We start from the raw sequence: 461,373 nt of genomic DNA, 5'->3' as shown, positions 1-461,373 counted from the left end.
GCCAATACCAGCAGGCTTCCCATTGCAGTAGTCAACAAGGATGAAGGTGGCAGTGCCGATGGGAAAACTATAAATGTAGGAAATCAGATTATAAATGAATTAAGAAAAGACAAAAGTATCAACTGGATTATCATAGATGAATGGCAGGGAAATTATGGACTTAACACTGGAAGGTACTATTCATTGATAGAAATTCCTGAGAATTTTTCAAGTAAGCTTCTGACACTTGTAACTTCGGAGCCTCAAAAGCCTAATATAATATACAAATCCAATGAGAAATTGAACGCAGCGGCTACTGAAATTACAAGCCAGGCAAAAAATGTACTGGCAGACCAGATTAAATCAAATATCGTGAAGATAAGCAGCAGGGAGGCTCTCAAACAGATGAACTCAATGGGTAAAAAATTAATCAATAATAAGCCTGAAATTTTACAAATTAAAGACTCGTTGGAGGATTCTATAAAGGCTGTAGCCGGCACAAGAAAATATCTTTCAGAAGTAAACAAAAACTCAAAGGAGGTACAGGATTATTTAGATAAGCTTAAAAATGACATTCCAGGGCTTTCCAGACAGATGGATAACCTTCAGAATATTGTAAGTCATGGAAAATATCTTGCCCAGTCTACGAAACAGACCATAAGTTCAGCACAGAATAATATGGCAAGTGGGATAAATGAGCTTCAAGTCCTTATATCAAGCCTTGAAAATGTAAACAATGGATTTGCAAATCCTGATATTGCAAACAATGTGATAAAACGGATGAACGACACAAATAATTCAATTATAAAGAAAATCGATGAAAATATCGAGATACTTAATACTATAAGCGAAATAATTCCAAATAATGGTGCAGTAGAACTTATAAATGCACTGGATAGGATGAAGAGTTCCATGAAGACAGAAAAAGGCTATCTTGTGCAATTGGAGCAGCTCATCAATAATAATGGCTCCAAGGAAAGCATAAGTTCCGTTATAGATCGGCTTTCTAAGATAAGAAATGAACTGTCATCAGATTCAGTAAATGTATCCAATGCTTTTTACTCAGGTACCAGTCAGGCGTTGAACAACATGAACTATAATATTGATATGAGTCTGGAAGTTTATGATGATATACTTCAGTCTACAAAATCGATTATTCCACAGCTAAATTTACTGGCAGATACAGGCAGGTCAATTAATGAAATATCAATTTCCCATATAGAACAGATAAACAAAAGGCTTGGAGATATTCAAAACAAATTAAGCCAGTTAAATGATAATATGAATATGATAAATGAAAAAAACCTTGATCACATAATAGACATAATGGAGAAAAATCCTGAAATTTCAAGTCTACTGTCATCTCCAGTAGAGTTGAAAAACGTTCAGTTCTATAATCTTGGATTATTTGGATATGGAGTAACTCCTTTTTATACTACACTGTCAATATGGGTTGGCATACTTCTTCTGTCAACTATACTTACATCGAGATGCAGAGAGTTTGAAGATGGAACAAAAGTCAATATGATTCAGGAATATTGTGGAAAAGTATTTCTTTTTATGGCTCTCTCTTTAATACAGACAGCTATAACTCTTTTGGGGGAATTTTTACTTCTGGGAATAAAACCTATGAAAATATTTGCCATGATAGAAGTCGCATTTTTGGTCACCATAACATTTTCCATAATAATATTTACATGTATATTCATACTGGGAAATGTAGGGAAAGCTTTATGTACGGTTCTCATGATATTCCAGATCTTTGGAACGGGTGGTATATATCCTCTTGAAATTATTTCAACAAGGCTTGCTGCTATGGCACCATTTTTACCATTTACCTACTCTATAAATGGATTCAGGGAGGCAATTGGAGGACCAAATTGGAATCATCTTCTTAAAATATTTGGAATGTTTGGTTGCTTTTCAGGTATGTTTCTTTTAATCGCTCCCCTTAAAAAGGTATTTGAAAAGCAGATACAGCAGATGGAAAATGAATTTGAAAAGTCACAACTGTAATGTGACAGTTATTAATACTTTATAGTGTTCCTAAAAGATATTTCAAATATTTATGGGCCTGAATCTTGGAGCAACCGTTCTTTTTCAAAAAGCTCCATTCTAAAATGAGAAGGATAGTATTGCAGTAGTGTTCTGCTACAATCTCATATGGAATCTTGTAATGGCCATTGCATGGGCACTGACGAAAGATTTCTCGCATTTGGATATTCATATAGATTCGAAAATGACTAAGCAGTAAATTTTCTACGGAGTTAAATTTCAAAATACGTTGAATCATATCTTGACGAGCAGTGATCAAATCATACAATCGATCAAAGAATATATATAAGCTTTCTTCCGAATTCAAATTTTTATATTCTTCAAGATGAATCTGTCTAGCAAGAACATATAGGCAATAATTTAACAAATCATATTTGTCGTCAAAATAGTTATAGAAGGTAGCCCGTGGATAATTACTTTGTTGGCAGAGTTCGTTAACGGTGATTTCTTCAAAAGATTTATTGGAAAGCAGTTCAAGCATAGTATTAAAAAAGGCATCTAAAGTTCGCCTGGCTCCTTTGGTGGCTTTTTTCGTAAGATCATATTTCAAAGATAATTCCTCCTTTTTGCAGATTTAATTTTTTGCCCAGGATTAGACAAAAAGCTTTGTTTGATTGTTGATATGCTTTGCTTTTAAGTTTATCATAGAATTTGTAGATTTGCAAATGTATAAAAATTTGCAAATGAAATAAAGAATTGAAGTGCCTTAATGAAATTGCAAAGCCATTGGTTATGTGGCTGAGCGAGTTGTGAGGAGCTTAAAGCCGGAAAACTTTATAATGTAAATTTAGCAGCACAAATTATAAAAACAGAAAGGAGTCACTAAAGATGTCTATTGCAGTTATAACTGGTTCGTCTTCTGGACTTGGTAGGGAATATGTCGATGTAGTAGTCAACGAATTTCCAGAAGTAAGTGAAATATGGATGGTTGCTCGCAGATTGGAACGTCTTGATAAAATTGCGAAGCAATACCCTCAGAAGAAATTTAAAGTCATTGGACTTGATCTGTCAAAGGATGAGAGTTACAAAACACTCCATAAAATCCTAGAGGAAAACAGACCGTATATCAAACTGCTTATCAGCAATTCCGGTATTGCCGTACGCGGCAATTTCGATAAAGCAGAGCTAAAAAGTCAATTGGATATGTGCGACCTGAATGTTAAAGGTGCTACAGCAGTTACCCGTCTTTGCCTTTCCTACATGAAAAAGGGCAGCATCATTATGGAAACTTGTTCAACTTCAGCTTTTGCACCGAATCCACATTTAAATGTCTATAGTGCAACAAAAGCCTATTTAATGAACTTCTGCACAGGCCTGAGGCAGGAATTGAAGCCGCGTGGTATTAATGTTTGCGCAGTACACCCAGGCTGGATGGACACTGAAATGAATGCTGGAGCAAGAAATACAAATCATACTGGTGTTTCTAACTTTTTACCAAAAGTGAATGTTAGAAAACTTGCATCTAAATCGTTGGCAGCAGCAAGAAAAGGAAAAGCTTCCTATACACAAGGTACTTTTTATAAGTTCTACCACTTATTGGCCAAAGTCTTGCCACATACATTAGTTGTGAAATTTTCATCAATGTAACTTATTATGCTTAAAAAATCTTTAATTATTTCTAGAAATGGTATCCTGCGAATAGCTAATATTCCATAATTACGTTAAATGACTTCGTTATATTTTGATATAGAATGGACTACGGCAAGTTAACCAGAACAATGGGATATGTTTTGTCTGATTGAATAGTTTCATCATTTTAGTTTTATATTAAAAAGATAAGGAGGATGTGAATATGATTTTCTATTTTTCGGCAACAGGAAACAGCAAATATGTCGCTTTGAAAATCGTGACGGAGTCGGAGGAAGAAACCATAGACATTGCAGATTGTGTTAAAAATAGGCAGTTCACATTTACGATAAAAAATAAAGAAAAAATTGGATTTGTTACACCAACCTATTTTTGGGGGATACCTTCCATTGTATGTGAGTTTCTTGAAAAATTGGAACTGCGGATCCCGAATTCATATAAACCCTATATTTATCATGTGGCGACATTTGGAACCACAACTGGTCAGGTCGGATATATGGTCAATGAGTTCCTGAAAAAAAGGGGATTGTCTTTAAACAGCAGGTTTAGTGTGCAGATGCCTGATACATGGACTCCGGTTTTTGATCTTACCGACAAGAAGAAAATAGAGAAAATCAATCACGAGGCCGAGAAACAGATTGAGGAAGTGGTCGAGAAGATCAAGCATGAGATTGCCGGAGATTTCAGCCACCGAAAGATGCCTATGATTGCGGTCAAACTATTTTATCCACAGTATGAAAAACAGCGGCAGACAAAGTATTTTACGGTGGATTATAGCTGTATAAGCTGTGGGATCTGTGCGAAAAAATGCCCGGTTGAAGCTATTGATATACAAAAGGGCCGGCCGGTGTGGACCAAGGAAAAGTGCACACTATGTCTTAGATGCCTGCACCACTGTCCGAAGTTTGCAATCCAGTATGGAAACAGAACTAAAAATCACGGTCAGTATGTCAATCCAAATGTAACAATATAGGAGACTTGAAACATGAAAACAGCAATTGTAACAATGATAAAATCAAATTACATTATATTCCTTCAACAGTTTTTCGATATCGGTGCCATCGAATTTTTTAAATACTGCCTTAAGCACTAATCTTTCAATCAATCGCTGATCCATATCCATAATCTTTTTTCCGTCCCGCAATTGAACAGTGGCTTTCAGCAGATCACGGACATCATAGGCGCTGCCCCAGACCTCAGGCACACCACGGTCGATATTCAGCAACGTATAGACAGCCTCCATCCCGGTGCGGATTGAATATTCGGTCGTAAAAATCGTGTCACGCACTGTCTCTGCGAACTGGCCGAGGAACGCAAAGTTCACGCTATCTTGTGGTACAACAGCGGGACGGTCTCCTGCGCTGCGCGGCATGAAAAAGGCAGTGACGTAAGGCATCATGCAAGGTACTGTATTGGCACTGTGTTCCGCCATATCTTCGATCTTGTTTTCCGGCACCCCCATATGGTATAGCCATTCCATGCAAATTTCTTTGCCAGTGCACTCACGCATGGCTTTTTTTACATAATTTCCGGGTTTGTCGCTGAACAATCCGTAAATCCAGCCCACCAGTTGATCCTTCGGCTGGCTACGAAACTGTGGCTGACGGTTAAATGTCCAGCTAAGCAGCCAATTGGAGTCCTTAACAGTTACAATTCCACCGGTAACCACCTTGCCGTTGAAGGGATCACGTTTGCAGATCTTGCGGATATAAGGTGGAATGCGATCATCCAGCGTTGTTACGGTTGCTGACATCCAGTTACTCTGTTCCGAATCATAACAGAATTTATCCGGATGGCCGAATGATGGGTCTTGCGCCGCGATCTTATGCCACATGTCCCAGCCCCCTCCTTTTTTAATCTCCGCATTAAAAGGAGCATGATGGTTTTGATCGCCTAGTGATGAATTTTCAACACATCCTCCATTAGTGATAAATATCATATCATCTTCGGTAAGGTCAATGTTTTCCTCGTTACCATCCTGGATAATTACAATACTTTTTGCCACTTTTTTGTCTTTCTTAATATCAAACTTCACATTCACAACTTTGATGCCATAATGAAACTGAACATCGTATGATTCCAGATATTTGATCATTGGTAGTATCATAGATTCATACTGATTGTACTTTGTGAAACGAAGAGCTTTGAAATCAGGTAAACCGCCGATATGATGGATGAACCGTTTGATGTAGAGCTTCATTTCCAGCGCACTGTGCCAGTTTTCAAAAGCGAACATGGTGCGCAGTACAGCCAGAAATTTGAATTAAAAACTTCATCGTCAAAAATCTCATTGATTCGCTTATCATACAGATCTTCATCTGGTGTAAAGAAGAGTTTCATGATCTCCATAGCTCCCTTGTCAGAAATATCGAATTTGCCATCGGTATGAGCATCTTCTCCACAATTGACTGTTGCACGCATCAGAGAGTAATTCGGGTCATGTTTATTTAGCCAATAATATTCATCAAGTACACTGACACCCTTAGCTTCTATGGATGGGATGGAACGAAACAGATCCCACATGTACTCAAAGTGGTTATCCATTTCACGACCACCGCGCATTACATACCCGATGTTACTATACTGGTAGCCGTCACAGGTACCGCCAGGAATTGGGTCTTTTTCAAGAATATGAATTCTTTTACCACTCATTTGTCCATCACGAACAAGAAAGCACGCTGCTGCAAGAGCGGCCAGACCAGAACCAATAATATAGGCAGATTTGTGTTCAACCCCTTCGGGCTTTTCAGGGCGTGCAAAAGCTTCATAGTTTCCACTAGAATAATACATAATCATACCTCCATATACGTTATTATTTCAATTTTCTACACTTTTAAGTTTACCCTTTATCAAAAAAATTACTATAATCAATAAAGACTCCATGATAAAACTTTTATCATATTAAGAAGTCTGATGTACTCTATCGATACGGTATTTATTTAGAGCTCTTGTAATATCTCCCTCAATAAGGGTACTAGGCTTTTCGATGATCTGCTGCGGATCTTTTCTCATTCCGTTTTTAATCCAATCCAGCATCAGACCAACAAACGCAAATTTGTAAAAATCAGCAATGAATTCTTTATCCCGTACTTCCATTCCCAGTGCTTTTTCCTCGGCCACCCCAAACAACAACTTGTAAGTAAGCGTATACAAGTAGGTTTCAATCTGTTCCCGACTGACCGATTGATATACATTCTGAATAAAAGGCATATTATCCAAAACCGCTTGAAAAATTTGCAGAAATCCTTACTGCCAAGTATCATATGTTTTTTTGCCATCAAGTTAATTGTTTTTTTATCCCTTTTTCGATCCTTTATTATGAGTGGTAACGACATTGGTGGGGGAGCTGGAATTAGATTTCTGTGAATGGTATGAGAACAATAATTTTACATGTCTTTTTATGAAGTTATTATGAATTATTATATAAATATTACTACAAGTATATGATCTTTTATTTTTCAGCTATATTTCTGAAAATTACCTTACATTATATGTAAGTTCTCTGAAAAAATAGAATTTAAAATTCCAAACTGACACTATATTTATATTTATCATGTAATAATATTCGGGATTGCAGCAGGACAGATTGGATATATGGTTGGTAAGTTTTTAAAAAAGAGGCTGCTATTGAACGGCAGGTTTAGTATACAGATACCAGATATGTGCATTGTGTCCTGGCAACATGGCATCGGAATTTCCGGTTCTGTCAGAAAGAGCGGGAAAGAAATCTATTGTGAATAACCTACCGTATCTTGATATGAAAAAGGTTTATGTATATATAGTTTGTATTATTTTGAATATTGCATGGTTCTAAACAGAAAAGTATAATAGACATATGTATATAAGCAAATAACAGATTTCGGTTTGGTCTGTTATCTAGTAAAAAGATAATATGTCCATAATATTTAACGAAAGACAGGTGATATTTATGAAGATACTATTGGCTTATCCGAAGTCGCCGGAAACATTCTGGAGTTTCAATCATGCACTTAAATTTATCTCCAAAAAAGCAGCGTTTCCCCCCCTGGGACTGATAACTGTTGCCGCAATGCTTCCTGCTGCCTGGGATAAGAAACTGATTGATATGAATGTCAAAACGATCAAGGACGATGATATTAAATGGGCGGATTTTGTTTTTATAAGTGCAATGGTTATACAAAAGGAATCCGCAAGGGATTTAATAAACAGATGCAAAAAGCTCGGAGTTAAAACTGTGGCAGGTGGACCTCTTTTTACTAGCGAGTATCAGGATTTTGATGATGTTGATCATTTAGTATTGGGCGAAGGAGAATTGACTATTCCAGAATTTCTTCGAGATTTGGATAACAATTGCTTGAAGCATATATATACGACTAATGAATGGGCTGATCTGACACAAACTCCAGTTCCGTTATGGAATCTTATTGATATGAGTAATTATTCAACTTTAAATATCCAATACTCACGAGGATGTCCGTTTAATTGTGAATTTTGTGATATTACAACACTTTTCGGACGAATTCCAAGAACTAAACCGGTTAAACATCTTATCAGCGAGCTTGATGCCATATATGAAATGGGATGGAAAGGTTCAATTTTCTTTGTTGATGATAATTTTATAGGTAATCGTAAAAAACTTAAAGAGGAAATTTTACCAGCTCTTATAGAATGGTTGGAGCAAAGGGATTATCCATTCAGTTTTCTTACGGAAGTTTCCATAAATCTGTCTGATGACGATGAACTTATGAACTTGATGGTTAGAGCTGGATTTAAAACAGTTTTCATAGGAATAGAAACAGTCAGTGAAGAAAGTCTGACTGAATGCAACAAGCTTCAGAATAAAAACCGCAATCTGGAGGAATGTGTGAAAAAGATACAGCGTAACGGCCTTCAGGTACAGGGAGGATTTATTATAGGCTTTGACAGCGATAACAAGACTATATTTAAAAAAATGGTTAGGTTTATTCAGGATACAGGTATTGTAACAGCTATGGTCGGTTTATTGAATGCACCTAGAGGAACATTACTTTACAAAAGGCTGAAAAAAGAAGGAAGAATTGAAGAAGGATTTTCTGGCAATAACACAAGCTTATCAATCAATTTTAAGCCCACAATGAATCTTAAAGAATTAATTAGTGGTTATAAGTATGTTGTCAGTACGCTATACTCACCGAAACAGTATTATGAACGGATCACTAATTTCCTTAATGAATTTCGTCCAAGTAACTTTGGCAAGCGGCATATTGGGTTAAGCGAGATAGAGGCATTTCTTAAAGCAAATGTTTACCTTGGCTTATTTGGAAAAGAAAGAAAATATTACTGGAAGCTATTTTTTGGTTGCATATTCAAACGACCCAAGGTATTCGACCTGGCAATTGCATTTGCTATTTGTGGATATCATTTCAGAAAGATATCTGAGAAGTATACATAAAAGATAGTTTGTATAGTTTGTTCAAGGTAATTGTGTTTTTGGCAATGGGGTAAGTGAGGTTTAATCGGTAAAGGCGGCTTTGAACAATCAAAGCCGCTGGTTCCCTTTTTGCAGGGGTTTTGAACAAAGAATACTAGGGATTGTAAAAAACAGCATTAGCCAGGAAAAATATACCGCCCGCTGTTCTGTGTAACATCGCCATATTGAATAGCTTTTACCGGACAGCGGTTGATACATGCACAGCACTGCATACACCTTTTGTGCTGCCAGGCAGGTCTGCCCTTATCCATACGAATATCGGATATGAGACAGACAGCTTCACATTTTCCACAGCCAATACATTTTCCATCAGCATGAAATTTCCTGTAAGACCGGGATAGTGGAAAAATCGGTGCAATTACAAATGATGTGAGCAAAGGCAGCGGCCCCGGAAGTATTCTCTTTTCTTTCTGTCTCCCAAGGATGCTGTCTCCGATTGTTTCCAGTTCTATCTTTGCAGCAGCTATTTTGCGGCGCTGTGAGATTTCATTTTCTATATCGAAGCCTAATAAAACATAATTGTTGGGCATCCTCACAGAATAGCAGCTATCCACGCGAATGTGCCGTTTAAGCCATGTAAAAGCAAAACCGGTTTCGCTCTCACAGGTGGCAACTGCATACACAAATGCCTTTCTGTTAACTTTGATCTGTTTTACAAAGTCCGTTACATACTTCTAACACCTCCGAATTTATTTATAACACCTCACGTGAAAGTTCATATGCCTGATGAACTGCTGTTTTTTCATTTGCTGTCCCCCTAACTCCATCTTTCTATAAATTTAATTTTGAAGGAATCGTTGATATTGAGTGGCATGATTTATTTTTGCTTCATATGCAAGCTTTTATACACTTGTCAATCTACAAGCTCTATGATAAATTTAAATACAAAGTATATTAATAATTAAATAAGGATTTTTGTCTAATTTTGGACAAAAAATTAAATCTGAAAAAGGAGACACCATTTATGAAATATGATCTTACGAAAAAAGCCACCAAAGGAGCCAGGCTAACTTTTAGATGCTTTTTTTAGTAGCATGCTTGAACTGCTTCCCAATAGATCTTTTGAAGAAATCACTGTTAATGAACTCTGCCAACAAAGCAATTATCCACGGGCTATCTTCTATAACTATTTTGACGATAAATATGATTTATTAAATTATTGCCTATATGTTCTTGCTAGACAGATTCATCTTGAAGAATATAAAAACTTGGATTCGGAAGAAAGTTTATATATATTATTTGATCGAACGTATGATTTGATTGCTGTTCGTCAAGACATGATTCAATGTATTTTGAAATTTAGCTCCGGAGAAAATTTACTGCTTAGTAATTTAGAGTCTATATGAATATTCAAATGCGAAAAATTTTCTGCCAGTGTCAATGTAAACACCATTATGAGATTGTAGCAGAACACTACTGCAATACTATCCTTCTCGTTTTAGAATGGAGCTTTTTGAAAAAGAAAAGCCGCTCCAAGATTCAGGCTCATAAATATTTGAAATATCTTTTGAAATCATTATAAAATATTGAGCTTTTTTGTTAGATAATAATTTATTGTATTTATGAAAAATTTAAAATGTGTGTATATAGACTAGGTGAAAAGATGCTTTAAAATTTAGTCAAATTTTTTATTTTTCTGTATGGTTAAACCTATTATACAGATATTAAGAATGTAGTACTAAATCAATACTAATATTATTCAAATAGATAATTTGGCTACTGAGTTACAGTGCAGAATACTATAAAAAGATACAAAATTAGTAAAGCAAGCTTTTGCAGAAGTATTTGAATCCACATTTTGCAGATTAATCTAATTTGTCTAAATATAGACACAATCTTTTATTTGATTCTTGATAAAGTTTATGCTTACTTCTATTATTAATGGGAGTAGGCTATTGTCTATAAATTTGCAAACGCATTAAAAACAATTAATTCCCTATTGATGAAAGAGGGGGATTGGAAATAAAGAATGAGACGTGAGGATATTACAATGACCAATAAGTCACAAGATAATAATATTATGAAGAAAATTTCAACATTTGTTGTGGATAAACGTCAAGGCTTTTTTCTGGTTTTTATTGTTGCCATAATCTATTGTATTATTTCAATTCCAAAAGTTTCGATCAACAATGATATCACCAGCTACCTGCCGGCTGATTCTGAAACACGCCTTGGCCTGAATGTAATGAATAAAGAATTTACTACATTTGGTACAGCCAGTGTAATGGTAGCCAATATCAGTTATGATCAGGCAGAAGAACTTAGTAAAAAAATAGAGGAAACCAAAGGGGTTTCTTCTGTTGATTTCGATAACAGCAGCAAGCATTTCAAATCGGCATCTGCCCTGTTTGACATCACATTCGACGGACAGGAAAAAGATAAAATAAGTATTAATGCCATGTCCGAGATTAGGAAAATGCTTTCAGGATATGATTTTTACGTATCGAGTACTGTAGGGGCGGATAATGCGAAAGAGTTGGCAAAAGAAATGACTTCTGTACTCATAATTACGATTATAATTGTTTTAGGAGTTTTACTGTTTACCTCCAAGACATATATGGAAATTCCTGTTTTACTAATTGTATTTATTGTCGCAGCTGTTCTTAATATGGGTACCAACTATTTGTTAGGCACAATATCTTTTATTACAAATTCCATAGCCATTGTGCTGCAATTAGCCCTTGCCATTGACTATGCCGTTGTTTTATGCCACCGTTATACCGAAGAAAGAGAAACAAGAGAACCGAGGGAGGCCACTATTGCAGCGCTGAGCAAGGGTGCCATAGAAATTGGCTCCAGCAGTCTTACGGCTATCGTAAGTTTAGCCGCTCTCATGTTTATGCGATTTCGACTGGGTTATGATATGGGAATTGTTATGATCAAGGCCATTGTATGCAGCCTTATGAGCGTTCTTCTTTTAATGCCTGGTTTACTCATGCTTTTTCATAAAGGAATTGACAAAACTGGCCACCGGACCTTTGTACCTACAATAGGTTTTATTGGAAAGCTGGCTAACAAGACAAAGTATATCGTGCCTTTGTTATTCATACCTCTTCTGATTGTGACCTTTTATCTAAGCCGTCAAACTGAATTTGCTTTTGGTCAGAAGGACATTCCGACAATTAGACAAAGCGAAACACAGATTGCCGATCAGAAAATAAAAGAAACTTTCGGGCAGCCGAATGTTCTGGCGGTGGTTGTTCCTTCTGGGGATTATGAAAAAGAAGGGGAACTGTTGAATGCTCTGAGTAAAATAAGACACGCCACATCAGTTACAGGCCTTGGAAATATAAAAGTGGGTGATTATGTGTTGACGGATAAGCTGACTCCGAGAATGTTTGCCGAACTTACGAATATGGACATTAATGACACGAGATTGCTTTATGGAGCTTATAGCCTTGAGCATGAAGAATACGGCTATTTGGTAAATGAGTTTAACAATCGAGGTGTAACACTTTATGAAATGTTCATGTATGCATATCAAAAGGTTCAGGAAGGCTATGTAACGCTGCCTTCCGATACAATAGAAAATTTAGATGAAATCCATAAGCAGCTTGTAATGGCAACAAAACAGCTGCAGGGGAAAAATTATTCTCGAATGGTTATTAAACTGGATCTGCCGGAAGACAGTAAGGAAACCTTTAAGTATCTGCCGACCATACGGAAGGTGGTATCGGAATTTTACAAGGAAAATACTTTCCTTGTAGGAGAGTCAATTAATAATCATGATCTAGCGACTTCATTTGAAGTTGACGATATAGTTATATCTGTATTGACTTTACTGTTTGTTGTTTTTGTATTGCTGTTTACATTCAAGTCTGCGGGATTACCAGTACTTTTGGTAACTACAATTCAAGGGAGCATCTGGATTAATTTTGCAATTCAGGCGTTATCACATAACCGTGTTCACTTTATAAGCTACCTGATTGTTTCAGCGATTCAGATGGGGGCGACCATCAACTATGCTATTTTTATAACAAACAGATATCTTGTGGCAAAGAAGAGTATGCCGATTTCAGAAGCAATCGGTGAGGCAGTCAATGGAGCTTTTTCGACGATTATGACGTCTGGCTCCATTCTCTCATCAACTGGAATTCTGATAGGTTTTCTCAGCTCGGATCCTGTCATCTCCGCCATAGGCATCTGCCTCGGGAGAGGAACAATCATCTCAATTTTTCTTGTTTTATTTGTTCTGCCTCAGATACTGCTCCTCGGCGATATCATTATCGAAAAAACAAGATTCACACTACAGGCGGATACTTACCAAAAAGTTCAAAGCGGCAATGTACACATGGACGGACATATTAGAGGCTATGTTTCAGGTATGATAAATGCCGACATCAAGGGAAACTTGAAAGGGAAAATTGATGCGGTGATTGACAGCCAAAATACATCAATAGAGCGTATTGATGAAACCGAAAGCACAGTACATGGGGAGGAAAAGCAGGATGAAACTTAACAAAAGAATCTCAGCTTTACTGATAATTATTGCAATATTTATCAATATTGATAATATTCCTGCAATGGCAGCTCAGAATGGAAAAATCATTTATATAAATTCCGTGCAGGATCTTGTCAAACTCGATAAGTCCTGTTCTTTGGATACCTATTCGCAGGGGAAAATAGTGTATCTGAAGCGTGACCTGGATGTTTCCAATAGTAAATTTGCTGCCATTCCGACATTTGGGGGAATCTTCAATGGTGGCGGGCATACGATCAGCGGATTGAAAATTACAAAGGCAGGCTCTGTACAGGGCATATTCCGATATATACAGAACAACGGCAAAGTTATCAATTTAAATGTATCAGGGACTATCCAGCCATCTGGAAGCAAGCAGGAATTGGGAGGGATTGCCGGAATAAATTATGGAGAAATACTGAATTGTTCTTTTTCAGGATCTATTGTGGGGAGCGAATCTGTTGGAGGCATTGCGGGAGTGAATGAAAGAGCAGGCTCAATCAAAGGCTGCCGCTCCTCTGCCAGCATTACAGCGGATCGTTACACAGGCGGTATTACAGGTAGGAATTTTGGCTCTGTTTTTTATTCCACCAATAAAGGCAAAATCAACGCGGTCTATACGCAAAAGCGTACTCCTAATACGACTGTCGATTCTAAAAACAGCAATTCTGATATTCTTCCAAAGTTGGGTGTAGGAACCGATGCTTCAAAAAATCAGACATCGGAAACCGATACAGGTGATCTGCTTAATGAGCCAGGAAGTTATATGGATGCCGGCGGGATTGCTGGGCATTCCTCCGGAATAATACAGTATTGCAAAAACTCAGGGGAAATAGGCTACCCACATGTAGGCTATAATGTAGGTGGTATTGCTGGCAGGCAAAATGGTTATCTTACAAACAGCAGCAACCAGGGAGAAATTCATGGCCGTAAAAATATAGGAGGTATTGTGGGGCAGATGGAGCCCAACCTTTCCCTTCAATATTCAGAGGATACCTTTCAAAAAATAGGGGGTCATCTGCAGAAAATATCAGGTTTGTTTGACAATCTGCTGGATGATGTGCACGGCAGCTCGAATTCCATATCGAATCAGATTACTGACACCATGGGGGATATTGACAGTGCTCTTGAAACAACGAACACCCTTGCCCATCAGACAACCGACTTGATTTCGGAAGGCAGTGAGTCCATTAATAACTCGAGCGAGAGGATAACAAACTCCCTGGCAAAATCAGAGCAGGTTTTCGAACAGCTTGAAAATGCAGCGGACAACATGTCGGTTGCTGCGAAGAATACTGCTGATGGATTTAAGGGCTTACAGGAAAGCAGCTCCGAAGCGGGAGAAGCAATGTTGGACTTATCGGATGCTTTCGGTAAATTTGAAAATGGTGCCGATAAGCTTCAGGACGCTTTGGATAGAGTCACTGAAGCCCTGGATAAACTGATAGTGGCACCAAATGAGGAGGAAAAAGAGGCCGCCTTAAAGGACCTGCAAAATGTTCTGGCCAGTGCTCGATCTGCTGCTGAAGAAATGAATTCAGCTCTTCAGAACGCGGCAGCTGCTCTGCAAAAAATACGCGAAGAAGATCCTAAAGCTTATGATGAACTCAATGAGGCACTTGCCAATTTGTCTTCCGGTACTACGAAGCTGATTACAGCTTTTTCACAGATTAGTGCCGATTTGTCCGCTGTTATTGGCAATTCATTACCCTCAATCGATCTTGATGGTTTTGCAAGTGGAATGGCTTCTGCTTTGGAATCTTTTAATGAAGCGGTTGATAATGTAACCGAAGGTTTCGAGAAAATTAGTGATGCTTTTAATGAAATGTATAAGGCAAGTAATGATCTTGGTGAAGGTCTTGGCTCTTTTAAAGATGCATCAAACAAACTGTCTTCGGCACTTGCCGATTTAAGTGATGCCTCTGCAAAAATGGAGCAAATTATTTCAGAATTGACAGAAGAGCCGATTATTCAGCTCCCAGTTCTTGACAAATCCTATTCCGATCATCTTGATCAGCTTTTTGATTCTCTTTCTGAAATAACCTCCGGCATTGAAACAATAAACAAACTTGCGGCAGGTGCAGGCAAGGCGGTAACAAATGATCTAAAAGCGATTACTGCAGAAATGAATAATATTGGTGAAGAATTAGCCAGTTCCGGTGAACAAAAAGACGATACAAATCTTTTTGAGGATGTTTCAGATGAAGAACTAGCCAACGCTAAGGAAGGGAAGGTTGCTTTCTCCGAAAACACTGGTGTTGTGAGCGGAGATGTCTCTGCAGGTGGGATAGCGGGTTCCATGTCAATATTTTATGAATTTGACCGGGAGAATGATATCCTCAACCCTCAAACTACTGGAACAAAGTCACTGAATTTCGCATACAAAACAAGAGCTGTCATTTATCAATCGCATAACAGAGGAAATGTTACGACAAAAAAGAACTGTGCCGGTGGAATTGCAGGAGAAGCAGATTTGGGAACTATATATGGCTGCCAAAATTATGGTAATATTAAAAGCACCGATGGCAATTATGCAGGAGGTATTGCTGGCAGTTCATTATCAACAATTCGCCTTAGCTATGCTCTTTCGGATATTTCCGGAAAAAGCTATGTTGGAGGAATTGCAGGCTCGGGAGAAAATATTGAAAACTGCTATGCTTTCGTGCGAATAAATAGTGACGGAGAACATCTGGGATCTATTGCAGGAGCTGGTGACGGGAACATTACTAATAACTATTTTGTTGGAAATCAGTGGAATGGGATTGACGGAATAAGTTATAATGGAAAAGTAGTTCCTCAGGAATATGGTAATTTTATAATGGCAAAAGACATGCCGACTGAATTTAAAAATCTAAAACTCCGCTTTCTGGTGGACGGCAAGGAAATAGCTGTAATTCCATTCCATTATGGGGAAGCCATTTCCACCAAGATGCTGCCTGAGATCAAACCAAAATCCGGGTATTCTGCGAAATGGCCCGATTATGATTACAGCCATTTGACATTTAATGAGACATTCCAGGCAAAGTATGATCCTCTGGTTGCCGCTATTGCCAGTAAGCAGACTCGCGGGAAACCTGCACGCCCCATTCTTCTGGCTGAATCATCTTTTGAGAAGGGAGCAGTCATTAACCTGTCGAAAGTGGAAATGAAAAATAAAATGATTTCGACAAATGACCAGAGTATTCTGGAGTCCTGGAAGGTAGCGGTTAACGGTCTGCATAACGGCAATGCAAAAGAAATCAAATTTCGATACCTTGCACCTGAAACAAGCGGCAGAATTCATATTTGGGTCAAAAAAAATTCTGGCTGGACAGAAGAAGCTTATAAAGTAGATGGCAGCTATCTAGTTTTTATGATGGAGCCACAGAGCGTGTTTGCTGTTACGATGCAGCCTAATATTTTTCTAGAATATCTGGCTGCCTGGATAGTTTTAACAAGCTTGCTCATCTTTATGGCGTCATTGTTCCTGTTGTATCGCAGGGGAAAATTGATTTCGGTGCAGACTTATTTTAAAAAATTATTTGGAAAGATAGGTAAAAGTCCTTGATATCACGAAAGCCCTAGTATTAAATTAGTATTATTCCTAATACCATTGTATGAGGTAGCATTTATTAAGTTAAATTTAGAGATAGACAAGATAACCCACTATAAAGAAGATAGAACTATAACTGTTTATAGTGATGTTAAAAGCGGATATAATTCCGTCAATTCAAATCATTTGTACAACCAGTGTTCTCGGCCCCTGTCCCTTATAGGAGTATCAATAGTGCTTCATGCTTTTGGAATGAATTTGTCGCTTGCAGCTTTTATGGGGATAATAAGCTTAATTGGAGTAATTATAAGAAATGCCATACTTCTCATTGAATATATAAATAATGCCAAAGAAGACGGATTATCAATAGATGATGCTTGTATGTATGCTGTAAGTCAAAGATTTAGGCCTATAATATTGAGTTCTACAGCTACTTTTTTTCACCAGTTAGTCATTACTTACATTATAATAAATATAAATGTAATTGTCTAAACTTGTTTAAGACCTTATGAATACATTATTTAGAAAGACTTTTTTCTAGTAAATCAGATAACAAACAAAAGTCTTCTATCATAGACTTTCTCTGTTGTTTTGAAATATTGCTAAAAGCTTCTATTTCTGCTGATTTAAGTTTCTCAAGTATACAGCTTGCATATTGGCTTCCTTTCTCCGTAAATTTAATAATTTTATTCCTACGGTCTTTAGAATTCAATTCTCGTAGAATATATCCTTTTTTCTCAAATCCAGATAATATCAACGAGACTGTTTGTTTCGGCAAACTCAATTTATCTCGAATTTCATTTTGGGTACAATGAGGAGAAGCTTTATTTATTACATATAAAACGAATAAAGATGTATCTTGAATTTCATGTTTTCTCGCCCACACACGATAAATATCATTAATTTTAAACCAGGATTGATAATAGGCATCTAATAGTTCAGTAAATTCTTTCCTTTCATTCATATTTGTACACGCTTCCTTTGATTATAAGATGATATTACTTTAATTATAAAAGAAGTTAGTGACTAACACCACTAAAATTTAATCCAAAAAAAGTATAGATACTATTTTAAGCAAACTTATACTTTCTTTAAAAATAAGAATTCCTGTTAACGATATAATAGTAATTCCTGCGGCACCCCATATAGCGTATGCTGCACTAATAGGTATTTTTTTTAATGATATTGAAAAAAAGAAGAAGCATATTCCATATGTTAAAAGTGTTCCTAGTGCTGGTAGTGGTTTTGTAAATCCATCAGATATCTTCATACAAGTAGTTCCTAAGGTCTCAAATGTAATAGCAAGAATTAAATAAATCCATTCCATTATAAAGTCTCCTTTAAATAATATTAGTCCAGTATTGGACTAATATTTATTATACTAGAGCATTATTGTTTAATCAATATTTTTTTTGTTAACATCAAGATCAAATAAAACTCTAGGCTAAATTTTGCTTTTGATTCATTATTCTTTAAGTTGACAACTGAAAAATAGAGGTATACAATAAGTTAGTATTCTTAAGATTAGAATTCTAACTATATGAAAGGTGATTTGTATGACATACGAAGAGCTGCAAGAGATACATGAACTGTTGTTTAAAACCATGGGTTTGATCCATGAAAAATTCCTCCGCCAGTTTCCAAAAGAAAGCCGTCAGTACCAAGGAATTAAAAAAAATCACATCATGATCATAGGCTTTCTCTATCAGAATCATGTCCTTACTGCAACTCAAATTGCAAAAATGCTTAACATGGAGAAGGGTAGCTTAACTACTCTGATTGATCAATTGGAAAAGTTCGGTCTGGTTATTCGCTGTGAGGATACTAACGATCGTCGGAAAACCTTGATATCTCTTACAGATGCCGGAAAATCAGAGATAGAAGATATAATTAAAAACTCCATTCAGTGTATAGACAAGATTTTAAGTAATGCAAAGACTGAGGAGCTAATGGAATTTGTTGATAGTCTTAAATATGTTGTCGAGTTTATGGAAAAAATTAAGAAGGTGAATTAAAAATGGATAGTATAACCGAGCTTAGAAATGGAAAAATTAGCAGGCTATTATGGAAATTTTCCTGGCCAGCTGTTATCGCCATGCTGTTAAACTCTGTATATAATATTATTGACCGTATATTTGTAGGCCGTGGGGTAGGTCCGATTGCTATTGCAGCCATAACCGTGGCATTTCCAATTATGCTTATTCTTCTGGCAGTGTCTGTTCTAATTGGTGTTGGAGCTACATCACTTATCTCCATTCGTCTGGGAGAAAAAAAACCGAAAGAAGCTGAAAAAATTGCTGGAAATGCTCTGCTGCTGTTAATATTGTTGCCAATATGTATAAGCATTATTTATTTTCTTTTTACTGATCCTATTCTAGGCTTCTTTGGGGCCAGTGCTAAAATTTTACCTTATGCCAAAGATTTTACCCACATTATAATGCTGGCTTCGGCCTTGAGTTCTATAAGTATGGGAATGGTCAATTTTATCAGAGCTGAAGGTAATCCTAAGATGGCCATGTATACCCAGGTAATCGGAACTGTAATCAATATAGTTTTGAATTATATTTTTGTAATAAAATTAGGCATTGGAATTAAGGGATCTGCATTGGCAACTGTCTGCGGTCAGATATTTTCATCTATCTGGGTTTTAAGTTATTTCCTTTGGGGACCTAGTTTGCTGAAAATACGACTTAAGAATCTCAGATTGGAGAAAAATATAGTCATTGGTATTGTATCCATTGGCTTTGCACCTTTTTCAATGCAATTGGCCAATAGTCTGCAAAATACCATTTTGAATAAAGCACTAATGACCTATGGCGGAGATATGGCATTATCGGCCATGGGTATTGTTGGAAGCATAGCTACTTTGATGTTTATGCCTATTCTTGGTGTCAGTCAAGGTGCCCAACCAATTATCGGTTTTAACTATGGTGCCCAGCAGTTCAATAGAGTAAAAGAAGCTCTGAAAAAGGCGGTAATTGTTGCTACGATCATAGCAGTAGTAAGTACTGTAGTGGTGCATTTATGGCCAATTCAAATTGCCAACATGTTTAACAATAATAATATAGAATTGACCAGACTTACAGCTCATGCAATGTCAACCTTTTTTTTGATGTTTTTTGTAGCCGGTTTTCAAATTGTCTGTTCCCAATACTTTCAGGCGGTCAACAAGCCAATTCAATCCACGATTTTGGGATTATCTAGGCAATTGCTGTTATTAGTTCCTCTATTGTTGATATTGCCGCGATTTTGGGGTATTGAAGGTGTATGGAGAACCCCACCAATAGCTGATATTTTGTCTGCTTTCATAACCGGAGTTTTTATCTCTATGGAAATGAAGCGCATAGACAAAGAAAAGATGAATAAAAATCTTAATCTTGAAAAGGCTTGTCCTTAGAAAACAAGTATTCTTGAATATAACAATTCCCTTATAAAGAAATATAAACGTAAAGCCATATACTGGATATTAGTTTCAGTATATGGCTTTAGCTAATGTCTAACATATTTCACGTTAGTGCAAAACTTCAGAAAATCAACAAAATGAATAAATGATGATATAATAAGTAAAAGGGAAACAGGATCATTTTACAGAAATTGAAGAGAAATAGTAATTTGTCGAGCGATTTTTAACTGCGGATTATTTATATAATCTTACTGACAGATAAATCGAAATATGATGGAAGGAATGGATAACATAAAAAGAACCGAAATAAGTGAGGAATGGGCGCATGCCGGTATTGTGGAGGCGGGAGGTTTCATTTTTATCAGTTATTGCATGAAAAACGAGGGATACTCCATTGAGGACCAGATCAACGGGGCATTTGACGTCCTAGGCGATAGGCTAAACTCGGTTGGGCTCACATTGGAAGCTGTCGTCAAAATGGACTGCCTTTTTAAGGACATCTCAGATTTGTCCTATCTTGCAGATATAATTAAGACTCGATTCCATGGAAATTATCCAGCTCGAAAAGCATATGAAATAACCTTTATTCGTGAAGGAATCTCTTTCCAAATTGATGCAATTGCATTCCGAGGAGATTGTACCAATTAAACAAATTCCAATTTTGAAAAGGAGATTAAAATGGTTTTATTAGTAGTTGATACGCAAAAGTTGATAACAAATGAAAAATTATATGAGTTTAATATGTTTGTATCTAATGTTAAAGAAATAATATGTAGGGCTAGGGCAAATAATATAGAAGTAATATATGTACGTCATGATGATGGAATAGGAAATGAATTGGCAAAAGGAAATGATGGCTTTGAAATATATGAGGAGTTTGAACCGATGAATGATGAAAAAATATTTGATAAGAAGGCTAATAGTGCTTTTAGAGGGACAGGATTATTAGAATATTTAATAGATAGGGGAGAAAAAGATATAATTATTGTAGGGCTTCAAACAGATTATTGTATTGATGCTACTATAAAAAGTGGATTTGAATATGGATTTAATGTTATAGTTCCAGCACATGCAAATACAACTGTTAATAATAAATTTATGTCATCAGAACAAAGCTATCAGTATTACAATGAATTTATGTGGAATGGCAGATATGCAGAATGTATTTCATTGGATGAAATAACTAAAAAAATGGAACAGCTAAATTTTAATTTGTAATTTGAATATAAAAAATGTAAAGTAGTAATTTGACGGAGGCAAATATATGGAATTAGTTGTGAAACGATTTGAAGAATTATCCCTTGAGGAATTATATAAAATATTGCAAATCAGAGTTGCGGTATTTGTTGTGGAACAGAATTGTGCATATCAGGAAATGGATGATAAAGACCGATATTCTTACCATGTGTTTTTAAAAGATAATACAGGTATTAAGGCTTATTTAAGAGTAATTGACAAGGGAGTGTCTTTTGAAGAGGTGTCCATCGGAAGAGTGTTGACAGTAAAAAGAGGATGTGGATTAGGAAATAAAATTCTTTTGGAAGGAATAAAGGTTGCAAAGCAGAGGATGAATGCAGGAAAAATAAAAATAGAGGCTCAATCTTATGCAAAAGGATTTTATGAAAAAACAGGATTTAAGCAAATGTCAGAAGAGTTTTTAGAAGATGGAATTCCACATATCAAGATGGTTTTAGGGTAAATACCTGTAAGATAAATTTCAAATGCATATAATTAGCAGAGGGACAACAGATTACTCTGATATCCTTTTTTTTGCGTCTTTATTCAGAAATTTCATAGCCAGTTCTTCACGTAATCCAGGAACATTGGTTGTCTCATTTTCTTTTGCTATTCTGTAAAACTCACATTTATAATTGATTCGGTCAAGTGAATTTTGTAGGAGAGCAATCTGTTTCTCAGTTTTTTCTTTTTGATGAATGAATAGATCATATCGCTGTTCAATTGTTGAATCTCCTTTTTCACACCATTCAAAGAATTGTTTGATATCCTTAAGTGGCATACCTGTATTTTTTAAACATTCTATCATTTTCAGACATTCAACGTCTGTATCGTCAAATATCCTCATATTTCCAGGAGTTCTATTCACAAGAGGAAGCAGTCCTTCCTTGTCGTAGTAACGCAGAGTTGATATGGATATATTTAGCATTTCTGATATTTCTCCAATGGAATAAGTCATAAAGCACCTCCAAAAAATTTACAACAAAGTATTGACCTAAAGTTAGGTTTAGGTATTAGAATATATTTATCATAGTATATAAAATAAGTTTATGCAAGTCTAAAATGCAAGAGGGACTGTGAGTGGTTTGTTTATGTGTGATCCATGTCCACTGTCACATGAGGCTTGCGTGAAGATATACGACAGAGCATGCAGATAAAAATTAAATATGAGGAGAAAAAATTTATGGATAGAAAAGAACTGGAGAAGGTATCTGATTTTTTGCTCGGTGAAGAAAATACAGCTTATGCACAATACTTTATTGGAAAAAGTTACTTAAGTCTTTTGAATAACAAGGGAGTAACCATTTGCAACGTTACATTTGAACCAGGATGTCGTAATAACTGGCATATTCATCATGGCAGCGGACAGATATTAATCTGTGTAGGTGGTCATGGATGGTATCAGGAGATGGGTAAAAATCCGCAGCTTTTAAAGAATGGAGATGTGGTATATATTGCTCCAGAAATTAAACACTGGCATGGTGCTGTAAAAGACGAGGCTTTTGCACATCTAGCTTTATCTGTTCCAGCGGAAGGTAGTAGTTCCAATGAGTGGTGTGAACCAGTAACGGATGAAGAATATAAAAAATGGAAGGACTAAATATTATGGATAAAAAGTTGATTGTGTATTATTCATATACAAATAATACGAAGAAGGTTGCAGAAAAGATCCAGAAGGCTACTGGTTTAGATATCTGTGAGATTGAAACAGTAAAGCCTTATACAGGGGATTACAATTCAGTAATAGACCGGGGGAAACAGGAAGTAGACAGTGGATATAAACCAGCCATCAAGCCGCTTTCTGCAAATCTGGAAGATTATGATACGATTATCTTGGGTATCCCGGTGTGGTGGTATACATATGCACCGGCAGTTGCAACATTTTTATCCGAATATGATTTGTCGGACAAGACGATAATTCCATTTGTAACCAATGGGGGATGGATTGGACATACAATAAAGGATATCGAAAAGGTTTGTAAGAATACCGTCGTCACAAATGCCATTGATATTAGATTTGATACAGATAAAATGGAAATGCCTGAATCCAATCTTGAGAAATGGATTGCTTGTTTATAAGAGTTTGTTTAAAAGTGAATATAATTATATTATTAGTTGAGCAATTATATTAGAGAATAGGAATGAAAGAGTTTATTTTAAAAGGTTATGAATATGTCTATTATTTTTGGAATATTGCCAATGGAATAAGTCATAAATTACCTCCAATGAATTTTAATTTAGTATTGACCTAAAGTTAGGTCGTTGATGAAGCAATGCTTCCAAAAGCTGATTATGTGGGCTGCGTCAGCGGTAGTAAGACAGACAAATCGGCAGTATTTCCTTACAGTGTTGGAAGTGGGGGAGCACCTTTGATCGATACCGCACCATTGACCATGGAATGACATCTATGAAACAGATGGGTTTGAAAGCTTTATTTTGGAAATTTATGGAATCTATGTGGAAGAAAACCTGCTTGATGAGAATTGAAAGATTGATTATCGTAAGCTGAAACCGGTTCTATTTAAGATGCCTACATATGAATACCTTCGTACAGGAGATGTCATTGGTAAGTGTATGAGTGGAAAGGAGTAGAGTATGGATATGGATACAGTGCGATTAAATAATGGAGTAAATATGCCGCTTCTTGGTTTTGGAGTTTTTCAGATTACAGATGAGGATATATCTGTAAGAAGAGTGTGATGCATGCCTTAAAGACTGGTTATCGTTTGATTGATACTGCTGCCGTTTGCTATGGCAATGAGCGTGCAGTGGGAAAAGCCATAAAGGAAAGCGGGACACCGAGAGAAGATATATTTCTGACATCGAAAGTATGGATTCAGGATGCTGGTTATGAAAAGACAAGGGAATCTTTTGCAAAGACACTTCAAAATCTGCAAACAGAATATCTTGATCTGTATCTTATCCATATTATTATGGTTCATGGAGAGCAATGGAGGAGTTGTATAAGGAAGGAAAAATAAAAGCGATTGGAGTATGTAATTTCTTACAAGATCGGTTGGTGGACTTGATATTGAATAATTCTGTTGTCCCAGTAGTGGACCAGATAGAACTGCATCCGTCCTGCCAGCAGAAGAAGCTTCGTAAGGCCATGGAGAAAATATGATATTAAGGCACAATGGCGTGGGCTCCGTTTGCAGATGGTAATCGAAGAATTTTTCAAAATAAGGAGCTGTCTGAAATAGGAAATATGTATAATAAGACACCGGCATAGGTGATTTTACGCTGGCTCAGACAAAGTAATATCATTGCTATTCCAAAATCTGTTCATGAAGAGAGGATAGAGCAGAATTTTGATATAGATGACTTTAACATTATATCACAAGACATGCAATGGGTGGAAAGCATAGATTTGGAAAAAAGTTTAATACTGGTTATTGTAAGCCTGGAGGAAGTGTATAGGCTTTATAATATCCGTTTTGAACAATAAGAAGGAGGTTTTTATGGAAAAATCAAAGGTTTATTTTACGACAGAGATTGCACCGGAGTCTTTACAGAGGATTTATCATGCAATGGGTGTAAAACTGAAAGGAAAGGTTGCCGTCAAGATATCTAGTGGGGAACCAGGTGGACATAATTTCCTGCAGCCGTCCCTGATTAAGAATCTTGTGCAGGAACTAGAGGGTACAATTGTAGAGTGCAACACAGCCTATGAAGGTAGGCGAAATACTACAGAGGAGCATTGGAAGGCTATCCATGAACATGGATTTCCTGAAATAGCCCCCTGTGATATCATGGATGAGGATGGTGAAATTTCCATTCCTGTCATCAATGGAACTCATCTGAGGGAAAACTTCGTTGGTTCTCATTTACAAAGCTATGATTCCATGTTGATGCTATCTCATTTTAAAGGACATCTTATGGGAGGCTTTGGTGGAGCTCTTAAGAATATGTCCATTGGGGTGGCATCCTCTCATGGAAAGGCAAATATCCATGGTGTTGGTAAGTTGGAGAAAATATGGACAGCTGATCATGATTCCTTTTTAGAGAGTATGGCAGATGCGGATAAGTCAGTAGTTGAATATATGGGCAGTGAGAATATCGTATACATCAATGTAGCCAACAGATTGTCTGTTGACCGTGACTGTGACAGTCATCCACACGAGCCGGAGATGGCGGATATTGGTATCTTTGCATCAACAGACCCGGTAGCCATTGATCAGGCCTGCTACGATGCTATTGTTAATTCACCGGATCCGGGTAAAGCTGCGCTCATTGAACGAATGAATTCCAGAAACGCAATTCATACGGTCGAAACAGCTGCTGCACATGGTATCGGTGTAAGAAAGTATGAGATTATAAATATCTAAATTCATTATAGTACTATTCGAAAAAGTTCTATATTAGCCACAGTATCCAAGTTGCTATGTATAAGTATGGAGCTTTTTCTGTTCTGGGAGATTTGTATAAATCATAATTCATGAAGAAAAATCTTTGAAATTATTGTAGAATATAACGATAGAGAAGAGAAGGTTAAGCGGTATAAAGAATTCTTATAGACATGAACATAACTAAAAAATTAAATACAAGAAAAAGGAAATATTATTGATTGAAGAATAAAAATTACAGCTTTTTATGAAAAATATACTTTACAATTAATTACAATATAAAAATTGGCAGAGTATCCCTAGGGTAAAAGTTGATGCTAAAAAATAATAGGTTTTAAATTAAGCTATTCTTTTTAATCCCGATAGGGATCTGGTTTTATCAGAGTTACCAGATTTTATAGCTGCTATCGCAGTTGTCAGAAGGCATATATGTCCTACAGTATTTAAGTTTGATACAGAATTTATATTTCTGACATAAGCTCTTTCGTTATTAAGCTTTTTCCATCTGGAATTATATCTTTCAGATTCTGTCCTCAGGCTGTAGATGGTTTTAAAAAATTTAGACTCATGATTAATTGAAGCCCTGTAGTCAGTACCTTTGCTGATATAACGGATACATCCTCTGTTTTTCCTGCCATTGAAATATTTTTCATGTTTGCAGGGACACAGTGAATCATCTTTAGATTTTTTAAATGGGCAGCAAAATTTTTGCTTGATGTATGAATCAAAATACTGTCGTCCATCTTTATGCATGGCTAGACCGCCTTGACAAATAATGTTGCCAGTGGAAGTTAATTTAGGATTTTTTTTCCCTCTTTTGTTAATGGCAATAAAGGCAAGACCTTTCAAGTTGTTTTTTATAAAATTATGATTTAACTTTGAATCATAGCCTTTATCTGCGACAACATAACTTCCATTAAGTGAAAACCAGCTATTTGTACCTGAAAGAAATTTAGTCAAGGTAGAAATTTCATTGATATCAGCAGTACTTGTATATTCATCTATAGGGAGTCCGGATATTGCATCACAGATAACGTGGTTTTTATAACCCCAGTAAAATTCATATTTCTTACTTGATTTATTGGAGTTATCATTGATTTTAACGTTCATGGAATTATTTGCAGTATGTACTCCAAGTTTACAATCTTTATCAGACTTTGGATTATTCTTCTTTGAAAATTTGTTTGATGCGAAGCATTTAGGGTTATTAAGTTTAGTGTTTGCTTTAACTGGAGTTGTATCAACAGATATAAAGTTGTTGTCTATAAAGCCAAGTTTCTTGAGAGTATTTACCTGATGTTTCATAATTTCTTTCAAACAAGAGTTTTCGATATTCTTTATGAACCTTTGAAAGGTCCTGTATGAAGGAAGTGGTTTAAGAATGTCAAAGCCACAAAGTTGTGCAATGATTAAATTATTTTCTAAAAAATCTTTAAGATCAGTAATTTGAGCAAACTTCTCACATTTCATGACTATAAAAGCTCTGAAAAGAGCGTGTCTTGAGAAACCGACAGGTCCGTATTTGGAAGGAACCCTATCGGGTAATGAAGATAAATTAATATTTTCAAAAATATCTGTGTAGAAGTTTATTGTGTTTTGTGAAGTGAAAAGCTCAATTATATTAAAGATTTCTTGACGTTGGTACATAGAGATTTCCTCCTTTTAGTGTTTTTATTATGTGATATTTTAAAAATTCGACAAAAGTTGAGGAAATCCTATGATATAAATTTTAGTGATAGAAAAAAATAGCCCTTATCGGGCTAGAGAAATGAGTGCCTTAGAGTTATGCTCAAGGCTAGAATTCTTAAATTCAGGAGGTGGAGTTAAATCTTTATCTGAATTTAAACTGCATAAAAGGAAGTAAAATACAGAGATTGTATAAATTTAGGTAGGTTGATATTTCTCCATATGAGCTCATTTTATAAGAGGAAAATAATTGACAAATTGAAGTTAAAAAATAAAAAGAATTATAGGAGGAAAATTTATGAAAAAGTTAGTAGCATACTTTTCACATTCTGGAAGTACCGCAGTGCTTGCCAATCAAATTCATGAAATTACAGATAGTGATATATTTGAAATTGTACCGGTGAATCCATATCCTAATGACTATAGTGCAGTGGTGAATCGGGCAAGGCAGGAACAAAAAAATAACTACAGGCCACAAGTTGAAACAGAGATCAGGAATATGGATTCCTATGATGCCGTCTTCGTTGGTTACCCCAATTGGTGTGGAACTATACCTATGATAATATTTAGCCTCTTTGAAAAATATAATTTTTCAGGAAAAACTATTATACCGTTTTGTACACATGGTGGTGGTGGTTTAGGCAGTAGTGTTGAGGATATTAAAAGAATTTGCCCTCAATCAATTGTTTTGAATGCTTTGGCAATTTCAAGCAGCAGCGTAAAAAATGCTAAAGAAGATGTTTTAAAATGGCTGGATGAAATTGGATAGGCTTTATCAAATCTATGCGAAATGAGGGTCTTCCCATTGAAGTATTGATTGAATATGTTGATATGTCTCACCAGGATAATGAAACTGAAACTATGGAAACAAGAAAAAACTTTTAATTGAACCGCATGAGCAGCTGGTAATTATAATAGGGGATATGTAGAAAAAGAAAATGCTGCAGTACCCGGATTATAAAATTGCAAGTTATGAACAGAAAGGATGTCAATTATGGCTAAAAAATTAGGTTTTGGATGTATGAGATTGCCAGTTATAAAACAGGATGATCCTACCAGTGTTGATTTATTGCAGTTTTGCAGGATGGTTGATGTTTTTTTGGAAAAAGGATTTACTTATTTTGATACAGCATATATGTACCATAATTATGCAAGTGAGATTATGGTAAAGAGAGCATTGGTAGAGCGCCATCCTCGAGATAGTTATACTATTGCAACAAAGCTGCCTACTATGATGCTAAAAGCAAAAGAGGATATGGAGCGTATTTTTAACGAACAACTAGAGAAATGTGGTGTAGAATATTTTGATTATTATTTACTACATTGTTTGAATACACCAAATTATGCTATTGCGCAGAAGCTAGACAGTTTCACTTTTATTCAAAAGAAAAAGGAAAAAGGCAGAATTCGTAAGATTGGATTTTCGTATCACGATAATGCAGAACTGTTAGATGAAATACTTACTGTTCATCCGGAAGTGGAATTTGTGCAGCTGCAATTGAATTATCTGGATTGGGATAATGCAAACATTCAATCACATATGTGTTATGAGGTTTGTCAAAAGCATGAAAAACCAGTAATTGTTATGGAACCAGTTAAAGGTGGAACACTTGCAAAAGTACCTTTAGAAGCAGAAAAGTTGTTTAAAAACTATGTACCTGAAATGTCCGTAGCTTCTTGGGCAGTTCGTTTTGCTGCAAGTCAGCCCAATGTCATAATGGTGCTTTCAGGCATGTCAAATTATGAACAATTAGTAGACAATATAAGTTATATGCAAAACTTTAAGGATTTGAACAAAGAAGAAATGTCCGTTATAGATAAAGCAGTTGGTATTATTAATTCAAGCATAGCTGTTCCATGTACTGGATGTCAGTATTGTGTTGAAGGCTGCCCTAAAAAAATACCAATTCCGAAGTATTTTGCATTGTATAACTCCTTTGAACAGTTTGGTGCAGCATCTAACTCATTATTTTATTATAAAAATTATGTTGAGAATTACGGCCGTGCATCTGATTGTATCGGTTGTCGCCAATGCGAAAAGCATTGTCCGCAACATTTGTCTATTATAGAAAACTTAAAGGAAGTTGCAGTTAAATTTGACAAATAGAATTTGCTTTTTGCTTTAATTATGATACTTTAATATGATTTTTATATTACTAATTTTATCTTTATACCATCTTTATGAAAAATCAGTTATAATAAAATATGAAGTGAGTAATCCATTTTTTGCCTATTGTCAATTACTATGAAGTTATTAGGGGGATTAATTCATGAAAGTTGTTTCTGAATATACAGATGATAAGGATTTTTGCTACGGTAATAGAATGTTTAAAGGCAAAGAAGAAAAAAATATTATTTTTTTATTAACTGAGAAAGCATCTGTTGCATTTTTGAATAATTGTTGTACTCTGAGGCAGGGACTTGAAAAAATGAAATCTCATGGATATACGGCACTGCCTGTAATTACTGAAGATGGAACTTATATTGGAACGGTCAGTGAAGGAGACTTTTTATGGTATATGATGGATAGCAATATGTATTCCATAAAATCACAGGAGAGTTATTCCATTTCCGATATACTTCGAAAAGGTTGGAATCCTGCAGTAAAAATTGATGCAACCATGGATGAGCTGCTCCTGCGAATTATGGACCAGAATTTTGTCCCGGTGGTTGATGACCGGGGAAAGTTTATAGGGATTATAACACGAAAAGATGTAATAAAGTATTATTGTAATTTATTGGGAACAAATATGAATAAAAATGATCAATAATAAAAAGGATGAATAAAACTTTATGTATCAAAGTTTCATTTGTCCTTTTTTATATTTACAAATTTTTGATGGCAATATATAATTTTAATAAATTGTTTCTTTCAAATATAATATGAATTCAATAATACGGGAAAAGGAGAGATTTAAATGCCAAACATTAAATTTGATATTATTAAGAATATAGGAATTTTGTCTGAAGGATCAAGAGATTGGAAAAAAGAGGTAAATATTATGAGCTGGAATGGTAGAAAGGCTAAGATGGATATTAGAGACTGGGATGGAAAACATGAAAAAATGGGAAAGGGAATAACTTTGGATAAAGAGGAAATATTAAAGTTAAGAGATTTGCTCAATAAGATTGATATTGATGAAATGAATATAGAATGAAATAGATAATTGATATATTTGAAAAGAAGGGATATAGTGGAAATGTAGATGCAACTATAAACTCACTGGACATTAGCCTTTAAAAAGAAATGAAGTTAGTTTTAATAAAATTAACAAAGGACTGAAAATTTTTAAAGAAATCAGAGATCCTTATTATTTATTGGTGAAATGGGAAGTTTATTTAAAAATTTAGTAATATTAAAGAAACAGATAAGTGAGGAAAGTAGAATAAGCAGAAGAGCCAGGTATGAGGAACTTACAAATTTACCTGTATAATTTTTATATTCTATGGTATAATATCAGTAATAAGAAGGGCGGATTATGAATTCAGTCTGCTTGATTTACATGATTGAATAATAGATAGATCTTGTGAGGGCCTATCTATTATTTTTTTTATTACTTATGTTTACTTTGGTATCGGATGATATTTCATCAGATCTCAAAGTTATTTTATTTTCGATTTTAATATCTGACTTTTTATCAGACAATGCCACTATACAAATAGCAGTTATTGAAAATAGACTGAAGAACAATATTGAATATACTTGCATTTAGCACGTGATTATGCCATAAAAGTAGAAAATAGAAAGTATGACCTATAGTGAAAATGACTATCAATTACACAAAAATATGATATTATTACTTATATGAGGAATACTATTTTTGAGGGGAGAATGGGATGTTCAATAAATTATTTCAAAATACATGCAGGCCCAAGGGATTGGGTGGAAAAGTAATTCTAAAGATGATGAATTCAGGTCATGCCAGGCTTTCAGATTGGGGGCTTAAACATCTTCAATTGAAAAATACAGATCATGTGCTTGACATTGGATGTGGTGGAGGGGCCAATATATCCAGATTGTTGGAAAGCTGTCCGGATGGTTTTGTGGCAGGCATAGATTATTCAGAAGAAAGTGTAAAGTGCAGCAGGAAGAAGAATATGGACCATATTGGGAAAAATTGTGAGATAAGAACAGGTAATGTAAGCCATATACCTTATAGAGATGAAAGTTTTGATATTGCTACTGCATTTGAAACCGTATATTTCTGGCCTGATTTGTATGAAAATTTTAAAGAAGTCAGGAGAATATTAAAACCGGAAGGGTATTTTATGATATGCTGTGAAGAAGGAGATCCTGTAAATGATAAATGGTCTGAAAAAATAGAAGGAATGACAGTATACAGTATTATACAGCTGTCAGATATTTTAAAATCAGCAGGGTTTGCCGTGGTTCAGAAAGATGAAAAACAGAATGGGAAATGGATATGCCTTGTTGGAATGAAGAAATAAATCCGCTGAAATTAAGAGAGGGTACTGATCAGGCTTTTTTGTATGAATTATGGAAGGGTTAAAGCTTGATTAGTACTTTATTTATTTTAAAATCAACCTAGTATTAAAGACCAATACATCAAATAGTGCTGCTGAAGAAAAAATAAATTTACCCATAAAAGAAATGGTAGTATAATTTAATGGATAAATTTAGGGGAGTGTGCAGAGAGGTGAAAAGTTTGAAGCAAGTAGAAATAATGATTGTGGAAGACGATAATGATATCAATAAAATACTGGAACTGATTGTAAAGGAGCAGGGATACAAAGCAGCCTGCTGCTTTTCCGGTACCGAAGCCAGATTAAGACTTCATCAGCAGTCTTTTGATCTGATTTTACTGGATATTATGCTGCCAGGACTGACCGGGGAGGAATTGCTGGGGGAAATCAGGAAGCAGTCATCTGTCCCTGTTATTGTTATTTCTGCAAAAAGTATGATTGAAGACAAAGTCAGCCTGCTGAAGTTGGGTGCGGATGATTATATGGTTAAACCTTTTGCCCGTGAAGAGGTTGCCGCGCGGATTGAAGTCCAGCTGCGCAAAAACTATTCACAGCAAACGGGGAAGTGTTTAAGCTGGAAGGAACTGACTCTGGATGAAGGCCGGCATGTGGCAACGGTTGAAAAATCAGAGTTGAATCTCACCAATGTGGAGTTTGATATTTTGAAAATCATGTTGAAGCACCCTAAACAGGTATTCTCCAAAGCTAAGCTGTATGAACTGCTGTGGAATGATGTTTACCGGGGAAATGACAACAGTATCAGTGTCCATGTGTCCAATATTCGTAAAAAAATTGTAGCTGTTACCAACGAAGAATATATTAAAACTATCTGGGGAATCGGTTTTTCGCTGATCTAGCTGTCATCTTTATGATTTCTTTATAATTTGCTTAAGGGTTATTAAAAAATAGCCTGTACACTAAGAAGTGCAAAGGAGGAATTGAGATGAAAATACCAGTTTTGAAAACAACTGATCTGGAGAAAAGGTATAAGCACCGGGCTGCCCTGGAAAGTAATGATTTTGAACTGTATCAGGGGGAAATATGTGCCGTTATAGGGAAAAATGGTGCGGGAAAATCAACCTGGTTCAAACTGATTGCTGAAGAAATATTTCCTACAAAAGGTGAGATTACACTGTTTGGTGAACCCTACGGGAAACATAATGCCCGCAGAAGAATGGGCGTCATGATTGAAACCAATGTATTTTTCGATAACTTTAATGCAGCACAGAATTTAGAGTATTATCGTCTGCAGCGGGGAATTCCTGAAAAAGCTGTAATAGGAAAAGTATTAGATATAGTAGGACTTGCAGAGCATCATGAAAAGAAATTTTCCGAATATTCACTGGGGATGAAGCAGCGCCTATCACTGGCCCTGGCTTTATTATCCTCACCGGATTTTTTGCTTTTAGATGAGCCTGCCAATGGTTTGGATCCGGAAGGAATGGCTGAAATGCGTCAATTTCTTCTCAATTTAAACCAGGAGCATCACATTACAATTTTGATTTCAAGTCATATTTTATCGCAGCTGCAGTCAATTGCCACACGTTTTGTTTTTCTCCATAAAGGTAAAATTATTCAGGATCTATCACGTAAAGAACTATTGGAGATGAGTCAGCAGTTTATATTCCTTCGTGTCAATGATACCAGGAAAGCCTGCTTTATACTGGAAAGTCATTTTCCAGATGTGGACTATAAGGTTTTAGCTGGTCAGCAGCTGGAAATTTACAATCATATTGAAGATCGTCAAAAGATCAATCGGCTTTTAAATGAAAGCAATGTGGACATTTTGGAGATGACGGTTAAAAGCAAGAATCTGGAAGAATATTTCCTGGAGCTGATAGGAGGTAATCATAATGTTGAATCTCATTAGAAGTGAAGTCTACCGATTAATACATTCAAAACTGTACTACGGGCTGATTGCAGTTAGTGTTTTTCTAGTAATGGCTGCAGGAGGGGTACTGCAGTATTTCAGATTTAAGGAATCAACCTTTCCCTACGGAACAAGGATGTTCTATTACAGTAATGTATTTGGTATGACTACTATAATTATTATTTTATGTTTATTAATTGTTTTAATATTGACACGAAAGAGTCAGTCAAAAATCTGTGCAGCGGTTTCTTTCGGATATTCCCGCGGGGCTGTCTTTTGGTCAAAATTGATTGCTTTGTCTCTGGGAGTAGCTGTTATGGCTGCTGTTATTTTGTCGGTCACCATTTTAAGCGGCAATGTTATTTTTGATTTGGTGAATAATTCAACTCTTGGTCAATTTTTAATTGCCTTTAGCAATGTACTGCCCATTGCTGCCTCCGGTTTTGTTCTAGGTTATGTTTTAAGTGTCAATGGTGTTTCAGAAGTTTTGAACCTGCTTATTTTGCTGTTTATTTACAGTATTTTAGGACGTTTAATCGATACTTTAGCCGGCAGAGTAAGTGTTTTGAGAACTATATCTAAATGGACACCTTCTTCACTGCTTAATAATAATTTAGTCCACTATATGTCAGGCAGTGCTTATTTTGATGTGAAGTGCTGGGTGCTGGGACTGATGATTATTTTTGTAAGCCTGATTATGGGGCTGGCAATTTTTACGAAAAAGGATTTATCCTAGAGAAAGGAGGAGAGTTATGATTTATATTAGCTGTATACTGACAGTTGTAACTGTCCTCTGTCTGACAAAGCATTATTTTATCAGAATGAATATTCGCACATTAACTGCGGAGGTTAAAAAATTAACTAAATTGATTTCTCAAACCAATCAGCAGGTTACTGTGGCTGCTCCTGATAAAACCACAGAAAAGCTGGCTGCTGAAATCAATCATTTAGTTGAGCGCTATAAGGAATTGCAATTGCAGAATATTGAGGAGAAGCGTCAGAATAAAGAAGCTCTGGCTAACTTTTCCCATGACTTGCGCACACCGCTGACTTCTGCCATGGGATATATTGATATAGTTTTGAATATGGATCTATCCATCAAAGATAAAGAAAAATATTTAAATATTGTGCAGCATAAGCTGAGGAGTTTAAACAATCTTGTGGATTCACTATATGATTTGTCACTGGTTGATGCCCGGGAGTATCCTGTGCAGCTGAATCCGCACTCCTTATATCAGCTGCTGTGTGACAGTCTGCTGTTGTTTCACCAGGACTTTGAAGATAAAGGTATCTCTCTGCAGCTGGATCTTGATGAAAAAGTTCCATTGGTGCTGCTGGATGAAAAGATTACCAATAGAGTGTTCCTGAATCTATTTCAAAATGTCATACGCTATGCCAGATCATACTGCAGGGTTGAATTGAAAGTGACAGAAGAGCATGTTCATATCAGTATAAGCAATGATTCTGAAGCTTTAAGCGAGGAAACTGTAGTACAGCTTTTTAACCGTACATATAGGGCTGATATTAATCGCTCCGGGCACTCTTCCGGCTTGGGACTGTCCATTGCAAAAGAGCTGATGGAATTGCAATCAGGCAGTATAAGTGCAGTTTACAGGGATAATATGTTAACATTTATGCTGCTTTTTAAACGGTGAAATTGTTTCAGCAGATTTAAAAAAAGGTATATACTGATGCATATAAAGTGATTATAAAATATTATTTTAGGAGAACAAAAAAGGACATATTAAAAATCTATATAGTGATTTTCAGATAGGAGTTGTTTGCAATGACCGATTATAAGGGCCTGAATACTGAATATCTTTTAAAGAAAGTTAAAAAAGACAGGGATGAAAATAACAGGGGAAAATTGAAGATATTTTTTGGTTATGCTGCAGGGGTTGGAAAAACCTATTCAATGTTGAGGGAAGCACGGGAAGCAAAGCAGCTTAAAAAAGATGTGGTAATAGGGTATATAGAACCTTATGAACGGAAAGAAACCATAGAACTGACCAAGGGAATTGAAAGTATACCTCCCAATGTAATACACTACGGAAGTATGACCCTGAATGAACTCGATTTGGATAAAGCAATTTTAAGAAAACCTGATATAATACTTGTGGATGAACTTGCTCATACCAATGCAAGAGGCAAAAGGAACAGAAAAAGGTGGCAGGATGTATATGAGCTCCTGGATGCTGGAATTGATGTATATACTACGCTTAATGTGCAGCATATTGAAAGCCTGAATGATATAGTGGAGAGTATAACACATGTTTCTGTAAGGGAAACTATTCCCGACAAGGTATTTGAAGATGCAGATAAAGTGGAAATAATAGATATAGAGCCGGATGAACTTTTAAAGCGGTTCAGCGATGGAAAAATATACAGCAGGGAACAGGTAAAAAGGGCTTTTAATAATTTCTTCACTAAAAATAATTTGTATGCATTGAGGGAAATTGCCCTGAGAAAAACTGCAGACAGGGTGAATTATGAAGTGGAAGTTGATAGACTTTCAAAGGGACAGATTACAGTAGTGCCCACTTCAGAACAGATAATGGCATGTATAAGTTCTTCACCATCCTCTGCCAGAGTAATACGTACGGCGGCAAGAATGGCTGAGGTATATCACTCAAAGTGGATAGTACTTTATGTAAAAACTACTAAAAATCAGAAAAGGAAAAAAGATGATATAAAAAGACTCAACTCCTATTTCAATTTAACAGAGCAGTTGGGTGGAGAAATAGCTACTATATATGGAGATGACATATCCAATCAGATAATAGAATATGCAAAATTCAGGAACATAACAAAGATAATAATAGGAAAGAACAACAAAAAAACCAGTAGGGTATTTCATTTTTATGCAAAAGATGTGGTTGACAAACTCATGGATTCCAATTCCTATATTGATGTCTATGTCATACCCAATTCATTATATGAAGAGAAGAATAAACGTCTATTTAAAAAGCTGAATTTTGGTTTTAAACTATCCCTAAAAGAAATTCTGGAGACTGCTGGAATTACATTAGTCACTACTTTTCTTGCTCTATTCTGTGAATACATTGGTTTTTCTGAATCCAATGTATTCATGATTTTAATTTTGGGTGTTATAATTGTATACATCAGGACCAAAGGATATTTTATGGGTATAATATCTTCAATAGTGGGAGTAGGTTTGTTTAATTATCTTTTCGTTGAGCCAAAGTATTCATTCCAATTTTATAATAAAAATTATTTGATTACATTTGCTATTATGCTTATTGTGGCATTTATTATTGGAAATCTTACTAACAGAATTCAAAAAAGTGCTTTTGATTCGGATATCAGGGAGAAAAGAACACAAACTCTCTATAGAATCAGCAGTAAGCTGTTAAGCGCAGTTGGGAATTCAGATGTAATATCCATAGGCATAAAATATATTTCTAGACTTATTGGTAGAACTGTTGTATGTTATTTATCAAGTAATGGTAAATTGTCTACTCCTTTTGTGTATAATGCTCACAACGAAAAATCCAAATTTCCTTTTTCAGATAAGAATGAAAATACTGTAGCATATTGGAGTTTTACAAAAGGAAAAGAATCTGGAGCAGGTACAGATACCTTTTATGGAGTAAAAGGATATTACATGCCCATAAAAGTTCAAAAGAGAATATTAGGTGTTATCGGTATTTCTTGTGTTGAAGGATTGCTTGATCTAGAACAAAAATTTATTGTTGAGACTGTTACTAGCCAGATTGCTATTGCGCTTGATAGGGAGATCCTTGTAGATCAGCAGGAGAATTCCAAAGTGGCGATTGAGCAGGAGAGACTTAGAGGAAACCTTTTAAGGTCAATTTCTCATGATTTAAGAAGTCCACTGGCAGGTATAAAAGGATCGGTAAGTACAATTTTAGAGAATGGACAGTTCTTAGACGAGAACACGAAAAGGGATTTATTAAAAGGTGTTTATGATGACACGGAATGGTTGATTAGGTTAGTTGAAAATTTATTAAGTATGACTAAATTTGATGAGGGAAATGTAAAGATAAATAAAAATATGGAACTTGTTGAGGAAGTGGTATCTGAATCGGTTCAGAGAAGTTCTGAATATTTTAAGGATCATAGGATAAAAGTGAATATACCTGAAAAAATCATAATGGTTTACATGGATGGAAATTTAATTGAACAGGTGCTCATAAATTTACTTGATAATGCTGTTAAATTTTCTCCAAAGCATTCGCTTGTGGAAATAAGAGCATATGAGGAAGGTGAGAATGTAATTTTTGAGGTAATTGATAATGGAAGAGGTATACAGAAGGAAATATTGCCCCATATATTTGATAGATTTTTTACAAATGGAAGAAAGGTATCTGATTCAAGGAGGGGAGTAGGTCTTGGACTTGCAATATGCAAGTCTATAGTAGAACTACACGGGGGGAGGATCTCAGCTCATAACAGAAAAGAGGGAGGTACCATTTTAAAATTTAATATTCCAAAAGAGAAGAGGGATGAAATTAATCATGGAAAATAAACCTTATATTCTTATAGTTGAAGACGACAGACCCATAAGAAATTTTATAGCAGCAGCTTTGTCAACACAGGGATATAAATATATAGAGACAGACAAGGGAAGTGAGGCAATTGCGCTTTCAATGTCAAATAATCCTGATCTTATTGTACTGGATTTGGGACTACCCGATATTGATGGAATTGAAGTAATATCAAAAATAAGAAGTTTGTCAAACATTCCGATTATAATTGTTTCTGCAAGGGAAAATGAAAGACAAAAAGTTGAAGCTCTTGACAAAGGTGCAGATGATTATTTAACCAAGCCTTTTGGAATAGGAGAACTTCTTGCCAGGATTCGTGTGGCTCTAAGACATAGTATGTTAAATAAAAATGACAACGAGACTATCCATACTTTTAAAGTTAAACAGCTGTTTATTGATTTCGATAGAAGGCGTGTAACTGTAAATGGAGATGAAATACATCTGACACCTATAGAATATAAGATAATAGGATTGTTGTGTAAATATTCGGGAAAGGTATTGACTCATGATTTTATTACACGTGAAATATGGGGCGCATCTCTTGGAAACGAGACTCAGTCGCTTAGAGTTTTTATGGCAAATTTAAGGAGAAAGATAGAAAAGGATCCATCTCAACCTGAGTACATATATACGGAAGTAGGAGTTGGATACAGACTTATTGACGAATAGCCGAAAAAAGATCTACTTATAATAAATTAAGCGGATCTTTTTTTAAAATAACTTAACATTTATGTAATTAAATTTCTAACAAATTTTAATGGTATTTTAAGGTTTCAATTTTACAATAAATCTACACTAAAAAGGTTAAATTTAATTTTATCAAATTATATATTAAAAGTTGTAGAATACTAAAAGGAGTTGAAACTATGACCAAAAATATCAACAAAGTACAAATTTTCAGGTATATACTACAAGTAGTTCTATTTTTTTCACTGCCAGGTATGTATATACTATCATTCAATGAGTTGAAATCAGTTGTCGAAATGATTTCCAAGGGTAATTTTAATTTTATCCAAGCTTTTCCAGGAATTATGGAATCTACAGTAACAATTATTTTCACAATTCTACTGGGAAGGTTTTTTTGTGGATGGTTTTGTGCTTTTGGAACTTTTAATGACTGGGTTTATACAATATCAAAGAAGTTTTTTAAGATTGACTTTAAAATCAATGAGCGGCTTGATTCAATATTGAAATATGTAAAGTATTTAATTTTATTTTCTATATTGATTTTAACATTCAAAGGTGGAAGAACTCTTTTAAATGCTTGGAGTCCGTGGAATGCTTTTGCACAGATATCCGATTTCTCAACTGTAATATCATCTATGACTATTGGTTTTACATTCCTAGTGGTAATAGTTATAGGAAATATTTTTGTTGAAAGGTTCTTCTGCAGGTATTTATGCCCTTTAGGTGCTTTATTTTCATTAATATCTAAAGCAAGCATACTAAAGGTCGATAAACCAAATAGTAAATGTGGGAAATGCAGGATATGTACAAATAATTGTTCAATGGGTTTGAAGCTTTATAATAAAAATAGTGTCCGTGGAGGTGACTGCATAAACTGTTTAAAATGTATAGAAGTTTGTCCTAGAAAAAATCCACATGTGAATATATTAAATAAATATACTTCTTCAGCGATGGCAAGTTCTTTTGCTATAGTTGTTTTTATCGGTTTATATAGCTTGACTAATTTTGGAAATTCAATTATATCTGGAAATGGATTAGCCTCTACAAAGGGTATTATATCAAATAGTACCAATTCCACTATTTCAGGTTTAAATACTTCACAAAAAACTGAGTATAAGGATGGTACCTACGTAGGAAGCGGGACAGGATTTAATGGAGGTACAACAAAAGTCTCTGTAACTATAAATGGCGGTAAAATTGTTGCTATAAGGACAGTATCAACAGAGGATACTCCAAGATTTTATCAATATGTTGAAAACACTGTACCACCTGAAATAATTTCTGCTCAATCCACTTCAGTTGATACTGTATCTGGAGCTACCTACAGTAGTCGAGGGCTTATTGAAGCAATTCAAAACGCGTTGAATAAGGCTGCTTTGTAAATGGCAGCCTATTCCTGTAGATTATTTGTTAATCTGAATGATTCCATATTCATAAATGCTTCTTCCTAAATTTGGGACTGATTATAAATTGAAAAATATTTTTATACAAGTTTAATATAAATATAAGTGTATTTTAACAATGAAAAATTAAAATATGATTTAGATGATGTAGTAGGGGGAATAGAAATGGATAATAAGTTGGCTATGTGTAAGATAATAACTAATTTTAAAAATTTTAATATGTTGATTAATCAGTTTATTGAGAAAATCCCACCGAGAATTGAAGCTTATAAATACGTTACTATAATAAGCTCCTTTATTATTAATAATACGCTTAGTTTTGACATTAAATATTCTTGTTCAGATCAGGAAATAATAAATATTTTTAGAAATGTATTTAGAAATGTAATAAACGAAATGGCTGAGTATCCTTCTAAATTTGTAATTGAGCTACAGTCTGCTTGTTAAAATATCAGAAGTTTATATAATAGAAATATGCAAATAAGAAATGAAAAAATAAGATTTTCCGGAAAGTATTGATTTTACAGACTTTATAATATATAATAGTACTCGTAAAATTACATATGACAGTTCGAAAACCAATCCTGTCTATAAACAAAACTATGGAATTAACTATGAAAAATAGTTTACTTAAGGCAGAGAATATCTCTGCCTTTTTTTCGTGCCAGGATCGATTTCGAGTTCAGGGAGGAATATGATGATTGAGTTGTCAAAATTAAAAAGATACGGACAAGTTACAAAAAGATTGCCTAGAGAAGTGATCCTGTTGAGAGGAAGCGGATGTTCCTGGGGAAACTGTATATTCTGTGATTATCATATGGATCAGGACTCAAGTGCCCTGAGAAATCATGAATTAAATCATAAAGTACTTGAAAAGGTTACAGGAAAATATGGTGTGCTTCAAGTCATGAATTCAGGAAGTGCCAGTGAGCTGGATGCAGTTACTGTATTTGAACTAATCGAATTGTGCAGGGAAAAGAATATAAGACAGCTTGTTATGGAGAGCCATGTAAAATATGAAGATGATATAAAGTTATTCAGAGAGCAATTTACACCTGTGGAATTGAAATTCATAGTGGGGGCTGAAAGCTTTGACATAGCTTATAGGGAAAATTTTTTGAACAAAGGCATAGGAAATAGAAAGCCATGGGAATTTAAAAATTTTGACTGGGTAAATCTTCTTTTTGGTATGGAAGGTCAGAGCATTGAAAAACTGGAGGAAGATGTGAGATTTGCATTGAAGTATTTTGAAAGGGTTACAATAAATATATTCTGTGAAAATACGACTGGAGTAAAAAGGGACAATGAACTTATAGAGGAATTTTATAATAGTAGATTGTTTAAAATCCTTCAGGTTGCTTATTACAGTCGTGTTGAGGTATTGGACGATATAGATCAAAGATGTAATGCAGATCTTGATGGAGTTGGGGGAAAAATAGATGAGTAGAACAAATAAACTGGTAAAAGTATCTGTGGTTGCTGCAATATACATAGTTTCAACTATTGCACTTGGGCAGCTTTCTTATTGGGGACCCATAGGATTCAGAATAAGTGAAATGCTCAATTTTCTTGCCTTTATAGATCCATTTTACATAATATCGCTGACTATAGGCTGTGCAGTGGCAAATTTTTATAGCTTTAGTATAGTGGACGTATTTGTAGGAAGTTTTGCCACATTTTTAGCTACCTATGCCATGTGGAAAACAAGGAGTATGGCTGTTTCAATTATATGGCCGGTTCTGGGAAGTGCTTTTATAGCGGAAGAGCTTCATGTACTGTATAAAGTTCCTTTCTTCTATACTTTTTTTACCCAGGCTGTGGGCGAATTGATTGTAATGGTCTTAGGATATTTCGTGTTTAAAAATATATTCAAGAATTCTGCTTTTATTAATAAAATAAGAATAAAATCCGATAATGATAAAATTAGGAAAGTTAAATTTTAGTAAACTTATAAATAATTTTTCGAATTGATGTTATACTAATTACCATAATGAATAATTTTTAGGATTGTAGGGAGTTAAAGTCATGATAGGAATATCCAAGTTATTGTGTAAAACTGAGAATTTTGGAGACAAACTAAGGTACATAGAAGGAGCCAGCAAACAAAAAAATGGCGTCAGTACAGGAAGAGGACCTGTAGTTGTCTGGAATTGTACTAGAACCTGTAATCTGAAATGCAGGCATTGTTATGAAAATTCTGATTGCAGAGTGTATAAAAATGAGCTTAATACCTGTGAAGCAAAGAAGTTTATTCTTGATCTTAAAGAATTCAAGGTTCCTGTCCTGATATTTTCAGGAGGTGAACCTCTTTTGCGGGGGGATTTATTTGAGCTGCTTCAATACTCCAGCCGGTGTGGTATTAGAAGTACCATTTCAACTAATGGTACTCTTATTGACAGAGAAACTGCAAATAAGTTTAAACAGTATGGAGTGGGATATGTAGGTATAAGTCTTGATGGAATTGGAAAAAAACATGATGAATTCAGAGGTGTAGAGGGTTCTTTCCATAGGGCGTTAAGTGGAATCAGAAATTGTAGGGAGGCAGGCCAAAAGGTAGGATTGAGATTTACTATAAGCAAAAATAATTACGATCAATTGGAGGATATATTTTATCTTATTGAACATGAGAAAATTGACCGTGTATGTTTTTATCATCTGGTATATTCAGGAAGAGGAAGCTCTATGATTGATGACGATATATCGCATGATCAGGCAAGAGAAGCAATGAAATTAATTATGGATAAGGCCATTGAATTGAAAGATAGTGTGGAAATACTTACCGTAGACAATCATGCGGATTCAGTGTATCTCTATTTAAGAATAAGAGATATGTACCCTGAACTTGCAAATAGTATTCTTCAGATGATAAAATTTAACGGCGGGAATCGTTCAGGAATAGCCATTGCAAATGTAGACTATAGAGGAAATGTTCACCCTGATCAGTTTACACAGCAGTATATCTTCGGAAATGTAAGGAACAGGAAATTTGGAGATATATGGACAGATACTTCAAATCCCATAATGAAAGGATTAAAGGAAAGAAAATCACTGCTCAAGGGAAGATGTGGCAGTTGCAGGTGGATTGATATGTGCAATGGGAATTTCAGGGCAAGGGCAGAGGCTGTAACTGGAGACTTCTGGGAGTCAGATCCAGCATGTTATCTGACTGATGATGAAATAGTTTAGGGAGGATTTTTTATGATTGTATCCTGGAATACTACAAATAAATGTAACATGTATTGTAAACACTGTTATAGAAATTCTGGCGTGGAAGCTCAGAACGAGCTGAATACCAGGGAGGGAAAATCACTTCTTGATGAAATAGTCAAGGCGGGGTTTAAAATGATGATTTTCTCTGGTGGAGAACCCCTTATGCGTCCGGATATCTATGAATTGATAAAATATGCATCAGAAATTGGACTTCGGACGGTTTTGGGAAGCAATGGTACTCTTATAACAGCTGAAACAGCCGTGAAATTAAAGAATGCAGGAGCAATGGGGATAGGAATAAGTCTGGATAGTCTGGATATGAAAAAACATGATACCTTTAGGAATTATAAAAATGGCTGGAATAAAGCAGTTGCTGGAATGAAAGTTTGCAGAAAGGTTGGACTGCCATTTCAAATACATACCACTGTAATGAACTGGAATAAGGATGAGATATCAGATATAACTGATTTTGCAGTCAATATTGGAGCATCCGCCCATCATATATTTTTTTTGGTACCTACAGGAAGGGGAATTAATATAGAAAATGAGATGTTGGGCAGGGAAGAATATGAAAGAACCTTAAAGAATATAATGTTGAGGCAGAAAGAAGTGCCTATAGAATTAAAACCGACCTGCGCCCCCCAGTTCACTAGAATTGCAGTTGAGAATAATGTCAAAACCAGGTTTAGAAAGGGATGTCTCGCTGGAACAAGTTACTGTATTATAAGTCCGCGTGGAGATGTTCAAGCCTGTCCATATATGGATGCTTCCGTAGGCAATATAAGGCAGATTCCATTTAGCAGGATATGGAGTGAAAATTCAGTATTAAAAAAATTGAGAACCTCGAATTATAAAGGAAAATGCGGAAGCTGCAGCTATGGAAAGATATGTGGAGGATGCAGGGCACGGGCGGCTTTTTACAGTAATGGTGACATTATGGCTGAAGATATATGGTGCTCATATTCGAATGTAGAAGAGGAGAAAGTAAACAGTGGACAGTGAAAGTGCTGAAATACTCAACCTGCTGCAGGAGCAATTTCCACTTGATGACAGACCATTTCTAAAAATTGCCCGTAAACTGAATATTACTGAAAAAAAGGTTATTGATACAGTCAACAAATTGAAGGGTGAGGGGTATATAAGAAGAATAGGGGCAATACTGGATTCGAGGAAATTAGGATGTTTCAGCCTTTTATGTGCCATGAAGGTACCGCATGACAGGGTATGTGAAGTAGTAAAGTTTATAAATGGTTATAAGGGTGTTACCCATAATTATGAGAGAGACAATCCATATAATATATGGTTTACAGTTATAGCACCCTCACAAAAGGATATAAGAAGTTTTTTAAAAAGTGTCAAGGAATATACAGGTATTAAAGAAATACTCGAATTACCTGCAGTAGATGTATTCAAAATCAAGGCAAGTTTTGTTGTTAAGGAGTAATCCATATGCTGAGTGCTTTAGATATAAATATCATTAGAAAAATTCAAGGGGAAATTCCCATTGTACCGGAACCGTATAAGCAAATATCCAGGGAGCTGGGAATTTCCCAAAATTTATTATTTAAAAGAATTGAAGAATTATTGAATAGGGGTGTCATCCGAAGATTTGGTGCTGTTTTAAATCATAGGAATGCCGGATTTATGGCAAATGCAATGGTGGTATGGAAGGTTCCAGAGGAGAAAATCAGAGAGGCAGTTGATACCATGACGATATTTACAGAGGTGAGCCACTGTTATAGGAGGTCTGTACCTGAAAATTGGGCATACAATATATTTACCATGATTCATGGGAATACAAAGGGTGACTGTGAAAAGGTAATTGAAGAAATTTCAAAAGAAATTGGTATTTCTGATTATGAAATATTATACAGTACCTGTGAATTTAAGAAAACAAGCATGAAATATTTTGATTAAAATAATAATTGGAGGTAATGAGATGATTGTGACGACAACAAACACTGTGGAAGGCAGGAAAATAGTTGAATACAGAGGTATTATTTTTGGTGAAGTAATTTCTGGTGTAGATATAGTCAAGGATATTGCGGCAGGACTTACCAATTTTTTTGGCGGACGTTCAAAATCCTATGAGGGTGAGCTCATACAGGCCAGGGAAGAGGCTCTTATGGAATTGCAGGAGAGAGCGACTGCTGTGGGAGCCAATGCAGTTATTGGAGTGGATATTGACTATGAAGTACTTGGCCAGGGGGGGAATATGCTTATGGTTACAGCATCAGGAACGGCTGTAGTAGTTGAATAGTATTCATAAGATAAAAATTTAGAGGTTATCACAGCTATACCATATATGATATTGATAATCAATATCATATATGGTATATTATTTTTATCAGCATATTTTATCTGTTCAGTATAAATATGGAGGAGGTGAAATTTTTGAAAAATAGTCGCATTTTGTTTGGAATACTGACCGGTGCATTTTTAGGGAAAAGTATTTGTAAAAATGGAAGGACTGAACCTTGTATTGGAGGAATTAGAGATGTGGTTGAAATAAGACATTTGATTCCTGGAAGGGTTAGATTTTATGTGCCTTCTATAAAAGATAAAGATTCATCAAAAGAAAAGATAGCAGCTATTCTTCAAAATGTAAAATCCATTAAAAGTATTTTTGTAAATATTAAAACATGTTCAATAGTAATAAGTTATGATGTTGACCAGGATATTACACCTGAAATTTTAACAGGAATAATAATAAAGATACTTGATTTGGACAAAATAATAGAAGAACAAAAGGAGCCTTTAATATCAAAAGAAATAGGGCGACTTAAAGAAGCCTTTGATTATTCAGTGTATAAACAGACAAAAGGAGCCTTGAATTTTGCTGCTTTGATCCCATTGTTTCTTACATATTTTTCCTTGAAAAAAATAGTTTTTGAAAAAAGTAACATAAAGCCAAATCCATACAGCATGCTCTATTGGGCTTACAAGTCATTTTTTTAAAAGGATTGGAAATGAGCTTAAGTACAAAGATTTTGATGACATTTTTTAAAGTAAAAATAGTGAGCAGTATCAAGGGGCGTATTAGGGTAAACATACCAAATTCAAGACTTTATCTGAACAAGGCAAATCTTAAAAAAAGTGACATGGAAAGATTGCTGAAGCTGGTGAGAGGAATTAACTCTGTAGAAATAAATCTGTATACGGGAAGTGTTTTGATTCTATATGATCCGTATGTATTGAATGAAAAAAAGATAATGAATATAGTGGATCATGTGGTTAGCAGTGTTGCATCTAATATGGACAAGCTCCAGGACAGTAAAATTAGTATTGAACAGCTGATAAAAGAAAATGTCCAATTTTTAGACAGCAAGTGAGGTGATAATTTTATGAGGAAAGAAAGACCTTTGCTAAAGTGCAGTATAGTACATAGTATCAGGGGAAGGATTAGAATACGATGCAGGGCAGTGAAATATCTTTTGAAATACAGAAAGGATATAGAGAAAAATATTAGAAATGTTTCCTATATAAACAGGGCAAATGTTGAAGTTATAACTTCAGGAGTTCTTGTATACTATGATTTTGAGGTTGTAGATGCAGATGAAGTCAGAGAAATTATTGAATCCATTATCGCAGATTATTCCATACCAGCCTATCAAAAAGAAAAAAAAGAAAGAAGTAAAATGATTGTAGAGGAAAGAAGGCTGGATAATGAAAACAGTGATGAACTGCTAAAGCGACTTGCTGTAACTATAGGTGGACTTGCAACCCACAGGCTTACGGGTGACATTGAACTTATTTCCGGCATAGGATTTTTGTCGCGGTTTACGAATGTATCCTCTATTTTAAGCTTGTTTTTATCAAGACCCATTATAAAAAGTGGTATAAAATCCATAGTTAAAGCAAAAAGGCCGAATGCAGATACTCTTACAGCCACCTCCATAATTGTGGCGTTAATGACGGGAAGAGGGTTTTCCGCACTGACAACCATACTTTTATCTGACATTGCAGAATATATGACAGTTTGTACCATGAATAAAACAAAGAAGGCAGTAAAAGATATGCTGGATACAGGTGAAAAGAACGTATGGAAAAGAGAACCGTCCGGCAATTTTGTAAACATACCTTCTTCGAAGATTGAAATAGGAGATATAATTTTGCATCAGAGCGGTGATAAAGTAAGTATAGATGGTACTATCGTAAAGGGATCTGCCGTGATTGACCAGTCTATGATTACAGGTGAGTTCATGCCGAAGAGTAAAAACATTGGTAATAGTGTATTTGCAGGCACAATAATAAAATCGGGAAGTATACTTGTAAGGGCTGAAAAAATTGGAAGCAATACTACTGTTTCAAAAATTATAAATATGGTAGATGATGCAGCCAATAACAAAGCACAAATTCAAATATATGCAGATAAATTTTCCGCACAGCTTATACCTTTGAATTTCATTTTGGCCGGAATTGTATACATGTCTACAAAGGACATAACGAGGGCACTTAATATGCTTATAATAGATTATTCCTGTGGTGTAAGACTGTCTACAGCAACTGCATTGTCAGCGGTGATACACACCTCGGCAAAAAACGGTGTACTGCTTAAAGGTGGAAATATAGTTGAAACCATGTCTGAGGCTGACACTATAATTCTTGACAAGACAGGTACCATGACCGAGGGAAAACCGAAACTTGTGAGCATAATTGCAAATGGTGATTTGTCCAAGAAGGAGCTTGTTGAATTTGCAGGGGCAGCAGAGGAGACTTCTACACATCCTCTTGCACATCCTATTCTGGAAAAAATCAAGAAATCCGGCTGGACTATTCCAGAGCATACCGAGCCCGTTGTCCATATTTCAAGAGGTATAGAAACGAGGGTAGATAGAAAAGTAATAAGAGTTGGAAATGCAAAATTTATGAATGAAAATAATATTGATTTAGGAAATATTGAAAATGAAGCAAACCGACTTGTGGATAGAGGAGAAAATGTGCTGTTTGTATCAAGAGATGATAATATAATTGGAATACTTGGAGTACACGATACTGTAAGGGGAAATATGAAAAAAGCAATAAACAGGCTTAGATATCTTGGGTTTGATGATGTGAAACTGCTTACAGGAGATCTGAATTATCAGGCTGAAGCCGTTGCAAGTAGAATGGCCATGGATGGTTATGAATCAGAACTTCTTCCAGAGGACAAGGCAAGATATATATTGAACTGCCAGAGTGGTGGTTCTAAAGTGATAATGGTGGGTGATGGAATAAACGATGCACCTGCACTGGCATTTGCAGATATAGGTATGTCCATTGGAAGCACCAAGACAGATATTGCAATGGAGGCTTCAGATGTTACGATAACAAGTGACAACCCGCTTTTGATTCCATCGACTGTAGTTATTTCGAGAAGGGCAATGTCAATAATAAAGCAAAATTTTGCAACTACCATTGGCGTGAATACAGTAGGGCTATTTCTTGGAGCAATAGGCGTACTCCCTGTATTCTGGGGAGCAGTACTGCATAACCTTACAACAATACTTGTGGTTATGAATTCCGGAAGGCTTTTATTCTATGATTTTGAAGGAGGTAGAAGGTAATATGATAAATTGTAGTATAAATCTTGTACATCATCTGCCTGGACGCCTGAGGTTGAAAACTTCCAGACCTCCCATAAAAATAGAAAATATGGTGAAGGAAATTTCAAGCCATTCAGGGGTTGAAAATATAGCATTTAATCCCGTTTCACGATCAATTCTGGTATACTATAATCCATCTGAAATCGATGCTGTTGAAATAATGTTGAGGATAGCGATATATTTTTCTGTGGAGTTTGGAATGATACCCATAAATCTGATTGTTGCTAAAAACAAAACTGTTTTTAGCAGAATAGACAATTATACTCTAATGTCTCTGTTTCTCTCCTGGGTTTCAAGGATGATAGATACAAAACCCGGTATATACAGGATATTGAATTACAATGCAGGTTTGAGTACTTTGCTGTCTGTTGTAAAACATGCTGTAAACGAGACAAGGTCTTCCGGGACACCGCATCCGGAAGCAGTATCCATTATATATCTTCTCGGAGAATTTTCAAAAAATAACATTCTGTTGGCTTCCACTTTAACCTGGATAGCTACTTTTGCAAGACATCTTGTTTCCATTGATTCAGACAATGTAACCATTCAGGCATTCAAAGTTTCAGGCGGCAGGGAAAATGAAAGTTATTATGATGTGGCAGTAAAGGAATTTAATCCGTTGGGTGGAGGTTATACTTCCATTGAATTTTTAGAGGACATAATAAGGCATGTTTTAGGTGTAGTAGGCCACAATAGATCCTCCATGATGAACAGAATAAAAAATATTTCATTAAAACATGGTGATATATTGGAAGGATTGAAATATAAAGAGGAAATGATTTTTTTAAGATTATAGGGAGGAATTTAAAATGATAATTACAAAAGAACATTTGGTTGGATTTGCTGCAGGTGTTGGAGTATCTGCTGCAGCATATTATGTGTATAAGAAAAATCAGGTAAAGGTAGATGATTTTATTGAAAAGCACAAGATAGCAGTGGACAGTCATTCGGACAGGCCCTATGAAGAATTGAGTCTTGAAGAATTGATGTTTGAGAAAGAAAAGATAGAGGATTTAATTGCTGAAAAGGAAATGGTGGTAAAAGAACAGGTTGTCAAGCCAAAGGAAAATGATGAAAAAGTGGATTCACCAGAGAAAACTTCACAGGAAGTTTGATATAAGGGTACAGCAGTCGGTATATAAAACTGACTGCTTACACTATGGACTTGTATAAATAAAAGTCAACAGCTATTAAAACAAATGGCTATGACAATGCAAATAATTAGAACTATATCACTTCAGGTTGAACATCCTCCGAAATTCATTTTTAGCTCTCATAGTATCAAATCTTGTTTATATTAGTTATAGTATCATAGGTTTTGGTTATAAAGTCTAATTTATTCTTATTTGTTGTACATAGTAGGAATATGGTAATATTAAACTATGTATATGCCAATAACTTTTAGAATTATTCAAACAGTCATAGAATGGTAGAACAGAACGATTGAAAAGACTTATTCAGTTGTGTTTTATGCCTGTAAAAAATAAGCTGGAATATTTTTTATGTTATGCTATGATTTAGGTAAAGAATTATGAGAGAAGGGGTTGCATTGTATAAAAAGTTAAAGAATATTTTTATTATTATAGGTATAATGGTTATAAGTTTTAGTGGATATTTATGTAAGATAGATAATGTAGAAGCCGCTAGTGATACTGGTCTACATGATACCAGAATATATGGACAAAATAGATTTGAAACTTCAGCTAAATTATCACAAAATAATTGGAATCAATCTTATTATGCAGTATTAGTAAATGGTTTAAATTATGCTGATGCTATCACTGAAATGATAGTGCAGATTTAAATAATAGAGTTTTAAACCAATATAAAGATAAGTTTAATTTTAATACCGTATATGTTGTTTCAGATAAGAGCTTTGCTGATGGACTAGGGAATACAAGCAGCCCAATATTTATTGTTGGTAACAATAATGTAAATGAAGTTGAAAAATATATTGAAAGTAATATTGATAAGATTCATAATGTAAAAATTATTGGTGGGAAAAGTATAATTCCAGATAGTCTTATGGATGATGTGTATAAAAATACAATAGATAAATTCTAAAGTATGATTTAAATAAAGATATAGTGCAGGTTATAGGGTATCAAAAAGATATGGACAAGTCACGAAAAGACTGGCCAGAGAAGTGGTCCTGTTAAGGGGAAGTGGATGTTCATGGGGAAACTGCATATTCTGTGATTATCATATGGATCAGGATTCAAATACCCTGAGAAATCATGAATTAAATCATAAAGTGCTCGGCAAGGTTACAGGCAAATATGTTGTACTTCTTGAACTGAAATTTATAGATAGAGCATGGCAATTATACTGAGACTGGATAGAGTTATGGCTGATCGCAAAATGAGCTGAGTGAAAAAGTTGGTGTGAGTAATGTGAATCTATCAAAGATAAAGACCGGGAAAATTAATTGGTTTTGTTGCATATTAACCTTCTATCCAGTTATTAATGTGTTTAGCATAATATTGAATATCATTGATTAACTTGCATGTATGATATCCATCTGCGACTGCATGATTTATCAACATTGAAAAGGGTATCATCATTCTTTTATTTTGCTTAAAATATTTGCCAAAGGTGATAACGGGAAACAGCATTTTTGATTCATCTAAGGATATGCTGCTGTATCCGGTAAAGCTAACCCATGGTACTGCTGAAATCGGATAAAAATTTTCAGGCTGATCTGGTTTTGCTTTAATTCCCTTTACATTTTTGTAAGTTTCCATATCCGTTACAGCATTTGTGTAGAATTTAGAGAAGTCATCAGAGAATTCAGTCCATATATCGGAAAATGTTTTGTCATCCTCATGAAATATTGTATAAACTGGATTGAGGTAATCCCAATATCCAAGTTCATCATCACCGTTGTAAGACATACGAAATTCCATGTTCTGGTTTATTGCTTTTGAAACTATATAAATAAAAGTTGGGTAAAATCTCAGATTTCTTTTTCGTATTTCAGACAATAGATCAGTTATTTCTATATTTACATTCATATTGTATTTGCATTTTATATTGTTAATATAGTATTTAAAATGTTCTATTCTAGGCCAGCTGGACATATCTATTTTTTTAAAATGCATATAATTCAAATTCCCCCAAGCATAAATAATATATTACAAATATATTATATCACTCATAATGTTAGTTCATCAATAAACTTTAAGGCTTTGACTTTTTATTAACATGTTACACTGTTTAATGAATTAATATATCCAGTCAATATTTTTTTAAGATCCAGTATATCTTTCATTTCGTAGTATCCTGATTTTTTGTAAATATAATTTATTGCATTAACAGCTCCTGATGCAAAAGCTCTTCTTGAAAATGATTCATGACTTATCTTTATTTGATCGTTTTTACCAGTTATCAGAATTTCATGTTTTCCTACAACACCTCCGGTACGTATGGCATTGACAGGTATTGCCTTGTTAAAAATACCGGATATCTGCAGACCATTTTTTATTTCATTATGGAGTTTGAGTGCAGTTCCCGAGGGGATATCTTTTTTATTTTTGTGGTGCATCTCTAAAATTTGGAAGTCATAATTGTTTAATATGGTTGCTGCAATATTGGCAAGCATCATCATTACATTAACACCTAGAGTAATATTTGGGGCATAAACTATGCCTGTATTGAACTTATAAGCCATATTTTGAAACATCTCAGTATTTTCTTTAGAAAATCCCGTTGTACCTATTACCATATTTATTTTCATATTTGATAAGGTAGAGATGTTTTTTATTGTTGCTGAAGGAGTTGAAAAGTCTACAGCTATGTCGGGCTTGGTTTCAAAAATAATGGATTCAAGCTTATCCGAGGTGGATATCTTTATTTTAGATTTATTGTTTCCAAGTAGATTTCCAAGGCCTATTCCGCTTTTTTTACTTTCAGGACTGCAGATTGCAGATACAATTTCCATATTTTCCTGCTTTAAGATTTCATCGGCTATATATTTTCCCGTTTTTCCAATACCTATTAGTGCCACTTTAATCATTTGTAAATTACCTCCTGCTTCGTATTATAAAATTTATATTAACAACTTAAGTATATCATATAAGTTGTTAATTGTCATTATTAGCATAATTTTAGTTAGAATTTTTTATTTCTGCAGATGAATTAATAAATTATTATTTACATGGTATATAGAATAATCTATACTAGTTATGACTTAAACTAAATTGTTTTTATTATTGAAGGGAGGATTTGCTTTAAAATAGTAAATATTTTAAAGTGATATTTGAAAAATGTCATCACAATATATGATTAAACCTGTATATCAGAAGATTGCAGTTGACATAGCAAATAGAATAGCGGCAGGAGATTTTTCTATAGGAGATAAAATTTACGGAAGGTCATCTCTTGCAAGCCACTATAATGTTTCACCAGAGACAGTCAGAAGGGCTATTATTCTTTTAAATGATATGGATATAGTAGAAGTAGTAAAAGGAAGTGGAATTATTGTTAAATCTGTAGATAATTGTTTGAAGTTTATAGAGAAATTTAAAGAAATTAGATCAATAAATTCCATAAAAAAGGAAATATTAGATATATTTGAACAAAAAAATGTACTTGAAAAGAGGGTTCAAGTAAAAATTAATGAACTTATAGATTATTCAAATAGGTTTGCTAGGACAAATCCTTTTTCACCTTTTGAATTTCAAATATATTCTGGTCTTAGTATTATTGGAAAGACTATATGTGAAATTAAATTCTGGCAAAATACGAATGCTACTATAATAGCTATAAGAAGAAAAGGAAAGTTGATAATTTCTCCGGGACCATATGCTGTGTTTGAAGATAATGATATTTTTGTAGCAGTTGGGGATGAGGAGAGCTACGATAAAATTAAAAAATTTATTTATGGTAATGTCTAACATATATTATTAAAGTCATATTTTTTTAATTAAAAAAATATGACTTTAATAATATAATTACTTTAATGAATTATAATATAATATTGAGCCTTTTTTTATGAAAGTATCCAATTTTAAAGTTTCAATATATACAGCCAAGTTAAATAATCTGCAAAAGGAAAAAGCATTTGTATTTATAATCTGCAGCAGTAAAATATTCAGATAATTTATATAAATGTGGCAAAAGAATTATAATTCTTTTAATTTGTTTATTAATAATTTATTATTAAATAAGCAATAATAATAAAAATACGTCAGTAATAATAAAAATATATTTGAAATATGATTATTACTTGTTTATAATGTTAAATAAAATAATAAAAATGTAATTGTTCTATATGATATTAAGTGACCAAATTATTGCAAAAATATTTATGGATTATATTTAATAGGAGGTTTATTTGAAATGAGTTTTAGAATTGAAAGTGATTCTATAGGTAGTAAAGAAGTTCCAAAGGATGCTTATTATGGGGTCCAATCTTTGAGGGCATATAATAATTTCAATATTACGGGACTAAAAATGAACCCAGAATTTGTAAAAAGTTTAGTTCAGGTTAAAAAAGCTTCTGCAATAACGAATTGTGGAATTGGAATATTGAACGGTAAAATTGGACATGCAATTGTAGAGGCCTGTAATGAGATAATTGAAGGCAAGTTTAGAGAACAATTTATTATAGATCCTGTTCAAGGCGGTGCGGGTACATCCATGAATATGAATGCTAATGAAGTTATAGCCAATGTAGCTATAGAGCTTCTGGGCGGTGAAAGGGGAAATTATAGTATTGTGAGTCCAAATGACCATGTCAATATGGGACAGTCTACAAATGATGTTATACCAACATCAGGTAAAATTACTACCTTGAGGTTGGTATTGAAAGTTATAAGGCAATTAAACGAATTATATAAGGAATTAAAAGAAAAAAGTGAAGAGTTCAAAGATGTTATAAAGATGGGGAGAACCCAATTACAGGATGCTGTTCCAATTACACTCGGTCAAGAATTTAAGGCATATAGTGCCGTAATAAAAAGGGATATCATAAGAATAAAAAAAGCTTCGCAGGATATGAGAGTATTAAATATAGGGGGAACGGCTGTAGGAACTGGAATAAATGCTGACTGTGAATATATAGAGGAAATCGTTCCAAATCTTTCTATAATTGTTGGAATAGAATTCTGCCAGGCAGATGATTTGATAGATTCTACCCAAAATTTGGATGCTTTTTCCAATATATCTTCAGCGATAAGAACATGTGCAGTCAATTTGTCAAAAATGTCTAATGACTTGAGACTGATGTCTTCAGGACCGAGGACTGGAATTGGAGAAATAAACCTTCCGGCTGTACAAAATGGATCTTCCATAATGCCAGGAAAAGTAAATCCTGTTATACCTGAAGTATTAAACCAAATTGCATTTAACATAATTGGAAATGATGTCACAATAGCAATGGCAGTAGAAGCTGGTCAGCTTGAATTGAATGCATTTGAACCAGTTATATTTTACAATTTATTTGAATCTTTGGAGACCTTGTGTAATGGAATAAAGACTTTTAAAGATAATTGCATTAAGGGAATAACTGCAAACAGAGAGAAATGTAGGCAGCTTTTAAATAATAGCATAGGAATGATAACGGCACTGTCCCCTTATATTGGATACAATAAAGCGGCTCAAGCTGCAAAAAAAGCTATTAATACAGGAAGGTCTATAAAAGATATCGTACTTGAAGAAAAGATTTTAAAGGAAGAAGAATTTGAAGATTTTATAAATCCCTATGATATGATAGAACCTAGATATATTAAAAAAACAGTCAAAAACTGACATCCATTTTAGAGATTAAAGTAATTGGGCTCCATGTTGAATTTTTCATGGAGCACTTATAATTTAAAATTTAAGTATCATATCATACCAAGTTGCACCCCCATGTACTGATCTGGATATTCCCTTGTTTATATATCCAAATCCTTCATAATAGTGAATAAGTCTTTCCTTGCAGGTGAGAATTAATCCTTTTCTTCCGGAGAGTCTGGATGCCTCTATCATGTGATTCATCAATTTAGCTGCATTCCCATTGTTTCTATAGTCTGGTAATATATCAAGTCCAAAAATTGTCTGATAATTTCCATTTGGAATATGTAGAGAAGGTTCTTTGTACAGTTCGTCATAGATGGCAGTTTCATTTGTTATGCATCCATTTATAAAGCCAATTATTTTTTTATCCTCTTCTGCTACAAAAAAACTTTCCGAAAATATTTTTATACGCTGCCTCAAGGATTTTCTTGTAGCTGCTTCCGCTTTTGGAAAGCATATTGTTTCAATTTTTGCGACTGCGTCAAGATCTTCATCTTTTACCTGTCTGATTGAAATGTTCATTAGTATCGTCCTTTCATGAAAGTATTATATATAAAATAATATCATAATTTTCAATTAAAATTTATATTTTATAGAAAGTACTTGTAAACCTCAATTGTAAAAGTATAAAATATAAAACAAAATGAAATATATAATTTACATTTATACACATATATATTATAATAAATAGTGTAAGGAGGTTATAGACTTGAAGAACAAACGTATGAAGATTGCAAGAGTAGAATGTGATTTGTCCCAGGAACAGCTTGCGGAAAAAATAGGGGTTACAAGACAGACAATTGGTATGATAGAAGCTGGAAAGTATAATCCATCACTTAGATTATGTATTGCCATATGTAGAACATTAAATAGAACATTAAATGATTTATTTTGGGAGGAATATAAATGATAAATAAAAATTTTAAAGATGAGAGAATTATAGCTGAACAGCATAAGATAGCCAGCGATGCATTTCAGATGGTTTCCGTTTTTTTATTAATTTCTGTATTGTATAAGCAATTTATATTGGATGAACCATTTACTTCCTATATGACGGAATTTATTGCATTTTTTGGTGGATCATTCTACATTCTTATAAGAAATGTCATAAAAGGAAATGGTATATTTGATTCAAAGAAACATGGAAATAGAATATATTTGCTGAATAGCTTGATTTCAAGTTCAGCAGTTACAATAATTGCTAGTGTGTCAAATTACATGAAATATATACAAAATAGACAGAATATCGTAATGTTTTTTATAGAAATAGTTATCATTTTTTTAAGTTCATTCGCTATTACTTTTTTCTGTATGTGGGGAGTAGGATGGATTTCAAAAAAACGTGAAAATAAGATACGTAAAGAATATGAAGATGATATGTAAAGAATAATGAATGGAGGGTATAATATGTACAGCGCATATTGCTATGAATTTAAAATCGGGAAGTTAGTTATTGCCGAAAACAGCGGAAATATCACTCATATATATTTTGGAGAAAATATTCCTGAATATACAATGTGTATTGAGACATACTTAATTAAAAGGGTATATGAGGAACTTGAGGAGTACTTTAGTGGGACAAGGAAAGTTTTCGATATACCGCTGGCACCACAGGGAACTGAATTTCAAGGAAAAGTATGGAGAGCACTTCAGAATATCCCTTATGGGGAAACCTGTAGTTATAAGTATATAGCAGAAAGCATAGGAAATGCTAAAGCATACCGTGCAGTAGGCATGGCAAATAATAAGAATCCTATTGCGATTATCATTCCATGTCATCGTGTTATTGGTTCCAATGGAGATTTGATTGGTTATGCAGGTGGGTTAGGTATAAAGAAAAAGCTTCTAGATATGGAGAAGAAAAATAGTTAAAGATCAAATTACCATTAAACTTATTGACAATAAATTTTTTCTAGTATATTATGAAATAAATTAAATAATTGAATCTTATCAAGAGTGGTGGAGGGACTGGCCCTTTGAAACCCGACAACCAACATTTGTATATCGATGTATGGTGTTAATTCCAGCAGAATATTCTGAGAGATAAGAAAAATATTTTATGAAATTAAAGTTGTTTTTCTTATGAAAGACGGCTTTTTTTAATACAAATATTTATTAAATTTACAAGGAGGAAACATATGACCAAGGAAACTAGTTTTATAACAAAATGTGTACATGTAGGCAATGGTATTGATAAAGAGACAGGCTCTATTAGGCGTCCTATAACTATGGCAAATTGTTACAAACTTCCAGAGGATGCATCATCAATTAATTGGAGTGATCCAAACCAGATGCTTTATACAAGGAATACTTCTGCAAATCAGCTTTACCTTCAGCAAAGACTGGCTGCATTAGAGGGTGGTGAAGATTGTGTAGTACTGGCAAGTGGGGTTGCAGCACTTGCAGGAGTATTTTTTACATTTCTTAGAAGTAAATCTCATGTAATATGTTCGAATGTATCATACATAGCAGTTTACAGACTGCTTAACCAGTATCTTCCAGACAAGTATGGAATAGAAGCTACGCTTGTAGATACATCCAACCTGGAAGAAATAAAAAAAGCAATAAGACCTAATACAAAGCTTATTCATGTTGAGACACCTGGCAATCCAACTACGAAGATAAGCGATATTGCAGAAATAGCTAAAATTGCCAGGTCTATTGGAGCATTGTTTAGTGTGGACAGTACTTTTGCATCTCCATATTTACAGCATCCTCTTGAACTTGGAGCTGACCTGGTAGTTCATAGTTTGACAAAGTATATAAATGGACACGGTGATGCAATGGGTGGAGCGGTAATAGGAAAGAAAGAACTTATAGACAAAATAAAAAGTGAAGCTATGGTTAATCTTGGAGGTACAATAAGTCCGTTCAATGCATGGCTTATAATGAGAGGAGTTGTGACATTACCTCTTCGTATGAAACAGCACAGTGATACTGCACTTAAAGTTTCACAATATCTGGAGTCAAATCCATCCGTGAAATTTGTTGCATATCCTGGACTTGAGAGCCATCCACAACATAAAATTGCAAAAAAGCAGATGAAGATGTATTCTGGAGTCATAGCTTTTGCACTTAAAGCAGATAGCGAAACTCACAATAAATTCATAAATTCTCTTAAACTCGTTATTCCGGCAGTTTCTCTTGGACATGATGAAAGTCTAATTGTCTATACAGGTCCGAATGATGAAAGAATAAATTTTTATCCGGAAAAATTTAGGAATGGATATATAAGATTCAGTATAGGGCTTGAAAGTGCAGAGGATATTATCTATGATTTAAAACAAGCACTCGAAAAGTGTGGATTATAAACTAGAAAAGAGTATTACAGAACTATGTACCTGGTTTTGTAATACTCTTTTCTAGTTTATCTGTTTTTGAGCAATCATTAAAATCTAAAAATTTGTGAATTTAACATACATGAATATCTCTTAAATAAAACTTAACACAAACATGCAGTCAAAAAGCAGCTATAGGAAATATTATTATATTAGGGGAATATGTAAAGAGGTGTCAAGGTAATGATAATAAATACACATATATTATTTTCTAAAATTGTATATAAACATTGCTTAAGAGAATTAAATTTTAAATTAAACAAAATAATTTTTATGTATGGAAATATTAAACCAGATATTTCTCCTAATTCTTGCAGGAATCCCCATACTTTGAAGGATAGCTTGCATATTGTATCTAAATGTTTTAATCAACTTTCTCATGACGAACTGGATATCAATCAATTTTCGATGATTCTTGGGATTATGTGTCATTATATAAGTGATTATTTCTGTCTATATCATACTGAGGAATACAGTAAAAAAAATATTTTTAAGCATATAGCATATGAAATATTGCTTCATTTTAATTTACAAATTCTTCTCATATTTGGCAGACTAAAATTAATTGACAGTAGAAATTTACCGCAAAGGAATGTATTATCAATTGTTTTTGATATGCAGAAAAGATATTTTAAACAAAGGAGGTCATTTCTAAGAGATATAATTTATGCTGTATCAACTATAAATATGACAGTAGAATCAATAGTCTATTTTAACATCAATAATTTAGAAAATTTAGAAAATTATAATCTACCAAAAGGTATAGGAGGGATAATGTGAAAGTAGCTATTTTTACAGATACTTTTTTACCCCAGATAAATGGAGTTACGAATACCCTAAGTAAACTTGCAGAGTATTACGAAGTAAACAATATTGAGTATTTAATATTTGCACCTGGAAATGATATAGAAAAAAATGAAAGTTATAATATTCAAAGATTTTTTAGTATAAAATTTTTTCCCTATCCGGAATGTAGAGTAGCTTTTCCTAACACCTTTAGATTAAATACTTTATTGTCTAATTTTAAACCTGATATAATACAACTTATGACTGAATTCAATATGGGAGTGGCAGGGTTAAAATATGGTAAAAAGCATGGAATACCCACCGTATCTAATTATACAACTAATTTCTGTCAATATTTAAATTCTTATAATTTAAACTTTTTGAATTATTACATGTGGACTTATTTGAGATGGTTTCACAATCAAAATGATTTGACGTTGTGTCCATCAGAGGAAGCAAAATTGTATCTTAAGAGAGAGGGAATATCAAATACAGATATTTTTTCAAGGGGAGTGGATTCTGAAAAATTCAAACCTGAACTAAGAAGTGATGATTTAAGAAAAAAGCTTGGTATTAACGACAAGTTGGTATTTTTGTACGTAGGAAGGGTTTCACCAGAGAAGAATTTAGATATTTTAATTGATGCCTATAAAGAAGTTTATAGTAAATATAAAGATAAAATAGCCCTTGTTATAACAGGAGAGGGCCCGTATATGGATAAATGCAAGAATTGTTTTCCAGAAGATACTATATTTACGGGATTTAAAAAAGGAAGAGAATTAGCACAAATTTATGCATCAAGTGATGTATTTACTTTTCCCTCTTCATCAGAGACTTTTGGGAATGTGGTGCTTGAGGCCATGACTTCTGGCATTCCGGTTATAGGTGCCGATGCAGGAGGAGTCAAAAATATAATTGAGCATGGAATTAACGGACTTAAATTCAGAGCAGGAGATGTCAATGAATTGGTTAATTTAATGATAGAGTTAATTGATAATGAAGATTTGAGAAATGTATTGAGGATAAATGGAAGAAATACTGGACTTAATAGATCCTGGAATAAAGTTTTTAGTGGACTTATGGATATATATAATGATATTTTACTCAATAAAACAAATGTTATAAGTGCTTGAATAGCTTTATAAAATTAATTATTGAAGGGAAAGTAGCGAATGAAAAAGCGAAGTATATTAATCAAAATAAATTTGATAGTTATACCGGTAATATTGGTTGGCATGTTTTCTTTGACTATAATTACTTATTTTAGCACCAGAACAATATTAAATAAACAGATAGCGGAAGAGATGAATACAAGATTATCTAATAACTCAGAAATGATTCAGAAATTACTATTGAATAATGCAAAAGTTGCCCAAACATTGGCAAAGACAGTTGAGGCTTCATATCCAGTACTGGAAAAGGATAATTATGTTTTAATATTAAAAAAATTTCCGGAAACAAACAAGGAGACTTGTGGTAACGGTATATGGTTCGAACCTTATAAGTATAAAAAAGATATCAAATATTTCGGACCATATGCATACAAGGATAATGGGAAGGTCGTCTATACCGATGATTACAGCAAGGCGGAAAATGATTATCACAGTAATGACTGGTATAAGTTGGGGATGGATATAAATAAAGATATAGCCTGGTCCAAACCATACATTGATCCAGTAACAAAAGTTTCCATGATAACGGCAACAGCCAATTTTGTCGATTCAAATAATAAATTATTGGGGGTTACCACGGCGGACATGGATCTAACAACTATTCAAAAAAATATTGAAGGTATAAAAATTGGAGATACAGGAAGAGTATTTTTAATTTCTAATGATGGAACATATATAGCAGTAGATAATAAATCCAAAGTTATGAATAAAAAAATTCAGGAAGAATCGAATACATCTCTTGTGTCCATTGGTAAAAGCATGATTTCAAGAAAATCTGGAGAAGGATTCTATACTGACAATGGAATGTCATACTTGGTGTACTATGCTTCTGTTCCAAATTCAAATATGATTTTAGGAATACGTATTTCTGAAAGTGAACTGGCCGAGCCGATTAATCTACTGATGATAAAAGCCATTATAGCGACATGTGTACTTATATTGCTGGCTGTATTGATTACCGTTCCTTTAATTAAGAAAATAACGAAATCCCTGAACGATGCAGTTGGACATTTAAAGCTGATTTCACAGGGAAGTCTGGAATCTGAAATACCTGAAAAATTTCTTGAAATGAATGATGAAGTAGGAGATGTTTCAAGGGCATTAAGAGAGATGCAGGAATCTTTAAAATCCATGCTGCTTGAGATGAAGGATTCATTTAACAGGATTAAGGATTATGCAGGGGATTTAAGACATATTTCAGGTGAAATGTCGGATAATTCCCATGGAGTTTCTTCTTCTATCCAGGAGATAGCCAAGGGAACCGGGGGACAGTCGCAGAATCTTGTAAACCTGGCAGGCATTGTAAATGAATTTGAAGATGCAATCAGTACAATGGTAGGCGAAATCAAAGAAATAAAGGATTCTTCAAATGGAATTAATGATAGGGCAAATGAAAGTAATACTAAAATGCAACTTGTGATTCAGTCAATAGACAAAGTTAATTCAATAACCGCCGGGTTTAAAAAAAATATAAATGGATTTACCAGCAGTATTGGTGAGATAAATGAAATTACTGGATTGATAAATAATATTGCAGAGCAGACCAATCTGCTTGCTTTGAATGCAGCAATTGAAGCGGCAAGAGCGGGAGAAGCTGGAAAAGGATTTGCAGTGGTCGCAGATGAAATAAGGAAACTTGCTGAACAGAGCAAAAATTCATCAGGTAACATCAAAAATCTGATTGATGATATTTCAAACAGTATGAGTACAATAGTTGACACATCAGAGGATATGAATAAAGAGATCCTAGGACAGGTGGAAATAGTGAATTCGGCAATTGATTCTTACAGGGATATAATTAAAAAAATAAGTATCATGATATCCAGGATTGAATCCATCAATAACTCAGCTGTAAAAATAGATAGCGAAAAAGAAGATATATCCAATAAAGTAGAGTCAGTATCAGCGGTTGCAGAAGAAATATCTGCCTCTTCCCAGGAAATTGCTGCATCATCCGAGGAAATGGATAGGTCTTCTAAAACTGTGGAGGAATCTGCAGAGACGTTGGAAAATATGACAAATGACATGATTACTCACATCGACAAGTTCAAGCTGTAATGCTAGTAAAATGAGTATAGATCAAATAAATTTGATCTATACTCATTTTATAATTTGATTTCTATATAAAAATTAATTTATTGTTGTAAGCAGTTGTTTTTTATTTGCAGTTAATTATACTAAATAGCCCATATTTTAACATGGTAGTAACAAGGATTTAAAAAAAATGTAGTAATATGGAGTAAACTCAGAGAGAGGAGAGGTGGCATGAAGACTAAAGTTAATGATGCTGTTATGCAATTAGACACATTAAAAAATGAAGAGAGAAGAATGAATTTTATTATGTTTTTAGTGAATATCTGTGTACCAGTGGCCGGTACAGAGTATGTCATGTTTTTTTTGGGTGGAACCATCAGGGATTACATATGCTTTATAATGGCGATTTGCAGTATAGTAGTTAAGATACTTGAAAAAGAACTAGGCAAATATGCAAAATATTTATACATATCAATAATTCCAATATGTGGTGCTATAGTTATAGGCTATACTAATGACGGAAGATTTATGGCACTGACTCAAGGATATTTTCTTGTAATTGTACTGGAAATAGCTTATTTCGAAAAGTCAGTAATTATTGTAAATCTTATTGCAACTATAGTGGGAAATCTTATAGCTGGCTTTATTTTCCCAAGTGGCTTTTTAGCATTACTTCCTACAGGTGTATGGTTGTTCATAGGAATGGAATACACAATAGGGGCTGGGCTGGCATTTTACATATCTAATAGAGCATATAAATTATTTGCTGTTGCTGAAAACAAGGAAAAACAAACAGCAAAGATGCTTGACGTTCAAAATGGCATAATGGAAAGTATCAATAATGTATTCAATTCACTCAAGAGCAGTTCTAAAAAAATCTATGAATCCTTGGATATTTTCAATGAAACATCTCATCAGGTTGCAAAGGCTTCTCAGGAAATTGCAGATGATTCGGGAAGACAGGCAAAGGAAGTTGACAGCAATTTTAAAATTTGCAATCAGCTGGCTGAAAAGCTTGAAATTGCAGAGAATAAAATAGGTGGAACTGTCTCCACTATGAATAGTCTAAAAAAGAATAATGATTTAGGAGCAAAAGCCATTGATGAGCTTTCAGATAAATTCAAGGAAAACAGAAAATCTACAGAAGATATGGCACTTCAGATAACAAAACTATCCGAAAAATCAAATTCCATAAGAAAAATAATAGATTCAATCAACAGTATTGCAGAACAGACAAATCTGCTTGCTTTGAATGCGGCCATAGAAGCTGCCAGAGCTGGGAAAGCCGGACGTGGTTTTGCAGTTGTGGCAGATGAAGTGAGAAAGCTTGCAGAGCAGTCTGCAGAATCAACTCATAGTGTGGATTCCATTCTGGTGGAGATAATGGACATAATTGATAAAGCCAGGGGAAATATGGAAAGTAATAAAATGGTTGTAGATGAATCCAATGAAAAGTTAGGTGTTACGGTAAAATCTTTTGACAATATTGTGTTGTCATCAGACAATATAATTGACATGATAAATTTTTTAAAGGAGGAATTAGATAAAATAAAGGATTTGAAGAATACTCTGCTTGAATCAATGAAGGAATTGTCATCAATATCCGAGGCATCTGCTGCATATACGGAAGAGACCGGTGCATCAATGGAAGAACAGGCAGCTTCAGTAGATATTCTTGTTAAATCCATGGATGAAGTTAAAGTTACTATTAATAAGCTTTCTGAAATTCTAAGTGGGAATTTGTAAGAAATGAATATATGGAAGTTACATAATAAGTTTTATCAATTAAATATTGTATAAAGGTGAGTTGTGATATGAGAAGGAATGATTATAGTTATTTGTCCAGGAGAAATCAAATATTTAAAATGGATCGTAGAATCAATGAGAGGTTCGGTTATAGTTCTAAATTTAAAATTGCAAGTGCAAATTCTGAAAAATTGAATGTCGAAGTATTGGGTGTCGATCTTTCAATTTCAGGTATAGGATTTATATCAAGTAAAAAATTTGAAATTGATGACATACTTGAGGTCACCTTCAAACATAACAATATAACCATACCTGCAATTGTCAAGGTAAATCATGTAGATCTGTATGATTATGGTTATTTCATTGGTGGACAGTTTATAGCTATACAAAATATATACAGGGATATGCTAAAACAGGATTTATCATAGTTGTTCAAGATTCATTAATTTGTAAAACTTTACAGGAGATGAATGAAATGAAACAAATTGTACTTAAAGTGATTTTGCTGATTTTATGTGTTTCTATTGTTTTTGTAGGTTGTGCAAACAAGAGTACCCAGAAATATTCTGATTCTCAGGAACAAATTAATTCACTACCTCTTAGTATCGGAATTATAACGGATGTAGGAGGGATTAATGATGGATCTTTCAATCAATCCGCCTGGGAGGGCCTTGAAAAAGCACAGAAGGATCTTGGTATAAAAGCAGACTACCTGGAAACAAAAAATGAAAATGACTATACTAAAAATTTTGAAGCTGCTTTAGATAAAAAAAAGGATCTTATCTGGGGAATTGGATTTATGATGGCAAATTCTATCAAGACTGAAGCTCAGAAACATCCAAAACAGAAATATGCAATAATAGACAATACCTATGGTAATGATACACCATCAAATTTGATAGGAGTGGTATTTAAAGAAAATGAAAGTTCATTTCTTGTAGGTTACATAGCCGGAAAAATGACTAAGACCAATACTGTGGGATTTATTGGCGGAGTTAATAGTACTCTGATACAGAAATTCCAATATGGATATATGGCAGGAGTCAGATATGCAAATCCAAAATGCAAAGTTGTAAGTGAATATGCAGGTTCGTTTTCAGATCCGGCAAAAGGAAAGGAGATTGCCTCTAAAATGTATGATGGTGGAGCGGACATAATATTCCATGCTTCAGGTGCAACGGGAAATGGATTGATACAATGTGCCAAGGAGAAGGGTAAATACTGTATAGGCGTAGATTCTGACCAAAGTGTTCTAGCGCCGAATAATGTTATAACTTCAGCTATGAAAAAAGTGGATGTTGCCGTGTATGATGTTGCAAAAGACCTAAAAGATGGTAGATGGAATGGAGGAGCTACACTACAATATGGTTTGTCTGAAGGGGGAGTCGACATAGCACCAACGACCAATAAACTTGTACCAGAAAATATCTTGAATGAGGTCAATGGTATTAAAGTCAGGGTAACATCTGGGCAACTAAAAATTCCAGAAACAAAGGAAGAATATAACAAATTCCATTAAATACAGGAAGAGGTATGATCATGAAATTTATAAGTAAAGGACAAATTTATGATAATGTACGACAGCTATTAAGTTTCAGCTCGTTGAATGTAAAAAAGGATTTCAAGGCAATGCTGGTTTTCATTCTTGCACTTCTTGTCATTGTGCCACTTGTAGGCAGTGGAGCATATATAAGTATCAATTCTTCGAATTTAATTAAAAAGAATATATATATATCAAATGAACAGTTGATAGGTAGAATAAATGATGATATAAGATTCAATCTAAATAGTATTGAAAATCAAATTCAGTCAATGGCTGATAATCCAAATATTAAGTCAATGAATTATGATGAAATGCAGAGTATTTTAATTCAAGGTGCAAAGTCAAATGAGGCAATTGATGGAATATCAATTGCAGATGCAAAAGGACAGATTATCTATAATACGTCTGGAATTTATAAAAATATTTCCGGGGAAGAGTATTTTAAAAGTGCAATTTCAGGCAAAATACAGTATTCAAATGTAAAAATGTCCGAAATTAACAATAAGCCTTTGGAATTTTATTATAGTGTACCTGTGAAAGTAGGTACAAATGTTGTGGGATGTGTTACTGCAACAGTTGATGTAAATGCCTTAAACAAAATTATCGATGATGTACAGAAGAATAAGGATGATATTACTTTTATAGTAGATAATAATGGAAGGGTAGTTGCCCATAAAAATTGGGCTAATTTCAACAGAGTATCCATGTACAAGAATTTTTCTCCGGTAAAGGATGTTATTGCAGGCAAAAGTGGTCAGGGAACCTATGATTTTAATAATAGTACTTTGCTGGCAATTTATTCACCAATGACAGACCTTAAATGGGGAATATTAACAATAGTTCCTTATGATGTTGCCTTTTCCGATGTAAAGGCTCAGAATAATATTTTCTTAGCAATAGTGGTGTTTATGTTTATTATTAGTATATTAGTTGCTTTGTTGATTTCACAATTTGTTACGAATCCGTTGTGTAATCTCAATACAGCTTTGGATGCTGTTTCTACTGGAAATCTTACTGCCAGGGTTGAAAAGAAATTTCTAAAGCGTCAGGATCAGCTGGGTGAAATAGCAAGAAATTTTAACAATGTAATTGCCAAACAATTTACTCTAATTGGCAAAGTAAAAATAATGATTAAAGATGTGCAGGGCTATAATGAAGATACGAGCAATCAAGTGGACGAGCTTATTTTGGCAAGTAAGAATGTGAGTACAGCTATGGGGGAGATTGCCGATGGTACAGTTGAACAGACCAATTATATGTCAATAATAGTTGATAGATTTTCCACACTCAAGAAGAGTTTGGACAATATTGATACAAGTACGGATAGGATTATTAATTATACTAAGCAGACTAAAGATAAAAATCAGTTGGGAATTGTGTCTGCAAAGGAATTAAAGGAAGAATTTGATAAAAATTATAAATCAATACAAAGTGCCGCAGCGCATGTAAAGAACTTATCGGATAAATCTCAATCCATAGGAGCAATTACGGATTCAATAAAATCTATTGCTGAACAGACTAATTTGTTGGCATTGAATGCAGCTATAGAAGCATCAAGAGCAGGTGAGGCGGGGAAAGGTTTTGCTGTAGTAGCTGATGAAGTAGGGAAGCTTGCAGAACAATCCTCGGATTCTGCTAAAGAAATACACGACATAATAACCGAGATAGGTATTTTTGTAAATAAAATCAGAGAGGAATTTATTAATACGACACAAATAGCAGAGAAATCCAATGATAAGCTGGAAGCTACTATAGAAATATTTGAGTCAATAATAAACAACTCCGATGAGCTGATAAAAGACATTGAATTTCTGAATGAAGAAATGGAAAAGATGAAGAGCAATAAAGATGAGGTTGACCAGTGTGTAGACAATACTTCCAGCATAATCGAAGAAGGATCGGCAACTACTGAAGAAGTAAATGCAACAATGGAAGAGCAGCTGGTGACAATGGAAAGAATATGCAATAAAATTCACAATATCAATAGCATGACAAAGGAGTTGCAGGAATTTATTCAGATTTTCAAAACAGAAAAGTAGTTTAGTCTGGTACTTTAATAAGTATAATGCCACCAATAATAAATAACAAAATGATGCTGAATATACCCTTGCTGGTATTGCCTGTAAACTGGGTTATTATGCCTACGAGAAAAGGTCCTATTATAGTTGAAAATTTGCCGAATATATTGTAGAATCCAAAAAACTCATTGGAACTTTTCTTTGGTACTAGCTTACCGAAGAAGGACCTACTCAGGGCCTGTATCCCTCCCTGGGAGGTTCCAACCAGCATGGCTAATATCCAGAAATCCAAGACACTATTCAAAAAATAAGCATAGATACATATTATAATATAAGTTGTTATTCCTGCATATATCATGGTTTTGCCATGATATTTTTCTGATAATTTCCCATAGATAATGGCAGAAGGGAAAGCTACGAATTGGGTTACAAGTAATATTACAAGCAGATTTGTTGTATTAATGCCAAGATCCGATCCATAAGAAGTTGCCATCTTGATTATGGTGTCTACACCATCTATGTAGAAAAAATAGGCAATCAGAAAGGTAAATAATTTTCTGTGATTTTTAATATTTCTAAAAGTATTTAGCAACCTTTTAAAGCTATTCTTAACTGGAGCAGGTTCTATATCAATTCCATGAGTCTGTTTTACTTTTTTTATCATGGGTAAGGTAAAAATTATCCACCAAACAGCTGTTATAAGAAAAGCTATTTTACATGCGGATGTTATTGATAAAGGTAGTTTGTCAAGTTGGGCAAGAATAATTACTGATATTGAAATGATAAAGGGAATGGTACTGCCTATATATCCTGCGGCAAAACCAAGGGTTGAAATTCTATCCATCCTGTCTTCTGAAGTTATGTCAACAAGAAAAGCGTCATAAAAAATATTACTTCCTGAAAATCCAATGGCAGTTATAACATAGCAAATTAATAGCAGTATCCAGCTTGTATCGGGTACTGCTGCAAGAAGTGCAGTAAATGTAACGCCCAGGAAAAAGAATGTATTGAAGAAGTTCTTTTTATAGCCCTTGTAATCTGCAATAGTTCCTAAAATAGGTGCTATTATGGCGATGATAAGGGTGGCAATTGAATTTGCATATCCCCAATAAGCTGTGGATAGAGAGACGTTTCCTCCCCCATTTTCAAATATGATTTTAAAATACAGAGGAGATATTGTAGATGTAATAGTTATACTGTAGGCTGAATTTGCCCAATCATACATAATCCAGCTTTTTTCCGTTTCTTTGAGTTTCAGCATAAAAATTTTCCTCCTAGCTAATAGTTGCTCTTATTTTACTAGGTGAATATTAAATACATATTAACTATTCTAAAATTTTCTTGCTGATAAAATAACTTATAAAACCCTTAAAATTTTTATTTTTTTCGTATATATTATATATGAGGTGATTTAATGCTTGGTATCAATCACTTGATTCGTGAAAATAGGGATAAATTTATTGATGAAAATAAAAATTTTATATATAAATGTACTTATACCATTTCAAAAAGACATCTCCAATGGGAAAATGATGATGAACTTAGTGTTGCCTTAATTGCGTTTAATAAGGCTTGTGATAATTATACGGAATCTAGAGGAAATTTTTATACATATGCAAAAGTTATAATCAAAAATGCATTGATTGATTATTTTAGAAAAAATAAGAATACACCCTTGCTTACTTTTGATAATGACAATTATGAAATAAAAAAATTGGATAATAACAATGCCATAGCTAGCTTTGAGCTGGAAATGGAAAATAAAAATAGAGCAGATGAGATTATTGAATTGAACAAAGAACTTATGAAATATAGAATTGATTTTAATAGTCTCGTAACTAGTAGTCCAAAACATAAAGATACTAGAAATAATACATTAAAGCTTGTCTTAGAAATATGTAATAATAGTGAAATTAGTAAATTTATATTAAATAATAGAAGATTGCCAATAAAAAAAATATGTATATATACTGGATTTAACAAAAAATTTGTCGACAAGTGGAGAAAATATATAATTGCTTTATTTGTAATATTCAATAGTGAAAGATTTCTTTATATAAAGTCTTATTTAAATATAAAAGTAGGTGAATGTAATGAGTAAAAAAGAAGGTATAGTGATAAGTGTGAATGGAAAGTATGCTAATTTACTTACTTCTTGTGGTGAATTTATAAAAGTAGGTTGCAATGGTAGAAGACCTAATGTTGGTGAAAAATTTGCAGGAAATGAGGTTTCACATGGGATTTTCAATTTTAGTACTAGGAAAGTAGCCATGGCAGCATGTATAATATTTATATTGTCTATAGGTGGAGGAGTTAAAGCTTATTACAGTACGTCATCTACAGTTATGGTAAATATAAATCCACATATTGAATTGGGAGTAAACTTTTTTAACAGGATTATTTTTTCCAAAGCATTAAATAATGATGGAAATAAAATATTGAGTGAGATTAAAATAAATAATGCCAATATAAATGATGGACTGGAAATCATAATTGATCAATCTAAAAAAGACAAGTTTATTGATAAGGATTATGTGAAAACAAAAGCTGTTTCCATTGATATAAATGGTAAAAATATAAATATTTCTAAATTTAAATCAAATGTAGCAGCTTCTGATTTAAGCGTTAAGATTCAATCTAATGGAAATGTAATTTTAAATAAGAATTCAAACAAGAGGTTGAATAAAAGTTCAAATAAAAATTCAAATATGAGTTCAAGTGAAAATTTAAAAACTGTTAATACCAGAAGCAACTATAGGAGTTCGAGTAATACCGATTTTCCTAAAAAGGGTCTTAGTAATTATAACAAGTCTGTCTCAAACAAAAATAACAATAGGTTGAAAGCTAGCTCAAAACAATTGTACCGCCCGGGTAGTAATAGAATTAAAGAAAATCAGAGATCAATTAAAAGTATTTATAATAAAAATAACAGGAATGAATACAATAATAAATTATATAAGGGTAATTCATTCAAAAGAAATTCAAGTCCAAATAGGCATAAATAATTTTAACTTAATTTTAATCTATTTAGTATATAATATAGCTAATTACTATTTAGAGGTGATCCCTTGAAAAATTATAGAATACTTATAATTGAAGATGAGAAGAAGATGTCAATGTTTATTCAAATGGAGCTTAATCATGAAGGATATATTACCGATGTTGAATTCAATGGAAGGGATGGATTGAGAAGAATACAGAATAAAAATTATGATTTAGTGCTTTTGGATATAATGTTGCCCGGTTTGAATGGAATGGAGGTTTGCAGGAGAATAAGACAATTTTCTAAAGTTCCAATTATAATGATAACGGCTAAGGATGATATTACGGATAAAGTAATGGGGTTGGATATTGGGGCGAATGATTACCTTACGAAACCATTTGCTATAGAAGAACTTCTTGCCAGAATACGTGTCATAAAAAGAAATGATAATGATAAATCAAATAATTATGAGTACAAAGTAGATGATTTAATAATGAATATTGAGACACATGAAGTTACAAGAGGTGGAAAAACCATCGAGCTTACAAAAAAAGAATATGATCTTTTAAAAATTCTCCTGGCAAATAAAAATGTGGTTTTGACACGAGACCAGTTAATTGAAAAAGTTTGGGGATATGACTATTTTAACAATACCAATGTTGTAAGTGTGTTTATAAGATATCTTAGAAGTAAAATTGATGATGGGTTTGGAAATAAATTGATCACAACCATAAGAGGGGTTGGATATGTAATAAAAGGGGATAAATGATGAACTTAAGTATTATAAAAAATGCAAAAATATCTGTTAAATTAACTGGTATATTTGCATTTATGTTTTCTGTGATGCTTGCAGTATCAAATGCTTATATATTGCACGGGGTGAGATATTATATGTATACACAGGCAGCCAAACGTATAAAGGATGTGAATACTATAATACTCAATAGGTTGGAATCAAATAGAAAAATATCCAATGATGAGCTTTTTTCAGATATAATGCCAAATGAAAACATATTTATAAAAATAATAGATGAAAATGGAAAGCTGATAAATGAATCTGATAAAGTTGATTATAATTTGAAGATTTCTGCACCTTATGGTGAGACAAAGCATGTGGAAAAACAGGAAAGGCATTTGACATATTTAAATACAAGAATTTCATATAATAATTATGGAAATTTATATATACAGATAATCAAGGATATGGACAATGAGTACGATTTTCTAAAAATACTATTCTTTTTCATGGCTGCTGCAGATTTATTTGGAATAATTTTATCTATTTTACTTGGGTATATTATAAGTAAAAGAATGCTGAATCCGATTGATAATATTACAAAAACTGCAGATGATATAAGTATAAATAATTTGAGGGAGAGAATAGATATAAGGGGACCTAATGATGAACTCAGGAGATTGGCTGCCACATTGAATAGCATGATTGACAGACTACAGACATCTTTTAACAGACAGATACAGTTTGTTTCAGATGCATCCCATGAGCTAAGGACACCAATTGCTATAATCCAGGGATATGCTGGACTTTTGGACAGATGGGGAAAAAATGACAGGGAAGCTCTTGAAAAGTCTATCGATGCCATTAAATCAGAATCACATAATATGGGTGAATTAATAGAAAAATTGCTTTTTCTGGCACGTACAGATAATAACTCTCAGAAGATAGAAAAGAATAAATTTTATCTCAATGAATTAATTGACGAGGTTGTTGATGAAACTAGATTGATAGATGAAAAGCATATGATATCAAATATAAAAAATGAAAATATTGAGGTTGTAGCAGATTATAAGCTCATAAAGCAGTTAATTAGAATAATTGTGGATAATAGCATAAAATTTACAGGAGAACATGGGAAAATAGATATAAGTTCCATTAAACTGGGTGATTGTATTAATATAGTAATAAGCGACACAGGAATAGGAATTCCGAAAGATGAAATTGATAAAATATTTGACAGATTTTATTGTGTAGATAAATCAAGATCTAAAGATACTGCTGGAAGCGGTCTTGGGCTATCCATTGCAAAACAAATTGTGGATATATACAATGGTACTTTAAATGTCAGAAGCGAAGAAGGAAAAGGCACTAAAATAATTGCCAGCTTAGATATAGTATCAACCTGATTTAGCACGTTTATGTAGGATATCCTTGACTTTTCCTATGTCTTCCGCATTATTTTTTGCCATATTTATATAAGCTAAAGCTGATGGAATTAAAAACAATTGAAATAATGATAAAGTGATTATATAATTTTGAGGTTCACTTATATTTATAGAAACAATAGAAAGCAAGCTTCCAATTCCGGCATTTCCGAGAGTTCTACCAAGCCCGTTGGCCAGATTAGCAATGCTAAAAGCAGTCCCCCTGTGTTCTGGGAGGTTTACATCCGTTATTAAAGCGAGCCAATTCGGTGTATTGGCTGACTGTAGCGCACTTGCAAGAAAAGATAAAATAAACATTATGGATATCCATGGATTTATTATGAATTCTTTTAATAAGGACATAAGTATTAATAATGGATTGTTGTTTTGTACTAGTTCAAGTTTGTTCATAGGAAGTATAAAAACTGCTATGTAAAAAGGTATCATGGCAAATATTAAGTACGATGTAAGGGTAGCTCTTCCCTTATATGTTTTATTTTGAAGAATATCACCTATGTGGCCAAACAGAGGAGATGTTAGACCTCCCAACTGAAATATAGCAAAAAGGTATCCAGAAGCAATAATTGAAGTCCCTGGGCTATACCCCTGCTGTTGAATTTTTGAAATGTATAAGGTTGGCAGCCATATGAGAGTTCCGGTTGTAATATTCATAAAAAATGCCTGTAAAAATAATAGAATATTACTTGGCTTTGAAATAATTTCATACAGGTGACTAAATTCAATGTTGTAATTGTACTCATAACCTTCCTTAATAAGTTTTTTCAGTTCAGGTTCTGATTCACCTACAGAAGGTTCATTTATGAAAAAGTATAGTATAACCAATAGAAAACCTATGATGCTTACAATTTCGAAAGGCTTTCTCCAGCTTGTAAAAGGAGCAACCAGTGATGCCATCAATGATCCCGATATTCCTCCAAATCCTTGAGCCATTCCCCAAAGGCTTAGTAGCATCCCTCTATATTTATTCGGAATACAATCAGTTAATATACTAAAACCGATTGATGCTATACACCCCAAACCCATTCCTGTAAAAATTTGGTAAATAAATAATTGGCTGTAATTGCGACAGTGTGCTGTCAGAAATACTGATAATGACCAAATGATGGTACCTAGAATCACAAGAAGTTTTCTGTTAAATTTACCGGTCAGATAGCTCCATAAAATTGATGAGAAGGATGTAACCAATATATTAATTGCAGAAATAATTCCTAATGAAGAAATCTGTACATTCATATCCTTTGCAATAGAGGAAAAAAGTGGTGGGAATAATCCTATAATGATATTGTCAAAAGCTGCTAAGGCTATAAACACAGAAATAGTGTAAATTGTTTTCATATTGTTTCTGTTCATAAAATTTCAAGGCTCCTTTATTTACTGTATCATAAATTATTGTAATCTATTTTCCCCTTAAGTATTAAAAATTAATAGAATTTTAACTGATTTTTAATACTATTTTAGATTTAATCATGTAAAGTATACATGTATACTGTGATGAAGTTCTCACAATAGAATAATATAAATAATTTAACTTAATGGAAGGAACTAATTATGATTAATAGTATACTTATTATTTCATCTAATTTTACTGGACATGGTCACAAAAGTATAGAAGAATCTCTAAGCGAAAAATTTTCGAATGTCAACAATGTAGAAGTTCATATTGTAGATGGATTTTTATTGGGTGGAACTGCCTTACTGGATGTGGCTAAAGCTTATGGACCTATAACTAGAAAATCAGAAAGCCTATGGAAGATCATATGGGATATATCATGTGTTAAACCATATCTTATTAATGAGATTATTGAGTTAATGATAAAGGATAGATTCTTAGATCTACTAAAAAGGACAAAGCCAGATTTGATTTTAACCTTACATCCAAATTTCAATGGATCTATTTTAAACATACTAAAAAAATATAATATCACAATCCCATTTGTTACGCTTATTGCGGATTTGGTTAGCATATCTCCCTTGTGGGCAGATACAAGAGCTGATTATATCATAAGCCCTACGAATGAAGCAAAGCACAGGTGTATGGATTTCGGTGTTCCAGAGGAAAAAATAAAGGTTTTAGGTTTCCCGGTACGCTCAAGATTTTATGATGGCAGGTATAGATGTAAAGACAATATGGATTGTAATAGAGATGAATCCTTTAAATGTATGATAATGAGCGGCGGCGAGGGTGTTGGCAATATGAAAAAGATAGCTGAAGTTTTACTTGACAACTTTGATTGTACTGTAAAAATTATAGCAGGTCGAAATACCTCCTTAAAAAACAAGTTGAAAAAATCTCTAGTAAAGAAATATGGAGATAAAGTTAGAATATATGGGTTTACAAAAAATATACAGGATTTGATGGAGTGTTCTGATATTGCGATTACAAGAGGTAGCCCAAATGTAATAATGGAGGCTATAGCGTGTAATACACCTTTAATAATAACAGGTGCATTACCCGGACAAGAGGAAGAAAACCCAAGATTTGTTGAAAAGTACAATCTTGGAATAATATGTGAAGATGTGAAGGACATAAAATCTATAGTGGATGATTTAACTGAGAATAATTCAGAGGAATTAAATAAAATCAAGTACTTTCAAAAAATTTATGCTAACCCAGATGTAGCAGAAAATATTGTAGATTTTATTTTAAATGTAAGAGTTAATACTGACGAAGTGGGGTTAAAAGTTTTTATTTAGATTATAATCTTTTTTTAATCTTATCTTAATTTTGGATGCATAACATATTAAGTATGTTATGCATCTAGTTTTATGGGGTAAAAGGAGGAAAGATATATGAGTTTTATAGGAAGTTTAATTGATATTATATTACATCTTGACAGGTATTTAAATATTATAGTACAAAATTATGGAATATGGACGTATGGGATAATTTTTTTGATTGTATTCTGTGAAACAGGCTTGGTTGTTACGCCTTTTCTGCCTGGTGATTCTATTATATTTGCAACTGGAGCACTTGCAGCGGAAGGCATTATGGAGATGTTTACATTATTTATTGCATTTTTCCTGGCAGCGGTAATTGGAGATACTGTCAATTACTCTATAGGTAAAAAAATTGGAACCGATATTTTAGAAAAAGAAAATATCAGATTTATCAATAGAGAATATGTACATAGGGCTCATAGATTTTATGAAAAGCATGGGTCTATGGCAATAGTTATTGGAAGATTTATTCCAATAATAAGAACTTTTGTACCATTTGTAGCTGGAGTTGGTGAAATGAGATATTCGAAGTTTATAACTCACAATATGTTCGGTGGATTTTTATGGGTGCTCGTATTTTTGAGTGGAGGATATTTTTTTGGCGGATTACCGTTTATAAAGCATAATTTTTCTTATGTAGTGATTGGTATCATAATAATATCACTTATTCCAGCCATAATCGTATTTGTTAGAGAGAGACGCAATAATGATGCTGTTGATAGGAAAATTTGATACTCGTATATTGTTCAGTTATAATGAATTTGTAATATTATTGTTGCTATGTAAGCATAGGGGGAATTTTATATGGAATTATGGGATATATATGACAATAAGGGATGTAAAACAGGTTTAGTGAAAAAACGTACTGACGTTTTAAACCGTGGACAGTATCATTTAGCTGCCGAAGTTTGGATTATCAATGATAAGCTTGAAATATTGATTCAGAAAAGATCTGAAAGTAAAAAGATTCTTCCTGATATTTGGACATTGACTACAGGATGCATGGTTAGTGGAGAAAACACACTGGATGGTTCAGTAAGAGAGGTAAAAGAAGAATTGGGAATATGTATTGAAAAAAGTGATTTAAATCTTGTAAGAAGAATATTTCAAGATAATATTATTTGGGATATTTATTTTGTATATATGAATATTGATTTATCCAAAATAGTTTTTCAGAGAGAAGAAGTCAGTAATGTAAAGCTTGTATCAGTAGAAGAGTTTAAAAACATGCTCTCACTTGGAGAGATATTTAAATATAATGAAATCTATGACATCTTATCTTTAATAAGACGATAGAGCTTGAAAGAAGATTTTCAGTGGCAGCTGAAAATCTTCTTTATTACCAAAAAATCATTTGATTTTATATAAATCTGAGGATATTCCTGATATGCAATTTTCTCTTATTCGATATGATATGGCTTGTTCTAATATCTCATAAAATGAAATATTGTTTTTATTATTTTCTCTGTGATTGTCTTTATATTTATAATTCAAATTTCTATACATGTTGTTGCTGGATTTTGTAATTGAATTTATTTGCATCTTGATAGTCCCCCTGTTTGTTTACTTTTAACTGTTTTAGTCTGGTTTTGTTTTTTATTTTTGTTGATGTATATTTTCTTTTTGATTTGATTTTTTATAACTGGTTTCGTTGAATATTTTTTTACATTTTCCCCGCTTGTTGAAATTGATTTTGTTGCTGTGGGAATAGTTGTAGTAGTATTTTTATATGTCTTTATTGTAGGTACAGCAGCATTTGATTTTTTGTTCTCAATATTTTTTGTATTTTTTCTTTTCTGTATTTTGGTTTCTTTTATAAATCTTTTGCCGATACTTATCTTAGAAACCTCTTTTTTTGATTGAATAACTTTTTCAAGATTTTGTTTTTCTGTATCTAATACCTTCTGTTTCTGTTGCAATAAGTCTTGGGCAGCTTTAATTGCAACTTCATCTCCTGATTTTTTTGACTTTTTAAGAGTTATTTTTGCTTTGATATATTGTTTCCTGGCATTATTATAAATTATTCTTTCTTTCTTGACAGCTAATATTGCATTTCTTTTTAATTTCTGGATTTCTATGATTTTTTCTAGTTTAGTTTTTGTATTATCTCCGGCCTTATTTTGAAGTTTGGCCAGAACATCGATAGATTTTTTATCTTTATCAATAAATTTATTTTCTAAGGCTTCCAGCTTCTTAAATTGGTCTTGATTATTTTTAATTTGATTATTGTTTATTGAATTCTCAATTTTACTTTCAGCTCTATCCATATAGTTCTTATATCCGTCAATAGCTGTATTTGCAAGATTTTGGTTGCCCTCATCTAGCATAAGTTCACTTCTTTCTTCAGCTATATCAAGTAATATGTTTACTTTTGAGTCATCTGAAAAGCACAGTATAATTTTTATATTATCTATTAGTTTATCTGCCGGATATAATATTTTATTTGGTGTTATACCGGCTTGATCCTTCATGGTTACTGCTTCAGAAGCAAATGTTGTAGTTGCTATACCCAATGTCATCATTACGCTTGCCGCTAAAATTATTATTTTTTTCATAACTAATCATTCCTTCCATGTGTATAAAGACTTAAGTCATGTTTTTATCTCAATTACATTCAATTACATTTGATCGATCACTAAAATATACGGTATACAGCTGTATTTTAGGGGAGCTACGAAATAATTTATACAATATATAGATGATAATATATGTATTTAAATAAAATTATTCTTATTTAAGTAATTATATTGACCTTGTATAGATAATAGTCTATATTATTAGACATAGACTATTATCTATACAAGGAGGGATATTATGAAAATTATTATAATAGGTGCTGTGGCCGGAGGAACATCTGCGGCAGCAAAGGCAAGAAGAAATGATGAAGATGCAGAAATAAAAGTATATGATATGGATTATGATATATCATATTCAGGATGTGGATTACCATATTACATAGGTGAGGAAATACAGAATATAGGTGATTTAACTCCGAGAAATACAGAATTCTTCAAGAAAAAATATAACGTGGATGTATTCAGAAGACATGAAGTCCTAGGAATAAATGTAGAAGATAGGATTTTAACTATTAAGAATCTGGAGACCGCTGATGTATTTGATGAAAGCTATGATAAATTAGTTGTTGCAACCGGGGCAAAACCTATAGTTCCGAATATAGAAGGTGCAGAGAAAGAGAATGTATTTTATTTAAGAAATGTTCAGCAGGCGGATAAAATAAAGACATACATTTTAAATAATAAGCCTAAATTTGCATTGATAGTGGGGACAGGATTTATTGGGCTTGAAATGGCAGAAAATTTAAGCAGGCTTGGTATTGAAGTGACGCTTGTGGAACGCCTGAATCAAGTTAGTCCGGGACTTGATAGTGATATGTCCATATATGTTGAAAAGTATCTGAGAAGTAAAGATATCAATTTGATTCTAGGGGATTCAGCAGCAAAATTGAGAGGAAAAAATTTGGTTGGTGAAGTGGTGTTAGAAAGTGGCAGAGTCTTAAGAGCTGATCTTGTTATAATGGCAATCGGTGTAAAGCCTAATGTTGAAATTGCTGAAAAAGCAGGCATAGAACTTGGAGTTAGGGGATCAATAAGAGTAAATGCAAAAATGATGACAAATATAGAGGATATATATGCCTGCGGCGACTGTGCCGAGAGCTTTTCTGCTATAAATAAAAAGCCTTTATACAGGCCGCTTGGTTCAACTGCAAATAAAATGGGAAGAATAGCAGGAGATCAACTCACTGGCGGCAATCTTGAATTTAGAGGTATTCTTGGTACGGGGATTTTCAAAGTTTTTGATATGACTGTTGCACAAACAGGGCTTACAGAAAAAGAGGCGCAGAATGAAGGTTTTGATACGGTAGTTTGTCATAATATTAAAATGGATAAGCCACAGTACTACCATGGAAAAGAGATGATTATAAAAGCCGTTGCTGACAGGAATACAGGAAAATTGTTGGGAGCACAGATAGTGGGATACACTGGAGTGGATAAGAGAATTGATGTATTTGTCACGGCAATAAGCTTTGGAGCAAAGGCAAGTGATTTATTTCATCTGGATTTAGCTTATGCTCCGCCGTTTTCCACTACAAAAGATCCTGTAATGTATACCGGGATGATTTTGGATAATGAGATAAATAGAGGAAGGAAACTCATAACAGCAAGAAAGCTTGATGAACTTAAAAAAAATGAAGAAAATGTTACAGTAATAGATGCCAGAATAAATAAGCAATATGAGGAAGACCATATAGAAGGTGCTGTAAATATACCTCATTCAGAACTCAGGACTGAAATCAAGCATTTAGATAAGAACAATACATTTGTAACCTATTGTAATAAAGGTGTAACAGGAAATGCAGCGCAGAACATATTGATTAACAATGGTTTCAAGAAAGTATATAATCTTTCGGGTGGACATAAAAATTACAGGACTCAAATTAGGACCGTAAATCAAAATAAATGTCGTTAGGAGGAGTATTATGAAAAATTCAATTAAAGGTCAGGTTAAAGCGTATTATGGGAATATAGCTAGAAAAGTAAGTGATAAATCCGATGTCAATTGTGGATGCGGTACATCATCATGCTGCGGAGATACTGCAAAAAATCAAAATTTGTATACTAGAGATTTTATAGAAGGACTGCCGGATGAAGCTGTAAATGCATCACTTGGATGTGCAAACCCTGTTATACTTGCTAATCCTAAATTAGGTGAAACAGTCCTGGATCTGGGAAGTGGCGGTGGAATAGATGTCTTTATTTCATCTAAATATGTCGGCAAAAATGGAAAAGTGTACGGCCTTGATATGACAGATGAAATGCTGGAATTGGCAAACAAAAATAAAAAAAAGATGGGAGTTGAAAATGTAGAATTTATAAAGGGATACATTGAGGATATACCTCTAAAAGACGAAACAATAGATGTTATTACATCAAATTGTGTAATAAATCTCTGTGAAAGTAAAGAAAAAGCCTTATCTGAAGCTTATAGAGTATTAAAAAAAGGTGGAAGGCTGGCAATTGCGGATATTGTTGTCCTTAAAGATGTACCGGAAAATATAAAACATAGTGTGGAAATGTGGGTAGGGTGCATTGCAGGTGCTCTGCCAATTAAGGAATATAAGGAAATACTTAAAAAGGTTGGGTTTAAAGATATTGAAATAACACCGGTAAACACATATACTAAGGACGTTATAGAAGATATTGCAAAGCAAAAAAAATTGGATGATGTATATAGTAAAATAGATGAGGATATTGTTGACGGGGCTTTTGCAGGGGCGCACGTAAAAGCATATAAGCTTTAGAATAGAGGCTGTATAAATAAGTAGGAGACGTAGAAAAAGATGAATTTTAATATTGAAGAAATGACTGAAAAGCATTGGGAAGAAGTATCAAAAATTTATAATGTGGTTTCAGAAAAGTAGGTATAAGAGAAAAACTGGGAAAAATGAGTAATGGTATATGGCATGATGTAGTTTTGATGGAACATAGAAGTAAATTAATCTGAATGAATTGGAGGTGGTTTTATGAATTTAGATTATGAATTGAATGCGAAAATATTAAAGGCGCTGTCTGATCAAAACAGATTAAAAATCATTGACATACTTTCTTGTGGTGAAAAATGCGCCTGTGATTTACTGGAATATTTTGATTTTACGCAGCCTACGCTATCTCACCATATGAAAGTGCTTATGGACTGCAAGCTTGTCAAATGCAGAAAAGATGGGGTATGGAATCACTATTCTTTGAATAATACCAATGCAAACAGACTGGTACTGTTTTTAATGAATATCATGACGGATACGGAGGAATGTATCTGCAAAGGTAAAGGTACTTATTTATGTAAAACTGACAATGAAAAATAAATTTATATGATAGGGAGAGATTTACATGAAAAAGATGATAATTTTTGATCCGGCAATGTGTTGTTCTACAGGAGTATGTGGACCTTCCATAGATTCGGAGTTGCTAAGAGTTTCTACTGTTATTAATACGCTTCAAAAAAAAGGTATATTGGTTGAAAGGTATAATTTGACCAGCAATCCTCAGATATTTGTAGACAATAAAACAATTAATGAGATATTGAATAAAGAAGGTACAGAAATACTTCCAGTAACTATGGTAGAGGGTGCAATAGTAAAGACAAAAGCATATCCAACAAATAAGGAATTTTGCGAATTACTAGATATATCAGAAGATTATTTAAAAACCGGACTTAAGATAAAATCCAAAGGTTGTGATTGTGGAGGAGGGTGCTGTTGATGTTTAAAAAGTTTAATCCTGCCAGTATACATTTAACTAAATATTTGTTTTTTACAGGTAAAGGCGGCGTAGGCAAGACTTCTACTGCTTGCGCCACTGCTGTTGCCCTTGCAGATCAGGGAAAGAAAATCATGCTTATCAGTACAGATCCGGCTTCCAATTTGCAGGATGTGTTTGGCATGGATCTCGATAATAAGGGAGTTGAAATTAAAGAGGTACCAAATTTGATAGTAGCAAACCTTAATCCTGAAAAAGCTGCTGCAGAGTACAGGGAAAGTGTAATAGTTCCATATAGAGGAAAGCTCCCATCAGCAGCTATCAATAATATGGAAGAACAGCTTTCAGGTTCTTGTACTGTGGAAATAGCTGCTTTCAATGAATTTTCAACTTTCATTACTGATGAAAAAATTGAAGAAAAATTTGATCATATAATTTTTGATACAGCTCCTACGGGGCATACACTGAGGATGCTTCAACTTCCTTCGGCCTGGAGCAATTTTATAGGAGAAAGCACTCATGGAGCTTCATGTTTAGGGCAGTTATCCGGGCTTGAAGATAAAAAATCATTATATAAAAATGCAGTTAAAACTCTATCAGATAAAGCAAAAACTACTCTTGTTCTTGTATCAAGACCCGAAATTACACCTCTTAAAGAAGCAGAAAGAGCATCTAGGGAATTAAGAGACATAGGTATAGATAATCAGATATTGATTATAAATGGCGTACTTGAAGTCCACGATGATAATATTTCAAATGCAATTTATTTAAAGCAGGAAAATGCCTTAAATGATATGCCTGAAAGTATAAAATCTATTGAAACTTATGAAATACCACTTAGGCCATATAATGTAACGGGAATTAAAAATATAAGAGCATTTTTAAAGAAAGATAATATTGAATATAAGGTTACAGAACTGAATGTAAATAAAATAAATAAGCTGAAAAATATAGTTGATGATCTATACAATAATGACAAAAAAGTAATATTTACTATGGGAAAAGGCGGAGTAGGTAAAACAACAGTTGCAGCTGCCATTGCCCTGGGACTTTCTAAAAAGGGTAAAAAGGTTCATTTAACTACTACTGATCCAGCAGCACATTTAAAGTTTGTCCTAGACAAAAATTATGGCATTACATTAAGTCATATTGATGAAAAAGAAGAACTTGAAAAATATAAAACAGAAGTATTAAATAATGCCAGAAAAACTATGAATGAAAGCGACATGGCGTATATTGAAGAGGATTTAAGATCCCCATGTACACAGGAAATAGCTGTATTCAGGGCTTTTGCAGAAATAGTGGAAAAGTCTAAAGATGAGGTCGTAGTAATAGATACAGCACCTACAGGTCATACTCTGTTATTACTGGACTCTACGGAAAGCTATAATAGAGAAATTATGCGTTCGGAGGGCGATATACCTCAATCTGTAAAGGATCTTTTACCTGAACTCAAAAATGCCAATGATACAGAAGTCATTATTGTAACTTTGGCCGAGGATACTCCGGTCTACGAATCCATACGTCTTGAAGCGGATCTAGAACGTGCGGGAATTGCAAGTAAGTGGTGGATTGTAAATTCCAGCATGTATGCAGCTGATACTACAAATAGTGTACTCAAGGCTAAAGCAAGCAGTGAAATACCATGGATAAACAAAGTCAACGAAATTTCCGATGGGAATTTCGCATTAATAGAGTGGAAAGCAGAAGAAATTAAAGATGAAAAATTATTTGAGTTGTTAGGTTAAAGAAAACAGGAGGAATGTATATGAAAAGTAAATCATCTAAATTGTCATTACTTGATCGTTATTTAACGCTTTGGATATTTCTTGCTATGTTTATAGGAGTTATGCTTGGGTGGGGAGTGCCAGGTATATCAAGAGGACTATCCAGTTTGTCTGTTGGAACTACATCCATACCTATAGCTATAGGACTTATTGTAATGATGTACCCTCCACTTGCCAAAGTGAACTATAAAGAACTTGGCAAGGTATTTAGAAATCCCAAGGTATTATCCCTATCACTTATTCAAAACTGGGTAATAGGACCTATATTGATGTTTGCACTTGCAGTGATATTCTTACATGCTTATCCTGCATATATGACAGGCCTTATACTTATTGGACTTGCCAGGTGTATTGCAATGGTCATCATATGGAACAGCCTTGCAGATGGAGATACGGAATATGCAGCTGCACTTGTAGCGTTCAACTCCATATTCCAGGTTATATTTTATTCAATATATGCCTATATATTTATAACTGTAGTTCCGACCTGGTTTGGACTTACCGGTTATAGTGTAGATATTTCAATGGGGAAAATAGCTTCTTCCGTTGTAGTTTATCTTGGTATTCCTTTTGCACTTGGGATGCTAACCAGATTGCTGTTGGAACCTAAAATGGGTACAGAATGGTATACAAAAAAATTTATTCCTAAAATAAGTCCACTGGCTCTGATAGCATTATTATTTACTATTGTTGTAATGTTTACTTTTAAAGGAAAGTATATTATAGAATTGCCTTTGGATGTAATTAGAATTGCCATACCACTTGTAATCTATTTTGCAGTTATGTTTTCAGTTTCATTTTTTATAAGTTACAAATCAGGTATAAACTATAAAAAGACAGCTACACTTTCATTTACAGCTGCAAGTAATAATTTTGAACTTGCTATAGCTGTTGCAGTTGCTGTATTTGGTATAGAATCTAAGGAAGCTTTTACAGCAGTAATAGGGCCATTGATTGAAGTTCCTGTAATGATAGGTCTTGTAAATGTAGCACTTAACTGGAAAAGGAAATTTTTCCAGCCTGACAGCTAATCACTTACAATCAATTGTTTTCTATTATTAAAAAATTTCTTGTAAGTTAGATAACAGGCTGTAAAAGAAGTTATAGAAGTAGCAGAAAGCAGCATAAAAGTAACTATTATCTGATATTTTACGGCACTGACAGGTGATGTACCTGCCAGAATAAGTCCGGTCATCATACCTGGGAGTGCAACTATTCCAAGGGTTTTAGCTGAATCGATGGTAGGGATCATTCCGACCTTTATAGCATCCTTTATTATATTTTCGGATGATTGATAAATATCTGCTCCAAGGCAAAGTTTTGTTTCAACCTCATCTCTATTATTTTTAAAATCTAGTTTTATCTGTTTGAAACTCAGTCCAAGACTTACCATGGAATTACTGATAATCATCCCGCCAATGGGTATTATCTGATAAGGTTCATACTTTATAATTCCTAAAAATATGAGAATTGCCATGGTTATTGATGTTCCTAAAATTATTGATGCAAAAGATATAAAGAAAACATTTTTAATTTTACCTCCTCTTTTAGATGCATTGTATGCAGCATTTAATATCATAAATATCAGTAAAAATGTAGTAAATAGAGTGCTCTTTAATCCAAATATATAATCTAGTAGATATCCTACAATAAGTAATTGAATTACAGCTCTTATTACACTTATTATTATGTCTTTTTCAAGGTTTAGCTTCTGCCTATAGGAAAATATGAGAGAAATTAATATAAGCAGTAATGAGAAAAAAATAGAATAAATGCTGATATCTGCGGCTTCATTCATTTTATAACCTCCAAAGATTTTAATTCGCCATCCTCGATTGTCAAAACTTTGTTTGCGTATTTTTTACTTTGTTCTGGATTATGAGTTATCCATAAAATAGTAATTCCTTTTTCATTCAAGGAACTAATTACATTTTCCACAATAGAAGTATTATTTTCATCAAGTGCTGACGTGGCTTCATCCAATAAGAGAATTTCAGGAGTGAATATTAAAGATCTGATCAATGAAATTTTCTGCTTTTCCCCTCCTGAAAGATTGTGTATTTTTCTAGACAGATATTCTGAACTCATATTAAAATCCTCCAAAAGTTCTTTGATTATCGTTAAGTTAACTTCCTTATTTCTTATGGAAAACGGAAATTTTAGATTATCAATAACAGTGTTTTCAAAAAAGCATGGAGTTTGAAAGCAATATGCTATTTGCTTCCTCCATTCTTTTGGGTCATATTTGTTATAGGATATCCCTTTATAAAATATATTTCCACTGGTGGGGCTTATAAGCTGTGAGCATAATCTGAAAAAAGTACTTTTACCACTGCCTGAAGGACCGACTATAGATATAAAATCCTTATGATTGATTTCTAAAGATAAATTTTTTAATATGTATTTATTATCGCTGATATATGATACGTTTTTAAATTCCAGTAAAGTCATTAGAAAATTCCCCCATATAAAAGTATATATTTACTTTACATTATAAAGATTAAAATTGTATTAAAATAGTTTGTCAAGTTCACTGTCTATACCACTATTTTTATTGTCGAGTAAATCCTCGGCAATTATTACATAACTGCAGTTCCTTGATTTATTTTTCAGATAAGTATAGATTATTTGAAATTCGTCTATTTCATATTTGTCTATGTATATTCGGCCTTCCTGGCTCCTTGCATTAAAATATAATAAGATCTTGGACTTGAGATCAGATTTTAGTTTTTTAGGGGCAAAATTTTTCAGCCCATATTTTTTACTAAAAAGCACCTTGTTGCCTTTAATGAAAAAGAATTTGACAACATCATGTTCCAAATGCTCCAGTAGTACGATATTTCTATTGCCTATTGCAAATTTTATAATTTTGTATCTGTTGATTGTATACCCTATTGAAGCAATATAGTCTCTGTATTTGGCGGCATTTTCAAAATCAAATTTTTGTGAATACATGTTCATTTTGTATTTCAGTTCTTCAAGTATACTCTTGTCGGCCCCTTTTAAAATTCCTGTTATCTTTGTTATTAAATTCAAGTAATTTTTTCTTGATAGTTTATTCAGGCATATTCCCCTGCACAGTCCAAGAGAATAATTCAAACAGGATGAATTTCTCCGGAATCCAGTATTGCATAATATCTTATAATATTCTTTCAAACCCTGCAGGGCATTTCTTATCGTATTTGTACTTGTATAAGGTCCAAAATAAATATTTTTGTCATCTTTTAAATATTCACTTGAAATGTCGATTTTAGGATATTCTTCACTGGTGGTTATTTTTATATAACAATAGGACTTTGGATTTTTCATCTGTCTGTTATATAAAGGATTAATTGCTTTTATCAATTTACATTCAAGCATTAAAGCTTCGAATTCCGTATCAGTAGATATGTAGGTGAAATCTCTTAGATTTTTTACCAGTTTTATAACTTTTGGAGAATGTGATTTTGAGTTCTGGAAATAGGATGAAACTCTATTTTTTAGATTTTTGGATTTACCTACATAGATGATACTTTTAAGAGAATCTCTCATAAGGTAAACTCCGGGTGAGGAAGGAAGTTCTTTCAGTTTTTCTTTCAAACTCATGTTATATATCTCCAATTACATAGTTGTTATACATGATATTATTATAACATGTGCTTCTATAAAAAGGTATAGTCTTTGGACCATACCTTTTTACAGGAGCTTTACAATATTGAAATTGTCTTCCAGCAGAGTCCAGTTCTGTGGAAAAGGAAAACCAAGTGACCAGTAGCTTATACCTTTCAAATTATAGTCCTTGACCATGTCGAATTTGGCCTGGGCGCTTCTTGCATCTTCAAACCATACTTCATGATGTCTTCCCTGACTGTCCGTATATCTGTAGAAAGGTGTCTGGCTGAAAAGATCAAAGTTTATAACTGCACCATATCTTACAGCTCTTGATATGGCCTCCTGCATGCTGAAGGTTTCGGCTTCCATACCCTGTACATGGGGAATGATCCAATCCCTGGCATATAATTGGAATCCGAATAGTATTTTGTCGCGGGGTATGACGGTGACGGCATAGTCAAGTACTTCTTTTATCCTGTTCAAAGGTGAAATTGCCTGTGGCGGTCCAAGTCTGTAACCCCATTCATAGGTCATGAGTATTACGAAGTCAACGATTCTTCCATGGGCTTCATAATCATGGGCTTCGTATAACAAGCCCTGCTGTCCCGGACCAGTTTTGGGAGCCAGTGCAGTAGATACAAAAAAGTTTTCTGCATGAAGTCTTTGAACTGCAGATTCAAGAAATTGATTGTAATTTTCCCTGTCGGATGGCAGTACATTTTCAAAATCTATATTTATGCCGAGATATCCTTTATCTTTCATTGTATCTATTATGTTGGTGATGAGGGTCTCTCTTATGCTGGCGTCTGACAGGACAACGTGTGCCAGATTATGTCCCAATTCCGTAGAGGTAAAGTTTGTTATTGCCATCATAGGTACAACTCTGGAATCATATGCAGCATTTATCAATGCAGAATCGTCTATAGATTCCAATGTACCATCTTCCCTTATCCTGTATGCAAATGGACTTAGGTAGGTCAGGTGATCTCCTGCTTCTCTTACTATAGATGGTGAATTTTCAGTAAAGTCATAGATATATCCGTTTACGTATATATTTGGCTTTTCTCTTGGAATGACAAGCACAGTTCCAGGATATACTAAAGCCGGATTTTGAATTCCGTTTGCGTCTATCAACTGTTGAAGTGTGATTCCATAGTTTCTCGAAATCTGCCATAGGGATTCTCCAGCCTTTACTGTATGAACAGTGTCCTGCTTAGGAATTATCAGGGATTGGCCAATAAGCAGATTATTGGGGTATTCAAGTCCGTTTGCCTGAATTATTTCATCTACTGGTACTCCATATCGATTTGATATCTGCCAGAGTGAATCGCCGGATTTAACTACATAAATGAACACATGGTACCTCCATAATATAATTATATATATTAGACTATGCATTTAAATTAAAAATGTGATAGAGAATATTATATTGAATTTTCCCGTTATGATATTATTTTTCCCATATTAGGATTCTGTATTGCGGTAAACGCAAGTAAACTGAAGGATTGTAAATTGGTATAGATTATGCTTGTTTGTATTAAAAAGAGCATTTTTAATACAAACTGTGAAGGAGCTGTTTAAATTGAGAAGATGCTATGTAACAGAATTCAAAAAATTGATAGATTATTCAGAGGGTATTGAAATCCAGCAGAAGGCTTTTGATTTTGTAAGCAAAAACAATATAGACGGTATTTTGCTTTTGCTCCAGCACAAACCTGTAATTACAATAGGCAAAAGCGGCGGAGATAAAAATATACTTGTCTCAAGGGATGAATTGAACAATTATGGAATTGAATTGTGCCACACTTCCAGGGGAGGGAATATTACCTATCATGGTCCGGGTCAGCTTGTTGGATATCCAATATTGAATTTGAATGGTTTTCATAAGGATGCACATTTATATCTGAGGCAGCTTGAAAAAGTTCTTATAAATACAGTTAGAGAATGTGGAATAAATGCTGGAATAAAGCCAAAATATACAGGGGTATGGGTAGGTGACAGAAAAATAGCTGCAATTGGAGTGGGAATTAGAAAATGGATAACAAAGCATGGTTTTGCATTGAATATTTCTGTAAACAAAGAGCATTTTAAATTGATAGTTCCCTGTGGCATAAGAGAATTCGGAATATGTTCCATGAATGATTTCATGGAAGGTATAGATTATGATAATGTTGTTGAGATAATCCAAGAAAACTTCAAAAAAGTGTTTCAAACGGAATTGCTGCAAAGAAAAACTGTTGATGATTGGTGGAAGGAGAGTGATTTCTTTGGTAAGGAGACCAGAATGGCTTAAAATGAAAGCACCTGATGAGACGGTATTGAGTAATATGGAGGATATGGTAAGGAATCTTTCACTTCATACGGTTTGTGAAAATGCAATTTGTCCTAATATTGGGAAATGTTTTAAAAATAAGACGGCCACTTTTATGGTAATGGGGGACATATGTACAAGAAATTGCAGATTTTGTGCAGTGTCAAAAGGCCGTCCTTCAGCACTTGATTCTAGAGAGCCAAAAAATGTGGCGATTGCCAGCAGGAAACTTGGACTCAAGCACACGGTAATAACTTCTGTTACGAGAGATGATCTTGAAGATGGAGGAGCAGATCATTTTGTTAAAATTATAAAAGAAATTAGAAAAGAAAATCCTGAATCCACAATTGAACTCTTGATACCGGATTTAAGAGGCAATTGGGAGGCATTAAAAAAGATAATTGATGCAAAACCAGATATACTCAACCATAATATGGAGACTATAGAAGTATTATATGAAAAGGTAAAACCAATGGGAAACTATGATAGATCCATTGAACTGTTGAGACAGGTTAAGGTTCTTAATGAAAAGGTTTATACAAAGAGTGGGATAATGGTAGGACTTGGTGAAACGAAAAGACAGGTGATGAAGGTAATGGATGATCTTTTGAATGTTAATTGTGATATATTGACAATAGGTCAATATTTGAGGCCGTCTAAAAAACATCTTCCGGTTTTTGAGTACGTTTCTCCGGAGGTATTCCAAGAATATAAAGAAATAGCTCTACGAAAGGGCTTTAAGTTTGTGACTTCAGGTCCCTATGTGAGAAGTTCCTATAAGGCTTATGAGGGAATGAAGATTCTTCATAAGGTCAATAGCTGACTAAACAATTTCAATATTTGAACAGGTAATGTTTATCAAAACATTCCTGTTCTTTATTTTTTATAAAATTTCCAGCAAGTAGCATGTAAAAATATTGTATAATAAAATAAAGATGGTAGTTGTTTAAGTGGAGATGGGGGGTATATATAATGAATCATATAGAGAAATATATGGAAAAAATTCGGGAACAGCGTAATACGTTTATAAAATATAATGAGATACCCAAGGATGTTAGGCAGGATATTCTGAATTCATGGATTAGATGTAAAAGGTACGGTGTCGGGAAAGACAATAATGGAGCCAATATTATTCCAAAAGATGAATTTAATATCGTACTTGAGGAAAAAAAAGAATTTATAGAGATCTGTCTTCCTGTAATGCTGAATTTATATGAAATTCTAAAAAATACTAACTACTCTATTATATTAACAGATGAAAATGCAGTAATACTCAAGATACTTGGAAACGAAAAAATAATGGCCCAAAACAGAGATTTGGATTTTCTCGAAGGCAGAAGGTGGAAAGAAGAGGATGTAGGAACAAATGCTATTGGCACATGTATTCATTTGGATAAACCCATTCAAACACTGGGTGCGGAACATTACTGCAGGAGACAGCATAAGTGGACATGTTCTGCTGCTCCAATACATGACAGCAGGGGGAAAATAATAGGTTGTATTGATTTATCTGGAGGCTATGGGGACTTTCATACCCATACGTTGGGCATAGTTGTAGAAGCTTCCAATACTATACAGGAAAAATTTTCAATAGCAGAACATAGAAAGTGGACTGAAGTAGCCTTCAATTCAATAAAAGAAGGAATATTGGTTATAGATAACGATTTTAAGCTGAAGTATTTTAATGAAAACATTTGCAAGATATTAGGAATTAATAAAAATCAGATGTACAAATTATATATGAAGTCTTTACTTAAAGATGTAATAAAGGATATGAGTGATACGGGAAGAGCCAACAAAATAACTTACAGGGAGATAAGTATGTATGTAAAAGATAGAAGAATTGAGTGCAATGTAAATGTAAATCCTGTTGTTATGAATGAAAAATATATTGGATTTGTAATACTTGCCAAAGAAACCAATACCGTGCGTACTGTTGTAAATAGAATAGCGGGATTTTCTTCAAAGTACGATTTTGACAATATACTTACCAATAATGCTAAAATGATGAGTATAATTGAAGATGCAAGAAGAATTTCAAGGAGTGATTGTACTGTACTCATAACTGGTGAGAGTGGTACAGGAAAGGAGTTGTTTGCACATTCAATTCATAATGGAAGTAAAAGATGTAGAGGTCCTTTTGTAGCCATAAATTGTTCTGCACTGCCAAAGGATCTTGTAGAAAGTGAATTGTTTGGATATGAAAAGGGATCTTTTACAGGAGCGTCAAAAGAGGGAAATCCAGGAAAATTTGAACTCGCAAATGGAGGGACTATATTTTTAGATGAAATTGGAGAGATGCCCCTTGAAATCCAGCCTAAATTATTGAGGGTGCTTGATAATCATACTATAACAAGAATTGGTGGGAAATATGAGAGAAATTTAAATGTAAGGGTTATAGCGGCTACTAACAGGGATCTTTTCAATGAAGTGAGATTAAAAAATTTTAGAAATGATCTATATTTTAGATTGAATGTATTTAATATAAATTTGATTCCATTGAGGAGAAGAAAAGAAGACATAGAAATGTTTATTAAAGTGTTCTTAAACAAGTTAAGCCTAAAAAATGAAATGAAGATAAAACGCATAGACGGAGAATTTATGAATATTATTAAAGGTTATAACTGGCCGGGAAATGTAAGGGAAATTGAAAATGTAGTTCAGAGAGCTTATTATATGTCAAAAGATGGTGCTATAACTAAAGAGCTGCTTCCAGAATATATTATAAAAAATGAGAAAGGCAGTATTGAAAGTTATCAGGAGAATGAATTCAAGCCTAAAATTCAGACGCTGAATGAAGTTGAAAAGCAGCTTATTGTAAAAGCTCTCAGATATTGCAGTGGAAATGTAGTAAATGCCAGTAAAATGATTAATATGGGGAAATCCACTTTGTACAGGAAGATTAAAAAATATAATTTGGAAACAGAAATAAGATAGAGTTCTTTACCATAAAGATGTCATATATGACAATAAGTAATTATGTACAGAAATATATTTATTAGTATTTAGTATAATGAAATTCTACAATTAACACGATAAATAAATACAAATAAAGTTGAGTAGGAGGAAACATCATGTTTGGTAAAGAATCACAATGTCATGAAGTTGCATATATTACAGATTATGTGCAAAATTATCTGCAAGGGGGACAGCCTAAAAAACCAATTTTAGAGAAGGATATTCATAAATATATATTTGAGTTATTTAGCAAAATTTTAGAAGCTGGATCATTAAACAATTCTCTTCTTTTGAAATTAGTTAATGAAGCTGCGTCACTTAGCGATTTTGATATAGACATGTCTTTTATTTCTAAGGAATTAAAAAAAATTGCTCAGCAATTATCAGAATCTAGTGAATCAAACATGTCGGTGGTAGAACAGACTACTGCGAATGTGAGCCAGGTGACTGAAGCAATTATCCACAACACGGAGTTGCTGGGCAATTTGGTAGAGAAATCTAATGATTTGATTAAAACAAACAACGACAGCAAAAACCAGCTTGAGCAAATTAATCGAATAAAAGAAACGGTGGTCAATGACTCGGAGATAATGTCTGAAAAAATAAAGGCTTTGGAAGAATTGTCCATGCAGGTTGATGAGATTGTTGCTGGTGTAAGGACAATTGCAGACCAGACAAATCTTCTTGCATTAAATGCTAGTATTGAAGCCGCTAGAGCTGGAGAACATGGACGGGGATTCTCTGTAGTTGCTGATGAAATTCGTAAGCTGGCTGAAAATACAAAACTTAAACTTAATAATATGCAATCTTTTACCAATGATATTAGAAATGCGACAAGTGAAGGTATGAATAGTGTTAATAATACTATAACATCAATGATAGATATGAGTAAAAAGATCGAAACAGTTAATATATCTTTTGAAGAAAATGCCAATAGTCTGAAAACTACTGTAGATGGAATTACCGATTTAGCAGGAAGTATGGAAGAAATAACAGCATCTTCTGAAGAAGTATCTTCTGCTGTGAATATTGTTGCAAGTGAAACGGAAAAAATAAGCAATATGGCAAAACTGGTATCGAATGACTCTGAAAAAGCTCATTATTATGCTAGTAATCTTGGCAAAATAGATGATAGAATTTCTGAACTTATAAAAAAATTGGTGGGAGTTTTAAATAGTGGTACTAATCCAATTTCAAATGAAGAATTTTTAAATATACTGGACGACGCTATAAAAGCCCATAAAGTGTGGATAGATAAGCTCCAGCAGATAGTTGAAACTAATAAAATAATTCCAATTCAGCATGATGGTATGAAATGTAAATTCGGACATTTCTATAACTCCATAAATGTTGAATATCCAGAAATAAAAGATGAATGGAATGCAATAAATGGAGATCATCTACTTTTACATAGCAAAGCACATGAAATAGTAGAGGCAATAGAAAAAAATAGAATTGAAGATGCCCGCAATATATTTAAAGAAGCAAAAGAACTATCTGGTAAAGTAATTTTAACCTTAAGGTCTATCGCAGAAAAAGTGAAATCAATTGATGAGAAAATTTTTAAGTTGAAACTATAATATAGATGTAGAAATGTGAAATGTATATTCTTTCAATAGCAGTTAAGACTATTATTGAAAGAGTATTTTTCCCATATTGAAAACGTTTTTTCAATATGGGATCCCAAAATAAAAAATATAATATTGAAAGAGCCTGTATAGGGCTTTTTTTGATTGGCACGAATATTGCTCAATAATATAAATGTAAAGAAAAATAAATATTAACCAGGGGGGATCATTTTGGAACAGGTAAAGGAAAATAAATCTATAGCAGGTACCAATCTCATAAATATTTATGACAAGATGCTGAAGATAAGGGCATTTGAAAATATGGCAAAGGACAATTTTGCGGAAGGAAAGATTCCTGGCTTCGTTCATTTGTATATAGGTGAGGAGGCTATAGCTTCTGCAGTTTGTGAAAATCTTACAGATTCAGATTATATAACAAGTACCCATAGAGGCCATGGACACATAATAGCAAAAGGTGGAGAACTCAAATATATGACCGCAGAACTTTTCGGAAAAGCTACTGGATATTGCAAAGGAAAAGGTGGATCAATGCATATTGCAGATGCAACAAAAGGTATACTTGGAGCAAATGGTATAGTAGGTGCAGGACATGATATAGCTCTTGGAGCCGGAATGAGTGCACAGTACAGGGGAACGGATCAGGTATGTGTATGCTTTTTCGGTGATGCTTCTACAAATCAGGGGACTTTTCATGAATCCCTGAATCTGGCAAGCGTATGGAAACTTCCTATTGTATATGTATGTGAGAATAATGGGTATGGAATATCAGTAAGTCAGAAAAGGCATCAGAATATAAAAGATGTTGCAGATAGGGCAAAAGCATATGGAATACCGGGAGTAGTAGTTGATGGAAATGACCCAATTGCCGTTTATGAAGCATCGCAAAAAGCTGTTGAGAGGGCAAGAGCCGGCAAAGGTCCAACTCTTATAGAGTGCAAGACTTATAGACAGAGAGGACATTTTGAGGGAGACTCGGCACCATATAAACCGAAGGAAGAGCAGGAAAAATGGCTTAAAAAAGACCCTATTCCAAGATTTGAGAAATACCTTTTAGAAAACAAGGTGTTAAATGAAAATGAATTGAAAAAGATGCAAGAATCCGTAAATGGACAGATAAAAGATGCAGTTGATTTTGCAATAAACAGTCCGGAACCAGAGCTTAATTCCGTATTTGAAGATGTCTATACTGATATTAAAGAGGGGGTTGACTAATATGAAAAGTATAACTTATTCTGAAGCAATAAGAGATGCGATGTCCACTAGAATGAGAGAGAATAAAAATGTGTTACTGTTTGGTGAAGATGTAGGACCTTTTGGAGGGTGTTTTGGAGTAAGTCAAGGCATGCATGATGAATTTGGAGAAATGAGGGTAAGAGATACCCCTATTTCTGAAGGTGCAATTATAGGTTGTGCAATCGGGGCAGCAGCAACTGGACTGAGGCCAATTGCAGAGCTCATGTTCATTGATTTTTTAACTGTTGGCATGGATATGCTTGCAAATCAGGCAGCAAAGATGAGATATATGTTTGGAGGAAAGATAAAACTCCCTATGGTAGTCAGAGTGCCTTGCGGCGCAGGAGCTCAGGGAGCTGCACAGCATTCGCAGTCAATGGAGGCATGGGTTACGCACGTACCTGGTCTAAAGGTGGCATATCCTTCTACTGTAAAGGATGCCTATGGACTAATGTTGACTGCAATAGATGATGATAATCCAGTAGTATTTATAGAACATAAGATTCTATATGCTAAAAAGGGAGAAATCGATGAAAATCCTAAACCTATACCATTTGGATCTGCAGATATAAAAAGAAATGGAAATGATGTAACTATAATTGCAACAGGAAGAATGGTTCATGAAGCACTTGAAGCAGCTGATAGACTTTCAAAAGAAGGTATAGAGGCTGAAGTAATAGATCCGAGATCCTTGTATCCTTTTGACAGGGAAACCGTATTTGATTCAATAAAAAAGACCAACAGAGCAGTTGTTGTCACAGAGGAAACAAAACGGGGAGGATTCGGCGGAGAAATTTCAGCAGTCATAAGCGAAGAAATATTTGACTATCTGGATGCGCCTGTAGTGAGGGTAGGAAGCTTTGATGTTCCAATACCTTTCGCACCTAAACTTGAAAGCTATGTAATCCCGAATGCTGAAAAAATAGTGAACGCCGTTAAAAAAACGTTTTAATAAACAATACAGATTTAGGAGGGGGTTCAATGAGTTGTATAGAAGTAATGCCAAAATTGGGATTGACGATGACAGAAGGTGAAATAGAGACGTGGCATAAAAAAGAAGGGCAGGAAGTTAAAAAAGGAGAAATCCTCTTTGATGTAACTACCGATAAGCTAACAAATGAGGTTGAGGCCAAAGGAAGTGGCGTATTGAGAAAAATATTGGTAGGAGAGGGCGAGACTGCAAAATGTCTTGTCCCAGTGGCGGTAATTGCAGGTCAAGGAGAAGATATTTCACAATTATTAAAACAGTTTGAGTCCGGTAATCAAGAAAAAATACAGGATGAGGAAGAGAAAAGGGAAGTACATCAAGATAAAAGTGTTCCTGTAAAAAGAGAAGGCAGAATAAGAATATCACCTTTGGCTAAGAAAATTGCCATAAGAAGTGGAGTAAACTACGAGTTGGTAACTGGTACGGGACCACTTGGAAGAATAACAAAGAAGGACATTGAAGGGTATATCGATAACAATAGAATAAAGGTATCACCTGTTGCTGCAAAGCTTGCTAAAAAATTAAATGTTGATTTAAATAGCATAGATAAGCAAGGTAGAATAATGAAAAAAGATGTACTGGAAGCCGCTGGAAAGCTTGATAAAGATAATGGAGCAGTTAAGGAGAAATCTGAACAGCAGGTTCAGATTCCAGTTCAGAGCCGCGGTGAAAAAGTAGTAAACATGTCACCTATGAGAAAGGTAATTGCCGAAAGAATGAGTGAGAGTGTTAAAGTATCACCTACTGTTACTTATGATATGACTGTTGATATTTCGGAGCTTAAGAGATTTAAAAATAAACTAAAGGAGATTATGAAGATAACCTATACTGATTTTCTAATAAAAATAGTCTCAACTACTCTGAAACAATTTCCGCTTGCCAATTGTTCTGTATCCGAGAACAAATTTATATTGAAAAACTATGTAAATATGGGGATAGCCGTTGCGCTGGATGAGGGATTAATAGTTCCTGTGGTGAAGGATTCTGATATAAAGGGACTTAAAGAAATAACCATTGAACTTGAAGAACTCGTTAAAAAAGCAAAGAACAATCATCTCAGCCCTGATAATATGACGGGAGCAACATTTACCATAACAAATCTTGGAATGTTTGGTATAGATACTTTTTCTCCTATTATAAATCAACCGGAAGTTGCTATTCTTGGAGTCAATAGAATAGTTGAAACTCCAGTAGTAGAGGATGGAAAAATAGTTGTAAAACCGCTTATGAAGCTATCCCTCACAGCGGATCATAGGGCAATAGATGGTGCCTATGCGGCAAAGTTTTTACAGAAGATTAAAGAATATATAGAAAAGCCAGAATTGTTGCTTTTATAAAATTTGACTTAGGAGGGATTTTAATGAGCTGCATTGAGGTAATGCCGAAGCTTGGATTAACAATGACAGAGGGAGAGATAGAAACCTGGCATAAAAAAGAGGGAGAAGAAGTTAAAAAGGGTGAAATCCTATTTGATGTAACTACTGACAAACTTACAAATGAAGTAGAGGCCAAGGGAAGCGGAGTCCTTAGAAAGATACTTGTCAAAGAAGGTGAGTCCGCAAAATGCCTTGCTCCGGTGGCTATAATTGCAGAAAAGGATGAGGATATTTCAAATCTGCTGGGTAAAACTGGAGCAGAAAGTGAGAAAAAAAATTTAAAGAAAGAACATAAGGATGAAAAGGAAGATGGTGATAGAAGTATATCAAAAAGGGTACTTGTAATAGGAGGTGGACCTGGAGGATATATAGCCGCAATTCGTGCAGCACAACTTGGAAATGAAGTTACACTAGTTGAGAAGGAAAAACTTGGAGGAACATGTCTTAATGTAGGGTGTATACCAACAAAAGCCTTGCTCCATTCTGCAGAGTTGTTCAGTGAAATTAAAAATAGCAGTGAATTTGGAATTGAAGTGAGCTCTGCAATTATAAATTGGAATAATGTTCAGAAGAGGAAGGAGAAGATAACTAAAAAGCTTGTTTCAGGTGTAAAAGGTCTTCTATCTGCAAATAAAGTAAAAGTAGTTGAAGGCACCGCCGCATTTGAATCGCAGAATTCTGTTTCAGTTGTAAAGAAAGATGGAAGCATAGATAAAGTTGACTTTGATGATGCTATAATTTCTACAGGATCAGTACCGTTTATACCACCAATACCTGGTGTGAAACTGGATGGTGTTTTGGACAGTACAGCAGCTTTAAATCTTAAATCAATACCAGAGTCAATTGCGATTATAGGTGGTGGAGTAATTGGAATTGAGTTTGCAACACTATTTAGTGAACTTGGAAGCAAGGTAACAATTTTGGAAATGCTGCCATTTGTTCTTCCTCCTATAGACAGACAGATCTCGGATATAATCTCGAAGAAGCTGTCAGCGAAAGGTGTCAGTATAAATACAGGATGTAGGGTTACTGAAATAAAAAATAATGCTGGAAGTTTCGAGGTTAGTTTTACAAGACAGAATGATAACTTGAATGTACAGGCGGACAAAGTCCTTGTAGCTATTGGAAGGCGTCCTAATCTAAAAGGGCTTGAGGCAGAAAAAATTGGAATCAGGACTGAGAAAGGACATGTATGTGTAGATGATCAGATGAGGACGAACATTAGAAATATATATGCAATAGGTGACTGTACAGGGAAAAATATGCTTGCCCATGTTGCTTCAGAGCAGGGAGTTGTAGCTGCTGAAAATATATCAGGAGAGTCCGTCACTATGGATTATAAAACTGTACCTGCTTGTGTCTATACAAAACCAGAAATAGCCTCTGTTGGAATTACCGAGGAGAAAGCAAAGGAAAGTGGAGTAGATTATAAAATTGGTATTTTCCCTATTTCTGCTAATGGAAAAGCAATGATATCAGGTGATACTGATGGAATTGTAAAAATAATTGCAGATAAAGAAACAGAAGAAATACTTGGTGTTCATATTCTTGCACCTAGAGCTACGGATCTTATAACTGAAGGGGCACTTGCTTTGAAACTTGAAGCTACTGTAGAGGAGATAATTACTACGGTACATGCTCATCCTACAATAGGAGAAGCTTTCAAAGAGGCTGCACTGGCTGTGGAAAAGCGATCACTTAATATGGTAAATTAAATTTTAATTTAAAATATACTAAGCCCTGCTTAATTTTGTTGGGGCTTAGTATATTTTTAATATAGGAGGTATAGGATATGAAGATAGTGTGTCTAGGGGATAGTGTTACTTATGGATATAGATTAAAAAGGAGTGAAGTGTGGACTTCTCTTCTAGAAAAAAAATTAAAAGTTGAGGTTGTAAACAAAGGAATATCAGGTGATACTTCGGCGGGTATGCTTTCGAGAGTGTATAGGGATGTTATTTTAGAAAATCCAACTTATTCAATAATTATGGGAGGAACAAATGATTTTGTATGGAAACTTCCTGTGCAGCAGGTCATGGCAAATATTACATCAATAATTTTTCAAATCATGTATAATAATATAATACCTATAATAGGGCTTCCCATACCTATATGCACTGAAACAGCAAAAAAAAATTGGGGAAATATAACTGATTTTGACAATATGAATTTTGATATAAAAGAGCTTTCCTATTATCTAAAAAAATTTTCATTAAATTATAACATAAGAATTCTAGATTTTTTTTCCTTGTTCCTAAAGAAAAATGGAGGAGGGGACAAAAAATACTATATGGACGGTGTTCATTTAAATCCAGAGGGAAACAGGAAAATGACCGACATAATTTTCATATTGAATCAAAGTGAGTTATAATATAAATAATTACATAGTGTTAATAGTGGTTGAAAGGAAGTTTAAGTTTGATGAATATATTCGTATATAGTTATAGAAAAGATGAAGAAGAGTACTTTGCCAAATTCAGTAAAAAATATAATGTTGGAATAGAATTCTGTAAAGAAACACTGAATATGGACAATGCAAATCTTGCAAAAGGATTTGAATGTATCAGTATTATTTCAAGTCCTGTTCCTGGAAGAGTAATTGAAAAACTTAATAAAGTAGGAGTAAAGTTCATATCTACAAGGACAATAGGATATGACCACATAGATATGAAAAAAGTAAAAGAATTGGGGATGCAGGCAGGAAATGTAACCTATTCTCCAAGTAGTGTAGCCGATTATGCAATTATGCTGATGTTTATGATATTGCGAAAAATGAAGCTTATACTGGGTCGAAGCAGTATGCAGGATTATTCCCTTAAGGGATTTAGGGGAAGAGAAATGGGGAATATGACTGTAGGTGTTATTGGAACAGGAAAAATTGGAAGAACTGTAATAAAGCATTTGTCTGGATTTGGATGCAAATTTTTGGCCTATGACTTATATGAGAACAAGGAAGTAAAACAATATGCAGAATATGTTTCCTTAAAGGAACTTTTTATGAATAGCGATATTATTACACTCCATGTACCTGCATCAAAGAATAATCGTCACATGATAAATAGGGAATCTATTTCCCTTATGAAAAAGGGTGTGATTGTTGTAAATACCGCAAGAGGATTACTTATTGATACCGATGATCTTATAGATGGAATTCAGAATAAAAAAATAGGAGGGGCAGCACTGGATGTAATTGAAAATGAAGAAAGCATTTATTATAGTGATATGAAAGGTGAAATTATTAATAATAGAGAACTTGCAATTCTGCAGTCTATGCCTAATGTTATTATTACACCACATACTGCTTTTTATACGGATCAAGCTGTATCGGATATGGTAGAACATTCAATTTTAAGCTGTATTTTATTTATGGAGGGAAAAGAAAATCCATGGGAAATTTCTAGATGAAAGATATAAAGATTCTATCCAATATTGACGATAATTAGTCAGCTTATAGTTTAAAGGAGTGAATTTGGAATGAATTTGACAAAAAAAGCGGTAATATCTATCTTTATGATTGTCATGATACCCATGATAATTTTCTCGGTGTTTGCTTTTAAAGAGGTTTCGGTGTCGATAATTTCAATAATGCTTGTTATAGGAATTGTTTCCAGTATAGTAGGGTCTATTCTATTTTCAAAGAAATTTTTGGCAGTAAATCAGGTGGAGCAGGATTTTAATGAAATAGCCGAGAATCATTTGAAAGATGTTATAACTAATGGAACAACATTAGTAAACAGGATAGGTGAAGAAGTAAAGGGCATAAAATCTTTTATCGGTGAACTGGAAGAAAATCTGAATGAATCCACTGGAGCAATAGAAAATGTATCCGCAAGTTTAGAGGAAAATTCAGCATCTGCAGAAGAAATAGCAGCATCTTCAGGTGAGATGGGCAATGCAGTAAAAGATATAGCAAACAAGGCAAAAGAAGGTGCCAAATTCGCTGAAGAATTTTCTGAAGAGGGAAAGAAACTTCAGAAATCAACTAAAGAATCACGAACTAGATCAAGTGATATCTACATAAAGATAAGAAAGGACATAGAAAGTGCAATAGAAGACAGTAAGTCTGTAAATGAAATAAATAAACTTACAGAAGCAATAATTGATATAACCGAACAGACTAATTTATTGGCTTTAAATGCATCCATAGAAGCTGCAAGAGCAGGTGAGGCCGGAAGAGGATTTTCAGTAGTGGCGGATGAAGTAAAGGAACTTGCAAAACAATCTGGTGAAACGGCAGGAAATATAAAGACAATAGTTGATTCGGTAGTAGATTCTGTAAAAAGGCTGGTAGATGGTTCTAAAAGTGCATTAAATTATATATCTACAGAAGTTACACAGGATTACGATAAATTTGAAGGAGCATCCTCAAAATATTTAGAAGATGCTGGTACAATAAATGGATTTATGAATAATTTCAGTGCTTCATCTGAGGAATTGAAGGTTTTTATTGAAGGAATAGTAAAAGTTATAAATGAAATGGCACAAAATTTTACAGACAGTGCAGGAAGTATGCAGGGAATATCTGAAAAGAACAACAAATTACTTAGCAGTCTGAATAATATTAAAGATAAGCTGGAGGAAATGAGTAAAACAAGAGAGGAAATGATACAACTTACTGAAAAAGACAGAGAATAGTCTTGACAAAGAAAAAATAATTGCTAAAATAAAATTAGCACTCAATTATATGAAGTGCTAACAGAAATGATAATAAATAAACCATGCTGACCCAAAAAGACAAGCGTGGTTTTATTATATTTATTATATTGAAAGGAAATGATAGAATGGCTACAAAACAATTTAAAGCAGAATCGAAAAGGCTGCTTGACTTAATGATTAATTCTATTTACACAAACAAGGAGATATTCCTAAGAGAGCTCATATCAAATGCAAGTGATGCAATTGATAAAAGTTATTATCGCTCACTTGTAGATGAAAATGTAAATTTTAACAAAGATGATTTCTACATTAGAATTACAGTTGATAAAGACAATAGGACATTTACCATTACAGATACGGGAATAGGCATGACAAAGGATGAACTTGAAAACAATCTTGGAACCATTGCAAAAAGTGGATCACTGACCTTTAAAAATGAGAATGAAATAAAAGATGGAGTAGATATAATAGGACAATTTGGAGTTGGATTCTATTCTGCTTTTATGGTATCTGATACAGTAACCGTGAAGAGCCGTTCAATCGATTCAGATATGGCATATAAATGGGAATCGAGAGGTGTGGAAGGCTATGATATAGAAACTTGTGAAAAGGAAAATATAGGTACTGAAATTACGTTAAAAATCAAGGAAAATACTGAAGATGAAAAATATGATGAATTTTTGGATCAATATAAAATTCAATCATTGGTAAAAAAATATTCCGATTTTATAAAATATCCTATAAAGATGATGGTAAAAAAGAGCAGGCCAAAAAAAGATAATGACAAGGAATATGAAGATTATTTTGAGGATGAAACCTTAAACAGCATGGTTCCCATCTGGAGAAAAAACAAGAATGAGCTCAAGTCTGAAGATTATGAGCAGTTCTACAAGGATAAACATTTTGGATATGAGAAACCGCTTAGGGTTATACACTCCAAAGTGGAAGGTATGGTTAGTTATACTACATTGCTTTTTATTCCTGCAAAAGCGCCTTATGATTTTTATACAAAGGAATTTGAAAAAGGATTGGAGTTGTATTCCAATGGAGTTTTGATAATGGAAAAATGTGCAGATTTGCTGCCAGATTATTTTAGTTTTGTTCAGGGGTTGGTTGATTCAGCGGATCTTTCTCTCAATATTTCAAGGGAACTTCTCCAGCATGACAGACAACTCAAGTTTATTGCTAAGAAAATAAAAGATAAAATAAAGAGCGAGCTTCTCCTCATGATGAAAAATGACAGGGATAAATATATTGAGTTTTACAACAGCTTTGGAAAACAGCTGAAATATGGTGTTTATTCGGAATTTGGAGCCAACAAGGATGTACTTCAGGACCTGCTTATGTTCTATTCTTCTACTGAAAAGAAACTTGTAAGTTTAGATGAATATGTTTCCCGTATGAAGGAAGACCAGAAATATATATATTATGCAGCTGGTGAGAACATAGAGAAAATTGAGAAGCTTCCACAAACGGAATTAGTTAAAGACAAGAACTTTGAAATACTGTATTTTACGGATGATGTGGATGAATTTGCAATAAAAATGCTTATGAAATACAAGGAAAAAGAGTTCAAATCCGTTTCAAGCAAGGATTTAGGATTTGATTCAGATGACCAGGAAAGTAAAAAGGAAACTGAGGAAAATAAAGAATTGTTTGATTTCATGAAGGATGTTTTAAAGGACAAAGTCAAGGAGGTCAGAGCATCAAACAGATTAAAAACTCATCCTGTCTGCCTGTCAAATGAAGGAGAGCTTTCAATTGAAATGGAGAAAGTACTCAATATGATGCCTAATAATCAAAATATCAAGGCTGATAAGATCCTGGAGATAAACACAAACCATGAGATGTTCAAAGCCATCAAGAAGGCATTTTCAGAAGACAAGGAAAAATTAAAGATGTACTCTAATCTTTTGTATAATCAGGCACTTTTAATTGAAGGACTTCCTGTCGAAGATCCAGTACAGTTTGCAAATGATGTATGCTGCCTGATTAAATAACGTATTATGATGAAAAAATGAAAGCCAGAGAGGATATTATATCCATCTGGCCTTATTATTTGGTATAATTAAAATACAGGGAGGTGATTTTTTGAAAATAGGCTCACATGTTTCAATGAATGGAAAAAAGATGCTTCTGGGATCTGTTGAAGAAGCTGTTTCATATGGTGCAGATACATTTATGGTATATACGGGGGCGCCGCAGAATACTTTTAGGAAACCTCTGGAGCAGCTTAGAATTGATGAGGCAATAAAGAAGATGGATGCTCATGGAATTTCAGAAATAGTGGTGCATGCACCTTATATAATAAATATTGGAAACAGCTTAAATTCGGGTACGTTTGAACTTGGAATCAATTCTTTAAAAGATGAAATAAATAGAACTGCTGCAATGAAAAAGGCAAAGAATATAGTGCTTCATCCAGGCGCTCATGTCGGAGCGGGAATTGATACTGGTATAAAACAAATTGTAAAAGGACTCAATGAAGTCATTACAAAGGATCAAAAAGTGAATATAGCTCTGGAAACCATGGCTGGGAAAGGGTCTGAATGTGGAAGAAGTTTTGATGAAATTGCAAGGATAATAGATGGAGTAAAATATAATGAAAAGCTTTCTATATGTCTTGATACCTGTCATATAAATGATGCTGGATATGATGTTGCAAATGATTTTGATGAAGTATTAAATGAATTTGACAAGATAATTGGAATTGACAGGCTGAAGGTAATTCACCTCAATGACAGTAAAAATCCACGTGGATCTAGAAAAGACAGACATGAGATGATTGGCTTTGGGAGTATAGGATTTGATACACTGTGCTATATCGCCAATCATGCAGATTTGAAAAGTGTACCAAAGATATTGGAAACACCATATCTTTCAAATGATAAAGGAATTAAGAAACCTCCGTATAAATATGAAATTGATATGCTCAAGGCTGGAACATTCAATGGAAATATAAAGAATGACATATTCAAAAAGTAAGTGGAGGTAATAACAATGAAAAAGATTATAACTGTAATTACACTGGTATATTTGATTGTAGGAGTTTCAGGATCGGTATATGCTGAGGGAGATTATTCTGTAAGCAGGATATATGGAAAAGACAGATATGAAACTTCGGAAAATATAGCATATCAATTCAGCAGTGAAAAACTGGAGAATGTAATTGTAGCCAGTGGAAATGATTTCCCTGATGCATTGTCAGGCTCCCTGTTGTCAAAAAAACTTAAGGCACCTATCCTTCTTGTTGGAAAGGATACAGCCTCAAAGGAAAGTGTCATGAGTTTTATAAAGGAGAGACTTAGCCTGGATGGCACTGTATATATATTGGGAGGGGAAGCTTTAGTAGATAAAAATTTTTATGACAGCTTAAAGGCTGTTGGGTATAAAAATGTAAGAAGATTAGGTGGAATTGACAGATTTGGAACAAATTCAATGATTGTGGATTCTATGAATGTGGAGAAAGGGACACCGTTGATTCTTGTCAATGGATTGAATTTCCCAGATGCTTTGAGCGTGTCAAGTATTGCAGCTTCAAAGTCATATCAAGTTATTATGTGCAGTTCTGAAAAATTGTATGGAACAACTAAGGATATATTAAAGAGAATACTTCCAAGCAAAATATATGTTGTAGGAGGAATGGGTGCTATAAGTAATGGACTGATTGATGAACTGAAGGCGACTCTGCCTGATTTGACAGATGATGGAATAATAAGAATAGGGGGAGAAAACAGATATGCCACGTCCTTAAACTTGTGCAGGTATTTTAATTTGGATTCCGATACTTCGATTATTGCAGGCGGCAATAATTTTGCCGATGCACTGTCAGGAAGTGTATTGGCCGCTAAAATGAATTCTCCTATAATATTAACGGATGGGAAGGATATATCCGAACAGAGACAATATCTTGATGGTTCAAATTATAAGAAGTTGATTTTACTTGGTGGGACTGGTGCCATAAGTGAAGAAATTGAAAGTGATTTAAAGAGCAGATTTTATATTTCTGACGGGAGTGCTAAAGCATTGTTGACAGATGGAGAAAATGCCATGAAGGATTTGCTCAATATTGAAGTGGATGGCAATTCATATATCGATATTTCCGGTATAAGCTATGCACCTTTAAAAGACAATATTGAGGGGAATTCCATTTACAATTACTTAAATTCAAATTATGAGCTTGATAAATATTATACTGACAGCTATATAAATAATTTTATAAACTTTGAATTCAAGAATATAAATGGAAAGACATACATGAGATATGGTAATCCTGAACCGGCAGTGGTGCTTGATAATTGCAGTATTGTAGATAAAAAATACGATGGTAATGAAGCATATATTACTATCAGAGGTTACAATTATATTCCTGAGGATACTGTAAATATAGATGCCGTATTAATTTTTAATGGTGATAGATGGCTTATAGACAAATTTAATAACTGGGGTATAGAATAAAGGCTGAGGAGAATGAAAAAAATAAATCTGATTTTAGAATTAAGGGAGATCCATAAAATATTATTTGAATTCTATAGAAAAACATCTGATTGTAAGTATGGTAATGATTTTTGTGATAGGGCCGCTTATTCTCTGCTGAATAAAATATTATTTGTACGGATATGTGAGGATAAGGGCTTTATGAAAAATATGGAAGTCAATACAGTCATCAATTCTACACTGGCGGAATTGATTGAAGTTGCTTTTAACTGTAAGGAAGGGTACTTCGGCAATATAATTTTATATAGTGAAGAAGAGTATGAATTTCTCAATCCCGTATATGGAGATCCATGTTTTGATTATTTCAATGATATTTGTAATGATATTATGGGAAGGTTGAATTCAGACAGATTTAACTTTAAAAATACAGATGAAAATATTCTTGGAGATGTTTATCAGGAGTTCATGGATAAAAATTCCCGCAAAGCTGCAGGACAGTTTTATACACCTGGGTTTATTATAGAGTATATGCTGAAGAAGACAGTTGGTGAAGCAGATGTTCTGGAAAATCCTTTTGTAAGTTTAGCTGATATTTCCTGTGGTTCAGGACATTTTTTAATTAGGGCCTATGACATTCTGAAAAAAAAATTTTTAGACAATCTTGAAAATTTAAGAGAAAGGTATGGTAAAAAAATTTATGTTATCAGGGGAAATAGATCGGAAAAACGACTACAGGGAAGTCAATACTGGGTAGAGAAAAATGTCCATTATCATATATTGAAATATTGTATTTATGGTGCTGATATAGATAGTTTTGCAGTACAATTGACAAGGATAAATCTGCTTTTGAAGGATTCTGACAACTTTACGGATGAACTAAATATAGTTCAGTGTGACAGTCTCGTAAGGTGGGAAACGGTAAAAAAGCGAATTTTGCCGTTGTTTGATTTCTGGAATACCAGGTTTGATTATGTAGTTGGAAATCCTCCTTATGTGGGGCATAAGCAACTGGATATAAAATATAAGAAATGGTTATTGAACAATTATGGAGAAGTCTTTAAAGACAAGTCAGATTTATCCTTTTGCTTTTTTTGCAGGATAAGAGAAGTTTTGAATATAAAAGGAAAAGCTGCCGTAATCACATCGAGATACTTTATGGAAAGTCCTACTGGAAAAAATTTAAGACAGTATTTGAAAAATAAGAGCATTATTTTTGAGATAGTAGATTTTTATGGAGCAGAAATTTTTGAGGGAGCGGGAGTTGCAGCTTCCATATATATTTTTGGAAATGATAGAAGTAAAAATAGCAAAGAGAATAAAATACAGGTAAATAAATTGCTGAAAGATACTTTTGTATTTGATGATCAGGCTGACCTTGAAAATACGATGAAAACTGATCTATTTGAAAGTTTTCATATAAGTCAGCACATTCTGGGGGATGAACGATGGATTTTAATACCGGAAAATCAATATGACATATATAGAAAGATTATAGATGGTACAAGTTACAGACTTAGAGATATTGCTGATAGTTTTCAGGGAGTGATAACGGGATGCGATAGAGCATTTGTAGTATCCAATGAAGATATTGCCAGGAATAAAATTGAAGAAGAATTGATAAAAAAGTGGATAAAAAACAGCAATATAAAAAAATATAGAGTATTGAACAGTGATTTGAATCTAATTTACTCAGATTTGATAGAGAATGAACAAGATTATAGTAACAGTCTGAAATTTATCGAAAATTATGTTCATAAATTAAAAAATAGGAGGGAATGTAGAAAAGGAGTTAGAAAATGGTACCAGCTTCAATGGGGAAGAGATCATAGACTATTTGAACAGAAGAAAATTGTCTTTTCATATAAGGGAAAAAACAATAAATTTGCTCTGGATTCAGACAATTCGTATTGTAGTGCAGATGTGTATTCATTGGTACTTAAGAATGAATTTAAAAATAAAGCTTCACTTGAGTATTTAACTGGAGTCCTGAATTCAAGCATATATGAATTCTATTTTAAGCTGTTTGCAAAAAAAATGGGTAAAGGTATATATGACTACTATCCAAATTCAGTTATGGATTTAAGAGTGACATTGAACTCTAACATAGAGAAGTCGGTAAGTGAAAAAGTAGAACAAATATTGAAAAATTTCTCTTTTATGAAAGATGTAAATATTGATGAAATATTGAAAGAGGATAATTTAGCAACAGGGTACTTCAAGATAAAATTTAATAATATAAGACTAAAAAAAAGAATTTACTTTTTGGAAAAAGAAATTGACAAAGTACTTGGAGACTTTTTTTGCCTAAATGACGAAGATTTTGATACAATAAAGAAAGTACTTGATTTACCGGAATCGGAAGGCGAAGTATTTTTGTCGGAACAGGAGAGTATCTATTACAAGTATATTCATATGAATGGAGGATATAGAAAAGCGGATTTGGGAGAGCTGATGAACATATTACTTATATATATAAGACAAAAATCCATTAAAATTTTGAAGGAAAATAAAAGGCCTATTTCACTTTGGGACATAAAAGAAAGATTTGAAGAAGAATTATTTGGATTTGAAAAGATAATTGATGTATTTAAAATTACTGATATTAAAACATCATCAGAGGAAGTTATAAAAAAATCTCTGAATAATGATTCATATACATGGAATGCCTATATGAAAGACAAAGAAAAGCATAAGATCAGAAAGACTTTTGTGAAATATAATAATTATTATTATGGCCTGTCAGAATGGGAGATAACAGATGCCAGATAATATTGACATATTGTAAATAAAAAGGAACATAGTACTATTGATTGCGGTAATTCAATAGAAATTTTAAGCCTAGAGGCAGTTCTCTAGGCTTGTCTTTATACTAACTATTTTATAATTTTTATATTTTCCATGATGCAGTCTACATTATCAGGAAGATTTAGATGACCGCTTTCATCCAATTTATATGTCTTGCCGTCGATTATGAATTTTGAATTAGTTGAGAAAGCCAGTTCTTCATCTTCGAGCCAGTTTTCTTTTTTAAAAGCTGCTGTCTGTGCTTTAATCTGGTACTCCGGGTATATAATTCCTCCGTCTGTCATGTAAAATCTATTTGATTTGCTTCCGGCTTTAATTTCAAGCCATCCTGGTTTGATACCGACCTTATCAAGAGTGTCTTTGATTTCAGCATCGCTGAAACCGTTGAAACATACCGTAAAAGCTGTTTTGTCTTTTGCAAGTCCTGAAAGAATCCTGGACACTTTATTTATTTCTCCATAATCTGTCGGAGGCAAAGTAAAATTTTCATCAAGTCCAAGATCTTGATAGGGCATGTAAATATCACCATTGCTGTGAACTTGGTATATAGCTGTTGTACCGGCACTTGTTTGTAATTTATAAAATGAACCTGTACTTAAATCCAATATATTGTTATTTGCATATAGTTCTTTTATATTTTTACCTTGTATTTCAGTAAGAGATGCCAGATGCTTTTGATTCTGAATAAGTTGTTTTCCGGATTCAATAGATATACTGTCACTAAATGGATATTTAGAATTTAAATCTTTTTTAACTGAACTATTTATGGACTGTATTAATTTCGATTGTTGTGTTCTAAGGTTGAAATTGCTATATATGTTGTTGGTAAATAAAGAATATATATAATTATTCAAATTCAATATTAAGCAGCTTCTTTCATATCATATTCAAAAAAGGTGTGTAGTTTTAAATATGATTTTTATATTTTAAATAAATTTAGTGTGGCAATACAGGATAAACATAGTGAAATGTAATTTCAGGGAGTAACTTATAAGTTCCAGTATATTTAGATACATTTCCATCCAGCTTGAATGTCCAAACATTTTTTAAAAGTTTATTGTTTAAAACGGGAACATCAGTAGTGAATGTATAATCTGGTGTAAGAATCCAGGAAGAATCACCAGCTATTTTTATGCTTCGTTCTTCATCAGTTGCATGATTAGTTCTTGTGCCACCTAAAGCTAGATTATATACTATTGCATCATCTGGTATAGAAGACACATTTGTGAGATCATAAGAAGCCTGTGCAGAATTTATAGTAGGTGTTAAGGTGAGAGCACTTGCTGCATTGTAAGTATAATTGTCTACAGAATAATCAGGTCCCCCTATATAGAATCTATAGTCTCCTCCAATTAAATCAGAATGTACTTTAATATAGTAGTATCCTGCTGTCGGTATATTTATACGATATGGAGTGGGGCCAAAATATGATGGATCCTGTACATGATTAACATTTGTAATATGATTAAGGTTTTGATCATATATATCAAAATATCCAACATTACTGAGTTTTGAACTATTGATGCCTAATATTGTCTTAGAATCAGCAGGTAGATAAACCTTGTACCAATCTTCGTCAGTACTATCAGAAAGACTTCCTATGGCAACATACTGACCTTGATAATTTCCGTTAACAATCTCTGCAGGATTTTCATTATTCCTTTGTATAAGTTGAGCCTGATTGTATGAATTATTAGGTTCTATCTCATTTGCAGAAGCAGCAAAGGACGTTGTAGCAAATAAAGCAACAAAACACAGACTTAATACGGCAATATAAAATTTTTTCATATAATATATTCCTCAATTTAAAAAATTTGTATACTACACACCTTTTATATTGTTATCGGATAAATTTTACATATCATAACATATTATTTAAAATTTATATATTTTGTATTTACATATAAAATTTTATAGCTCTGCACTTAATATGCTCAAAAAAATAAAATATTACTTTTCATGTGTTTGCTCTAAATTTTTTTGTTAATGCTATATTGACATATTGTTAAAATTATAGTAACCTTTTTTACAAAAGATAAATGCTGTGACGGGAATAAGTAGGTATATTTTTGATTGAAAAGAGAATGGGAAATGTGGTGAGAGCCCATATTATATATTGAAATTCATCCTTGAGCTGTAAGCTGAAGTAACAGTAGGCAGATCCGGTTAAAACCGTTATGCAAAATTAAGTAAATAATTGGGTGGTACCGCGACAGACCATGTTTCGCCCCGGCAGGCATGGTCTGCTTTTTTATATTTATTTGGAATTGAAAAGGAGAGATATTAGTTGGAAAATGAAGTTATAGAAAAATTAAAAGATATTTCAGGAAATGACTGGGTAATAAGTAGCTTATCACAGATGCAGAGTTATCTTTATGATGAGACTGAACCACTTATACGTCCGCAGGCGGCGGAAGGATGTGTGGTAGTAAAACCAGGTTCAACTGAAGAAATATCTAAGATATTGAAATATGCAAATAGTAAATTAATGCCGGTAATTGCAAGAGGTGGTGGTACGGGAGTTGTAGGTGCTTCCATACCAACCAGGCAGAGTATAATATTGTCTCTGGAGAGATTGAACAAACTTGTAGAACTTGATGAAAAAAATTTAATGATTTCCATCGAAGCAGGTGCTACTTTAGCAGATTTGCTTGAAATATTGAATAGACAGAGCAAGCTGTTTTTCCCGATACATCCTGGAGATGAAGGGGCACAGATCGGAGGCATGGTTGTAACAAATGCGGGAGGATCGGGAGCTGTAAAACATGGCATTATGAGAAATCATGTCAAAGCCCTGGAAGTAGTTCTTCCTACAGGAGAAATAGTTACTTTTGGAGGAAAACTTCTTAAAAATAATATGGGATATGATCTGCTTAATATGATAATTGGAAGTGAAGGAACTTTAGGTATTGTTACAAAAGTAACATTAAGGTTGTATGCCAAAAGTAAATATACTGGTACTTTGATAGTATCCTTTGATGGTAGAAGAGATGCTGCAGATGTAGTTCCTGAAATACTTCAGGAGGGAATTACACCGAGAGCAATTGAGTATATGGATAGATTTGTGACGGAAAAATCTGCTGAAGATCTGGGGACCACATGGCAATTGAAAAATGGATCTGTAGATCTTATGTTCATAATTGATGCAAGTGATGAAGATGAGCTTTATGACAATAGTGAAAAAATTGTTGAAATATGTGAAAAACATAATGCACTTGACAGCGTAATAGCAGAAACTTCTAAAGAACAGAGAAATATTTTGGAAATAAGAAGTAATGTATATAATCCATTTAAAGACAAAGTATCAGATGGATTAGACATGGCGGTTCCACCTTCATCTATGCCAGATTTTTTGGATGACATTACAAAGCTTGCTGAAAAATATAATACTATTATTCCTTCTGTGGGACATATAGCAGATGGAAATATCCATAATTTCATTTTAAGTGACAATGGAAGAGTACCTTCCTATTATGAACAACTTAAAGAAGAAATGTATAAAACTGCAATAAAATATGGCGGAACTATAACTGCGGAACATGGGACTGGAAAGACAAAGAAAAAACATATGTACCTCCAGTTTTCCAGTAGGGAAATGGAAATTATGAAAGCGGTCAAGCATGCATTTGATCCTAATGGAATACTTAATCCAGATACAATAATTTAATTGAATTTTGCTGTAAATAGCTTGATTTGCATGGGAAAGTATGTTATTATACATACGTAACTTAAATGAACCGTAAATAATTTTAGCACGGATATATTTCAATTAGTATTTATTATAGATATATTAATTTCGAAATTTTATTGGTGTATTATTACAGAGAGTTTAAGAAAAATAAAATTTCGGAGGTATGTATTAAATGAGTGGTACAGTAAAATGGTTTAATGGAGAAAAAGGATATGGATTTATTACAGGAGAAGATGGAAAAGATGTTTTTGCACACTTTTCACAGATAAATGTAGATGGATATAAAACACTTGAAGAAGGTCAGAAAGTTTCATATGATGTAGTTCAGGGACAAAAAGGACCTCAAGCTGAAAATATCACTATTCTTTAATTAAATATTGAATTTACAGTAGTACATTATAATCCTTTAGGCAGTGTTCTTTTGCTTCCTGAAGGATTTTTTATGTACAATAAAAATTAATATATAGTAATTTAAGATGAAAAAATGAGACTAGAAATGTTGTCGCAGAAATGATAATTTATATAAATCAGAAAAAAGCCTTTATACATCTATTCTATTTTGTAAAAATAGAATAGCCTGTAATAAAGGCTTAATTCAAATGCTTTTTATCTTTTCTATGTGATGGAGAAGTTTTTTCTCGAACACCAAAAGATTCAGATAAGCATTCCTCAATAACATCAGGAGTTATTAAAACAGATTTTTTACTATCGAATTTATTCAAGTATTTCACCTTCTTTCATATAACAATTTTATTATATACTTATGTTATAAATTTGTCAATCAAAAGCATGTTAAAATATAAAAATATTTCATTTTTATATTTTAAAAGAGATAATATATTAAATTTTCTCATAATTATGTTCCAAAGCTAATATGATAACATATTAAAATGACAAAATTGGCAGAATAATATGTGAGAATTACACTGAATCTGTATAATTTACGGGAGAATTGAAATTAGTATATTTATTTAATATATTATTATTAAAATTCAGTTAATTTTGTTAATTAATTTAAATAAGGTTTTTAGCTGCCAATTTTAAAGTGGCAAACTAGCTGTCATCTTGTTCTTCAATTAATACATCTAGGAATTTGGAGATGAGCTTGATGTTCTTGTCATTGCATTTATCCAGTTTCCTAGCAATTTCATCCTTTATGTATTCTCTTGACATATATATTGAATCTAACAGCACTAAATCAGGGGTTACTTTCAAACTGTTACATATTTTCAGAAGTGTCTCAATACTTGGAATAGACCTGTTTCTTTCAATATTACTTATATAGTTATTTGAGAGACCAGTCATTTCTGCCAATTGTTCTTGAGTAATATTGCTATTCTTGCGGATTGATTTAATTCTTTTACCTAATTTTTCATAATTTGTTTTCATATGCATCACCCAATCTGACTTTAATAATTTTTGTTGGAATATATAACAAATTAGAAGTGTATAATACACTTGTAATTGTAAAAATAATTGTATATACTTAAAATATATATAATAAAATGTAAAAAGAGGAAAAATTGCGACGATATATAAAATAGTAAAAATGCGTTCTATATTTATAAAATATGTTATATAATATATTTTATGTTTTTAAAATTTACTTTTAAGAACCTTGTTTTGTAAAGGGAGGTGATTTATTTGGATATGAAGAAAAAATATGAATTTGTTATAGATAATCTTAATGAAATAATTGTGGAATGGAATGTGGAGGAAAATAAATTTTATTTTTCCAATGGATGGAAAAATATTACAGGATATAATACCTCCGATAAAAATAATTTTTTTGAAGAATTGGACAAGGTTATTCTTCTTGAGGATATAGATATACTCGATAATACTTTGATGGAATATTTTGAGCAAAATTTAAATTTTTTTAGCTGCCAATATAGAATAAGAAGCAAGAATGGAAAAATAAAATGGATTCTGCATAAAGGTAAAAAAATTAGCAATGGCAAAAAATATAATATAATAATAAACTATATGTCAGATATTACATATAAGAAAGTATATGAAGATGAAATAAGATATCTTGCTTATTATGATGTTACCACAAATTTACCAAATAAGCTTTTTTTAATAATGAAGCTAAATGAATATTTTTGTAAGTCCAGGTTATATAGTAATTTTAACATGGCTTTAATTGTCATTGATATTGATAAATTTAAAATAATAAATAATATATATGGCAGTGAGTTAAGCGATAATTTGTTAAAAAAGGTTGCAGATACTTTAAAAAAGAGATTGAAAAAGAATGATATACTTTCAAGTTTGGATAGAGACAAATTTGCTATTTTAAGTACTAATTTTAAAGATATGGATGAAATAGAATCTAGGGCTAAAGAATTTTTAAACATATTCGATAGAATAATAGAAATTGATAATAAAAAAATATATATAACTGTATGTATAGGAATATCTGTTTATTCTGATAGTATAAAAAATGCCAGCGAAATGTTAAAGATGTCAGATATTGCACTTTTCAATTCAAAAAAAATAGGTAAAAATAGCTATTCAATTTATAATGAGGTTATGAATGATAATCTTATGGACAAAGTAAAAATTGAGATTGAATTAAAAGAAGCAATATCAGAAAAAAAATTCACGTTATATTATCAACCACAGATTGATACGAATATTATGCAAATTTATGGAGTAGAAGCTTTGCTGAGGTGGAATCATCCAAAGCGGGGAACAACATCACCAGCATATTTTATAGATATTGCTGAACAGAATGGAATGATAAATGATATCGGGAAATTTGTCTTGAATAGGGCTTGTAGTGAAATGAAAAAGTTGGAGGATATGGGATATGGAAATATCCGTATGTCAATAAATATATCAGAAAGTCAGCTGGAAGATAGCTCTTTTTTTAAATTTGTAGAGCATGTATTGAGTGAGACAGGAGTTAAACCAGAGTATCTTTGTTTTGAAATAACCGAGAGGATACTCATAAATCCGACAAAAAAGATATTAAATATGCTTTTTGCGTTTAAAAACATGGGTATAAAAATATTTGTGGATGACTTTGGAATAAAGTATTCTTCATTGAATTATTTGACGTGTATTCCGATGGATGGAATCAAAATAGACAAATCATTTATCGACAAAATAGAAAATTCCGGTAGAGATATCATAATTCTTAAGAATATTGTCAATCTTGCACTTGAGTTGAATCTTGAGATTATAGCGGAAGGGGTTGAAACTGAGAGACAGTTAAATTTTTTAAAACAGATCAACTGCAATAAAATACAGGGATTTATATTCAGCAGGCCGGTTTCCTTTGATAGGTTAATTGAGAAATTAATGAATAAATAATTTAAAACTATTAAGTGGGAGGAATTTTTCTATGAAAATAAAGACAGAATTGACCATAAGTTTTTTAGCTATGGCTGTACTTATTGCTTGTATTGGAATTGTAGGTGTTACTGAATTTTCTTATAAGGATATTACAACAACAATATTAATAGTAGTGGGTATAGCAGCGGCTCTGATTTTTAGCTTTGTCATACCGAGGAAAATACATAAGTACATTTCAAAAGTAGTTAATATGTCTAATAATATGGCTAATTTTGATTTTACAGGTAAATTTGAGACTACAACTAAAAATGAATTCGCTGAAATATTTAGGAGTCTTGAGAAAGCGCAGTCAAACATTAGAGAACTTGTAACGGCTATTATGGAAAATTCACAAAGTATGAGTGCTTCCAGTCAGAAGCTTTCTGCAACTTCAGAAGAAATATCGTCAAAGGTATTAGGTATAAATGAAGTTATATCAAATGTAATTTCAGGGGTTGAGGATAGAAGTGCTACAGCAGAAGAAATAACGGCATCTATTGAAGAAGTTGAATCAAGTATCAATGAGTTATCGGGAAAGGCTATGGAAGGCAGTGACAATGCAAACAAATCAAAGGAAAAATCAACTTCTGCTGAAAAAAAAGGAAAAAATAGCGTAGAAGAAGCGGAAAAGATATATTCAGAGAAGAGAAAGAAAATGTTGCAGTCAATTGAAGAGGGAAAAATAGTAGCCAATATAAGTGCCATGGCTGATACTATATCCGATATAGCCGAACAGATAAATCTTCTTTCATTAAATGCTGCTATTGAATCTGCAAGAGCAGGTGAGCATGGAAAGGGATTTGCAGTAGTTGCAGATGAAGTAGGTAAACTTGCAGAGCAGTCTTCAAATGCAGTGTCTGGTATCAAGGATACTATAACAAAGGTTCAAAATGCCTTTTCAAATCTTTCACATGATAGCAGAGACATATTGAAATTTGTAAATGAGGATGTCCAAGGTGAATTTGAAGAGTTCATGCAGGTAAGTACAGAGTATTATAATGATTCTGAATTTTTGAGTAAGATGTCAGAAGAAGTGGCATCCATGTCAGAGGAACTTACAGCTACAATAAATCAGGTAAGTGAGGCTGTACAAAACATGGCCAATGCAGCCCAGGAATCTTCAGAACATGCAGAATCAATAAAATCCAATGTGGATGAAACCACAAAATCTGTAGAGCAGGTAGCACAGACTGCCCAGCATCAGGCAGACATTGCCCAGAAGTTGAATAATATGGTAATGAAATTTAAGATATAATTACAGAAGAATCCAATTTTATTTTATGAAATTGGATTTTTTATATGGTAAAATAAGAAAAAGTATATTGTTTTGAGGTGGGATTGTCATGAAAACTATAAAAAAGATATCGGCTATAGGTCTTGGGGCAATAGGATGTGCGTACAATAGCAAATTGTATGATTTGAATCCAGAAGGGCTCAGAGTTATAGCTGGCGGTGAAAGGGCCAGAAGATATAAAAAGGATGGATTTATAATAAATGGAAAGCATTATGACTTTACATATATAGATCCACAGGAAAAATGTGAGTCAGCAGATCTGATACTTGTATCGGTAAAGGCAAATCAACTGGAAAAAGCCATTGAGGATATAAAAAACCATGTGGGGGATGATACAATTATAATGTCTCTTATGAATGGTATTACAAGTGAGGAGATTATAGGGAGTAGGTATGGAATGGAAAAGGTTTTATATTCTCTCTGTATTGCTATTGACGGAAATCGAAATGGAAATAATATTAAATTTTCTAGCTATGGAAGTATAGCATTTGGAGAAAAAAGTAACAGTTATTATTCTGAAAAAGTAAAAGTTGTAAGAGATCTTTTTGAAAAGGCTGGAATTCCATATGAAATTCCAGAGGATATGATGAAATCAATGTGGTACAAGTTTATGATAAATGTTGGTATAAATCAGACATCAGCGGTACTGGGAGGAACTTATGGATTATTCCAGACTAATGGCAATGCAAGAGATTTTATGGAGTCTGCCATGTGGGAAGTAATAAAGTTATCTGAAAAAGCTGGAGTCAATTTAAGTGGAGATGATATTAAAAAGTGGTATAGAGTATTGGATACTATGCCAAAAGATAGTGGTACTTCTATGTTTCAGGATATCAAATATGGGAGAGAAACTGAAGTTGATATGTTTGCTGGAACTATATGTGAATTAGGAAAAAAGTATGGTGTAGATACTCCGGTGAATAATACGCTTTTAAATATAATCAAAGTAATTGAAAAAACCAAAGTATTAGCCAGAAATAATTTATAAGGATAACTGGAAATCTTCATAATATCTCCACAGCGGTATTGTATTATTTAGACAAATAAAATATAAGTGAGGAGTATTTATATGAATTGTCACAAAAGTAGTAATATGAACAATAAAGGTGGTAACAGTGGAATAGGTCATATGCTTATAATGATACTTTGTTGTGCTATACCATTAATTTTACTATCATTTCTGCCATTTTTAAGTATGGCACCAAGATTTAAAATTATGCTTACAACAATAGCTCCATTTATATGTCCTATAATGATGGTTTTAATGATACCGATGATGTTTATGAATTCTAAAAAAAATAAATGCCATGATGATATGGGAGATAGTAACTAAACTGTAAATAGGCCAAATGAGCGTAGATTTATGTAATATCCAAGTTTTCTATGCTCATTTTACGTCATTCTGGATCTCTGCTGCTGCCAAATTTATAGCCTATTTTCACTACAGTAAGTATATATTTTGGATCCTTGCTATTATACTCTATTTTTTTTCTTAAATTTTTGATATGGGTATCTATTGTTCTGTCGGAACCTTCGAAATCAATACCATATACATTTCTTATCAGTTGCTCTCTGGATAAAACTTTACCATTATGTGAAGCAAGAGTATACAAAATGTTAAATTCATTTGGAGTGAGGACTATGTACTTTCCTCTTACCTGAATGTTTCTTCTTTCATTATCAATTTTAAGTTTTCCATTATCATAAGAAAGTACTGTTGTCTTATTGAAATTCATTCTTCTAAATAGTGCATTTACTCTTGCGGTGAGTTCCCTTGGACTCAATGGTTTTGTAAGGTATTCATCTGCGCCGATATTAAGTCCTTTGATTTTATCACTTAGTTCTACTTTTGCAGTAAGCATAAATATGTGTACATTTGATGTTTCCCTTATAATTTCGCATACTTCTTCTCCATCTATATCAGGCAGCATCAAATCTAATATTACAAGCTGAAAATTTATTCTATTGAATAGATCAATTCCATCATATCCCTTAATGGAACAGTAAACTTTATAACCCTCTCTTTCAAGATAGGCTTTGATTATTTCTGACACGTTTATTTCATCTTCAATTATTAAAATATTATTCATTATAATTCTCCTTGTTCCTGTTAAAATATAGTGTAAATGATGTTCCTTTGCCCAAGTTGCTATCAACCTCAATTGTAGCAGAGTGGCGAGTAAGTATCTTTTTTACAATAGTTAATCCTATGCCGTTTCCCTCTGTTTCACGACGACTTTTGTCTCCTCTGTACAGTCTTTCAAAAATATAAGGGAGATCCCCTTTTTTTATACCTATGCCATTATCTTTGATCTTGAATACGATTTTGCTGGCATTTGTATATAAATGAACCCGTACGGTTCCTCCAGTTGGGGTAAATTTAATGGCATTGGAAAATAAATTTATAAATACCTGTTCTAATTCATCTCTATTACCTAATATTTCAAATTTTTCATTGGGTTGTATATTAAGATAAAAATGTATACCTTTGTTTCTAAAGTTGATTGAAAGCTTGTTACTTACAAGGGAAACTAATTTATCTAAAGATATTATTTCCATCATGTTAAGATTTGGTTTTTCATCTTCAAATTGTCTCAAAATATTTAAGTTGTTTAGCAGTTTACCAAACCTTATAACTTCATGATTCAAATAATTTAAACGTGATTTAGTTACAGGGAATATTCCATCAATCATTGCTTCCAAATTATTCTGGAGAATATTTAATGGAGTTCTTATTTCATGAGAGATATCTGAAACTAGCCTTTTTCTAATGAGATCTTGATCTTTTAATATTTTCCCCAGCGAATTTATGCTTTCGGTCAAACTATTTAGTTCTTTTATATTACTTTTTACATTTGAGATGGAATCATATCTTCCTCTGGAAAGTTTAACAGAAGTATCAGATACAGATTTAATAGGTGATGAAAACTGTTTTGATATGATTATACTTATTATGATGGCAATAATTATAGCTGCCAGTACACTTGCGATAATATTTTTATTTATAGATCTCTTAAAATTTATATCTTGCTCTGTCATCAAAATTGGAGAATATTGTCCTATTACAACATAACCTACAATTTTTCCATTGTACTTGATTTTAAATGAATCTGATGTGTATATTCCCTTATTGCTATAAACTTTTTGCATCATTACATGTGATTTTTCTTTTATGTCATTGGAATCCATACCCCAAATCATATTTTTTTTAGCATCTAAAAGGGTTAAGCAGTAATTACTCATATAAGCTTCATGCATTATTTCTTCTCCGGAATCTTTAGTCCATTTTTTATCTCTTTTATATACTTGTTGAAAATAGTCTACAATTCTGTTGTTTCTGTTGTTCTGGGTATCAATCATATACTCATTGAAAGTACTGTTTATTGTGAAATTTACGGACAATGCCAATAATATTACAGAGGTGATTGAACAGAGAATAATTACCATGCTCAATCTTTTTCTAATACTTTGCAAAAGTATCACTCCCAACTTTAGATAGCTTTATTATATTTTACAGATAAGTTTATATATTTACAATTAATTTGCTAGATTATTAAACTGTTTTTTTCTTTATGCATTTTCTGTTTGATAGTATAAATAAGGGTGAAAAAAAGGTTAATTTTATTTTGATTGACAGTTTGTCAGTAATGTGCTATACTCCTTTTTATGATGAGAAAGAAATCAAACAAATAGATTTATATGAAAATAATATATATTTATGCAAGGATGTGAGAATTCAGTGGTTTGTGTAGTGTTCTTAATATACATATAGCTGAGAATAATTATGTTTGTAGATAATATAAAAGGTAATACATTTTATCTTGATACTGGAATAGCAGATGTACCTTTTTACAGAATCAATGACAGAGAAATTATAATGCTGGATTCTGGAATGGCAGATGGTGGAAGAAAAAGAGTGGAAGAATTTCTTAAAAAAAGTGGATTTAAAGTTTCAGGAATAATATGTACACATGCACATATAGATCATATAGGTAATAATACATATTTGAAGGAAAAGTATAAATGTGATATTGCTATGCCATCTTATGAGGCATTTACTTGCAGTTCAGTGGTCGGACTAAAAGTTTATTATGATTCATTGACATTGTCAGAGGTAGAGGAGCATTTTGGACATATGGTCTGTAAAACTGATATTATGATTTCACATAATCAGAATTCAGTGTCCATGTGTGGTATTGAATTTAAAATTCTTCATACTCCAGGGCACAGTCCCGCACATATATGCATTGTTACACCTGATAATGTTGGATATTTAGGAGATGCTCTCATAAGTTATGAAGTTATGGAAAGTGCAAAAATGCCATATGCCTATATATTGAAGCAGGATTTAGAAAGTAAGATGAAACTCTATGATTTGACCTGCAGCAAGTATATACTGGCTCATAAAGGAGTATGTGACAATATTACGAAACTAATAGATGATAATATAGATTTCTACAAAAATAGAGCAATGAAGATATTTGAAGACATAAATGGGGTCATGAAATTGGAGGATATTTTTCATACGATTGTAAAAGATTTTAAGATTCCTATAAACAGTATTTATAAATATAACGTAATAGAGAGAATGCTTAAATCATATCTTGAATATCTGGATGAAATGGGAATGGTAAAGCAGGGTGTATATGATAATATACTCAAGTATTCAAGAATTTGATTTATAGGAATTAAATTTAGATATACAAATACTCCCAATTTGGAGGGATTGTAATGGCTTCCGAAGGTTTTTCAGCTGCATTTAAATCGCGGGATTTTACGGCACTATGGATGGGACAGTCTTTTTCCCGTCTGGGAGATTATACGATGAGTACAATGATGCCTCTTATAGTATATTCTATTACTGGTTCCTCGCTTACGATGAGTACCGTAATGGCACTAATGTTCGGATCACAGGTGATTTTGCTGCCTTTTACGGGAATATTGGTAGACCATGTTTCACGAATAAAATTAATGATTGTCTCGGATATGACAAGATTAATTTTTTTAATTGATATGATTGCTTTTTCTCAATTGGGCAATCTAAAAGAGGAAATAATATACGTGTATGCAATTATTTCGGGTGTAATGACGGCTGTATTTCAGCCAGCATATTCTGCAATAAGAGCTCAGATATTTACAAAAGATATAAGAAATTCTGCAAATTCATTGACACAGATAAGTGAGCAGGTTGCCATGCTAGTAGGGCCTTCACTTGGAGCAGTAGTTATCAGCATGACTTCTGCAAGTATTGGATTTGGGATAAATGCTTTGACATTTTTAGTATCAGTTGTAAGCCTCTTATTTCTTGATAACAATCAATTATCACAAAATATGTCGACAATTGTATATTCTATTACGTTTTTAAAAAGTGAATTAATAGATGGTTATAGGGAATTAAAAAAAAGTACATGGCTCTGGGTTACAATATGTGTTTTTGCATTTATAAACATTATAGGTACAAGCTTCATTTCCATACTACTTCCATGGTTTGTTAAAGTAGATTTAAAACTTCCTTATTATACATATGGATTACTTGTAACTGCAAGTGGAGTTGGTTCAATTTTATTTGCAGTGATATTTAGCTTAAGGAAAAAATGGAAAAGAAGAGGTGTTTTAGTGTATTCAAGCTATTTGATAGTTGCTGTGGCACTGATTGGAGTACCATTTGTAAGATGGCTTCCATATATAATATTTTTTATGATTTTAAGAGGTGCTGTTACAATGATGTTTGGCTTGATATGGGAGGGGAGTCTTCAAGAGCTTGTTTCGGTTGAATCATTTGGAAAAGTTTCAAGCCTGGATATGATGGGGTCTTATGCACTTTTGCCAATTGGTTATCTTGTAACTGGGATTTTATCTCAGAATATAGGAGCTGCTTTGACAATATTCTATGAGGCGATATTTTTATTTATAGTTACGTTAATACCATTGTTTATTCCCGACATTAGAAAATTTGATTGATTTTAAGCAATAAAAAATCAAATTACTATTGACAAAAAATTATAAAGGCTATATTATAATACATAAGTTATAAATAATAGATAATTAAATATTCAATTTCTTATCAAGAGAGGTGGAGGGACTGGCCCTATGATGCCCGGCAACCTGAGTATATGTTTTATGTATATTCAATGGTGCCAATTCCAGCAGGAATACCTGAGAGATGAGAAGCAAGAGGACATTATACTTCCTATGGTTTCTCCATAGGAAGTTTTTAATTTAATAGTTCTATTGATGACTGACTAGAAAACTAGAGGTCAAGCTTATACTATAGGTATTTACGTTTTTATGTGAATTTCACTTGTTTGTATTAAGCTTGGCCTTTTTTATGACAGTTAATTTAATTAAAATGAACACACTTTTTACTAAAATAGAAAAAAGTATGGGATAGGAGGAAACTAAGTGAATAAATTGTGTATTAAGTCAAAATACTTAAAATTTTAAAAGTATTTTGACTTGACAGGAGTTATTTAATATTAAAGAATTTAGGGGGAATTTTTATGAAAAAATTTAAATTGGGTATTTTAATTTCGCTAATTAGTATTTTTATACTGTCATCTTTTACAGGATGTGGCAGTAAAAATGAGACAGGTAATAAAAAATCAGCAGAAAGTAAAAAATCAGTGGAATTGCTGAATGTTTCTTATGATCCTACGAGAGAATTGTATGAAGAATATAATAAAGCTTTTATAAAATACTGGAAAGAAAAAAATGGCCAGGATGTTACAATAAAGCAGTCTCATGGTGGCTCAGGTAAGCAGGGGAGGTCGATTATAGAAGGACAGGATGCTGATGTTGCAACACTTGCCCTGGCATATGATATAGATGCTATTCAGAAGGCGGGATTAATTAATGAGGGTTGGCAGAAAAAGTTTAAAGATAATAGCTCACCTTATACATCAACTATAGTATTCCTTGTTAGAAAGGGAAATCCTAAAAATATAAAGGACTGGGATGATCTTACAAAAAAAGGTGTATCAATTATAACTCCAAATCCTAAAACATCCGGTGGTGCCAGATGGAATTATCTTGCAGCTTGGGGATATGCTTTAAAGAAAAATAACAATGATCAGACCAAGGCAAAAGAATTTGTAAAGAAAATATATGAAAATGTTGCAGTACTAGACTCAGGTGCAAGAGGTGCAACTACTACTTTTGTTGAAAGAGGAGTTGGAGATGTTCTTATAGCTTGGGAAAATGAAGCTTTTCTATCTGTGAAGGAATTGGGAAAAGATAAATTTGACATAGTTGTGCCATCTTTAAGTATACTTGCAGAACCGCCGGTAGCAGTAGTAGATAAGGTGGTTGATAAAAAAGGTACTAGAAAAGTTGCAGAAGCATATTTAAGCTATTTATATTCTAAAGAGGGACAAGAGATAGCTGCAAAGAACTACTACCGACCAAGGGACAAGGAAATTGCTAAAAAATATGAAAAACAATTTCCAAAAATAAATTTATTTACAATAGACGATTTGTTTGGAGGATGGACTAAAGCACAAGAAACTCATTTTGAAGATGGTGGAACTTTTGACCAGATATATCAGCCTAAAAAGTAATAATATAATAGGTTAGGTAAATATAGGGAGGGGACATAAGATGGCCAGGAAGACAAGAGTTATTCCAGGATTTAATATATCTATGGGATTAGCTGTTTTATATTTAAGTTTAATAGTTTTAATTCCACTCAGCACAATATTGATTCAAACATCAAAGATGGGATTTGATGGATTCCTAAAAATTATCACAAATCCGAGAGTAGTGGCATCATATAAAATAAGCTTTGGTTGTGCATTCATAGCAGCTTCCATAAATGCCATATTTGGGTTGATTATTTCCTGGGTACTGGTAAGATACGATTTTCACTTTAAAAGATTTATTGATGGATGTATAGATTTGCCCTTTGCTCTCCCTACTGCTGTTGCAGGTATTTCACTTACAACACTTTATTCAAAAAATGGATGGATTGGGTCTGTGCTTGCCAAGTTTGGCATAGAGGGATCATTTTCAACATTTGGAATTACTGTGGCATTGGTTTTTATAGGCATACCATTTGTAGTGCGTACAGTTCAGCCTGTTCTTGAAGATTTGGATTCAAGTATAGAAGAAGCGGCAGCTACTCTAGGTGCATCTAAAATACAAATATTTTTTAAAGTAATATTTCCACAGCTTCTAGCTCCACTTTTAACTGGATTTTCACTTGCTTTTGCAAGGGGAATAGGAGAATATGGTTCTGTTGTATTTATAGCGGGAAATAAACCGATGAAAACTGAAATAGCTCCTCTTTTAATAATGACCAAACTTGAGCAGTTTGATTATTCAGGAGCTACAGCTATAGCTTTAGTTATGCTTGTGTTTTCATTTTTCATGTTGTTTATTATAAATTTAATCCAATGGAAGGCCAATAAGTATGCATAGGAGTGAGGAAATTGAAGAATAAATATTATACTGGATCCAATGTAATCAAATCTTTGCTTATAATAATAACAATAATATTTCTATTTATAATGCTCGGAATGCCATTGATACTCATATTTATGGAGGCTTTTAAAAAAGGCAAAGATGCATATATTATGGCTATTACAGAAGAAAATACCATTTCAGCTGTAAAGCTTACTTTAATGGCTTCCGGATTTGCTGTTTTATTGAATACCATATTTGGTATAATAATGGCTTTTGCTGTAACAAAGTTTAAATTTAGAGGTAGGAATTTTTTAATAACGTTGATAGATCTTCCATTTGCAATTTCACCGGTTATAGCCGGACTTATATATGTGCTTACATTTGGTAGGGGAGGGTTATTCTATAATTTTCTATTTCAACATGATATTAAAATAATTTTTGCATTGCCTGGGATAGTGCTGGCTACCATATTTGTAACCTTTCCCTTTGTATCCAGGGAAATAATACCACTGATGATTACACAGGGAACTGATGAGGAGGAAGCAGCAGCTTCTATGGGAGCAAACTTGTGGACAATATTTAGAAAAATAACATTACCCAATATAAAGTGGGGACTTCTATATGGAATAGTATTGTGTAGTGCCCGTGCTATAGGTGAATTTGGGGCTGTTTCAGTAGTTTCTGGACATATAAGAGGAGAAACGAACACTTTGCCACTTCATGTGGAAATATTGTATAATGAATATCAGTTCTCTGCGTCTTTTGCAGTATCATCTATTTTAGTGTTTATAGCCATTATTATATTGATTTTGCGAAATATTATTGAATGGAAAGTAAAAAAAGAGGTGAAATAAGATGTATGTTGAAGTTAAAAACCTTAACAAGAAATTTGGCAGTTATCGAGCTTCAAAGAATATATCCTTCGAAATAGAAAAAGGGAAATTAGTAGGACTTCTTGGACCAAGTGGAAGCGGAAAAACTACAATACTTCGTATAATTGCAGGTCTTGAAGTTGCTGACAGTGGTGAAGTTTATATTGATGGAAAGCTGGTAAACAGTATACCTCCGGGTAAAAGAGGGATAGGCTTTGTTTTTCAGAACTATGCTCTTTTCAGAAATATGACTGTTTATCAAAATATAGCATTTGGACTATCCATAAAAAAAGCTGACAAAAAATATATAGAACAGAGAGTCAATGAATTAGTAGAACTTATTGGACTTAAAGGCCTGGAAAATAGATATCCGAATCAATTGTCAGGAGGACAAAAACAAAGAGTTGCTTTTGCAAGGGCGCTTGCTCCAAAACCACAGTTGCTTCTTCTGGATGAGCCTTTTGCAGCTATTGATGCTAAAGTAAGAAAGGAACTTAGGACATGGCTCAGGCAAATGATACACAAACTTGAGATAACAAGTATTTTTGTAACTCATGACCAGGAGGAAGCAGTAGAAGTAGCAGATGAAATTATTGTAACCAATCTGGGAGGTATTGAACAAATTGGAAGAGCAGTTGATATATATGAAAATCCAAAGACAGCTTTTGTAGCAAAATTTATTGGAGAATCAAATATTATTGAAGATGTTAGTGAATTCAAAGCATTTAAAGATCTTGGAAAAGAAAAAGAAGTTATTATAAGACCTGAATTTGTTGAAATCGGTAAAAAAGGAGAAATACAATGTGAACTTGCTTCTGACAAAGGTATTGTTACTGATATTTCTTTTGCAGGTTCCAATTGGATTGTAAGTGTTAAAGTAGGAAATGTAAAAATTGTAGGATTCCGTTCACTGGAGAAGGACAGTATGAATATAGGTGAGGAAGTATTAGTTCTTATATATAGATTATATGTGTTCGATGATAACAAGGTGGAAATTATTGAAAATAAACTTAAAACTGATACTACATCTGCATATATATAAAAATTTTAGTTGAGTTAGATTATGTGATATACGGATTATTCAAGAATAAGGTGTATCACATTTTATTTTATTGAGAGAGTTGTGGATTGGAGCGATACTGATGTATAAAATTTATGCTGCTGACGGCTGTGAAATTAAAATAACTAAAATTGATAATGATAATATAGATATTATATTTGAATTTTGTAAAAGATGCAATGATTATTATATGATGCACGGGGGAGTTGAAGCCTCTAGAAAAGATGTGGAGGAAATATTTGAAGAGCTGCCGCCAGGTAAAAATTATAATGACAAATTTGTTTTTGGAATATTTAAAAATTATGATAAACTTATAGGTATTATTGATATTGTAAAGAATTTTCCTGTTTCTAATCAGTGGATGCTTGGCTTAATGCTCATTGATCCAATGGAAAGAAGGAAGGGACTTGGTAGAATAGTACATTGTAGATTAACAGAATGGGCAGGTGGTCTTGGAGCTGAATCCTTTAGAATTGGTGTTGTTGATAAAAATATTGAGGGACTTAGGTTTTGGAAGAGCCTGGGCTATAGAGAAATAAGAAAAGCAGAAATTCAGTTAAAAAATGAAGTAAATAAATTATATGTAATGGTGCTTAATTTGTAGATAAAATAGTGAGAAAGAGGAAGCAATATGGAATATATTAATGAAATATTGGATTATTTACGAAAGGATCCAGTTAAAAATATAAATATGATAAGTTTTATAGAGAATTATCCTGTTTATTATGCTGATAAGATTGGGTATTCCGTAATAGTCAAGGGGAAAAGTGACAGGAACTGGATCTATATAAGTTCTAAATCCAGTTGGGAATTAAAAAATATTAGAGAAAAACTTGATTCGAATGATAGATATTTTGCAGTCATTGAAGATTGGATGCTGCCTATTTTGTGTACGGGGAAAAAAATAAAGTGGAAACTATCTACTACAAGATTGTTTCTACCTAAAAATGTGATTATACCAGATAATGAATATGATACATCAAACTTAAAGGAGAAAGATGCCTGTTTTATGTATATAAATTCTGAATACAAGGAATATATATCGGTTGCATATATAAAGGAGAGAATAAAAAGAGGTTTAAGTTCTTGTATGTATAATTCAAGAAATTTATTTGCATGGGGAGCGACTCAAGATGACGGGGCCATAGGATTTTTGCATGTACTTCCAGAATACAGATCAAAAGGATATGGGAAATGTATAGTGATAGATCTGGTGAACAAAGTTAGAGATCAAGGGAAAATTCCTTTCGCACATATTAAGGAAAACAATATAAATTCAATGCAATTGGCATTGAATTTAGGATTTGTGAGAGACAGAGTCGTAAATTGGGTGGAAATAATATAGATATGAAACTTTAGCGGCAAAAATTAGCTTATTGATGCCTGCTGATAAAGTATGTTAATGCAGGCATCAATAGCTTTTTTGGAAAGTTATTTTACGGCTAGCTGCATACCTGACAAAACTTGAAGAATTTCGTTTATATCAGGTAGTTGAGCTGGCTGATATACCTTAACCCATCTTGTGATTCCATTTTCATCTATTATTACATTGGCCCTTTTCGATGTACCTTCTTTTTCTTCAAATAATCCATAATCCTGTGTAACCTTTCCATGGGGCCAGAAATCGGAAAGAAGCCTCAAATGATCAAGGGAAAGTGCGGTCGCCCAAGCTTTTTTTGAAGGTTGGGCATCAACACTCATGCCAAATGGAATCGTATTTAGTTGTTGAAAATCATTCCAATTGTTTTCAAGGTCCCTTACTTGATCCGTACAAACAGGTGTCCAGGCAAGAGGGTGCCAGGAAAGCAATATGTTTTTGCCTCTATAATCGGATAATTTTACAAATTGTCCAAGATTATCTTCTAATGAAAAATTAGGAGCTAAATCTCCTATAGAAATTAAATTCATAATTTTACCGCCTCCTTGTCTAGTATTCCATATAATTTTTATATTTATTCTTTGCATTAAATATCAGGTTTAATATAATAATTTAAAGAATTTATTTTTTGTAGTTTACACATACTACTTTTAAAAGTACATTAATTTGAGGTGGTATGAGATGGAGAATAAACGCAGGGGATTATCAGTATGGCAACTTGTAATGATGTCATTGGGGACTATAATCGGAGGTTCTTTTTTTATTGGATCCTCTGTGGCCATACGTACTGCTGGACCTGCAATTGTAGTATCCTATGTATTAGGCGGGATTTTAGTATATTTTATTCTTTCTGCACTTTCTGAAATGATAAGAGATGATCCGTCGTCAGGATCATTTAGAAATTTTGCTGCAAAAGCCTTTGGAACTGGTACTGGATTTGTTCTAGGATGGGTTTACTGGACAGGAATGATTCTTGCCATGTCAAGTGAAGTTGCGGCACTTTTCATTATATTTCATAGCTGGATAGCATATGTACCGATTATTTTATTTGGAACTGTAACGATTTTTGGAATTACACTTCTTAATTTATTGGGAGCCGATAAATTTAGTAAATTTGAGAGTGGATTGGTTGCTTTTAAATTATTTGCAATATTGTCTTTTATAATTATTGGAATATTCTTGATTTTAAGGTTAACATGGAATAACCCATCGGTAGCAGGACTAGGGATATTAAAGAGTGAATCAATTTTACCTAATAGAGTAAAGGGGATTGCAGGAAGTATGCTTACAGTAATGTTTGCTTATTCGGGATTTGAAATAATAGGTCTGGCATATTCAGAGACGGAGAATCCAAAAAAAACAATACCAAAGGCAGCCTTATATACAGTTCTCACTATAGTTGGGCTATATGTAATTTCAATTGTAGTAATTATACAATTGATTCCAACAGGGGTGCTCAATGAGAATATAAGTCCGATGGTTTCTGCCCTTGACAGATGGGGTGTGAATTGGGCCGGAGATATTATAAGTTTAGTAATGTTCACTGCTATGCTTTCAACTATGCTGGCAGGTTTATTTGGACTTGGAAGAATGATTCGATCTCTTGCAGATGAAGGATATACTCCAGAAATACTGAAAGATAGAAAAAATGTTCCTTATAGAGGAATAATTTTTTCAGGGTTATCAATGTTTATTGGACTTATAATTGGACTTCTGTTTCCAAAAGTTTATCTGTTTTTATTGAGTTCCGGAGGCTTTGCACTTATGTTTACATATGCAGTTATAGTTGCTTCACAAATCCGCCTTAGAAAAAAGAATAAGAAAAGATACACATATTCTTCCTGGTTTACATTAATATCACTTATTATAATTATTTGCAGTATGCCGTTTGTACAGGGACAATTTGCGGGACTTATAGCAGGTTTTATAATTATAGCATCGTATTCATTGATATATATGGCAATGAGATATTATGAAGGTATAAAAAAGTTAAGACATCAAAATGTAAAGAATAATAATGTTGGATTGTTCACAGAATTTTCTGAGGAACTTGGAAAAGATAATAAAAATCACAGAAAAGATACTGGTAAAAAGTAAAAATAATTCAATTGGAGTGATAGAATTGCTTAGTTTTCTGGGGAGAGGATCTGCATTCAATATAAAAGAAGGAAACAACAGTGCATATTTAAAATTGTCCATAAAGTATAAAGAAGATACTTTGTTTTTAATGGATTGTGGTGAAAATATATTTGAACGGATTGTTAGAAATAGATTACTTGATGATAAGGAAGAAACTGGTATATTGATTACCCATTTACATTCAGATCATGTTGGAAGCCTTAGTAGTCTAATATACTATTGTTATTATATTAAACATATAGTTCCAAATGTATATTTCCCTAATAAAGATCTATATGTATTTTTAAAAAATCAAGGGAACACAGATAAAAAGGACTACAATTTTCACCTATTGGACATAGATACAGATAATTTTGTTGGTATAGGGGATATAAAAATTGTGAAACCGATAGAAGTAAAGCATGTAAAGGAAATTAGCTGTTTTGGATATTTAATCAATATAAGAGGAAAACTTATATGGTACAGCGGTGATTGTAGTAGTATTCCGAGTGCTATCGATTATTCAAATATATATATATTTTATCAAGATACATGTTTGGCTGATTATGACGGCAATGTACACATGTCATTAGAATCTTTGTGCAAATCCGTTCCAGAAAAAATAAGGAGTAAAATTTACTGTATGCATATTGATTGCCGTGAATTGATTGAGAAGGCTGAAAAAGAAAAATTTAATGTCGTTTCAATAGAAAATAATATTTTTATATAATTTGGGTAATAATAATTTCAGGAGTATGTTAGGAGTTGATGGTGATGACAGTGGGTTCGGAGGTAAAGCAGACATTAGCCAATTTAAGAGGAATCGAAAGTACGCTGAGAATTTATTCCCTCCAAAGTAGAAACACAGAAGAGATAAGTGTCTATAAAGAAGCTCTTAAAACCACGGAATCAGTTACTAAAAATATAGAAAGCAGATTAAAAGCAATACAGCTTGAAGAGCCTCAATACAAAAAAAAATAGGGGTGACAAAAGATTATGCAGGATTTAGGTATATTAGTTTTAAGAGTTGCAATTTTATTTTTTTTGACTTTTGCATTTGTTAAATTGATTGGAAAAGGGAATCTATCAGGGTTATCACCTTTTAAATTAGTAAGCTATATTGTAATTTCTATTATTGTGGTGTTTCTTTCACTTGGCTTGATATCAAATATGTTTGCAGGATTTATTGTATTGGGAATATGGATAGCCCTTTCAGTATTTATGGATTATTTATCACTAAAAGTTAAGTGGATATATGATTTGATAAATGGAAAAGAGACTATATTGATAAAAGATGGAAAAGTCATGGAAGAAAATTTAAAAAAAGTAAAATATACTGGTATGGACTTACTGAGAGAATTGAGATCAAAAAATATTTTTAACTTATCAGATGTTGAATTTGCGGTGATGGAATCAAGTGGAGATATAAATGCATTGTTGAAATCAAATAGAAGGCCTGTTACTTCACAGAATTTACAGATAGAAGTTGCACCTCAATCTGAACCAGAAACGGTAATTTTGGATGGCAAAATACTTGATGGTGCTCTATCAAACAGGGGACTAAACCGTGAATGGCTTAAGGTACAACTATCAAATTTAGGGGTACTTCTTGATAATGTATTTATTGGACAGGTAGATTCTTCCGGGGATTTGTTTGTAGATATATTTGATGATTCAATAGAAGTCACTAAGCCTAAAGTCAAGGAATTACTTTATGCAAATATATCAAAAGTTCAAGCGGATTTATTTGCCTTTTCACTTCAAACTGAAAATCTTCAGGCTAAAAAGATGTATTCAAATAATGCAAATACAATAAAAAGAATGATGGATAAACTTGAACCGTATTTATTGAGATAGCTAAAATTTAATATTAGCATTTTACCTGAAGGGAGGTGAAAATAATGACAGTAGGGACACAGATGCAGCAAGCTATAGCTGGAGTTCAATCGGCAGCAGCATCAATGAAAACTTTTGCCTTGCAGACAGAAGATCAAACTGCAAAGAAAGATTTCCAACAGCTTGCTAAAACTTTTGAAGATGCGCTCCAAATCCTGAATGGAAGATTAAAATATATTCAAGAGCAGGAAGTTCAGTATAGGTAAGTAATAAAATAATTAAATGTATATATCTTTAACAAATACTATGTATATTAAAATTTAACATACATAGTATTTGTTAATAACATTTGTGATAATTTATTGACAGGATATGAATATATTGCTATTATATATATGAAAATGAAATTCATTATCATATATGAAAGGATGTAGGTATATATGGCAAATATAAATATAATTTATTGGAGTGGTACAGGAAATACAGAAAAAATGGCAAATTTAATCGGTAAAGGTGTAACTGAAAGTGGACATTTTGCAAAACTGGTAAATGTTTCGAAGGCATCTGAAGAAGATGTAAATACAGCAGATATACTGGTTTTGGGATCGCCTGCTATGGGAGATGAAGTTATAGAGGAATCGGAAATGGAACCCTTTGTAGATTCAATAATTGATAAAATCAAAGGTAAAAAAATTGCATTGTTTGGTTCTTATGGCTGGGGAGATGGGCAATGGATGAGAAGCTGGCAGGAAAAAATGGAAGATGCAGGGGCAAGCCTTGTTGATGATGGATTAATTATCAATGAGGCTCCAGAAGGTGAAGATGAAGCTAAATGCATAGAATTTGGGAAATCATTAATTAAATAGTTTATGTATTAGAAGTTCATACTCCATAAGGTAGTATGAACTTTTAAATTGCAATAATTTCGAGGTTTATGACTGTGGAAAATTTCTAATTATTATAGTATAATAATTATTATAAAATAATCAATTTAAATTAATGCAAGAGGGTGTTCATATGTCGAAAATTAAGGTGTGCAAGCATACTTTGAATTATAAGGATTTAGTTAAAACTCTAGAAGATAATGGAATCAAATTTAAAACTAAAGATTGTCTTCATAAATGTCCAAAATGTCATCATAAAGTTTTAATTAAAAAGGACGATAAGTATATATCTGCAAAAAATATCGAAAACTTAGTGAAAAAGTTACAGGCAAAAGAATAAGAATGAAGAATAAACTTGCTTTTGAACAATAGCAATACCGCATCCTAAAAATTGCGGATGCGGCTTATATAAAAACTATACTTCTAATTTATATTTCCAATTATAAATTCCACCAAAATTATAAATTTTCTTAAATCCCAATTTGTCTAGTATATCGCAAGCGTTGGAAGCTCTTATTCCACTCTTGCAATATACTACAATATTTGTATTGTGGTCTATATTCATCTTTTCAATAATATTTTCGAATTCTTGAAGTGGAATATTTTTGCTTCCCGGAATATGTCCTTTAGAATATTCTATGGGAGTTCTAACATCAATTAAGATAAAATTATATTTGTTGTCAAGTAATAATTTCTTCAGTTTGTGTCCTGATATTTTTTTAAAGGATGAACTATCCATTAATAATCACCTCCAATAAATTTAATATTTATAATTCCATATTATGATTTACAAGTTAGGATTGACGTACTCTTACATAATATATATTGAATAAATTCATATAATATAAATGTTATATGCAATGTCTTATCTTAAAGGAGCAATATATTATGAGTGAAGAATATAAAAATCTTAAAATTGCAGAGAAAGGAGCCCGTCTTAGTATTATTGCTTATATTTTTTTATCTGCATTTAAACTATCTATGGGATATTTTTTTAATTCAAAGGCACTTCTGGCAGATGGAATTAACAATTCTACAGATATAATTGCATCAATTGCCATATTTGTAGGGTTGAAAATATCAAGGAAGCCTGCAGATGAAGATCATGCGTATGGACATTTGAGAGCACAGACAGTATCATCTCTTGTTGCATCGATTATAATGGTAGCTGTGGGTATTGATGTTTTATATAATGCAGTTTATTCTACCATATATTTCAGAGAGAAGGCTCCTGATATGATGGCGTCTGCGGTTGCTTCGGCTTGTGCAATAATTATATATTTTGTGTACAGATATAATAGAAATATAGCACTTAAAATTAAAAGCTCTGCGTTAATGGCTGCGGCAAAAGACAATCTTTCAGATTCTTGGGTCAGTATTGGTGCAGCTATTGGAATTGTGGCTTCCCAATTTGGATTTTCATGGATAGATCCTTTAGTAGCGGCAATAGTTGGAATATTGATAGTTAAGACAGGTATTGAAATATTTAAGGAATCCGCTCATAGTTTAACGGATGGTTTTGATAGCAGGAAGCTGGATAATATAGTTGACAAAATAGAGAATACAGAAGGAGTAGATAATGTTAAGAATATAAAAGCAAGAATACACGGCAATAATATATTGCTTGATATAATTATAGGAGTAGATTCCAGATTGACTGTATCCGAGAGCCACAAAATAACCGAAAAAATAGAAGAGAAACTGCATGAAGAATGTGGTATAGAATATGTCATTATACACGTGGAGCCGGATTTTACAATTCCGGGAGAAATTTAATTTTGAATATTTTATAAACAGCAGGGTGAATTTTACTCTGCTGTTTCAATAAATAAATTTAAATAATTGAGATGAACTATGAATTAGAAGATCCTCTTTTATATGGTATAATAAATTACAGGTTATGTAAATAAGGAGGCTTATACAATGCTTGAAATAAAAGATGCTAGTAAAATATTTAAAGACGTAAAAGCTGTGGATAGACTATCCTTTTATGTAAATGAAGGAGAAATAGTAGGACTTCTTGGAGAAAATGGTGCAGGAAAAACTACAACTTTAAGAATGATTTCTACAATGTTGAAGCCCAGTGAAGGAATTATAAGAGTAAATGGGTATGATACAGTTAAAGATTCAGCTAAGGTTAGAGGAGAGATAGGTATCCTATTTGGAGGAGAAGTGGGAATATATGATAGACTATCTGCCAGGGAAAATATGCAGTATTTTGGCAGGCTCTATGGAATGAGTGAAGTAGAAATAAATAGGAGAATAGATGAACTTACAAGAGATCTCAAGATGAAAGACTATATAGATAGGAAAGCAGGAAAGTTTTCAAGAGGTATGAAGCAAAAAGTATCCATAGCACGTTCCATAATACACTCTCCGAAGGTAATGCTGTTTGATGAACCAAGCACGGGATTGGATGTTTCTGCTGCAAGGGTGATACATGAATTTATTTTAAAGTGTAAGACTGAAAATAAGATAATTCTACTGTCATCCCATTCAATGACAGAGGTTGAAAAACTTTGTGATAGAGTTGTAATAATACATAAGGGAATGCTTGTAGAAGAAGGTACTATTCATCAATTGAAGAAAAAATATAATAATGATGATCTTGAAGAGGTATTTATAAAATTGATAGGTGGTGGAGTCCATGAATAATTTCTGGGTGATTTTAAAGAAAGAACTTATAGATATATTCAGAGACAGGAAAACATTGATATTTACTATACTTTTACCAATTTTAATGTATCCTGCGATGTTCAAGATAATAGATTTTACTATGAGAAACACTGTTGACTCTGTTCAGAAAAGTATTACCATTGCTTGTAGAGGAGATAAAAATTCTTCAATTTACAAAGTGTTAAAGAATTTAAAAAATATAAAGATAGATGACAGTGGGAATGATGCTGAAAAATTAAATAAAGGTAAAATATCATTAATAGTCGATATACCAAAGGATTTTGATTCAAAAGTTGCATTAGAAGATAAGACTGATGTAAAAATAATATATGATGAGACCTCAAATAAATCTTCTATGGCGTCTTCCATGATCAAGGAGATTTTTAACAACTATAGCAAGTCAATAGTTGATGGAAGATTGCAGTCAAAGGGAATAAGCACTGGAGTATTAACTCCATTTGAAATAAAAGAAGAAACTCTGGGAAAACAGGATAATAATTCAATGGGGGTTCAGATACTGAATATTCTTCCTACAATATTGATTATATTTATGATAAGTCCTACTATTGGAATAGCGGCAGATCTTGTAGCAGGGGAAAAGGAAAGGGGCACTTTTGAACCTCTTTTATCAACCTCTACAGGAAGGATGTCTATATTTTGGGGAAAACTCATGGCAATTTCGTCAGTTGCTCTTATTACATTGGTGGTTACGCTGGCTTCAATGATAGGCTCAATGCTATATATATTTTCAGGTGGTGGTGGAATTAACATATCACCAGGTGCCTTTGCCGTTATTGGTATAATTTCTTTGTTTGTGTTAGTAGCACTAAGTTCCATAGAAATATCCATAAGTATATTTGCACGTTCCATGAAGGAGGCAAATACCTATCTTGGGGGGTTCATAATTCCTGTAATGATACTTACATATATACCATTTATGATGGATGCAAAGAGTATAGGATTCATATTCTTCAATATACCTATAGTAAATGCAGTTGTAGTTATGAAAGAGGCTATTGCAGGCATATTTAATACTGGACATATTGCAGCAGTATTGGGTTGGCATATTGTATATGTAATAGCAACAGTATTTCTGGCAAAATTTATGTTTTCCAAAGAAGAAGTTGTATTCAGATCTTGATATAGTGAGGAGCTGTCTATTAATGATGGCTCCTTTTTTTATAGCTACCATGAGTATAATAAATTGAAATTTACTGTTTAATTAGGTAGAATTAAGTTATAAATACTTGAAAAAGTTTGTTTAGCATAATTTGTCTATTACTTAACGTTGGGGGGGACATTATGGTAAATGTATTGGTTGTAGAGGATGAAAAGGTTGAAAGAGAGAATCTTGTTAGGATGATATATGAATCCGGTAAAAATATAAAGGTATGGGAAGCTGCAAGTAAGTATAGTGCACTTGATATATCAAGAAAAACGCCAATAGACTTTTTCTATATAGATATTGCTTTGAAAAATTCTTCTGGTATGGATCTTGCATTGGAATTAAGGTGTATAGAAAGATATAAACTTAGCTGGATAATTTTTGTGACTTCCAATGTAAATTATATGCTTGAGGCATTTAGGAAAACACATTGTTATGACTATATAGTTAAACCTTATGACAAGGATAGAGTAATTGAAATAACTAAATTACTTATTTCGGGAAGTTACGGGAGAATTGAGGACAAAAAAGTGGACAAGTATGTTTCCTTTAATCTATCTACAGATATAAGTGTGAGAATTAAGGTAAAAGATATAATATTTATTGCAGTAAACCTCAGATTAACGACAATATATACCAAAAGCAGAAATTACAAGCTTAGAAAGATGTCATTAAAAAAGGTACTCATTATGATAAATTGCAAAGATATAATTCAAACCCACAGAGCCTATGCAGTGAACATAAACTTTATAAATAGCATACAAAAGATTTCCAATAAGTCCTGGGAAATCAGCTTTAACTGCTGCAACTACAAGGCATTTTTGAGTTATAATTTTAAAGATGAAGTAATGAAAAAAGTGGGTATATATGTATGAACATGATATTTGACTATTTTACAGAAGACAGGGGAGATAAATACAATGGAAACATTGCATGAATTTATAAGTACTTTTTTTGAAGCTGTTGCTTTTATGATTTTATGGTCTAAATTTAACCTGAGAAAGAAATTAAATTTAAATATTGTTGTAAAGAATTTTATTATAATAGTATCGATATCATTAGTAGTAATAATTGCTAATAATATTATGGGTGCCTATTATAGTATAGTAGCTAATTATGTGTTTATGGTATTTATTATTTCGGTGTTTTATAAAAAAAGTATATTGAAAATTTCAGTAGAACTTTGTATGAATACAGTACTGATAATTATTATAGAACTATTAATAGGGTGTCTATTAAAAATATTACATTTTACTGATGATACTTTTTTGTTTAATTTAAGTATGAGTATAACCTTGTGCATATTTTGTGTTATAATATGTTATTTTCTACCAGATGATAAGCTTAAATTTATAGGAAAAATAAACTATATGGTGGTTAATTGTATTATAATAAATCTTGCTCTTTATATAATAATCTATAAGGTATTGTGGGAATATGATAGAAAATTACTTGTGAATAACTATATAATATTTGTATGTATACTTGTGGCTATATTTATATTGAATATATTTTTGTCCTATTATATTGTAAAAATAAATGAAAAAAACAAAATAATGGAAGTAAACAGCAGATATATACCTATAATCAAAAATATGACTGAAGAGATAAGGCGCAAACAGCATGAATTTAAAAATCATTTAAATGCTATAGGCGGGATGGTACAGGTTTCAGAAGGAGAAGAACTGAGGCAGAATTTATTGAAGTACATAAAATCTGTAAATTATTCAACGGAAGATATTGAAAAAATAGCTTATATAGACAATTTGATACTGAGGGCAATAATATACAGCAAATCCTGCGAGGCCGAAATACATGGAATTGAATTTAGCTACAATGTTTCAAATGAGCTGAATGGATGGAAGGTGGAGGATTATGAACTTTCCGAAATATTTACAAATATTTTAAACAATGCTTTTGAAGAAGTTATGGACAACAATGATAAATCTGTGATATTGAATATATACAAGAATGATGATAAAAATGCAATTGAGTTGAAGAATACCATAGAAAATATAGATGAAGACAATTTGAAAAAGGCATTTAGAAAGGGCTTCTCCACAAAGCAAGGTGAAAAAAGGGGATACGGTCTCTACAATACAAAAAAGATAGTTGAGTCTAAGGAAGGAAAGATTCAGCTATCTTTGGAAAATGATTTCATCTGCCTTATTATATTACTTTAAAAGGCTTTTAGGTGCTTTTGGTTCTCCTGCAAGAAAAAGTGAGTAAGAATTACTTACAAGAACTGCAAATGCAGCCAATAGAAATCCGAATTTTGTAACAACAAATTTTTTATTTAGTTTATTCATATTTATTCATCCTCTCTTTTCAAATATACTAACTGAGGCAGTTGAATTAATATTGTAAAGAAACCACAGTTGAGATAACTTTTATTTGAGATAAAAAACAGTAATACAATCATCCAGAATATCGTAGAACAAGTTGATATTATCTTAAAATACATAATTCGTTTTTTATTTTTTGTTGGTCTCGATTTGTTTTCACAAGGACTTCTTAGTAAAAATGTGGTTATGCTTACTAAAGCCAGGATATAATAAATTCCAATATTGAATACAGGAATTAAGGGACAAATTATTGAAGTAAAAAGAAAAAATACGGTTGTCCAAAATAAGCACATCAGTGTCGAGCTGCTGTGATATCCTCCTGAAAAAGTCCTTGTGGAAAATAGAATCATAAAGGAAAATAAAAAATAATTTAATTTTCCTAATATTGTAAATAATATAAACAATACTATCAACTTAAAGGTCTCATTTACCAGTACTTGTACTGAGTAATTTATTTTTTCTATATTGTCAGTATCTTTTATGTAACTGTTTTCTTTTATATATAATGTAATCTTATCTGCTAGAGCTTTTACCATATCAATCACCTAACTCAATTTACATACACTATAAAATAAAGAGATGTTTATGTAAATAGATTATGCATGAAAAGGAAAAAAACAGACATAAAAGGAAGAAATTTTTACAAAAATTTCTTTAAATGCTTTCTTATGTATTTCATAAAACTATGCACCTTAAGTGAATGAATATAATAATATAATTATATAAAATGAGTTTATAGGGAGAATAAAGGGAATGCTTTATTTTAGTTATCCAGATAATTTAGCGAGTTTATTTGACAATGAGGATCTTTGTTCAATATATAGTAGAAAAGATGAAAAAAATGAATCTGTAAATTTAGAAGAACAAAAGCTGATGCCTGATAAGTTCAGTATATCATATCCGATTATAGACAATATCAATAGTGAAGAAAACATATCAAAAATTAATGATGCAATTATAGATGAAGTTGGTAAACTTTTTAAAAGTCAGGTGCTTGTAGATGGGGTTACAGATTTTAATCAGGTGCTTGGAACTTATGAAGTAACTTTAAATCAAAAAAATATATTGAGTATATTATTTGCAATGTATACTTATGTAAACAGAGCTGCACACGGGTTTACAAAGTATTCATCTGTAACTGTTGATGAAAGAACAGGGCAGATATACAGTTTCAATGAATTGTTTAATACAAATATAGATTATGTAGCATTTCTAAATGAGATAGCATATCAGTATATAAAAGACAATAATATAACTTTAATTAATGATTATAATGGTATTACGCAGGATCAGCAATATTATTTAACTCCAGACAGTCTTGTTATTTACTATCAGATATATGAATACACACCTTATGTTTATGGATTGTTTAAAATAGAAATTCCGTATGAGAAAATTAAGGATATAATCAACCCTCTAGGGCCTATTGCTAGGTTTCTTTAAATGGATTAAAAAAATATTGACAAAATTATATTTACATGTATAATAATAAATATAATTTTTAATATTATATTTAAGAATTAATTAAAAACATTGAAAAAGGAAAGTAGTTTAAGTATGGGTTTCAAGAGAGGAAATTTGATGCTGTAAGATTTCTAAATCTATCTTAAATGAAGTGCCCTTTTGAGTTGTGTATTGAAATTACAGTAGACTACATCGGATTTGCCCGTTACAGCAATGAGGTATAATTAAGTACCTGAATAAAAGTGGGACTTATGGTCTAAAAAGAGTGGAACCGCGGAGTTTGAGCTTCGTCTCTGTATGGTATAGAGACGAGGATTTTTTTATTTTTTAAAAAATTTTATATAATTATTCTTATCTAGAGAGGTAGAGGGACTGGCCCGATGATGCCCGGCAACCTGAATATATGATTATATTTAACGGTGCTAATTCCAGCAGGTAAAACCTGAAAGATGAGAAATGGAAGAGATTTCAAACCTTCTTGCATTCATCTTGCAAGAAGGTTTTTTAAATGATATTTATAGAGGGAGTGATAACGGTGAATAAAAAGGACCTGCGTAATAATAGTAGTATCTCACAGGAAAATTTAGACAAACTACTATATATGCTGGAGACGATAAAGTATGGTTCTATAACTTTGGTTATTCAGGATGGAAAAGTTGTACAAATAGAGAAGAATGAAAAAGTCAGACTGGTATAATAATATTTTAAATCCTTTTTTATTATAAATAAACGATTCACCGATAAATGGAACAAATTATTATGGCCTAATAATTTATCTATATTTTTTAATTTTTAGTATTGACATCGTTAAGTATATAATGATATAGTATATACAATATATTGATAATATATGTACAAGTTAATATACTCTTATCAAGAGCGGTGGAGGGACTGGCCCTTTGAAGCCCGACAACCGGCATTTATATGTATCGGTGTCAATTCCTACAGAGTGAAGGTGGTATTCTGAGAGATAAGAAATTTAGTTGCTTTGCAACAGATGAATGTTAATAAAAGCTATTTTTCTTATTATAGAAAAATAGCTTTTTTATCATATTTTTTATGATAGTATAGCAGATTTTTTGAACAAAATGATAAATGGAGGAATTTTTATGAATGATATAGAGAATAGATTTTTTAATATAATCAATAACAACTTTTCACAACAAAATGAAAGAGAGGCTTTTGCTATTTGCCCAAGAGTATTTTATGATAAGTTAAGTTCTAGTGAAATTGATGCTATGATTCAGCTCTATAGAACAGCTTATGAAAAAGCAAAATTTCAAACAAAGAGTAAATTTGATATTTTTTATAACTAAATAGTGATAAATATTCTAATTTGATTGACTAGAAAAACTAGAGGTCAAGTTTTGATATCGGGAAGTAATTATTTCCTGTATTTATTAAAGCTTGATCTTTTTTACTATGATTAAAATACAATAGAATAAAAGGTATGATTGCTATGATAGATAATTACAAGTTATTTCAAGATTTGAAATCAGATGAAAAAGAAATATTTAATTTACTTCAGAAAAATGGAGCTATGAGTAAAAATAGAATTTTGCTTGAGACAAGAATGAAATTAACTACATTGAATCGTATTATGAATCCTCTTGAAAAAAAAGGTGTTATAGTTGAAAAATGTATAGGAGAATCTACCGGAGGTAGGCGTCCTGTATTGTATGATATAAACATATGTAGATTCTATATTATATGTATAGATATATCTGAAACCTATATACAAATTTCTATGGTGAATTTGAGAATGGAGATTATTTATAAAAAAATTTTTTATATTGAATCCGGCATTTTACCTGATGAGATGGTAAAAAAAATTCAAAATGAAATAAATCATATATATATTGAGCTAAGGCTTGATTTTATTGAACTTGTTGGAGTAGGACTCACGGTTGATACAATGGCATGGTTTGATGTACCTGCAAAAGAGATGCTGGAGGAAAAACTTGAATGTAATATAATTAGTGAAAACAGGGCAAATTCAGTTGTTGTTGCAGAATATTTGTATGGGTCCGGCAAGATGTTTAATAATTTGGCTTATTTTGATTGTGGATCAAGAATAAGAGAAGGTACAATTTTAGGAGGGAAAATTTTAAGAACAGCAGGTAATAATGAGTATATCTTTGAACAGGTTATTTATAAAAATAGCAATTGCGTTAATTTTAAGAATATATCTGAAAAGACAATTGTAAATGCTGCTGAAGCATTTGGATCAAATGTGGATTTATATGCAAATTTATTGAATCTGGAATGCATTATACTGGATGGATATTTGGCAAAGCTGGATCTATTTTATAATACCTGTATTAAATATGTTAATGGAAAGGTTGCTTTTAAGAGAGAAGGATATTTTAAGAGTAATGCTGTTTCCATAGGGGCTGCAGCTTTGGTAATTGAGAGATCCCTTGGAAATAAGTTATAGTTTTTCTGTAAATTTTATATGAAATAAAATATCTATTGAGTTTGTTATATAAATAGGGAGGTATTCTGATGAATAAAGAAATAATAAGCAATAATATTTCAAAGAGTATTTCAAAAGAAAACTTAAATATGATATTGTGTATGTTAAAAATAATAAAATATGGTTCAATAACCCTAGTTATCCAGGATGGAAGAGTAGTACAGGTGGAGAAAAATGAAAAAGTAAGATTGGTATGATAATCACTACTCTGTAAATTTCTACACTTTAATGTGCTAAAAATATAATTAGAAATAGATCTTTACAGGGTAGAAACATATCATTTCAAAATATCAAGGGTTATATTATTCAGTCATAATTTTAATGATTTCCTTGTCAGTTTCCTTCATTCCCTCCTTTGCGAGTTTTCCTACATTGCGTATAGTGGCTTCGACTCCTTTTTTTACAATCCCATCACCATCTCTGAACTGTTGTCCATTTTTGTACATATAATACCCCAATATTCCTGCATCTACTCCTGCTGCAATTTTAGCTGCACAAGATGCTTTAGCTCCATCGCAGACAATTCCAGAAACTATATATAGTGCATTGACAATTGTATGGGAAATTTCTTTGTAACCTCCATCATAAAGATAAGCAATGCCAGCGCCACTTCCTGTGCCTGCACTGATAGCACCGCAATATGCAGAAAGTCTCCCGATGCCAGTTTTCTGGTGTATTGTGACTAAATCTGAAACAATTAAAGCTCTATAGAGTTTTTCTTTTGATACTTTCAACTCATTAGCGTATTCAATAACAGGGAGTGAAGCTGCTATCCCCTGATTTCCGCTTCCAGAAATAATAATAACAGGTAATTCGCACCCATTCATTCTGGCATCTGAACCTGCAGCTGCTTTGGCCTTAGCTTTTATTTTAATATCAGAACCATATGTAGAAAGTAAAACACTTCCTATATTAGCACCATAATTATTTTTTAATCCTTCTTCTGAAATTTTTGAATTATAATCAATTTGTCTATGTATAATATCTTCTATATCCTTTATATCTACGGAATTTGCAAAATCAATAATGTCCTTTACATTCAATAATTTCTTGTCACTGAGACCATCATCCTTTGACACTTCTATTTTTTTGTGATAGAGTAAATTACCATTTTTCTCAATATAAATAATATTTGTATGGTAATTTACGATTCTTATTTTTACAAATGAATTTTTATAAAATAAATGCATTCCTATGTCAAATATAAATTCTGTTTCTGCAGGTTTAACTTCAATTGAATGTGTATTCATATAATCTTTAATTTTTTGTTTTTCTGTTTTTGTTACCTCTGAAATAACTTCTAGTTTTTTTTAGGAATTTCCTGCTATAATTCCTGCTGCTGTTGCAGCTTCTATGCCCTTTAATTGATTTGTATTGGGAACTATAACACTTTTAACATTTTTGATAATATTTCCGCTAACCTCTACAATAACTTTTTCAGGTATATATTCTAATACTTCTCTTGCCTTTGCCGCAGCATATGCAATTGCAATTGGTTCAGTGCATCCTGTGGCTGGTATAAGTTCTTCCTTTAAAATTTGTATATAATTTTTATATTTTAAACTACTTTTTTTCATATTGTCACTCCAAATCTACTTTTTATTATAATGCACAAATTCATATGTAGAATATATAAAAATAGTCTTTTATGAATAACATTATACAGGGTTTTAAGAAAAATAGCATTAAAATTTATAGTAATTTGCACGATTAAATTAAAATTTTATATTGACAAAGCATTTGAAATAATATATAGTATATATAACTTACAACTAAATAAGAACTTCTTATCAAGAGAGGCAGAGGGACTGGCCCTATGATGCCCGGCAACCTGAATATAGTTTTATATTTAACGGTGCCAATTCCAGCAGGTTAAACCTGAAAGATGAGAAACAAAAGGATATAACTTCCTGTGGTTTCTCCATAGGAAGTTTTTTAATTTGTATGATGGTAAGTTAAATATTTTAGTTGGCTGACTAGAGAAACTAGAGGTTAAATTAGGATTATCTGTAGAAATTCAATTCTGCAATAGATGAAATTTAACCTCTTTTAATTTGTTTAATAATACCGGAATAAAATCAATAATAGATGATAAAAAGGAGATTGATAAAAATGAGTAGATTATTCACATCGGAATCTGTTACAGAAGGGCATCCGGATAAAATATGCGATCAGATATCAGATGCAGTATTAGATGCAATTATTGAACAGGATAAGAATGGAAGGGTAGCTTGCGAGACAGTTGTAAATACAGGACTTGTGCTGTTGGTTGGAGAGATATCAACCAAGGCATATGTGGATATACCGAGAATAGTTAGGGAAACTATAAGTAATATAGGGTATAATCATTCAAGGTTTGGCTTTGATGCATCCAATTGTGCTGTAATAACGTCTATAGATGAACAGTCTCCAGATATTGCACTCGGTGTAGATGAATCATTGGAATCTAAAAAGGGCGAAAAAGACAATATAGAAAAAATTGGGGCTGGAGATCAGGGAATGGTTTTTGGATTTGCAACAAATGAAACTCCAGAGTATTTGCCACTTCCAATAGCGCTTGCACATAAACTTTCAAGAAAGCTGGCTGAAGTGAGAAAAAATGGAGTAATTCCATATCTCGGACCGGATGGAAAGACGCAGGTTACAGTAGAATATGAAGGAGATAAACCTTTGAGAGTGGATACCGTGCTTGTATCTTCACAACATGAAGAAAATGTGATACATGATGAAATTGAGAAAGACATAATAGATAAGGTAATTAAAGTAACAATACCTGAAGAGCTTATAGATGCAAATACAAAATATCTTGTAAATCCTACTGGAAGGTTTGTAAAGGGTGGACCTGAAGCTGATTCAGGCCTTACAGGCAGAAAGATAATAGTTGATACCTATGGTGGTTATGGAAGACATGGAGGTGGAGCATTTTCAGGAAAGGATCCAACAAAGGTAGACAGATCTGGTGCATATGCGGCAAGGTGGGTTGCGAAGAATCTTGTAGCAGCAGGGATAGCAAATAAAATTGAAGTAGAAATAGCTTATGCAATAGGTGTTGCAAAGCCTGTATCTATAAGTGTAGATACTTTTGGTACAGGTAAAATAGATGATGAAAAAATAGTAAAAATTATAAATGAACTGTTTGATTTAAGACCGGCTGCAATTATAAGAGATCTTGATTTAAGAAGACCTATATATAAAAATACTGCTGCTTATGGTCATTTTGGAAGAATAGATATAGATCTTCCCTGGGAAAAACTTGATAAAGTTGAGGAGATAAAAGCTATTTACAAAAATAAACAAAGTTTAGTTTTTAATTAGATCTAGTTCGGCTGACTAGAAAACTAGAGGTCAAGTTGAATTTATTATTGAGATGAATCATTTGTATAAAATCTTTTTAATAAATATAACTTGGCTTTTTTATTGTAAAGATGGGTTAGTATATTTTCTTATCGAGAGAAGCAGATTAATTTCTGAAAGATGAGGAAGGAGATATGAAAAATGAGTGCAATATTAAATGATGCAATGAAGTATATAGACCAGTCTCAAAAGGGGTATCTAGTTATGACAGATGAATTTAAAAAAATCTGCATTATAAAGATAGATGAATTTATAAGTAATTATGCGGATATATATTTTATTGTAGATAAAGATGTTAAAAAAATGAAAATTGGTTCTAAAGTCAATATTTACTTTAAAAATAATGTGCAGAAAAAGTGTAGTGTGTTCAAGAGTATACGTTTTTCGGGGAAATTGGATGAGATAGTATATTCTAATGAAAGTTATATGACATTAAAAGCTTTAATAAGTAAAAAAAGAGGCAGAAACTATAATGTATATAAATTGAAATTGGAATGTGTAAATCTATGCGATTATATCAAGCCATTACAAGAACTAAAAGAAATAATTTAGTACCAAAATTTGTGGGAGGGTGAATGAAATGATAAATATAGAAATACCGCAATCTTATGTAAGTGGAAAGAATATTCTAGATAAAAGCGGTAAGTATATTTCAACATTTGGAAAATATGCATTGATTATATGCGGAAAGTCTGCATGGAACAAGGCTGGAGAAAAAATACTTATGAGTTTTATAAGGGAAAGAGTAGAATATAAAATTGAAAAATATCAGGGATATTGTACATCTGATGCTGTAAAAAAATACTCAAAATTAGCTTATAAGCTGAAGGTTGATGTTGTACTTGGTGTAGGAGGAGGAAAAATACTTGATACGGCAAAGGCCGTAGGTGATAAAATAGGCCTTCCTGTAATTACTATTCCTACTGTTGCTACAAATTGTGCTGCTTCTTCTAATGTTTCTATAATATATGATGATATTGGAAGATATATTGAATATATGCCATTAAAAAATTTGCCAAAACTTATCTTGACTGACATAGATTTAATACTTGAATCACCAATACGATATTTAAACGCAGGCATAGGTTATACATTATCAGTTTTCGGGTATTATGGTTATATAAAACAATCAGAATCTTCAGTAAATATGCTAAAAAAATATATTAATGGGTTATACGGAGAATTAGATGAGGATATTAATGATGAACATTATAGAAAATTAATAGATTCTATTGTGGTGTTATCAGGAATGATTCAAAATTATAATATAAGGAAAAATCCAATTAAAATATATAATTATATAAGTGATAATCTAACGTATATTTCTGATACAAGGTATAATCTCCATGGTGAAAAAGCCAGTTTTGCACTTATTGTTCAGCTTGTTCTTGAGAATAGAAGTGAAGATGAAATATTTAAAGCTATTGGTCTACTCGATAAACTTGGATTGCCTATTACATTAAATCAACTTGGAATAAAATATGGCTCCAAAATTAAAATAGCAAATATGATGGATAATATTTGCTTTGAATGTCGTAAGGAGAGAAGCCTTATCAAAAAGGCAATAATTAAAACAGATGAAATGGGTAATGTATATTTAAGAAAAAAGAGTAGTGGTAATGATCAAATTTTAGATGCGATTGTTTAAAACAAAAATACTACCTATATAATAGGTAGTATTTTTATTAATGCTCTCTGGCAAAATGAAGTTTTTTCAATATTTCTTTTTTCAATTTTATAAACTCCAGATCAGTTCTATCTCGGGGCCTTTCAAGGTTTATGTCTACAATTGCTTCTATTTTGCCAGGGCGCGGTGTCATAATTACTACTCTGTCACTTAAATAGATTGCTTCATCTACATCATGTGTGACCAATATCATAGTAGTACCTCTTCTTTGCCACAACTCAATGAGTTTATCTTGAAGATCCATTCTTGTAAAAGCATCCAGTGCTCCGAGAGGTTCATCTAGAAGAAGTACTTTTGGATCATTTATAAGTGCGCGGGCAAGGGAAGCCCTTTGCGCCATGCCACCTGAAACTTGATGTGGATATGAATTTTCAAATCCTTCAAGTCCGGTAAGCTTTATATATTCATGGATTTTATCTTTATTATCTTTATAAATTTTTCTTGCCTTGAGCCCTGCGGCAATATTGTTTTCTATTGTTTCCCATGGGAAAAGATTTGCCTGCTGAAATACATAGCCTCTTTCAAAACTGGTATTACTAATTTTTTCGTTATCAATAAATAATTCACCGGACTGAGGTTTGTCCAATCCTGCTATCAATCTCATCAATGTTGTCTTGCCGCATCCTGAGGGCCCTATAAATGAAATGAATTCTCCTGCTTTGATATTTAGATTTATATTTCTAAGAGCTTCCACAAGGTTGCCATTGGCATCTATATATATCCTATTTACTTCTTCTATTTTAATAGAAGCATTATTGGTGCTGGAGGATCCTGTCATTTTAAAAGCCCCCTTTGCCATATAAGTACTCTGTCCCTGATTTTAAATATTATTGCAAGTACGATTGAGAAAACTATTGCCATTATAACTATTGCTGCATAAACTTTAGCATAATTTGACCAACCTTTGGCCCAATTTATATACCATCCAAGTCCAGCTTCGGCACCGAGCATTTCTGAAACTACAAGTGTAGTGAAGGAAAGACCTGTAGCCGTATAGATTCCAGTAAATATAGATGGCATTGCGCCTGGAATGGCTATCTTAAATATCAGAAATCTTTCATTTGCGCCAAGTGTCTTAGCTGCCTCAAAATAGGATTTTGGTATGTTCTCTATACCTCCACAGGCCATAAAAGCTACGGGAAACCATACACAGAGTACAATCAAAAATACTTCTGAAATCAAGGTTGAAGGAAATAATGACATTGCAACTGGTATCCATGCAACTGCAGGCACAACACCTATAATCTTTAGTACCGGGAAGAACCAGTAATACCACTGCTTATACCAGCCTATTAAAATTCCGGAAACAAGGCCTAAAAGAGTACCGGCAATGAACCCAAGTGCTAAAAGTCTCATAGAATAAAGTGTGCTTATTAAAAGTGTGCCAGCATCTTCCACAAGTACCTGGACTATTTGCGCGGGCCCAGGGAAAAATGGAAGTGGTAATATATTAGTTTTTGTAGATAGTATGTCCCAAACCATAAATCCAATGCCTATGGCAAAATAAAACTGGGATTTATGATTTGCTTTTAAATTTAATTTTTCGTTAAAAAATGAAATTACATATTCTATAGCAAGATAAGCTATAAAAAGTATAAGCATTATCCTATATGGAGAAACTTTAACTATCTGCACTGTAGGTAAAGCTATATTTTCAATCAAGGCTGCTGCAAAAGCAACTATTTGCAAAATCGGCCAGATTTTTGACTTAGGCTTCCAGTTTACCGTGTCAGGTGCTTTGACAAGAGGTATTTTATTGATGTTTTTTGATGAAGCTTCTGATTTTGGTACGGTATCTGAATTTACAGACTCACTTAAAGCACTCACGTTAGTTATCCCTCCAATTAATTTTTTGAATTTCCAAGTGCATCGTAATACACGTCATCAGCGAATTTAACAGGCTCGGTGTCCTTTTTCAAAAATCCCGTCTTGTTAAGCTGTTCTACAAAATATTTAACGTCATCTTTTGCAGTATTGGTAGTATATTTGAAATCATAATTTTTTATAAGTTCCGTAATTAATTTTACGTCACCACCCGATACATATTTTTTGTCAATTTCAATTTTTGCAGTTTCTTCAGGATGAGCTGCTATCCATTCATCTGCTGCCGTATAAGCTCTTACGAGAGCTGCAATTTTTTCTGGGTTTTCTTTAATCTCTTTATTGGAAGCATATAAGAAGCAGCATGATTTTCCCTTGAATAGCGGATCCTGTGCGATATCTGTTAGAACTCTGTAATTATTATTTTTTTCGGCTAGTGTAGCAAATGGATCCCAAGCGGCAAAAGCATCAACATCACCTTTTGAAACAGCTTTTGTCAGCTGGTCAAGAGGATAAGGCACCCATTTAACGTCCTTTGTCGGATTAATATTGTTATTTGCCAAAACCACGCTTGTTATGGCCATAGGAGTTCCTCCTATTTCATCTACACCTATTTTTTTCCCTTTTAAGTCTTTTGCAGTTTTTATTGGTGAATTAGGTGGTACAACAAGTTTTATACAGCCTTTATGGAGTCCACCTATAACCTTTATGTCAAGACCCTGTTGAACTGAAGGAAAGAATTGAAAGTCACCATTTGTAACAGTGAATTTTCCGCTTGCAAGGCCGGTTTTCTGTTGTTCAAATGTTCCACTTACAAGAGTCACATCAAATCCTTCCTTTGCAAAGAACCCCTTTTCCTTTGCTATGTAGGCTGGGGCACCGCAAACACCACCTCCAAGAGCCTGAATTTGCAGCTTCCCGTATTTATATTTTCCTGTTCCATTTTTATTTGAAGAAGTAGATGTACTTTTTCCACAAGCTGCAAGAGTTGGCACTGCTGCAACGAGTAGTAATGTAGCAACTATTCTAGTAATTTTATTCATAATAATTCCCTCATCTTTCTGTATTTTATTCTAATTATCTAATAGCATCTTTGCTTTTTATTTTTTCAGATTCAAATACTTTTTTAAAAGCCTGATCCAGATCATCTATGAGATCTTCAGCATCTTCGAGACCTATAGAGAGTCTTATTGTATTAGGAAGCAAATCTGAAAGTTCTTTTTCGTCCGGTGTAAGTTCACTGTGTGTTGTTTTTGGCGAATTGACAATCAGAGATCTTGAATCACCAACATTTGTATGATAACTGAATAATTTCAGTGAATTTAGGAATTTATCTATTTCAGAATCAGTACCTTTAAATCCAAAAGTAAATACTGATCCAGCCCCTTTTGGAAGATATTTATCAGCTAGTTCTTTATATGGGTTGTTTTTTAAAGTAGGATATTTTATCCATGAAACTTTATCATTTTCCTCAAGATAACTGATTACTTTTTCAGTATTTTCAATTTGCTTTTTTACTCTTTCAGACAGAGTTTCCAATCCTATAAGTGCAAGATAAGCATCAAAAGGACTTAAAGAAGAACCAAAATAGTTTAAATAGTTTAGTCTGATTCTTGTGGTAAATGGAAAATCTGGAAATACTTCAAGAAAATTTCTGGCATTATCGTCATCATCTCTTAAAGTATAGTAAGGTTCTAAAAAATGATTGAATTTACCATTTGCCCAATTGAATTTACCACTTTCAAGAATTATACCTGCAATAACATTTCCATGCCCGTTAAGTGCCTTTGTTGCTGAATAAATTACGATGTCGGCACCATATTTGATTGGATTCAAAAGATATGGAGTTGCAAAGGTGTTGTCTACCACAAGTGGAATATCATGTTCATGAGCTACTTTTGCAATTGTTTCTATATCTGATACTGAAGTGTTTGGATTGCTTATGCTTTCAACAAATATAGCCTTGGTATCTGGCTTTATTGCCTTGGCTATAGCCTCTGGATTATTAAAATCGTGAAACTTGTCTATGTTTATTCCAAATTTGGGATAAAGTTTTTTGAATCCGTCCAGTGTTCCTCCATATAAATATGGAGTTGTAAGTATTCTTCCACCGTTTTCTGCAAGATTGAGGAGAGTGTAAGTTATTGCAGCCATTCCGGAACTAACGGCAACTGCACCTGAAGCACCATCCAATTTTGCAACCCTTTGTTCCAGAACTTCAACTGTAGGATTGCTTAATCTTGTGTAAATAAACCCGGGTTCTGTAAATGAAAACAACCTCTTGGCCCTATCTGTACTTCCCAAATCAAATGCGGCTGTTTCATAAATTGGAACTGAAACAGAGTGATTGTGTTTGCTGGAATCATATCCGCCTCTTACTTTTAATGTGTCAAATTTTAAATTTTCTTCTGACATTTTTATTTCCCCCTTATTTTTTGTACCAAAAAAACCGGAGACTACACCATTTAAAAACGATGTAGCCTCCGGTTTGCCGGTCAGCTATAAAGAACATATTATTAATTCTTCTACTTTTTTATATGATAATATAAGTCCATTATTTTGTCAACTGCAATTCAAAAAGATTTAAAACGATAAAAAATATAATGTACTTGTATTAAATTACAAATTATGCTTATAATATATAAAACATAAAAATTATAAATTGGAGGATTGCATAAAGATGAGTGATGTATTGGATGCTGCTGTTAAATATGTGGAACAGTCAAAAACAGGACTACTTGTTACAATAGGTGAAGATGGTGCCCCTTACGTAAGAATAATGGGAGCTTTTTCAAATGATGGTGCAAATTTATATTTTGAGACAGGAAGAAAAAGCAATAAAGTAAAACACATACAAAAAAACCCCGTAGTTACATTCTATTTCCAAAATGAGGGACAGGTCTATGACACCTTCAAGAGTGTATCCATTACTGGAAAGGCGACCGAAGTTCTTGAGAATGATGATGATTTTAAAAAAGCAGTGGATGGAATAAGCGTGAGATATCCGGTGCTGAAGGAAAATTTATCTAAAGGTGGGCTTGGAGATTCAGTTATATACAGGATAAAGGCGCAATTTGTAAAGCTGGCTGATTATACCAAAAACACTAAAGAAGTAAAAGAAATACTTTAATTAAAATGTGGACTGGTTTTTAAGCCAGTCCACATTTTAATTACTGAAATTTGTATTTTTTGAGACTTAACGAATTCAACAAAACCGATATGGAACTAAAGGACATGGCTGCAGCTCCAATTACAGGATTTAGATGACCTGTTACAGCTATTGGAATTGCAATTATGTTGTATATAAATGCCCAGAATAAATTTTGCTTTATTTTTTTCATTGTTGCCTTCGAAAGCTTTATTGCATCTGTTAAAGCTCTCAAATTTTCATTTAACAGTACAATATCTCCAGTTTCAATGGCAGCATCTGTACCTGAACCCATTGCAAACCCTATATCTGCAGTAGCCAGAGCCGGTGAATCGTTTATTCCGTCACCTACCATGGCAACTAATCTTCCGTTGCTTTTTAATTTTAAGATTTCATCTGCTTTATCTTCGGGGTGTACCTCTGATATTATATTTTTTATATTTAATTTGTCTGCAACTGAAAGCGCAGTATTTTTATTGTCTCCTGTAAGCATATAAACGTCTATATGCATTTTTTCAAGAGAATCAACAACTTCTCCGGCATCAGTTTTTATTTTATCTGCAAAGGCAATTACTCCAGCAAGAATTCCATCAATTGCAACAAGTACAGCTGTTTTTCCTTTTTTTTGCAAAAGAATTAAAGTATCCTTTAATTCCGATAAATCTACGGCCTTTTCTTTTAAAAAATCTGCAGTGCCTATTAATATATTTTTATTATCTACAGATGCAGTTATACCTTTACCTGGTACCGCAGTGAAATCATCAGTATGTTTCAATTGAGTTTTGTAATTATGCTTTACATAACTGTATACAGCCTTTCCTAGAGGATGTTCAGAAAATTTTTCTGCCGAAGCGGCTAAAATCAATAAATCTTCCTGACTTTGTATGTTCAATTCATTTGCTCTATTGAATAGGACAGCATCGGTTATGTCAAGTTTACCTTCAGTTAGAGTTCCTGTTTTATCAAATACTACCGTATCAATTTTACATGCTTGTTCCAATGCTGTACCGTTTTTTATCAATATTCCATTTTCAGCTCCTTTTCCAAGCCCTACCATCAACGCAGCAGGTGTTGCAAGCCCGAGTGCGCAGGGGCAGGATACAACCAAAACGGATACAGCATATATTATTGGCAGATTTATTAAAAAAACTTTATGATCGAATATAACGAAGTACCATATTATGAAGGTAAGTGCGGATATACAGAGTATGACAGGTATAAAAATTCCAGAAGCCTTATCTGCAATTTTCTGTATGGGAGCCTTGCTTTCCTGAGCTTCTTCCACCAATTTTATAATATTTGAAAATACAGTGTCATCTCCAACCTTGGTAGCCTTGAAATTAAAGGTACCATTTTTATTCATTGAAGCTCCTGTTACAATATCGTCCTTATTCTTTTCTACAGGAAGACTTTCTCCTGTAAGCATCGATTCATCAACATCGGAATGGCCGCTGGTTACAATTCCGTCTACCGGTATTTTTTCACCGGGTTTTACCATTAAGATGTCACCGATACATACTTTTTCCACGGGAATGGTGTATTCAATATTGTTTCTTATTACCCTGGCTGTTTTGGGTTGAAGTTTTATAAGAGCCTTTACGGAATTGGAAGTTTTGCTTTTGGCTATTGATTCCAGATATCTTCCCAGAATTACAAGTGTGATTATAGTTACAGAAGATTCAAAGTACAAATTGATCATTCCCAAAGTATAGGTAAAAGTTTCAAATAATGCAATATATAGACTATAAAAATAAGCTGTAGTAGTTCCTATTACAACTAGCAAATCCATGGTAAAAGCTTTGGCCTTCAATGCAAAAAAAGAACTTTTATAAAATCTGGCACCTATTATGAACTGAACTATAGTTGCCAATGTAATCTGAAGTTTCCAGTTATGGAGAATTGAAGATTTCCATCTCAAAATTTCTATAAAAGCTCCCCATTTATTTGCTGAATAAGGATCAAACTCGCTATGACAGAAACCTGCCCCGCCAAGTATCATTCCAAGTATCAATGGAGCACTGAGAATAGCAGATATTATAAAAAGATTTCTTAATTTGTTCCGTTCTATTTCTTCTCTTGTGAGGTTTTCCCTTGAAGTTTTTTCATTTTCCTCGCCTACTGAAAATCCCAATGATTCTATTTTTTCTTTTACAGTATCCAGGGATGTAACTTTGCTATCATACTGCAACTTTGCTTTTTCCGCAGCATAGCTTACATTTATCCTGTCTATGCCATTGATCTCGTTGACTGCTGATTCTATTGTAATGGCACATAGTGTGCAGGTCATACCATAGATTTTCAATGCTCTTTTTTCAATCATGCCTTATTTCCCCCTATTTTCATAAAATTAAAAGCTAGCAGTTTATCAATGTATGATGAACTACTAGCCTCCAGTTATCTGGTCGACAAATATAATTTCTTGTATTCTAGCATGAGTAGGTATCTCTGTCAATATACATCCATTTTAAAATTGACAGCTAAAAATAATTCAATTAATATAGTAAAAAATGATGGAGAGGTAGTAAAAATGAAAATTAGTTTAAGAAAAGAACTTACAGTATCTTATATTCTTGTTACAATTGTGTGTGTATTTTTAATAAGTATTTTAATGAATATACTTCTTGAGAAACAATTTAGGGAATATACAGTACATAATCAGGAACACTCCAATCAGGAAGTGGCGGATTTAATAAGCAGGCAGTATGACAATGGAAAATGGAACAGCACCGGTATAGAGAATATAGGGGTAAATTATATTGAACGGGGTATGTTTATAAAAGTGAGTAACTCTTATAATAAAACAATATGGGATGCATCAACCCATAATAATGGATTGTGCAAGAAGATGCTTGATGATATGGAAAAAAATATGAACAAGTATTATCCCGGCTGGAATGGAAAATACAAGGATAAACAATATCCGCTTTATCATGATAATGAGAAAATAGGCATTATGACAATAGGTTATTATGGACCATTTTACTACAACAATATTGATCTTACTTTTATTTACAATTTAAAAAATAGAATTCTCATATTTGCATTTGTATTTTCGCTTATACTTGCTGAGATATTGGGAACTATAATGGCTCAGATGCTGAGCAAACCAATTGCAAAGATTGTGAGAGCAACAGAAAGCATTTCAAAAGGGCATTTTGATAATTTTGTTGATGAAAACTCCAGTACAGAAGAAATCTATATATTGAATTCTGCCGTTAACAATATGGCAAAAACTTTGAAATCACATGGAGAATTGAAAAAGAGAATGTCAGATGATATAGCACATGAACTTAGAACTCCTCTGACAACACTTCAAAGTCACATTGAAGCTATGATAGATGGCGTGTGGAAACCTGATATAGAAAGACTTCAAAGCTGCTATGAGGAAGTAATCAGAATTGCCGGACTTGTGGGAGACCTTGAGATGCTTGGAAAATATGAAAATAAAGATAGTAAATTGAGCAGGACAATATATGATATATATGATCAAATAAAAAATATAGTATTTAATTTTCAGGCAGAATTTAAAAACAGAGGTGTGGAAATAAAACTCAATGGGAATAGCCAGGAAATATTTGCTGAAAAGGATAAAATAGGACAAGCAATAGTAAACCTTATATCCAATGCACTTAAATATACCCCTAGAAATGGAATGGTATTATTGGATTTGAAAGGGATGAAAAATGAAATTAAACTGAGTATAAAGGATACTGGAATAGGAATTTCTGGCGATGATCTCCCTTTTATATTTGACAGATTTTATCGTGCTGATAAATCAAGAAACAGGGCAACTGGCGGAAGAGGTATAGGACTTGCAATATCAAAAACAATTATAGAATCTCATGGAGGAAGAATAGAGGTACGCAGTGCTCTCAATGAGGGAAGTGAATTTACAATTTTTCTCCCCAGAAACATTGGTTGAATCTATATTAATAAATTATTAACATTTTAAACATGTAATCTACACAATTTATCTATTGACAAAGCTTTAAAATTATAGAATAATGTATCCATAGTAATTTTATTCTTTATAATTTACAAGCAGCTAACTGGAAAACTAGAGGCTGGAATTTTCTTTAATTTCAAATTAGAGAAAATTCCATTTTTTTTATTAAAAATTAAGGGGGAACAGAAATTATGAAAAGCAAAAAGTTACTGTCACTTGTTTTATCTGTAAACTTTACTGTTACAGTTCTTGGAAGTGCTTTATACCAACAACAGGAAGTAAAAGCAGCAGAAAGTTCCGTAACAAGAATAGATGGAATCAACAGGTATGCAACGGCGGCAAATGTGGCAAAGGCAAACTGGCCGAATGGAAGTGATTATGCTGTTGTCGTAAATGGTACAAAATATGCAGATGCAGTAAGTGCTTCCACACTGGCGAAGAAACTTGATGCACCAATATTGTTTACAGAAAGTGATGAACTGGATTCAAATACAGAGGATGCATTGAAGGCATTGGAAACAAAGAGCATATATATTGTGGGTGGAGAAGGTGTGGTTTCAAAATCAATTGAAAATTCACTTTCAGGTTATAAAGTCAAAAGACTCCAAGGAAAGGACAGATATGGCACTAATCTTGCAGTAGCAAGGGAACTGGTTGAAAAAGGAGTAAACAGAGACAATATACTTGTAGTGGCCGGAGGAAGTTTTTCAGATGCACTGTCGGCAGCACCGGTTGCAGCAGCGAAAAGTGAAATATTACTGCTGTCAAGCAATTACAAAGCTCTAATAAAAGATTCCCTTGATTTTGCAAAGGGATCGAATGTCACAGTAATAGGGACTACATACAGTGTAAGCGATGATGTGAAAAATGCCTTTTCATCTACTGCTAGTAGAATAGATGGCGGAGAGGACAGGTTTTCAACCAATCTGAAGGTATTAAATGCATTTAAGGATGATTTGAATGGCGGGAAGGTTTATATAGCAACAGCTTCGAGGAATGCTGCAGACAACCGGTTTGCAGATGCACTTGTTGCATCGGTACTTGCAGGAAAGTACAATTCTCCTCTGTTGTTGGTTGACAGGGAGGGATTAAAAAGTACAAACAATGCTGTTGAGTATATAAAGAACAATGCGGATAAAACTACAGATTTGCAAATAGTAGGAGGTACGGGAGCAGTTCCGAAATCGATTGAGAATACAATAAATAACGAAGTGTCAGGAGAAAATCAGACACCGCAGACACAGACTTTTACAGGATATATAACCACGGAAGATGATTTTGCAGCGGAGCTTGGAGAGGATACGGCGGACATGGTATACATGAAAATGATGGCGCTGTCCGGATTGGGAATAACTTATCAAGACAAGGACGGTAAATGGGTATTCTATTACCTGGATGGGAATATTTCTACAGACAATACTGATGGATCTGATGGCAACTGGAAATTTAATGGTACAGGCTCCCAGCTGAAAGCATGGAATATAGTTGAAAATCAGGTTAAGCGCAATAATGGAGCAGACAAGATGAAATCAGTACCTGTCACAGTAACAGGAATATTAGATGGAAGCACGCAGACCAATCCCGGGCCTGATGCCGACGGTGTAGACTATCCAGTAATAAAAGCACAATCAATAGCTAATAATTAAAAAATAATGTAATTAAATACCACCAAACCAAGCCCAACTTGGTAGATGTGAATTATTTAAAAATAGGAGGGGAATTTGAATTTGCAGGAAGATAAGATCAAAGATATGAATTGTAAAATAGATACTAAATTAGCAGCATTAATTGTAGTATTAGTTTTAACCCTAAGCATTTTTTTAGCAACTATATTCAAAATAAATATAGTTCAATTTTTAAAAAATCTATTCATGCTGGAATATTTGCCTAAATTGGGGAATAACACAAGCTATATACTGTTGTTTACATTTGGAATATTGACATCTTTTCATTGTATAGGTATGTGTGGTGGAATAAATATATCACAGACCATCAGCAAAACTGGTAACGTAGCCCAAAATTCAGCATTCAGGCCCGCTCTGCTTTATAATATCGGAAGAATAATATCTTATACTATTATCGGTGGAATTGTGGGAGGGCTGGGAGGAATAATTGGATTTCCTGGTATGCTAAGGGGGATTGTTCCTATTGTTGGTGGTATATTCATGGTTATAATGGCAATAAATCTGCTTGGAGTATTTAAAGTTCTTAGAAGAGTAAATATCACAGTGCCATCATTTTTTGCTAAAAAAATTCATGGAAATAACAATTACAGTCCTGTAATTGTAGGATTATTAACGGGTTTAATGCCATGTGGACCAATTCAAATAGTCGAAATATATGCTCTTGGGACAAGAAGTGTGATACTTGGTTCTGCTTCCATGTTCTTTTTTTCAATCGGTACAGTGCCATTGATGTTTATGTTTGGAATTTTAAATACTATTTTAACTAAAAATTTTTCGAAAATAATATTGAAAGTCAGTGCTGTACTTGTACTTTGCCTGGGGATGGCTATGATAGGCAGAGGACTTTCGCTGTATGGTGTTTCCGTAGGAATGAAGAACATGCCTTATGGAAATGATAAGGGAGTTTCTGTTATTGAAGGCAGAACCCAAAATGTAAAGACGGAACTTGGAAGTGACAGCTTTACGCCTATTGAAGTGATAAAAGGAATACCTGTGAAATGGAATTTGCATGTTGACAAGAAAAACCTGAACGAATGCAATAAGGCAATTCAGATTCCAGAATACAATGTAAAAAAGAATTTGAAGGTAGGAGACAATATAATTGAATTTACTCCTGATAGAGGGGGAGAATTTGTGTATACCTGCTGGATGGGTATGATAAAGAGCAAAATTACAGTTGTAGACAGCATTGACCAGTTAAAGCAGGACAAGACTGAAAATTAAATTTCAATTAAGAAAGAAGGTGAAAGCTGTTATAATATTATAACAGCATGTATTTATGAAGAGAAAAAATAAAATTGTAATTGGAATAATTATAATAGTATGTGTAATTGTAGCTGGAATTATAGGTAAAATAGAGATAAACTCATCTAAATCTGAAGCTAAAAATAAGGATAAAAGTTCTATGAATAGCAAACAAATGCTGCAATCACAACATTCAAGTCATAATACAGAGAAAACTCAGAAAAAAACTGCAGCTACTGATAGAACAAAATCTTCAGCAAAATCAGACCTGGATAAAGAAGCCAAAGTTGACCTTAGTAAAAAATCTCAATCTAATCCTGTAAATTCTCAGACTGTTGGAAAAGCTTTAGATAGCAATAAAACCAAATCTACAAACAAATCTCTTAGTATTACAGGATATATTACTTCAGAAGATGATTTTGCAGCTGGACTTAAGGAAGATACTGCAAATATGGTATATATGAGATTGATGGCTCTGTCCGGACTAGGAATAACCTTTCAGCAAAATGGCAACTGGGTCTTTTACTATTTTGATGGTGGTATTGCTTCAGATAATAAAAGTGGTGCAGATGGGAAATGGATTTTTAATGGTAGTGGATCCCAGTTAAATGCATGGAATATTGTCCAGAAACGTGTAAAAGAAGGTAAAGGCAAATATCCGGTTCAAGTTACGGTAAAAGGAGTACTGAAAGGAAATATCGGCACTAATCCGGGACCAGATGCTGATAGCAAAAAGTTCCCTGTAATAACTGTTGAATCCATAAATTAAAATGGGATTTGAATGGAGTTTTGGTTATGAAAGAACAAAAAAGAAGAATACTTGTAGTAGATGACGAGATAAAAATTGTGGAGGTTGTAAAAGCATATCTTCAGAGAGATGGATATTCTGTATATTCTGCGTATGATGGAAATACTGTTATGGCTATATTTGATAAAGTGAATCCTGATCTTATGATTCTGGATCTTATGCTTCCAGATATTTGTGGAGAAAAACTATGTAGTATTTTAAGGAAGAAGTCCAAGGTGCCTATCATAATGCTTACGGCTAAAACTTCAGAATCTGATATACTCAATGGATTTGACATAGGAGCAGATGACTATGTACTAAAACCTTTTAGTCCAAAACAGCTGGTGGCAAGAGTAAAATCACTTCTAAGAAGAACAGCGGATGATAAAGATATTATGGATGATATAATTTCCATAGATAACGGCAAGCTGACAATAAATAATTCAAGTTATGAAGTTAGAAAATCAGGTAATATAATCAATCTTACCCCGGTTGAGTATAATATACTTACAGTCATGGCCACACATCCTGCAAAGATTTTTACTAGAGAAGAATTGATATCCATTGTACTGGGGAAAAATTTTGATGGGTATAACAGAGCGATTGATTCACATATAAAAAACTTAAGGCAGAAAATCGAAGACAGTTCCAAAAAACCTGTATACATTTTAACAGTAAGAGGAATAGGTTATAAATTTGGTGGAATTGTAAAAAAAACATGTTGACATATTCAATATTATTGAATATACTAAAATTAATATAAACTTATCTAGAGAGGTGGAGGGACAGGCCCTTTGATACCCGGCAACCTGTGTTTTATTCAAGGTGCCAATTCCTGCGGGGTGAAATATACCTGGGAGATAAGATGATGGAAGAAGTTTTTTTCCTGTATCTTATTACAGGAAGTTTTTTATTTTTATTTGAGATTAATTGATATGTAAATATATATTATTTGGTTGACCAGATAAACTGGAGGCTAGGTGAAATTGACGATAGATATTCGTGAGATTTTACTTGGCCTTTTTTTATCAATTAAATCTCAGTAATTATTTAATGATTGGAGGATACAATTTTGAGTATAAATATAAAATCACCAGAAATTAAAATAAGAGAAACAAGACTTGGATCTATTACAGTTTTTTTGGAAATGCATCTGAATTATGCGAGATGTCAAAGAAAAAGAGACTTTGTGATAGAAAACATTCTTTCAGCCAATGCCTTGGATGCAGCTCCGGAAATGCACTTTGCCAGCTTGTAATGATACAAGATGCAGTTGTTATAAATCATGCTCCACTTGGATGCTCAGCAGATTTTTCGGATTTCAATTTTACAAATAGGGTCGGGCAGAGAAAAAGAAATTTTAAACTTAGAAATGCAAGGTTATTGAGTACAAATCTTGAAGAAAAGGATACTATTTACGGAGGAGGGGAAAAGTTAAAAACTACAATAGAAGAAGCCTTCAGCAGGTTTAATCCAAAAGCAATTTTTATAACGGCTTCCTGTGCATCGGGAATTATAGGAGATGATATAGAGACAATAACTGAAGCGGAGGAGAAAAAATTAAAAATACCTGTAGTATATATTCCTTGCGAAGGATTCAAGTCAAAAATGTGGACAACGGGTTTTGATGCCGCCTATCATGGAATAATAAGAAAGATAGTTAAACCTCCAGTTATAAAGAGAAAAGATTTAATAAATGTAATTAATTTTTGGGGAAGCGATATTTTTACAGACTTGTTTGGAAAAATAGGTTTAAAGCCAAATTATATAGTTCCTTTTTCAACTATAGATCAGTTGCAAAAAATGTCAGAGGCGGCGGCTACGGTTCAGATATGTCCTACGCTTGGTACGTATCTTGCAGCAGCACTTGAGCAGGAGTATGGAGTACCTGAAGTAAAGGCACCACCTGCCTATGGAATAAATGGAACAGATCAATGGTTTAGAGAACTTGGGAGAGTAACAGGAAAAGAAGCAGAGGTAGAGAAATTAATAGAATCTGAAAAAGAGAAAATATATCCTGAACTTGAAAAGCTAAGAAACAAGTTAAAAGGGAAGAGAGCCTATATTACAGCTGGTGCAGCACATGGTCATAGTTTGATGGCTTTATTGGAAGACTTGGGAATGAAAGTTGTTGGAGCTTCAATATTTCATCATGATCCTTGTTATGATAATGGTTCGGATGCGGCTAAAAGCTTGGACCATGCAATAAATACCTATGGAGATATAGAGAATTTCAGTGTGTGTGATAAACAGGCATATGAACTTGTCAATTCGCTTAATAGGTTAAAACCTGATATATTTGTAGCACGACATGGTGGAATGTCAATTTGGGGAGCCAAACTTGGTATACCGACTTTTTTAATGGGAGATGAACAATTTGGACTGGGATACCAAGGACTCATAAATTATGGCAATAAAGTTCTTGATGTACTTGAAACTCCTGAATTTGTGAGGAATATTGCAGCCCATGCGAAATTTCCTTATACTGACTGGTGGTTTAAGCAAAGACCTGATACTTTCTTGAAGGAGGGAAAATAATATGCTTAAAATAGTTCAGGAACCAAGACATTATTGTACCCTCGGGGCTCAGCAGTCTGTAATTGCAATAAAAGGAGCTATACCAATACTTCATTCAGGACCTGGATGCGGTGTGAAGTTATTTAGAGGACTCAGTACAGATTCTGGATATCAAGGTACAGGATATTCAGGTGGAGGTGTAATTCCATGTACCAATGCGACAGAAAGGGAAGTTGTATTTGGGGGCATAAAGAGGTTGAGAGAGGTTATCGATGGGACACTAAAGGTATTAAAAGGAAATTTGTTTGTAGTATTGACAGGTTGTACATCAGATATAGTTGGAGATGATGTAGGATCATTGGTAGATGAATATAAAGAAAATGGTATACCAATAGTTTTTGCTGAAACAGGTGGTTTCAAGGGCAGTAATTTTAAAGGGCATGAAATGGTGTTGAAAGCTATTATAGATCAATTTGTTGGAGATAAAAAGCCTGAAGTTAAAAAAGGACTTGTCAATGTTTTTTCATCGGTACCTTTCCAGGATAGTTTCTGGAGTGGAAATCTAAGTGCTATAAAACATTTACTTGAGAAGATAGGATTGAAGGTCAATATACTTTTTGGACCAGAGTCAAGTGGAATAGAGGAATGGAAAGCAATACCAAATGCAGAATTTAATATAGTAGTTTCTCCCTGGGTTGGAATTGAAACTGCTGAGCTTTTAAAAGAAAAATATGGCACACCGTATCTCCATTATGCAGTTCCGCCTATAGGAGCAAGAGAAACCAGTAATTTCTTAAGGGCAGTTAGTGATTTTGCAGGACTTGACAGGGAAAAGGTAGAAAATATTATAAAAGAAGAAGAAGAATTGTTCTATTATTACCTGGAGAGATCTGCAGATTTTTTTCTGGAGTTCAGATATAGCATACCAGACAGATTTTTTAATATAACTGACTCATTTTATGCTTTGGGAATAAGTCAATTCTTATTAAATGAGCTTGGAATTGTTCCTGGAGAACAATATATTACAGATGATGCTCCGGTAAAATACCAGAAGTATATAAAAGATGAATTTGAAAAAATTTCAGATACTAGAAATTTCAAGATATTTTTTGAAGTCGATGGCGAAAAAGTTAATGAAAGACTTAGAAAATACGATTTAGGAACTCATATTCCACTGATACTTGGAAGCTCTTGGGATAGAGATATAGCACAGGAATTAAATGCATTCAGGATAAATATATCCATACCTGTTATGCACAGGCTTGTATTAAATGGTTGGTATCTTGGATACAGCGGTGGATTAAGATTAATTGAGGATATATATGGAAATATTTTAGAAACTTATAAGTAATAATTGATTGACTAGAAAACTAGAGGTCAAATTTCCTGTTATGAGAGATATATTTATTCTCTATACAGATGAAATTTGATCTTTTTTATTACGGGAATCCAGTATAAAATAAAAATCATTATAAAGAGGAAAGGATTTGATGTAATGTATAAAATTGCAGTTGCAAGCAGTGATGGAAAGATAATAGACCAGCATTTTGGACAGGCCAATCAATTTTATATATATGAAGTAGATGATATTAATTACAAATTTGTAGAGCTGCGCAAATTGGAAAATGTACCAGAAAATTTTAATTCGGATTATGATAAATTCTTATATATGATAAGAGCATTATCTGGATGTAGAATTGTTGTAGTCAGCCAGATAGGTCAGGAGGCAATTAAATTTTTGGGCAAAAATGGAATACATGCTTTTGATATAGAAGAGCCTATAGACTATGCGTTGAAAAAGCTTGTTGAATATTATTTCAAAATGGACAAAATAAACAAGTATTGTAATTGAAAATATGAAATTTAAGGAGAGTTTAATATGTCTGAAGAAAAAGATTATAGATTTGAAACACTTCAACTTAGAGCTGGATATAAACCTGAGGAACATAATTATGCATGTACGGTTCCAATTTATCAAACAGCATCTTTTAATATAGGTGATACGGACAGATTAGAGAGATTGAAATCGAGAAGAGATAATGGATTTTTTTACACAAGGAGTGGGAATCCCACACTTAGTATACTTGAAAAAAGAGTAGCAGTTCTTGAAGGAGGTACTGCTGCTCTTGCTGTTTCATCTGGAATGGCAGCTGTAGCGTATTCTTTATTAAATGCAGCAGAAGGTGGCGGAGAAATAATTGCTGTGTATTCAATATATGCAGGATCTTATAATTTACTTGAACATACATTGCCACGATTAGGCATTAAAGTAAAATGGATAGATAATCCTTTTGATGTGGAATCCTTTAAAAATTCAATAACAGAAAATACTAGATGTATATTCATAGAATCAATAGGTAATCCGTTGATAAATGTCATAGATATAGAAACTATAGCAGACATAGCCCACGAAGAAAATATTCCACTTATTGTTGACAATACTTTTGCAACACCTTATCTTTTAAAACCATTTGAGTTTGGAGCTGATATAGTTGTTTATTCATCTACTAAATCCCTGGCAGGACATGGCTCTACGCTTGGAGGACTGATTGTGGAAAATAATAAGTTCAACTGGAATAATGGGAAATTTCCACATTTTACAGAGCCCGATTATAAAGTAGAAAATAAAAATTTACTTGAAGTTTTTCCAGATACACCTTTTACGACAAGAGTAAGACTTCATTATTTATCTGAATTGGGTGCAGTTTTAAGTCCTTTCAATGCATTCTTGATACTTCAAGGGATAGAAACACTGTCTGTGAGAATTGACAGGGAGGTTGAGAATACAGAAAAAATTATAGATTATCTTCTGAATCATCCACAGGTTTCTTGGGTAAGCTACCCTGCAATAAAGGATGAAAGAAATTATAAAAACAAGCAACTTTCGGAGAAATATTTACCAAGAGGATCGGGAACAATATTTTCTTTTGGTTTTAAAGGAAATCAGGAAAGTATAAATAAATTTTTAAATAGTTTGAAGGTATTTAGTTTTCTCGTAAATGTAGGAGATTCGAAGTCACTTATTGTACAGCCATCACAAACTACTCATTCTTCTTTAAGTGAAGAACGGAAGACTAAAGCTGGAGCCTTTGAAAATGCACTGAGGGTATCTGTCGGGCTGGAAAATGTGAATGATCTGATTTCAGACCTTAGTCAGGCATTTGAAAAGTCGTTGTAGTGAAAGGATTATTTGATTTGGAGGGATTTTAATATGAGTGTAGATATAAAAAAAGTTTCAGTTGAAGTAAGAGAGAGAAGGCTTAATTCTATAACTGGATATGAAGGTACTGCGTCCGATTTATGTAAAAGTTATGATAATAAGACTCTTAAAAACTATGAAAGAAAGTTTACACAGTGTACATCCTGCAGTGCCAATCAAGTTATGAATCAACTTTGCTGTATTCAGGATGCAGCAATTGTAGAGCATGGCCCGGCAGGTTGCAGCGGTGATATTCCAGGCCGTAACTTTATGTATAGGACAGGAAGCAGGAACAGAAATTTAAAGGTATCAAATTTAAAGTATATAAATACAAACTTAACTGAGAAAGATATGGTCTATGGTGGCATACTAAAACTTGAAAGAGCAATTAGGGAAGCAAAGATAAGATTTAACCCTAAAGCTATATTTGTAACAACCACATGTGCTTCCGCCATAATAGGCGATGATATTGAAAGTATAGTAGATAAACTTGAAAAAGAATTAGGTATACCAGTAGTAACAGTGTATTGTGAAGGATTTCGTTCTTCAATTTGGGCTACAGGGTTTGATGCTGCATATCATGGAATTCTAAGAAAAATCGTAAAACCTGCAAGAAGAAAAAAAATTGATGAAGTAAATATAATTAATTTTCAAGGCCGTGATGTATTTACACCTCTTCTCGGAAAACTTGGACTTAAAGTAAATTATATTGTACCATTTACAACTATAGAAAGTTTGAGTCGTATATCAGAAGCAGCTGCTACATTGCAAATATGTTCAACCTTGGGAACATACCTAGCTGCAGGACTTGAAAAGTATTTTGGAGTTCCAGAGGTGAAAGCACCGGCACCATATGGAATATCAGGTTTTAATGCATGGCTTAGAGAGCTTGGAAGGTTAGTCCATAAGGAAAAGCAAGTAGAAAATTTGATAGAAGAGGAAAAAGAAAGAACAAAAGATAAGATAACTGAGCTCAGAGAAAAACTGAAAGGCAAGAAAGTACTTATAGGTGCAGGTGCAGCTCATGGTCATGCTCTTGTAGCTATTGTTAAAGATCTTGGCATGGAAGTTGTAGAAAACTGCACATGGCATCATGATCCCGTATTTGACAATAATGACAGAAGATCAGATACACTTAAGAATGATATAGATAACTATGGTAATTTTAGAATATCAGTTTGTAATAAACAATCTTTTGAAATAGTAAGAAGATTATATAAATACAGGCCCGATATTTATATAGCGAGACATACGGGTACAATATGGGCAACGAAACTTGGTATACCGTCATTTCTCATGGGAGATGAACACTTTGGAATTGGATATGAAGGATTAATAAACTATGGAGAATTGATTCTTGATACTATAAGCAATCCTTCTTTTGTAAAGGGAATATCGGCACACAATAAACTTCCATATACGGATAATTTTTTAAGGGGGTAGAAAAATGGATGAACTACTTGAAGAACCAAGGCATTTTTGTGCACTTGGAGCACAGCAGACGGTTTCGGCTATAGAAGGAGCTATTCCAATACTGCATGCTGGACCAGGCTGTAGTGCAAAACTTTTTGCTGGAATGTCGGGTTGTGGCGGTTATCAGGGAACAGGGTATGCAGGAGGAGATGCCATTCCCTGCAGCAATATGGTGGAAAGAGATGTGGTTTTTGGGGGAAAAAAGAAATTGAAAGAACTTATAGAAGGGACTCTCAGGATAATGAAGGGAGACTTCTTTGTAGTTCTTACTGGATGTACTTCGGATATAATAGGTGAGGATGTTGGAAGCATAGTAGGAGAATTTCAGAGAAAGGGTATTCCAATAGTTTATGCTGAGACTGGCGGGTTTAAAGGAGATTCATATGCAGGTCATGAATTGGTCATGGAAGCCATAATAAATCAGTACCTGAAAGATGACGGCAGAAGAATTCCAGGGCTTGTAAATATATTTTCATCAGTTCCTATACATGATCCGTTTTGGGAAGGTGACTTGAGGGAGATAAAGAAATTGCTCGGGAGTATAGGTATTAAGGCGAATATATTATTTGGATATGATAGTGGAGGTGTAAATGCAATAAATGATATATCACATGCTGAGTTCAATATAGTTATATCACCTTGGATAGGAATAAAGACAGCAGAACTTTTAAAAAGAAAATTTGATACGCCATATCTTCATTACCCTGTACTCCCAATTGGAGGATCTGAAACTTCAAGATTTTTGAGGAAGATTGCAGAATTTACAGGTATTGATAAAAAAATTGTAGATAGAGTAATAGAAAGAGAAGAAAACGAGTATTATCATTATTTAACCAGATTTGCAGATTTTTTTGTAGAATTCAGATACGATCTTCCAAAAAGATTTTTTAATATAAATGATTCCATCTATGCACTGGCCATAAGCAAATTTTTATCAAATGATCTTGGACTGCTTCCAGGACATCAATTCATAACAGAGGATGTACCCAAAACGTTTAGAGAAAATATCAGGAGCTATTTTAAGAATATTGCTCCAGATATACCCTGTGAAATAACTTTTTCTCAGGATGGAGGGGTAATCAATGAAAAATTATCAACATTTCATGTAAAAACAGTGCCATTAGTACTTGGAAGTTCATGGGATGTTGATATTGCTTCAAAGCTTGGAGGCATAAATTTAAGCGTTGCACTGCCTGTATCGGACAGGATAATACTTGATCACAATTATGCTGGATATACTGGTGGTTTGAATTTAATAGAAGATATATACAATAAAATACTGTCGAGACATAGTTAGGAGGTAATTTTTATGTCGATCAATCTGAAAAATTCTCTTGCACCGTCGAGAGAGAACCGCCTTGGAGCAATTACAGGTTACGTGGGAAATCTAAATGACCTTGTAAGCAGATCCAAAAATGGTACTTTGAATAACAGGGAGAGATGTTTCAGTCAGTCAAGCTCCTGTAATGCAGGCTGTGCACTTTCACAACTGTCGGGGATAAGGGATGTTGCCGTAATAAATCATGCTCCTTCTGGATGTACTGCTATGGCAGCCAATATAAATGTAACAAACAGTCAGATGGCAGCTAAAAGAGGAATTACAAACAATACTGTTTTTGTTGGAACTGATATGAATGAAAAGGATACTGTTTTTGGTGTTGCAGGGAGTCTTGGGGATATTGTAAAAGAGGTATATGATTGGAATTGAAGTAGTATGGGCAGCTTCCTGGCATTATGACAAAAAACATGACAACAACAATATGCCACCAGCAGCCAATTATTTATTTAAAAATTCACCTGACAATATAAAATTAAGTGTAACGGAACAGCAAAACTATGAAGTACTTAATATATTGAATGAATACAAACCCGATATATATTTTTCAAGGCATCCTGGAACTACTGTGTGGGCAATAAAACAGGGGATTCCTACACTCTGTGTAAATGACGAGTATATGATCTTTGGCTATAGAGGTACACTGAATTTTGCATATAGTGTCCTTGATACCATCAAAAACAGAAGCTTTGAGAAAAATCTTGCTTCAAGAGTCAAACTTCCATATACAGATTGGTGGTACAATCAGAAAAGTTCAGTATTTTTCAAAAAAGTAAAGCAGAAAGGGAAATGGTGAAATAATATGGCAAAGATACTAGACCAGCCTAGATATAAATGTGCAATGGCTGCTATGCAGACTGTACATGGAATAACAAATGCTATCCCAATTCTGCATTCTGGCCCGGGATGTGCGGAAAAACTTGAAAGAGATTTTGGAAGTTCAGGACATTTTTCATCCCATATATTTCCTTGTACAAATATAAGTGAGAAGGAAATAATATTTGGGGGCGAAAAAAAACTCAGGGAAACTATAGAGAATGCCTTAAAGGTTGTAGATGCAGACTTGTATGTGGTTCTTACTAGCTGTAGTTCTGAAATAGTTGGAGATGATTCAGAGGAAATTGTAAAGTCATTCAAGGACTCAAAAAAGCCGGTTATATATGCTTCAACGCCTGGATTTAAAGGGAATAATTATCTTGGACATGAATGGGTTATAAAAGCTATAATAGAACAATATTTAAAACAATCAGACAAAAAGACGAAGGGTCTTGTAAATATATGGGCCGGTATTCCACTTCATGATCCATTCTGGGCTGGAAATTTGAGAGAACTTGAAAAACTGATTTCACAACTTGGACTGATCCCTAATATAATATTTGGATATGGAAGGGGAATTAAAAATATAGACAAGGTACCTGAAGCTGAATTTAATCTCTTAGTATCACCCTGGGTTGGAATTGAAAATATGGAACTTTTGAAGAATAAATTTAATACTCCATATTTCCACTATCCGGTTCTTCCAATAGGTGCTTTTGAAACAAGCAAATTTTTAAATGCTGTAGGTAAATTTGCAGGAATAGATGAAGAAAAGATTGATGAGGTCGTCAACAGGAATGAAGAAGAATATTATTATTATATAGAAAGATTTGCAGATGTATTTTTAGAGACTCGTGTTATGTCAAAGAGATTTGTGGTGGTTTCCGATTCACAATATACTCTGGCTGTAACAAAATTTTTGGTAAATGATCTGGGACTGTTTCCATCAAAACAGTATATAATTGATGATGCACCTTTAAAATATCAAGATGACATAAAAGGATATTTTAAAAAATTGAATGATGGTATAGAAGCAGAAGTGGAATTTACAACAGATGGATATAAGATAGATAATGAAATCAGAAATATGGATTTTTATCGATATCCTTTAATAATAGGAAGTTCCTGGGAGAAAAAAATTGCCAGTGAAACAAAGGCGCACTATATTGCAATTTCTTGGCCTGTTTTTGAGAGACTCGTAATAAACAGTTCCTATGTTGGATATAGTGGGGGTCTCAGGTTATTAGAAGATATATATTCTGTGGTACTTACTAGATTTAATTAATAATTAAATCAAAAAAAGTTAAATTTACTATTGACAATTATATTTAAATTAAGTATTATATAAACAATAATTAAATATAACTCTTATCGAGAGAGGCGGAGGGACTGGCCCTATGATGCTCGGCAACCTGAGTATGTTATTTGTATTTAATGGTGCTAATTCCAGCAGGTTAAACCTGGAAGATGAGAAACTTTGGAATTTTGAAGTCCTACAGTTTCTCTGTAGGATTTTTTATTGATTGACTAGAAAACTGGAGATCAAATTTTGTTTCGATACACTGGATGTATCTTTACAAGATTTGATTTTTTTGTTTTTTATTTATAATTGATTTACTTTAGAATAATATAGAATATTAGGAGGAAAATTAAATGAGACAAGTAGCTATTTACGGAAAAGGTGGAATAGGGAAATCCACAACAACACAAAATCTTACTGCAGGACTGGTAGAGTTGGGAAAACATGTTATGGTAGTAGGATGTGACCCTAAGGCAGATTCTACTAGGCTTCTTTTGGGTGGACTAGCTCAAAGAACAGTTCTCGATACATTGAGAGAAGAGGGAGAAGATGTTGATCTGGATTCAATATTGAAGACAGGTTTTGGAGGAATAAAATGTGTTGAATCCGGTGGGCCGGAGCCTGGAGTTGGATGTGCAGGAAGAGGAATAATAACTTCAATAAATATGCTTGAGCAGCTTGGAGCATATACCGACGATCTGGATTATGTTTTCTATGATGTACTTGGAGATGTTGTATGTGGAGGATTTGCAATGCCAATACGTGAAGGAAAAGCACAGGAAATATATATAGTAGCCAGCGGTGAAATGATGGCAATGTATGCAGCAAACAACATATCAAAAGGTATAAGCAAGTTTGCAAATGCAGGTGGAGTAAGATTAGGCGGTATCATATGCAACAGCAGAAAGGTTGCAAATGAGTATGAATTGCTTGATGCATTTGCTAAAAAATTGGGAAGTCAGTTGATATACTTTGTACCGAGAAGTCCGGAGGTTACAAAAGCAGAAATAAACAAGCAGACTGTCATCCAGTATGATCCAAAAGCTAAACAGGCAGATGAATACAGAGCATTGGCCAAAGCTATAGATGGAAATGACATGTTTGTGATACCAAAGCCTATGGCACAGGAAGATCTGGAAGCAATAATGTTGGAGCATGGTCTTATTGGATAATAAAAATATTACTTAGTTGATCAGAAAAACTGAAGGCTAAAGAAATTTAAAATATTTCTTTAGCCGTTTTATTTTATTAATAATTTAGGAGGAAAATTATGAGTATAGAAGCCGCAAGAGATATTGACAGTAAGACACTTCAACATCCATGCTACAATTGTATTGCACATAAATATGCGAGAATGCATATACCTGTAGCTCCAAAGTGTAATGTAAGCTGTAATTTTTGTAATAGAAAGTATGATTGTGTAAATGAAACAAGACCTGGGGTGACCAGTGAAGTTTTGACTCCTGAAGGTGCAAGGGATAGATTCGAACTTGTAAAAGAAAAACTTAATAATTTGACTGTAGTTGGAATAGCCGGACCTGGAGATCCACTTGCAAACTTTAAAGAAACAAAAAAGTCAATAGAGCTTATAAAAGAAGTTTCTCCTAATATTACATTTTGTCTTTCAACTAATGGACTGATGCTTCCATTTTATGCAGATGAACTTATAAATCTTGGAGTAAGCCATATAACAATAACAATAAATGCAGTTAATCCAGAGATAGGTGGGAAAATATACAAGTTTGTAAATTACCTAGGCAAAAAATTTGAGGGTGAAGAAGCCGGGAGAATATTACTTCATAATCAGCTTTCAGGATTAAAATATATTACGCAAAAAGGAATCGTATCAAAAGTCAATATTGTTATGATAAAGGGAATAAATGATAATCATATACATGATATAGTCAAAACGGTAAAAGAATGTGGTGCATATATGACTAATATAATGCCTCTTATACCAGTTAAAGGAAGTGTGTTTGAAAATAGACCTACTGTAAATGATTTTGAATTAAATAAAATGAGAAAGGAATGCGGTGAAGATTTAAAGCAGATGTATCATTGCAAACAATGCAGGGCAGATGCAATAGGAACGCTTGAAGATGATATATCAAGTAAATTCAGAGGAATTGATTTGAAAGGTATAAGCAAAATTGATAATAAAAAAATAAAATTAAGATTTGCAGTTGCAACTAAATCAGGAGTAGATATAGATGAGCATTTTGGACATGCAACACAATTATATATATATGATGTCATAAAAGGGGAAACTACATTTATTGAAAAAAGAGATGTAAATAAATATTGCAGTGGAATAGGTGAATGCAATGGACATGATGACAGAGTAACAGATATTGTAGATGCAGTAAGTGATTGCAATGCAGTTCTGGCTCTCAGGGCTGGATTTGAACCTATAAATCTATTGAACAGCAGGGGCATAAAATTATTTCAGATGTATGATCAGGTAGAAAAAGGCATAGAACGTGCTGTAGGATTATTAGAAAAAAGTTGACCAGAAATGCTGGAGGCTAGATATTTGTCAAATAAACTGATATTTAGCCTTTTCACATACACTAAGTGATAGTTATTTTGTAAAAAGGAGATGCAATTATGCCTATTAATGTTAAAAGTATAGAAGCTTCAACTAGGGAAAACAGACTTAATTCTATTACAGGGTATGATGGAACAATAAAGGATCTTGTTAAAAAAGCACAATGCGGAAAACTTAAAAACAGGGAAAGGTGCTTCAGCCAGGCAAGTAACTGCAGTTCTGGGTGTGCCCAAAGTTATTTGGGACGTATAATGGATGCAGCTATTGTAAATCATGGTGCCGTAGGTTGTTCTGCAGATATAATTGGTGAAACCTGTACTTTAAAGTGGGGTGAAAATATACGGGATTGGGAAAAAACGAACATAAAATTGATAAATACTAATATGACAGAGGATTCTACAGTATTTGGAGGAAAGAATAAATTAAAAGAAAGTATAAGGGAGGCATATAGAAGATTTAAACCAAAAGCTATATTTGTAACTACTTCTTGTGCATCGGCAATTATTGGAGATGATGTTAAAGCAATTGCAGATGAGGTGGAAGGTGAAATAAAGATTCCAGTAGTTCCAGTATTATGTGAAGGCTTTAGATCCAAAATATGGGCATCAGGTTTTGACGCAGCTTTCCATGCTATATTGACGCGTATAGTGAAACCACCGAGAAAAAAACGACCAAAGCTTATAAACATGATAAATTTTACCGGCAGTGCAAGAGAGTATGTAACTGAAATTTTTTCAGTTTTAGGTTTAGTACCACAATTTGGAATACCCTTTGCTACTATAGATGAAATATCCGGAATGTCAGAAGCTGCAGCAACTATAAGTATATGTGGAACATTGGGCAGTTATTTTGGAAATGGATTAGAGCAAAAATATGGGGTTCCATATATAAAGACTATTCAGCCGCATGGAATTGCAGGAATGGATAGTTGGCTTAGAGAACTTGGAAAAGTAGTTGGAAAAGAAAAAGAAGTGGAAAAATATATATGTGAGGAAAAGAAAAAGATAGAACCTGAGCTTGGTGAAATCAGAAAAAAGCTTGGCGGTATAAAAGCAGTAGTTGGTATGGGACCAAGTTTTTCGCATAATTTTATAAGAGTACTTAATGAACTTGGGATTGAAGTAGTACATGGAATTTCATGGCACTTTGATCAGCATTATGACCATGGCAGTGTTCCAGAGTCGTCTATTTTCCTATCAAAAAAGGTAAATGATGTTCCTATAAGTGTATGTGATGTGCAAAATTTCGAAATATTAAATCTATTGAATAAAATAAATCCAGATCTTTATATAGCACGACATCCAGGTACTACTGTATGGCCACTTAAAATGGGAATACCATCCATAATGATTGCTGATGAATATAGTGCCTTTGGGTACAGAGGAATTATAAATTTTGGTCATAGAATAATAGATGCATTGGAGAACAACAGCCTGGCAGAGGAATTATCTAAAAGAATAAAATTACCATATACTTCCTGGTGGATTAAACAAGATACCTTCAAATTTTTTGAAAGTGGTGTGAAATAATGAGTGGATTAATAGAACAAGTAAGACATGCTTGTGCTCTTGGTGGCTATGAATCGGTACTTGCCATAGAAGGATCAATTCCAATAATACATTCAGGACCTGGATGTGCAGCAAAGATATGGGCCACATTGGGACTACAAAATGGATGCCAGGGTACAGGATATATGGGAGGACACTCCATACCATGTACAGATGTAGGAGAAAAAGAAGTAATATTTGGAGGAACAAATAAATTAAATAAAGTTATTGAAAATTCTTTTAAAGTAATTGACGCGGATTTATATGTTGTACTTACAGGCTGCACTTCTGATATTGTTGGAGATTATATAGGAGAAGTAGTAGATAGATATAAGGATAAAGGCAAACCTATAGTATATGCAGAAACTGGTGGATTTAAAGGAAGTAATTTTATAGGACATGAGTTTGTTATTGATGCAATTATAGATCAGTACCTAAAACCGGCAGACGAAATTGAAGAAGGACTCGTAAATGTATGGGCTACGGTTCCATATCAGGATACATTTTGGTCTGGAAATTTTGAAACTATTGAAAAACTTTTGAATTCAATAGGGATAAAAACAAATATTGTATTTGGACATGGAAGAGGTATAAATGCGTTGAACAAGGTTCCAAAAGCCCAGTATAATTTGCTTATATCGCCATGGGTCGGACTTAAAAATATGAAACATTTAAAAGAAAAGTTCGGTACAGAATATTTTCAGTATCCAGTTCTTCCTATAGGGCCTAAGGAGACAGGGAAATTTTTGAGAACTATAGGAGAATTTTTAAATATAGATAGAAATTTTATAGAAGGTCAAATAGCTAAACAGGAGGATAGGTATTTTTACTATTTAGAAAGAGCTGCTGATATCTTACTTGAAACAAGATTATTACCTAAGCATTTTATTACTATAGCAGATAGCTCGTATACATTAGGAATATCTAAATTTTTAATAAATGATCTGGGACTTTTGCCTAAAAGGCAATTTATAACAGAAGATGTTCCTAAGGAATATCAACAAAATGTACGTAATGATTTTTCAGGATTTTATAATAATATTATTCCTGAAATCCAATTTACAGGTGATAGTGGTGACATAAACGAATACCTGGAAAATAGCGACTTTAGGACAAAACCATTGATTTTAGGAAGTGGATGGGACAGGGTAATATCAAAAAAAATTAAAGGATATGAACTATCAATATCTGCACCTGCAAGTGATAGGATGATTCTTGACCGTTCGTATTTAGGATATGATGGTGGAATGAGACTAATAGAAGATATCTATACTGTTGTACTTCAAGATTTTCAATAAATGTAGATAAGGAGATGTATCAAATGATTAAAAAATTGTCTAGAAAAAAAATCTTAATAATGCTTGTTTCACTAATTTGTATAACTAGTTTTGTATTAGCTGGCTGCGGAAAAAGTACTTCTAGTAGTAGTTCTTCTTCATCGACTACAGACCAATTAAAACCTGATAAGGATGGACTAATTCCAATAAAAACTTCATCTAAGGTAGATTGCTCATCTACACCTTGGGTTGTTGCTGATCAAAAGGGATTTTTCAAAAAATATGGGTTGAAAGTAGAATATACTGGTGAAACACAGGAAGCTCAAAAAATACCAGCTATTTTGAAGGGCAATAATTATGTAGAAGCATTTCATCCGAACACGTATGCGCCAGCAGTAGCAGGTGGAGCTGACCTCATAGGTATTGGACCAGCAGGAATAGATCCTGCTCCAAGTGTAGATCCTAAGTACAGGCATATGTGGTGGTTTGTAAGTCCAAAAGCCAATAAAGCGGGAGTTAAAACTTTTAAAGATTTAGCAAATTATAAAAAAGGTCAAAAATTAAAGTTTACTACCATTGCTGCAAATATTTGTACTGATTTTGTAACTAATACTATAGCTGAGAAATATGGTATACCGAAGGATAGGATAGAATGGGTTACAATGCCTGATGTTCAGGCTATACAGGCATTATCACAGGGAACAGTTGATGTGTCGGCAGTACATCCACCTTACTATACAGGTATGAAAAAAGCTGGAAATGTAAAGATAGCAGATACACTTGATGCTGATCTTGGACCGGCAGCAGGTTTAACTTACTGGGTTGTAAATAAAACCTGGGCAAAAAACAATCCTAATGTAGCTAGAAAATTCCTTAAAGCCATAACGGAAGCGGAGAAATGGGCTAATAATAATCCTAAGGAAGCAGCAGCTTTAACTGCAAAGCATATAGGACAGCCTGTTAGCGGTAATCATTACTATACTGAGACATTGAAAATAGATAATAATAAGTATCTTACACCTTGGATAGAGGGTTCTGTTGAGTCAGGTTCCATACCTAAAGGGAAAGTTAAAGTTTCAGATATGGTTACGGACGAGTACTATAAATAAAATAATGTGAGGAGATGTTATTATATGGCAGAAGCTACTTCACTTAAAGATATAGATAAAAAAAAATTGGATATAGGAAATAATATAGCTATTTTCACAAGAAAATCAGTAGCAATAATAGTTTTCTTCATCCTATGGCAAGTATTACCCACAATAGGGGTAATAAATAAACAATTCGTACCGCCATTATTTGATATTATAGTTTATCTTGGACAAATGGCGGCGTCAGGAGAATTGATTGTCCATATAAATGCTAGCTTGATGAGGGTACTTGAAGGATTTGCTCTTTCAGTTGTAGTTGGAGTACCATTAGGTTTTCTTCTAGGTGGTTGGTTTAGAAAGTTTGAAGAAATATTAAATCCACTTCTTCAGGTACTTGCTCAGATAAATCCTTTCACACTTTTCCCTATATTTATGTTGTTCTTTGGAATTGGAGAGGTGGCAAAAGTGGCAATAATTTTCTGGACCGCCTTGTGGTCGGTGCTTTTTCAGACCATAAATGGAGTGCGTAATATTGATCCAATGTTGATAAAGGGAGCTCGTGCGATGGCTACACCGAAACTTTCACTTTTCTATAAGGTTGTTTTGCCTGGAGCGGCACCATTGATTTTTTCTGGATTTAAAACTGCTATGAGTACTGCATGTTTAATGCTTATTGCAGCCGAGATGATAGGTGCAAGTAAAGGACTGGGTTGGCTCATATTAAATGCGCAAAATAACTACAATATTAATAGATTATACGCTGCAGCTATTGCTATTGCACTATTGGGATTAGTGTTATTAAGACTTTTGGATTTAATAGAACATTTTATAGTAACGTGGAAAGAAGATTCTGATACTATATAAAAATTTATTATAAAAGGAGTGTTTTCATATGGCTGTACAGAACACGGCATTAAAAGAAAATGATTTTGATGAGGAAAGAGAATATGAATTTTCTGATAGAGATAAAAATGAAATAAAAATTTCAGCTAGAAATATAACACGTACTTTTAAAGTCAAAAATAGAGGGGGTAAAAGAGGAGTACAGGAATTTGTTGCCATTAAAGATATCAATTTAGATGTTCATGCAGGAGAATTTATAACAATAGTGGGACCAAGTGGGTGTGGAAAATCTACATTTCTGGATATACTTGCCGGACTTTCAAAACCTACCTCAGGAGAATTGTATATTGATGGTAAACTGGTAAATGGTCCAGCTCTTGATAGGGGGATAGTGCTTCAAGGATATGCACTGTTTCCATGGAGAAATGTCCGTAAAAATATTGAGTATGGATTGGAATTAAAAAAAATTCCCAAGAAAAATAGAAGGGAAATCAGTCAGAAGTATATTGATCTAGTGGGATTAAATGGCTTTGAAGATAGTTATATCCATGAGCTTTCAGGTGGTATGAGACAGAGAGTAGCTATAGCTAGATCATTGGCTTATGACCCGGAGGTGCTTTTAATGGATGAACCTTTTGCAGCAGTTGATGCGCAGACAAGAGAAACTATGCAGGAAGAAGTTCTTAGAATATGGGAAAAAACTAATAAAACTATAATTTTTATAACGCATAGTATTGAAGAGGCTGTTTTTTTAGCAGATAGGGTTGCAGTTTTATCATCCAATCCTGGTTTCGTAAAAAAGATTATAAATGTAAATTTACCTAGACCGAGAAAACTTGAAGATGTTAAAAATACGTCTGAGTTCAATTCCCTAAGTCATGAGGTATGGGAACTCCTGCACAATGATAAAAATAAAAGTGAAGTTAGAGAAACTAAAATAATAGATAAAAATAGTACTATTGCAAATGGAGTGTCATCCACGGTAAATTTGTAGGCTTTTTGTTTCTGTTGTAGTTAGCCTTTCAAATTCCCTATCGGCAATTTAAAAGGCTAACCAAAATATGCATGGGAGGAATATTAATGAATAAACAAAAATCAATAAATCTTTCATTAGTAGATGTTGAAAATCGTGAAAAACGTTTGGGAACAATTATTGCATGGGATGGAAATGCATCTGACCTGGTAAAAGAATCAAATTATCAAGCCAGGGCTCTTAAAAGGAGGAATAAATGCTATGATAAGCCAGGAGAAGGCTGCAAGCTTTGTGAATTAAAGATGCCATTCAATCAACAGACAATGTGCAGTCAGTCAATAGTTGCCTGTCAGGCAGGCAATATACCAGATGCTATTTTGATAGAACATTCATCTATTGGTTGTTCGGCCTGCCATCCTAGGCATAATATAGGATATAGAATTGGATTAATGCGTAGAGGAAAAAAAATACAAAATCTACAAATTGTAAGCACGAATCTTTTGGAAAAGGATATGGTTTTCGGTGCTTCACAAAAATTAAAGCAATCTATACAGGACGCGTGGGTTCGTTTTAAACCTAAAGCTATTTTTATTTCTGCCGCCTGTGCAACAGCACTTATTGGGGAGGATATAATAAGTGTGGCTAGAGAAGCTGAGAGAGAATTGAAGATTCCTGTTATTCCTTTATCCTGTGAGGGATTCAGATCCAAACATTGGAGTACGGGTTTTGATATTTCCCAGCATGGTGTACTTCGACAAGTTGTAAATAAACATCCCAAAAAACAGGAGAATTTAATTAATATTATATCACTATGGGGTACTGATTATTTTAGTGAGATGTTGAATCCTCTGGGCTTGAAGGTGAATTATATAATGGATATGGCTACGGTTGATGAACTTGCTCAAATGTCAGAGGCTGTCGCTTCTGCTGCATTTTGCTATACGCTTGGTTCTTACACCGCAGCTGCACTGGAACAGGAGTATGGAGTACCAGAAATCAAAGCTCCTCAACCTTATGGCCTAAATGGAACTGATGCATGGCTTAGAGAAATCGGTAGAATCGTTCATAAGGAAGATGAAGTGGAAGATTATATTGTAAAGGAACATAAAAGAGTAAAAACTAGAATAGATGAATTAAGAGAAAAATTCAGGGGAATAAAAGGATTTGTAGCAACTGGTTCAGCATATGCTCATGGTATTCTTTCAGTTTTAAGGGAGCTTGGTATAGAAGTTGATGGCTCTGTAGTATTCCATCACGATCCAGTTTATGATAGTGGAGATGATAAACAAGATACGTTGAAGTATCTGGTTAATAATTATGGAGACATAGAACATTTTACGGTGAGCAAAACACAGCAATTCCAATTTTATGGATTATTAAGGAGAGTTAAACCGGATTTTATAATTATTCGACATAATGGTCTGGCACCACTTGCTGCAAAAGTAGGTATTCCGGCCTTTGCACTGGGAGATGAACATTTTCCAGTTGGTTATCAGGGAATAATAAGGTTGGGAGAGGCACTAATTGAAGTACTTGCACATAAAAAGTTTGGTGAAAATTTGAGTAGACACGTTAAGTTACCATATACAAAATGGTGGCTGGATCAAGAAGATCCGTTTATACTGGCTAAACATCCGGAAATTTTAGATGAGCAAAATAATTTATAAAATTTATTTTAAAAAAGGAGATATCAATGTTAGGCAAATTAAATTCCAATAATCAAACTAATTCAATAGTACACCCGCGATATGGTTGTGCCATAGGAGCGGCATATACTGTATCTGCAATCCCAAGAGGAATTCCATTGGTACATTGTGGACCGGGGTGTGTGGATAAACAATATTTTATGCTTTCATATAATAATGGTTACCAGGGTGGTGGATACAGTGGAGGATCTGTAATACCGAGTGTAAATGCAGGTGAAAGTGAAGTAATATTTGGTGGAGTTAAAAAATTAGATGATCTTATTAAATCTTCTTTTAAAATAATGGATGGAGATTTATTCGTTGTATTAAGCGGCTGTATTGGTGAACTTGTTGGAGATGATGTAGCTTCTGTAGTCAAAAAATATCAAAAAAAGGGTTATCCAATTGTATTTGCAGAGACTGGAGGGTTTAAGGGGAATAACCTAATAGGTCATGAGATAGTAATCAAATCTATAATAGATCAATTTGTAGGAGAGTACAATGGAGAAAAGGAAGCTGGGTTGATAAACGTTTGGACAGAAATTCCATATTTCAATACTTATTGGAGGGGAGATTTTATTGAAATTAAAAGGATACTTGAAGGTTGTGGATTTAAAGTCAATATGTTATTTGGATCAGAAAGTAAAGGGGTAAGTGAATGGAAAAGTATTCCGAAGGCACAATTTAATTTGGTAATTTCTCCATGGGTGGGAATTAAAACTGCTGAATATCTAAAAAGTAAATATAATCAACCATATTTACATGTTCCAATTATTCCTATTGGTGCGGAAGAAACAACAGAATTTATAAGAAAGGTTGTTGAATTTTCAGGGGCAAATAAAAATATTTCAGAAAAATTTATTAATGAAGAAGAAAGTAGATACTATTATTTCCTCGATCATTTTTCTGATTTTTTCTCTGAATTTTGGTTTGGATTACCTTCAAGATATGCTGTAATAGGAGACAGTGCATATAATATTGCCCTTAATAAATTTCTGGTAAATCAGATCGGATTGATTCCAGTGAAACAAATTATAACTGACAATCCACCAGATAGATATAGAAATAGCATTCAAAATGAGTATAAACAATTAGCACCAGATGTGTCTACTCAAGTTGAATTTATTGAAGATGGTTATATTATTGAAAAAAAACTTAGAGAATCAAATTTTGGAAGCAGCAAGCCTATAATATTTGCATCAGCTTGGGAAAAGGATATAGTTGAAGAATTGAAGGGAATAATAATAGAAACGAGCTGTCCATCTGCTTCTGAAGTTGTTATTAATAGAACATATGTTGGCTATACAGGCGGATTGACCTTATTGGAAAAAATCTATACTACATCTATAGATGATGCTATATGAAACTTTTTTAACCTAAAATTTTTATGTCAGGTATTGTAGGTGGAGGAATGTTAAATGGCTGAGGAAAATAGCAAGAATTATAAAGTTGTAATTAAAAATATAAAAAAAATTTATAATGTAATTTCTGATGATGAAAAATACAATAAAAATTTTTTGGCAGTAGATGATTTCAGTTTGAATGTAAAGAAAGGTGAATTTATAACAATTGTGGGACCAAGTGGCTGTGGAAAATCAACTATTTTGGACATTTTAGCCGGCCTTGCTAAGCCTACTTCAGGTGAAGTTTATATAGATGGTGAATTAATTAATGGACCAGGACTTGATAGAGGAATTATTTTGCAAGGGTATGCTCTATTTCCCTGGTTAAATGTGGAACAGAATATTGAATTTGGTCTTGAAGTAAAGGGTATTCCCAAGAGAAAGAGAAGAGAGCTGTCAGAAAAGTTTATTAGTCTTGTAGGATTAAACAAATTTAAAAATAGGTACCCTCATGAATTATCAGGTGGAATGAAACAGAGAGTGGCTATAGCGAGAGCTCTTGCTTATGATCCCGAGATTTTATTAATGGATGAACCTTTTGCAGCTGTAGATGCTCAGACCAGGGAAACACTTCAGGAAGAATTATTAGATATTTGGGAAAAGACAAGTAAAACTATCATATTTATAACCCATAGTATTGAGGAAGCCATATTTTTAGCAGACAGAATAGTTGTTATGACGGATAATCCTGGTAAAATAAGACGGATTATTGAATTGAATTTAGAAAGGCCAAGAAATACTGCAAGTATAAGAACGTCTAAAGAATATAATACTGTATGGAATGAAATATGGCAACTTCTTCACAAGGATAAAAAAGAAAAACAATTAAATTATAGTTAATTACAGTGTAAAGGGAGGAATCTATGAATAAATTAAAAAATAATTACAATTATTATATTTTAAGATATAGTGGGGTAATACTTCTTTTAGTATTATGGGAAATATTACCTAAGATCGGCATTTTTAATGCTCAATTTATTCCACCTTTTTCTACAGTTGTAGAACAGATTTATGTTTTATGGCTGAAAAATAATTTAATTACAAATATAATGGTAAGTTTGTGGAGGATTTTATTAGGTCTTATAATAGCAGCTATAATTGCAATACCACTTGGACTTATACTGGGAGGATGGTTTAATAGAGCTGCTGATTTATTAGATACACTTTTTAGAATATTTGGTCAAGTGAATCCATTTTCATTGCTGCCAGCATTTATATTGTTCTTTGGAATGGGTGAAATTACAAAGTTGGCAGTAATTACATGGACAAGTATATGGCCGATTTTATATAATACCATATCTGGGGCTAAAAGTACTGATAAACTTTTAATAAAGACTGCTGTTTCTATGAAGATATCAAATTGGCAATTATTTAGAAAAGTATTAGTACCTTCTGCGGCACCATCAATTTTTGCAGGCCTTAGAGTTGGTACTGAAATGTCTTTCTTTATAGTTATTGCTGCGGAGATGATAAGTTCCAATGCAGGTTTGGGATGGCTTTTTCATAATGCTGCAATGAACAATCAAATTCCTAGAATGTATTCAGCAGGGTTATTTATCGTAATTCTAGGTGTTTTATTAAATAGATTTCTAATATATTTCCAAAATAAAATATTTTTCTGGAAAAAAGTAAGTCATAATTTTAGCTTCATTAAGTTAAAAAAGTCAAATACCAAATTCAGCAAACGCCAAATTGCAGTATTGGCTTTAGTTACTGTTATTATTATAGGGATTGGAAGCGTTGAGGTTAGTTATTCTAATACTTCAGATTTTAGTAATAGATTTAGCAATAAAAATGATTCTAATCATATGCATATGGACCATAAGGACATGAATATGAAAAAATAAAATTTTAGGAGATATAGATAATGAAAAGAAGGAAAAGAGATATTGCTTATAAATTGCTGGTTATAGTTATATTTATTTTAATATGGGAGGTAAGCAGTAGACTGGGAATACTGAATCCTCAATTTATTCCATCTTTTTCTAGTATAATGAATACTTTATTTAATATATTTCTTTCACAAAACTTTATTTTAAATGTTGGTATAAGTGTAGAAAGAGCTTTATTGGGATTTGCTGTTTCAATTTTAATTGGAATACTACTTGGATTTTTACTGGGAGGATGGTTTCAAAAGATAGACTTAGTAATAGAACCTATTGTGGAAATATTTTCTCAGATTAATCCATTTATATTATTTCATATTTTCCTTTTGCTTTTAGGAATTGGAGAAGGAACCAAAATAGCAGTAATAGCATGGACCTGCACTTGGCCTATAATGTTCAATACAATTTATGGCATAAGACATTTAGATTCATTAATATTAAAAGAAGCTAGATCTTTTGGAATCACAAGAGTCAAACTTTTTTATAAAGTAGTAATGCCGTCAGCATTGCCATCAATTTTTGTTGGAATTAGAATCAGTGCAGGATATTCATTTTTTATGCTTATTGCGGCGGAAATGATGGGTGCCAGTTCAGGACTCGGATGGTTATTATTAAGTTACCAACAAATTTATGATATAAAGAGAATATTTGCTACAGCGGTTATTATAGCTTTTCTTGGGCTAATTTTAGATATTGTAATTAAAAATATTCAAAATGTATTTATAGCTAACAGAGAAAATAATTAAGTAAAAAATTCTATTTATATAAAATTTTTTACATTTATATAGAGTGGGAAATATTATAAGACTTACAAGGGGGTATTTTATCATTGAAAAAATTGAGCTTAAATAGTACTTTGGTTAAGACGCGAGAAGAAAGACTTGGAACTATTATCGCATGGAGGACTGGTAAGGCTTCAGAAATACTGAGAGATTCTAAATATACATGTGCTGGATGTAAAAACAATGGAGGTAAAAAACTCTGTGAAGCAAAAGGGCCTTTTACTCAAGCATCCAAATGTAGTGAAGAAATGGTAGAATGTCAATATGGTAATGTGAGAAGGGGCTGTCGCACTAAAAAAAATTAGTGCGACAGTTTTTTACGTAAAAAATAAATCTCCCACTCGGAAGAGTGAAAGATTTATGGTAAAATTAATATATGACTAAATACATTAATTTACATAAAAATTATACTTCAAATCGTGGAAATTATCAATTAAAACTTCCATTAAATATTGATTACATGATACCAGATAATGATTCGGTGCATTTGCTAAGTCAGTTTGTAGAGGAGATGGATTTAACAGATTTGTATTCGACTTACTCCCGTATGAGGGAGAATCAGGCAACACCGCGTCAGATGCTGAAGATTGTACTTTACTCATATATGAATCATAATTATTCATCAAGAGAAATGGAGAAATCATGCAAAAGAGACGTGAACTTTATGTATCTCTTAGAAGGTTCACAAGTACCGGATCATTCTACATTTGCTAGATTCCGCAGCCTTCATTTCGCTCCATGTTCAGAAACAATCATGGCCGAAATGACAAACTTCCTTTATGAGATTGGAGAAATATCAGGTGATGCTGTATTTATTGACGGTACAAAGATAGAAGCTTGTGCAAACAAATATACTTTTATCTGGAAAAGATCAGTTTCAAAAAATTTAGCCAGACTGCTTTCTAAATTAGCTGATTTTGTGGCTGAATGTGAAGAACTGTACGGACTAAAGCTTGTATATCAAAATAAGGTAAAAATAAAGCACGTAAAAAAGTTACGCAAGAAACTTTACGCCTTGAAGCATAAAGAAAATATACAGTTTGTACATGGATCTGGCAAAAGGAAAAATCCAATTCAACGTTCTATTGAAAAGCTTGAGGGATATCTTAATAAGCTGAAAGAGTATACACAGAAAATCCATACCTGCGGCAAGCGTAACAGCTACTCGAAGACGGATAAGGATGCAACTTTTATGAGGATGAAAGAAGATGCCATGAAAAACGGTCAGCTAAAACCTGCATACAATGTTCAGCATGGAGTAGATTCTGAATATATAGTATGGCTTACTGCAGGCAACCAGAGCACGGATACAAAAACGTTGATTCCATTCATAAAAAGCATGGAGAACCTCCTGTATTTTAAGTATTTTAAAATTACTGCTGATGCAGGTTATGAGAGTGAAGAAAATTATGTTTATGTTAAAGCGAACGGACAGTTATCATATATAAAACCAGCAAACTATGAAATATCCAAAACGCGTAAATATAAAAATGATATAAGCCGGATAGATAATATAGATTATAACAAATCTGGCGACTATTATACCTGTAAAAATAATAAGAAGCTAACAGTAAACAGGGTACTAAAAAGGAAAAGCAGGACTGGTTATATAAGTGAGAAAACAATCTATACATGTGAGGATTGCAATAACTGCCAGCATAAAAGTAAATGTATAAAAGGACATAACAGCAAAATACCATTGGAAGAAAGGGTCAAAAATCTTGAAACTTCAAAGCTGTTCAACATGCTCCGCAAAGAGAATCTTGAAAGAATTGTAAGTGAAGAAGGCTGCGAGCTAAGAATGAATCGAAGTATCCAAGCCGAAGGCTCCTTTGCAGAGATAAAACAGGATATGGGATTTCGTAGATATCTAAGTAGAGGTAAACAGAATATTTTGGCGGAAAGTATTTTGTTAGCGATGGCACATAATGTCAATAAGCTCCATAATAAAATTCAGTCAGATAGAACAGAAAATCATCTTTTTCCACTTAAAAGTAGTGCTTAATTTTAAAATCTTAAAAAGCCTGTGAATCAAAAAAGCCTTAATAGAAAAGTCTTATTAAAGTGTACCATTTTTTAGTTATAGAGTTTGTGTTGCTTTAAATTATCATGAAAATTTCTATAAAATGTTAAAAAAGGCTGTCACATTAGCATAATTTTTATGCTAATGCGACAGCCCCTCGCCAATAGGCTGCGGTGCCGGTCAAATATTAAGCAATTCATTATATCGCAACGGACTTTCCATAAGAAATTTGCCTGTAGAAAATGTTAAAATTATAAATACTAATTTAGACGAAGCGGATATGGTATTTGGGGCGCTTAAAAAATTGGAGCAATCTATACGTGATGCATGGAATAGACACCATCCTAAAGTAATTTTTGTTGCAACATCCTGTGCTACCGGTATTATTGGAGAGGATATAGAAAGTGTAACAAACAGATTGGAAAAAGAACTGAATATACCGGTGGTTCCAACTTACTGTGAGGGATTTAGATCGAAGCATTGGACTACAGGTTTTGATGCAGCTTATCATGGCATTTTGCGTCAGATAGTTCGAAAGAATCCCAAGAAACAGGAAGATCTAGTTAATGTAATTGACCTCTGGGGTGAGGATATATTTACACCAATGCTTGCGGAACTGGATCTCAGGGTTAATTATGTTGTAGATCTAGCATCAGTAGAAGATTTAGAGCAGATGTCGGAGGCTGCAGCAAGTGTTTCATTTTGTTATACATTATCATCTTACATGTCTGCTGTTCTGGAAGAACAATTTGGAGTCATAGATGTTAAAGCACCACAGCCCTATGGAATTCTTGCAACAGATGCATGGATAAGAGAATTGGCAAGGGTTACCCATAGGGAGGAAAAGGCAGAAAGGTATATAAAAAAAGAACACGAAAGAATATCAAAAAGGCTGAATGAACTTAGAAAGTTACTTAAAGGTAAAGTTGGATATGTGGCTACTGGGTCTTCCTATGCTCATGGAATTATTGCAGTACTTAGAGATCTTGGTGTGGAAATAGATGGGTCTCTTACTTTTCATCATGAACCGATATTTGATGGAGCTGGTGCAGAAAAAAAAGATTCATTGAAATTTTTAGTAGATAATTACGGTGACGTTTCAAAATTTAGTGTAAGCAATGGGCAACAATATCAGTTTTATGGACTTCTTAGGAATATAAATCCTGATTTTATTATTATCAGGCACAATGGACTTGCACCTTTAGCCTCACGTATGGGTATTCCTTCTGCTCCACTTGGAGATGGTCACCATGCTGTAGGATATCAAGGTATTATAAATTTGGGAGAAACGATTCTTGAAATTCTTGCACGCAGGAAGTTTCATCAGGATCTATCTGAAAATATAGAGTTACCTTATACAGAATGGTGGCTTAATCAAGAAGATCCATATGTACTTTCAAAATAAAAATGGAGGAGTTAAATTATGACTATTTTAGAGCCAAAATATATAAAAGAATCTATTAAAACATGTAAAGAAATAATTAAAACAAATTCCATTGAACAGGTCAGATACGGCTGCTCATTGGGGGCTATACACAGTGTTTTTGCTATTCCAAAAGCTATACCAATTACTCATTGTGGACCAGGATGTACTCAAAAACAAGTTACAAGTATATCATTCTATAATGGCTTTCAAGGAGGAGGATATGGTGGGGGATCTGTTATACCAAGTACAAACATTCGTGAAAAAGAAGTGGTCTTTGGAGGAGAGAAAAGATTAAGAGAATTAATTGAATCGACTTTTAAGATTTTAAAAGCAGACTTGTTTGTAGTTATGACAGGATGTATTCCTGATATGGTTGGTGATGATTGTGGTGCTGTAGTAAATGAGTTCCAGAAAGAAGGGCTGCCTGTTGTATATGCAGAAACTGGAGGTTTCAAGGGAAACAATTTTGTAGGTCATGAACTTGTTGTCAGAGCTATAATAGATCAGTATGTTGGCAATTATGATGGTGATAAAGAGAAGGGACTTGTAAATGTGTGGTCTCTGCTTCCATATCATAATACGTTTTGGAAAGGTGATCTTACAGAAATAAAAAGAATTTTAGAGGGTATAGGATTAAAAGTAAATATTTTATTTGGAAATAAAAGTGCAGGTATTTCTGAATGGAGAACTATTCCAAAGGCACAATTTAATCTTGTTTTATCACCATGGCTTGGACTTAAGATAGCAGAACATTTAAAAGATAAATACAACCAGCCATATCTCCATATACCGGTAATACCAATAGGAGCCAAAGAGACCAGCAAATTTTTAAGAAAGGTAGTTGAGTTTGCGGGATTAAATAAAGTTAGGGCAGAACAATTTATTGAAAATGAAAGAAAAGAATATTATAGTTATCTGGAAGGTTTTTCAGATTTTTATGCAGAGTATTTTTGGGGATTACCTTCTAGATTCGTTGTTATAGGGGACAGTGCATATAATCTTGCAATAACAAAGTTTTTAGTAAATCAGCTTGGAGTAATACCGATGAAACAAATTATTACGGACAATCCACCTGAAAAATATAGAGATGGAATTGTAAAAGAATACAAGAATATATCTGATGATATTTCTATAGGTGTAGAATTTGAAGAAGACAGTTATATTATACATGATAAAATAAAAAATATAGATTTTGGAAATAAACCACCTATTATATTTGGAACTACATGGGAAAGAGATTTGGCAAAGCAACTGAAGGGGTATATGGTTGAAATAGGATTTCCAGCATCCTATGAGGTGGTTATATCAAAATCTTATGTTGGATATAGGGGTGCACTAACATTACTTGAAAAAATTTATACGACTACTGTAGGAGCAAGTGCATAAATATTAAAAAATTGACTAGAAACACTAGAGATTTAGAATTTAAATTTTAAAGGATAAATTTCTGGTGTTTTAATTTTATAGATATAATTTGAAAAGGGATGATATGTATGAAAATTAATTTAAAAATACCTGAAGTAGCAATTAGGGAAAAGAGAATAGGATCGATTACCGGATTTTGTGGAACTGCAAAAGGTTTGGTTAAAGAGGCCAGATGTGGCAAGCTCAAAGAAAAAAGTCGAAGCTTTAGCCAATGTGCAGGATGTGCGGCCAATAAGGCTTTGTGTCAGCTTTTAATGATACAGGATGCTGTAGTAATACAGCATGGACCCATAGGATGTTCAGGAGACTTTTCAATGTTTGCATTTACCAACAAGGTAGGGCAGGTAGAGAGAAATTTAAAAGTAAAAAATATAAATGCAGTAAGCTCTAACTTACAGGAAAAAGACACTATATATGGTGGAGGCTTGAAGCTTAAAAAGACTATAAAGGATGTTTTTGAAAGGTTCAATCCCAAGGCGATATTTATAACTACATCCTGTGCCTCTGGTATTATAGGAGATGATGTAGAATCTATAGCGGTAAGTGCAGAAAAAAAACTTGGTATACCTGTGGTATATATTTCTTGTGAAGGGTTTAAATCCAGGGTTTGGACTACAGGCTTTGATGCAGCTTTTCATGGAATTTTGAGAAAAATAGTAAAACCACCTGTGGAGAAGAAAAAAGATGTTCTTAATGTAGTAAGCTTTTGGGGAAATAATGGATATGGTGATTTCTCCTATTTGTTAGATAAAATAGGAATAAAGCCTAATTATGTAGCCCCTTTTTCCACAATCGAACAATTATCAAAACTTTCTGAAGCTACTGCAACGGCACAAATATGTTCTACATTGGGTACTTATTTAGCTGCTGGTCTGGAACAGGAATATGGGGTTCCTGAAATAAAGGTTTCTCAGCCCTATGGCATAATTGGAACAGATGCATGGCTTAGGGAAATTGGTAGGGTAACTGCTAAAGAAAGCGAAGTAGAAAAATTAATAAAATCTGAGAAAGAAAGGATAGCACCTCAGCTGGAGAGGTTAAGGAATAAATTTAAGGGAAAAACAGGTTATGTTACAGCTGGTGCTGCATATGGACATATAATTGCTACATTATTGAATGAATTGGGGATAAATGTAGTAGGTGCTTGTGTATATCATCATGATCCAATTTATGACAATGGAGATGTAAATGCAGATACTTTAGATTTTGTTGTTAAAAATTATGGTGATATACCAAATTATGATGTATCAAATAAACAAACATTTGAATTTATAAATGTTTTGAATAGAATAAGGCCTGATGTATGTATAACAAGGCATCCAGGTATGGCGGTATGGGGTATAAAATTTGGAGTACCGACACTTCTCTGGGCAAATGAGAATCTTAGCTTTGCCTATCAAGGATTGATAAATTTTGGAGAAAAAGTTGAGGACTTACTTGAAAATGATGAATTTGTTAAAAATGTTGCAGAACATTCAGAACTTCCATATACGGACTGGTGGATGAATCAAGATCCATATTTTTTCTTGAAAGATAAGGAAAAAGTTAGAGTGTAAATATAATTTTGATTTAAAGGAGGTAAAATAAAAATGGCAGAAATGATTGAACAGCCAAGATATGTTTGTGCAATAGGAGCACAGCAAACTGTTTTAGCTATAAATAGAGCAGTACCAATTCTAAATTCTGGACCTGGATGCAGTGAAAAAATTTATAGTGCCATAAGCTTTAATTCAGGTTATCAAGGTGTACGATACCTTGTACAAATAGCTCGGAAAGAGAAGTTGTATTTGGAGGCGAGAAAAGGTTAAGAGAAGTCATAGATGGAACTATTAAAGTTCTAAAGGGAGACCTTTTTGTTGTACTTACTGGATGTACTTCGGATATTATAGGTGATGATGTAGGAAAAGTAGTTTCCGAATATCAAAATAAGGGAATCCCTATAGTTTATGCAGAAACAGGAGGATTTAAAGGTACAAATTATATAGGACATGAATTGGTTATTGAGGCAATCATAAATCAGTTTATAGGAGATGTTCAGCCAAAAGTGAAAAGGGGATTGGTCAATGTATGGTCATCAATTCCATATCAAGATCCATTTTGGGCTGGAAATTTATCAGAAATAAAAAAATTATTGAATGGAATTGGATTGGAGGTAAATATACTTTTTGGACCGAGATCCAATGGTGTCGATGAATGGAGAACTATTCCTAATGCTCAGTTTAATATTGTGTTGTCACCCTGGTTAGGTCTAAAAACTGCGAAATTATTGAAAAATAAATATGGGACTCCATATTTATATTATCCAATAGTTCCTATAGGAGCAAAGGAAACAACTAAATTTTTGAGGTCTGTAACAGAATTTGGAAATTTAGATGTAAGTAAAACAGAAAATTTTATAAAATCGGAGGAAAAAAATTATTATTACTATTTAGAAAGATCAGCTGATTTTTTTGTGGAATTTCGTTATGATTTAGTCCACAGGTTTTTTACAATTACAGATTCTTTCTATGCCATAGGTATAAATAAATTTTTAGTAAACGAGCTTGGGCTTGTACCGGCTCAACAATATATTACGGAGAATACACCAAAACAATATCAAGATCTTATAAAAAATCAGTTTAAAACTTCTTTAGAAACTACTTCCGCTGAAGTTATATTTGAAACTGATGGTGGAAGGATTCATGATGGTATAAGAAATTATGATCGCAGAAATCAAAAACCGTTAATTATTGGAAGCTTTTGGGATAAAGATATAGTTTCTGAGCTGGGTGCCTATGAATTGAATATTTCTGTTCCAATACTAAATAATCTTGTTCTCAATACCAATTATTTAGGCTATAGTGGAGGACTGAACTTAATCGAGGATATATATAATAATGTCTTGCATAATTATTAAAAAAATTTAAATATATACTTTATAAAGCAGTAGCCATAATGACATTAAAAATCATTATGACTACCGTTTTTATTTGGTATTGATAACCTGATGTGCCATTTTAACCAATTCATCTTTTGATATATTAGAATCAGATGCTAAAAAAGAATAGTTAATTCCATCCTGCATCCAATTTAAATATTGAACTTGAGAGATTTTTTCCCTATCAGAATCAGGTCCGTAACTAAATACATATTTACCAGATAATTCATCCTTTTTATCTTGTTCTGTCATTTTATAATTTTCTGGCACTAGCTTGTCAGCATATGAATAATAATATAAATCTATACCATTATAATTAGCAATAACAGTATCTCTCTTTGATCTTTCACCCAACCTTCCATTTTCCATATAGAGACTTAATTTATCATTCCCTTTTGTATAAGTAAAATCTAGAGATTTTGTTTTTCCTGCAAAGTTACCTTTATCATCAGTTCCCTCATTATCTACAATAACTCCATTTACAAAAGTATACCCATTGTCAAAATTATTGATTAATTTAGGATTAAATTTAAGTTTCTTCTCCACCTGTTCTACTGTAGGTATAGTAGTATATGTTGGTATACCACTTGAATGTGAAGTTATAGAAGATATTTTACCTGCAGCAAATACAGTTGTTCCTATTACCATAGTAGCTGCCAAGCCAACCAGGATTTTTTTCTTAATCGATCCTTTTTTAAATACTTTTATATTTTCCATTTTATTATTCTCCCTTTTATCTGGTAAACTAGTTAATGTTGCATTTACCTTGTTTTTAAAACCTTCAGGTGTATCGGGAAAGACATTATTCCAATCATAGTTATTCATAATTTACCTCCATATCCTCCAGCTTTATTTTTAATAAATTTCGTCCTTTTGCCAATCTACTTTTTACAGTTCCTGCAGGTATTTCTAAAATCCCTTTAATTTCTTCTACTGAATATCCCTCTACATAATAAAGAACAATTGTAATGCGAATACGTTCTGGTAAATTCTGAATAGCCAAATATAATTCGCTGTAGTCATTTTTATCATTAACTTTGGAAGATTCAAAGTATTCTTCATAAGGTACCCGTAAACATTCTTTACGTTTCAAACTATAACATTCATTTATAAGTATTCTAACTAGCCACGTTTTAAAATATTGTTCTTTTTTTAGTGTATCTAATTTATTATAGGCCTTTAAAATTGCCTCCTGAACTGCATCCTCACAATCTTGCTCATGAATCAAAATTGACTTAGATATACGATATAAAGTAGATTCGGCCTCAAGAACATTGGATATAAATGTATCTTTATTCAATTGATTTCCTACCTTTCTTAGCAAACTGTAGCGCTACTTTTTTGCTTTACACTAATTAGATAGATATATCTACTAAATGGTTCATTTAATTTTCGCTTAAAATTAAAGTTATTTAAAAGTTTTTGCAATAGCAGCAGAGAAAGTTAGAAAATTGGCAGAACGATCTAGTGAATTGGAAGATTTAAGATATAGATTAGCATATAATATTGACAATTTATATTGTATCTGATAACTTAAAAGCAATAATTAACGTTTGTTTGAAAGAGGTCTTAAAATGGATTTAGTTAAATCTTATGGAAAATACATAAAGAAAAATATACACAATCCATCCAGGGTGTTGAAATTGTTGAAGATGGGATTTTCTATAGAGAAATTCCTGGTTTCGAAGTTCAAGGATAAAAATATTTCCGCTTCACTTAATTATTTAAATGAGCTCTGTCTTGATTTTATACTTAATCCCCTTGAATTCCCTGAAAATTCAGGACTTGTAACTATATTTTCACCTGTAGAAATACTGCACGTTTTTAATATAAACCCATTTCTTATTGAAGGATTTTCTTCTTTCCTTTCAGGAACTCAATGTGAAGATATATTTATAGATTATGCTGAAAGGTGTGGTATTTCAGATACCCTCTGCAGTTATCACAAGGCATTTATAGGAGCAGTGGAAGCAGGAGTCGTTCCAAAACCCAAATTTGCCATAACGTCGTCGATGATATGTGATGGAAATTTAAATACTATTAGATATGTTTCAGACAAGTACAACATACCCTATTATTATATGGATATACCTTATGAATATAATGAGGATACCGAGAGATATGTTGTAGATCAGCTTCATGAATTGGTGGAATTTATCCAGGATATAACGAAGAGAGTGTTTTCTGAAGAAAAATTCATGGATATAATAAAAGTTGAAAATGATACAAAAAGGTACATGCGTAAGTTCTATAAGAGTCTTATGAGAAAGTACTATCCCAATACTCTTACACTTGAAATGTACAGATTATTTGCGTCACATCTTGGTATAGGCAGAAAAGATGTACTTGATTTCTATAGGATGCAATCAGAGGATATAGAAAATTATCCTGATTTTAGTGGAAAGAGAATTTTGTGGAGCCATATAATGCCATTTTACAGTGAAACCTTTAAAAGTTTTCTTAATTTGAATCCAGATTATCAGCTTTTGGCCTGTGACTACAATTTTGACAATATGGACGAAATGGACTATAAACATCCATATGAAGCTGTTGCCAGGAGATTTATTCAAAATAAACTCAATGGACCTTTTAATAAAAAGATTGAAAACATAGTAAAAATGACTGAAGATTTCAATACTGATGGCGTTATAAATTTCTGTTCCTTTGGATGCAAGGAATGCAGCGGAGGAACGATGCTCTTGAAAAAAGCGCTAAAAGAAAAGAATATACCTTATCTATCCATTGATGGTGATGGTGTTGATAGAAGGAATGCCCATGAAGGACAAATAAAAACAAGAGTTGAAGCATTCGTGGAAATATTGGACAATAGATTCGGGGTGATGAAATGATAGGTTATGTATGTAAATATACACCTATTCAAATTATAGAGGCATTTGATGAAAGTGTTGTAAAAATCGATCCACATGTAAGAAATTTCAACAATACAGAAACTATCATGCATCCAAATATATGCACTTATGCAAAAGCAGTTCTTGAGGAGTGTATTGATTCAAATATTTATAATGTTGTTCTTGTAAATTGCTGTGATAGCATAAAAAGATTGTATGATGTTATGAAGGATAATTCTAAATTTAAATTTGTATACATGATAGATGTGCCTAGAAAAAGGAATAGAGCTTCGGATTTGCTCATGAAAAAACAAATTGAGAAATTTATAAATTTCATGGAACAATTTACAGGAAAAAGATTTGATGAAGATAAATTTATAAATAGAGTAAATTCCCACAGTGCTAAAAGAAACTTTGAATCTTCAAATATAAATATTGCTATTATGGGATCAAGAATAAGGGAATCCACGGTTAAGCAGATTGAGGATGCAGGGGCCTCTGTAGATTTTAACTTTACCTGTACGGGAAATTTTGAAAGATCAACCAGGCTTTTAAAAAATGAAGATTTTTTACTTGGGTATTCATCTTTCTTGCTGAACTCATTCCCGTGTATGAGAATGGTGGATAACAGAGAAAGGATAAAAATTTTGAATGAAAATCTTGAAGATGTTGATGGAATAGTATATCATACCACAAAATTCTGTGATGCCTATTCATTTGAGTATGCAAAACTCAAAGATTCAGTTTCAGTACCAATGTTGAAAATAGAAACAGATTATATAGAGGAAGGCAATGGACAGATGAAAACAAGAATAGAAGCATTTATTGAGACTATTAAGACTAAGAATAAATCAAAAGAAAAAAATTATACTCATGTAAATATAGGTGAAGATGTTCTGGTAGCTGGCATAGACAGTGGTTCAACGTCTACCAATGTAGTAATAATCAATAAGGATAGAAAAATATTATCCTATTCAGTAGTGGGTACAGGAGCTAAAAGTCAAAATGGAGCGGAAAATGCAATGAAAGAAGCCTTAAAAAAGCTTGATATTGGCATAGACAAATTATCTAGAATAGTATCTACAGGATATGGCCGTGTCAGTATACCTTTTTCAGATGAGGAAATAACTGAGATAACGTGTCATGGAAAAGCGGCCTATTTTTTGAATGATTCAATAAGGACAATAATTGATATAGGTGGACAGGATAGTAAAGTTATAAGAATGGATGACAGGGGAAATGTCATTGATTTTGCCATGAACGACAAGTGTGCGGCAGGTACTGGAAGATTTCTTGAGATGATGAGCCGAACTCTTGAAATTCAACTGGATGAAATGGGAGAAAAATCTTTAAATTGGAAAGAAGATATAGATATAACCAGTATGTGTACTGTATTTGCAGAATCGGAAGTTGTATCACTTGTTGCACAGAATAAGGAAATATCAGATATAATTCATGGACTTAACAAGGCTGTTGCATCAAAAACAGTATCACTTGTAAATAGAATTGGTAAAAAAGATGGATATATGATGACAGGTGGGGTTGCCAAAAATATTGGAGTGGTAAGATGTATTGAGGAAAAACTCGGCAGGAGAATATTTATACCAGAAGAACCTCAGATAATAGGAGCATTGGGTGCCGCACTTATTGCATTGGATAAAATTTTAGTGAAAGATGTAATGAAGTAGATATATAGCTATTGTGAATCATAGCATTATTTTATGGTATAATTTAAATGTATCTTAGTAGTTTTAGGGATGAAAGGTAGGTATTGATTTATGAAATATCCTGTTGATGTACATACACATACCATAGCGAGTGGACATGCTTATACTACGCTATTGGAAAATGCCAGATATGCAAGTAAAATAGGACTTGAAATTTTAGGAACTACAGATCATGCACCAAGCATGCCGGATGCACCGCATAGATGGTATTTTGAAAATCTCAAAGTCCTTCCAAGAGAAATTTTTGGCGTTACAATGCTTTATGGTTCTGAAGCAAATATTGTTGATTATAATGGCAATATTGATTTGCCATTGGAAACACAGGAAAAGCTCGATATCATTATAGCAAGTTTGCATGACCCTGTGATGAAGCCAAATAAAAACATAGATTTGAACACTAAAGCTTTCTTGAATGTAATGGACAATCCGAGAATAGATATTATAGGACACTGTGGTAATCCAAGCTTCCCAATTGATGAAGAGGCTTTGATTAAAAAAGCAAAAGAGAAAAATGTTCTTATTGAAATAAATAACAGTTCTTTTGTAAGGTCAAGAGCGGGAAGTGAAAAAATATGCACGAAGGTAGCAAGATTATGTAAGGAATATCGTGTAAGAATAATACTGAATAGTGATGCTCATTGTTGTTTTCATATTGGTAATTTTGATGCTGCATTAAAAATGCTAAAAGATATTGATATGCCAGAAGAATTAGTTATAAATAGAAATAAGATGGATTTGCTCAATTATTTAAAAGATAAGGGGAAAAAAATAGAAACATGATAATGTAAAAATTGTTTTGCCGATCTATAAATTTTATTGACAATAAAATTCGATAAATACGGAAAATAAGAATGGATATGTTAAATTTGTAAGTTTAATATATCCATTCTTATTTTCCATATATATTAAGGCCTTTTTTCAAAAGTTATAAAACTGTATTTAATGTCATTCTCACAGTGCTTTTCATACTCAATTATACTATAATTGTTAATGTTAAATCCAGGGAAATAAGTATCGCCACTTTCAGAGGATATTATTTTAGTTAAATATAATCTATTACAATATGGAATTAGCTGCCTATAAATTTCACCACCACCTATTACAAAAACCTCTTCAATAGAATCTGTATATTTTAGAATTTCATTGATGTTGTGAATTATTTTTACTCGCTTGTCAGCTACAGAGTAGCTTGTATCTCTGGTTATAACTATATGGTTTCTATCTGGAAGTATTCCAGGAAGAGATTCAAAGGTTTTTCTTCCCATTACCATGGTTTTACCGGATGTTATAAATTTGAATCTCTTCAGGTCTCCAGGTATATGCCATATAAGTTTATTATCTCTTCCTATTATGTTATTTTGATTAAGTGCTGCGATTATGCTTAGCATTAGATAGCTACCTCCATACTAATCTTTTCATGGTGCTTATAATTTATGAGCTTGATATCATCGATAGAAAAATCATAAAAATTTTTTATTTCAGGATTTATCCAAAGGTTAGGTGCATTATATGCATTGTCTCTCCTTGTAAGCTGTAATTTCATTCCCTTTACTTCATTCTCATAAATATGAGCATTGTTTATAATATGTGTAAACAAGCCCGGTGTAAGATCTGTAACTTGTGCTATTAAGTGAACGAGAACTGCGTATTGGCACATGTTAAATGGAACTCCAAGAGGAAAATCCCCACTTCGCTGTACCAACATGCAGTTAAGTTTTTTATTTTCAACATCCCATAGAGTTTCATAGCAACAAGGTTGAAGTGACATATCAGGTAGATCTTCAATGTTCCACATGGACATAATCATTCTTCTGTTCTGAGGATCTGTTTTAAGAGTAGTTATTAATCTATCAATTTGCTTGAATTTTGAAATCTGATATCCATAGGCTTTTCCTATTGTACCGTCTTCCATCATCCATTCATCCCATATATGTACATTTTGCTTCTGCAGCTTTGTTACATCATTTGATTGATCTTTGTATATCCACAATAGTTCTTTTACAGCGGTTTTAAAAGCTACAAATTTTGTAGTCAATATGGGAAATTCTTTTGAAAGATCAAACTGCATGATCTGGTGGGGAAGTTTAAATGTAGCTATACCTGTTCTATTTTGAGAATAGTACCCATTTTCCAGTATATTTTCTACAATGTCTAAATATTGTTTATCAGCATTACTCATTTTTTTTCCTCCATTAAAAATATAATACGTTTGTATTATATCATATTTTGGATTGATTAAAATTATTATATACATTATTTCCCTGGTAATAATATTAAATTTTTAATTGGATTTCAAACTATTATAAATCATTTCAAGATTATCTTTCATGCTTTGAATATAGTTTTTATTGTCCTCTTTACTTTCAATTGTATATATTTTTTCAACTTTGGCACCAACTTCTTTAGCAAGTGTATTGGAAACTTTAGGACTTACCATATCTTCTACAAATATGGTCTTGATTTTATTTTCCTTGCAATAATCTACTAATTCTTGAAGCTTTTTAGGTGAGGGCTCACCTTCAGCAAATACACCTTCTACACTATTTTGTTTTAAGCTGTAATCCCTGCACAGATACGCGAAAGCTGCATGACCTGTTACAAAATTCTTATTCTTTACTGAATCAAATTTTTTAGTATACTCATTGTAGAGATCGTTCAACTGCTTTGAAAAATCTTCATAATTTTTTTCATAATAGGTTTTGTTTGAAGGATCTGCTTTTATCAAAGCATCCTTTATATTTTTTGATTGAATTTCGGCACCCTTTAAGCTTATCCATAGATGAGGATCATATTCACCATGTTCTTTTATTTCGTCGGAATCAGTATTCTTTATTGGATTTGACCCTTTTGATGCATCTACTACAATTAAATTTTTATTTCCCGAAGAATTTATAACGTCATCTTTCCATGATTCCATTCCTAATCCACTATATACAAATATATCTGCACCGTTTAAAGCCTTGAGATCTTTTGCAGTTGGCTCAAAATCATGAGGCTCGGTACCGTTTGGGATCATTGTTGTAATATTTATTTTATCTTTTCCAATAGCTGATGCAAATTCTCTCATTGCATTGAAGGATACAACTACTTTTATTTTAGATTGATTTCCATTTTCTGTATTTGTTTTGTTTGCATTACCGCATCCAGAAAAAATGAATATAATACATGTAAGAGCTATGCTTAATATAGATAACCTATTTTTTTTGAACATTCTGGTTCCCCCTTAAAAATATATGTAAATGCAACTAAGTTGCATTTACATATATGATACATGAGAAAATAAATTTTGTCAATAAATACAAAAATACGTATTGACATTTATATAATATAAAGTATTATATAAAAATAGGTGAGGTTTATATGAAAAAAGGAGATAAAATTGCAGCTGTATTTATAAGTATATTAATTATTGTAAGTATAATGGCAACTGTTCTATATAAGGGATATGGATATAAATTGCATAAAATTGCTGTTATAAAAGAGAATGGCAAAATAACAAAAATTATAGATTTAGATAAAGTAAAATATAACTATGAATTTACTGTAAAGTATGATAAGATTCATTTTAACAAGGTTGAAGTTGAAAAAGGAAAGATTCGTATTTCAGATTCTGATAGCCCTCAAAAAATAGGAATGAAAATGGGATGGATATCAGAACCTGGTGAAAGTGTAATATGTGTTCCGTATAAACTTATAATAGAGATAGAGGGGAAAAGTTCACAAAAAAATAATATTGATGTTGTTGTTGGACAACCAGATAGTTGAATTAGTTATTGCATAAAGCATCAGTATATGAGATGTAAATTACATCTCATATACTGATGCTTTATTTTTTAAAATGAAATTAAGTATTTTTTAACATATTGGAAAGTTATATTTAATATATCATCGAATAATATTTATTAAATATTTAGACATGAACATAACTAAAAAATTAAATACAAGAAAAAGGAAATATTATTGATTGAAGAATAAAAATTACAGCTTTTTATGAAAAATATACTTTACAATTAATTACAATATAAAAATTGGCAGAGTATCCCTAGGGTAAAAGTTGATGCTAAAAAATAATAGGTTTTAAATTAAGCTATTCTTTTTAATCCCGATAGGGATCTGGTTTTATCAGAGTTACCAGATTTTATAGCTGCTATCGCAGTTGTCAGAAGGCATATATGTCCTACAGTATTTAAGTTTGATACAGAATTTATATTTCTGACATAAGCTCTTTCGTTATTAAGCTTTTTCCATCTGGAATTATATCTTTCAGATTCTGTCCTCAGGCTGTAGATGGTTTTAAAAAATTTAGACTCATGATTAATTGAAGCCCTGTAGTCAGTACCTTTGCTGATATAACGGATACATCCTCTGTTTTTCCTGCCATTGAAATATTTTTCATGTTTGCAGGGACACAGTGAATCATCTTTAGATTTTTTAAATGGGCAGCAAAATTTTTGCTTGATGTATGAATCAAAATACTGTCGTCCATCTTTATGCATGGCTAGACCGCCTTGACAAATAATGTTGCCAGTGGAAGTTAATTTAGGATTTTTTTTCCCTCTTTTGTTAATGGCAATAAAGGCAAGACCTTTCAAGTTGTTTTTTATAAAATTATGATTTAACTTTGAATCATAGCCTTTATCTGCGACAACATAACTTCCATTAAGTGAAAACCAGCTATTTGTACCTGAAAGAAATTTAGTCAAGGTAGAAATTTCATTGATATCAGCAGTACTTGTATATTCATCTATAGGGAGTCCGGATATTGCATCACAGATAACGTGGTTTTTATAACCCCAGTAAAATTCATATTTCTTACTTGATTTATTGGAGTTATCATTGATTTTAACGTTCATGGAATTATTTGCAGTATGTACTCCAAGTTTACAATCTTTATCAGACTTTGGATTATTCTTCTTTGAAAATTTGTTTGATGCGAAGCATTTAGGGTTATTAAGTTTAGTGTTTGCTTTAACTGGAGTTGTATCAACAGATATAAAGTTGTTGTCTATAAAGCCAAGTTTCTTGAGAGTATTTACCTGATGTTTCATAATTTCTTTCAAACAAGAGTTTTCGATATTCTTTATGAACCTTTGAAAGGTCCTGTATGAAGGAAGTGGTTTAAGAATGTCAAAGCCACAAAGTTGTGCAATGATTAAATTATTTTCTAAAAAATCTTTAAGATCAGTAATTTGAGCAAACTTCTCACATTTCATGACTATAAAAGCTCTGAAAAGAGCGTGTCTTGAGAAACCGACAGGTCCGTATTTGGAAGGAACCCTATCGGGTAATGAAGATAAATTAATATTTTCAAAAATATCTGTGTAGAAGTTTATTGTGTTTTGTGAAGTGAAAAGCTCAATTATATTAAAGATTTCTTGACGTTGGTACATAGAGATTTCCTCCTTTTAGTGTTTTTATTATGTGATATTTTAAAAATTCGACAAAAGTTGAGGAAATCCTATGATATAAATTTTAGTGATAGAAAAAAATAGCCCTTATCGGGCTAGAGAAATGAGTGCCTTAGAGTTATGCTCAAGGCTATTAAATATTAAATTAAGAGGTGATAATATTGTTTAAGAAATTACATAGATATATTTTTACGGCAGTATTTATATTAATATTTATTATGCGTCCTATTCTTGTAGAGGCTGATGGTATCAGCGGAACAGAAAATGCTTCAGGTACGAATTCAAATCTTGTTAGAGCCAAGGTTATAGAATCTACAGTTAAAAATAAAAATGATATAAATACAGAAAATAAAACTCTTGTGATAAAAGAACAGATTTTAAAAATAAAGATAACAGAGGGAAAGCACTCAGGAGAGAAAGTAAATGTTACGCATGACATGCAAACATCAAAGCCTGATAATATAGAATATCAGGTTGGTGATGAAGTATTTCTATCAACAAGTGAGGATGCAAATGGCAGTATAAATTCAGCAAGTATATATCAGTTGGTAAGAGCCAAATCCCTTTCTCATCTACTTTTATTTTTTATACTTTCAATGGTTTTAATTGGTGGATTTAAGGGAATAAAATCGCTATTGACACTTGGAATAACGTGTTTAATTATATTAAAGGTGTTCTTACCATTGATTCTACAGGGGCATAATCCAATAACTCTTTCCATATCAATTTGCATAGTTATAACGATTATTAATTTAGTTATAGTGAGCGGGTTTAATAATAAAACTACTGCCGCAATTTTAGGGACCAGTGGAGGTGTTATTATATCCGGCATCATGTCTTTTATGTCAATAAATTCAACCAGAGTTTTAGGAGTTGGAACAGGTGAGGCACAACTTCTTATGGATGCACCATTAAAAAATCAACTTAATTTTAAAGCAATTTTATTTGGATCAATACTTATAGGTACATTGGGAGCAGTTATGGATGTAAGTATGTCTATAGCCTCAACTATGAAAGAATTGAAGGAAAACAATCCTAATATATCACGTGGAAAAATAATAAAAGCGGGAATGAGTGTTGGAAGGGATATTATGGGTACTATGGCTACAACACTTATATTGGCATATATAAGTGGTGCAATATGTTTGGTACTAGGATATATGGCAAATAACAGTACATTTATGGATATAGTTAACCAGGATATGATTGCCTGCGATATAATAAAGACTTTTGCCAGCAGTATAGGTTTGATATTTACTATTCCGATTACGGTATTTATATATTTAATTTTGGATTGTTAGTAATTTAATATAATTTTATATCATATAAATTAATTGATGGGAATAAATGTACAAACTAATGAAGGGGAGGGAAGCCGCTTTTAAATTTGAAGCAGCGAATATATGAATTATAGGAAGTTTAGTAGAAGAGACAATCCAAAATTGGAAATATTAACATTAATTATAAGTCTTGTATTTGTAATAATTTTACCTTATTTAGTTGAGGCAAATAATAATACCAATAAGAATGTTAGAGGAAATATGTTTTATGTTCAGGTGTTGAATTATGCAATGCCGGTAGTTAAAGCTACTTGTTTCAACGAAGATGACATGGCTGAAAACAGTTTTTCTCTTGATAATTCACCTCTGGAGATTTTCAATATAAATATTAAAAGTCCTCTTTCCATACTGGGAAAAGAAATGGCTTTCTTGGGATTGGATATTTCAAACAACGGTATTGATGAATTCAAACTCGACAATAAACAAGTGGCTAAAGCAGGTAGCAGTGAAAATTTAAGTAGAGGAAATAGCACAAATGTTTCAGAAAGTAAAGTTAGTGCATTCGATCCAAGCCTAAAAAGAACTATGAATAAGGAAAAACCGGATGTGCTTATATATCATACCCACACTACTGAAAGTTATAAACCAGGAGATCCTAATAGTTTTGATGATACAAAAAATGTTTGCGCTGTAGGTGATCAGCTGGTAGCGGAACTCAATAAATATGGTATATCTGCAATAAATGACAAGACTGTGCATGATGCAGAAGCATATACTCAAAGCTATGCAAGATCTTCTGTTACTTTGGACAAATATCTGAAAAAATATGGAGATTTTAAGCTCGTAATAGATATGCACAGGGATGCTACGGAAAATAAAAATTCAGTTACAGTGAATGTAAACGGAGAAAATGTGTCCAAATTCATGCTTGTCATGGCAAGAAAGAATCCTCATTTTGATAAAAATATGGCGTTGGCAAATCAGATAGTGAATTTGTCAAATCAATTGTATCCGGGATTATCAAAAGGAGTTTGCTACTATAATTACGGTACCAGATACTTCAATCAGGACAAGAGCAATAATGCAATATTGCTGGAAGTGGGAGCGGATATAAATACTACGGAAGAATCCAAAGCTTCAATGAAATATATGGCAAGGATACTTGCCCAGGTTATAAAATAAATAATTAATATTGTGCTATCAATTTACTTGAGTTATAAAAAGTTGTAATATAATCTATAGAGTATGACAATTATTTTTACAGGAGGTATTCTGTTATGGAAAAAATAGCAAGTTTTACAGTGAATCACCTTAAGCTAAAGCCTGGTGTGTATGTTTCACGAAAAGATAAATTTGGTGATGCGGTTATTACTACTTTTGATATAAGAATGACCAGCCCAAATGATGAACCTGTCATGAATACTGCAGAAGTTCATACCATTGAACATTTGGGAGCAACTTTTTTAAGAAATCACAAGGACTATGCTTCTAAAACAGTATATTTTGGACCTATGGGCTGCAGAACTGGATTTTATCTTATTTTGGGAGGAGATTATGAATCAAGTGATATAGTAGATCTGTTGAAGGAAATGTATAAGTTCATTGTGGATTTTGAAGGAGATGTACCTGGAGCAGCTGCAAAAGACTGCGGTAATTATCTGGATATGAATCTTTCTATGGCAAAATACTGGAGCAGGAGATATCTTGATGATGTGCTTATGAATATATCTGATGAAAGATTAAATTATCCAAATTAATTTACACTTATATTAAATGACAGGCAATAGATTTAGCCTAAGATTGTCTGCTGTATAATATAAGGGAGTGGATCCAATTGATTAAGGAAATTCAAATGAGAAGAAGTATAAGAAAGTATAGAGATAAGCCAGTAATTGATGAAGACATAAATAGGCTTTTGGAATCTGCGAGGCTTGCACCTTCAGGCAATAATACTCAGCCGTGGCATTTTATCGTAATAAAATCAAAGGATATGAAAGAAAGAATTTCCATGGTATGCCATAATCAACAGTGGATGAAAACTGCTCCGGTGTTTATAGCTTGTATAGGTGATATGGAATCACGAATTAAAGATTCTACTGCTGTGGATGAAATGAGTTCTGAAGATGACCTTAAAAAGATAATCAGGGATACAGCTATTGCAGCTGAACATATTGTGCTTTGAAGCACAGGAGCTTGGCCTAGGGTCCTGCTGGGTTGCCTGGTTTACCCAGAAAGATATAAGACCGACTTTGAAAGTCCCTGATAATAAATATGTTGTAGCTATACTTACAATAGGATATGCTGATGAAGTACCTGAACAGAGAGCCAGAAGAAAACTGGAAGATATAATTCATTACGAAAAATGGTGAAAATTTTTCAAGATAATTGGAGAATAAAGAAGTGGTTTATTTGAATGGAAATATAGGGAAATAGGTTCCGGACAAAAAGTCTTCTGTTCCAATATATAGGCAGATAATTTTTTATGTAAGGGAAAAAATATCTTCTGGACAGTGGAATATTGGTACAAAACTTCCAACTCAAAGAGAGTTTGCGAAAAAATTTAATGTAAACAGAAGTACTGTAGTTGAGGCATTTGATGAGTTGAAGTCAGAGGGATTAATAGAAGGAATGGGCAGCAGGGGAACTATAGTTGTCAATAATATCTGGTCATTGCTGACATCGATTAAGAGGCCTGACTGGGATAATTATATAAAATATGGTATTCACAAACCAAATTTACATACAATTCAAATTATAAATAAACTTGAATTTGAGAATGGAATAATACGAATTGGTACAGGAGAGCTTTCACCAGAACTATTTCCACATGACACGATGAAAGAAGTACTTAATGGAATTTCAGATAAAATATATTCTCTTGGATATGAGGAACCAAAAGGTTCTTCTTGCCTTAGAAGCATAATAGCTGAATATGTGAAAAAATTTGGAATAAATGTTTCTCCGGAATCTATTTTAATTGTGTCTGGATCTCTCCAGGCACTTCAGCTCATTTCCGCTGGAATTTTACAGAAAGGTTCAACTGTAATGGTGGAAAAACCGTCATATTTGAAATCACTTCATATTTTTCAATCTTTACAAATAAATCTGAAGGGAATACCAATGGACAATAGCGGTATAAAAATTGAAAAACTTGCTGATTCAATTGGCCGTAATACAGCACTTTTATATTCTATACCAACTTATCATAACCCTACGGGGATAGTTATGACTTTAAGCAGGAGAGTAAAATTGATGGATGGATGTATGAGAAATAGACTGCCAATTATAGAGGATGATGCATACAGGGAATTGTGGCTGGATGAAGTTCCACCACCTCCATTAAAATCAATGGATACAAATGGAACGGTATTGTATATGGGAACGGTATCGAAATCGTTGGCGCCTGGATTTAGAATAGGATGGATTATAGGACCGGAGCCGGTTATAGAACGTCTTGGAGATATAAAAATGCAGGAAGATTATGGAGCAAGTTCCCTTTCTCAAATTGCTGTATCGGAATGGATATCAAGTGGATTATATGAAAAATATGTAGAGACACTCCGTAAAAATATAAGGGAGAGAAGAGATGCTGCACTTTATATGCTGGATAAGTACTTCCATGATATAGCAACATGGACAAAACCCAGCGGCGGTTTTTACATATGGATGAAAATAAATTCTGAAATATCAATGGATAAGCTATTTTCTTCTGCATATAGACAGGGAATACTTATAAACCCTGGTAGTATATATGATTTTTCAAAGAATTCATTTATAAGAATTTCCTATTCTTATGCATCCTATTCCCAGATGAATTTTGCCCTGGAAAAACTATCAAGTATAGTTAGAAATATGATGAAATCACAAGGATATTGAATTTTGGTTGGCTAGAATTTTTTAAATTTGGTTGAAGACATAATGGCAGATAATCAATATAATTGAAGAAAGATTTACAGGAGGGGAAATTATATTGATGGAAAATTTTTTACGTGGATTAATATTGGGATTTGCCTATACTGCCCCAATAGGAGTGCAGAATATGTATGTAATAAATTCAGCATTGAATTGTGGAAAATGTAGAGCATATATAATAATGTCTGCCATTGTGTTTTTTGACTGTTCTCTTGCCATAGCATGTTTCTTTGGAATTGGTTCCATAATGGATAAGTTTCTTTATTTTAAATTGGCTATTTTGTTTATGGGCTCAATTGCAGTTATATACATCGGTATAAAGCTCATAGCAGATAAGTCCGTATGCATGGAAAATAAATATAACAATTTTATAGAAGTAATATTTACAAGTTTTGTTGTAACATGGGCAAATCCTCAGGCTATTATTGATGGATCTCTTTTACTTGGTGGATTTAGAATTTCACTTTCATTGGATAATAGTATATTTTTCATATTGGGTGTATGTGCAGCTTCAATTATATGGTTTTTTATGCTGACCACTGTTGTAAGTACCTTCAAATATAGATTTAATAAAAAAATAATACGACTTATGAATGTAGTCTGTGGTTCAATTATAATCTTCTATGGATTAAAACTTGGAGTTAGTTTCATTTCCATGGTGGAGTATAGCATTCCATATTATTTATCAGTTTATGAGGGTTGTCCGAAACTAATATAAGCCTCATGCTGTAGGAACTTATAAATCCCTCCTTATGTGCATTTTCAAGCATAGATAAAAGTGGGTCAAAAAAATGTTCTATATTCAACAGTCCTATTGGCTTTTTGTGAATTCCAATTCTTGCCCAGCTTAAAGTATCAAATAACTCTTCATAGGTTCCAAGCCCACCTGGAAGAGCTATGAATCCATCGGAAAGATCAAGCATTTTTTCCTTTCTCTCATTCATGTTTTTTACTTTAATGAGTTTAGTCAGATTCTTATTTGTCTTTTCCTCCAGGAGAGATATTCGGGGAATTACACCTATAATTTTCCCACCATTTTTATATACTTCATCTGAAATTTCACCCATAAGTCCAGTGGAAGAACCGCCATATACAAGATCTATTTGCTTTTTTGTCATTTCTTTTCCAAGTAATCGGGCATATTTACTATAGTTTTTATTGTTGCCTGAATTTGAACCGGAATATACACAAATTCTTTTCATAATTTTTCCCCCCCCTATAATAAAGGGGCTGTCGCACTAAAAAAAATTAGTGCGACAGTTTTTTACGTAAAAAATAAATCTCCCACTCGGAAGAGTGAAAGATTTATGGTAAAATTAATATATGACTAAATACATTAATTTACATAAAAATTATACTTCAAATCGTGGAAATTATCAATTAAAACTTCCATTAAATATTGATTACATGATACCAGATAATGATTCGGTGCATTTGCTAAGTCAGTTTGTAGAGGAGATGGATTTAACAGATTTGTATTCGACTTACTCCCGTATGAGGGAGAATCAGGCAACACCGCGTCAGATGCTGAAGATTGTACTTTACTCATATATGAATCATAATTATTCATCAAGAGAAATGGAGAAATCATGCAAAAGAGACGTGAACTTTATGTATCTCTTAGAAGGTTCACAAGTACCGGATCATTCTACATTTGCTAGATTCCGCAGCCTTCATTTCGCTCCATGTTCAGAAACAATCATGGCCGAAATGACAAACTTCCTTTATGAGATTGGAGAAATATCAGGTGATGCTGTATTTATTGACGGTACAAAGATAGAAGCTTGTGCAAACAAATATACTTTTATCTGGAAAAGATCAGTTTCAAAAAATTTAGCCAGACTGCTTTCTAAATTAGCTGATTTTGTGGCTGAATGTGAAGAACTGTACGGACTAAAGCTTGTATATCAAAATAAGGTAAAAATAAAGCACGTAAAAAAGTTACGCAAGAAACTTTACGCCTTGAAGCATAAAGAAAATATACAGTTTGTACATGGATCTGGCAAAAGGAAAAATCCAATTCAACGTTCTATTGAAAAGCTTGAGGGATATCTTAATAAGCTGAAAGAGTATACACAGAAAATCCATACCTGCGGCAAGCGTAACAGCTACTCGAAGACGGATAAGGATGCAACTTTTATGAGGATGAAAGAAGATGCCATGAAAAACGGTCAGCTAAAACCTGCATACAATGTTCAGCATGGAGTAGATTCTGAATATATAGTATGGCTTACTGCAGGCAACCAGAGCACGGATACAAAAACGTTGATTCCATTCATAAAAAGCATGGAGAACCTCCTGTATTTTAAGTATTTTAAAATTACTGCTGATGCAGGTTATGAGAGTGAAGAAAATTATGTTTATGTTAAAGCGAACGGACAGTTATCATATATAAAACCAGCAAACTATGAAATATCCAAAACGCGTAAATATAAAAATGATATAAGCCGGATAGATAATATAGATTATAACAAATCTGGCGACTATTATACCTGTAAAAATAATAAGAAGCTAACAGTAAACAGGGTACTAAAAAGGAAAAGCAGGACTGGTTATATAAGTGAGAAAACAATCTATACATGTGAGGATTGCAATAACTGCCAGCATAAAAGTAAATGTATAAAAGGACATAACAGCAAAATACCATTGGAAGAAAGGGTCAAAAATCTTGAAACTTCAAAGCTGTTCAACATGCTCCGCAAAGAGAATCTTGAAAGAATTGTAAGTGAAGAAGGCTGCGAGCTAAGAATGAATCGAAGTATCCAAGCCGAAGGCTCCTTTGCAGAGATAAAACAGGATATGGGATTTCGTAGATATCTAAGTAGAGGTAAACAGAATATTTTGGCGGAAAGTATTTTGTTAGCGATGGCACATAATGTCAATAAGCTCCATAATAAAATTCAGTCAGATAGAACAGAAAATCATCTTTTTCCACTTAAAAGTAGTGCTTAATTTTAAAATCTTAAAAAGCCTGTGAATCAAAAAAGCCTTAATAGAAAAGTCTTATTAAAGTGTACCATTTTTTAGTTATAGAGTTTGTGTTGCTTTAAATTATCATGAAAATTTCTATAAAATGTTAAAAAAGGCTGTCACATTAGCATAATTTTTATGCTAATGCGACAGCCCCTTATAAGTAAATTACTAAAGTACAAAGAATTATTTACAATGTAACAATGTTATGTTACACTACCATTAAGGAGTGAGATTTATGGAGGAAAATTTAATTTCTAAAAAAGAACTTCTGGAATTAAGTAATATATCTTATGGGCAGCTTTATAGATGGAAACGGAAAAAATTGATACCTGAGGAATGGTTTATAAAAAAATCTTCTTTTACAGGTCAGGAAACTTTTTTCCCAAGAGAAGAGATGCTCGACAGAATAGAAAGAATAAAAAGTATGAAAGATGATATGGCATTAGATGATATGGCACGAATTTTTTCTAATAAAGTTTCAAATATTAAAATTTCTTATGATGATCTTATTGAAAAAGGCATTATTATGGAGAATGTTTTAAAAATATATAATGATTTTAATGCTGAAGTTTCTATTTATTCATTTAATGAAGTATTATATATGGATATACTGCAGGAATTCCTTGCAATAGGTAATATATCGGTGGAGGAAAGTAAAATTGTAATTCAGACTTTGCGGGATAATTACAACAAATATTCCGGAAGAAACTGTGAGATAGTATTTGTGAGAAAGATGGGAATAGGAGCGTGTTTTATTTCACTGCTTCCAAATGAGATTTGTTTTGATAATTTATCTAAGGTAATAATGAGATTGGACATTGGTAAAGTTATAGAAAAGCTAAAATTAAAAATTAAGGAGTTGTTTTAGAATGGAAGAAAGAAAGGATCTTAAGATTTCAGGTTCGGGAAGTGTTGGAGGAGGAATATATAATGAAGTAAAAATTAGCGGTTCGGGAAAAATCAATGGGGATATAGAGTGTAAATTTTTGAAGGTAAGCGGATCTGGCGAAATACAGGGAAATGTAGTGGTAAATGGGGATATTAAGTTTAGTGGGTCAGGTAGAATAAAAGGAAATATTAAATCAAATACAATAGATATAAGCGGTTCTATGAAAGTTGAAGGAAGTATAGAAAAGGCTGATGAGATTAAAGTAAGCGGATCATCCAGTGTTTCAGGAGATACAAAAATTGCAAAAATAAAGATATCTGGAAGTGGTAGTGTAGGTGGGAATTTATATGCAGAGGAAGTAGAAATATCAGGAGGAATAAACGTGAAAGGGGATTGTGAGAGTGAAAATTTCAAAGCACACGGATTTATACGAATTGGAGGACTTTTAAATGCTGATCAAATAGATATAGTTTTGCATGGAAAATCTGTGGCAAGAGAAATAGGGGGAGAAAATATAAGTATAAGGATGTCAGCATTTGATGAATCAATAGTGGGAAAGTTTCTAAGATCTGCATTTTTTTATAAAAAAGAACTTGTCGTTGAATCTATAGAGGCAGATGATATATATCTTGAAGGAACTACGGCTGATATAGTTAGGGGAAAAAATATTACAATAGGAAAGGAGTGTAATATAAATAGAGTTGAGTACAGCGGGAAGATAAATATTATAAATGGTGGAAAAGTTGAAAAACAGGTTAGAATTTAAGCAAAATAAATATTTGAACAAAAAATTAACGTATGATAAAATTAACACGGGTAGTATCTTTTTGAACTGCACCGCAGGTGTTATTAATTTAATATGAAGGTCAAAGGGGAGTCAGTGTAAGCTATTTACTACGAAAGAGACGGTGATGCTGTGAAATTAAGTATTGGTTTTATTGGTGCCGGAAGAGTAGGCGTAAGCTTGGGCAAGTATTTTAGTTTGAATAAAGTAAATGTAGAAGGTTATTACAGTAAGAATTTAAATTCTGCAAAAGAAGCGGCTGAATTTACGGAAAGCAATTTTTATAACGGATTAAATGAGCTAATTGAGAATTGTAATGTTATTTTTATAACTACCCCCGATGATATTATAAAAAAAGTATGGGATCAAATTAGAAAATATAACCTGAAAGGTAAGATTATATGTCATTCAAGTGGTTCCCTATCTTCATCAATCTTTTCAGATATTAACACTTCAGGAGCGTTCGGATATTCTATCCACCCAATGTGTGCTTTTTCAGATAAATTTAGTACCTATAAAGTCCTAAAAAAAATTTACTTTTCAATTGAAGGAGATTGTAAGTATTTAGAAGCTTTAATTTCTATTTTTACCCATATGGGCAATAGAGTTATTGTGCTTGATAAAACTAAAAAATCTTTATACCATCTTGCAAATGTTACGGTTTCAAATTTGGTACTTTCACTTTTAAATATAGGATGTGAGTATTTAAAAAATTGTGGCATTGATGAAAAAGATTGTATGAATTCACTGATGCCATTAATTGAAAATAATATAGCTAACATAAAAAATAAAGGTTTTTTAGGTGCACTTACAGGACCTGTGGAACGAGGAGATATCGAAACTTTAAAGTGTCACCTCGACATTATGCCATATGAGGACCTGGAATTGTATAGGCGTTTGTCTATGAATTTAGTTAAATTATCTGAACAAAAGCACGGCAAAAATTGCTATGATTTAATAAAAAATTGGAGGTTAGAAGATGACGAAAAATAATGTTTCAACTTTTATTGATGCAAAACGAAAAAATGTGAAGATTACAATGCTTACAGCTTATGATTACTCAATGGCAAGGCTTGTAGATGAATCAGGCATTGACGGTATTCTGGTTGGTGATTCGCTTGGAATGGTCTGCTTGGGATATAAGGATACTTTAAGTGTCACAATGGAAGAAATGCTCCACCATGTGAGGGCAGTTTCAAGAGGAACGGAAAATGCTCTGGTAGTTGGAGATATGCCATTTATGTCATACCAGGCTTCTGTGTATGATGCAGTAAAAAATGCTGGCAGAATGATACAGGAAGGGTATGCAGGTGCTGTAAAGCTTGAAGGTGGGGCTTCAGTTTATGAACAGGTAAAATCTATTGTAAAGGCGCAAATCCCAGTTATGGGGCATATAGGACTTACACCGCAGTCTGTTAACATGTTTGGAGGATTTAAGGTTCAGGGTAAAAATGAAATAAATGCAAGAAAAATAATAGAAGATGCCAAAAAATTGGAGGATGCAGGAGCCTTTTCCATTGTGCTTGAAGGTATTCCATATAAATTGGCAAAGATTATTACGGAATCCGTATCAATACCTACTATTGGAATAGGTGCAGGTAAATATTGCAATGGACAGATACTTGTATATCAGGATATGCTTGGATTATTTTCTGACTTTAAGCCCAAATTTGTAAAATACTATGCAAATGTTGGACAGCTTGTAAGAGGGGCATTCAAAGATTATATATCAGAAGTTAGAAATGGAATTTTCCCTGATGAGGAACATAGTTTTAAAATAGATGACAGTATTATAGATAGATTATAAGGAGATAAAATTAATGAATACAGTACATGAAATAGATGAAGTAAGAAATCAAGTGAAGATATGGAAAAAACAAGGATTTACCATAGGACTTGTTACTACCATGGGCTTTCTGCATGAGGGTCATGAAAGTCTTATTAAAAGGGCAGTTTCAGAAAATGACAGGGTTGTTGTAAGTATATTTGTAAATCCTACCCAGTTTGGACCAAATGAGGATTTTAAGGCTTATCCAAGGGATATAAAGAGGGATGAAGAACTTTGCGAAAATGCAGGAGCAAATTTGATTTTTAATCCAGAGTCTTCAACCATGTATTATGAAGATGCAAGCACAGCTGTCAATGTAAATGGGTTGACTGAAGGACTTTGTGGCACAAGACGACCTGTTCATTTTGGAGGAGTTTGCCTTGTCGTTTCAAAATTTTTTAATATTGTAACCCCAGATAAGGCCTATTTTGGAGAAAAGGATGCACAGCAGCTTGCAGTTATAAAAAGAATGGTTAGAGATCTCAATTTCGATATTGAAATAGTAGGATGTCCTATAGTAAGAGAAGCTGATGGACTTGCCAGGAGTTCAAGGAACACCTATCTTTCAAAAGAGGAGAGAAAAGCGGCTGTAATACTTAGTAAGAGTCTTGATGCAGCAAAAGAAGCATTGAATTTAGGAGACAGAAATACAGACAACGTGAAGAAGGTAATTGTTGAAAAATTGAATTCGGAACCACTTGCCAAAGTGGATTATGTTGAAGTGGTTGACAGCCTGAATTTAAAACCAGTTTTAAATATTGACAAGACTGTTTTAATTGCAATAGCTGTCTATATAGGTAAAGTAAGGCTAATAGATAATTTTACCTTTAAAATATAGAAAAACTAATGATTAAGGAGGAAAATTATGCAATTGAGCATTCTTAAATCGAAAATTCACAGGGCAACTGTTACGGAGGCGAATTTAAATTATGTTGGAAGCATAACAATTGACAAAAGATTAATGGAAAGTGCAAATATACTTGAATATGAAAAAATTCAGGTTGTGAATATAAATAATGGAAGCAGAATGGAGACCTATGTGATAGCTGGAAAGAAGGATAGTAAAACAATTTGCCTTAATGGCGCAGCTGCAAGATATGTGCAACCCGGTGACAAGGTTATTTTGATGACATACTGTCAGATGGATGAGGATGAAGCCAGAAACTATAATCCAACAGTAGTTTTTGTAGATGGCGATAATTCAATTATGGAAATAATGGATCATGAAAATTATGGAGAAATAAGATAAATTTAATTCCTTTACAGCAGATAAATGTGATTTATCTGCTGTTTTTATAAGTATTGTAGATAGAAAATTTAATGTTAGGAGAAGTCATTTATTATTTATAATTATTTTACTAATGCAGTTAATATTGCAAAGAATATTTGCAGGAATAAACTCAATGTTGGTGATATTGCCGTGGATGCTACAATGGGCAATGGAAATGATACATTATTTTTATTGAATATTGTAGGTAATACAGGAAAAGTGTATGCTTTTGACATACAGAAAACTGCTATTATAAATACACGTAACAGAATATCTAAGAATGGCAAACTGACATCTGTAGAACTTATAAATGATGGCCATGAAAATATAGATAAATATGTGGATAAGAAGGTTAAGCTGATTATGTTCAATTTGGGATATCTTCCTGGTGGAGATCATTCAATTGCAACACATTGTGAAACAACAATAATAGCACTTAAGAAATCTTTAAATTTACTTGATAAAAATGGAGTAATAATTTTAGTAATATATTATGGACATAAAGAGGAAAAAATAGAAAAAAGTATGCTTGAAGAATATACATCTAGTCTAGAACAGAGAAAATACAATGTTGTTAAGATATCTTTTGAAAATCAGATTAATAATCCTCCATTTCTTATTGTAATTGAAAAAAGATAAATTTTTATAAAAAATATTTGGCGAATAGTAAAAATAATGATATAATAAATATTAAATTATCAAAGCGACTACATTAGATTTGGAGGAGGTTATCACTATGAAATTTATGAAAATAAGTGATAAAGCTTATGATGAATTTAAAAACTTTTTAGATTCTAGTAATGTACAGGATTATAATTTGAGAATAAGGTATTTAGGGACAAATTGCAGCGGTCCTGTATTTAATATTGATAATGGCAAATTAGAGGATGATGATATTTCAGATAAAGTCAGGGACATTAACTTTATTGTTGCAAAAGATGTAATAAATATATGTGGTGGATTTTCAATTTTGTCAAATGATGAAAATAAAGGGAGAGGTTTGGAATTGAAGCCTTTTATAGATCCGCCTTCTGGATGCAGTGGATGTTCAAAGTATAATGTGTAGATAACTCAAAAATATTATGGTAAAAATAATCCGACAGTTTGAACTGTCGGATTATTTTATGAAAGTAGTCCATACTTATTACAGCATATTTATGCTGATAGTTTGATTGGCTTAATTAAGTATATGGACTTTGACGGATCTCATTCCCCAGTTATGTGCTTCTGAACTAGAAGGGAAAAACAAGTCTATTCTATTTCCTCGAATAGCACCTCCTGTATCAGCTGCTATGGCATATCCATAGCCTTCAACGTAAACTCTTGATCCAATTGGTATAACTCTTGGATCAACTGCTATAATACCTCTTCTTGTCGACATCCCTGAAGCAGTAATTCCTCCGTTGCAATAGGCAGTTGCGTTAGCGGTAAAGGAATTTGAACTTGAAAAAGAAATAGATCCTCCACGGGACAGACTGTTTGACATAGTATTATTAACATTATTCAAAGCTATTTGTCTAGAATTTTCTTCAGCAATTAAATCACTCTCTTTTTTGGATTCTTTTGCAAGAAGTTGTTTTTGATTACTTATATCTGCATTTAATTTTGCGAGAGTAGCTTCATTACTTGTTTTTAAAGCCTGAAGTTTTTGTTTTTCAGAAACCATAGCCATCTTTTGTGATGATATAATCTTCTGATTTTGTTTAAGTTTATCCAAAATATTTTTATCAAACTTTATTATCTTGGATATTGTATCAACTCTGGAAATAAAATCGTTTATATTGTTTGAGGTTAAAAGAACTTGTAGATATCCATCCATACCAGTCATGTACATTGCTCTTGCACGCTTTTTGAATAGTTCATTTTGAACCCTGGAATTATTTTCTATAGTCTGTAATTTTTTTTCAGTAGTTTTGATATTGTCAGCTATATCATTCATAGCCTTTTTATTTTGGTCAATTTTATCTATAACAGAATCGATTTGTGTATTTAGTTGGCTGACTTTTGTTTGCAATTTTGCTTTGTTATCTCGTATTTGTTTTAATTCATTTGATGAGGCAAATACACTGCTGCTTATCATAACAGTGAATGCCAGAATCGCAATCGCAGATAACGCTTTTCTCCTCATTTAATTTCCTCCCTATAACTGATTATAGAACCAAATTATCATATAGTTCTATATGAAAAAATAACATTGGTTCCTATTATAACATTAAATGCAATAGAAACTCAAGTTTTTCTATTAGAAATTACAATATATGGATATGGATGAAAGTGAATTCATAAGTTGAGGAAAGAATGAAATGAGAATCAATAATATCTTTTAAGAAGATATTCTGTTATATCTTTAAGCATATACTTATAGCCGGTTTCAGGAAGAAATTTTATGATCCCAAGTGCCTTATTTGTATATTTTGAAGCCAATTTGATGGACTTTTCTATGCCATCGTTATTTTTAACCATATATATTAAATTACGGACATCTTCATCTGAAAAATAATTTTTCCCAAGATATGTCTTGGAAAAAACTTTATTCTCCATTGCAGCATATATAAAGGGGATAGTAAATATGCCCTGCTTTATATCTGTAGAAGGTAATTTTTTGAGAAGATTTTTATCACCTGTATAGTCTAAAATATCATCTATTATTTGAAAGGACATTCCTATGTTATGTCCAATTCTCCATAATTGTCTGCATAGTTTATCGCTGCAGCCACTTTCTGAAGCACCTATATAAAGTGACAGAGAAAATAATTCTGCAGTTTTCCCTGATATTCTTTTCAAATAATTTTTAACTGAAACAGGACTCTTAAATTTTGAATTGAATTGTTCTATTTCTCCCATACAGATTTTCGACATGGAATTACTATCGATTTCTATATTTTTCAAAGAAGCTGTTGAAGCAAGTATTTTAAAGCATAGGCAGAATATATAATCTCCTATATAAACAGCATAGTCCTTACCGTATTTTGATTGGACACTTTCTTTGCCGCGCCTCAATTTTGAATCATCTACAATATCATCGTGTACCAGGGTTGCCATGTGGAAAAATTCTATTACGGAAGCAAGTGATATTGACTTCTGAAAATTGTAATTCCCAAAATGGGATGATATTATTACAAAAGCTGGCCTCAGCATCTTACCGCTGGAATAAATCAAATCCTTAATGGCATGTTCTATCTTTTTATCTTTACATTTTGCGTTTTTTTCCATAAATTCAGTTACGGATTCAAGCTCATTTTTTATAATTTTATAGTTATCCCATATTTTATCCATAAATTAAGACTCCCAAAATATTCATTTTATCTTTTATAATTAAAATTTTACATTTAATCCAGAAGTATGTCTACGAAATTTGTAGAATTTTTATGAATTAGAAGAATTGGCTTTTTATTGTATAACTTGTACAAATTATAGTATAATTGAAATGCAGCAGTAAAATGTTTTTTATTGGAAGGGTGGAATATATATGAAAAAAAGGGCTTTGTTAAGCATGATTATTTCAACTTTAATAATTATTGTGCTTTTTGCGGGATGTGGTGGAAATACTCAGACAGATAAAAATACTGATAAAGCAAATACATCTACGGAAAAATCAGAAGTATTGAAAGACGGAGATTATAAAGCCGAAGCCAAAAATTTTGACAATAGGGGTTGGAAACCATTTGTTCAGATTCAGGTTAAAGATGGTAAAGTTGTTTCTGCAAGATATGATTGTATAAATAAAGAAGGAAAATATAAAACTGAAGATCAGGATTACAATAAAAATATGGCATCCAAGACCAATGGAATGAATCCAGTAAAATACAGCAAACAGTTAACAGATGATTTGATAAATAAACAGGATGCTTCTAAAGTAGACACTGTAACAGGTGCTACTGAATCTTCAAAAATATTTAAGGAGTTAAGTGAAAAACTAATAGATAAAGTAAAAAAAGGGGATACCTCTGATTTGCAAGTAAATATTTCATAATAGTACATAATAGTAAATTTGCCTTAGATTAAAAGTCTAAGGCATTTTATATAAAATTCAAGGTGGTGTTTTATTTTTGCATTTAAAAGAGTTTTTAGAATTTATCGAGATAAAAACTAAGCTGGCAAGTATCATACCATTTTTTCTTGGTACTATTTATTCTATATATAGGTATGATAGTTTAAAAACGACCAATTTTTTCATAATGCTTGTTTCATTGATAAGTTTTGATATGGCAACTACTGCTATAAACAACTACTGTGATTATAAAAATAGAATGTGCAAAGATGATGAAAAGATGAACATTATATCTTCAGGAAAATTGAAAGAATCAACAGCATTGGCCGTGATAATACTTCTTTTTGCAGTTGCGGTTGTATTTGGCATAATACTTACTGTTCGTACAAATTTGATAGTACTTTTTATAGGTGCAATTTCTTTTTTTATAGGTATATTCTATACTTTTGGACCCATACCCATATCTAGAATGCCTATTGGAGAAATATTTTCAGGATTTTTCATGGGATTTGTAATAGTATTTTTGTCAGTCTATATAAACATATTTGATAGCAATATTATTCTATTTTCCTATAATAGTGGAATATTGAATTTAAATATAAATATGATTGAACTTATAAATATATTTTTAATTTCAATAAGCTGTATAAATGGTATTTTCAATATAATGCTTGCCAATAATATATGTGATCTGCAAAAAGATGTTGCGAATAATAAATTTACCCTTACGTACTATATTGGGAAAAAGAATTCACTGACTCTATTTAAATTCATGTATTATATATCATATCTTATAATAATAGTTTTAATTATTACCAGAATTTTACCTAAAATATTTTTATTATCTTTACTTACTTCCTTTATTGTCAATAAAAATATTAGAGAATTTTATAAGGACTCAGTAAAGGATAAAACTTTTATACTTTCAGTTATGAACTTCACAATAATCAATTTAGTTCAAATTGGACTTATGTGTATTACTATAATTTGGATGTAGAATTGTGATAAAAACGCAATATAAGGTATAGAAATATTAGATAGTTAAATTTATATTGACAATAAAGTCATTGTGATAATATAATAGATTATAATTGAATCCTGTGACGGGAAAGAGTATTTTTTACTGTATTCTTCAGCGAGTAGGGATTGGTGGAAGCCTATGAATGCATTTAAAAGAAAGAGAGTCTCCGAGGAGCTTATGAGAAGTATTTGATATTTTAAATCAGGTAAATAGTAAGTCGCTGACTGCGTTAAAGTCTGGAGAGGGCAGTTTTTATCTGCCAATTAGAGTGGTACCGCGAAAAAGATCCGTCTCTTTAATATATAAGAGATAGGTCTTTTTATATTGTTATATATTTGAAATTTCAAAATAGATGGAGAGGAGTTTGAAAATTATTATGGATTACAAAAAACTTGTGGTGGATAGAATAAAAGAACATGTGGATATGGAAATTGAGGACATAGAGAAGATAATTGAAATACCACCTAAGCTTGAAATGGGTGATTATGCATTCCCGTGTTTTCAACTGGCAAAAATATTTAGAAAGGCTCCAAATGTCATTGCAAGCGATTTAAAAGAAAAAATAAATCCTGAATATTTTTATAAAATTGAAAATCTTGGACCTTATATTAACTTTTTTGTGGATAGGGAAATGTTTGCAATAGATACCATAGATAAAATATTGACTGAAAAAAATGACTATGGAAGGTCTTCAATTGGAAACGGTAAAAATATAGTTATAGAATTTTCATCCCCAAATATTGCAAAACCATTCCATGTAGGCCATCTTTTCAGTACTGCCATAGGAAATTCTCTTTATAAAATGATGGATTCTCAGGGCTACAATTGCACACGAATAAATCATCTTGGAGACTGGGGGACACAGTTTGGAAAATTGATATCTGCATATAAAAGATGGTGTAATGAGGATGAATTGAATAAAGATCCCATAAAGGAACTTTTGAGAATATATGTTAAGTTTCATGAAGAGGCTGAAAAAGATCCGTCCCTGGAAGATGAAGGAAGAAGATACTTTAAAAAGCTGGAAGATGGAGAAGATGAAGAAGTTCAGTTGTGGAAGAGATTTAAGGATTTGAGCTTGAAGGAATTCAGCAAGGTATATGATGAACTTGGAGTTGAATTTGATTCTCTTGCGGGAGAAAGTTTTTATACCGATAAAATGGATTCCGTAATAGAAGAAATTGACAGATGCGGGCTGCTTAAAGAAAGCAATGGTGCAAAAGTTGTAATGCTTGATGATTACAATATGCCTCCATGTATAATAAAGAAGTCCGATGGAGCCACCATATATGCTACACGTGACCTGGCGGCGGCCATATATAGAAAAAAGACCTATGATTTTGACAAGTGCATATATGTAGTAGGTATGGATCAGCGTCTTCATTTTAAGCAGGTGTTCAAGACTCTTAAACTTATGGGGAATGACTGGGCTGACTCATGTATACATGTTGGATTTGGATTAGTTAAGTTTTCCAATAAAAAGCTTTCTACAAGACATGGAGATGTTATATTCCTGGAAGATCTTCTACAGAAATCTGTGGATAGAACACTTGAAATAATTGAGGAAAAAAATCCGGAACTGGAAGACAAAGAAGAGGTGGCAAAAAAAATAGGAATAGGTGCTGTAATATTCACATATTTAAAAAATAACAGGGAAAGAGATATAATATTTGACTGGAATGAAATGCTGAGTTTTGAAGGAGAAACAGGGCCTTATGTACAATATAGTTATGCAAGAGGGAAAAGTATACTTAGAAAAGCGGAAGAATTTGATGAAAATGTGAATTATGCTAATGCAAATTCAAAGGAAGAGTTTGAACTTGTAAAAATTCTTTCAGAATTCAATTCCAATATATTGAATTCTATAAAAAGGTTAGAGCCATTTATAATAACGAGATATGTAGTAGATGTTGCAAAAATTTTCAATAAATTTTATAATTCTTGTAGTATATTAAATACAGAGGATAGTAATATGAAAAAATTTAGACTACAACTTGTGAAGGCATCATGCCAGGTAATTAGAAATGGATTGTATTTGCTTGGAATAGATGTGGTAGAAAAGATGTAGTGCTTATTGTGAAAAGTCGGATATTACTTGATATATCTGGCTTTTTAATAATTGATGAACTTGGAGGTGCCGATGTTTACTAAAAAATATAGTCAAATGCTCAAAATTCCCAGCAATATATTTGATGAGTACAGTATGGGTGACATAGCATATTTTGATATTGAAACCACGGGCTTTGACAAATACAATGACAATATAATACTTATATCTTTTGGAAGTTTCATAGATCATGACAAATTTTCCATAACACAGTATTTTGCAGAAAATTTAGAGGATGAGAGTGAAATACTGTATAGTTTTGGACATGATATCTTAAATTACAGCAATTGGTGTTCATATAATGGAATTGCCTTTGATGAACCATTTATATGCGAGAGAATGTCAAAATCCAATATAAACTTTGAACCTCCTAAATGTCATATAGATTTGTATAGACGTGTTAGGCCATATTACAGGCAATTAGGTATGGAAAGATGTAATTTAAAGACTGTAGAGAAATATATAGGTGTAAATAGGCAGGATCAAATTGATGGGGGAATAAGTGTAGATCTATATAATGAATTTCTTAATACCAAGGATAAAAAGCTGGAAGATACCATAATGCTCCATAACTATGAAGATGTATTGAATCTTCCTAAAATACATGAATTCATATATAAAATTGAAAATAATAATTCAATTGTCAGAGAAGATTCGATTACAGAAAAGCAGCTTAAATTTTTGACAAGCCTTCTCAGGAGAAATCATATTAAACTCAATTTCCATATAAATAAAATGTCTAAAAGATCAGCTTCACGTACAATAGATTATATTTTAAAAGGAGGTAAAGATGCTGAAGAAATAGAAGATATTTCAAATAACAGTTATTAATTTTTTAGACTTTTTAAGAAGAGTATTATATAATTAAATATAAGAACTATAACTGTTTAGAAAGGAGATTTTAGTATGATTAGAGACATAATGCGTTCGGATATAGTAAGACTGAAACCGGATGATATATTGAGCAAAGCGTTGAATGTTATGCATGAACATAATGTAAACGGGGCTCCTGTTATAGATTCAAAAGGTAAACTGGTTGGTATGGTAGTAAAAGCTGATATATATAGATTTCTAATTGAAGAAGGTCATTATGATACATGTCCTGTGGATTGGGTTATGACAAAGAGTGTAATAACTGCACGTAAAGAAGAAGAAATACTTGATGTTGCCAAGAGAATAAGGGAGAATAATATAATAGCTATTCCTGTAATAGATAAGAATGAATTTGTAGAGGGTACAGTATCTATAGAAGATATAGTTGATCATTTTATAAAAAGATCTTAAATTTAAGAGAAACTTAAATTTATTGTGAAAGCCATCATCTCTTATATTAAAAAATGATGGCTTTTACTTGTTTTTATAATTTAATTTTTACCATGAGTATGTTTTTTACTAGGACATTTATTTGAAATTTTACATGAGTTACAGCCGCAGCTACAGCTGTTTCCAGACTTTTTATGAAGGCTGTGTACAAAAATATATACTGCCAGTATAACTATGGCCGCGGTTATCAAAATTTCTACAATCATTTATATACCCCCATTAAAATATGAAAGAACCTAACCTAAATACGATAAAGGAGACAATCCAGGCCAGTATAAATTGATATACTACAGAAAATGCTGCCATTTTTCCACCATATTCTTTTTTCATGGCAGATATGGCAGATATACAGGGTGTATAGAGAAGAACAAAAACCAGAAATGAATAAGCTGAAATAGGAGTAAAATGCTGAGGTAACAATGCAGTTAAGTTGCTTCCATATATAATCCCCATAGTTCCAATTACAATTTCCTTTGCCATTAACCCAGCAATAAGAGATACAGCATTTTGCCACGAATCGTAACCCATTGGAGAAAATATAGGACTTATAAAGTTACCTATATGAAATAGAATACTTTTATCCATAGGTGCAATTCCATTTAAGTTGAAATTCGATAAAAACCATATTATAACTGACATTGAAAATATTATTGTACCTGCTTTTTTCAAGAATCCTTTGGCCTTTTCCCATGTATGTATAAAAAGACTTCTAAAATCGGGAATATTATATTTGGGAAGTTCTATTATAAAAGGTTCCTCATCCTTTTTAAATATTGTATTTTTGAATAGGAGTCCTATTATAAAAGCCATAATTATTCCAAGCAAATATAATGAAAAGACTACTTCCGTTTGGTTTCCTATAAAGAAAGCAGATGCGAATAGTGCATATATAGGAAGCCTTGCATTACAAGACATAAGAGGTATTAGAAGTGCTGTTAATTTTCTGTCCTTTTCACTTTCAAGTGTTCTAGATGACATAATTGCTGGCACCGAACATCCAAAACCAACTATGAGTGGAATAAATGCTTTACCAGAAAGCCCCATTTTTCTCATGAGTTTATCCATTATGAGTGCACCTCTTGCCATATATCCACTGTCTTCTAGGAATGATATACCTAAAAAAAGACAAAATATTATAGGAAAAAATACAATTACCGAGCCAACTCCCGCAAGTATGCCGTCAATTAGAAGTGAACTAAACCAGGCGCTAGTTCCTGAAAGCAAATCCTTTAAATAAGGTGTTATTATATTTGAAAGGAAATCTCCAAATCCATCTGCAATAGGTTGTCCTACCCAATTAAAGGTAAATTTAAAAATTATAAAGAGAGCAAGTAAAAATACTGGATATGCAATAAATCTATTTAAAACTATCTTATCTATTTTTTCAGTATACGATACTGATTTTATTTTTGTTATAGTGATGCATTTATCCAGTATTTCCTTTATAAAAGAGTAGGCATCCTTTTCCGTTTCAAAATTGAAATTATTTATCTTGGATGATTTACATTGAAATTGTCTGCTTTTAAGTATTTCCTTAAGTTTATCTATTCCTTTGTTTCTGGAGGCTATTATTGGAACTGTAATAACACCTAATTCTTCTTCCATCTTTTCAAAATCAATATTTATTCCGTTTTCTTTGGCTACATCCATCATATTCAGGACCAGTATTAATGGCTTTTTAAACTGCTTGAGCTGAGTAGTCAAGTATAAATTTCTGTCGAGATTTGATGCATCTACTATATTTATTATTACATCAGGATTCTCCTGCAGTAAAAAACTTTTAGAAACTTTTTCTTCATTGGAATATGTATCCATGGCATATATCCCGGGTAAATCTACAATTTTTATATCTTCAAAATAGCCTTCCTTTTTTTCTACTGTTACTCCAGGCCAGTTTCCTACGTATTGATTTGAACCGGTTAGATGATTAAATAAAGAAGTTTTACCTACATTAGGATTGCCTAGCAAGGCTGCTGTAATCATATATTTCCTCCATATTATTTATAATAATTAATTGCAATACAAAAAACACCATAGTATTTTATGCAATATCGTGTTAAGTAATTAGATTCCATGGTATTTAAAGGTATAAAATATAAATATTAAATTAAGATACAACGGATATATTCTTTGCATCATTTTTACGAATAGCAAGATCAAATCCTCTTAAATTTATTACTAATGGGTCACCAAGTGGAGCTAAGGTCTTTAAAATTATTTCTGTTCCTTCTATACAGCCAAGGGCTAAAAGCCTTTTCGCTAATTTTTTATCGCCATGAATGCTTTTTATTAAAGCTCTTTCTCCAGGCTTTAAATCGCAAATGCTCATTTGAACCACCTCGAATATCAATTTATAATGAAATCCATTATCATCTTATTTATATATTAACATCAAATTAAAAACTTGTAAAGGGAAAAGATAAATCGTATAATATGAACTGAAATATTTAGTTGGATTCAAATAATTCATGAAAGGATATAAATATGAGCAAAATATTAGTATTGGCTGAAAAACCATCTGTGGGAAAGGATCTTGGCAGAGCACTCAAATGTAACAAAAAAAATGGAGGATATATAGAGGGAGATAATTATGTTGTTACCTGGGCCCTTGGACATTTGGTTACACTGGCTGATCCAGAGACCTATGATAGAAAGTATAAAACCTGGAAATTAGAAGATCTTCCTATGCTCCCAAAGCATTTAAAAACTGTAGTTATAAAACAAAGTAGCAAACAATTCAATATAGTGAAAGCTCAGATGAACAGAAAAGATATTTCAGAAATAATTATTGCTACAGATGCAGGAAGAGAGGGAGAACTTGTAGCCAGATGGATAATAGAAAAATCTCATATAAACAAACCTATGAAGAGACTCTGGATTTCATCCCAGACTGCTAAGGCTATAAATGAAGGATTTAAAAATTTGAAACCGTCATCAAAATATGATAATTTATATAAGGCAGCCAGGTGTAGAGCAGAAGCTGATTGGATTGTAGGACTTAATGTGACCCGTGCTTTAACCTGTAAATATAATGCACAGCTTACGGCAGGGAGAGTACAATCTCCAACACTCGCCATGATAGTGGATCGTGAAGAAGAAATAAAAAATTTCAAGCCAGAGAATTATTATAATATAGAGGCAAGAACTAAATATTTTACTCTCAAATGGGTAGATGACAAGGGAAATGGGAATCTGTTTGACTATGAAAATGCTAAAAAAATAGCTGAAAAACTACAGAGAAAGGATTGTAAAGTTATAGATGTTAGTTCTAGCTTGAAAAAACAAATTTCACCTAAACTTTATGATCTTACAGAACTTCAAAGGGATGCCAATAAGATATTTGGATATTCTGCGAAGCAGACTTTATCGATAATACAAAGATTGTATGAAAATTATAAAATACTTACTTATCCAAGAACGGATTCAAGATATATTTCAGATGATATAGTTGATACACTCAAGGAGCGTTTAAAAGCAATATCATTAGGGGAATACAGAATTTTTATAAATGAAATATTAAAAAATGGAATAAAGGCAAACAAAAACTTTGTAGATGGAAGCAAGGTAAGTGACCATCATGCTATTATACCAACTGATGAGAGCATTGCAGTTTCACGTTTAAGTGCAGAGGAAAGAGACATGTATGATTTAGTTGTAAAGAGATTCATATCTGTAATGCTGCCATCTTATGAATATGTCCAAACTGAAATAAAAGCGGATATTGCAGGTGAGGTTTTTACGTATAAAGGAAATGCTCCGAAAAAATATGGATGGAAGAAGATTTATAAAAATGATAAGTTTGATGGAAAAAATGAATTGTTGGGAATTGGGAAATCTGATGTTTTGAATATTATATCTATAGATATAAATAAGCTTCAGACAAAAGCACCGGCAAGATTTAATGAAGCATCATTACTTTCTGCCATGGAAAACCCACAGAAGTATGTGAAATTGGATAAGGCTTATGCCAGAACATTAAATGAGACAGGAGGAATTGGCACTGTAGCTACTAGAGCAGATATAATAGAGAAACTGTTCAACATGTTTTATATAGAAAGAAAAGGAAAGGAAATAATTCCTACATCAAAAGGCAAACAGGTTATTAATTTAGTACCAAAAGGGTTGAAATCACCTATGCTTACAGCTAAGTGGGAAAAGATTTTGGAAGGAGTCAGCAAAGGTAGAGAGGATTCCGATATATTTTTGAAAAATATGAGGGATTACGCAGTAGAATTAGTAGATGATATAAAGTCAAGCAATGACAGATTTAGATATGATAATCTTACAGGTAAGAAATGTCCCAACTGTGGTAAATATATGCTTGAGGTAAAAGGAAAATATGGAATTATGAATGTTTGCCAGGATAGAAATTGTGGTTACAGAGAAAATGTAAGTAAATTTACAAATGTAAGATGTCCGGAATGTCATAAAAAGCTTGAATTAAGAGGAAAAGGAGATGGGCAGATTTATGTATGCCCAAATTGCAGTTTTAGGGAAAAATTGTCTTCTTTCAATAATAGATTTGGTAAAAATAATGATAATATAAGTAAAAAAGATGCAGCTAAATACATGAAAAAATTAAATAAACAGAATAATACGCCTATAAACTCTGCATTGGCTGATGCATTGAGTAGATTTAAGGATCAGCAATAAGACGAGGTGATTTGAATGGCAATATTAAATTCAGCTGGAAGTATATTTAGTATAATAATTATGATTCTTGTAGGGTATATTCTTACTGGATTTAAATGGTTAAATGATGATATATCAAAGGTTTTTTCAAAATTAGTGTGTAATATTGCACTTCCATGCCTTATGATTTCTAATATTATGGGTAATTTTACAAAGGACAAGCTTGAACATATAGGGAAAGGACTTATTATACCTGTTTTGTCCATGATGATAGGATATGTACTGGCAATAGTAGTATCTAAAATTATAAAAGTTAAAAAGGGAAGAATTGGAACATTCCGTTCAATGTTCTTCGTTTCCAATTCAATATTTGTAGGTTTGCCTATAAATTTAGCGTTGTTTGGAACTAAAAGTGTACCTTATGTTTTACTGTATTATATATCAAATACTGTATTTTTCTGGACAATAGGTGCTTATGAAATAACTACAGATGGAGTAAATTCTGATGCCAATGTAGGTATTTTTTCGAAAGATACTTTAAAGAGAATATTTTCACCACCGCTTATGGGATTCGTACTGGCAATTATATTTTTATTTTGTGGAATTGAATTGCCTAAATTTGTAATGGATACATGTAAATATTTTGGCGAGATGACTACACCTCTTTCTATGTTGTTCATAGGCATAACAATATATTATGTAGATATCAAAAAGATAAAAATAAGTTTGGATATAATTGCTGTTTTAATTGGGAGGTTTGTAGTTTCTCCAATTTTAATAATGGTAATTGGTAGTTTTTTCTCAGTACCAACTCTTATGAAACAGGTGTTTGTAATACAGGCAGCAATGCCTGTAATGACCAATACATCAGTAGTTGCAAAAGAATATGGTGCAGATTATGAATATGCTGCAGTAGTTACGTCGATAACTACAATTTTGAGTTTGATAACTATCCCAATATATATGGCTTTAATATCATAGATAAATAACTAGTAAAAATTCTGATAACTAAATAAAGATAAAAAGTAATATTAAAAGTTAAATTCCAATGATTGAAATAATAGATCGTAAAAATTATACAATTTATTAAATTTTGATTTTTCACACACTAAATTATAAATGATCTGAAAAAGTAAAATAAAAAGTAGAGCATAAAAAAGACAGACACTCGTCCCTAATGGGGCGAAGGTCTGTCGCGGTACCACCCAGATTATTACTCAATATATATAACGGCATTGCCGGCATAACTTACTTTTATAATTTCAGCTTGCAACTCTAGAGTGATTTTCAACAACTTTAGTCTATAGGTTCACACCAAACTCCTATTCTCTGAAGACATATTTTTGTTTACTCTTCTCTGTCATTGTTTTTGTATTTGAAATTTACTATACTATAAAATAATATTTATGTCAATAATCAAAATTCAAGTTTTTCAATATGATAGTATATAATAAATGGTAATTTATAAACTATAATAGCAAAAAAATTATAAACTATAAATGAAATAGAATTAATCTTATCTAATAGAAATTAATGTGTATGTACTTTTGATATATTTACAAATTGATATTTAATTTTATTATAATATACAATGAAAATAGAAGATAAAAAGTTTATTTTAAATACATAATTATGTAGGAAAAATAGAAAAATAAAAAAATCGAAAAAAAAATCGAAAAAACTATTGACATTATCACCAGAAGGTATTATTATCGTCACATACACTAAATATTGATAAAGTAATTTTTAAAAGTAAAAAATTTAAGGCAATAGACTTCATAATTTAAATTTTATATTTAATAATTTGATGTTTATTAGCTGATTTTAGCATAATTGTAGAGTATAAAGACAATGAATTGGAAGAGTAGATAGTGAAAATTTTTAGAGAGTGAGAATTTGGTGGGAACTCATAATTTTAGCTATTGAAGGTAGCCTTGGAGTCGTGAGTCGAAATTTAAGTAGGCTTTATCGGTAGTACCGTTATTACTTTTAAGTAAAAATTTTGGGTGGTACCGCGCGACCAAACTTCTCGCCCCAAGCAGAGAATTGGTTGCTTTTTTTATACAAAAAATTTACTTAGAAGTATTGAGTTTATTATTTTAAATAATTCACTTGTAAGGTTAAGATTAAGATTTGTAAAATTTTAAATTAAGCAAATATTTACTTAATTGAATTAATGATTTCATAATTTTTATTTAGATTTGTTCCAAGCACTATATAAAAAATGCAAATATTATCAAACTATTTTAGGAGGAAAGTATTATGGAAAAATTAAAAGTTTATTATGACGAGGATGCAAATTTGGATATTTTGAAAGGTAAAAAGATAGCTATTCTTGGATTTGGTAGTCAGGGACATGCACATGCATTGAATTTAAAAGACAGTGGGCTTGATGTTGTAGTTGGTCTATATAAAGGGAGCAAGTCATGGAAAACAGCTGAAAAAGCTGGATTTAAAGTGTATGAAACAGCTGAAGCCGTTAAACAGGCAGATATAATAACAGTACTTATACCAGATGAAAAGCAAAAACAAGTTTATGAAGAAAGTATAAAAGATAATCTTGATGAGGGCAATGCATTATTCTTTGCCCATGGATTTAATATTCACTTTAATCAGATAATTCCACCTAAAAATATAGATGTACTTATGATTGCACCTAAAGGACCAGGACATATAGTTAGAAGAGAATATACGTTGGGTGCAGGAGTCCCTTGCCTTTATGCAGTATATCAGGACTTTACAGGAAAGGGAAAAGAAATTGCGCTTGCCTATGGTAAAGGAATTGGAGGAACTAGGGCAGGTGTTATGACTACAACATTCAAAGTTGAAACTGAAACTGATTTGTTTGGTGAGCAGGTAGTACTCTGTGGAGGAATTTCTGAACTTATACAAGCAGGATTTGATACACTTGTTGAGGCTGGATATGCTCCAGAAAATGCATATTTTGAATGTATGCATGAGATGAAGATGATAGTTGACCTTATGTATGAAGGTGGATTAAACAGAATGAGATATTCAATAAGTGATACTGCTGAATATGGAGATTATAAGATTGGTAAGAGAATAATAAATGAAAATACTAGAGCAGAAATGAAAAAAGTATTAAAAGAAATTCAAGATGGTACATTTGCAAGAGAATGGCTTCTTGAGAACAAGACAGGGAGACCGGGATTTACAGCTAGAAGGAGGTTGGAACAAAATGCTCCAATCGAAAAAGTTGGTAAGGAACTTAGATCTATGATGTCATGGATTGATGAAAATCCTTCAAATGAATAAATTTTTTATAAAAAAAAGGAGGCTGTGATACTTATGAAGGGGGCTAAAATGCTTTTAAAATGTTTAGTAAAGCATGGAGTTGATACTATATTTGGATATCCAGGTGGAGCAGTTTTACCTATATATGATGCATTGTATGATATGCAAGATGAATTGAATCATATAATAACTGCACATGAGCAGGGGGCAGCTCATGCTGCAGATGGCTATGCCAGGTCTACAGGAAAAGTTGGGGTTGTTATTACAACCTCAGGGCCTGGAGCCACAAATGCTGTTACAGGAATTGCTACTGCATATATGGATTCTATACCAATCGTAGTATTTACTGGGCAAGTACCTGTAAATATGATAGGAAAAGACTCATTTCAAGAGGTAAATATAAGAAGTATAACGAAATCTATAACAAAAAAGAATTTTACCATTAGTAAATTTTCTGATATAGAGAAAACTGTAGATGAAGCTTTTAGAATAGCAGTCAGCGGAAGAAAGGGTCCTGTAGTTGTGGAAATGCCTAAAAATATCCAGGTATCAGAAAATGGCATTAATACTGTGGAGTTTAAAAATATTTCGGCTATTTCTTCAAGTGAAGAATTTAAATACGATTTATTTTCAAATAAATATGGAGGCAATATAGATAACGTTATCAATATTATAAATAGCAGTAAGAAACCTATGGTTTATGCTGGTGGTGGAGTGATTTCATCTGGAGCAGAAAGTGAACTTATAGAATTTGTTGATAAATTGGATACACCGATTGCCTGTTCACTTATGGGAATTGGGGCATTCCCGGGTAATAGAAAAAATTACACTGGAATGATTGGAATGCATGGAAGTCACTGTTCCAATTATGCTGTGAATGAGTGTGACCTGCTGATAGCTGTAGGCGCAAGATTCAGTGATAGGGTTATAAGTAAATCGAGTACTTTTGCAAAAAAATCAAAGATAATTCACATAGATATAGATCAAAAGGAATTTGGTAAAAATGTTGATGTAGCATTGTCTGTAAGAGGAGATATAAAAAAGGTACTAACTGATTTAAATTATAAACTTGAAAGACAGAATCATAGCAATTGGATGAAACATATATTGAACTTGAAAGAAAATGAGAAAATTAAATATTCGGATTTGAGTCATAAAAAGGATGAATATCTGAATCCTTACAGCATAATAAATACATTGTATGAATTGACTGGCGGGGATTGTATAATAACCACTGAAGTTGGTCAAAATCAAATTTGGACTGCGCAGTATTTTAAATTTTTAAAATCACGAACTTTTATAACATCTGGAGGGCTTGGAACAATGGGATTCGGACTTGGTGCAGCAATAGGTGCCTGTATCGGAAATCCTGATAAGAGGATAATAAATATAGCTGGAGATGGAAGTTTTAAAATGAATTCTACAGAACTTGCAACTATAGCAAAATACAGATTGCCAATTGTTCAAATCGTATTGAATAATGGATCGCTTGGGATGGTTCATCAATGGCAGGAATTATTTTATAAAAAGAGATATTGTTTTACAGAATTGACCAGAGATGTTGATTTTGTTAAATTAGGTGAAGCTTATGGAATTAAATCTTTAAAGATAAAAAATAATGATGAAATAGAAAGTTGTTTAAAATTCGCTTTAGAAAAAAGGGAACCTGTAATAATAGAATGTGATATCAATATAGAAGAAAAAGTATTTCCTATAGTTCCACCAGGGGCATCAGTAACTGAAAGTATAGGATGATATTTCAAGGTGAATTTTGAGTTTATAAATAAAGAGGGGCTTAATTAAAATATTTTATTTAAAGATTATGATGGATAAAAGTATTCATAACAATGCTTCAGAGCTTAATGTCTTAGGCATAGGCTTATTTTTTTACAAAAAGGAGGATTTTATAACATGAGAAGTGATTCAGTAAAAAGTGGAATTAAGGGAGCTCCTGCTAGAGCATTAATGTATGGAATGGGATATACAAAGGAAGAAATTGAAAGGCCGCTTATAGGTATAGTAAATTCGCAGAATGAAGTAGTTGCGGGACATATGCATCTGGATGAAATAGCAAAAGCTGCTAAGCTTGGGGTGGCTATGGCTGGAGGTACACCTATGGAATTTCCAGCAATTGCAGTTTGTGATGGAATTGCCATGGGCCATGTTGGCATGAAGTATTCTCTTGCCAGTAGAGAGCTAATAGCTGATTCCATCGAAGTCATGGCTACTGCTCATGGGTTTGATGGCCTAGTATTGATCCCAAACTGTGATAAAATTGTTCCTGGAATGCTCATGGCAGCTGCAAGACTTAATATACCTGCTGTTGTTGTAAGTGGTGGACCTATGAGAGCAGGAAAATTATACAACAAGGAATTGGATTTCAGCACATGTATTGAGCAGGTAGGAGCCTGCAGCGATGGAAAAATAACAGAGGATCAGCTTGAAGAAGAAGTTAAAAAATCCTGCCCAGGATGTGGATCCTGTTCAGGACTATTTACTGCAAACAGCATGAATTGCCTTACAGAGGTTCTGGGAATGGGACTACCTTTAAATGGTACTGCACTTGCTCAAACTGGAGAGAGGAATCAGCTTGCAAAGTATGCGGGAATGTATGTAATGGATTGTGTAAAGAAAAATAGATGTCCAAGTGACATATTGACATTGGATGCATTCAAAAATGCAATAACTGTGGATATGGCTATGGCAGGTTCTACAAATACTGTACTTCATCTTCCTGCAATAGCTCATGAGGTTGGAATAGAACTTGATCTTAATCTATTTGATGATATAAGTAAAAAAACACCTTGTATCATAAAACTGAGTCCAAGTGGAAAACATCATATGGAGGATTTGCATATGGCAGGAGGAATACCTGCACTTATGAATGAACTTTCAAAGAAGGGGCTTGTTGAGAAAGGCTGCATGACTGTCACAGGAAAAACAATAGGAGAAACCATAAAAGGACATGAAGTACTTGATTCAGATGTCATAAGAAGTTTGGATAATCCTTATAGTAATAAGGGCGGAATAGCTATACTTAGAGGAAATCTTGCTGTAGATGGTGCTGTAGTTAAAGAATCAGCAGTTGCTGAAGAAATGATGGTACATGAAGGACCGGCCAGAGTATTCAATTCAGAAGAAGAAGCTGTAAGTGCTATCTTTGGAAATAGGATAAATAAAGGGGATGTAATTGTAATAAGATATGAGGGACCAAAAGGAGGACCTGGAATGAGAGAGATGCTTTCACCAACATCAGCCATAGCTGGAATGGGACTTGATAAAGATGTTGCACTCCTTACAGATGGTAGATTTTCAGGAGCTACAAGAGGAGCATCCATAGGACATGTTTCACCAGAAGCTATGGAAGATGGATTAATAGGATTTGTAAAAGAAGGAGATACCATATTTATAGATATTAGAAATAAGAAATTGGAACTTAAAGTAGATGAAAAGGAGCTTTTGGCAAGAAAAGAAAAACATGTAAAACCTGAACCAAAAATAAAAAAAGGCTACCTGGCAAGATATGGCCAACTGGTTACTTCTGCCAATACAGGTGCAATACTTAAATAGATATATTTATACTTATATAATTTTTATTTTGTAGAAAAATATATATGTTATAATAAATACTATATTGTACTTCTTATGAAAGGGATTAAAATTGTATGAGTGTAATAGATGTTAATATATATGGTTGTGGAGATGAAGCTCTGCCGATAGGATGTATGAACAGCAAAAAAAATTTTGGATGTGCCTCCTGTGGAGATAGAAACATGTGTAAAAATTGTAATTCTCAAGAAGAAGATTACCAAAATATATTAGAATTATGCGAAAATTTGAGAAGATTTTTAAAATCCACGGATATATCTGAAAATATAGACGTAAATTTTATAGATTTGAAGAATAGGGGTTTTCTATCTGATGAAAGGACTAGAGTAGAGGAAGTTATAGAAAGAGGCTTTAATCCACCTATAACTGTAATAGATGGCATAATTAGGTATTATGGAGGCATATCAAATATACTTATATACAAGGATGTGAAAGAGCTATTGAGTTAAATGGCTCTTTTTTACTACAGTACTTATAAAAAATTTCCGGTTTAAAAATAAAAACCGGAAATAAATTATCAATCCACTCTATAGCAATTGTATAAAAACCATTCTGTTTTTTTGTGACCAAAAACTTTTATAAGCCATTCATATACATTTTTATCATAGAAAGATTTAGCGTTATAAATTTTAAGAGTGCTTACTGCTATGTCATACATGATTTCAAAGAGTTCCGTATTAGTGGTTTCTTTAATATACATCATAGTAACACCCCTTTTTATTTTATTATACTAAAAAAATATGAGCGTGTAAATGATTTCATTAACAGTTTATAAATCCACTACATATGCAATTGTCGTTGCCAAATTTTTTTTTGGCAAAGTACATTGCCCTGTCAGCTTTTACTATTAATTCATCTATAGTTTGGCCATCTTTAGGATAAAAACTGACTCCAATACTTATGGATATGAAAATTTTATTATAGTCTATAACACAATTTTTATTTTTAGAATCTATAATTCTAGAGACTATGGTTTTGTAGTCATTTAAATCTTTCATACAGGGCAGCAATATTAAAAATTCATCACCACCATATCGTGCAACTAGATCATTTTTCCTTGTGGATTCATTTAATATATTTGCTATTTTTATTAAAACTTTATCACCTACTTCATGTCCATAAGTATCATTTATCGTTTTAAATTTATCGATATCTATAAACATTAAACCTAATAAAGTATTAGTTCTTTTGGCCGTATTTAAGAAAATTTCTGCAAATTTATAGAATAATACTCTGTTTGCTATACCAGTTAATCTGTCATAATAGGCAAGATTACTGATAAGTTTTTCTTTTTCCTCTAATCTTTTGTTTAATTTATACAATTTATTAACGTAGCTCTCTAATTTTTTTATTTGAATGAACTGATTTGTCACATCAATAAATTCAAGCAACAGTAATTTAGAGTGCTCATTTATAAGTCTGGCAATTTTTAAATTCAAATTTTTTCTGCTGTCTATAAATTGACCATGCATTGCAGATGAAAAAAACATCTTGAAATCCTTGTCCATTACATCGGATACAGCTTTTTTAAAATAATTTCTATTTAAATTTGGAAGTAATTCATAGATATTACAGTTTAAAGCATGTTTATAACTGATATTTGTTATATGCTCCATGTAATTGTTCCAATTACAAACTTCTAATTTTTCATTGAGTATAACTATTCCATCACTTATATTGTTTAATATATCGTAAATAATTTTATCCATAAATCTCATCCTCAATTGTATTTATTTTATCTAGCAGTTCTTTTAATGAATCCAGTGTAAGATCAATTATTACCGCACCTTCTATTTCTATGTCATCTATTATAAAAGTTATGTAAAGTATTAATATATTTGCATGGTTATGTGTAATATCTTTGGCAAAATCTATATTTGTAAATATTTTTACTTCTGGTAAAGAATAATTTAGATTTATATCTAGATAATTGCTAAATTCGCCAATAATAGAATTTAGCAGTATATTTCCTATCTCTTTAATGATATCAAAATCTATATTTGTAAAATTTGTATCGCAATATATGCTATTTTCATATTGATTATAACAAATACTTATAAATTTTTTCATTTTTTTTGCTGGAAAAATTAAATTTGCTGTTCCAGTAAGTTTTTTTTCAAAAGAAATAGAAGATACCATTAGTGTTCCATCAAATATAGTTTGATAATATTCATCTAGTATAAACTCTCGATTTTCTATATTAAGGATTTTAAAATTAGGAACATTTAATAAAATTCTTTTATTAGTTATTTCTGAAAGTATGCTCGATGCTTTGCCAACACTTATATTGAATAACTCTTTTAATATATCATATTGTAACTCTTTTTTATTCATTTTATCATTCCTTATTTTTTATAATATTGCATATGTCTTTCGCTTTTTCTTCATTAAATGGCTTGTTAATGAAGGATACTATATTATAATTTTTTATTTCTTCTTTTACATTTTTTTGTACATCCGCAGAAATTACAATTATCCTTGCACTATTGTTGTACTCTTTTATTAGTTTTATTAATTCTCTACCATTTAAATTAGGCATTAATAAATCTAAAAATACATAATCTGGCATAATTTTTCTATATAATTTAAATCCTTCAATTCCATCACATGCAAAAAAAAGTTCTACATTGTTCATAAATTTTTTTATTAAATTGGAAGTTATTTTCTGAGAAAAAATTGAATCATCTACAATTAAAATTTTTATCATTTAATGTTTACTCCTCTATATTTTAATATATAAAATATAATACTAAATAAATATGAAGTCAATAAGCCACAGCTATTCCAGAGACAATATGATATGAATGAAAATAAATAATAAAACATGGGTTATAGTAATTATTTTAATCACCATAACCCATGTTCTCTGCTGTATTTATTACTTGAGTCCCTGCTCATAAGCCTGAACCATTTTTTTGACCATATTTCCACCTATGGACCCGGCTTCTCTGGATGTCAAATCACCATTGTAACCCTGCTTTAAGTTTACTCCAACTTCTGCAGCTGATTCCATTTTAAATTGATTTAATTTTTCTTTAGCTTCAGGAACTACTAGCCTATTACTAGTATATGCCATAATAATCACTCCTTTTTATAGTATTATTTACTTCTTACAATTACAGTATATACAGTATTGAATAAATTATTCTAGGTAACTAGAGGAACAATTGGATATTAATTATATTTTTAAGAAAATATTAAGGAACTTATAATAAAATTATTATAGTAAAATTCTATAATTTATGAGGAGGTTTTGATAATGAACATTTCATCAATTTCTTCTGTATCAAGCTATGATACATCAATAAGCAATGTCAATGATACAAATCAGCTTGAAAAACAAGAAGAAGAAATTCAGAAGCAAATACAAGAAGAAAATTCTAGCAAGGATGATGATCAGACAAAAAAAATTAAAATTCAACAGCTGGAGGCTGAATTGGAACAGATTCAATCACAGATTCAATCACAAAAATCAAATAAAACTTTGAATAATCAAGTAGAACAATTGAAAGTTAATCCAGATGATGAATCTAAAAATAGTTCTGATAACATAATAGATGTATTGGCCTAACACAAAATAATTTTATAAATATGTATTGTAATGTACTTTTATACTCATTAGTGATAACATTATAAGTGAAATGAGGTGTAAAAGGATGATACTTTATCATTTCTCAAATGTAATGTGTAGTAAGTTAATTCCAAAATCAGTAATAAAAAAGCATTTAGAAAAAGGAAATATTAAAAGGAAACAAGGAATATCTTTAACAACTAATCCCAAAATGGTTTATGAAAGTGATAAGGGGGATAATTTTTTCAAGTACAGATATAATATAAGACTTGATAAAAACGATCCTTATCTATATGCTGACGATAAGTTTAACAATATGCTTGAAAATTACAATAAAACATTTGACTTAAAAGGCAGAACATTTAAATGGTTCTTCTATAATGATTCACTTGATTATATTTCTGTTTCAGAATGGGACAATAAATTGTGTGAATTTACTGATGGTTCCATAATCAGAATATAGATATAAAAGTTCTAACCATAATATTTAGAAGAAGAGTAGGTATAATTTATATCTATTCTTTTTTGCATTGACGGGAAAAAATATTGTATTATAAATATAATTGAAAAAACTATAAATAGTGTATTAATCTTGAAATGATGTATAAAAGGGGAATGTATAAAATGAAAAGGAAGATTTTAATTTCTATCAGTTTGTTTGTAATAATTTTGTTATCTGTAGTAATTATATATAACTTTAAAAGTAGTCATCTGTCACAAAGAGAAAAAATATCGGATTTTAATTATATGTATTCCATACTTGAAAAAAATTATCCATATTTCGAAGTGAACAAGAGGCAAAATCGAATAGACTGGCTTTCTAATAAGGAAGAATATATTCACAGGATAAAATCCACAAGAAATGATGAGGAGTACTTTAATGTACTGCAGGGAATATTGAAAGAACTAAATAATGGACATACACATATGATGGATGAAGAGTTCTATTTTTATTGTAAAAACATTTATGAAAAGCATCCCCAATTTTGTAAATCATGGATAAAACAGTTAAATAGTCCTCCATCGATAAAAAGATACAAATCCATTAAAAAAAGCAGTAATACAAGGACTACAAATGATTATGTTATTCCTGGCAATGTTAATGCTGAAATGATTGATGGAGGTAAAATAGCCTATTTGTTTATAAGTTCATTCAATTCTTTGAATATTAAGGAAAACATGAAAACAATAATACCATTTTTGAAAAATATTACCGATACAAAAGCACTTATTATAGATATAAGGGGAAACAGCGGAGGAGACAGTACATATTGGTCTGACAATATTATTCCAATTCTGATTAGCAAACCCATATATAGTAAAGAATATACCGCATACAGGGGGGGACAGTTCAGTGAAAGTTTTATAAAGGAAAGAAATGGATCAGGATATACTAAACTTAAATCAATTTCTAGTATTTACAAAGAAAATTTGACTAAATTACCTCCTGAATTAAAAAAAGACTTCAAATACTATGACAAGAATATAAGCTGTATTAAGCCAAAGGATTCTATCAATTACAGAGGGAAAATTTTTTTGCTTGTAGATAAGAATGTTTTTTCTTCATCGGAGAAGTTTGCTGCATTTTCAAAGAGCACCGGGTTTGCCGTACTTGTAGGTGAGAGAACAGAAGGGGACGGTATTGGGAATGACCCTGCCGTATGCTCGCTTCCAGAAAGCGGATATGAATTTGTGTTTCCAAAAGAGATGGGATTGAACTCGGATGGCTCCTGTAATTTTGAAAATGGTACAGAACCTGATATTGAAATATCTGCAGAAAAGAATGAGGACATTTCAAAAGACAAGGCAATACAGTCTGTCATAAAGTATGTAAATCAGATATAATAAGCATAGGAGGGAGATGCTATGATAGATATTACATCGAGAACGTATAAAATTTCCATAGCAATAGCGGAATTATTTTTGGGAATACCATTTCTAGGCGGCATTTTTGTAATAGTGCATGGATGGGTACCTCTAATGGTACTGTTTGTACTGCATATTGTTGGTATATTTATTGCAAATAGGGAATGCAAGAGCATAGTAGGTCATATATTGGGTGCTTTAGGGAATGCATTTGCATGGATACCATTTTTAGGCTGGATATCCCACCTGATTATAGGAATAATACTTTTAATAGAAGGTCTGAGTGATAGATAGCCGTATTATTTTTTATTGGTTTTATTTAATAATACTGCGCGGCTAATTATTGAATATCCATATTTTTTACGTATATTTCCTATAATATCTTCTATTTTGTCGGATTTGTTTCTGGTAGTTTTATTGCTTTCTGTTCCTGAAATTTCAAACATGGATATTTGTCTGGCTTCGCTTTCATTTACAAAACCACTTAGGCTTATTCCCAGAAGCCGTACCGGCATATGGGAATTCCAGTTTTTTTCAAGCAGTTTAATTCCTGCGGAATAGATTTCTTTTACCGAAAAAGTTGAATGTATAGTGATTCGACGTGTGATAACTTTGAAATTATAATATTTTATGCTTATCTGTACTACGCGCCCCTTTTTTTTGTATCTTCTAGCTGTCATCCCAACTTTATCGGAAAGCTGCATTAAAATATGCTTTGCATATTTAATATCGTGAACATCTTTTGAAAGTGTAATGGATTTGCCAATTGACTTTATATCGCTGACTGAATGAGGTCTTACAGGCGAATCATCTATACCATTGGCCAGTTCATAAATTTCTCCGCCTATTTTTCCAAGCCTTTTTCTAAGAATATTTTTATTAAAAATTGCAACTTCTCCTATAGTTGCAATTTTCATATTTCTAAGCTTTTCTGAAGTATGTTTCCCTATTCCGTACATGGATTCAACAGGAAGATTCCAAAGCTTTTTTTCAATATCCTTTTTCCAGATTTCTGTAATGCCTGAGGGCTTTTTCATTTCTGAAGCCATTTTTGACAGAAATTTATTTTCGGATATACCTATGGAACAGCTTAATCCAAGTTCATTTCTAATTCGTAGCATAATATTTTTTGAAGATTCCAGTGGATTTCCAGATACCTTATCGCAGCCGGTCATGTCAAGCCAGGCCTCGTCAATGCTGTTCTGTTCAATAACAGGAGTATAGCATGACAGAATATCAATAACTTCATGGGATTTCTGCCTGTAAAAATGGTGGTCAGGAGGAATAACTACAAGGTCCGGATAGAGTTTCAAGGCCTTGTTCAATGTCATTGTAGTTGTGATTCCGAATCTTCGGGCTTCATAATTTGCCGTAAGTATTATACCAGAACGTTTTTGAGGATCACCAGCTACTGCAGCTGGTACACCTATAATTTCAGGGTGACGTGTTGATTCGCAGCTTATAAAGAAGGCATCCATATCTACAAGAAAAATTGTTCTTTTCATAAAGTATACTCTCCTTTGTATATCTTATATATAAATTATTATAGCATAAAATTTTTATATTTATAAGAACATTCGTTCCAAATAATTCGTTTTAAATAGTTCGTATATTTTTTGTTTTTTGACCCATACTAAGTTATGTAAATCATAAATGGAAGGGGATTTTATATTATGGATGCACCTAAAATGCAAGTTAGATGTGGAGTTGATTCCTGCCATTACTGGAAAAATAGTCATTGTAATGCTAATGCATTGGAAGTTAATCCTATGCAGGGCAAAAATGCCGATACCAGTGATGATACCTGTTGTACAACATTCAAACCACATAATGTAAGATAACTATAATCTTGCATAAACCAAATTAAGTCATATTTCACAAAATCGGAAATGGATTTGAGTATGCTTGAATCCGTTTCCGGTAAATAAAATAGCAATTTCCATATAATATTTTGTTTGTCTATTGACATAGAATTTAATTTGTATTATACTTAATTCAAATCTAAATAGTAAAAGCTATGACAGGGAATATTAAATATAAGGATTATTTTAAAAGCGAATGGGAAATGGTGAAAACCCATAGATATCTTATATTGAAGCTCACCCTCAAGCTGCAGGCTGAAATTATTTAAAGTAGGCTGAGCCGTATGAATCGTTATTTTAAATAAGTAATAAATTTGGGTGGTACCGCGGACAGACTTCTCGCCTCATGAGGAAGGCTGTTTTTTTATGTTAATTTTAAATTGATTTTAATATTTATTGATATTTAGTGTATAGAATATTTATAATAATTTTAATTTTTTTAAAAATTTATTTTATTAATTGAGTGTATAAAATTTAATAGTACAAATATATCTTTATTTATAAAAACTGTGAGCTGAATTATTTAAAGTAAGCTGTATCAATGTAATCGTTATCGCGATGAACAATATTGTATGGTACTGCGGACAGACTTCTTGTCCCACGAGGAGTCTGTTTTTTATACCATTTAGACTATATTTATTTTATTTAAGGAGGGATAAACATGAAAGCTGCTGAAGCGGTTATCCAATCTTTAAGAGAAGAGAATGTAAAAGTAGTGTTTGGGTATCCTGGTGCTACAGTAGTTCCTATATATGAAGCTTTAAGGAAATCTGACATTGAGCACATACTTGTAAGGCAGGAGCAGGCTGCAGGACATTCTGCCAGCGGATATGCGAGATCTACGGGAAAAGTTGGAGTATGTGTAGTAACTTCAGGCCCGGGTGCAACGAATTTAATTACTAGCATTGCAGCTGCATATATGGACTCTATTCCACTGGTTGTAATTACAGGACAGGTTAACTCTAATTTAATTGGAAGAGATGTGTTCCAGGAGTTGGATATTACTGGCGCTACAGAGTCATTTACAAAATATAATTTCCTTGTAAAAGATGCAAAGCTTGTGCCAAAGACTATAAAAGAAGCTTTTTATATAGCTAAAACTGGTAGAAAGGGTCCAGTTCTGGTAGATATACCTGTGGATATAATGAATGACGATATTGATTTTGAATATCCTAAAGAGGTCAATATAAGAGGATATAAGCCTACAACAAAAGGACATGCTGGACAGATAATGAAAATAGCAGATAAAATAGAAAACAGTAAAAGACCTCTTATATGTGCAGGCGGGGGGATTATTCTTGCAAATGCAGAGTCAGAATTCAGGCAGTTTGTAGAAATGTCCCATATACCTGTTGTATATACGCTTATGGGGAAAGGGAGTATAGATGAGTCTAGCAAGTATTGTATCGGACTTATAGGAACCCACGGACTTGATTATGCAAATAAAATTGTCAAAAGTGCAGATGTATTGATACTTTTAGGCGCAAGGGCCACAGATAGAACTACCTGTGGATTGAAGAACTTTGCAGAAAATGCGGAAGTAATTCATGTAGATATTGATCCGGCGGAAATAGGCAAGAATCTGGAAACAAGTATTCCTGTAGTCGGAGACTTGAAAAATATAATAACAAAATTAATAAAAAAAGTACAAGCTTTGGATACCGATAATTGGCTTGAAGAAATAGAACATTATAAAGGGGAAAAACAGGTTATAAATGGATCTGAAAATAGGGTAAATCCTAAATATGTTTTAAGTGTTGTATCTGAGATGTTAAATAATGACAGTATATTAACTGCGGATGTAGGACAAAATCAAATATGGTGTGCAAATAATTTTAAGGTAACAGAAAAAAGGAAATTTTTAACTTCTGGGGGCCTTGGAACTATGGGCTATTCGCTTCCGGCGGCAATAGGGGCGAAGATTGGATGTCCTGAAAAAAAGGTTGTAGCCTTTGCAGGTGATGGAGGTTTCCAGATGAGCCTTTTTGAAATGGGTACAATTTCTGAATACAATGTAAATATTACTATAATTTTGTTTAATAACTCTGGACTTGGTATGGTTAGGCAAATACAGGATAAAACGTATGCAGCAGAGTTTGGTGTAAATTTCAAATTTAATCCTGATTTTGTTAAGTTGGCGGGAGCTTATGGAATAAATGCTGTACGTGTTAAAAATGATATTGAATTTAATAGAGCTTTTAAAGATTCGATAAATTCAAAAGGTGCTTTTTTGATAGAATGTATTGTAGATCCTCATCAGGGCACTTTTTAGAGGGGGTGTGTGCTATAAAAAAGTATGTACTATCAGTATTGGTAGAAAATCATTCGGGAGTTTTAAGCAAAGTGGCAGGACTATTTAGCAGAAGAGGGTACAATATTCACAGTCTTACTGTTGGAATTACGGAAGATCCTAATATATCAAGGATGACAATTGTATCTGTTGGAGATGATTATATGTTTGAGCAGATCAATAAGCAGCTGAATAAGTTAATTGAAGTTATAAAGGTAATAGATTTAAGCAATTTTTCAAAAACCGTTTACAGAGAATTATCACTTGTAAAAGTAGCTGCAGATTCAAGTAATAAATTGCTGATAATACAAATAGCAAATACATTTCGCGGCAATATAGTGGATATGAATGATAAGAGTATTACAATAGAGATAACAGGAAATGAAGAAAAGGTTTCCGCTTTTATAGAATTAATGAAGACTTATGGAATTAAGGAGAGTATCCGTACAGGACTCACTGCACTTCAGAGGGGAACAAACTAAAAAATATATTTTATGGGCTTGTTTTATATACAATATGATATTATAATAATTCATATAAATTGAATATGAAAAGTAGCAGAGTAAATATTATGCGTAAAGTGTTAGAGAATGGGAAGTTGTCTCTAAACGAAAAGCTCAATTTCTTTAGAGCTTACGATGTAATATTGCTTCCGCTGTTACATTAAAGGGATATTGTATTTATTGCTTCTTTTCTCTTTAGTGTGACTACTACATTAAAGAGAAAAGAGGTGTTTTTGTGCTGTCATCAATTAATTATATTCTATAAAATTATGTATTTTAATATGGAGGAAAAAGCATGGAAAATAAAATGAATACAAAAGCTATTGTTACTACCGCATTATTTGTAGCTATTGCCCTTGTTATAAGAAATTTTTCTATAAATATAGCAGCTGGAGGCATACTTACTATGAGAATAAGCTTTGCTGCAATATTTTATGTATTACCTGGCTTTTTATTTGGTCCCTTATATGGAGGAATTGCAGGCGGACTTGTTGATATACTTGGATATATTATGGCACCTATGGGAGGATATATTCCTTTATTGACTATAACTAACATAATGGCTGGTGCCTTGCCGGTTCTTTTTTGGAGGATTATAAAAAATTCAGATACCTGTAAAGTAAAAAAGTGTTATGGTGTATTTTTTATATTTATGTTTTTTATAGGAGTCATAAATTTTTTGTTTATAAAATTCATGCCTTCTACTGTATGGGGAAAGACACTTTTAATGATGGGAAAGAGGGCGCAATATTTTGGCATAGGTTTTATAATAGCAGCAGTTATAGGAATTGTACTATTTTTTATAAGCAGTGCATTGAATAAAAGAAGTGGAAAATCCTATCAATATATAAATGAAAGATATTTTAAGTTTGTCATAGTGCTCGGTATATCCGGAATAATAGTATCTACCTTGAATACTTATATATTGCTAATATTTACACCGGCACTCATGGCAAAAGGATTTATGGTGCTATGGATTCCAAGAATGTTTCAGACTATTTTTATAACTCTTATAGATTCTTATATAGTTTGTTTGCTTATGTATTACTACAATCTTATTGAAAAAAAGATTGTACAAAAGGTTTAAAGAAGAATAAAAATTAAAAAATTTTATGTAAGGCACCAATCAAAAGATGGGTGCCTTCTTTATGGTGCGCCCAGCATGGGGGCGCAATCTTAAGGGTGAAAGTCCCTAGCGTGGGTTGATAGTACCAAATGCATAGCTTAAGACAAGGGTGTCCATGGTGACGTGGAATCTGAAGGAAGTCGGCGGCAAAACTCTGGTCTGACGAACAGAAACTACATATAAGGCATACGCTTGTGGGTAAGGTTGCCGTACAAACCAAAGCCCTAAACTATCCGAAACAAGTGGTGTAAATGTAGCAGACTGGACCTAAGTCAATAAATTAGACACAGAAAATCGAATATTTAGGCAGATTTTTTGCAATTATCCTCACATTGTTGAGGAGTAATATAACCAATAGAACCATGTATTCTATTTCTGTTATACCATGATTGTATATATTGGAACATAGCTAATTTGGCAGAATTATAATTGTAATATTTAACCAGATTTACTTCCTCTTTTTTTAAAGAAGCATGAAAAGATTCAATACAGGCATTATCATAAGGACATCCTTTAGAACTAAAAGAATGTGTTATCAAATTAGTACTTAAGAGATAATTTTCGAATTCAGAGTTTGTATACTGGCTTCCCAGGTCACTGTGAAGGATCAGAGGTTTAACTGGTTTTTGAAGATTAATGGCATTTTTAATAGCATCTATAGCAAGTTTAGAATCCATAGATTTAGAGAAACTATATCCAATTATTTTCCTGCTGTAGAGATCCATAACAGAGGCAAGATAGCACCATCCATCTTTTATAGTGTGTATGTAAGTTATATCAGTACACCATTTTTCATTAATACTACTGGTATTGAAGTTCCTTTTTAAGATATTTTTCTTTCCCTGAATCTTAGAGTTAGATTGGACTGGCCTAAATTTTTTACAGACAACAGCCCTTATGCCCAATTTTCTCATAAGTCGCTGGGTTCTTTTAAGGCTTATATTTATATTAATCTGTCTGAGCTTATGATTTATTTTTATTGCACCATAACGTCCCTTACTATCTTTATAAATATCCAGAATATGAGACTTAATCTGTTTATTTTGAATGCTGCGCATACTCTGGCTGCACTTAGAATTTTTATAAAAAGAACTTCTGGGTATACTAAAAACTTCACACATTAATTTTACGCTATATTTATCTCTGTTATTTTTAATAAAGCTATATAAAAGTTCTAATTCTTTCTTGCAAATATGGCTATGGATTTTTTTAATATTTCATTTTCCTCTTCTAACTTTGCCATCTTTTTTATTAATGCCTGGTAATCATCTATTGTAATAGTTTTGTCTTTATCTACCTGTATAGGTGTTGATTTTTTAATCCATACCTTTATTGTTGATTTAGCTACGCCATATTCACGATTTATCTCACTTAGTGACTTCCCTGAATTGTAAAGTTCCACTATAGTATTTTTGAAATCTTTTGTGTATCTCTTTTATATTGTTCGAATTTTTGTGTCTACATTTTTATACTAGCACCATAAGCTAAAACAGATTATAATCGGATGGATTAACTACTTCAAACTGGCAGATATGAAAAGTACACTTAAGACGTTAGATGAGTGGCTTAGAAGAAGGATTAGGATGTGTTATTGGAAACAATGGAAGAAACTCAAAACAAAACACGATAATCTTAAAAGGCTTGGTATTGATGAATATAAAGCTTGGGAATATGCGAATACAAGAAAAGGCTGTGGTGTGAGAGGTCGCTGAATAAAATAATTATTCAGCTCCTACTCGATTGTTATATGATAATGCAGACATTTTTATTGAGTATATTAACAATGAAAGAGTGGAAATGGATAATATATATGATGTCTCGTATTATGCATCATATCCGTTGAATAGATGTGATTTCTAAATCGTATATTTATAACATTCCAGTTTATGTTTTTGATGAATGTGGATATATATTTGCTCTTATCTGTACCGAAATCCATAAAATATGCATGTTCATAAATGTCCATTACCAAGATCGGATGAGAAAGCCATACAGACCCTTTATCATGTAAATCACTTCCTAATTATATGAAGTCTTCTATCAATTGAGTCAATAGATACAACGACCCAGCCTCTCATGGATAATCCTACATTTTTAAAGTATGAAATGAAGTTGTCATAGGAGGAAAACTGATCTATTAGAGCATTGAGTATGGTACCATGAGGGGCGTTATTACCACCTGTCATGTTTTTAAAATAGAGTTTGTGAAGTTTTACGCCGTTCAGAGCATAGGTTTCTCCAAGCTTTAGACTTCTCATTTTTGAAAAGGTTGAATTGCTGTCCTTATAATTAGAAGGTGCATATGGAGTGTTCCAGATTTTATTTAAGTTATTAACATAACCAACATAAAGTTTATAATGTTCGTTTAGTTGTCTTGAAGAAATACCATTGATTGATTTGAAATCGAAAGTTTCAGGCTTCAAATTATACATAAAAATACTCCTATAAATAGTTACAATTTATATTATGCATAAGAAGTGAAATGGATAATATTTATATATCAGAAATTATTACATAACATTTTCAACGCAAGGAGAGTATAATAATATAGAAGACCCCGGTAATAATTTGTTGCAAACAGGTTGACAAAATGTATATTTAAAAATAAAATAATGTATAATACTATGAATTCATAGTAAATTACTCTGAATTCAATAATAGTATTTATTAAATTACGGGAGAGATAGATATGGAAAGAGAAGTTTATATGGATTATGCTGCTACAACTTTTGTAAAGCCGGAAGTTTTAAAAGCCATGAATCCTTATTTTAATAAATATTTTGGAAATCCATCATCACTTTATCATATATCGACAAGAAATAAGGCTGAAATAAATAGGAGTAGACAAAAGATAGCAAATGTAATAAACTCAAGAAGAGACGAAATATTTTTTACAAATGGAGGCTCGGAATCAGACAATTGGGCTCTTAAAGGAGTTGCATTTGCAAACAGGCACAAAGGCAGACATATAATTACTACAAGTATAGAACATCATGCTATTCTGAATACCTGTAAGTATCTTGAAAAACAGGGATTTGATATAACTTATCTTTCAGTGGACAAAGATGGCTTTGTAGATATAGATGAAATTCAAAGAGAAATTAGAGACGATACTATACTTGTTTCCATAATGTTTGCAAACAACGAGGTTGGCACTATTGAACCCATAGCTGAAATAGGGAAAATTTTGAAAGATAGAGATATACTGTTTCATACAGATGCAGTTCAGGCAATTACACATGTGCCTATTGATGTAAAAGCGATGAATATAGATTTACTGTCAATGTCATCCCATAAATTTTATGGTCCTAAGGGGATGGGTGCATTATATATAAGAAAGGGAACTAATATAGACAATCTGATTCACGGAGGAGGACAGGAAAGAAACAAAAGAGCAGGTACTGAAAATGTCCCGGGCATAGTTGGGATGGGGTATGCAATAGAACTTGCTTCTAAAGATATGAAAGATGAGACAGAGAGACTTACAAGTCTTAGAGATAAATTAATTCACGGACTTTTGAAAATTCCTGGAGCAAAATTAAATGGACCTGAAAATAGAAGACTTCCTGGAAATGTAAATGTATCTTTTGCTGAAATAGATGGAGAAATACTTTTGGTTGTACTTGATGACATTGGAATATGTGCTTCAAGTGGGAGCGCATGCTCTGCGGGATCAATTGAACCTTCACATGTACTGACGTCGATGGGAATAGATAAGGATACGGCAGGAAGTTCCATAAGGCTTACCATAGGTGCAGGTACTACAGAGGATGAAATTGATTTTGTAATTGATAAGATAACTGATTCCATTGAAAAACTGAGACGAAATAAAAGTAATGAAGAAAATTTACAATAAAGATGAACAGGTGATAAGATGAAAAAAAGGGTAGTAGTAGGTATGAGTGGAGGTGTAGACAGTTCTGTTGCTGCTTATCTTCTTAAAAATCAGGGATATGATGTAATGGGAATAACAATGCAGGTATGGCAGGATGATGAATATTATGAAGGAATGGAAAGTGGATGCTGTTCTCTCGGAGCTGTAGATGATGCCAGAATGGTGGCATATGATTTAGGCATACCCTACTATGTCATGAATTTTAAAGAGGAATTTAAAAGAGATGTTATAGATTATTTTGTAAGTGAATATATGAAAGGAAGAACTCCTAATCCATGTATTGCCTGCAATAAATTTTTAAAATTCGATGAACTTTTAAAAAGGGCTATTGATCTTGGAGCGGATTACGTAGCTACAGGACATTATGCAACTATAGATAAAATAGATGACAGATATGTTTTAAGAAAATCACAGGATGACAGAAAGGATCAAACTTATGTGCTCTATGGTTTGAACCAATTCCAGCTTGCCCATACACTCATGCCCTGTGGGAATTATAGAAAGACTGAAATAAGAAAAATTGCTAAGGAAATAGGGCTTGATGTTCATGACAAAAAGGACAGTGAAGAGATTTGTTTTATACCAGACAATGATCATGGATCTTATATAAACAGGCAGTTGAACGGAAGAGTAAAAGTGGGGAATTTTGTGGATAAAAGTGGGAACATCCTTGGAAAACACAAAGGTATAGTATATTATACTATAGGACAGAGAAAGGGGCTTGGAATTTCCTTTGGGACTCCGATGTATGTGATTGATATAGATTATTCTAAGAACAGGGTAGTACTTGGAAGTGAAGAAGATATAATGAAAGACGAGTTTATAATAAAAGATGTAAATTTTATGCCTTTTGAAACGCTGAAACGAAATTTGGATGTTCAATGCAAGATAAGATATTCTGCAAAACCAAGGGAAGCTGTGATAAGTCCGTATAAGGATGGAAGAGTAAAGGTAAAATTTGAAGAACCACAGAGAGCAATAACAAAAGGCCAATCAGCAGTATTTTATCAGGGAAATATAATGATTGGTGGAGGAACTATTGACGAACTGTTTTAAAAGTAGCCCATCATAAAATGATGGGCTACTTCAAGTCAAATTGGGAGGTAGGATATATTGAAAATAGTGCACACGGCGGATTGGCATATAGGAAAAATTGTGAATCAAGTTCATATGACAGAAGATCAAGAATACATATTGAATGAATTTGTAAAGCTTATTTCTATGGAAAAACCTGATGTAGTAGTGATTTCAGGAGATCTATATGATAGGGCCGTGCCTCCAGTGGAAGCAGTGGATCTGCTTGACAGGGTATTTACTAAAATACTCATGGAATTTCATGTGCCTGTTATTGCAATAGCAGGTAATCATGACAGTGGAGACAGAATTGAATTTGCAAATCACATGCTTAGAAAAAATGGATTATATATATATGGAAAACTTGATAACTGTATAGAGCCTATTAGAATGAAGGATGAACATGGCTATGTGAATTTTTATGCAGTTCCATATGCAGATCCTGCAGAAGTAAGACATATTATGAAGGACGAAAATATACACACCCATAATGATGCCATGAAATCCATAATTGCTTCTATAGAGAAAGGTATGAACAAAAATTTACGGAACGTACTTATAGCGCATGGATTTGTAGCTGGAGGACAGTCATCTGATTCTGAAAGGCCGCTTTCTATAGGTGGAACTGAGTATATAGATTCCAGTATTTTTAAGAATTTTAATTATACAGCTTTAGGGCATCTTCATGGACCACAAAGGATAGGAAGTGATAGGATAAGGTATTCTGGTTCACTGCTTAAATATTCTTTTTCTGAAGCAAGACAGAAGAAATCTATAAGCATAGTCAATCTGGATGAGTGTGGTGAAGTACACGTTGAAAGGAAAAGTCTTAAAGTTAAAAGGGATATGAGAGTTCTAAGTGGAAAATTAAAGGATATATTAGATCCTGACATATATAGACAGGGAAATGTTGAGGATTATATATGTGCCAATTTAACAGATGAAGGTGAAATTATAGAGCCAATGAGCAAGCTTAGAGCTGTTTATCCAAATATTTTGAAATTAACTAGAGAGTCTGGTAAAAGCCTATTTGAAAATACTCGTATGGATGTGGATAAAGTTTATAATCAAAAGAACATGTTGCAATTATTTGATGAATTTTATACAGGAATTACAGGAAAAGAATTTACAGAGGAAAAAAAGGAAGTCATATTGGAGGTATTGAAATATCTCAAAAAAGAAGAAGGTGATATTTATGAGACCGATTAAACTTATAATGATTGCTTTTGGTCCCTATGCTGGAAAAGAAGAAATAGATTTTACAAGGCTTGGGAATAAAAATATTTTTTTAATAACCGGTCCTACGGGAGCTGGCAAGACAACTATCTTTGATGGAATAAGCTATGCAGTATATGGAGAAGCCAGTGGCGATGGAAGAGATGGGGAAAGCCTAAGAAGTCAATTTGCCAAAGCAGATGTAATTACTTCAGTAGAAATTTATTTTGAACTTCGTGGGAGAAAATATTATATAAAAAGAATACCAAGACAGATGAAGCCTAAGTCAAGGGGGAATGGATTTACTGAGCAGAAAACAGATGCGGAAATGAGGGTGTACCATGAAGATGGAAATTTTGATGTGGTTTCAGGGGTGAGTTCAGTAAATGAGAAAATAGACAGTATAATGGGGATAAATTATCAACAGTTTAAACAGATAATGATGATTCCACAGGGTGAATTTAGAAAACTTCTGGTATCTGACAGCAAGGAAAAGGAGAAAATATTAAGGAAGATATTTAATACGGAAGTATATAGCAGATTTGAATTTAAATTATCTGATATGGCATCGACTATTTACAATGATATAGAACTATTAAATCAAAAAAGAGTGGAGAATATAAACAAGATACAATGTAAGGAAGATAGTGAATTATATGGGGCTATAAATTCAAATGACAAAAATTACAATAGTATTATAGAGCTTTTAAAAGAAAAAATAAGTTCCGATACTGCAGAGGAAATTAAATTGAAAAGTGAAATTTCAAAGGTTACCTCTGAGATGGAGAATACACAAAAAAATATATATGATTCTCTGGAAAACAGTAAAAAATTAAATGAAAAGGCAAAAGTAGAAAAAGAATTGAGTTCTCTAAAAGAGAAGGAAAAAGATATAACTTTAAAGGGGAAAAAACTTTCAAGATGGAAAATGGCTTTGAAGGTAAGGCCTTTTGAAGAAAATTACATATCAAGGAGTAAAGATCTTGTCACTAAAGAGAATGAACTTGAGAAAAATAAATTTAATATAAAATATGCAGAGAAGAAATTAAAAGAAGATGAAGATATTTTAAAATATGAAGATTCAAGAGAAAATTATAGGAATAATATAGCAGAAAAACTTGCAGAGTTTAAAAGTTATAAGGAGAAAGTTAGAAAGTTGGAAGAAAAGAAAGTATTTTTAAGTACATCTACCTCCAAATTTGAAAAGATAAAGACAATATGGGAAAATAAGAAGAATTCTATTGAAGAGTTGAAAAGGCAGATAGATGATTTGAGAGATTCAATTGATGATTCAGGGAACTTCAAAGAAAAAAAGCTAATACTTGAGTCAAAATGTGAAAAAATTAATAGATTGTGCTCTATAATTCAGGACTTGAATAGGGAAAATGATCAGATATTAAAAATAAGAAAAGCTTATAAAGCATGCTCCAATAACATGAAGGAAAATAAAATTTTACTTGATAGAGAAAAAAATAAATTGGATCATATGGAAAAGCTATTTAGAAAAGGTCAGGCTGTATTTATTGCTTCTTCTCTTAGAGAAGGTGAACCTTGTCCTGTATGTGGTTCTATACATCATCCTTCGATTGCAAAAGGAGAAAGTAAATATCCAGATGAAACTGAAATAGAAATCCAAAAAAAGCGTCTAGAAATAGCGGAGAATAAATATGAAGAATCTAGGACAAAATTTCAAAATGTAGATATAGAAGGCAAAAGTAAAAGCAAAATAATATGTAGAATCAAAAATGATTATGGAGAATTAAGCGGGGAAAGTATAGATGATATAGAGAAAGATGAGTTAACCGAATTTATAAATTGCAAATCAGAATATTTTACTATAGAGCTGGAAAAAATTAAGAAAGAAATAGAGAAAATTAAAAATACACAGAAATACATTGATAATCAAAGGAAGGTTTTCAAGGAGAAAAAATCTATTTATGATAGTGAGAAGGATACATTCACTAAAATAAATGAAGAATATTCAGATGAATTTATAGAAGTTGAAAAGGTAAAGGGAATATTAAATCAGATGATACTTGATATACCGGAGGGGTTAAGGAATGAGAAAATACTTGAGAATAATATAAATGAAATTGAAAAGATCCAGCTTGATATGATAAAGTCACTCAAATCTGCCAGAGAAAATTATGTGAATTCAAAGACACTGTATGAAAGATTATGTGCCAATAAAAATTCTATGGAAAAGGATATAGATAATTTGAAAGTACAATTAAAGGAAACGGAAAAAATTTTTAAACATAACCTTCAGAATTTTGGATTTTTAGATGTTGATGATTATAATGATTCAAAAATTTCTGATATTGAGGAAAATAAACTTGAAGAGGATATAAATGATTTTTACAGGGAATTAAAATCCACAGAAGACAGATATAAAAGGATAGTTGTAGAAGTAAAAAATATTGTAATTTCCGATATAGATAAATTGAATGAAAAGTTTAGAGATATGAAGAATAACAGAATTGAGCTTGAGGAGAATAGATCTTCTATAAATGCAAGACTTGAAATAAATAAATCCATTTTAGGTCGTCTTCTAAACCTTTTAGAATCTATAAATAAAAAAGAGGAAAGATATAGCATAGTAGGAGAGTTGTCTGAAATATCAAAAGGTAAAAATTCAGGCAGAATAAATTTTGAAAGATATGTGCTTTCTGCATTTTTTGATAATATTGTGGAGGCCGCTAATATAAGGTTTATAAAGATGAGTGAAGGAAGATATGAATTGGATAGAATAAGAGAAAGCGGCAAGGGCAGGGCACAAGGTGGACTTGATCTCAGGGTATATGACAATTATACAGGTAAGTACCGCCACGTCAAAACACTATCTGGAGGTGAGAGTTTTAAAGCTGCTCTTTCACTTTCGCTTGGACTTGCAGATATTGTTCAGTGCTATTCAGGAGGTATAAATTTGGATACTATGTTTATAGATGAAGGATTTGGAACTCTTGATCCTGAATCTCTTGATGGTGCTATACAGTGTCTTGTAGATCTGCAGAGCAGAGGAAGACTTGTCGGAATAATATCGCATGTACCTGAATTAAAAGAGAGAATTGATGCTAACCTGGAAATAATTCCAGGTATGCAGGGGAGCAGGACTAGATTCAACATAAGATAATGGGCAGGTAATTATTTATCTGCCCATCATAAGTAAAATAATTATATTACTGTATGTCTTCCAGGATCTTGTCAACATGGCCATCTACCTTTACTTTTCTGTATATCTTTTTTAGTACTCCATTTTCATCAATTATAAAAGTACTTCTTTCTATACCTAGTTTCTTTTTGCCAAACATATTTTTCTCTTTTATAACTCCATATAGATTGCATACTTTTTCATCAGGATCTGAAAGAAGTATAAAAGGAATATTTAATTTATATATAAATTTGTCATGAGAATCCAGGGAATCTCTACTAACACCTAGGACTACTGCATTTAAGTCGTTTAATGTATCAATATTATCTCTGAATAAGCAAGCCTCTTTACTGCATCCGGGAGTATTGTCCTTTGAATAAAAATATAGTATAACCTTCTTTCCAATATAGTCACTAAGTCTGTGTTCCTTTCTATCAGAACCAATTAATGTAAAGTCAGGGGCTTTATTACCTACCTCAATTTTCATAATATAAACCTCCTAAATTTATCGATAAATCATATCTTTTTATATTATTTTATGCCTAATTGGGATTTGAGTAAAGTCTAATTTTATTAAGTACGATAAGTAATGAATAGCATAGTTAAATATGGTAAAATCTAAATATAGTATATCATTTACTATCTTAATTATATTAATGTAGAGGAGGGAACTGTCCATGCAGATGCCTTATGGATGTGATCATGGAGAAATGCTGTTAAAGGAGGTAAGTATAGGTGGTAATTTATGTGCAGGATATGCAGAAATATTTATAAATCAAACCTATCAAAATATAGGCAAAGAGGACATTGAAGGAATATATATTTTTTCTATACCGAATACTGCAGTAATTTCTGGCTTTGAAGCGGAAATAGGAGGAAGAACATTAAAGACCATAGTAGAAGATAAAAACAAGATAAACAAAATTTATAAAAATTTAGTGGATTTAGGGCAAAGTAATTTATCTGTTGAAGAGTTCAGTCCTCATTTTTTCAAAATAAATGTAGGTAAAATAATTTCCAGTGAAACGGTGCAAATAAAGTTTTCATATATAGATGAATTAGAATACAAGGACAATATATTTAAATTAACTATTCCGGCCATTTCACATAATAAAATATTAAAAAGCGAATCAAGGCTGACTATAATTAAAAATAAAATATTGGGTTATGTCAAAAAAAACACGTATGAAAATGAAAAAATTGAGTTTAAAGCCAACATAATAGTTGAATCCCTCAGTAAGCTTGATTTCAGGTCATTATGTCATGATATTAAAATAGAGAGGGAAGGAGATACTATAGCCAGAATAAGTTTTAATGAGAGCCCTGAATTGGTTACAAAAGATTTTATTCTGCTTATGAGGGAAAAAAATACAGAGGAAGCGGATGGAATGATATATGAGTATAAAAAAGGTGATGATAAAAATGGCATAGTATATATAAGAGTGATTCCAAAGCTGGATAATTTTGAAATGAATAAGAGTAGAGGATATATTTTTCTTATGGATATTTCACATACAATGCATGGTGAGAAGCTGCAGCATGAAAAAGATGCACTTCAATTGTGCCTGAGGAATATGTCAGTTGGGGATAAATTTAATATAATAGCCATGGGGGATAAGCTTAAGAGCTTTTCTTCAGATAATATGGTGGATTTTAATGAAAAATCTTTAAAAATGGCGTCAAAATGGATAGACGAGTTGAAGATTGAATCCAGTGCAGATATATTTCAAGCAATAAAATATTCTGTTGAAGAGATCAAATACCCTGGAGTCATACTTATGTTTACAGATGATCAGATAGATAAAGAAGAGGAGATACTTTCATATGTAAGAAAAAATATTGGCCAAAATAGAATATTTACATTTGGGGTAGGTGATTTTGCAAATAATTATTTTTTGAGTAGAGTAGCCCATGAAAGTCTTGGAAAAGCTGAATTTATAGATGACAGTGAAAAAATTGAAGAAATCGTTTTGAGGCAATTCAATAGAATACAGAATCCTCAGATTGAAGATATAAAGATTGACTGGGGGAGATTACAGATAAAAGCTACTTATCCAAGAACCATTGAATACATTTATGACAGAGAACTTTTTTCAATATTTGCAAGGGTAGTTGGGGATGTTGGCGGTCAAATAGTGTTAAGTGGGAATGTAAGCGGGAAGGAATATTTGAAAGAAATAGATATAGATAGCTTTAATACAGAGGAAAATGCAAATCTTCTTAAGAAGGTCTGGGCAAAAAAACGTATAGATTCGATAAAAATGAATATGAAAACAGAGCGTGGTGAAATAAGAGAGTCTATGAGAAAAAAAATAGTTGAGATATCTAAAGAAAATGGAATTATAAGTTCAGAGACTAAATTTGTGCTTATGGAATTGAGAGAAGAGCCAGTACTTGGAATCCAGCTTAGAAATATAATTCCGGCAAGGATAAGTGAAATAATAACAGGAAATATGAAAAATGTAGATACTAAAAACAAAGTAATTAAAACGGGATTTTTATATGGAGATTTACATAAGAATGATAATTTATATTTGAGTAAAAAATACCCGAGAAAAAAAATAATTAGGATAATTGCTAAAAATCAATTTGCAGATGGTTCTTTTGCAGATTATGAAGAATGTAGCAAGGAAAATAAAATAAAAACTACGTCAATGGCAATACTTTCATTTGTCATGGGAAATGAAGATATAGATATATACTTGAATCAGATTAATAAAGCTGCTAATTTTATATGTGAAAATTATAAAGATATTGATTTTTACTTGAAAATGGATATAGCTAAATTGCTATTCTTATCCCTGACAATATTAAAAAAGAAAAATTTACTCAAGGATAAATATAATGATAAAGTTGAAAAAACTATAAAAGATATGTGTGATATTTTATATTTAAGGGAAAGTACGAGAAATATTCTTATATCCCTTATGAATAATTCATTAAAGAAAAATGCAGGCTTATTATTTAAATTAAGTGAAGACGGTAAATTTATAAATGAAAAAATTGTTATAGGTAATGAAAAAAATTCTATTTTTAATATGGCAAAATTGTCGATACTCATGTCATTGACAGAATAAAAATTAAGTGCTGCGGAAAATATTTATAAATTATAGGCTTTATAATATAAAATAAATAAAACAATGAAACTTTTATATTGAAAAATTTCATAAAAAAATATATAATTTAAACTAAACCGAAAATTAAAGGGGGCAATTTATATGAAATTGATTGATGGATTACCACCAAAGCAGGGACTTTATAATCCGAGTTTTGAAAAAGATAATTGTGGAGTCGGCTTTGTTGCAAATATTAAAGGAGAAAAGTCACATGATGTAGTAAAAAAGGGACTTAGAGTTCTAGTTAATCTTACGCATAGGGGTGCTGTTGGTGCGGATCCTAAGACTGGTGATGGAGCAGGGATACTTGTCCAAATACCAGACGAGTTTTTTAGAATATGTTGTGATAATCAAGGAATAATACTTCCATCTATTGGAAAGTATGCGGTTGGAATGATATTTTTACCAAAGGAGCCTGCCATTAGATATCAATGTGAAGGCATTTTGGAGAGGATAATAAAAGAAGAAGGTCAGAAAATACTCGGATGGAGAACTGTTCCCACTGATGATAGGGGAATTGGAGAAACAGCAAGGGGAACGGAACCTATAATAAGGCAGGTATTTGTAGAAAATTGTCTCGAAAATCAGACTGAATTCGAGCGTAGATTATATATAATAAGAAAAAGAGCTGAAAATGAAGTCAAAAAGTTGGTTAAGAGAAATGCCGAATATTTATACGTATGTTCTCTCTCAAGCAAGACAATTGTCTATAAAGGACTTCTTTTAGCGGATCAGATAACAGGATATTATCTAGATTTAAATGATGTCAATTTTAAAAGTGCAATAGCGTTGGTTCATCAGAGATTTAGTACAAATACATTTCCAACATGGGATTTGGCACAGCCTTTTAGATATTTAGCCCATAATGGTGAGATAAATACCATAAGAGGTAACAGGAATTGGATGAATGCAAGAGAAGGAATTTTGAAATCAAGCGTATTTAAGAAGAATATAGGCAAATTGTTTCCTATAATAACTCCTAATGGAAGTGATTCTGCATCTCTTGACAATATGTTTGAATTATTGACAGCAGATGGGAGAAGTATTGCCCATTCAATGATGATGCTTATACCGGAAGCGTGGGAGAAAAATGTAGATATGCCTGTGTATAAGAGAGCTTTTTATGAGTATCATGGTTCACTGATAGAACCATGGGATGGACCGGCTGCTGTATTCTTTACTGATGGTGATCAAGTGGGTGCTACTCTTGATAGAAATGGACTTAGACCGGCTAAATATGTGATAACAAAAGATGGTCAGGTTGCAATGGCATCCGAACTTGGAGTTCTGGAATTTGATCCTGAAGAAATAATTGAAAAAGGCCGTCTGAAACCGGGAAAAATGTTTTTAGTCGATACAAAAGAAGGAAGAATTATAGACGACCAAGAACTTAAAAAGGAAATCTGCATGGATAAACCTTATGAGGAATATATAAAGGACAGTAAAAGGGTACTTGAAGATTTCAAAGATGTATCTGAATATACTGAAATAAGTTCGGAAAAATTAAAAGGAGAACAACAGGCATTTGGGTATACCATGGAGGACTTAAAAGTTATACTTAAATTTATGGCTGAAAATGGTAAGGAACCATTGGGTTCTATGGGAAATGATACTCCACTGGCTGTTTTGTCTGATAGACCACAGCTTTTATTTTCATATTTTAGACAATTATTTGCACAGGTTACTAATCCACCAATTGATCCCATAAGGGAAGGTGTTGTAATGTCACTTATGAATTATCTGGGCCCTCAAAATAATATACTCAATAAAGGTGCAATAGATGGCCCATTTATAGAGTTGAAAAATCCAATTTTAACGGATGATGAAATGGCAAAAATAAAGAAAATGGGTGATGTTAACTTTAAAACAACTACTGTGCCTATAACATTTAAATATGATAGTGGTATATCTGGATTCAAGGAGTCACTTAAGTTAATATGTGAAAGGGCGTCTAAAAAAGTCGAAGAAGGATATAATATTTTAGTTTTAAGTGACAAGAAAATAGATGAATATGAAGCTACCATACCAAGTCTTCTTGCAGTATCAGCAGTTCATCATTATTTGATAAAGAAAAAGACAAGAACAAAAGTGTCTATAATAATAGAAACAGGTGAAGCAAGAGAAACAACTCATTTTGCACTTTTAATTGGATATGGGGCAAGTGCAGTTTGTCCTTACCTTGCCTACAGATCCATTGAAAATTTAGTAGATACTGGTTTAATAAAAGACATTTCTAAAGAAAAAGCAGATTATAATTATAGAAAAGCTGTTTGTGGCGGATTATTAAAAATATTATCAAAAATGGGAATTTGTACAATTCAAAGCTATCACGGTGCCCAGATATTTGAGGCACTTGGGTTAAGTGAAGAATTTGTAGATAAGTATTTTAAAGGAACTACCACTACTATAGGTGGTGTTGGAATAGATATTGTAGCTAAGGAAGTCCTATTGAGACATAAAAAGGCTTTTGATAGATTCAGGAATCCTTCACTAGAATTGGATGTAGGTGGTTTGTATTCATGGAGAAAAGAGGGAGAATTTCATCTTTTTAATCCTCTGACAATACATAAGCTTCAACTTGCATCAAGAAATAATGACTATAAGCTATATAAGGAATATTCTAGTTTAGTAGATGATCAGAGCAAGCAGCCATGTACACTTAGAAGTTTATTTGATTTTAATATTGATAATAGTTGTGAGATTCCAATTGAAGAAGTTGAACCTGAAAGTGAAATAATAAAGAGATTCTGTTCTGGTGCAATGTCACTTGGGGCACTCAGTAAAGAATGTCATGAAACCATAGCCATTGCCATGAACAAGATCGGAGCAAGGAGTAATTCTGGAGAAGGTGGAGAAGACTATAGGAGGTTCAAGATAGGAAGGGATGGACAGAATAAAAGAGGTGCGATAAAACAGGTTGCATCTGCAAGATTTGGAGTTACTACGGAATACCTCGTAAATGCGGATGAAATACAAATAAAGGTAGCACAGGGTGCTAAACCTGGTGAAGGTGGTCATCTTCCAGGACCAAAAGTGGACCATTATATCGCAGAAGTTAGGCATTCGACTCCAGGAATAGCTCTTATATCTCCACCTCCACATCATGATATATATTCGATAGAAGATTTAGCGCAGCTTATATACGATTTAAAAAGTGTAAATCCTAATAGTAAAATAAGTGTAAAACTTGTATCAGAGGTTGGGGTTGGGATTATTGCTGCTGGTGTAGCTAAAGCACATGCAGATTTGATACTGATAAGTGGACATGATGGTGGAACTGGAGCATCACCTCTTTCATCCATGAGGTACGCTGGTACTCCTTGGGAAATAGGACTTTCAGAAACTCATCAGGTGCTTCTTTTGAATAATTTAAGAAGCAGGGTAAGACTTCAGACCGATGGACAATTGAAGACAGGAAAAGATGTAGTTGTAGCGTCACTGCTTGGAGCAGAGGAATTTGGATTTGCAACTACATTGCTTGTGACATTAGGCTGTACTCTTCTTAGAAAATGTCACTGTAATATGTGTTCTATGGGAATTGCTACCCAGGATCCTGAACTTAGAAAAAATTTCAAAGGTAAGCCTGAATATATAATAAACTTTTTGAATTTTATAGCTAGAGAAGTTAGAGAATATATGGCTAAACTTGGATTCAGAACCATGAATGAAATGATTGGAAGAGTGGATAAATTGAAGGTTAAGGACGAAGAGAGCCTGGATCACTGGAAAATTAAAGGACTTGACTTTTCTAATGTATTTTATAGACCTGATGTACCAGAAAGAATAAAATCATATTGTACTATGCCACAAAATCATGGGATAGACGGTGCTCTTGATCATACTTTAATACAAATTGCATCCCCTGCATTGAATGATAGAAAAAATGTGGTCGGAAATTTTGAAATAAAGAATGTCAACAGAAGTGTTGGAACTATGCTAAGTGGTAAGATAGCAAAGATTTTTGGCAGGGAAGGTCTTCCAGAAGATACTATAGTGTTTAATTTTAAAGGATCTGCTGGTCAGAGTTTTGGAGCATTTGGAATGAAGGGACTTACATTAAAACTTACAGGAGATGCAAATGATTATGTAGGTAAAGGATTATCTGGAGCTAAAATCATAATAGAAACTCCGGAAAATGCTGCTTATAAAGCGGGAAATAGTTTTGTTGCTGGTAATACCATATTATATGGAGCTACAGGTGGTAAACTTTTTGTGAATGGAATGGCTGGTGAAAGATTTGGAGTAAGAAATAGCGGAGCTTGTGCTGTAGTAGAAGGAGTAGGTGACCACTGCTGCGAATATATGACTGGTGGAATTATTGTAGTTATCGGGAAAACAGGAAGAAATTTCGGAGCAGGTATGAGTGGTGGAATAGCTTATGTACTAGATGAAGACAATAGCTTTGAAAAAAACTGTAATATGGATATGGTGGAGATAAATGAACTTGACAGTGATGATGAAAAACTAGTACATGATTTCATAACCGAGCACCATGAAAATGCCAATAGCTTTAAGGCAAAATATATTTTAGATAATTGGGATGAATGTAAAACCAAGTTTAAGAAAGTTATCCCTACTGCATATAAACTCATACTTCAAAAAAACAAGCGGGCAGTAAAGGTGTCTTAATGAAAGGGGATATATATAATGGGAAAGTTAACTGGATTTAAGGAATTTGATCGTAAGAATTTTAGTACAAGATCTGTAGAAAGTAGAATTAAGGATTATAAAGAGGTTCATAATCCACTGCCTCTAAAAGATATGGAAAATCAAGCAGCGAGATGTATGAACTGTGGAACACCATTTTGTAATTGGGGATGTCCACTTGGAAATTTAATTCCTGACTGGAATGATTTTGCATATAATGATGATTGGAAAAAAGCCTATACTAGACTTTCGATGACTAATAATTTCCCTGAATTTACAGGAAGGATATGTCCTGCGCTTTGTGAAGCATCTTGTACATTAGGAGTAAATTATAATCCTGTATCTATAAGAGAGCTTGAATATATGATTATAGAAAAGGCTTTTAAGGAGGGATGGGTTAAACCTGTTCCACCTAGAAATAGAACAGGGAAAAAAGTAGCTGTTGTTGGGTCTGGCCCATCAGGACTTTCAACGGCTGCACAATTGAATTCGGTTGGACATGAGGTAACTGTTTTTGAAAGGCATGATGAAATTGGGGGACTTTTAAGGTATGGTATACCTGATTTTAAGCTTGAAAAAAATGTAGTTAAAAGAAGAATAGACCTTATGGAAGAAGAAGGAGTAAAATTTAAGACAAATGTTAATATAGGTGTAGACATAACAGCTGAAGAACTTCTCAAAGAGTTTGATGCAGTAGTACTTGCTGGAGGTTCAACTATTCCAAGAAATTTAGAGGTCCCTGGAAGAGAGCTTAGTGGAATATATTTTGCAGTTGATTATTTAACACTTCAGAATAGAAACATATCCAATAAAAAATATAATTTTGATGTTACAGCTAAAGGAAAGTCAGTGCTTGTAATTGGAGGCGGAGATACAGGATCTGATTGCATAGGTACAGCAATACGCCAAGGAGCGAAGAAGGTATATCAAATAGAAATAATGCCAAAACCTCCTTTATCTAGAGACGATAGTATGCCATGGCCTATATATCCTAAGATTTTAAAGACAACCACTTCTCATGAAGAGGGATGCAAACGTATGTGGAATATATCAACAAAATGGTTTATAGGAAAAGATGGCAAAGTTAATAAGGTTCACTGTACAAAAGTTGACTGGTACAAAAATAACAATGGAAGCATGTCTTTTAACGAGATTAATGGGAGTGAGTTTGACATAGATGCTGATTTAGTACTCATAGCTATGGGATTTTTACATCCTGACCATGAAGGATTATTAAATGATCTATCATTGAGGTTTGATGTCAGGGGTAATGTGGCTACTTCTAAAAATCATATGACAAATGTCAATGGAGTATTTTCAGCTGGAGACATGCGAACAGGTCAGTCATTAGTTGTAAAAGCTATTGAAGATGGAAGAATTACAGCAAGTTATATAGATGAATATTTAATGGGTGATACTTTCCTTTAATATTAGGGATAGAGTATGGGCGTTAACTAAGTATTTAGTTAACGCCCATCTTATAATTTAATATTTATATGTCAAGCAGATTTTTTTTGTACTCTGAATAAAGTACTCTAAGTTCTGATATCTTTTCTTCTATTTCAATCTGAAGTTTTGATACTTCGGCATAATCCTCGCTGTCGGCAGCTTCCTTTATATTTGTAAACAGGCTCTTCTGTGAATATGAATCCTTCAAGAGGAGGTACCTCAAATCATTTATTCTCATCCATGTTGCCACGTCTATGTCAAGTGCCTTTCCTGCGCAGTGAAGCATCTTGAAGCTTCTTATTTCCTCGGTATACTGGTTTATTATCCTGTGGTTCAGTTCAATTATCCATTTCTCTAAGAATGCTTCTTTGAAACTTTCTATATATTTGTCCTTGAATACCCCGCTGTTTATAAGCACAGACTTTTTCTCAGGATATTTGTCAAATGCGGACAGATTGTCATATACTGTAGCAGGTGCTTTACCATAAAGCTTTTCCCTTTCTTCGTCTGTATAGGACTCAAATACGTCAATTTCACTTCTATAAGCTCTGTCCTTTTCAAGGTAGTCTGTTTCCTCACCCTGTTTCTTTGACAGTTCTGCAAGGAGGTCATCTTCTGTTTTCCCGTTCTTTACTGCATATTTTATACCGTCAACTATTGCAGCATAGATTGCTCCTACTGCAAGATAAGTATTTGTGCCCGGATTTGGTGCCCTAAGCTCGAATCTTGTTGCAAGAGGAGTCGTAAGCTCCCTTACTACACCGATAAGTACGGATCTGTTCCTTGAAGGTATTTCTACGGAACGTCCTATTGAAGTTACTATGCACACCGGAGCCTCAAAACCTGGTTTTAGTCTTCTAAGTGCATCTGTTGTAGATGAAACAAATGGGTTTATAACCTCATAGTTTTTAAGTATTCCCATTATGGAAGCATATCCGAATATGCTTAGGAAACTGTTCTTTGAAGAGAATAGATTTACTCTCTTACCGCTTTTGAGCTTTAATGCAATTCCGATGTGGGTATGTTCTCCGTTCCCTGCTATACCTTCTACAGGCTTAGCCTTGAATGTTACATTGAGCCCGTTTTCCTTGAAAGTCTCTTCTATTATGTTCTTTATAAATGCTTCATTATCAATTGCCTGTACGGCAGTTGAATACTTCCAGTCAACTTCGAGCTGCTCCATTATCTGATAATTTCCATTTTCATCTACCTTTGCCTGTATGCCTCCGACTTCCTTGTGACCCATCTCCGGCTCAAGTCCATACAGGTCCATTGTAACCAGGGACTGTTCAAGTGCTGTTTTTACGGAACCCTTTGTCCTAGCCCAGTACTGCTCCTTGAGTACCTGGGAAGTTGAAAGAGCTTCAACCTCGGTTTTGTTGTTCGGTGTGTTTACCCAGAACTCAAGCTCTGTTGCACAGGTTCCGATTATGTCCTCTATGTCATCATATTTTATTCCATAGGAAGATAAGGATTCAGGATATTCTTTGAACAGCTCTAAAAGACTTGACTTGAGGTATTCTATGGAATGCTTTAATACATATCTGGAATCCACTGCCGTATTGCTGTGATATAGGAAACAAGGTATTCTAAGTGTACCGACAGGCTTTCCGGTTTCGCAGTCTGTATTGTCTTTGTTGTAATCAACATACCAGCTGACGTCAGTATCAGGGAACATGTCTACCTTAGCATCGTCCAGGGTGGCTATTCCTGGAAGAACTATGGATGAACCGTCTGTCTGTACTGATCCCTTGAGGAAACCATCTATATCATCCAGAAATATTTTGATAGGAATCTTTTCATCGGTATTGTTGCCGGACAGATCGACACCTACAGCCGATACAAATTTTATTTCAGGATGGGAAGTTAAAATTTCCTTCAGATCTTTTTCAGAATGTTTATTATTTGGTATTGTGTAAATTAAATTTTTTGACATATTGTTGCCCCCTTGTAAAATATAATAAAAAGTAGTAGTTACCCATTTTTTGTATTAAAATGATAAAAAAATGATAAAATTATTTATATATTGCAACTTATATACATTTATGATTTTATAATTTATATTTGTGTATGTCAATAGAAATGAATAAAATTAAGTGATTTTTAATATTGTTTCAAAATACAGTTATATAAACAAATAATGCTGGCATTATTAATAATGCCAGCATTATTTTATAGGGCATTGTGAACAAAAGCTGCAATTTTATTGATGGGGATATCCACTAGAGATCCTAAATTGGGATCTTTATTATTTTTGTAACAACTGTCATCTAGTTTGTAAGGATCATAACAGTTTTCAACTAAATTATCAGAACTGCATGAATTGTTAAGAGGATAATCTGGAGCAGGTCCTATTTTACTTATTAGTCTTATGAAATATTTATTTACAGCTATTAAAACGCCTGAAAAACCAGAATTTCCACAGCTTGATGTAAATATGGTTACGGGTTTTCCTATATATCTGCTTAAATTATCTGAAAAACTCATAGAACCTACACTGCAATTGTTATATTCATGCTTATTTTTGTTGCTTGACCTATAGGTATCATGATTTTCATCCCCAAGTAAGTTTGTGGTATCTGACGTATTTTCTAGGATAGTATTTTCTTCTATTGGTTTATAGTCGGTATCCATATAGGTGTTATTATCTTCATATCTTTCGTTATGGCTTTTATAATGTCTTCTATGATGTCTACTCAAAATATTATCACCTCTTTTTTGAAAAACTATTTTAAATCAAGGATATATAGACAAGAAATTCCTCCTTTTTAACGCAATAACAGGAATTTATTCCTAATTTATAATATGCTAAACTTATAATAGGTGACAGCAAAAAATTGAGGTACTCTTTTGAGTACCTCAATTTTTTAATATATTTTACTTTAATATTTTAACTTTATCTCCATCATTTAAAAAAGTTTGTCCTTCTGATACTATATCATCTTCAATGTTTATCTTAGAAGATATTATTTCAGTTATTTTATCATTTGAAAGTCCTGTATTTATGGATATTTTTTTGATTTTATTGTTTTTTACCGTATATAGATATGAAACACCATTTTCAACTTTTATTGCCTGATTTGGCACTGTGAGTATATTATTTTTAGTTTCATTTGGCAATGATATTTTAGAAAACATACCTGGTTTCAAATCCCCGTTTTTATTGTCGATTTTTATTTTAATTGTATATTCTTTGGTTTTACTATCAACGTCAGGATTTATTGTATCTATCGTGCCTACAAATTTTTTATCTGGCAGTGAAGGAATCTTTATAGATAGAGACTGACCATTTTTAATCTTTGACAGCATATTATCAGGTATTCCTATTTCTGACATAATTGAACTAGACTCTATTATAGTTAAGGATGCTTGTCCGGTAGGAGATATTTCTCCTTCATGTATATTTACCGAAGATACAATACCTGAAATAGGGGACTTAATTACATTGTCATTTATTTGTGTCTGGATTGATTTAAGGCCGGCTTTTGCCTGGTTTACTTGAGCTTGTGCGACCTCTACTGATTCAGGTCCAACTTTTTGCTGAATTAGATTTAAATTCTGTTCAGCTGCGGATAATGCTGCAGCTGAACTGTCTAACTTCATTTTTGTGGAATCTAGTTCCTGTTTTGATATGGCACCGGATGAATACAGTTTTTGTGATCTATCATAATTAGTTTTTGCATCATCATAATTTATTTTTGATGTTTTTAGGCTTTGTTGAGCCTGTACTACTTGCTGTTCTAGCCCAGAACTTTTTGTTTTGTCCAGGTTTGCCTCTGCAGAATCTATACTTGCCTGTTGTTGTTCCAGCTGTGCTTCTAAATTGCTTGAATCAATCGTAAATAAAATATCGCCGCTTTTTACCGTACTTCCGACTTTTACATTCAAAGCTGTAATTTTTCCGGGAGTTTTAGGAGATATTGAAACTTCTTTATCTGCAGCTAGTTTTCCAGAGTAATCTACGGTTGTAGATAAAGATGTAAATTTAGCATGAATTACATTTACGTTTTTAGTCTGATTCTGGCTTACTACTTTTTTATTTTTGATGATATTATGTGCTATGGCAGCTATTGCTAAAATTATCAACAACAATAGGACTATTTTCCATATATTTTTTTTCAATTTCATTACATTACACCTCCTGGATATCTAATTTTTTTTTCTTATTTTTAAATATGTGATTTTTTAAATCATCCATTAATGTATATACAATAGGAAGTATTATGGGAGTGAGAATTGTTGATGCAATCATTCCTCCTATAACTACCATGGCCATGCTTGATTTAAATTCGCTTCCTTCACCCATAGATAGTGCAGATGGAAGCATACCGACTATCATGGTTGCAGAAGTCATTACAATAGGTCTTAATCTTGTTGTACCGGATTCAATTAAAGCGTCCTTTAAATTTTCACCACGTTTCATCAATGTATTTGTATAATCAATTAAGAGAGTACCATTTTTTGAAGCTAATCCATCAAGCATTATGAGCCCTATAATTGACATCATATTTAATGTTTTACCAGTGATTGCAAGTATTGCCAGTGCTCCAATTAAAGCGCATGGAAGTGAAATCATTCTTATAAATGGTGTTAAAAAAGATTCATATAGTACAACTAGTATCATATAAATTAGTATGAGTGAAATGATCAATGCTTCCGCTAGAGAAGTAAAACTGCTATCCATATCTTCTTGGTTTCCTCCATATTTAATTTCATAGCCCTGTGGAATAGAGAATGATTTTAATTTTTTAGTTATGTCTTTATTAACAGCACCGAGTGTTCTTCCCTCAATATTTGCTGAAATTGTAGCTACATCCTGTCTATCCTGTCTAGATATTGATGATGGGCTATCTGATTTTATTATAGATGCAACCTGATTTACGGGTATTGCTTCACCTGCTTGGTTTAATATTTTTATAGAACCGATATCTGAAGGCGTTCTTACATCTCCATCTTCAAATTTTACGGTTATATCATAATCATTTCCATTTGTTCTATATACACCAGCAGAAGAACCTTGAATTGCTGTTCTGAGTACTGAGGATACATCAGAAGATGATATGCCATATTGTGTTGCAGCCAATCTATCTATTTGAATTCTCAGTTCACTTTCATTAGATTTAGTTGAGTTATTGATATCGGTAATTCCAGGTATATCTTTTAATATCCCTTCTACCTTGCTGGATATTTCATTTAATGTAGACGGTTCATTGCCAAGTACCTGAATTGATATAGGACTACTGCTTCCTCCCATATCGGATTCAGTTACGGAAAAATCTGTTCCAGATAATGAAGAATTGGCCCAATTACGAACCTGCTTTGCTATTTCTGATTGAGATTTCTTTCTATCACGCTTAGGATGAAGATTTACAATTATACTTGCAGAAGTTGATTTACTGGATGTTAGTCCATTGTTGCTAGAACCAACTGTAGAATAATAGCTTTGAATTTCCGGAATTTTATGTAAGTAATTTTCTGCCTGTCTGACTTTTTTATCCATTTGATTTAATGTTGTGCCAGAATCAAACTTCATATTCACTGTAAAAGTACTTTCATCTGTTACAGGTATTAATTCTGTTCCTATTCCACCTATTGGTACTAGGGCTATAACAGCTATTAAGACTGCTAATGTAATAGATAATACTCTTTTCCTGTGATTTAGCGACCATATAAGTGCTTTCCTATAGACAGATGTTAAATTGTCTATGGAACCTGAAATTTTATCGAGTATTTTAAACAATTTTGTCTGTTTTATTCTAACAATTAGTCTAGAAGGTTTTTTATTGTCGATTTTATTGTATAGTCTTGATGCCAGCATAGGAGTAACAGTAAATGAAACAAACAGTGAAAATAAGGATGCAACGGCTATGGTTAGGCCAAATTCTTTGAAAAAGCTTCCTGCCATACCTGACATGAAAGCAACAGGAGCATATACAACTACATCACATAAAGTTATTGCAATGGCTGCAAGACCTATTTCATTACGACCATCTATAGAGGCATTAATAGGATCTTTTTTCATGGAAAGATGCCGCTGTATATTTTCAAGGACAACAATTGAGTCATCTACAAGTATTCCTATGCACAATGATAGTCCCATTAGAGACATCATATTTAAAGTGAATTTCATAATATACATCATGAAAAAAGTTGAAACAAGAGATGTAGGTATTGCTACCAATACTATAAGGGAGGATTTCCAGCTTCTCAAGAACATGAATAAAACCAATGCAGTGGTTATTATGCCTTCTATTAAACTTCTTTTTATTTCAGAAAGGGAGGAATTTATGAATGTAGTTGTATCATAGGCAACTGTGAGATGAACATCTTTCGGAAGAGTTTCTTTAATAACATCTAGTTCCTTTTTTATACTATTTACAGTTTCAACTACATTTGCATCGCTTTGTTTTTGTATACTTATACCTATGGTATTTTTACCATTTAGCCTTAAATATTGTTCTTCTTCTGGGTATTCTAGTTTTAAATCGGCTATATCTGAAAGATGAACTGTACTGCCATCTGTGGTTGGTATTAACAGATTTTTGACTTCATCTATATTTTGAAATTGACCTATAATCCTTACCGATTCATTTATATTCTCCTGTTTTATTTGTCCTGCAGGTAAGTTTATATTGTCGGATTGAAGCTTACTAAGTAAAGTGTTTATATTAACATTATGATATTCTATAGCCGATTTGTTTAATTTTATTATAAGCTGTTTTTTTTGTATTCCTTCAAGATTTACATTTCCAACACCTTGAATTTTCTGAAGTTCCTCGGTTATATTATTTGATTCATTATATAGTTCATCATAGGATGCAGTTCCTGACACGGAAAGAGTTAGAACAGGCATTGCATTTGTGTCTATTTTGAATAGAATTGGTTTATCTGCATTTTTGGGCAATTTACCTTGAGCATTATCTATTGCTTTTTGAACATCCAAAAAAGCTGTGTTCATATTTGTGTTCATTTTGAAGGTTATAATAGTTTGTCCGACACCTTCACTTGCTGTAGATTGAATTTTATCAATTCCGTTTATTCCAGATACAGCATCTTCAATTGGTTTTACAATATCAGTTCTGATGTCATCGGCACTGGCTCCTGCATATGGTGTCGAAATTGAAATTATAGGTATGTCCATGGATGGCAGTAGATCGGCACCGAGATTTCTGTATCCGAATATACCTAAACCGAATAAAAGTAGTATTACCATAGTTATTGTTGCGGGCTTTTTTACAGATAATCTAGTTAAATTCATCTTTTTCCCCCCTATAAATTGTTCTTGTACTTACGAAATTACATGTTACATTATATATTTATATATCGTAGTTTTCAATAATAATTGACAAATTTTAATTTAATATACTTAGTTTATTGAGTAATTATACTCCATTATGGTAAAATATAAATTAAAGTGTTCTAAATTAGTATATTTTTAGAAGGTGATACTTTGGAAGATTACATTAAATTTATATATAAAGCATGGAAGGATTTCATAGAAAAAGGTTATATAAATGGTGTAGTTCGCAGTGATATAGCCAATTCATGGAGAAGATGTAAGAATTATAATGTTGACCCGATGGGAGGAAAGGGAAAAGAAACTGACAAGGCAAATTTTCAGAATATAATAGATAGAAATAGAGATTTGATATCTGTGGCACATTCTACTATGGAAAATTTATATAAAGTTGTGGCAGGATCAGGATTTGTAATTATGTTGGTAGATAAAGATGGATATGTAATAGACGTCATAGGAGATAATGAGATAATGAAGAGGGCGGATGAATTAAATTTTGTAAAAGGTTTTCTATGGACAGAAAAATCAGTTGGGACGAATGCTATAGGTACGGCATTATATCTAAATAAGCCTATACAGACAATAGGGGCTGAGCATTATGGAATAAATCAACATTCATGGACGTGTTCTGCTTCACCAATTCATGATAAACTAGGAAATATAATAGGATGTATAAATATGTCAGGAAACTATTATAATGCTCATTCCCATACACTTGGAATAGTTACTGTAGCGTCTCAAGCTATTGAAACACAATTTCAGCTTACTATATCAAATAAACTCATGAGTATGACTTTGGATTCTTTGTCTGAAGGTATGATGGTCATAGATAATAATTTTAAAATAACAAGAATAAACAACATGTCTGAACGAGTTCTTAATATGGATAATAGTATTCTGGGAAGAGACATCAAGAGCATAATATCAAATGTAGATTTTCAAAATATATTGGATAACCCGGATAGGTTTTATAATAATATTACATGTAATTTTTCTATAAATGGAAATATAACAAAATGTATAATAAATGCTTCATCTATAAAAATGAATAACAAGGCGGTTGGAATTGTAATAACCTTCAGAGAATCACAATATTATCACAAACTTGTGGGTAAAGTAATAGGGTATAGTGCGAATTATACTTTTGAAGATATTATAACGGATGATGAAAATATGAAAAAGATAATAGAATTAGCCAAGATAGCGGCTAAAAGTGATTGTAATATTTTAATAGAGGGTGAAAGTGGAACAGGTAAGGAGCTAATTGCTCAATCAATTCATAATTATAGTAACAGAAAAAATGGCCCCTTTGTAGCTGTTAACTGCAGTTCAATACCCAGGGAACTTGTTGAAAGTGAGTTGTTTGGATATGAAAAAGGTGCATTTACAGGAGCATCTAAAAATGGAAATCCAGGTAAATTTGAACTTGCAAATGATGGTACTATCTTTTTGGATGAAATAGGTGAACTTCCAATTGATATACAGTCGAAATTACTGAGAATTCTAGACAATAACAAGGTAGCAAGAGTAGGCGGAAATTATGAAAAACAGCTTAATGTAAGGGTAATAGTGGCTACAAATAGGATACTTATGGATGAAATAAAAAATAAAACTTTTAGAGCAGATCTTTACTATAGACTAAATGTCATGAATATAAGAACTATACCACTTAGGAAGAGAAAAGGAGATATAGAGCTTTTAATTAGATATTTTGTAGACAAATTAAATTCTAAAAATCCATCACAGCATAAGACTGTTGGAAATGCTTATATTGAAAGGCTTAAAGAAAATATATGGATTGGAAATGTAAGAGAATTGAGAAATATAGTTGAGAGAGATTATTATTTAAGTGATAAAAAAATATTTTCTAGTGACTATTTGATAGAAGATAGACAAAGTTTTGATTCTAATGAAAAGGAGAAATTGCAAAATACAATATTTGAAATTGTTCCTATACAAGTTATTGAAAAAAATAGTATCAAGGATGCTCTTGAAAAATGCCATGGTAACATGCTTAAAACTGCGAAATTTTTAAATATAAGCCGTTCTACCCTGTATAGGAAAATAAAGAAATATAATATAAAATAATTATTTACTATAATAGCGATGAATTGTATCATAATAATACATCAATATATTGTGTACTATTATGATACATAAAATAATGTATGAAAATGATACATTATAAATGGGATATACTTATATTTGTGATATGCTCTATTTGGCACAGTATTTGCTATAAATATGTGTGTTAATATATTAACATTATATATATTAGTATTAAATTTATCAATGTTGATAGATTAAGGAGGAAATTTTATGAAAGCTGCACTATGGTATGATAGAAATGATATTAGGGTGGAAGAAATAAATGAACCTGAAGTAAAAAAAGGGTATGTAAAAGTTAAAGTTAAGTGGTGTGGAATATGTGGTTCCGATTTACACGAATACCTTGGAGGACCTATATTTATTCCTGTAGGTCAGCCTCATCCCTTAAGCGGAACTGCTGCACCGGTAGTTTTAGGACATGAATTTTCAGGAGATGTAGTAGAAACAGGAGATGGAGTTGCAAGTCTAAAAAAGGGAGATAGAGTTATTGTTGAGCCTATAGTCGCATGTGGTAAATGTCCTGCTTGTTTAGAAGGAAAGTACAATTTATGTGAAACACTTGGCTTTCATGGTTTGTGTGGAAGTGGTGGTGGATTTGCTGAATATACAGTTTTCCCTGAAGAGTTTGTTCATAAAATACCAGATACAATGTCTTATGAAGAGGCTGCGCTTGTAGAACCAATTACAGTTGCCATGCATTCTGTTAGAATAGCTAATTTCAATGTAGGAGATACAGCTTTAGTACTTGGGGCAGGACCTATAGGGCTTGCAACTATTCAATGCTTAAAGGCAGCAGGAGCAAGCCTTGTGGCAGTATTTCAGAGAAAGTCTATTAGACAGGAATATGCAAAAAAATTTGGCGCCGATGTAGTACTTGATCCAAATGTAGTTGATGTAGTGGAAGAAGTTAAAAAACTTACAAATGGGGTTGGAGTTAATGTTGCTTTTGAAACTACAGGGGCCGCTATAGGGCTTAATACTGGAATAGAAAGTATTAAATATGAAGGTACATTGGTTGTGACGAGCATATGGGAAGGTGAAACTAATTTTAATCCTAATGAACTTGTTTTTACAGAGAAAAAGATAGTGGGAACGCTTGCATACAGACATGAGTTTCCAGCAGCCATAGCACTTTTAAATAGTGGAAGAATAAAAACAGATGGATACATTACAAAAAAGATATCACTCGATGATATAGTTAAGGAAGGATTTGAGACTTTAACCGGACCTGAAAAGAAGAAACAAGTTAAAATACTTGTAACTCCTGATAAATCACTTCTGTAGTTTATAAAAAATAAAATGTAAGTTTTATACGATTTTGGTTAAAAATAGAGCACCCCGACCTAAAGAAGTGCTCTATTTTTAATATTTGATTTTAAAAGATGATTTACTGTCTATGGTATTTATATTCTTGCAAGATAGATTCGATATATTATATATAAATCCATTGCATTTTTCTAATTTATTGATAAATATATCTAATACTTTTGTATCTCCTTGAATTTCTATGCAAACAGAACCATCTTCCATATTTTTTACCCATCCGGTCAGGTTCAGATTTGAAGCAATAGAATTTGCAGTATATCTAAAGCCTACACCCTGAACTCTTCCCGATACCCGTATAGCATATCTTTTCATGGTACCAGTCATCCCTTTTTGTATTCTACTTATCCAATGTGTAGCAATTTAATATTTCACCGTGATATATTGTATGATAATCTTCATTATTATAGCTTTGAATATTTATTTTGCTATCTAGAAAATTAGGTTTTAGGTGCTCTTTATATAGAGTTCTGCATTCAAAATATATTCCACATTCTTTAATAACTGGAGTGGAAATGACTTCTCCAGGTACCAGTTTTAAATTGCATTCTTTTATTTTATCAAAATCTCTTCCTGACTTGGAACCACAAAAAGACAGTTCTTTTTTTAAATTATCACTTACAGGTATGCTTATAGTAAATTCGTTGGATTTTTCGATAAAACTATGAGTGTATCTGGATTCCCTTACAAATATAGTAAATACAGGTTTCCCCCATATAATTCCGATACTTCCCCATCCTATTGTCATTGTATTAATCTTATCATCTAATTTAACTGTTAGAAATGCCCCTTGTTTACGGAGATGTTTTATGCTTTTATCCAAAATTTCTGTAAACTCTAGATTAATATGCTTCATGTCTATAAACTCCAATCTTTAATATAGTTATTAATGTTATATATATTAATTATATATCAAAAATCTTATAATTCAATATTAAAAAATTTCTGTGTATATGCTAATATAGTTAAATGTGGAATAAATAATTTAGCAATTTAGTTGGAGGGAACATAGTATGGATATTGAAAAAGATTTAAGGAACTCGGCAAATTATATAATGAGCAGGACAATGTATAGACCCAAGATTGCTATTATACTTGGATCAGGTCTTGGTAAAATTGCAGAAGAAATAGAGAATAAGGAAATTTATAATTATATTGATATTCCAAATTTCCCTGTTTCTACAGTCATTGGGCATAAAGGTAGACTGATTATAGGAAGACTTAATGGAAAAGTAGTAGTAGCAATGCAGGGGAGACTTCACCATTATGAAGGATATAGTATGCAGCAAGTTACATTTCCTGTAAGGGTCATGTCATTACTTGGAGTTGAAAAATTAATAGTTACGAATGCTTCGGGTGCTGTAAATTTAAAATATAGACCAGGTCAACTTATGCTTATAAAAGATCATATAAATTTGTCTTTTGATAATCCTCTTATAGGCAAAAATATGGATTCATTTGGACCGCGTTTTCCTGATATGTCTAATGCATACGATAAAAAGCTTAGAGAAAGAGTAAAAGAAGTAGCAAAAGAAAATGGCATAGAACTTCAAGAAGGAGTGTATGTATGCATGAGCGGACCCAATTATGAAACCCCTGCTGAAATAAAGATGATAAGGATAATTGGGGGAGATGTAGTCGGCATGTCAACTGTTCCTGAAGTTATAGTTGCCAATCATGAGCATATGAAAGTCATAGGAATATCCTGTGTTACCAATATGGCTGCAGGAATCCTGCATAAGCTACTTGATCATAAAGAAGTAATTGAAACATCAAAATATATAGAAAAAGATTTTGAAAAATTATTAAGAAATATAATATGTGAATTATAAATTTTTCTACCTTGCAATCAATATTGGAATTGAAATTCTATGTTTAATTTTATCTGTTATCGTTCCAAACAGTATGTCTGAAATTCCATGGTGACCGTGAGTACCGAATATTAGAAGATCTGCTGAATATTTATCTACAATATCAACTATGGATTTATGTGGTTTGCCATAGCCAATTTTGCACAGGATATTCTTGATTCCAAATGCTTTTAATTGATCCGCGTAAAAGTTTAATCTTGCTGCATCGGTTTTGCTTTCAATATCATTTGAATTTGTACCGTATATTTTTGCATCTGCACTTTCAACTACATGTATTAAAATTAAATTAGTGCTGCTTTTTGAAAGATTTACAGCGTGGGACAATATAGCTTCATCATTTTTTGTAAAATCAAGAGCGAGTGCAATACAGTTATATGGCTTTATATTGCTTATTCTAGGGATTTTGATATCTCCATGTATATTTGTAAGTTTACTGTTATATTCTTTATTCAGCAGAGGTTCGAAGGTTATATATATGAGCAGAAGTGATAGAAGAATACAAAATACAGTTATTAAAAAATATTCGGTTTGGTCTATATTCCCGGATAATAACCAATTATTTATAGTTTCAATAATAAGTTTTATATTAAGAGATATTATTATAATTGCCAATAGCCATGCTATAATTTTTGACTTTATAGGAATTACAAAATCTTTCATTAACTTTTTACTCCCTACAAAATGTATTAAAGGAATGATTGCAAAAGATAACTGAAGACTTAGTATTACCTGACTCAAAATTAGAAGGCTTGCAGTAGATGAATCACCAAAATATACAATGGCAAGCACAGAAGGTATAATTGCAAATATTCTTGTTATAAGTCTTCTCACCCAGGGTTGAATTCTAAAATTTATAAAACCTTCCATGACAATTTGACCTGCATAAGTTCCGGTAATAGTTGAAGATTGCCCAGCAGCTATTAAAGCTATACCAAATAGTACAGGGGCTATAGTACTTCCAAGTATGGGTTCAAGTAATTTGTGGGCCTTCAAAATATCGTCAACTCCGTAATTACCGCTTTTGTAAAATACTGATGCAGCTAATATAAGTATTCCGGCATTAACAAGAAAGGCCAGATTCAATGCAAATATGGAGTCTAAATTGTTAAATTTAATAGCTTGCTTTATTCCATATTTATTTCTTTCTATATTTCGTGTCTGGACTATAGAAGAATGAAGGTATAAATTGTGGGGCATTATGGTAGCACCTATAATACCTATACCTATATATAGTGCTTCATGGTTAGGAAGACTTGGTATAAATCCGGACATGATGTTCCTGTAATCAGGATTGGAAATAATTATTTCGATTAGAAAACTTATACCTATAATTGCAATAAGGCATAATATGAAAGCCTCCATCTTTCGTATTCCTAATTTATCAAATACAATCAGTAGAAGTGTATCAAAGCCTGTTATAATTACTCCATATATTATAGGAATATTAAAGATTAGATTTAATCCTATGGCAGTACCAAGGACTTCTGCAATATCAGTAGCAATAATTGAAATTTCACATAGGATCCAGAGTATATAATTTATTATTTTGGTATAGTGGCTTCTGCAGGTCTGAGCAAGATCTTTTCCTGTCACGATTCCGAGTCTGGCGCATAGGGTCTGAAAAAAGATAGCCATTATGTTAGATAATAGAATAATCCATATAAGAGAGTATCCGAATTTACTACCGCCAGCAATATCGGTTGCCCAGTTTCCAGGATCCATATAGCCTATGCTTACAAGATAGGCAGGTCCTATGAAAGCAATTAATTTTTTATAGAAATTTTTACTTTTGGGTATTTGAACCGAATTTTTGTTTTCTTCCATATATAGTTCATCCTTTCTTTGTGAATAGATAGTATTATGCTATGTAATATATATTACCATGTAATCATTATTTTTTACTAAATCATTTTCAAATTTTATATTTTTTTGATATAATATACTATATAAATTAAATTACTGCGAGGTGTTTTGTATTAATAATAAAAATTTTAACTTAAATGAAGGAATCAGGGCAAATGAAATTAGGTTGGTGGGAAACGATGACAGCAAAATTGTTAAGACAAGAGATGCACTAAATCTAGCTAGGGAAAATGGACTGGATTTGGTTATGGTATCACCCCATGCTAAACCGCCTGTATGTAAAATAATGGACTATAAAAAGTTCCTTTATGATAAATCTAAAAAAGAAAAAGAGGCTAAAAAGAAGCAAAAAGTAATAGAAATAAAAGAAATAAGATTAAGTGCGACAATTGAGGAAAATGATATAATTGTAAAGGCAAATAACGCCAGAAAATTTATTGTAAAGGGAAATAAGGTAAAAGTATCTATAAGATTTAGAGGAAGACAAAACAATTATACTTCAGTTGGGAGAAAGGTATTTGATGCATTCCTCGAAAAAATGGGGGATATTGTATCAATAGAAAAAAGACCTAAGCTGGAAGGAAATAATATGACTATGGTCCTTGTACCTAAAAAGTAGTATATTGATAATATATCAGGGTTTGATAATTTTAGACTCTGATATTATTTAAGAAATGATAAGAACCTAAATAAAGTTGGGTTCTTAGTTAGTACTATAAAAGTGTAAGTGGTAGCCTAAATTATTAGGTAACCATTTGCACTTATTTATTTTACAATAAAGTTAAAAAGGAATATAAAGAATGTTATTTATAATTTTAACAAATAGGTTTACAAAATGAGAAACATGTACTATAATTAGCATATAAATGATATTGAATATCATTTATCATTATGAATAATATTCAATATCATTTATATGATGAATAGAATTTGATAAATAAGTGAGGGAGATGAATATGATGCCAGTTACAATGGTAAAGGTTGGAGAAACCGGGAGCATAAAAGATATTGTAGGGAATGATAATACAAGACGACATCTGGAACATCTTGGGTTTGTACTTGGAGAAGACATAACTGTAGTTGCCGGTATAGGGGGCAATTTAATTGTGAAGATCAAGGATGCTAGAATTGCTTTAAGCAAATCGATGGCCAATAAAATCATGGTATAATTCAAATTTTATTTATTATTAGAAAGTATAGTATTTGGAGGTAATAATATGAAAACATTAAAAGATACTAAGTGCGGTGAAACGGTAAAAATACTTAAAGTACATGGTAAAGGAGCTATAAAGCGAAGATTTATGGACATGGGATTGACAAAAGGTACTGAAGTTTATATACGCAAAGTGGCACCTCTTGGTGATCCAGTAGAAATTAAAGTAAGAGGATATGAACTCAGTTTACGTAAAGAAGAAGCAAATATAGTTGAAATAAGTTAGAAATTTAATTGTAATAGTATTTTAATAATTGACGTATATTAGGAGGAATGTAAATGTCGATAAAAATTGCTCTTGCTGGTAATCCAAATTGCGGTAAGACAACGATGTTCAATAGTTTAACAGGAAGTTCTCAATATGTAGGTAACTGGCCGGGTGTTACTGTAGAGAAAAAAGAGGGAAAATTAAAGGGCCATAAGGACGTTATTATACAGGATTTGCCTGGTATATATTCACTTTCACCATACACTTTGGAGGAAGTTGTTTCAAGAAATTATTTGATAAATGAGAAGCCGGATGTAATTATAAATATTGTAGATGGAAGCAATATAGAAAGAAATTTATATTTAACTACCCAGCTTATTGAAATTGGTGTTCCGGTAGTAATTGCCATGAATATGATTGATATAGTTCACAAGAGAGGAGACATAATAGATATCAATAAATTAAGTGAAACCATTGGTTGTGAAGTCATAGAAACTTCTGCATTAAAAGGTATTGGATCTATGAAAGTTGCAGAAAAGGCGATAGAACTTGCAAGAGCTAAAGAAAGTTTATCCGTACAAAATATTTTTTCAGGACAAGTTGAAAATGCACTTTCTCAGATTGAAGGTATTATTAAAGATGAATTTGACAGTATAAATTTGCGTTGGTTTGCTATAAAATTATTTGAAAGAGATGAAAAAATACAGGAACAGATTTCTCTCTCCAATGATGTTAAATCGAGAATCGAAGAATTAATATTAAGTTGTGAGAAAAAGTTTGATGATGACAGTGAAAGTATTATTACAAATGAACGATATTCTTATATAAATAAAATAATAAAACAGGTTTTTAAGAGAAAAAATAAAGTTAAGATGTCTTTATCAGATAAAGTTGACAGAATCATAACAAATCGTATTTTGGGATTGCCTATTTTTGTTGGAATTATGTTTTTAGTTTATTATTTTTCAATATCAACGGTAGGAGGTGCAATGACCGACTGGGTAAATGACAATCTATTTGGAGATTTTGTACCTAATAATGTAGAGTGGCTTTTAAATACAATTGGTACTGCTGATTGGCTGAATTCATTTATTCTTGATGGTATTGTTGCCGGAGTTGGTGCAGTACTTGGGTTTGTACCTCAGATGGCAATGTTATTTTTGTGCCTTGCCATATTAGAAGATTGTGGTTACATGGCTCGTATTGCTTTTATAATGGACAGGCTATTTAGAAAGTTTGGGCTTTCTGGTAAATCATTTATCCCAATTCTCATTGGTACAGGTTGTGGCGTACCTGGGATCATGTCAACCAGAACAATTGAAAATGAAAAGGACCGTAGAATGACTGTTATTGTAACTACTTTTATTCCTTGTAGTGCGAAAATTCCTATTATTGCACTTATTTCAGGTGCACTGTTTAATGGAGCAGCTTGGGTTGCGACATCTGCATATTTTGTTGGAATTGCAGCAATTATTATTTCAGGTATACTTCTTAAAAAGACAAAACTTTTTGCAGGAGATCCAGCCCCTTTTATAATGGAACTTCCTCCATACCATGTACCAGGCGCAAGAGGTGTTCTGATACATATGTGGGAACGTTCTAAGGCTTTCATGAAAAAAGCAGGAACGGTAATACTTATAGCAACTGTACTTGTTTGGTTCTTAAGTTCCTTCAATTGGAGGTTGCAGATTGTCGATATGGAACAGTCCATACTTGCTAGTATAGGTCGTGTATTTGCAGTTATATTTGCTCCACTTGGCTGGGGTAATTGGAAAGCTTCGGTTGCTTCTATAACTGGATTATTGGCAAAAGAGAATCTTGTAGGAACTTTTGGAATACTATATGGGTTTTCTGAAGTAGCAGAAGATGGCACCCAAGTTTGGGGACAACTTCAAGCATCACTTACTCCACTTGCGGGATATTCACTTTTAGTTTTTAACCTATTGTGTGCTCCATGTTTTGCTGCAATGGGGGCAATTCGCACTGAAATGAACTCAGGAAAATGGACATCAATTGCTATTGGATATCAGTGCATATTTGCATATGTTATTTCAATGATTATATTCCAAATTGGTTCACTTGTTACGGGAAAAGGATTTGGATTTGGAACTGCAGTTGCTATTGCTTTGGTTGTAGTGTTGTTCTATCTCCTGCTTAGAAAACCTAATAAAATTGATAATGAGGTAAATGATCCTATAAATATAAAAGAGGTGGTATAATATGTCGACAGTCATAGTCGGAGTTATTGTATTTGGCATTATAGGATTTTCAGTATATAAAACTTACAAGTCCCATAAAAATGGTGGAGGCTGCAGCTGCGGTTGTTCCGGATGCAGCAAGTCAGATAGCTATTGCAAACATTAGATAAATTATATATTTAATGAAAAAATGTGGATAGTGCAAATATGTTTACACATTTTAAACAGATATGATGAAAAGATAGGTATATCAAGGGATTCAAGGCTTTTAATTTTACCCAAGGTGTTATTTGAAGACATTTTTCTGGTAAACTTAATTTAATGCTTTGAAAATGCTTAAACTCTTGTACTACCTTCTTTTCTTTTTCATTTGTCCCCAAGTAATTCTTATTTTTTATATTTATATCTTAATTTGTACAATGATGTAAGAAAGGCCAAATAGAAAAGTGAGAATGAATAGGATATAGATATTTAATTAAATTGTTCTTTGAAAATTGAGTAGTACGGTGTATCATCTAATTAGTGTTATTTAAAAGATAATAGTAAATTATTGTATTTTAATGATAATTAATTAGGGAGGGAATTTATGTTAGATGTGATTAGTTTTATTGTAATAGGTATTGCTGCAGGTATTTTGAGCGGATTGTTTGGAATTGGTGGCGGAATAATTATAATTCCAACTTTAATGTTTTTTAAAGGATTTTCTCAATTACAAGCTCAAGGCACTTCTCTGGTTGCTATGCTTCCACCTGTAGGTATACTTGCATTTATTGAGTACTATAAAAAAGGAAACACTAATTTGATGGGAGGTATAATTATTTGTATTGCAATGTTATTGAGTGCTAAATTCGGAGGTCAATTAGCAAACATGCTTCCTATGAGTGTTATGAAAAAGGCTTTTGGAATATTTGTTATTTTAGTTGGGATAAAAACTTTTTTTGGCAAATGATTAGTATATATTTTTAACATAGCAACCAAAAATAAATAATATACAAAGTGCCATGTTATTCAAAAGAATTATACGGCACTTTGTATATTTGTATAGCAAAAGGCCAAGGGGTGAAATCCTTGGCGCAATTTTATTAATTAATATGGGAATAACTATTATGAAGGAAACTAAACACTTGGAATTAATCATCTCCAGAGTAAAGTAGTATCAATGTACTGAAAACAAAAAAGGATGTTTGTATATGGAAAACCTAATACTTTATTGATTAATTGCATTGATATCCTTATATAAATAATATGTGTAAAATTCAGTTCATTATACGTAAAAATTTTAAGATGGGAAAGTCATGAATTATGACTAGAGTATAGAGAAATCTATGCTATTTTTCATTTTATATTTTATATTAGGTCTCACTGGAAATGTTGGCAGCACCTTTATAAGCACCATAAATAGTAGCATTTGTTACTAAATCACCTGTATTAAGCGCAGGTACTACGGGGATTAAATATGTCTTATTGATATTCATTGCTTCACCAGTTGAATTGATATATTCATCTGAAACATAATATTTATCAATGGTATTATTACTTCTTGTTATGACTAATTCTATCATTACTACAAAAATAGAATGTTGTTTAATTGTTCCGGTTGCTATGACTTCGGTTAGGTTAGGATTTGAAGGAACTGGAGAAATAATAGGATTGCAATTATTAACTAGTTGTACTGATAGATTAAAATCATGATTGCAATTTGATTTTCTATATTTGGTATGTGAAGTAGCATTATGTTTACATGTAATGGTTATAAAAGGAACTATCTGTTGTTTTTTTGCTAAGGACGAGCCAAAGCTTGCTATAGAATTATTCCATATATTCGAAATCATTATACTATTGTGTGATGAAAAATTTTTAACCCATGAAGAAACTATATGCGTTATATCTATAGTAACTGTTGATTTTAATGACATTGGATAGAAGCTAGTTCCGCTAAATTTATCAACTGATGGAATTCTAAAATAAGTAGTATATATGCTAAAATGATCATATGTTGGGAATATTATAAACTCAACACTTCTATCATTATAAAAACCATCACATTTGAATAGTGTTAATTTAGCCTTGTCTACTACAATGTTATTTGGTAATGAAGAAATATTAAAATAAAGTAAACTATGATACTCAAACTGGCCATCACATCCTACGATTATCTTATAGTCATGAATATTCCCGTTTGGAATTTTATCAGTTAATGTGAGACTTTTACTTGATTGGATTATAAATGTATCCAAAGATATCACCTTCAATTTAAAATGATATAATAGATGACCAATGTTATTGGCCATCTGTATTATCATATTATGACTGAACTATTTGAGCTTTTAATGACCCATAACTTGTTAACGTTACAGTTTCACCTGTTTCTAATTTCGGAACAATTGCAAGATTAAGAGTATCATTAACATCTAATGTGGTTGTACCTGCTGAATTGTCATAAACAGTAGCAATAGAGAAATATTCATGACTGGAGTCAGCTCTAAGAACGTCTAATTGAATTGCTTCAACAAAACTAGTTCCTACGGGTACAGTCCCTGTTACTGTAACTAATTGTCCAGAAGCAGTTTGTGGTGTATCAAAATCTACTGGTAATGCAGCCATATATTATTCACTTCCTTTGTTTTTGTTATTGTAGCTATAAACTTTTGTCTAATAAATATAGTATTTGTAACCTGTGAAATTGTTACTAATAGGAGATATTAAAAGAAAAATTAAATATTTAATATAAAATTTCAGATTATTAATTGCTGTTTATTTAACCTATGATTAATATGTTCTTAACAGTATAACGTTAAGATGATAATCAAGGTTGTAATTTAAATAAGTTTAACATAATAGTTTCCCTATAATAAAGTAAGTATTTTGAGTCAGCCCTCGAATACTTACTTTTTATAAAAGAAAATAATATTCATAATAATAATATATGTCCTAGGAAATTAAATTAAAAAATAAAAAAGATTAAATAAGATGATTTGAACTTATGCAATACTTGATATTTATTGTATATTGCTATATTATGTAAATAATAAAATTCTACGGAGGAATAGTACTATGAAAAAGCAAATTAAAGCATTTGACTATGCTAATAAAATCATAAATGCAATCAAAACAGGTGTGTTGTTGACAACAAAGACGGATGATAAAGTTAACTCTATGACTATTGGTTGGGGTACACTTGGAATTAAATGGGGAAAACCAGTTTTTATAGCTTTTATTAGAGAAAATCGCTTTACAAGATATCAACTTGAAAAGAATCCTGAATTTACAATAAATATACCATATAATGATTTTGACAAAAATATATTAAAGATTTGTGGAACAAAATCTGGCCGTGAAATTGATAAGATCAAAGAACTTAATTTAACGCTTGAAGCACCTGATAATATTTCTGTTCCTGCTATTAAGGAACTTCCTCTAACGCTTGAATGTAAAGTTATATATAAACAAAGACAAGATAGAGATGCAATTTCAGAAGAAAATAAGAAAATATTTTATCCACAGGATGTCGACAGCTTATTTCATGGTTCAAACAAAGACTTCCATATTGCTTATTATGGAGAAATTGTTAGTGCTTATATTATTGAATAGTATTTTTGTAAATATACCCATTATTTAATTTAATATCTTATATGTTTAAAAATAAACAATTGTATGATGGAAATAAAGAAGATAATACAGCATATAAATAAGAAACCTCCAGCGTGGATTTAGTTGGAGGTTCTTACTTGCTCACAAAAAAGATATAATGTGTTTAAAATACGTTGCATTTCAATAGTAAATGTGTATTCACACTTTTTGTAGTAATTTAAATTATATTGTAATTTTTAAATTACCACCTGTTTCTTCAGCTATTTTCTTTAATTTGTCCGTTTCATCCTGGGAACTAGATGAATTTGTAGTTACAACTACTTTATAATTAGAATTTAATACATCATGAAAACTTCCCATTCCATTGCTGAGTTCGCTGGATTTGTTATTAGTGCCAGAGAATGTTCCCGAATTGATTATAGCGTCCGAAAAATTGTATTTGTAATTATCAAAATCTATATAACTGTCGTTTAAGTCTACAGCGGAATTATTAAAGCCTTCACTTTTAAATTTTTCCGCAGCATTTCGGGCATTTTTTATTCCATTATAGTAAATTTCAACTCTCATAAAAGACACCTCTTTTAAGATTCTATTTATATAATTAGTATTTCATTTTTAATAAAAAATATTCTTTATAAAAGTAGCTTTATATTTTAATTTACATATCTATATATTGAGGTGGTGTTATGAAAATAGATGTTGTATTTGATGGCGGTGGGGTTAAAGCTATAGGGTTAATTGGAGCAATCTGTTGTTTTGAAAATTATGGATATGAAGTAAACAGGGCGGCGGGTACTTCTGCAGGGGCTATTATAGCAGCACTTTTATCTGTCGGATATACAGGGCAGGAGCTTAAATCTATAATGCTTAATATAAATTATAATGATTTCTTTGACAAAAATAAGTTATATAGAAGAATATATGGTATTAACATATTGAAAAAATCCATAAATTTATTTAAAGATAAAGGTTTATATTCATCGGATAATATAGAAGATTATATAAAGAAGCTTATTTTAAGAAAAGGTAAAAATGTATTTTATGACGTATATGAAAAAGGCGAATCTAGACTTAAGATAATAGCGTCTGATGTAACTGAAAAAAAAATTATGATACTACCGGATGACCTCGTTAAATATGGAATAGATCCTAAAAGCTTTGAAATATCTAGAGCTGTTAGAATGAGTATAAGTATACCGCTCTTTTTTAAACCTATAAAGTTTTATCATGAAAATGGATGTAGCTATGTAGTAGATGGAGGAATACTCAGTAATTTTCCGATATGGATATTTGATACTGAGGGCACCCCTGTAAGGCCAACTATTGGGTTTAAATTAGTGGATACAAGTAAGGATTATAGTGCAAACAAGAGAATGGATTTTATATCATATCTATTTGATATAATAGGGACTATGTTGGATAAAAATGAAGAAATATATGTAAAGGACAAGGATGCAGTCAGAACTGTGTTTATCCCTACACTTGGAGTTAAAACTACTGAATTTACTATATCTAATGATATGAAGATTAAACTTTTCAATTCAGGATATGAAAGTGCAGAGAAATTTTTGAGATTTTGGAATTTTAATAAATATATTAGGGACTATTGTATATGAGCTGATTAAAAATTGTTGAATTATTTTGTTATTATGATAATATCTATATAAATGATTATATTTTGGTGTTATTTAAAATTAAGGGGAGATAACATGGATTTTTACATTTACAATACTATGACAAGAAAAAAAGAAAAATTTATTCCTGTAGAAGATGGGAAAGTCAGATTATATACCTGTGGTCCTACAGTTTATAATTATGCACATATAGGTAATCTTAGGACCTATATATTTGAAGATATATTAAAAAAGTCTTTAAATTATTTTGAATTTAAGGTTAAACATGTGATGAATATAACTGATGTAGGACATCTAGAATCTGATGCAGATACGGGTGAAGATAAAATGCAAGTTGGAGCAAAACGTGAAAATAAAACAGTATGGGAAATTGCCAGGTTTTATGAAGATGCTTTTTTTGAAGATTGCAGAAAGCTTAATATAAAAAGGCCTGATATAGTTTGTCGGGCAACTGATCACATCACGGATATGATTCACATGATTGAGATCCTAGAAAAAAAAGGATATACTTATTTGTCAAATGGAAATGTATATTATTCAATTGATAAATTTAAAGATTATAATAAACTTGCTAATCTAAGCATAGAAGAGTTAGAGGCTGGAAGCAGGGTAGCAGTAGATGAAAATAAAAGAAATCCTTTAGATTTTGTATTGTGGTTTACAAATTCCAAATTTAAAAATCAAATAATGCAGTGGAATTCACCATGGGGAAGAGGCTTCCCAGGATGGCATGTGGAATGTTCTACTATGTCGATGAAATACCTTGGAGACAGAATAGATATTCATTGCGGTGGAGTAGATCATATTCCAGTTCATCATACAAATGAAATAGCACAATCAGAAGGAATACTTGGACATAAATGGGTAAATTATTGGATGCATGGAGAATTTCTTGTATTAGATAATGGTAAAATGTCTAAATCAAAAGGAAATTTTTTAACGGTTTCAAGTATTGAGGAAAAAGGATTTTCTGGTATGGATTATAGATATCTTTGCTTGCAGTCCAGGTATAGAAAGCAACTTTTATTTAGTTTTGATGCTCTAAAAGATGCTCATATTGCTTATAAAAAGTTAAAAGATAAAATTTCGTATATAGCTTCTATATCGAAAAATGATACTTCACAGATACATGAAGATAAAATTTTAAGTTATAAAAAGGAATTTTTGGAACAAATTGGAGATGATCTGAATATACCAAATGCTATTACAGTGCTTTATGATGTAATAAAAGCAGAGGAACTTTCAAATAATGAAAAGATGATATTAATAGAGAGCTTTGACAGTGTTCTTTCTCTTGAACTTTTAAATCCTGATAGGTTGGTATCTAAAAATATGGATATTGTGAATAAAAATAAAATAGAGGCACTTGTCATTGAAAGAGATGAGGCACGTGCAAACAAGAACTGGAGCAGAGCGGACAAGATAAGAGATATACTTAGTTCATTAGGTATAGAAATAATTGATTCAAAACAGGGTAGCAAATGGAAAATGAAATAATGTTTTATAAAAAACAGGATCAAGGAAATAATATTAGTTATTGCCATATATCCTGTTTTTTATGATTATTTAAGAATACTATTAAAAGCATAATAATAAAATTCTATATAGAAATAAAATTATGTGAATTCGAGGTATATATGAAGTGGACTGTAAAACAAAGTTTTGTATATTGGATATTTTTTATATATATTTTCGTATTGATATTCTTTGGAATTATATATTGGGATATAGCTAACCATTCAAGAGGAGAATTTTTTATATTTCAAAATGATATAAATTTAGATACAAAAGTAAATATGTTTAAAAAAAAGATGAATATAAAATTTTATAATAGAGAACTTAATGATAGTATAAAAAAGCTGATCATATCTAAAGAGTATAAAAGACATATAGTAAAATTGAATATCTTAAATAATTCAACCTATGACAAATCTACTTTTGTATTTGATAGAGTACTTGGAGAAAACTGGTCAAATTATTATTGTTTATTAATTATGAGTAGGGGAATCACCCATATGAATATAGTTAATATGGGTGAAAGTAAATTAAACGGTGGATTTCACAGCTATAAATTAAAAGTAAATTTTTATAAGCTCAATGATGAAAATGAAGATAAATTTTCTAGTTATAAGGAGGATTCTATAAATAATTTTAAAAAGATACAAACAATGTATTTATGGGTTGATAATTATGACATAATAAAGAAGGAGTATTTTGATGATAAAAATTATTTATATCCGATAAACTTCTATTTTCAAGAGATTATAAAAAATTCAATTTGCTTTCCAGATGAAAGCCCACTTGTATTGAGAGAAGTATCAAGTGGAAATTTTAAATATCCAATATGGAATTTTATTTATTTTAGTGCAGTTACTATAACAACTCTTGGATACGGAGACATACTTCCAAATTCAACTGTAGTTCGTATAATAGTTATGATAGAGACAATAGTTGGAGTAATTATAACGAGTATATTTGCTTCTGTAATACTTATGGAAAAACAATAAAAAAACATAACTATATAACAATTGAGCCATCTTTTTTATTAATTATTGATTTTATTACTTCACCACCTATTATCATGCCAGCTACAGGTGGAACAAAAGATATACTTGAAGGAATTTGGCGTTTTGCAAGGCATTTTCTTGATCCACCAACGCACACACAGCCTTCTTTGCAAGTTACAATTTCATCTATTTTTGGCTTTCGTGGAATTTCTTCAGAATATAATACTTTTAAGTTCTTTATTCCTCTTTTTCTAAGTTCATGTCTCATAACTTTAGCTAGTGGACATATTCTAGTATTGTATATGTCATCTATTTTGAATTTTGTAGGATCTAGCTTGTTTCCTGTACCCATACAGCTTATTATATCTATGTTATTTTTTTTACACCATAATATCAATGATATTTTGGACGATACCGTGTCAACTGCATCTATTACATAGTCTGCATTTTCTGGTATGATATCGGATATATTGTTTTCTTTTACGAAAGTTTGATATGCTGTTATATTACAATTTGGGTTTATATCTAAGACCCTGTTTTTTAAAACTTGAACCTTGGGCTTTCCTATAGTATTGAAATTAGCCTGTATCTGCCTGTTTATATTAGTTAAACAGATTGTATCGTCATCAACTATTACAATATTTCCAATACCTGATCTTGCAATAGCTTCAAGGGAATAACTTCCTACTCCACCAAGGCCAAATATAACAACAGTACTTTCTTTTAAAATTTCTATAGCTTTTGTTCCAATCAATAATTCAGTCCGTGAAAGTGAATGCTGTTTCATTTACGAATCTTCAGCTCCTTTATAAATGTGAATATTAAATTACTATATTATAATACCACAAAGATTGATATTTTTTATTATTGTAGCTTATAATATTATAAATAAAAGGTTAAATTAGTATTATAAAAAGTAAAGAATGAATAAATATAAAATAATTTTGTACAAAGCTAAAATAAACTAATGTAGAGTGATATAATAAATTAGATAGCAGTGTAGAATAACTTATAAAAGTAGGTTATCTAGGTTAAGATTTAGATAGAAAAACATAAGGGGAAGGATTTTATGATGAAAGAATTTGTTTTCAATTTTACATTTATCTTTCAAATAGCTGTTGTTTTAATTACAATGTATTATTTTGTGCTTTCTTTGTTTGGTCTTTATAAGAAAAAAGATGATGGAGCAAAATATTGTAATCCTGAAAAGAGATTTGCACTTTTAGTAGCAGCTCATGATGAGGAAATGGTTATTGGAAAGATAATAGAAAGTTTAAAGGACATTGAGTATCCCAAAGATATGTATGATATATTCGTTATTGCAGATAATTGTAGTGATAAGACTGCAGCTATTGCAAGAGAATATAATGTAAATGTATACGAGAGAAATGTACCAGATAAAAGAGGAAAAGGTTATGCACTTGAGTGGATGTTCAATAAAATATTTAAGATGGACAAATTTTATGATGCTGTAGCTATTTTCGATGCAGATAATTTGGTATCAAGAAATTTTTTGAATGAAATGAACTATAAAATGATGGAAGGGTATAAGGTAGTTCAAGGCTACATAGATAGCAAGAATCCAGATGATTCATGGATAACTGAGTCATATTCCATATCATTTTGGACAGTAAATAGATTATTTCAACTTGCAAGAGCAAATCTTGGTCTTTCAAATCAGATAGGTGGAACTGGATTTTGTGTAGATACTTCAATACTCAAGGAATTGGGTTGGGGAGTAACCTGCCTTACTGAAGATCTTGAATTTACATGTAAACTTGTGTTGAATGGATACAAAGTAGGCTGGGCACACAATGCTATAGTGTATGATGAGAAGCCTTTAACCTTAAAACAATCTTGGAATCAGAGAAAAAGATGGATGCAAGGTTTTACAGATGTATCTTCAAGATTTTTCTTTAGGTTATTTAAAAAGGCAGTAAGGGATAGAAGTCTTACAGCTCTGGATTGTGCATTTTATACAGTACAGCCCTTTATAACATTACTAATGGGTATTGCAGCAATTTTAACACTAATTCAGAATAATCATGGATCTAATATATTTGTAGTGAATTATTTATTTACAGAAAATGGATTTACAAGAATGCTGTGGAAATTATTTAGCATTTTTCAATTTTTATTTACGCCGTTTATAATGTTATTAGAAAGAAAATTATCTAAAAAAATGTTTTACGTGTTTACACTTTATTCTTTAAATATAATAATACTATCCTATATATTTGTATCACCTACATTTTCACAGATGTTATTTGGAAATGCAGTTTATTTACTGATATTTGTATTGGGAATAGGAATTACAGGAAAGAAGAGATCTATAAAGTTATTTATATGGTATCTATTATATGGAATATATACTTTAACATGGATACCAATTACAATACAAGGCATATTGGACAAGAATAATAAAGAATGGAGTCATACGAAACATATAAGACAAATAGGTATTCAGGAAGTAGAATGATAATTTATGATAGAGAGATTGCAGAAATATATGGCATACTGTGGTATTGCTTCTAGAAGGAAATGTGAGGATTTTATACGGAATAACAGAGTTAAAATAAATGGAAATATTGTAAATAAGTTAGGAACTAAAATTGATACTGAAAGAGATATAATTGAATTGGATGGCAGAAAGATAGATATCGTATCAAAAAAGATATATATTGCATTAAATAAGCCTGAAGGATGTTTATGTACTGTAAAAGATGAGAGAAATAGGAAAACAGTACTTGATATTGTAAAAGTTGATGAAAGAATATACCCTATAGGTAGACTTGATTATAATACTTCTGGATTACTCATATTAACGAATGATGGTGATGCATTTAATAAAATAATACATCCAAAATTTCAAAAAAGTAAAGTTTATATTGCAGTGGTAAGGGGAATTCCGGATAAAAATGATATGAATAAATTTTGTAATGGAATTGATATAGATGGGTATGTAACCAGTAAGGCGTATTTAAAGATAATTGAAAGTAATAAGTATACATCTCAAGTTAAGATAAAAATACATGAGGGTAAAAATAGACAGATAAGAAAAATGTGTGAAAAAATAGGACATCCAGTTATATCACTTAAAAGAACTGAAATAGGAGATTTAAAACTTGGAAATTTAAAATCTGGAGAATGGAGATATTTAAGCAAAAACGAAATAGACCATATTTTAGATTAAAAAAATGGGTAATATATTAATACCCATTTTTTTAATCTATTATTTTATTGAGAGGGGGGTGCGGACATAAAGTTGGACTCCCTTAGAGTTCCGAAAGGAGCTTTTGAAAAATGTATTCTCAAGAAAAAGTTAATATTGCATTGAAACTATATCATCAATTGGGATCTGTAACAAAAACTGTGCGGATATTAGGGTATCCTGAAAGGAGAATTTTATACGACTGGATTCGTAATGAGTGCAAGCCTAAAAAACAAAGAAAGATACTTGAACTCACCAATACTAAAACTCATCCACGAAATCCACCCGTTGAAGTAAAAATGGATGCATTACATCGTTGCTTTGAATTGGGAGAAAGTATAAAATCAGTATCAGAAGATATTGGTTATACTAGGGCTAGCATTTATGCTTGGCGGAAAAAGTATCTTCGGAAAGGTACGATTGCATTGATGAATGATAAAAATATCCAGCCAGAAACTTTAGAAGAAGGTTCAGTTGCATCCAACGCTAAAGTTGAAGAATTAAAGGCTCAAATGCTTGATATGCAGCTTGAAATAGATATTTTGAAGGAAACAATAAATGTATTAAAAAAAGATCCCGGCGTCGACCAGACAGCTCTCAAAAATCGAGAAAAGGCAGTGATAGTTGATGCCCTAAAGAATAAGTATTCACTGCCACTATTGCTGAAAGAACTAAATCTTGCAAAGAGTTGTTATTATTACCAAGAAAACATCTTATCTAAACCAGATAAATATGCCCAATTACGTAACCATATAAGCAAAATATTCACAGAAAACAAAGGGTGCTATGGTTACCGTCGTATTTATGGTATGTTAGCAAAAGAAGGCTGTGCAATTTCAGAAAAAGTTGTTAGACGAATAATGAAGCAAGAAAATCTGGTAGTGGGAGTTCGAAAGAAGCGAAAATACAGATCTTATAAAGGAGAAATAACACCAGCTGTTTCAAATGTTATAGAAAGAAATTTTCAGGCGGATAAGCCAAATCAAAAGTGGCTTACTGATATAACAGAGTTTGCTATTCCTTCTGGAAAAGTATATCTGTCTCTAATAGTTGATTGCTTTGATGGATTATTGCCATGTTGGACAATCAGCACTAGTCCAGATTCAAATTTGGTAAACACTATGCTTGATAGTTCTATTGCTCTATTAAAAAATGATGAGCATCCAATAGTTCATTCTGATAGAGGCTGCCATTACAGATGGCCTGGATGGATTGAAAGAATGGATAAAGCAGGATTGACGAGATCAATGTCAAAGAAAGGATGTTCTCCGGATAACTCCGCTTGCGAAGGTTTATTTGGACGATTGAAAAACGAGATGTTTTATACTCAGGATTGGGCAGGTGTAAGCATTGAAGAATTCATAGACACACTTAATGCCTATCTGATATGGTATAATGAAAAACGGATAAAAGTATCATTAGGAAATATGAGCCCTAAGGAGTACAGACAAAACCTTGGATTTGCAGCTTAGCTGGTCCAAGAAAATGTCCGCACCCCCGAGTGTGAAATTTTTTCTGTAAATTAGCTTTCTATGATATTTTAGAAAGACAGCTGTGTAAAGATTATTTCTGTCTTAGTTTCAAGATATAATTTAAAAATGAGTATGTCAATAACGCCTGAGAAAAAAGGCGTTATTTTTATAAGAGTTTTATTCGGGAAGTCTGCCATCATACATTATGGATAGTTCACCATAAACTTTACCCCAGTTTCTTAGAACTGACGTCCATTTTTTAGTTGCTTTAAATGTTGCAAGATAAAGTGCATTGAGAAGTGCAGTATCACTTGGGAATACGCTTCTTTGACTGTTTAACCTGCGATATGTGCTATTAAGACTTTCTATGGCATTTGTTGTATATATTACTTTTCTGACTTCTGGTGAGAATTTGGATATAGGGGTTATGGCATCCCAATTTTTAAGCCAGCTTCGCATAGCTCCTAGATATTTATAATTCCATTTCTCAGTTACAATCTCCAGATTTTTATGGGCAGTTTCCTCGGATGGAGCCTGATATATACTCTTAAGATCCTTTGCAAAATTTTTCTTGTGTTTATAAGATACATATTTAAGCGTATTTCTTATCTGATGTACGATGCATCTCTGATATTCTGTGTCCGGAAAGGATGCATTTATAGATTCTTTTATGCCAGAAAAACCATCTGCACAAAGTATAAGGATATCTTTAACTCCTCTGTTCTTAAGCTCATTTAGAACACCAAGCCAGTATTTACTGCTCTCGTTCTCACCTATATTTATGGAAAGCACATCTTTTATTCCCATGATTATATAGGCAGCAAGCTTTTTTACCATACTATTATCTCTAACGGAAAAATGTACCGCATCTATGAAAACAATTGGATAAACTGTAGACAATGGACGCTGCTGCCACTGTTCAATCTCTGGCAATATTCGGTCCGTTAATGAAAGAACACGGCTTTTTAGTTGATAAAGACATAGATGAATATAAAAGGTTGAAGATAGCTGGGGATATGCAAAGATATAATACACAAAATTTTGGGTTAACTATTGCACCGACCATAAATTGCAATATGGAATGTCCGTATTGTTATGAAGAAAAAAGTAATAAAAGAATGAGTGAAGATGTACAAAACGGATTAATAAATTATATTGAAAAAAATATTATTCACAGTAATATAAAATCCTTTCATACTACATGGTATGGCGGGGAACCACTCTTAGAAAAAGACTTAATATTAAATTTATCTAGAAAATTTATAAAATTAACTAACGATAATGGAATACGTTATTCTGCAAGTATAGTAACTAACGGTTCTCTCTTGGATTATAACACTGCTAAAATGCTTAAAGAAGAATGCTACATTAATTTTGCACAAATAACAATAGATGGTTTAGGTAATATCCATAATAATAGAAGAAAACTCAAAAATGGTCAAAATAGTTTTAACTTAATAACTAACAATATAAATAATTGTAAGGAATTAATAAATATACCAATACGAGTGAATGTAGATAGAACCAATATTTATGACACTAAAAATTTAATTAAATATTTTATAGATGAAAGAAAGTGGACTGATGATACGGTGACATAAAAATGAATTCTTGGTTTGAATTACTGGGAAATGAATTAAACGATAAATTTATTTCATTATTTAAATATGCTATGAAATATAGAAAAATATCATATTTATTTTCAAACATTAATTTAACTATAAGTAAAATTGCAACTCTACTATTATATTTATATGGAAGTTATGAGATATTACATAATAGATTAACCATAGGGGATTTTACAATAATAAGCGCATATTTTGGAATACTTTTATCAACTACTGCCTATTTTATCAACCTTGGGAAATCATACCAGGATGCTTTAGTATGTTATAATAGAATAACAGAAATTCTTTATACCAATCAGGAAATTAATGGTAGGCAGCATCTGAAACAAATTACACATATTCAAGTTTCCAATTTAAATTTTTCATAAATTTAATTGTAATTTTGGGCTAGGAAAGATTTACTGTATTGTTGGTGAAAATGGATGTGGAAAAAGTACACTAATAAACATAATTACAGGGTTATTATATAATTATTCTGGGGATGTATATTATAATGGAAAGAATATAAAAGATATAGATATGTATAGTTTAAGAAAAGAAAACATAGCTGTAACTGAACAAGAACCTAGGTGTAAAATTTTGAATATTTATTATTTTATAGATAATCAATCTAAAAAATTTGATGAAATGGTAAATGAAAAATCAAATAATATATCAGGAGGTGAAAAACAAAAAATATCATTGATAAGAACATTTATTAAAAATTCTAACGTTATTATATTAGACGAGCCAACTTCTGCTCTTGATAAAAATACAGTAGGCTCTCTTAAGGAAGTCTTAGTTAACATAAAAAGACATAAAATTATAATATTTGTAACACACGAAGATAATATATTAAGTATAGCTTATGAAATTATAAAAATTAAATCTCCTACTATGAGTGAAAACATTTAATATAATTTTTTACAATATATATTTATACTAAGAGTGCAGTCAACAAAATCGACAAATTCCAATTCAAGCAAATTAATTCCATAAATATTGATTTTTAACATTTTATTGAAATATTGATAATAGTTATTTATAAGTATTTTTAAGTGAAAAAACTATTATCAAAAACAAAGTATCAAAATAAATTGTATGTAACCTTTATGGTACTTATATTGGGTTAGGGTTGTCTAAAAGTGGATATAAATTGATTTTCTTATTCATTTTATGTATTAGCGTGGGTCTTGTCGGAAATGTTGGCGGCACCCCCACTAAACTTTAGGTACATTTCATTGTTTCAAAAATAGTCTCAATAGGTAGGAATGTTGTTTTAAGCACATTCATAAATCCTTTAAATATTATATTTTTTAATGTTCTTTCAGCAAATTAATAAACCTTTGTTAAAAGAATCCTTAGCATTCTCTTACATTGAGCAGTAAATGTAAGTTTACACACATGTTTATTTTTGGAATATCGTCTATTAAATAGGATTTTTATCTTTTGACGAGGGATTGGTCTTTTTAGAAATAGTATTAGCATAGGCTAAAAATATAGATATCTTGAAGAATAAGCATTTGTAAACCATACACACAACAAACTTTCCAATGCCTTTTCTATTCTAAATACCCTGACTTAAGAATTTATCAAAGGAGTTCTATGGCAATTGGCAAAACTCAAAAGAACAATATTAGTTATTGTTCTTTTATAATCCTTTTTGGATAGACGTTTTTATAAGTTACTCAATACATTGTACACATACTTAGAAAAATATAAGAAAATTTCAAGTTCGAATAAAAACTGATTTATTGATGATTTTTCTATTAAAATTTTTTTATAACTGCTTAAAAAATATGAACTATTTTAGATATCAAATTAATATTGGGTAGAATTCACTCACTAGACTATTCTAGAAAGTTCTTTATAAAGGTTAACTTTTATTTATCGAATCATATATAAAATTTTATTTCGTAAATAATTTTAAATAAATATTATTAATTAATAAGGAGTAATTTAATGAGTAAATTGACTAAAAAAAATCTAATAATAATTATTATCCTAACTTTAGCAATATTAATATATTGGTATGTTTTTATTAAAATAAGCAATTATAATAATTTTTATTTTAATAAAGAATCAATATTAAATTTAATTGGATTATGTACAAGTTTATATTTACCTCTTATTACAATAAATTTAAAATTATTTGATTCATCTTATAAAAAAAATATATATGCAAACAAAAAATCGTTATGGTTATGGATAATAATGTATAGTACTATTATTTGTGTAACTATATTTAATAAATTTATATGTACCATACCAACGTTTATGGGTCTTATAATCATTATATTATTATTTTTACCATTCTCTGTTGGTAGTTTATGGGGTATAAACTTAAAAAGTTTTAATTGGAATATTAATTTTTCAATGTTACTCATGATTGCAATTATGTTTATTTGTTGGTTTATTCCTCAAAATTTAATACCAAATACGTGGAATAAAACTACATTAAAGGTTATTTACTATATGAAACCATTAACCTTAATAAAAAATGTTTTAAAGACAGCAATCTACCCTGCTTTTTATGAAGAACTCGTTTTTAGAGGAATATTAATTTCTGGTTTATTAGCTTTAAAAATAGAAGATTGGAAAATCAATATATTACAGGCATTAATATTTGGAATAACTCACATTTTGGCTAATAAACAAGTTCAATTTGATTATACTATATCAGCCTCTCTTTGTTCAATACAATTTTTAATGGGATATATTTTAGGTAAGATCTATTTTAAAACTAAGTCACTATTCCCGTGTATAATATTTCATACTATTTTGGATACTATTTATAAAACTTTTTGAAATAATATAAGAGATCAATACCTAGTACAATTAACAATTATTAACTACTTACATATAGGGGTAATGTGACGTAGTCATCAAGCTATATAATTTACAATAACAAATAGCAGTAGTTGTTGGATCAGAGGTAATAATGGCTTCATCTTCATAGAGAATTACAGTATCTTCAGTTTTGGCTTCAAGTAAATCATCAAGGCTAGCTCTAAAATCTTCTAATAGTTCTTTATTTACTCTCTTATCTGTTTTCTTTGGACGGGTTTTAGAATAGTTTAAATGATGAGTAATGTTATACGCAGTACCTAATGCTATAGTTTTATTAAATTTGTACTTATAATAAATAGAGTTACAAGGCATCCTGTCCAATTACTAGAATTTAAACTCGCATACCTTGCTTGAAGACAATGTTTTGTCAACTTCTCTAAATTCGTCATCAGTGAGAATAGTATGTTTAGGTGGATGGTGAATATTCTTATATAGAGTTTATGATAAATCTTGAAAAAATATTTTAAAGGACATACATAAAAGATTAGATAATTTAGTTATCAAGTCTTATGGTTTTAATAGTGGAGAAGATATTTTAGTTCAACTTTTAAAATTAAATAGCTACATATTTAACGAAGAAAGAAATAATATGAGTTAAAAATCAATGAGATTACTATAATTTATTACAATAAGATTACTAAAATCTAAGATGATAGATTTGATAATGGAAAAAGAATATTCAGATATACTGGAAACTAAGGAATGGATTCAAGTTAAAATTTGAATGTCAAGATGTAATTGAAATTGTGAGAAATATTCGATTTAATATGACTAATGGTAACTTGGCATGTAAACGGTGAATCATACGTACCTCGTAATTGATTTGCATTTCTGAGATAATTAATTCAGGCTTAAAAAAACTACAAGTTTTTCAAAGTAACTAAGCTAGTTTTTGGGAGGTAGTAATGGATAAAATTACTCATGAAATGCGTTTAATACAATGGACACCTATTATACGTGAATGCCGCAGCAGTGACATGACTGTTAGGGCTTGGTGCCTTCAAAACAATGTTAATGAAAAACAGTTCTACTATTGGCAGCGCCGTGTCAGAGAAAAAGTATCTGAAACTCTGAAAAAAACTGAATCCCCAAGTCAGCCAAACTTTGTACAGCTCCAGGCTCCTGGTGATTCTTCAAAAAGCACATTTTCCTTTAAGACAGATATGATTATCCACATCAGAAATAACGTGCTAGAACTTTCTAATACTGTTTCATAAGAGCTGCTTTCCAAAGTTTTAAAGGTGATGTGGGATGTTAAATGATGCATCTGGTTTTGAAAAAATCTATATTGCCTGCGGCTATAGTGATTTGAGAAAGGGCATCGATGGGCTTGCCGGCATAGTACAGCAGCAATTTAAACTTGATCCATTCAAGACTGGCATTCTATTTTTGTTCTGTGGAAGAAAGACAGACTGTATCAAAGGACTTCTATGGGAAAGTGATGGATTCCTTCTTCTATATAAGCGTCTCGAAACAGGTAAATTTCAGTGGCCGCGTAATGAAGAGGAAGTAAGATCCATTTCATATCAGCAGTATAACTGGTTGATGGAGGGGCTTTCAATTGAGCAAAAGAAAGCCATTAAAGTCATCACACCCTCCAGAGTTTTATAAGCTATTTATCCACAGCAAAGACTTTATTTTGAAGAGTTTTCCACAATTTTTAGAAATTACATTTTCCCTATTGTTTCCGTCTTCTGGATATGGTATCTTGAGCATATGGATAAAAAATATACAGAAGCAGAATTAATTAAATATGATAAAGAAGCAATTATTTCTCTTTTCATGGCCATGCAGCAAATAACAGAAGATCTTTCACTGACTTGTGCTGAACAGAAAATTCAACTGGAACAGGTAAATCAAAATATGAACTTGATTTTGGAACAGCTAAAGATTTCTAAACATAAGCAGTTTGGCTGTTCCTCAGAGAAGATGGTTTATGATGGTCAATTGGAAATGTGCTTCAATGAAGCTGAAGTTACTATTGTCAATAAATTTGTTGTGGAACCTGAAATAGAAGAAGTCTGCCCAAAACCGTATAAACGTAAGAAAGCAAAAGGCAAACGTGATGAAGATTTAAGGGAACTTCCTGTCATAGTCATCAGCCACGAATTACCGGAAGAAGAACTTTCGAAACGTCTGGGAGATAAATGGAGACGTCTTCCTGATGAAGTTTATAAAAGACTTGCCTTTCACCCTGCAAAATTCGAAGTAGAGGAACACCATGTGGCAGTTTATGCAGGAAGTGACAACCAGACTATTATTCGCGGTAAAAGGCCGGCCGATCTTCTGCGTAATAGTATTGTTACGCCTTCATTGGAAGCTGCTATAATGAACAGCAAATATGTCAATGCCATACCTTTGTATCGTCTGGAACAGGAATTTTCAAGAAATGATGTGATTCTTAGCAGACAGGTCATGGCTAACTGGACAATTCAGTGTGCTGATAGATATCTTTGGCTTCTTTATGATCGGCTCCATAAAGAAATATACAACGGCCATGTACTGCAAGCTGATGAAACTCCAGTTTGCGTAAGCAAAGATGGACGTGCTGCTGGTGCTAAGAGCTATATGTGGGTGTACCGTACAGGAAAAATTCACAATGCAGCTCCAATTGTGCTGTATGAGTACCAGAAGACACGTAATGCCAGCCATCCGCGTGAATTCTTAAAAAATTACTCCGGCATAGTTGTTACTGATGGATATCAGGTTTATCATAGTTTAGAGAAAGAACGTGAAGACTTGAAAATAGCAGGCTGCTGGAGTCATGCAAGGCGCCATTTCGCAAATGTTGTAAAGGCTCTTGGAAAAGAAAAAGCCAAAGGAACACTTGCGTATAACTCATTGAAACAGATAGCCGCTATTTATAAAGTAGAAGGTTTATTAAGTGAGCTCCCGCCGGATGAACGTCAAAAGCAAAGACAGTTGACTGTAAAACCACTGGTAGAAGCTTTCTTTGCGTGGGTAAAACAACATCAAAATGCTGTTCTGCCAAAATCAGAAACGGGTAAAGGCTTTACCTACTGCCTTAACCAGGAAAAATATCTAAAAGTGTTTCTAGAAGATGGATATGTCCCTGCTGATAATAATGCAGCCGAAGGCAGCATTCGCGGCTTTTGCATTGGAAAGCACAACTGGCATCTTATTGATACAATTGACGGAGCTAAAGCCAGCGCCATTATTTATAGTATTGCAGAAACAGCAAAATCAAATAATTTAAAACCATATAATTACTTTGAATTGCTTCTTACAGAAATCCCGAAGCATATGGAAGATACCAATCTTGATTTTCTTGACGACCTTCTTCCATGGTCCGAAAAACTTCCATTTGAATGCAAAAAAACAGAAGCAATAATTTTTTATGCCGCCATAAATGGCGGCTATATTTATGTAAGTACACATGGTTTACCGTTTACCTTGGCATTAGTCATATTGGAAGAAAAATTTATTGTTATATAATAATCAATCTTTGTTGTAAAAATTAATATGACAGTTTTTTTATTAAATGTAATTTGATTAGGCTTTATTGTAAAAACTCCAAATTTATTTTAGGAATCTAAGCCATTTATAAGTGTTATTTTGATCAAATATTTTTGTAAATCTATACATACCATTATTTACAAGTTACTTTGCACTTGATAACACGGTTGCTCCTTCTACCCCTATTAAGAGTTTCAATAGGATATACTCTCTTAAAACATATTTTATTTGTTAATTACGTAATTTGTTTAATTTAATAATATAAAAAATGACAATGTATTGACTATATTAATTTACATTGATATAATAAAGTAGTCAATACATTGTCAAAACTTTAATACACTTGGTAAGTTACTTAATAAAATAGAGCTCTTTATTTAAAATATAAAATAATATTATAAGGAGAATGTAATTATGGAAATAGAAATATCTAATACAGAAGCACTTGTGGTTGAAAAAATAAAAATCAAAGTTTTGGGACTAACTCCAAATAGTAAACTAAAAATTAGCCTGAAAATGGAATTACCATGGTGTAAAGGAGAAGAATATTCATCTTATGGAGTATTTATTTCTAATGGAAAAGGTGAAGTGGATTTAGATTTAGCTAAACCTCTGGAAGGTACGTATGAAGCTAATAATAGTATGGGATTAATTTATTCATTGAAAAAGTCTAGAACTGAAGGCAAAAACATTGCAGAAAATATATCTATTGATGAACCAATGATTATGAATATGCTATTTGAATCTTATGATGAAAAAAAGAAAATTAATTTAAAGAGATTGTTTAAAACAGAAGATGTTATTATAAAGAATATATGTGAAGAAAAGTTTAGTGGACAGTTATTTTATAAAGAAAAACCTAATAATAAAACAGTTTTGATGGTAGGCGGATCAAGTGGAGATGTAAGAGCATTAGCTCTGTTAGCAGCACCACTTGCATCTACGGGATTTAATGTTCTTATAGTTCCATTTTTTGATTCAGAAGGATTACCAGACAAATTAGAAAAAATTCCACTAGAATATTTTGAAAATATATTTGAATGGATTAAAAATAATGAAATTGCGAGTTCCAAAGAGATATTTCTACATGGAACATCAAAAGGTGGAGAATTAGCACTTTTACTTGCTTTAAGATACAAACAAATTAAAAAAGTTGTTGCAGTAGAACCCCATGCTTATTGTTTTCAAGCACTTAATGGAATGATGAGTGGAAATAATGTTTCATCATGGTCATATAAAGAAAAGTCAATTCCATATATAGAAGTTGATAATAATATTTTTTTTGAAGATCAAAAGAAAGCTATAGAAAAGGGTATTCCATTTGGATTTGCTAGTACCTATAAAAAAAGTATTGAAAAAGCAGCAAATAAAGAAGAAGCAAGAATAAAAGTAGAAAATTCTGAATCAGATATTCTTATGATTGCAGGAAAAGAAGATAATATATGGAATAGTTATGATGGGTGTTTAGAAATACTAGATAATCTAAAAAAGAACAACTATAAATACAATGTAGAATTACTAGCATGTGATAAAATGGGTCATCCGATGCCAGTCCCATATATTATTCCGATAAGTGAAACCTTATCCATGAATATGATGGAAGGAGTATTTTCTTCAGGTGGAACTATAGAAGGTAATGCAGAAGGACAGCTTAGATCATGGAAAAGGACAATTGAATTTTATGAAGGAGATTTTTAGCATGGATTATAGTAAAGAAATTTATTTATTACATATTATGCAGCAGGCATATTCAAGCCTTCTTTCAGTTTCAAATAAACTACAAATTGCAGGTGATCAATATTTTGAGCCATTAACCTCTAGGCAATATATGACAATGCTCTCAGTACTTCATTTACATAAAGATGAAACTACGCTTATTAATATTGCTAAGAAGTTAGGTACAACAAAACAAAACATAACCCAATTAGTTAAAAGTCTTGAAAAAAAGGATTTTGTATCTATAATACCTAGTAAAAAAGACAAGAGATCTGTAAATGTGTGTGTGACTGATTTAGGAATGGATGTCATGATTAAATGTGGGAAAGATGGCACTATTGATTTCATGGCTGATATTTTTAAAAATTTTACTAAAGAAGAAATAGAAACTTTGAGGAAGTTATTGGTTAAATTGTACAGTTTTGATGGTGTAGAAATGGATGGATTTGAAGAAAATGTTCAAATCCCAAATTTTGATATAGAACATGAGTTAATAATTGCAATAGAAAAGTTTTCAAATAAAAGAAGTGAATAAAAATAGGCCATATATAGTTGCGTTTATTATTTTTATTTAATTTTAATTAACGTAATAATTATTATGTAAATTAAAAAAATGTAAACAAAAATGAAAGACAAGTTGATAATAAGTTCAATAGATGTTAAAATGAAATAAAAGTTGCATAAAATCAATTACATGGAAAGGGATGAAAGAATTATGGAGGATGTAAATAAACAGGATCTAATGAAAATTATACAGACTAAATTTCCACGATTGAGTAAAGGCCAGAAATTAATAGCAGAATACATATTAAAACATTATGACAAAGCTGCTTTTATGACAGCTGCAAAATTAGGTATTAGTGTAGGTGTCAGTGAATCTACTGTAGTAAGATTTGCCAATGAACTTGGATTTTCAGGATATCCTAAACTACAAAAAGCTCTTCAAGAATTAATAAAAAATAAGTTAACTACAGTACAAAGAATTGAGCTTTCAAATGATATAGTAAGTCAAGAAAATCCGTTAAAAGGTGTATTAAAAGCTGATATGGAAAATATACGTGCTACTCTTGAAAAAATAAACCATAAAACTTTTGATGATGTCATAAATAGTATATTTAGTGCTAAAAAAATATATATAATAGGACTTAGAAGTTCCACTGCAATTGCAGACTTTTTAGGATTTTATTTGAATCTTATATTAGATAATGTAAAAGTAGTTGGTTATGGTATAAGTGATATATTTGAACAGATGATAAATTTAAAATCTGAAGACCTTGTAATAGGTATAGGATTTCCGAGATATGCTGTAAGAACTATAGAAGCACTGACATTTGCAAAGAGCAGGGGAGCGGAAGTTGTAGCTATAACTGATAGCTTACTTTCACCACTTGCAGCTGGAGCAGATTATACTTTAATTGCCCAAAGCAATATGGCTTCTTTCGTAGATTCTCTTGTTGCTCCGTTAAGTGTAATAAATGCACTTATAATTTCAGTTGGTCTTAGAGAAAAAGAAAAAATATCTTCTACATTTTCTGATCTTGAAAATATATGGCAGGAATATCAAGTTTATTCATTTAAAGATCAGAGTTAGGAATGGTTTATTTATGCCGAAAGTGATAGTAATTGGCGGAGGACCTGCTGGAATGATGGCTGCTTTAGCTGCCTCTAAAAATAATAATGTTTTATTAATAGAAAAAAATGAAAAGCTTGGTAAGAAAATGTACATATCAGGTAAAGGAAGATGTAATGTAACTAATGCTAAAGATATAAGTGAATTTTTTGATTATATTCCAGGAAATGCTGATTTTTTATATAGTTCACTATATAAATTTACTAATCAGGATACTATGAATTTTTTCAATAGATTAAATGTAAAATTAAAAATAGAACGCGGAGACAGAGTATTTCCTCTTTCGGATAAATCTTCTGACATAATAAGAGCTATGGAAAGGAAGTTAAAAGATGATAAAGTGGAAATACTTTTAAATTCAGCTGTCAAAAAGTTTTTATGTTATGCTAACCATATTGATTCGGTACAGCTTTTAGATGGATCTATTATAACTGGTGACTATTTTATATTGGCAACTGGTGGAAAATCATATCCCCAAACCGGTTCTACTGGAGATGGTTATAATATGGCAAAATCATTGGGGCATAATATAACTGAATTGAGACCATCTCTTGTACCTATAGAAATTGAAGAAAGTTGGGTAAAGAATATTCAAGGATTATCCTTAAAAAATGTAAGATTAGATATAAAAAGTTCAAATGATAAAGTATTATATAGCGAGTTTGGAGAGATGTTGTTTACCCATTTTGGTATATCCGGTCCTATAGTACTAAGTGGAAGCAGAATAGTATCATCAAACTTGAATAAAAATAAATTAAAGGCAATTATAAATTTAAAACCAGCACTTTCTTTTGAAGAATTGGATACTAGAGTACAAAGGGATTTTACTAAATTTTCAAATAAAAATTTCAAGAATTCTTTAGATGGACTTCTTCCAAAAAAAATAATATCAACTATTATAGATTTATGTAAAATAGATCCTGATAAAAAGATAAATTCTATAACAAGGAATGAAAGACGAAAATTAGTGTATATAATACAAAATTTTACTATGCATATAAAAAAACTAAGACCAATAGAAGAAGCAATTGTTACTTCTGGTGGAATAGATATAAGGGAGATAAATCCTTCAAATATGTGTTCGAAGTTGATTGACAATTTATATTTTGCAGGTGAAATTATAGATGTAGATGGATATACTGGAGGCTTTAATATACAAATTGCACTATCTACAGGGTTTAGTGCAGGAAATGGGGTAAAAAAAATATGATAGCATTAAGAGGAGCAACTACTATAAGTGAAAACACCGAACTTGAAATAAAAAATGCTTCAATTGAATTATTTTCTGAAATTATAAAATTGAATAATATTGATTTTAATGATATACTCTCAATAGAAATTTCTTGTACAAAAGATATAAATAAGGCCTATCCTGGAAAATTTATAAGAGAATATTTTAAATTAAATCATGTATCCATAATGCATTTCAATGAGATGGAAGTTGATAAAAACTTGAATGGATATATTCCTCTCTGTATAAGATTCCTTATTTTAGCGGATTTAAAAAAGGATAAAAACAAATTTGTATACCTGAAGGGTGCGAAAAAATTAAGAAAAGATTTATTGAATGAATAATGTCATAAAATAGAGGATTTTATTTTTTTTTATAGAATATATATAGGATGTAAGTATATTTCCTAACTTGAGAGGAGAGAAATAAAGTTTGAATGTATCTGTAGCAATAGATGGACCAGCGGCTGCGGGCAAAAGTACCATAGCAAATATGATAGCTAAAAAATTTGGCTTTATATATATAAATACAGGTTCAATGTATAGAGCTGTCACGCTTGTGTGCCTGAGATCAGATATTAATTGTAAAGATACAAATAGAATATGTAATTTAATTAAATCTATGGATATGTGCTTTGAAAACAATAGAATTATAGTAAATGGAGAAGATGTAGAAGATGAAATAAGGAATTTATATATAACTAGACATGTATCTGATTATGCAGCTATTAAAGAGGTTAGAGATTTGCTTGTATCTATTCAGCAAAATATGTCGAATAAATATAATGTAGTTATGGATGGAAGAGATATAGGTACAGTAGTTCTTAAATCCGCTCCATTAAAATTTTTCCTGACAGCAAGCCCAGAAGCTAGAGCTAAAAGAAGATATTATGAACTAATCAAAAAAGATTCATCAATAGAATATAATAGGATATTAAATGATATACTAAAAAGAGATCAAATTGATTCTAATAGAAAGGAAGCACCTTTAAAAAAAGCTTGTGATGCAATAGAAATAGATTCATCTGACCTTTCAATAGATCAAGTAGTAGATATTATATCTAATTACATAAAAAAATATATGGAAAGTTTACGCAGCTGAGGTGATATTATGAAAATTATGTTGGCAGATAATGCTGGTTTTTGCTTTGGAGTAAAAAGAGCTGTAGATGAGGCTTTAAATGCCAAATTCAAATATAAAGGTAGAAAAATCTATACATTAGGACCTTTAATTCATAATTCTGATGTTGTAAACAATTTGAAAAAAAAAGGTATATGCCCCATTGGATTGGAAGATATAGGTACTTTAGAAAATAACAGCATAATCATAATACGATCACATGGAGTTTCAAAAAGCGTATTTGATATTTTAAAAAGAAGAAATATGGTAATAATTAATTCTACATGTCCTTATGTATTGAGTATCCAAAAAAAGGTTCAAAAATATAATGAATTAGGTTATTCTATACTTATAATAGGGGATAAAAATCATCCTGAAGTTAAAGGAATAAATGGATGGTGCGAAAATACTGCCATTATATCAAAGGATGGGTCAGATTTAGACAACTTGCCAGCTAAATTATGTATAGTTTCTCAGACTACAGAGAAACAGATAAATTTTCAAAAAGTACTAAACGTAGTAGTAAAAAATTGTAAGGAATTTATAGCTTTTAATACTATATGCAGTGCTACAGAATCCAGGCAAAAAGCTGCAGATATCATTGCCAAAAAAGTTGATGCAATGATAGTTTTAGGTAGTAAGAATAGCTCAAATACCACTAAACTCTACGAAATATGCAAGGTCCATTGTAATAATACAATTCATGTTGAAAATTCAGGAGAAATACCTGATAATATAATTCATTCTAATAAAATAAAAACTATAGGTGTTACAGCAGGAGCTTCAACACCAGATTGGATAATAAAGGAGGCAATTTTGAAAATGAGTGATGACAAAAATTTGGAATTAAATGAGCAATTATCTTATATGGATGAAAATGATAAACAGATAATACTGGGTGAAAAAATTACAGGTACAGTAATATCTGTAAATGACAAAGAAATATTTTTAAATATAGGATACAAATCAGATGGAATACTTCCTAAATCAGAGATAACTAAAAATGAGAGTGATGATTTAACTCAATTAGTTAAATCTGGAGACCAGCTGGAAGTAAAAGTGATAAGGAGACAAAATGAGGATGGCTACGTAGTTCTTTCAAAGTTGGAGCTTGAAAGAGAAAATGCCTATAAGGAATTAAAAGCCGCAAATGAAAGTGGAAATGTACTAAAGGTAGTCGTTAAAGAAGCCGTAAAGGGAGGATTGGTAGCAAATTATAAAGGTGCAAGAGTGTTTATCCCTGCATCTCATGTAGAGTTATATCATGTAGATGATCTTTCCATATATACAGATAAAGAATTTGATGTAAAAATAATAGAATTTAAAGCAGAAAGAAAAGGTACTAGAGTAGTGGCTTCAAGAAGAGACATATTAAGAATAGAAAAGGAGAAACAAGAAGAGGAAACATGGAATACTCTTGAAAAAGATACTGTAGTAGAAGGTGAAGTCAAAAGATTGACTGACTTTGGTGCATTTGTAGATGTACAAGGAGTTGATGGACTTCTACATGTATCAGAATTATCTTGGGGGAGAGTTGGTAAGCCCAGTGATGTATTAAAAGCTGGTGATAAAATAAAAGTATATATATTGGATGTTGATAAAGAAAAAAAGAAGTTGTCACTGTCAATTAGAAAACTTCAAGAAAATCCATGGATAAATGTAGACGTAAAATATCCAGTAGGAAGTGTAGTACTTGGAAAAGTTGTTAGATTTGCAAGCTTTGGAGCATTTGTAGAATTGGAGCCAGGAGTTGATGCATTAGTTCACATATCACAAATAAGTCATAAGAGAATAGATAAGCCAGAAGATATATTAAAAATAGGTGAGGAAATAAAGGCGAAAATATTGGAAGTAAATAAAGAAGATGAAAAAATAGCTTTAAGCATAAAGGAAGTTGATGAAATTTAATTTATAAAGAGTCCATAAAAGCCTCGTAATTTCAAGTGGAGGCTTTTTGGTTATTTTTGTTATTGGAGTAAACTATGTATAAATGTGTAGGATTGGTTAAAAAAAATATAAATTGTTTTCAAAATTTAAATGATAATAGAAATTATTTTAATCCACTGAATAAAGATTTTTTTAAAGATTATCTCAAGAGTAATTTTGCAAAACAAATTCTATTAAGAAGAAAAGTGAAACTTATAAAAGATAATTTAGGTTATATAGGATATATATGGTTTGATATTTCTGAAAAGAAAGTTTGTCATATAAATGCTATGAATATTATAAAAAATTATAATAGTGAGTATTTGCCATATAAATATCTTGTTAATTCTATAAAAAAAAATCTACCTATAACTTATATATGTGAAAAGAAAGATAATAATTTTAATATATTAAATTCTTTAGGATTCACAAAAAAAGATGGTACTTTAATTTTTGAAATTAACATTGATACAGATATGTTTTTTAAACCAAAGGAAAAAACGAATTTTTATGTATTTAAAAAAGGATTAGACGAACAACTTCGTTGTGACATTCAAAATAGAATCTTTGAGGATGAAGGTAGAATACCTTTAACTTTAGAAGATATATACTATGATGAACTTCAAGACTATTATTTTGAAAAGGGTGCTATTTTCTTAAAAAGAAATAATGAATTTATAGGCTATGGACAAATTATATTGGAACATAATTCTACACCAGTTGTGGTAAATTTTGGAGTAGTAAGGGAATATAGAGGAAATGGTTATAGCAGATACCTTTTAAAATATCTGCTAAAAATATGCTATGAAAATAATTTTAAATATATGAAGATAAAAGTAAAAAGTTCAAATTATATTGCTATAAATCTATATAGATCCATGGGATTCAAAATACATAAGCAAATATATAACTGGGAATTGAAACCTTCAGTATGAAATGTGGTAAATAGCTTTCAGTATAAAAGCTGGTTATCACATTTTGACTGTTCTTTTATACTATTATATTCACCTAAAGCTAATTTTAATATATTTAAAGCTTCTTTTATAGATTCTTTATTTATACAGTAGGATATTCTCACTTCATCTTTTCCTAATCCTGGTGTTGCATAGAATCCACTGGCAGGAGCTAACATAATGGTACTTCCATTATAACTGAAGTCTCTTAGAAGAAATTTTGCAAATTCTTCTGAATCTTCAACTGGAAGTTTTGCTATTATATAAAATGCTCCACTTGGTTTCTTGCAAAAAACTCCATCTATATTATTTAGTTCTTTAACTATTAAATTTCTTCTATCTTCATATTTTTTCCTTGTTTCTTCAAAATAGCTCTCTGGAGTTTCTGATAAAGCAGCAGCACCTATTTGCTCTATTGTAGGTGTACAAAGTCTGGATTGGCACAATTTCATTATATTGTACATAAAGTCTTTATTTTTTGAAGCCACAATTCCTATTCTTGCACCACAGGCGCTAAACCTTTTCGATATACTATCTATTATTATTACTCTATTTTGTATGTCTTTCAAGGTAAGTGCAGATGTAAATTTTAGTCCATCGTATACAAACTCCCTATAAACTTCATCAGCTATTAAATACAAATCATATTCATTTGCTATGTCTCCAAGCATTCTCAGTTCATCTTTTGAATATACTATACCTGTAGGATTACCTGGATTTGATATTATTATGGCTTTCGTTCTATTCGTTATTTTATCAACTATATCAGATTTTTTAGGTATGTGAAATCCATTCTCTGATTTGGTTAAAAAAGGTACTATTTTCGTAGATGCAATCTGTGCAAAACTATTGTAATTGGTATAAAATGGCTCTGGAGAAATAACTTCGTCACCAGGATCAAATATAGACATAAAAGTCATCATCAGTGCCTCGCTTCCACCATTTGTTATAGTGAGCTCTTTATTTGTAAATTCAGTTCCCAATTTTTTATAGTAGTCTATAAAGCTGTTCTGCAATTTATTTATACCTTGTGATTCAGTATATTTTAATACGTCTTCCTTAAAATTTGAAACTGCCTTAAAAAAAACTTCTGGTGTTTTTATATCAGGTTGTCCAATATTTAAGTGATATATTTTTTTACCTTTTTTTTCAGCTTCCTCTGCATATGGAATAAGTTTTCTTATGGATGAGAACTCCATATTTAGTATTCTATTAGATAATTTCATTAATTAAGCCCCCCTGCTCCTAAATATTTCTATTTTATAATACTTTCTGTAGGAATATGAATTGATTTTAATTCAAACATGCAATTATATTTTAATTGACTAAAGTAAGATCTATCGCAAATGCAATCTGCTCTCATATTATTATTTTTTTTCTTGAATTCATTAATGAATTTTATATCATACATTTAAATCACTCCTTTTAACAGGAGTTTACCCAGAAAGATACTTATTTATTCTATACAATGTATATTAAACTTTAATAATCATTAATTATATTTTATATATCATTAGAATATAATTAAAGAGCCACCTAGCACATTTTTTATATATACAGTGGTTCTTTAATTATAGATATCTTAATTTATAATTAAATTTGTGAACACAAAAACAATTATAGAAAGTTGGAATTCATATGAGAAATTATATAATAGAAAGAGCCACTGAACAAGATCTGGATCTAATAGAAAGTGGATTGGTTAAATATAATCTATCAAAAGTTCCTTTAATTCAGAAAGAACCATTTATCCCTATAAATAGAGTAATAAAAGACTCAAGTGAATACATTATAGCAGGTATTAACAGTAGGTTATATTGCTGGAACTGTTGTTATATAGATATTTTATGGGTAAGAGAAAATTATAGAAATCAAGGTTATGGGAGCATTTTATTAAAAGAAGTTGAGAGATTTGCTAAACAGAACAATGGATATATAATGCATTTAGATACATTTGATTTTCAAGCAAAAGATTTTTATATAAAACATGGTTATAAAATTTTTGGAGCTCTGGAAAATGTTCCCAAAGGACATACAAGATATTATATGAGCAAAGATTTGTAAAATAGATAAATTTTAAAATATTGAATGTTAAATAATAGAATTGTATAATAACATTATATATAATATTTTAGATAAAAAACTGAGGTGAAATCTATGAGGGATAATACTGATGCTGAAACTAAAATTATAGATGAATTAATATACAACATCAATAATAAAAAATATAATAGCAATGATAAATTACCATCAGAAAATTATCTAGCCGATATTTATAAAGTTCCAAGAATAGTTGTTAGAAAGGCCTATGAAAGATTACATGAAATGGGTTATATTTATTCTAAATGGGGTAAAGGAAGGTTTTTAAAACATAGACATGAACCTATTGATTTAATTTTATCTGGTGACAAAAGTTTTAGTGAAAAAATGATAAAAAAAAGATATGATTTTTTATCTCAAAATGTATGTTTTGAAAGAATAAAATATAATGAAAAAATTTTTATTGAACTGGGTGCAGATGTCAACGAAAAAGTATATAAAATTGGAAGGTTAAGAATAATAAATCAAATACCAATGGCATTACATATATCCTATATATCTTCAATCACTTTTCCCAATATAGAAGAATTCGGTAATAAAATAACATCCATGTTTGAATATTATAGAAATAACGGTTACAGTAAATTCACATCAGAAAAAAGTATTTTAAGTGTTTCATTTCCAACAGAAGAAGAAAGAAAGATATTAAAATGTCATAGTTTGATTCCATTACTGATATTGGAAACCAATTCTTGTGATGCCAAAACAAAAAAAATACTTGAATATACAAAGATTTTGTATAGGTGTGATCACTTCAAATACATAATTAAATAGAAAACAATCTAAAATATTTAAAAATTGGTTAAAAGGCTGCTGCATAATTTGAACTGCTCCCTGTCAAGTAGACAGATGAAAAAATATAAGGTTTTTGTATCTCCAGTCACTCTTTTGTGGCTGGAGGTATTTTTTATGCTACTTTATTTTTGAGATACTCCCTGTACTCCAACGGGGTCATACAGTTTAAACGTTTTTGATAGCGTCCTGTATTATAATAATCTATGTAATCGACGACCGCTTGTCGTAGTTCTTCATAAGTATTAAATGATTTCAAGTAATACATTTCTGATTTCAACATTCCCCAGAAGGCTTCCATTGGTCCATTATCAATACATCTTGCAACTCTTGACATACTCTGTGTCATACCTGCATTATCTAATTTTTTCTTAAAAGACTTCGAGGTATATTGGAATCCTCTATCACTATGGAAAATAGGTTTTTCATCTGGATGTTGTTCATGTGCTAAATCAAATGTTTCAAAAACAAGAGCGTTATTATTTGAGTGTCCTACCACAAAAGACACAATACTCTTGTCTCCTAAATCTAAAATTGCACTAAGGTATGCTTTACTACTTATGCCATACTTCATTTCAGTTACATCAGTGAGCCACTTTTCTCCAAATGCTTCCGCATTAAATTCTCTTTTTAGAACATTTTCAGCTGTTACCTGTGGAGTAGATTTAATATAGTTCTTTCTCTTTCTTCTGCAAACGGACTTCAGATTTAATATTTGCATGAGTCTGTAAATGCGTTTTTGATTTATATGAAAATCATTTTCACGATTAAGTCTTATAGTCATCTGACGGTAACCAAGGATGCCTCCTTTTTCTTCGTATTCATCTTTGATTAATGGTAATAAGGACTGGTTAAATAATTCATTCTTGCCTTCTTTGCGATTTAACCATTTATAATAAGATGAACGCGAGATATTTGCAAATTCACATAATTCAGATATAGAACATCCTTTTTCATCATGAGTCTCTTGAATTGCAAGGTAAAGTGATTCGTTTTGAACCTGACTTAGGACCGCCTCCTTTCTATTTCGTCTAATTTTTTTAAGAATGCCATCTCCATTTCTTGACGTTTATTCTGAGCCTTGAGAAGTCGGTTTTCTGAACGCAGCATCTCAAGTTCTGCCATCTCACTTTCTGGTTTAGTACGGCCTCTTTGATCCAAAAGCCCATCAACACCCTTGTCCTTATATTTCTTCATCCATGTATAGATTTGCTGATAGGATACTTGATATTTTTTGGCTGTTTCAGCATAATTATTTTCATGTTCAATACAATACTGAACAATTTCAATTCGTTCATCGTAAGTAGTTTTCCGTCCTTTAGTCATGATAGTAGTTCCTCCTTTGCCAGAAGATTTTAATTTTTCATGACTATTATACTTTAAAATCCATTGTCGTAGTTGAGTAGTTGAACGAATTTTATATTTGGTAAGAATCTGTGGAACTGTAAGTCTATGACTAAAATAATCATCCACTGCTTGTTGCTTTACTTCTGCAGAATAACGTGTGCATGAATTACTTGACTTTAATCCTTCGACTCCGAAAGTATTATACAAACGAATCCAGTCTTTCAATCCTTGCTGGCTCACATTATAAATACGACAACTTTCCCTAAAACCATTCGTACCATTCAAATATCCAGTTACAATCTGGATTTTTTCTTCAAAAGAAAATTTATGTTTAAAAGACATAGAAAATACTCCCTTCTAGATAGCAAGTTTTTATTATTTCACTTGTCTACCTAAAAGGGAGCATATCAAAAAGAATATAGTGGCGTTTGGCTTATGCTTTTTGAACGAATTATGAAATATGGTACTATGGCAACTGGTGCGGACCATCCAGTTATTGTTAATGATAGATATGTAATGGCTCCAAGTCCTATACCTCGTTTTGATAATAATAAAATGAATTATTCCGAAGCTTTAATTCTTTTAGGAGCAGGTAGAGAAAAAAAGATATATGCGGTACCTCCTTATACTAAAGTAAGTTCTCTATGCTTTGAGGATTATGAATTTAAACCGGAAAACTTTGAAGGTAAAAGATGTAGGTTATGTGGAGCATCTAATGTATACCTTGATGAGTTTATTGATAATGAAACTGGTGAAAAATACTATCAATGTAATGATACAAGCTATTGCTTGATGAGAATGAATAATAAATTAGTCAATAATTGAGGTGGTGATTTAAAATGGAATCTCTTGAAGAACCAATACTGAAGGTTTTAAATCTAAATAAGCAGTTTGGAAATGGTTGTGAGAAGTGTAATGAATCAAAAAATAGGTTGAAAAAAAATTTTTGCTCTGAATGCGGTACGGTATATGCTTGCCAGGATATTTCTTTTGACTTATATAAAGGAGAAATACTTGGTGTTGTAGGAGAAAGTGGTAGTGGTAAATCTACCATGATGGAATGTCTGTATTTTGATAAAGAAGTTACCTCTGGAGAGTTATATATACGTACATACAAAAATGGTAAAGTAAATATATTTTCAGAATCTTCTCAGCAAAGGCGATTCATAAAAAATAATATTTTGGGGAAAGTCTACCAAAGTCCTATACAGGGCTTGAGAATGAATTTTTCTTCCATAGTAATATTGCTGAAAATCTAATCTCAGCTGGTCACAGAAATGTAAACTGTATGGAGGAAATAGGTAAAACCCTTCTGGAAAGAGTGAATATTCCATTATTTAGAATAAAAGAAGCTCCCAAAAATTTTTCTGGTGGAATGCAACAAAGAGTTCAAATTGCCAAAGCATTATCAAATAATCCGCCTATTTTATTATTAGATGAGGTTACAACAGGTTTAGATCTATCAGTACAAGCAAATGTACTTGATCTAATTAAAGAAATTCAAAGAGATCTTGGCATAAGTATGATTGTCGTATCTCATGATCTAGGAGTTATAAGGATGCTTGCAGATAGAACCATTGTCATGCTTAATGGGAAAATTATTGAGAGAGGTCTTACAGATCAAATACTTGAAGATCCACAATCTGCATACACACAACAATTAGTATATTCACTTTTATAATAACCTTGATAAATTAAGATCCAAAAGGAGGCTTTAACTAGTGTACTTAATTAAAAATGGAAAAATAGTGACTGAAAATGAAATATTAGTGGGATATGTCCTGATAATTGAAAATGATTTAATCAAAGAAGTAAAGAAAGATATACAGATAAAAAATTATGATTTTAAGGATATAATTGATGCCAATGGTGGATATATAGTACCTGGATTCATAGATATACACTCAGATTATATTGAGACCATGTCTGCACCAAGACCAACTTCAATTATAGATTTTTCTATAAGTTTAAGAGAAGAAGAAAAGATTTTAATTAATGAAGGAATAACAACTATACTATGGATAGGAATGAGTTGAAAATGTGCCTATAAGAAATCCTGCAAATGTAAAAAAAATAATCAATATTATTGATAAGATACACAGAAATAAGCATCTTATTAGACACCGATTTCATGCAAGAATTGAAATAGATAATGTTAATGAAATAGACAATATAAAAAAATATATTGAAAATGATAAGGTGCAGTTGATTTCTTTTATGGATCATACTCCAGGTCAAGGACAATATAGAAATTTAGAGATATATAGAAAAACTCTTAGAGCTTATAGAAATCTATCAGATGAAAAAATAGAAAAAATTATTGACATCAGTAAGTACAAGGAAAAAATAACGGATGAAACATTAAAGGAAATTGCTGACCTAGCCATTAAGAAAAATATTTCAGTTGCTTCTCATGATGATGATAGCTTTGAAAAATTGAAGATTGTTAAAAACTACGGTGCAAAGATAAGTGAATTCCCTGTAACTCTAGATATTGCAAAATCTGCTAAAAGTATGGGAATGTATACAGTTGCAGGAGCACCGAATGTATTATTAGGCAAATCTCATACAGGAAATTTATGTGCAATAGAAGCTATAAGAAATAATTATATTGATATACTTTGCAGCGATTATTATCCAGCTGCTATGCTTCATGCAGTGTTCCTCCTCAATGAAAAATACGGTATGGATTTAAATGAAATTTTTAATATGGTTACGATAAATCCTGCAAAGGCAGTAAATATGGATAATACCATAGGATCAATAGAAGAAGGCAAAAAGGCAGATATAATTATAATAGAAAAATTAAATAATGAATTCCCAGTAATCACATCAGCTTTTGTTGATGGAAAGTTAATTTCTAAGACTAATTAGTGTTTGATGGCTTACCTAATTTACTTAATGATAAGATTATAGAAAATATTTATGATACCTCTATTAATAATTTAATGCTCAAAAAGGAGGAAAAATTAAATGCTTGAAACTAAAAAGCGCATAACTCTAACGGATAGAAAAAGAAACAAATATTATAACTTATCCTTAATTATTATAGCAATTCTTTTTGCTACATCTACTTTTTTTACTCAGTACAATCCATTTGAAATACTCTTTAACTACAATAATTTAATAAACTTTATAGCCAAAGAATTTTTACCACCTGACATTACAAAAGTAAAGGAAACGAGTTTGGCATTGCTTCAAACCTTTGAAATGGCAGTAGCTTCTACTTTTTTAGCTTCTATTTTTACGTTTATCTTATCCTTTTTTGGGTCAAGTATAATTTTCCATTTACCTTTATTAAATAAGATTATAAGATTAATTGGATCTTTTATGAGAAATATTCCTACTTTAGTTTGGGCGCTTATACTCGTAATGGCTTTTGGAATAGGGATTTCTGTTGGATTATTAGCTCTATTTATAACATCTTTTGGATTTTTGTTAAGGGCATATATTGAAACCATTAAAAAACAAAGTGGAATTATCAGAATGAATTCAAATGGAAAAATTAAAATAAATAATCCTCAAAATAATATGGTTTTAAAAATTTTTATTATAGTTATATTGTTCATTTCAATAATATCTACTTTTAATCTCAATATAGAATGGAGCAAGGTTATATTAAGATTTAACTTTTTAGGTGAGATTTTTATAAAATTGTCAAAATTCAATTTCGATGATTTTGATTTAATTCTAAGTGGATTTGCAGATTCCATTGAAATAACTATATTGGCAACAATATACAGTATATTTGCAGGATTATTATTAGGTGCATTTATGGCCACAAATATAACTCCTAATAGACCTTTGGCAATATTACTTACTTCAATATGTTCATTTATAAGGGCGGTACCAACAGTAATATGGGTGCTTTTATTTCTTACTTGTCTGGGCCTCGGACCAGTACCTGGAATTCTCGGGCTCTTTTTACATTCTAGTGCTTTTTTCGCCAAATCATTTTCAGAAAGTTTTGAAGAGATTCCTACTGATGTTATTGAGGCAGTTAAAGCTACCGGTGCAACAGATATTCAAATTTTCTTTAGTGTAATTTTGCCGGCTTCTTTTACCTCTCTTATAGCATGGATTTCAATGAGATTTGAAATAAATTTTGGTCAATCAAGTATACTTGGTATGGTAGGAGCTGGAGGAATAGGCTATTCAATATATTCTAGCATATCTTGCTATAATTATGGACGTGCTAGTATCTCTATACTTCTTGTGTTTATTTTTGCCTACTTAATTGAAATTATATTTACCGCCATAAAATATAATTTAAAAGTAAATTAGATTAATTTTGTATTTGTTCATAAAGTAAATGATTAATTAATAAATTTGGCACAGCATTGTAACAAAGTTTATTTAATATGATAATAACATACCAAATAACATAATAGTTCCCTATAACAAGGTAAGCATTTGGGGTAATCCCTCCGGATGCTTACTTTTATTATTTTTACATTAAGGTACATGGACATCATCTCCTTTTTATAATATACTTACAGTTAAAGCTGTATTATAATGTTATAGATATCGGAGGTACTATAATTGAGAAGTAAAAATAAAATACAATTAACTAGTGAAGTAAAGAAAGCTATGATTGATAGAATAAAAAATTATTTTTCAAATGAGAGAGAAGAAAAATTAGGAGATTTAGCTGCAGGGCTAATCTTAGAATTTATTATAGATGAATTGGCTCCAGAATTTTATAATCAAGGAGTTTATGATTCATATAAATACATGAATGAAAGAGTTGAAGATTTGTTATCAATTCAAAGATATCAATAATATTATTAATCGTAAGAGAGGTAAAATGAAAATGAGAGGCATTGCTGGACTGCTTGGATGGCTTGCTGTGTGGTGTTACACTATAGCATTATTTAATTATTTTATGAAGTATATAAACAAAAGGTATATAAATAAGCTTTCAAATAATAAAAAACAATATAAAGATTTATATAGGCTTGTTATGAGGTATATAGTTAAATATCATAAAATTGCTGGAATATTTGCATCAATAGCTTTAGTAGGACATCTATACCTTATGTATAATTTTAGAGGATTATCAATACCAGGACTTGTAGCAGCTGTAATTATGTTGATAGTATTTATTTTGGGTATATATGGTACTTTTATAAACAAGAATATAAGGGGGTCATGGATTAAATTTCATAGGACTCTAGCATTTACTTTAATAGTTTTAATAGGACTTCATATAACGTTTTCACGATTTTTGTTGATACGGTAATTTTATCCTTAACCATTATGATTATTAGTTCCATTACAAATAGTTTTTATTTAATTATCGTATTTTATCCAATATATAGAACTGAAAATATGTATGTTTACACAAATAGTCATTAAGGATATAATTGTATAGTAAAAACAATATGAATGGAGTATTAATATGAATATACAATTAAATTATATAGATGACAGAAGACAAAATAAAAATTGCAATAGAAAAACATTTTTTATAGAGACATGGGGATGCCAGATGAATGAAGAGGACTCTGAAAAATTATCTGGCATGCTTAAAAATATAGGATACACTAGGACTGATGAAAAAACCAGTGCAGATATAATACTATTTAACACATGCTGTGTTCGGGAAAATGCAGAGCTCAAAGTATATGGGAATCTGGGAATGCTTAGAAAATTAAAAAAAAATAATCCTAATTTGATAATAGCAATATGTGGTTGTATGATGCAGGAGAAAAATATGGCTGAAGACATAATAAAAAGGTTCCCTTTTGTTGACATAATATTTGGTACTCACAATTCCTATAAATTTCCTGAATATTTAAATAGAGTAATGCATGGTGGAAACTCCATAATAGAAATACAGCAAAAAGAAGATAGAATTATAGAAGGTCTTCCTATTGACAGGGAAAGCAATATAAAGGCCTTCGTAACTATAATGTACGGCTGCAATAATTTTTGCACATACTGTATAGTCCCATATGTAAGAGGACGTGAAAGGAGTAGAAACCCAGAAAATATAGAAGAAGAAATAAAATTTCTAGTAGATAATGGATATAAGGAAATAACACTACTAGGACAAAATGTCAATTCTTATGGGAAGGACTTAAATCCAAAAGTTAATTTTGCCCAGCTTTTAAGAAGGTTGAATAGTATACAAGGACTAAACAGAATCAGATTTATGACTCCCCATCCAAAAGATTTTACAGACGATGTTATATCTTCCGTGGCTGACTGTGATAAATTATGTGAACATATTCATTTACCAGTTCAATCAGGATCTACAAGACTTTTAAAAAAGATGAACAGGAATTATTCTAGAGAGCAATATTTGAATCTCATATATAAAATAAAACAAACTATTCCAAATGCTGCTATAACCACGGACATAATAGTTGGCTTTCCAGGTGAAACGGAATCCGATTTTAAAGAAACTCTAAGTCTTGCTAAAGAAGTTCAGTATGATTCTGCCTTTACATTCATATTCTCAAAACGAAAAGGGACTCCAGCTAGTAAAATGGAGGATCAGATTCCAGATGATATAAAGCATGAAAGATTCGATAGATTGATCAAAGTCATAAACGAATCTTCCGCTAAAAAGAATAAATTATATGAGGGTAAAGTAGAAGAAATACTTGTGGAAGGGAAAAGCAAGAATGACAACAGCAAGCTTATGGGAAGAACACGAACTGGTAAGTTGGTTAATTTTATAGGTAAAAGCACAGATATAGGAAAATTAGTAAATGTTCATATAATAGGTTCAAACTCGTTTTCGCTTTCAGGTGAAGAAGTAGATTAAAAAATTATAATGAAATAAATAAATTTGAAAGGAGGAACTGATTACAATTTAACGACCTTGTAATCAGAAACAAAGTATGTCACTAACTCCTATGATGCAGCAGTATCTGGATGTTAAGGAAAAACACAAGGACTGTATATTATTCTTTAGATTAGGAGATTTCTATGAGATGTTTTTTGAGGATGCCGAACTTGCATCAAAAGAACTTGAATTGGTTCTTACAGGAAGAGATTGTGGTCTTAAAGAGAGGGCTCCTATGTGTGGTATACCATATCATGCAGCTGATAATTATATAGGAAGACTAATAAGCAAGGGTTATAAAATAGCCATATGTGAACAGCTAGAAGATCCCGCCATGGCAAAAGGAATAGTCAAAAGGGGAATTATAAAAATAATAACTCCGGGGACATATACAGACCCTGCATTTTTAGAAGAAAATAAAAATAATTATATAGCAGGACTTTACATAGATTCTGAAAGCAAAAAATTTTCAATCTGTTTTTCAGATATATCTACAGGAGAATTTAATTGCACCGATTCATACTTAAACTTTTCAACTATTTTAAATGAAATATCAAAGTACAATCCTAGAGAGATACTAATACAGAAAAACATCGATAATAAACTATATGAAAACATTGGTACAATCTTTAAAGGCTCTTTTACTCTATTAGATGAAAAATACTTTGATTACGACTTCCATGAGATCCTGAAAAAACAATTTGATAATTTTAACTCTAAAAATTCAAGTGGAACTTTAGTTAAATGTTGTGGAGTGCTTTTAAAATATATAATGGAAACGCAAAAAAATTCTCTTTCACATATAAATAAAATTAAGTATTATAATATAGTGGACTATATGACTATAGATTCAAATTCGAGAAAAAATCTTGAGCTTACTGAAAGTTTAATGGAGAAAAAGAAAAAAGCATCTCTTTTATGGGTAATTGACAGGACAAATACAGCTATGGGAGGAAGGCAACTTAGGAGATGGGTGGAGCAGCCTCTCATAAATAAGAGAGAAATAGAGATGAGACTAAATGCGGTAGAGGAAATTCTAAACAATATATCCTGTCATGAAGATCTTAAAACTGCTCTTAAAAGTATATATGATATTGAAAGACTAGTAGGGAAAATATCTTCTCAGAGTGTAAATGCAAAAGAACTAGTTTTTTTAAAGAATTCAATAGAAAAAATACCTTCCATAAAATCCATAATATCAAATTTCAAGAGTGACTTGCTTAAAAATATGTACTTGGATCTAGACGAATTGAGGGATATATATGAGATTATAGATAAATCCATAATAGAAGATCCTCCTATATCCATAAAAGAAGGAAATATCATAAAAAAGGGGTACAATTCAGAAATAGATGAATTAAAAGATATTAAAATCAACGGTAAAAAATGGATAGCCTCTCTTGAAAGCAATGAAAGAAAAGAAACTGGGATAAAATCTTTAAAGATAGGATATAATAAAGTTTTTGGATACTATATAGAAGTAACAAAGAGTAATCTAGATCTTGTACCTGAAGGACGATATATAAGAAAGCAGACTCTTTCAAATGCAGAGAGATATGTAACTCCAAGGCTGAAAGAAATGGAAGATAAAATATTAAAGGCAGAGGAGCGCCTTATAAATCTTGAGTATACTATATTTGTAAAAATAAGAAATGCTATAGAGAAGCAAGTAAATAGAATGCAAAATACTGCAAAAATAATTTCAGAACTTGACTGTTTAAGTTCTCTGGCAGCAACTGCACTTGAAAACAACTACTGCAAGCCTGAAATAACTTCCAAAGATGAAATTTCCATAATGGAAGGAAGACATCCTGTAGTAGAAAAAATGCTTGAAGAAGGCAGCTTTGTATCCAATGACACGTACATTGATACTGACCAAAACCAGCTTTTGCTTATAACTGGTCCTAATATGGCAGGAAAATCTACCTATATGAGACAAATAGCATTAATTGTAATCATGGCTCAAATAGGTAGTTTCGTACCAGCAAAATCTGCTGTTATTTCAATCTGCGATAAGATATTTACAAGAATAGGGGCATCTGATGATCTTGCATCCGGTAAAAGTACTTTTATGGTAGAAATGTGGGAAGTATCAAATATACTCAGAAATGCCACGAACAAAAGCCTGGTACTTTTAGACGAAGTTGGAAGGGGTACCAGTACCTACGATGGATTAAGCATAGCTATGGCTGTAATTGAATATATATGCAACAATAAAAAACTCAGATGTAAAACATTATTTGCCACCCATTATCATGAACTGACAGAACTTGAAGGAAACATTCATGGAGTTAAAAATTATTCTGTAGCTGTAAAAGAAATGGATGATGAAGTTATATTCTTAAGAAAAATTGTACCTGGTGGGGCGGATCAGTCTTATGGAATAGAAGTTGCAAAACTTGCAGGACTTCCTGATAATTTAATAAATAGAGCAAGAGAAATCTTGAACAATCTTGAAACCAAAAAAAACGATATAAGTATACATGACCTGGTAAATTCTAAGGGGAATAAGACTGATAAAATTAAAGATGAATCCATAGTTCAAATGAATATACTGGATATAGAGATGCAAAATGTAATAAAAAAAATCTCCGATATAGATATATTAAATATGACACCCATGGATGGTTTTAATAAACTTTATGATATAATAAAAATGGTAAAATCAATGTCAGAATAAAGGATTGATTACTATGAAAAGAATAAATTTGCTTGATATAAAAACCACCAATAAAATTGCAGCAGGTGAAGTAATAGAACGTCCAGCTTCTGTGGTTAAAGAATTGGTTGAAAACAGTATTGATTCTGAGTCTAAAAATATAACCGTTGAAATATTTGAAGGTGGTCAAAAATTTATAAGAGTTGTAGATGACGGGACAGGTATTCACCCTGATGATATAAAAAAAGCTTTTCTTCCTCATTCAACCAGCAAAATAAAAATTATAGATGATATTTTTAAAATAAACACCATGGGATTTAGAGGAGAAGCTCTCTCAAGTATAGCCTCTGTTTCCAAGATAAAGCTCAAAAGCAGAATAAATGACATGGATTATGGAAAAGAAATATATATAAATGCTGGTAAAATAGATAATTTTCAGGATACAGCCTGTAATAAAGGTACAACCGTTGAAGTATCTGATTTATTTTTTAATGTGCCTGCAAGACAGAAATTCTTAAAATCCAAAAGCAGAGAAACTGCCTATATATCAGATATTATATCCAGACTTGCTCTTGCAAATCCATCAATTTCTTTTAAATTTTTCAACAATGGTAAAAAATCTACTACAACTTTTGGCACTGGAAAACTTACTGATGCAATAAGATCTATTTATGGTAAGAATATCTACGAAAACATTGTTCCTATAGAAAAGCATGGAGACATAGCTTCAGTATATGGATATATAGGAAATTCTACAATTAGCCGCGGCAGCAGGAATAATCAGAGCATTTTTGTAAATAGGCGTTATATAAAGGATAAGTCCATAACTACAGCTGTAGAAAGAGCCTTCAAGTCTTTTCTAACCATAAATAAATTCCCCTTTTTTATAATATTTTTAGATATATTTCCCGAATATATAGATGTAAATGTTCACCCGTCTAAATCCGAAATAAAGTTCAGTGATTCAGGGGCAATATTCAAGTTTATATTTGATGCAGTACATGATACTCTTAGAAGTAGCCTGAAGGATTCATTCACTGTAGAGATTGAAGATGACGAACCTGAAGACAATATTAATAATCATAATAAGGATGTCGTACAGATTCCAATTGATTTGAAATCTTATGAATATGGTACATATAATACTTCAAATTACGAGGATCAAAATATAAAAGAAACTTCCTATCATAGTTTTGAAACATCAGATGCACCAATTACAAAACCTGAAAAAGAAGACATTGAAAAAGATGAAAGCAAATTTAACTATGAACCAAAGTTTCCCAGGTTAAGAATAATAGGTCAATTCAACAACACTTATATAATAGGGGAAGCTCATAATATACTGTATCTTATAGATCAGCACGCTGCCCATGAAAAGATATTATTTGAAAAATACAAAAAAGATATGATACAAGACAGTGTAGTATCACAACTCTTGATCTCGCCTGTAATTATAGAACTTACAGTTTATGATTATTCATTCTATATTGATAATAAGGAGATATTCAAAAGAGCTGGTTTTGATATAGAATTATTTGGTGAAAACACTGTATCTATAAGAGAAGTTCCCGTAATACTTGGGAAACCAGATATAAAAAATTTATTTACAGATATGCTTGATAATCTAAAAAATATGGGATCTGGAGAAACTTGGGAAGTAAAATATCATCTTATAGCAACTATGGCATGTAAATCTGCCATAAAAGCACATGATAACATGTCACAAATTGAAATGGAGGATCTCATCGAAAATCTGCGATTCATAGATGATCCATTTAATTGTCCTCACGGAAGGCCTACTATAATAAAAATTACCACCACGGATCTAGAGAAAAAGTTTAAAAGAATACAATAGAAAAGACATTAAAATTAGGAGGATACAATGATTGATCTATTCATACTTGCAGGACCTACAGCCATAGGGAAAACGGACATATCCATAAAAATCGCAAAAAAACTGAATGGAGAAATAATATCTGCAGATTCTATGCAAATATACAAATATATGGATATTGGTTCCGCAAAGATAAAAAAAGATGAAATGCAGGGAATTATACATCATATGATAGATATTGTTTCTCCAGAGGACGATTTCAATGTTCTAAAATACAAGCTCATGGCAGGTGAGTGTATAAGTAAAATACACAATTATAAAAAGCTTCCAATGATGGTCGGAGGAACTGGTTTTTATGTAAATTCACTTATATTCAACTATGATTTTACTGAAGCCAATGTTGACAGAAATTATAGGAAATATCTTGAAGAGCTCTCTTTAAAAAATGGGAAGGAATATGTACATTCTCTTTTAAAAGATATAGATCCTGAATCATTTAAAAGATTATACCCAAATGATCTGAAGAGAGTAATACGGGCACTTGAAGTATATAAGCTAACTGGAAAAACAATGAGTGAATTCAATAGTGGAAATAATATATATGATATACCCTATAATATATATTATTTTGTACTAACTATGAATAGAGAAAAATTGTATAGTAGAATAAATGAGAGGGTAGATATAATGATTTCAGAGGGACTTATAGATGAGGTAAAAAGGCTTAAGTCCATGGGATACAATTCTTCAATGCAATCTATGAAAGGAATAGGTTACAAGGAAATTCTCGGCTATCTTGATGGTAAAATATCTCTAGATGAATCAATAAGGTTAATTAAAAAAAGAAGTAGAAATTATGCAAAGAGACAACTAACGTGGTTTAGGAAAGATAGAAGGGTAAACTGGATAAATAAAGATGATTTTAAGGACAACAATGCTGTTTCAAGCTATATAATAAACAAATTTTATTCTATGAAAAACTTGTTTAAAAGTTAAATACTGGTATAATATATTTATCAGCAAAGAAATTAAGAGAATTTTATGATATTATATAAACCTGTGGAAGGGGGAGAAGTATGGGTAAACCAATAAATAATTTACAAGATATATTTTTAAATGGAGCAAGAAAAAATAAGACTCCAGTAACCATACATTTAACTAATGGTTTTCAAATTAAAGGTAGTGTAAAAGGATTTGACAACTTCACAGTTATATTAGATGTAGATGGTAAACAAATGATGATATATAAACATGCAATATCTACAATTACACCTTTCAAACCAGTTTTATTCAGCACTATACAGGAAGGGGAATAAAAAGATTAGGCATAATGCCTATTCTTTTTTATGTTCTGATACAAAGTTTAGTATAATATGCATATTCGGGAGGGAAATTAACTTTGTTAAAAACAACTAAAGAAAAACTTAGGAATACATACAAAATAAATGAAACTGTATTGGATTTATATGAAAAAGCACTATATGATATTGAAGACCAGTTCAAATATTATGATGATATAAGAGAATATAATCAGCTTAAGGTTCTCAATGCATTTCAAGAAGAAAAAATAAGTGAATCACATTTTACTAACTCATCAGGGTATGGGTATGGCGACATAGGAAGAGATTCTCTCGACAAGGTTTATGCCCGCATATTCAACTCCGAAAGCGCTATTGTAAGACCTCATTTTGTAAATGGAACTCATGCAATCGGCTGTGCACTATTTGGAAATTTAAGGACTGGTGATACTTTGCTTTCAGTATGCGGCAAACCTTATGATACACTTCATGGAATAATAGGTATAGATGGAAATAAAAAAATAGGTTCTCTTAGGGAATATGGAATTAATTATGAACAGGTAGACTTAAAAAATAACGGCAGCATAGATTTTGACTCTATAGAAAAGCACCTTAAAAATAATAGTTCTATAAAATTGGTACATATACAAAGATCTACTGGATATGGTTGGAGAAAGGCTCTTCTGATATCTGAAATAAAGGAAATAATTGATTTTGTAAAGAATATAAATCCTAATTTAATATGTCTTGTTGACAATTGTTATGGAGAATTTATAGATACAATAGAACCAACAGATGTAGGTGCGGATCTGGCAGCAGGATCACTTATAAAAAATATAGGTGGAGGAATAGCTCCGACTGGTGGATATATTGTCGGTAGAGAAAAATATGTAACTCAGGCCTCCTATAGGTTGACGGTACCTGGTATAGGCGGTGAGTGTGGTTCTACTTTTGGAATTATGAGACAGCTTTATCAAGGATTATTTTTTGCTCCGCATGTGGCAATTGAAGCATTAAAAGGTGCCTTGTTTTGTTCTAGAATAATGGAACTTGCGGGATTTCCTGTACTTCCAGCATATACTGATAAACGCAGTGATATAATTCAGGCAATTAAATTCAATGACAAAGATAAATTGATAAAATTTTGCAAGGGAATTCAAAAGGGCTCACCTATAGACTCTTTTGTACAATGTGAACCCTGGGATATGCCTGGATATTCAGATCAAGTCATAATGGCTGCAGGAGCCTTTATTCAAGGCTCTTCAATAGAATTATCTGCAGACGCACCTATAAGAGAGCCTTATATAGCATATCTACAGGGAGGTCTTACCTTTGATCATGCTAAAATAGGTATACTTATAGCATTATCGAATATTTACAATAAATAATTAATATTCTCTATAAAGTCCAACTAATTTTCCAATAATAGTACAATCAGGTACTATTATTGGTTTCATGGTTTCATTTTCAGGCTGAAGTCTTATATGGTCACTTTCTTTAAAAAATCTCTTTAAAGTGGCCTCATTTTCAATCAATGCAGCTATTATTTCTCCATTTTCAGCTGAATTTGTCTTTTCAATTATAGCCAAATCACCATTGAGAATACCTGCATTTATCATGCTTTCACCATGAATTTTAAGCATGAAAAGTTGTTCCCTATTTTTTATATAATCTATTGGAAGTGGGAATGTATCCTCTATATTTTCCACTGCAAGAATTGGTTTACCAGCAGCTATAGTGCCAATAATAGGTATATTTATCATTTCTTTTTTATTTGAAAGGTCTGCTACAATTTCTATTGTCCTGGGTTTTGCTGCGTCTCTCTTTATATATCCATCCTTTTCTAATTTTTCTAAATGTCTATGAACGGTAGATGTTGACTTTGCTCCTACAGCTGAACATATTTCTCTAACAGAAGGAGGGTAACCTTTTTGTTCAACATATGATTTTATATATTTAAATATTTCTAATTGTTTTTCACTACTTTGTTTTTTTTTCAACATAAAAACACTCCTTGCATTTTATTAACTTGAATTATATCATATATGATATATAATAACAAACTTATGTTCTATTATTGACAATTCTCAAATTTATATTCTATACTAGGTTTTAGGCTATAAATTTAATATAAATGTCTAGGAGGAAAATATGAATAAAAAATCTTGTATATTTGATAGTGAAAAATCTTGTAATAACTGTGGAGAATGTAATGTATGCGATTTAAATCCAAATAAAAAATGCAACAATTGTGGTAAATGCCTCGAAATGGAAGGGTATGATATGAGAGCTATAAAAATAGATAGTATAATTGAAGACGAGAATGAAGTAGAAGACTACATTGAAGATGATAAAACTAATATAGAAATTCATTCTCACTTAGTAGATGAATCTTCTATCAATGAAGGTTTAGAAAGTAATACAGACATTTTTGATATAGATACTATACAATATATAGACGATATAGATGGGTTATCTGAGATTCTTGAGAATGAAAATGACTTTAAAAAGCTGGCACATGAAGAATATCCAGGATTTATCAGAATAGAAAAAAAGCATATAAACGATCAGAATCAATCTAAATAGGGACTGATTCTGATTTAAAGATCATCTTCATCACTTAGTGGATTCGAATTTACAGCTTCTCTTAATTTTTCATCATCTACATGTGTATATATCTGTGTAGTAGATACATTTTCATGGCCTAATATCTTTTGAAGACTTCTTATGTCTACATTGCCATACTTATACATCAATGTAGCAGCAGTATGCCTTAATTTGTGTGGAGTGTATTTTTTATCATCAAGTCCGGCCTTTTTTAAATACTTTTTTAATATTATCTCTACAGATCTTTTGTTTATTCTTCTGTAATTTTTACTTATGAAAAGGGCATCTTTATCTTTGATTTTACCATATTCTGAATTTCTTATTGTCAAATATCTGTTTAATGATTTCAAACATGCATTGTTTAAATAAATTGTCCTTTCCTTGTTTCCCTTTCCTATAACAGTAAGAGTGTCATTCTTTATATTAGATATATTAATACTACATAACTCTGAAAGTCTCATTCCACAATTTAGAAACAAGGTTATCATACAGTAATCTCTTTCCTTAAACCTTCCATCTATTGATTTCAAAAGTTCCTTGCTTTCATCAAGAGTCAGATAGATTGGATTTCTCCTATCTATTTTTGGAGATTCCAACTCATCTGCAGGATTTTCAGATATAATTTTTGACTTGTTGTACAGATATTTAAAGAATGATTTGAGTGAAGCAACTTTTCTAGCTCTTGCATAAGTTCCGTTGTTCCTATATTTTTCTGCAAAAGATATGTATGCATATAAATCGCTCAAGTCTATACTATTTAAAATTTCGTTATTTATATCGGATATACAGATATTCTGGAAATCACAATCTTTAGGAACCAAATTTCTATAAAGTTTTAAAAATTTAAAAAACATTGTTAGATCAACTTTATAACCATCAAGAGTATTTATTGATTTCCCACGTATAGTTCCAAGATAATTTAGAAAATCATTTAGACATTTAGGAAGCTTTTTATCATATATATGTTGAAGATTATAATGCATTTAGTATTCCCCCTTCTATAAAAATGTATAACTTCGCTAAATGATTATTTAGCGAATATATTTATTATAATAATTTCTATAAAAAATAAAAAAATCCTTCTTATATAAAGTAAATAATCTATTAATATTATACTACTAAACAAATTTTATGTATCAATTATAAACATTTTGTCTATAAAATGTCGATTATAAATCTATATTTATTCAATTGATAATATTATCAATTAGTTTTAGATTTGAAAATGATTTTTTATAATATCTTCAATTCATTTTGGAAAAAGTGAGTTATTAACATATTGTGGAAATTAAGTGAGCATTTATGAAATTAATATGCTTCCACAATGTGTTAATAAGGCTGTTAATTCATTTTTCGCCTTTTTGCACTTTTATTCTGTTGACTTTAATAATAAAGTATATTTTTGAATATATTGTATTATTATATAGAAATTTGTAATGCATTATTTTGAAAATAAAAAAATGAAATGTCTTTAAAATGTATTTCTGCTCGTTTAAAGGGATTTTAAAAGTTTTATTTTCAAATAAATTGATTTTTAATTTTATTTAATGACTTTATTAACTTTTGTATATTTTTTGCATAATAAGGTAAAATATACTAATAGATTAATACAAATTTATGATTATACTAGTAAAGGAGGTATTCTGCTAATTTATCAACATAAACTTTAGCAGTATATTTATATGATAGTTGGTATACCGAATGGATTATTATATTGTAGATATTTCCCGTTTTTAAACACATTTTTTAAAGAGTTAGGTGCAAAGATCATAATATCACCTGATACAAATGAAAATATACTTAACTTAGGAACTAAATACTGCGTAGACGAAGCATGCCTTCCTATAAAAATATTTCATGGGCATGTAGCCTACATAAAAGATAAGTGCGATATTGTACTTATTCCCAGAATAATGCAGTTAAACAAAAAAGAGTTCATATGTCCGAAATTTTGTGGCCTACCTGAAATGGTGAAAAACAGCATACCTGATATGCCGCCTATTATTTCTACTCCTATTTATGCTTTTTCAAAAATTAAATTTGAGCCATGGATTAGAAAAACCGGCTTACTGTTTACTAAGAATCTTCTAAAAATAAATGATGCTTATAAAGTAGCACTAAAAGCACAGATGAATTTTAAATTTGGTATAAAAGACGATTCTTTTCCAATAAGAGTCGCATTAGTAGGTCATCCATATAACATATATGACAAATTTGCCAATATGAATGTAGTAAAAAAATTAAAGACACTTGGTATAGGACTCCTGACAGAAGAATATTTAAATAAGTCTAATATAGATGATCAGTCCAGAGACTTGTTTAAAAGACCTTTTTGGACTTTTGCAAAAAATTCTTATGGTTTTTCCACTTATATGGCAATTCATAAAAAGATAGATGGAATTGTATATGTCTCCTCTTTTTCCTGTGGTATAGATTCTATAATAATTGAATTGATAAAAAGTAAACTGGAAGACTTCCCTATGTTAATACTTAAGATAGATGAACAAACTGGTGAGGCCGGTTTTGATACTAGATTGGAGGCTTTTTCAGATATGTTAAAGAGGAGATGTGTAAAATGAAAATAACTTTTCCCAACCTTGGAAACACAATTTTTGCAGCAAAGGCTGTATTTGACGGACTTGGTATAGACTATGTACTTCCACCAGAAAGTAATAAAACTATTTTAGAGAATGGATGTCTTTATTCACCTGAAGAAATTTGTTTGCCGTTTAAAATAATGATTGGTTCATATATAGAAAGCATAAAAAAAGGGGCAGATACTATACTCCTAGTTGGAAGCTGTGGGCCCTGCAGATTTGGTGAATATTGTGAACTTCAAATGAATATTTTAAAAAAATTAGGATACGATTTAAATTTTATAGTCATTGATTCACCTAATGATATAGGCATGAAAGAATTTATGAGAAGATTATCTGAAATAAACAATGAAAGCAACAAGCCTAATCATGAAAAATTAAAAATACTATTTTCTGGCTTTAAAATAATAAATTTGATAGACTATATTGAAAAAAAGGCAAAATATATATCAGGATATGAAGTTAACATAGGTGAATGTAAAAATATCTTGAATAAATGCAAAAGAGCTGCCATAAAATGCAATTCTCCATATGAAATGTTATCGACTTTAGAATACTATAAAAGAAAAATAGATGGGGTTGTAACAGATAAAAATAAAAATCCACTTAAAATAGCTATAATCGGAGAAATATATACAATAATTGAGCCTTTTTCAAATCTTTTTATTGAAGATAAACTTTTAAATTATGGCACATCTGTAAGTAGACACTTGACTCCAAGCTGGTGGGTAAAAAATACATTTTTATCTATTTTCAATTTGAATTCACCTCGTATAAAAAGTTATTCCAAAAAGTATTTGCCTTTTTATATCGGTGGGCATGCTAGAGAATGTGTAGGCGAAGCAATAATTGCAAAAAATGACGGATTTGATGGAGCTATTCAAATCTTTCCCATGGGATGCATGCCTGAAATAGTATCTAAATCCATATTGCCAACTATATCCAGAAATGAGAATTTTCCAATACTTACACTGGTTGTAGATGAACTTACCGGAGAAGATGGTTATATTACAAGAATTGAAGCTTTTTTAGATTTACTTGAAAGGAGAAAAAATAAATGTATTATATAGGTGTTGATGTAGGATCAGTTAGTACTGATATTGTTATAGTAGATAAAGATATAAATGTAATTGAATCAATATATTTAAGAACTAAAGGAAGACCAATAAGTGCAGTTCAGGAAGGGTTTAAACTGCTATACAGTAAATATAAGGATGCACAAATAAAAGCAGTCGGAACTACTGGAAGTGGAAGAAAAATAGCTTCGTCGATTATAGGCGCTGATATGGTAAAGAATGAAATAACTTCTCATGCGGTGGCCGCACTTAATATAGATAGAGATGTAAGAACAATAATTGAAATTGGAGGTCAGGATTCAAAAATAATAATTTTGAATAAAGGTATTGTTTCTGATTTTGCAATGAATACGGTGTGTGCTGCAGGAACAGGATCTTTTCTTGACAGACAGGCTGAAAGGCTAGATATACCTATAGAAGAGTTTGGAACTTATGCACTTAAATCTGTTTCTCCAGTAAGAATAGCAGGCAGATGTGCTGTATTTGCAGAATCTGACATGATTCACAAGCAACAATTAGGATATAGTAATAGCGATATAATAAATGGATTATGCAATGCATTAGTTAGAAATTATTTAAGTAATGTAGCAAAAGGCAAGGATATAAAAAAGAATATTTTTTTCCAGGGAGGTGTAGCTGCAAATATAGGTATGAAATCTGCCTTTGAGGAAGCACTCGGTTGTGATGTGATTGTACCTAAAAATTATAAAGTCATGGGTGCTATAGGAGCTGCAATTCTTGCAAAAGAATATATAGAAAAGACAAAAAGTGTAACTAAATTTAAAGGATTCAATCTGGTTGGTGAAAATTTTATATCAAAGAGTTTTCACTGCAGTGGATGTGCGAATAAATGTGAAATAGTTAAAATACTTGGGAATAACGAAATTATAGGTTTCTTTGGTGATAGATGTGGAAGATGGAATAATAAAAATAATATATCTGCATGATATTGTGTAAATGAATTGATTTTAGATCATATTACTAAATTTATGTATTATTTATACAAGATATAATATAAAAGCCAATGCTTATTTGACATAGTACAAATAATTAATATATAATTAATATATAATTATTTAATATATTAATTATATTGTTAATAAAAATTATATATTATATGTTTTCATATACTGGTATAATTGGTACAATAAGTATGTTTTAATATTATTATATGGCATGTTATAAATAAAAGTCTAAATAAAGGATGTGATCTAATGTCAAAAAAATATCAAAAACCAATTGCAATAATAAGTAAATTTTTAGCTATGTATATAGGAACAACCTTAGCTGCTATCGGATTAGAGCTTTTCTTAATTCCAAACAATGTAATAGACGGTGGTATAACGGGTATATCTATTATGGTAAGTTATATTACAACATTACCTCTTGGACTATTTATTTTTATATTAAATATACCATTTTTAATAATTGGTTATAAACATATTGGAAAAACATTTACAATTTCAACATTATTTTCTGTATGTTCCCTGTCAATAATGGTGTCAGCCTTTAAAAATTTAAACGCCTTTACCAACGATACCCTTCTCGCTTCAATATTCGGCGGTATACTTCTTGGAATAGGTGTAGGTCTTGTTATAAGAAACGGTGGATCTACTGATGGTACTGAAATTGTTGCGATAATTTTTGATAAAAGAACCGGATTTTCAGTAGGTGAAATAGTTATGTTCATTAATATATTTATATTAAGTAGTGCTGGACTGATATTCGGATGGGATAGAGCAATGTATTCTCTTGTTACTTATTTTATTGCATTTAAACTAATTGATATAACTTCTGAAGGTCTAGATGAATCAAAATCGGTTATAATAATTTCAGATAAATACAAGGAAATAACCGATGCCCTTTTAGCTAGATTAGGAAGAGGAGTTACTCTTTTAGAAGGAAAAGGAGCATATTCCAATGTACCTACTAATGTAATATTCGTAATAATATCACGTCTTGAAATAGCCAAGCTTAAATCCATAGTAAATGGTTTTGATAAACAAGCTCTTATTACTATAAGCAATGTAGATGTAACCGGTAAAAGTTTCAAAAAGAAAACTATCCATTAAATAAAATACAAAAATAATACTGATAATACTCTAGACATTATCGGTATTATTTTTTATATGGTCAATTAGCTGAGATCTTTTTTAATGTATTATATATGTTCCCATTATCTACATTTGATTTTTTCTTAAAAAATATTTCTCCAAATTTAACTGCAGCCCATAATCCAATTCTTCTGATTCCTGATATAAATCCAAAAATTTTAAATATACTAAATGATGATTTAAGAGTATAAAAAGATTTTGCAACTTTAAAAAATTCACTCTGTAAATCATAAGGCGACATATTTTTAGGTTTAAAATTTACAACCATCATGTCATAATACTGCCAATCATTATTTAACATACGATCTTCTTTTTTATAGTACTCATAAACAGGCGTCTTAGGAAAAGGAGTTAAAATGGCCGGCTGAAATTGATAAGCATTTATTTCTTCACAAAATCTTTCACCATTTTCTATATCTTCTTTTGTATCATTATCTAATCCTAATACCAAACTTGCTATTAACTTTATTTTATACTTTTTTAGAATTTCGCCACAATTCTTAATATCAGAAATTTTTTGTTTTTTATTTATATCGTCTAGTGATTTTTGATTTAAAGATTCTATTCCTATAAGTACTCTATTTAAATGAGTATCATGAAGCAATTGTAGCAATTCTTCATCATTTGCCATATCAGTTCTACCAAAAAAGAAAGTTTCTTTAAATATTAGATTATTAGAAATCATTTTTCTGAGTATTTCCTTTGCTCTCTCCTTATCTGCAGTAAAGTTATCATCTTCAAAATTCATATACTTAAAGCCTTGCTTTTTATATATTTTTAGTTCTTCAATTACATTATCTGGTGTCCTTTTTCTATATGGATAAAACATTCTAGACGTAGTACAAAACGAACAGCTAAATGGGCATCCTCTTGAAGTCATCACATTAGCTGTTTTACATGGAGTTTTAAGAATACTATAGTCCGGATATGGTATGCTATCTAAATCTTCTATACAGCGTGAATAGACTATCTTATCTGTAATCTTTCCATTAACTACATCAGCAATTACTCTTTCCCCTTCTCCTACAATAACTTGATCAGCATGAAGTAATGCTTCTTCCGGCATACTGGAAGCATGTATACCTCCTATTATCACCCTTTTATGTTTCTCATTTCTAAAATAATCTGCAATACGGTAAGCTCTTGTTGAAGACGAAGTCATTGTATTTAACATTATTAAATCTGCATCTTCAAATTTATTAAAATTTAAGTCTTTGTATAATTCTTCATACACCTCTACAGAATGTCCTGCATTTTTTAAAATTTTGCCTAATATCAATGGCCCTATAATAGAATTTGAATGTCCATAAATTCTGTCTCCAATCCTATATATGACATTCCTCCGAATGTCTGCTGCTGGAACAATAAAAACTATTTTCATATTTACACCTTCTGTTTTATATATTATAATTTTTAATTATCATTAAATAATATTAAACAAATTTTATAAATATCTTATAGCTGTATAATTTATAACGATTTCAATTATTTCAAAAAGGAGTAAAAATCCATGATTTTTCTCCCGTTTTTCATTTAAATTATTTCCATAAATCCTTCGTAATTTTTTCTATATTCATCTTTCGTTTTTTTGTTTCTTCTTCATCTATTACTATAGATTCCCCTTCTATTTTCAATACATCCCCTTCTTTTGCATTCATCGGTATATTTATTCTCTTTATATCCATCATGGTCATATCAGCCTTTTCACATACAGCATACGGTCCTTCAAATCTATCTATTATAACTTTCACTTTTTTCACCCCGGTATTTCTTTAATATATTATCATTATATTACTATATTAATTTACTTACAAGTTATTGATTTTTTATTGTCTTTGTTTTGTTTACATTTATTTTAATTTACATAATATTTATTATATATACTAATATAAATTTTATTTGATAATAATTTTTATAATACCGCTTTTACACTTTTAACAAATTTTTTTACATTTTCAATCATATCTCTCTTATTTTTAATTTCATCAACTTTCTTTACAATTGCACTTCCTATAATAATACCATCACAATACTTTTTGAGTCTTTCAGCCATTTCTGCATTGGATATACCAAAGCCAATGGCTTTAGGAATATCTGTATACCTCGATACTATAGCCATATACTCATCCATATTTGTGCTTATTTCATTTCTTTCACCAGTAACTCCATTGGTGGAAACACAATAAATAAATCCACTGGCATTATTTACTATCCTTTTTATCCTTTCTTTTGAAGTTGGCGCTATAAGAGGGATTAGTGCAATTTCATATTTATTTGCAATTTTAAGTATATCCTTTCTTTCTTCTATAGGTAAATCAGGTATTATTATTCCATCAATTCCTACATTTCTACACTGACTTATGAACCTTTCTATTCCATATTTGAACACTGAATTATAATAAACTAAATATACCAATGGTACTTCAGTATTTGAGCGTATATATTTTACACAATCCATTATTTTTGATATGGTTGTACCATTTTTAAGAGATCTAGCAGAAGACTTCTGTATTGTAGGTCCATCCGCTATTGGATCCGAATAAGGTACTCCTAATTCTATTATATCTGCACCCGCTTTTTCCATAGAATATACAAGTTCCGACGTAGTCTCAAAATCTGGATCACCTGCAGTTATAAAAGATATCATTGCCTTCTCATTTTTTTCTTTTAACTTCTTGAATTTTGCATCTATTCTATTCATCTAAATTTACCCCCATTACTTTAGCTATAGTATTCATATCCTTGTCCCCTCTTCCTGATATATTTACAATCATAATTTTATCTTTTGAAAGTGTTGGAGCAAGTTTTATAGCATAGGCAAGTGCATGTGAACTTTCAAGTGCAGGTATTATTCCCTCAATTCTCGACATTTCCATAAAAGCATTTACTGCCTCCCTGTCATTAGCTGTTACATATTCTGCTCTTCCTATATCATGAAAATATGCATGTTCCGGACCTACACCTGGGTAATCCAGACCAGCAGAAATTGAATATGCAGGAAGTATCTGACCATCATCATCCTGAAGAACATATGTCATCATTCCATGAATAATTCCTACAGAGCCTTTTGTTATACTTGCAGCATGCTTGTCTGTATCAATCCCCTTTCCTGCTGCTTCTACTCCAATAAGCCTTACATTTTCATCTTCCGCAAAGGGATAAAATATACCCATTGCGTTGCTTCCACCTCCTATACATGCTATAATACAATCCGGCAATCTTCCCTCTTTTTCAAATATCTGCCTTCTGGCTTCATCTCCTATGACTCTCTGAAAATCTCTCACTATGGTTGGATATGGATGTGGTCCCATTACCGTCCCTATTACATAAAAAGTATCTTCTATTCTCGTAACCCAGTTTCTCATAGCCTCATTTACAGCATCCTTGAGCGTACCAGTTCCTGCTGTAACAGATGTAACTTTTGCACCTAGTATTTTCATCTTGAAAACATTAAGTGCCTGCCTTCTTATATCTTTCTCGCCCATGAATATTTCACATTCCATATTGAACATGGCAGCTATAGTTGCGGTGGCAAGCCCATGCTGCCCTGCACCAGTTTCTGCAATTACTCTTTTCTTGCCCATTCTCTTTGCAAGAAGTACCTGCCCTAAAGCATTGTTTATCTTGTGGGCTCCAGTATGATTTAAATCTTCTCTTTTGAGATATATTTTTGCTCCTCCAAGTTTTTTAGTCAGATTTTCAGCATAATACAAAGGCGATTCCCTTCCTACATAATCCTTTAAATAGTACTTAAACTCTTTTATAAAATTTTGATCAGTCTTTGCCTTATTGTATTCCTCTTCAAGTTCAGTAATTGCATTCATTATAGTTTCCGGGACATATTGTCCTCCAAACTTTCCAAATCTTCCAGTCACTCTATATTCCTCACTTTCAAAATGAATTTTTTTATTTTATCTGGATCTTTGTATCCAGAAGTTTCCACTCCGCTTGAAACATCCACAATATCAGGATTCACTATTCTTACAGCAGACTCTACATTCTCAGGATCAAGCCCACCTGCAAGAATCAAGTCTCCATCAAACTTAAAATCTCTTGCAATACTCCATTCAAAGCTTTTACCGCTTCCTGCTGTACTGCTATCTAAAACTATTCCATCTGCATATTCATAATTCAAATTTAAAATATCACTTTTATCTCTTACTTTTAACGCCTTCCATATTTCAAACTTATTGAAGCATTTCATATACTTATTATCTTCCGAACCATGAAATTGAACTATATCAAGTTTAAGTGCATTAGAAATACTCTCAACATAATCGGGTGATTCATCTACAAATATTCCCACGGTTTTAACATTTGAATTTAAATTGGATATAAGCTTTTTCCCCTGTTCCAAATTTATTCTTCGCCTGCTTTTTGAAAATACAAACCCGGCATAATCAGGTCTATATTTATTCACATAATCAATATCCTCTATTCTTCTCAAGCCGCATATCTTTATTTTTATCAATATGCAATTTTCACCTCCAATGTATCAATTGTCTTTTATATTATCTATAAATCTTTTCATGTCATCACTATTATTAAGTTTTCTCATAAATCCTTCACCTATTAAAACCGCATCTACAGGAAGACTTTTTATATATCTAAAATCTTCCAGAGTCGCCATGCCACTTTCAGAAACTACAACAGTATCTTTATCTATATATTTAATTAAATCTTCTGTGTTTTTTAAATTGACAGTAAAATCTTCAAGGTTTCTATTGTTTATTCCGATAATTTGTGGACATATATCAAGTGCTATATCGAGTTCATTTTTATCATGTACTTCTACAATACATTGAAGTCCCAAATTAGATGTCAACTTGTAAAATTCATCAAGTTTATCTCCCAAAATTCTCACTATTAAAAGTATTGCATCAGCTCCCAGAAGCTTTGATTCATAAATCTGATATTCATCAATGATGAAATCTTTTCTAAGAACAGGCTTTGAAACTATACTTTTAACTGCTTTCAAATATTCATCTTTTCCCATAAAATAATCTTCTTCTGTAAGTACGGATATTGCATTTATATCAAGTCCTTCATATATTCCTGCAATATCCTCAGGGTGAAAATCTTGGACTATAATTCCTTTTGAGGGAGATGCCTTTTTTATTTCACCTATTATCGATATATTATTTTTAAGCAGTGCTCCCTTGAAATCACTTGATTTTGCGTTATCAATCATGTGAATTTCATCTATAATACCTTCAAGCGTTTTATTCTTTTTCCTGATTTCTAGTTCTTTATGTTTCACCTCAACTATATCATCAAGTATCATACCAATCACTCCCTGCCGTAATTTGAAATTTCCTGAAATTTTCCATAGGCTTTTTTTGAATCGATAAGTTCATTTGCCCTTTCAATACCCTCTCTTATATTTTCAACTTTTTTGCCTACATAAAGAGCTGCTGCACTGTTTAATACAACTATGTCCCTCTTTTTTCCTCTTTGCCCTTTCAATATATCAATGATTATATTTGCATTCTCTTTTGCAGTACCCCCGCATATATCTTTATGAGCCGCTTTTTCTATCCCATACTCTTCAGGATCTATGGTATAATCTTTTATTTCTCCATTTTTCAGTTCACTCACATATGTCGGAGATGTGGTTGTAATCTCATCCAGTCCATCTTCTCCATGAACCACCATAGCCCTCTCGCATCCTAAATTCTTCAGAACTCTGGCTATAGTATTTGTGAGTTCTCTTTTGTATACTCCAAGTACCTGACCTTGTACAAAAGCAGGATTGGTAATTGGCCCCAATATATTGAATATTGTCCTTACAGCAAGTTCCCTTCTGACTCCTATTACATTTTTCATGGCACTATGATACATTGGCGCAAATAAAAATCCCATACCTACATCATCAATAGTTTTTTCAACCTTTGACGTTTCCAAGTCTATATCAATGCCAAGTTCTTCTAAAACATCTGCACTTCCACTTTTACTTGAAACAGCCCTGTTCCCATGTTTAGCAACTTTCACACCTCCTGAAGCTGCTACAATTGAAGCTGCAGTAGATATATTAAAAGTCCTTCCACCATCTCCACCAGTTCCACAAGTGTCAATTGCATAATTTGATTTTAATTTCACGGGTGTTGCCATATTTCTCATAGCTCTGGCACAACCTGTTATTTCAGAAATTGATTCTCCTTTCATCTTGAGCGCTATTAAAAGACCTGAAACAGTGGAAATTGGCTCTTTTCCACTCATTATACTATTCATAACATCTTCTGCTTCAACTTCAGAAAGATCATTACCTGATACAACTTTTTTTATAGCCTCATTTAACATAACATACCTCCTGCAAAAAATTTTTTATTATATCATGTCCACACTCGGTTAATATTGATTCAGGATGAAACTGCAGTCCATATATAGGATATTTTTTATGTTTGATACCCATAAGTACTCCATCTTCACTTTCAGCAATTTTTACAAACTCAGACTCTATGGAACCTTTATCAACAATCAGGGAATGATATCTCATCGCCCTTATCGGATTTTTTATTTTCTTAAATAGCTTGCTGTCAACATGATATACCATAGATGTTTTACCATGTTTTATTTCCTTAGCCCTGATCACATTTCCACCATATGCCCTGGCTATAGCCTGATGGCCAAGACATATTCCCAAGATTGGTACATGTCTGCCATATTTTTTTACTACTTCGATGCATATTCCTGCGTTATCAGGTATACCTGGTCCAGGAGATATTATTATTCCTTGCAGATCTTTAAATTTTTCAATATCATCTACTTTAATCTCATCATTTCTAACTACTCTTATATCTTTGTAAAGTTCTCCTATATACTGATAAAGATTATAAGTAAAAGAATCATAATTATCTATTATAAGTATCAACTATATCACCTCCGTAAGTGCTTTTGCTTTGTTAAGTGATTCATTATATTCAGCCTCCGGATCTGAATCATATACTATACCTCCACCAGCCTGTATATATGCATATCCATTTTTAAGCACCAGTGTTCTAATGGCAATACACATGTCCATATCTTTATTATAGGAAAAATACCCTACTGCTCCTGCGTACAAAAGTCTCTTTCTGTTTTCAATTCCATCAATTATATCCATTGCTCTTATTTTTGGTGCTCCTGAAACAGTTCCTGCCGGAATACATGATATAAAAGCGTCAAAACAAGATAAATTCTTTTTCAATTTGCCTTCAACTTCTGATACCATATGCACAACATGGGAATATTGGTGTACCTCCATTAATTTGGTAACTTTAACTGTTCCAAACTCACTGATTCTACCTATATCATTTCTTCCAAGATCAACAAGCATAACATGCTCTGCACATTCTTTTTCATTGTTTACAAGCTCATATTTTAATTTTTCATCTTCTTCCTTATCAATTCCTCTTCTTCTTGTACCCGCAATAGGATTTGTGCTTACTATACCATCCTGCACACTTACAAGTCTTTCAGGTGAAGATCCTACAATTTGAAAATCCTGAAAATCCATATAAAATAGATATGGTGATGGATTTTCATATCTTAATTTTCTATATATATCAAAAGCATTCAAATCAGTTTTAAATTTAAGTCTCTGGGAAATAACTACTTGAAATATATCTCCCTTTTTTATATATTCTTTTGCCTTTTCTACATTTTTACAAAACTCTTCTTTTGTATAATTTGAATCAATCTGCACTTTTTCATAATTATTATGAATATTATGAATATATATTTTGCTAGTAATTTGCCTATAAATCCTTTTTAAGTAATCTAAAATCGCAGAATACTCAATATTATCTTCCGGTAATACATTATATATTAAAATAACTCGATGTTTTAAATGATCATAGCATATAAACGATTTATAAAACATAAAATACGCTTCTGGTATTTTTAAATCATCAATATTGCTGTCCTTTATATTTTCATATTGTTTTATTACATCATAACCTGCATATCCAATTGCTCCACCTGTAAATGGTATGTCAAGTATATCCATATTATAATTTATTTCTATAAACTTTTTTACAAAATCTATAATCTTGCCTTTTTCCTTAGAACTTGAAACTCCCTTGTCTATATATACATCACCTTTAAAGCTCTTTATTTTCATATATGGATTTACAGCTATAAAAGAATATCTTCCCTTGTCCTTATCAAATTCAACACTTTCCATAATAACCTTATTTCTTCCTTGTAAACTGTAAAATATGCTTATAGGTGTTATTTCATCTCCATTCAATTCATAGGCAACGGGAAATGCTATATTCCTTTGTTTAAATTTTTCAAATTCACTCTGTTTCATACATATCAAATTTATTACCTCCCAATAATATAAAAAAATAAAAAGACATTATCATCCCAAAATGGGACGAAATGTCTTTTTTTCCGCGGTACCACCCATGTTAGTTTTATATTAAAGCCAAAAAAACATTTCTCCCCTTAGGAAGAAATGCAAAATTTCTTTTATACCACCCAAATACAAAACTCAACTTAAAGTACGGAGAATACTCTCGATACTTTGCCATTTTTAACGACAGGCTGCCCGGTTTATTGCTACTATCAGTTCACATTACTCCTTACAGATCCATTCAATATCAGTTATAGTACCTAGATCTCACCATTCCAGATTCTCTTCAACTAAACTATGATATTTACTACTTCTGCTCATAGGATTTAATAATCATATCTATTAATAATAATTTTAAATCCATTTATGAAATTTGTCAACGCTTTAACACAAAAAAATAAATATATTTACCCTTTTGGTTTAAATATAAGTGATGCTATGAATCCAAAAATTATAGCCGCCGATATACCCGCACTTGTAACTTCAAAGGTTCCAGTTAATACCCCTATTATTCCATATTTCTGTGCTTCCATAAGAGCCCCTTTTACAAGTGCATTTCCAAAACTGCTTATTGGAACTGAAGCACCCGCTCCTGCAAATTTTATAAGCGGTTCATATAATCCCAATCCTCCCAATATGGCACCTATAACTACAAAAGTTGTCATAGTATGGGCAGGCGTTAATTTAAATACATCCATCATTATCTGACCTATAACACATATGCCTCCTCCTACTAAAAAGGCCCAAAGGAATTTTTCCAAAACAATACACCTTCCTTTTGAAACTAAAGTTTTATCTATTTTTCTATGGAAACAGCATGTGCAATACCGGGTATGCTTTCTTTCTGCTGATATGACATTGGGGACATCAATGCACCTGTTGCCACTATTAAAATTTTATTTAGATTTCCTCTCTCAATTTCCTTGAGAAAATGTCCATAAGTTACTACTGCTGAACATGCACATCCACTTGCACCTGAAAAAACAGGTTGATTGTCATTGTATATAAGCATTCCACAATCCTTGAAAACTCCTGGTCTAAACTGAATTCCATCTTTTTTTAAAAGTTCTTCTGCAATTTTATGACCTATTTTTCCAAGATCTCCAGTTGCAACAATGTCATAGTAGTCCGGCCCTCTGTTCAATTCTTTGAAATGAGTTTCAATGGTTTCTACAGCTGCTTGCGCCATAGCTTCTCCCATGTTAAATGGATCGGATACTCCCATATCAGTTACTTTTCCTATGGTAGCAGAGGTTATTTTGGGACCATTACCACATTTGCCCAATACCACTGCACCAGAACCCGTTACAGTCCACTGTGCGGTCGGAGGTTTCTGGCTTCCATATTCAGTTGGATACCTGAACTGTTTTTCTACAGCAGCATTATGACTTGCAGTCCCAGTAAGCACATAATTTGCCGAGCCACTGTCGATGAGCAGTGAAGCAGTAGCCAACCCCTCCATAGAGCTTGAGCAGGCTCCGAATACCCCAAGAAATGGAATTGAAAGGGTTCTCGCTGCAAAGCTGCTGGTTATTATCTGGTTCATTAAGTCACCGCTTACAAAAAAATTTATATCTTCCTCTTTTACATTTGATCTAGTTATAGCTAGATTACAGGACTCTTCCAAAAGCTTCTTTTCAGCTTTTTCAAAACTATCCTGTCCAAGCCATATATCATCGAATAATTTATCGAATTCATCGGCTAAAGCACCTTTTGCTTCAAAAGGTCCACCAACAGCCGCATGTGACAATATTGCAGGTTTAGACTGAAAAATAAAAGATTGCCTTCCTAAAAGCATTTTATATCATACCACCTAACCATTTGATTACTATACTTACTATAGATACTATAAATGCAGAAAATACTCCGAAAGTTATAACGGAGCCTGCTATTTTAAACATATTGCCTCCAACCCCAAGTACATACCCTTCAGTTCTATGCTCTATGGCCGCTGAAGCAATTGAATTAGCAAAGCCCGTAATAGGAACAGAAGTTCCTGCGCCAGACCATTGTGCAATATGATCAAAGACTCCAAATCCTGTCAAAGCAGAAGCTATAATTATAAGTATGGCCGAGGCAGGATTTCCTGCAGTTTCCTCGGTAAATTTAAAGTATTTTATAAATATAAATTGAAGCGACTGATCAAATATACATATGGAACCGCCTACTATAAAAGCCCTTATACAATTTCTCAAAGCTTTTCTTTTAGGAACCTTGCTTTGTGCAAAATCCTGATATTTTTTTTGCTCCGGGTTTAATTTGTCATTTTTATTTGAAGCCATAGTATATAATTATCCCCTTTCATCTCATTTAAAAATAGTTTAACCATATATAAACATAATTATTACTTAAAAAATATTAAATAATCAGAAAGAAACCCCATAAAACTTTTATAGGGTTTCTCTCCGGCTATTTAATTATTTAGAGGTAAATAGTAACTGTTATTTACATACAAACGACTTAATTATTTTATTCACAAACTTTTCCAGGGTTCAATATATTTTTAGGATCAAAAGCTAATTTTATATTTCTCATGAGAGTCATATAATCGTCACCATATTGACGGAATATATATTTCTTCTTTGCATATCCTATTCCATGTTCTCCTGAAACAAGGCCGTCAAGTTCTTCTGCCTTACTATACATGGCATCAAAAACATCATTTAACTTCTTATCCCATTTTTCCTTAGAAAGCTCATCTCTAAGTATATATACATGTAAGTTTCCATCTCCTGCATGTCCAAAGCTTCTTATTCTTATATTGAATTTCTTTTCAGCTTCAATAGTAAATTTAACAAAATCTGCAACTTTATTTCTTGGAACAACAACATCACATTCATCCATTTCAGTAGTAGTTGCCTTAACCGCCTCAAGAAAAGCTCCTCTTGCAGACCATACTGCTTCTTTTCTTTCATCTGTGTCTGAAATAAACACATCAATTGCTCCTTCCTCCAGACATATATCTGCTACTTTTTCATAATCTGACTCTATTTGTTCTTTGCTGTTCCCATCAAATGTAAGGAGCAAGTATGCATCTGATGAGTTATCAGGAAATTTCTTTCCAAGGAATTCTTCCGCTGCAAGTATAACTTCTCTCTGCATAAATTCTATTGCTGTCGGTATTGATTTGGATTTTATTATCTTTGGAACCGTACTTATAGCTTTATCCAAATCAGGAAACGGTACAAGCAAGCTTATCGATTTCTTTGGAAGTGGAAGGAGTTTCAATATTAACTTTGTAATAATGCCAAGAGTTCCTTCAGATCCGCATATTAAATCCTTTATACTGTAGCCTGAGCTGTTTTTTACCACTTTCCCACCAGCTTGTATGACTTTTCCATTTGGGAGTACGATTTCAAGTCCTCTAACATAATCTCTTGTTACACCATATTTAACGGCTCTCATTCCACCTGCATTGGTACTTACGTTTCCGCCTATTGTAGCAGATTTTTCACCTGGATCTGGTGGATAGAATAAATCATGATCTTCTACAAACTTGGCAATCTCCATGAGCAGAACTCCTGGTTCAACTGTAAGAGTTAGATTTTCCTCATCCAGCTCAAGTATATTGTTCATATTTGTAAGTTTGATCATTATTCCGCCTTCTATTGGAACCGATGACCCAACAAGTCCTGTCCCTGATCCTCTAGCTACTACTGGAATATTATTTTCATATGCATATGCCATTATCTTGGAAACTTCTTCGGTACTTAAAACTTCAACCAATGCATCAGGGTATTTGCTAACTCCACCCAATTCATCATGACTGTAATCATCATTTATATCTTTTCCAGTAAAAACTCTATCCTGTCCAAGCAGATCCACCAAAAATTTTATATCATTATCATCTAACTTTTTATATTTTTCAGTATATGTTAATTCCATATTTTTCCCTCCAAACTATATTTTAAATCAACCTATGAATACTACATCACTTTACAGACAACATCTGAATTACTCTTTATATTTTCTATGAGCTTTGGTATTATTTCATATATGTCGCCTACAATACCATAATGAGCTATATTGAATATAGGTGCCTTAGGATCTTTATTTATTGAAACTATGACATCCGAGTTATTCATTCCAGCTGCAAATTGAACTGCCCCAGATATTCCACAAGTTATTATAAGCTTAGGTTTAACCGTCCTTCCACTTAATCCAATCTGTTTCTTTGGATCTGCCCATCCTGCTTCTATAAGAGGCCTTGTTGTTGCTATTTGAGCCCCAAGCAAATTTGCAAGTTCTTTTATCATATCCAGATCCTTTTCAGACTTAACTCCTCTACCTGCTGCAACTATTACATCAGCTTCAGATATATCTTCTTCAACCACTTTCTTGACTACGTTCAACACATTTATACCGGATTTAAATTTATTTCTGTCCATATATGCTATGTTTATTCTTCCTGAAATTTTCTCCGTTCTACATGGTGCATCCATGACTTTATATCTTACAGTAGCAAGCTGAGGTCTGTGATTTGGGTTTAATATCTTAGCCATTATATTACCACCAAATGCTGGCCTTATCTGGACAAGATCCGTATTTTCTCTCATATCAAGTATTGTACAATCAGCTGTAAGTCCTGTTCTGAATCTAGCTGCAACTCTAGGTGCCAGTGATCTTCCAACTGTGGTAGCTCCAACAAGAAGGGTACCTGGTTTAACTTTGTTTATAAAATCTTCTATAGCTGCAGTATATGGTTCAATTCTAAAATCCTTAAGTTCTTCATAATCGTATATAAAAGCTTCATCTATTCCATAATGTAGAAGTTCTTCTGCTTTATCTTTTATATCATATCCTATAAATACTGCATATACAGGCTGATTTATCTTGACAGCAAGTTCTTTGGCCTTTCCTATAAGTTCATAAGTTACTGGATGAATATTTCCCTCTACATGATCTACATATACAGCAATACCCTTCCAAAGGCTCTTATCTATCTCTTCAACCTTGTCTTCTACAAACTCCATTACTCCCTTAGGTCCTTTTTTTACACAGAGTCTGCACATCTTACAAGCTGCATTTATCTCAATTTTGCCATCTTTCTCTTCCATAGCTCCAAAAGGACATATTTTAAGCAATTCTTTTATAACTTCTGGATTTACTTTATCATTATGAACTACCAATCTACCCATTTTAAATTCCTCCTAAATATTTTAAAATATATCTTTACAAATAATAATCTTCTAAACAAATTTAAGTTCTTTAAGTTTTTCCGTAAGTTTGTCTGCAAGTTCCTCATTTGTACCATTCCACATCTCTTGATCCGTATTTACTTCTGGTGGGAATATTTTTTCAACCTGAGTTGGTGAACCATTCAACCCATATTTATTCTCATCTTTATCTTCAAAATCCTTAAGACTCAAAACTCCAACTTTCCTATCCTTTGTGGCCAATTTTTTTCTATAAGATGGAAGTCTAGGCTGGAATATATCCTTATCTACTGTCAAAAGACAAGGGAATTTTATATCAGCAACTTCTATAGTATTTGGCATATCCATTTTAACAACTATGGAGTTATCTTTTACATCTTCAATGCTTATTACATTTGCTATATGTGGTATTCCAAGATATTCTGCCATCTCAGGTCCTACCTGTGCTGTATCACCATCGGTGGTCTGCTTTCCACATAGAATCAAATCTATATGTCCCATTTTTCTTATTCCCTGGGATATTGTATATGAAGTCGCAAGTACGTCTGCTCCTGCAAATTTTCTATCTGATAAAAGTACTCCTTCATCTGCACCCATCATATAAGCCTCTTTTATTACATCGGCAGCCTGTGGAGGTCCCATACTTATTACCTTTATTGTTCCTCCATGTTTTTCTCTAAGCCTAAGTGCAGTTTCAAGTGCAAATAGATCATATGGATTCATTTTAGAATCTATACCATCCCTCTTCAATACGCCTGTTACGGGATCAACCTCAACTTTTGATGTTCCGGGAACTTGTTTTATACATACTAATATATCCATTTAAACTACCTCCAAAATTTATTATATATTTATTAAAAATTAAACTATAATTTAAATTAGCGCGAGTTCGAAAATTTAAGCTTATATATTTCTAGTGTGCTACATCTTATTCTAAATTAACTTAACTGAGTTAAAACAATGTGTTTGTCTAAGTTTAAGGATGGTTTCCTTGAAAAGAAAGCTGTATACGATTAAGCCTGAAACTTCATTGCACTTGCCAGATTTGAACTTCATAATGTATAATAGTAATGAATTTAATATTTCCTTGATGTAAATGAAGTTTTACCTTTATCACTGTTTAAAAGATACTTTTACAGTGTTCTTCAAATGGTATAAAATAATCGTTTACGCCATGAAATATTTTTATTAATAATTTTACATGAAATCCCATCTTGGTGTTTTAATTTGTTGGTTTGGTCACTTACAATAATAAAACATTTTGATGGGATTTCTTATACCTTAAATATTTCCTTTTAATTCATATAACTCACATTAGCTTACTATTACAGCTACTCCATCAGGGACAACTGCAACTTTTGCATTTTTACCAACAATGTCATATGCCTTTTTTAAAGCTTCCTCGAAAGTATAGGCATGCTGCATATGAATATTCTTTATAAGATTCGGATCACACATATCAGTTACCATAATTACAGTATGCTTGTTTAATATTCTGGCAAGTATCTGTGATTCCCATTGATCTGGAACAGTTTCATTTCTAGGAACTTTTTCAACTTTATCCAGATATTCCCTAGGAGTTTTAACATTTGCAAGATTATTGTAAAATCCCTCACCGCCGTGGCCATCATTACAGGCAGCAACCATTATTATTACTCCGCCATCTCTACATGTTGCCTCTGCAGCTGTCATACCTTTAACCGATTGATATATATTTTGATCAAGAGGATAGCCACCATTAGTTGAAATAGCTATATCTGCATCTACTTTATTTACCTTGGATAAATTCATTACAAATTTGCATCCATCTTCATGAGCAAGTTTACTATGTCCTGCAAAAGCATTTATTATTTTCTTATCACTATCTATTACTACATTTATTATAAATGATAGTTTAGCTTTTTCTGCTGCATAAAGCATATCTTTGTGAATAGGATTATTATCAAGCTTCCCCGTTCTTGAATAAGGGCTTGCTATAAATTCAGCACAATGATTTGCCATAACTGTCTTTGCAGAGGCTATACCAGGAAGTATACTTTTCCTACCTCCGGAAAATCCAGCAAAGAAATGAGACTCTATAAATCCTTCTGCTATTAAAAGTTCTGTTTCCACTGCAGCTTTATTTATTATAAGTTCACCCCCAGATGGAAGTGTTCCTATCTTTACCAAACTATTTTCATTTCTTGAATCATGTATTATTATATTTTCATTTTCAACAATTTCTTTTCCAAACTTATTTATCAATTCTTCTTTAGTTGTAAGTCTATGGAAACCAGTTGCAATCAATATTTTTATGTCAATACCTGGATTTACATTCCTTATTCTTTTCAAAAGTATTGGCATTATAATTTTACTTGGAACAGGTCTTGTATGGTCACTGCTTATTATGACCATATTTTTCTTTCCTTTAACAAGTTCCTCAAGCTTAGGTGATCCAATAGGATTGTCAAGTGCTTTTTCAACTATTTCAGCCTCAGTTAAATCTGTTTTATATTCACCTGCCTTTGATTCCAAAACACCTGCCAGATTTTTATCATCGATTTCAATTTCAATCAACCTTTTATTGTAAGGCAATTTTATTTTAGCCATAATCAATCCCTCCCAAATTATTAAAATATATAAATTTGATCATATAAATTTGATCATATAAATCCAATTTTTTTGTTAGTACCTAATAATCCTTACTTCTAACATTCAGGCTTATATTAATGTTCCTACGAAACATATGATACCAGCAATAACTACATAAAGTATAAAATATTTAAACACACTTGATAAAACTTTACTTTCTGAACCAGATTTATTAATTGCAGTTACACCAATTGCAATACCTTGAGGACAAACCATCTTTCCAATACCTGCTCCAAGAACATTTGCTGCTGCCATCCATGATGCAGAAAGTCCAAGATTCTGAGCTGTTTGTGCTTGTAATCCTCCAAATAAAACACAGGTTGATGTACCAGAGCCTGTAACAAATGCTCCAATAGCTCCAATTAGTGGTGAAATCAACGGATATGCTCCTCCTGTAGCTACAACTAAAAGGCTTGCAATATCTGCAATCATTCCACTATATCCCATTACCTTTGCTACTGCCATAACCGCGCAAATCGTAGCCATTGCTTTCCAGTTTGCTTTTAATGTAGCAAAAAATACATCTAACATCGTTGATGCTTTTGCACCTTGAATAATACCCCCAATAATCGCGGCAATAAAAATGATAACACCTGGTGTATTGATCCAACTAAAAGTCAATTTACCTCCACCTTCGCCAGCATATAAAACAGCAACGGTTTTGTATTTTGCAATTAAATGATTGATTGCTGGACATAAAGTTGATGTAATTATTAACATTACAAATATTAAAATAAATGGGCTCCATGCTTTTACTGCTTTACCTAAGGATAAACCTGTTCCTTCTTTTTCATTCTGAGCTTCAATGCAGTACTTATCTTCAGGTTTTTTATTAAAGATTTTTGCTGCAATAACCGTGCATACCATACAACAAATAGAACCTGCTATATTTGGCAATTCTGCTCCAACTACTGTTGCTATAATGTACCAAGGTAGTACAAATGATACTGTTGAAATTATCGTAATAGGAAGTACTCCTTTTAATGCCTTTATTCCACCACCTACAATGCATACCATAATAAATGGACTGATAAAAGTAAGAATTACTTCAATCATTGCTGTATTTGCTGCTAATACCGGAGATGCAATTCCGGTTACTGATGAAAGTGTTACGAGTGGTATTCCAACTGATCCAAATGCAGTTGGTGTACTATTAGCAACTAAACAAGCTACAACTGCTGCGAATGGATTTAATCCAAGACCAGCGAGCATAGATGCTGGAATAGCAACTGCTGTACCAAATCCTGCCATTCCTTCCATGAAATTACCGAATCCCCATCCAATAAGTAGTACTAAAACTCTTTTATCAATAGAAACTCCAGCCAACATTTCTTTTATGGAATCCATGGCACCTGTACGTAAAGTCAAATTATACGTAAACAAAGCTGCAATAATAACTAGACAAATCGGCCACAAGGCGTTTAATAGTCCTTCCAATACCGCTGATGCAGTATAAATAGCATTTAATTTCCAAAAACCAATAGCTAAAATCACTGTAATAACAAGTGCAATAGAACAAGCTTTATGTCCTGGCATTTTTAATTTGCCCAATGAGACTATAAGCCAAATAATTGGTACTATAGCTAATAAAAATTTTAAAAATAACACTTCTTTTTCCCCCTATTCAATTTTTATGGTACTGCCTTCCTAATAATTAGTAATACCATTTATATTTTTGTAACGTTTTCCTTATTGACCATACTGACAGTGCCACGCCTTCCAGGATTGCGGTAATCGCATCAAAAGCTGGCATTTTCCATACTAATATTGCAAGCAGTATGGTTATAACCAAACGTAAAAGGACAGGTTTTATGTCCTTGCATATTTAAAGCACCCAATGATATCATTAGCCAAACTATTGGTATCATTGCGATAAAAAAAAGTAGAAAAATATTCATATTATTCCCCCCGAGATTAATATTTTAGTAACATGGTAATATGGTAGTACCACCACTTTTTAAGTGTATCACAATTTTTATAATCTTTCTATAATTGTTATTAAGTTAACATCGTTTTCATAATAGGGGAAAACAAACGATTATTGTTATTAACAACGTTTACATCAGATTTTCATTCACATAATTTTTTTTTGCTTTTTTAGAAAATAATACACTTTTTCATTTTTTTTGTTAATTCATTAACAAAATTTTATTATACATTATAACTTAGAATTATAAAATTTCATTTTATAATATAATACAATCACGGACAAATTATATGAATAACTTCTATCAATATTTCTAATTTTTAAACTGGTATTATGGTATTACCAATTTATTAAATATAGTATACCATATATTTTTTTATATTTCCACAATAGTTATAAAAATAACATATAATTTTGGTATAAAAATTATAATTATATATCAAATCATTTAAATTAACATATTTTTATCTATCAAATAACAGTGTTTGATAGATAATCACAGACAATAATAAATATAGTTTAATATATGTACATTTCATAGTAAAAATAATTGTCACACTTTTAACTATTCCTTTGCATTTCTTCTTATATATTCATTAGTAAAGTCTAAGTGTTTTTTCATTTCTTGTGAAGCCCTCAATGCATCCTTATCCCTAATGGCTTCATATATAAGTTCATGTTGATGTGCAAGTACCATTAAATTGTTTTCATCTATAAGAATCTTTCTCCTGGCATCCTTTAGAAATGAATCCATAAGCGAAGACATAGCATTCAATATATTTATTATTAAAAGATTTCCTGATGCCTTCGCAATTTTATAGTGGAATTCTTTATCATATTTAACATTTTTCTCTTCATCTCTGCATACTTTAAACAAATCAGATATTCTTTTCAAATCATCCAGTTGCTCCTTAGTTATTTTATCGACTGCAAGTGCTACAGTCTCTGTCTCTATTATTCTTCTCACCTCAAGTACCTCTTCAGGATTACTTTCTTGAAGCATAAACATTATAGATATAGGCTCTAACAGAGTATTTTCAAAATTTTGTCTTATAAAATTTCCTTCACCCTGCCTACATTCTATTAACCCCATAATCTGAAGCGCCCTTATTGCTTCTCTTACAGATGTTCTGCTGACTTCTAAATTTTCAACAAGTTCTCTTTCCGAGGGAAGTTTATCACCCTTTTTGAGGGTACCATCAATAATCATATTTTTTATTTGTTCTATTACTTGTTCATATACTTTTGTGCTTTTTATTGGACGAAAAATCATAATAATCTCCTCACATGCGTTTTAATTTTTAAAAATATTTTTCCATTTTACATACATATCAAATAAACTGACAACATCCTGCTCATTATATAAAAGTATTTTTTCTTTTTTCTCTTCAGGCATCCTATTTATATATTGACTGTCTTTTATTATCCTGCTGAAAGTTTTAGCTAGATTGGATCCGCTTATAATATCACTCTCTCTTTCAATACCAAACTCCCTTTCCAAAGCCTTCAAACCTATTGAACTATGTATTTCTTTCTCATATTGTTTCTGAAGATCAATATGAGAAAAATGTTCCTCAATATTAAATCCTAGGCCATACTTTTTAAATAGATAGTTTATTACTGTAAAATCATTATTACCGGAGAATGTAACAATATACTTCTTACCCTTATTCCACATATTTATAAAATAATCTTCTGCCATTTTAAGTATAGCCCTAGAATCATTTTTGTTTTCTATCATATACTGAGTCACATGAAGTACTTCTGAATTCCAGTTATAGAAACAGCATCCAAAAACTCCTATACATATAGGTTTTTTATATATATAATGTTCCAGATCAAAAAATAAAGCATCTCTTAAAATACAAATATTGCCATCTACTTTTAGAGTTTCATTATATGAAGGTTGTTTTACGAATATGTCATCATACTTTTTTATCACTTTACCACTCTTTTCCCAATTTTATGTCATTCTTCTATAATGCATACTATATATTATAACATTTCAGATATATAGTTAAAATGACAACATCAAAAATTTTTAAAGGAACTCTATACATGAAGGATCTAAATTATACACCATATCCTTTCTTTCAACTACTATTTTTATCTTATGCTTTAACAGTTTATTGCTAATCGCTTCCTTTACAAGTTCTCTAGTTGGATTTACACATATAGGATTTCCCACCATATTCAACATATCAAAATCACCTGCCGTATCTCCATAACTATAGCTATTCTTTAAATCAATATCATATTTTTCAGCAAATATTTTTATAGAATTTTTCTTGCTTTTGCTATCCCACATAGGTATAACTTCGCCAGTATATATATTATTATCATCTATTACATATTTTGCACCAATGTAATCGTCAAATCCATATTTTTTAGACATTTCTCTTACAAGTTCAACAGGGCTCCCTGATACTGTTATTATCTTATGACCATTTTTTTTATGCCATTTTATTCTTTCTCTAGTATACGTATATACTCTATCACCTTTTTGCGATATTACTTTTTCTGCTATAAAATCTATTTGTGATTTATAAAGCCCCTTTATAGCTTCTATATATATAGATGCCATTTTTAAAAGATAATTATCATAATTTCCTTGTCTTCTATCCCATTTCTCATATTCTGGTTTTACTTCCTTATACCATCTGTCTGTTGGAATAATTTCATATTTTACAAGCTTTTTAAATACTTCAGTCATAAGTCCTTCTCTGTATAAAGTCCCATCTATATCAAAAAAAGCTGCTGTATTCATATCAAAGCCTCTCTTTCATTCCAATAAGTTATAATAATTAATTATATTATATTGTAACATAAATAGTGCATATTCTTAAACAAAATAATAACTCCAGGCTATCTATGCTCAGAGTTATCATATCTTGTTACTATATACTCTTTTATTTATTAAGTTTCCTATATATTAAGTTCCCTATAGTTTGAAGCAACTGGACTAATATAACAAGTATTATTACCGTGTACACCATTATGTCAGTCTCAAATCTATAATATCCATATTTTAAAGCTACATCTCCAAGTCCACCCCCACCTACAGTTCCTGCCATAGCCGAGCAACCAACTATACTTATAACTGTAAGTGTTATACCAAGAACTATTGAAGGAAGTGCCTCTTTCAACATTACTTTAAATATTATTTGAGTATTACTTGCCCCAAAAGATTTTGCTGCTTCTATTATTCCAGGATCTATTTCCTTTAGAGATGATTCAATTACCCTGGCTGCAAATGGAGCTGCTGCTATTGTAATAGGTACTATCGCTGCAGTAGTACCTATAGTCTTTCCAACTATTAGCTTTGTAAACGGAAAGATTGCTATCATAAGTATTATAAAAGGAAAAGATCTCAATAAATTTATTATTATATCAAACACCTTATACACTATTCTGTTTGGCCTAAGTCCATTTTTATCGGTTACTATCAACAAAATAGCCGGTATAAATCCTATGATTACTGCAAGTATTGTAGAAATACATACCATATAGAGCGTTTGTCCAATTGCAGGAACTAATATCTCTTGAAATGTTTCAGAAAATCCCATATTACTCAACCTCCCAAACTACATTTTTTGAAGAAAGATATTTGCATATAGCTTCCTTATCTTTTTCGTATATATTTATAACAAGACTACCCAACACATCATTACGAAACTTCTCAAGTTTTCCCCATACTATGGAAAATTTTATATTTAAATCTATTGCCATAGATGTTATTAGATTCCCCTGACTTATGTCCTTCGGGAAAAATATTCTTATATTTACACCTTCATCCGGCAGTACGCTATCTGCCCCGAGTAATTTCTTTAAGTTTTTTCCTGGCTTTAAAAATATTTCTTCTACCGTACCAGATTTTTTTATCTCCCCTTCATCAATAATTGCTACTTTATTGCATATTTCTTTTATCACTTCCATTTGATGTGTTACCACAACTATGGTTATTTTAAATTCCTGATTTATTTTCTTTAGCAAATCAAGTATTGATCTAGTAGTATTAGGATCCAAAGCCGACGTAGCTTCATCACAAAGCAATATATTAGGATTTAGTGCAAGTGCTCTTGCAATAGCCACTCTTTGTTTTTGACCACCACTTAATTCCCTTGGCATACTATCGGCCTTATCCTCCAGGCTTACAAGTCTCAGCAAATTATTGACTGTTTTCTTTGCTTCATCCTTACTAATTCCCCATACTTCAAGCGGAAGTGCTATATTGGAATATACATTTTTTCTATTGAGCAAATTAAAATTTTGAAATATCATTCCAAGATTTCTTCTAAATATCCTTATCTGTCTGCCTTTTAAATCTTTTACTTCTTTATCCATAACCTTTATACTTCCTGCATCATAAGTTTCAAGACCGTTTAGGCATCTTAAAAGAGTTGATTTTCCAGCACCACTGTGTCCTACTATGCCAAATATTTCACCTTCTCCTATATGGAGACTTATATTTTTTAATACATTTTTACCTCCAAAACTTTTACCTACATTACTAATATCTATCAATATAATTCATCCTCTCACTACAATCTGAACAAAATATAAAAGCCTGAGGAAAACCTCAGACTTAATTAAACAGCATTATCTCATCTTTCAGCTTTCGCTGCAGGAATTAGCACCATTATACAAGTATATAAGATAACCCTCGTACTGGTTGCCGGGTTTCAAAGGGCCTGTCCCCTCCGCCTCTCTTGATAAGTTCAAGATTTATATTTAACATGGCTTTAATTATATCAACTTAAGTTTAATGTGTCAATATGTTAACTCTTATTTTCCTAGGTCTATATCCTGTAATTCTATAAATTTTGTACCAAATTTTTTCTTATAGATTATAAATAATAGTAAAAATAAAGGTAGTCCTATATAAGAGGATATTACTCCACCCCAATCTATTTTATTTTCTTGAAAATATGTAATTCCTTGTCCTAGTACTACAACTGCACAAAGTAAAAAAGCAATTACAGGCCCTAATGGGAAAAATTTAGCTTTATACTTAAGTTTTGAGATATCCTTTCCCTGAACAATGAAGGCTCTTCTAAATCTGAAATGACATACTGCTATACCAAGCCATGCTATAAAGCCCGAAAGTCCGGAAGCCGCTACAAGCCATACATAAACTGAATCCTCTGCATAAAGTCCTGTCAGAAAACACGCAGAAGCAATTATTGTAGTAATAATAACTGAATTTACAGGAACACCCCTTGAATTTACTTTTCCAAAAATCTTAGGTGCTTTTCCGTCCTTAGCCATAGAATATAGCATTCTTGTAGATGCATACATTCCCGAATTTCCACAGGAAAGTACCGATGTCAATATAACTGCATTCATAAGAGAAGCTGCTCCAGCTATTCCTGCTTTCTGGAATATCATAGTAAATGGGCTTGTCTGAACACCTGCTTTAGTATATGGAATTAGCGCACCTACTACAATTATAGTCCCTAGATAAAATATTATTATTCTCCAAAATATTGTATTTATTGCCTTTGGAATAGCCTGTTCCGGGTTTTCACTTTCTCCTGCAGCAACTCCTACAAGCTCTGTACCTTGAAAAGAAAAACCAGCAATTAGAAATATTAAAAATATGGATTTAATTCCTCCAACAAATGGTGAATCTCCTACAGTAAAATATTTAATTCCAACAGGATTGCCATTAAATATTCCAAATATCATAGCAATTCCAGTTATTAAAAATACTATAACTGTAGTAACTTTAATACCTGCAAACCAAAACTCAGATTCCCCGTAAGCTCTTGCAGATAATAGATTCAAAGCTACTATAAGGGTTAAAAACAACACGCTCCATATTACAGACGGAACAGACGGAAACCAATATTTCATTATAAGAGCCCCAGCTACCATTTCTGCCGCTACTGTGATAGCCCAATTATACCAGTAGTTCCATCCAAGGGCAAATCCTAAAGCTGGATCTACAAATTTCGTTGCATATGTTCCAAACGATCCCGAGTCCGGCATAAAAGTCGCCATTTCTCCTAGACTTGTCATTAAAAAATACACCATTATACCTATACATATATATGCTACTAATGCACCTCCCGGTCCCGCTTGATTTATAGTATTTCCCAACGCTAAAAATATACCTGTACCAATAGCACCACCAAGTGCAATCATATTCAAATGTCTTGATTTAAGCCCTCTTTTTAATTCATTTGATGAATTCGAATTATCACACTCATCTAAAGTATTCTGCATTTTATTCCTCCTAATTGTCATTAAATTTAGTAATGTCAGGATAATTAAATACAATCGAGTAGGAGCTGAATAATTATTTTATTCAGCGACCTCTCACACCACCGTGCGTACCGTTCGGTACACGGCGGTTCAATAGGAATTAACGTACTAATGAATAAGTTTCTGAAATAGAGATTAGTCCTTTCCTTTTTAGATAATTATTGGTTAAAGTTTTAGATAATACTGGGCTGTTGGATATCCTCCAATAGCCTTTTCTTGTGTTAGCATATTCCCATGCTTTATTGTTTTGTGTTCCTAGTTTTACAAGATTATCGTGTTTTGTTTTAATCTTTTTCCATTGTTTCCAAAAACACATTCTTACCCTTCGCCTTAACCATTCATTAATCGTTTTAAGAATATTTTTCATGTCAGCGATAGCAAAATAGTTTATCCATCCAACTATTATTTGTTTTAATTTTGAAAACCTATATTCCATATTCATTGCATTACTTCTTGAAGTTAATTTCTTAAGTTTCGCTTTAAATTTGTCCAAAGGTTTCTCATGAATTCTTATTCTATACTCGCCTTTACCCCTATAGAAGGAAAATCCTAAAAACTTAAGTTTCCAAGGTCTATCTACTGTGCTTTTTCTTTATTGACTTTAAGTTTTAACTCTTTTTCAATAAACTTCGTAATGCTCTCCATTACTCTATTTGCTGCTTTCTTGCTTTTTAAGTATATATTACAGTCATCAGCATATCTGCAAAAACAAAGCTTTCGCTTTGTTAGTTCTACATCAAGTTCATGTAACATTATGTTGCTCAATAGTGGAGATAGTGGTCCACCTTGCGGTGCACCTTCTTCTGTATTCATAACTACTCCATTTATCATTACACCACTTTGCAGGTATTTTCGTATTAGAGAAATTACTCTACCATCTTCTATATCGTTAGATAGTAGTCTTATTAGTTTATCGTGATTTATCGTATCAAAGTATTAAAGTATTTAGCAAGGTCTATATCTACAGTCCATGTATGACCTGCATTTATATATTGTCTACATTTCTCAACAGCTTGCTTCGCACTTCTTTGCGGTCTAAAACCATAACTATTTTCTGAAAACTTCTTTTCATATATTGGTATTAGAACTTGAGCAATAGCTTGTTGAATAACTCTGTCTACTACAGTAGGTATTCCTAATAATCTCTTTCCTCCGTCAGGCTTTGGAATTTCCACCCTCCTGACAGGTTGTGGTTTATATCTTCCTTAAGTGATTGCCTTAATTCCTGCCCATGTTCTTTTAAGTATTGTAAAAGTTCGTCTAATGTCATGCCATCAATACCATGACTTCCCTTATTGGCTTTTACTCTTTTATAAGCCATATTCAAGTTATCTCTTGATAGTATTCGCTCCAGTAAATCACTACTGTATTCATTGACGTTGTTTCTTCCTTTATTGGACATAGAAGAATTACTATGCATTTCTACATTGCTTTTGAGTTCCACTCTATTTCCATGTAGATAGCCTTCCTTATGAAGTTGTCTGCTTTTGCCACAATTCTTCGTATCTTTCAAAATTCTGAAACCTCCTATTGTTCAGTCCTTCCCACGCTGACGCATACTGCGTGGTGTCGGATAGGAGAATTACTTTACAGTATTTCTCCCTCCTAAGAACGGAGCGTGCGACTTTCACCGCACTCCGCTCACGCATTTATAACGCATAATAACCTATCTGCGCGGCTCTGTTGGAATTAATGGCTTTGTATCTTTTGTTGTCACGGTTTTTCTTTCGGTTCATAAAGTATTCCGCATCAATAAATGGATTGGCACTTAATCTAACCTGTTGATATCGCACAATGGGCATGTCATTCATGTAGAAAAGTATGTTTTTCTCTGATACAAAACTCCATTTACGCCCTTTATGCGTTTTCCAGTATCTTTTAACTATCCAGTTTTTAGGTTTGTTTGGATGTCTCCTCTTAGCCCATCTCCAAAGCATTTCCCACGTGTTATGGTCTATTTTTGAAAATGTTTTTTTGAGCACACCGGATGGTGATATTCTGCCCATCCTTTCATTACCTGATTGAGTTCATAAATAAGGTTTTCTTGCTTACTTGTCTTATTCCTTTTAATAGTCTCACTGATTGTTCCCTTTTGATTACTCCAGTACCTCTCTTTTATGATGCTTTCCATTCCGTCCAACGTCATGTTTGCTAAGGTTGGTGAAATAATTCCTCCTTGTGAAGTTCCTCTAATTGTAGGATATAACTGGCCCTTGAACACATATCCGCATTTCATAAACTCTTTTAGTATCTTATTATCTATCGGAATGTTTTTCATCAGCCATTCGTGGCTGATGTTGTCAAAGCACCCTTTTATATCGCCTTCCAGAATCCATCGTGGTGAATCTTTTCTGCATAGAACACTGAACCCATACTGCATAGCATCCTGCGCACTTCGATATTTACGAAATCCAAATGAGACTGTATCCGCCGTTGTTTCAGCAATCGGTTCAAGTCCAAGCAGTTGCAGTGCTTGCATAGCCCTATCATTCATGTTCGGTATACCCAATGGTCGTTTTTCCTTTTTCCCAAATTTCTCGATATAGATTCTACGAAGTGGGAAAGCTTTATATACATATGGCTGCAATCTTTCAACTGCATCTGACTTTTCCTCATCAGTTTTTCAAACAACGCCATCTATTCCTGGCGTATGCTTTCCTTTATTAGAAATCACTCGCTTGACTGCAAGCGCTTTTCCATAGAAGGAATGTGTAATTAAATACTGTAACCGCTTAACTAATCTCCATTTATTCTCTTGCACAGCCTTTACAATCCGAATCTGCAACCTATTAATATATGCTTCCACTTGTTCCCAGTTTATCTGTTTCCACCGGATTTTCATAATCAGTACCGTCCTCACTCACGTGTCATTGAACCTAATACTTTCATAGATATCAAATCTTTCATGTAATTAAATACGCACTGGAAGTCTGCTGACTTCTGACAGTTCAGCCACACATTACTGTATGGGTTGTTATTTCTAAATTCATATCTATAACTTATCTGTCAGACCAGAGTTTTGCTGCCGACTTCCTTCAGATTCCACGTCACCATGGATACCCTTGTCTTAAGCTATGCACTTGACACTATCAACCCGTGCTTGGGACTTTCACCCATTAGATTGCACCCATGCTGGGCGCACCATAAGAAATACCATGAGCAATCACTCATGGTATTTTTTATACATAAACTTTACAATGAACGATAGCTCCCCACAAATACTTGTGACAGTCCTACACATATTCTATGTAAAACCAACTATACAGCAATTCAGCTTTTGCTATAAGTTTCGGCAATATTTCCTTCCAAACGGTTTCATTGTGCTTACCTCCACCATTCTACTAATAAACATTGCACCTCTATCCTAACTATTGACTTATATTTTACATTATGAACTAAGTTGTATGATTAGTCAATCTGTTTCCTGTTACATAAATTATAATAATTGTTATTTTTTAATTATTATTATAAGCTATTTTTCATTAAATTACATTATATTTTATTATTATATAAAATTAAGTTCAATTTTTACAATAAATCGTCTTTTTTAACTTATACTATACTTTTTTTTATATATCTAGAAGGAATTATTAAATATATATTGAATATAAGATAATAAGTAGTTACTATGAACCTATATACTGTCATATACTACTAAAAAACATTTTAGGAGGTATTTTATGGGATCTTTAAAAGGTACAAAAACTGCAGAAAATTTAATGAAAGCTTTTGCTGGAGAATCACAAGCCAGGAATAGATATACTTTCTATGCTTCTACAGCAAAGAAGGAAGGATATGTTCAAATTTCTAACATATTTACAGAAACTGCAAACAATGAAAAAGAACATGCAAAGAGATTTTTTAAATTTGTAAATGAGGATTTATGTGGAGAAGCGGTTGAAATAAATGCTTCTTATCCAGTTGCCTTAGGCGATACTAAAACAAATTTAAAAGCAGCAGCAGCAGGAGAAAATGAAGAGTGGTCTCAATTATACCCTGCATTTGCAAAAGTTGCCGATGAAGAAGGTTTTTCTGCAATAGCAACAGTTTTTAGAAAAATTGCAGAAGTTGAAAAGCACCATGAAGAAAGATACAAAGCTTTACTTAAAAATATAGAAGAAGGCAAAGTATTTACCAAAGATAAAGTATATAAATGGAAATGTAACAATTGTGGATATATATATGAAGGTACCTCGGCTCCTGAAGCTTGTCCTGCCTGTGCACATCCAAAAGCATACTTTGAATTACTTGCAGATAATTTTTAGTTGGCTAAAATAGTTGGCTAAAAGTAAAAAAATCAGGTAAAAGAATTTTACCTGATTTTTTTAGGTCAAATTTTCCTATCATCTGGAATATCTATTCCAGCCATCTTCATCAAATACAAGGCATTACGCGTTTTCGATATACCCCTTTGAAGCTTATAATCAAAATATATTTTATTGTTTTTATAATACTCTCTAAAATAATAATTCTTTATGCCCTTACTATATTCATTTTCCATATCACATAATTCCAGATCATGAGTTGACACCATCCCACATGCATTTAAACCATTGAGCTCGTTTATAAGCACTTTGGCTCCTATATGTCTATCTATTGAATTGGTACCTTTAAAAATTTCATCTAAAAGGAAGAATATATCTTCACCCATTTTTGCAGCTTCTACAATTGATTTTATTTTCAAAATTTCTCCATAAAAGGAGGATATATTTTTATCAAGATTATCACTTATCCTCATACAAGTGTATATATTCATTATGGAACAACTAAAATAATCCGCACATACTGCAGAACCTGTATACGCAAGTATTAAATTCACACCTGCAGTTCTTAAAAATGTACTTTTTCCGGACATATTTGAACCTGTAATCAAAAGTACTTTTGAATCACTATCTATATTTAAATCGTTATTAACAGGTTTTTCCCTAATAAGGGGATGAGCCATAGATCTTGCTTTTATTGTGAGCGGCTCATGTAAAATTTTAGGAATAGTCCAGTGTGGATGGTCAAAATTTATAATCGCAAGACTGCACAGCATCTCGAATTCTGCTACCGTATCAATCCATTTTCGTATATTATTACTATTAATTTTCCATTTTTCAAAAGCAAACATACATTGATAATCCCAAAGAAATAGTACATTAAGTATTATATATGCCATATTTCTTCTCTCTGAAATATTATTTGCTATTTTTACCAAATCTTTCATTGGTTTAAATCCAATCTTTAAATTGATCTGAACATTTTCATCTTCATCTCTAAATACTCCCTGAAGTTTGTTTATATATGCTGAAGAAAATTTTCTACTATATATCATATCAATAATATTCTCATAAGATTTTATACTTTCTTTAAGTTTGAATAAAATATCAAGACTTTTAAATCTATTTTTTGAATCAATAAGCAACAGTATTATGGGGAATATAATTGCCATGTATCCAATATAATTGCTGAACATATGTAATACAAAAACCATAAATAGAAGTACTATAGTTATGAACGGCATTATTTTAAATATTGCTATTACAAAACTGTTACTATAAATATTTCTTCCAGAGGATTGCATTAAATCAACAAGATCCTCAATATCATATTCGCTTTTTTCACATCCCGTAAAATAGGCGTCTGCCTGAAGTCTTTGTCTAAAATTTAGTTTATTGGCCAATTCCTCTATGGCATTCTGCCTTTCCAGTATACTCTCCATTTTGTATTGTTTACAGGATAATAATTTTCGAAGCTTTTCTCTGCCAGAATAAGTTTCACCAGTATTTATCCACTGAAAAATAGATCCTTTCCCAAATACATCCAAATCAGAACTGTAATTATGGTTATCATCTTTGAATTCTTCTCCATCATCATTAAAATATATCCACTTTCCCTGAAGTCGCTGACAGGAAATATCATTTATATCATAAAGTTTTTTCGTAAATTTAAAATTCTTTCCTATCTTCTCATGGACTTTAACAGCAACAATAAAAAGTATTATAAATACTAACGCTATACTTATACTTAAGTATACATATCCATATCTATATAATAGAATGGTTACTACAAGTCCAAGAATAAATATAATCAGTCTTAATCTACTTATAAATTTAATAAATTTTTCCTGTCTTTCGGAGAGTAACCTATAATGATTTTTCCTTCTTGTATAAATTTTACTTATGATTTCCATTTACTGCTCCTTGGATAAGAATCTACTGTGATCTTTAATAATTTTAGAAGGTTTAAGTTCATTGAAATAATCCCTTAATTTCAAATCCATTCCTAAAATATGTTCACTTATCCAATTGTATATAAAATTTAACAACTTTAAGACCTCCTCTTTGGGATTTTCCTCTATTGACTCCAAATCCAGATTTTCAATAGTATCTATAAACTTATCATGCACTAGTTTCTGTGACCTATACCCAGGATAATCATATAATTGCATTAATCTCTCTTCATCTTCAAAATGATAAACAGTGTAATCTCTCAAATTATCTATATTATCCAAAATTTCATCTAACATCTCATTAGTATATAAATTGTCTTCATCCTTTACCAAGTCATATATGGACTGTCCTATTTCAAAAAGTCTCTTATGTTCATCATCTATTCTCTTTATTCCACAGCTATATTTATCTTTCCATTCAAACATTTTATTATTACCCCTTATAATATTTAGATTTCCTTATTATTCATATTATAGATTATAACATATTTTTTAAGTATTAAAAGAGGCAATATTATTTGAATATTGCCTCTTTTAATACTATTATATTTATTAAATTTATACCTGTATTCATACAATTCAAATTTTATTTTACATAACACCACTTGGCATTATAGCGTCTAAAACTCCTATTATAAGTGCTGCTATAATAGCGCCTATTATGGATACCCTCATATTTGGAACTATAAATTGAGTTAAATATAATATTATAGCTGCAATTATAAATCCCTTCAATCCTTTACCAAACGGTGATGCATCTATACCCATAAATTTTTCTACTAAATAATCTATTACACTTATTACAACTGCAGCTGCCAAATATGACCATAGTCCCACTATACTGAAACCTGGTGTTAAAAACGACGTTATAGCTAATATTATTATTGTAATAACCAATCTTATAATATACCTGGTTACAGAAGAAGACCTTTCCTTGTTATCACTTGTATCACTCACAAATAATCACTCCTTTACAATATGATTATAATCTAAAATAAACAAGCAAATTAAATAATTCTAATAAGCCCTGTCTATATAGAAAAATATTTAATTATATAATATAGCTTTACCTAAATTTTAAAAATTATTTATGTATAAATAAAAATAGCCTCTGCGAAAGCAAAAGCTATTATCTTCAAGCAATGATTTTAAAAGTCTTTGAACATATCTTTTTTAGCTCCACATATAGGACAGTTTTCAGGTACTTCTCCTTCTACAGTAAATCCACAAATAGGACATACATATATTTTGGTGTCATTTGTATCCTTTCCCTGTTTTACAATATCCTGAGCCTTTTTAAACAATTTCGCATGTTCTTTTTCAGCATTGAGTGCAAAATTAAATGATCTTTCTGCTTCTTTTTCATTCTGCAACCTTGCAGTTTCAAGATATACAGGATACATCTGATCTATTTCATGAATTTCACCGTCAAAAGCTCCCTGTAAATTTTGAGCTACATTCTTCAGTCCAAATACTCCTCCTGCTGTAACAGAACTATCACCAAGCTGATCTTTAAGCACATTGAAATGATTTCTAGCATGAACCCATTCCGCATACGAAACAGCTTTAAATAATCTTCCTATGTTAGGAAAACCATCTTTTTCAGCTTTTTCACCCCAAATCAAATATCTCATATGAGCCATACTCTCTCCGCCAAAAGCTGAACGCAGAAAATCCGCAGTCATAGCATTTCTTAATGTCATATTACCACCTCATTAAACATATTTAAATTATACATTTAATTTGCCCTATATTTAGATATTATATTCCTCTAATTACTTTAAATATCTTTTAAAAGCTAAAATTTCCATTTTTAAATATTTCTATTCTTTTTCCATTATGATTTATTCCTGTTATATCCAGATCTTCGGTCCCAATCATAAAATCTACATGCTCCAATGAACCATTTACTCCTATTGACTTAAGCTGTTCTTTAGACATATTCTCACCTTTCTTAATACATACAGGATATGCTTCACCTATTGCCAGATGACAGGATGCATTCTCATCAAACAGTGTATTATAAAATAATATGTTGGAATTTGAAATTGGTGAATTAAATGGTACCAACGCTACCTCTCCAAGGTAATGGGAACCTTCATCTGTTTCAATAATATGCTTTAAGGTTTCATAACCATGTTCGGCTGTAAAATCCACTATTTTCCCATTCTTAAATACGATTGAGAAATTTTCAATCAGATTACCATTGTAATTTAGAGGTTTTGAACTAAATACTTTCCCGTTTACTCCAGTTTTCAATGGTAATGTGAAAACTTCTTCAGTAGGTATGTTTGCCATAAATTCTACACCAGCAGGGCTAAAAGATGATCCTCCAAGCCATACATGTCCTTCTGGAAGTTCTATTTTGAGATTGGTCCCCAATTTATTTTTATATTCAAGATATTTAAAATTATTTTTATTTAAAAATTCCATTTTCTTTTTTAAATCTGTTTTATGATTTTCCCATGCTTCCAAGGGATTATCACACTTCACCCTTACAATTTCAAATATAGAATCCCATAATTTTTCAACCGCTTCATATTCCGGAATATTTGGAAATACTTTTTTAGACCATGCTTTTGTAGGTATTGATACTACACTCCACACATTTTTGTCAGCCATAATTCTTTCCCTGTATTCTGCCAAAGCTTTATTAGCTGCTCTATTTGACCTCATTATTCTCCTTGGATCCACATCTTTCATAAGTTCTGGATCAGAGGCATGAATACTTAAAAATGCAGCATCATTTATTGCATAAGTTGTATATAATTCTCTTTTCCATTTAGGAAAATCATCAAATATATCTTCCCTTCCATTAATATATTTTATTTTTGAAAGCTTTTCATCAGCCCAGTTAACAACTACATCTCTAGCTCCCTCTCCATAGGCTATTTGGGAAACAAATCGCGTAAATTCAGCACATTCAATGGGTGAATTTATAACTAAAACTTGATTATCCTGAATATTTATACCTATTTTTACAACAAGATCCGCATACTTTTCTAAAAAGTTCTTATTCATATTTCATCTCTCCATTATAAAATATATATCTTAATTATATTATCCTTAATTGCTTATAAACGCAAGTTACTCGTTATTTTTCATAATTTGTGATATAAAATTACCCTGATAAGTCGATGTTAAAATAATTATCTTAACTTTATCTACTTATCAGGGTTGATTTCAAAATTCTATTCTATGCTATTTTAAACCTTGTTCATAAGCTTCAATCATCTTTTTTACCATATTTCCACCTACTGATCCTGCTTCTCTTGAAGTAAGATCCCCATTATATCCGTCTTTTAAATTTACACCAACTTCTCTCGCAGACTCCATCTTAAATCTGTTTAATGCCTCTTTAGCCTGTGGCACAAGTACTTTATTTCCTCTACTGTTTGACATAAATAATCCCTCCTAAATTCATATTTAATCTGATGTGTATAAATTTTATGCTGCATTATAAGTTTGGTCTATTTTAGATTTATTACTCTATAAAATTATATGAAATTGTTCTAATTTATATCATAATTAGAAATTTAATAAAAATTTTGCACTATCATATTAAAAGAGTATAATAATTACATTAAATACTTTAATGAAGTAGGTGATTTGATTGTATAAAAAAGGAGATTTTCATTTACATTCCAGTGAATCTGACGGAAAATTTTCTCCTAAAGATCTTGTGAGTCTAGCAAAGATACACAATCTTGATATAATATCTGTAACAGACCATGATACCATCTCAGGATTAAAAGAATCGATCTCCCAAAGTGTCTCAATCGGAATTAAGGTAATTCCGGGTATAGAACTTTCAACTCTATATAAAGGTAAAAGCGTTCATGTACTTGGCTACTTCAATACCACAAACACAATTAACAGTAACTTTAAAAATTTTCTTCAAGAAATGAATAATTACAGATTAAACAGAGCAAAAAAAATTATAGATAATTTATATAAATTTTTTAATATAAAACTGGATTATACAAAAGTTCTTAAAAACGCTCATGGTGTAATTGCGAGGCCCCATATAGCAAAGGCAATAATAGATGCTGGATATAATTACAGCTTTGATTACATATTCTCAAAATTTATAGGTGAGAATAGTCCTGCCTATATACCAAATAAAAAATTAACTACTGAAGACGGAATATCACTTTTAAAATCCATAGGAGCTATGACAGTACTAGCCCATCCAGTACTTATAAGAGGTATTGACGTAGAAGAAGTTATAAAATTGCCTTTTGATGGAATAGAAGCAATATATGTTGCCAATACACAGGAAGATACATTGAGATTTATAAATTATGCAAATGAATATCATAAAATCATATCTGCAGGCTCTGATTTTCATGGTATGGACAGCAGTGATTCAAAACATGCAACCTATCCCGGCCAAGTATACCTGGAAGAAGACAGAATAGAATTATTTTTAAGGAAACTAAATTCTATATAAATTAACAAGTAACTTAAAAACCGTAAATAGAATAATTTATTCTATTTACGGTTTTCCGATCCTTTAAAATTTAGGTTATATCCTATTTAAAAATGAAGTATAACCTTTTACTGCTTCATATATATCAGCCTTGCTTGCAACTTCCCATGGAGCGTGCATGTTGTGAAGGGCTATTCCACAATCTATCACTTGCATGTTATATTCAGAAAGTATATAGGCTATTGTTCCGCCGCCGCCCTGGTCAACCTTTCCAAGTTCTGAAGTCTGCCAGGATATATTGTCATCATCCATTACTTTTCTTATTTCAGCAATAAACTCAGGATTTGCATCATTACAACCAGACTTTCCTCTAGCTCCAGTATACTTATTAAAAACTATTCCTTTTCCAAAGTAAGCAGCATTATTTTTCTCCATTACAGAAGGATAATTTGGATCAAAAGCAGCACTTACATCTGAAGAAAGCATCTTGGAGTTCATAAGTGACCTTCTAAGTTTTAATTCACTATAGTCTCCAATTAAATTTATCAATTCTGCTACTGTGTTTTCAAAAAATCTGGACTGCATCCCAGTAGCTCCTACACTTCCTATTTCCTCTTTATCAACTAGAAGTGTTACACAAGTTTTGTCTGGATTCTTTATTTTCATCATGGCTTCAAAAGAAGTATATGCACATATCTTATCATCATGTCCATAAGCCATAACCATGCTCTTATCAATACCATAATCTCTAGCCTTTCCTGCTGGCACAACTTCTAATTCCGCTGAAACAAAATCCTCTTCTTCAATTCCATATTTTTTGTTTAATATCTTGAGAATATTCTGTTTTACCCTATTTTTTACATCTTTATCCTTAACCGGAATACTTCCCACTAATATATTAAGGTCCTCTCCCTCTATTACCTTATTCGCCTTTTTGTTCATTTGGTCATTCGCAAGGTGAATAAGAAGATCCGAAATGCCAACTACAGGATCATCTTCATTCTCTCCTATAACCACATTTACCTTTGTTCCGTTTTTCTTCACTATTATACCATGAATTGCAAGTGGTAAAGTTACCCATTGGTATTTTTTAATTCCACCATAATAATGTGTATCAAATAGCGCAAGATCTGTATCTTCATATAGTGGATTCTGTTTTAAATCAAGTCTCGGTGAATCTATATGTGCACCAAGTATACTCATACCTTCCTCTATATCTTTAGATCCTATTATAAATAATGCTAAAGTTTTATCTTTATTATTAGCATAGACTTTATCACCTGGATTTAACTTTGTCTTATTTTTTATTAACTCCTCTATATTTTTGTAGCCGTTTGCTGAAGCCTCTTTTATAAATTCTGCCGTACATTCCCTTTCCGTCTTACATTTTGACATGAAATCTTTATATTCATCGGATATTTTAAAGAGTTCCTTGAAATCGTCTTTTGAATATTTATCCCAAGCATAATCATATTTTTTCTGAAGGTCCTTTGCCATAACAATCTCTCCTTATCCATATCATATTTATATAAACATACAAACAACTATATTATACCAAGTTTTTAAATTATTTTCCATATAAGACTCCATTACACGTAGGTAAGACACTAAATCCATTTGTTTCTTTTAAATATGAATATTAATATAAATGCTATACAACCCATCAGTATAACCACATAATGACATCCATTTTCCATATTTACAAATGGAATACCCTTTAAATTCATTCCATACATACTTGTTATAAGATTCAATGGCATAAATATACTTGTTATTACAGTGAATATCTTCATCAGTTCATTTGTCTTATTAGCAACCTCGGATTCAAATGCTTCCCTAACCATTGACAGATCCTGAACTAAACTCTCTAAAGAAAGCATAAGTTTTTCTATCTTTTTATTAAGTCCTATAAAATATATCATACTATCTTTTTCTATTATAAGATTATCGTTTAAAACAAGACTGTCCCCTATATATCGAAGTGGATTTAAGTAATTTCTGACCTTGTATACTTGCCTTCTTAAAGTTATAAGATTATACAATTGATCCTTTTTTGGATCCTTCAATATTTTTATCTCTATCTTATCCACTTCAGCTTCCAATTTTGATATGACATTATAATTCCTTATTATTATTCGATCCAATATATAATATAGTAGTATATCAACTTCTGGTTTATCTTTTAATATAAAACAGTTTTTTGATTCTCTAATGTCTATTATCAATTCATTTAATATATCTATATTTTCCTTGTATATAGTTATTAAATACTTTTTACTTAGAAACACATTCAATTCCTTAGATACAACTATATTATTTACACAATTTAGTACGTTGAAAACAGCAAAAATGTAGTCATTAAAAAAACTGATTTTCGAGGTTTTAGATGGGCCCGTACAGTCTTCCATACTTTCACAATCAATTTTTATGAATTCATCTAATTGTTTAATTTCTGTTATATTTGCAATTATCCAGTAATATCTACTTTTCAAATTTTCTTCATTCGCTGCATTTACGTTTATAAAATCATTGTCTATATCGATTATTCTCACAAAAACACCACCAATACAGCTATATCAGTTAATAAATTAATTATGATATTTATTTTGTGCAAAAACCATAATTATTAATCATTTTAAGCTTCTATCAGTGGTGGCTGTTAGCTAATTTGAAATTATTTTATCTATATATATATCATGTTCTTCCATGGGTACTTTGTCCACAATTTGAAATTTATAGCATATGCCAATTTTTTTGCAGTCAGTTCTCAAGCCTTTTAAAAATCTATCGTAATAACCGCCTCCATAACCCAGTCTACCTCCACAGTTATCAAAAGCAACTCCAGGAATATAGGCCAAGTCTATACGTGACCTGCATACTTCAGACTTATCATCCGGAGGCTCCAATATATTGAACTTTCCATGAACTAAATCGCTAAATTTTTTTATATAACCAGCAATCATGCCCTTATCTTTAGATATTACCTTTGGTACACATACAATTTTTCCATCTGCAAGTGCCTCTTTTATTATATTGTGGGTGTCAATTTCACTCTTATAACTTACAAATATGAATATACAAGATGCATTTTTATAATCAAAGCTATTTATAATTTTCTCAAATATAATATTGTCCAATTTTATACGCTCCGCAATATTCAAACTTTTCCTTAACAATATCATATTATTTCTGATAACATTTTTATCTTTCATTCTTTTTTTCATTCCTCTTCTTTTCAACCTGTCTTATTCTATCGCTTATAACATCTACTGGAGTTACGTTTGTAATCAAACTGTATCTAAAATTTGCAGCCGCAGCTTCTATTATAACAGCAAGATTCCTGCCTGGCCTTATTGGAAGTGTTAATTTTCTTATGTGGATATTTAATATGTCCACATATTCTTTGTCTATACCAAGCCTGTCATAATTCTGGTCCTCTTTCCACTGTTCTATGTATATTACCAGGTTTATTACCTTTTTCTTCAAGACAGAACTTAATCCATACAATGCTGATATATCTATTATACCCATTCCTCTAACTTCTATCATTCCAGAAGTTATGAATGGAGATGTACCATATAGTTCTCCATCTATTTCCTTTATATCAACGGCATCATCAGCTACAAGTCTATGTCCCCTTTTTATAAGTTCAAGAGCAGTTTCGCTTTTTCCTATTCCACTTTCGCCTGTTATAAGAATACCAACTCCATATACATCCAAAAGCACTCCATGTAGTCTAATTTCTGGAGCTAGTTTATAATCCAGATAATTCATAAGCTTATTTATAAATCTTGTAGATATGCTGTCAGTTCTAAGTACCCATCTGTCATACTCAACTGCACTTTCCATAAATTCCTTATGGGGTGTCAGATTTCTTGTTATCACAGTACACGGATTATCAAATTCGAAATATTTTCTCAGCCTTTTTTCCCGAAGGTCAGGCTGCATTGCATCCAGAAAACTCCACTCAGTTTTTCCTACTACCTGTACCCTTTCATTTGCATAATAATTATAAAATCCACTAAATTGAAGTCCAGGTCTATTTATATCACTTACATTTATCTCATTTAATCTCTGTCCTCTATTCAAAACTTCAAGATTTAAATGTTCTATTATATCTTTTACTGATACTGTCATATTCTCCTTCACCCTAATTTAACCTTTCAAATTCAGAAACTCTATTATATTGCCTAGATACTCTCTTAAACAGTTTTTTACACTTTCGCATAACTTTGTCCATACTAAAAACAAAACGTAAATAATAATTATTTTTATATATTATAACATAAAAACAAAAACATAAGCTATATTACAATACCCTATAAAAATTCCAAAAACTTTTTGACAATATTTTAATCTTCAAATTTTTTATGTGATGTTTTATATCAATATATAAAAGACATATTTTATGTTTTTCCACATTTTTTCCACAGAATAATCCACACCTTATCTACAGAAATTATGTTCATTCTTGTAATAATCTGTACATTATTGACTTATAAAATTTATGTTTACTTCCATATTATCTGCTAAAATATAATATATAAACTAACGGATAAATTTTAATTTATGAGGTAATTGTGATGAATAATAATTTAAAAGAGTTAGAAATGCAGATAACTAAATTGAAAGAAAATTTGTATATGTTAATTCAGCATAATAATTTAACAGATTATGAGGTTGTACAGTGCAGCGAAGAATTAGACAAGCTAATCCTGAAATACCAAAAGTTAAAAATATAAATTGATTTTTAAAATTCAAATTTGTTATATGTATTTTCAATATTTAGCAACATTTTTATGGATTAAAATGAGGGAGCAAAACTCCCCCCAGTTCATAACTCATAAATATTTATTTTTAATTAGTTTCGAAATTTTCCCTGAATAAAAGATATATTCAAGATGAAGTGCTCTAGTGAGTACTACATATAATATCTTCTCATCCAGTTTATGGCATCCATAATTTTCTTCATTGCAATTATAGACTACAGTACAGTCAAATTCCAATCCTTTGGTCATATATGAAGGGATTATTATAGAATCCAATTTTAAGTTTTTATCACTATCTTTTATAAGTGTCCACTTGTATTTACTATACTTTCTCAAATGATCTCTTATTTTTTTGCACTGGTTATAATCCTTGCCTATAACAGCTATGCTCTTTTTGTTTTTAGACTTTACATATTCAACAATTTTATCTAAATAACCTCCGAACTCTCTGTTGGTTTTAAATTGAACTAATTTTGGACTTTCACCGTGTCTCAGAATTGGAGTTGCAGGTTTTAAACAATTTTTTTGGAATTTTAATACTTCATTTGCAAATTCAATTATTTCAATAGTTGATCTATAACTTTGGGTAAGTTCTACATATTTGAAATTATCCTTAAAGATGTCCTCAGTTAGATCTTGCCACTTAGATATTCCCTTATAATAATATATTCCCTGTCCTACATCGCCTACTATAGTCATAGAATTATTAGATGTTAGTTCTTTCAATACAGCAAACTGGAACTTGCTATAATCCTGTGCTTCATCTATAACTAAATGTTTATATTTAAATTTATCTTCTATACCTTCTATTTTAAATTTCAAATATATCAAAGATGCCAGATCATCGCTATCAAGAATTTCTTTTTCTATATTATTATTAAATTCATCCTTCATAAATTTCCAAATACTCTTTTTAATTCTCCCTTGAGTTATTCTTAAAAATATTGATTCATCATTTAAAAATCTTCCGTATTTATTTTTAGTGTCCATTCCGTTCCAATTATTGAAATATTCATCAAAACATCTTCTGGCATCGGAATTTAGTCTTTTCTTCTTCGAGTCTCTTTCATTATATAATTGTATTAAGCTATTTCTTCTTTTCTCGCAATCTCCCATTGTCTTTTTTACTCTAGCAACTAAATACTCATAGGAAAAATCAACTTTGTCCAAAATGGCTTTTATCTTATCATCTATCTTTAATTTAAAATATCTTTTTATTTCTTCTTTTCTCTTTTTTATAGGAAGATTTATCATATCTTTTAAATACAACCTTATAATTTCTTCTTTTCTAAACAATATATAACCACAAACTTTTATATCATCTATTATTGAATCTTCCTCTTCCATATAATTTACATATTTATCTAAAAATTTTTTATATAATATACTGCCTCTTAAATTACTGCTCTCAATCAAAAGTTCCTTTTTTCTCTCGTCATTCCCCTCTACCAGATATGATAACTTTTGATCTTTCGTAAGTATCTTCAACTTTATATTTAATATATCCTTGCATATATCTTCAAAGGTATCCTGTTTTACATCATTTACTCCAAGATCTGGAAGAACTTCTGATATATAATCAAGAAACAGTCTATTAGGTGCTATTACCATAATATCCTTTCCACTTAATTTTTTATTATATTTATACAAAAGATATGCTAATCTATGAAGTGCTACTGTGGTCTTTCCAGATCCTGCAGAACCTTGAACTATAAGTACTGTGTTTTTTTCTGCCCTTATTATATTGTTTTGCTCTCTTTGTATGGTAGCAACTACATCTTTCAGCCTGCTACTTACACTTCCCTCTAGATTTATCCTCAAGAATTCATCAACCAGTGCATTTTCCTCTTCATTAGAGGAACGAAGTATAATATCATTTATTCCATCATCAAATGCATCCTCAAGTTTACCACATCTTATTAAAAATTTTCTCTTTAAATTTAATTTGCCACTTATTATTCCAGAAGGAGACCTATAAAATGCATCTCCAGAAGTTCCACTGTAGTATAAATCTGCAAGCGGTGATCTCCAATCAATTACCTTTTCATCACCATCTTTCACATCTCCAAGTCCAAATTTTCCAATATAGAATGTCTCTTCATCCTTTTTGTATTCTTTAAAATCTATACGTCCAAAGTAGGGTTGTTCCTGACTTTCTATATACTTTTCCAGATGCTGATGAGTCATCTTATATAATTTTTCTTTAGTTTCAAGTTCTTGATTATATTTACCCTTTGATCGTTTCCTCAAGCTTTCTATATCTACTCTAAGTTTTCTATCATCTTCAGTTATATTTTCAATCTGTCTATGTATCCATTTTTCAGTATATTTAAGATGCTCCTTTTCATTTTTAATATCCTCATCTTTTATGGTCACGATTATATCCCCCCTCATCTAATAGCAAAATCAAAATTAATTATAATATTATTTATACAAATTTCAATTTTATATTTACATTCTATATATGTCAAGTATATAAAAATTGAGCAGTGCAAATTCTGCACTGCTCAATCAAATTTTCATGTATATCGTTTAAGCTTTTCTCAGATTAACTTTTAAAGTTCCAAAGAGAACAGTCACAAGTGTAAATGCAATAACTCCATCAACTATATGATGAGCAAAAGTACCCGCTCCTACTACTACAAGCACTTTGAACATAGTAAATCCAAATGGTATCACAAATATCGCCTCTAAAACAGCATGTACCGGTGCAGTTAAAGCAATTACTTTTTTAAATGACACACCTTTTTTCAATAAAATAGCTCCTAGAAATCCAACAAATATATGACTTGATGCTCTCGCTGCAATTACGGCAGGACTTGTTATTAAAAATCCAAGTGCAGATCCTATTCCAACCATTATAGCTGGTACCGGACCTAAGAACATAGATAAAAACATGGGAACATGTGATGCAAGTGTAGCACTAAATGGTCCTAACTGAATTTTTAAAAATCCAAAGACTGTTGGTATTATAATTGCAAGAGCTGTTAAAAGTCCTGCATAAGTCAGCTTTCTTATATTATTCATTTATTATTCCTCCTGTGTATTTCAATGTATATACATGAGTATATACTATTTTAATTTTATTGTAAACATATTTATTGGAGAGCTTCAAAGAAATATGTTCACAAATATGAAATAATATGTAGTTTGATTGTTGACATAAATAAATGTATAATTTATTTATAATATTCATTCAGGAGGTATACAACTTGGCAGTAAAAGAAGTATTAAAATATGGAAACAAAATTTTAAAAAGAGTAAGCAGACGAGTTGAAAAAATAGACAATACCATATTTGACATAGCGGAAGATCTCAGGGATACTTTAAATACCGATGATGGGGGTATAGGTCTTTCAGCTCCTCAAATAGGAATACTGAAGAGAGTTATACTTATAGATTTAAAAGAAGAAAATTTTACTTCCATTATATTAGTAAATCCTAAAATAGTAAAAAAGATGGGTCATGAGGAAAGTGTTGAGGGATGCCTAAGCTATCCAGGTTATGAAGGAATTGTAATACGTCCCAAAAGAGTAATTGTAACAGGATTAAGTTTAAATGGCAAAGAAGTAACCTATACTGCAAATGGTCTTCTCGCAAAGGCATTCTGCCACGAAATAGATCACTTGGACGGAATACTATATATGGAAAAATCTAAAAAAATATATAAATTAGATAAAAAATAAAGATTATAAATACTTTACAGAAACTCCCTTTGCTCCAAATATCGTACCTAGCAAGGGAAGTTTTATCTTTTCATATATTGTTATTTTGTCTTCAATTTCCAATCCATTTTCTATAAACACATTTATTCCTTCATATTTCTCTAACCTATATCCTGTATATATTTCAGGAAATTTTTTTATAAATTCAACAGATACTTCTTTTACATCCATAGAACAGCATCCACTTGACGCTGAAATTGTCCTTACTAAAAATCCACCGCCATTTTTTTTCGCATAATTCAATGCTCTATCATTAATATAAACCACTTTATCTCTCCTTTAATATTATTTTCCTTTCATTATCTTCATGTTCCATAAACAATATATACTCTTCTCGCTTAATTATAGTTCCTTCTTTTATAAATTTATCTATATCTATAAAAAATTTTTCTAAATGATAATTTCCATAGATATGCATCCCGGAATTTTCAATCTTATCCTTTATAATTTTCTCTTCCTCCTTCGATCTGTCTCTTGCTAGAAAATCTGGAAGCCATCTCTTCTTATTAAATCTAAGATAATCATATTTTATTATTTCTCTCAGGCCAAAGCTATCTTTTTTCAAATGTTCTTCATTAAATTCCAGAAATACCTTATAATACTGTACTCCAGATATATTCCTGTTTAAATATCCTTTTTTATAAATAAACATTCCCAGTTCACAGTAAAAATCAAAAGGGTTATCAAATTCATTAAAAAAATATTTTAATATATTGCTGAATTTTCTTGAATTATAATATTTATCGACTACTGTATCAACTTTCTTCAATATTAAAATTTCCTCATAAGTTATAGCTCCTGTTTTCAATATCTCATAGGGAGGATAAGGTGAATAGACCATACCCCATTTTTTGCATTCATCTCTCATTGAAGATCCCTTTAAAAGTTTTAAAAATCCAAGCTGAAGCTTTTCTGGATTAATTGAGTACACCTCATTAAAGGATTTTTTAAATGATTCAAAGTCCTCTCCTGGAAGACCTGCTATTAAATCAAGGTGCTGATTTATATTATGAAACTTCTGTATTTTTTTAACTTTATCTTTTATATCACAGAATTTGACTTTTCTATTTATGTTCTTCAGTACTTCCCAATTAGTGGTCTGAACCCCTACCTCCAATTGTATTCTTCCCTTTGGTGCTGTATTCAAAAGTTCTATTTCTTCATCTGTCAATATATCAGCTGAAATTTCAAAATGAAAGGTAATATCAACATTCTTTTTTATTAAAAATTTCCATATATCTATTGCAAACGAAGGATTACAATTAAAAGTTCTGTCTACAAACTTTATCAGTTTTATACCTTTTACTATTAAAAAACTAAGTTCTTTCTTTACTCTCTCTCTACTTAAAAATCTAACTCCACTTGTAGTTGAAGACAGACAATAGCTGCAATTAAAAGGACATCCCCGAGAAGCTTCATAATATACTATTTTATTGTCTAAATTATCATTTTCATCATAGGGAAAAACAATATCATCCATGTCCATAGCATCTCTATTTCCATTAAATATAACTTTATCATCTTCCCTGAAGCATAGGCCTTTTATATTTTTTAAATTTATAATATCCTGTTCATCAACATCTGGCTTTACGAATCTTCTCAGCTCAAAATCAACCAGATCATAATAAGTTTCTTCTCCCTCTCCAGATATCACATAATCTCCTGAATTTGAATTCAAAAATTCTTTACAGTTATAAGAAACTTCAGGTCCTCCATAACATATTTTTATACTTGAATTTATAAGTTTTATGAGCTTTGATAAAGATGTACAAAAATCTATATTCCATATATAACATGAAAACCCGATCATATCTGGTTTTTGCTTTATTACCTCTTCTAATATCTTTTCTCTTCTGTCATTTATTGAAAATTCTTTTATTACACACTTATAATCAAGTCCTTTTGTAAAAGCCTTTAAATATCTGACTGCCAGATTACTGTGAATAAATTTTGCGTTTATAGCTACAAGCACCACTTTCATTATAAGTATATTCTCCTTTCAAGTACCTGTTTGCACTATAGAATATAATATCATAAATCCGATATATTATGTTAGACTTCTGCAATAACTCTTAACCTCCTATAATCAGCAATCCAACATGTTCCATTCCATAGTTCATCACATACCTTCGCCATTAAATTTTTTAACATTAAATTCTGTTCACTGGCTGAGAGTCTCTCCAAATCTGCTTCAAAAAATTGCATGGCCCAATTATATAATCCCCTGTTTCCATTTTTTAAAGGTGTTGGACGGTCAAAATCATAAATCTTTTTAATAGAAAATCCGTTTTTTATCAGCAGCTGGCTAAAGGTATCAACTGTTGGAAAAGTAAATCTCGAGTTGTAGGTTATGCCCATGTCCTGTAATGCAGCGCTAAACCCCTGTTCTATGATTTTGATATTTCCATATGCTCCAAACTCACAAATGAGTTTTCCGGGGGACTTTAATGAATCTTTAATTTTCCGAAGCAATAGGTCATGATTTGAAATCCAGTGAAATACGGCATTTGAAAAAACAACATCCCATTTCTGTTCACAAGGTATCTCCAGTGCATCCATAACCTGAAAATCAAGATTGGGATAAGCCTGCCTTGCTTTCTTAATCATTTCTGAAAAACTGTCTATCCCCAAAACATAATCACACAGCTTTGCAATTTCAGCAGTCAATACACCGGTTCCACACCCTAAATCAAGAATCTTTTGCGTCCTATCATCTTGAATAAACTCCAAAAGGTCCTTGCCATATTCAGCCACAAAGTCATGCTTACTATCATATAATTTTGAATTCCACTTCATATTTCCCTCCATTATATTTCTGATTTTTAAATTAATCATTCCATTTCTTGCACACATCGGCCCATTTTAAGTACCTTGAGTATTTTTCTAACAATGAAAATAAAGTATTCAGTCTATAAACTGCAAAATCTCATCTAAGTTCTTGCGAATTTTGCTGCGGAGTTTCGTATCTGCAGAGTATCCAACACTTATTACCAGCCTTACTCTTTTAGAGCTTGGTATGTCCAGCAGTTTCTTGAGTTTTTTCTCATTAAACCAACCCATAATACAGGTTGACAATCCCTGTTCAATGGCCGCAAGACATAGATAAGCCGATGCAATGCCAATATCAATGGAAGAATAATCCTGATCTTTGATTGTTCCTCCGATTCGAGCCTTAATATCTCCTTTTTCTTCCAGTACAATGACAAAGGAAGGACATTTATCCGTAAATTTATTCATGCCAATATCCTGAAGGCACTTTGCCACTTTAAAGGATAGTTCCCTGTTATTTACAACTATGAATTTCCAGGGCTGCCCGTTACAAGCTGAAGGGGCAATTCGACATGCCTCTATGCAGGAAATCAATTTCTCCTTTTCCACCTGTTTATCCAGATAATTTCTGCAGCTCTCACGCTGTTCAATCAAATCAAAATAATTGGTCATAAATACACCCCTTTCAATAGAATATCTGCATTCCAGTACTTTCCAATATTTTTTCGTTTTTCTTTTAAATTAGTCCACCTAATAAGAAGATTGCGGCTCAAATATTCTCCTGGATTTAATGACAAAGAGCAATAATGCTATAGCTGACAGGGCAACAATAATCTCTGTTCCTGCTATGCTGAATTTCCCAATCTGGTATAGGTATAAAGCAGGAAAGAAATCTATTAAAGCATGACCCAATATTGCAATAAATAGATAAAGAATTTTTTTGTTTTTAACTGCATAAAGTACTAAAATACTACCTGCCAAGTGGATTATAATTGCAAAAATTCTTTTTATACCTCCAACGGGCAAATAAACTTAGTGAAGTGTTTATAAGTGAACTTCTAACTGCTTCTAAAGACTGCTTAGCAGCAGGAGTACTCGCTGTAGTCAATAAATTATTAAAACCATTGCTGTTTATAAGATTTGACAATACTAAATTATGAATTTCTCTCTGTTTTTAGTTTTTCCTATATTTCAAAGCAGATAATAATTTAACAAGCTTCATTTATTGCTTTGATTTCGCAACATTCCACATTTGTTACTTGGTAAGTACTCAAACCGGTGTTTGCAGTATAGCACATCAGCTGGACGATTCGCTATTAGACAAATATAGCTATCTTCATCTGCATTTTTTTCAAGATAATTGTCAATTACTTTCATAATTTGCTCTGCCAAATCCAATCAGCTTTTCACTATTATATATAGACACTGTAAACAGCGAGTTTTTCAAGGCAATCTGGCTTCTCTTCAAATCTTTGTCCCCCATCCCTGAACGTAATCGAAGGCTCACGTAATCTTTGGGTGCAGGCATATCATAAACAAATTCTATACTCATATTTTCCCCTCCATAAGTTACTATTTTTTTCTGAATGTTAAAAACAAGTATAAAATTCCTGTTTTCAAATTTGTTTCATAAATTATACCATAATATATCACAATTTTATCTGTCAGTTTTATCCTCATTACCTAACTTTCAGGATAAACTGCTTTCACATACCCGGGAGGGCTCCATATACATTTCTTGCCACAGCAGAAACTTTTTTAAATTCATTTACACTCCCGAAGAGCTCAAAAATTTATGTTTTTGCTAAACTAATACCTTAATCGCAAATCATATAGAATTAAATTAAAAGACATGCTATAATTTATTAGTACAATTGAATATGTTGCGTGTGGGCTACTGGTATCACTCATCCCTTATAGAGGGAGGTGATACAATGAGTAATAACATCTTAATGTTACTTTTTGAAGCAGGATTATTCCTCATTTCATTGTTAACATTTATAGTTTTACTTATTAAAGAAATAAAAAAATAGTAGCCCTTCTGCAAACGGTAGCTACTATTTTCTAATTAAACATTAAATAGTGATATCAGTTGCCTAGGCAACCAGATTGTATACTACAGGATGCTGAGAACATCCTGTTTTTATTTTTCGTCTTTATATTTATATTATAACACATTTTATAATTTAAAATCATATTTTCGTAAAATTTTAGTAAACATTATCTTTAGTATAATTTCTTAATCCCACTCATATCAATTCATTACACAAAAATCCTCCATCATTTGTGGTAAGGTTCTCCGTAACTATATAATACGTAGTTATTTTTTCTTAACAGGAATCCAAATTTCGCTGTAGTAGTTTTCATCTTGATTACCTTGTGGGTAATCATCTATATTGGTGTACATTTCAATATTATAACCTGCTGCAATTTCATAATCCTTGCAATTAGGCAGCCACTCTGAGAAGATTTTTCTGTTCACATCTTGCAGAGATTTCGGCATTGCACCCTTGCAAACAAAAACAGCCCACGTGTGTTTAGGAATAATCTTTGTAACAAAACCATTAGGTATTTCTATAGACGGATTATAATTGTCTGCAATCAAATATTCAAACTCATCTGAACCCATGCTCTCATCTATGCATACTCCGTACATTCCGCATACAAATTTCTCCTTTCCTGTCTGATAATGCTCTGTCCAAAACTGTGGAATTTCTGTAGTTGCACTATCATATTTAAACACCTTTGATATGCCCATGACAGTAAACGAATCTTTTTCAACAATTTTGTAATCCATAATATAACCGCCTTCCAATGAAAATTTGATCTTCAGAGGAGCAAACGATTTAATCATTGCTCCATCTTTTCGAACAGCAGTAGGTGTGACACCATGAAATCGAGTAAAAGCTCTTGTGAAACTATCCGGTGAGGCATAGCCATATTTCAGTGCAATATCAATTATTTTTTCATCAGTAGAAACAAGCTCACTACCGGCAATGGTAAGCCTGCGTTGTCTGATATACTCTCCCACCGTAAAACCACAAAGCATTGCAAAGCCTTTTTGGAAATAGAATGGAGACATAACTGCTCTTTTTGCAATATTTTTTATTGTGATTTCTTCAGTGATATTCTCCTCAATATAGTTAATAGCTTCACCAATCCCTTCAATCCATCCCATAATCATCATCCCCCTGTCTGTAAATATATCTTATCTCTTTTCAAGCAGTTATCCCCGACTTTTTGTGTTATATTTTGTCATGTCCAAAAGATTAAACAGCATTTATTTTCTCAATATTTTCTGCATTGCTTTACCTTTTTGAAATTCTCCCTTGCTTTTTATAAAAAATAATTATCACATTTTACAAATAATCATAAGTTCCAAACTGCAGCATAAATTTAGAACTTATTTATTAAATGAACCAATCTCAATAAGATTACCCTCAGGGTCTGCAATATAACATGTCCTTTGACCCCAAGGTTCTGTTGTTGGTTTCATCACGGAATCTACTCCTTTAGAAATGATATTTTTATATGCTAAATCCACATCTTCATGTTTGGAAACACTTAAAGCAATCTCATAATGACCATTTATACCGTTAACATAATTGAATCGTTTATTTGTCATTTTTTGAAAATCATTTCTTCCGTAAAACATAAACAATACTCCATCTTTTTTTAACATTACATTTGGTTCTTTTCCATCCCAATGAATTTCAAATCCAAGGATATTTTTATAAAAATCAACCATAGTTCTCATATCACTAACAAATATTCCAATGCCATCTAATTTCATTTTAATCTTCCCTTCAAATTACTTTTTATTTTTTTATTTTAGAGTAGGAAGTTCTTCATACATCTCCATAATCAGTTGATATAGAAACTCTTTATTATCAAGCTCCTTAACTAAAAGCTTTTCCTTGAAAATGTAAAATGTATTTTCTCATCATTTTCTATTTTACTATTGATGTTTATGCCAATTATAAAAATCCTTTAGTTTTGCTTTACGTTCCTGTGGTAAAGCTGTTTTCTTAATACCGTGAATTGCACCTTCTAATGCCAGCAATCTATGAATACATGCAGAAATATCAATTTCTTGTATTTTCAGCCACGCCTGTTCTGCACCAATATCTTTTAATTCATTATAAGTAAATATGCCTACTTCATTCAACTGCCTTTCAACTTCTTTTCCGATATTAGGCAGTTTTGATAATTCTCCCATAATAAAACTTCCTCTCCTATTTACTATTTTATGTTACTCAAACTCAAATTGGAATTTGTTACTCAATATGCTTTCGTACCCAATGTTTGAATACATTCAACTGTTCTTTTGTATGAAAGTAATGTTCTCCCGAGTCCATAACTTCTAATCCACAACAATATTTTTTAACAAAATAATTATCTGTATCTGTATTCCATATATCAATAGGATGCTGTTTCACATAACAGAAATAATCCCAATACAGCTTTTGGCCAATAGGTGTTTCTATAATCATTTCTTTTTGTAACCGCTCTGGTGTTATATTAAACCATATCATCATATTTTCGATAATTCTTTCCAATGCTCTTCTGCATAATTCATAATTATAGATAAGTCACCAACGCAAAACTGCACTTTACAAGGAGTACTATCACTTTTTCTTTCACCATGCTCTGGTAAATCAAAGCTTAATACTTGATAACCCTTTGTGAGTGCTTCTTCAGCTAAAATTTTAATCACAGCATCTTCTTTGTTTGACATATTTCCATGTGCTGCAATAAAAAGTTTTTCACTCTTTTCTCCCCACAAAACTGCAGGAATATTACTAACATTAAATTTAGCTTTAAACATATTTCCTCCATAAAAGCTCTTTATTTTTCTTATTTATCGTAGTAAATCCCCCTTTCTTGATTAATTCTATATAAAGTATGTTAATTGCAAATTACTATTTATAATACTAGACCTTAGATTTATATTTGTCTGTATAAATGAAATCATCATTTTCGTTTAATGCTTGTACTGTTACTTTCGCAGGTCTATTTAATTTTCCTACTACATTAGTAATACTTAAACATCTCTATAACTTCTTGTTCTCCTTCCTGCATGATTATATCCGGATTAATTAATTTTATGAGTCCCTGCCCCATATCTATTACAACTAATCTCTTCAATTTAGACTTGAAAAAGCACTATCATCACCATATTCTATTTTTTACAGCGACAATCGTGCTTATTTTCTTAGTATTTAAATAAATCTATGTTTGATTTTTAACACAAATTTTTATATTATAATTTATACAAAAATATAAATTTATCGGCTTTATTCTATATTTATAATTTTTGCAGCATCTCATAACTCAATGTACGAAATACCTGACAATAATTTTGAAATCCATCCTGACCGATAATATAAATATTAGGCATATAGTCCAATCTCTTTTTTGAATACATAATACGTTCCAAGCCATTATCTATAGCTGTATGATTACTTAAAGCCACATCTACTTTTCTACAAATTGCTTCACTTATAAAGTAATCCAATGACTTGAGATATTGTTTCACTTCGTTCTTTGTCCATGGTGGTGTCGTACCTCCCCATAATGCTGCCATATGTATTTTTCCCTTTTCTTTTACAGGGAACATGTAGCTTAATCCTCCCGGAGTATGACCAGGAGTACCATAAACATATATCGTCTTATCACCTAATGTTATAGTATCGCCATCCTGAATATAAACATTAATTTTGTAATCTTTCCACGTTTCCGGTCTATCAGGTTTTGTTGGATGATCTCTCCAAAAAATATCATCCACTTTAGAAAGATACGTATCAACATGATATTTTTCAACAAACCATTTTCCACATCCAGTATGATCAACATGTCCATGCGTCAAGACCAATTTTTTTATTGTAGCAGGATTCCAGCCAACATCTACAATGGAATCTATTATTGCCTCAAAAGCTTCTTTTGCCGGCCAAATAGCATCTATTACTATCAGCCCATCACTTGTTTTCAATACAAAACAGTTTGTTTGCTTTTGCGCAACAATTAGCAAATCATCAAAAATCCTGGTATATATGAAAAATGACATATCTTCCATTTCTCTGATTGTTTCTTTTGTAAAAACTGGTTTATTTAATCTATTCATTTAATATACACTCCTCTGTACAGTAATAATTTTATAGTTGTACAGAGGATAAGCGATTTCTTGGATGCATACGTAAAAATATCTTCATAACTTCACCTTCTCTACAAATTACTATTTATAATACTAGACCCTAGATTTATATTTGTCTTGTATATTACTTTTAAATAATCTTTGTTTCGCATTTTAAGAAGAATGTGTACTATATTTCTTTATATATTACCATAACATAATGATAAAAAAACAATTTCCATTGAATCTCTACAATTTCGATTTTATCCTTATTTTCTGTCAAGAAGTTATTTACCTTCTCTTCAAGCTTCCTTTCATCAAATGCTAAAAGCATTTTAATTTTCAACATTATCCCCCCTTATTTCATAAATATTTATATACATTATCAAGGGTTTTATCTTTTATAGTTTTGACTTCATAAAATTATTCATACTGTCTGCTTCATTTACCATATCTGTATATTCTTCTGCTTAAGTAAATTTATTTTCTTTTAACAACAGACTTATTATTAAAGACAAACTCCCCAATGCTTGTGAAGCAATATTTAATAGTATTTCTTCACAAACACCATAAGCCTCATCAATTGTTCCATTATTTGTACATTCTCTGAACCGTGATGCCTGAATTCATCATATAATGCTTTAAAATATATTTCAACTTATTTTTTAAGATTATCAAATTCTATGACGAAAAAAAAAGGAGGAACAATCCTCCTCTTTGTCTGATGATCATGCATTCTTTTTATTGAAATTTATCAAACATCCTGATAATAATATATTTAATTCATTTTCTGTCAATCTGTCAATTTTCAAAGTAAATCTTTCAAGCTTGTCTTTTACTATATAAGCGGATATTTCAGATATATTTTTTTCGATAGATGATCTTATATCAGGAATAAATATATAGTCACCACACTTAAACTCTGGCTCATCCTCCATGGTAAATGGTATTATTCCCCAATTAATTAAATTTGATCTATATCTCTTAGTCGCATACTCCCTTGCAATATTTGCATAGCCACCAAGAATCTTCTGACAGCTGGCAGCCTGTTCCCTAGCCGAACCATCTCCTGGCTTTATTGCGTATATTAAACTTCCTATGCATGTATTTTTAATAGTTATACTATCAAATTCTTTTTCAATCGAATCAAAAATATCTTCTAATTCTTCATTTTCATTAAAAGGAGATTTTCCCGCAATCCTAGCTGTTTCTGATTTTTGAATTTGCTTCGCTCTGGACACATATTTCGGGTCTTTACGTGATAATGTAAATTCGGAAAGTTTCAGTGGATTAGATCTGTAGGAAGATGCATCACCTGATGGTATCAATTCATCTGTTGTTGTTACAGGATCTTGAATGAAAGCGCATATTTTCAAAACCAGATTATCCGAAAGCTCTGGCATTGTTGGCCAATCCTTTATATTAGGTCCAAATCTTAGATTTCTACTGCTATCAGGTTTTCCAAAGCCATTATAAACACGATTGTCATAAATCTTTCTATTAAAATAATATTTAGGTATATTATAATTTGCATCTATTTCTGTTGCTGCTGTTATAAATCCTTTGTTCACAGCTGTAGCTGCTATTGAGCGCGCATCCATCAAAGCCACATAGGAAAGCTGGTCGTCATTTGGTTTTGATCCTTCACGATTTGGGAAATTTCTAGTTGTATGTCTTATGCTTAGTGAATTATTTGCAGGCGTATCCCCTCCTCCAAAACATGGGCCGCAAAAAGCTGTCTTGAGTATAGTTCCTGTCTGCATCAGATCTGCTGCAATTCCATTTTTAACAAGACTGTAATAAACCGGCTGACTTGATGGATAGACATTTAAAGTAAATTCATCATTTCCTATCGAATTTTCCTTTAATATGCTGGATGCTTCACAAATATTTTCATAATTTCCTCCGGCACATCCAGCTATACATCCCTGTTCAACATATAATCTATTTTCTTTTATCTTATCCTTTAAAGAAAATTTTATATTCTTATTTGATATTCTCTCTTCCGCATCTTTTTCCACTTTGCTCAATATATCATAGAGATTTTCATTAAATTCTTCAATAGTATATATATTACTTGGATGAAACGGCATTGCAATCATAGGTTTTATTTCTGACATATCTACACATATAATACCATCGTAATATGCAACATCACCTGGATTCAATTCTTTATAGTCATCTCTTCTTCCATGCAGCTCAAGGTAATCTTCAACTTTAACATCAGTTTTCCATATGGAACTCAGACATGCAGTTTCCGTAGTCATCACATCAATCCCATTTCTATACTCTACGGATAAGTTTCCTATTCCAGGTCCCACAAATTCCATTATCTTATTTTTGACAAAACCATTTTTAAATACTTTACCAATTATTGAAAGGGCAACATCCTGTGGTCCGACACCTTTTTGAGGAGTCCCTGTAAGATAGACTCCTATAACATCTGGATAAGCTATATCGTATGTCTTGGACAATAACTGCTTAACCAATTCCCCTCCACCTTCTCCTACTGCCATAGTACCCAAAGCACCATAGCGTGTGTGGCTGTCTGATCCCAAAATCATTTTTCCACATCCTGCCATCATCTCACGCATGTACTGATGAATAACTGCTAAATGTGGAGGTACATATATTCCTCCATATTTCTTTGCAGCAGATAGACCAAATAAGTGGTCATCCTCATTTATTGTACCACCAACAGCACAGAGACTATTATGACAGTTGGTAAGAATATACGGTATTGGAAATTCTTTAATCCCACTGGCACGAGCTGTCTGTATAATACCTACAAAAGTAATGTCATGTGATGCAAGTGCATCAAATTTAATATTAAGATTTTTAATGTCTTCTGATTTATTATGTGATTTTAAAATCGAATATGTTATTGTATTCTTCTTAGCTTCTTCTCTATTAATTTTTTTACCTAATTTAGCTTCAATTTGACTGTTGGATTCTTTATTGTCAAAATACACTTCATTTCCATTCAATAAATATGCGCCTTCACTATGTAAGTTAATCATGATTTACCTCCCTAATTAAAATCAACCATACTGCATTTTCTCAATTATAGTTAATTATATTTTTTAATCAGGCTCGAGTCAAGACTACATTAATATTTTTGATGCTAAAATTCACGTATCCCTGCTAATTGAAACCTCCTTCAACTTTTCTTCTTCGCCTTCACATTTATTTTTTGCTTTTATATGATATATGTCCCCATTAAAAGTGTACTCTTTTAATTCAAAGTGTTCATTTATAATATCAAGCGTACTTTCTTTTGAATTATCTTCAATTAGGTTGAAATTTCTTACCCTTATCTTTTTTAATTTTTTCCCAGGAACAAGTATCTTTATATCACCGCTAAAAATTCTGCCTATCTTTTTATCTATATCCCATATATACAACATTCCATCACTGTTTAAATATTTGTGTATATGATCTATAACAGCTCTTTTTTTCATCTTGGAGCATATAGTACTAAATGAAAATAACAATATACATAAATCATAATACCCTTCTAAAATATTTTTTTCCTGATCTTCCCCAATTATATATTCCAAATTTATGTTATGATTAAATTCCTTGTATATATTATATACTATTCCATTATTATCCAGACCAATATCAAGTAAATTCCCTCTAAAAATTTCGTTCTCCATATTTATAAAAAATTCCTTTTTAATCATAAAATACCTCCAAATCCATATATAATATTAAAATACATAATAAGTAAAATACGTCCTATATGTTATGTTCTCTAAAATAAAAAAAAATCCTTCAAAATTAATGAAGAATTTTTAAAGATTTCATATCAGAATAATAATCCAGCATAAATCCAGAAGTAGTTCTCTGTGCTTCTTTCAATATGGTAGATGCTACTTTCCAATATCTTTCATCTCTAGATCTTATATCAAGATTTTTTATATAGGTGCTGTTTGCCATTATAGCATTATTTTTTATATATTCATCCAAATTTTCATATCTAACTACTTGATCAGTTGCAATAAATGAATAATCTGACATTAATTTGCTTATAATCCACATCTCAAATTTTCTATGGCTTTTCAAAAGTTTGTTATTTACATGCTGTGGAACCGTTACATCTTGAACTAGATGACATGCCGCTCCAAAATAAAAAATTGATTTATTTTCATCTCCACTTTTTGCTAAAAACATGGATTTAGAATAATATTTTTTACACTCTGTAAGAGCATCCGAAAACCCATAAAGTCCCTTTCCCTTACTTACATGATAAAAGTGATTTGAACTTTTAAAATCCTGATCTGCCCAACTAACTCCTAAATTCAAATTTACTATATTATTTTTAAAATAATTAGCCTCTTCCTCATACCCGTCATTTTTCAATATTTCAATAGACCTGATCATTATAAATTTATGAACAGTACAATTGGTCTTCATTATCTTTTTCTTTAAAGGGTTTACAGCAAAAAATAACTTTTTAACTGCTCCACCATAAGTTCTTTCAAATCTTCCCTTCATCTTAAGAATAATTCCTTTCTTTCATAATTTATTTTAATCTCTTTTTATCCTCAAAACTAAAATTATCACAAATACGGTCACAAAAATAAGATATATATAAATATTATTATACTGATTAAAATTTTTAATTGGTTTAAATTTGCGTTTATCTACACTATACAGATATCCTCTTTGACCATCCAGTATCATAAGATTTTTGTCGTATATCCTTATGCTTTCAATTGAAGAATTTTTATCAAACTCAATTTCACTGTTTTCCACCTTAGGAGATTTGAAACTGTATAGTAAATTATCTGTTCTATCATAAAAAAATATACAATTTTTTTCACCTATATTCCCTGAAGTGTCTACAGCAAGAGCTCCTAAACTTGATACCTTATCATTTTGATAAATCGGGGAAGGCGGGTTCATGCTCGGATGATTTTCTAATAAAAATCCAAGATTACCCTTTCCTTTGAACTTAGGTGATATAACAGGATCTCCTCCACTGTAATCCGGCCATCCATACCAATATCCTTTTTTTATTTCGTATATATAATCATTATCTCCTAAAACAGGACGTTCCCCCCTATTTTCCATTCCTCCTACAGAACAAAAAAGCTTGTTGCCATTACTAAAATCCATTCCCGTAACATTTCTAATTCCCCATGCAAAAGTAATTCCATGTCCATTACTTATATTATATGCTACAATTGAAGCATTGCCAGGAAAATGTTCAGGTATTACCTGCCCCTTAATGCTCTTAGTTCCAGCGCTCTGAAATGCCCCAGTATTTCCTCCATCAAAGTTTATTCCCTTCAAAGTTATATCCTTCGGAGTAACATCATGCATATATGGTTCTTCATTTTTCCACGTGTTATCTTCTCCTACTACACCTGAATTAGTAGCTGCTCCCACTGAAACATACAAATAATTCCCATTTACTCTTACTATACTCCTGTTGTAATCTCCATAGTTCGGAATTTTGGAAGCAAATACTATATTTTTATTGTCCTGTATATTATAACAATATATCTTATCTTTAGAAGCATAATATAATTTTCCATTTTTATAATCTATGCTGCTTATATCAAAATTTTTATTTTCTATTATATTATAGCTCTTTCCACTGTTCTTTATAAATTGAATTTTAAATTTATATGCTATGTAACAATTTCCCTTTTCATCTAATGTAAAATCCACTGCACCTTTCAAATCTTTATATTTCAAATTACAGCTTAAATAACTATCCTTTAGTTTCACATTAATTTTAACATGATTTTTATAATAATAAAATTTAGCGGTATATGCAAATGCACATATAACAAATACTAAAATTATAGCTCCAATAAATCTTTTCATATATATAATCTCCTAAATTATAATTCTTAGGATATATATATTTACAAAGTTGTACATATATGAATGATTATTTGTAATATATTATAATTCATTCAGTAAAATTTACAAAGGTAAATTTAAGAATATATTTATTTTCATTATCATAATTATTTAATGAGTCTGTATTAACTACAATTTTAAATTCGGGAGTTTTTTATGAAAAGAGATAGATTTTTAAAGAGTTCACTTATTCTGATATGTTCAAACTTGATTACAAGTATATTTGCATTTATATTCTCAATAATACTTTCAAAGTACTTAGGTGCAGAAGGTATGGGACTATATGACCTTATAATGCCAGTATATGATCTCTTTATCTGTCTTATATGCGGAGGTATGGTAACTGCTATATCAAAAACGGCTGCCATATATTTTGGGAAAGATGATTTTCCAAATTTAGAAAGCTCAATATCTGTATCCCTTCTATTTGATTCAATATGGTCTCTCATAGTAATATGCTTCGTATTTGTAAATGCGAAATACATAGGAATAAACATTATAGACGATGTAAGATCAGTTCATGCTATTCAAGTCATATGTCCAGCAATGTTCTTCATAGCATTATCTTGTATATTCAAGGGATATTTCTACGGTACCTCTGATGTAAAAATCCCCGCACTTGTAGATGTGTTTGAAAAATTTTTGAGAATAGTTATAATAACAAGCATAATTCTATCCTTTTCATTAAGAGGAGTAAAAAACACAGTAACTGCTGCATATTTAACTCTTGCCTTTGGAGAGTTAATAAGCTTAATCTGTCTTTACTGTATATACAGAATAAAGAAAAGTAAATATGTTGTTCCATCAAACTACAAACCAGATAAATTTCAACTTCTATTTGATATACTAATTGTATCATTTCCATTGTGCCTAAATGGATTTTTATCTACTGCACTGTCAGCGTTATCTGCACTTATAATACCAAGGAGGTTAGTTGCCGCAGGTATAGATTATAATCTTGCTCTTGCAATGATAGGTAAATTTAGAGCTATGGCCTTCAATATTGTATTTTTTTCAACTAATATACTAAATTCCATATCTATAGTTCTAATTCCGGATCTTTCAGAAAAGCTAAGCTGCAAAGATTATTTTTCGGTGGAAAAAAGAATATCACAGGTTTTAAAAGTATCTGCAATATTGGGTATACTTACAATGATACTGTGTCTATGTATTCCCGATTATCTCGGTGAAGTATTTTACAAAAGAAATGATCTTGGAAATTATATAAAATTTGTCTCAATATGCGCTCCTACAAGCTTTATTTCCACAGCCACTTTTGGAATTTTAAATGGAATAGGCAAACAAAACATACTCTTAAGAAATTCCCTGATAGTATCCATAGAAGAATTAATTCTGATATACATACTAACAGGTATACCTTCTATAAATATATATGGTTGTGGAATAAGTCTCATAATAACTTCTATTACAAGTTTGATCTTAAACATGAGAGAAATAATAAAAAATAACTTCTATAATCCATTTTAGAAGTTATTTTTATTATGTATTAAAAATTACTTTATTCTTTTAAGTATAAATTTAGGAATAAATTTTAGCACACTTTTAGGCATGCTTTCAATATCCCTAGTTGTTATTCCTCCTATAACTGCCATTATAAAAATATACGCCAATATACCTACAATAATTGAGAAAATCGTGGAAATAGCATTGGAAATATATCCTATGCTTATAAATCCAGTAACTATGTTCAATATATAATATACTATAAAAACAAGTAATCCCATAACAGCAGACGAAATTACAGGTTTTACAGCATGTATAGCCATATTTACACTCACACCAAGGGATTTCTTGATCATTCTGTGATTTAAAACTATTGGTATTAAATATCCTATTACAGTTCCAACTATTGCTCCAAGTATATTTATGTCTGGAATTGCAATTAAATAGTAATTAACGACTATTTTACAAGCTATACCTATTACAGAATAAATAGTAGCTGCATAGAGCCTCCCTATACCCTGAAGTATTGTAGTTTGTATTTGCATAATGGCCATAAATACAAGCACTATGGAACCACATGCCATTATATAAGAACCTATACCAAATTTCAGAAGATAAAATATAGGTTCACTTAAAATAGCTAAACCAACAGTACATGGAACTGCTATAAGAAAACACAGTCTAAATGAATAATTTATACGATTTCTAACTCCATTTTCATCTCTTACAACTGCAGCTGCCGATATAGCTGGAAGTATGGCTGCAGATAGAGAAGAAATAATGGTAATCGGAACATTTAAAAGCTGCTGGTATTTATTTAAAAGGCCATAAAGTATAGTCGCACTATCATCTGTAAAGCCACCAAACATGAGCCTGGATTTTGTATTGTATAGATCCACTATATTTCCTGCATATGTCATACCTACACAGATCGTTATTGGAATTCCATAATTTATAATCTTTCTCACAATTTGATTTTGACTTATTCTTTTTAATTCTTCTCTAATATTCTGTCTTTTTCCGTACCTATTATACCTGTTATAACAGAACATAAGAAATGAAGCTGATACCAATGCTCCAAGAGATGTACCTATCGTACTTCCTGCACATCCTGCCTCAACTCCGTATTTCATAAGATATGCCGCAAAAGCAAGTGAAAATACTATATTCAAAGCTTGTTCTATAACCTGTGATACTGCAGTTGGCGTCATATTCCCATTTCCCTGGAAATATCCTCTATAAGCAGAAGATACAGAAGTAAATAATACAGCTGGGGCTAGTGAAATAAGTGATAAATATGCACTCTTATATTTAGTTAAACTTGCCAGTGGCATAGCAAAAATAATAAGCAAAATACACATTAATGAACCTATTGCAATTAACATAAGCCTAGCTATTTTAAAACTCCGTACCGCATCCTTGTAATTTCCTACTGCAGTCAATTCAGATATTAATTTTGATATGGCTACGGGGATACCTGAATTGGTTATTACAAACATAAAGGTATATATCTGATAAGATGCTCCATATATTCCATATCCAACATCTCCAATTATTTTCAATAGAAATGGAATATATAGAAGCGACAAAACTTTTGTAATCATTCCAGCTGCAGACAATACAGCAAATCCTCTGGTCGTTGACTGTTCTTTCATCTTTAAAACTCCCTGTCAAAGGTTAAAATTTTTCAAATATATCATTTTTTATCTTTTTAAAGGTAGGTGGAAGTGCTGCTGTAATCGTCCTGCCTTCCATATAATCAAGTTTTCCAGTACAATTTCTAAAATATAATTTATATGCATATAGATACTGATAGCTAAGATTATACTTATTATAAAAAAAACTGTTGAGTTTTGAGTCTCCATATTTTGAATCTCCTATAATTGGATTTCCAAGATAAGCTAGGTGAGTTCTCAGCTGGTGGCTTCTTCCTGTAAGTAACTTTAACTCCAGGAAAGAATATAGCCCACAGTTTTTTATAGTTTTAACCTCCATGGATATTTCCTTCGTATTTTTCCCCGGTTTATCGTATACGCTGGATATATTTTCTTCTTTATCCTTATATATATACGCTGTATATATTCCATCATTTAGGGTCCCTTTTGTTATGGCATTGTAATATTTATCTATATTTCTTATCCTTATCATTTCATTTAGGACTTTGAGGGCTTCATAATTTTTACCATATATAACCATTCCTGAAGTATTTCTATCCAATCTATTGCAGGGCGAAGGGGTAAAAGTAATAGATCCATCAGGATCATACTCTCCTTTGTCATATAAATATGACAATACATAATCTGTCAATGTACAATTATTGCTTTTACTATCTGTATGTACGAGTACTCCTGGCCATTTCTCAACTATCAAAATATTTTCATCTTCATATATTGTTTTCAGAAATCCATTATCTATATTATTGAATTTACGTTTTTTAATATTTGACGTGATATATTCTGTATCTACCATATCTCCCTGCTGCAAAAAATATTTCTCTTTCTTTTTTTTACCGTTTACTTTTATATCTCCCTTTCTTATTGACTTGTATATAGCACTTAATGGTACATCCTTGAGCCATTTTCTCAAGAATTTGTCCAACCTTTGTCCTGATTCATTTACTCCTATTTCTACTCTCATTTGCTCACTCCTATAAAAAATACAAGCAATCCTATAATTGACTTACTTCAAGAAATTGTACACCGCTCTGCACTGAATTGCAACTCCTATTGGAATACAATCCTCATCTATATCAAAAAGATTTCCATGTGCAGGATGAACTATGCCCTTACTCTCATTTCTACTTCCAAGATAATAAAAAGCTGATGGCCTTTCCATTGAAAAATATGCAAAACTTTCGACTCCCATGCTAGGACTTTCCAGATTTATTATATTTTGACTTCCTATGACTTCTGAAGCTGAAGAAACTACATCCTTGATGGCAGCATCATTATTATAAAGACAAGGATAACTTTCTTCTATTTCTATTTTGCAGCTTCCCCTCATGGAATTTATTATTCCTTCTACCACCTCACGAAGTCTTCTTTTTACATATACTCTGTGCTCTGTTTTCATAGTCCTTATTATTCCAGACAATGTAACCTCTGACGGAATTATATTCTGGGCAGTTCCACCATGAATTGATCCTATTGTAATCAGTGCACCATCTGTTGGAGGTAATTCCCTGCTTATTATTTCCTGAAGTGCCAGGACTACATAACTGCTTATAACTACAGGATCAATACCTGTATGCGGTCTTGCGCCGTGAGCACCTATTCCATTTATCTTTATAGTAAATGGATTGGAAGCAGCATTCACAACTCCATATCTAACTCCTATTTTCCCGACCTCTATACCTTCTTCTACATGCAAGCCTATAACTCTGTTCACATGTGGATTTTCAAGAATACCTTCTTTTATCATTACTTTCGCCCCACCTGTAGTTTCTTCTGCAGGCTCAAAGAACAATTTTATATTTCCATTTAATTCGTCCTTTATACTATTTAATATTCTGGCTGCTCCAAGAAGTATGGTAGTATGTGCATCATGCCCACATGCATGCATTTTTCCTTTTATTTTAGAGGAATATTGGCATTTTTTCATATCCTGAATTGGAGGTGCATCCATATCCGCCCTAAGTCCAATTGTATTATCCCCATTTCCTCTTATTATGCCGCATACTCCTGTACCGGCTACTACTCTGTATTCTATGCCTTCTTTTTCTAAAAATTCTTTTATTTTATCCTGTGTCCTGTGAACATCATAATCGAGTTCGGGGTGCATATGAAAATCTCTCCTAATTTCAATTAATTCCTTTTTCATGTCCTGCGCCATTTTTAAAAAGTCAAATTTCATATTTATCCTCCAAAATTATACTTATTATTCTATTTTTCCCACCCTATTTCTATTATGTCACCTTCAGAAAGTTTATCATAATATCCTACATCCTTGCCATTCAAATGGAGATACAATTTACCCTTTGGATGTGATAAATCAAACTCTACATGATTAAATATATCTACAAATATATATTTTTCCTTTCCTTTTAAAATTATGGACTTTCCATTTGCAACTACCATAATCTCGTTTTTATTTTTCTCAAGTTTTGCAAACTCATTCCTAAGAATTTTATTGTCATCTGTAATTTTACTCACTGCCACATCTTCTGCAGGCTTTGCTTCCAAAGAACTTTCTTTTTTTCTATCCAATTCGTCAAAAGCTACTTCTGTAGATATTCTATATAATCTGTCTCCTTCCTTAATCTCGTATTCATCTTTTAATTTCTCACCGTTAAGATAATATACTGCCTCATCACCATAATCTGCAAGATGTTTCTTATAATCACCTAAATTTTTAGGTATTATTATTTTGACATCGTCATTTTCATGTATAAGATAATCCAGTTTAACTTTTTTATCATTTACATATGCTACTGGTTCCAGATTATCTATTACATCATTTACAAAGAAACTTATAGAATAGGCTTCATTAATGTAATCTACTATTTTAGGATCCGCATCTTTACCGTTTATAGAATAATTAAGTTCTATATTGTCTCCTTCTTTTACTTCTTCATCAATACTCTTTTCAAATCCATTTACAGTTATCTTGGCGTTAGAACCAAGTGCCCCAAACGCTACTCGTTTTATGCCATTCAAAGTAAACCTTATATTTTTGCCATTTTTACCTATCAATACTTTTGGATTTATACCAGCCTGCATCATTACATCCATAATAGTATGCTTATGTGAATTAAAAAGACTTATTACAGTTCCATTCAACATAATATCTATAAAATCATGTCCAAGCCTTCTTATAGATACCAACGCAATGCCAAGCACCGTGACCCCTGTACTTTCAAGAGAATTATCAATGCATACACAATCTTTTACCGAATCTCTTCCCTTTATAGCTATTCTCTGAATTGGTATATTCAGGTTTTCAGATAAAAATTCCTTAATTTTAGGGGTATGTGCACCTCCACCAACCAAAAATACTGCATTCGGAGATTTGTCACCATTTAAACCTACTATTTTTGATGCTATCTCATCCGCTACCTTTTTAACTGTTGGAACTATAAGTTTAATTACTTCATCAGATGTTATTTTATTCTCAATTCCCAATACATCTACATAAGTTATCTCTTTACATTTGCTGCACTGTTTTTTTATTCTTTCCGCAGAATTAAAATCCACAAGATAATTTTGAGCTATAGTTTCTGTCACTTCATCTCCGGCTTTGGGTACCATTCCATAAGCCGTTATAGTACCATTGCTGCTTATTGCTATATCTGAAGTTCCTGCCCCTATATCCACAAGTGCTAAATTTAAAAGTCTTAAATTTCTTGGAATAGCTGCCTCCATAGCAGCTATAGGTTCCAAGGTTAAACTTATAACCCTAAGCCCAACCTTTTTCATAACAGAGTATAAACTATCTACTACAGATCTTGGCAGAAATGTTGCAATAACCTCTGCAGATATTTCCTCTCCTTTTTGTGACAGCAAGTTTCCTATTAAATATCCATTCAAATAATAACTTTTAACACTATAGCCTACACAATATAATTTTCCACCTGTATCTTTTTTGATTTTGTCTTCTGCTGATTTAACAGCTGTCAATTCAAGACTTCTTATTGTGTTTTTATCTATTTCTTTATCATAATCAATTTTCATGTTCTCTTTTGAAACCACAGTTCTCAAGAACCTACCTGCAGCTGCTATAACTACATTTTCCATCTTCATATTGAGATCCTTTTCTATCTTTTGTTTTACAATATTAGCAGTACCTGCTACAAGTTCAACATCATGTATTTGACCATCTATCATAGCTCTTTCTGTATGTTCAAGACAGTACTCTGATATTACATTAAATTTTTTATCCTTAACAATTCCAGCAGTACCTATGACCGTACGTGTACCTATATCTAATGCAAATATTACATCTTGTGGATTAAGTTTAGCAGCATTCATAATATTTACCTCTTTTTATCTTTTTATGATTTTCATCTTATAAATATTATAATTAATTATAAAATATTTGTAAACTAATTCATAATTATGGAAATAAGCTTAGGTGTGTAAAAAACTCTCTACGCTGATTATTTGTACAATACTTAATCCAGCATAGAGAGCTTCTATATAATTCAACAATTTTAAATATATTCGACAGATATTCAGTGGCACCTTTCTGATATCTTTAAACTTCCCCCGTTTTCATTTATATATGGAAGTTCCTTTAGAATTTCATATACAAATTTTTTCTCTGAGTTCCTTTCCTTCAATACATCTTCCTTATCAATTTTATCAAGACATATCATATTGCACCAAAAATCAACAAAATCTTGTTTTGTTATAAAATGCGTGTTTATACCTTCCTTTATTAAAAAACCATTGTTAAAATTTTCTACTATATTAATATCTTTTATTTCTTCATTTGATAATATATTACACACATCATCCCATATTCTCTTAAATGCAATCACAAGAATACCTCCATCCATATAATATCGCTTCTTAGGTATATAACGTATACAATACATATCTAGTATATCATATATTCTATATAATTAAAATATATACTGTACAAGGCAATTTTTAGATTTCCTGTTTACAACGACATCAGTATTCAGGAAGCCAGTCATGATGTTGTCCGTATCTTATTACCTATTCCCCATTTATCTAAAACCTAAGTTGATTCATAACTTAATTACGTAATTTATTTTAAATCACCAAACTCAAAGCCATTACCCCAATTAACCCCATTATCGAAATAATCGATGTCTGCACGCACCAAATTTTAAGTGTCTGAGGAAAAGTCAAACTAAAATATTCTTTAACCATCCAAAAAGATGCATCAGTAGGAGGATCACAGAACATAGAACCACATCCAACAGCCAATACCATTAGTTCTGGGCTAACACTAGTTTGTGCAAGCAATGGCAGTAAAATTCCAGAAGACATAAATAATGCTACTGTTGCAGAACCAACTGTTACTCTTATAATAGCTGTAATAACCCAAGCCAATACCAATGGTGATATTGGCAACCCCACTACTAAGGTTGCTACATATTTTCCCACTCCACTGTCAATTATAACCTGTTTAAAGGCACCTCCTCCTCCAATAATTAGCAGGATCATTGCAATGGACTTTGCTGCTTCTACCGTACTATTCATTAACTCAGGCATTTTTTTGCCTATACGAAATCCAAATGTATATAATGAAATAAAGAAAGCTATTAACAATGCCATATCCGTATTCCCAATAAAAGATAAAAAAGTATGCACATATGAGCCTTTGGGAACAAAAAATGTAATTAATAGTGATCCTGCTATTAGAATTACAGGTATAAGAGCTGTGATAACGCTTATTCCAAAGCCAGGAAGTTCTTCTTCTTTAAACACCTTGGCAACAGCTAGGCCCTTTGGTATTTCAGATTTGTTGTTTTTAACTAATTTATAATATAACGGACCGGAAACAATTAAAGCTGGGATTGCTATTATTATTCCATAAGCTAGTGTTAACCCAATATTTGCTTTAAAAATTCCCGCTACAGCAATTGGCCCAGGATGCGGCGGTAAAAAGCAATGGGTTACTGATATAGCCGCCAGCATAGGAATACCAACTTTTAATAATGGAATCGCAGCAGTTGTAGCTATAGTGAATATAATTGGAATAAGTACAACAAAACTAACTTCCCAAAACAATGTTATGCCAACAATGAATCCTGTCAATGCAACTGCCCAAGTAACATTCTTTCTGCCAAACTTCTCAATTAAAGTCATCGAAATACGCTGAGCTCCTCCACCATCTGCCATGAGTTTACCGAACATTGCTCCAAGGCCTAAGATTATTGCAAGATGTCCCAGTGTTCCTCCTACACCTGATTCAATTGAACTAATGACTTTCATTATTGGTAAGCCTTCTGCCACACCTACTAACAAACAAGCAAGTATAAGTGATAAAAAACCATTAAGTTTAAATTTAACTAATAGTACAAAAAGAAATACGATACCCACTGCTAAAATAATAAGAGGCATAATATAATTCACTCCTTATTTTTATTTAATATAGAATTTCGACGCTTTCAGTTGATTAATCAAACGTTTATTAAATTCTTTTTTAAGTGTTTCAATTTCTTCTGGCTTATAGTCATAAAAACCTGCTCCGGATTTAACTCCCAGCTTTCCAACCTCAACCTTTTCACGTAAAATTGGATTTGCACATGTTGAGTTGTCCATTACTTTCAACAAGTTATCTCCCACGGTACACCAGATATCCAGGCCACCAAGATCAGCTACCTCTAATTGACCAGTCGTTGCATAGCGAAATGCCGGTCCAAATTTTAATGCCTTATCTATTTCAGCCGGTTCCGCAACTCCTTGCTCAATAAGGGAAAATACTTCCCTAGCAACTCCTTGTTGAATACGATTAGCAACAAGCCCCGGCACATCTTTTAGAATTTTAACCGTTTCCTTATTTATAGATTTATAAATTTCCTGTACTTCTCCGAAAATATCTTCTGGCATATTTCCAAAAAACGATAATTCAGCAATTGGCATTAAAAGTGCTGGATTATAGAAATGATCAATCAGCATTCTCTTTTTTCTTTCATCACATACGGCTACCAGCATTTCACTCAATGATAGGCTGGAAGTATTACTCCCAAACACTGCATTTTTAGGCGCATATCTATCTAATTTAGAAAATACGTCTTTCTTTATATCAATTCTTTCAGGTGCAGCTTCGATTATATAGTCTCTATCCTTTGCTGCATTTTCCATATTATTGAAAAGTGTAATATTATTCAATGATTTTGTAACAACTTCCTTATCAAACAAGTTTTCTTCCACTAACTCCGACAAATCTTTCTCCATTGTCTTTTTTACATTTTTTAATGTTTCCTGATTAGTATCAAATAAATTTACTGGATATCCATAAAGAGCAAAACATTCTGCAATACTATGTCCCATTGTTCCTGCACCAATTACAGCTATTTTTTTAATCATTTTATATTTCCCCCCCAGTTATTTTATACCTAATATTTCTCTTGCCTCTCCCGGTGTAGCCACTTCTTTATTAGCCTCTCTAATTATTCTGACTGCTCTATCCACAAATTCTACATTTGATTTAGCAACTTTTCCATAAGAATAATAAATATTGTCTTCCAATCCTACACGAACATGCCCACCAAGTGCAATAGTTGCATAAAGAATTGGTAAATGCTGTTTTCCTATACCAAAAGCTGACCATGTAGAACCTTTAGGAAGTAAATTCCTCAAGTAAACAAGATTTTCAACAGTTGCTGCAGTTCCTCCAGCTGCCCCTAAAACTAACTGATAGTGTGTTGGTGTACATAAAATACCTTTTTTTACATAATACAGCGTATTATATATCATTCCTGCATCAAAAATTTCTACTTCTGGTTTAACATTATTAGTTCTCATACAATTACCTAATTTTTCTAGAAATGCTGGTGTGTTATAAAATACTGAGTTATTCATCCAGTTCATCGTACCTGCATCATAAGAAGCCATTTCAGGTTTTAATTCAATTATATGTGCCATTCTAGTTTCATCTGTAGCGCTTAAATCTCCGGAGGTGGTTAAGTTTATAACTACATCACATTTATTTTTAATTAATTCCACAGTCTCCGCAAATTTATCTTTGTTCATTGTTCCCTTACCTTCTTCATCTATCATATGAAGATGAACAATAGCTGCTCCAGCTTTCCAACATTCATACGCTTCATTAGCAATCTCCTGTGGTGTGGTAGGAATGTTAGGATTTTTATCTTTTTGAGGAAAGGCTCCTGTCAACGCCGCCGTGATAATTGTTTCTTCCATTTTAAAACATCCTTTCATAAAACTTAATTTTTATTTTTTACATATACCTATATCAGCAAATATTATGCCAGTTTATATTTCCTCATCCATTAGCTTTTTTTGGTAAAATAAGAAAATACTGATGAATTAATTCATCAGTATTTTAAAAAATAAAAAATCTAACCTGCCTACATTGACTCTATTTGCTGAATACACCCATAGTTAAAAATGATTCTATTTATAATCAAAACGATTCCATCCATAATCAAAATTACCTATGTTCTTTGTTTATTAAAATCAATAGACAATTTTTTTGCTTTTTTTACTACGGCTGATTGACTGATTTTCAGAATTTCTGCTGCTTTTCTAGTACTTCCACCTTTTTTTAATGCTTTTTTAATTAACTCCCGTTCAACATTCCAAATAATTTCTTTCAATCCCAAATTAGATTGTGACATACTAACTTTTTCTTCTTTCATCATTAACAAACTGGCTATATTATCCGAAGTAATAGATGTATGAGTTTCAGAAATAATAACAATTCTTTCAACTATATTTTTTAATTCTCTAATATTCCCTGGCCAAGGATATTTCTGAAACACTGAAACAGCTTTTTGATCAATTGATACTTCTTTATCATACTTAGTATTATAAATTTTTAAAAAATGATCTAATAAATCTACAATATCACTCTTTCGTGAACGTAATGGTAAAATATGGATAGGAAACACATTTATCCTATAATATAGATCTTCTCTAAATGTTCCCTGCCTTATCATTTTCTTTAAATTCTTATTCGTCGAGGCAATAATTCGCACATCTATGGGAATCGTCTTTTCTCCTCCTATTCTAGTTATTTCCTTCTGCTGAATAGCACGTAATAATTTTGCTTGTAAATCTAATGACATGTCTCCAATTTCATCAAGCATTAATGTACCTCTATCGGATAATTCAAACAAACCTATCTTTCTATTAGTAGCACCAGTGAAAGCACCCTTTTCATAACCGAATAATTCAGATTCCAATAAATTTTCAGGAATAGCAGCACAGTTTACTTTGATAAATGCTCCCTTATTACGAGGACTCCTTTTAAAAATCTGATTTGCAACTACTTCCTTTCCTACACCAGACTCACCAGTAATCAAAACGGTTACATCCAAATGGGCAACTTGTGAAATCATTTTTAATACTTCCTTCATTTCTCTGCTGTTGCCAATAAAATTATTATTTAAGTGTTGTTTTCTCAAATGATCAATTTCCTGTTTTTTCTTTGAGTTCATTTTTTCTACTACTTTAATTTTTCTTCGTGAAAGCTCCAATTCCCTTTGTATATTTCTCAACTCGCTAATATCCCGATCAATAACTACAACCCGTCTTACAGCTCCATCACGTGAAAAAATAGGACTTCCAGTTATAAGCATTTCTACACCTTTTTTAGCTTTTCCTATTGATGTAACAGTTTTTTTCTGCTTAATAACTTCCAAGGTAACAGCATTATAATAGACACCTTCATTGACCAGGTCTTTTACATTCTTACCTATAAGCTTATCCTGGCTTAATCCGGTCATTTCTACATAAGCTTTATTCACATACAATGTATTTCCTTTTCCGTCAGAGAGATAGATACCGTCATACAAATTATCAACAATTTCTTCGAAGTCACATTTGCATATCTTCTCTAGATACTCTTGAATAAAATTTAATTTTTCAATTACTAGTTTTTTATCTTTAGCCATAAGCTCCTTATTCTCTATAATACATTTAACTTGTTTTTGTAAGTATAGCAAATTTTGTATATCATTCCCCATATTCTACTCACTCTCCCAAGAATAATTTATAATCATAACTTCATAAACTATATAAATAGGCTCCCCAATAAAAAGTTATGATCCTTTCTACTAATATATTTTAGTTATATAATGTACCTTATAAATTTTATTATATCAAATTATAACTATGATACTTAACCCAATAATATATAAGAGAAGTAGAAACGGTTAAAAAAATATATCAGCTAATTATATTTACGCCAAGGATAATAGGAATGTAAATATTATAAATAATATGGAAGATATTATTATAGATATAATACTATATGGTAAGATTGTCTTGACATGCTTCATTAAAGGAACTTCGGCTATTGTAGATGATAGTATTGCAGTTTCACCAAGAGGTGAAGCATTATCACCTAGAGAACCGCCAGTAAGCACAGCTCCAATAACTAATGGCAAACTAGAATTGGTAGTCATTGCAAGAGGTATAGCTATTGGCATTAATAATGCCCATGTTCCCCAAGCAGAACCCATAAAATAGGATGCTGCACACCCTATTAAAAATATCATAACCGGTATTAGTACAATTGGTATTTGTGGACCAATTGTATTTATAATAAATTTTGTAAATCCTAAATCTCTTATTATGCTTGATAATCCCCAACTCAAAATTAAAACTATTATAGGGGGCATCATTTCATTTCCACCTAATAAAAAGTGACTTTCTATTTCATTCATAGGAATTTTTTGAATTAGATAAAATATCGTTGTAATAACAAGTGAGATTACGCCTGATATTAAGATAGCTTTCTCAAATTCTGCATTCATTATAGCTCCCAAAAATCCTTGGCCTTTACCTTTTCCAGTATACCAAAAGAAAAAAATGTAGTTAAAATAAGTATGATTAATGGAAAAATTAAGTTGAGTGGTCTTGGTGGAGCTTTTTCTTCAAACTCACATTGTTCATGCGCTTCATGATCATGTACATTTTCTTGATTAGTTTCTTTTGAATCATTAATTTTATCAACTATTTTATCAAATTTCATGTTAAAAAATATTATACCTATGCTTATGAGTATCATAACAATAGCATAAAAATTATACGGTATGCTCTTAATGTATAAGTTATAAGCTGATTGATTAACTCCTACTTTACTCAATGATGAATTAATGACTCCTACTATATAACCTACATAGGTAGTTCCAAATGGAATTAAAATAATTAATAGGCAGGAAGTTATATTCACTATTACAGCTAATTTATCCTTGCTGCCTTTTGTTTTCTCTATCAATGCCTTGCCGATAGTTCCTGAAGAAATGGCATGAAAACAGCAATCAATAAAGGTAAAAATAGATACCAACCATATACTCCCTAAAGCCCCTTTTTCGGTTTTTACATACTTGTTTGCAATCTCTGAAAATCCTTTTATCCCACCAGATAATTTCATAATTTAGCCAAAAGCTCCAAATATGAATAGAAATATTATTATATATATGCTCTCTTCATTTGCTACCGATTTGACAAGATGTTCAACAGCTATAATACACCCATTAATTATATTTCCATTTGCTAAAAATATACCTCCGGCTAAAACACCTACAACAAGTGCAGATATAATTTCCTTCGTAATCATTGCTCCTATAATAACTAAAATTGGTATAAATAAAGAAATTAATCCTTGATTCATATTTTCTCCTTTTCTTTTAATGTTATTAATCTTATTATTCTCATGTAACACTTTTATTACTCTTAATTACACAACAAAACATTGTGTTAGTATGCTTAAATTTTTCTTTAAATCTATCTTGATTGCCATAACTTAGATATACAGAATATCAATTCCTATAAATCATATAAAAAAGAAGGCCTATTCCAGACCTTCAATCAATTTTATTTGCTTATTTATAATTTTAAACAATTACATCACTGCTTTAATAACACCACAAGCTAACCTTTTGCCAGAAGCTCCAGAAGGTTGAGTTCTATAATCATCCGGACTCTCATGTATGATCACTGATTTTCCAATAATCTGAGCAACATTAAATTTATTTGTAAAGAAAGTCATTCTAGAATAACCATTATTAGAAAAAAGAACAGGAAAGTCTCCTGCATGGTTGCCATGTGGCTGGTTATTTGGATTCCAATGTTCTCCAGCGGCATTAAATGGTTCCGCAGGATTGCCTACAACACATGTACCATTCTGGTGTATGTGAAATCCGTGAGGTCCAATTTGAGGATTCCCATCTATGGCAGATCTGTAAGGAGGTAATCCATTGACTTCTACAGAGACCGTAGTCCCTCCACGTACTTGAGTAAAGACAACAGTACCTCTTATATTAGGAGCCAACGGCCCTCCTACTATATGGGCCACAGCTTTTCTAACAGGCACATTCATATTATCATTTCTATATCCACAGTAATTATAATTTAAAAACGGGTATTTATATTCATTAAAATACATAATATCCTCCAAATTAAACACTTCAATTTATGTTATGTAAAACTTTTAAAATAGTTACAAAATGTATTCTGAATTTAATATTAAAAAATATTTTAAGTAATCTTGAATTTAACAATGTAAGCTTTCTAAGGCTAAAAAGTTTAAATGCACTTAAGAATATTATTAACCCTCCCAATATTATTGCATAATTCAATATTCTATTTATAAGTGACTTATTTTCCATTTTAAGTTTAGTTGTGAATTTTCCTGCCGTAAAAACAAATATAAACCACCAAATCATACTTCCTGTAAATACACCTAGAATTAAAAAAGATTTATTCATAGGATTTATTTTTAAATTGGATAAATGCATTCCTGTAAATATGACTATGGATGAAAAAATTGTAGTTGGATTTGCCAGAGATATTAAAAATGTAGAAGTAAATGTCTTGAATAATAAGTTATTATCCAATGGAGTACTTTTTTTATTAATTTCTTTTATGTTCTTATTTAAAGCATTATTCTGTTCCTTATGTACAAAGGGATAGGCGCCAAAGCAAATTAATATGAGTCCGCCCAAAATACGAAAATATGCTCCGTGTAATACAATAAATCTTTTAATCAGCATGAAACCCATAATGGCAAGGTAAGCGTAAATGCTATCTGTAAATGCTGATCCAAGTCCAGAAATTAAACCATATTTACGTCCAAAAGTTAGGGTATTTTTAAGACATAGAGCTCCAATGGGTCCTAAAGGCATTCCTATTATTAATCCTATAAGCACCCCTTTAAATAAATTTGTTAACATAAGATTTATCGCTTCCTATAACATATTCTGATCAGCAACATAATTAACTTTATTCTGTACTAAGTCAACTTTAAATCTCTCTTGTCCACATTAACACTTCCTTTCCAAATTATTATATCATACAGAGAGAAGATATATTGAACCTTCCCTACCACAATATTAATGACCACATCTATTCCATCCCTTTCATCTAAATTTGTATATTTAGATGTATGGAACACATTCATCTATAAACCTGGATACCTTTTTGGGCTTTCCTCTAAATGTTTCTACGGAACACAGATATAAATTATCTATAGCTCTCGTAATTCCAACATAAAATAATCTTCTTTCTTCCTCTATATTATAGGGTATGCTGTTTACATGGGGAATTATTTCTTCATTGCAGTTTACTATAAATACAGTTTTAAATTCCATTCCCTTCACACCATGGATGGTGCTTAATACAACACCATCATTTGAAGGGAAACTCTTGTTTACAGAGTCTGAAAACTTTTCTACATATTTTAATAATTCATTTATGCTATAAAAATTCTTTAAAGCTTCTTTGAATTCTTCTACAATGCATTTGAGTGTAGAAATATCTTCATCAATTTTAATACAATATTTTTTTAGATATTCCATATATCCTATATTATACATTATAAAATCTACAGTTTTTTGTAATGGCATTTTATTTAACTTATCTACTTTTCTTTTAAGTTTCCATATACTCTTCATCTGAGAAATTGATATACCATTTATATTTTTTAATAAATCAAAACAATTTTCCCTTTCACAATTGCTCCTTACTTTTTCTACGTTAATCCTACCTATAAATCTATAGGGTCTATTTATAATTCTTATAAAACTTTTTCTGTCGTACTCATCAATGGAAAGTTTCAAATAAGCAATTATGTCCCTACACACAAAATGTTCAAAGAAATTATATATTTCATTTAGAAACTTAAATTTTAAATCATACTTCAAAAAGCTGTCTATTATACTCCTTGATTCCACGTTAGTCCTATAAACTACAGCTATATCTTCATATCTATATTTATTTTTCCTTATTATAGTGGAAATATAATCTGACTCTTCACTCACTTTTTGAAAAGTCATGAATGATATATTTCCATATTTTCTCCTACAGGACTTTATAATTTTGTCGTTTCGCTTTTTATTATTCGATATAAGTATTTTAGAAATATTAACTATATTTTCTACACTTCTATAATTTGTATTTAAAAAGAGTTTCTTGCCTTCATTAAAGTACTTATCAAAATTCACCATACACTCCGGGTTCGATCCCCTGAATCCATATATGCACTGATCCTCATCTCCTACTGCAAATATTGAATTACCACAGGATATAAGTTTTAGAAGTTCAATTTGCATTTTATCGGAATCTTGAAATTCATCTATCAAAATATATTTAAAAATATTCCTACATCTATATAAAACATATCTGTTTTCAAGAAATAATTTTCTAGTTTTAAATTGTAGATCATCAAAATCCATTAAATAATTTTTTGACTTATATCTTTCATAGACATTAAAACAATGTTTAAAAACACTTTTGTCCACTTTACTTATAAAATTGTGCATATTATAGTTTTCATTTTTTAAACATGATATATCGTTTAATACCTGTTTTACTTTTTCTGAATCCACTTGATCCATATATAAATGTAGGGTACTACTAATAAGCTTATGTGCTTTTTTTTCTTCTATTATGTTAATTTTATTTCCATTATTAGATAATATTTTATAGAAAAAAGAGTGAAAAGTCCCGAAAAAAGGTATTTTATTCTTGTTTGATGATATTTTTAAATATCTATACTTCATATTAGCTGCTGCAGACTTAGTAAAAGTTATTACCATTATATTATAAGGATCTATTCCCTTATTCTCTACAAGGTTACAGATTCTATTTATGATAACAGTAGTTTTTCCAGATCCGGGCGGTGCACAAACTACTACATTATTGTAACTTGTATAAACCGCTTCTTTTTGCATTTTATCTAACTCCATAATTCTCTCCTGACATTCATGTAATCCATTTAAATGTTGCTATTGTAATAATTTCACTAAAGTATTACAATGTGTATATACATAATTATTGTCATATTTATATAATTAAAACATAAACAGAGGAGATTTTATTTATGGAATACATGAAAAATTTTGATGTAAGAAATAGCAGAAATCTTACCATGCTAGTAGATTTTTATGAACTCACCATGGGAAATGGATATTTAGAAAGTAATATGGGCAATAGAATAGCTTATTTTGATATGTTCTTTAGGAAAATACCTGATGAGGGTGGATATTGTATTATGGCCGGGGTTCAACAGGTAATAGAATATTTATCCAGCTTGAATTTTTCAAAAGATGATATAGAGTATTTGAGAAAAAAAGGAGATTTTTCAGAAAAGTTTTTAGACTACTTAGAAAATTTTAAATTTATCTGTGACGTGTGGGCAATTCCAGAAGGAAATCCTGTTTTTCCAAATGAACCTCTTATAACTGTAAGAGGTCCTGCAATACAAGCCCAATTTGTTGAAACAATGATACTTTTGACTATAAATCACCAAACTCTGATTGCTACAAAAGCAAACAGAATATGTAAGGCTGCCAATGGAAGACCCGTTATGGAGTTCGGATCAAGACGTGCTCAGGGATATGATGGTGCGGTATATGGTGCCAGAGCTGCCGTTATAGGAGGATGTAATTCAACTGCTTGTACAATATCTGAACAGATGTTTGGCATACCTGCTGTAGGAACAATGGCTCACAGCTGGATCCAATTATTCCCTTCTGAATATGAATCTTTTAAAGAATGGGCAGAGATATACCCTGATAATTGTGTACTTTTAATTGATACTTACAATGTACTAAAGTCAGGACTTCCAAATGCAATAAAAGTATTTAAGGAAATCCTCCTTCCAAAAGGTAAAAGACCTAAGGGAATAAGAATAGACAGTGGAGATATAACTTATCTTACAAAAAAGTGTAGAAAGATACTGGATGATGCAGGTTTTAATGATGCTAAAATAGTAATTTCAAATTCCTTAGATGAATTCATAATAAGAGATGTATTAAGTCAGGGTGCATGCATTGATTCTTTCGGTGTAGGTGAAAGACTTATAACTGCAAAATCCGAGCCTGTGTTCGGAGGAGTATATAAACTGTCTGCCGTGGAAGACGAAAACAAAAATATACTTCCAAAAATTAAGATAAGTGAAAATGAAGAAAAGATAACCAATCCTGGATTTAAGAAAATTTATAGATTATATGACAGAGATGATAATAAGGCAATAGCTGATTTGATTACTCTAAGGGATGAAAATATAGATATTACAAAACCTATAGAAATTTTTGATCCAATTTTTACATGGAAGAAAAAAAAGTTGAGAAACTACTATGTAAAAGATTTAATGGTAAAGATATTTGATCATGGAAAATTGATATATAAAAGCCCTGACGTAATGGATATCAGGAATATTGTAAAGGAAGAGACAGGAAAAATGTGGCCTGAAGTTCTAAGATTTGAAAACCCTCACAATTATTATGTAGATTTGTCTACAAATCTCTGGAATCTAAAGCAGGAATTGCTTCATAAATATTCTTCAACTTATGGAGAATAGTTTTTATACGGGGAAAAATCATGATTTTTCCCCGTATTTTATTATATCTACAAATCGCTTAATGATAAGTGCAGTAAATCCCCATATAACATAATTTTCATATTTATAGAAATAGTCTAGAACCTTACCCTTTCTAAATCTATAGTTTTTTCCGTTGTTTATAAGATGATAGGGAAATTTTTCATCTAATTTCTGAATTAATGGAAGCTCATATGCTTCAGGTTTTGCATCCATAAAAAACTTCAATGGTACTTTAAAAATATGATCTACCTCGGATTTGTTTGGAACTATATTATAATTTCCCTTTAATCTAGACACAAATGGAAACATCATAAAGTTAAATGGTGTAACTACATAATCCATATCTCCTATGAAATCAATATTCTCTCTATTCAAATTCAATTCTTCCATAGTTTCTCTTATAGCAGCATCCTTTGGGAATTCACCCTTTTCTATTTTCCCTCCAGGAAGACATATATCTCCTGGCTGATGAAATAATTCCATTGACCTGACCTCAAATATCACATCGGGATCATAATTACTGCCAGTTAAAAGAAGCATCACTGACGCCCTATTGAAATTTCCTATTATACCTGGCTTTCTATTTTTAAATATATTATATATATTGTCCATTCAAACCCGCTCCTCTTTCAGAATATTTACAATTGTAAAATACTATTCTTAATGATATACTTTTAATGTTATACTCATATTATAATATTGTTTAGCATAAAAAATATACATTTAGACAATTGGAGTGATTAATTTTGAAAAAAAATAAATTTTGTATAGTACTTACACTTATTATTGCTTTTTTATTTAATTCCAATGTATATGCAAAAGAAACTGAAAATGTTACTCCACAAATATATGGACAATCAGCAATTACAGTGGACATGCAAACCGGTGAAATAATATATGAAAAAAATATAGATACTAAAATATATCCTGCAAGTACTACAAAACTCATGACTGCAATATTATTGACTGAAAATAAAAATAAAACTTCTTTTTTAAAATACACAAAGGATGCCAAGCTGCAGCCTGCTGCATCTTTAAATGACGATATACATTCAATAGATATAGGTGATACTATGTCTGCGGTTTCCGCAATGGATGCTCTCCTTCTATATTCTGCAAATGATATAGCTTATATGATAGCAGAGAATATTTCAGGTAATACCTCTTCATTTGCAGCCAAAATGAATAAAAAGGCAAATGAATTTGGCTTGAAAAATACACACTTTGTCACTCCAAATGGGCTTCATAATGCAGATCACTATTCTACAGCTTATGATATGAGTATTATAGCCAAACATGCTTTTGGAAACCCCTGGATTAAAGAAACTATGTCCAAACATACCAGTACAATAAAAACTTCAAAAGGTATTGTATTTCCCTTGCAAAATAGAAATAAGCTTCTTGGGAAAAATGGGTGCATTGGCGGTAAAACCGGTTATACTATTCCTGCTGGAAGATGTCTTGTAGCCATATATGAACGTTCCGGGCGAAAAATACTTGGTGTGGTTATGAAATCAATTTACGATACAAATGATACTTATGTATTTGGCGATATGGAAAAAATAATAGATTGGAGCTATAATAAAAAAGCCTCTATTATATTTAAAAAAAATTCTATAATAAACTATAAAAATTTAAAATATAAGCCTCTCGGGTTTGGCCCCGGTGTAAATCTATCTGTTCCTGTAATTATATCTGAGGATGTTAGATACTATGAAAACCCTGTAAATAAAAATGAATTAAAAGAACATATATATTTCAACAATATAACTTCAGACGAACTTGAGGGAACCTCTCCCATAGGAACTTTAAATATAAGTCAGAGAGACTATACAAAAGATTATAAGCTTTATTCTAATCTTTCTAAAACTGATATATTAAAAAAGAGCCTACCTATTTATATCTTAACCATTATTATTGCCGCTTTTTTAATATATATAGTTGCCAGAAAACTAAAGCATTTAGAATAAAATATATAAATACTTTAAAGGGGGAATTAAATTGAAAATTGAATTTTATGGTGCCGCAGGATGCGTCACCGGTTCCTGCCACCTGCTAAAAATAAAAGATAAAAATGTATTACTCGATTGTGGTATGTATCAAGGTGCAGACGAAAATGAAAGGGGAAATGAAACTTTTAATTTCAATCCTAAAGCAATCGATTACGTAATTTTGAGCCATGCACATATAGATCATAGTGGTAGAATACCGCTCTTATATAAACAGGGCTTCAAAGGCACTGTAGTGTGTACAGAAGGTACTAAAGATCTGTGCAGTATAATGCTTGCAGACAGCGGTCATATTATGGAATCTGAAGCTGAATGGGAAAATAAGAAGAGAATAAGACAGGGTATAAATCAACCAATTGAACCTCTTTATACCGTAAAGCTAGCTCAAGTATCCATGTACTTATTCAAAGGATATCCCTACAATCAGTGGATAGAGCTATTTGACGGATTTAAATTAAGATTTAGAGATGCCGGACATCTTCTAGGATCTGCCATAATTGAAATTCTCATATCAGAAGATAATAAAGATATAAAACTCGTATACACTGGAGACCTTGGAAATAAGTGTATTCCAATTTTAAAGGATCCAACTTCAATAGATTATGGTGATTATGTAATAATGGAGAGTACTTATGGTGACAGACTTCATACTAATCTATCTGATGATATAAAAAACTTATCACAAATTATACTGGATACTTTTAAAAAAGGTGGAAATGTAATAATACCTTCCTTTGCGGTGGGCAGAACCCAGGAAGTTATATATTCTCTCAACAAATATGTATCAGAAAATACACTTAAAGATATAAAAGTATATATAGACAGTCCTCTTGCAGCAGAATCAACCTCTATATTCTCAAAATATAAAAAATACTATGATAGTGAAGCAATGGATCTCTTAGAAAAAGGTATAAATCCATTGTACTTTCATGGACTAACTTTTGTAAAATCTCCAGAAGAATCTATTAAATTAAATAAAATAAATCATGGTGCCGTTATAATATCAGCCAGCGGCATGTGTGAGGCAGGAAGAATAAAACATCACTTAAAACACAATCTATGGAGAAAAGAATGTTCCATAGTATTCGTAGGTTATCAGGCAGAAGGTACACTTGGCAGGAAAATATTAGATGGTTCTAAAAAAGTAAAAATATTTGGGGAAGAAATAGCAGTAAATGCAAAAATATATAATCTTCAAGGATTATCAGGTCATGCAGACAGAGATGGTTTATTTAACTGGCTCTGCAAATTTAAAACTAAACCAGAAAAAGTTATATTAGTTCACGGTGATAGTAAGCCATTAGAAAACTTTAATAGCTTTTTGAAATCTCATGATTATTCAACTTTTATAGCCCATCCGGGTGATACCTTTACACCTGGCATGATCCCACAGAAATTCAGTATAGTAAGAAATAAAATATTATCCATAATAAATTCTATAGAGGATCTCGATTCTTTCGATAGGGAAACTTTAATAGAAAAAATAGATTCTGAAATAAGGAATATATAGAGTTCAAATAACTTATAAAACTAAATCGACTTGACACAAAAACCTAACTATTATATTATTTAAGAGTGATTGATTTTGACCTTTCGTCTTTCTGATGAGAGGTTTTTACTTTAAAATAATAGGAGTGAATATACAATGTCCAAAGTCAGAACGAGATTTGCACCAAGTCCTACAGGTTACATGCATGTTGGTAATCTAAGGACTGCACTTTATGCCTATTTAATAGCAAAGCATGCATCCGGAGATTTTATACTTAGAATAGAAGACACAGATCAAGGCAGATTCGTAGAAGGTGCTTTAGATATAATCTATAATACTTTAAAAATTACAGGACTTAAATATGATGAAGGTCCCGACATCGGTGGACCTGTAGGTCCTTATATCCAGAGCAGGAGAACAAACATATATCTTGAATATGCAAAAAAATTGATAGCTAAAGGTGAAGCCTATTACTGTTTTTGTTCAAAAGATAGACTGGAAAAGCTTAGAGAAAATGCAGAATCTGAGAATACTACCTATAAATATGATAAACACTGTCTGAACCTTTCTCCGGAGAAAATAAAACAAAATCTAGAATCTGGCATTCCATATATAATAAGACAAAACAATCCTGAAAGCGGTACTACGGTTTTTCATGATGAAATATACGGTGATATATCTGTAGATAATTCAGAATTGGACGATATGATATTAATAAAATCTGATGGATTTCCTACATATAATTTTGCAAATGTGGTAGATGATCATTTAATGGGTATTACACATGTAGTTCGTGGAAGTGAGTATCTATCATCTTCTCCAAAATACAACAGGCTCTATGAAGCTTTCGACTGGGAAGTCCCAATTTATGTTCACTGTCCTCCAATAATGAAGGATACACACCATAAATTGAGTAAACGAAATGGAGACGCTTCTTTTGAAGACCTGCTCAAAAAAGGATATTTAAAAGATGCGGTACTCAACTATATAGCTCTTCTTGGATGGAATCCTGGAGGAGAAAATGAGATTTTTAACCTTGAAGAGCTTGTAAATGTATTTGATTATAAAAATATAAACAAATCACCTGCTATATTTGATGACATAAAGTTAAAGTGGATGAACGGCGAATATATTAGGAAAATGGATCTTCATCAATTCACACAAATTGCAATGCCTTATTATAAGAGTTCAATTTCAAGAAATTTGGACTTTGTAAAAATAAGCAAGCTAGTCCAGCCAAGAATCGAGATATTAAATGAAATACCCGATCTCATAGACTTCTTTGATTCTCTCCCGGAGTACTCAGCTGATTTGTATGTTCATAAAAAGATGAAGACCAATTTTGAGAATTCTCTTTTAACTCTAGAGAAAATTATTCCTGCATTTCAATCACTTGATAACTGGACTATAGAAAATATAGAAAGATTATGTATGGATTTGGTTAAAGAATTAAATGTTAAAAATGGTATAGTATTGTGGCCAATAAGAACTGCACTTTCAGGAAAGAAATCATCCGCAGGAGGAGCATACGAAATAGCAGATATAATAGGTAAAGAAGAATCTATAAAAAGATTAAATATAGGACTTGAAAAACTGAAAAATGTAGTAAAATAATATAAAAATGATTTTCATGCTTTAGAGAGTGCACAACCTACAAAACTCTCTAAAGCTTAAAATTTAGCAATTATCTTAAAGATTGAAGTTTATCCCATAATTCTGGATATTTCCTCTGAAGATTAATTATCTTGAACTTTTCGTTTATAAAAGTCTGAGTTGTCTTTCCTTTTGCCAGAACCTCACCATTATTTTCATTTAATACCCTGTAATTAAAAGATATTTTTACTGGATTAAACTCTGCTATGAAAGTTTCTATTATCAAATCATCATCATATTTTGCTGCTTTTGAATACTTGCAATAAGTTTCTACAAGTGGCATCATTATCCCCTTTTTTTCCATGTCTTTATAAGTAATATCGGCTTTTTTAATAAAATCTCCCCTAGCTGCTTCAAACCATATATAATAGTTAGAATGATGAGCTATTCCCATTTTATCTGTTTCTGCATATCTAACTTTTATTTTTGTACTGCTTGTGTACATAATATTTTCATTCTCCTTTTTATCTTCTTTATTTTTATTCTTTCTATCATGCCTGTCAGGAGTTTTATTATTAATTTCCTTTTTTATATTGCTATTGTTATTGTTGACCAATGCATTGTCAATAGTTTTGTCTATTATTTTATCCGCCCTCTCCATTCCCTTTTTTAATACAGGATTGTCAACATTATCTCTTTTTGATAAATCATTTACTGTGTCATTTTTCTTTTCTTGTGACAATAAATCTTTTTCATTTAAAAGATTTTTCTTTATAAAATCAATCAGCATTTTTTTATCTATAAACTCATCATGAAAATAATTTTGATTTTCCCTTCTATGCTCATGCGGACTTTTTATATCTCTTATATTTTTTCTATCATATCTATTTTTATATTTTTCAATTCTCTTTATATATCTAGGTATCATATAAAGGGCAAACTCCATAAAATCATCCATATCACTACTGTGTTTTCGCATTTTTATTCCTCCTATACATAACTGTATAATATATGATATGGAGTTATAAATATTGATGATCTAATGTGCTTCAAAATCCATATAGCTAAACATTTATTTCTGTCTTTTCTCCAAGTAATTCTTTATTTTTCTCAAGCAGAGGTTTTATTTCACAATCTATAAATTCTCTAACCTGACCACTTGCCCTGCCTGTAAATTTACCAGGATCAATAAGTTCAAATATTTCCTCTCTTGTCAATTTAAAAAAAGTATCTTTTATTATTCTATCTATAAGATCATTTTCAGCTCCTTCCATTTTTACTCTTTTGGCTGATTCCATAGAATACACCCTTATTCTCTCATGAAGCTCCTGCCTATCGCCCCCTCTTTTAACTGATTCCATTATTATATTTTCCGTAGCCATAAAAGGCAGCTCCTTCTTTACATGTGATTCGATAACCTTATCATACACAACCATATTCTCTGACACATTCATATATAGATTAAGTACTCCATCTAATGCAAGGAATGCCTCTGGTATCGATATTCTCTTATTTGCAGAATCATCAAGTGTTCTTTCAAACCACTGAGTTGAAGCTGTTATTGCAGGATTTAGAGCATCTACTATTATATATCTAGCAAGAGATCCCATTCTTTCACACCTCATGGGATTCCTTTTATATGCCATTGCTGAAGAGCCAATTTGATATTTTTCAAAAGGTTCCTCCATTTCTTTCATATTTTGAAGTAATCTCATATCATTGCTAAACTTATATGCACTCTGTGCAATTTCCGAAAGTGTATTTACTATTATAGAGTCTACTTTTCTAGTATAAGTCTGACCTGTAACCATGAACTCTTTCTTAAATCCCATTTTTTCCGTTACCATTTTATCGAGTTTCTTAACCTTTTCTTCATCTCCATTAAAAAGGTCCATAAAACTAGCTTGTGTTCCAGTAGTACCTTTCACACCCCTAAATCTCATATTATCTATTACAAATTGAAGGTTTTCTAAATCTAGATAAAGATCCTGTATCCACAGCGTGGCCCTCTTTCCAACTGTAGTCAACTGTGCCGGTTGAAAATGTGTAAATCCTAAGGTTGGAAGATCCTTATACTTTAAAGCAAATTTTGAGAGAAGATTTATAACATTCAATACTTTCTTCTTGACCAAATTTAGTCCCTCTCTCATAATTATCAAATCCGTATTATCACCTACATAGCAACTTGTTGCTCCAAGATGTATTATTCCCCTTGCCTTAGGGCATTGAAGTCCATAAGCATAAACATGACTCATGACATCATGTCTGACTTCCTTTTCTCTTCTCTGAGCATCTTCATAATTTATGTTATCAACATTTGCTTTTAATTCTTCTATTTGCTCATCGGTTATATTGAGGCCTAGCCTTTTCTCACATTCTGCAAGTGCTACCCATAGCCTTCTCCATGTTTTAAATTTTTTATCCTCAGAAAATATATAACTCATCTCTTTAGATGCATATCTTGTATTCAACGGTGTATTATATGTATTTCTCATATTAAAATTCCTCCATAAGCAGTTTATTTTTCGTTCATATTATATCATATAACAATTAATCATTTAAATAATAATATATTTATTGTCGGCAAATTAGTTCTATATTTTAAAAAATTTAATATACTTTAATGAAAAGCAGTAATAAGGGGGATAAAATTTAATGTATAAATTCAATATTATAGACAAAATTTCTCTTTTCCTGATAATATTAACAGGTATAAATACTGGTATAACAGGAATACTTGGTTTCAATTTAATTAATATTGTACTTGGGGATCCACTTAATTTAATTGGGAGAATAATTTACATAATTATAGGTGTAGCAGGAATAGACATGATAATATTTTTATTTAAGACAAAATCAACTTATAAGACTCATAAATAAAAGGCCCTTTTAGGGCCTTTTATTTATATGAACTACAACAGCATTCTTATTCCAATGAATCTATTAATTTAACTATTTCTTCAATAGCAAGAGACTCATCATCTCCCGAAGCAGTAATCTTTACTGTTGAATTTTTCGTAACACCTAATGACAGTACTCCTATTAAACTCTTGATATTAGCTTTCTTCCCATCAAATTCTAACGATATATCTGATTTGAATGAAGAAGCTTTTTTCACTAACAATGTCGCAGGTCTTGCATGAAGTCCTGTAGCACTTTTAACTGTTACTTCCTTAGATACCATTTAATTTCACCCCTAATTATAAGTATATTAACATTTAAAACGTTCTTCAGTAATTATATCATTTTTTTTTCTCGTTTAAAATAGTATTTTAAATCACTTCAGATTTTTTATAAATTTTTCTATTCTGTCAAGTCCTTCAATTATGTTTTTCATAGACGTAGCATAAGACAACCTTATATAATTCTCAAATCCAAAACCAGCTCCCGGAATTACTGCAACCTTTTCGTTTTCCAAAAGCAATTTTGAAAAGCTCATGGAATTCTCAATCAAAGTTTCATTACATTTTTTGCCAAGTATTTGTGCTATGCTGAACACCACATAAAATGCTCCTTCCGGCCTGAAAGCAGATAACCCAGATATCTCATCTATTTTTTGAAGCATATATTTTCTTCTTTCATCAAACTGTTCTATCATATTTTTTACATCTGGACTGTCATATTTTAAGGCAGCCACTCCTGCATATTGAGCCATTGAATTTGGATTGGCCGTTGTATGACTTTGAACATTAGACATTAATTTTATTATGCTTTCATTTCCAGACGCAGCATAGCCAAGTCTCCATCCAGTCATGGCATAAGTTTTTGAAAACCCATTTACAACAATAGTCCTATTATATGCATCCTGCGATATACTTGCTATACTTACATGTTTATTACCATCATATATTAATTTTTCATATATTTCATCAGATAATATAAGTATGTCTTTTTCTTTAGCAAATTCTGCTATATCCTTAAGTTCCTTCTCAGTATATACAGTACCCGTAGGATTGTTTGGGCTATTTATTACAATAAGCTTAGTTTTACTTGTAACCGTTTTTTCAAGTTCCCTTACAGTATATTTGAAACCATCTTGTTCCTTCGTATTGACAAAAACAGGTATTCCATCAGCTAACCTTATAAGTTCAGGATAACTTACCCAGTAAGGTACTGCTACAATTACTTCGTCTCCAGGATTGAGAACTGCAAATAACGCATTTGCAAGACACTGCTTGGCCCCTGTAGAAGCTATAATCTGGCTATCTTTATAACTTAATTTATTATCTTTTTCAAATTTTTTTGCTATAGCCCTTTTTAATTCCAAAATTCCGGAAGCTGGAGTGTACTTTGTAAAACCATCCTTCATAGCTTTAATCGCAGCTTCCTGGATATATTCGGGTGTATTAAAATCTGGTTCTCCAGCTCCAAACCCTATTACATCAATACCTTCTGCCTTCATTTGTTTAGCTTTAGCAGTTATAGCCAAAGTTATAGATGGCTCAATTTTTTCAACTTTTTTTGACAGAATCATCTTAATTCCTCCTTATCGATAAATTCTAATTTTTTTAGCTTTGTGAAATTAATACAACACCCACTATTATAAAGAGCATTCCCAATATTCTTATAAAAGATATGTTCTCTTTAAAAACAAAATAAGAAAAAATCATAGTTATTATATATCCAAGGCTTACCATAGGATATGCATAACTGAGTTCAGTTTTACTCAAAACCTTTATCCATATAAGAAAACTAATACCATAAGATATTATCCCTGTCATTACGGGTAAATTTTTTAATATACCAAATATACTTGGTATCAAATACTTCAATGTAAAATTAAGTTCCAGATTTACTGCTCCATATTTAACAAGTACCTGACCCATAGCACCTAAAAATACTGAAATAAGTATTAGTAAAATCATATATTTCCTTCCATTCTATCAATTATACTCTTTTAAATATAAATCTACCAATTGACATGTAAAAACAATATATAAACACAAATATTATCGGAAAAGAATATCTACCCTGACCTTCTGTTATAAAATATACACCTGTAAACATAAAAAACAGGACTACAGAATATATGTTAAATTTATCGATAAGATTGGTACCACCTTTTATTAATTGCCATAATATATATATACTATAGATCAATATGTATACTATAGCAGGGAAAAAGATTATTTCTCTTATTAAATTTGCATAAACTATGAGAAACTTCTTAAATCCATGATTTATTCCACTACCATAAGTACTATAAACTATATCGTCACCTATAAAATAAGTATTTAAAAGTCTTTTGAATCCCAATTCTATAAAATCTACAGGATGTGATTTTATCCACTTCTTTGCAGCTGAACTCAGCATCTTGTTTTTCTCAGTCATATTTGCAGTTTTGTACTCTTCTGTATTAACAACTGAATTCTCAACATTAGTGGCAGACATCCATCTTCCCTTGTGATTTTGAGAATTATTATTTATATAAAGCACTATTCCTGCATTATTAGATACATACGTAAATTGTCCCATCAACTTTGAATTTCTATATATCCATGGTAAAATCACAATTATACTTAGTATCAATACAATAATCGAATTTTTTATAGAAAAAAATAGCTTTTTATGTTTTATAATATCTACTAAAAATATGAGGAAAAAGAAAACTATAAAAAATGGCTTAACCATGGTATCAAGTCCCGCTAATATCCCTATTAAAACATATTTAAACTTCATATTGCTCATATATACATTAGTTATAATCAATAAAATTGCTGTAAACAAGAGCTCTGTCCCAAGTATACTGTTATAAAATATATTGTTTGGCATAAATACAAATATGGCAAATAGTATCTTTTTATCTATTTCTTTTAAATTAAGTCTAAATAAAATCGATTTAAAAACCACATAGTTTATAACTGTTAAAACTATATTAAATATTTTAGCAGTTAGGATACTAGTCCCAAAAACCTTAAATATACCGCCCAATAATATGGAATAACCCATAGATGTATATGTATTTCCCCAGGAACCACCATTGGCTATATTTGCAGCCATATTATAGTAATAGTCAAAATCCGAAAATGGAATAGAATTTATAAATATTATCCATAGTACAGAAAGTACTGTACCCAAAAGCATAACTATCCAATAGTAATTTAAATGTGCCGTATAATTATTTCTTGCTTTATTGCCTCTCAAAAAACTTTCATTTTTCTTGAAAGAACCACCTTTAAAAAGGTTAGTTATTTCCATATAAAACTGACATCCTCTCTAAAGTTTTAAATATATTATAGCTATAACACTTAAAATCCACAAAACCATATTTACTAAGAAAGGCTTATCCTTTGCAAATACATCTTCTGGTTTCCCTCCTATATTCTTTTTATCCATCAAATATTCATACCTAAATATTCCATACAGTACAAAAGGTATAGTAAATATCATGGTTCTACTTTGAGTAGAACTAAAAGTATACAGACAATATGCCATCAGTACGGATGGATTAACTATAGTAAGCATTTTATCTATACTATTTATAGAATACTCCTCCAGTATCTTTCTGTGTTTTCCGCTTCCGTTCTTTAACGTTATAAGTTCACTTTTACGCTTATTAAGTGCTAAAAATAGTGACAAAAGAACAGTACATAAAAACAACCATGGTGAAACTGCAACTCCTGTAGCGATACTTCCACTTTCCACTCTTAGTACAAATCCGAAGGTTATTATCATTACATCTATTATAACTACATTTTTTAATTTAAAACAGTATAATATATTTGTAAATATATATAACATCATTATGCCTAATATCTTTATATTTAAAATACTGTATCCCAATAAAATAACCAGAATAAATAGAGATACATCTAAAATCACAGCTGATTTTTTACTTACGCGTCCACTTGGAAGAGGTCTTTTTTTCTTATCAGGATGGAATTTATCTTTTTCTATGTCAACTATATCATTCAATATGTATATTATGGAAGAAGTAATACAAAACAATAAAAAAGTTTCTATATTTATAATAAGCATATTAGAATTTAAAAAATTCCCTGAAAACATAATTGTAGCAAATACAAAAAAATTCTTAATCCATTGTTTTGGTCTCATCATTTCTAGCAGGCTCTTCATGAAAATCCCCCTATATAAGTTGTACATCTTTTTACATTTTAACATAGTATACAATATAGTCAATATCAAATTATTCTATACAGAAATTTATTGAAATAATTTCCTATTATAACTAGCAAACAAGGACTTGATAACCTTCTCAAGTCCCATAAATCAAATTACCTCGGTTGAATAATTAACTTTATTGCAGTTCTCTCCTCACCATCTATCTCAACATCTGTAAAAGCCGGAATACATATTAAATCGATTCCACTAGGTGCCACAAAACCTCTTGCAATAGCTACTGCCTTGATAGCCTGATTTAGTGCACCAGCTCCTATGGCTTGTATTTCAGCTGCACCACGTTCTCTCAATACACCTGCTAATGCTCCTGCTACAGAATTTGGACTTGATTTTGCTGAAACTTTTAATACTTCCATAATAACCCTCCTATATATTAACTTTATTTATTTAACTTTATTTGTTATTGCTACTACAGTATAATATTCTACAAAAAATTAAAAATTCCTTTTAGATTTCATAAAGGCTTACAAATTTAAGAAAATCCAAAAGGAATATGTGTATTTTAATTACTTAATATTTATTATTTTGCATATTCAACTGCACGAGTCTCTCTAATTACATTTACTTTGATCTGACCAGGATATTCTAACTCTCCTTCTACCCTTTTCACTATGTTCCTTGCCATTTCAACGGCTCCTGCATCATCAACTTCTTCTGGTTTAACCATAATTCTAAGTTCTCTTCCCGCTTGAATGGCATATGACTTTTCTACGCCTTCACATGTATTTGCTATTTCTTCCAACTTTTCTAAACGCTTAATATAAGCTTCAAGGGTTTCACGCCTAGCTCCAGGTCTTGCAGCTGAGATCGCATCTGCTGCCTGTACAAGCACAGCTTCTAGAGATTGAAACTCTAAATCTCCATGATGAGCACCTATAGCATTTACAATTACAGGAGATTCATGATATTTTTTAGCAACTTCAGCTCCTATAATAGCATGAGGACCCTCCACTTCATGATCAACTGCCTTTCCTATATCATGAAGTAATCCAGCTCTTTTTGCTATAGTTGGATCTATTCCTATTTCTGATGCCATAAGACCCGCTAAATATGAAACTTCTATAGAATGCTTCAGCACATTTTGGCCATAACTAGTTCTATACTTTAGCCTTCCAAGTAATTTTATTATTTCCAAATGAAGACCATGTACACCAGTTTCAAATGTGGCCTGCTCGCCCTCTTCTTTAATATCACTTTCCAATTCTTTCTTAGCCTTTTCTACCATTTCCTCTATTCTTGCTGGATGTATTCTTCCATCAATTATAAGCTTTTCAAGTGCAATTCTAGCAACTTCTCTTCGTATTGGATCAAATGCTGATAATATTACAGCTTCTGGTGTATCATCAATAATCAAATCAACACCTGTTAATGTTTCAAGAGTTCTTATGTTTCTGCCTTCTCTCCCTATTATCCTGCCCTTCATTTCATCATTAGGAAGAGTTACTACATGAACTGTAGTTTCAGCTACATGATCAGCTGCACATCTTTGAATTGCGCAGGTTATGATCTCTCTAGCTTTCTTGTTGGCTTCTTCTTTAGCTCTCATTTCAACTTCTTTAATCATAATTGCAGATTCATGTTTAATTTCCTTTTTAACTTTCTCCAATAAAATTTCTCTTGCTTCCTCTGAACTAAGTCCTGATAGTCTTTGAAGCTCTTCATTTTGCTTTTTATAAAGTTCCTCTACACTTGCCTGTAATCGTGCAATTTCCTGTTGCTTTTTATCCAGACTACTTTCTCTTTTTTCAAAAGCAGAACTCTTTTTATCCAACAGTTCTTCTCTTTGAATTAATCTTCTTTCAAATCTTTGAGATTCATTTCTTCTATCTCTAGATTCCTTTTCAAGATCATTTCTCAATCTATGAACTTCTTCTTTAGCCTCTAATATAGTTTCCTTCTTTATAGACTCAGCTTCCTTTTTCGCTTCATCTTTCAATCTATTAGATTCCTCAACAGCTCCTGCTTTTATCGCAGATGATTTATTTTTTATAACATAAAACTCAACCAGTATAACAACTGCTATTATTATACCAGCAATAATTTCATATATTAATATAGAATTCACATGAACACCTCCTTTGCTCTTCTTTATGTATCTATATTCTAGCCAAATACAAAAGCATAGAAATGGTGTCATATTATTCAATTGGTAATTCTAATACATGATAAACCAGAATTTGTCTTAATTTTATATTATATTTTGCCCATTGTCAAGTTTATAAATACAATATTGTTATCTTAAAATATAGACACAAAAATTATTTTTGCTGCGTTTTTGCATTGCTTTTTACTTCATTTGTTTCATTATTTTTTATTTCCTTATCTTTATCTTCAGGCTTTACCAGAGGTAATTCATATTTTTTCCTTATTTTATTTTCTATTTCATATCTTATATCAGGATTTTCCTTCAAAAACTGCTTGGAATTTTCTCTACCCTGTCCCAATCTAGTTTCTCCATAAGAAAACCATGCTCCACTTTTTTGTACTAATTCCTCTCTAACGCCCACATCCAGTACATTTCCTTCTTTTGATATGCCCTGATTATACATTATATCAAATTCAGCCTGCTTAAATGGAGGTGCCACTTTATTTTTAATGACTTTAACTTTAGTCCTATTTCCCACTACAGCATCACCTTGTTTTATGGAATCAGATCTTCTTACATCCATTCTAACAGAAGAATAAAATTTTAATGCTCTTCCACCAGGTGTAACTTCAGGATTTCCAAACATAACTCCAACTTTTTCCCTTAATTGATTTATAAAAACAGTAACACATCTGGACTTATTTATGGATGCTGTTAATTTTCTAAGTGCTTGGGACATCAACCTTGCCTGAAGCCCTACGTGTGAATCCCCCATTTCACCTTCTATCTCTGCTTTTGGAACAAGTGCTGCTACAGAGTCAATTACTATTACATCAATGGCATTTGATCTTACAAGGGCTTCCACTATTTCGAGCGCTTGTTCTCCTGTATCCGGTTGGGATACAATCAAATTTTCAATATCAACTCCTAAATTTTTTGCATAGGCTGGATCTAGTGCATGCTCTGCATCAATAAATGCAGCAGCTCCACCTGATTTTTGGGCTTCTGCCACTATATGGAGTGCAACAGTTGTCTTACCTGATGATTCAGGTCCAAAGATTTCAACCACTCTTCCTCTCGGCACTCCACCTATACCAAGAGCTATATCCAAATCCAAGCATCCTGTTGAAATAGAATCTATATTCAATATACTATGTTCTCCAAGCTTCATTATAGAACCCTTTCCAAACTGCTTTTCTATCTGTCCCATGGCCGACTCTATAGCTTTTAATTTTTCATTATTCAAACTTGCCAAAATTTCACATCCTCTCATATTCGAACTTATGTTCTTAATTATTATATATCACTGCATATTTTTAGTCAATAGAATACTTCTTAAAATGACAATTACATTAAATATACATAATAATATTATAATATATTTTCATTTAAAGGTATATAAAGTTAAATTTATTTAGCTATAATGCATATCTTAATTATGGACATAATTTTAGAGTTTTAATCCATTGATTTTTAAATCAATGGATTAAAACTCTATCTATCAGGTTTCATTACTTCTTTATTTTTAACAAAATAGTCTATACCAGATGCTATGGTTATTATTATTGCTAACCCCATAGCAATATATGTAATTAAATTTAGCATTTTATGGGGATGATTTATAAAACCTCTAAAGATAGACATTGACACATGGTTGTAATTCAAGTTCACAAGTGCTAGTATAATAGCAATTATCTGAGTCACCGTTTTGGCTTTACCCCAAGGACTTGCAGCTATTACAATCCCTTCTGCCGCAGCAACGGTTCTAAGTCCTGTTACTGCAAATTCCCTTGCTATTATTATCATAGCCACCCAGGAAGGTATTATATGATATTCTACGAGACATACAAGAGCTGCCGTAACCAAAAGTTTATCTGCCAAAGGATCCATAAATTTTCCAAACCTAGTTATTTGATTTCTGCTTCTAGCTATATATCCATCCAACTTATCCGTTATAGAAGCAATTATAAAGACTATTATTGCAATAATTTTAAAATAAGGTACATCTTTTACAGCCATAAAAATCAAAAAAACAGGAACAAGTATCATTCTAATTATTGTAAGTTTATTCGCTAAATTCATCACATACAACTCCCATTAAATCATATTCAAAGCTATTTGTTATCTTTACTCTTACCATACTTCCTACTTTCAAACTATCCTTACCTTTTACGTATATTATTCCATCTATGTCAGGAGCCATTTCATAACTTCTTCCATAATACATACCATCTTTCTGTCCTTCTAACATAACTAAATAAATTTTTCCCACTTTAAGCTTATTTATATTCTTTGATATATTTTGTTGCAAAAGCATGATTTCTCCTTCTCTTTGTACCTTAATATCCTTTGGGACTTGATCACTCATGCTATAAGCCGGAGTACCTTCCTCCCTAGAATATTTAAAAACTCCAAGTTTATCAAACTTCATATTCACTACAAAATCCTTTAATTCTTGAAAATCTTTCTCGTTTTCCCCCGGGAAACCAACTATCAAAGTTGTTCTTATGATAATATTCTTAACTTTATTTCTCAATTTATTTATATTTTCTGTTATTTCGGACTTTCTTCCTTTTCTACCCATAGCTTTAAGTATTTTATCACTTATATGTTGAACAGGAATATCTATATACTTACATATCTTGTTATTTTCAGCTATTTCATTGATAATGTCATCTGTTATCTCCTCAGGATAACAATAGAGAACCCTTATCCATTTTATACCTTCAATCAATGAAATACAGTGCATAAGCTTGTGAAGCTGCTTACATCCATACAAATCCATTCCATATTTTGTAGTATCCTGTGCAATTAAAATTATTTCTTTTACACCCTGGCTGGCTAGATCTCTGCATTCATTCAATATTGACTCCATTTTTCTACTCCTGTATCCACCCCTTATTTTAGGAATTATACAATAGGTACAATGGTTGTCACAGCCCTCTGCAATTCTAACATATGCAATATAAAACGGAGTAGTAATAATCCTTTTTCCCTCATTTATCCTTACATCACTGTAGCTAAAATTACATATTTTTTTATCACTACTTTTAAAACACCTTTCAATATTCTTATTTAACTTATCATAGTCATTAACTCCAAGCATTATATCTACTTCCGGCAACAGTTCCACAAGTTGTTTACCATATCTCTGCGTCAAACATCCTGTTACAATTAATATCTTGCAGTTAAATTCCCTTTTATACTTAGACATCTCAAGTATTGTATCTATAGACTCCTGTTTGGCAGATTCTATAAATCCACATGTGTTTACAATTATAACATCTGCTTTTTTCATATCAGATACTAAACTGTATTCAGCATTTAAATTATTTAAAATAATTTCTGAATCTACCCTGTTTTTATCACAGCCTAAGCTTATAAGTCCAACTCTTATTTTATACAATTTTTCCCTCCCAGATTCAGATCATATTGTATATATTAAATTAATATAATACACATGTTATTGTAAATCTACTTTTAACTTTTTACAAGATAAAAATAGTTATTAATATGTAGATCATTCCTTGTATTCATCTTTGTCTACAAGTATCTGCCTTGGTTTAGTACCATCTTTCCCTGATATTATACCTCTTTCTTCCATTTGCTCTATTATCCTAGCAGCCCTGTTGTATCCAATTCTGAGCCTTCTTTGAAGAAGTGATGTAGATGCTTGACCTGAATCAATTACTATTCTGATAGCCTCGTTTAATAGTTCATCGCACTCATTATTCTTAGGAGAGCTATTCGTATCTATTTCCTCCATTATCTTGTCTTCGTATTGAGGTTCACCTTGCTTATCTTTTATATACTCAACTACATTTTCTACTTCTTTCTCAGATATAAAAGCCCCCTGAATTCTAACTGGTTTTGTTTCTCCTACAGGGTAAAAGAGCATATCTCCTTTTCCTAATAATTTTTCTGCACCACCCGTATCAAGTATAGTCCTGGAATCAATTTGACTTGAAACGGCAAAAGATATTCTTGAAGGTATATTTGCCTTTATTACACCAGTAATTACGTCTACCGAAGGCCTCTGAGTAGCTATTACAAGGTGCATTCCTGCCGCTCTTGCCATCTGAGCAAGTCGCCCTATATAGTCCTCAATTTCATTTGGACATACCATCATCAAATCTGCTAATTCATCAATTATCATGACTACAAATGGAAGTTTACTATCCAGCTTACCGTTTTGTGCCAGATCATTATATCCTTCTATATTCCTGACTCCATTATCCGCAAATAATTTGTATCTCCTTCCCATTTCCTGTACAGCCCAATTAAGTGCCCCTGCCGCCTTTTTGGGATTTGTCACAACAGGTATCAAAAGATGTGGTATCCCATTATATACACTTAGCTCGACTACTTTCGGATCTATCATAAGCAGCTTTACCTCATCAGGTGAATATTTATAAAGTAAGCTTATTATCATGGTATTTATACATACACTTTTGCCTGAACCAGTTGCACCTGCAATTAAAAGATGTGGCATTTTGGTCAAATCGGAAACTATACAATTTCCACCTATATCTTTGCCTAACGAAAAACACAGCTTATCCTTTGAATTTGCAAATTCCTTAGATTCTATTACCTCTCTAAGATATACAGGTGTAAGTACTTTATTGGGAACTTCTATACCTATAGCTGATTTTCCCGGTATTGGTGCTTCTATTCTAACTCCCGTAGCAGCAAGTCCCAATGCAATGTCGTCTGACAAATTGACTATTTTGCTTACCTTTACACCAGGGCTGGGCTGAACTTCAAATCTAGTAACAGAAGGTCCTTTGCTGACCTGCATTACTTTTGCCTCTACTCCAAAGCTATTCAAAGTTTCTTCAAGCTTATTTGCACTGTTTATAAGTTCCCTCTTATCCTCTCTGTTTAATTTTGACTGTATGTTTTGTTTAAGCAAATCTGTTTGTGGATAATTATATACCAATTCCTGTGATTCACTTTCAATCATCTTTTTATTTAATTCTTCATTTATGGATTTATCCGGTATTTTATCAGAAGCTATTTCTATTTCAATGGGATGATCAATGGATTTACTTTTATCATCTGGCTCACCATTGCTTTTCTCTGACAGTATATCATCTTCTTTGGATTTCATAAAATTTAATATCTTTATTCTATTGTTCAATCCTTTAATAAATCCATCCTTTTCTTCACTACTTTTCAATATGTCTTTTTTAGCGATATTTTTATCTTCTATAACAGTATCATCTACTCTATCATCTTTAGAAACAAATATCATGCCAATTTTATGCAGAATATCATATAAACTTATCTTTGTAATGATCATAAAGGCAATGACGTAAATAGCTATAAATATAACATAACACCCCGTATCGCCAAACAGCTTAAAAAGTGGTATATCTATAAGTAGACTTATAATACCCCCATGAATCACATCGTCCTCCATATACAATTTTTTTATGCTCTCAAAGATAGTATAATACGGGTAATAATCCGACATAATTATCATTTGAATAAAAAGCATTGTATTTATTAAAAACAAAAGTATTCCATAAAATCTCTTACTAAAGCTTATTTTATTTTCCGAAGCGAGAAAACATCCTCCTATAAATATTATTAAAACTGGAAATACAAATGCACCCAGTCCCATAATTGCAATCAATATTCTTTTAACACCTTTTCCCACTATCCCTGATGTAGAAGGTGAAAACACACTTACAAGCATTAAAATTCCCAAAGTAATAAGTACTATTCCCTTTATGTCATTATTTTCATTACGTGTTTTCCTTCTCCTTCTCGACATATAATTATCTCACCTCTAAATTTTTAGACTTTCACTAAGTATATATTCTACACTTTTTTATTATTTCCTTTTGTTTAAAATATAAATAAACTGTCCCATAACAAATTTTGAGACAGTTCACCTTTAAAAACACTAATCAATATAAAAAATTATAACAGTAATTATAAAATCTATCAAATCTAAATTGACTGATATATTTTATCTGTTTCCTTCATCTATAAGTTGATGAAGCTTGAAAATTGCCTTGCTTATTCCACCCACCTCATCAATTAGTCCAGCAGTCACCGCTTCTTTCCCTATAAGCATAGTTCCCATATCATTTAATAACTCATCAGTTTTCGACATCATTTCATTCAACTTTTCTTCCGTTATATTCGATGTCCTAACTATAAATTCATTTACCCTGTCCTGTATCTTATTAAAATACTCAAAAGTCTGGTGCACTCCACCTATTATCATTCCATTCATTCTCACAGGATGTACTATCATAGTTGCAGATGGAGAAATAAATGAATAATTTGAGCTTGTAGCTAGTGGAACCCCAATAGAATGTCCCCCTCCTATTACAAGGGAAACGGTTGACTTACTTAAACTATTTATCATTTCAGCTATTGCAAGACCTGCTTCTACATCTCCACCAACAGTATTTAAAACTACAAGCACACCTTTTGTCTGCGCATTTTTCTCAATAGAAATAAGTTGAGGTATTACATGCTCATATTTTGTAGTTTTAGCCTGTGGAGGAAGTACTTCATGTCCTTCTATTTGACCTATTATAGGCAATATTTCAATTTCATCCTTAAAACTTTCAAGTGTTTCTTTCCCAAATTCCCTTATATTCTGTCTTTTGTTTTCATCATCTGCTAAAGCAGTATTTTCTTCTTTATCTATCATAATATCTCCTCCATGCACAAAATGTATATAATCTATTTTGTGCATTGACGAAATTCAATATTCATTAAAAGAATTTAATTTTTGCTCAGTTTAAAACCTCTATGAAGTGCATTTATTGCCTTTTCCTCCATGCTACTTTTTACAAGGCACCATATTGTAGTATGAGAATCAGCCGTCTGAAGCACCTGTATATTCTCCCTTGAGAGTATTTTAAGTATCTTTGCCATAACTCCTGGAATTCCTCTCATTCCACTTCCTATAATTGCAATTTTTGTGCAGTCATCTATAATCGAATACTTTAATCCTAGATTCTCCATAACAATTTTAAAGCTGTCAATATCGCTTTCATCTATAGTAAATATTTTCTCTTTTGGAAATACATTTATCAGATCTATGCTTATTAAATTATTTGCGAGTTCATCAAATATATTATAATAATTTTCATTATCAGAATTATTATTACGCTCTATTATAACCTGTACCCTATTTTTCATGGAAGTTATTCCACTTATTAATTTGTGTTGATTCTCCATTATTGAATTGCTGATTATAGTTCCCCTGCTATTATTGAGAGTATTTTTTATAACTAAAGGTATATTGCTATTCATAGCAAGCTTTACAGCCCTTGGATGTATAACCTTGGCACCTTGATCTGCAAGCTGGAATACCTCATTGTAGCTTATTTCCTCAATCAAGGATGCATCAGATACTATTCTTGGATCTGCCGTCATTATTCCATCAACATCCGTATATATTTCTACACTCTCTGCATTTAGTGCATTTCCCAAAAGCACAGCTGTAACATCACTTCCACCTCTTCCGAGAGTTGTTATAAAACCATTTTTACTTATACCCTGAAACCCAGCTATTACTGGAATTTTATCATCATCCATAATTTGATGTAGCCTTTCAATATCTATATCAATTACAGATGCATCATTATAATTGTCATCAGTAATTATAGATGCCTGTCCTCCAGTTAACGGAATGGCACTTAATCCTCTCTTTGAAATTTCATCCGACATAATTACGGTACTTATAATTTCCCCACAACTCATTATCAAATCAGAAGCCAATTTATTCTTATTTTTAAAATCATTACTTATAAGTGAGAGAAGCGTGTCTGTAGCATAAGGCTGGCCTTTTCTGCCCATAGCTGATACTACAACTACGGGATTATACCCTTTCCTTCTTGCACTTATTACTCTATTCACAACATTTTCTCTTCTCTCATGGGTAGAAACAGACGTTCCTCCAAATTTTTGCACTAATATCTTCATATTTATCCCTCACTGTGTTACTCATTTTATGAAAGCAATCTTTACAATCATACACCTTATATTATTTTATTCCTAAACATATGAATTGTTAATGGGTTTTCTTCAACTTTTTTTCTTCTGCATCTATTATTATAGTTTTAGATCCTATTTTTTTTACACAGTCCCAGGGTACTTCTATAAATTCATTTTTACCAAAAATACCTAATTTTGATCTTGTATTATTTAAAAGTAATATTTTTAAGTTTCCATCTTCGTCAATAATTATATCATTGTTGCCTAAGCAGTTAAATCTCTCTCCATCATTTACATTTATAATTTCATATCTCTCCATTTCACTGTAAAACTTTATATCATTACTCAAAAAAACGCCCCCTAAAATTCATTGTATAAATAATTATTACTAAATACTATGAATCCTAAGCAGGTGTTATTACTAAACATTCAAACTGTTTCCAAAATTAAATGGATTTTTGTATTTTCCAAGCAAATTCTTAATAATATTAATATCTATACTCTCACCTACCAATGCCGAACTCTTTATTCCCTTTCCAAAAGTTCTATTCATTACCTCCCGTAATTTACATTCATCAATTCTGTCTATTTTATCCATTATCTCTTTCGGGGTACTAACTTTATTCAAAAATAACACAGACTTTCCATTGTTAAACATTCTACTCGTAGTACTCTCCATTCCAAGTATGTAATTTCCTTTCAATTGCTCCTTTATTTTATCCAATTTTTCATTTCCGACACCTTTTTCTACAAATTTATTCATTTCCTCATTTATTATACTGACAGCATCATATGTATATCTTGGATTAAGTCCAGTATATATACTTATCGCACCGGTATTGCTAAATGAAGAAATGTAAGAATATATAGAATAGCACAACGATTTTTCCTCCCTGATTTTCTGAAACAAAATAGAGGATGCACCACCTCCAAGTATATTACTTAAAAGCAATACAGGATATAGATCATCATTTCCATTTTCTATTCCCTGTATTCCAAGTGTCAAATGTATTTGTTCTATATTCTTTTTCTTGAAAAGGTGATTATTTTGAAATTCAGGCGTGGAATACGTAACATTTTTTATACTATGATTATCCCACCTTCCAAAATATTCTTCCACTATATCTTCAATGCTATTTAAATCAAATTTTCCACATATGGATATAACAGAATTGTTTGGAGTATAATGTTGGTATATATAATCAAGTAATTGCTTTCTATTAAATGATTTAACATTTTCCTTAGTACCAAGTATAGGATATGATATTGAATCTTCACCCCAGATAGCTTTACTATGCAAATCAGAAAGTACATCTTCAGGTGAATCCTCGCCCATATTTATTTCTTCAATTACAACGCTCTTTTCTCTTTCTATATCATCATCGGAAAATTGGCTATTGAATATCATATCAGATATTACATCAAGGGCCAGTTTTAAATGAGAATCCAATACCTTTACATAAAAACAGGTGGCTTCTTTACCAGTAAAAGCATTTATTTGGCCTCCAACTTCTTCTATACATTCAGCTATGTTAAAGGCACTTCTTTTTTTAGTACCTTTAAAGAACATATGCTCTATAAAATGAGATATTCCATTCTCATATACCTTTTCATTTCTAGAACCGTTTTCAACCCAAAGGCCCACACTAACTGAATTCACATAATCTATATCCTCTACAACTATTTTCAATCCGTTATTCAGTTTAAATATATTATACATGGATTCCACCTCCTTTATGAATTTATTCTACTTTAATAAAAAATTATGTACTGACACTTAACATTGTCCAGAAGAAAAATAAAAAGGCACTTGAGCCCTTCTATTTTTTATTCCTCCTTCAACTCTTTTTTTTCCGAGTCCTTTATTGCATCTTTTCTTGAAAGATTTATTCTTCCCTGATTATCTATCTCTATTACTTTGACTAGTATCTCATCACCTACTGAAACTACATCTTCAACCTTATTTACCCTTTTAAAATCAAGTTTTGATATATGAACCAATCCTTCCTTACCTGGAAGTATCTCAACAAAAGCGCCGAAATTAGTAATCTTGGTAACCTTTCCTAGATAAATTTCTCCTATTTTTATTTCCCGTGTAAGATCATCTATCATCTTTAACGCTTTTTTATCTGCATCTGTATCGTCCGACATAACAAATATTTTTCCATCTTCTTTTATATCTATCTTTACTCCAGTTTCAGCAATTATCTTGTTTATAATCTTTCCGCCTGCTCCTATAACATCTCTTATTTTATCAGGATCTATACTCATAGTATAAGTCTTAGGTGCATATTTTGAAAGTTCTTTTCTCGGTCCCTTTATACAATCGTCAATCTTTTTAAGTATAAATAATCTTGCTGTTCTTGCCTTATACAAAGTTTCCTCTATGCAGCTAAGAGAGAGTCCATGTATTTTTGTATCAAACTGGATAGCAGTGATTCCCTTTTCAGTTCCTCCAACCTTAAAATCCATATCTCCAAAAAAGTCCTCTATTCCCTGTATATCTGTCAATATTTTTTCCTGAGACAAATCGTCACTTGTTATAAGTCCCATAGCTATTCCTGCAGCAGGTCTCTTAATTGGAACTCCTGCATCTAAAAGTGCCAAAGTACTTCCACATATACTTGCCTGTGAAGTAGACCCATTTGAACTCAAAACTTCTGATACAAGTCTTATAGTATATGGGAATTCCTCTTCAGGCGGAATAAGTGGTATAAGAGCCTTTTCTGCTAATGCACCATGTCCAATCTCTCTTCTTCCGGGTCCTCTAAGAGGTCTTGTTTCTCCTGTACTATAGGACGGAAAATTATAATGGTGTATATATCTTTTTGACTCCTCCGAACTTATTCCATCAAGTACCTGTGCATCTCCTAATGCTCCAAGAGTCGCTACAGTAAGTACTTGTGTCAATCCTCTCGTAAACAATCCTGTACCGTGAGTTCTAGGAAGAATTGAAACTTCACAACTTATAGGCCTTATTTCATCAAATTTTCTTTCATCAGGTCTTCTATTTTCATTTAGAAGCATATTTCTCACTATTTCTTTTTGAAGCCTATAAAGTACATCTGCTATATCTGCATTAATATCTCCTTCATAGTCCGGATGTTCATTCTTAAATTTGTCATTTACAGTAAATTCATTATCCAATTTTTCCTTCACTTCATCTACTGCTTTGTTCCTCTCGTCTTTATCTGTTATATACATTGCCTTTTTTATAGTTTCAAAGCAAAAATCTCTTACTTCTTTTTCAAGAGTTTCATTTACCTTATATAACTCGGGAATATCCTTCTTCTTTCCATATTTTTTTATGGTTTCTTCTTGAAATGCAACTATTTTCTTGCACTCTTCAAACCCGAACTTTATGGCATTATACATTACATCTTCCGGTATTTCAGCTCCTCCAGCTTCAACCATCATTACTCTATCTTTAGTTGCACATACAGTCAGATTCAATGTACTTTTTTTTCTTTCTTCCAATTTAGGATTTATTACAAAATTTCCATCTATTATTCCAACAGAAACGGCTCCAACAGGAGTATTGAACGGAATGCTTGACAGGCACAGTGCAAGAGATGCCCCATTTATTGAAAGTATATCCGGCTGATTGTCTTGTTCTACGGACAGTACTGTACATACTACTTGAACGTCATTCCTATATCCCTTAGGGAACAGCGGTCTAAGCGGTCTATCTATTGCCCTTGCATGAAGTATTGCTTTATCAGTCGGTTTTCCTTCCCTCTTTATAAAACCTCCTGGAATTTTTCCAACAGAATATAATCTCTCTTCGTATTCTATGCTTAAAGGGAAGAAATCTATTCCATCTCTTGGCTTATCAGAAGAATTTGCATTCACCATAACAACAGTATCACCATAACTTATCAAAATAGCACAATTAGAAAGTCTTCCAATTTTGCCATAGTCAATTTTTAAAGTTCTTCCTGCAACGGCAGTTTGAAAAATTTCACTCATTGAATTACCTCCTTTACGATTAAAATCATAATAACTTTTAAAATAATAGAGCGGTGGAAAGCCGCTCTAAAGTTATTTTCTTAAATTCAATGCTTTAATGATAGCACGATATCTTTCAATATCTTCTTTAATTAAATAATTAAGAAGGCCTCTTCTCTTACCAACCATCATTAAAAGACCTCTTCTTGAATGATAGTCTTTTTTATGAATCTTCAAATGTTCATTCAAATGATTGATTCTTTCGGTGAGAAGTGCAATTTGTACTTCCGGTGAGCCTGTATCACCTTCATGTCTCTCATACTTCTTTATTATTTCATCTTTAATTGCCTTTTCCATTTTTGTAACACCTCCAAATTGTTAATCCCCTCTATTCCAAGAAAAACGTCGGCAAATCGAAATCCTTAGCATAGGGATCACGTCTGTAATTATAGCAAATAAAATTACTATTGTAAATTAATTTTAAAATTAAATTTTTAAGCTTCTACCATATGCATAATCTCTATCATGTTTCATCTGTTCTATCAATTCTTCAAGAGTTTCAAATTTAATCTCAGCTCTGATTCTATCCATAAAATATATTTCAAGCTTTTTATCATATATATCTTCACTAAAATCTAAGATATTGGTTTCAACACTTAAAGCATTGTCACGTGTAGTAGGATTATATCCTACATTTGTTATTCCTCTGTAATATTTATTATTGTATTTTACAATTGTAAAATACACCCCTTCTTTTGGTATAAGAAATCTTTTATTCAAGCTTATATTTGCCGTCGGAAATCCTAGTTTTTTTCCAAGGTGTTTACCTCGAATTACAGATCCATTCATCATAAAAGGTCTTGTAAGCATATCTCTCGCTTTTTGCATATCCCCTGTTTCAGATATTATTTTTCTTATAAGTGAGCTGGAAACAGTTTCTCCATTATATTTTACAGGTGAAATAATATCTAGAGAAAATCCATACCTCTGGCTTAATTCTTTGAGCATATCTATGTTTCCCATATTTTTATAACCAAATTTATAATTGAATCCAACTACAATTCCAAGGGCATTGTAACTTTTAATCAGTCTTAATACAAAATCTTCCGGATCTATTTTCATAAACTCATGATCAAAACTTGCCATGTTTATTATATCCAGTCCAGCATTTTTTAATACATCTAGTTTATTTTCATTGCTCATTAATATTTTAGGTCCAGCATCCTTATTTATTATAGTCCTTGGATGGGACTTAAAGGTAAACACCATACTCTTTGCATTATTGCATTTTGCAAGCTGTATTGCCTTATTTACAAGACTCATATGTCCAATGTGAAGGCCATCAAAACTTCCTAATGCAATATATGTTTTTTCTTTTAAATGTATTTTAAAATTATCTTCTATTACTATCATGATTAATTACCCCGAATCAATAATTTTATCATTTTAAATCCAATATCCTTTTTATTTATACCCAAACCTATAAAATTATCTCCATCTATATATACTTTATATAATACATCATCATCTATTTTATTCAAAAATTTCTTATCTTTTATTACAACTCCATTTAATATATATTTGTTAAATTTATTTTCTATATATATAGAAGGATATCCAGACAATACATTGTCAATTGGAATCAAGTAGTAAAAAATATTATTTTTATCTAGCTGTGAGACGGAAATTGATTCCAAAATATCAAATTTACCTGTACGAGTTCTCACAAGGCTCCACATGGTACCTCCACATCCCAGTTTACGGCCAATATCATAACAAAGGCTTCTTATATAAGTACCTTTGGAACATTTAATTCTCATTGTAACATATGGCGATTCCAATTTTAGTATTTCTATATTATGTATAACTATATCTCTGCTTTTTCGTTCAACCTCTATACCTTTTCTTGCTAGCTCATACAATCTTTTACCATTTACCTTCAACGCAGAATACATTGGTGGTATCTGCTGTATGTTTCCTATAAAGCTTAATACAGCATCTTCTATTTCCTCACTACTTACATCTACATTGGATTTAGAAGTTATTTTTCCGTATCTGTCATAAGTATCTGTTTCAACTCCCAATTTTAACCTGGCAATATAAACTTTTTCATCTTTCATTATATAGTCTACAAATTTTGTGGCACAGCCTATACACACTGGAAGTACTCCTGAAGCTCCAGGATCAAGAGTTCCTGCATGGCCAACTTTTTTTACACCTGTAACAGATTTTATACTTTTGACTACATCAAATGAAGACATCCCTATTGGTTTATTTATGTTTAAAATACCATCCATCTAAATCATCTCTTTTTTGATTTCGTCGACTATCAAATCCACCGCTTCATCTATATTTTTATCTTTAATTTCAAGTCCTGCAGCCCTTATGTGTCCCCCACCATCAAACCTTTCAGCAATTTTTCTGACATCTACAATTTCCTTTGATCTTAAACTGACTTTTATTTTTTCATCTGACTCTTTGAGCATAACTGATACCTCTACATTAATAATTTTAAGTCCCAAATTTACTATATCATGAGTATCAACATCTTCATCTTTTACAGTATCAGCAATCATTTTTTTAGTGACTTTTATTATACATATTCTGTCATTTACAAGTTTCATATTTTCGATTGCTATGCCAGATAACTTAACTTTTTCGAACTCCTTATTGTCAAATATAATCCTATGAATTTTGCTAAAATCAAATCCTTTATTTATAAGATTTCCTGCGATCAAATGAGTTCTTTCCGTAGTAGACGGGTATTTGAAAGAGCCAGTATCAGTAATCAATGATGTATATAGACATTTAGCCATATTCTCATTTATGTTCACACCTAATCTGCTCAATATCTCATATACAATTTCAGATACAGCTGCAGCTTTTGTATCCACATAATTAAAATCCCCATAGTATTCATTTGTAAGATGATGATCCACATTTATTATTTTATATCTTCTATCTTCAAATTTCAATTTTGCATTTATCCTTTTTTTATCTCCACAATCTAAAACCACAACACTATCAATGCCAGCCTTCACTTCAAAAGTATTGCCATCTATAATGCTAGAAAAAGGCAAAAATTTAAAATCCTTAGGTACCTCCTCCATGGAAAGCAATTCTACTTCTTTTCCAAGGTCTTTCAATCCTTGAAACAATGCCAATGAACTTCCAATAGAATCTCCATCTGGAGACTTGTGAAAAGTAATAGCCAATCTATTACTTTTCTTTATCTCTTCAAGTATATTATCTATACTATCCATTGTCATCTCACTCATGCTCCTTTATTTTTCTTAGAAGCTCATCTATGTGCATACCTTGCTCTATACTGTTATCAAGTTCTATAATTATCTCTGGAGTGTTTCTCAACCTAATTCTATGTCCAACTTCCCTTCTTATAAAACCTGATGAATTTTTTAGAGCTTCCAAGGTTTCATTTTTTGATCTAGTATTCCCATATAAACTTACATATACTTTAGCATAGCTCAAATCTCTTGTAACTTCAACCTTTGTAACACTTACCATTGCTGTAAGTCTAGGATCCTTTACATCTTCCCTTATTATGTTGCTTATCTCCTTCTTCATTTCTTCATTTATTCTACCATTTCTGTATTTAGACAAAACCTTTCAACCTCCAATGTTCAGCACAAAACTTCAGTGCACAACTGCAGCTTAAAGTTCTTTCTTTTTTACTTCTTCAATAATATATGTTTCTATTATATCTCCTTCTTTTATATCATTAAATTTCTCTACTGAAATTCCACACTCGAATCCTTGTGCGACTTCTTTTACATCATCCTTAAACCTCTTTAATGAGCCAAGCTGTGATTCAAATATTACTATTCCATCTCTTATGAGTCTAACATTACTATTTCTTACTATTTTTCCCTCCAAAACATAACATCCTGCAATAGTTCCCACACTAGATATTCTATATATCTGTCGAACCTCAGCTTTTCCAGTTACATTTTCCTTGTAATCAGGCTCAAGCATTCCAAGCATTGCTGATTTTACGTCATCTATCGCCGTATATATTACCCGATAGGTCTTTATATCTACAGCCTCTTTCTCAGCAGCCTTTTCTGCATTACTATCAGGTCTTACATTAAATCCTATTATAATCGCATTTGACGCAGAAGCTAAGCTTACATCAGTTTCCGTTATTGCCCCAACTGCTCCATGTATTACTCTTACCTTAACCTCATCAGTTGAAAGTTTCTGAAGTGACTGTCTTAATGCTTCTATAGAACCTTGAACATCTGCTTTTACAATTATATTCAATTCTTTTACTTTTCCCTCTTTTATTTGATTATACAGATCTTCAAGTGATACTTTATGAGTTGATTGAAGGTATTCTTCTCTTACTTTTTGCTTCCTTCTGCTTGCCAAATCTCTTGCAGTTTTTTCATCCTTTACCTGATGAAATCTATCTCCAGCTGACGGCACTTCTGATAATCCCAATATTTCAACTGGTATTGAAGGTCCAGCAGATTTAATATTCTTACCTTTATCATCAAACATTGCCCTTATTCTTCCATAGGTAGTTCCAACTATTATTGAATCTCCCACTTTTAAAGTACCATTCTGAACAAGCAATGTTGCAACTGGTCCCCTACCTTTATCTAATTTTGCTTCTATTACGGCTCCTTTGGCATTTCTATTTGGATTTGCCTTGAGTTCCTGGACTTCAGCTGTCAAAAGTACCATCTCAAGCAAAGTATCCAATCCTTCCTTGGTATGTGCGGAAACTGGAACACATATAGTATCCCCTCCCCAATCTTCAGGCGTAATACCATACTCAATAAGCTCCTGCTTTACTTTATCTGGATTAGCTCCAGGTCTGTCTATTTTATTTATAGCCACAACCATTGGTACATTTGCAGCTTTGCAGTGGTTTATTGCTTCTACAGTCTGTGGCATTATACCATCATCTGCAGCAACTACAAGTATAACTATATCAGTAATTTGAGCTCCTCTCGCTCTCATAGCTGTAAAAGCTTCATGCCCAGGTGTATCCAAAAATGTTATCTTTTCTCCATTTATATTTACAGTATAGGCACCTATATGCTGAGTTATTCCACCCGCTTCGTGAGATGTTACTTTTGACTTTCTAATAGCATCCAAAAGTGATGTCTTTCCATGGTCAACATGACCCATTACAGTTATTACAGGTGGCTTTTTTTCTAAATTTTCTTCATTGTCATCATCTTCTTCCTGTTCTACTGCTTCCTTATCAATATCCCTTTCCTTTTTCATGACAATGACATCAAATTTTTCCCCCAATTTTTCTGCTGTAGGAAAATCAATTTCTTGATTTATTGCTGCCATTACCCCCATAAATATAAGCTGCTTTATAACTTCTGTAGACGATCTTCCGATTTTTTCAGATAACTCTTTTACAGTTACCGTATCATCAATTTCTATTATCTTCTCTTCTTCATCATTTTCTCCAGCATTATTTTTCTTATCACTGTCATTCGATACATTATCTTGGGATTTATTTTTAGATTTTCCTTTTCCCTTATTGCTTTTATTTTTTTTAGTAGAATTTTGGGAATTGGATGTAGCCTTATCTTCTGCTACCTTCTGGTGTTCAACTTTTTCTTCTTCTTTATCCTCCTTTTCAGAGAAAAATTCTTTTATAAGTTCCGCATCCTCTTCTTCTATAACGCTCATGTGATTTTTTACAACTACGCTAAATTCTTCAGAAAGAATTTCAATTAATTCTTTACTTGAAATATTTAATTCCTTAGCTAGTTCATAAACTCGTATTTTTGACAAATACTTCACCCCCGAAATCAAATTTGTACTCTATAAAGGCCTATAAATCTTTTACTCATATTCTTATCTACAATGCCTATAACTTTTATCTTCTGACATCCAATTGAACATCCAAGTTCCATTTCAGAATATTTTTTTATTGTTTTTATATTATATTTATTGCCATAATTTAAAAATTTATTTAAAGTATTATAAGAAACATCTTCGGATAATATTATAAGATGCACTTTGTGCCTTTTTATACCTTCCTCACATCTATTATATCCTTCCAGAACTTTTCCCGCACGTTTGGCAAGACCTAGAAATTGTAGAAAATTATCTTTCATTTTCTATTTCATCTCTTAATCTATTATAAAGTTCATCATCTATATTAGTTTCAAGATTTTTCTGGAGCCGTTTATTTTTAAACGCTTTTTCAAGGCACATAATATCTTTACATATATAAGCTCCTCTACCATTCTTTTTTCCGGTAAGATCCACAAAAACCTCTCCTTCTTTATTTTTTACAACTCTTATAAGCTCTCTTTTAGGTTTCATTTCCATACATCCAAGGCACATTCTATGTGGTATCTTTTTCTTTTTCATAAGTCACACCACCTTACTTTATAATATGATTATCTATGGTATCATCTTCACTATCCTCTATTTTACCATTACTTCCATCTAAATTCTTTACCTGTGATCTACTCTTTATGTCAATTTTCCAGCCTGTAAGTTTTGCTGCCAGTCTTACATTTTGTCCTTCCTTTCCTATTGCAAGGGACAACTGATCATCATCTACTACAATTTGTGCAAATTTATTATCCTCATCCAGTTCTACATCTATAACTTTAGCAGGGCTCAAAGCATTTGATATATATTCCTCCGGAAGTTTACTCCACTTTATTATATCTATTTTCTCATTTTTAAGTTCACTTACTATACTTTGTACTCTTACCCCTCTAGGTCCCACACAAGCTCCCATTGGGTCAACATTTTCATCATTTGAATGTACCGCTATCTTAGTTCTCGAGCCTGCCTCCCGTGCAATTGATTTTATGTCCACTATACCATCAAATATTTCTGGTACCTCCAGTTCAAATAGTCTCTTTATAAGCCCGGGATGGGTTCTCGATATAACAATCTGAGCACCTTTTGTGGTATTTTTCACCTCTACTATATACAATTTAATTCTGTCATTATAATTATACTTTTCACCTGGCATCTGTTCGTTAGGTCCAAGTACTGCCTCTGTTTTTCCCAGATCTATCAATACATTATTCTTATCCTTTCTAATTACTACTCCTGTTATTATATCATCTTCTTTTTCTGCAAAATCATTGTATATAATCCGTCTTTCCTCCTCTTTTATTCTCTGGATTACAACTTGCTTTGCAGCTTGTGCAGCAACTCTACCAAACTTTCTGGGAGTTACTTCCATACTTACCAAATCACCAAGTTCATATTTTTGATCTATTGATTTTGCCTCTTCAAGCGATATTTCATTTACATAATCTTCCGGTGATTCCACAACTGTTTTTTGAGAATATACATGAATTTCTCCATTTTCTCTATTCATAGTGACTTTAACATTTTGATTGTTGCCGCCTCGTACAACATAATTCTTCTTATAGGCTGCCACCAATGCATCCTCTATAGTAGTAAATAACAAATCTTTACTTATTCCCTTTTCTTTAACTATCTCTTTCAAGGCCTCTATAAATTCTTGATTCATTTCCATTACCTCCCTTTAGAAATTGACCTTTAATCTTACATCAGAAATTTTATTTCTTGGAATGGCTATATCTTTCAATTCATATTTTAGTTTCAATTCATCTGAATTAAAATCTAAAAATTCACCTTCATATTTTTTCTTCCCATTGAACAATCCTTTTATATTAACTTTTACCATGCTTCCTATATACTTCTTCAGGTGCTCATCAGTATAAAGCCTTCTCTCTATTCCAGGCGAAGATACCTCCAGATAATATGAAAAATTTATAGGATCTTTCTCATCCAGCAAATTACTTACAGGCCTACTTACCTTTTCGCAGTCATCTAAAGATATTCCCCCATTCTGTTTATCTATATATATTCTTAAATAATTCTCATTTTTCTCTTTGACTAATTCCAAATAATATAGCTCATAACCTAGACTTTCCACTAAAGGATCTATTAAATCATGGAGTTCATTTATAAGACTATTCATAATATATATCTCCCTTCCTTATATATATTTTAAACAATTCTATATAAAAGATGTTAATAACTATAATTAAAAACGCAACTTATGCTGCGTTTTGACAAATAGAAAGAGTGGGTTAAAACCCACTCTGCAATTAAACAAACTTCTGTAGAATTACTAAATCTATTCTATCATAATAAAATATTTATTTCAAGACAAATATTTCATTCATTATGAAATCATACAACTATTCAATCACATCAAGCCATCTTTTTTAAACTGAAACAGAATTTATGCAAATAGACAAAGTTGATTTGTCTCTGGGAGTCCTTTCAAGCATCCATGATTATCCAGCATTTCCATTACACTTTTGGAAACTTTAGCTCTCATTCTTAAGTCCTCCTTTGAAATAAATTCTCCACTTTTCCTAGCAACAACTATATTCTGGGCAGCATTTTCTCCTACACCTTGAAGAGTATTTATTGGAATCCTTATTCCACTATCCTCTATCAAAAATTTTACAGCATCTGACTTATATATATCCACAGGGAGAAATTTTATTTTCCTTTTATACATTTCATATGAAAGCTCTAAAATAGTGAGCAATCCTTTATCCTTCTGAGTTGCATTATTTCCCATAGCATATATCTCATCCATTTTTTTCTTTATTGAATCTTCACCCTTTATTATTACATCAACATCAAATTCATCTGCCCTAACAGTAAAATAAGTTGCATAATATGCTTCTGGATAATACACCTTGAAATATGCAATTCTCATTGCCATCATTACATATGCAACTGCATGACCTTTAGGAAACATGTATTTTATCTTTTTACAGGATTCTATATACCAATTCGGGACACCATGCTCTCTCATAAGAATTTCTCTTTCTTCTGTAAGTCCTTTTCCCTTTCTTACCTTCTCCATTATGGTAAATGCATCTTTTGGTTGAAGTCCTTTTCCAATAAGATACATCATTATATCATCTCTGCAGGCTATACAATCACTCAAAGTTGTATAACCTTCTTTTATATAGTACTGTGCATTATTCAGCCATACATTGGTACCATGTGATAATCCAGATATCCTTACAAGGTCTGCAAAACTCTTTGGCTTTGTATCTAATAACATCTGTCTTACAAATTTAGTACCAAATTCGGGTAATCCATAGGTTCCCACAGGACACCCAAGTTCCTCTTCAGTAACACCCAGCGCATCCGGTGAAGTAAAAAGGCTTATAACTTTAGGATCTCCAAGTGGAATCTTTTTTGGATCGACTCCTGTCAAATCCTGAAGCATTCTGAGTACCGTAGGATCATCATGCCCAAGTATATCAAGTTTCAATAATCTTCCACTTATGGAATGATAGTCGAAATGTGTAGTTACTATATCAGTATCATTGTCATTCGCAGGATGCTGAATTGGGGTAAAATTGTATATTTCATTATCACTCGGAACTACCATTACACCTCCTGGATGCTGTCCTGTAGTTCTCTTTATTCCTGTACATCCCAAAGTAAGCCTCTCAATTTCCGCCTGTGGAACTGTTATATTTCTTTCTGATAAATATTTTTTTACATACCCATAGGCTGTTTTTTCAGCTACAGTACCAATAGTCCCAGCTTTAAAAACATGGCCCTTTCCAAATAGTACTTCCGTATATTTATGAACTACAGACTGATATTCACCAGAAAAATTCAAGTCTATATCCGGTTCTTTATCTCCATTGAATCCAAGGAAAGTTTCAAAAGGTATGTCATGGCCATCACGTTTCATCTTTATTCCACATTCAGGACAATTTTTCTCCGGCAGATCTGCTCCGGAGCTAACAGAACCATTAGTAATAAATTCACTATGTTTACATTTTGGGCATACATAATGAGGTGGAAGTCCATTTACTTCAGTAATATTTGACATTGTAGCCACAAAAGAAGAACCGACCGACCCTCTTGAACCTACTAAATACCCATCTTTCGAAGATTTCGCCACAAGTTTTTCAGCAATAAGGTACAAAACCGCGTATCCATTGTTTATTATTGAATTTAATTCCTTATCTAGTCTTTTCTGCACTATTTCAGGCAGTTTTTCACCATATATAGAATGTACTCTATTCAATGTCATTTCCTTTATTTGTTCTTCCGCCCCTTCTATTTTGGGAGGGAAAGTTTCATCAGGTATAGGTTTTACAACATCTATCATATCTGCAATCATATTTGTATTCTCTATGACCACTTCATTTGCCTTTTTCTCACCTAGATATGTAAATTCTGAAAGCATCTCATCTGTAGTCCTAAAATAAAGAGGTGGTTGATTGTCTGCATCTGAAAACCCCTGTCCTGCCATTATTATACGTCGAAATACCTCATCTTTTTTATCCATAAAATGTACATCCCCTGTAGCAACTACAGGTATATTATATTTTTCTCCAAGAAAACATATCTTTTTATTTATCTTTCTGAGTTCATCCTCATCCTTTACAGTTCCATTTTGAACCATAAATTTATTGTTTCCTATAGGCTGTATTTCAAGATAATCATAAAATTTTAGAATTTTCTCCAGTTCATCATTACTTTTCCCACTAATTACTTCTCTATACACCTGACCTGCTTCACAGGCTCCTCCTATTATGAGTCCTTCTCTATATTTCATTATGAGACTTTTAGGCATTCTAGGTCGCTTAAAAAAATAATTCAAATTGGAAAACGAAACAAGTTTGTATAGATTTTTCAATCCCACCTGATTTCTTACAAGTATTATAAGATGATAGGTAGGCTGTTTTTTTATATCTATATTTTTCAAGAATTCCTTATTGAGTAAATCTAAATCAGATATATCTCTGTCTTCAAGCATTTTAAAACACTTTAGAAGTATTTTAGCCGTTGCTCCTGCATCATCCACTGCCCTATGGTGGTTTTCCAGAGATATACCAAGATGTTTGGCAACTATATTCAATTTAAACTTTTTAAGTTCTGGAATCAAAAATCTGCATAATGGCACTGTATCCATAATTGGACAATTAAAATCCAAATTCATATCCCTACAGCTTTTCTTTATAAAACCCGTATCAAAACTGGCATTATGGGCTACAACTACTGAATCACCCACAAATTTCAGAAATTTTGGAAGTATGCTCTCTATTTCATCAGCCTCCTCCACCATTTCATCTGTGATACTTGTAAGTTCTACAATATTCATAGGTATTGGTATTCCTGGATTTACAAATTCACTAAATTTATCTATTACCTTGCCTTCTTTTATCTTGACTGCACCTATTTCTATTATTTTATCATTTGTACTTGACAGTCCTGTAGTTTCAATATCAAAGACAACATATGTGTCCTTTAAACTTCTTTTACCTGCATTTGTCGTAATTGGTACACTGTCATCTACAAGATAAGCCTCAACACCATATATTACTTTTATATTGTTATTTTTAGCAGCTTCCATGGCCTCAGGGTAAGCCTGAACTACACCATGATCTGTTATAGCTATGGCTTTGTGTCCATAAGATGCCGCCCTCTCTATGAGACTTGATGCGGAACTTACACCATCCATGGCACTCATCTGTGTATGCAAATGCAGTTCTACTCTTTTTTTCACTGCATTATCTTGCTTTTTTATCTTAATGGATTTTACGATATCCTTTGCCATTATTACCAGTTCCCTAGCATAGGGATCATTTATCGTTTCACCCCTTACTATGCAGTAGAGTCCTTCTTTTATCTCTTCAATTATCCTGTCTGCATCTTTAGGTCTAGGGAAAAATTTAACTGTAATTGAACTAGTATAATCTGTTATATAAAATGTAATTATTTTTCTTCCCGTTTTTGTCTCTATTATTTCCTTTTTGAATATAGTTCCCTGTATTACAACTGTTCCTTGAACTTCAGTTATAGATCTTATCTCAACAGGTGATACTGTTATGGCCCTTCCAAATATTATGGAATCTGACTTAACAACATTCTTCCTATCCCGAAATTTCAGGTTTGGTTTCTTTTGAGCACTAGATGATTCTAAACTACTAATGGTTTTTCTATTTCTTAGCATATCCTTTATATAATCTTTTTCCTTATTCTCATTTTCATCTAAAAATTTCTCATTTTTCAGGTTTTCATCATACACTATATTTACATTACATTTTATACCGAATATATTCTTTATAACTTTTCTCATCTTATCTTCGAAATTTTTGTCCTTCAGAAGACAGCACAAGAAATTATTGCCATTATACAAATTTATAGAGTCATCTTCAATCTTTTTTGAAGATTTTATTAAAAATTGCTTGCATACCGGAATATACGAAGATAGTATATTTACAACTTCAACCCAATGACTATTGCAAACGTCTTTTAAAGATACATCAGATATATCTTTATAGCATATGAGATCAATACTTTTAAAGCATCCCAATTTTCTGATCACAATCTGCTTTATTTTTGACTGGATCTCAGTATTGAGTTCATTTACAGATTTAACTATTATTTTAAGTCTGTTACTTTTTTTTAAATACTGTACTTTTTGCAACTCTATGTTTTCCGAGACGATATCACTACTGCAGTCTATATCTCCCTGTAAGATTTTGACAATATCATTTCTCATAGTTTGCCCCCCTACTACACGTAAAAAGCAATTTACATATTATTAATTTCTTCCATAAGCGCTTCAACCAGATTTTCTTCACTAACTTTTTTTATAACTACACCATTTTTAAATATGAGCCCCATACCTTTTCCTCCTGCAATTCCGATATCCGCTTCCGCTGCTTCTCCTGGCCCATTTACTACACATCCCATTACTGCTACCTTAATACTTTTATTTACATTAGAAAGACGGTTTTCTACTTCTCTGGCTATTTTTATAAGATCAATCTGTGTCCTGCCACAAGTTGGGCATGATATAAATTCAATCCCCCCCTTTAACAATCCACAAGCTTTTAAAATCTCCTTTCCGGCTTTAACTTCCTCCACAGGATTTCCCGTAAGTGATACCCTTATAGTGTCACCTATCCCTTCCATTAAAAGTGTACCTATTCCAACACTAGATTTTACAGTACCTCTAAATAAAGTACCAGCTTCAGTTACTCCAAGGTGAAGAGGATAATTTGTGATTTTGGATACACTTCTATAACTTTCAACCATCTGAACAACATTCGATGATTTTATTGATATTACTATATCATCAAAATTTACATTTTCCAGTATTGCAACATGCTTTAATGCACTTTCAACTAAAGCCTCAGATGAAACCCCATTATATTTATTCAATATATCCTTGCTGAGTGAACCCGAATTTACTCCTATTCTTATAGGTATACCAGAAGACTTTGCACTTTTTGCAACTTCCTTTACCTTGTATTCACTTCCTATATTTCCAGGATTTATTCTAAGAGCCGATATGCCGTTTTTTATTGATTCAAGCGCCAGTTTATAGTCAAAATGTATATCTGCAACTATTGGAACATTTACCTCTTTTACAATTTCCCTCAGGATATCACAGGCTTCCATGTCAGGTACAGCACATCTTACAATATCGCATCCTGCTTCCTCGAGCTTTAATATCTGATTAATTGTACTTTTTTTATCTCTAGTATCCGTATTTGTCATGGATTGAACTGTTATCTTTGCATTTCCTCCTACGAATACATTTCCCACTCTTATCTTCTTTGTATTTGATCTCTCCATTTAAATTCTCTGCCTTCAAATTATAATTTATACAACCTAAAATTGAATAGGATGAAGCACATCCTTTACTGTTACAAGAACCATTAGAACCATAAGTATGGCAAATCCGACATAATTTATCATGCCAACTTTATTTTGATCAACCTTTTTGCCCGTTATTATTTCAAATATAAACAAAAGTATATAACCACCATCCAATGCAGGAAATGGTATTACATTAAAAACAGCAAGCTGTATACTTATATATGCAGAAAAAGCTAATAATGTAAGTATTCCAGCCTTGGCAGCAGCTCCTGACATCTTAATTATAGTTACGGGTCCACCCACATTATCCATATTGGCCTCTCCCTTGAACAATGTTTTAAAAAATGCAGCTGTTTGATTTATAAGAGATCTTGTTTCTATAAATCCGTAATATATGGATTCACCTGCACCTGGATTGAGTACCTGCTTACCGTAAGCTCCTATCATATATCTATTTTCCGATTTATCAAAAACAGGTTTTATTACAACTTGCTTGGTTTCATTGCCTCTTTTATAAACTATGTCGACTGGATTTTTACCATTCATATATACCTCTGTTATAAAATCCTCCCAGGTAAGAATTTTTGAATTATTCGCTCTCACTATTTTATCACCAGTTTTCAATCCTGCTTCTTGAGCTGGTTTATTCGCAATTGTCTTATCTATTACAGGCATCAAGTATCCCTTTTGTGATGCTATAATAGCAAATAAAACTATTCCCAGTATAAGATTCATTATAGGACCGGCAGCTACAATACTAAGTTTTCTAATAGGATTTTTGTTGTTGAATGCCCGTGGATCTACACTTTCTCCTTCTTCGCCAAGCATTTTTACATATCCTCCTATAGGAAGCAACTTAATAGAATATTTAGTTTCCTTACCTTTTATTCCAAACAGCTGTGGACCCATTCCTATTGCAAACTCCTCCACCTTTACTCCATTTATCTTGGCCAGTGTGAAATGTCCTAACTCATGAATTAAAATTAAAAGTCCAAAAGCCAATATAGCTGCAATTATATACAAAAATCATTCCTCCCAATATTAGTTTTATTTACAATATTTTAACCTGACATATTCTTTTACCTTGATATTTAATTCCAGTATATCGTCTAATTTGTAATCATCCTTTTTTTCAAATTTATTCATACAATCTTCCAATATATCCATTATATCCAGGAATCTAATTCTACCCTCTAGAAACATAGAAACTGCTATTTCATTGGCACAATTTAGTATTGCAGGCATGGTTCCTCCACTTTTTCCCGCCTCATATGCAAATTTAAGTGGTTTAAAAGTATCCATATCAGGCCTATCAAAATGTAATTCACTTAATTTATAAAAATCAAGTCTATCTGCTATTGCATATCTTCTTTCAGGATAATTCAGTGCATACTGTATTGGTAACCTCATATCAGTACTCCCAAGTTGTGCAATAACGCTCCCATCTATGTATTCCACCATGGAATGAATTATACTTTCAGGATGTACTACAACCTGTATTTCTTCATAGGGTATATTAAATAGCCAATGGGCTTCTATAACCTCAAGTCCCTTATTCATAAGTGTGGCAGAATCAATCGTAAGTTTTCTCCCCATACTCCATTTGGGATGATTTAAGGCCTCCTGGACAGTTACATCTACAAGATCATTCCTTTTTTTACCCCTAAAGGGTCCACCTGAAGCTGTAAGAAGAAGTTTACTTACACACTGGCCTTCATTACCCCTAAGGCATTGAAAAATTGCCCCGTGTTCAGAATCTACTGGAACTATTTTTGCATTGTATTTTTTTACTTCTTCAACAACTATTTTTCCTCCTGAAACTAGTGTCTCCTTATTAGCAAGTGCTATAGTCTTTCCAGCTCTTGCCGCTTTAAGAGTAGGTATAAGTCCTACAATTCCAACTACAGATGTAACAACTATATCCACCTCTTTCAGTGAAACTATAGTATTCAATCCTTCTATTCCAAATAATATTTCTATATTTAAATTTTTATTACTACAATATTCTATAAGTTTACTATAAGCTATTTTATCACTCAAAACAACATATACTGGGTGAAATTCATCTATTATTTTTATAAGTTTCTGGATATTTTTCTTAGCAGAAACTCCAATCAATTTAAAATTTTTTCTATCATTCCTAATTACATCCAGCGTCTGTGTGCCAATGGAACCTGTAGCGCCTAATATAGAAACTTTTTTCATTAAAACATCTCCTGTTATACTTAATACAAAGTCCAAAATATGATATGATCATTATATCATATTTGTTTAAATTAGATTTGCAAATAACAAATAATAGTACACTATAAATCCAGAAAAGAGAACACTATCAAATCTATCTAATATTCCACCATGTCCTGGTATTAAATTACTATAATCCTTTATCTTCACATATCTCTTTATGGAAGAAGCAAATAAATCTCCAAGTTGTGAAAAAAAGCCACATAAAATTCCTATTGAAATATAATGATATATATGGATAGGCACCCCCATATAC

The 461,373-nt window shown here is 32.1% G+C and carries 421 protein-coding genes, 21 pseudogenes, 10 riboswitches and 6 other annotated features (2 of these 458 only partly in view); of the genes and pseudogenes, 262 read left to right on the top strand and 180 right to left on the bottom strand.

The genetic code is table 11. The annotated features are described in order from the left end of the window. A protein-coding gene (locus ACSVC9_RS08555; RefSeq protein WP_446897073.1) for a YhgE/Pip family protein crosses the window boundary here: on the top strand, window positions 1-1,995 show its 3' portion. 147 nt of this gene lie to the left of the window's left edge; only the last 1,995 of its 2,142 coding nucleotides appear in the window; the start codon falls outside the window, past its left edge; its stop codon occupies window positions 1,993-1,995. 19 nt (window positions 1,996-2,014) lie between these two features. On the opposite strand, the gene ACSVC9_RS08550 is transcribed toward ACSVC9_RS08555, so the two are convergent. Next, window positions 2,015-2,584, bottom strand: coding sequence for a TetR/AcrR family transcriptional regulator (locus tag ACSVC9_RS08550; protein ID WP_446897072.1), 570 nt, complete (start codon window positions 2,582-2,584; stop codon window positions 2,015-2,017). A gap of 278 nt (window positions 2,585-2,862) precedes the next feature. On the opposite strand from ACSVC9_RS08550, the gene ACSVC9_RS08545 reads away from it, so the two are divergent. Beyond that, window positions 2,863-3,621, top strand: coding sequence for an SDR family NAD(P)-dependent oxidoreductase (locus ACSVC9_RS08545; RefSeq protein WP_446897071.1), 759 nt, complete (start codon window positions 2,863-2,865; stop codon window positions 3,619-3,621). Between the two features lie 205 nt (window positions 3,622-3,826). Continuing rightward, window positions 3,827-4,594: an EFR1 family ferrodoxin gene (locus ACSVC9_RS08540; RefSeq protein ID WP_446897070.1), complete on the top strand. Its 768-nt coding sequence runs from the start codon at window positions 3,827-3,829 to the stop codon at window positions 4,592-4,594. 42 nt (window positions 4,595-4,636) lie between these two features. On the opposite strand, the pseudogene ACSVC9_RS08535 reads toward ACSVC9_RS08540, so the two are convergent. Both ACSVC9_RS08535 and ACSVC9_RS08530 read right to left on the bottom strand, forming a co-directional pair. Then, window positions 4,637-6,411: pseudogene (locus ACSVC9_RS08535) on the bottom strand (oleate hydratase). A gap of 111 nt (window positions 6,412-6,522) precedes the next feature. Continuing rightward, window positions 6,523-6,831, bottom strand: a complete 309-nt coding sequence (locus ACSVC9_RS08530) for a TetR-like C-terminal domain-containing protein (protein WP_446899830.1) — start codon at window positions 6,829-6,831, stop codon at window positions 6,523-6,525. A 718-nt stretch (window positions 6,832-7,549) separates the two neighbouring features. Between ACSVC9_RS08530 and ACSVC9_RS08525 the strand changes: the two genes are divergently transcribed. Next, window positions 7,550-9,031, top strand: coding sequence for a B12-binding domain-containing radical SAM protein (locus ACSVC9_RS08525; RefSeq protein ID WP_446897069.1), 1,482 nt, complete (start codon window positions 7,550-7,552; stop codon window positions 9,029-9,031). A 155-nt stretch (window positions 9,032-9,186) separates the two neighbouring features. On the opposite strand, the gene ACSVC9_RS08520 is transcribed toward ACSVC9_RS08525, so the two are convergent. Further along, a complete protein-coding gene (locus ACSVC9_RS08520) occupies window positions 9,187-9,693 on the bottom strand; it encodes an EFR1 family ferrodoxin (RefSeq protein ID WP_446897068.1) in 507 nt (168 codons plus the stop codon). Between the two features lie 411 nt (window positions 9,694-10,104). On the opposite strand from ACSVC9_RS08520, the gene ACSVC9_RS08515 reads away from it, so the two are divergent. The 4 genes and pseudogenes from ACSVC9_RS08515 to ACSVC9_RS08500 all read left to right on the top strand — a co-directional run. Next, window positions 10,105-10,416 (top strand): TetR/AcrR family transcriptional regulator, encoded by a 312-nt coding sequence (locus tag ACSVC9_RS08515; RefSeq protein ID WP_446897067.1) that lies wholly within the window; start codon window positions 10,105-10,107, stop codon window positions 10,414-10,416. Window positions 10,417-11,039: 623 nt separating this feature from the next. Beyond that, window positions 11,040-13,529, top strand: coding sequence for an MMPL family transporter (locus ACSVC9_RS08510; RefSeq protein WP_446897066.1), 2,490 nt, complete (start codon window positions 11,040-11,042; stop codon window positions 13,527-13,529). Next, the gene (locus ACSVC9_RS08505; RefSeq protein WP_446897065.1) at window positions 13,519-17,076 is read left to right on the top strand and encodes a GLUG motif-containing protein; all 3,558 of its coding nucleotides are present in this window, start codon (window positions 13,519-13,521) and stop codon (window positions 17,074-17,076) included. Before ACSVC9_RS08510 ends, ACSVC9_RS08505 begins: the two co-directional genes overlap by 11 nt. 39 nt (window positions 17,077-17,115) lie before the next feature. After that, a pseudogene (locus tag ACSVC9_RS08500) lies at window positions 17,116-17,496 on the top strand (efflux RND transporter permease subunit); the annotation flags it as partial. An 82-nt stretch (window positions 17,497-17,578) separates the two neighbouring features. Here ACSVC9_RS08500 and ACSVC9_RS08495 read toward each other — a convergent pair. Continuing rightward, the gene (locus ACSVC9_RS08495; protein WP_446897064.1) at window positions 17,579-18,025 is read right to left on the bottom strand and encodes a MarR family winged helix-turn-helix transcriptional regulator; all 447 of its coding nucleotides are present in this window, start codon (window positions 18,023-18,025) and stop codon (window positions 17,579-17,581) included. A 78-nt stretch (window positions 18,026-18,103) separates the two neighbouring features. Continuing rightward, window positions 18,104-18,388, bottom strand: coding sequence for a DMT family transporter (locus ACSVC9_RS08490; RefSeq protein WP_446897063.1), 285 nt, complete (start codon window positions 18,386-18,388; stop codon window positions 18,104-18,106). Window positions 18,389-18,617: 229 nt separating this feature from the next. Here ACSVC9_RS08490 and ACSVC9_RS08485 point away from each other — a divergent pair, with 229 nt between their 5' ends. The 5 genes from ACSVC9_RS08485 (at window position 18,618) to ACSVC9_RS08465 (ending at window position 22,163) form a co-directional block, all read left to right on the top strand. Further along, complete coding sequence (locus tag ACSVC9_RS08485) at window positions 18,618-19,076, top strand: MarR family winged helix-turn-helix transcriptional regulator (protein WP_446897062.1); 459 nt, start codon at window positions 18,618-18,620, stop codon at window positions 19,074-19,076. Window positions 19,077-19,078: 2 nt separating this feature from the next. Then, a complete protein-coding gene (locus ACSVC9_RS08480; RefSeq protein ID WP_446897061.1) occupies window positions 19,079-20,458 on the top strand; it encodes an MATE family efflux transporter in 1,380 nt (459 codons plus the stop codon). A 288-nt stretch (window positions 20,459-20,746) separates the two neighbouring features. After that, window positions 20,747-21,112, top strand: a complete 366-nt coding sequence (locus tag ACSVC9_RS08475; protein WP_446897060.1) for a RidA family protein — start codon at window positions 20,747-20,749, stop codon at window positions 21,110-21,112. 30 nt (window positions 21,113-21,142) lie between these two features. Next, window positions 21,143-21,682, top strand: a complete 540-nt coding sequence (locus tag ACSVC9_RS08470; protein WP_446897059.1) for a cysteine hydrolase family protein — start codon at window positions 21,143-21,145, stop codon at window positions 21,680-21,682. A 46-nt stretch (window positions 21,683-21,728) separates the two neighbouring features. Continuing rightward, window positions 21,729-22,163, top strand: coding sequence for a GNAT family N-acetyltransferase (locus tag ACSVC9_RS08465; RefSeq protein WP_446897058.1), 435 nt, complete (start codon window positions 21,729-21,731; stop codon window positions 22,161-22,163). A 51-nt stretch (window positions 22,164-22,214) separates the two neighbouring features. Here ACSVC9_RS08465 and ACSVC9_RS08460 read toward each other — a convergent pair whose 3' ends face one another. Then, entirely contained in the window at window positions 22,215-22,658 is a 444-nt protein-coding gene (locus ACSVC9_RS08460) for a MerR family transcriptional regulator (RefSeq protein ID WP_446897057.1), read from the bottom strand. A gap of 225 nt (window positions 22,659-22,883) precedes the next feature. On the opposite strand from ACSVC9_RS08460, the gene ACSVC9_RS08455 reads away from it, so the two are divergent. From ACSVC9_RS08455 to ACSVC9_RS08430, 6 genes are all read left to right on the top strand, one after another. Next, the gene (locus ACSVC9_RS08455; protein WP_446897056.1) at window positions 22,884-23,300 is read left to right on the top strand and encodes a cupin domain-containing protein; all 417 of its coding nucleotides are present in this window, start codon (window positions 22,884-22,886) and stop codon (window positions 23,298-23,300) included. A 5-nt stretch (window positions 23,301-23,305) separates the two neighbouring features. Further along, window positions 23,306-23,779, top strand: coding sequence for a flavodoxin (locus ACSVC9_RS08450; protein ID WP_446897055.1), 474 nt, complete (start codon window positions 23,306-23,308; stop codon window positions 23,777-23,779). Window positions 23,780-24,426: 647 nt separating this feature from the next. Next, window positions 24,427-24,681: an aldo/keto reductase gene (locus ACSVC9_RS08445; protein WP_446897054.1), complete on the top strand. Its 255-nt coding sequence runs from the start codon at window positions 24,427-24,429 to the stop codon at window positions 24,679-24,681. Further along, entirely contained in the window at window positions 24,651-24,824 is a 174-nt protein-coding gene (locus tag ACSVC9_RS08440; protein WP_446897053.1) for an aldo/keto reductase, read from the top strand. Before ACSVC9_RS08445 ends, ACSVC9_RS08440 begins: the two co-directional genes overlap by 31 nt. 108 nt (window positions 24,825-24,932) lie before the next feature. Continuing rightward, window positions 24,933-25,148 carry a hypothetical protein gene (locus tag ACSVC9_RS08435; RefSeq protein WP_446897052.1) on the top strand — a complete coding sequence of 72 codons (216 nt, stop codon included), beginning with the start codon at window positions 24,933-24,935 and terminating at the stop codon, window positions 25,146-25,148. 13 nt (window positions 25,149-25,161) lie between these two features. Continuing rightward, window positions 25,162-26,028 (top strand): DUF362 domain-containing protein, encoded by an 867-nt coding sequence (locus tag ACSVC9_RS08430; protein WP_446897051.1) that lies wholly within the window; start codon window positions 25,162-25,164, stop codon window positions 26,026-26,028. Window positions 26,029-26,385: 357 nt separating this feature from the next. On the opposite strand, the gene ACSVC9_RS08425 is transcribed toward ACSVC9_RS08430, so the two are convergent. Next, the gene (locus ACSVC9_RS08425; RefSeq protein ID WP_446897050.1) at window positions 26,386-27,693 is read right to left on the bottom strand and encodes a transposase; all 1,308 of its coding nucleotides are present in this window, start codon (window positions 27,691-27,693) and stop codon (window positions 26,386-26,388) included. A 337-nt stretch (window positions 27,694-28,030) separates the two neighbouring features. Here ACSVC9_RS08425 and ACSVC9_RS08420 point away from each other — a divergent pair, with 337 nt between their 5' ends. The 4 genes from ACSVC9_RS08420 to ACSVC9_RS08405 all read left to right on the top strand — a co-directional run bounded on the left by ACSVC9_RS08420 (window position 28,031) and on the right by ACSVC9_RS08405 (window position 30,890). After that, complete coding sequence (locus ACSVC9_RS08420; RefSeq protein ID WP_446897049.1) at window positions 28,031-28,501, top strand: flavodoxin; 471 nt, start codon at window positions 28,031-28,033, stop codon at window positions 28,499-28,501. Between the two features lie 222 nt (window positions 28,502-28,723). Then, window positions 28,724-29,839: an aldo/keto reductase gene (locus ACSVC9_RS08415; protein WP_446899829.1), complete on the top strand. Its 1,116-nt coding sequence runs from the start codon at window positions 28,724-28,726 to the stop codon at window positions 29,837-29,839. A 163-nt stretch (window positions 29,840-30,002) separates the two neighbouring features. Further along, the gene (locus ACSVC9_RS08410) at window positions 30,003-30,503 is read left to right on the top strand and encodes a CBS domain-containing protein (RefSeq protein ID WP_446897048.1); all 501 of its coding nucleotides are present in this window, start codon (window positions 30,003-30,005) and stop codon (window positions 30,501-30,503) included. 147 nt (window positions 30,504-30,650) lie between these two features. Beyond that, window positions 30,651-30,890 (top strand): YdbC family protein, encoded by a 240-nt coding sequence (locus ACSVC9_RS08405; protein WP_446897047.1) that lies wholly within the window; start codon window positions 30,651-30,653, stop codon window positions 30,888-30,890. Window positions 30,891-31,267: 377 nt separating this feature from the next. Here ACSVC9_RS08405 and ACSVC9_RS08400 read toward each other — a convergent pair whose 3' ends face one another. Continuing rightward, on the bottom strand, window positions 31,268-31,441 hold the full coding sequence (locus ACSVC9_RS08400; protein ID WP_446897046.1) for a hypothetical protein: 174 nt from the start codon (window positions 31,439-31,441) through the stop codon (window positions 31,268-31,270). 128 nt (window positions 31,442-31,569) lie between these two features. Between ACSVC9_RS08400 and ACSVC9_RS08395 the strand changes: the two genes are divergently transcribed. The 24 genes and pseudogenes from ACSVC9_RS08395 to ACSVC9_RS08280 form a co-directional block, all read left to right on the top strand. Then, the gene (locus ACSVC9_RS08395; RefSeq protein ID WP_446897045.1) at window positions 31,570-32,181 is read left to right on the top strand and encodes a class I SAM-dependent methyltransferase; all 612 of its coding nucleotides are present in this window, start codon (window positions 31,570-31,572) and stop codon (window positions 32,179-32,181) included. Window positions 32,182-32,390: 209 nt separating this feature from the next. Further along, on the top strand, window positions 32,391-33,074 hold the full coding sequence (locus ACSVC9_RS08390) for a response regulator transcription factor (protein ID WP_446897044.1): 684 nt from the start codon (window positions 32,391-32,393) through the stop codon (window positions 33,072-33,074). An 86-nt stretch (window positions 33,075-33,160) separates the two neighbouring features. Then, entirely contained in the window at window positions 33,161-34,087 is a 927-nt protein-coding gene (locus tag ACSVC9_RS08385; protein ID WP_446897043.1) for an ATP-binding cassette domain-containing protein, read from the top strand. After that, entirely contained in the window at window positions 34,071-34,823 is a 753-nt protein-coding gene (locus ACSVC9_RS08380) for a hypothetical protein (RefSeq protein WP_446897042.1), read from the top strand. The genes ACSVC9_RS08385 and ACSVC9_RS08380 overlap by 17 nt, the downstream gene beginning before the upstream one ends. A gap of 16 nt (window positions 34,824-34,839) precedes the next feature. Next, window positions 34,840-35,742, top strand: coding sequence for a sensor histidine kinase (locus tag ACSVC9_RS08375; RefSeq protein ID WP_446897041.1), 903 nt, complete (start codon window positions 34,840-34,842; stop codon window positions 35,740-35,742). 131 nt (window positions 35,743-35,873) lie between these two features. Beyond that, window positions 35,874-38,597, top strand: a complete 2,724-nt coding sequence (locus ACSVC9_RS08370) for an ATP-binding protein (protein ID WP_446897040.1) — start codon at window positions 35,874-35,876, stop codon at window positions 38,595-38,597. Then, on the top strand, window positions 38,587-39,285 hold the full coding sequence (locus ACSVC9_RS08365; RefSeq protein ID WP_446897039.1) for a response regulator: 699 nt from the start codon (window positions 38,587-38,589) through the stop codon (window positions 39,283-39,285). The genes ACSVC9_RS08370 and ACSVC9_RS08365 overlap by 11 nt, the downstream gene beginning before the upstream one ends. 197 nt (window positions 39,286-39,482) lie before the next feature. After that, entirely contained in the window at window positions 39,483-40,685 is a 1,203-nt protein-coding gene (locus ACSVC9_RS08360) for a 4Fe-4S binding protein (RefSeq protein WP_446897038.1), read from the top strand. Window positions 40,686-40,871: 186 nt separating this feature from the next. Further along, the gene (locus ACSVC9_RS08355; RefSeq protein ID WP_446897037.1) at window positions 40,872-41,153 is read left to right on the top strand and encodes a hypothetical protein; all 282 of its coding nucleotides are present in this window, start codon (window positions 40,872-40,874) and stop codon (window positions 41,151-41,153) included. A gap of 250 nt (window positions 41,154-41,403) precedes the next feature. Further along, entirely contained in the window at window positions 41,404-42,153 is a 750-nt protein-coding gene (locus ACSVC9_RS08350; RefSeq protein WP_446897036.1) for a hypothetical protein, read from the top strand. Beyond that, complete coding sequence (locus ACSVC9_RS08345) at window positions 42,146-42,649, top strand: QueT transporter family protein (protein ID WP_446897035.1); 504 nt, start codon at window positions 42,146-42,148, stop codon at window positions 42,647-42,649. Before ACSVC9_RS08350 ends, ACSVC9_RS08345 begins: the two co-directional genes overlap by 8 nt. 82 nt (window positions 42,650-42,731) lie before the next feature. Next, a complete protein-coding gene (gene nirJ1, locus ACSVC9_RS08340) occupies window positions 42,732-43,892 on the top strand; it encodes a putative heme d1 biosynthesis radical SAM protein NirJ1 (protein ID WP_446897034.1) in 1,161 nt (386 codons plus the stop codon). Window positions 43,893-43,904: 12 nt separating this feature from the next. Beyond that, window positions 43,905-44,918 (top strand): putative heme d1 biosynthesis radical SAM protein NirJ2, encoded by a 1,014-nt coding sequence (gene nirJ2, locus ACSVC9_RS08335; protein WP_446897033.1) that lies wholly within the window; start codon window positions 43,905-43,907, stop codon window positions 44,916-44,918. Next, a complete protein-coding gene (gene ahbA, locus ACSVC9_RS08330; RefSeq protein WP_446897032.1) occupies window positions 44,908-45,360 on the top strand; it encodes a siroheme decarboxylase subunit alpha in 453 nt (150 codons plus the stop codon). Before nirJ2 ends, ahbA begins: the two co-directional genes overlap by 11 nt. 5 nt (window positions 45,361-45,365) lie before the next feature. After that, the gene (gene ahbB, locus ACSVC9_RS08325) at window positions 45,366-45,833 is read left to right on the top strand and encodes a siroheme decarboxylase subunit beta (RefSeq protein ID WP_446897031.1); all 468 of its coding nucleotides are present in this window, start codon (window positions 45,366-45,368) and stop codon (window positions 45,831-45,833) included. A 22-nt stretch (window positions 45,834-45,855) separates the two neighbouring features. Next, window positions 45,856-46,176 (top strand): putative heavy metal-binding protein, encoded by a 321-nt coding sequence (locus ACSVC9_RS08320; protein WP_446897030.1) that lies wholly within the window; start codon window positions 45,856-45,858, stop codon window positions 46,174-46,176. Window positions 46,177-46,310: 134 nt separating this feature from the next. Continuing rightward, window positions 46,311-46,874, top strand: coding sequence for an HMA2 domain-containing protein (locus ACSVC9_RS08315; RefSeq protein WP_446897029.1), 564 nt, complete (start codon window positions 46,311-46,313; stop codon window positions 46,872-46,874). A gap of 11 nt (window positions 46,875-46,885) precedes the next feature. Then, window positions 46,886-47,248, top strand: a complete 363-nt coding sequence (locus ACSVC9_RS08310) for an HMA2 domain-containing protein (RefSeq protein ID WP_446897028.1) — start codon at window positions 46,886-46,888, stop codon at window positions 47,246-47,248. A gap of 12 nt (window positions 47,249-47,260) precedes the next feature. Then, complete coding sequence (locus ACSVC9_RS08305; protein ID WP_446897027.1) at window positions 47,261-49,462, top strand: heavy metal translocating P-type ATPase; 2,202 nt, start codon at window positions 47,261-47,263, stop codon at window positions 49,460-49,462. 1 nt (window position 49,463) lies between these two features. After that, on the top strand, window positions 49,464-50,297 hold the full coding sequence (locus ACSVC9_RS08300) for a hypothetical protein (protein WP_446897026.1): 834 nt from the start codon (window positions 49,464-49,466) through the stop codon (window positions 50,295-50,297). Between the two features lie 13 nt (window positions 50,298-50,310). Beyond that, a complete protein-coding gene (locus tag ACSVC9_RS08295; protein ID WP_446897025.1) occupies window positions 50,311-50,616 on the top strand; it encodes a hypothetical protein in 306 nt (101 codons plus the stop codon). A 434-nt stretch (window positions 50,617-51,050) separates the two neighbouring features. Next, the gene (locus ACSVC9_RS08290; protein WP_446897024.1) at window positions 51,051-51,305 is read left to right on the top strand and encodes a cell wall-binding repeat-containing protein; all 255 of its coding nucleotides are present in this window, start codon (window positions 51,051-51,053) and stop codon (window positions 51,303-51,305) included. Window positions 51,306-51,707: 402 nt separating this feature from the next. Then, window positions 51,708-51,833 carry a hypothetical protein gene (locus ACSVC9_RS08285; protein WP_446897023.1) on the top strand — a complete coding sequence of 42 codons (126 nt, stop codon included), beginning with the start codon at window positions 51,708-51,710 and terminating at the stop codon, window positions 51,831-51,833. Continuing rightward, a pseudogene (locus tag ACSVC9_RS08280) lies at window positions 51,818-51,930 on the top strand (helix-turn-helix domain-containing protein); the annotation flags it as partial. The gene ACSVC9_RS08285 and the pseudogene ACSVC9_RS08280, both read left to right, overlap by 16 nt. A gap of 15 nt (window positions 51,931-51,945) precedes the next feature. Here ACSVC9_RS08280 and ACSVC9_RS08275 read toward each other — a convergent pair. After that, window positions 51,946-52,602, bottom strand: coding sequence for a CatA-like O-acetyltransferase (locus tag ACSVC9_RS08275; protein WP_446897022.1), 657 nt, complete (start codon window positions 52,600-52,602; stop codon window positions 51,946-51,948). A gap of 98 nt (window positions 52,603-52,700) precedes the next feature. After that, on the bottom strand, window positions 52,701-53,516 hold the full coding sequence (gene dapB, locus ACSVC9_RS08270) for a 4-hydroxy-tetrahydrodipicolinate reductase (protein ID WP_446897021.1): 816 nt from the start codon (window positions 53,514-53,516) through the stop codon (window positions 52,701-52,703). Window positions 53,517-53,766: 250 nt separating this feature from the next. On the opposite strand from dapB, the gene ACSVC9_RS08265 reads away from it, so the two are divergent. Beyond that, window positions 53,767-54,396: a TrkA C-terminal domain-containing protein gene (locus ACSVC9_RS08265; RefSeq protein ID WP_446897020.1), complete on the top strand. Its 630-nt coding sequence runs from the start codon at window positions 53,767-53,769 to the stop codon at window positions 54,394-54,396. A gap of 445 nt (window positions 54,397-54,841) precedes the next feature. Beyond that, the gene (locus tag ACSVC9_RS08260; RefSeq protein WP_446897019.1) at window positions 54,842-56,251 is read left to right on the top strand and encodes an aspartate ammonia-lyase; all 1,410 of its coding nucleotides are present in this window, start codon (window positions 54,842-54,844) and stop codon (window positions 56,249-56,251) included. A gap of 63 nt (window positions 56,252-56,314) precedes the next feature. Here ACSVC9_RS08260 and ACSVC9_RS08255 read toward each other — a convergent pair whose 3' ends face one another. After that, window positions 56,315-56,803, bottom strand: a complete 489-nt coding sequence (locus tag ACSVC9_RS08255) for a GNAT family N-acetyltransferase (RefSeq protein WP_446897018.1) — start codon at window positions 56,801-56,803, stop codon at window positions 56,315-56,317. 187 nt (window positions 56,804-56,990) lie between these two features. Between ACSVC9_RS08255 and ACSVC9_RS08250 the strand changes: the two genes are divergently transcribed. The 11 genes from ACSVC9_RS08250 to ACSVC9_RS08200 all read left to right on the top strand — a co-directional run bounded on the left by ACSVC9_RS08250 (window position 56,991) and on the right by ACSVC9_RS08200 (window position 68,939). After that, a complete protein-coding gene (locus ACSVC9_RS08250; RefSeq protein ID WP_446897017.1) occupies window positions 56,991-57,191 on the top strand; it encodes a helix-turn-helix transcriptional regulator in 201 nt (66 codons plus the stop codon). After that, window positions 57,188-57,664, top strand: coding sequence for a DUF6773 family protein (locus tag ACSVC9_RS08245; RefSeq protein WP_446897016.1), 477 nt, complete (start codon window positions 57,188-57,190; stop codon window positions 57,662-57,664). The genes ACSVC9_RS08250 and ACSVC9_RS08245 overlap by 4 nt, the downstream gene beginning before the upstream one ends. A gap of 24 nt (window positions 57,665-57,688) precedes the next feature. Then, window positions 57,689-58,153: a methylated-DNA--[protein]-cysteine S-methyltransferase gene (locus ACSVC9_RS08240; RefSeq protein ID WP_446897015.1), complete on the top strand. Its 465-nt coding sequence runs from the start codon at window positions 57,689-57,691 to the stop codon at window positions 58,151-58,153. Between the two features lie 72 nt (window positions 58,154-58,225). After that, window positions 58,226-58,331: riboswitch (SAM riboswitch) on the top strand. An 88-nt stretch (window positions 58,332-58,419) separates the two neighbouring features. After that, complete coding sequence (locus ACSVC9_RS08235) at window positions 58,420-59,592, top strand: trans-sulfuration enzyme family protein (RefSeq protein WP_446897014.1); 1,173 nt, start codon at window positions 58,420-58,422, stop codon at window positions 59,590-59,592. A gap of 210 nt (window positions 59,593-59,802) precedes the next feature. Next, window positions 59,803-60,399 carry a zinc dependent phospholipase C family protein gene (locus tag ACSVC9_RS08230; RefSeq protein ID WP_446897013.1) on the top strand — a complete coding sequence of 199 codons (597 nt, stop codon included), beginning with the start codon at window positions 59,803-59,805 and terminating at the stop codon, window positions 60,397-60,399. After that, on the top strand, window positions 60,396-61,538 hold the full coding sequence (locus ACSVC9_RS08225) for a glycosyltransferase family 4 protein (RefSeq protein WP_446897012.1): 1,143 nt from the start codon (window positions 60,396-60,398) through the stop codon (window positions 61,536-61,538). Before ACSVC9_RS08230 ends, ACSVC9_RS08225 begins: the two co-directional genes overlap by 4 nt. A 39-nt stretch (window positions 61,539-61,577) precedes the next feature. Next, entirely contained in the window at window positions 61,578-63,635 is a 2,058-nt protein-coding gene (locus tag ACSVC9_RS08220) for a methyl-accepting chemotaxis protein (protein WP_446897011.1), read from the top strand. A gap of 207 nt (window positions 63,636-63,842) precedes the next feature. Next, the gene (locus tag ACSVC9_RS08215) at window positions 63,843-65,357 is read left to right on the top strand and encodes a methyl-accepting chemotaxis protein (RefSeq protein ID WP_446897010.1); all 1,515 of its coding nucleotides are present in this window, start codon (window positions 63,843-63,845) and stop codon (window positions 65,355-65,357) included. Window positions 65,358-65,425: 68 nt separating this feature from the next. Beyond that, entirely contained in the window at window positions 65,426-65,785 is a 360-nt protein-coding gene (locus ACSVC9_RS08210; RefSeq protein ID WP_446897009.1) for a PilZ domain-containing protein, read from the top strand. A 47-nt stretch (window positions 65,786-65,832) separates the two neighbouring features. Next, window positions 65,833-66,876 carry a BMP family lipoprotein gene (locus ACSVC9_RS08205; RefSeq protein WP_446897008.1) on the top strand — a complete coding sequence of 348 codons (1,044 nt, stop codon included), beginning with the start codon at window positions 65,833-65,835 and terminating at the stop codon, window positions 66,874-66,876. Window positions 66,877-66,896: 20 nt separating this feature from the next. Beyond that, window positions 66,897-68,939: a methyl-accepting chemotaxis protein gene (locus tag ACSVC9_RS08200; protein ID WP_446897007.1), complete on the top strand. Its 2,043-nt coding sequence runs from the start codon at window positions 66,897-66,899 to the stop codon at window positions 68,937-68,939. A gap of 1 nt (window position 68,940) precedes the next feature. Here the strand turns inward: ACSVC9_RS08200 and ACSVC9_RS08195 are convergent, their stop codons facing one another. Then, window positions 68,941-70,179, bottom strand: coding sequence for an MFS transporter (locus ACSVC9_RS08195; RefSeq protein ID WP_446897006.1), 1,239 nt, complete (start codon window positions 70,177-70,179; stop codon window positions 68,941-68,943). 153 nt (window positions 70,180-70,332) lie between these two features. On the opposite strand from ACSVC9_RS08195, the gene ACSVC9_RS08190 reads away from it, so the two are divergent. The 4 genes from ACSVC9_RS08190 (at window position 70,333) to ACSVC9_RS08175 (ending at window position 74,043) form a co-directional block, all read left to right on the top strand. Beyond that, the gene (locus ACSVC9_RS08190) at window positions 70,333-71,019 is read left to right on the top strand and encodes a sigma factor (protein ID WP_446897005.1); all 687 of its coding nucleotides are present in this window, start codon (window positions 70,333-70,335) and stop codon (window positions 71,017-71,019) included. Beyond that, window positions 71,012-71,923: an anti-sigma-I factor RsgI family protein gene (locus ACSVC9_RS08185; protein ID WP_446897004.1), complete on the top strand. Its 912-nt coding sequence runs from the start codon at window positions 71,012-71,014 to the stop codon at window positions 71,921-71,923. The genes ACSVC9_RS08190 and ACSVC9_RS08185 overlap by 8 nt, the downstream gene beginning before the upstream one ends. 63 nt (window positions 71,924-71,986) lie before the next feature. Next, window positions 71,987-72,670 carry a response regulator transcription factor gene (locus ACSVC9_RS08180; RefSeq protein WP_446897003.1) on the top strand — a complete coding sequence of 228 codons (684 nt, stop codon included), beginning with the start codon at window positions 71,987-71,989 and terminating at the stop codon, window positions 72,668-72,670. Beyond that, on the top strand, window positions 72,667-74,043 hold the full coding sequence (locus ACSVC9_RS08175; RefSeq protein ID WP_446897002.1) for a HAMP domain-containing sensor histidine kinase: 1,377 nt from the start codon (window positions 72,667-72,669) through the stop codon (window positions 74,041-74,043). Before ACSVC9_RS08180 ends, ACSVC9_RS08175 begins: the two co-directional genes overlap by 4 nt. On the opposite strand, the gene ACSVC9_RS08170 is transcribed toward ACSVC9_RS08175, so the two are convergent. After that, window positions 74,035-75,432: an MFS transporter gene (locus ACSVC9_RS08170; protein WP_446897001.1), complete on the bottom strand. Its 1,398-nt coding sequence runs from the start codon at window positions 75,430-75,432 to the stop codon at window positions 74,035-74,037. The genes ACSVC9_RS08175 and ACSVC9_RS08170 overlap by 9 nt on opposite strands. A 198-nt stretch (window positions 75,433-75,630) precedes the next feature. Here ACSVC9_RS08170 and ACSVC9_RS08165 point away from each other — a divergent pair, with 198 nt between their 5' ends. From ACSVC9_RS08165 to ACSVC9_RS08155, 3 genes are all read left to right on the top strand, one after another. Continuing rightward, on the top strand, window positions 75,631-76,776 hold the full coding sequence (locus tag ACSVC9_RS08165; RefSeq protein ID WP_446897000.1) for an MGDG synthase family glycosyltransferase: 1,146 nt from the start codon (window positions 75,631-75,633) through the stop codon (window positions 76,774-76,776). Between the two features lie 96 nt (window positions 76,777-76,872). Continuing rightward, window positions 76,873-77,532: a DedA family protein gene (locus ACSVC9_RS08160; RefSeq protein WP_446896999.1), complete on the top strand. Its 660-nt coding sequence runs from the start codon at window positions 76,873-76,875 to the stop codon at window positions 77,530-77,532. 72 nt (window positions 77,533-77,604) lie between these two features. Further along, window positions 77,605-78,096, top strand: a complete 492-nt coding sequence (locus tag ACSVC9_RS08155; RefSeq protein ID WP_446896998.1) for an NUDIX hydrolase — start codon at window positions 77,605-77,607, stop codon at window positions 78,094-78,096. A 54-nt stretch (window positions 78,097-78,150) separates the two neighbouring features. Here the strand turns inward: ACSVC9_RS08155 and ACSVC9_RS08150 are convergent, their stop codons facing one another. Continuing rightward, window positions 78,151-78,342 (bottom strand): hypothetical protein, encoded by a 192-nt coding sequence (locus ACSVC9_RS08150; RefSeq protein ID WP_446896997.1) that lies wholly within the window; start codon window positions 78,340-78,342, stop codon window positions 78,151-78,153. Then, window positions 78,333-79,355, bottom strand: a complete 1,023-nt coding sequence (locus tag ACSVC9_RS08145) for a DUF5667 domain-containing protein (protein ID WP_446896996.1) — start codon at window positions 79,353-79,355, stop codon at window positions 78,333-78,335. The genes ACSVC9_RS08150 and ACSVC9_RS08145 overlap by 10 nt, the downstream gene beginning before the upstream one ends. A gap of 259 nt (window positions 79,356-79,614) precedes the next feature. Here ACSVC9_RS08145 and ACSVC9_RS08140 point away from each other — a divergent pair, with 259 nt between their 5' ends. The 7 genes and pseudogenes from ACSVC9_RS08140 to arsB all read left to right on the top strand — a co-directional run bounded on the left by ACSVC9_RS08140 (window position 79,615) and on the right by arsB (window position 85,893). After that, window positions 79,615-81,288 (top strand): FAD-dependent oxidoreductase, encoded by a 1,674-nt coding sequence (locus tag ACSVC9_RS08140; protein WP_446896995.1) that lies wholly within the window; start codon window positions 79,615-79,617, stop codon window positions 81,286-81,288. 10 nt (window positions 81,289-81,298) lie between these two features. Next, window positions 81,299-82,120, top strand: coding sequence for an arsenite methyltransferase (gene arsM, locus ACSVC9_RS08135; protein WP_446896994.1), 822 nt, complete (start codon window positions 81,299-81,301; stop codon window positions 82,118-82,120). Window positions 82,121-82,221: 101 nt separating this feature from the next. Further along, a pseudogene (locus ACSVC9_RS08130) lies at window positions 82,222-82,323 on the top strand (GNAT family N-acetyltransferase); the annotation flags it as partial. 19 nt (window positions 82,324-82,342) lie between these two features. Continuing rightward, window positions 82,343-82,681: an ArsR/SmtB family transcription factor gene (locus tag ACSVC9_RS08125; RefSeq protein ID WP_446896993.1), complete on the top strand. Its 339-nt coding sequence runs from the start codon at window positions 82,343-82,345 to the stop codon at window positions 82,679-82,681. 25 nt (window positions 82,682-82,706) lie between these two features. Next, a complete protein-coding gene (gene arsD, locus ACSVC9_RS08120) occupies window positions 82,707-83,078 on the top strand; it encodes an arsenite efflux transporter metallochaperone ArsD (RefSeq protein ID WP_446896992.1) in 372 nt (123 codons plus the stop codon). After that, window positions 83,078-84,823 (top strand): arsenical pump-driving ATPase, encoded by a 1,746-nt coding sequence (gene arsA, locus ACSVC9_RS08115; protein ID WP_446896991.1) that lies wholly within the window; start codon window positions 83,078-83,080, stop codon window positions 84,821-84,823. The genes arsD and arsA overlap by 1 nt, the downstream gene beginning before the upstream one ends. A gap of 20 nt (window positions 84,824-84,843) precedes the next feature. Continuing rightward, window positions 84,844-85,893 (top strand): ACR3 family arsenite efflux transporter, encoded by a 1,050-nt coding sequence (gene arsB, locus ACSVC9_RS08110; RefSeq protein ID WP_446896990.1) that lies wholly within the window; start codon window positions 84,844-84,846, stop codon window positions 85,891-85,893. Here arsB and ACSVC9_RS08105 read toward each other — a convergent pair. The 4 genes from ACSVC9_RS08105 to ACSVC9_RS08090 form a co-directional block, all read right to left on the bottom strand. Next, complete coding sequence (locus tag ACSVC9_RS08105; protein WP_446896989.1) at window positions 85,890-86,660, bottom strand: ABC transporter permease; 771 nt, start codon at window positions 86,658-86,660, stop codon at window positions 85,890-85,892. The two genes, arsB and ACSVC9_RS08105, sit on opposite strands and share 4 nt — an antisense overlap. Beyond that, a complete protein-coding gene (locus tag ACSVC9_RS08100; RefSeq protein ID WP_446896988.1) occupies window positions 86,657-87,313 on the bottom strand; it encodes an ABC transporter ATP-binding protein in 657 nt (218 codons plus the stop codon). The genes ACSVC9_RS08105 and ACSVC9_RS08100 overlap by 4 nt, the downstream gene beginning before the upstream one ends. Window positions 87,314-87,373: 60 nt before the next feature. After that, complete coding sequence (locus tag ACSVC9_RS08095; RefSeq protein WP_446896987.1) at window positions 87,374-88,447, bottom strand: GIY-YIG nuclease family protein; 1,074 nt, start codon at window positions 88,445-88,447, stop codon at window positions 87,374-87,376. A 90-nt stretch (window positions 88,448-88,537) separates the two neighbouring features. After that, window positions 88,538-89,809: a LysM peptidoglycan-binding domain-containing protein gene (locus ACSVC9_RS08090; RefSeq protein WP_446896986.1), complete on the bottom strand. Its 1,272-nt coding sequence runs from the start codon at window positions 89,807-89,809 to the stop codon at window positions 88,538-88,540. A 226-nt stretch (window positions 89,810-90,035) separates the two neighbouring features. Between ACSVC9_RS08090 and lipB the strand changes: the two genes are divergently transcribed. From lipB to ACSVC9_RS08015, 15 genes are all read left to right on the top strand, one after another. After that, complete coding sequence (lipB, locus tag ACSVC9_RS08085; protein ID WP_446896985.1) at window positions 90,036-90,746, top strand: lipoyl(octanoyl) transferase LipB; 711 nt, start codon at window positions 90,036-90,038, stop codon at window positions 90,744-90,746. Next, a complete protein-coding gene (lipA, locus tag ACSVC9_RS08080; protein WP_446896984.1) occupies window positions 90,721-91,587 on the top strand; it encodes a lipoyl synthase in 867 nt (288 codons plus the stop codon). Before lipB ends, lipA begins: the two co-directional genes overlap by 26 nt. 149 nt (window positions 91,588-91,736) lie before the next feature. Then, window positions 91,737-93,701: a sigma-54-dependent Fis family transcriptional regulator gene (locus tag ACSVC9_RS08075; RefSeq protein ID WP_446896983.1), complete on the top strand. Its 1,965-nt coding sequence runs from the start codon at window positions 91,737-91,739 to the stop codon at window positions 93,699-93,701. A gap of 137 nt (window positions 93,702-93,838) precedes the next feature. Next, window positions 93,839-95,302, top strand: coding sequence for a methyl-accepting chemotaxis protein (locus tag ACSVC9_RS08070; protein WP_446896982.1), 1,464 nt, complete (start codon window positions 93,839-93,841; stop codon window positions 95,300-95,302). A gap of 282 nt (window positions 95,303-95,584) precedes the next feature. Next, window positions 95,585-96,523: a thiamine pyrophosphate-dependent dehydrogenase E1 component subunit alpha gene (locus ACSVC9_RS08065; RefSeq protein WP_446899828.1), complete on the top strand. Its 939-nt coding sequence runs from the start codon at window positions 95,585-95,587 to the stop codon at window positions 96,521-96,523. A gap of 1 nt (window position 96,524) precedes the next feature. Next, window positions 96,525-97,496 carry an alpha-ketoacid dehydrogenase subunit beta gene (locus tag ACSVC9_RS08060; RefSeq protein WP_446896981.1) on the top strand — a complete coding sequence of 324 codons (972 nt, stop codon included), beginning with the start codon at window positions 96,525-96,527 and terminating at the stop codon, window positions 97,494-97,496. A 29-nt stretch (window positions 97,497-97,525) separates the two neighbouring features. Continuing rightward, window positions 97,526-98,869, top strand: coding sequence for a 2-oxo acid dehydrogenase subunit E2 (locus tag ACSVC9_RS08055; RefSeq protein WP_446896980.1), 1,344 nt, complete (start codon window positions 97,526-97,528; stop codon window positions 98,867-98,869). Window positions 98,870-98,892: 23 nt separating this feature from the next. Next, on the top strand, window positions 98,893-100,623 hold the full coding sequence (gene lpdA / locus ACSVC9_RS08050) for a dihydrolipoyl dehydrogenase (protein WP_446896979.1): 1,731 nt from the start codon (window positions 98,893-98,895) through the stop codon (window positions 100,621-100,623). Window positions 100,624-100,700: 77 nt separating this feature from the next. Continuing rightward, the gene (locus ACSVC9_RS08045) at window positions 100,701-101,279 is read left to right on the top strand and encodes a GDSL-type esterase/lipase family protein (RefSeq protein WP_446896978.1); all 579 of its coding nucleotides are present in this window, start codon (window positions 100,701-100,703) and stop codon (window positions 101,277-101,279) included. Window positions 101,280-101,329: 50 nt separating this feature from the next. Next, a complete protein-coding gene (locus ACSVC9_RS08040; protein WP_446896977.1) occupies window positions 101,330-102,313 on the top strand; it encodes a D-isomer specific 2-hydroxyacid dehydrogenase family protein in 984 nt (327 codons plus the stop codon). Window positions 102,314-102,382: 69 nt separating this feature from the next. Next, entirely contained in the window at window positions 102,383-103,543 is a 1,161-nt protein-coding gene (locus ACSVC9_RS08035; RefSeq protein WP_446896976.1) for a methyl-accepting chemotaxis protein, read from the top strand. A gap of 146 nt (window positions 103,544-103,689) precedes the next feature. Further along, on the top strand, window positions 103,690-105,564 hold the full coding sequence (htpG, locus tag ACSVC9_RS08030) for a molecular chaperone HtpG (RefSeq protein ID WP_446896975.1): 1,875 nt from the start codon (window positions 103,690-103,692) through the stop codon (window positions 105,562-105,564). Window positions 105,565-105,655: 91 nt separating this feature from the next. After that, the gene (locus ACSVC9_RS08025) at window positions 105,656-106,549 is read left to right on the top strand and encodes a deoxyribonuclease IV (protein ID WP_446896974.1); all 894 of its coding nucleotides are present in this window, start codon (window positions 105,656-105,658) and stop codon (window positions 106,547-106,549) included. Between the two features lie 15 nt (window positions 106,550-106,564). Beyond that, window positions 106,565-108,022: a cell wall-binding repeat-containing protein gene (locus tag ACSVC9_RS08020; RefSeq protein ID WP_446896973.1), complete on the top strand. Its 1,458-nt coding sequence runs from the start codon at window positions 106,565-106,567 to the stop codon at window positions 108,020-108,022. Between the two features lie 12 nt (window positions 108,023-108,034). Beyond that, the gene (locus tag ACSVC9_RS08015) at window positions 108,035-110,770 is read left to right on the top strand and encodes an N-6 DNA methylase (protein WP_446896972.1); all 2,736 of its coding nucleotides are present in this window, start codon (window positions 108,035-108,037) and stop codon (window positions 110,768-110,770) included. 104 nt (window positions 110,771-110,874) lie between these two features. Here ACSVC9_RS08015 and ACSVC9_RS08010 read toward each other — a convergent pair whose 3' ends face one another. Then, entirely contained in the window at window positions 110,875-111,660 is a 786-nt protein-coding gene (locus tag ACSVC9_RS08010) for a hypothetical protein (RefSeq protein ID WP_446896971.1), read from the bottom strand. 82 nt (window positions 111,661-111,742) lie between these two features. Then, complete coding sequence (locus ACSVC9_RS08005; RefSeq protein WP_446896970.1) at window positions 111,743-112,594, bottom strand: hypothetical protein; 852 nt, start codon at window positions 112,592-112,594, stop codon at window positions 111,743-111,745. A 247-nt stretch (window positions 112,595-112,841) separates the two neighbouring features. Beyond that, window positions 112,842-113,041: a binding site (T-box leader), on the top strand. A 52-nt stretch (window positions 113,042-113,093) separates the two neighbouring features. Between ACSVC9_RS08005 and ACSVC9_RS08000 the strand changes: the two genes are divergently transcribed. Both ACSVC9_RS08000 and ACSVC9_RS07995 read left to right on the top strand, forming a co-directional pair. Continuing rightward, complete coding sequence (locus tag ACSVC9_RS08000) at window positions 113,094-114,473, top strand: FAD-binding oxidoreductase (RefSeq protein ID WP_446896969.1); 1,380 nt, start codon at window positions 113,094-113,096, stop codon at window positions 114,471-114,473. Between the two features lie 196 nt (window positions 114,474-114,669). Beyond that, a complete protein-coding gene (locus ACSVC9_RS07995; protein WP_446896968.1) occupies window positions 114,670-114,867 on the top strand; it encodes a cold-shock protein in 198 nt (65 codons plus the stop codon). 220 nt (window positions 114,868-115,087) lie between these two features. On the opposite strand, the gene ACSVC9_RS07990 is transcribed toward ACSVC9_RS07995, so the two are convergent. Next, entirely contained in the window at window positions 115,088-115,219 is a 132-nt protein-coding gene (locus tag ACSVC9_RS07990; RefSeq protein ID WP_446896967.1) for a hypothetical protein, read from the bottom strand. Window positions 115,220-115,550: 331 nt separating this feature from the next. After that, complete coding sequence (locus tag ACSVC9_RS07985; protein WP_446896966.1) at window positions 115,551-115,886, bottom strand: helix-turn-helix domain-containing protein; 336 nt, start codon at window positions 115,884-115,886, stop codon at window positions 115,551-115,553. 261 nt (window positions 115,887-116,147) lie between these two features. On the opposite strand from ACSVC9_RS07985, the gene ACSVC9_RS07980 reads away from it, so the two are divergent. From ACSVC9_RS07980 to ACSVC9_RS07965, 4 genes are all read left to right on the top strand, one after another. Beyond that, window positions 116,148-117,818, top strand: a complete 1,671-nt coding sequence (locus tag ACSVC9_RS07980; RefSeq protein WP_446899827.1) for a bifunctional diguanylate cyclase/phosphodiesterase — start codon at window positions 116,148-116,150, stop codon at window positions 117,816-117,818. Window positions 117,819-117,849: 31 nt separating this feature from the next. Beyond that, the gene (locus ACSVC9_RS07975; protein ID WP_446896965.1) at window positions 117,850-119,094 is read left to right on the top strand and encodes a methyl-accepting chemotaxis protein; all 1,245 of its coding nucleotides are present in this window, start codon (window positions 117,850-117,852) and stop codon (window positions 119,092-119,094) included. Between the two features lie 88 nt (window positions 119,095-119,182). Continuing rightward, on the top strand, window positions 119,183-120,121 hold the full coding sequence (locus ACSVC9_RS07970; RefSeq protein ID WP_446896964.1) for a ketopantoate reductase family protein: 939 nt from the start codon (window positions 119,183-119,185) through the stop codon (window positions 120,119-120,121). An 81-nt stretch (window positions 120,122-120,202) separates the two neighbouring features. Next, window positions 120,203-120,466 (top strand): hypothetical protein, encoded by a 264-nt coding sequence (locus ACSVC9_RS07965; RefSeq protein WP_446896963.1) that lies wholly within the window; start codon window positions 120,203-120,205, stop codon window positions 120,464-120,466. Window positions 120,467-120,530: 64 nt separating this feature from the next. Here the strand turns inward: ACSVC9_RS07965 and ACSVC9_RS07960 are convergent, their stop codons facing one another. Both ACSVC9_RS07960 and ACSVC9_RS07955 read right to left on the bottom strand, forming a co-directional pair. Next, window positions 120,531-121,223: a response regulator transcription factor gene (locus ACSVC9_RS07960; RefSeq protein WP_446896962.1), complete on the bottom strand. Its 693-nt coding sequence runs from the start codon at window positions 121,221-121,223 to the stop codon at window positions 120,531-120,533. Further along, window positions 121,216-122,607 carry a sensor histidine kinase gene (locus ACSVC9_RS07955; protein WP_446896961.1) on the bottom strand — a complete coding sequence of 464 codons (1,392 nt, stop codon included), beginning with the start codon at window positions 122,605-122,607 and terminating at the stop codon, window positions 121,216-121,218. The genes ACSVC9_RS07960 and ACSVC9_RS07955 overlap by 8 nt, the downstream gene beginning before the upstream one ends. A 310-nt stretch (window positions 122,608-122,917) precedes the next feature. Here ACSVC9_RS07955 and ACSVC9_RS07950 point away from each other — a divergent pair, with 310 nt between their 5' ends. From ACSVC9_RS07950 to ACSVC9_RS07915, 8 genes are all read left to right on the top strand, one after another. Continuing rightward, window positions 122,918-123,811, top strand: a complete 894-nt coding sequence (locus tag ACSVC9_RS07950) for an MBL fold metallo-hydrolase (protein ID WP_446896960.1) — start codon at window positions 122,918-122,920, stop codon at window positions 123,809-123,811. 53 nt (window positions 123,812-123,864) lie between these two features. Then, complete coding sequence (locus ACSVC9_RS07945) at window positions 123,865-125,094, top strand: MFS transporter (RefSeq protein ID WP_446896959.1); 1,230 nt, start codon at window positions 123,865-123,867, stop codon at window positions 125,092-125,094. 97 nt (window positions 125,095-125,191) lie between these two features. Next, window positions 125,192-125,303, top strand: a riboswitch (SAM riboswitch). Window positions 125,304-125,633: 330 nt separating this feature from the next. Further along, the gene (locus ACSVC9_RS07940) at window positions 125,634-126,689 is read left to right on the top strand and encodes a sulfate ABC transporter substrate-binding protein (protein ID WP_446896958.1); all 1,056 of its coding nucleotides are present in this window, start codon (window positions 125,634-125,636) and stop codon (window positions 126,687-126,689) included. A gap of 40 nt (window positions 126,690-126,729) precedes the next feature. Beyond that, window positions 126,730-127,548 (top strand): sulfate ABC transporter permease subunit CysT, encoded by an 819-nt coding sequence (cysT, locus tag ACSVC9_RS07935; RefSeq protein WP_446896957.1) that lies wholly within the window; start codon window positions 126,730-126,732, stop codon window positions 127,546-127,548. Window positions 127,549-127,559: 11 nt separating this feature from the next. After that, window positions 127,560-128,387 carry a sulfate ABC transporter permease subunit CysW gene (gene cysW, locus ACSVC9_RS07930; RefSeq protein WP_446896956.1) on the top strand — a complete coding sequence of 276 codons (828 nt, stop codon included), beginning with the start codon at window positions 127,560-127,562 and terminating at the stop codon, window positions 128,385-128,387. Between the two features lies 1 nt (window position 128,388). Beyond that, complete coding sequence (locus ACSVC9_RS07925) at window positions 128,389-129,447, top strand: sulfate/molybdate ABC transporter ATP-binding protein (RefSeq protein ID WP_446896955.1); 1,059 nt, start codon at window positions 128,389-128,391, stop codon at window positions 129,445-129,447. A gap of 100 nt (window positions 129,448-129,547) precedes the next feature. Then, entirely contained in the window at window positions 129,548-130,069 is a 522-nt protein-coding gene (locus ACSVC9_RS07920; RefSeq protein ID WP_446896954.1) for a GNAT family N-acetyltransferase, read from the top strand. A 27-nt stretch (window positions 130,070-130,096) separates the two neighbouring features. Beyond that, on the top strand, window positions 130,097-130,810 hold the full coding sequence (locus tag ACSVC9_RS07915) for a GNAT family N-acetyltransferase (RefSeq protein WP_446896953.1): 714 nt from the start codon (window positions 130,097-130,099) through the stop codon (window positions 130,808-130,810). Between the two features lie 86 nt (window positions 130,811-130,896). Here the strand turns inward: ACSVC9_RS07915 and ACSVC9_RS07910 are convergent, their stop codons facing one another. Then, entirely contained in the window at window positions 130,897-131,373 is a 477-nt protein-coding gene (locus tag ACSVC9_RS07910; protein ID WP_446896952.1) for a redoxin domain-containing protein, read from the bottom strand. A 151-nt stretch (window positions 131,374-131,524) separates the two neighbouring features. On the opposite strand from ACSVC9_RS07910, the gene ACSVC9_RS07905 reads away from it, so the two are divergent. The 7 genes from ACSVC9_RS07905 to ACSVC9_RS07875 all read left to right on the top strand — a co-directional run bounded on the left by ACSVC9_RS07905 (window position 131,525) and on the right by ACSVC9_RS07875 (window position 136,021). Further along, window positions 131,525-132,940 (top strand): amino acid permease, encoded by a 1,416-nt coding sequence (locus ACSVC9_RS07905; RefSeq protein ID WP_446896951.1) that lies wholly within the window; start codon window positions 131,525-131,527, stop codon window positions 132,938-132,940. Continuing rightward, complete coding sequence (locus tag ACSVC9_RS07900; RefSeq protein WP_446896950.1) at window positions 132,894-133,691, top strand: MBL fold metallo-hydrolase; 798 nt, start codon at window positions 132,894-132,896, stop codon at window positions 133,689-133,691. The genes ACSVC9_RS07905 and ACSVC9_RS07900 overlap by 47 nt, the downstream gene beginning before the upstream one ends. 44 nt (window positions 133,692-133,735) lie before the next feature. Continuing rightward, window positions 133,736-133,942, top strand: coding sequence for a DUF1657 domain-containing protein (locus tag ACSVC9_RS07895; protein ID WP_446899826.1), 207 nt, complete (start codon window positions 133,736-133,738; stop codon window positions 133,940-133,942). 15 nt (window positions 133,943-133,957) lie between these two features. Beyond that, complete coding sequence (locus ACSVC9_RS07890; RefSeq protein ID WP_446896949.1) at window positions 133,958-134,818, top strand: DUF421 domain-containing protein; 861 nt, start codon at window positions 133,958-133,960, stop codon at window positions 134,816-134,818. Between the two features lie 44 nt (window positions 134,819-134,862). After that, complete coding sequence (locus ACSVC9_RS07885) at window positions 134,863-135,063, top strand: DUF1657 domain-containing protein (protein WP_446896948.1); 201 nt, start codon at window positions 134,863-134,865, stop codon at window positions 135,061-135,063. Window positions 135,064-135,237: 174 nt separating this feature from the next. Beyond that, on the top strand, window positions 135,238-135,663 hold the full coding sequence (locus tag ACSVC9_RS07880) for a flavodoxin (RefSeq protein ID WP_446896947.1): 426 nt from the start codon (window positions 135,238-135,240) through the stop codon (window positions 135,661-135,663). A gap of 151 nt (window positions 135,664-135,814) precedes the next feature. Beyond that, window positions 135,815-136,021, top strand: a complete 207-nt coding sequence (locus tag ACSVC9_RS07875; RefSeq protein ID WP_446896946.1) for a hypothetical protein — start codon at window positions 135,815-135,817, stop codon at window positions 136,019-136,021. 75 nt (window positions 136,022-136,096) lie between these two features. Here ACSVC9_RS07875 and ACSVC9_RS07870 read toward each other — a convergent pair whose 3' ends face one another. Continuing rightward, window positions 136,097-136,420, bottom strand: a complete 324-nt coding sequence (locus ACSVC9_RS07870; protein ID WP_446896945.1) for a rhodanese-like domain-containing protein — start codon at window positions 136,418-136,420, stop codon at window positions 136,097-136,099. Window positions 136,421-136,569: 149 nt separating this feature from the next. On the opposite strand from ACSVC9_RS07870, the gene ACSVC9_RS07865 reads away from it, so the two are divergent. The 5 genes from ACSVC9_RS07865 to ACSVC9_RS07845 all read left to right on the top strand — a co-directional run bounded on the left by ACSVC9_RS07865 (window position 136,570) and on the right by ACSVC9_RS07845 (window position 141,705). Continuing rightward, window positions 136,570-137,457 (top strand): cation diffusion facilitator family transporter, encoded by an 888-nt coding sequence (locus ACSVC9_RS07865; protein WP_446896944.1) that lies wholly within the window; start codon window positions 136,570-136,572, stop codon window positions 137,455-137,457. Window positions 137,458-137,604: 147 nt separating this feature from the next. Further along, complete coding sequence (locus ACSVC9_RS07860) at window positions 137,605-138,336, top strand: ABC transporter ATP-binding protein (protein ID WP_446896943.1); 732 nt, start codon at window positions 137,605-137,607, stop codon at window positions 138,334-138,336. Further along, window positions 138,329-139,498, top strand: coding sequence for an ABC transporter permease subunit (locus ACSVC9_RS07855; protein ID WP_446896942.1), 1,170 nt, complete (start codon window positions 138,329-138,331; stop codon window positions 139,496-139,498). Before ACSVC9_RS07860 ends, ACSVC9_RS07855 begins: the two co-directional genes overlap by 8 nt. 161 nt (window positions 139,499-139,659) lie before the next feature. Beyond that, the gene (locus tag ACSVC9_RS07850; protein ID WP_446896941.1) at window positions 139,660-140,397 is read left to right on the top strand and encodes a LytR/AlgR family response regulator transcription factor; all 738 of its coding nucleotides are present in this window, start codon (window positions 139,660-139,662) and stop codon (window positions 140,395-140,397) included. 45 nt (window positions 140,398-140,442) lie between these two features. Further along, a complete protein-coding gene (locus ACSVC9_RS07845; protein ID WP_446896940.1) occupies window positions 140,443-141,705 on the top strand; it encodes a sensor histidine kinase in 1,263 nt (420 codons plus the stop codon). Here the strand turns inward: ACSVC9_RS07845 and ACSVC9_RS07840 are convergent. Together ACSVC9_RS07840 and ACSVC9_RS07835 are read right to left on the bottom strand one after the other, a co-directional pair. After that, window positions 141,697-141,831: an AgrD family cyclic lactone autoinducer peptide gene (locus ACSVC9_RS07840; protein WP_446896939.1), complete on the bottom strand. Its 135-nt coding sequence runs from the start codon at window positions 141,829-141,831 to the stop codon at window positions 141,697-141,699. The genes ACSVC9_RS07845 and ACSVC9_RS07840 overlap by 9 nt on opposite strands. A gap of 2 nt (window positions 141,832-141,833) precedes the next feature. Next, the gene (locus ACSVC9_RS07835; protein WP_446899771.1) at window positions 141,834-142,403 is read right to left on the bottom strand and encodes an accessory gene regulator B family protein; all 570 of its coding nucleotides are present in this window, start codon (window positions 142,401-142,403) and stop codon (window positions 141,834-141,836) included. A gap of 217 nt (window positions 142,404-142,620) precedes the next feature. On the opposite strand from ACSVC9_RS07835, the gene ACSVC9_RS07830 reads away from it, so the two are divergent. From ACSVC9_RS07830 to ACSVC9_RS07810, 5 genes are all read left to right on the top strand, one after another. After that, window positions 142,621-143,310, top strand: a complete 690-nt coding sequence (locus ACSVC9_RS07830) for a DUF3298 domain-containing protein (RefSeq protein WP_446899770.1) — start codon at window positions 142,621-142,623, stop codon at window positions 143,308-143,310. Between the two features lie 81 nt (window positions 143,311-143,391). Beyond that, window positions 143,392-143,629 (top strand) — a binding site (T-box leader). Window positions 143,630-143,679: 50 nt separating this feature from the next. Next, window positions 143,680-143,787, top strand: a riboswitch (SAM riboswitch). Window positions 143,788-143,839: 52 nt separating this feature from the next. Next, window positions 143,840-144,028, top strand: a complete 189-nt coding sequence (locus ACSVC9_RS07825) for a YezD family protein (protein WP_446899769.1) — start codon at window positions 143,840-143,842, stop codon at window positions 144,026-144,028. A gap of 170 nt (window positions 144,029-144,198) precedes the next feature. Next, window positions 144,199-144,308: riboswitch (SAM riboswitch) on the top strand. A gap of 132 nt (window positions 144,309-144,440) precedes the next feature. Then, entirely contained in the window at window positions 144,441-144,647 is a 207-nt protein-coding gene (locus tag ACSVC9_RS07820; RefSeq protein WP_446899768.1) for a hypothetical protein, read from the top strand. Between the two features lie 143 nt (window positions 144,648-144,790). Beyond that, the gene (locus ACSVC9_RS07815; RefSeq protein WP_446899767.1) at window positions 144,791-145,768 is read left to right on the top strand and encodes an ROK family transcriptional regulator; all 978 of its coding nucleotides are present in this window, start codon (window positions 144,791-144,793) and stop codon (window positions 145,766-145,768) included. Between the two features lie 68 nt (window positions 145,769-145,836). Continuing rightward, window positions 145,837-146,004 (top strand): DUF2292 domain-containing protein, encoded by a 168-nt coding sequence (locus ACSVC9_RS07810; protein WP_446899766.1) that lies wholly within the window; start codon window positions 145,837-145,839, stop codon window positions 146,002-146,004. Between the two features lie 105 nt (window positions 146,005-146,109). Here the strand turns inward: ACSVC9_RS07810 and ACSVC9_RS07805 are convergent. Further along, window positions 146,110-147,384 (bottom strand): annotated as a pseudogene (locus tag ACSVC9_RS07805) (L-cysteine desulfidase family protein). A 207-nt stretch (window positions 147,385-147,591) separates the two neighbouring features. Next, window positions 147,592-147,699: riboswitch (SAM riboswitch) on the top strand. A gap of 220 nt (window positions 147,700-147,919) precedes the next feature. Between ACSVC9_RS07805 and metK the strand changes: the two are divergent. From metK to ACSVC9_RS07790, 3 genes are all read left to right on the top strand, one after another. Next, on the top strand, window positions 147,920-149,122 hold the full coding sequence (metK, locus tag ACSVC9_RS07800; protein WP_446899765.1) for a methionine adenosyltransferase: 1,203 nt from the start codon (window positions 147,920-147,922) through the stop codon (window positions 149,120-149,122). A 180-nt stretch (window positions 149,123-149,302) separates the two neighbouring features. Next, the gene (locus ACSVC9_RS07795) at window positions 149,303-149,713 is read left to right on the top strand and encodes a hypothetical protein (protein ID WP_446899764.1); all 411 of its coding nucleotides are present in this window, start codon (window positions 149,303-149,305) and stop codon (window positions 149,711-149,713) included. A 28-nt stretch (window positions 149,714-149,741) separates the two neighbouring features. Then, window positions 149,742-150,809 carry an iron-containing alcohol dehydrogenase gene (locus tag ACSVC9_RS07790; RefSeq protein ID WP_446899763.1) on the top strand — a complete coding sequence of 356 codons (1,068 nt, stop codon included), beginning with the start codon at window positions 149,742-149,744 and terminating at the stop codon, window positions 150,807-150,809. A 37-nt stretch (window positions 150,810-150,846) separates the two neighbouring features. Here the strand turns inward: ACSVC9_RS07790 and ACSVC9_RS07785 are convergent, their stop codons facing one another. Genes ACSVC9_RS07785 through ACSVC9_RS07770 form a run of 4 tightly spaced genes read right to left on the bottom strand, consistent with a single transcriptional unit; the run spans window position 150,847 to window position 155,084 of the window. Beyond that, window positions 150,847-151,626 (bottom strand): ABC transporter ATP-binding protein, encoded by a 780-nt coding sequence (locus ACSVC9_RS07785; RefSeq protein WP_446899762.1) that lies wholly within the window; start codon window positions 151,624-151,626, stop codon window positions 150,847-150,849. Beyond that, window positions 151,623-152,675 carry an ABC transporter permease gene (locus ACSVC9_RS07780; protein ID WP_446899761.1) on the bottom strand — a complete coding sequence of 351 codons (1,053 nt, stop codon included), beginning with the start codon at window positions 152,673-152,675 and terminating at the stop codon, window positions 151,623-151,625. Before ACSVC9_RS07780 ends, ACSVC9_RS07785 begins: the two co-directional genes overlap by 4 nt. 17 nt (window positions 152,676-152,692) lie before the next feature. Then, window positions 152,693-153,712, bottom strand: a complete 1,020-nt coding sequence (locus tag ACSVC9_RS07775) for an ABC transporter substrate-binding protein (RefSeq protein WP_446899760.1) — start codon at window positions 153,710-153,712, stop codon at window positions 152,693-152,695. A 34-nt stretch (window positions 153,713-153,746) separates the two neighbouring features. Next, window positions 153,747-155,084, bottom strand: a complete 1,338-nt coding sequence (locus ACSVC9_RS07770; RefSeq protein WP_446899759.1) for an O-acetylhomoserine aminocarboxypropyltransferase/cysteine synthase family protein — start codon at window positions 155,082-155,084, stop codon at window positions 153,747-153,749. Between the two features lie 265 nt (window positions 155,085-155,349). On the opposite strand from ACSVC9_RS07770, the gene ACSVC9_RS07765 reads away from it, so the two are divergent. After that, window positions 155,350-155,799, top strand: coding sequence for a pyridoxamine 5'-phosphate oxidase family protein (locus tag ACSVC9_RS07765; protein WP_446899758.1), 450 nt, complete (start codon window positions 155,350-155,352; stop codon window positions 155,797-155,799). 40 nt (window positions 155,800-155,839) lie between these two features. Here ACSVC9_RS07765 and ACSVC9_RS07760 read toward each other — a convergent pair whose 3' ends face one another. Next, the gene (locus tag ACSVC9_RS07760) at window positions 155,840-158,137 is read right to left on the bottom strand and encodes a heavy metal translocating P-type ATPase (protein WP_446899757.1); all 2,298 of its coding nucleotides are present in this window, start codon (window positions 158,135-158,137) and stop codon (window positions 155,840-155,842) included. Between the two features lie 207 nt (window positions 158,138-158,344). On the opposite strand from ACSVC9_RS07760, the gene ACSVC9_RS07755 reads away from it, so the two are divergent. From ACSVC9_RS07755 to ACSVC9_RS07605, 31 genes and pseudogenes are all read left to right on the top strand, one after another. After that, window positions 158,345-159,739, top strand: coding sequence for a sensor histidine kinase (locus tag ACSVC9_RS07755; RefSeq protein WP_446899756.1), 1,395 nt, complete (start codon window positions 158,345-158,347; stop codon window positions 159,737-159,739). A gap of 215 nt (window positions 159,740-159,954) precedes the next feature. Beyond that, window positions 159,955-161,409, top strand: coding sequence for a cell wall-binding repeat-containing protein (locus ACSVC9_RS07750; RefSeq protein WP_446899755.1), 1,455 nt, complete (start codon window positions 159,955-159,957; stop codon window positions 161,407-161,409). 75 nt (window positions 161,410-161,484) lie between these two features. Further along, window positions 161,485-162,672: an urease accessory protein UreH domain-containing protein gene (locus ACSVC9_RS07745; RefSeq protein ID WP_446899754.1), complete on the top strand. Its 1,188-nt coding sequence runs from the start codon at window positions 161,485-161,487 to the stop codon at window positions 162,670-162,672. A 55-nt stretch (window positions 162,673-162,727) separates the two neighbouring features. Next, the gene (locus ACSVC9_RS07740; RefSeq protein WP_446899753.1) at window positions 162,728-163,462 is read left to right on the top strand and encodes a hypothetical protein; all 735 of its coding nucleotides are present in this window, start codon (window positions 162,728-162,730) and stop codon (window positions 163,460-163,462) included. Between the two features lie 26 nt (window positions 163,463-163,488). Next, complete coding sequence (locus tag ACSVC9_RS07735) at window positions 163,489-164,205, top strand: response regulator (RefSeq protein WP_446899752.1); 717 nt, start codon at window positions 163,489-163,491, stop codon at window positions 164,203-164,205. A 37-nt stretch (window positions 164,206-164,242) separates the two neighbouring features. Further along, a riboswitch (SAM riboswitch) is annotated at window positions 164,243-164,347 on the top strand. Window positions 164,348-164,552: 205 nt separating this feature from the next. Next, window positions 164,553-166,018 (top strand): annotated as a pseudogene (locus ACSVC9_RS07730) (nitrogenase component 1). 1 nt (window position 166,019) lies between these two features. Then, on the top strand, window positions 166,020-167,348 hold the full coding sequence (locus ACSVC9_RS07725) for a nitrogenase component 1 (RefSeq protein ID WP_446899751.1): 1,329 nt from the start codon (window positions 166,020-166,022) through the stop codon (window positions 167,346-167,348). A gap of 144 nt (window positions 167,349-167,492) precedes the next feature. Beyond that, the gene (locus ACSVC9_RS07720) at window positions 167,493-167,849 is read left to right on the top strand and encodes a NifB/NifX family molybdenum-iron cluster-binding protein (RefSeq protein ID WP_446899750.1); all 357 of its coding nucleotides are present in this window, start codon (window positions 167,493-167,495) and stop codon (window positions 167,847-167,849) included. Window positions 167,850-167,876: 27 nt separating this feature from the next. Then, on the top strand, window positions 167,877-169,175 hold the full coding sequence (locus tag ACSVC9_RS07715; RefSeq protein WP_446899749.1) for an O-acetylhomoserine aminocarboxypropyltransferase/cysteine synthase family protein: 1,299 nt from the start codon (window positions 167,877-167,879) through the stop codon (window positions 169,173-169,175). A gap of 33 nt (window positions 169,176-169,208) precedes the next feature. Continuing rightward, on the top strand, window positions 169,209-170,639 hold the full coding sequence (locus ACSVC9_RS07710) for a nitrogenase component 1 (RefSeq protein ID WP_446899748.1): 1,431 nt from the start codon (window positions 169,209-169,211) through the stop codon (window positions 170,637-170,639). Between the two features lie 4 nt (window positions 170,640-170,643). Further along, window positions 170,644-171,966, top strand: coding sequence for a nitrogenase component 1 (locus ACSVC9_RS07705; RefSeq protein WP_446899747.1), 1,323 nt, complete (start codon window positions 170,644-170,646; stop codon window positions 171,964-171,966). Window positions 171,967-171,978: 12 nt separating this feature from the next. After that, window positions 171,979-172,801: pseudogene (locus ACSVC9_RS07700) on the top strand (nitrogenase component 1). Between the two features lie 6 nt (window positions 172,802-172,807). Further along, the gene (locus ACSVC9_RS07695) at window positions 172,808-174,106 is read left to right on the top strand and encodes a nitrogenase component 1 (RefSeq protein WP_446899746.1); all 1,299 of its coding nucleotides are present in this window, start codon (window positions 172,808-172,810) and stop codon (window positions 174,104-174,106) included. Window positions 174,107-174,186: 80 nt separating this feature from the next. After that, a riboswitch (SAM riboswitch) is annotated at window positions 174,187-174,295 on the top strand. Between the two features lie 179 nt (window positions 174,296-174,474). Next, complete coding sequence (nifH, locus tag ACSVC9_RS07690; protein WP_446899745.1) at window positions 174,475-175,293, top strand: nitrogenase iron protein; 819 nt, start codon at window positions 174,475-174,477, stop codon at window positions 175,291-175,293. Between the two features lie 98 nt (window positions 175,294-175,391). After that, window positions 175,392-176,630 carry a nitrogenase cofactor biosynthesis protein NifB gene (nifB, locus tag ACSVC9_RS07685; protein ID WP_446899744.1) on the top strand — a complete coding sequence of 413 codons (1,239 nt, stop codon included), beginning with the start codon at window positions 175,392-175,394 and terminating at the stop codon, window positions 176,628-176,630. A 98-nt stretch (window positions 176,631-176,728) separates the two neighbouring features. Then, complete coding sequence (locus tag ACSVC9_RS07680; protein ID WP_446899743.1) at window positions 176,729-178,198, top strand: nitrogenase component 1; 1,470 nt, start codon at window positions 176,729-176,731, stop codon at window positions 178,196-178,198. Beyond that, on the top strand, window positions 178,198-179,514 hold the full coding sequence (locus ACSVC9_RS07675) for a nitrogenase component 1 (RefSeq protein WP_446899742.1): 1,317 nt from the start codon (window positions 178,198-178,200) through the stop codon (window positions 179,512-179,514). The genes ACSVC9_RS07680 and ACSVC9_RS07675 overlap by 1 nt, the downstream gene beginning before the upstream one ends. 23 nt (window positions 179,515-179,537) lie before the next feature. Beyond that, a complete protein-coding gene (locus ACSVC9_RS07670; RefSeq protein ID WP_446899741.1) occupies window positions 179,538-180,602 on the top strand; it encodes an ABC transporter substrate-binding protein in 1,065 nt (354 codons plus the stop codon). Between the two features lie 24 nt (window positions 180,603-180,626). Then, a complete protein-coding gene (locus tag ACSVC9_RS07665; RefSeq protein WP_446899740.1) occupies window positions 180,627-181,448 on the top strand; it encodes an ABC transporter permease in 822 nt (273 codons plus the stop codon). Window positions 181,449-181,476: 28 nt separating this feature from the next. Beyond that, window positions 181,477-182,421, top strand: coding sequence for an ABC transporter ATP-binding protein (locus ACSVC9_RS07660; RefSeq protein WP_446899739.1), 945 nt, complete (start codon window positions 181,477-181,479; stop codon window positions 182,419-182,421). A gap of 86 nt (window positions 182,422-182,507) precedes the next feature. Continuing rightward, window positions 182,508-184,067 carry a nitrogenase component 1 gene (locus tag ACSVC9_RS07655; RefSeq protein ID WP_446899738.1) on the top strand — a complete coding sequence of 520 codons (1,560 nt, stop codon included), beginning with the start codon at window positions 182,508-182,510 and terminating at the stop codon, window positions 184,065-184,067. A gap of 26 nt (window positions 184,068-184,093) precedes the next feature. After that, window positions 184,094-185,449 carry a nitrogenase component 1 gene (locus tag ACSVC9_RS07650; protein ID WP_446899737.1) on the top strand — a complete coding sequence of 452 codons (1,356 nt, stop codon included), beginning with the start codon at window positions 184,094-184,096 and terminating at the stop codon, window positions 185,447-185,449. A gap of 54 nt (window positions 185,450-185,503) precedes the next feature. Further along, window positions 185,504-186,328: an ABC transporter ATP-binding protein gene (locus ACSVC9_RS07645; RefSeq protein WP_446899736.1), complete on the top strand. Its 825-nt coding sequence runs from the start codon at window positions 185,504-185,506 to the stop codon at window positions 186,326-186,328. A 23-nt stretch (window positions 186,329-186,351) separates the two neighbouring features. Beyond that, window positions 186,352-187,335 carry an ABC transporter permease gene (locus ACSVC9_RS07640; RefSeq protein ID WP_446899735.1) on the top strand — a complete coding sequence of 328 codons (984 nt, stop codon included), beginning with the start codon at window positions 186,352-186,354 and terminating at the stop codon, window positions 187,333-187,335. A gap of 20 nt (window positions 187,336-187,355) precedes the next feature. Beyond that, window positions 187,356-188,120 carry an ABC transporter permease gene (locus ACSVC9_RS07635; RefSeq protein ID WP_446899734.1) on the top strand — a complete coding sequence of 255 codons (765 nt, stop codon included), beginning with the start codon at window positions 187,356-187,358 and terminating at the stop codon, window positions 188,118-188,120. Between the two features lie 83 nt (window positions 188,121-188,203). Next, window positions 188,204-188,434 (top strand): annotated as a pseudogene (locus ACSVC9_RS07630) (nitrogenase component 1); the annotation flags it as partial. Window positions 188,435-188,532: 98 nt separating this feature from the next. Beyond that, window positions 188,533-190,161 carry an IS1182 family transposase gene (locus ACSVC9_RS07625; RefSeq protein ID WP_446897624.1) on the top strand — a complete coding sequence of 543 codons (1,629 nt, stop codon included), beginning with the start codon at window positions 188,533-188,535 and terminating at the stop codon, window positions 190,159-190,161. Window positions 190,162-190,336: 175 nt separating this feature from the next. Beyond that, window positions 190,337-191,584, top strand: a pseudogene (locus ACSVC9_RS07620) (nitrogenase component 1); the annotation flags it as partial. Between the two features lie 18 nt (window positions 191,585-191,602). Next, the gene (locus tag ACSVC9_RS07615; RefSeq protein ID WP_446899733.1) at window positions 191,603-192,991 is read left to right on the top strand and encodes a nitrogenase component 1; all 1,389 of its coding nucleotides are present in this window, start codon (window positions 191,603-191,605) and stop codon (window positions 192,989-192,991) included. A 107-nt stretch (window positions 192,992-193,098) separates the two neighbouring features. Beyond that, window positions 193,099-194,586 (top strand): nitrogenase component 1, encoded by a 1,488-nt coding sequence (locus tag ACSVC9_RS07610; RefSeq protein ID WP_446899732.1) that lies wholly within the window; start codon window positions 193,099-193,101, stop codon window positions 194,584-194,586. Between the two features lie 33 nt (window positions 194,587-194,619). After that, window positions 194,620-195,926, top strand: a pseudogene (locus ACSVC9_RS07605) (nitrogenase component 1). A 69-nt stretch (window positions 195,927-195,995) separates the two neighbouring features. On the opposite strand, the gene ACSVC9_RS07600 reads toward ACSVC9_RS07605, so the two are convergent. Both ACSVC9_RS07600 and ACSVC9_RS07595 read right to left on the bottom strand, forming a co-directional pair. Further along, window positions 195,996-196,772 (bottom strand): hypothetical protein, encoded by a 777-nt coding sequence (locus tag ACSVC9_RS07600; protein ID WP_446899731.1) that lies wholly within the window; start codon window positions 196,770-196,772, stop codon window positions 195,996-195,998. Beyond that, window positions 196,765-197,247, bottom strand: coding sequence for an RNA polymerase sigma factor (locus ACSVC9_RS07595; protein WP_446899730.1), 483 nt, complete (start codon window positions 197,245-197,247; stop codon window positions 196,765-196,767). The genes ACSVC9_RS07600 and ACSVC9_RS07595 overlap by 8 nt, the downstream gene beginning before the upstream one ends. Before the next feature lie 274 nt (window positions 197,248-197,521). Between ACSVC9_RS07595 and ACSVC9_RS07590 the strand changes: the two genes are divergently transcribed. The 3 genes from ACSVC9_RS07590 (at window position 197,522) to ACSVC9_RS07580 (ending at window position 201,303) form a co-directional block, all read left to right on the top strand. Further along, a complete protein-coding gene (locus tag ACSVC9_RS07590; RefSeq protein WP_446899729.1) occupies window positions 197,522-198,796 on the top strand; it encodes a 2-hydroxyacyl-CoA dehydratase subunit D in 1,275 nt (424 codons plus the stop codon). Continuing rightward, window positions 198,793-200,484, top strand: a complete 1,692-nt coding sequence (locus ACSVC9_RS07585) for an acyl-CoA dehydratase activase (RefSeq protein ID WP_446899728.1) — start codon at window positions 198,793-198,795, stop codon at window positions 200,482-200,484. The genes ACSVC9_RS07590 and ACSVC9_RS07585 overlap by 4 nt, the downstream gene beginning before the upstream one ends. A 90-nt stretch (window positions 200,485-200,574) precedes the next feature. Further along, window positions 200,575-201,303: a PHP domain-containing protein gene (locus ACSVC9_RS07580; protein ID WP_446899727.1), complete on the top strand. Its 729-nt coding sequence runs from the start codon at window positions 200,575-200,577 to the stop codon at window positions 201,301-201,303. Between the two features lie 125 nt (window positions 201,304-201,428). Here the strand turns inward: ACSVC9_RS07580 and ACSVC9_RS07575 are convergent, their stop codons facing one another. The 3 genes from ACSVC9_RS07575 to ACSVC9_RS07565 all read right to left on the bottom strand — a co-directional run bounded on the left by ACSVC9_RS07575 (window position 201,429) and on the right by ACSVC9_RS07565 (window position 203,734). After that, entirely contained in the window at window positions 201,429-201,911 is a 483-nt protein-coding gene (locus ACSVC9_RS07575) for a dihydrofolate reductase (RefSeq protein WP_446899726.1), read from the bottom strand. Next, complete coding sequence (locus ACSVC9_RS07570) at window positions 201,911-202,702, bottom strand: thymidylate synthase (RefSeq protein ID WP_446899725.1); 792 nt, start codon at window positions 202,700-202,702, stop codon at window positions 201,911-201,913. Before ACSVC9_RS07570 ends, ACSVC9_RS07575 begins: the two co-directional genes overlap by 1 nt. Before the next feature lie 102 nt (window positions 202,703-202,804). Next, on the bottom strand, window positions 202,805-203,734 hold the full coding sequence (locus ACSVC9_RS07565) for a metal ABC transporter substrate-binding protein (RefSeq protein WP_446899724.1): 930 nt from the start codon (window positions 203,732-203,734) through the stop codon (window positions 202,805-202,807). Between the two features lie 149 nt (window positions 203,735-203,883). Here ACSVC9_RS07565 and ACSVC9_RS07560 point away from each other — a divergent pair, with 149 nt between their 5' ends. Then, window positions 203,884-204,288: a NusG domain II-containing protein gene (locus ACSVC9_RS07560; protein WP_446899723.1), complete on the top strand. Its 405-nt coding sequence runs from the start codon at window positions 203,884-203,886 to the stop codon at window positions 204,286-204,288. Window positions 204,289-204,605: 317 nt separating this feature from the next. Here ACSVC9_RS07560 and ACSVC9_RS07555 read toward each other — a convergent pair whose 3' ends face one another. Next, window positions 204,606-205,913, bottom strand: coding sequence for a transposase (locus ACSVC9_RS07555; RefSeq protein ID WP_446897050.1), 1,308 nt, complete (start codon window positions 205,911-205,913; stop codon window positions 204,606-204,608). Window positions 205,914-206,092: 179 nt separating this feature from the next. On the opposite strand from ACSVC9_RS07555, the gene ACSVC9_RS07550 reads away from it, so the two are divergent. The 6 genes and pseudogenes from ACSVC9_RS07550 (at window position 206,093) to ACSVC9_RS07525 (ending at window position 211,841) form a co-directional block, all read left to right on the top strand. Then, window positions 206,093-207,232, top strand: coding sequence for a YibE/F family protein (locus tag ACSVC9_RS07550; protein ID WP_446899722.1), 1,140 nt, complete (start codon window positions 206,093-206,095; stop codon window positions 207,230-207,232). A gap of 102 nt (window positions 207,233-207,334) precedes the next feature. Then, window positions 207,335-208,393, top strand: a complete 1,059-nt coding sequence (locus ACSVC9_RS07545; protein WP_446899721.1) for a stage II sporulation protein P — start codon at window positions 207,335-207,337, stop codon at window positions 208,391-208,393. 95 nt (window positions 208,394-208,488) lie between these two features. Continuing rightward, window positions 208,489-208,968 (top strand): S-ribosylhomocysteine lyase, encoded by a 480-nt coding sequence (locus ACSVC9_RS07540; protein ID WP_446899720.1) that lies wholly within the window; start codon window positions 208,489-208,491, stop codon window positions 208,966-208,968. 77 nt (window positions 208,969-209,045) lie between these two features. Beyond that, a pseudogene (locus tag ACSVC9_RS07535) lies at window positions 209,046-209,580 on the top strand (nitroreductase family protein). Between the two features lie 91 nt (window positions 209,581-209,671). Further along, entirely contained in the window at window positions 209,672-211,087 is a 1,416-nt protein-coding gene (locus ACSVC9_RS07530; RefSeq protein WP_446899825.1) for an aminotransferase-like domain-containing protein, read from the top strand. 97 nt (window positions 211,088-211,184) lie between these two features. Then, window positions 211,185-211,841, top strand: a complete 657-nt coding sequence (locus ACSVC9_RS07525) for a LysE/ArgO family amino acid transporter (RefSeq protein ID WP_446899719.1) — start codon at window positions 211,185-211,187, stop codon at window positions 211,839-211,841. Here ACSVC9_RS07525 and ACSVC9_RS07520 read toward each other — a convergent pair. Beyond that, window positions 211,771-212,325, bottom strand: coding sequence for an LOG family protein (locus ACSVC9_RS07520; protein WP_446899718.1), 555 nt, complete (start codon window positions 212,323-212,325; stop codon window positions 211,771-211,773). The genes ACSVC9_RS07525 and ACSVC9_RS07520 overlap by 71 nt on opposite strands. Window positions 212,326-212,446: 121 nt before the next feature. On the opposite strand from ACSVC9_RS07520, the gene ACSVC9_RS07515 reads away from it, so the two are divergent. The 9 genes from ACSVC9_RS07515 (at window position 212,447) to ACSVC9_RS07475 (ending at window position 219,933) form a co-directional block, all read left to right on the top strand. Next, window positions 212,447-214,075 (top strand): IS1182 family transposase, encoded by a 1,629-nt coding sequence (locus tag ACSVC9_RS07515; protein ID WP_446897624.1) that lies wholly within the window; start codon window positions 212,447-212,449, stop codon window positions 214,073-214,075. 256 nt (window positions 214,076-214,331) lie between these two features. After that, on the top strand, window positions 214,332-214,964 hold the full coding sequence (locus ACSVC9_RS07510; protein WP_446899717.1) for a YhbD family protein: 633 nt from the start codon (window positions 214,332-214,334) through the stop codon (window positions 214,962-214,964). Between the two features lies 1 nt (window position 214,965). Beyond that, a complete protein-coding gene (locus ACSVC9_RS07505; RefSeq protein ID WP_446899716.1) occupies window positions 214,966-215,751 on the top strand; it encodes a polymer-forming cytoskeletal protein in 786 nt (261 codons plus the stop codon). Between the two features lie 150 nt (window positions 215,752-215,901). Then, on the top strand, window positions 215,902-216,762 hold the full coding sequence (locus ACSVC9_RS07500; protein ID WP_446899715.1) for a Rossmann-like and DUF2520 domain-containing protein: 861 nt from the start codon (window positions 215,902-215,904) through the stop codon (window positions 216,760-216,762). Then, window positions 216,749-217,576 (top strand): 3-methyl-2-oxobutanoate hydroxymethyltransferase, encoded by an 828-nt coding sequence (panB, locus tag ACSVC9_RS07495; RefSeq protein WP_446899714.1) that lies wholly within the window; start codon window positions 216,749-216,751, stop codon window positions 217,574-217,576. The genes ACSVC9_RS07500 and panB overlap by 14 nt, the downstream gene beginning before the upstream one ends. A gap of 13 nt (window positions 217,577-217,589) precedes the next feature. Then, entirely contained in the window at window positions 217,590-218,435 is an 846-nt protein-coding gene (gene panC / locus ACSVC9_RS07490; RefSeq protein ID WP_446899713.1) for a pantoate--beta-alanine ligase, read from the top strand. 27 nt (window positions 218,436-218,462) lie between these two features. Next, window positions 218,463-218,846, top strand: coding sequence for an aspartate 1-decarboxylase (gene panD / locus ACSVC9_RS07485; protein ID WP_446899712.1), 384 nt, complete (start codon window positions 218,463-218,465; stop codon window positions 218,844-218,846). 171 nt (window positions 218,847-219,017) lie between these two features. Then, window positions 219,018-219,506 (top strand): tRNA (mnm(5)s(2)U34)-methyltransferase, encoded by a 489-nt coding sequence (locus tag ACSVC9_RS07480; RefSeq protein WP_446899711.1) that lies wholly within the window; start codon window positions 219,018-219,020, stop codon window positions 219,504-219,506. Between the two features lie 97 nt (window positions 219,507-219,603). Continuing rightward, window positions 219,604-219,933 carry a HesB-like protein gene (locus ACSVC9_RS07475; protein ID WP_446899710.1) on the top strand — a complete coding sequence of 110 codons (330 nt, stop codon included), beginning with the start codon at window positions 219,604-219,606 and terminating at the stop codon, window positions 219,931-219,933. Window positions 219,934-220,044: 111 nt separating this feature from the next. Here ACSVC9_RS07475 and ACSVC9_RS07470 read toward each other — a convergent pair whose 3' ends face one another. Then, window positions 220,045-220,995 (bottom strand): 3D domain-containing protein, encoded by a 951-nt coding sequence (locus ACSVC9_RS07470; protein WP_446899709.1) that lies wholly within the window; start codon window positions 220,993-220,995, stop codon window positions 220,045-220,047. A gap of 182 nt (window positions 220,996-221,177) precedes the next feature. Continuing rightward, window positions 221,178-222,143: a polyprenyl synthetase family protein gene (locus ACSVC9_RS07465; protein ID WP_446899708.1), complete on the bottom strand. Its 966-nt coding sequence runs from the start codon at window positions 222,141-222,143 to the stop codon at window positions 221,178-221,180. A 193-nt stretch (window positions 222,144-222,336) separates the two neighbouring features. Here ACSVC9_RS07465 and ACSVC9_RS07460 point away from each other — a divergent pair, with 193 nt between their 5' ends. The 5 genes from ACSVC9_RS07460 (at window position 222,337) to ACSVC9_RS07440 (ending at window position 227,270) form a co-directional block, all read left to right on the top strand. Then, window positions 222,337-222,840, top strand: a complete 504-nt coding sequence (locus tag ACSVC9_RS07460; protein WP_446899707.1) for an FMN-binding protein — start codon at window positions 222,337-222,339, stop codon at window positions 222,838-222,840. A gap of 76 nt (window positions 222,841-222,916) precedes the next feature. Next, complete coding sequence (locus ACSVC9_RS07455) at window positions 222,917-223,855, top strand: 1,4-dihydroxy-2-naphthoate polyprenyltransferase (RefSeq protein ID WP_446899706.1); 939 nt, start codon at window positions 222,917-222,919, stop codon at window positions 223,853-223,855. Window positions 223,856-223,949: 94 nt separating this feature from the next. Beyond that, window positions 223,950-224,177, top strand: a binding site (T-box leader). Between the two features lie 78 nt (window positions 224,178-224,255). Then, complete coding sequence (gene argS / locus ACSVC9_RS07450) at window positions 224,256-225,947, top strand: arginine--tRNA ligase (RefSeq protein WP_446899705.1); 1,692 nt, start codon at window positions 224,256-224,258, stop codon at window positions 225,945-225,947. A gap of 72 nt (window positions 225,948-226,019) precedes the next feature. Then, the gene (locus tag ACSVC9_RS07445) at window positions 226,020-226,817 is read left to right on the top strand and encodes a ribonuclease H-like domain-containing protein (protein ID WP_446899704.1); all 798 of its coding nucleotides are present in this window, start codon (window positions 226,020-226,022) and stop codon (window positions 226,815-226,817) included. Window positions 226,818-226,892: 75 nt separating this feature from the next. Then, window positions 226,893-227,270, top strand: coding sequence for a CBS domain-containing protein (locus ACSVC9_RS07440; RefSeq protein WP_446899703.1), 378 nt, complete (start codon window positions 226,893-226,895; stop codon window positions 227,268-227,270). 80 nt (window positions 227,271-227,350) lie between these two features. On the opposite strand, the gene ACSVC9_RS07435 is transcribed toward ACSVC9_RS07440, so the two are convergent. From ACSVC9_RS07435 to ACSVC9_RS07425, 3 genes are all read right to left on the bottom strand, one after another. Continuing rightward, window positions 227,351-227,515 carry a FeoB-associated Cys-rich membrane protein gene (locus ACSVC9_RS07435; protein ID WP_446899702.1) on the bottom strand — a complete coding sequence of 55 codons (165 nt, stop codon included), beginning with the start codon at window positions 227,513-227,515 and terminating at the stop codon, window positions 227,351-227,353. 13 nt (window positions 227,516-227,528) lie between these two features. Beyond that, complete coding sequence (feoB, locus tag ACSVC9_RS07430; protein ID WP_446899701.1) at window positions 227,529-229,292, bottom strand: ferrous iron transport protein B; 1,764 nt, start codon at window positions 229,290-229,292, stop codon at window positions 227,529-227,531. Between the two features lie 124 nt (window positions 229,293-229,416). Next, window positions 229,417-229,638: a FeoA family protein gene (locus tag ACSVC9_RS07425; RefSeq protein WP_446899700.1), complete on the bottom strand. Its 222-nt coding sequence runs from the start codon at window positions 229,636-229,638 to the stop codon at window positions 229,417-229,419. Between the two features lie 155 nt (window positions 229,639-229,793). On the opposite strand from ACSVC9_RS07425, the gene ACSVC9_RS07420 reads away from it, so the two are divergent. The 6 genes from ACSVC9_RS07420 to ACSVC9_RS07395 all read left to right on the top strand — a co-directional run bounded on the left by ACSVC9_RS07420 (window position 229,794) and on the right by ACSVC9_RS07395 (window position 239,254). Beyond that, window positions 229,794-231,962 (top strand): DNA topoisomerase 3, encoded by a 2,169-nt coding sequence (locus tag ACSVC9_RS07420; RefSeq protein ID WP_446899699.1) that lies wholly within the window; start codon window positions 229,794-229,796, stop codon window positions 231,960-231,962. Between the two features lie 15 nt (window positions 231,963-231,977). After that, a complete protein-coding gene (locus ACSVC9_RS07415; protein ID WP_446899698.1) occupies window positions 231,978-232,922 on the top strand; it encodes an AEC family transporter in 945 nt (314 codons plus the stop codon). 194 nt (window positions 232,923-233,116) lie between these two features. After that, window positions 233,117-233,314 (bottom strand) — a binding site (T-box leader). Between the two features lie 469 nt (window positions 233,315-233,783). Next, window positions 233,784-233,981 (top strand) — a binding site (T-box leader). Window positions 233,982-234,203: 222 nt separating this feature from the next. Beyond that, window positions 234,204-235,217: a ketol-acid reductoisomerase gene (gene ilvC, locus ACSVC9_RS07410; protein WP_446899697.1), complete on the top strand. Its 1,014-nt coding sequence runs from the start codon at window positions 234,204-234,206 to the stop codon at window positions 235,215-235,217. Window positions 235,218-235,250: 33 nt separating this feature from the next. Next, the gene (ilvB, locus tag ACSVC9_RS07405) at window positions 235,251-236,951 is read left to right on the top strand and encodes a biosynthetic-type acetolactate synthase large subunit (RefSeq protein ID WP_446899696.1); all 1,701 of its coding nucleotides are present in this window, start codon (window positions 235,251-235,253) and stop codon (window positions 236,949-236,951) included. A 156-nt stretch (window positions 236,952-237,107) separates the two neighbouring features. Continuing rightward, complete coding sequence (ilvD, locus tag ACSVC9_RS07400) at window positions 237,108-238,766, top strand: dihydroxy-acid dehydratase (RefSeq protein WP_446899695.1); 1,659 nt, start codon at window positions 237,108-237,110, stop codon at window positions 238,764-238,766. Between the two features lie 95 nt (window positions 238,767-238,861). Then, on the top strand, window positions 238,862-239,254 hold the full coding sequence (locus ACSVC9_RS07395; RefSeq protein ID WP_446899694.1) for a hypothetical protein: 393 nt from the start codon (window positions 238,862-238,864) through the stop codon (window positions 239,252-239,254). Window positions 239,255-239,322: 68 nt separating this feature from the next. Here ACSVC9_RS07395 and ACSVC9_RS07390 read toward each other — a convergent pair whose 3' ends face one another. The 5 genes from ACSVC9_RS07390 to ACSVC9_RS07370 all read right to left on the bottom strand — a co-directional run bounded on the left by ACSVC9_RS07390 (window position 239,323) and on the right by ACSVC9_RS07370 (window position 241,881). After that, window positions 239,323-239,508: a hypothetical protein gene (locus ACSVC9_RS07390; protein ID WP_446899693.1), complete on the bottom strand. Its 186-nt coding sequence runs from the start codon at window positions 239,506-239,508 to the stop codon at window positions 239,323-239,325. A 58-nt stretch (window positions 239,509-239,566) separates the two neighbouring features. Then, complete coding sequence (locus ACSVC9_RS07385; protein ID WP_446899692.1) at window positions 239,567-240,514, bottom strand: diguanylate cyclase domain-containing protein; 948 nt, start codon at window positions 240,512-240,514, stop codon at window positions 239,567-239,569. Then, window positions 240,507-241,139, bottom strand: a complete 633-nt coding sequence (locus ACSVC9_RS07380; protein WP_446899691.1) for a chemotaxis protein CheC — start codon at window positions 241,137-241,139, stop codon at window positions 240,507-240,509. Before ACSVC9_RS07380 ends, ACSVC9_RS07385 begins: the two co-directional genes overlap by 8 nt. Window positions 241,140-241,143: 4 nt before the next feature. Next, window positions 241,144-241,512, bottom strand: coding sequence for a response regulator (locus tag ACSVC9_RS07375; RefSeq protein ID WP_446899690.1), 369 nt, complete (start codon window positions 241,510-241,512; stop codon window positions 241,144-241,146). Window positions 241,513-241,683: 171 nt separating this feature from the next. Beyond that, complete coding sequence (locus ACSVC9_RS07370; protein WP_446899689.1) at window positions 241,684-241,881, bottom strand: alpha/beta-type small acid-soluble spore protein; 198 nt, start codon at window positions 241,879-241,881, stop codon at window positions 241,684-241,686. A 183-nt stretch (window positions 241,882-242,064) separates the two neighbouring features. On the opposite strand from ACSVC9_RS07370, the gene ACSVC9_RS07365 reads away from it, so the two are divergent. The 4 genes from ACSVC9_RS07365 (at window position 242,065) to ACSVC9_RS07350 (ending at window position 244,536) form a co-directional block, all read left to right on the top strand. Next, window positions 242,065-242,376 carry a FlxA-like family protein gene (locus ACSVC9_RS07365; RefSeq protein ID WP_446899688.1) on the top strand — a complete coding sequence of 104 codons (312 nt, stop codon included), beginning with the start codon at window positions 242,065-242,067 and terminating at the stop codon, window positions 242,374-242,376. A gap of 112 nt (window positions 242,377-242,488) precedes the next feature. Beyond that, window positions 242,489-242,839 carry a hypothetical protein gene (locus ACSVC9_RS07360; protein ID WP_446899687.1) on the top strand — a complete coding sequence of 117 codons (351 nt, stop codon included), beginning with the start codon at window positions 242,489-242,491 and terminating at the stop codon, window positions 242,837-242,839. Between the two features lie 161 nt (window positions 242,840-243,000). Then, on the top strand, window positions 243,001-244,221 hold the full coding sequence (locus ACSVC9_RS07355) for a S41 family peptidase (RefSeq protein ID WP_446899686.1): 1,221 nt from the start codon (window positions 243,001-243,003) through the stop codon (window positions 244,219-244,221). Window positions 244,222-244,242: 21 nt separating this feature from the next. Then, window positions 244,243-244,536 carry a hypothetical protein gene (locus ACSVC9_RS07350; RefSeq protein ID WP_446899685.1) on the top strand — a complete coding sequence of 98 codons (294 nt, stop codon included), beginning with the start codon at window positions 244,243-244,245 and terminating at the stop codon, window positions 244,534-244,536. A 5-nt stretch (window positions 244,537-244,541) separates the two neighbouring features. Here ACSVC9_RS07350 and dinB read toward each other — a convergent pair whose 3' ends face one another. Beyond that, window positions 244,542-245,747: a DNA polymerase IV gene (gene dinB / locus ACSVC9_RS07345; protein ID WP_446899684.1), complete on the bottom strand. Its 1,206-nt coding sequence runs from the start codon at window positions 245,745-245,747 to the stop codon at window positions 244,542-244,544. Window positions 245,748-245,915: 168 nt separating this feature from the next. On the opposite strand from dinB, the gene ACSVC9_RS07340 reads away from it, so the two are divergent. The 4 genes from ACSVC9_RS07340 (at window position 245,916) to ACSVC9_RS07325 (ending at window position 249,984) form a co-directional block, all read left to right on the top strand. Further along, window positions 245,916-246,083 carry a DUF1540 domain-containing protein gene (locus tag ACSVC9_RS07340; protein ID WP_446899683.1) on the top strand — a complete coding sequence of 56 codons (168 nt, stop codon included), beginning with the start codon at window positions 245,916-245,918 and terminating at the stop codon, window positions 246,081-246,083. 167 nt (window positions 246,084-246,250) lie between these two features. After that, window positions 246,251-246,454: a binding site (T-box leader), on the top strand. A gap of 311 nt (window positions 246,455-246,765) precedes the next feature. After that, window positions 246,766-248,376, top strand: coding sequence for a biosynthetic-type acetolactate synthase large subunit (gene ilvB / locus ACSVC9_RS07335; RefSeq protein ID WP_446899682.1), 1,611 nt, complete (start codon window positions 246,766-246,768; stop codon window positions 248,374-248,376). A 14-nt stretch (window positions 248,377-248,390) separates the two neighbouring features. After that, window positions 248,391-248,876, top strand: coding sequence for an acetolactate synthase small subunit (gene ilvN, locus ACSVC9_RS07330; protein WP_446899824.1), 486 nt, complete (start codon window positions 248,391-248,393; stop codon window positions 248,874-248,876). Window positions 248,877-248,950: 74 nt separating this feature from the next. Next, window positions 248,951-249,054: riboswitch (THF riboswitch) on the top strand. Window positions 249,055-249,192: 138 nt separating this feature from the next. Next, a complete protein-coding gene (locus ACSVC9_RS07325) occupies window positions 249,193-249,984 on the top strand; it encodes an ECF transporter S component (protein ID WP_446899681.1) in 792 nt (263 codons plus the stop codon). Window positions 249,985-250,325: 341 nt separating this feature from the next. Here the strand turns inward: ACSVC9_RS07325 and ACSVC9_RS07320 are convergent. Next, a protein-coding gene (locus tag ACSVC9_RS07320; protein ID WP_446899823.1) for an IS3 family transposase occupies window positions 250,326-251,428 on the bottom strand; the annotation gives its coding sequence in 2 pieces (ribosomal slippage) (window positions 250,326-251,224 and window positions 251,224-251,428; 1,104 coding nt in all). Window positions 251,429-251,504: 76 nt separating this feature from the next. Between ACSVC9_RS07320 and ACSVC9_RS07315 the strand changes: the two are divergent. After that, window positions 251,505-251,714 (top strand): annotated as a pseudogene (locus tag ACSVC9_RS07315) (group II intron maturase-specific domain-containing protein); the annotation flags it as partial. 86 nt (window positions 251,715-251,800) lie between these two features. On the opposite strand, the pseudogene ACSVC9_RS07310 reads toward ACSVC9_RS07315, so the two are convergent. Next, a pseudogene (locus tag ACSVC9_RS07310) lies at window positions 251,801-252,455 on the bottom strand (superoxide dismutase). Between the two features lie 257 nt (window positions 252,456-252,712). Between ACSVC9_RS07310 and nifS the strand changes: the two are divergent. The 4 genes from nifS (at window position 252,713) to ACSVC9_RS07290 (ending at window position 259,340) form a co-directional block, all read left to right on the top strand. Then, window positions 252,713-253,879, top strand: a complete 1,167-nt coding sequence (nifS, locus tag ACSVC9_RS07305) for a cysteine desulfurase NifS (RefSeq protein ID WP_446899680.1) — start codon at window positions 252,713-252,715, stop codon at window positions 253,877-253,879. 18 nt (window positions 253,880-253,897) lie between these two features. Then, window positions 253,898-254,974: a tRNA 2-thiouridine(34) synthase MnmA gene (gene mnmA, locus ACSVC9_RS07300; protein WP_446899679.1), complete on the top strand. Its 1,077-nt coding sequence runs from the start codon at window positions 253,898-253,900 to the stop codon at window positions 254,972-254,974. A 66-nt stretch (window positions 254,975-255,040) separates the two neighbouring features. Continuing rightward, the gene (locus ACSVC9_RS07295) at window positions 255,041-256,201 is read left to right on the top strand and encodes an exonuclease SbcCD subunit D (RefSeq protein WP_446899822.1); all 1,161 of its coding nucleotides are present in this window, start codon (window positions 255,041-255,043) and stop codon (window positions 256,199-256,201) included. Further along, window positions 256,188-259,340, top strand: a complete 3,153-nt coding sequence (locus ACSVC9_RS07290) for an AAA family ATPase (protein ID WP_446899678.1) — start codon at window positions 256,188-256,190, stop codon at window positions 259,338-259,340. The genes ACSVC9_RS07295 and ACSVC9_RS07290 overlap by 14 nt, the downstream gene beginning before the upstream one ends. A gap of 46 nt (window positions 259,341-259,386) precedes the next feature. Here ACSVC9_RS07290 and ACSVC9_RS07285 read toward each other — a convergent pair whose 3' ends face one another. Beyond that, window positions 259,387-259,845 (bottom strand): peroxiredoxin, encoded by a 459-nt coding sequence (locus tag ACSVC9_RS07285; RefSeq protein ID WP_446899677.1) that lies wholly within the window; start codon window positions 259,843-259,845, stop codon window positions 259,387-259,389. Between the two features lie 190 nt (window positions 259,846-260,035). On the opposite strand from ACSVC9_RS07285, the gene ACSVC9_RS07280 reads away from it, so the two are divergent. The 3 genes from ACSVC9_RS07280 to ACSVC9_RS07270 all read left to right on the top strand — a co-directional run bounded on the left by ACSVC9_RS07280 (window position 260,036) and on the right by ACSVC9_RS07270 (window position 268,549). Beyond that, on the top strand, window positions 260,036-262,435 hold the full coding sequence (locus tag ACSVC9_RS07280; RefSeq protein WP_446899676.1) for a VIT and vWA domain-containing protein: 2,400 nt from the start codon (window positions 260,036-260,038) through the stop codon (window positions 262,433-262,435). A gap of 141 nt (window positions 262,436-262,576) precedes the next feature. Then, complete coding sequence (gene gltB, locus ACSVC9_RS07275; RefSeq protein ID WP_446899675.1) at window positions 262,577-267,103, top strand: glutamate synthase large subunit; 4,527 nt, start codon at window positions 262,577-262,579, stop codon at window positions 267,101-267,103. A gap of 18 nt (window positions 267,104-267,121) precedes the next feature. Next, a complete protein-coding gene (locus ACSVC9_RS07270; RefSeq protein ID WP_446899674.1) occupies window positions 267,122-268,549 on the top strand; it encodes a glutamate synthase subunit beta in 1,428 nt (475 codons plus the stop codon). A gap of 64 nt (window positions 268,550-268,613) precedes the next feature. On the opposite strand, the gene ACSVC9_RS07265 is transcribed toward ACSVC9_RS07270, so the two are convergent. The 4 genes from ACSVC9_RS07265 to ACSVC9_RS07250 all read right to left on the bottom strand — a co-directional run bounded on the left by ACSVC9_RS07265 (window position 268,614) and on the right by ACSVC9_RS07250 (window position 275,828). Continuing rightward, window positions 268,614-270,506 (bottom strand): glutamine synthetase, encoded by a 1,893-nt coding sequence (locus tag ACSVC9_RS07265; RefSeq protein WP_446899673.1) that lies wholly within the window; start codon window positions 270,504-270,506, stop codon window positions 268,614-268,616. Window positions 270,507-270,742: 236 nt separating this feature from the next. Then, window positions 270,743-271,270, bottom strand: a complete 528-nt coding sequence (locus ACSVC9_RS07260) for a hypothetical protein (protein ID WP_446899672.1) — start codon at window positions 271,268-271,270, stop codon at window positions 270,743-270,745. 177 nt (window positions 271,271-271,447) lie between these two features. After that, complete coding sequence (locus tag ACSVC9_RS07255) at window positions 271,448-272,698, bottom strand: efflux RND transporter periplasmic adaptor subunit (RefSeq protein ID WP_446899671.1); 1,251 nt, start codon at window positions 272,696-272,698, stop codon at window positions 271,448-271,450. Between the two features lie 4 nt (window positions 272,699-272,702). Further along, complete coding sequence (locus ACSVC9_RS07250; RefSeq protein ID WP_446899670.1) at window positions 272,703-275,828, bottom strand: efflux RND transporter permease subunit; 3,126 nt, start codon at window positions 275,826-275,828, stop codon at window positions 272,703-272,705. Between the two features lie 192 nt (window positions 275,829-276,020). Here ACSVC9_RS07250 and ACSVC9_RS07245 point away from each other — a divergent pair, with 192 nt between their 5' ends. After that, window positions 276,021-277,955 (top strand): sigma-54-dependent Fis family transcriptional regulator, encoded by a 1,935-nt coding sequence (locus tag ACSVC9_RS07245; RefSeq protein WP_446899669.1) that lies wholly within the window; start codon window positions 276,021-276,023, stop codon window positions 277,953-277,955. A gap of 231 nt (window positions 277,956-278,186) precedes the next feature. Continuing rightward, on the top strand, window positions 278,187-279,260 hold the full coding sequence (locus ACSVC9_RS07240; RefSeq protein WP_446899668.1) for a 2,3-butanediol dehydrogenase: 1,074 nt from the start codon (window positions 278,187-278,189) through the stop codon (window positions 279,258-279,260). 78 nt (window positions 279,261-279,338) lie between these two features. Here the strand turns inward: ACSVC9_RS07240 and ACSVC9_RS07235 are convergent, their stop codons facing one another. Both ACSVC9_RS07235 and ACSVC9_RS07230 read right to left on the bottom strand, forming a co-directional pair. After that, window positions 279,339-279,614, bottom strand: a complete 276-nt coding sequence (locus ACSVC9_RS07235; protein ID WP_446899667.1) for an acylphosphatase — start codon at window positions 279,612-279,614, stop codon at window positions 279,339-279,341. 25 nt (window positions 279,615-279,639) lie between these two features. Beyond that, window positions 279,640-280,155: a flavin reductase family protein gene (locus ACSVC9_RS07230; protein WP_446899666.1), complete on the bottom strand. Its 516-nt coding sequence runs from the start codon at window positions 280,153-280,155 to the stop codon at window positions 279,640-279,642. A gap of 157 nt (window positions 280,156-280,312) precedes the next feature. On the opposite strand from ACSVC9_RS07230, the gene ACSVC9_RS07225 reads away from it, so the two are divergent. Further along, complete coding sequence (locus ACSVC9_RS07225; RefSeq protein ID WP_446899665.1) at window positions 280,313-281,131, top strand: purine-nucleoside phosphorylase; 819 nt, start codon at window positions 280,313-280,315, stop codon at window positions 281,129-281,131. 6 nt (window positions 281,132-281,137) lie between these two features. Here the strand turns inward: ACSVC9_RS07225 and ACSVC9_RS07220 are convergent, their stop codons facing one another. Beyond that, window positions 281,138-282,994, bottom strand: coding sequence for an Nramp family divalent metal transporter (locus ACSVC9_RS07220; protein ID WP_446899664.1), 1,857 nt, complete (start codon window positions 282,992-282,994; stop codon window positions 281,138-281,140). Between the two features lie 142 nt (window positions 282,995-283,136). On the opposite strand from ACSVC9_RS07220, the gene infC reads away from it, so the two are divergent. From infC to ACSVC9_RS07190, 6 genes are all read left to right on the top strand, one after another. Further along, window positions 283,137-283,652, top strand: a complete 516-nt coding sequence (infC, locus tag ACSVC9_RS07215) for a translation initiation factor IF-3 (protein WP_446899663.1) — start codon at window positions 283,137-283,139, stop codon at window positions 283,650-283,652. 340 nt (window positions 283,653-283,992) lie between these two features. Then, window positions 283,993-284,202 carry a FeoA family protein gene (locus tag ACSVC9_RS07210; RefSeq protein WP_446899821.1) on the top strand — a complete coding sequence of 70 codons (210 nt, stop codon included), beginning with the start codon at window positions 283,993-283,995 and terminating at the stop codon, window positions 284,200-284,202. A 48-nt stretch (window positions 284,203-284,250) separates the two neighbouring features. After that, entirely contained in the window at window positions 284,251-284,472 is a 222-nt protein-coding gene (locus ACSVC9_RS07205) for a FeoA family protein (protein WP_446899662.1), read from the top strand. Window positions 284,473-284,525: 53 nt separating this feature from the next. Continuing rightward, window positions 284,526-286,673 (top strand): ferrous iron transport protein B, encoded by a 2,148-nt coding sequence (gene feoB / locus ACSVC9_RS07200; protein ID WP_446899661.1) that lies wholly within the window; start codon window positions 284,526-284,528, stop codon window positions 286,671-286,673. A gap of 1 nt (window position 286,674) precedes the next feature. Next, entirely contained in the window at window positions 286,675-286,818 is a 144-nt protein-coding gene (locus ACSVC9_RS07195) for a FeoB-associated Cys-rich membrane protein (RefSeq protein ID WP_446899660.1), read from the top strand. Between the two features lie 420 nt (window positions 286,819-287,238). Further along, window positions 287,239-287,601, top strand: coding sequence for a TSUP family transporter (locus ACSVC9_RS07190; RefSeq protein ID WP_446899659.1), 363 nt, complete (start codon window positions 287,239-287,241; stop codon window positions 287,599-287,601). A gap of 403 nt (window positions 287,602-288,004) precedes the next feature. Here the strand turns inward: ACSVC9_RS07190 and ACSVC9_RS07185 are convergent, their stop codons facing one another. Beyond that, complete coding sequence (locus ACSVC9_RS07185; protein ID WP_446899658.1) at window positions 288,005-288,955, bottom strand: DNRLRE domain-containing protein; 951 nt, start codon at window positions 288,953-288,955, stop codon at window positions 288,005-288,007. A 1-nt stretch (window position 288,956) separates the two neighbouring features. After that, window positions 288,957-289,256, bottom strand: a complete 300-nt coding sequence (locus ACSVC9_RS07180) for a hypothetical protein (protein WP_446899657.1) — start codon at window positions 289,254-289,256, stop codon at window positions 288,957-288,959. A gap of 450 nt (window positions 289,257-289,706) precedes the next feature. On the opposite strand from ACSVC9_RS07180, the gene ACSVC9_RS07175 reads away from it, so the two are divergent. Next, window positions 289,707-290,243, top strand: a complete 537-nt coding sequence (locus ACSVC9_RS07175; protein WP_446899656.1) for a flavin reductase family protein — start codon at window positions 289,707-289,709, stop codon at window positions 290,241-290,243. Between the two features lie 222 nt (window positions 290,244-290,465). On the opposite strand, the gene ACSVC9_RS07170 is transcribed toward ACSVC9_RS07175, so the two are convergent. Beyond that, entirely contained in the window at window positions 290,466-290,810 is a 345-nt protein-coding gene (locus tag ACSVC9_RS07170) for a hypothetical protein (protein ID WP_446899655.1), read from the bottom strand. Between the two features lie 119 nt (window positions 290,811-290,929). On the opposite strand from ACSVC9_RS07170, the gene ACSVC9_RS07165 reads away from it, so the two are divergent. The 3 genes from ACSVC9_RS07165 (at window position 290,930) to ACSVC9_RS07155 (ending at window position 294,384) form a co-directional block, all read left to right on the top strand. Further along, window positions 290,930-291,859, top strand: a complete 930-nt coding sequence (locus tag ACSVC9_RS07165; RefSeq protein WP_446899654.1) for a patatin-like phospholipase family protein — start codon at window positions 290,930-290,932, stop codon at window positions 291,857-291,859. 93 nt (window positions 291,860-291,952) lie between these two features. Then, complete coding sequence (cysS, locus tag ACSVC9_RS07160) at window positions 291,953-293,374, top strand: cysteine--tRNA ligase (RefSeq protein WP_446899653.1); 1,422 nt, start codon at window positions 291,953-291,955, stop codon at window positions 293,372-293,374. Window positions 293,375-293,514: 140 nt separating this feature from the next. After that, window positions 293,515-294,384, top strand: a complete 870-nt coding sequence (locus ACSVC9_RS07155; protein ID WP_446899652.1) for a potassium channel family protein — start codon at window positions 293,515-293,517, stop codon at window positions 294,382-294,384. A gap of 10 nt (window positions 294,385-294,394) precedes the next feature. On the opposite strand, the gene ACSVC9_RS07150 is transcribed toward ACSVC9_RS07155, so the two are convergent. Beyond that, window positions 294,395-295,171: a tRNA threonylcarbamoyladenosine dehydratase gene (locus tag ACSVC9_RS07150; RefSeq protein ID WP_446899651.1), complete on the bottom strand. Its 777-nt coding sequence runs from the start codon at window positions 295,169-295,171 to the stop codon at window positions 294,395-294,397. Window positions 295,172-295,456: 285 nt separating this feature from the next. Between ACSVC9_RS07150 and ACSVC9_RS07145 the strand changes: the two genes are divergently transcribed. From ACSVC9_RS07145 to ACSVC9_RS07135, 3 genes are all read left to right on the top strand, one after another. After that, window positions 295,457-296,863 (top strand): glycosyltransferase family 2 protein, encoded by a 1,407-nt coding sequence (locus ACSVC9_RS07145; RefSeq protein ID WP_446899820.1) that lies wholly within the window; start codon window positions 295,457-295,459, stop codon window positions 296,861-296,863. Window positions 296,864-296,869: 6 nt separating this feature from the next. Next, window positions 296,870-297,577: a pseudouridine synthase gene (locus ACSVC9_RS07140; protein ID WP_446899650.1), complete on the top strand. Its 708-nt coding sequence runs from the start codon at window positions 296,870-296,872 to the stop codon at window positions 297,575-297,577. 158 nt (window positions 297,578-297,735) lie between these two features. After that, entirely contained in the window at window positions 297,736-299,067 is a 1,332-nt protein-coding gene (locus ACSVC9_RS07135; protein ID WP_446899649.1) for an IS3 family transposase, read from the top strand. A gap of 177 nt (window positions 299,068-299,244) precedes the next feature. Here ACSVC9_RS07135 and ACSVC9_RS07130 read toward each other — a convergent pair. Continuing rightward, a pseudogene (locus ACSVC9_RS07130) lies at window positions 299,245-300,024 on the bottom strand (IS256 family transposase); the annotation flags it as partial. Between ACSVC9_RS07130 and ACSVC9_RS07125 the strand changes: the two are divergent. The 4 genes from ACSVC9_RS07125 (at window position 299,967) to ACSVC9_RS07110 (ending at window position 303,482) form a co-directional block, all read left to right on the top strand. Beyond that, the gene (locus tag ACSVC9_RS07125; protein ID WP_446899648.1) at window positions 299,967-300,668 is read left to right on the top strand and encodes a radical SAM protein; all 702 of its coding nucleotides are present in this window, start codon (window positions 299,967-299,969) and stop codon (window positions 300,666-300,668) included. The pseudogene ACSVC9_RS07130 and the gene ACSVC9_RS07125 overlap by 58 nt on opposite strands. Before the next feature lie 2 nt (window positions 300,669-300,670). Continuing rightward, window positions 300,671-301,063: a hypothetical protein gene (locus tag ACSVC9_RS07120; protein WP_446899647.1), complete on the top strand. Its 393-nt coding sequence runs from the start codon at window positions 300,671-300,673 to the stop codon at window positions 301,061-301,063. Then, entirely contained in the window at window positions 301,053-301,589 is a 537-nt protein-coding gene (locus ACSVC9_RS07115; protein WP_446899819.1) for an ATP-binding cassette domain-containing protein, read from the top strand. The genes ACSVC9_RS07120 and ACSVC9_RS07115 overlap by 11 nt, the downstream gene beginning before the upstream one ends. A gap of 1,047 nt (window positions 301,590-302,636) precedes the next feature. Beyond that, the gene (locus tag ACSVC9_RS07110; protein WP_446899646.1) at window positions 302,637-303,482 is read left to right on the top strand and encodes a CPBP family intramembrane glutamic endopeptidase; all 846 of its coding nucleotides are present in this window, start codon (window positions 302,637-302,639) and stop codon (window positions 303,480-303,482) included. 48 nt (window positions 303,483-303,530) lie between these two features. Here ACSVC9_RS07110 and ACSVC9_RS07105 read toward each other — a convergent pair whose 3' ends face one another. Next, window positions 303,531-303,845, bottom strand: coding sequence for a hypothetical protein (locus ACSVC9_RS07105; RefSeq protein ID WP_446899645.1), 315 nt, complete (start codon window positions 303,843-303,845; stop codon window positions 303,531-303,533). 584 nt (window positions 303,846-304,429) lie between these two features. Here ACSVC9_RS07105 and tnpA point away from each other — a divergent pair. The 11 genes from tnpA to ACSVC9_RS07050 all read left to right on the top strand — a co-directional run bounded on the left by tnpA (window position 304,430) and on the right by ACSVC9_RS07050 (window position 315,558). Further along, window positions 304,430-304,741 (top strand): IS66 family insertion sequence element accessory protein TnpA, encoded by a 312-nt coding sequence (tnpA, locus tag ACSVC9_RS07100; protein WP_446899644.1) that lies wholly within the window; start codon window positions 304,430-304,432, stop codon window positions 304,739-304,741. A 34-nt stretch (window positions 304,742-304,775) separates the two neighbouring features. Next, window positions 304,776-305,135 (top strand): IS66 family insertion sequence element accessory protein TnpB, encoded by a 360-nt coding sequence (gene tnpB, locus ACSVC9_RS07095; RefSeq protein ID WP_446899643.1) that lies wholly within the window; start codon window positions 304,776-304,778, stop codon window positions 305,133-305,135. Between the two features lie 105 nt (window positions 305,136-305,240). Further along, window positions 305,241-306,980: an IS66 family transposase gene (gene tnpC / locus ACSVC9_RS07090; RefSeq protein WP_446899642.1), complete on the top strand. Its 1,740-nt coding sequence runs from the start codon at window positions 305,241-305,243 to the stop codon at window positions 306,978-306,980. Window positions 306,981-307,415: 435 nt separating this feature from the next. Further along, complete coding sequence (locus ACSVC9_RS07085) at window positions 307,416-308,699, top strand: acyl-CoA thioesterase/bile acid-CoA:amino acid N-acyltransferase family protein (RefSeq protein ID WP_446899641.1); 1,284 nt, start codon at window positions 307,416-307,418, stop codon at window positions 308,697-308,699. 1 nt (window position 308,700) lies between these two features. Then, window positions 308,701-309,252, top strand: coding sequence for a MarR family winged helix-turn-helix transcriptional regulator (locus tag ACSVC9_RS07080; protein WP_446899640.1), 552 nt, complete (start codon window positions 308,701-308,703; stop codon window positions 309,250-309,252). A gap of 180 nt (window positions 309,253-309,432) precedes the next feature. Further along, entirely contained in the window at window positions 309,433-310,308 is an 876-nt protein-coding gene (locus ACSVC9_RS07075; protein ID WP_446899639.1) for a MurR/RpiR family transcriptional regulator, read from the top strand. Between the two features lie 13 nt (window positions 310,309-310,321). Beyond that, entirely contained in the window at window positions 310,322-311,557 is a 1,236-nt protein-coding gene (locus ACSVC9_RS07070) for an NAD(P)/FAD-dependent oxidoreductase (RefSeq protein ID WP_446899638.1), read from the top strand. Continuing rightward, window positions 311,554-311,922 (top strand): chorismate mutase, encoded by a 369-nt coding sequence (aroH, locus tag ACSVC9_RS07065; protein WP_446899637.1) that lies wholly within the window; start codon window positions 311,554-311,556, stop codon window positions 311,920-311,922. Before ACSVC9_RS07070 ends, aroH begins: the two co-directional genes overlap by 4 nt. Window positions 311,923-312,010: 88 nt before the next feature. Continuing rightward, complete coding sequence (gene cmk / locus ACSVC9_RS07060; RefSeq protein ID WP_446899636.1) at window positions 312,011-312,679, top strand: (d)CMP kinase; 669 nt, start codon at window positions 312,011-312,013, stop codon at window positions 312,677-312,679. 9 nt (window positions 312,680-312,688) lie between these two features. Further along, entirely contained in the window at window positions 312,689-314,605 is a 1,917-nt protein-coding gene (locus ACSVC9_RS07055; RefSeq protein ID WP_446899635.1) for a bifunctional 4-hydroxy-3-methylbut-2-enyl diphosphate reductase/30S ribosomal protein S1, read from the top strand. A gap of 74 nt (window positions 314,606-314,679) precedes the next feature. After that, window positions 314,680-315,558, top strand: a complete 879-nt coding sequence (locus ACSVC9_RS07050) for a GNAT family N-acetyltransferase (RefSeq protein ID WP_446899634.1) — start codon at window positions 314,680-314,682, stop codon at window positions 315,556-315,558. A gap of 17 nt (window positions 315,559-315,575) precedes the next feature. Here the strand turns inward: ACSVC9_RS07050 and ACSVC9_RS07045 are convergent, their stop codons facing one another. Then, entirely contained in the window at window positions 315,576-316,802 is a 1,227-nt protein-coding gene (locus ACSVC9_RS07045) for a pyridoxal phosphate-dependent aminotransferase (protein WP_446899633.1), read from the bottom strand. A 412-nt stretch (window positions 316,803-317,214) separates the two neighbouring features. Here ACSVC9_RS07045 and ACSVC9_RS07040 point away from each other — a divergent pair, with 412 nt between their 5' ends. Together ACSVC9_RS07040 and ACSVC9_RS07035 are read left to right on the top strand one after the other, a co-directional pair. Further along, complete coding sequence (locus tag ACSVC9_RS07040) at window positions 317,215-317,640, top strand: GNAT family N-acetyltransferase (RefSeq protein WP_446899632.1); 426 nt, start codon at window positions 317,215-317,217, stop codon at window positions 317,638-317,640. A gap of 93 nt (window positions 317,641-317,733) precedes the next feature. Continuing rightward, window positions 317,734-318,450 carry a GntR family transcriptional regulator gene (locus ACSVC9_RS07035; RefSeq protein ID WP_446899631.1) on the top strand — a complete coding sequence of 239 codons (717 nt, stop codon included), beginning with the start codon at window positions 317,734-317,736 and terminating at the stop codon, window positions 318,448-318,450. 133 nt (window positions 318,451-318,583) lie between these two features. Here the strand turns inward: ACSVC9_RS07035 and ACSVC9_RS07030 are convergent, their stop codons facing one another. Both ACSVC9_RS07030 and ACSVC9_RS07025 read right to left on the bottom strand, forming a co-directional pair. Beyond that, window positions 318,584-319,504, bottom strand: coding sequence for an IS3 family transposase (locus ACSVC9_RS07030; RefSeq protein WP_446899818.1), 921 nt, complete (start codon window positions 319,502-319,504; stop codon window positions 318,584-318,586). Then, the gene (locus ACSVC9_RS07025) at window positions 319,474-320,157 is read right to left on the bottom strand and encodes a transposase (RefSeq protein WP_446899630.1); all 684 of its coding nucleotides are present in this window, start codon (window positions 320,155-320,157) and stop codon (window positions 319,474-319,476) included. Before ACSVC9_RS07025 ends, ACSVC9_RS07030 begins: the two co-directional genes overlap by 31 nt. A 66-nt stretch (window positions 320,158-320,223) precedes the next feature. Here ACSVC9_RS07025 and ACSVC9_RS07020 point away from each other — a divergent pair. The 13 genes and pseudogenes from ACSVC9_RS07020 to ACSVC9_RS06960 all read left to right on the top strand — a co-directional run. Beyond that, window positions 320,224-320,640: pseudogene (locus ACSVC9_RS07020) on the top strand (alpha-D-ribose 1-methylphosphonate 5-phosphate C-P-lyase PhnJ); the annotation flags it as partial. A gap of 14 nt (window positions 320,641-320,654) precedes the next feature. Further along, a pseudogene (locus tag ACSVC9_RS07015) lies at window positions 320,655-321,496 on the top strand (ATP-binding cassette domain-containing protein). A gap of 40 nt (window positions 321,497-321,536) precedes the next feature. Beyond that, window positions 321,537-321,851 (top strand): hypothetical protein, encoded by a 315-nt coding sequence (locus tag ACSVC9_RS07010; protein ID WP_446899629.1) that lies wholly within the window; start codon window positions 321,537-321,539, stop codon window positions 321,849-321,851. 4 nt (window positions 321,852-321,855) lie between these two features. Then, window positions 321,856-322,689, top strand: coding sequence for an alpha-D-ribose 1-methylphosphonate 5-triphosphate diphosphatase (locus ACSVC9_RS07005; RefSeq protein ID WP_446899628.1), 834 nt, complete (start codon window positions 321,856-321,858; stop codon window positions 322,687-322,689). 99 nt (window positions 322,690-322,788) lie between these two features. Beyond that, window positions 322,789-324,099, top strand: coding sequence for an ABC transporter permease subunit (locus tag ACSVC9_RS07000; RefSeq protein WP_446899627.1), 1,311 nt, complete (start codon window positions 322,789-322,791; stop codon window positions 324,097-324,099). A gap of 258 nt (window positions 324,100-324,357) precedes the next feature. Beyond that, window positions 324,358-324,597, top strand: coding sequence for a DUF2164 domain-containing protein (locus ACSVC9_RS06995; protein WP_446899626.1), 240 nt, complete (start codon window positions 324,358-324,360; stop codon window positions 324,595-324,597). Window positions 324,598-324,628: 31 nt separating this feature from the next. After that, the gene (locus ACSVC9_RS06990; RefSeq protein WP_446899625.1) at window positions 324,629-325,057 is read left to right on the top strand and encodes a hypothetical protein; all 429 of its coding nucleotides are present in this window, start codon (window positions 324,629-324,631) and stop codon (window positions 325,055-325,057) included. 159 nt (window positions 325,058-325,216) lie between these two features. Beyond that, on the top strand, window positions 325,217-326,590 hold the full coding sequence (miaB, locus tag ACSVC9_RS06985; RefSeq protein WP_446899624.1) for a tRNA (N6-isopentenyl adenosine(37)-C2)-methylthiotransferase MiaB: 1,374 nt from the start codon (window positions 325,217-325,219) through the stop codon (window positions 326,588-326,590). 76 nt (window positions 326,591-326,666) lie between these two features. Then, the gene (gene mutS / locus ACSVC9_RS06980) at window positions 326,667-329,291 is read left to right on the top strand and encodes a DNA mismatch repair protein MutS (protein WP_446899623.1); all 2,625 of its coding nucleotides are present in this window, start codon (window positions 326,667-326,669) and stop codon (window positions 329,289-329,291) included. A gap of 13 nt (window positions 329,292-329,304) precedes the next feature. Next, on the top strand, window positions 329,305-331,125 hold the full coding sequence (gene mutL, locus ACSVC9_RS06975; RefSeq protein ID WP_446899622.1) for a DNA mismatch repair endonuclease MutL: 1,821 nt from the start codon (window positions 329,305-329,307) through the stop codon (window positions 331,123-331,125). Between the two features lie 27 nt (window positions 331,126-331,152). Further along, a complete protein-coding gene (gene miaA / locus ACSVC9_RS06970; protein ID WP_446899621.1) occupies window positions 331,153-332,100 on the top strand; it encodes a tRNA (adenosine(37)-N6)-dimethylallyltransferase MiaA in 948 nt (315 codons plus the stop codon). Between the two features lie 80 nt (window positions 332,101-332,180). Continuing rightward, window positions 332,181-332,420 (top strand): RNA chaperone Hfq, encoded by a 240-nt coding sequence (gene hfq, locus ACSVC9_RS06965; protein WP_446899620.1) that lies wholly within the window; start codon window positions 332,181-332,183, stop codon window positions 332,418-332,420. An 83-nt stretch (window positions 332,421-332,503) separates the two neighbouring features. Next, window positions 332,504-333,790 carry a methionine gamma-lyase family protein gene (locus ACSVC9_RS06960; RefSeq protein WP_446899619.1) on the top strand — a complete coding sequence of 429 codons (1,287 nt, stop codon included), beginning with the start codon at window positions 332,504-332,506 and terminating at the stop codon, window positions 333,788-333,790. Here the strand turns inward: ACSVC9_RS06960 and lexA are convergent, their stop codons facing one another. Next, entirely contained in the window at window positions 333,791-334,405 is a 615-nt protein-coding gene (gene lexA / locus ACSVC9_RS06955) for a transcriptional repressor LexA (RefSeq protein ID WP_446899618.1), read from the bottom strand. Between the two features lie 148 nt (window positions 334,406-334,553). Between lexA and ACSVC9_RS06950 the strand changes: the two genes are divergently transcribed. Then, window positions 334,554-334,988: a hypothetical protein gene (locus ACSVC9_RS06950; protein WP_446899617.1), complete on the top strand. Its 435-nt coding sequence runs from the start codon at window positions 334,554-334,556 to the stop codon at window positions 334,986-334,988. 14 nt (window positions 334,989-335,002) lie between these two features. On the opposite strand, the gene ACSVC9_RS06945 is transcribed toward ACSVC9_RS06950, so the two are convergent. Further along, entirely contained in the window at window positions 335,003-335,992 is a 990-nt protein-coding gene (locus ACSVC9_RS06945; protein ID WP_446899616.1) for a tyrosine recombinase XerC, read from the bottom strand. 699 nt (window positions 335,993-336,691) lie between these two features. Between ACSVC9_RS06945 and ACSVC9_RS06940 the strand changes: the two genes are divergently transcribed. The 4 genes from ACSVC9_RS06940 (at window position 336,692) to ACSVC9_RS06925 (ending at window position 340,754) form a co-directional block, all read left to right on the top strand. Further along, the gene (locus tag ACSVC9_RS06940; RefSeq protein WP_446899615.1) at window positions 336,692-337,588 is read left to right on the top strand and encodes an acyl-CoA dehydratase activase-related protein; all 897 of its coding nucleotides are present in this window, start codon (window positions 336,692-336,694) and stop codon (window positions 337,586-337,588) included. Next, window positions 337,585-338,676: an acyl-CoA dehydratase activase-related protein gene (locus ACSVC9_RS06935; protein WP_446899614.1), complete on the top strand. Its 1,092-nt coding sequence runs from the start codon at window positions 337,585-337,587 to the stop codon at window positions 338,674-338,676. The genes ACSVC9_RS06940 and ACSVC9_RS06935 overlap by 4 nt, the downstream gene beginning before the upstream one ends. Beyond that, window positions 338,664-339,629 (top strand): acyl-CoA dehydratase activase, encoded by a 966-nt coding sequence (locus ACSVC9_RS06930; RefSeq protein WP_446899613.1) that lies wholly within the window; start codon window positions 338,664-338,666, stop codon window positions 339,627-339,629. Before ACSVC9_RS06935 ends, ACSVC9_RS06930 begins: the two co-directional genes overlap by 13 nt. 267 nt (window positions 339,630-339,896) lie before the next feature. Beyond that, the gene (locus tag ACSVC9_RS06925; RefSeq protein ID WP_446899612.1) at window positions 339,897-340,754 is read left to right on the top strand and encodes a YitT family protein; all 858 of its coding nucleotides are present in this window, start codon (window positions 339,897-339,899) and stop codon (window positions 340,752-340,754) included. A gap of 61 nt (window positions 340,755-340,815) precedes the next feature. Here ACSVC9_RS06925 and ACSVC9_RS06920 read toward each other — a convergent pair whose 3' ends face one another. From ACSVC9_RS06920 to ACSVC9_RS06795, 26 genes and pseudogenes are all read right to left on the bottom strand, one after another. Next, window positions 340,816-342,177, bottom strand: coding sequence for a B12-binding domain-containing radical SAM protein (locus ACSVC9_RS06920; RefSeq protein ID WP_446899611.1), 1,362 nt, complete (start codon window positions 342,175-342,177; stop codon window positions 340,816-340,818). Between the two features lie 157 nt (window positions 342,178-342,334). Then, complete coding sequence (locus tag ACSVC9_RS06915; RefSeq protein WP_446899610.1) at window positions 342,335-342,547, bottom strand: DUF3006 domain-containing protein; 213 nt, start codon at window positions 342,545-342,547, stop codon at window positions 342,335-342,337. Window positions 342,548-342,708: 161 nt separating this feature from the next. Beyond that, a complete protein-coding gene (gene trpA, locus ACSVC9_RS06910; RefSeq protein WP_446899609.1) occupies window positions 342,709-343,497 on the bottom strand; it encodes a tryptophan synthase subunit alpha in 789 nt (262 codons plus the stop codon). Further along, window positions 343,490-344,671, bottom strand: a complete 1,182-nt coding sequence (trpB, locus tag ACSVC9_RS06905; protein WP_446899608.1) for a tryptophan synthase subunit beta — start codon at window positions 344,669-344,671, stop codon at window positions 343,490-343,492. Before trpB ends, trpA begins: the two co-directional genes overlap by 8 nt. Next, a complete protein-coding gene (locus ACSVC9_RS06900; protein WP_446899607.1) occupies window positions 344,668-345,267 on the bottom strand; it encodes a phosphoribosylanthranilate isomerase in 600 nt (199 codons plus the stop codon). Before ACSVC9_RS06900 ends, trpB begins: the two co-directional genes overlap by 4 nt. 24 nt (window positions 345,268-345,291) lie before the next feature. Further along, window positions 345,292-346,080 (bottom strand): indole-3-glycerol phosphate synthase TrpC, encoded by a 789-nt coding sequence (gene trpC / locus ACSVC9_RS06895; RefSeq protein ID WP_446899606.1) that lies wholly within the window; start codon window positions 346,078-346,080, stop codon window positions 345,292-345,294. 5 nt (window positions 346,081-346,085) lie between these two features. Beyond that, window positions 346,086-347,096 (bottom strand): anthranilate phosphoribosyltransferase, encoded by a 1,011-nt coding sequence (gene trpD, locus ACSVC9_RS06890; RefSeq protein ID WP_446899605.1) that lies wholly within the window; start codon window positions 347,094-347,096, stop codon window positions 346,086-346,088. Continuing rightward, on the bottom strand, window positions 347,086-347,667 hold the full coding sequence (locus tag ACSVC9_RS06885; RefSeq protein ID WP_446899604.1) for an anthranilate synthase component II: 582 nt from the start codon (window positions 347,665-347,667) through the stop codon (window positions 347,086-347,088). Before ACSVC9_RS06885 ends, trpD begins: the two co-directional genes overlap by 11 nt. Further along, the gene (gene trpE, locus ACSVC9_RS06880; RefSeq protein ID WP_446899603.1) at window positions 347,668-349,098 is read right to left on the bottom strand and encodes an anthranilate synthase component I; all 1,431 of its coding nucleotides are present in this window, start codon (window positions 349,096-349,098) and stop codon (window positions 347,668-347,670) included. A gap of 443 nt (window positions 349,099-349,541) precedes the next feature. Beyond that, the gene (gene spoVAE / locus ACSVC9_RS06875; protein ID WP_446899602.1) at window positions 349,542-349,895 is read right to left on the bottom strand and encodes a stage V sporulation protein AE; all 354 of its coding nucleotides are present in this window, start codon (window positions 349,893-349,895) and stop codon (window positions 349,542-349,544) included. 35 nt (window positions 349,896-349,930) lie between these two features. Continuing rightward, window positions 349,931-350,932, bottom strand: coding sequence for a stage V sporulation protein AD (gene spoVAD / locus ACSVC9_RS06870; RefSeq protein WP_446899601.1), 1,002 nt, complete (start codon window positions 350,930-350,932; stop codon window positions 349,931-349,933). A 1-nt stretch (window position 350,933) separates the two neighbouring features. After that, a complete protein-coding gene (spoVAC, locus tag ACSVC9_RS06865; protein WP_446899600.1) occupies window positions 350,934-351,416 on the bottom strand; it encodes a stage V sporulation protein AC in 483 nt (160 codons plus the stop codon). Between the two features lie 187 nt (window positions 351,417-351,603). Next, the gene (locus ACSVC9_RS06860; RefSeq protein ID WP_446899599.1) at window positions 351,604-353,019 is read right to left on the bottom strand and encodes an FAD-binding oxidoreductase; all 1,416 of its coding nucleotides are present in this window, start codon (window positions 353,017-353,019) and stop codon (window positions 351,604-351,606) included. 41 nt (window positions 353,020-353,060) lie between these two features. Then, window positions 353,061-354,272 carry an FAD-binding protein gene (locus tag ACSVC9_RS06855; protein ID WP_446899598.1) on the bottom strand — a complete coding sequence of 404 codons (1,212 nt, stop codon included), beginning with the start codon at window positions 354,270-354,272 and terminating at the stop codon, window positions 353,061-353,063. Window positions 354,273-354,323: 51 nt separating this feature from the next. Then, window positions 354,324-355,112: an electron transfer flavoprotein subunit beta/FixA family protein gene (locus ACSVC9_RS06850; protein WP_446899597.1), complete on the bottom strand. Its 789-nt coding sequence runs from the start codon at window positions 355,110-355,112 to the stop codon at window positions 354,324-354,326. A 492-nt stretch (window positions 355,113-355,604) separates the two neighbouring features. Continuing rightward, the gene (larA, locus tag ACSVC9_RS06845) at window positions 355,605-356,879 is read right to left on the bottom strand and encodes a nickel-dependent lactate racemase (protein ID WP_446899596.1); all 1,275 of its coding nucleotides are present in this window, start codon (window positions 356,877-356,879) and stop codon (window positions 355,605-355,607) included. A gap of 111 nt (window positions 356,880-356,990) precedes the next feature. Continuing rightward, window positions 356,991-358,529 (bottom strand): L-lactate permease, encoded by a 1,539-nt coding sequence (locus tag ACSVC9_RS06840; protein WP_446899595.1) that lies wholly within the window; start codon window positions 358,527-358,529, stop codon window positions 356,991-356,993. Window positions 358,530-359,413: 884 nt separating this feature from the next. Then, window positions 359,414-360,118, bottom strand: coding sequence for a FadR/GntR family transcriptional regulator (locus ACSVC9_RS06835; RefSeq protein ID WP_446899817.1), 705 nt, complete (start codon window positions 360,116-360,118; stop codon window positions 359,414-359,416). Window positions 360,119-360,142: 24 nt separating this feature from the next. Beyond that, window positions 360,143-360,790 carry a ribonuclease H-like domain-containing protein gene (locus ACSVC9_RS06830; RefSeq protein WP_446899594.1) on the bottom strand — a complete coding sequence of 216 codons (648 nt, stop codon included), beginning with the start codon at window positions 360,788-360,790 and terminating at the stop codon, window positions 360,143-360,145. 99 nt (window positions 360,791-360,889) lie between these two features. Further along, on the bottom strand, window positions 360,890-361,615 hold the full coding sequence (locus ACSVC9_RS06825; protein WP_446899593.1) for an HAD-IB family hydrolase: 726 nt from the start codon (window positions 361,613-361,615) through the stop codon (window positions 360,890-360,892). Window positions 361,616-361,757: 142 nt separating this feature from the next. Continuing rightward, window positions 361,758-362,414, bottom strand: coding sequence for a methionine ABC transporter permease (locus tag ACSVC9_RS06820; RefSeq protein WP_446899592.1), 657 nt, complete (start codon window positions 362,412-362,414; stop codon window positions 361,758-361,760). 1 nt (window position 362,415) lies between these two features. After that, window positions 362,416-363,372 (bottom strand): methionine ABC transporter ATP-binding protein, encoded by a 957-nt coding sequence (locus ACSVC9_RS06815; RefSeq protein ID WP_446899591.1) that lies wholly within the window; start codon window positions 363,370-363,372, stop codon window positions 362,416-362,418. 77 nt (window positions 363,373-363,449) lie between these two features. Then, a riboswitch (SAM riboswitch) is annotated at window positions 363,450-363,567 on the bottom strand. 66 nt (window positions 363,568-363,633) lie between these two features. Continuing rightward, a complete protein-coding gene (locus tag ACSVC9_RS06810) occupies window positions 363,634-365,076 on the bottom strand; it encodes an amino acid permease (RefSeq protein WP_446899590.1) in 1,443 nt (480 codons plus the stop codon). A gap of 139 nt (window positions 365,077-365,215) precedes the next feature. After that, window positions 365,216-366,628: pseudogene (gene ltrA, locus ACSVC9_RS06805) on the bottom strand (group II intron reverse transcriptase/maturase). A 136-nt stretch (window positions 366,629-366,764) separates the two neighbouring features. Then, window positions 366,765-367,609, bottom strand: a pseudogene (locus ACSVC9_RS06800) (group II intron maturase-specific domain-containing protein). A gap of 129 nt (window positions 367,610-367,738) precedes the next feature. Beyond that, the gene (locus ACSVC9_RS06795; RefSeq protein WP_446899589.1) at window positions 367,739-367,957 is read right to left on the bottom strand and encodes a reverse transcriptase N-terminal domain-containing protein; all 219 of its coding nucleotides are present in this window, start codon (window positions 367,955-367,957) and stop codon (window positions 367,739-367,741) included. 355 nt (window positions 367,958-368,312) lie between these two features. Then, window positions 368,313-368,485, bottom strand: a riboswitch (Lysine riboswitch). Between the two features lie 310 nt (window positions 368,486-368,795). Here ACSVC9_RS06795 and rbr point away from each other — a divergent pair. Further along, a complete protein-coding gene (gene rbr / locus ACSVC9_RS06790; protein WP_446899588.1) occupies window positions 368,796-369,380 on the top strand; it encodes a rubrerythrin in 585 nt (194 codons plus the stop codon). Between the two features lie 65 nt (window positions 369,381-369,445). Here rbr and ACSVC9_RS06785 read toward each other — a convergent pair whose 3' ends face one another. The 6 genes from ACSVC9_RS06785 to ACSVC9_RS06760 all read right to left on the bottom strand — a co-directional run bounded on the left by ACSVC9_RS06785 (window position 369,446) and on the right by ACSVC9_RS06760 (window position 374,731). Next, window positions 369,446-371,290, bottom strand: a complete 1,845-nt coding sequence (locus tag ACSVC9_RS06785; protein ID WP_446899587.1) for a MutS family DNA mismatch repair protein — start codon at window positions 371,288-371,290, stop codon at window positions 369,446-369,448. Continuing rightward, window positions 371,291-371,755, bottom strand: coding sequence for a bacteriohemerythrin (locus ACSVC9_RS06780; protein WP_446899586.1), 465 nt, complete (start codon window positions 371,753-371,755; stop codon window positions 371,291-371,293). A 165-nt stretch (window positions 371,756-371,920) separates the two neighbouring features. After that, complete coding sequence (locus ACSVC9_RS06775) at window positions 371,921-372,286, bottom strand: phage holin family protein (protein WP_446899585.1); 366 nt, start codon at window positions 372,284-372,286, stop codon at window positions 371,921-371,923. A gap of 191 nt (window positions 372,287-372,477) precedes the next feature. Beyond that, complete coding sequence (locus ACSVC9_RS06770) at window positions 372,478-373,032, bottom strand: rubrerythrin family protein (RefSeq protein ID WP_446899584.1); 555 nt, start codon at window positions 373,030-373,032, stop codon at window positions 372,478-372,480. Between the two features lie 88 nt (window positions 373,033-373,120). After that, a complete protein-coding gene (locus ACSVC9_RS06765) occupies window positions 373,121-374,350 on the bottom strand; it encodes an aminopeptidase (protein WP_446899583.1) in 1,230 nt (409 codons plus the stop codon). 180 nt (window positions 374,351-374,530) lie between these two features. Then, window positions 374,531-374,731, bottom strand: coding sequence for an alpha/beta-type small acid-soluble spore protein (locus tag ACSVC9_RS06760; RefSeq protein WP_446899582.1), 201 nt, complete (start codon window positions 374,729-374,731; stop codon window positions 374,531-374,533). 211 nt (window positions 374,732-374,942) lie between these two features. Here ACSVC9_RS06760 and ACSVC9_RS06755 point away from each other — a divergent pair, with 211 nt between their 5' ends. Continuing rightward, complete coding sequence (locus ACSVC9_RS06755; protein WP_446899581.1) at window positions 374,943-375,782, top strand: PHP domain-containing protein; 840 nt, start codon at window positions 374,943-374,945, stop codon at window positions 375,780-375,782. 75 nt (window positions 375,783-375,857) lie between these two features. Here ACSVC9_RS06755 and ACSVC9_RS06750 read toward each other — a convergent pair whose 3' ends face one another. From ACSVC9_RS06750 to hprK, 4 genes are all read right to left on the bottom strand, one after another. Beyond that, on the bottom strand, window positions 375,858-377,258 hold the full coding sequence (locus ACSVC9_RS06750) for an aminopeptidase (protein WP_446899580.1): 1,401 nt from the start codon (window positions 377,256-377,258) through the stop codon (window positions 375,858-375,860). 110 nt (window positions 377,259-377,368) lie between these two features. Then, entirely contained in the window at window positions 377,369-378,313 is a 945-nt protein-coding gene (locus tag ACSVC9_RS06745; RefSeq protein WP_446899579.1) for a magnesium transporter CorA family protein, read from the bottom strand. Between the two features lie 111 nt (window positions 378,314-378,424). Beyond that, the gene (locus tag ACSVC9_RS06740; RefSeq protein WP_446899578.1) at window positions 378,425-378,973 is read right to left on the bottom strand and encodes a 5-formyltetrahydrofolate cyclo-ligase; all 549 of its coding nucleotides are present in this window, start codon (window positions 378,971-378,973) and stop codon (window positions 378,425-378,427) included. Further along, complete coding sequence (gene hprK, locus ACSVC9_RS06735) at window positions 378,963-379,898, bottom strand: HPr(Ser) kinase/phosphatase (protein WP_446899577.1); 936 nt, start codon at window positions 379,896-379,898, stop codon at window positions 378,963-378,965. The genes ACSVC9_RS06740 and hprK overlap by 11 nt, the downstream gene beginning before the upstream one ends. Window positions 379,899-380,344: 446 nt before the next feature. On the opposite strand from hprK, the gene ACSVC9_RS06730 reads away from it, so the two are divergent. Further along, window positions 380,345-380,503, top strand: coding sequence for a Spo0E family sporulation regulatory protein-aspartic acid phosphatase (locus tag ACSVC9_RS06730; RefSeq protein ID WP_446899576.1), 159 nt, complete (start codon window positions 380,345-380,347; stop codon window positions 380,501-380,503). 99 nt (window positions 380,504-380,602) lie between these two features. Here the strand turns inward: ACSVC9_RS06730 and helD are convergent, their stop codons facing one another. Both helD and ACSVC9_RS06720 read right to left on the bottom strand, forming a co-directional pair. After that, window positions 380,603-382,906 carry an RNA polymerase recycling motor HelD gene (helD, locus tag ACSVC9_RS06725; RefSeq protein WP_446899575.1) on the bottom strand — a complete coding sequence of 768 codons (2,304 nt, stop codon included), beginning with the start codon at window positions 382,904-382,906 and terminating at the stop codon, window positions 380,603-380,605. A gap of 156 nt (window positions 382,907-383,062) precedes the next feature. Next, window positions 383,063-383,557, bottom strand: coding sequence for an ECF transporter S component (locus tag ACSVC9_RS06720; protein WP_446899574.1), 495 nt, complete (start codon window positions 383,555-383,557; stop codon window positions 383,063-383,065). A gap of 185 nt (window positions 383,558-383,742) precedes the next feature. Between ACSVC9_RS06720 and def the strand changes: the two genes are divergently transcribed. Then, window positions 383,743-384,216 (top strand): peptide deformylase, encoded by a 474-nt coding sequence (def, locus tag ACSVC9_RS06715; protein ID WP_446899573.1) that lies wholly within the window; start codon window positions 383,743-383,745, stop codon window positions 384,214-384,216. A gap of 3 nt (window positions 384,217-384,219) precedes the next feature. Here def and ACSVC9_RS06710 read toward each other — a convergent pair whose 3' ends face one another. The 18 genes and pseudogenes from ACSVC9_RS06710 to ACSVC9_RS06625 all read right to left on the bottom strand — a co-directional run bounded on the left by ACSVC9_RS06710 (window position 384,220) and on the right by ACSVC9_RS06625 (window position 398,998). Continuing rightward, on the bottom strand, window positions 384,220-384,522 hold the full coding sequence (locus ACSVC9_RS06710) for a hypothetical protein (RefSeq protein ID WP_446899572.1): 303 nt from the start codon (window positions 384,520-384,522) through the stop codon (window positions 384,220-384,222). Between the two features lies 1 nt (window position 384,523). Further along, window positions 384,524-386,236: a B12-binding domain-containing radical SAM protein gene (locus ACSVC9_RS06705; RefSeq protein WP_446899571.1), complete on the bottom strand. Its 1,713-nt coding sequence runs from the start codon at window positions 386,234-386,236 to the stop codon at window positions 384,524-384,526. Between the two features lie 71 nt (window positions 386,237-386,307). Continuing rightward, entirely contained in the window at window positions 386,308-387,051 is a 744-nt protein-coding gene (locus ACSVC9_RS06700; RefSeq protein ID WP_446899570.1) for a class I SAM-dependent methyltransferase, read from the bottom strand. 108 nt (window positions 387,052-387,159) lie between these two features. Continuing rightward, on the bottom strand, window positions 387,160-387,696 hold the full coding sequence (locus ACSVC9_RS06695; RefSeq protein WP_446899569.1) for a nitroreductase family protein: 537 nt from the start codon (window positions 387,694-387,696) through the stop codon (window positions 387,160-387,162). A 78-nt stretch (window positions 387,697-387,774) separates the two neighbouring features. Beyond that, window positions 387,775-388,005 (bottom strand): YhfC family glutamic-type intramembrane protease, encoded by a 231-nt coding sequence (locus tag ACSVC9_RS06690; RefSeq protein ID WP_446899568.1) that lies wholly within the window; start codon window positions 388,003-388,005, stop codon window positions 387,775-387,777. Further along, window positions 387,995-388,171, bottom strand: coding sequence for a hypothetical protein (locus ACSVC9_RS06685; protein WP_446899567.1), 177 nt, complete (start codon window positions 388,169-388,171; stop codon window positions 387,995-387,997). Before ACSVC9_RS06685 ends, ACSVC9_RS06690 begins: the two co-directional genes overlap by 11 nt. Before the next feature lie 216 nt (window positions 388,172-388,387). Next, window positions 388,388-388,576, bottom strand: coding sequence for a hypothetical protein (locus ACSVC9_RS06680; protein ID WP_446899566.1), 189 nt, complete (start codon window positions 388,574-388,576; stop codon window positions 388,388-388,390). A 768-nt stretch (window positions 388,577-389,344) separates the two neighbouring features. Further along, window positions 389,345-390,202, bottom strand: a complete 858-nt coding sequence (locus tag ACSVC9_RS06675; protein ID WP_446899565.1) for an AraC family transcriptional regulator — start codon at window positions 390,200-390,202, stop codon at window positions 389,345-389,347. 225 nt (window positions 390,203-390,427) lie between these two features. Beyond that, a complete protein-coding gene (locus ACSVC9_RS06670; RefSeq protein WP_446899564.1) occupies window positions 390,428-390,817 on the bottom strand; it encodes a VOC family protein in 390 nt (129 codons plus the stop codon). Between the two features lie 165 nt (window positions 390,818-390,982). After that, window positions 390,983-391,243, bottom strand: coding sequence for a TfoX/Sxy family protein (locus ACSVC9_RS06665; RefSeq protein WP_446899563.1), 261 nt, complete (start codon window positions 391,241-391,243; stop codon window positions 390,983-390,985). Between the two features lie 58 nt (window positions 391,244-391,301). Further along, window positions 391,302-391,852 (bottom strand): annotated as a pseudogene (locus ACSVC9_RS06660) (alpha/beta hydrolase). Window positions 391,853-391,988: 136 nt separating this feature from the next. After that, a pseudogene (locus tag ACSVC9_RS06655) lies at window positions 391,989-392,172 on the bottom strand (peptide deformylase); the annotation flags it as partial. Between the two features lie 160 nt (window positions 392,173-392,332). Continuing rightward, complete coding sequence (locus ACSVC9_RS06650; RefSeq protein ID WP_446899562.1) at window positions 392,333-393,148, bottom strand: MBL fold metallo-hydrolase; 816 nt, start codon at window positions 393,146-393,148, stop codon at window positions 392,333-392,335. 199 nt (window positions 393,149-393,347) lie between these two features. After that, window positions 393,348-393,506 carry a hypothetical protein gene (locus tag ACSVC9_RS06645; protein ID WP_446899561.1) on the bottom strand — a complete coding sequence of 53 codons (159 nt, stop codon included), beginning with the start codon at window positions 393,504-393,506 and terminating at the stop codon, window positions 393,348-393,350. Window positions 393,507-393,885: 379 nt separating this feature from the next. Continuing rightward, the gene (locus ACSVC9_RS06640) at window positions 393,886-396,177 is read right to left on the bottom strand and encodes a hydratase (RefSeq protein WP_446899560.1); all 2,292 of its coding nucleotides are present in this window, start codon (window positions 396,175-396,177) and stop codon (window positions 393,886-393,888) included. A gap of 111 nt (window positions 396,178-396,288) precedes the next feature. After that, window positions 396,289-396,843, bottom strand: a complete 555-nt coding sequence (locus tag ACSVC9_RS06635) for a class I SAM-dependent methyltransferase (protein WP_446899559.1) — start codon at window positions 396,841-396,843, stop codon at window positions 396,289-396,291. Between the two features lie 97 nt (window positions 396,844-396,940). Next, window positions 396,941-397,657, bottom strand: coding sequence for a zinc dependent phospholipase C family protein (locus ACSVC9_RS06630; RefSeq protein ID WP_446899558.1), 717 nt, complete (start codon window positions 397,655-397,657; stop codon window positions 396,941-396,943). A gap of 33 nt (window positions 397,658-397,690) precedes the next feature. After that, window positions 397,691-398,998, bottom strand: a complete 1,308-nt coding sequence (locus ACSVC9_RS06625) for a hypothetical protein (RefSeq protein WP_446899557.1) — start codon at window positions 398,996-398,998, stop codon at window positions 397,691-397,693. A 195-nt stretch (window positions 398,999-399,193) separates the two neighbouring features. Between ACSVC9_RS06625 and spoVB the strand changes: the two genes are divergently transcribed. After that, the gene (spoVB, locus tag ACSVC9_RS06620; protein ID WP_446899556.1) at window positions 399,194-400,525 is read left to right on the top strand and encodes a stage V sporulation protein B; all 1,332 of its coding nucleotides are present in this window, start codon (window positions 399,194-399,196) and stop codon (window positions 400,523-400,525) included. A 26-nt stretch (window positions 400,526-400,551) separates the two neighbouring features. Here spoVB and ACSVC9_RS06615 read toward each other — a convergent pair whose 3' ends face one another. From ACSVC9_RS06615 to ACSVC9_RS06545, 15 genes and pseudogenes are all read right to left on the bottom strand, one after another. Continuing rightward, complete coding sequence (locus ACSVC9_RS06615) at window positions 400,552-402,156, bottom strand: putative polysaccharide biosynthesis protein (RefSeq protein WP_446899555.1); 1,605 nt, start codon at window positions 402,154-402,156, stop codon at window positions 400,552-400,554. A gap of 22 nt (window positions 402,157-402,178) precedes the next feature. Beyond that, window positions 402,179-403,138, bottom strand: a complete 960-nt coding sequence (locus ACSVC9_RS06610) for an RluA family pseudouridine synthase (RefSeq protein WP_446899554.1) — start codon at window positions 403,136-403,138, stop codon at window positions 402,179-402,181. A gap of 42 nt (window positions 403,139-403,180) precedes the next feature. Continuing rightward, entirely contained in the window at window positions 403,181-404,353 is a 1,173-nt protein-coding gene (locus tag ACSVC9_RS06605; protein WP_446899553.1) for a M20 metallopeptidase family protein, read from the bottom strand. 29 nt (window positions 404,354-404,382) lie between these two features. Continuing rightward, window positions 404,383-406,467 (bottom strand): cell division FtsA domain-containing protein, encoded by a 2,085-nt coding sequence (locus ACSVC9_RS06600; RefSeq protein ID WP_446899552.1) that lies wholly within the window; start codon window positions 406,465-406,467, stop codon window positions 404,383-404,385. 203 nt (window positions 406,468-406,670) lie between these two features. After that, on the bottom strand, window positions 406,671-406,979 hold the full coding sequence (locus ACSVC9_RS06595; protein ID WP_446899551.1) for a hypothetical protein: 309 nt from the start codon (window positions 406,977-406,979) through the stop codon (window positions 406,671-406,673). Window positions 406,980-407,217: 238 nt separating this feature from the next. Next, a complete protein-coding gene (locus ACSVC9_RS06590; RefSeq protein ID WP_446899550.1) occupies window positions 407,218-408,534 on the bottom strand; it encodes a gluconate:H+ symporter in 1,317 nt (438 codons plus the stop codon). Window positions 408,535-408,555: 21 nt separating this feature from the next. Beyond that, the gene (locus tag ACSVC9_RS06585) at window positions 408,556-409,503 is read right to left on the bottom strand and encodes a 3-hydroxyacyl-CoA dehydrogenase family protein (protein WP_446899549.1); all 948 of its coding nucleotides are present in this window, start codon (window positions 409,501-409,503) and stop codon (window positions 408,556-408,558) included. 18 nt (window positions 409,504-409,521) lie between these two features. After that, window positions 409,522-410,340, bottom strand: a complete 819-nt coding sequence (locus tag ACSVC9_RS06580; RefSeq protein WP_446899548.1) for a 3-keto-5-aminohexanoate cleavage protein — start codon at window positions 410,338-410,340, stop codon at window positions 409,522-409,524. A gap of 254 nt (window positions 410,341-410,594) precedes the next feature. Continuing rightward, entirely contained in the window at window positions 410,595-412,127 is a 1,533-nt protein-coding gene (locus tag ACSVC9_RS06575; protein ID WP_446899547.1) for a sigma-54 interaction domain-containing protein, read from the bottom strand. 216 nt (window positions 412,128-412,343) lie between these two features. Continuing rightward, window positions 412,344-413,539 (bottom strand): annotated as a pseudogene (locus tag ACSVC9_RS06570) (Na+/H+ antiporter NhaC family protein). Window positions 413,540-413,542: 3 nt separating this feature from the next. Further along, window positions 413,543-413,779 carry a hypothetical protein gene (locus ACSVC9_RS06565; RefSeq protein WP_446899546.1) on the bottom strand — a complete coding sequence of 79 codons (237 nt, stop codon included), beginning with the start codon at window positions 413,777-413,779 and terminating at the stop codon, window positions 413,543-413,545. A 231-nt stretch (window positions 413,780-414,010) separates the two neighbouring features. After that, window positions 414,011-414,553, bottom strand: a complete 543-nt coding sequence (locus ACSVC9_RS06560; protein ID WP_446899545.1) for a superoxide dismutase family protein — start codon at window positions 414,551-414,553, stop codon at window positions 414,011-414,013. A 22-nt stretch (window positions 414,554-414,575) separates the two neighbouring features. After that, a complete protein-coding gene (locus ACSVC9_RS06555) occupies window positions 414,576-415,340 on the bottom strand; it encodes a LysE family transporter (protein WP_446899544.1) in 765 nt (254 codons plus the stop codon). 59 nt (window positions 415,341-415,399) lie between these two features. Further along, window positions 415,400-415,567, bottom strand: coding sequence for a hypothetical protein (locus ACSVC9_RS06550; RefSeq protein ID WP_446899543.1), 168 nt, complete (start codon window positions 415,565-415,567; stop codon window positions 415,400-415,402). Then, entirely contained in the window at window positions 415,545-417,353 is a 1,809-nt protein-coding gene (locus ACSVC9_RS06545; RefSeq protein WP_446899542.1) for an ATP-dependent helicase, read from the bottom strand. Before ACSVC9_RS06545 ends, ACSVC9_RS06550 begins: the two co-directional genes overlap by 23 nt. Window positions 417,354-417,487: 134 nt before the next feature. Between ACSVC9_RS06545 and ACSVC9_RS06540 the strand changes: the two genes are divergently transcribed. Then, window positions 417,488-418,969 (top strand): nicotinate phosphoribosyltransferase, encoded by a 1,482-nt coding sequence (locus ACSVC9_RS06540; protein WP_446899541.1) that lies wholly within the window; start codon window positions 417,488-417,490, stop codon window positions 418,967-418,969. 18 nt (window positions 418,970-418,987) lie between these two features. On the opposite strand, the gene ACSVC9_RS06535 is transcribed toward ACSVC9_RS06540, so the two are convergent. After that, the gene (locus ACSVC9_RS06535; protein WP_446899540.1) at window positions 418,988-419,602 is read right to left on the bottom strand and encodes an NUDIX hydrolase; all 615 of its coding nucleotides are present in this window, start codon (window positions 419,600-419,602) and stop codon (window positions 418,988-418,990) included. 134 nt (window positions 419,603-419,736) lie between these two features. Between ACSVC9_RS06535 and ACSVC9_RS06530 the strand changes: the two genes are divergently transcribed. The 3 genes from ACSVC9_RS06530 to gltX all read left to right on the top strand — a co-directional run bounded on the left by ACSVC9_RS06530 (window position 419,737) and on the right by gltX (window position 424,102). Continuing rightward, complete coding sequence (locus tag ACSVC9_RS06530; protein WP_446899539.1) at window positions 419,737-420,960, top strand: D-alanyl-D-alanine carboxypeptidase family protein; 1,224 nt, start codon at window positions 419,737-419,739, stop codon at window positions 420,958-420,960. 31 nt (window positions 420,961-420,991) lie between these two features. After that, a complete protein-coding gene (locus ACSVC9_RS06525; protein ID WP_446899538.1) occupies window positions 420,992-422,509 on the top strand; it encodes an MBL fold metallo-hydrolase in 1,518 nt (505 codons plus the stop codon). A 135-nt stretch (window positions 422,510-422,644) separates the two neighbouring features. Continuing rightward, window positions 422,645-424,102, top strand: coding sequence for a glutamate--tRNA ligase (gltX, locus tag ACSVC9_RS06520; RefSeq protein WP_446899537.1), 1,458 nt, complete (start codon window positions 422,645-422,647; stop codon window positions 424,100-424,102). Between the two features lie 70 nt (window positions 424,103-424,172). On the opposite strand, the gene ACSVC9_RS06515 is transcribed toward gltX, so the two are convergent. Then, window positions 424,173-424,586, bottom strand: a complete 414-nt coding sequence (locus ACSVC9_RS06515; RefSeq protein WP_446899816.1) for an acyl-CoA thioesterase — start codon at window positions 424,584-424,586, stop codon at window positions 424,173-424,175. A gap of 559 nt (window positions 424,587-425,145) precedes the next feature. After that, window positions 425,146-426,576 carry an adenylosuccinate lyase gene (gene purB / locus ACSVC9_RS06510; RefSeq protein ID WP_446899536.1) on the bottom strand — a complete coding sequence of 477 codons (1,431 nt, stop codon included), beginning with the start codon at window positions 426,574-426,576 and terminating at the stop codon, window positions 425,146-425,148. A 160-nt stretch (window positions 426,577-426,736) separates the two neighbouring features. Here purB and ACSVC9_RS06505 point away from each other — a divergent pair, with 160 nt between their 5' ends. After that, on the top strand, window positions 426,737-426,961 hold the full coding sequence (locus tag ACSVC9_RS06505) for a DUF378 domain-containing protein (RefSeq protein WP_446899535.1): 225 nt from the start codon (window positions 426,737-426,739) through the stop codon (window positions 426,959-426,961). Between the two features lie 46 nt (window positions 426,962-427,007). On the opposite strand, the gene ACSVC9_RS06500 is transcribed toward ACSVC9_RS06505, so the two are convergent. The 31 genes from ACSVC9_RS06500 to ACSVC9_RS06350 form a co-directional block, all read right to left on the bottom strand. Next, window positions 427,008-427,265 (bottom strand): HPr family phosphocarrier protein, encoded by a 258-nt coding sequence (locus tag ACSVC9_RS06500; RefSeq protein ID WP_446899534.1) that lies wholly within the window; start codon window positions 427,263-427,265, stop codon window positions 427,008-427,010. Between the two features lie 93 nt (window positions 427,266-427,358). Further along, on the bottom strand, window positions 427,359-428,555 hold the full coding sequence (locus ACSVC9_RS06495) for a pyridoxal phosphate-dependent aminotransferase (protein WP_446899533.1): 1,197 nt from the start codon (window positions 428,553-428,555) through the stop codon (window positions 427,359-427,361). Window positions 428,556-428,589: 34 nt separating this feature from the next. Then, a complete protein-coding gene (locus ACSVC9_RS06490; RefSeq protein WP_446899532.1) occupies window positions 428,590-428,946 on the bottom strand; it encodes an EamA family transporter in 357 nt (118 codons plus the stop codon). Between the two features lie 22 nt (window positions 428,947-428,968). Beyond that, on the bottom strand, window positions 428,969-430,279 hold the full coding sequence (locus tag ACSVC9_RS06485) for a hypothetical protein (protein WP_446899531.1): 1,311 nt from the start codon (window positions 430,277-430,279) through the stop codon (window positions 428,969-428,971). A gap of 18 nt (window positions 430,280-430,297) precedes the next feature. Next, window positions 430,298-431,158 (bottom strand): decaprenyl-phosphate phosphoribosyltransferase, encoded by an 861-nt coding sequence (locus ACSVC9_RS06480; protein WP_446899530.1) that lies wholly within the window; start codon window positions 431,156-431,158, stop codon window positions 430,298-430,300. Between the two features lie 158 nt (window positions 431,159-431,316). Continuing rightward, entirely contained in the window at window positions 431,317-431,577 is a 261-nt protein-coding gene (locus ACSVC9_RS06475) for a stage V sporulation protein S (protein ID WP_182088075.1), read from the bottom strand. A 164-nt stretch (window positions 431,578-431,741) separates the two neighbouring features. Then, entirely contained in the window at window positions 431,742-433,286 is a 1,545-nt protein-coding gene (gene rny, locus ACSVC9_RS06470; RefSeq protein ID WP_446899529.1) for a ribonuclease Y, read from the bottom strand. Window positions 433,287-433,479: 193 nt separating this feature from the next. Next, window positions 433,480-434,553 carry a recombinase RecA gene (gene recA, locus ACSVC9_RS06465; protein ID WP_446899815.1) on the bottom strand — a complete coding sequence of 358 codons (1,074 nt, stop codon included), beginning with the start codon at window positions 434,551-434,553 and terminating at the stop codon, window positions 433,480-433,482. A gap of 248 nt (window positions 434,554-434,801) precedes the next feature. Then, complete coding sequence (pgsA, locus tag ACSVC9_RS06460; RefSeq protein ID WP_446899528.1) at window positions 434,802-435,389, bottom strand: CDP-diacylglycerol--glycerol-3-phosphate 3-phosphatidyltransferase; 588 nt, start codon at window positions 435,387-435,389, stop codon at window positions 434,802-434,804. After that, on the bottom strand, window positions 435,373-436,713 hold the full coding sequence (gene rimO / locus ACSVC9_RS06455) for a 30S ribosomal protein S12 methylthiotransferase RimO (protein WP_446899527.1): 1,341 nt from the start codon (window positions 436,711-436,713) through the stop codon (window positions 435,373-435,375). The genes pgsA and rimO overlap by 17 nt, the downstream gene beginning before the upstream one ends. A 114-nt stretch (window positions 436,714-436,827) precedes the next feature. Beyond that, window positions 436,828-439,086, bottom strand: a complete 2,259-nt coding sequence (locus ACSVC9_RS06450; protein ID WP_446899526.1) for a DNA translocase FtsK 4TM domain-containing protein — start codon at window positions 439,084-439,086, stop codon at window positions 436,828-436,830. 198 nt (window positions 439,087-439,284) lie between these two features. After that, window positions 439,285-439,980, bottom strand: coding sequence for a ClpP family protease (locus ACSVC9_RS06445; protein WP_446899525.1), 696 nt, complete (start codon window positions 439,978-439,980; stop codon window positions 439,285-439,287). 74 nt (window positions 439,981-440,054) lie between these two features. Next, a complete protein-coding gene (dapG, locus tag ACSVC9_RS06440) occupies window positions 440,055-441,260 on the bottom strand; it encodes an aspartate kinase (RefSeq protein ID WP_446899524.1) in 1,206 nt (401 codons plus the stop codon). Window positions 441,261-441,348: 88 nt separating this feature from the next. Beyond that, a complete protein-coding gene (locus ACSVC9_RS06435) occupies window positions 441,349-441,621 on the bottom strand; it encodes a YlmC/YmxH family sporulation protein (RefSeq protein ID WP_446899523.1) in 273 nt (90 codons plus the stop codon). A gap of 72 nt (window positions 441,622-441,693) precedes the next feature. Continuing rightward, entirely contained in the window at window positions 441,694-442,992 is a 1,299-nt protein-coding gene (locus tag ACSVC9_RS06430) for a M16 family metallopeptidase (protein WP_446899522.1), read from the bottom strand. Between the two features lie 107 nt (window positions 442,993-443,099). Next, on the bottom strand, window positions 443,100-445,241 hold the full coding sequence (locus ACSVC9_RS06425; protein WP_446899521.1) for a polyribonucleotide nucleotidyltransferase: 2,142 nt from the start codon (window positions 445,239-445,241) through the stop codon (window positions 443,100-443,102). Between the two features lie 72 nt (window positions 445,242-445,313). Then, window positions 445,314-445,577 carry a 30S ribosomal protein S15 gene (rpsO, locus tag ACSVC9_RS06420; RefSeq protein ID WP_446899520.1) on the bottom strand — a complete coding sequence of 88 codons (264 nt, stop codon included), beginning with the start codon at window positions 445,575-445,577 and terminating at the stop codon, window positions 445,314-445,316. A gap of 129 nt (window positions 445,578-445,706) precedes the next feature. Next, on the bottom strand, window positions 445,707-446,633 hold the full coding sequence (locus ACSVC9_RS06415) for a bifunctional riboflavin kinase/FAD synthetase (RefSeq protein WP_446899519.1): 927 nt from the start codon (window positions 446,631-446,633) through the stop codon (window positions 445,707-445,709). 2 nt (window positions 446,634-446,635) lie between these two features. Beyond that, the gene (truB, locus tag ACSVC9_RS06410) at window positions 446,636-447,517 is read right to left on the bottom strand and encodes a tRNA pseudouridine(55) synthase TruB (RefSeq protein WP_446899518.1); all 882 of its coding nucleotides are present in this window, start codon (window positions 447,515-447,517) and stop codon (window positions 446,636-446,638) included. Further along, complete coding sequence (locus ACSVC9_RS06405; protein ID WP_446899814.1) at window positions 447,518-448,489, bottom strand: DHH family phosphoesterase; 972 nt, start codon at window positions 448,487-448,489, stop codon at window positions 447,518-447,520. 1 nt (window position 448,490) lies between these two features. Beyond that, window positions 448,491-448,841 (bottom strand): 30S ribosome-binding factor RbfA, encoded by a 351-nt coding sequence (gene rbfA / locus ACSVC9_RS06400; RefSeq protein ID WP_446899517.1) that lies wholly within the window; start codon window positions 448,839-448,841, stop codon window positions 448,491-448,493. A 51-nt stretch (window positions 448,842-448,892) separates the two neighbouring features. After that, the gene (infB, locus tag ACSVC9_RS06395) at window positions 448,893-451,001 is read right to left on the bottom strand and encodes a translation initiation factor IF-2 (protein ID WP_446899516.1); all 2,109 of its coding nucleotides are present in this window, start codon (window positions 450,999-451,001) and stop codon (window positions 448,893-448,895) included. Between the two features lie 17 nt (window positions 451,002-451,018). Continuing rightward, entirely contained in the window at window positions 451,019-451,327 is a 309-nt protein-coding gene (locus tag ACSVC9_RS06390) for a ribosomal L7Ae/L30e/S12e/Gadd45 family protein (protein ID WP_446899515.1), read from the bottom strand. Beyond that, window positions 451,317-451,586 carry an RNase P modulator RnpM gene (rnpM, locus tag ACSVC9_RS06385; protein ID WP_446899514.1) on the bottom strand — a complete coding sequence of 90 codons (270 nt, stop codon included), beginning with the start codon at window positions 451,584-451,586 and terminating at the stop codon, window positions 451,317-451,319. Before rnpM ends, ACSVC9_RS06390 begins: the two co-directional genes overlap by 11 nt. A gap of 13 nt (window positions 451,587-451,599) precedes the next feature. Then, window positions 451,600-452,715 (bottom strand): transcription termination factor NusA, encoded by a 1,116-nt coding sequence (nusA, locus tag ACSVC9_RS06380; RefSeq protein ID WP_446899513.1) that lies wholly within the window; start codon window positions 452,713-452,715, stop codon window positions 451,600-451,602. A gap of 15 nt (window positions 452,716-452,730) precedes the next feature. After that, entirely contained in the window at window positions 452,731-453,189 is a 459-nt protein-coding gene (gene rimP / locus ACSVC9_RS06375; RefSeq protein ID WP_446899512.1) for a ribosome maturation factor RimP, read from the bottom strand. A gap of 267 nt (window positions 453,190-453,456) precedes the next feature. Next, window positions 453,457-457,767: a PolC-type DNA polymerase III gene (locus ACSVC9_RS06370; protein ID WP_446899511.1), complete on the bottom strand. Its 4,311-nt coding sequence runs from the start codon at window positions 457,765-457,767 to the stop codon at window positions 453,457-453,459. A 32-nt stretch (window positions 457,768-457,799) separates the two neighbouring features. Next, complete coding sequence (gene ispG, locus ACSVC9_RS06365) at window positions 457,800-458,849, bottom strand: flavodoxin-dependent (E)-4-hydroxy-3-methylbut-2-enyl-diphosphate synthase (protein ID WP_446899510.1); 1,050 nt, start codon at window positions 458,847-458,849, stop codon at window positions 457,800-457,802. Between the two features lie 36 nt (window positions 458,850-458,885). Then, the gene (gene rseP / locus ACSVC9_RS06360; RefSeq protein ID WP_446899509.1) at window positions 458,886-459,896 is read right to left on the bottom strand and encodes an RIP metalloprotease RseP; all 1,011 of its coding nucleotides are present in this window, start codon (window positions 459,894-459,896) and stop codon (window positions 458,886-458,888) included. A gap of 24 nt (window positions 459,897-459,920) precedes the next feature. Then, entirely contained in the window at window positions 459,921-461,078 is a 1,158-nt protein-coding gene (dxr, locus tag ACSVC9_RS06355) for a 1-deoxy-D-xylulose-5-phosphate reductoisomerase (RefSeq protein WP_446899508.1), read from the bottom strand. Between the two features lie 66 nt (window positions 461,079-461,144). Then, on the bottom strand, window positions 461,145-461,373 hold the final stretch of the coding sequence (locus tag ACSVC9_RS06350; protein ID WP_446899507.1) for a phosphatidate cytidylyltransferase. It continues 569 nt past the right edge of the window; 229 of the gene's 798 nt are visible here — the last part of the coding sequence; its start codon lies off the right edge, out of view — the gene reads right to left on this strand; the stop codon is at window positions 461,145-461,147.

The organism is Clostridium sp. LBM24168, assembly GCF_052953915.1.
Note: the sequence above shows the minus strand (reverse complement) of the source record. Positions and strands in the feature narration are given on the sequence as shown.

Excerpts from the sequence above, each read along its gene's own strand:
- ACSVC9_RS08545 (WP_446897071.1), top strand. The coding sequence starts at position 2,863 with ATGTCTATTGCAGTTATAACTGGTTCGTCTTCTGGACTTGGTAGGGAA.
- ACSVC9_RS08540 (WP_446897070.1), top strand. The coding sequence starts at position 3,827 with ATGATTTTCTATTTTTCGGCAACAGGAAACAGCAAATATGTCGCTTTG.
- ACSVC9_RS08530 (WP_446899830.1), bottom strand. The coding sequence starts at position 6,831 with ATGCCTTTTATTCAGAATGTATATCAATCGGTCAGTCGGGAACAGATT.
- ACSVC9_RS08525 (WP_446897069.1), top strand. The coding sequence starts at position 7,550 with ATGAAGATACTATTGGCTTATCCGAAGTCGCCGGAAACATTCTGGAGT.
- ACSVC9_RS08515 (WP_446897067.1), top strand. The coding sequence starts at position 10,105 with ATGCTTGAACTGCTTCCCAATAGATCTTTTGAAGAAATCACTGTTAAT.
- ACSVC9_RS08510 (WP_446897066.1), top strand. The coding sequence starts at position 11,040 with ATGAGACGTGAGGATATTACAATGACCAATAAGTCACAAGATAATAAT.
- ACSVC9_RS08505 (WP_446897065.1), top strand. The coding sequence starts at position 13,519 with ATGAAACTTAACAAAAGAATCTCAGCTTTACTGATAATTATTGCAATA.
- ACSVC9_RS08495 (WP_446897064.1), bottom strand. The coding sequence starts at position 18,025 with ATGAATGAAAGGAAAGAATTTACTGAACTATTAGATGCCTATTATCAA.
- ACSVC9_RS08490 (WP_446897063.1), bottom strand. The coding sequence starts at position 18,388 with ATGGAATGGATTTATTTAATTCTTGCTATTACATTTGAGACCTTAGGA.
- ACSVC9_RS08485 (WP_446897062.1), top strand. The coding sequence starts at position 18,618 with ATGACATACGAAGAGCTGCAAGAGATACATGAACTGTTGTTTAAAACC.
- ACSVC9_RS08480 (WP_446897061.1), top strand. The coding sequence starts at position 19,079 with ATGGATAGTATAACCGAGCTTAGAAATGGAAAAATTAGCAGGCTATTA.
- ACSVC9_RS08475 (WP_446897060.1), top strand. The coding sequence starts at position 20,747 with ATGGATAACATAAAAAGAACCGAAATAAGTGAGGAATGGGCGCATGCC.
- ACSVC9_RS08470 (WP_446897059.1), top strand. The coding sequence starts at position 21,143 with ATGGTTTTATTAGTAGTTGATACGCAAAAGTTGATAACAAATGAAAAA.
- ACSVC9_RS08465 (WP_446897058.1), top strand. The coding sequence starts at position 21,729 with ATGGAATTAGTTGTGAAACGATTTGAAGAATTATCCCTTGAGGAATTA.
- ACSVC9_RS08460 (WP_446897057.1), bottom strand. The coding sequence starts at position 22,658 with ATGACTTATTCCATTGGAGAAATATCAGAAATGCTAAATATATCCATA.
- ACSVC9_RS08455 (WP_446897056.1), top strand. The coding sequence starts at position 22,884 with ATGGATAGAAAAGAACTGGAGAAGGTATCTGATTTTTTGCTCGGTGAA.
- ACSVC9_RS08450 (WP_446897055.1), top strand. The coding sequence starts at position 23,306 with ATGGATAAAAAGTTGATTGTGTATTATTCATATACAAATAATACGAAG.
- ACSVC9_RS08440 (WP_446897053.1), top strand. The coding sequence starts at position 24,651 with ATGGAGGAGTTGTATAAGGAAGGAAAAATAAAAGCGATTGGAGTATGT.
- ACSVC9_RS08430 (WP_446897051.1), top strand. The coding sequence starts at position 25,162 with ATGGAAAAATCAAAGGTTTATTTTACGACAGAGATTGCACCGGAGTCT.
- ACSVC9_RS08425 (WP_446897050.1), bottom strand. The coding sequence starts at position 27,693 with ATGTACCAACGTCAAGAAATCTTTAATATAATTGAGCTTTTCACTTCA.
- ACSVC9_RS08420 (WP_446897049.1), top strand. The coding sequence starts at position 28,031 with ATGAAAAAGTTAGTAGCATACTTTTCACATTCTGGAAGTACCGCAGTG.
- ACSVC9_RS08410 (WP_446897048.1), top strand. The coding sequence starts at position 30,003 with ATGAAAGTTGTTTCTGAATATACAGATGATAAGGATTTTTGCTACGGT.
- ACSVC9_RS08405 (WP_446897047.1), top strand. The coding sequence starts at position 30,651 with ATGCCAAACATTAAATTTGATATTATTAAGAATATAGGAATTTTGTCT.
- ACSVC9_RS08400 (WP_446897046.1), bottom strand. The coding sequence starts at position 31,441 with ATGCAAGTATATTCAATATTGTTCTTCAGTCTATTTTCAATAACTGCT.
- ACSVC9_RS08395 (WP_446897045.1), top strand. The coding sequence starts at position 31,570 with ATGTTCAATAAATTATTTCAAAATACATGCAGGCCCAAGGGATTGGGT.
- ACSVC9_RS08385 (WP_446897043.1), top strand. The coding sequence starts at position 33,161 with ATGAAAATACCAGTTTTGAAAACAACTGATCTGGAGAAAAGGTATAAG.
- ACSVC9_RS08380 (WP_446897042.1), top strand. The coding sequence starts at position 34,071 with ATGTTGAATCTCATTAGAAGTGAAGTCTACCGATTAATACATTCAAAA.
- ACSVC9_RS08375 (WP_446897041.1), top strand. The coding sequence starts at position 34,840 with ATGATTTATATTAGCTGTATACTGACAGTTGTAACTGTCCTCTGTCTG.
- ACSVC9_RS08370 (WP_446897040.1), top strand. The coding sequence starts at position 35,874 with ATGACCGATTATAAGGGCCTGAATACTGAATATCTTTTAAAGAAAGTT.
- ACSVC9_RS08365 (WP_446897039.1), top strand. The coding sequence starts at position 38,587 with ATGGAAAATAAACCTTATATTCTTATAGTTGAAGACGACAGACCCATA.
- ACSVC9_RS08360 (WP_446897038.1), top strand. The coding sequence starts at position 39,483 with ATGACCAAAAATATCAACAAAGTACAAATTTTCAGGTATATACTACAA.
- ACSVC9_RS08355 (WP_446897037.1), top strand. The coding sequence starts at position 40,872 with ATGGATAATAAGTTGGCTATGTGTAAGATAATAACTAATTTTAAAAAT.
- ACSVC9_RS08350 (WP_446897036.1), top strand. The coding sequence starts at position 41,404 with ATGATTGAGTTGTCAAAATTAAAAAGATACGGACAAGTTACAAAAAGA.
- ACSVC9_RS08345 (WP_446897035.1), top strand. The coding sequence starts at position 42,146 with ATGAGTAGAACAAATAAACTGGTAAAAGTATCTGTGGTTGCTGCAATA.
- nirJ1 (WP_446897034.1), top strand. The coding sequence starts at position 42,732 with ATGATAGGAATATCCAAGTTATTGTGTAAAACTGAGAATTTTGGAGAC.
- nirJ2 (WP_446897033.1), top strand. The coding sequence starts at position 43,905 with ATGATTGTATCCTGGAATACTACAAATAAATGTAACATGTATTGTAAA.
- ahbB (WP_446897031.1), top strand. The coding sequence starts at position 45,366 with ATGCTGAGTGCTTTAGATATAAATATCATTAGAAAAATTCAAGGGGAA.
- ACSVC9_RS08320 (WP_446897030.1), top strand. The coding sequence starts at position 45,856 with ATGATTGTGACGACAACAAACACTGTGGAAGGCAGGAAAATAGTTGAA.
- ACSVC9_RS08310 (WP_446897028.1), top strand. The coding sequence starts at position 46,886 with ATGAGCTTAAGTACAAAGATTTTGATGACATTTTTTAAAGTAAAAATA.
- ACSVC9_RS08305 (WP_446897027.1), top strand. The coding sequence starts at position 47,261 with ATGAGGAAAGAAAGACCTTTGCTAAAGTGCAGTATAGTACATAGTATC.
- ACSVC9_RS08300 (WP_446897026.1), top strand. The coding sequence starts at position 49,464 with ATGATAAATTGTAGTATAAATCTTGTACATCATCTGCCTGGACGCCTG.
- ACSVC9_RS08295 (WP_446897025.1), top strand. The coding sequence starts at position 50,311 with ATGATAATTACAAAAGAACATTTGGTTGGATTTGCTGCAGGTGTTGGA.
- ACSVC9_RS08285 (WP_446897023.1), top strand. The coding sequence starts at position 51,708 with ATGGATCAGGATTCAAATACCCTGAGAAATCATGAATTAAATCATAAA.
- ACSVC9_RS08275 (WP_446897022.1), bottom strand. The coding sequence starts at position 52,602 with ATGCATTTTAAAAAAATAGATATGTCCAGCTGGCCTAGAATAGAACAT.
- dapB (WP_446897021.1), bottom strand. The coding sequence starts at position 53,516 with ATGATTAAAGTGGCACTAATAGGTATTGGAAAAACGGGAAAATATATA.
- ACSVC9_RS08265 (WP_446897020.1), top strand. The coding sequence starts at position 53,767 with ATGTCATCACAATATATGATTAAACCTGTATATCAGAAGATTGCAGTT.
- ACSVC9_RS08260 (WP_446897019.1), top strand. The coding sequence starts at position 54,842 with ATGAGTTTTAGAATTGAAAGTGATTCTATAGGTAGTAAAGAAGTTCCA.
- ACSVC9_RS08255 (WP_446897018.1), bottom strand. The coding sequence starts at position 56,803 with ATGAACATTTCAATCAGACAGGTAAAAGATGAAGATCTTGACGCAGTC.
- ACSVC9_RS08245 (WP_446897016.1), top strand. The coding sequence starts at position 57,188 with ATGATAAATAAAAATTTTAAAGATGAGAGAATTATAGCTGAACAGCAT.
- ACSVC9_RS08240 (WP_446897015.1), top strand. The coding sequence starts at position 57,689 with ATGTACAGCGCATATTGCTATGAATTTAAAATCGGGAAGTTAGTTATT.
- ACSVC9_RS08235 (WP_446897014.1), top strand. The coding sequence starts at position 58,420 with ATGACCAAGGAAACTAGTTTTATAACAAAATGTGTACATGTAGGCAAT.
- ACSVC9_RS08230 (WP_446897013.1), top strand. The coding sequence starts at position 59,803 with ATGATAATAAATACACATATATTATTTTCTAAAATTGTATATAAACAT.
- ACSVC9_RS08220 (WP_446897011.1), top strand. The coding sequence starts at position 61,578 with ATGAAAAAGCGAAGTATATTAATCAAAATAAATTTGATAGTTATACCG.
- ACSVC9_RS08215 (WP_446897010.1), top strand. The coding sequence starts at position 63,843 with ATGAAGACTAAAGTTAATGATGCTGTTATGCAATTAGACACATTAAAA.
- ACSVC9_RS08210 (WP_446897009.1), top strand. The coding sequence starts at position 65,426 with ATGAGAAGGAATGATTATAGTTATTTGTCCAGGAGAAATCAAATATTT.
- ACSVC9_RS08205 (WP_446897008.1), top strand. The coding sequence starts at position 65,833 with ATGAAACAAATTGTACTTAAAGTGATTTTGCTGATTTTATGTGTTTCT.
- ACSVC9_RS08200 (WP_446897007.1), top strand. The coding sequence starts at position 66,897 with ATGAAATTTATAAGTAAAGGACAAATTTATGATAATGTACGACAGCTA.
- ACSVC9_RS08195 (WP_446897006.1), bottom strand. The coding sequence starts at position 70,179 with ATGCTGAAACTCAAAGAAACGGAAAAAAGCTGGATTATGTATGATTGG.
- ACSVC9_RS08190 (WP_446897005.1), top strand. The coding sequence starts at position 70,333 with ATGCTTGGTATCAATCACTTGATTCGTGAAAATAGGGATAAATTTATT.
- ACSVC9_RS08185 (WP_446897004.1), top strand. The coding sequence starts at position 71,012 with ATGAGTAAAAAAGAAGGTATAGTGATAAGTGTGAATGGAAAGTATGCT.
- ACSVC9_RS08175 (WP_446897002.1), top strand. The coding sequence starts at position 72,667 with ATGATGAACTTAAGTATTATAAAAAATGCAAAAATATCTGTTAAATTA.
- ACSVC9_RS08170 (WP_446897001.1), bottom strand. The coding sequence starts at position 75,432 with ATGAACAGAAACAATATGAAAACAATTTACACTATTTCTGTGTTTATA.
- ACSVC9_RS08165 (WP_446897000.1), top strand. The coding sequence starts at position 75,631 with ATGATTAATAGTATACTTATTATTTCATCTAATTTTACTGGACATGGT.
- ACSVC9_RS08160 (WP_446896999.1), top strand. The coding sequence starts at position 76,873 with ATGAGTTTTATAGGAAGTTTAATTGATATTATATTACATCTTGACAGG.
- ACSVC9_RS08155 (WP_446896998.1), top strand. The coding sequence starts at position 77,605 with ATGGAATTATGGGATATATATGACAATAAGGGATGTAAAACAGGTTTA.
- ACSVC9_RS08150 (WP_446896997.1), bottom strand. The coding sequence starts at position 78,342 with ATGCAAATAAATTCAATTACAAAATCCAGCAACAACATGTATAGAAAT.
- ACSVC9_RS08145 (WP_446896996.1), bottom strand. The coding sequence starts at position 79,355 with ATGAAAAAAATAATAATTTTAGCGGCAAGCGTAATGATGACATTGGGT.
- ACSVC9_RS08140 (WP_446896995.1), top strand. The coding sequence starts at position 79,615 with ATGAAAATTATTATAATAGGTGCTGTGGCCGGAGGAACATCTGCGGCA.
- arsM (WP_446896994.1), top strand. The coding sequence starts at position 81,299 with ATGAAAAATTCAATTAAAGGTCAGGTTAAAGCGTATTATGGGAATATA.
- ACSVC9_RS08125 (WP_446896993.1), top strand. The coding sequence starts at position 82,343 with ATGAATTTAGATTATGAATTGAATGCGAAAATATTAAAGGCGCTGTCT.
- arsD (WP_446896992.1), top strand. The coding sequence starts at position 82,707 with ATGAAAAAGATGATAATTTTTGATCCGGCAATGTGTTGTTCTACAGGA.
- arsA (WP_446896991.1), top strand. The coding sequence starts at position 83,078 with ATGTTTAAAAAGTTTAATCCTGCCAGTATACATTTAACTAAATATTTG.
- arsB (WP_446896990.1), top strand. The coding sequence starts at position 84,844 with ATGAAAAGTAAATCATCTAAATTGTCATTACTTGATCGTTATTTAACG.
- ACSVC9_RS08105 (WP_446896989.1), bottom strand. The coding sequence starts at position 86,660 with ATGAATGAAGCCGCAGATATCAGCATTTATTCTATTTTTTTCTCATTA.
- ACSVC9_RS08100 (WP_446896988.1), bottom strand. The coding sequence starts at position 87,313 with ATGACTTTACTGGAATTTAAAAACGTATCATATATCAGCGATAATAAA.
- ACSVC9_RS08095 (WP_446896987.1), bottom strand. The coding sequence starts at position 88,447 with ATGAGTTTGAAAGAAAAACTGAAAGAACTTCCTTCCTCACCCGGAGTT.
- ACSVC9_RS08075 (WP_446896983.1), top strand. The coding sequence starts at position 91,737 with ATGAATCATATAGAGAAATATATGGAAAAAATTCGGGAACAGCGTAAT.
- ACSVC9_RS08070 (WP_446896982.1), top strand. The coding sequence starts at position 93,839 with ATGTTTGGTAAAGAATCACAATGTCATGAAGTTGCATATATTACAGAT.
- ACSVC9_RS08065 (WP_446899828.1), top strand. The coding sequence starts at position 95,585 with ATGCTGAAGATAAGGGCATTTGAAAATATGGCAAAGGACAATTTTGCG.
- ACSVC9_RS08060 (WP_446896981.1), top strand. The coding sequence starts at position 96,525 with ATGAAAAGTATAACTTATTCTGAAGCAATAAGAGATGCGATGTCCACT.
- ACSVC9_RS08055 (WP_446896980.1), top strand. The coding sequence starts at position 97,526 with ATGAGTTGTATAGAAGTAATGCCAAAATTGGGATTGACGATGACAGAA.
- lpdA (WP_446896979.1), top strand. The coding sequence starts at position 98,893 with ATGAGCTGCATTGAGGTAATGCCGAAGCTTGGATTAACAATGACAGAG.
- ACSVC9_RS08045 (WP_446896978.1), top strand. The coding sequence starts at position 100,701 with ATGAAGATAGTGTGTCTAGGGGATAGTGTTACTTATGGATATAGATTA.
- ACSVC9_RS08040 (WP_446896977.1), top strand. The coding sequence starts at position 101,330 with ATGAATATATTCGTATATAGTTATAGAAAAGATGAAGAAGAGTACTTT.
- ACSVC9_RS08035 (WP_446896976.1), top strand. The coding sequence starts at position 102,383 with ATGAATTTGACAAAAAAAGCGGTAATATCTATCTTTATGATTGTCATG.
- htpG (WP_446896975.1), top strand. The coding sequence starts at position 103,690 with ATGGCTACAAAACAATTTAAAGCAGAATCGAAAAGGCTGCTTGACTTA.
- ACSVC9_RS08020 (WP_446896973.1), top strand. The coding sequence starts at position 106,565 with ATGAAAAAGATTATAACTGTAATTACACTGGTATATTTGATTGTAGGA.
- ACSVC9_RS08015 (WP_446896972.1), top strand. The coding sequence starts at position 108,035 with ATGAAAAAAATAAATCTGATTTTAGAATTAAGGGAGATCCATAAAATA.
- ACSVC9_RS08005 (WP_446896970.1), bottom strand. The coding sequence starts at position 112,594 with ATGAAAAAATTTTATATTGCCGTATTAAGTCTGTGTTTTGTTGCTTTA.
- ACSVC9_RS07995 (WP_446896968.1), top strand. The coding sequence starts at position 114,670 with ATGAGTGGTACAGTAAAATGGTTTAATGGAGAAAAAGGATATGGATTT.
- ACSVC9_RS07985 (WP_446896966.1), bottom strand. The coding sequence starts at position 115,886 with ATGAAAACAAATTATGAAAAATTAGGTAAAAGAATTAAATCAATCCGC.
- ACSVC9_RS07980 (WP_446899827.1), top strand. The coding sequence starts at position 116,148 with ATGAAGAAAAAATATGAATTTGTTATAGATAATCTTAATGAAATAATT.
- ACSVC9_RS07975 (WP_446896965.1), top strand. The coding sequence starts at position 117,850 with ATGAAAATAAAGACAGAATTGACCATAAGTTTTTTAGCTATGGCTGTA.
- ACSVC9_RS07970 (WP_446896964.1), top strand. The coding sequence starts at position 119,183 with ATGAAAACTATAAAAAAGATATCGGCTATAGGTCTTGGGGCAATAGGA.
- ACSVC9_RS07965 (WP_446896963.1), top strand. The coding sequence starts at position 120,203 with ATGAATTGTCACAAAAGTAGTAATATGAACAATAAAGGTGGTAACAGT.
- ACSVC9_RS07960 (WP_446896962.1), bottom strand. The coding sequence starts at position 121,223 with ATGAATAATATTTTAATAATTGAAGATGAAATAAACGTGTCAGAAATA.
- ACSVC9_RS07950 (WP_446896960.1), top strand. The coding sequence starts at position 122,918 with ATGTTTGTAGATAATATAAAAGGTAATACATTTTATCTTGATACTGGA.
- ACSVC9_RS07945 (WP_446896959.1), top strand. The coding sequence starts at position 123,865 with ATGGCTTCCGAAGGTTTTTCAGCTGCATTTAAATCGCGGGATTTTACG.
- ACSVC9_RS07940 (WP_446896958.1), top strand. The coding sequence starts at position 125,634 with ATGAAAAAATTTAAATTGGGTATTTTAATTTCGCTAATTAGTATTTTT.
- cysT (WP_446896957.1), top strand. The coding sequence starts at position 126,730 with ATGGCCAGGAAGACAAGAGTTATTCCAGGATTTAATATATCTATGGGA.
- ACSVC9_RS07925 (WP_446896955.1), top strand. The coding sequence starts at position 128,389 with ATGTATGTTGAAGTTAAAAACCTTAACAAGAAATTTGGCAGTTATCGA.
- ACSVC9_RS07920 (WP_446896954.1), top strand. The coding sequence starts at position 129,548 with ATGTATAAAATTTATGCTGCTGACGGCTGTGAAATTAAAATAACTAAA.
- ACSVC9_RS07915 (WP_446896953.1), top strand. The coding sequence starts at position 130,097 with ATGGAATATATTAATGAAATATTGGATTATTTACGAAAGGATCCAGTT.
- ACSVC9_RS07910 (WP_446896952.1), bottom strand. The coding sequence starts at position 131,373 with ATGAATTTAATTTCTATAGGAGATTTAGCTCCTAATTTTTCATTAGAA.
- ACSVC9_RS07905 (WP_446896951.1), top strand. The coding sequence starts at position 131,525 with ATGGAGAATAAACGCAGGGGATTATCAGTATGGCAACTTGTAATGATG.
- ACSVC9_RS07895 (WP_446899826.1), top strand. The coding sequence starts at position 133,736 with ATGACAGTGGGTTCGGAGGTAAAGCAGACATTAGCCAATTTAAGAGGA.
- ACSVC9_RS07890 (WP_446896949.1), top strand. The coding sequence starts at position 133,958 with ATGCAGGATTTAGGTATATTAGTTTTAAGAGTTGCAATTTTATTTTTT.
- ACSVC9_RS07885 (WP_446896948.1), top strand. The coding sequence starts at position 134,863 with ATGACAGTAGGGACACAGATGCAGCAAGCTATAGCTGGAGTTCAATCG.
- ACSVC9_RS07880 (WP_446896947.1), top strand. The coding sequence starts at position 135,238 with ATGGCAAATATAAATATAATTTATTGGAGTGGTACAGGAAATACAGAA.
- ACSVC9_RS07875 (WP_446896946.1), top strand. The coding sequence starts at position 135,815 with ATGTCGAAAATTAAGGTGTGCAAGCATACTTTGAATTATAAGGATTTA.
- ACSVC9_RS07870 (WP_446896945.1), bottom strand. The coding sequence starts at position 136,420 with ATGGATAGTTCATCCTTTAAAAAAATATCAGGACACAAACTGAAGAAA.
- ACSVC9_RS07865 (WP_446896944.1), top strand. The coding sequence starts at position 136,570 with ATGAGTGAAGAATATAAAAATCTTAAAATTGCAGAGAAAGGAGCCCGT.
- ACSVC9_RS07860 (WP_446896943.1), top strand. The coding sequence starts at position 137,605 with ATGCTTGAAATAAAAGATGCTAGTAAAATATTTAAAGACGTAAAAGCT.
- ACSVC9_RS07855 (WP_446896942.1), top strand. The coding sequence starts at position 138,329 with ATGAATAATTTCTGGGTGATTTTAAAGAAAGAACTTATAGATATATTC.
- ACSVC9_RS07850 (WP_446896941.1), top strand. The coding sequence starts at position 139,660 with ATGGTAAATGTATTGGTTGTAGAGGATGAAAAGGTTGAAAGAGAGAAT.
- ACSVC9_RS07845 (WP_446896940.1), top strand. The coding sequence starts at position 140,443 with ATGGAAACATTGCATGAATTTATAAGTACTTTTTTTGAAGCTGTTGCT.
- ACSVC9_RS07840 (WP_446896939.1), bottom strand. The coding sequence starts at position 141,831 with ATGAATAAACTAAATAAAAAATTTGTTGTTACAAAATTCGGATTTCTA.
- ACSVC9_RS07835 (WP_446899771.1), bottom strand. The coding sequence starts at position 142,403 with ATGGTAAAAGCTCTAGCAGATAAGATTACATTATATATAAAAGAAAAC.
- ACSVC9_RS07830 (WP_446899770.1), top strand. The coding sequence starts at position 142,621 with ATGCTTTATTTTAGTTATCCAGATAATTTAGCGAGTTTATTTGACAAT.
- ACSVC9_RS07825 (WP_446899769.1), top strand. The coding sequence starts at position 143,840 with ATGATATTTATAGAGGGAGTGATAACGGTGAATAAAAAGGACCTGCGT.
- ACSVC9_RS07820 (WP_446899768.1), top strand. The coding sequence starts at position 144,441 with ATGAATGATATAGAGAATAGATTTTTTAATATAATCAATAACAACTTT.
- ACSVC9_RS07815 (WP_446899767.1), top strand. The coding sequence starts at position 144,791 with ATGATAGATAATTACAAGTTATTTCAAGATTTGAAATCAGATGAAAAA.
- ACSVC9_RS07810 (WP_446899766.1), top strand. The coding sequence starts at position 145,837 with ATGAATAAAGAAATAATAAGCAATAATATTTCAAAGAGTATTTCAAAA.
- metK (WP_446899765.1), top strand. The coding sequence starts at position 147,920 with ATGAGTAGATTATTCACATCGGAATCTGTTACAGAAGGGCATCCGGAT.
- ACSVC9_RS07795 (WP_446899764.1), top strand. The coding sequence starts at position 149,303 with ATGAGTGCAATATTAAATGATGCAATGAAGTATATAGACCAGTCTCAA.
- ACSVC9_RS07790 (WP_446899763.1), top strand. The coding sequence starts at position 149,742 with ATGATAAATATAGAAATACCGCAATCTTATGTAAGTGGAAAGAATATT.
- ACSVC9_RS07785 (WP_446899762.1), bottom strand. The coding sequence starts at position 151,626 with ATGACAGGATCCTCCAGCACCAATAATGCTTCTATTAAAATAGAAGAA.
- ACSVC9_RS07775 (WP_446899760.1), bottom strand. The coding sequence starts at position 153,712 with ATGAATAAAATTACTAGAATAGTTGCTACATTACTACTCGTTGCAGCA.
- ACSVC9_RS07770 (WP_446899759.1), bottom strand. The coding sequence starts at position 155,084 with ATGTCAGAAGAAAATTTAAAATTTGACACATTAAAAGTAAGAGGCGGA.
- ACSVC9_RS07765 (WP_446899758.1), top strand. The coding sequence starts at position 155,350 with ATGAGTGATGTATTGGATGCTGCTGTTAAATATGTGGAACAGTCAAAA.
- ACSVC9_RS07760 (WP_446899757.1), bottom strand. The coding sequence starts at position 158,137 with ATGATTGAAAAAAGAGCATTGAAAATCTATGGTATGACCTGCACACTA.
- ACSVC9_RS07755 (WP_446899756.1), top strand. The coding sequence starts at position 158,345 with ATGAAAATTAGTTTAAGAAAAGAACTTACAGTATCTTATATTCTTGTT.
- ACSVC9_RS07750 (WP_446899755.1), top strand. The coding sequence starts at position 159,955 with ATGAAAAGCAAAAAGTTACTGTCACTTGTTTTATCTGTAAACTTTACT.
- ACSVC9_RS07740 (WP_446899753.1), top strand. The coding sequence starts at position 162,728 with ATGAAGAGAAAAAATAAAATTGTAATTGGAATAATTATAATAGTATGT.
- ACSVC9_RS07735 (WP_446899752.1), top strand. The coding sequence starts at position 163,489 with ATGAAAGAACAAAAAAGAAGAATACTTGTAGTAGATGACGAGATAAAA.
- ACSVC9_RS07725 (WP_446899751.1), top strand. The coding sequence starts at position 166,020 with ATGCTTAAAATAGTTCAGGAACCAAGACATTATTGTACCCTCGGGGCT.
- ACSVC9_RS07720 (WP_446899750.1), top strand. The coding sequence starts at position 167,493 with ATGTATAAAATTGCAGTTGCAAGCAGTGATGGAAAGATAATAGACCAG.
- ACSVC9_RS07715 (WP_446899749.1), top strand. The coding sequence starts at position 167,877 with ATGTCTGAAGAAAAAGATTATAGATTTGAAACACTTCAACTTAGAGCT.
- ACSVC9_RS07710 (WP_446899748.1), top strand. The coding sequence starts at position 169,209 with ATGAGTGTAGATATAAAAAAAGTTTCAGTTGAAGTAAGAGAGAGAAGG.
- ACSVC9_RS07705 (WP_446899747.1), top strand. The coding sequence starts at position 170,644 with ATGGATGAACTACTTGAAGAACCAAGGCATTTTTGTGCACTTGGAGCA.
- ACSVC9_RS07695 (WP_446899746.1), top strand. The coding sequence starts at position 172,808 with ATGGCAAAGATACTAGACCAGCCTAGATATAAATGTGCAATGGCTGCT.
- nifH (WP_446899745.1), top strand. The coding sequence starts at position 174,475 with ATGAGACAAGTAGCTATTTACGGAAAAGGTGGAATAGGGAAATCCACA.
- nifB (WP_446899744.1), top strand. The coding sequence starts at position 175,392 with ATGAGTATAGAAGCCGCAAGAGATATTGACAGTAAGACACTTCAACAT.
- ACSVC9_RS07680 (WP_446899743.1), top strand. The coding sequence starts at position 176,729 with ATGCCTATTAATGTTAAAAGTATAGAAGCTTCAACTAGGGAAAACAGA.
- ACSVC9_RS07675 (WP_446899742.1), top strand. The coding sequence starts at position 178,198 with ATGAGTGGATTAATAGAACAAGTAAGACATGCTTGTGCTCTTGGTGGC.
- ACSVC9_RS07670 (WP_446899741.1), top strand. The coding sequence starts at position 179,538 with ATGATTAAAAAATTGTCTAGAAAAAAAATCTTAATAATGCTTGTTTCA.
- ACSVC9_RS07665 (WP_446899740.1), top strand. The coding sequence starts at position 180,627 with ATGGCAGAAGCTACTTCACTTAAAGATATAGATAAAAAAAAATTGGAT.
- ACSVC9_RS07660 (WP_446899739.1), top strand. The coding sequence starts at position 181,477 with ATGGCTGTACAGAACACGGCATTAAAAGAAAATGATTTTGATGAGGAA.
- ACSVC9_RS07655 (WP_446899738.1), top strand. The coding sequence starts at position 182,508 with ATGAATAAACAAAAATCAATAAATCTTTCATTAGTAGATGTTGAAAAT.
- ACSVC9_RS07650 (WP_446899737.1), top strand. The coding sequence starts at position 184,094 with ATGTTAGGCAAATTAAATTCCAATAATCAAACTAATTCAATAGTACAC.
- ACSVC9_RS07645 (WP_446899736.1), top strand. The coding sequence starts at position 185,504 with ATGGCTGAGGAAAATAGCAAGAATTATAAAGTTGTAATTAAAAATATA.
- ACSVC9_RS07640 (WP_446899735.1), top strand. The coding sequence starts at position 186,352 with ATGAATAAATTAAAAAATAATTACAATTATTATATTTTAAGATATAGT.
- ACSVC9_RS07635 (WP_446899734.1), top strand. The coding sequence starts at position 187,356 with ATGAAAAGAAGGAAAAGAGATATTGCTTATAAATTGCTGGTTATAGTT.
- ACSVC9_RS07625 (WP_446897624.1), top strand. The coding sequence starts at position 188,533 with ATGACTAAATACATTAATTTACATAAAAATTATACTTCAAATCGTGGA.
- ACSVC9_RS07615 (WP_446899733.1), top strand. The coding sequence starts at position 191,603 with ATGACTATTTTAGAGCCAAAATATATAAAAGAATCTATTAAAACATGT.
- ACSVC9_RS07610 (WP_446899732.1), top strand. The coding sequence starts at position 193,099 with ATGAAAATTAATTTAAAAATACCTGAAGTAGCAATTAGGGAAAAGAGA.
- ACSVC9_RS07600 (WP_446899731.1), bottom strand. The coding sequence starts at position 196,772 with ATGAATAACTATGATTGGAATAATGTCTTTCCCGATACACCTGAAGGT.
- ACSVC9_RS07590 (WP_446899729.1), top strand. The coding sequence starts at position 197,522 with ATGGATTTAGTTAAATCTTATGGAAAATACATAAAGAAAAATATACAC.
- ACSVC9_RS07585 (WP_446899728.1), top strand. The coding sequence starts at position 198,793 with ATGATAGGTTATGTATGTAAATATACACCTATTCAAATTATAGAGGCA.
- ACSVC9_RS07580 (WP_446899727.1), top strand. The coding sequence starts at position 200,575 with ATGAAATATCCTGTTGATGTACATACACATACCATAGCGAGTGGACAT.
- ACSVC9_RS07575 (WP_446899726.1), bottom strand. The coding sequence starts at position 201,911 with ATGCTAAGCATAATCGCAGCACTTAATCAAAATAACATAATAGGAAGA.
- ACSVC9_RS07570 (WP_446899725.1), bottom strand. The coding sequence starts at position 202,702 with ATGAGTAATGCTGATAAACAATATTTAGACATTGTAGAAAATATACTG.
- ACSVC9_RS07565 (WP_446899724.1), bottom strand. The coding sequence starts at position 203,734 with ATGTTCAAAAAAAATAGGTTATCTATATTAAGCATAGCTCTTACATGT.
- ACSVC9_RS07560 (WP_446899723.1), top strand. The coding sequence starts at position 203,884 with ATGAAAAAAGGAGATAAAATTGCAGCTGTATTTATAAGTATATTAATT.
- ACSVC9_RS07555 (WP_446897050.1), bottom strand. The coding sequence starts at position 205,913 with ATGTACCAACGTCAAGAAATCTTTAATATAATTGAGCTTTTCACTTCA.
- ACSVC9_RS07545 (WP_446899721.1), top strand. The coding sequence starts at position 207,335 with ATGAATTATAGGAAGTTTAGTAGAAGAGACAATCCAAAATTGGAAATA.
- ACSVC9_RS07540 (WP_446899720.1), top strand. The coding sequence starts at position 208,489 with ATGGAAAAAATAGCAAGTTTTACAGTGAATCACCTTAAGCTAAAGCCT.
- ACSVC9_RS07525 (WP_446899719.1), top strand. The coding sequence starts at position 211,185 with ATGGAAAATTTTTTACGTGGATTAATATTGGGATTTGCCTATACTGCC.
- ACSVC9_RS07520 (WP_446899718.1), bottom strand. The coding sequence starts at position 212,325 with ATGAAAAGAATTTGTGTATATTCCGGTTCAAATTCAGGCAACAATAAA.
- ACSVC9_RS07515 (WP_446897624.1), top strand. The coding sequence starts at position 212,447 with ATGACTAAATACATTAATTTACATAAAAATTATACTTCAAATCGTGGA.
- ACSVC9_RS07510 (WP_446899717.1), top strand. The coding sequence starts at position 214,332 with ATGGAGGAAAATTTAATTTCTAAAAAAGAACTTCTGGAATTAAGTAAT.
- ACSVC9_RS07505 (WP_446899716.1), top strand. The coding sequence starts at position 214,966 with ATGGAAGAAAGAAAGGATCTTAAGATTTCAGGTTCGGGAAGTGTTGGA.
- panB (WP_446899714.1), top strand. The coding sequence starts at position 216,749 with ATGACGAAAAATAATGTTTCAACTTTTATTGATGCAAAACGAAAAAAT.
- panC (WP_446899713.1), top strand. The coding sequence starts at position 217,590 with ATGAATACAGTACATGAAATAGATGAAGTAAGAAATCAAGTGAAGATA.
- panD (WP_446899712.1), top strand. The coding sequence starts at position 218,463 with ATGCAATTGAGCATTCTTAAATCGAAAATTCACAGGGCAACTGTTACG.
- ACSVC9_RS07475 (WP_446899710.1), top strand. The coding sequence starts at position 219,604 with ATGAAATTTATGAAAATAAGTGATAAAGCTTATGATGAATTTAAAAAC.
- ACSVC9_RS07470 (WP_446899709.1), bottom strand. The coding sequence starts at position 220,995 with ATGAGGAGAAAAGCGTTATCTGCGATTGCGATTCTGGCATTCACTGTT.
- ACSVC9_RS07465 (WP_446899708.1), bottom strand. The coding sequence starts at position 222,143 with ATGGATAAAATATGGGATAACTATAAAATTATAAAAAATGAGCTTGAA.
- ACSVC9_RS07460 (WP_446899707.1), top strand. The coding sequence starts at position 222,337 with ATGAAAAAAAGGGCTTTGTTAAGCATGATTATTTCAACTTTAATAATT.
- argS (WP_446899705.1), top strand. The coding sequence starts at position 224,256 with ATGGATTACAAAAAACTTGTGGTGGATAGAATAAAAGAACATGTGGAT.
- ACSVC9_RS07445 (WP_446899704.1), top strand. The coding sequence starts at position 226,020 with ATGTTTACTAAAAAATATAGTCAAATGCTCAAAATTCCCAGCAATATA.
- ACSVC9_RS07440 (WP_446899703.1), top strand. The coding sequence starts at position 226,893 with ATGATTAGAGACATAATGCGTTCGGATATAGTAAGACTGAAACCGGAT.
- ACSVC9_RS07435 (WP_446899702.1), bottom strand. The coding sequence starts at position 227,515 with ATGATTGTAGAAATTTTGATAACCGCGGCCATAGTTATACTGGCAGTA.
- feoB (WP_446899701.1), bottom strand. The coding sequence starts at position 229,292 with ATGATTACAGCAGCCTTGCTAGGCAATCCTAATGTAGGTAAAACTTCT.
- ACSVC9_RS07425 (WP_446899700.1), bottom strand. The coding sequence starts at position 229,638 with ATGAGCATTTGCGATTTAAAGCCTGGAGAAAGAGCTTTAATAAAAAGC.
- ACSVC9_RS07420 (WP_446899699.1), top strand. The coding sequence starts at position 229,794 with ATGAGCAAAATATTAGTATTGGCTGAAAAACCATCTGTGGGAAAGGAT.
- ACSVC9_RS07415 (WP_446899698.1), top strand. The coding sequence starts at position 231,978 with ATGGCAATATTAAATTCAGCTGGAAGTATATTTAGTATAATAATTATG.
- ilvC (WP_446899697.1), top strand. The coding sequence starts at position 234,204 with ATGGAAAAATTAAAAGTTTATTATGACGAGGATGCAAATTTGGATATT.
- ilvB (WP_446899696.1), top strand. The coding sequence starts at position 235,251 with ATGAAGGGGGCTAAAATGCTTTTAAAATGTTTAGTAAAGCATGGAGTT.
- ilvD (WP_446899695.1), top strand. The coding sequence starts at position 237,108 with ATGAGAAGTGATTCAGTAAAAAGTGGAATTAAGGGAGCTCCTGCTAGA.
- ACSVC9_RS07395 (WP_446899694.1), top strand. The coding sequence starts at position 238,862 with ATGAGTGTAATAGATGTTAATATATATGGTTGTGGAGATGAAGCTCTG.
- ACSVC9_RS07390 (WP_446899693.1), bottom strand. The coding sequence starts at position 239,508 with ATGATGTATATTAAAGAAACCACTAATACGGAACTCTTTGAAATCATG.
- ACSVC9_RS07385 (WP_446899692.1), bottom strand. The coding sequence starts at position 240,514 with ATGGATAAAATTATTTACGATATATTAAACAATATAAGTGATGGAATA.
- ACSVC9_RS07380 (WP_446899691.1), bottom strand. The coding sequence starts at position 241,139 with ATGAATAAAAAAGAGTTACAATATGATATATTAAAAGAGTTATTCAAT.
- ACSVC9_RS07375 (WP_446899690.1), bottom strand. The coding sequence starts at position 241,512 with ATGATAAAAATTTTAATTGTAGATGATTCAATTTTTTCTCAGAAAATA.
- ACSVC9_RS07370 (WP_446899689.1), bottom strand. The coding sequence starts at position 241,881 with ATGGCATATACTAGTAATAGGCTAGTAGTTCCTGAAGCTAAAGAAAAA.
- ACSVC9_RS07365 (WP_446899688.1), top strand. The coding sequence starts at position 242,065 with ATGAACATTTCATCAATTTCTTCTGTATCAAGCTATGATACATCAATA.
- ACSVC9_RS07360 (WP_446899687.1), top strand. The coding sequence starts at position 242,489 with ATGTGTAGTAAGTTAATTCCAAAATCAGTAATAAAAAAGCATTTAGAA.
- ACSVC9_RS07355 (WP_446899686.1), top strand. The coding sequence starts at position 243,001 with ATGAAAAGGAAGATTTTAATTTCTATCAGTTTGTTTGTAATAATTTTG.
- ACSVC9_RS07350 (WP_446899685.1), top strand. The coding sequence starts at position 244,243 with ATGATAGATATTACATCGAGAACGTATAAAATTTCCATAGCAATAGCG.
- dinB (WP_446899684.1), bottom strand. The coding sequence starts at position 245,747 with ATGAAAAGAACAATTTTTCTTGTAGATATGGATGCCTTCTTTATAAGC.
- ACSVC9_RS07340 (WP_446899683.1), top strand. The coding sequence starts at position 245,916 with ATGGATGCACCTAAAATGCAAGTTAGATGTGGAGTTGATTCCTGCCAT.
- ilvB (WP_446899682.1), top strand. The coding sequence starts at position 246,766 with ATGAAAGCTGCTGAAGCGGTTATCCAATCTTTAAGAGAAGAGAATGTA.
- ACSVC9_RS07325 (WP_446899681.1), top strand. The coding sequence starts at position 249,193 with ATGGAAAATAAAATGAATACAAAAGCTATTGTTACTACCGCATTATTT.
- nifS (WP_446899680.1), top strand. The coding sequence starts at position 252,713 with ATGGAAAGAGAAGTTTATATGGATTATGCTGCTACAACTTTTGTAAAG.
- mnmA (WP_446899679.1), top strand. The coding sequence starts at position 253,898 with ATGAAAAAAAGGGTAGTAGTAGGTATGAGTGGAGGTGTAGACAGTTCT.
- ACSVC9_RS07290 (WP_446899678.1), top strand. The coding sequence starts at position 256,188 with ATGAGACCGATTAAACTTATAATGATTGCTTTTGGTCCCTATGCTGGA.
- ACSVC9_RS07285 (WP_446899677.1), bottom strand. The coding sequence starts at position 259,845 with ATGAAAATTGAGGTAGGTAATAAAGCCCCTGACTTTACATTAATTGGT.
- ACSVC9_RS07280 (WP_446899676.1), top strand. The coding sequence starts at position 260,036 with ATGCAGATGCCTTATGGATGTGATCATGGAGAAATGCTGTTAAAGGAG.
- gltB (WP_446899675.1), top strand. The coding sequence starts at position 262,577 with ATGAAATTGATTGATGGATTACCACCAAAGCAGGGACTTTATAATCCG.
- ACSVC9_RS07270 (WP_446899674.1), top strand. The coding sequence starts at position 267,122 with ATGGGAAAGTTAACTGGATTTAAGGAATTTGATCGTAAGAATTTTAGT.
- ACSVC9_RS07265 (WP_446899673.1), bottom strand. The coding sequence starts at position 270,506 with ATGTCAAAAAATTTAATTTACACAATACCAAATAATAAACATTCTGAA.
- ACSVC9_RS07255 (WP_446899671.1), bottom strand. The coding sequence starts at position 272,698 with ATGAAATTGAAAAAAAATATATGGAAAATAGTCCTATTGTTGTTGATA.
- ACSVC9_RS07250 (WP_446899670.1), bottom strand. The coding sequence starts at position 275,828 with ATGAATTTAACTAGATTATCTGTAAAAAAGCCCGCAACAATAACTATG.
- ACSVC9_RS07240 (WP_446899668.1), top strand. The coding sequence starts at position 278,187 with ATGAAAGCTGCACTATGGTATGATAGAAATGATATTAGGGTGGAAGAA.
- ACSVC9_RS07235 (WP_446899667.1), bottom strand. The coding sequence starts at position 279,614 with ATGAAAAGATATGCTATACGGGTATCGGGAAGAGTTCAGGGTGTAGGC.
- ACSVC9_RS07230 (WP_446899666.1), bottom strand. The coding sequence starts at position 280,155 with ATGAAGCATATTAATCTAGAGTTTACAGAAATTTTGGATAAAAGCATA.
- ACSVC9_RS07225 (WP_446899665.1), top strand. The coding sequence starts at position 280,313 with ATGGATATTGAAAAAGATTTAAGGAACTCGGCAAATTATATAATGAGC.
- ACSVC9_RS07220 (WP_446899664.1), bottom strand. The coding sequence starts at position 282,994 with ATGGAAGAAAACAAAAATTCGGTTCAAATACCCAAAAGTAAAAATTTC.
- ACSVC9_RS07210 (WP_446899821.1), top strand. The coding sequence starts at position 283,993 with ATGCCAGTTACAATGGTAAAGGTTGGAGAAACCGGGAGCATAAAAGAT.
- ACSVC9_RS07205 (WP_446899662.1), top strand. The coding sequence starts at position 284,251 with ATGAAAACATTAAAAGATACTAAGTGCGGTGAAACGGTAAAAATACTT.
- feoB (WP_446899661.1), top strand. The coding sequence starts at position 284,526 with ATGTCGATAAAAATTGCTCTTGCTGGTAATCCAAATTGCGGTAAGACA.
- ACSVC9_RS07195 (WP_446899660.1), top strand. The coding sequence starts at position 286,675 with ATGTCGACAGTCATAGTCGGAGTTATTGTATTTGGCATTATAGGATTT.
- ACSVC9_RS07190 (WP_446899659.1), top strand. The coding sequence starts at position 287,239 with ATGTTAGATGTGATTAGTTTTATTGTAATAGGTATTGCTGCAGGTATT.
- ACSVC9_RS07185 (WP_446899658.1), bottom strand. The coding sequence starts at position 288,955 with ATGATAATACAGATGGCCAATAACATTGGTCATCTATTATATCATTTT.
- ACSVC9_RS07180 (WP_446899657.1), bottom strand. The coding sequence starts at position 289,256 with ATGGCTGCATTACCAGTAGATTTTGATACACCACAAACTGCTTCTGGA.
- ACSVC9_RS07175 (WP_446899656.1), top strand. The coding sequence starts at position 289,707 with ATGAAAAAGCAAATTAAAGCATTTGACTATGCTAATAAAATCATAAAT.
- ACSVC9_RS07170 (WP_446899655.1), bottom strand. The coding sequence starts at position 290,810 with ATGAGAGTTGAAATTTACTATAATGGAATAAAAAATGCCCGAAATGCT.
- ACSVC9_RS07165 (WP_446899654.1), top strand. The coding sequence starts at position 290,930 with ATGAAAATAGATGTTGTATTTGATGGCGGTGGGGTTAAAGCTATAGGG.
- cysS (WP_446899653.1), top strand. The coding sequence starts at position 291,953 with ATGGATTTTTACATTTACAATACTATGACAAGAAAAAAAGAAAAATTT.
- ACSVC9_RS07155 (WP_446899652.1), top strand. The coding sequence starts at position 293,515 with ATGAAGTGGACTGTAAAACAAAGTTTTGTATATTGGATATTTTTTATA.
- ACSVC9_RS07150 (WP_446899651.1), bottom strand. The coding sequence starts at position 295,171 with ATGAAACAGCATTCACTTTCACGGACTGAATTATTGATTGGAACAAAA.
- ACSVC9_RS07145 (WP_446899820.1), top strand. The coding sequence starts at position 295,457 with ATGAAAGAATTTGTTTTCAATTTTACATTTATCTTTCAAATAGCTGTT.
- ACSVC9_RS07140 (WP_446899650.1), top strand. The coding sequence starts at position 296,870 with ATGATAGAGAGATTGCAGAAATATATGGCATACTGTGGTATTGCTTCT.
- ACSVC9_RS07125 (WP_446899648.1), top strand. The coding sequence starts at position 299,967 with ATGGACGCTGCTGCCACTGTTCAATCTCTGGCAATATTCGGTCCGTTA.
- ACSVC9_RS07120 (WP_446899647.1), top strand. The coding sequence starts at position 300,671 with ATGAATTCTTGGTTTGAATTACTGGGAAATGAATTAAACGATAAATTT.
- ACSVC9_RS07110 (WP_446899646.1), top strand. The coding sequence starts at position 302,637 with ATGAGTAAATTGACTAAAAAAAATCTAATAATAATTATTATCCTAACT.
- tnpA (WP_446899644.1), top strand. The coding sequence starts at position 304,430 with ATGGATAAAATTACTCATGAAATGCGTTTAATACAATGGACACCTATT.
- tnpB (WP_446899643.1), top strand. The coding sequence starts at position 304,776 with ATGTTAAATGATGCATCTGGTTTTGAAAAAATCTATATTGCCTGCGGC.
- tnpC (WP_446899642.1), top strand. The coding sequence starts at position 305,241 with ATGGATAAAAAATATACAGAAGCAGAATTAATTAAATATGATAAAGAA.
- ACSVC9_RS07085 (WP_446899641.1), top strand. The coding sequence starts at position 307,416 with ATGGAAATAGAAATATCTAATACAGAAGCACTTGTGGTTGAAAAAATA.
- ACSVC9_RS07080 (WP_446899640.1), top strand. The coding sequence starts at position 308,701 with ATGGATTATAGTAAAGAAATTTATTTATTACATATTATGCAGCAGGCA.
- ACSVC9_RS07075 (WP_446899639.1), top strand. The coding sequence starts at position 309,433 with ATGGAGGATGTAAATAAACAGGATCTAATGAAAATTATACAGACTAAA.
- ACSVC9_RS07070 (WP_446899638.1), top strand. The coding sequence starts at position 310,322 with ATGCCGAAAGTGATAGTAATTGGCGGAGGACCTGCTGGAATGATGGCT.
- aroH (WP_446899637.1), top strand. The coding sequence starts at position 311,554 with ATGATAGCATTAAGAGGAGCAACTACTATAAGTGAAAACACCGAACTT.
- ACSVC9_RS07055 (WP_446899635.1), top strand. The coding sequence starts at position 312,689 with ATGAAAATTATGTTGGCAGATAATGCTGGTTTTTGCTTTGGAGTAAAA.
- ACSVC9_RS07050 (WP_446899634.1), top strand. The coding sequence starts at position 314,680 with ATGTATAAATGTGTAGGATTGGTTAAAAAAAATATAAATTGTTTTCAA.
- ACSVC9_RS07045 (WP_446899633.1), bottom strand. The coding sequence starts at position 316,802 with ATGAAATTATCTAATAGAATACTAAATATGGAGTTCTCATCCATAAGA.
- ACSVC9_RS07040 (WP_446899632.1), top strand. The coding sequence starts at position 317,215 with ATGAGAAATTATATAATAGAAAGAGCCACTGAACAAGATCTGGATCTA.
- ACSVC9_RS07035 (WP_446899631.1), top strand. The coding sequence starts at position 317,734 with ATGAGGGATAATACTGATGCTGAAACTAAAATTATAGATGAATTAATA.
- ACSVC9_RS07025 (WP_446899630.1), bottom strand. The coding sequence starts at position 320,157 with ATGTCTTTTAAACATAAATTTTCTTTTGAAGAAAAAATCCAGATTGTA.
- ACSVC9_RS07000 (WP_446899627.1), top strand. The coding sequence starts at position 322,789 with ATGCTTGAAACTAAAAAGCGCATAACTCTAACGGATAGAAAAAGAAAC.
- ACSVC9_RS06990 (WP_446899625.1), top strand. The coding sequence starts at position 324,629 with ATGAGAGGCATTGCTGGACTGCTTGGATGGCTTGCTGTGTGGTGTTAC.
- miaB (WP_446899624.1), top strand. The coding sequence starts at position 325,217 with ATGAATATACAATTAAATTATATAGATGACAGAAGACAAAATAAAAAT.
- mutS (WP_446899623.1), top strand. The coding sequence starts at position 326,667 with ATGTCACTAACTCCTATGATGCAGCAGTATCTGGATGTTAAGGAAAAA.
- mutL (WP_446899622.1), top strand. The coding sequence starts at position 329,305 with ATGAAAAGAATAAATTTGCTTGATATAAAAACCACCAATAAAATTGCA.
- miaA (WP_446899621.1), top strand. The coding sequence starts at position 331,153 with ATGATTGATCTATTCATACTTGCAGGACCTACAGCCATAGGGAAAACG.
- hfq (WP_446899620.1), top strand. The coding sequence starts at position 332,181 with ATGGGTAAACCAATAAATAATTTACAAGATATATTTTTAAATGGAGCA.
- lexA (WP_446899618.1), bottom strand. The coding sequence starts at position 334,405 with ATGTTGAAAAAAAAACAAAGTAGTGAAAAACAATTAGAAATATTTAAA.
- ACSVC9_RS06950 (WP_446899617.1), top strand. The coding sequence starts at position 334,554 with ATGAATAAAAAATCTTGTATATTTGATAGTGAAAAATCTTGTAATAAC.
- ACSVC9_RS06945 (WP_446899616.1), bottom strand. The coding sequence starts at position 335,992 with ATGCATTATAATCTTCAACATATATATGATAAAAAGCTTCCTAAATGT.
- ACSVC9_RS06940 (WP_446899615.1), top strand. The coding sequence starts at position 336,692 with ATGATAGTTGGTATACCGAATGGATTATTATATTGTAGATATTTCCCG.
- ACSVC9_RS06935 (WP_446899614.1), top strand. The coding sequence starts at position 337,585 with ATGAAAATAACTTTTCCCAACCTTGGAAACACAATTTTTGCAGCAAAG.
- ACSVC9_RS06930 (WP_446899613.1), top strand. The coding sequence starts at position 338,664 with ATGTATTATATAGGTGTTGATGTAGGATCAGTTAGTACTGATATTGTT.
- ACSVC9_RS06925 (WP_446899612.1), top strand. The coding sequence starts at position 339,897 with ATGTCAAAAAAATATCAAAAACCAATTGCAATAATAAGTAAATTTTTA.
- ACSVC9_RS06920 (WP_446899611.1), bottom strand. The coding sequence starts at position 342,177 with ATGAAAATAGTTTTTATTGTTCCAGCAGCAGACATTCGGAGGAATGTC.
- trpA (WP_446899609.1), bottom strand. The coding sequence starts at position 343,497 with ATGAATAGAATAGATGCAAAATTCAAGAAGTTAAAAGAAAAAAATGAG.
- trpC (WP_446899606.1), bottom strand. The coding sequence starts at position 346,080 with ATGATACTTGATGATATAGTTGAGGTGAAACATAAAGAACTAGAAATC.
- trpD (WP_446899605.1), bottom strand. The coding sequence starts at position 347,096 with ATGTTAAATGAGGCTATAAAAAAAGTTGTATCAGGTAATGATCTTTCT.
- spoVAD (WP_446899601.1), bottom strand. The coding sequence starts at position 350,932 with ATGCTTTTAGGAAGGCAATCTTTTATTTTTCAGTCTAAACCTGCAATA.
- spoVAC (WP_446899600.1), bottom strand. The coding sequence starts at position 351,416 with ATGGCTTCAAATAAAAATGACAAATTAAACCCGGAGCAAAAAAAATAT.
- ACSVC9_RS06860 (WP_446899599.1), bottom strand. The coding sequence starts at position 353,019 with ATGGAATTAACATATACTGAAAAATATAAAAAGTTAGATGATAATGAT.
- ACSVC9_RS06855 (WP_446899598.1), bottom strand. The coding sequence starts at position 354,272 with ATGGGTAGATTGGTAGTTCATAATGATAAAGTAAATCCAGAAGTTATA.
- ACSVC9_RS06850 (WP_446899597.1), bottom strand. The coding sequence starts at position 355,112 with ATGGATATATTAGTATGTATAAAACAAGTTCCCGGAACATCAAAAGTT.
- larA (WP_446899596.1), bottom strand. The coding sequence starts at position 356,879 with ATGGCTAAAATAAAATTGCCTTACAATAAAAGGTTGATTGAAATTGAA.
- ACSVC9_RS06825 (WP_446899593.1), bottom strand. The coding sequence starts at position 361,615 with ATGAATACAGCAGCTTTTTTTGATATAGATGGGACTTTATACAGAGAA.
- ACSVC9_RS06820 (WP_446899592.1), bottom strand. The coding sequence starts at position 362,414 with ATGGGATTTTCTGAAACATTTCAAGAGATATTAGTTCCTGCAATTGGA.
- ACSVC9_RS06810 (WP_446899590.1), bottom strand. The coding sequence starts at position 365,076 with ATGCAGAATACTTTAGATGAGTGTGATAATTCGAATTCATCAAATGAA.
- ACSVC9_RS06795 (WP_446899589.1), bottom strand. The coding sequence starts at position 367,957 with ATGAAAATCCGGTGGAAACAGATAAACTGGGAACAAGTGGAAGCATAT.
- rbr (WP_446899588.1), top strand. The coding sequence starts at position 368,796 with ATGGGATCTTTAAAAGGTACAAAAACTGCAGAAAATTTAATGAAAGCT.
- ACSVC9_RS06785 (WP_446899587.1), bottom strand. The coding sequence starts at position 371,290 with ATGGAAATCATAAGTAAAATTTATACAAGAAGGAAAAATCATTATAGG.
- ACSVC9_RS06780 (WP_446899586.1), bottom strand. The coding sequence starts at position 371,755 with ATGTTTGAATGGAAAGATAAATATAGCTGTGGAATAAAGAGAATAGAT.
- ACSVC9_RS06770 (WP_446899584.1), bottom strand. The coding sequence starts at position 373,032 with ATGACATTAAGAAATGCTATGACTGCGGATTTTCTGCGTTCAGCTTTT.
- ACSVC9_RS06765 (WP_446899583.1), bottom strand. The coding sequence starts at position 374,350 with ATGAATAAGAACTTTTTAGAAAAGTATGCGGATCTTGTTGTAAAAATA.
- ACSVC9_RS06760 (WP_446899582.1), bottom strand. The coding sequence starts at position 374,731 with ATGTCAAACAGTAGAGGAAATAAAGTACTTGTGCCACAGGCTAAAGAG.
- ACSVC9_RS06750 (WP_446899580.1), bottom strand. The coding sequence starts at position 377,258 with ATGGCAAAGGACCTTCAGAAAAAATATGATTATGCTTGGGATAAATAT.
- ACSVC9_RS06740 (WP_446899578.1), bottom strand. The coding sequence starts at position 378,973 with ATGAAAGATAAAAATGTTATCAGAAATAATATGATATTGTTAAGGAAA.
- hprK (WP_446899577.1), bottom strand. The coding sequence starts at position 379,898 with ATGACAGTATCAGTAAAAGATATAATAGAACATTTAAATCTTGAAGTT.
- ACSVC9_RS06730 (WP_446899576.1), top strand. The coding sequence starts at position 380,345 with ATGAATAATAATTTAAAAGAGTTAGAAATGCAGATAACTAAATTGAAA.
- ACSVC9_RS06720 (WP_446899574.1), bottom strand. The coding sequence starts at position 383,557 with ATGAATAATATAAGAAAGCTGACTTATGCAGGACTTTTAACAGCTCTT.
- ACSVC9_RS06705 (WP_446899571.1), bottom strand. The coding sequence starts at position 386,236 with ATGAAAGTGGTGCTTGTAGCTATAAACGCAAAATTTATTCACAGTAAT.
- ACSVC9_RS06700 (WP_446899570.1), bottom strand. The coding sequence starts at position 387,051 with ATGAAGTGGAATTCAAAATTATATGATAGTAAGCATGACTTTGTGGCT.
- ACSVC9_RS06695 (WP_446899569.1), bottom strand. The coding sequence starts at position 387,696 with ATGACCAATTATTTTGATTTGATTGAACAGCGTGAGAGCTGCAGAAAT.
- ACSVC9_RS06680 (WP_446899566.1), bottom strand. The coding sequence starts at position 388,576 with ATGAGTATAGAATTTGTTTATGATATGCCTGCACCCAAAGATTACGTG.
- ACSVC9_RS06675 (WP_446899565.1), bottom strand. The coding sequence starts at position 390,202 with ATGGGATGGATTGAAGGGATTGGTGAAGCTATTAACTATATTGAGGAG.
- ACSVC9_RS06670 (WP_446899564.1), bottom strand. The coding sequence starts at position 390,817 with ATGAAATTAGATGGCATTGGAATATTTGTTAGTGATATGAGAACTATG.
- ACSVC9_RS06665 (WP_446899563.1), bottom strand. The coding sequence starts at position 391,243 with ATGGGAGAATTATCAAAACTGCCTAATATCGGAAAAGAAGTTGAAAGG.
- ACSVC9_RS06650 (WP_446899562.1), bottom strand. The coding sequence starts at position 393,148 with ATGAATAGATTAAATAAACCAGTTTTTACAAAAGAAACAATCAGAGAA.
- ACSVC9_RS06645 (WP_446899561.1), bottom strand. The coding sequence starts at position 393,506 with ATGTTGAAAATTAAAATGCTTTTAGCATTTGATGAAAGGAAGCTTGAA.
- ACSVC9_RS06640 (WP_446899560.1), bottom strand. The coding sequence starts at position 396,177 with ATGATTAACTTACATAGTGAAGGCGCATATTTATTGAATGGAAATGAA.
- ACSVC9_RS06635 (WP_446899559.1), bottom strand. The coding sequence starts at position 396,843 with ATGATTAAAAAGGAATTTTTTATAAATATGGAGAACGAAATTTTTAGA.
- ACSVC9_RS06630 (WP_446899558.1), bottom strand. The coding sequence starts at position 397,657 with ATGAAGGGAAGATTTGAAAGAACTTATGGTGGAGCAGTTAAAAAGTTA.
- ACSVC9_RS06625 (WP_446899557.1), bottom strand. The coding sequence starts at position 398,998 with ATGAAAAGATTTATTGGAGCTATAATTTTAGTATTTGTTATATGTGCA.
- spoVB (WP_446899556.1), top strand. The coding sequence starts at position 399,194 with ATGAAAAGAGATAGATTTTTAAAGAGTTCACTTATTCTGATATGTTCA.
- ACSVC9_RS06615 (WP_446899555.1), bottom strand. The coding sequence starts at position 402,156 with ATGAAAGAACAGTCAACGACCAGAGGATTTGCTGTATTGTCTGCAGCT.
- ACSVC9_RS06610 (WP_446899554.1), bottom strand. The coding sequence starts at position 403,138 with ATGAGAGTAGAAATAGGAGTAAATGAATCAGGACAAAGGTTGGACAAA.
- ACSVC9_RS06605 (WP_446899553.1), bottom strand. The coding sequence starts at position 404,353 with ATGAAATTTGACTTTTTAAAAATGGCGCAGGACATGAAAAAGGAATTA.
- ACSVC9_RS06600 (WP_446899552.1), bottom strand. The coding sequence starts at position 406,467 with ATGAATGCTGCTAAACTTAATCCACAAGATGTAATATTTGCATTAGAT.
- ACSVC9_RS06590 (WP_446899550.1), bottom strand. The coding sequence starts at position 408,534 with ATGCCTCTTATTATTTTAGCAGTGGGTATCGTATTTCTTTTTGTACTA.
- ACSVC9_RS06585 (WP_446899549.1), bottom strand. The coding sequence starts at position 409,503 with ATGATTAAAAAAATAGCTGTAATTGGTGCAGGAACAATGGGACATAGT.
- ACSVC9_RS06580 (WP_446899548.1), bottom strand. The coding sequence starts at position 410,340 with ATGGAAGAAACAATTATCACGGCGGCGTTGACAGGAGCCTTTCCTCAA.
- ACSVC9_RS06575 (WP_446899547.1), bottom strand. The coding sequence starts at position 412,127 with ATGGGGAATGATATACAAAATTTGCTATACTTACAAAAACAAGTTAAA.
- ACSVC9_RS06565 (WP_446899546.1), bottom strand. The coding sequence starts at position 413,779 with ATGAATCAAGGATTAATTTCTTTATTTATACCAATTTTAGTTATTATA.
- ACSVC9_RS06560 (WP_446899545.1), bottom strand. The coding sequence starts at position 414,553 with ATGTATTTTAATGAATATAAATACCCGTTTTTAAATTATAATTACTGT.
- ACSVC9_RS06555 (WP_446899544.1), bottom strand. The coding sequence starts at position 415,340 with ATGTTAACAAATTTATTTAAAGGGGTGCTTATAGGATTAATAATAGGA.
- ACSVC9_RS06550 (WP_446899543.1), bottom strand. The coding sequence starts at position 415,567 with ATGAATGTGTTCCATACATCTAAATATACAAATTTAGATGAAAGGGAT.
- ACSVC9_RS06545 (WP_446899542.1), bottom strand. The coding sequence starts at position 417,353 with ATGGAGTTAGATAAAATGCAAAAAGAAGCGGTTTATACAAGTTACAAT.
- ACSVC9_RS06540 (WP_446899541.1), top strand. The coding sequence starts at position 417,488 with ATGGAATACATGAAAAATTTTGATGTAAGAAATAGCAGAAATCTTACC.
- ACSVC9_RS06535 (WP_446899540.1), bottom strand. The coding sequence starts at position 419,602 with ATGGACAATATATATAATATATTTAAAAATAGAAAGCCAGGTATAATA.
- gltX (WP_446899537.1), top strand. The coding sequence starts at position 422,645 with ATGTCCAAAGTCAGAACGAGATTTGCACCAAGTCCTACAGGTTACATG.
- ACSVC9_RS06515 (WP_446899816.1), bottom strand. The coding sequence starts at position 424,586 with ATGTACACAAGCAGTACAAAAATAAAAGTTAGATATGCAGAAACAGAT.
- purB (WP_446899536.1), bottom strand. The coding sequence starts at position 426,576 with ATGAGAAATACATATAATACACCGTTGAATACAAGATATGCATCTAAA.
- ACSVC9_RS06505 (WP_446899535.1), top strand. The coding sequence starts at position 426,737 with ATGTATAAATTCAATATTATAGACAAAATTTCTCTTTTCCTGATAATA.
- ACSVC9_RS06500 (WP_446899534.1), bottom strand. The coding sequence starts at position 427,265 with ATGGTATCTAAGGAAGTAACAGTTAAAAGTGCTACAGGACTTCATGCA.
- ACSVC9_RS06495 (WP_446899533.1), bottom strand. The coding sequence starts at position 428,555 with ATGATTCTGTCAAAAAAAGTTGAAAAAATTGAGCCATCTATAACTTTG.
- ACSVC9_RS06490 (WP_446899532.1), bottom strand. The coding sequence starts at position 428,946 with ATGATTTTACTAATACTTATTTCAGTATTTTTAGGTGCTATGGGTCAG.
- ACSVC9_RS06485 (WP_446899531.1), bottom strand. The coding sequence starts at position 430,279 with ATGGAAATAACTAACCTTTTTAAAGGTGGTTCTTTCAAGAAAAATGAA.
- ACSVC9_RS06480 (WP_446899530.1), bottom strand. The coding sequence starts at position 431,158 with ATGAAGAGCCTGCTAGAAATGATGAGACCAAAACAATGGATTAAGAAT.
- ACSVC9_RS06475 (WP_182088075.1), bottom strand. The coding sequence starts at position 431,577 with ATGGAAGTATTAAAAGTTTCAGCAAAATCAAGTCCAAATTCTGTAGCA.
- pgsA (WP_446899528.1), bottom strand. The coding sequence starts at position 435,389 with ATGAATTTAGCGAATAAACTTACAATAATTAGAATGATACTTGTTCCT.
- ACSVC9_RS06450 (WP_446899526.1), bottom strand. The coding sequence starts at position 439,086 with ATGTCGAGAAGGAGAAGGAAAACACGTAATGAAAATAATGACATAAAG.
- ACSVC9_RS06445 (WP_446899525.1), bottom strand. The coding sequence starts at position 439,980 with ATGATAGATAAAGAAGAAAATACTGCTTTAGCAGATGATGAAAACAAA.
- dapG (WP_446899524.1), bottom strand. The coding sequence starts at position 441,260 with ATGAAGATATTAGTGCAAAAATTTGGAGGAACGTCTGTTTCTACCCAT.
- ACSVC9_RS06430 (WP_446899522.1), bottom strand. The coding sequence starts at position 442,992 with ATGTATAATATATTTAAACTGAATAACGGATTGAAAATAGTTGTAGAG.
- ACSVC9_RS06425 (WP_446899521.1), bottom strand. The coding sequence starts at position 445,241 with ATGAGTGAAATTTTTCAAACTGCCGTTGCAGGAAGAACTTTAAAAATT.
- rpsO (WP_446899520.1), bottom strand. The coding sequence starts at position 445,577 with ATGGAAAAGGCAATTAAAGATGAAATAATAAAGAAGTATGAGAGACAT.
- ACSVC9_RS06415 (WP_446899519.1), bottom strand. The coding sequence starts at position 446,633 with ATGATAGTAATAGAAGATAATTTTAAAATACATTTAAAAGAAAAAACA.
- truB (WP_446899518.1), bottom strand. The coding sequence starts at position 447,517 with ATGGATGGTATTTTAAACATAAATAAACCAATAGGGATGTCTTCATTT.
- ACSVC9_RS06405 (WP_446899814.1), bottom strand. The coding sequence starts at position 448,489 with ATGACAATGGATAGTATAGATAATATACTTGAAGAGATAAAGAAAAGT.
- ACSVC9_RS06390 (WP_446899515.1), bottom strand. The coding sequence starts at position 451,327 with ATGAAAGATAATTTTCTACAATTTCTAGGTCTTGCCAAACGTGCGGGA.
- rnpM (WP_446899514.1), bottom strand. The coding sequence starts at position 451,586 with ATGAAAAAGAAAAAGATACCACATAGAATGTGCCTTGGATGTATGGAA.
- nusA (WP_446899513.1), bottom strand. The coding sequence starts at position 452,715 with ATGAATCAAGAATTTATAGAGGCCTTGAAAGAGATAGTTAAAGAAAAG.
- rimP (WP_446899512.1), bottom strand. The coding sequence starts at position 453,189 with ATGAATAGTCTTATAAATGAACTCCATGATTTAATAGATCCTTTAGTG.
- ACSVC9_RS06370 (WP_446899511.1), bottom strand. The coding sequence starts at position 457,767 with ATGAGAAATGATATTGTCAAAATCTTACAGGGAGATATAGACTGCAGT.
- ispG (WP_446899510.1), bottom strand. The coding sequence starts at position 458,849 with ATGGAGAGATCAAATACAAAGAAGATAAGAGTGGGAAATGTATTCGTA.
- dxr (WP_446899508.1), bottom strand. The coding sequence starts at position 461,078 with ATGAAAAAAGTTTCTATATTAGGCGCTACAGGTTCCATTGGCACACAG.